Genomic DNA, 459,135 nt, shown 5'->3' with positions numbered 1-459,135 from the left:
TGAGGCTGTAGTCGCTCTGATCGACATCGACCACTTCAAGACCATCAATGATACCTTCGGCCATGTAATCGGCGATCAGGTATTGCGCCAGGTCAGCATCGAGTTGCGCGGCGCCCTGCGCGAAGGCGACAAGGCCGGACGCTATGGGGGCGATGAATTTTGCGTGATACTGCCCAGCACCACCGAAGCCCAGGCCTGTCAGGCCATGGAACGCCTGCGTGAGCGTGTGGCGAGCTACCGCGACCCGCAGATGCCCCAACTGCGCATCAGCTTGAGCATTGGCCTCTGCCCGTTCGACCCCTCGCTGGAGACTCCGGACGGCTGGTTACGCCAGGCGGACACCGCCTTGTATGTCGCCAAGCGCAATGGCCGGGATCGGGTCATGGTCACTCATCGGGCCAATGCCAGCGTGACGCCTTCTGCCGAATCCTCTGCCTTCATATCGCTGGCGCGATGACACCTGCCGGGTGCAAGCGTCGCTCGGCCACAATCTCAGGCAGGTCATGCCGGCGAAGGTAAGCCTTCAACGGCTCACTCACATTCAGCCGCTCATCCATGTGTTGCTCTATCAGCAAGCCCAGTCGCTCGCGACACAAGGCCATGCGATGCCCCTGCTCAGGTCGCCATACGAACTCGTTGCACGGGGTGATGCTGTCGTCGGCGATATCCATACCGAAGGCATCCTCGGAGAAACGCACGATATAGATGCCACGTTTACCGTGAAAGCCCACGAAGCCCTTGAGCTGCTCGGCCGCCTTGCAGATATCCTGGGATGTAATGGTCATGCCCCACCTCATGGTCAATGGAACGCGCTGCGCAGCCGTCACACGGGAACGCTTGCCACTGCAGGCCACGCCCGTGCCCAACGGGCCACGTCGCCGGAACAGATGCCAGGCAAAAAAATGGGCGACCGAAGTCGCCCTAAATGCCTTGCGTGCTCATGAATCGGGAAGGTCAAGGGCGCTTGCGCTTGCTCGAGTCCTTCCAGATGAAAATGCCTAGACCGGCGAAGAAAGCCACCATCAACCCCACCGTTACCACCCCTGCGATAACCACGTTGTCGAAGAACATGCCGACCTCTCCATTTGTTCGCCGTTGTCCGATGGGGAAACAGTAACCAATGTCGGGCGGAAGAAAATTGACCAAGGTCAATGACGCCCGGGGACGGGCGCACGGGGCGGGCGCAGGGTTGACCTGCGTCAAGCGTCAGCGCTTCTTGGGCTTGCGCTTGGACTTCTTCTTGGCAGCGTTCAAGGGCAATGCCTGTTCGAACGCATCGCGCATCTCGTTCAGGCGCTTTTCCTTGATGTCATGCACGCGGCGGGCACGTTCGGCATCGAAATCAATGAGATTGTCTTGGCTCATACTGGGCTCTACACGCTACGGATGCTGCATGATGGGGCTAGAACCAGACACTTGCCAGCCCTGCTTCATACCTCGATGTCCACCAGCAGCCCCTGACGCACGGGCTCGCCCATCAGCGGCACCACTGGCACGGTATTGTCGGCGTTGACCTCATGGCCTGGCAACGCATCGAACCGTTCATCATTACCTTTGCCTTTACCCTGGCGTTGCTGCTGCCGGCGCTGCTCCTCGCGCAGCAGCAACTGCTGTTCCTGCGGGTCACGCTGGCGCTTGAGGTCGATCGCACTTTCACCGGACGCAGGCTGCGCCGGCACTACCGGCTTTATATCCGGGGTCGGTTTGACCGGGTCCTGCTGCGAGGTGACCGGGGCAGCGCTGAGCGGAATGATCGGTGGCAGCATGGCGTTCTCCTGTACCCCTGTATCGGCAACCACACAGCTGCCTTGAAGTCATGGACAACATTCAGCCCGGTTCGTCCTGCGCCTCGTCCTGGTCCTGCAAGGCAGTTTCGCTCCAGGGACGCTGGTAGACCTGCTGCCACACTGCATCCATATGGGCTCGAACCCAGGCCGGGGCAGCCTTGAGCGAGGCACTGTCCTGGCGCTCGCCGCCGATCGGGTCTTCGCCTGCCGGGGTGATCAGCGACTGACCCGTGATGCTGTAGACCGTTTGCCCGTCACGCATCTCGATGGCGATGTCATGGGGCTCGACACCTCCTCCGCAGAAGGCATGACTGGCCACCGTCACCTCGGCCTCACCGTTCTGATCGAGGTCGGCCACGCCGCTGACATCGGTGTAGAAATCCACGTCCAGATCCAGGCCCGGACACGTGGTTTGCTGATCGATCTGCCAGCGCGCCTGGAAAGCTTCTTGCGCTTTGCGGCGGCCGTACAAGGTTGCCTTGAGCACGACCTTGTCCACTTCCTGTTCACTTTCCGGGTCGCTGGCCTGGCCATCGACACGGCTCAAGACCAACAGGCCTTCGCCGTTCCTGTCACGGTAGTGCACGCTCTTGAGCGGTGCCTGCACACCCAGCACCTCCAACTGCTCCATGGGGATGGGCGGCAAGGTTTCGAAGGTCTTGGGCTCGCAGCCTGCCAGGAGCAGACCGCCGGCCGTAAGGCTCAAGACAACGCAAAGGGGCTTGGCAGGCATGGGATGCAGAACCCTCGTCGGCACGGCATGAAGCGACGAAACGGCTAGACTGATGCACCGGCCGATACCGTTCGGCACCCTCAGGTGCACTCGGCACTTTGGTCTGCCCGGCCGATCCGTTAACATAATCGGCTTTTTCATCGCGGGAGTGCAGGCAGTATGGCGCAGCAGTATCAACCGGGGCAACGCTGGATCAGCGACAGCGAGGCAGAGCTCGGCCTGGGTACCATCCTGGCGCAGGATGGCCGCCTCCTGACCGTCCTCTACCCGGCCACTGGCGATACCCGGCAATATTCCCTGCGCAATGCGCCGCTGACACGCGTGCGCTTCTCGCCAGGTGATCAGATCACTCACTTCGAAGGCTGGAAGCTGACCGTGCGCGAAGTCGAGGACATCGACGGCTTGATGGTCTATCACGGGCTCGACGGGCAGAATCAGCCCCGCACGATGCCGGAGACCCAGCTGTCGAACTTCATCCAGTTCCGCCTGGCCAGCGACCGCCTGTTCGCCGGCCAGATCGACCCGCTGTCGTGGTTCAGCCTGCGCTACAACACCCTTCAGCACACCAGCAAGCAGATGCAATCCACGCTGTGGGGCCTGGGCGGCTGCCGCGCCCAGCCCATCGCTCACCAGTTGCACATCGCCCGCGAAGTGGCCGACCGCAGCGCACCTCGCGTACTGCTCGCCGACGAAGTGGGCCTGGGCAAGACCATCGAGGCAGGCCTGGTGATTCATCGCCAGCTGCTGACCGGCCGCGCCAGCCGGGTGCTGATCCTGGTGCCTGAGAACCTCCAGCATCAATGGCTGGTAGAGATGCGCCGGCGCTTCAACCTGCAGGTCGCCCTGTTCGATGCCGAGCGGTTCATCGAAAGCGATGCCAGCAACCCCTTCGAGGATGCCCAGCTCGCGCTGGTCGCGCTGGAGTGGCTGGTCGACGACGAGAAGGCCCAGGATGCAATGTTCGCGGCAGGCTGGGACCTGATGGTGGTCGATGAAGCGCACCACCTGGTCTGGCACGAGGAACACGCCAGTGCCGAATATGCGCTGGTCGAACAGCTGGCCCAGGTCATTCCCGGCGTGTTGCTGCTCACCGCAACCCCTGAGCAACTGGGCCAGGACAGCCATTTCGCGCGGCTGCGCCTGCTCGATCCCAACCGTTTCCATGACCTGGCGGCCTTCCGCGCCGAAAGCGAGCACTACCGGCCGGTGGCCGAGGCGGTGCAGGAGCTGCTGGACGAGGGGCGCTTGTCGCCGAAGGCACACGCCACCATCCAGGGTTTCCTCGGGGCCGAGGGCGATGCACTGCTCGCTGCGGTCAACGACGGGGACAGCCAGGCCAGTGCCCGACTGATCCGCGAACTGCTCGATCGTCATGGCACCGGGCGAGTGCTGTTCCGCAACACCCGTGCCGCCATCCAGGGGTTCCCTGAGCGTCAGTTGCACCCTCACTCACTGCCCAATCCGGAGCAATACGCCAGCTTGCCCGAGGGTGAACACGCCGAGCTCTACCCTGAGGTGGCGTTCCAGTCCCAGGCGGACCAGGCGCAAGAAGAGCGTTGGTGGCGCTTCGACCCGCGGGTCGACTGGCTGATCGACACCTTGAAAATGCTCAAGCGCACCAAGGTGCTGGTCATTTGCGCCCATGCCGAGACCGCCATGGACCTGGAAGACGCCCTGCGCGTGCGTTCCGGTATTCCGGCTTCTGTCTTCCACGAAGGCATGAGCATCCTGGAGCGCGACCGCGCGGCGGCTTACTTCGCCGACGAAGAATTCGGCGCCCAGGTGCTGATCTGTTCGGAAATCGGCAGTGAGGGGCGCAACTTCCAGTTCGCCCATCACCTGGTGATGTTCGACTTGCCTGCTCACCCCGACCTGCTCGAACAACGTATCGGGCGTCTGGACCGTATCGGCCAGAAGCACACCATCGAGTTGCACGTGCCGTACCTGCAAGGCACGCCGCAAGCGCACCTGTTCCAGTGGTACCACGAGGGGCTCAACGCGTTCCTGAACACCTGCCCCACCGGTAACGCCCTGCAGCACCAATTCGGCCCACGCCTGCTGGCACTGCTCGACAGCGATGACAGCAAGGCCTGGGATAGCCTGGTCAACGAAGCGAGAAGCGAACGTGAGCGCCTCGAAGCCGAACTGCATACCGGCCGTGACCGCTTGCTCGAACTCAATTCCGGCGGTGCTGGCGAAGGTGAAGCGCTGGTCGAGGCCATCCTCGAGCAGGACGATCAGTTCGCCCTGCCGATCTACATGGAAACCCTGTTCGATGCGTTCGGTATCGACAGTGAAGACCATTCGGAAAACGCACTGATCCTGAAGCCCAGCGAGAAGATGCTCGATGCCAGCTTCCCCCTGGGCGATGACGAAGGTGTGACCATCACCTACGACCGCGGCCAGGCGCTGTCGCGTGAAGACATGCAGTTCCTGACCTGGGAGCACCCGATGGTGCAAGGCGGCATGGACCTCGTGCTGTCCGGCTCGATGGGCAATACCGCCGTGGCACTGATCAAGAACAAGGCGCTCAAGCCTGGGACCGTGCTGCTGGAGCTGCTGTTCGTCAGCGAGGTGGTCGCGCCGCGCAGCTTGCAACTGGGCCGGTACCTGCCGCCCGCCGCCCTGCGCTGCCTGCTTGATGCCAACGGCAATGACCTGGCCTCGCGGGTCGCATTCGAGACCCTGAACGATCAGCTCGAGAGCGTGCCGCGTGCCAGTGCCAACAAGTTCGTCCAGGCCCAGCGTGACGTGCTTGCAAAGCGCATCGGCAGCGGCGAAGAAAAGATCGTCCCGCTCCACGAGCAACGGGTGGCCGACGCCCAACGTCGCCTGGCCGCCGAAGCCGACGAAGAGCTCGCACGCCTGGTGGCACTGCAAGCGGTCAACCCGAGCGTGAGGGACAGTGAAATCGACGCGTTGCGCAAGCAGCGCGAAGAGGGCCTGGCCATGTTGGCCAAAGCAGCACTGCGTCTTGAAGCGATACGGGTGCTGGTCGCAGGCTGACCCCGGCGAGCCCACCTGACCTGCAGCGGCCTCATCGTTTCTGGGATGAGGTCGCCCCTGGGCAGAACGTACCCACCACGCGCCGGGTCAGCACCTAGTCCTGGCGTTTGATTCGATACTGCTCGACCAACGTCGAAGGGTCCTGGTCCAGGTAACCCTGACTGCCGTGCAACCGCATCAACTGGGCAGCCAGGCCCGTAAGCGGCGTCGCTGCGCCCTGTTCGCGTGAAAACTTCACGGCACCATCCAGATCCTTGAGCAGGGTCCGCACGTGCCACTTGATGGGAGCGAAACGGCTCTCTGCCATCTGTGGGGCCAGTATCTGCAAAGGCTTGGAGTCGGCAAAGCCGCCTGCCAGGGCTTGGGCGATCAACCCGGCGTCCACCCCGGAACGCTCGGCCAGCGCGATGACCTCGGCGATGACCAGGGCGTTGCACGCCACGATCATCTGGTTGCAGGCCTTGGTCACCTGGCCTGCGCCAACGCCCCCCATGTGTGTCACCCGCTGGCCGAGCACCTCCAACACTGGGCGAGCACGCGCCAGGTCAGCCACCTCCCCGCCCACCATGATCGCCAGGGTACCTGCCTGCGCACCTGCCGTGCCGCCGGACACCGGGGCATCCAGCCACCCCATACCACACAAGGCGCCCAGCTGGGCTGCCATTTCCCGGGTAGCGCCAGGCTCCAGGCTGGAAAAATCCACCAGCAGCTGACCCTGCCGCCCGCCTGTGGCAACGCCCTGATCGCCAAATACCACGTCGCGCACCACGGCGGTATCGGCCAGGCACAGCAATACCATGTCCACCTGCTGCGCAAGCTCGGCAGGGCTCGCGGCCAGTCGCGCGCCTGCGTCAACCAGCGCCTGGCATTTTTCCGGGCTGCGGTTCCACACCCACAGCCCATAGCCGGCCGCCAGCAGGCGCTGGCACATCGGCAGGCCCATCAGACCGACACCAGCGAAACCTAGGGAGGGTAATGCGTTGCTCATCAGGAACTCCTGGCTGAAAAAGGGTGGCTGGGGCAATGCTGCGCTGCATGACTGCGGCGATGGCCACCTTTACGCATGCCGTAAACTGTTACCGCCACGCCGAATTGTTACTTACCTCTACCTCGATTGAGCAATCACAAGCACCCAAAAGAGGCGCCTGCGCGTTTTCGCGCACCAAAAAAGCACAAGGCTGTCATTCACCGCCTGACTTGAATGACGATGAACGGCGATACGACTACCGCCCATATCTCTGGATCGCGGGTTTGCAGGTCACTGGCCTGTTCTGCCGTAACCGGGCCGACAGTGCCATCAGAGCGCCACTTATCGAAGAGGTCACTGCGGTTTTCGGCCATTGCCGTGGCCACGGTGATTAAATCCAGGGCGGGATCGACCCAAATCAGGTCACCCTTTGCCCAGAACCTTTCCAAGGCTTTCCACTCGATGGTGGCGGTTTCTCCGAGCAGTTTGGCATAGAGGGTGCTTGTTCGATCAGTCATGGGAATATCCGCTGGAAATCTGGCTTTTGAAAAAGCCGGCATTTTTGCAGAAAAACCCGGTTTCAAATATGCATTTGGGTATCAGGCCCCGTATTTTCGGGGTACGACCGCCAGGATAAGCCATTTGATGGCGCCTTTCTGTACTTTTGTGTCAAGCAAGCGACAACCGTTAAACCAGGCGCTTTTTGCCCGCTTTTCAAGCGCGCTGACAGCGCTCTACACTGTACCGGTACAGTTCCGGGACATGTTCCGGGGAAGGTGGGCTTGCGCGTTGGCATGGCCACGCCGCAACCCGCCTGGTCTGTAGCCCTGGCCGCCAGGACTATAAGAATTACAACAGAATGAGTGGAGCATTATGATCAAGATTTCCAAGCTGTTCGCCGCAATGGTTCTGGCCGGGGTAGCCAGCCATTCGTTTGCCGCCGATACCATCAAGATCGGGATCGCCGGGCCCAAGACTGGCCCCGTGACCCAATATGGCGACATGCAGTTCATCGGCGCCAAGCAAGCCATCAAGGACATCAACGCAGCAGGCGGTGTCGATGGCAAGATGCTAGAAGCCAAGGAATACGACGACGCCTGCGACCCTAAACAGGCCGTGGCCGTCGCCAACAAAGTGGTCAACGATGGCGTCAAGTTCGTCATCGGCCACTTGTGCTCCAGCTCCACCCAGCCAGCGTCCGACATCTACGAAGACGAAGGCGTGATCATGATCACCCCGGCGGCAACATCCCCGGAAATCACCTCCCGCGGCTACAAGCTGATCTTCCGCACCATCGGCCTGGACAGCGCCCAGGGCCCTGCCGCAGGCAACTACATCGCCGATCACGTCAAGCCCAAGGTGGTCGCAGTGCTGCACGACAAGCAGCAGTACGGTGAAGGCATCGCCACGGCCGTCAAACAGACTCTGGAGCAAAAAGGCACCAAGGTTGCCGTGTTCGAAGGCCTCAACGCCGGCGACAAGGACTTCTCGTCCATCATTCAGAAGCTCAAGCAGAACAACGTCGATTTCGTCTACTACGGCGGCTACCACCCAGAGCTGGGTCTGATCCTGCGTCAAGCACAGGAAAAAGGCCTCAAAGCCAAGTTCATGGGTCCGGAAGGTGTGGGTAACGACTCCATCTCGCAAATCGCCCAGAATGCCTCCGAAGGGCTGCTGGTCACCCTGCCGAAGTCGTTCGATGCCGACCCTGAGAACAAGAAGATCGTCGACGCGATCAAGGCTGACGGCAAGGACCCAAGCGGCCCGTTCGTCTTCCCTGCCTACTCGGCCGTCGAGCTGATCGCCCAGGGCATCAAGGCCGCAGGCTCCGAGGACACCGACAAGGTGGCCGAGGCCATCCACCAAGGTTCGTTCAAGACCCCTACCGGCACCCTGACCTATGACGACAAGGGTGACCTCAGAGACTTCAAGTTCGTGGTCTACGAATGGCACTTCGGCAAGCCGAAGACCGAAGTCTCCCCTCAGTAACAAGCGTGACTAATAGCTGACCGAGAAGCCCACTGTGCGAGCAGTGGGCTTTGTTTTACGAGGTTCATGGGCACGCCCCCGCGATCCGGGGACGGGCTCACCTGAAAATCTTAAAACCGTCACCCGCGGTTTCCTGGCCGTACCCCGGCCAGCGAAATGCAAATCAGGTTTTTAGGAGCGCTGTAATGCCTGAGATCTACCATTTCTTCCAACAACTGGTTAATGGATTGACCATCGGCAGCACCTATGCCTTGATCGCCATCGGCTACACGATGGTGTACGGCATCATTGGCATGATCAACTTCGCCCATGGCGAGGTCTACATGATCGGCTCGTACGTGGCGTTCATCGCCCTGGCGGGTCTGGCCATGATGGGTATTCATTCGCTGCCGATCCTGATGACCGTTGCCTTCGTCGCGACCATTTTCGTGACCAGTGCCTATGGCTACAGCATCGAACGGGTTGCCTACCGACCACTGCGCAACAGTAACCGGCTGATTCCGCTGATTTCTGCCATCGGCATGTCGATCTTCCTGCAGAACACCGTGCTGTTGTCCCAAGACTCCAAGGACAAGTCCATTCCCAACCTGATTCCGGGCAGCTTCTCGTTCGGACCAGGCGGCGCAGAAGAAGTCCTGGTGTCCTACATGCAAGTGCTGGTGTTCGTGGTGACACTCGTGGCCATGACCCTGCTGACCCTGTTCATCTCCCGTTCGCGACTGGGCCGCGCGTGTCGCGCCTGCGCCGAGGACATCAAGATGGCCAACCTGCTGGGCATCAACACCAACAACATCATCGCCCTCACCTTCGTCATCGGCGCTGCCCTGGCGGCCGTCGCGGCCGTGCTGCTGAGCATGCAATACGGGGTCATCAACCCCAATGCCGGTTTCCTGGTAGGCCTGAAGGCGTTTACCGCCGCAGTGCTGGGGGGTATCGGCAGCATTCCGGGCGCCATGCTCGGTGGGCTGGTGCTGGGTGTGGCCGAAGCGTTCGGCGCCGACATCTTCGGTGATCAGTACAAGGACGTCGTGGCATTCGGCTTGTTGGTTCTCGTCCTGTTGTTCCGGCCGACCGGCATTCTGGGCCGCCCGGAGGTTGAAAAAGTATGAACAAGAATCTCAAACCGGCGTTTTTCAGCGCCTTGCTGGTCTGGGCCGTGGCCTTCCCGGTGCTGGGCCTGAAACTGAGCATCGACGGCATCAGCCTGGTGGTGCATAGCCAGGGCTCGTTCACCATCAGCATCATCGCCGTGTGCTCGGTGCTGATGTTCCTGCGCGTGCTGTTCGACCGGCAGTGGAGCTCGGTGATGGGCCGACGCTCGGACCGCAAGCTGATTCCACCTGCGCTGAGCAACTACCTGACCCTTCCCAAAACCCAGCGCTGGGTGATTCTGGGGCTGGTCGTGGTAGCCCTGATCTGGCCGTTCTTCGGCTCGCGCGGCGCTGTCGACATCGCCACCCTGATCCTGATCTATGTGTTGCTCGGCCTTGGCCTGAACATCGTGGTCGGCCTGGCCGGGTTGCTGGACCTGGGTTATGTGGGCTTCTACGCCGTGGGCGCTTACAGCTACGCCATGCTCTCGCACTACCTGGGGTGGAGTTTCTGGGTCTGCCTGCCGATTGCCGGCCTGATGGCCGCCACCTTCGGCTTCCTGCTCGGTTTCCCGGTGTTGCGCCTGCGCGGCGACTACCTGGCGATCGTGACGCTGGGCTTCGGCGAGATCATTCGCCTGTTCCTGCGTAACCTCACCGACTGGACCGGTGGCCCTAACGGCATCAGCAACATTCCCAAGCCCGAATTCTTCGGCCTTACCTTCGAACGCCGCGCCGCCGAAGGCATGCAGACCTTCCACGAGTATTTTGGCCTGCCTTACAACTCGATCAACAAGGTCATCTTCCTGTACCTGGTTGCACTGTTGCTGGCACTGCTTGCGCTGTTCGTGATCAACCGCCTGTTGCGCATGCCCATCGGCCGTGCCTGGGAAGCGTTGCGTGAAGACGAGATCGCCTGCCGCGCCCTGGGCCTGAACCCGACCGTGATCAAGCTCTCGGCCTTCACCCTGGGTGCCTGCTTCGCAGGGTTTGCCGGCAGCTTCTTTGCCGCTCGCCAAGGGTTGGTCACGCCGGAATCGTTCACGTTCATCGAGTCGGCCATCATCCTGGCCATCGTGGTGCTCGGCGGCATGGGCTCTCAGTTGGGCGTGATCCTCGCTGCCATTGTCATGATCCTGCTGCCTGAGCTGATGCGCGAATTCAGTGAATACCGGATGCTCATGTTCGGTGCGCTGATGGTGCTGATGATGATCTGGCGTCCGCAAGGTCTGCTGCCAATGCAACGTCCCCACATGGAGCTGCGTCGATGAGCCGCGAAATTCTGCAAGTCAGCGGCCTTAGCATGCGCTTCGGCGGCTTGTTGGCGGTCAACGGCGTGGGCCTGACCGTCAAGGAAAAACAAGTGGTGGCGCTGATCGGTCCGAACGGCGCCGGCAAGACCACGGTGTTCAACTGCCTGACCGGTTTCTACCGGCCCAGCGGCGGCACCATCCTGCTCGATGGCGAACCCATCCAAGGGCTGGCCGGCCATCAGATCGCGCGCAAAGGGGTGGTACGCACCTTCCAGAACGTGCGCCTGTTCAAGGAAATGACAGCGCTCGAGAACCTGCTGATCGCCCAGCACCGGCACTTGAACACCAACTTCTTCGCGGGGCTGTTCAAGACCCCAGGGTTCCGCCGCAGTGAAAAGGAAGCCATGGAGCGGGCGCAGTACTGGCTGGACAAGGTCAACCTGACCGAGTTCGCCAACCGCACTGCCGGCACCCTCGCCTACGGCCAACAACGTCGCCTGGAAATCGCTCGCTGCATGATGACCCGCCCGCGGATCATCATGCTCGACGAGCCGGCTGCGGGGTTGAACCCGAAAGAGACCGAGGACCTGAAGGCATTGATTGCCTATCTGCGTGAATCGCACAACGTGACCGTGCTGCTGATCGAGCATGACATGAAGCTGGTGATGAGCATTTCCGATCACATCGTGGTCATCAACCAGGGCACACCCCTGGCCCACGGTACGCCCCAGGAAATCCGCGACAATCCTGAAGTGATCAAAGCCTACCTGGGGGAAGCGTAAATGCTGAAGTTCGAGAACGTTTCCACTTTCTACGGCAAGATCCAGGCGCTGCACAGCGTCAACGTGGAGATCAACCAGGGAGAAATCGTCACCCTGATCGGCGCCAACGGCGCCGGCAAATCCACCTTGCTCATGACCCTGTGCGGTTCACCCCAAGCCCACAGCGGCAGCATCAAGTACCTGGGCGAGGAACTGGTCGGTCAGCCTTCGTCGCACATCATGCGCAAGAGCATTGCCGTGGTGCCGGAAGGCCGCCGGGTGTTCGCCCGGCTGACCGTCGAGGAGAACCTGGCCATGGGCGGGTTCTTCACCGACAAGGGTGACTATCAGGCGCAGTTGGACAAAGTGCTGCAGCTGTTCCCGCGCCTGAAGGAGCGGTATGCCCAGCGTGGCGGCACCATGTCCGGGGGCGAGCAGCAGATGCTGGCCATCGGGCGTGCCCTGATGAGCAAACCCAAGTTGCTGCTGCTCGACGAGCCCTCCCTGGGCCTGGCACCGATCATCATCCAGCAGATCTTCGACATCATCGAACAACTGCGCCGTGATGGCGTGACGGTGTTCCTGGTAGAGCAGAATGCCAACCAGGCGCTGAAGATCGCCGACCGGGCCTATGTGCTGGAGAATGGCCATGTGGTGATGCAGGGTACGGGCGAGGGGCTGCTGACCGATCCAAAAGTGCGTGACGCCTACCTGGGCGGTTGATGCCAGCGGGGCCTGCAGGGGCCCCGTTGTCTTGAAGACGCTACGCTTGCACCCCGCTTCACGATCAAACAGGGCAGGCTGCATGCAGGTGACAGCCGTCTATTTCTCTTCGCCGGGCTTGTATTGCCCCTGCCCGCCTCAGTAACGTGACGGCCTCTCGAACACCGGAGCCCGTCATGCGCCTGACCCCTTCCCTGCTACTGACCGCCTTGTTGCCCCTGTTCGCGGGCTGCCAGCTGCTGGCCGAAAAACCCGTCGACCCTGATATCGGCAGCACTCGCATGCAAGGCCAGGTTCACGCTGCCGGTGGGCAGTTGCTGTTCAAGCCCTGCAACGAACCCCGCAGCTTCGTCATCAACGATGCCGCCGCCACGGGCATCCTGCAGGAAGCGGCGAACCTTGCAACCGGGGCCAACGACACCCTGTTCGCCGACGTGCGTGGCCGACTTACAGGCAGCAAGCAGGCCAGCACCGATGGACAGCTGGACCTGCGCCGCCTGTACCGCCTGGAGCACGCCAGCAACGGGTGCATCGACCCCAATTTCAAGCAGCTTACCCTGCGCGCCGGTGGCCACAAGCCCGATTGGGACGTCAAGGCCAACAGCCGGGGCATGGTGCTCAACCGTGCTGATCAGCCCCCGCTTGCCCTGCCCTTTCTGGAGGAGCAGGTGCCCGGTGGCGGCTTGACCCTGACCAGCGAAGCCAACGGGCAGCGCGTCGAACTCTGGCTGGCGCCACAGCGCTGCATGGACCCGGCCACGGGCGCGTTCAACCACTTGCGCGCAGAACTGCGCATCGATGGCACGACCCTTCAAGGTTGCGGTTATTACGGTGGCGCGCGCGATGACTGATGACCGGGCGGCTTAATCCTGCCAGTCGAGGCGGCTAAAGCTTTATACTTGGCGGTTTGTGTTAAGCCGCCGGCCGCCCATGGCCGGGATAATGGACCCTGCCATGCTACGAATCACCGAACTCAAGCTGCCCCTGGACCATCCCGATGAAGCACTGCGCGAGGCCATCGTCCAGCGCTTGGGCATCCGCGACGAGCAGCTGATCAGCTTCAACCTGTTCAAGCGCAGCTACGATGCGCGCAAGAAGAACACCGAACTGCTATTCATCTACACCATCGACCTGCATGCCAGCAACGAAGAAGAGCTGCTGCGCAAGTTTGCCGACGACCATAATGTCGTGCCCGCGCCGGACGTTACCTACAAGTACGTCGCCCAAGCCCCTGAAGGCCTGGACGCACGACCAATCGTGGTGGGTCTGGGCCCGTGCGGGATTTTCGCCGGCTTGCTGCTGGCGCAGATGGGCTTCAAGCCGATCATCCTCGAGCGCGGCAAGGAAGTGCGCCAGCGTACCAAGGACACCTGGGGCCTGTGGCGCAAAAGTGTGCTCAACCCCGAGTCCAACGTGCAGTTCGGCGAAGGCGGCGCTGGGACATTCTCAGACGGCAAGCTGTACAGCCAGATCAAGGACCCGCAGCATCACGGCCGCAAGGTGTTGGAAGAGTTCGTCAAGGCCGGTGCGCCTGACGAGATCTTGTACATCAACAAGCCGCACATCGGCACCTTCCGCCTCACCGGCATGGTTGAGCAGATGCGCCAGGAAATGATCGCCCTGGGGGCCGAGGTTCGTTTCGAACAAAAGGTCACCGACCTGCTGATCGAAGAAGGCCAGATTCAAGGCGTAGTGCTTGAAAGTGGCGAGCAACTGCTTTCACGGCATGTGGTTCTGGCATTGGGCCATAGTGCCCGGGACACCTTCCGCATGCTGCACGCGCAGGGTGTGTACATGGAAGCCAAACCGTTTTCCGTCGGTTTCCGCATCGAGCATCCGCAATCGCTCATCGACAAGGCGCGCCTGGGCAAATATGCAGGCCACCCCAAACTGGGTGCGGCGGACTACAAGCTGGTGCACCACGCCAAGAACGGGCGGTCGGTCTACAGCTTCTGCATGTGCCCTGGCGGAACGGTAGTGGCCGCCACCAGTGAACCGGGCCGCGTCGTCACCAATGGCATGAGCCAGTACTCACGCAACGAACGCAACGCCAACTCCGGCATCGTCGTCGGCATCGACCCGGAACGGGACTATCCCGGTGGCCCGCTGGCGGGCATCGAGTTGCAGGAACGCCTGGAAGCGCACGCCTACGTCATGGGCGGGAGCAACTACCAGGCGCCGGCTCAGCTGGTGGGCGATTTCGTGGCTGGCAAGCCTTCGACCGCGCTGGGCAGTGTCGAGCCGTCCTACAAGCCTGGCGTGACCCTGGGGGACCTGGCGCCAAGCCTGCCGGCCTTCGCCATCGAGGCGATACGCGAGGCCCTGCCCGCCTTCGATCGGCAGATCAAGGGCTACAACCTGCATGACGCGGTGTTGACCGGGATCGAGACACGCACCTCCTCGCCGCTGCGCATCACGCGGGGTGAGGACTTCCAGAGCCTGAACGTGAAGGGCCTGTTCCCTGCCGGCGAAGGGGCTGGCTATGCAGGCGGCATTCTGTCTGCAGGGGTTGATGGCATTCGGGTTGCCGAAGCGGTGGCCAAGGCCATGCTAGCCCAGTAACAAGCCTTGAATTGCCGGTACAAAAAAAACCCGACCAGGCCAGAAGCCTGATCGGGTTTTTTCAGGGCTGCGATCAGTGCGAGACGCGGCTGGTACCATCGACCGTCATGATGCGCACGCGGTCGCCCACCCGGAAAATCTCGTTTTCCTGCACGGACTGCACATAGGCACGCATGCTGCCATCGTCTTCGCGCACCGTGATCTCCACACCCTGGGTACGGGTGATACCCTCTTCGGCGGCCGAACCGGCCAAGCCACCGGCAACGGCACCAATCACGGCAGCGACGATGCTGCCACGCCCGCCGCCAACGGCGCTGCCCGCCAAGCCACCTACCACGGCACCGGCGCCTCCGCCAATCGGCGTCTTGGTGCCTTCGATCTTCACAGGGCGCAGCGATTCGATGGTGCCCATGCGCACGGTTTGCACACGGCGGGCCTCATCGCGCGAATAGCTGTCGCCGCTCAAGTTTGACGCACAGCCACCGAGTAGCAACGTGGTGGCTGTGAAGGTCGCAACCAGCAAAGCGGATTTACGCATGGGTAGAATCTCCATAAGTCAGGTATTCATTAGACGCTGCACATTGACGGCTGTCACGGTACTCACTGCATAAAATTGCTTTCATTCAGCCAGCGTACAGCCAACGCGATCAGGCAGGGCGCTTACCGATCAGACCAAGGATAACCATGGATTACTTCATCGTCGTGGTCGCCACCCTCGCAGGGTTGGGGTTTCACGCCTGGCTCTACATGCTCATGCGGCAGTGGATGGACCGCGACCTGGCGCTGTCACTGGCAGGTGGCGACCCGCACATGCAGGCGTACATGCTGCAGCGGTTGCAGCATGCGCGTCAGTTGAAGATGGGGCGCAAGGCACGGGTTCAGTGGCTTGCGCAGGAGGCGGCGGCGTATTCGCGCTGAGCGCCAGGGCGAATGGGGCTATCTGGTAGCCCCGCCTATCAAGGCGCCAGGCGCTCGCGGTGCCAGCCTTGGGCCGCCTTGCGGTAATTCAGGCGGTCATGCAGGCGACTGGCGCGTCCTTGCCAGAACTCGATGCGCTCTGGCAGCAGGCGGTAGCCACCCCAATGCTCGGGGCAGTGAGGCTGCGTGTCGGAGAAACGCGCCTCGGTCGCCTTGACCAGGGCTTCGAGCGCCTCGCGCCCAGCGATCACCTGGCTCTGGGGCGATGCCCAGGCGCCCAGGCGGCTGCCCAACGGCCTGACCTGGTAGTAATCGTCGGACTCCTTGGCCGAGACCTTCTCGACACGGCCCTCGATACGCACTTGCCGCTCGAGCGCCGGCCAGAAAAAGGTCATGGCGGCGAACGGGTTAACCTGCAGTTGCCTACCCTTGGCGCTGTCATAGTTGGTGAAGAACGTGAAGCCCTGCTCATCCAGCCCCTTGAGCAACAGCACACGGCAGTGCGGTCGCCCATCGGCATCGACCGTGGCCAGGGTCATGGCGTTGGCTTCCACCGGCGCCTGCTCTGTTTTCACGGCATCGCCGAACCATTGGTGAAACAAAGCGAACGGCTCGGCCGGAGCCTGAGCTTCGGCCAGGCCGTCCCGGGTGTAATCGCGGCGCATATCGGCCAGGGATTGGGTCATTACTGCGTTCCTTGACGATCAGTTGGTCTTCGCAGGGCTGTTGGAGGCTACCTTCTTGTCAGTGGCAGCTTTCTTGGCGACAGGCTTGGCGGTCGCCGCTTTCTTGGTCGCCGTCTTGGCCGGGGTCTTGGCTTTGGCGGCAGGTTTCTTGGCAGCGGTTTTGACGGCTGGCTTGGCTGCAGCCTTGCTTGGCTGGGCTTTGGCGGCTGGAGCCTTGGACACAGGCGCCTTGGCATCCTGCACGGCCACCATGGTGGCTGGCGACGGCGTTGGTGTGGCCTGTTGATACTTGCTCAGCAGCGCGACCATGGTGTTCTGTGGGGTCAGCAGCATTTCCACGCGGCGGTTCAGCGCACGGCCTTCGGCACTGTCATTGGCGGCGCGAGGCATCACCGAGCCCATGCCCTTGAGGATCAGGCGGTCACGTTGCAACCCGCTCAGGCGGAAAATGGCCGACACCGAGGCAGCACGCTCAAGGCTCAGCTTCTGGTTGGCAGCCACCACGCCGCTGGTGTCGGCGTGGCCCAGGACCAGTACGGCCGTCTTGGGGTCGCCTTCTACCGTCTTGGCCACGCGGGTGATAGGGCCCAGGGTGACGGGCAACAACATGTTCGGACGGTCAGGGTTGTACGCACCGTCCACTGGCAAGGTGACTGCCAGCACGTTGTCGCGCCGCTCGAGCTCCAGCTTGCTGTCCTTGATGGCCTCGCGCAGCTTGGGCTCGTACTCGTCCAACCAGGCCTGGGTGGCCTGCTGGTCGATCTTCGGCACCACCGGCCCTTGGGCCTGCTTCTGCTCACCGCCAAATGGCCACCACCAGCGGCTGGTGCTTTCGGATTTGGCGTCGGCCTTGGCGACCTTTTCCGTGACTGCTGCCTTCACTTCCTGTTCGGCGACCTTGTCCGAGCCGAATGGCCACCAGCTTGAACTGGCGCTCTTGGCAGAACCCTCGGGATGGCTGGCGCAGCCGGTGACAGCGGTCAGGCACAGGGCGAGTGCTAAGGTTTTATGTGAAGACATCAGCGATACACCATGAATTAGAAAGGAATTTTGCCCACACTCTTGAGGCGTCGGCATTGAGGATAGTCAAAGAGGCTGGGCAATACCCGCACTAACCGATCAAAGGCATTGCCCAAGCACGCGCACCAGTTTCTGGGCACGAGGGTCCATCAGCACATAGGGCCCCAAGGTATTGACGACAAAGCCAAAAGCCACATCTCGCTCCGGATCGGCAAATCCGACCGAGCCCCCGGCACCGGGGTGACCGAATGCGCGAGCGCCCAGGCCGAAGGTGGCATTGGCCACATCGGGCTGGTCGAGCATGCACCCTAGGCCGAAGCGCGTCTGGGTCAGCAAGGTCCGGTCCTGGCCCAGGCTGTGTTGGCGGGTGAACGCCTCCAGCAGGTCCGACTCCAGCAAGCTGCCATCGAGCAGGCCTGCATAGAACCCAGCCAGGCTCCGGGCATTGCCATGGCCATTGGCAGCAGGTTGTTGCATGCGCCGCCATTCCGGTTTATTGGTACTGGTCAGAATGGCGGGCGGGTTGGTAAACGCCCTTGTGGACAATGCCTCGGGCTCGCGCAGCGTGACCTGCAGCAAGCGCTGGGCAGCGGCGTCACCGGGGTTGCCTTTGCCACGCGCGATATGGGCTACCCGATAGAACTCCTCGTCGGCCAGCCCGACATGGAAGTCCAGCCCCAGCGGCCGCGCCGTACGCGCCACGATCGAGTCGCCTGGGCCGCGCCCATCGGCGCGACGAATCAACTCGCCGATCAGCCAGCCAAAGGTGATGGCGGCGTAGCCGTGCTCGCTGCCCGGTGTCCACCACGGCGTTTGCGCGGCCAGGGCATCGACCATTGCCTGCCAGTCGTAGAGGGCCTCGGCCGGCAGCAATTCGCGAATCGCAGGCAGCCCGGCACGGTGGCTAAGCAGTTGCCTCAGCGTGATGGCCTCTTTGCCCGCCCGACCGAACTCAGGCCAGTAACGCGCTACCGGGGCATCGAGTTCAAGTTTGCCCTCGCCCACCAACTGCAAGGCGGTGACGGCGGCAAAGGGCTTGGTGCAGGAAAACAGATTGGCGATGGTATCGCTGTGCCATGGCTGCTGGCCATCCTTGTCGGCGGTGCCCGCCCACAGGTCCACTACCGTTTCACCACCCACCTGGATGCACAGCGCAGCCCCGCGTTCCTGGGGATCATCGAACAGCGCCGCGAAGGCCTCGCGCACTGCTTCGAATTTCAGCTCGAAATGACCCTGAATCTGCACCCTGTGTTCTCCATGCGGCATGTTGGCAAAAGGGCCTGCATTGTTTCAGTAGTTCGGCCTTTTGCCTACAGGCGCGCATCGCACGTCACGGCGACGCGGGTGCTTGGCTGTGAGTGCGCAACTGGTCCAATGCCTCCAGATTGCTCTTGCGCACGGCCTGGACGAAGCCTGGGTAAGCCACGTCGGTGATGGCAACCAACCCCAGGTGCCCGTTCTCTGCGTCCAGCAAACGGCCGCTGGCAGGCTGATCGAGGTACTGGAACCAATGGGCGCCAACGATCATGGGCTGGGCGAGCGCCGCCTTGAGGAAAGTGCCATAGGCAGGCCCGCGGTCTTCCTCGCGCGCGACCTCCACCGGCCCCGGCCAGAAAGGCCCGCGATCGCGCGAGCCGAACTGGAACTCGGACACCAGCACCGGCTTGTCCAGCTCTGCCAGGCGCGCGAAGTCATAGCCATCCTGAGGCTTGAGGGTATAGAAGTTGAAGCTGAGCACATCGCAGAACTCGGCGCAGGCCTTGACCGCTTCGGGTGTACTCACGGCAAACCGACCGCCCAGCAAGAGGTGGTTGGGGGCATGCCACTTGAGCGAGTCGGAGAGGGTCTTGAAATAGGTCTGGGCGAACACCTGCTGGAAATACTGGTAGTCACGCTCGATTTCCGGGTGTTCCGCGCTGGGCAGTGGCGCCTCGAAACCAGGGTCTTCCATCAGCTCCCAGGCCGCCAGTTCGATGCCCCAGGCCTTGGACAAGCCCTCCTGGTTTCGGTACTTGTCACGCAACTGCTTGAGGAAAGCGCGCTTGGCCGGTACGTCGGTGGTCAGGCGCAAGGTGCCGTAGGCCAGCCCATAGCGCGCCTTCGGGTCATCGCCCGGGGCCGCCCAGGCCAGCTCGTTGTCGGCAAAGTAACCGATGAGCCAAGGGTCATCGCGGTGATCGCGGGCGGCGATGGCCACGGCCCGCTCGGTGGCCATGGCAAAGCGTGGGTCGAAGGGATCGGGCATCCGGCCCCACCAATCCATGCCGGTGCTGATGCTCGCGTAATCGCCCACGATGGACAGCGGCAAGGTATAGGGCACGCGCTGCTGCTCGACCAGGGCCGCATCGCTCCAGTTGCCCAGTGTATTGAAGCCCCAGGCCTGCAGCCGGTCGAGCGTATGGCGCTGCCAGCGGGCGCTGTCCAACTTGGCGGGCGGGCAATTGACCGGCTGCGCTGACGCCTGCGGGTCGGCCACCTGGCAAGGGGCTGCGTGGGTGCGTTCGAGATTGGCGGCGTAGAAGTCGAACCAGCGCCCCTTCTTGAAGGCGCGCCCCTGGGACGAGGCATTGCCATCCTCGTTGTTGCCCTCGCCATAGAAGGCGGACAAGGGCTCGCCTTGTTGCGGCAGCGCCTTGAACATGGCCTCGCGACCCGCCACATAGGTGCGCCCGCCATCTGCGGCCACGGCATTGACGCCCAGGGAGTAGAACGGGTGGCCCAGCGGCGTGACCAGGTACCAGCGCCCCTCACGTTTTTCGGTGCGAAAGAACCCGGTCGCCTCGAAGGGCGTGCCCGCTGTCACGCCGCCATAGGTATCCAGTGGCTGCTTTTCACGCTCGGCCAGCCACCCCTTGATCTGCTGCTGTTCGCGCCCGGCGCTCGCCTTGAGTTGCTCGTCGCTGGTCACTTTCTCAGGCCACGTGCCGCGCGTGGACTGCCCGTAGGCATCGATGAGTTCGTGGTAGGCCGCTTGCCATGCCTGGTCGTCATCCTGGATGCCCATGCGTTCGATCAGCAGGCTTTGGGCTGCCTTGGGGGCAGGGATGCTCAGGCTGACCGCAGCGACCTGTGCAAGGTCCACCGCGCCCGTGCTGCTGCCGAGCAGCACGCGCTGGCCGCTAAAGCTCCACGGCATGGGCGGGCCCGCACGCAGCCCTTCCTGCAGGGGCGAACGCGCCGTCAACGGCACCATCACCGTTTGCGCAGGCCCTGCCGGCAAGTCGATGCGGCTGATCAATGTACGGCCGTCATTGCCCTGCACCGTCACATCCAAGGTCAGCGCCCAGGCCATCGCGTTCTGCAGACGCAGGGTCAGGTAGCGGCCGGAAGACCAGTCCCAAGTGCCGCTCTGTGGGCTCATGCGCAAGGTCGGACGCTCGGCAGCGTTGAACACCACGCGTCGCAACACCTCGCCCTGAGCGGTCTGCTCGGCGTTGTACTGGGGCATGCCGGCGTCCACGGTTTCGACATTGACCACTGAGGCCGGGCGCACGAAGCTGAACAACGTCTGCTGCCCCGCCAGCAACGGCGGGCTCAACAGCAAAGCGATGACAGCGGGCAAGGTACGGCGAACCATAGGGCGGAGTCTCTCCTTCAGGGCCCTCATGGCCCACGACTGAGGTTGGACAACGTGCCGGCGCAAGCGCTCCGGCCGTCAGGAAATCTCCCGCCGAAATGGCGGCAGCGCATTGAGGATAGCCTTGCCGTAGCGCTGGGTGACCAGGCGCCGGTCCAGCAAGGTGATGACACCGCGGTCCTGCTCGGTGCGCAACAGTCGGCCACACGCCTGGATCAGGCGCAACGAGGCATCGGGTACGGCAATTTCCATGAACGGATTGCCGCCTCGCGCTTCGATCCATTCTGCCAAGGCGGCCTCGACGGGGTCGTCAGGCACGGCGAACGGGATCTTGGCGATGACCACATGCTCGCAATAGGCCCCCGGCAAGTCGACGCCCTCGGCGAAGCTGGCCAGGCCGAAAAGCACGCTGTGCTGGCCGTCGTCGACGCGGGCCTTGTGCTTGTTCAGGGTTTCCTGCTTGGACAGGTTGCCCTGGATCAGCACCAGCTTGCGCCAGTCCCGGTCCAGGCCATCGAACACATCCTGCATCTGCTTGCGTGACGAGAACAACACCAGCGCACCACGGGCATCCTCGACGATGCCCGGCAGCTCGCGGATGATGGCCGCGGTGTGGCCAGCGGCGTCACGGGGGTCAGCCTTGAGGTCCGGTACCCGCAGCAGGCCTGCATCACCGTGCACGAACGGGCTGGGCACCACGCAGGAAACTGCATCGCGGGGCAATCCCGAGCGCATGCGAAAGCGGTCGAACTTGCCCAGCGCGGTCAGGGTCGCCGAGGTGACCAAGGCGCCGTGTGCCACGTTCCACAAGCTGCGCCGCAGCATCTCGGCCGCCAAAATGGGGCTGGCATTGACCTCGATATCGAACAGGGCCCCGCTCTCGGCCAAGGTAAGCCAGCGGGCCATGGGCGGGCTGTCCTCGGGGTCTTCGGCGGTGAACGCCGTCCACAACTCCCAGTTGCCCTGGGCACGGGTCTGCAGGCTACCGAACAGCGGGTACCACTCCTCGGCCTGGTGGCTGGCTATGCCAATGCTGACCTCGCCGCCCATGCCTTCCTTGAGCAGGTCGGTCAGGCGGGTGAACACATCGTTCAGGCGGGCGAAGCCTTTTTTCAGCTCGACGCCAACCTCGCGGATTTCATCGGGCACCACGCCACCTGGAAAACGATAGCGAGGGCGTTCTCGGCCTTCGTTGTCCTCGCCTGGACGAAAATCGGCCACCTGCTCGCACAGCGTGAACATGAACTGCTGTTGGGTGCGGATTTCGCGGGCAAGCTCAGGGACCTGTTCGATCAGCTTGCCCAGGTCACCCGGCAGGGGGTGCTGGGCCAGCAGCTTGGTCAGGTTCTTGGCGGTCTGCTCGAGCCAGTCGGCCGTCGAACGCAGCCGTGAATAATGAGCGAAGTGGCCGATGGCCTTGTCTGGCAGGTGATGCCCTTCGTCGAACACGTACATGGTGTCGCGGGGGGCCGGGAGCACCGCACCGCCGCCCAGCGCCAGGTCGGCCAGCACCATGTCGTGGTTGGTGACGATCACGTCTACCTTGCCCATGCCTTCACGGGCCTTGTAGAACACGCACTGCTGGAAGTTGGGGCAGTGGCGGCCGGTGCACTGGCTGTGGTCGGTGGTCAGCCGTGCCCAGTCCTCGTCTTCGAGGCTCTCTGGCCAACTGTCGCGATCACCGTCCCAGCGGTTGCCGGCCAGCTTTTCGATCATGCTGTTGAACAGCTTCAGGCTGCGCTCGTCCACGTCGATGCGAAAGCCTTCTTCCTCCAGCAGCTGCGCCTGGGACGTCTGGGCATGACCTTCCTGGACCAGGATGTCGAGCTTGGACAGGCACAGGTAGCGGCCCCGTCCCTTGGCCAGGGCAAAGCTGAAATTCAGCCCGCTGTTGCGCATCAGGTCAGGCAGGTCCTTGAAGACGATCTGCTCCTGCAGCGCCACGGTCGCGGTGGCGATGACCAGGCGCTTGCCTGCCGCCTTGGCCGCCGGAATGGCCGCCAGGCTGTAGGCGACCGTCTTGCCGGTACCGGTGCCCGCCTCCACCGCCACGACGGCGGGCTCGCCGGCACGGCGGCCTTCGTCGTCGCAGGGAATATCCCCGAGGACCTTGGCCACCTCGGCGATCATCAGGCGCTGGCCGTAACGCGGCTTGAGGCTCTTGGCTTCGAGAAATCGCGTGTAGGCGCCCTGGATGGTGGCTTTGAGTTCAGTGCTGATCATGGTGTGCAGGCGCCCGGAGGGCTGGATATATTTTCAGTATCGCGCATAGGGCGGCTATCATACCCCGCTCACGCTGTTTATGCCGCATGGAGATCCGGATGACTGCCTTTGCCCTGCCCTACACCCTGCACGTTCTGGCCGCCCTGGTGTGGGTGGGTGGCATGTTCTTCGCCTGGATGGTGCTGCGCCCGGCAACGGGTGCAGCGCTGGACGGGCCTGCCAGGCTGCGGTTGTGGGTGGAAGTTTTCCGACGCTTCTTCGGCTGGGTCTGGGTGGCCGTGGCGATTCTGGCGATAAGCGGCGTGGGCATGATTCACCTGCGCTTCAATGGCTTCGAAACCGCGCCGCGGTATGTCCAGGTGATGATCGGGGGCGGTATCGTCATGTTCGCCCTGTTCATGCGCATCCAGGCGTTGCTGCTGCCAGAAATGAAAACGGCGGTCCAGGCCGAGGACTGGCCAGGCGCGGCGGCCGTGCTGGGGCGCATCCGCCGGATGGTGGGGGTGAACCTGCTGCTGGGCCTGGCCGTGGTCGCCGTGGCCAGTGCCCGCCTGATGTTCTGAGCGTACCCGCAGCGATCAGAGTCGCTGCAGGATCAGCTCGCCGGCAGCCCCGGCAAGGCCTGGCTGACCGGGTTGCCCGGCGCGGCCACTGTTGCCCGGCGAGGTGCGGTAGACCAGGCAACCCTTGCTCGCACCGCCCTTGCCCGCCTGGCCTGCTGCCCCAGGCTTGCCCGGCGCGCCACCGTCCAGGCGCACCCTGATGCGCTCGGCCGGGAAGGCCTCGGGCACGCTCAGGCGGATTCGACCACCCGGTGCACCGTCGTGGCCATTGCCGCCATCATCCCCATTGAAGCCACGGCTGGCACGGCCCCAGGTGCAACCACCGGCCTGGCCGTTGGCACCATCGAGCCCGGCGAACCCTGGCGCACCCGCGCCGCCGCGGGCGTCGATGGACAGTTGTTCGCCCTGCACCTGGGCAAGCTTGAGGTCGAGCCCGCGCCCTGAACGCGCGGCATGTTCATAAGTCCCAGGCGCGCCCGGCGCACTGAACTCACTGCCTTCACCCAGGCTGGCACTGGCCGCTTCGATCAGGAGCGGGGTATCGGCCGGCGCCACGGCGATACGCGCATCACGGCCCAGCTCCAGCCGATCGACCGTCAGCGAGGCGAGCGTGGCGGGAAGCAGCAAGGTGGCATCGTCCGCCACCCTGAGCTGCTCCAGATGCACCTCGGCCGACTTGGTCGGCAAGCGCAGCATGGAATTGGCGGGTACTTCGAGGTTCTGTGCCTGCGCAAGCGGCGCAGCCAACAGGGCGAACAACATCAGATTACGCATTTCGTGGCGCCTCTTGCGCGCGGGGGATGGACATGATGTGGAAAATGCCCGTCAACAGGATCTGCAGACGGTCGAACCAGCGATGGCTACGGCCGCGCAGACTGGCATTGAAAAACAGCATTTCGAGCAAATGCAGCAGCACCAGCAACAGGCCCGTGGCGTTGATCAACAGGTTCAGCGGCACAGGTTGCGGCACCATCTGGTTGTACAGCACTACACCCCAGAAGACTATGGTCAGGAGCTTGCCCAGGCTCAAGATGAATTTCATGCTCTGCCCCACCGTATGGCGTACTGCCGGGATGGCCAACGCGACCATTTCACATTAACCGCTCGGTCGGGACTCACGCCAGCGCACACTGCGCTTGGCAATGTATGGGCACCGGCCATTACCGTCTATGGCGTTTGCGAAGCGCCCGCGCCGATACGCTGGGCGGGCGCTGCTGCTTCAGCGCTGGATCTTGATCTCCGTACGACGGTTCATGGCACGCCCCTCGGCGGTGGCGTTGTCAGCCACAGGTTGGGATTCGCCAGCCCCGACCACGGACACGAAGCTGTTGCGCGGGATGCCGCTTTCGACCAGATAGTCGGTGACCGAGTGGGCACGGCGCTCGGAAAGTTTCTGGTTGTAGCTGTCGGCGCCCACGCTGTCGGTGTGGCCGCTCACGCTCAGGCGGGCCGACGGCGCTTCCTGCTTCAGGCGCGTGGCGATGGTATTGAGGCGCTGCTTGTCGGCGGCGGTCAGCCGTGCAGAGTCGAATTCGAAATGCACATCGCGGATCACGATCACCTCTTCTTTCTCGACCACCACTTGCTCGACGACCACAGCTTCGACTTGCGGTGCAGGCGGCGGGCAACCGTTGGCATCGACCTGTACGCCGCGCGGCGTCCCTGGGCACTTGTCGCGGCTGTCGGGTACGCCATCGCCGTCTTCGTCGCCATCACCATGGGCCCAGCAATACCCCCCTGCAAGGCCGCCCCCGAGCAGTGCGCCCCAACCTGCCCAGCTCGAGCTTTCGATTGCGCCCAGCGCTGCGCCGCCCACACCGCCGACCGCCGCACACTTGGGCCAGTCGGTTTTTTGCAAACCCGCGCAACCAGTCAACACACTGGTGAGCAGAACCAGAGGTACAGCTGTGCGTACTATGCTCATCTCATCGCCTCTTTTGGGGGGATCGGCATCGTGGCCGATCAGGGCAGTAAAGACGCTGCTTGCACAGCCTGCCAGCCATTTGCCATGACCGGATGCCACGGCCCTATGCCGACAGGCTCTGGCCCGATAGTCTTGGCTGATCTTGATGAGGACTGGCAATGACCGACGGTTTTTCCCAACGCACACCGCAGCAGGCGCTTGCCGCCTTGCTCGAGCGCGTGTCCCCGCAACGCCTGTTGCTGGTGGGCACGCGGTTCCCGGCACTTGACGCCTTCCTGCAGGCTCACCCACAAGCGAGCCTGGCGTGCGCGCCGCCGGGCCCGCTGCCGGCTGAACTGGCAGCCCAGCGCTTCGACCTGGCGCTTCTGGTCGATTGCCTGGAACACCTGCCCAAGCGCAACGGGTTGGAACTGCTGGGTGGCATTCGCAATCTCAACGCCAGTCGAGTCGCAGTGCTGGCCGACCTGGCCGCCTGCGGCTGGCAAGACACGGACTTCTTCGCCCTGGCCCTGTCGGCCAGTGAGAAGTTTCAACGCGACCAGCAGGTGCTGAGCCTGTTCACCTATGATCTACATGACTACAAGCAGGTCCCTGACTGGCTGAATGCGCGGTTCTGGGCCAACCCTGAAAACTTCGGCAAATACTGGTGGTGATGATGAGTGTTTCGGTCTGTCCATGCGGCAGTGGCAACGTGCTCGACGCCTGCTGCGGGCATTACCACGCCGGCACGCCTGCACCGGACGCCCAAGCCCTGATGCGCTCACGCTACAGCGCCTATGTGCTGGGGCTGATCGATTACCTGGTGGCGACCACCTTGCCAGCCCAACAGGCCGGCCTTGATCGCGCCGCCATGGCCGCCTGGAGTGCCCAGAGCACCTGGCTGGGCCTGGAAGTGGAAGACGCCGAGCTGATCGGTGGCCAGCCTGAACACGGCTTCGTCACCTTCACTGCCCGCTGGCACGACCAGGACGGTGATCACCAGCACCGCGAGCGCTCAGCCTTCGTGCAGCACGATGGCCGCTGGTACTTCATCGACCCCACCGTTGGCCTGAACGCCACGCGCAACGATCCCTGCCCTTGCCAAAGCGGGCAGAAATTCAAGAAATGCTGCGCCAGCTATGTGGGTGGCTGAGCATGATGACCCGCCTGCGTGTCCTGCTGCCTGCCTTGTTGGTGATGCTCCTGGCCGGCTGCGTCAGCTGGGGTGGTGAGCCATGGCGGCAACCGGAGATCCACCTGGTCAGGGTGGAAACGGTCAAGGCCCGCCTGCTGCAACAGGAATTCGTGCTCCACGTGCGGGTGGAAAACCCCAACGACAGCCGCCTGTTCATCCGCAACCTGTCCTATGCCCTGCGGTTGAACGATGTGCTGCTGGCAGAAGACGAAGCCAGCCTGTGGCGCAGTGTTGGCGGGCACGACCAGCGCACCTTCAAGATCACCGCCCGAACCAACCTGTGGCAGCGCCTCAAGCCCTTGGCCAAGATGCTCAAGAGCCACCAGCCTTTGAAGTACACGCTCAAGGCCGAACTGGGCACCGGCCTGTTGATCCATCGGAACCTGCACTTGTTGCGCGGTGGTGAGATAATGCCCGGCGATCATTACCTGGAGTAACCCTGCAATGTCCCAACAGCCTCACGTTCACGGCCCTGACTGCGACCACGACCACGATCATCACCATGATCACGGCCACGTCCACGGGCCGCACTGCAACCACGGTCACCAGGAGCCGGTGCGCAACGCCCTCAAGGATGTTGGCCGCAACGACCCGTGCCCCTGCGGCAGCGAAAAGAAATTCAAGAAGTGCCACGGCGCCTGATAGCCGTCCCGCCGTTTGACAGCACCGCGCCTGTCCGTTAGCGCGGGCGCGGTGCGGTCTGCAGCCCGGGCGCCGAGGTGCCTGGCTTGGCTGGCAACCGAAGCGCGGTGGCCAGCAACAGCCCCAGGCACAGCACCATGCATAGACCGTTGGTGCCCGTCCAGCCTGCGGTGTCCAGCAACAAGGATGGCGTAAAGGCGCCGAGGGTGGCACACACCGCGATGGCCAGGTCATTCTTGCCCTGCAGGCGCATCGCCCCCGGGCTATCTTGCAATGCCTGCGCCAGCAGCGCCCCCCCGCCCACGTAGGTCAGGTTCCAGCCCAGGCCCAGGGCTATCAGTGCCGCCGTCATCACGGCATAACTGCTAGACCCCATGTTCAAGGCCGTGCTCACCACGAACAGGCCCAACCCGGCACAGATCGTCACCTTGATGCCCAACCGTTGAATGATGCTGCCAGTGAAGAACGAAGGCGCAAACATCGCCACGACATGCCACTGGATGGCCATGCGCACGTCGGAGAAGTCCTGGTGCATACCTTTCATGTGCAGCGAAGCCTGGATCATCAACAGGTTCATGATGCCGTACCCCAGCGCTGCCACGCTCATCGCCATCACCAGCACCCTGCGTGACGCAAGCTGCCCTACCTCGCACGCTCGCAGGTCCTGCTGCGGGCGATTGACCGGTTTCTCTTTAGGCAAGCAAAGGGCTATCAACCACGACACGAGCGCCAGGCCGACAAAGGCGGCGTAGCACAGCGAGAACAGCGGATACCCACCCACATCCCTGAGCCAACCGGTCAAGGCCGGCCCCACCACTGCCGCGATCACTCCGCCTGCCACCACCAGTGAGAGCGCCCGCGCTTTGAGGTGTTGCGTCAGGTTGTCGGTAGCGGCAAACCGGTTGAAGTTGGCGAACGCGATATACACCCCCAATGCGCAGTGGCTGAGTATCAGGGCAACAAAGTGCTGGTGCTGCACGGCCAGGAACCCGCTGACGCCGGACAGGGCCAAGGGTAGAGCACCCAGCATGAACGCGCGCCGACGACCGATGCGCCCCATCAGCCACGACACCGGGTAGGTCGCCAGCATCACGCAGAGAAACTGAAACCCGTAGGGCACCGTTGACCACGCAGGATCGGGCGCCAGAGCAGCACCGACCAGGGCCGCCATGGTCACGGACATCACAGCCGTGGTGAGGTTGACCGACTGCGCAATGAAATACAGGTAGGTGCGTGCTGGCAGGGTTTCGGTCATGGCGTGCTCGCTGATGATGCAGGAATGGAATGCGCCGAAGCTTCTCACTGATCGGCCGAGCACGGGCGAACAGTCGACGCGGTTTCCAGCTAACTGTTAGGCTGTTTTTTCTAACACTGGCGGACCCGTCGATGCGTGCTGACACTCTGCTTCATCAACTCCGGCAGCGTCTGGCTGCCAGCGAATGGCTGCCAGGGCAACGCATGCCGTCGATTCGCAAGCTCACGGCCAGCACGGGTGCGACCTACCACGAGGTCGTGTCCAGCTATGGGCGCCTGGTCAGCGAAGGGCTGTTGACGGCCGTGCCAGGGCGTGGCTATTTCGTGGCCGGCACCGCTCGGCCGCCAGCCAGAGACGAGGCACCTGGGCATATGGCCGGGGACGCGCTGTTCAAACTGCTGCAAGGCGGCCAGCACTACACCAAGCTCGGCTGCGGTTGGCTGCCCCCTGCCTGGCGCGACACCGAGCTGCTGGCCAAGGCTGTGCGTCGCACGGCGCGCCTGGAACAAAGCTCGCTGGCCGATTACGGCGACATCCAGGGTTACCTGCCCATGCGCAAGCAGCTGTGCGTGCACCTGCGGCGCATGACCCAGATCGATGTAGGTCCACAGCAATTACTCAGCACATTGGGCGCCACCCAGGCCCTGGACCTGGTGGCCCGTCTGCTGATCGCCCCTGGCGACCACGTGTTCGTCGACGAGCCCTGCAACGGTAACCTGATCAAGCTGATCCAGCTGGCCGGCGGGCACGTGATCGGCATCCGTCGGCTGCAAGACGGCCCGGACCTTGAGGACATGCAGCGGCACCTGGTCCAGCACAAGGTCAAGGCATTCTTCTGCAACAGCACATTCCACAACCCCACCGGCAGCAACGTCAGCCCGCACAACGCCTTCGGCGTGCTGAGACTGGCGATCGAACACGGCTTCTACATCGTCGAAGACGATGTCTATGGCGACTTCAGCCCGGGTGTACGCCAGACCTTCGCCGGCTTGGACAACCTGCAGCAGGTCATCTATATCGGCAGTTTCTCCAAATGCCTGTCCGCCTCGCTACGCGTGGGCTACATCGCTTGCCCGGCTGCACTGGTCGAACCGCTCATGCGCCTGAAACTGCTCACCTGCGTGGCGGTGCCTGCGTTCTGCGAGCGCTTCGTCAACACCATCCTCACCGACGGCACCTACGCCAGGCACATGAGCGATCTGCAGCAACGCCTGATTCGACAGCAGGTTCAGACCCAGCGCACGCTGACAGACCGCGGTTGGCGCTTCGATATCACGCCCCAAGGCGGCATGTTTCTGTGGGTCCATCACCCCGATATCGCCGACCTGCATCCGTTCGTGCGCCAACTCGAACAGCACGATGTGCTGCTCATGCCTGGCGAATCCTTTGCGATCACACGTAACTATGTGCAGTACACCCGCATCAACTGCACGCACTTTTCCGACGCCATGGCTGAGCATTTCGAGGTTTGACCCACTGCAAGGCGCGCTTGGGTACCCCAGCGTCATGGCCACGGATTGGCAAATTGCCGACAGAGTCCTGCCACTCATCCACCGCTGGGGCAGTGTGCCGAAATAAAGCCGGGGCAGGCCTTGCACCCAGGCGGCCTGCTCACTACCTTAGCGCCTTTCCATACCCGCTACGCCTTGCAGGAGCCTTGCCATGGCCGCCCCCGCCCTTTTCTTTTTCCGCCCGCGCGCTGCAACGGCTGCCCTGCTGCTCGGTTCACTTGGCCTGGCCGGTTGCCAGACCACCGCCCAACAGGACAGCCTGCCGCCGTCCAGCGGCGTGCAGCCGCTCAAGGGCCTGGCCCAGAACGTGTCGGTCAGGCGCAATGCCATGGGCGCTCCGCTGATCGAGAGCAGCTCGTTCCATGACGCGCTCTTCACCTTGGGGTACGTGCATGCCGGGGACCGGATTGAGCAGATGGTCGCCATGCGGTTGCTCGCCCAAGGGCGCATGGCTGAAGTGGCCGGCCGTGATGCACTGGATATCGACCGCTTGATGCGGGCGGCCAACCTCAAGCAAAGCGCGGCGCAGCTGTACGCCGACGCATCGCCACGGCTCAAGCGCTTCTTCGACGTCTATGCGCGCGGGGTCAACGCCTACCTGTTCCGCTACCGCGACAAGCTGCCAGCGGACCTGGCCAACAGCGGCTACCGCCCCGAGTACTGGAAGCCCGAAGACTGCGCGCTGATGTTTTCGCTGTATGCCTTCAGTCAGTCGGTCAACCTGCAAGAAGAGATCAGTGCATTGACCCTGGCGCAGAAAGTCGGCAGCGACAAGCTGGCCTGGCTGCTACCCGGTGCCGCCGACGAACCGCTTCCCGAAGGCGAAGCAGCCAAGCTCAAGGGCCTGGACCTTGCCAGTCAGTTGCCGGGGTTGTCTGCCCTGGCAGCTGCCAGTCAAAAACTGGGCGACCTTGATCTGCTGGGCAGTCCCGGTTCGGCCAACCTGGCCATCGGCCCGCAACGCAGCCGCAGCGGCAAGAGCCTGCTGGCCAGCGACAGCCGTGCAGCCTGGGCGCTGAGCCCGGTGCAGATCCACTCCAGCAAGTACCAAGTGGCCGGCCTGTCGCTGCCGGGCCTGCCGATCGTGCTGGCTGGCTACAACGGCCAGCTGGCCTGGACCAGCAGCGCGGTGATGGCCGACAACCAGGACCTGTTCCTGGAAAAGCTGCGCCACCAGGGCAATCAGGTCAGTTACCTGGCGGACGGCAAATGGGTTGCAGCCAGGGCGCACACCGAGACCTTCCTGGTGCGCGGCGAGCGCCCAGTGCGCGAAGTGATGCACGACACGCGCCATGGCACGCTACTTGGCCAGTCGGGCAATGCCAGCCTGGGCCTTGCACTGAACCTGCCGCAGTTCAAGGGCGATCGCAGCCTTGATGCACTGTTCGACCTGACCCGCGCCAAGACCGTGGAGCGCGCATTCGACAGCACCCGTGATGTCACGGCTGCGGCGCTGAACTTCGTCTTCGCCGAAGCATCGCACATTGGCTGGCAGGTGAGCGGGCGCTACCCCAATCGCCGAGAAGGCCAAGGCCTGTTGCCTTCGCCGGGGTGGGACGGGCGCTATGACTGGGATGGCTATGCCGACCCCATGCTGCACCCATACGATCAGGACCCGACCGCTGGCTGGATCGGCCACGCCAACCAGCGCAGCCTGCCGCGCGGCTACGGCATGCAGCTGTCGAGCAGTTGGTACTACCCGGAGCGTGCCGAGCGCCTGGGCCAGCTCGCCGGCAGTGGCCGCCTTGATAGCCGCAGCCTGATGGCGCTGCAGAACGACCAGGTCACCTTGTTGGCCGGCAAGCTCAAGCAGATGTTCGAAGCGCCAGGCATGGCAGGCCCGCTGCAGCAGGCCATCAATGCCTTGCCCGCCGATCAGCGCGAAAAGGCCCGTACGGCGCTGGCCAGGCTCAAGGCATTCGATGGTCGCTTGAGCCCAGTGTCGGCAGATGCTGCGCTGTACGCCCTGTTCCTCCAGGCTGTCGCCCGTCAGATATTCCTCGATGACTTGGGACCGGAAGCGGGAGCGGCCTGGCAGGCATTGGTCAGCAATGCACGCTTGTCGTTCTCGGCACAGGCCGATCACCTGCTGGGCCGGGATGACAGCCCGTTCTGGGACGACCGCAGTACGCCACAGAAGGAAGACAAACCCGCCATCCTGGCCCGCAGCCTGGTCGCGGCAATGGACACGGGCATCGCCCAACTGGGCACCGACCGCAGCGCCTGGCAATGGGGCAAACTGCACCAATACCAATGGCCTGCACCGGCCTACCATGGGCTGGGTGATGCCATCAGCCACCCTGCGCAGCCTGCAGGCGGCGACTTCAGCACGCTTGCCTTCACCCCCTACGCCTGGGGAAGCGACTTCGTCACCCGCCTGCCGGCATCGGCGCGGCTGATCGTGGACTTCAGCCAGGCTGAACCCCTCCAGGTGCTGACCAGCAGCGGCCAGTCCGGCAATCCGGCCAGCCCACATTACGGGGATGGCCTTGAGGCCTGGTTCAAGGGCCGCTTCGCTGTCATGCCCCTTGCGCCTCAGCACTTCGCGCGTGCCTATGGCACCCAGCGCCTGACCCTGGTACCGGGCAAGTAGAAACGGCCGGCGGCGTGCAGCGCTTGCGGCGGTCAAGGGGTGAAGAAACCACCGGTCGAACTTCCCCTGGCCGCAGCGGCTCCTAACTGGTAACTCCCTACCAGTGCGTGTGCCATGGACCTCGTCATCGCTCGACCCGAAGGCCTGTACTGCCCGCCCGGCGATTTCTACATCGATCCCTGGCGGCCGGTAGACCGTGCCGTGATCACCCATGGTCACGGTGACCACTCGCGTTCCGGCAATCGCCACTACCTCACCGCAGACCCGGGCGCCGGCATCCTGCGCAGCCGCCTGGGCATGGACATCAATTTGCAGACCCTGCCCTACGGCGAGCGCCTGTTGCACCACGGCGTGACCTTGAGCCTGCACCCTGCCGGGCATGTGCTGGGGTCGGCGCAGGTGCGCCTGGAGTATCAAGGCGAGGTGTGGGTGGCGTCGGGCGACTACAAGGTCGAGCCCGACGGCACCTGCGCGCCGTTCGAGCCCGTACGCTGCCATACCTTCATCACCGAATCGACGTTTGGCCTGCCCATCTACCGTTGGCCGACCCAGGCGGATGTGTTCGCCGGGATCAACACCTGGTGGCGGGCCAACAGCGAACAGGGCAAGGCCAGCGTGCTGTTCTGCTACGCCTTCGGCAAGGCGCAGCGCATCCTGCATGGCCTGGACCCCAGCATCGGCTCGATTCTGGTGCACGGCGCCGTCGAGCCGCTGAACAGGGTGTATCGCGAAGCGGGCGTGTATTTACCTGAAACCCGCTATGCCGGCGATATTGCACGCAACGACCCGCTATTGCGCACCGCCCTGGTGATGGCCCCGCCGTCCGCTGGCGGCAGCAGCTGGATGCGACGCTTCGGCGATTACAGCGACGCGTTCGCCAGTGGCTGGATGCTGCTGCGCGGCACCCGGCGCAGACGCGGTGTGGACCGGGGCTTCGTGCTCTCGGACCACGCCGATTGGCCTGGGCTGCTGTGGGCCATCGGCCAGACCGGCGCCGAACGGGTCATGGTCACCCATGGATCGGTGGGCGTGCTGGTGCGCTACCTGAATGAACAGGGGCTCGACGCCCGCGCATTCGTTACCGAATACGGTGAGGAAGATGACGCTACAGCTGGGGAGACGGGCGCATGAAAGCCTTCGCCGAACTGTACCTGCGCCTCGATGGCACCACCTCCAGCAATGCCAAGCTCCAGGCCCTGCGTGAATACTTCGCCAGCGCACCGGCCCAGGACGCCGCCTGGGCGGTGTATTTCCTGGCGGGCGGGCGGCCGCGTCAATTGGTACCCACTCGGGTACTGCGCGAACTGGCCGGCGCGATGGCAGGGCTGCCGGACTGGCTGTTCGAGGAAAGCTACCAGGCGGTAGGCGACCTGGCCGAGACCATTTCGCTGCTGCTGCCCGACACCCAGGAGGGCGATGACGAAGGCCTGGCGCACTGGGTCGAAAGCTACCTGCTGCCGTTGCGCGGCCTGCCCCCGGAAGAGCTCCAGCAACGTCTGCCACCTTTGTGGGCACGGCTGGATCGCCCCAGCCTGATGCTGTGCCTGAAGCTGATCACCGGCAGTTTCCGCGTCGGCGTATCGAAGCTGCTGGTCACGCGTGCCCTGGCCCAGTTGGCGGAGCTGGATGCCAAGCGGATAGCCCAGCGGCTGGTCGGGTATACCGACATCAGCCACCGGCCAACCGCCGAGCGCTACCTTCAACTGATCGCGCCCGAATCTGCCGATGAGCATAGCCAGCGTGGTGGGCAGCCGTATCCGTTCTTTCTCGCGCACCCACTGCAAGCCCCGGTCGAACAGTTCGATACGCTGCTCGGGCCACCCAGCGCTTGGCAAATCGAATGGAAGTGGGATGGCATCCGGGCACAGGTGGTCAAGCGCGACGGGCAGTTGTGGGTCTGGTCGCGCGGAGAGGAGCTGGTCACCGAACGTTTTCCCGAGTTGCAGAGCCTGGCCCAGACCCTGCCCGATGGCGTGGTGCTCGATGGCGAGATCCTGGTCTGGAAAGCGAGCGATGCCAAGGCAGAGGCGTCCGTGCAGCCCTTTGCCCTGCTGCAGCAGCGCCTGGGTCGCAAGACCTTGGGCAAGAAATTGCTGAGCGATGCCCCGGTGGTGTTGCAGGCCTATGACTTGCTGGAGTGGCAGGGCGAGGACTGGCGCAGTCGCCCGCAGCATGAACGGCGCGCGCAGCTCGAGCGCGTGCTTGAGGCCTCCCCACTGGCACCTGTATTGCTCTCCCCACTGCTCGAAGGGCCCGATTGGGCGGACCTTGCCCGGCAGCGGGAGCAGTCACGCAGCCTGGGCGTGGAAGGCATGATGCTCAAGCAGCGCGAGGCCCTGTATGGCGTTGGCCGCACCAAGGACATGGGCACCTGGTGGAAGTGGAAGATCGACCCGTTCAGCGTCGATGCCGTGCTGATCTACGCCCAGCGGGGTCACGGACGGCGCGCCAGCTTGTACAGCGACTACACCTTCGCGGTCTGGGACAGCCCTGCCGGCACCCCGGACCGCACGCTGATCCCCTTCGCCAAGGCCTATTCCGGCCTGACCGACGAGGAGATGCGCAAGGTCGATGCCATCGTGCGCAAGACCACCCAGGAAACCTTCGGCCCAGTGCGCAGCGTCACGCCTACGCTGGTGTTCGAGCTGGGCTTTGAAGGCATCGCCCTGTCCAAGCGCCACAAGAGCGGCATTGCCGTGCGCTTTCCGCGCATGTTGCGCTGGCGTCTGGACAAGCCTGTCGAGGAGGCTGACGACCTGGCGACCTTGCAGGCCTTGCTGGCCTGATCGGGATCGCAGGTGGCGGCGAGGGGCTGGCGTGAGGCGCTGGCGGCGAAACTGTGCTTTCATCTGAAGGCTCAACCCGTGCCCCAGACCGTACAGCCCCGTATTCAGGACCATCATGCACCACTCGACCCACGACATTCTTTCCCCTGTTCCTGGGGTAACCCGCCAACTGCACAGTTTTCACTTCGGGCCACGCAGTGGTCGCAAGGTGTACATCCAGGCCTCGCTGCATGCCGACGAATTGCCCGGCATGCTGGTGGCCTGGCACCTCAAGCGCCAGTTGCTGGAACTGGACCAGCAAGGCCGCCTGCAGTGCGAGGTTATCCTGGTGCCGGTCGCCAACCCAGTGGGCCTTGAGCAGGTGCTGCTCGACGCCCCGCTGGGCCGGTTCGAGTTGCAAAGTGGCGAGAACTTCAACCGCAATTTCGTCGACCTGTCAGACACCATCGGTGATCAGGTCGAGGCCCACCTGACCCAGGACCCGCTCCACAACCAGGCACTGATCCGCGAATACCTGCGCCGCGGCCTGGATGCCCATCCGGCACGTACCCCCCTGCAAGCGCAGCGCCTGATCCTGCAGCGCCTGGCGTGCGATGCCGACCTGGTTCTGGACCTGCACTGCGACTTCGAGGCCGTCGAACACCTCTACACCACTCCAGACGCCTGGCCGCAGTTCGAGCCCTTGGCCCGTTACCTGGGTGTCCAGGCCAGCCTATTGGCGACTGATTCGGGCGGGCAGTCATTTGACGAGTGCTTCAGCCTGCTGTGGTGGCAACTGCAACAGCGCTTTGGCAAACGCTTCCCCATCCCGGCGGGCACGTGTTCGGTCACCCTCGAACTGCGCGGTCAGGCTGATGTGAGCCATGACCTGGCGCGTCAGGACTGCCAGGCCATTCTCGACTTCCTGACCCATGCTGGCGTTATCCAGGGCCATGCCCCTGCCCTGCCGCCCTTGCGCTGGCCAGCCACGCCACTGGCTGCTGTGGAGCCGATCACGGCTGCGGCGGGCGGGTTGCTGGTGTACCACGCCAAGCCAGGGCAGTACCTGGAGGCAGGTCAACTGATTGCCGAGGTCATCGACCCGCTCAGTGATCGCGTCATGCCCCTGCGCAACAGCCAGCCTGGACTGCTGTATGCGCGCAGCGTGCGGCGCATGGCCACGGCAGGCATGGTGATCGCCCATGTCGCCGGCGAGCAGGTGTGCCGCAGCGGCAATCTGCTGGCCAACTGACAAGTAAACCAATACCTTGCAGCGGTGGTCTTTAGAAGCACAGCCTTCGAGGGACTGCCTGCCTGATGCCCACCACCACCGATCTTGCCAATGCCTGGTTCGCTCAACGCGGCTGGAAGCCGTTCGCTTTCCAGCGCAAGGTGTGGGCCGCCGTCGAGCGGGGGGAGTCAGGCCTGCTTTATGCCAACACCGGCGCTGGCAAGACGTATGCGGTCTGGCTGGCGGCCCTGCGGGCATTCAAGGCCCAGGCCCAGGGGCGTCACGCGGCGCCACTCCAGGTCATCTGGATCACCCCCATGCGCGCCCTGGCAGCCGATACGGCTCGGGCGCTGCAGGCGCCTATCGACGAGATGGGCCTGCCCTGGAGCGTTGGCGTGCGCAGCGGCGACACGGGCAGCGCCGAGCGCGCACGCCAGGCCCGGCGCATGCCCAGCGTGCTGGTCACCACACCTGAAAGCCTGACGCTGCTGCTGACCCGAGCCCAGGCCAGCAATGACTTCGCGACGCTGCGCATGGTGGTGGTCGATGAGTGGCACGAGCTGCTCGGCAACAAGCGGGGGGTTCAGCTGCAACTGGCGTTGGCCCGCCTGCGCCGTTGGCACCCTGGCCTGCCGACCTGGGGGTTGTCGGCCACCCTCGGCAACCTGCAGCATGCCCTGGACGTGTTGCTGCCCCAAGGTGGTCAGCTGGTGCGCGGGCGCCAGGACAAGGTGCTGCAGGTCGATACCCTGGTGCCCGAGCACATCGAGCGCTTCCCATGGGCGGGGCATATCGGCCTGAAAATGTTGAAGCAGGTGAGCCGGGAAATCGACGCCAGCAGCAGTTGCCTGGTCTTCACCAACACCCGGGCGCAGGCCGAACTCTGGTACCAGGCCCTGCTCGAAGAGCGCCCCGACTGGGCGGGCCTGATTGCGTTGCATCACGCCAGCCTGGCACGTGACACCCGCGACTGGGTCGAGCGCAGCCTCAAGGAAGGCACGCTCAAAGCCGTCGTCTGTACATCGAGCCTGGACCTGGGCGTGGACTTCCTGCCGGTCGAGCGCGTCCTGCAGATCGGTTCGGCAAAAGGGATCGCCCGTTTGATGCAGCGCGCAGGGCGTTCCGGGCATGCGCCTGGACGACGCTCGCGCATCACCCTTGTGCCCACCCACAGCCTGGAGCTGGTGGAAGCCGCCGCCATGCGTCAGGCCCTGGCGGCAGGCCACCTGGAGGGCCGCCGGTCGCCGCGCCTGTGCATGGATGTACTGGTTCAGCACCTGGTCAGCATGGCCCTGGGCAGCGGGTTCGATCCGCAGCAACTGCTCGCTGAAGTGCGCAGCACCTGGGCCTTTGCCGACCTGCGCGACAGCCAGTGGCAATGGGCACTGGACTTCGTTTGCCATGGCGGCAGCTCGCTCAGCGCCTACCCCGACTATCAACGTGTTGAAATGCACCCCGACGGCTTGTACCGGGTTGCCAGTGAGCGCTTGGCGCGCCGCCATCGGATGGGCATCGGCACCATTGTCAGTGACGCTTCGCTGCACCTGAAATACTGGAGCAAAGGCGGTGGCGGCAAGAACCTAGGCAGCGTGGAAGAGGCGTTCATCTCACGCTTGAGGCCCGGGGACACCTTCGTGTTCGCCGGCCGCGTGCTGGAGCTGGTTCGCGTGGAAAACATGACCGCCTATGTACGCCGCAGCAACGCGCGAAAGGCGGCGGTGGCCCGCTGGAACGGCGGGCGCATGCCACTTTCCAGCGAACTGGCCGACGCTGTGGTGCAACAACTTGACGCCGCCGCGCACGGGCGCTTCGATAGCCCTGAAATGCGCGCAGTAAGGCCATTGCTCACGGTACAAGCCCAGTGGTCGGCGCTGCCGACGACAGGGACCCTGCTTGCAGAGACGTTCAAGTCCAGGCAGGGCTGGCACCTGTTCGTGTACCCCTTTGCCGGGCGCATGGCCAACATGGGGCTGGCCAACCTGATTGCCTGGCGTGTCAGCCGCGAGCAACCGCTGTCGGTTTCCATCGCCGTCAACGACTATGGCTTCGAGCTGCTTAGCCCTGGACCGGTGGATTGGGCCAGCTACCTGCCCCGGGCGTTGAGTACCGAAGATCTATTGGAGGATGTGCTTGCCAGCCTCAATGCCGGGGAAATGGCATTGAGGCGGTTCCGGGAAATCGCCCAGATCGCAGGGCTCGTATTCGGTGGCTATCCTGCGGCGCAAAAGAGCATGCGCCAGATCCAGGCCTCAAGCGGGCTGTTCTACGAGGTCTTCCGCAAGCACGATGCAGGCAACCTGCTGCTGGGCCAGGCACGTGATGAGGTACTGAGTGAAGAATTGGAAATCGATCAGCTTCGGGGCCAGCTACTGAAGCTGACCGACCTCAGGCTGGACTTGCGCGTGATGGAGCGCACCGGGCCGCTGGCGTTCGCGCTGCTGGTCGAAGGACTGCGTGAAACCCTCAGCACGGAAAAACTGGCCGACCGCATTGCGCGGATGGTGGCGGAATTGGAGAGCATTGCAGGTTGAACCCGATAACGACCAAACGCATTCATGGGGCAGCGGTTATCTCGCTTGCCATCGACGGCCTGGCGATCCACACATGACGACACATTGCGCCATCGAACTGGCCGGGCAGAAACTCTGGCTGCTTCCGGACAAAGCCGTGTATTGGCCGGCCCGCAAGGCCTTGCTGCTGGCCGATGTGCACATCGGCAAGGCGGCGAGCTACAGGGCCTTGCATCAACCCGTTCCCAGAGGCACTACCGAAGCCACCTTGGCCCGGCTCGACACACTGCTTGCCGAACATGAGTGCGAGCAACTGATCGTGCTCGGTGATTTCCTGCATGCCCGTACTGCGCGGGCGCCGGCTACGCTGGCCCGGGTGCAAGCCTGGCGAGCACGTCACCCCGGGTTGAGCATCGTGCTGATACGCGGCAACCATGACCGCAACGCAGGGGATCCACCCGTGGAGCTGGGGATCGACGTGGTGGATGAACCTTATGTGGTGGAGCCATTTGCCCTGCAACACGAACCCAAGGTGCATCCGACGCTCACGGTGCTTTCAGGGCACGTCCACCCGGTCTTCGTATTGCGCGGCAGGGCCCGCCAACGGCTTCGCCTGCCGTGCTTTTTGATCGACGAACACGTCAGCCTGTTGCCAGCTTTCGGGGAGTTCACGGGCGGTTGGGAAATCGAGCCCGCCAGCACCAGCCAGGTCTATCTGGCGGGCGCCGGCCGGGTATGGCCGCTATGAGATGCGTCAGGCCACGGGCGCCGGAGGCGGCTCATCGGGAAGGGTAGGCTCACCGGGTTCCATGGGCGTATCACCCGGCTGGCCGGGCTGCGGCGTGTCCGGGTCGGGCTGCCCTGGCACACCGCCAGCATTCATCGGCAATGGGTCAGCCAGCAGTGACCAGGACAGCAGCCCGATGTGATTGGGCTGCAAGCCAGCCAACTTCGCACTGATCGTTGGGTGGAGTTTCATTGGCACCTCCTGACAACAGCCGACCCGCTTTATGCAAATCGGCAGGGTTACAGGTTGGAGTGTCAAAAGGCAGTGAAATTCCCAACGCCTGTCGGTCAGGTACGTGGCAGGGTGACGCCACGCTGGCCCTGATACTTGCCGCCGCGGTCCCGGTAGGACACTTCACATGGCTCGTCCGACTGCAGGAACAGCATCTGCGCCACCCCTTCGTTGGCGTAGATCTTGGCCGGCAACGTGGTGGTGTTGGAGAACTCCAGCGTCACGTGGCCTTCCCATTCAGGCTCCAGCGGGGTCACGTTGACGATGATGCCGCAACGCGCATAGGTGCTCTTGCCCAGGCAGATGGTCAGCACGTCGCGCGGGATGCGGAAGTACTCCACGGTGCGTGCCAGTGCAAAGGAGTTGGGCGGGATGATGCACACGTCGCTCTTGATGTCGACGAAGCTGCCGGCATCGAAGTTCTTCGGGTCGACGGTGGCCGAGTTGATATTGGTGAAGACCTTGAATTCGTCGGCGCAGCGCACGTCGTAGCCGTAGCTCGAAACGCCGAAAGAGATGACCCGGTTATCCTGTTCGCCACGCACCTGGCGCTCGACGAACGGCTCGATCATGCCGTGTTCCTGCGCCATGCGGCGAATCCACTTGTCCGATTTGATGCTCATGGCGGGATGTCCTGAAGAGTCTGCAAGGTAAAGATAGACGCGCATCTTACCGGTCCCGGCGCGCTCTTCAAAGTTCCATCCGGCGTTTGCCGCCCGCTGCCGCTACAGTGCCCGCAAGGCGTGGCTTGCAGCTGCCGTCGATCTCTTTTCGGGTAAAGAGGCGTCTGGCCATTGGCAGCTTGGGCAAAGTGGGGTAAGGTGTTGCCACTGTGCTGCACGTGACACCGAGAATCTCTAGTTTGATGCACGATCCTGATCGGCCCATCGCTGAATTTTCTGCTCTCTTTGCGCTCAGTCCCGGGCGGGGTTTTTCCTGACCGAAATCAAATTGTCCAAGGAGACAGAAAAATGTCCAATCGTCAAAGCGGTACCGTCAAGTGGTTCAACGATGAGAAAGGCTACGGCTTCATCACCCCTCAGTCGGGCGACGACCTGTTCGTGCACTTCAAAGCCATCCAAGCTGACGGCTTCAAAACCCTGAAAGAAGGCCAGGCTGTTACTTTCGTCGCTACCCGCGGCCAGAAAGGTATGCAGGCTGAAGAAGTTCAGATCGCCTAAGTCGATCGAGCTTTCTAGCTTTCAAAAAAACCCGCTTCGGCGGGTTTTTTTATGCCTGTCATTTCGCCAGAAGGCGCCAGAGCATGCTGGCCGTGGTCAAGGCTCCCGTTAAACATGGATCGGCCTCCAACAACCACGGCCCGTCAGCACGAGCGACTCACCGAGCCGCCCTCCGATCTTGATCAGTCTTCGCTGATAGTGATGCTCGGCATCGCTGGCGCTGCCGCTTCACGCAGTACGATACGCGCCCCTACTTTGCGTGCCAGCTCCTGGTACACCATGGCGATCTGGCTCTCGGGCTCGGCGATAGCCGTAGGCTTGCCGTTGTCGGCCTGCTCGCGAATCAACATCGAAAGCGGCAACGAAGCCAGCAGATCGACGCCGTACTGGCTGGCGAGTTTCTCACCGCCACCTTCGCCGAACAGGTGCTCAGCATGGCCGCAATTGGAGCAGATGTGTACGGCCATGTTCTCGACCACGCCCAACACCGGTATGTTGACCTTGCGGAACATTTCCACGCCTTTTCTGGCATCGAGCAGCGCCAGGTCCTGCGGCGTGGTCACGATGACCGAACCTGCAACCGGCACTTTCTGCGCCAGCGTCAGCTGGATGTCGCCAGTGCCAGGCGGCATGTCGATGACCAGGTAATCGAGATCATTCCACGCCGTCTGGGTTACCAACTGCAGCAGCGCACCCGAAACCATGGGGCCGCGCCAGACCATGGGGGTATTGTCATCGGTCAGGAATGCCATTGACATCACTTCGACCCCATGGGCCTGGATAGGCACGAACCATTTCTGATCACGAATCTGCGGCCGAGTACCTTCGGGGATACCGAACATCACACCTTGGCTGGGGCCATAGATATCCGCATCGAGAATGCCAACGCGCGCACCCTCGCGGGCCAGTGCCAGCGCAAGATTGGCGGCAGTGGTGGATTTGCCTACACCGCCCTTGCCCGATGCCACGGCGATGACGTTCTTGACGTTGGCCATACCGGGCACCTGAGCCTGGCCCTTGTGGGCCGCGATCACGCACTCGATGTTCACCTGGGCGTGGGTCACCCCCTCAAGGTTACCGATCGCAGTTTCCAGCACCTGCGCCCAGCCTTGCTTGAACAGGCCTGCGGCGTAGCCGAGCTGCATCTGTACGCTGACACGCCCATCCTGGATTTCGATGGCACTCACGCAACCGGCAGTGACCGGATCCTGCTCGAGATAGGGGTCGGTGTACTGGCGAAGCACGGCTTCGATGGCGGCGCGATTGAGGGCACTCATGGACACTCCCGTTGGCAAACTGAATGTAAAACAAGCGCCTATCCTAACCCGTCAATCGTCAGCAGATGCGTACGCGGGGTGAAATATATTCGTCAGCCCTTTATAGTGGCCGATCATCCTCATTTTCACCCGTCGCCAGATAAGTAGCCGAGCCACCATGTCCGAGCCACGTCAGATTCTCGTCACCAGCGCCTTGCCCTATGCCAATGGATCGATCCATCTTGGCCATATGCTCGAGTACATCCAGACAGACATGTGGGTCCGCTTTCAAAAGCTGCGCGGCAATCAGTGCATCTATGTCTGCGCCGATGATGCACACGGCTCGGCCATCATGCTGCGGGCCGAGAAGGAAGGCATCACGCCAGAGCAACTGATCGCCAACGTACAAGCTGAGCACAGCGCCGACTTTGCTGACTTCCTGGTGGACTTCGATAATTTCCACTCCACCCACAGCGAAGAAAACCGTGAGCTGTCGGGCATGATCTATACCCGACTGCGCGAGGCGGGGCACATCTCTACCCGCTCGGTGACCCAATACTTCGACCCTGAAAAGGGCATGTTCCTGGCAGACCGCTTCATCAAAGGCACCTGCCCGAAGTGCGCGGCCGAAGACCAGTATGGCGATAACTGCGAAAAATGCGGCGCGACCTATGCACCGACCGAATTGAAAGACCCCAAGTCTGCCATTTCAGGTGCTACACCGGTGCTGCGCGACTCCCAGCACTTCTTCTTCAAACTGCCCGACTTCCAGGCCATGCTCCAGCAGTGGACGCGCAGCGGCACGTTGCAGGACGCCGTGGCCAACAAGCTCGCCGAATGGCTGGATGCCGGTCTGCAGGAGTGGGATATCTCCCGCGACGCGCCCTACTTCGGTTTCGAGATCCCTGGCGAGCCTGGCAAGTACTTCTACGTCTGGCTGGACGCGCCAATCGGTTACATGGCGAGCTTCAAGAACCTGTGCGCGCGCCGCCCGGACCTGGACTTCGACGCCTTCTGGAACCAAGGCTCCACCGCCGAGCTTTACCACTTCATCGGCAAGGACATCGTCAACTTCCACGCCCTGTTCTGGCCCGCCATGCTCGAAGGTGCGGGCTTGCGCAAGCCGACCGCGGTCAACGTGCACGGCTACCTCACCGTCAACGGTGCGAAGATGTCCAAGTCGCGGGGCACGTTCATCAAGGCCCGTACCTACCTCGACCATCTGCAACCCGAATACCTGCGCTACTACTACGCAGCCAAGCTTGGTCGTGGGGTCGATGACCTGGACCTGAATCTCGAAGACTTCGTGCAGAAGGTCAACTCCGACCTGGTGGGCAAGGTGGTCAACATCGCCAGCCGGTGTGCCGGGTTCATCCACAAAGGCAATGGCGGCGTGATGGTGGCCGGTGATGCGGCGCCAGAGCTGACAGAAGCCTTCCAGGCAGCTGCGCCGTCCATCGCCGAGGCCTACGAGGGCCGCGACTTCGCACGCGCCATGCGCGAGATCATGGCACTGGCCGACCGTGCCAATGCCTGGATCGCCGACAAGGCGCCCTGGTCGCTGGCCAAGCAGGAGGGCAAGCAGGATGAAGTGCAAGCCATTTGCGCTCAGGGCATCAACCTGTTCCGCCAACTGGTGATTTTCCTCAAGCCTGTGCTGCCCGTGCTGGCGGCCGATGCCGAGGCCTTCCTGAATGTCGCACCGTTGACCTGGGACGATCACCGCTCTCGCCTGGAAAATCACACGCTCAACCCGTTCAAGGCCCTGCTCAGCCGCATCGAGCCTGCCAAGGTGCAAGACATGATCGCGGCCAGCAAGGAAGACCTGCTGGCCGCAGAGGAGCCCAAGGCACCTGTGGGTAATGGCGAGCTGCACAAGGACCCGCTGTCGGCGGAAGTCGACTTCGATACCTTTGCCGCTGTCGACCTGCGCGTGGCATTGATCGTCAAGGCCGAGGCCGTACCGGGTGCTGACAAGCTGCTGCAATTGACCCTGGACATCGGTGATGAACGCCGTAACGTTTTCTCCGGCATCAAGTCTGCCTACCCTGATCCCGCCCAGCTCGAAGGCCGGCTGACCATGATGGTCGCCAACCTCAAGCCACGCAAAATGCGTTTTGGCGTCTCTGAAGGGATGGTGATGGCCGCTGGCCCTGGCGGTGAAGAAATCTACTTGCTCAGCCCCGACAGCGGCGCCAAGCCCGGTCAGCGCATCAAGTGACCCACAAGCGGAGCCTGCATTGGGCTCCGCCTTGCGACAATGGCGCGCAGCCACGGGCTGCTGCGCTTTGCCTAGAGCAGGCGCGTCCAAGTGACTGCTCACGTTCTCCAGGAACGCTGCCAATTCATGAATGCCGTCAAACGTCGAGAAATCTTCCGTCGACTGCACGAAGACAACCCGACACCCAAAACCGAGCTGGCTTACACCACACCCTTCGAGCTGCTGGTAGCCGTGACCCTCTCCGCGCAGTCCACCGATGTCGGTGTGAACAAGGCGACAGCGCGACTTTTTCCAGTCGCCAATACCCCTGAGGCTATCTACGCGCTGGGTGTCGACGGACTGAGCCAGTACATCAAGACCATTGGGCTCTACAACAGCAAGGCCAAGAACGTCATCGCGGCCTGTCGTCTGCTCATTGAGCGGCACGGCGGCCAGGTGCCGGACACGCGCGAGGCCCTCGAAGCCTTGCCGGGCGTGGGCCGCAAGACAGCCAACGTAGTGCTCAATACGGCGTTTGGCCAACCGGCGATGGCTGTGGATACCCATATCTTCCGCGTCAGCAATCGCACAGGCATCGCCCCGGGCAAGACGGTGCTGGAGGTGGAAAAAAAACTGCTCAAGTTCGTCCCCAAGGATTACTTGCTCGACGCACACCATTGGCTGATCTTGCATGGCCGCTATGTCTGTCAGGCCCGTAAGCCCAGATGCGGCAGTTGCCGAATCGAGGACCTGTGCGAATACAAGCACAAGACCACTGATGATTGAAGCAATAGTAAAAACACTGCGCTTCGATTGAAAAAATCTTTTTTACCAGCGCTCACTTTATGGTTATAAGGTCGGCCATTGGCCCTTGCCGTGGAGCGACTCATGAGCACTGATAAAGACGACCTCGCGATTGAAGACGATTTTGTGACAGCTGAAGAAGAGGTCGAGCCGCACGTGGAACCGGCGAAAACCAATTTGAGCAAGCGTCGCACCATCGACAATCTGCTGGAAGAACGTCGATTGCAGAAGCAACTGGCCGATTTCGATTACGACCTCTAGGGAGGTGGTCGCTGGCGGGCCTTCGATGGCCCCGTTCCCTTCACTGACTGCGCCGTTCAGGGCCTCGAATTCGGCGCAGAGCTCCCCTGGAGGAGGCTCTGCATACCATCAGTTCAACCCCTGTCGCTGCGCCAGCTCGATCAGGTCCACCAATGACCGAGCGTTTAGCTTGAGCAGCAGCCGAGACTTGTAGGTACTGACCGTCTTGTTGCTCAAGTACATGCTGTCGGCGATTTCCTTGTTCGAACGGCCCCGCGCCAATTGCTGAAGCACCGTCATCTCCCTTGCCGAAAGGCGATTGACCATTTCCGCTTCACTGCCGCCGCTGCGCCCTCGCGAGGCGTGCAGCGCCTGGTTGGGAAAGTAGCTATAGCCCGATAGCACGGCTTTGATCGCGCTGAGCAGTTCGGTCAGTTCCTGTTGCTTGCACACGTACCCTGCCGCCCCTGCCTGCATGCACCGCATCGAGAAGTTGCCGGGTGCCTGGGAGGTCAGTACGAGCACTTTGCTGCATGGGCTGGAACTGGCCATGCGGCCGATGACTTCGAGGCCGTCGAGCTTGGGTATGCCGATGTCCAGCACGACGATATCGGGAAGATGTTGCCGAGTCAGTTGCAGCGCGGCCACTCCGTTGTCCGTTTCAGCGACGACATCGTACCCATGCCGCTCCATCAGCATGCGTACGGCCAGACGTATCACAGGGTGATCATCCACGATAAGCACTTTGTTCATGCGATATCCATTCATTGCTATTGCATTGGCAGGCTACGATAACCGAGAGAAGAACTCATGGCGCGGCGTTTTCGCCTAGAAACGGACGTACAGACACGGATTACTAAACTTACGGAAGTTTCCTACACACAATATGAAGAGTTGTTACAAGCTAATTATAAAAAAGCGGATAACACTCCCCGGGAGGACAACTCCCGAAACTTTCACATCAACCGCGGACAACGGTTTTCATTAAGCTTCGAACGCTAGCCAGGCGCAGCCGCGGCATGGAAACAGTGCAGGGTTTAGCTGAGCAAGATCCTAGGCTATAGATGTAACGAAAGCGCAGGAGAAGGCCCATGAATCAAGCACAACCCGTTGCTCCGCTGACAATTGTCGCCATCTTTGCTGGGATAATCGAAGCCTCCGCCCTGGCTACCTTGCCTTTTCTCAGCGAAGCCAGCCAGACGCTTTACACGTGGTTCCTGGTTGGTTTTCCCTTCTTTCTGACCGCTTTGTTCTTCCTGACGCTGAACTTCAATTACAAGTCCTTCTATACGCCTGCTGGATCGCGCACTGAAGCTGTGGACAGTGCGCAGAGTGCCCGCAAGATCACCTCCACGACCACGCCAAGCGCAATCGCGCATGGGGAGCCGATGACCTTCATGTTCAGCGGGCCAGAGGCAAGTCAGTTGATGGAAAAGGAGTTGTTGCAAGCGCTCGCACAAGCGCCTGAGCCGGCTCGCACCTGGCAGTTCTGCAATGTGCCGAGGGGCCAGTGTGTCCGGCTTTCAGTCAGCCCGCTGGAGTAAAGACAAAAAACCCGGCACTAGGCCGGGTTCTTGCAGAACGGCTTGCTGCATCAGAGCAACGAACGGCCTTTGTTCGCAGCGATGCGCATACGCAGCGCATTGAGCTTGATGAAGCCCGCCGCGTCTTCCTGGTTGTAGGCACCGCCGTCTTCTTCGAAGGTGGCGATGTTGGCATCGAACAGCGAGTCGTCGGACTTGCGGCCGACCACGGTAACGTTGCCCTTGTAGAGCTTCAGACGCACGATACCGTTCACATTGACCTGGGAGGCGTCGATCATCTGCTGGAGCATGACGCGCTCCGGGCTCCACCAGTAACCGGTGTAGATCAGGCTGGCGTACTTGGGCATCAGCTCGTCTTTGAGGTGAGCGACTTCGCGGTCCAGGGTGATCGACTCGATGGCGCGGTGCGCCCTGAGCATGATGGTGCCGCCAGGGGTTTCGTAGCAGCCACGCGATTTCATGCCCACGTAGCGGTTTTCGACGATGTCCAGTCGACCGATGCCGTTGGCGCCGCCGATGCGGTTCAAATCGGCCAGGACAGTGGCCGGGCTCTTCTCTACACCGTCGATCGCGACGATGTCGCCGTTGCGGTAGGTCAGTTCCAGGTAGGTTGCCTGGTCCGGGGCGTTTTCGGGCGAAACGCTCCAGCGCCACATGTCTTCTTCGTGCTCGGTCCAGGTATCTTCCAGCACACCGCCTTCATAGGAGATGTGCAGCAGGTTGGCGTCCATCGAGTAAGGGGACTTCTTCTTGCCATGACGCTCGATCGGGATACCGTGCTTCTCGGCGTAGTCCATCAGCTTCTCGCGCGAGAGCAGGTCCCATTCACGCCATGGCGCGATGACCTTGACGCCAGGCTTGAGGGCATAAGCGCCCAGTTCGAACCGAACCTGGTCGTTGCCTTTGCCGGTAGCGCCGTGGGAGATGGCGTCGGCACCGGTTTCGTTGGCGATTTCGATCAGACGCTTGGCGATCAGCGGACGGGCGATGGAAGTACCCAGCAGGTACTCGCCTTCATATACGGTGTTGGCGCGGAACATCGGGAACACGTAATCACGCACGAATTCTTCGCGCAGGTCGTCGATGTAGATCTCTTTGACGCCCATTGCCTGAGCCTTGGCGCGCGCCGGCTCGACCTCTTCGCCCTGCCCCAGGTCGGCGGTGAACGTCACCACTTCGCAGTTGTAGGTATCTTGCAGCCACTTGAGAATCACCGAAGTATCAAGGCCGCCGGAATACGCCAGTACGACCTTTTTTACGTCCGCCATGCCATCACTCCACGGGGTTGTACGGAAAAGGCCCGATTCTAACGGCGTTGAGGCTCAATTTATAGAGGCGCGACAGCTTCTGACGACAAAGCGACAAGAATTGTCGATGGCGCGACGGCTGCTACTTGGCCATGGCGGGTTTGCCTTGGGCCGGCGTCGTGGTACCCGCAGCCTGCGCGGGAGCAGCGGGAGCCTCGGCGACCTTTTGTGTGGGCTGCGCCTGGACAGGGCCTCGCTCTAGCTCGATGTTGACCCGCCGGTTACGGGCCCGATTGCCGGCGTTGTTGTTCTTGGCCAGCGGGTAACGCTCGCCGTGGAAACGCACGGTTATCTGACTTTCAGGCACGCCGTGGGCCATGAGGTAATCGGCGACCGCCAGGGCTCGCCGGCGGGACACGTCGCGGTTGGTCAACCGGTTGCCGCTGTTGTCGGAATGCCCGTCCAAGGCCACCTGATTGACGCTGGGGTCGGCCTTCATGTACTCAAGCAGCACATCCAGTCGGGCCTTGGCAGCCTGATCCAGCACGATGCCGCCACCCGGGAAGCCCACCTGGGTCTGGCGTACCTGGTCGTAGTTCATGGGCAGCAGCTTGCTGGCGCAGGCCTGGTAGTCGCTGTAGGCCTTGGCGAAACTGACCGGCAGTACGCGCACTTCCATTGCCCTGCCCCCCTCCCCGGTGTAATTGCGCACCACGGCGCTGCGGCCATCGAGCAGGCCGTTGATCAACCGACTGGCCTGGCCTTGGGATGAGTTGAACAGCACGCCGGTGCGCGCCATGCGCACATTGCCCAGGTTGATGTCCCCGCGCCCAGGTTGCCAGGGTGCTGCTGCCGCCAGCAAGGTGGCACCGCCGGCGCCGAGCGCATTGGTCTGTGAGCGCAGACGAAACACCGGTTGCTCACCGGCACGACGCACGAATTCGCCGCTTCCGAAACCGTCTATCGGCTGGATCAGCCGGCATTCGAACGCGTCACCCTCCACCGTCCAGGCAATGCTTTCCATGCGCGTCTGAAACGTCAACGCACCGGCCGGCAAGCTGGCAAACACGATAAACAAGGCTAGGTAACGCTGGCGCACGGCGGGCTCCACATAATTCGACACTCACCTTTACGCTATCGGGCAGTCGCGGGAAAACTTGATACCTGTGCTCTGGAGGGGCTTTTCCGGTAGCATTGCGGCTTGAGTTCGACCCGCCTGGAATCCTCAATGTCCGATCGCCTGACCCTCCTGCGCCCCGACGACTGGCACATCCATCTGCGTGATGGTGCCGTCCTGCCCCACACCGTTGGTGATGTGGCGCGCACTTTCGCCCGTGCCATCATCATGCCCAACCTGGTGCCGCCGGTGCGCAATGCCGCCGAAGCCGGGGCCTATCGTGACCGTATCCTGGCTGCTCGCCCGGCTGGCAGTCGGTTTGAGCCGTTGATGGTGCTGTATCTCACCGACCGCACCAGCGCGCAAGACATCCGAGATGCCAAGGCCAGCGGTATCGTGCATGCCGCCAAGCTCTACCCGGCAGGCGCCACCACCAATTCCGATTCTGGTGTGACCAGCATCGACAACATCTTCCCCGCTATCGAGGCGCTGGCTGAAGTCGGCATGCCGTTGCTGGTGCACGGCGAAGTCACGCGCAGCGAGATCGACGTGTTCGACCGTGAAAAGCGCTTCATCGATGAGCACATGCGCCGCCTGGTCGAGCGTTTCCCCACGCTCAAGGTAGTCTTCGAGCACATTACCACCAGCGATGCGGCCCAGTTCGTGACCGAAGCTTCGGCCAACGTTGGCGCCACCATCACGGCGCAGCACTTGCTGTACAACCGCAACCATATGCTGGTGGGCGGAATACGACCCCATTTCTATTGCCTGCCCATTCTCAAGCGCAACACGCATCAGGTGGCGTTGCTCGACGCCGCCACCAGCGGTAACCCGAAATTCTTCCTCGGCACCGACTCGGCTCCTCACGCCCGCCACGCCAAGGAAGCGGCGTGTGGGTGCGCTGGCTGCTATACCGCGTACGCGGCCATCGAACTCTATGCAGAGGCGTTCGAACAACGCAACGCGCTAGACAAGCTCGAAGGCTTTGCCAGCCTGCACGGCCCTGCGTTCTACGGCCTGCCGGCCAACACCGACACCATTACCCTGGTTCGTGATCAGTGGACGGCCCCAGAGAGCCTGCCCTTCGGTGAGCAAACCGTGATCCCGCTGCGCGCCGGGGAAACACTGCGCTGGCGCCTGCTGGAGGAACACGCGTGAGCGAAGACCTGTACGAAGACGAACTTGAATCCTCCGGCAGCGGTGGTCACCGCCATCCGATGGCAGAACGCTTCCGGGGTTACCTGCCAGTGGTGGTGGATGTGGAGACTGGCGGCTTCAACAGCGCCACTGACGCCTTGCTGGAAATTGCTGCCGTCACCATTGGCATGGACGAAAAGGGTTTCCTGTTCCCCGAACATACCTATTTTCACCGGGTGGAGCCCTTCGAAGGCGCCAACATCGAGGCTGCCGCGCTGGAGTTCACCGGCATCAAGCTCGACCATCCGTTGCGCATGGCAGTAAGCGAGGAAACGGCCCTGACGGATATCTTCCGAGGCATCCGCAAGGCGCTCAAGGCCAATGGCTGCAAGCGCGCCATTCTGGTGGGCCACAACAGCAGTTTCGATTTGGGTTTCCTCAACGCGGCGGTAGCGCGCAACGACCTCAAGCGTAACCCGTTCCACCCGTTCTCAAGCTTCGACACGGCCACCCTGGCAGGGCTCGCTTATGGGCAAACCGTACTGGCTCGCGCCTGCCAGAGCGCCGACATCGATTTCGATGGTCGCGAGGCCCACTCGGCGCGCTACGACACCGAAAAAACGGCTGAGCTGTTCTGCGGTATCGTCAATCGCTGGAAAGACATGGGCGGCTGGCGCCAGGATTGATCCGCGCGTTCCAGGTTCAGGTCAGCCCCATGCGGCTGGCCAAAAAAAAACCGGCCATGAGGGCCGGTTTTTTTGTGCGCGACGCGGGCTTACAGCTTGCCGGCGTTCTCGCTCAGGTAGGCAGCAACGCCTTCTGGCGATGCGTTCATGCCCTTGTCGCCTTTTTTCCAGTTGGCAGGGCAGACTTCGCCGTGCTCTTCGTGGAACTGCAGGGCGTCGACCAGGCGCAGCAGCTCGTCCATGTTACGGCCCAGCGGCAGATCGTTGATGATCTGCGAGCGCACGACACCGTTGGTGTCGATCAGGAAGGCGCCACGGAAGGCCACGCCGCCTTCGGACTCCACGTCGTAGGCCTTGCAGATTTCATGGGTCATGTCGGCAGCCAGGGTGTACTTGACCGGGCCGATGCCGCCATTGTTGACGGGGGTGTTGCGCCATGCGTTGTGGGTGAAGTGCGAGTCGATCGATACGCCGATCACTTCTACGTTGCGCGCCTGGAAGTCAGGAATGCGGTTGTCCAGGGCAATCAGCTCGGACGGGCAAACGAAGGTGAAGTCCAGCGGGTAGAAGAACACCAGGCCGTACTTGCCCTTGATGGCCGAGGCCAGGTTGAAGCTGTCGACGATCTCGCCGCTGCCCAGTACGGCAGGTACGGTAAAATCGGGGGCTTTCTTGCCAACGAGTACGCTCATTGTTATCTCCTGATGTGAGTGAAGAACCATTGCCAGGCCGAGTCGCCGACCCGACATGCAGCAAAGGTTGACCATCATACACAGGTTACGATGGCAGGCCGAATGCTGAGCGCACGACCGCTGGTCAGCCGGGCCGAATGCCTTCTGAAACCACTTTGACAAGCATTCTCATTCACATTAAGCTCCAACCCATCGAACCCGCCAGCGATGGTCAGCCCTATGTATGTGTGTCTTTGTGTCGGCGTCACCGACGGACAGATCCGCGATGCGATCTATGAAGGATGCTGCAGCTACAAGGAAGTCCGAGCCGCCACCAATGTCGCCAGCCAGTGTGGCAAGTGCGCTTGCCTGGCCAAGGAAGTGGTGCGCGAGACACTGACCAAACTTCAGGTCAGCCAGGCCGCCCTGCCCTATCCGGTGGAATTCACCACTGCCTGATACCCAGATTGACAAAAACCGGACCCTGTGTCCGGTTTTTTTTCGCTTTAATTCAACAAGTTAGCGCGCCAACGCGGTTCACAAACATTCTTATTCCTATTAATTTTCATTTATTATTCAATTACTTAGGTTTGACAGGCCTGAGCATCAGGCTCAAACTTCCCTGCATTGGCACACTTCGACAGGGCAGGAACCCCAATGAAAGGCGACATCAGCGTCATCCAGCATCTCAACAAGATCCTCGGAAACGAGCTGGTCGCAATCAACCAGTACTTCCTGCATGCCCGCATGTACGAAGATTGGGGCCTGAACAAGCTCGGCAAGCACGAGTACAAAGAATCCATCGACGAAATGAAGCACGCTGACAAATTGATCAAGCGTATTCTGTTTCTCGAAGGTATCCCTAACGTTCAGGACCTGGGCAAGCTGCTGATTGGCGAGCACACCAAGGAGATGCTCGAATGCGACCTGCGAATCGAGCAGAAAGGCCTGATCGACCTGAAGGCGGCCATTGCCCACTGCGAAACAGCGGGTGACTTTGGTTCGCGTGACGTCCTCGAAGATATTCTGGAGTCCGAAGAAGAGCATATCGACTGGCTGGAAACCCAGCTGGGCTTGATCGACAAGATCGGTATCGAAAATTACCTGCAGTCGCAGATGGGCGAAGAATAAGACGCCCCTACAAAAAAACCCGCCAATGGCGGGTTTTTTTATGAGCGCAGTGTTTACGCTTCGGCAGCCTTCGCCTTGGCGGCGGCATCCTTGATCAGGGTCTGCAGCTCACCCTTTTCGAACATTTCCAGCACGATGTCGCTGCCACCGACCAGCTCACCACCGACCCACAGCTGGGGGAAGGTTGGCCAGTTGGCATATTTGGGCAGGTTGGCGCGGATTTCCGGGTTCTGCAGGATGTCGACGTAGGCGAACTTCTCGCCGCAACCCATCACTGCCTGGGAGGCACGGGCCGAAAAGCCGCACTGCGGCGCATTCGGCGAGCCCTTCATGTAAAGCAGAATGGTGTTGTTGGCAATCTGCTCTTTGATCGTTTCGATGATATCCATGTAGCACCTCGGCTTGACTTTCCGACACGGGCGTCGGCACGGTGACGCATTGTAACGGAAAGCCGAGCAGCATGCTCGGCCTTGCCAAGGCTCAAGCGGCTTCGACGTACACAGGAACGCCGTTGAGCGCAGCATTGCCACAGACCGAGTCACGCAGCAGCTCGTCAGTAAGATCATTGGCGCTGACGCCGGGCTGCGCCTGGGCAGTCTGAAGGCGCACACCCTGACGGTCATGCCCGAAGCCATGGGGCAGGCTTACCACCCCGGGCATCATGCTTTCGCATGCCTGCACCTGCACCTGCACCGCCCCTGCTCGCGAGCGCACCCTGACCTGCTGGCCATCCTGCAGTTGGCGCTGACGCAGGTCATCAGGGTGCATCAACAAGTGATGGCGCGGTTTACCTTTCACCAGCCTGTGATAATTGTGCATCCAGGAATTGTTGCTGCGTACGTGCCGCCGCCCGATGAGCAGCAGTTGCCCGGTTTCTGGCGGCGCCTGCCGGGCCAGACGCTGTAGATCATCAAGCAGCAGGCGCGGCGCTGCCTCGACGGTTTTGCTCGCAGTGCCCAGGCGATGTGCAAGGTTGGCCTGCAAGGGGCCCAGGTCCAACCCGTGCGGGTGTGCATCTAGGGTCTGGAGTGACAGCTGCCAGGGCGTCGCCTGCCCATAACGCCCGCTGCGCAAGGCTTTGTCGATCATCTGCGCTGGCGCTACGGTCGGCGACAGTTCACGCCCGGCGCGTCGCGCATACGCCTTGGCCAGGCCGACGAAGATTTCCCAGTCGTGCAGGGCGCCATCGGGCCTGGGCAGAATCGCTCGGTTGAACCGGCTCACATTGCGAACTGCCAGCAAGTTGAAGGTGGTGTCGTAGTGATCGTTTTCCAGGGCTGAAGTCGATGGCAGGATCAGATCGGCATGGCGCGTGGTTTCGTTGATGTACAGGTCGATGCTGAGCATGAAATCGAGCCCCGACAGTGCGCTGTCCAATTGCCGCCCGTTGGGCGTGGACAGCACGGGATTGCCCGCGACCGTGACCAAAGCCCGGACCTGCCCCTCACCCGGGGTCAGCATCTCCTCGGCAAGCGCCACTACCGGCAGTTCCCCGGCATATTCGGGCAGGCCGGACACCCGACTCTGCCAGACGTTGAAGTGACCACCCGACGTGCTCGCCACCACGTCCACCGCAGGTTCGGTACACAGTGCCCCGCCCTTGCGATCAAGGTTACCGGTGACCAGGTTGATCATCTGTACCAGCCAGTGACAGAGGGTGCCGAACACCTGGGTCGATACCCCCATGCGGCCGTAACAGACCGCCTTGTCCGCCGCGGCGAAATCACGCGCCAACTGACGAATGTCCTGCGCCGGGATGCCGCACAGGCTGCTCATGGCCTCGGCTGTCATGGGAGCCAGGGCGGCGCGGACATCGGTCAGCCCTGTAATCGGCAGATGCGAGCCGCGCGTCAAGCCTTCTTCGAACAACGTGTTGAGCAGCCCGCACAACAAGGCCGCGTCGCCGCCGGGGCGAATGAATAGATGACTGTCTGCGATCGCCGCAGTTTCAGTGCGCCGCGGGTCGATCACCACCAGACGTCCACCCCTGGCTTGCAAGGCCTTGAGGCGTTTCTCCACATCGGGGACAGTCATGATGCTGCCGTTGGAGGCCAACGGGTTGCCGCCCAGCACCAGCATGAAGTCCGTGTGATCGATGTCCGGAATCGGCAAGAGCAGCCCATGGCCATACATCAGGTGGCTGATCAGGTGCTGAGGCAGTTGGTCCACAGACGTGGCAGAAAAGCGATTGCGGGTTTTCAACAGCCCTAAAAAGTAGTTGCCATGGGTCATCAACCCATAGTTGTGCACACTCGGGTTGCCTTGATACACGGCAACCGCATTGTTGCCGTGGGCCTGCTGCACGTCCCACAGGCGCTCGGCGGCGAGGTCAAATGCCTCCTCCCACCCAATCGCCTGCCACTGCTCGCCCACGCGCCGGTGGGGTTGGCGCAGCCGATCAGGATCATTCTGGATATCCTGCAGCGCCACCGCCTTGGGGCAGACATGCCCCCGGCTGAAAGGGTCCTGAGGGTCGCCCTTGATGGACTCGATCCTGGCAGGTTCGCCAGGCGCGTGGCTCACCACGATGTTCAAACCACAAATGGCTTCACACAGGTGACAGGCGCGGTGGTGCAGGGTACGGGTCATGGCCGCATGCCTCGTTGTCTTGATGGCTCGACTATGAACTGTGCCCTGCGCAGGGGCCAGCGTGCTTCGTGGTGTGAATTGGCCTTTATCACCCACACGGCAGACCCAGCCCGTTTGCCAATGCACCCTCAAGCCGTGTACAAACAGCCGTAGCAAATAAAACACAGCAATACAGTGCCCTGCGAAACCCCTTGCAACAGCGCCGGGGGCACCAAGTGGTTTCACCCCTTGGTTTCAGGCGACATTTAATTATAGTATTGCGCCTTTCCCTATTCGTCCGCCCCGTGCGGCTTACGCCGCAGGTCACCGCCGTTGTCAAAAAAAACCGCACGGTCGGCCTGCATACTGTTGCAGATAAGGTAGTCAATCATGAGCGCTAGGCACTTTCTCTCCCTGCTGGACTTCACCACCGACGAATTGCTCGGGGTGATCCGCCGCGGCATCGAGCTGAAGGACCTGCGCAAGCGCGGCGTGCTGTTCGAGCCGCTCAAAAGCCGTGTGCTGGGCATGATCTTCGAAAAATCGTCGACCCGCACCCGCGTGTCCTTCGAAGCCGGGATGATCCAGCTTGGCGGCCAGGCCATCTTCCTGTCCCCACGCGACACCCAGCTGGGGCGAGGCGAGCCAATCGGCGACAGCGCCATCGTCTTGTCGAGCATGCTCGACGTGGTGATGATACGGACCCACGCCCACAGCACCCTGACCGACTTTGCCGCCAAGTCCCGCGTACCGGTGATCAATGCCCTGTCGGACGAGTCGCACCCGTGTCAGCTTCTGGCCGACATGCAGACGTTTCTCGAGCACCGGGGGGCGATCGAAGGCAAGACCGTCGCCTGGATTGGCGATGGCTTCAACATGTGCAACTCCTACATCGAAGCGGCCCGGCAGTTCGGTTTCCAGCTGCGCATCGCCTGCCCCGAGGGGTATGAGCCCGATCCCCGGTTCAAGGCCATCGGCGCTGAGCACGTGCAGATCGTGCGCGATCCCCGCGAAGCGGTAAAAGGCGCCCACCTGGTGACCACCGATGTCTGGACTTCCATGGGTCAGGAAGAGGAAACTGCTCGTCGCCTGGCGCATTTCGCGCCGTACCAGGTCACCCGCGACATGCTCGACCTGGCAGCACCTGACGTCTTGTTCATGCATTGCCTACCCGCCCACCGCGGCGAGGAAATCAGCCATGATCTGCTCGATGACCCCCGTTCGGTCGCCTGGGATCAAGCTGAGAACCGTCTGCATGCACAAAAGGCACTTCTCGAATTTCTCGTCGAACCGGCTTACCACCACGCATGAGTCAACCTCTACTGCTCAACCTGCGCAACCTTGCCTGCGGCTACGGCGACCAGCGCATCGTCCAGAACCTGAATCTGCATCTGAATGCAGGCGACATTGGCTGCCTGCTTGGCTCGTCCGGCTGCGGCAAGACCACGACCTTGCGCGCCATCGCGGGTTTCGAGTCGGTGCACGAAGGCGAAATCCAACTGGCCGGCAACGTCATTTCCAAGGCGGGGTTTACCCTGGCGCCGGAGAAGCGTCGCATCGGCATGGTGTTCCAGGACTACGCCCTGTTCCCCCATCTGACGGTGGCGCAGAACATCGCCTTCGGTATCGCCAAGCACCCACGCCAAGCTGCGGTCATCGACGAGATGCTCGACCTGGTCAAGTTGGGTGGGTTGGGTGGCCGTTACCCCCACGAGTTGTCCGGCGGCCAGCAGCAGCGGGTCGCACTGGCACGGGCGTTGGCCCCAGAGCCGCAATTGCTGCTTTTGGACGAGCCATTTTCCAATCTTGACGTGGAGCTTCGTCGCAGGCTCAGCCATGAGGTGCGTGACATCCTCAAGCAGCGCGGCACCAGCGCCATTCTGGTCACCCATGACCAGGAAGAAGCGTTCGCTGTCAGCGACCAGGTTGGGGTGTTCAAGGAGGGCCGGCTTGAGCAGTGGGATACGCCCTACAACCTGTACCACGAGCCACAGACACCTTTCGTGGCCAGTTTCATCGGCCAGGGCTATTTCATCCGTGGCCAGATGACCAGCGTGGAAGCCGTCAGCACCGAACTGGGCGAGCTGCGAGGCAACCGTGCCTATCGCATGGCGCAGGGCAGCTCGGTGGATGTGTTGCTGCGCCCGGATGATATCGTGCACGCTCCCGAAAGCCCGTTGCGCGCTGTCATCGTGGCCAAGAGCTTTCTAGGCGCCTCAACGCTGTATCGCCTGCAACTCCCCACCGGCAGCCAGCTCGAAGCGATCTTCACCAGCCATGTGGATCGCCAGCCAGGCGAAGAGGTGGGCATTGCGGTAAAAGCCGACCACCTGGTGGTGTTCCCGGTGCCAGGTAGCATCGCTACCCAGACGGTGCAGCAGGCAACAGGGGTTCGTCGCCACAGCGGGCCAAACTGACGCCAGGCCCGGGCTACGTCTTGAGCGGACGCGCTACCGGCTCGATCCGAGCGGGTAGCGAGGGTGAATGGGCGCTGGCATCACGTTCTGCCGATACTGGCAAAGGTGCCCTGAGTATGCTCGGCCAAAGTCGTTGCCGCCAGTTCTACCTCCAGCCCACGTCGTCCAGCACTCACATGGATGGTCGCAAAACGCTGCGCCGCCTCGTCGATGAAGGTGCGCAGACGCTTCTTCTGCCCTAAGGGGCTGATCCCACCTACCAGGTAACCCGTTGCTCGCTGCGCCTTGACCGGATCGGCCATCTCGCACTTTTTGACGCCCGCCGCGTGCGCCAAGGCCTTGAGATCGAGCGTACCCACCACAGGCACCACCGCCACCAGCAGCTCTCCTTTTTCGCTACAGGCCAGCAGCGTCTTGAACACCTGCTGTGGGTCCAGGCCGAGCTTATCTGCAGCTTCCAACCCATAGGACGCTGTCTTGGGATCATGCTCGTAGCTGTGAACGTGATAGTGCGCGTGATGCTTTTTCAACAGATCCAGAGCGGGAGTCATACGAAGTTCCGGTGTAAGACAGATCGGCAGCTACTTTAGGTCAATTCCTACATCCCAGCCAATAAGCCCAAGCGCCCCGCTCTACAAAGGGGCGTCACGCTGGCGGCGGTTGCCCAAAACGTGACTGACCGTTCACTTTCGACCTTTGACATCAGCGTTTCTTGTCTATATTTTTTCGTTTCTGAATACCGGGGGTGCACCTTCACGGTGCATCTCATACCCGCCCAGGACCATCCGGAAGGTCCGGGCCTTGCTGTCGAGCCCCACGCGACTCACAACAAAAACAACGAGGTCATACATGACAATTGCCCTAGGCCAACCCACGCTGTCCAGCCAGTGCCTGGCCGAATTTCTCGGTACTGCGCTGCTGATCTTCTTCGGTACCGGCTGCGTCGCCGCGCTCAAGGTCGCAGGCGCAAGCTTCGGACTCTGGGAAATCAGCATCATTTGGGGGGTGGGGGTCAGCATGAGTATCTACCTCACCGCAGGGATCTCCGGTGCCCACCTGAACCCTGCCGTCAGCATCGCGCTGACCCTGTTCGCCGGCTTCGAGCGGCGCAAGCTGCCTTTCTACATACTAGCCCAAGTGTGCGGTGCCTTCTGCGGCGCGGCACTGGTCTACACCCTCTACAGCAGCCTGTTCTTCGATTTCGAACAAGCGCACACCCTGCTGCGCGGTAGTGAATCCAGCCTGGAACTGGCGGCGGTGTTCTCGACCTACCCACACCCCTCCCTGTCCACGGCGCAAGCGCTGCTGGTTGAGGTGGTCATCACGGCGATCCTCATGGCCGTCATCATGGCCCTGACCGACGACAACAACGGCCTGCCACGCGGCGCGATGGCGCCGCTGCTGATCGGCTTGCTGATCGCGGTGATTGGCAGTGCCATGGGGCCGTTGACCGGCTTTGCCATGAACCCGGCACGCGATCTGGGCCCGAAAATCATGACGTTCCTGGCAGGCTGGGGCGAAATCGCCTTTACCGGCGGCCGGGATGTGCCTTACTTCCTGGTGCCGATATTCGGCCCTATCATCGGCGCCTGCCTGGGTGCTGCCACCTATCGTGGCTTGATTGCCCGCAACCTGCCTGCACCAGCGCCCACGCCCGCGACAGGCGACGGTCGCCAAGGCGATACGCAAATCAGTTGAGCACGGCAGCCAGACCCGCCACGACCCCTATTTTGCAAGGCCAACACCATGACAGACACTCAGGACAAGCAATACATCATCGCCCTGGACCAGGGCACCACCAGTTCGCGTGCGATCATCTTCGACCGTGACGCCAATGTGGTCGGCACCTCACAGCGTGAGTTCGTGCAGCATTATCCGCAGGCAGGCTGGGTCGAGCACGACCCCATGGAAATCTTTGCCACCCAGAGTGCGACCATGGTCGAGGCACTGGCCCAGGCTGGCATCAGCCATGCCCAGGTCGCGGCCCTGGGTATCACCAACCAGCGCGAGACGACCGTCGTCTGGGACAAGGAAACAGGCCGCCCGGTGTACAATGCCATCGTCTGGCAATGCCGGCGCAGCACCGAAATCTGCGCCCAGCTCAAGCGCGACGGCTTTGAGGACTACATTCGTGAAACCACGGGCCTGGTCACCGACCCGTACTTTTCCGGTACCAAGCTCAAGTGGATCCTGGACAATGTCGACGGCGCCCGGGAACGCGCCGAACGTGGCGAGCTGCTGTTCGGCACCGTCGATACCTGGCTGATCTGGAAGTTTTCCGGCGGCAAGGTGCATGTCACCGACTACACCAATGCCTCGCGAACCCTCATGTTCAACATCCACACGCTGCAGTGGGATGAAAAACTGCTCGACATCCTGGGCATTCCTGCGCAAATGCTGCCAGAAGTGCGCTCCTCCTCCGAGGTCTATGGGCACACCAAAAGTGGCATCGCCATCGCCGGCATTGCCGGGGACCAGCAATCGGCGCTGTTCGGGCAGATGTGCGTGGAACCGGGGCAGGCGAAGAACACCTACGGCACCGGTTGCTTCCTGTTGATGAACACGGGCGACAAGGCCGTCACGTCATCCCATGGCCTGCTGACCACCATTGCCTGTGGCCCGCGCGGTGAAGTGGCCTATGCCCTGGAAGGGGCCGTGTTCAACGGTGGCTCCACGGTCCAGTGGCTGCGTGATGAGCTGAAGATCGTCAATGACGCGTTGGATACCGAGTACTTCGCCAGCAAGGTAAAGGACAGCAATGGCGTCTACCTGGTGCCTGCCTTCACCGGCCTCGGCGCCCCCTACTGGGACCCTTATGCCCGCGGTGCGCTATTTGGCCTGACCCGTGGCGTCAAGGTGGATCACATCATCCGCGCAGCATTGGAGTCCATCGCCTACCAGACCCGCGACGTGCTCGATGCCATGCAGCAGGACTGCGGCCAGCGCCTGTCCGAACTGCGCGTCGACGGCGGCGCCGTGGCCAACAATTTCCTCATGCAGTTCCAGGCCGATATCCTCGGCACGTGTGTCGAGCGCCCCAAGATGCGTGAAACCACGGCGCTGGGTGCAGCCTACCTGGCGGGCCTGGCTTGCGGTTTCTGGAGCAGTCTGGACGAGCTGCGCAACAAGGCGATCATCGAGCGGGAGTTCAGCCCGCAACTGGATGAAACGCAGAAAGAGAAATTGTACGGCGGCTGGAAAAAAGCCGTCGATCGCACCCGCGATTGGGAAGATCACGACGCCTGATCGCTTTAGGCAACGGCGCAGTCCGCTCCCAGGTCTGCGCCGGATCCACCCTTCGGACGCCACGCTGGTCGTCATCCCCGTCCTACGGCATCATTGCAGCATTTGTCAGGCTGCTCCGAAGGACGTCCATGAATTTGCCTCCACGCCAACAACAAATCCTCGAACTGGTCCGCGACCGCGGCTATGTCAGTATCGAGGAAATGGCGCAGCTGTTCGTCGTTACCCCGCAGACGATCCGCCGCGACATCAACCAACTGGCAGAGCTCGACCTGTTGCGCCGGTACCACGGGGGCGCAGCCTACGATTCAAGCGTCGAAAACACCGCCTATGCCATGCGCGCCGACCAGATGCGTGATGAAAAGCAGCGCATCGCCGAGGCTGTCGCGCGGCAGGTGCCCGATCATGCCTCGCTGTTCATCAATATCGGGACCACCACCGAATCCATCGCCCGCGCTTTGCTCAACCACAGCCAACTGAAGGTCATTACCAACAACCTGCACGTCGCCTCCATCCTGGCGGCCAAGGATGACTTCGAGGTGCTGGTGGCGGGCGGCACCGTGCGCCGTGACGGCGGTGTCGTAGGCCAGGCGAGTGTGGACTTCATCAATCAGTTCAAGGTCGATTACGCCCTGGTCGGCATCAGCGGCATCGATGAAGACGGGAGCCTGCTGGATTTCGACTATCAGGAAGTGCGCGTGTCCCAGGCGATCATCGCCAATGCTCGGCAGGTGATTCTGGCTGCGGACTCCAGCAAGTTCGGGCGCAATGCCATGGTGCGCCTGGGGGCCATCAGCCTGGTCGACTGCCTGGTGACTGACCAGGCACCGACCCCTGCCCTGGTCCAACTGCTCAATGACCACAAGGTACGTGTCGAAGTGGTTTAGAAGGTCGGCGCCGGCGCTGTGAGCATGGGCGTGGCACAGGCGCCCGACACACGCTGACTTTTTCGTTAATGTTCATTTGCTTGTCACCTGATCAGTATTTTCTATGAATACGGACTGGCGAGTCGCCTGCGCTTGCGCTAGTATTTTCGGAAACGAACATAAATGTTCACTTTCGATACGAACTGCTCCAGGAGGCCTCCCTGTGTCCCAGCCCGATTCGACCAGCGCTCCCGTCGCCGACTGCTATGACCTGGTGGTGATAGGCGGTGGCATCAACGGTGTGGGCATCGCCGCCGACGCAGCCGGCCGCGGCCTGAAAGTCTTCCTGTGTGAAAAGGACGACCTGGCCAGGCACACCTCGTCAGCCAGCAGCAAGCTGATTCACGGAGGTCTGCGCTACCTCGAGCATTACGAGTTTCGTCTGGTACGCGAGGCCCTGGCCGAACGCGAAGTACTGTTGGCCAAGGCACCGCACATCGTCAAACCCATGCGCTTCGTGCTGCCCCATCGCCCCCATTTGCGCCCTGCCTGGATGATCCGTGCTGGCCTGTTCCTGTACGACCACCTGGGCAAGCGCAAGCGGCTGGGCGCCTCGCGCAGCCTGCGATTTGGCGCTGGCTCTGCGCTCAAGCCGGCCATCACCCGTGGTTTCGAATATGCCGACTGCTGGGTCGATGATGCTCGCCTGGTGGTCCTCAACGCCATGGCTGCCCGTGAACATGGCGCGCACATTCACACCCAGACGCTGTGCCTGGGCGCCAAACGTGTCGGCGCCCTCTGGGAAGTGGAAGTGCAACACGCCGACGGCAGCACCCGGACGGTGCGTGCCAAGGGCCTGGTGAACGCCGCCGGCCCATGGGTTGCGCAGTTCATCAAGAACGACCTGAAACTGGACGCCCCTTATGGGATCCGTCTGATCCAGGGGAGTCATCTGATCGTCCCTAGGCTGTATGAAGGCGAGCACGCCTACATTCTGCAGAACGAAGACCAGCGCATCGTTTTCTGCATTCCGTACCTTGATCGTTTCACACTGATCGGCACCACCGACCGTGAATACACGGGCGATCCTGCCAAGGTGGCGATCACCGATCAGGAAACCGACTACCTGCTCAACGTGGTCAACGCCCACTTCAATCATCAGCTTCAGCGCAGTGACATTTTCAGCACCTATGCAGGCGTTCGCCCTCTGTGCAATGACGAATCGGACAACCCATCGGCCGTTACCCGCGACTACACTTTGGCACTGTCGGCCGCCCACGGTGAAGCCCCCCTGCTCTCGGTCTTCGGTGGCAAGCTCACCACTTACCGCAAGCTGGCCGAATCGGCCATGGCCGAACTCAAGCCGTTCTTCAGCCAGATGGGCGGTAGTTGGACAGCCGAATCAACCCTGCCGGGCGGTGAGGACATGACCACGCCGCAGGCACTTGAAGAAGCCTTGCTTGCTCGGCATACCTGGCTTGCCCCGGCCATTGCCCAGCGCTGGGCACGCACCTATGGCAGCCGCGTCTGGACGCTTCTGGCAGGCGTTGAAGGCCCGCAGGACCTGGGTCAGGCCATCGGTGCAGGGCTGTTTGCCCGCGAGGTGGATTACCTGCGCGAGCATGAGTGGGCTACCAGCCTTGAAGATATCCTGTGGCGTCGTACCAAGCTTGGGCTGTTCACCACCGAAGCCGAACAGAACACCCTTAGCCAGTACCTGGAAAAGGCAACGCAGCGCAGTCACGCTGCCTGACCCAGATGTGCCGCCTGTCAGCACATGCTCACAGGCGGCTGTAGGCCTCGACGGCCAGCTCGTGGTAAAGCGCCTGCTCGTGCGCATCGAGCTCAGCCTTCAAGGCAGCAGCCTGTTGAAGATAGACCTGCTCCCCGTGTTCGCCGACGGTGCGCTCGGCGGTTTCGAGCCGTTGGTGAAACGGTGCAGCCAGCGCCTCGAAACGCTCGCGGTAATGACTGCGTACAAACGACTGCCAGAACTCGCGTTGCGCCAGTGCCGCGGCCAGTACATCCAAACTCTCGCCCGCCAGTACCCGCTCTCCGGCCAGCCTGATCTGCCGACTGCTGACATCGCTGAATTCCGGGTAATTCATGTAACTTGGTTGAGCCGGTAACCCCAAGCGGTTCGCCAGATTGACCCGGTAAGCCAGGTACACCTCGATGTCATCCACCCTCGCATAGGGATCGCGCCGCATACGCTCGATATGCCGAGCGGCGATACTGTCCACCTGGTCCAGACGATACAGCGAACGCCCAAGGCGCAGGAGTTCGCGTTCAGTCTGCCCGGCACTCGCCCCAGCCGTATGAACGGCAATAAGCGTTCTCACCTCAAGTTGACTGAGCAGTAGCAACAAACGGTCTTCGCAGGTCTGCGGGCCTTGGGTCTGCAGGTAGACCGATTCGCGGACATCCGTACTTTCAGCACACAATTCGAGAATGCGCCATATGCGTGCGCGGTAGTATGGCGGGCGTTCATGGAAATCGTCAGATTCGGCAAAGTCGGCAAGGAACCGGAAGAGATCGGCAGAGCCCTCATCGTCAAGCAAGGCGTTCCAGATGCCTTCATATCGATGGCGAATGTCTGGCTTGGCCGGTCCAATCCAGCTGTCTCGCAGCTCGTCGTCAATGGACACCTGGGCATGGGTGCGCGGCGCGAGCGAGCCCTCGTTTGCAGTGGCGAGTGCTTGCTGACTGGCTTCGTCCAACGGATTGTCGTGCAGGGACATTTGCTGGATGTGTTCTCCGAGCATCTGCAGATGCTCGTTGACCTCACGAATCTGGTTTTCCCGGATGTCCATCAGACCGCGCCACAGTAATTGATGGCGCTGCGGGATGTTCAACAGGCCTGTGTTGCGCAGTGAAATCGTACGCAGATGACGTAGGGGAGACAGGTTCGGTATTCTGCCGATCGGATTACCGCTCAAGCTAATGTACTCAAGGTGGGTCAGTCTGGTCAGTGCCGTGTCACTGTCAGGTCGAAGTACGATTCGATTGTCATCGAACCGCAATATCCGCAACTGCTCCAGGTCACTGAGGCCAGTCGGCAGCTGCGTCAACTGGTTGCCGCGCAGATCGAGCACCTGCAGGTGCGGGAAGCGCTTGAGAAAGTTGTCGCTGACGTTGATAAGCGCCAAGTTGCGCAGGCTCAATTGCCGCACGTGATTGAAATCGATGTCGTCAGGCAGGTCAGGTAGCGTGCCCACCTGCTCGCCCTGTATACGCAGCACATACTCATCGTTCCCGGACGCAACTGTCTTGCGTCGCCAAGCGCGGCGGATCTGGGTGGCAACCCTGCGTCGGCGGCGCCCATCGATGAAACCATTGCGTTGGCTCTCCCAGGAGGCGAGGGACTCACGCAAACGTGACAGTCGCCCTTCGAGATCGCTCAAGTGGTCCCATAAATTCACGTCGCGCTCGGTCAATTGCTCCAGGTAGGCGTCCATCTGGCTCTCGGTCAGCGTCGGGTAGATGCGGTGTATGCCCCGGCGTAGTGCTTGCCGGCTGCTCTCCCCTCGCCCGCTGAGGGGGTAACCAATACGACCATCCTGGAGTCGGCGAGGCGGGTTGAATCGGCCACCCAGAGCCACCATGCCCAGTGACTGGGCCGTTTTGCCCCGATCGACAGCCGCCCTGTGCAGCAGGTTTTCCGCCAATTCGACAGCCGTAACCGATGAACCGCCGAAGGCGGTTTTCTGGGTTTCATCCAGGGTCTGCAGCAAACACGCCAGCAGTCCTTGATCCACGGCCTGAATCGAACGTGCCTGCAACTGATATCCTCCGCTGGTCTGCACGATCACCTCGGTGCGCTGTGCGTCAACTGGGCCGTGGGAGGCCAGGAGCTTGCCCTGGGCCTCACCCAGGCGCACCTCGATACGCATCGACACAGGCCATGGCGATGTTTCATCGATCAGCGCCAGCGCCAGGCGCAGTGTGTCCAGGTTGGTGGCCTGCTCATGCTCGAAGCCCAACAGCGCGCGATCGATGCGGCTTTCACGCACTGCCCAACGCGCCCGCTCAGCAAGCGGCAGGGGGACCTTGCCGCTCATCAGCGTTTCAAGTTGTTCTGTGGTCGCGCATTCCACGATTTCTTGCGCAAGTGGCACTGACAGGCCGGTGAAGTCGCGAGTGAGCGTATCCACGCCACCGCCTGGCTCGCCCACTGAATGCGTCAGCGCTTGCTCGACCAACAGCTCTGATGTCGGCCCCTGCCCATACAGCAGGTGCCGTGCATGCGCTTCTCTGAACCGCGCTGGCGCCGGTTCCTCGTGTACCCGCAGGCTGCGCAAGTGTTGGGGCGTCAGGCCGGTGATATGCACCAGCGCGTTGGCGTCCAAGTCCGACACTTGCTCAAGATCGGCGCCAAAGCTGCGTATCAATTCCCCCGGATGCTCTAGATAGTGGGCCGACGCCGGCATCTTTTTTAGCCGCAATCCCCTGTTGCCGGCCATGACCGGCGTGAGGCCGTCGACCAAACCGATGCGCTCGAGCGCGCCGCCGAACAATGGCTGCGCAGCACCCAGCAGCGCGCCCGTGGCCACGACCTGGGCCACATTGAACACATGCGCCAGCGCTTGTTGCCTGTCGCCTATCTGCCAAGCCTCGTAACCGTCATAGACTTCGCGCACGACGTCCGCCGCAGCCGCAACAAATAAAACTTCGCCCAAGCCGGGGACGAACAGCGCGGCCAGTGTAAGCGCATCCAGCCCTGCCCCTTTCAAGGCGTCGATGCGCTCGTGCCGCTCAAGTTGAGTCAGGTCGCCTGTGGGAACGGCAAGTACCCGGGCATCATCGATCATTGCATCGAGCAAGCGCTTGCGCAGGCAGGCAAAGACAGAGCCTTCTATTGCGAAATGCCGACCATCGAGGGCGAGCGGTGTAGGACCAGTCGAAGCTTTGTTCAACTGCGCCAGCTGGGCCAGAAACGCAGGCCGCTCGCGCTGAGCAATCAAGCCGGCAAAGTACTGTGTATATCGACGCTCACGCAGTCGCATGCCGAGGTGTTCGTACAATCCAGTCCAGTTCGCATGCCGCCCGATGGGCTCGGCCGGGTCATTGGAAAACCAGCTTATCAGGCCGTGCACGGGCCCATTTGCCGCCGCGCGAAGCTCAATGACCAGGCAACGCTGAACGCGCTTGCCCAAGACGAATAGCTCGAACGCCTGGAACATTTGAGCCACGGCCGGTACCGTCGGCTTGCGGGCTATCAGCGGCAGAAGTGTGAGGTAGTCTTGATCGGTCAGCTGCCCTTTGAGCCTGGCCATCCTGACTGCAACATCAAGCGCCGCGCGTAGGCGCTCCTCGAAAATCTGTTCCACTGCACGCTGCCCAAAATCGGCGGGTGCCGGGGGGCGCGCCTTGGGGAACAGGCACGTATGCAGCTGCTGCTGGTACCGCCCGCCCAGATCCAGCTGCCGGCAGAGGCGAGCAAACGCTTCGAAGGAAAGCGGCAGTACAGTGCCGTCTGCCTTTTGCAATTGAGCGCGCCGGTGCAGGCCGGGATGGGTCTCGCTTTCATGAAAGTTGTGTAACGCGGCCATCAACAGCGATTCATTGCTGTAAATCACCTTCATGGGTGTGTGCAGCCGAGGGGCGGCACTGGGCATCGCAACCCTGTCGTGCACCACCACCCGAGCGGTATCCACATTCACCTCGCCCAAGCCCATGGCTCGCAGCGCCTCCTGAAGCAATGGGCGGGCAAAGGTCTGCAGCCCAGGCAACGTTTTCAGACGCACCTTGACCGCCTCGCAGGACAACTGTTCAAGCTCGAGCGCACGATGGAACGTGCTGAGCAGGTCTGGATCGGCGCTGGTCAGCCAAGCCGGCAACGCGCTCGCCACGAGCGCATCAACGGAAACGTGAGGTAGTGCGTTATCTGCCACGGATCTTCCTCTGGTCTGGGAAATGCCGCAGCAGAACATCGAGCTGTCATGGACAGGTGTTACATATACATATGGCTAGGTGCACAATGGTGAGCACTCATTCGGATAACCGAACATAAAAATGACGGTAATTCGAATTTCCGACCCTGCTGAAAAACTCGAATTAGTCGAACAAGGCTAACGCCCTTGCTTTCAGCGGGGCTAACATGCTTCACGGACCTTGGCACGACTTCTGCTCATATCCATTCAACCGGATGCAACCGCTGCCGTATCCGTTGAACGAAAGAGTCCGCCAACGGCTCCATAAAAAAAACAAACACGTCGAGGAAAATTTGATGCGTATCGTTCGTCAATTGCTGGGCGCCGCCATCGCGGCTGCTGTGATCGCTTCGCCGGCCATGGCCGAAGAACTCACCGGCACCCTGAAGAAGATCAAGGATTCAGGCACCATCACCCTGGGCCACCGCGACTCCTCCATCCCGTTTTCCTACCTGGCCGGCAAGCCAGAGCCCGTCGGCTACTCCCACGATATCCAGCTGGCCGTCGTCGAGGCCCTGAAGAAGCAACTGGGTACCGACATCAAGGTCCGCTACAACCTGGTCACTTCCCAGACCCGCATCCCGCTCGTACAGAACGGCACCGTCGACCTGGAGTGCGGCTCCACCACCAACAACGTCGAGCGCCAGCAGCAAGTCAGCTTTTCGGTGGGTATCTTCGAAGTTGGCACCCGTCTGCTGACCAAGGTCAAGGACGGCCAGCCGGCCTACAAGGACTTCGCAGATCTGGCTGGCAAGAACGTGGTGACCACCGCGGGCACCACCTCCGAACGCCTCCTCAAGGCCATGAACGCCGACAAGCAGATGAAGATGAACGTGATCTCCGCCAAGGACCACGGTGAAGCCTTCAACATGCTCGAGAGCGGTCGCGCTGTGGCCTTCATGATGGACGACGCGCTGCTCGCTGGCGAAATGGCCAAAGCTCGCAAGCCGTCGGACTGGGTCATCACCGGTACGCCGCAATCCTACGAAATCTACGGTTGCATGGTGCGCAAGGGTGATGAGCCCTTCAAGAAGGCCGTGGATGACGCGATCGTTGGCTACTTCAAGTCCGGTGAAGTCAACAAGAGCTACGACAAGTGGTTCCAGCAGCCAATCCCGCCTAAAGGTTTGAACCTGGAGTTCCCAATGAGCGACGAGCTCAAGAAGCTGATCGCCGAGCCGACCGACAAGGCGGCGGACGAGAAGAAATCCTGACCCCCAGCCTGGAGCCTGCCGCGCTGCAAGGCGCGAATTAAACGGGCAGGCTCCCCGTTAGTGTCTAACCTTTCATCCGAGGGCAGTTTGCCCTCGGATGCTGGAAGGTGCCTGTGAAACAATCGTCTGAGGGGAAATCCCGATGAATTACAACTGGGACTGGGGCGTATTCTTCAAGTCCACTGGCGTGGGCAGCGAAACCTATCTGGACTGGTACATCACCGGCCTGGGGTGGACCATCGCCATCGCCATTTCCGCCTGGATCATCGCCTTGCTGCTGGGGTCGATCCTGGGCGTGATGCGAACCGTGCCTAACCGGCTCGTTTCCGGTATCGCAACCGCATACGTCGAGCTGTTCCGCAACGTGCCTTTGCTGGTGCAGCTGTTCATCTGGTACTTCCTGGTGCCGGACCTGCTGCCAGAGGGGCTGCAGGAATGGTTCAAGCAGGACTTGAACCCGACCACGTCGGCCTTGATCAGTGTGGTCGTGTGCCTGGGCCTGTTCACCGCCGCGCGCGTGTGCGAACAGGTTCGCACCGGCATCCAGGCCCTGCCCCGTGGCCAGGAAGCCGCCGCGCGAGCGATGGGTTTCAGCCTGCCGCAGATCTACACCAACGTGCTGCTGCCACAGGCCTACCGCATCATCATTCCGCCACTTACCTCCGAATTCCTGAACGTGTTCAAGAACTCCTCGGTGGCTTCGTTGATCGGCCTGATGGAGCTGCTGGCGCAAACCAAGCAGACTGCCGAGTTCTCGGCGAACCTGTTCGAAGCGTTCACCTTGGCCACGTTGATCTATTTCACCCTCAACATGGGCCTGATGCTGCTCATGCGTATCGTCGAGAAGAAAGTGGCCGTACCTGGCCTGATCTCTGTGGGGGGCAAGTAAATGGACCTGGATTTCAGCGAAATCATCCCCGCCCTGCCCGCCCTCTGGGATGGCATGGCCATGACCCTGCAATTGATGGTGATGGGCGTCATCGGCGGCATCGTGCTGGGCACCCTGCTGGCGCTGATGCGCCTGTCGTCGAATAAACTGCTGTCCAGGCTGGCCGGCGCCTACGTCAACTATTTTCGTTCGATCCCGCTGCTGCTGGTGATCACCTGGTTCTACCTGGCGGTGCCGTTCGTGCTGCGCTGGATCACTGGACAGGATACGCCAGTGGGGGCCTTCACCTCCTGCGTGGTCGCCTTCATGATGTTCGAGGCGGCCTACTTCTGCGAAATCGTGCGTGCCGGTGTGCAGTCGATCTCCAAAGGCCAGATGGGCGCAGCCCAGGCGTTGGGCATGACCTATGGCCAGACCATGCGCCTGATCATCCTGCCCCAGGCCTTCCGCAAGATGACGCCGTTGCTGCTGCAGCAGAGCATCATCCTGTTCCAGGACACGTCCTTGGTCTACACGGTAGGCCTGGTCGACTTCCTCAACTCGGCACGCTCCAACGGCGACATCATCGGGCGCTCCCACGAGTTCCTGATCTTCGCCGGCATCGTGTATTTCATCATCAGCTTCTCCGCTTCGTGGCTGGTCAAGCGCCTGCAAAAAAGGATCACCGTATGATTTCCATCAAGAACGTCAACAAGTGGTACGGGGACTTCCAGGTGCTGACCGACTGCAGCACCGAGGTCAAGAAAGGTGAAGTGGTGGTGGTATGCGGTCCCTCGGGGTCGGGCAAGTCCACCCTGATCAAGTGCGTGAACGCGCTGGAGCCTTTCCAGAAGGGCGACATCGTGGTCGACGGCACTTCGATCGCCGACGCCAAGACCAACCTGCCCAAGCTGCGCTCGCGCGTGGGCATGGTCTTCCAGCATTTCGAGCTGTTCCCACACCTGACCATCACCGAAAACCTGACCATTGCCCAGCGCAAGGTGCTGGGCCGCAGTGAGGCCGAAGCCACCAAGAAGGGCCTGGCCTTGCTCGACCGCGTCGGCTTGAGTGCCCACGCCAAGAAGCATCCCGGGCAGTTGTCCGGCGGTCAGCAGCAACGGGTCGCCATCGCGCGCGCATTGTCCATGGACCCGATCGTCATGCTGTTCGACGAGCCTACTTCGGCCCTGGACCCGGAGATGGTCAACGAAGTGCTGGACGTGATGGTCGAGCTTGCCCACGAAGGCATGACCATGATGTGCGTGACCCACGAAATGGGCTTTGCTCGCAAAGTGGCCAACCGCGTGATCTTCATGGACAAGGGCAACATCATCGAGGATTGCCAGAAGGAAGACTTCTTCGGCAACCCCGAAGGCCGTCATGAACGCACCCAGCACTTCCTGAGCAAGATCCTTCAGCACTGATCCTGCCTCATCGAGCCGCTCGGCCCCGCCGCCCTTGCGGGCAGCGGGCGCTGGTCGTGACGAGGTCACTGTGATGAAATGCGACCCCTCGCTCCTGTTACCTGCCAAGCCTGCCGTGAAAGCCCGCCTTGTTCGCCAACTGCTGTTACCACCGCTGATCGTCCTGCTGATGATCGGGCTGGGCATGGCCGGGTTCCTGATCAGCGAGAGCAACGGCATACGGGTGCTCAGTGAAAATGGCGAACGCCAGTTGGAATTGCATGCACGCACGGTCGAAAGCGAGATCAGCAAGTACACCTACCTTCCCAGCCTGCTGGAACTCGAAGACAGTGTGTCGCACCTGCTGACCGACCCTGATGGAGGTTCACGGCAAACCGTCAACGAATACCTCGAAGGCCTCAACCGGCGCAGCCGCAGCCGCGCGATCTTCGTGCTCGACACCCAGGGACGGGTGCAGGCCACCAGCAACTGGCGCGATACCGACTCCTTCCTGGGTGAAGACCTGTCGTTTCGCGCGTATTTCCAGACCGCCGTGCGTGGCGAACCGGGGCGTTTCTACGGCATTGGCAGCACCACGGGCGAAGCCGGTTACTACCTGGCCCATGGGCTCGAGGAGCATGGCAAGATCATCGGCGTGGCCGTGATCAAGGTGCGCCTCGATACCTTGGAGGAACGTTGGCAGCGCGCCCGCCTGGAAGCGTTCGTCAGCGACGAGAACGGGATCATCATTCTTTCCAGCGATCCGGCTCGACGCCTCAAATCAGTCCGTCCGCTGACCCCGCAAACCAAGGAGCGCCTGGCGCGCAGCCTGCAATACTACTGGTGGCCGCTCAACGAGCTGCAACCGCTGGGGCGCGAGACCCTGGCCGACGGGGTGGAAAAGCTGACCTTCCCGGCCAACAGCGAAACGGCCCAGGGCAACCCGCATGAGGTGGCCTACCTGGCCCAGACACGTCGCCTGGTCGATACGCCTTGGCACTTCACGCTGCTGACGCCGCTTCAGGACCTGCGCCGCGAGTCCATGGTGCAAGGTATTCTGGTTGGCGTGGCGTTTGCCTTGCTGACCATTCTGGGCATCGCCTGGAACGAGCGACGCAAAGTCATCGCCACCCGCCTGGCAGCCCGCGAGGCGCTGGAGCAAGCCAATAGCCAGCTTGAGCGTCGCATCGCCGAGCGTACGGCCGACCTGCGGGCCAGCAATGAGCGGCTCAAGGGGCAGATACGCGAGCGCCGTCATGCCGAGCAGACCCTGCGCCAAGCCCAAGACGAACTGGTGCAGGCTGGCAAACTGGCGGCCATCGGGCAGATGTCCACCAGTATTGCCCATGAGCTCAATCAACCCTTGGCGGCGCTGCGTACCTTGTCGGGCAATACCGTTCGGTTCATCGAACGCGGCGCTCTGGATACCGCCAGTACCAACCTGCGCACCATCAATGGCCTGGTCGACCGCATGGGCCGCATCACCGCCAGCCTGCGTTCATTCGCCCGACGCAGCGACGACAGCGGCCAGGCCGCAGTGGCCAAGGCGGTCGAAGCCAGCCTGCAGGTGCTGGCAGAACGCATCAATAGCAGCCACCTACAGGTACACCGCGATTACGAAGACCTGCAGTTGGCCATCGACCAGACCCGCCTGGAGCAGATTCTGGTCAATCTCATCGGCAACGCCCTGGATGCCATGGCTGTCCAGCCCCAGCCGGCCTTGTGGCTCGAAGGCGAACTGCAAGGTGACAAGTACCGCTTGCAGGTGCGCGACAACGGCCATGGCATCGATCCGGAGGCACGCAAGCATCTTTTCGAACCGTTCTTCACCACCAAGCCGGGCGACGATGGCCTTGGCCTGGGCCTGACCCTCTCGGCCAGCCTTGCTGCGGCCGCCAAGGGCAGCCTCAGTGTCGAGCATCCTGCCAGCGGCGGCACAGCCTTCGTGCTGATCCTGCCTTTGGCATCCACCCCCACCGAATCGGCAGACTTTCCATGACCCAAGCGCCCCTTACCGTTCTGATCGTCGAAGACGACCCCCATGTCCTTCTTGGCTGCCAGCAGGCACTGGCGCTGGAGGACATCGGTTGCGAAGGCGTGGGCAGTGCCGAACAGGCGCTCGAACGCATTGGCGATGATTTTGCCGGCATCGTGGTCAGTGACATTCGCCTTCCGGGTATCGATGGCCTAGAGCTGCTCAACCGTCTCAAGGCACGCGATCGCAGCCTGCCAGTCGTCCTGATCACCGGGCACGGCGATATCGACATGGCCGTCGGCGCCATGCGCAACGGCGCGTATGACTTCATGGAAAAGCCTTTCTCGCCCGAGCGGCTGGTCGATGTGGTGCGCCGTGCGCTCGAGCAGCGCGGTCTGTCCCGCGAAGTGTCGGCGCTGCGCCGCCAGCTTGCCGGGCAAAGCAGCCTGGAAGGGCGCATCATCGGGCGCTCGCCCGCCATGCATCACCTGCGCGAACTGATCGCCAACGTGGCGGACACTTCTGCCAATGTGCTGATCGAGGGTGAAACAGGCACCGGCAAGGAACTGGTGGCCCGCTGCCTGCACGACTTCAGCCGTCGCCAGGGCCAGCCCTTCGTGGCACTGAACTGCGGTGGCCTGCCAGAGAACCTGTTCGAGAGCGAGATATTCGGCCACGAAGCCAACGCCTTCACCGGTGCTGGCAAACGCCGCATCGGCAAGATCGAGCACGCCAACGGCGGCACGCTGTTCCTCGATGAAGTGGAAAGCATGCCGATCAACCTCCAGATCAAACTGTTGCGGGTGTTACAGGAGCGTACCCTGGAACGGCTCGGCTCGAACCAGAGCATTCCAGTGGATTGCCGGCTCATTGCGGCGACTAAGGCCGACCTCGACAGCCTGGGTCAGAGCGGGCAGTTCCGCAGCGACCTGTATTACCGTCTGAACGTGGTGACCCTCGAACTGCCACCGCTACGCGAACGCCGCGAAGACATCCTGCAGCTGTTCGAACACTTCCTTCAACAATCGGCCCTGCGGTTCGACCGAGAGACGCCCACTCTGGACAGCCAGACCCTGTCACGGCTGATGGCCCACGACTGGCCGGGCAACGTTCGCGAATTGCGTAACGTGGCCGAGCGCTATGCGCTGGGTCTGCCCGCCTTCAAGAAAGGCCCTACGGGCACCAGCAGCCAAGGGCTGGGCTTTGCCGAAGCTGTGGAGGCCTTCGAGCGCAACCTGCTCAGTGACGCCTTGCAGCGCACCGGCGGCAACTTGAGCCAGGCGAGCCAGGAGTTGGGCATGGCGAAGACCACGTTGTTCGACAAGGTCAAGAAATACGGGCTTGGTTGAGTTACCCAGGCGCTGCACCGTTTCAGTCGATAGGCAAGGCACGGTCGACAGCGACGGCAACATGAGGGAAACTCAACTCCATGATGTTCACCCTCAGCCTTACCCCCGGAGTCAGCTGTGCTGGAGATTCGCCACCTGAAAACCCTTCATGCCCTGCGCGAGGCAGACAGCCTGGTCGAAGCGGCCGAGCGGTTGCACTTGACCCAGTCGGCCTTGTCACACCAGTTCAAGGAGCTGGAAGAGCGCCTGGGCCTGACGTTGTTCGTGCGCAAGAGCAAGCCCATTCGCTTCACCAGCGCCGGGCTGCGCCTGCTGCAACTGGCCGACGCCACGCTTCCCCTGCTGCGTGGCGCCGAGCGCGATATCGCCAGACTGGCGGGGGGCACGGCCGGTCGCTTGCACATGGCCATCGAATGCCACAGCTGTTTCCAGTGGCTGATGCCCACCATCGATCAGTTCCGTGATGCCTGGCCTGAAGTGGAACTGGACTTGGCGTCAGGCTTCGCGTTCGCGCCCTTGCCCGCCTTGGCCCGTGGCGACCTGGACCTGGTGGTGACCTCCGATCCCCTGGACCTGGCCGGCATCACCTACGTTCCTCTGTTCACCTACGAAGCCATGCTGGCAGTGGCCAACCAACACCCGTTGGCCGGCAAACCCTACATGGTGCCCCAGGACCTGGCGGACCAGACCCTGATTACCTACCCGGTGGAACGCGACCGTCTGGACATCTTCACCCGCTTCCTGGAGCCAGCCGACATCGAACCTGCGGCCGTACGCACCTCCGAGCTCACGGTCATGATGATGCAGTTGGTGGCCAGCGGCCGGGGCGTGTGCGGCATGCCCCATTGGGCCTTGCACGAATACAGCTCTCGCGGCTACGTCAAAGGCAAGCGCCTGGGCGAAAAAGGCCTGTTCGCGACACTCTACGCGGCCGTGCGCACCGACATGCTCGATGCGCCCTACATGCGCGATTTTCTACTGACGGCCAAGGACACTTCGTTCGCCACCCTCGACGGTGTCAGCGCGGTACGCTGAGCAACTGGTGGTATAGCGGCAGGATCAGATCACGGGTCAAGGGCGCCAAGGGCATTTCTGGCGTCTGGTCAGCGGCCAGCCAAGTGATCTCCTCGATTTCGGCCGCCGGCATTACCGCTGCCGCGCAGTCCACCCGGAACAGCTCGGCCTGCACCTCGAACCCCGGCTCATTGGCGGCCGGGGCACTGAACTGGCCAAGGCGCACGGCCTTGGCGGGGTCGATCTGCAGGCCCAGTTCCTCGAGCAGCTCCCGGGCAAGCGCCTGAACCGGGGTTTCGCCTGCATCGATCTTGCCGCCCGGCTGCATGAATGCCTGGGTGCCGCGCTTGCGCACCAGCAGGGTGCGACCTTGCGGGTCCAGCAATAATGCGGCGGCAATGCGGATGATATTGGCCATGGGTGATCTCCCTGAAAATGGGCGGCGAGCATCCCATGCCTCCCCGACCGTGACAAGGCCACTGCCAGGCTCGGACACAGGCGGACGAACGGTCACTTGCCAACCTGGCCTGTACCCTTCATAACCTTCTCATGACGCTTCCTGCCGCGAACCATCCAGTACTTGAGCTGTTCCATCCAGGCGTTGCGGCCTGGTTCTCAGGCCATTATCCGTCGGTGACCGATGCCCAGGCCCAGGCCTGGCCGCTCATCCAGGCGGGACAATCCGTGCTGCTGGCAGCGCCGACCGGCTCAGGCAAGACGCTCAGTGCATTCCTGGCAGTGCTCGACGCGCTGTTTCGCCAGGGGCTGGAGCAGGGCGGCACATTGCACGCCACCACGCAAATCGTCTATGTATCGCCCTTGAAAGCCCTGTCCAACGACATCCGTTTGAACCTGCAAGTACCGCTGGAGGGCATCCAGCGCGCGCTCCAAGCGCAAGGGCACGCAGCCCCCACCATCACCACGGCGGTGCGCACCGGTGATACGCCCCAGAAAGAACGTATCGCCATGCGCAAGCAGGCGCCGCACATTCTAGTCACGACCCCGGAGTCCCTGTACGTGCTGATGGGTTCGGCCTCTGGACGTGAAGGCCTGCGCACGGTGCACACCGTCATTGTCGATGAGATCCATGCCCTGGCCGGCAACAAGCGCGGTTGCCACCTGGCGCTGACCCTCGAACGCCTGCAAGCGTTGTGCGACCGTCCGCTGCGACGCATCGGCCTGTCTGCCACCCAGCGTCCGGTCGAACGCGTGGCGCAGTTTCTGGTGGGCAGCGGGCGGGCCTGCGCCATCGTCGATGTGGGGCACGCGCGTCAACGTGACCTGGCCATCGAAATCCCACCCGTGCCACTGGGGGCGGTGCTCGACCAGGATGCCTGGGGGCTGGTCTACGATCGTTTGGCCGAACTGGCCCGTGCGCATCGCACCACCCTGGTGTTCGTCAACACCCGGCGGCTGGCTGAGCGTATCACCCGTCACCTGAGCGATCGGCTGGGCGCGGCGGCGGTGGCCGCTCACCATGGCAGCCTGTCCAAGGAGAGGCGCCTGAGTGCCGAGCAGCGCCTGAAGGCCGGCGAGCTGCAGGTGCTAGTTGCCACGGCCTCGCTGGAACTTGGCATCGACATCGGCGACATCGACCTGGTGTGCCAGGTCGCTTCACCCGGCTCGATCGCAGCGTTCCTGCAGCGCGTGGGGCGTGCTGGGCATCAGGTGGACGGGGTGCCCAAAGGACGGTTGTTCGCGACATCGCGAGACGACCTGATCGAGTGCGTGGCGCTGCTCGATTGCGTGCGCCGCGGCGAGCTGGATGAAGTACAGGTACCGCAGGCGCCGCTGGATGTACTGGCCCAGCAGATCGTCGCCGAGGCCAGCAACCAGACCTGGCACGAGCGAGCGCTGTTCGACTGCCTGCGCCAGGCCATGCCGTTCGACACGTTGGCGTACGAACATTACGACGCCTTGCTCGGCATGCTTGCCGAAGGCTACAACGGCCGTCAGGGCGTGCGCGGCGCGTACCTGCACCGCGATGCGGTCAGCGGCATGGTGCGAGGGCGCCGTGGCAGCCAGCTCACCGCTTTGACCAGTGGCGGGACGATTCCCGACAATGCCGACTACGCCGTCATGCTCGACCCCCAGGCGCTGAACATCGGCAGCGTCAACGAAGACTTCGCCGTGGAGAGCATGGCTGGCGACATCTTCCAGCTGGGCAATGCGTCCTATCGCATCCTGCGCGTGGAGGCCGGGCGAGTCCGGGTCGAAGACGCACACGGCCAGCCCCCCACGATCCCGTTCTGGCTAGGCGAAGCCCCTGGGCGCAGCCGCGAGCTCAGCGCTGCCGTGGCCAGGCTGCAAGGGCAGATCGATGACCGCCTGCAACACGCCGGTGGCTCGCTGCCGCACGTGCTGGCCTGGCTGCAAGCCACCTTCGAACTGGACGCCAGCTGTGCCGAACAGTTGCTCGACTACCTGGCCCGTACGCGGCAGGTACTGGGCGCCCTGCCCTCCCAGGACACCCTGGTGATGGAGCGCTTCTTCGACGAGTCAGGCGGCACGCAGCTGATCATTCACTCGCCGTTCGGCAGCCGCATCAACCGCGCTTGGGGGCTGGCCCTGCGCAAGCGGTTCTGCCGTACCTTCAATGTCGAGCTGCAAGCGGCAGCCAGTGAAGATGCCATCGTGCTGTCGCTGTCAACCAGCCACAGCTTCCCCCTCGACGAAGTGTGGCGCTACCTCGACAGCCGCAGCGCCGAGCAGGTGCTGATCCAGGCCGTGCTCGACGCCCCGCTGTTCGGTGTGCGCTGGCGCTGGAACGCGGGTGTGGCGATGGCCTTGCCGCGTTTTGCCGGTGGTCGCAAAGTTGCGCCGCAGATCCAGCGCATGAAAAGCGAGGACCTGATCGCCTCGGTATTCCCCGATCAGATCGCCTGCCTTGAGAATCTGCCCGGTGAACGGCAGGTGCCGGACCACCCACTGGTTCGTCAGACCCTCGACGACTGCCTGCACGACGCCATGGATAGCAAGGGCTGGCTGGTGTTGCTGCGGCGCATGGAAAGCGGTGCCGTGCGCCTGCTGGCATGCGACCTGCCGGCGCCCTCGCCGCTGGCCTCAGCCATTCTCAACGCCAGGCCTTACACCTTTCTGGATGATGCCCCGATTGAAGAGCGTCGTACCCAGGCGGTCCTTAATCGCCGCTGGGCGGATGTGCAGTCAGGCGATGAGCTGGGTGCACTGGATGCGGATGCGATCGCGGCGGTGGCAGCCGAGGCTTGGCCGCAGCCGGTCAACGCTGATGAAATGCATGAAGCGCTGATGAGCCTGGGCGCCATCAGCCAGACAGAAGCCCAGGCAGGCTCACGCTGGCGTACGCTGCTTGACCAGCTGGCCAAGCGGGGCCGGGCCGTCTACCTGCCTGAGCAGGCGTTGTGGCTGGCCCGTGAGCGCCTGACGCTGTTGCAAGCCGTCTACCCCGATTGCCCTCTGGTGCCTGCCGTCGAACCGCTGCCTGGCTTCGATCAACCCGTGGACCACGGCCTGGCGCTGCCCGAATTGCTGCGTGCCCGGCTGAGCGGCCATGGGCCTGTCACCGTCGCCCAGCTTGCGGGGCCGCTGGGCAAGCCCATCGCTGAGGTGGAACAGGCCTTGGCCCGGCTCGAGGCCCAAGGCCATGTGCTACGGGGCCATTTCAGCCCGGATGCAGTAGCCACACAGTGGTGCGAACGCCACCTGCTGGCGCGTATTCACCGCTATACCGTCAAACGCCTGCGCCGGGAGATCGAGCCCGTCAGCCTGCAGGACTTCATGCGTTTCCTGTTTCACTGGCAACACCTTGATCCGGGGCAACGGTTGCAAGGGCCGCAGGCGCTGCCTGCTGTGCTGGCCCAGCTGCAGGGATTTCCAAGTGCGGCCGGGGCGTGGGAAGCCGACGTGCTGCCGGCGCGCGTACGCGATTACAGCCCCAGCTGGCTCGACGAGGCTTGCCGCAGCGGGCAGTTCGCCTGGAGCCGGTTGGCAAGCACCGTGTCAGCCAGCACGGTGGCCAGCACGCCTGTGGTGTTGCTGCCTCGCGAACACCTGCAGCTGTGGCGAAGCCTGGCCCCACCCCCGAGTCTCGACACCTTGGGACCACGCGCCCAGCGGGTGCATGACGCCCTGAAAACCCGGGGTGCACTGTTCTTCGACGAATTGGCCCAAGAGGCCCGCCTGCTCCCCAGCGAACTGGAAACGGCCCTGCAGGCGCTGGTCGGTGCAGGCCTGGCCAATGCCGACAGCTTCACCGGGCTGCGCAGCCTGATCACCCCGGCCGCTCGGCGCACCACGCGTCGGCCTCGCTTCGGTCACCTGCCCTTGTCCAGCAGCATGGCCCATGCAGGGCGCTGGGCCCTGCTGGCGCGCAGCGAAGCCGAGCTGGATCAGGATCAGCGCATCGAACACCTTGCTCGCCTGCTGCTGCAGCGCTACGGGGTGATGTGCTGGCGCCTGCTGGCGCGTGAGAGCGATGTGCTGCCGCCCTGGCGTGATCTGCTGCGCTGCTACCATCGCCTGGAGGCGCGTGGGGAAATACGGGGCGGGCGCTTCATTGCCGGATTGTCCGGCGAACAGTTCGCCTTGCCCGAAGCCGTGGCAATGCTGCGCCAGGTTCGCCGGCAAGCGGCGGACGGCACACTGGTGGTGGTCAGCGCCAGTGATCCGCTGAACCTGATCGGCACGTTGCTGCCGGGGGCCAAGGTACCTGCCACCAGCGGCAACCGGCTGCTCTACCGCGACGGCGTGCCGGTGGCTGCGCGGGTGGGCAAGCGTTACGACTACCTGGTCGAGGCTTGCGCGGCGCAGCAGACGCAGTGGCGGCAGTTGCTGCTGCGCGACACGGCCTTTGCAGGGACGGACAAGTTGGCTATGGTCGGGGCTCAACCCAGGCCGTGAGCCTGACCGAGCCATCGCAAGGACCCTGTATGAGCCTGTCACTTCTCAGCCGTTATGCGGTGTTCGCCATCTGCATCGTGTTTACCCTGGCAACCCTGCCATTGATCCACCACCAATGGCTGTGGCCCTTCACCCTGACAACCGGCCTGCTCAGCCTGATAGGCCTGTTCGACCTGTTGCAGAAACGCCACGCCGTGCGTCGCAACTACCCGATCCTGGGCAACATCCGCTACCTGGTGGAAACCATTCGCCCGGAAATCCGCCAGTATCTGCTCGAAGCAGACAGCGACGCCCTGCCCTTCTCCCGTGCCCAACGCTCGCTGGTCTACTCCAGGGCCAAGAACCAGGTCTCGGACAAACCGTTCGGCACCCTGATCGACGTCTACGCGTCCGGCTTCGAGTTCATCGGCCACTCCATGCGCCCGGCGCCGTTGGCTGACCCGGCAAGCTTTCGCATCACCATCGGCGGCCCGCAGTGCAGCCAGCCGTATTCAGCTTCGATCTTCAACATTTCCGCCATGAGTTTTGGCTCGCTCAGCGCCAACGCCATTCGCGCATTGAACCAAGGCGCGAAACTGGGCAACTTTCACCACGACACCGGTGAGGGCAGCATCAGCCCCTACCATCGCGAGCACGGCGGTGATTTGGTATGGGAACTGGGCAGCGGGTATTTCGGGTGCCGCACCTCGGACGGACGTTTCGACCCGCAGGCATTTGCCGCGCAGGCACGCAGCCCGCAGGTGCGCATGATCGAGGTCAAGATGAGCCAGGGCGCCAAGCCTGGGCATGGCGGCATACTGCCCAAACACAAGGTCACCCAGGAAATTGCCGAAACCCGCGGCGTCCCGCTGGGCGAGGACTGCATCTCGCCATCGCGGCACAGCGCGTTTTCCACGCCAATCGAAATGATGCAGTTCATCGCCCAACTGCGTGAACTGTCGGGCGGCAAACCCGTGGGGTTCAAACTCTGCCTGGGTCACCCGTGGGAGTTCATGGGCATCGCCAAGGCCATGCTGCAAACCGGCATCCTGCCTGACTTCATCGTGATCGATGGCAAGGAAGGCGGCACCGGGGCCGCCCCCGTGGAGTTCACCGACCATATCGGGGTGCCGCTGCGCGAAGGCCTGTTGTTCGTGCACAACACCTTGGTGGGCTTGAACCTGCGCGACAAGATCAAGCTCGGAGCCAGCGGCAAGATCGTCAGCGCCTTCGATATCGCCAGCGTCCTGGCCATCGGTGCGGACTGGGCCAACGCCGCGCGGGGGTTCATGTTCGCCATCGGCTGCATCCAGTCCCAGAGCTGCCACACCAACAAGTGCCCGACGGGTGTGGCCACGCAGGATCCGCTGCGCCAACGTGCCCTGGTGGTGCCGGACAAGGCCGAACGGGTGCTGAACTTCCATCGCAACACCCTGCGTGCCTTGGCCGAGATGCTGGCTGCAGCTGGGCTGGAACACCCGTCGCAGCTCGAAGCCAAGCACTTGGTGCGGCGCATTTCAGCCACCGAGATCAAGCTGTTCTCGCAAATGCATGTGTTCCTCAAGCCGGGCGAGCTACTGACCGGTGAGGTCGATGGGCAATTCTATTCGCGCATGTGGCAACTGGCCCGAGCGGACAGCTTTGAGCCCAACAGCGAGGTAGCCGCCTGAATGCTTGAGCGCGGCCCTGCCGCGCACCCGCTTTATTCCGCAGTTTCCACAAAATTTTCACATACCCGGCGCAACGTCTAAGCTTCAGGCAAGCAAGACGAAAATACCTGGCTGGATAGACGATTATGGGCGCACTGTGGCAAACGGAACCAAACACCAAGCAAGCACCCGAACAAACGCCTGCCGAGACGCCAGAACCCAAGTCCCCTCGTCAGCGCCGGCTATGGTGGCGTCTGATCATCCTGATTCTGCTGGTGGGCGCTGGCGCTGTCGGCTTCGCGGCCTATGAAGAGTTCCGCACGTCCGAGCTGCAATCGCGCGAGTTCAGCAAGCTGGCGAGCACCCTGACCTACTCGCTGCAGCCCGGTCCCAGCGATGCGATCGTGTACCCAGGCGAGGGACCGTTCGATAAGCGCCTGGGCTATAGCTCGCTCGGCGAGTTCCTGCCGCGCCTGCTCAAGCGCGATTACCTGATCAGCCAACAAGTGCGATTCTCGCCGGCGCTGGTCAATTACGTCGATCATGGGCTGTTCGCGCCCTATATCGAAAAGGTCCAGGCAGGTCTGGCGATTACCGATTGCCGGGGCGACATGCTCTACCAGTATCAGTATCCCCAGTACCTGTACCCGGACTTCGCCTCGATTCCCTCGGTCGTGGTCAACAGCCTGCTGTTCATCGAGAACCGCGACCTGCTCGACACCCGTGATCCGCGCAACAACCCGGCAGTGGACTGGCCGCGTTTCGCCAAGGCTGCCTACAGCCAGATCGCGCGCTACCTGGCCCTGCCTGGCCAATCCGCCGGCGGCAGTACCCTGGCCACCCAGCTGGAGAAGTACCGCCATTCACCCGACGGGTTGACCGTGTCGGGCGCCGAGAAGATCAGGCAGATGATTTCTGCCAGCGTGCGCGCCTATCAGGGCGGGCCGGACACCACCGAGGCGCGCCAGCGCATCGTGCGTGATTACCTCAACAGCGTGCCGCTGTCCGCCGTGCCGGGTCATGGTGAAGTCCACGGCATGGCCGAAGGCCTGCGCGTGTGGTATGGAGCAGACTTCGAGCACGTCAACCGCGCGCTCAATGACACCGCCACGGATGCGCAGAGCCTGGCGGCCCGCGGCCTTGCGCTGCGTCAGGTGCTGTCGTTGATGATTGCCCAGCGCCGGCCATCGCACTACCTCTCCAAGGGGCGCGTGGAACTTGCCGAGCTGACCGACGCCCACGTTCGTGTGCTGGCAGCGAACCAGATCATCCCTCAGGCGCTGGCCGATGCCGCGTTGGCCAGCAAGGCCGTCTACCGTGACTGGGTCGCGCAGCCGACCATCGTGCCTATCGTCACCAACAAGGGCATCAGCCTGGCCCGCAACCGTCTTTCGGCCATGCTCAACCGCCCGCTGTACGACCTCGACCGTCTGGACCTTTCCGCCACCAGCACCTTGCAGGCTGACCTGCAGCTGCAAGTCAGCGAGTACCTCAAGCATCTGGCCGACCCGGCCTTCGCCGCGCAGATCGGCCTGATTGGCGAGCGTTTGCTGACTGCCAAAACCACCGACCAGGTCAGCTACAGTTTCACCCTGTTCGAACGCACTGCCGATGGCTCACGCGTGCGGGTCCAGACGGACAGCACCGACCAGCCCTTCGACATCAACGAAGGCAGCAAGCTGGAACTGGGTTCGACCGCCAAGCTTCGGGTGCTGACCACCTACCTGGAAATCGTCGCCGAGCTGCATGACAAGTACGCCGGCAAGCCTGCGGCCGAGCTGAAGAAAGTCGAGGTCGCCGACCTGGACGTCATCAGCCGCTGGTCACTGGACTGGCTGATGCAAAACAGCAGAAACCAGAGCCTGGACGCGATGCTCGACGCCGCCCTTGAGCGCAAGTATTCGGCCAGCACTGGCGAATCCTTCTTCACCGGCGGCGGCATGCACGTGTTCAATAACTTTCGCAAGGAAGACAACGGCCGCAACCCTACCCTCAAGGACGCCCTGCGCGAATCGATCAACCTGCCGTTCATCCGCCTGATGCGCGACGTGGTGCGCTACGTCACCTATCAGCAGCCCTTGAACAGGGTGCCGCTGCTCAAGGATGATGCTGACCCGCGCCGGCAGGAGTACCTGGCAAAGTTCGCCGACAAGGAAGGGACCAGCTACCTGATGCGTTTCTGGCGCAAGTACCAGCGCAAGACCTCGCAGCAACGCCTGGACACCTTCCTGGACGGCATGCGCGTGACACCCCAGCGCCTGGCGGCCGTGCACCGCTACCTGTTCCCTGAGGCTGGCCAGGCCACGTTCAACGCCTTCGTGCGGGCCCATAGCAAAGACAGCAAGCTCGCCCAGAGCAAACTGACCGACGACCGTCTGGTACAGATGTACGATGCCTACGGCCCGGGGCGGTATAACCTGCCTGACCAGGGCTTCATCGCCAAGGTCCACCCGCTGGACCTGTGGCTGCTGGGCTATCTGCTCAAGCACCCTGCATCGACCTTGAGCGAAATGATCAACGCCAGCCGCTTCGAACGCCAGGAGGTCTACAGCTGGCTGTTCAAGAGCCGTCACCAGGGCGCACGGGACAGCCGCATCCGGACCATGGTGGAAATCGAGGCGTTTCTCGACATTCATCAGCGCTGGAAGCGGGTGGGCTATCCCTTCGATCACCTGGTCCCGTCGCTGGCGACCGCTATTGGCAGCTCCGGTGACCGGCCTGCCGCGCTTTCCGAACTGGTGGGCATCATTCAGAACGACGGTGTACGGCTGCCGACACTGCGCATCGATACCCTGCACTTTGCAGCGGACACGCCGTACGAGACCAAACTGATCAGCGACCCGGATCGGGGTGTGCGGATACTGCCGGTCGAGGTAGCGCGCGCGCTCAAGGGCGCCATGTCGCAAGTGGTGGACGCAGGTACCGCGCGGCGCATTTCCGGCAGCTTCATGCTCAAGGACGGCACGCCTCTGGTCATGGGCGGCAAGACCGGAACGGGCGACAACCGCATCGAGAGCTTCGGCGCCGGGGGCCGCCTGATAGGCTCACGGTCGCTTAACCGCACCGCGACGTTCGTGTTCTTCCTGGGCGATAACCACTTCGGCACCTTGACCGCCTTCGTGCCCGGACGCTCGGCGGAAGCCTTCAAGTTCACCTCTGCGCTGCCGGTGCAGGTGCTCAAGGGCATGGCGCCGATCCTCATGCCCTACTTGCAGCCGGGCAACCCTAACGAATGCATCCCCCCGCAGCAGGCAAGCGTAGTTGCCCGTTCACCTGAGGATGTATCGAACGGGTAGATAAGAATCATCAGCATTTGTGGTTTGCCGAAGATACATCTTGAGTACTATCTTGAGATATATCTTGAACAGGCACTTTCCAGCATGCGCGATTCCGAAAACTTCGAACGCAAACCCGGCCGCGGCGAACGCGGCCCTCGGGTGTTCGCCCCAGGCGATCTGAAACTGCTGCTGCTCTCACTCTTGGGCGAACAGCCAGGACACGGCTACGACCTGATCAGGCAAATCGAAAAACGCTTCGATGGCAGCTATACGCCGAGCCCAGGGGTGATCTATCCCACGCTCAACTTCCTGGAGGAGGCCGAACTCATCCAGGGTCAGCCTCAAGGCAGCAAGCGGCTGTACACCATCACCGACACGGGCCGCAGCGCCTTGACCGAGCAGGCCGTGGCACTGGACGGGTTACGCGTGCGTATCGAAGTCAGCAAGCATGCCCTGCGGGGTCACGACCGCCCCGCTGAGATTCACGAGGCCGTGGGCAATCTGCGCCACGCCTTGCACATGCACCATGGCCGCTGGACACCTGAGGAAATCGAGCGCGTCCGCGACTTGCTTAACGTGACCGCCAAAGCCATCGCTGGCGGCCCCCATGCCCCTGACCAGGAGAGCGCTGATGAGTGAAGCCATCCACCGCGTCAACCACGAGATTCGCCAGCGCCGCCTGAACGTGCTGCGTGTGACCGACCTGACCCCGCGCATGCGCCGCGTGACACTGGGCGGCCCCGAGCTACAGGGCTTCACCAGCCTGGGCACGGATGACCATATCAAGCTGCTGTTTGCCGAGACTGCCGAGCAGCAGCACGCCATTGATGCCCGCACGCTCAATCGGGAAGGGGGCGAGCGGCCCACCATGCGTGAGTACACCCCCCGGCGCATCGACCTGCAAGCCAACGAACTGGACATCGACTTCGTGCTGCACGGCGATGGCCCCGCTTCGACCTGGGCGGCGCAGGCGGCGCCGGGGCAAACCCTGGATATCGCCGGGCCACGTGCCTCGATGGTGGTACCGGACATCTTCGAGGCCTACCTGCTGATCGGTGACGAAACTGCCTTGCCGGCCATTGGCCGCCGTCTTGAAGCCCTGCCTACGGGACGACGGGTGGTGGCCGTCATCCAGGTTCACGATGAGCAGGAGCGTCAGCCCTTGCCCAGCCAAGCTCAGGTGGACGTGATCTGGTCCGTACGAGGTCGGGACGACCTGGTGGCCACGGTCGAGGCCTTGCCATTACCCGAGGGGACCTTGTACGCCTGGGTAGCGCTGGAGAAGAACCTGACGCGTCAGGTCAAGACATTGCTGATCAGCAAAGGTGTGGCGCAGGACGCTCTCAAGGCTGCCGCCTACTGGCGCGCCGAAGGTTCAGCAAGCGACGACTGAAAGGCTGTGGCCAAGGCCAGTCAATCAAGGCCAACGGGGCCGCGGCGGCCCTGGCAATGCCCGTCGCGGCGCTAAATTCCCTGGGCTGCTGCGCAGACTTGATGGCTGCCTGATTTGCCTGATTGACGGCACGCCCTGCCTCATCCCGCTCTCCACCTGTCAAGCATGAGCAGCACCCCGGCGATTGCCCAGAACCCTGCCAGCACACCCAGCGCATTGATCATCACCTGGGCATACCCCAGGGTGGCAACATCGATGAAGGGATAGGCGTAGACGCCAATCTCACTGCCACGCCACAACGCATAGGCGAAATAGGCGGCAGGATAGAACGCCCATAGCCCCAGGTGGTGCAGCCGCAATCGGCCCTTGGGCACCTCGAACCACCAGTACAAGGCGTAAAGCGCTGGCATGACGTCATGCAACAGCTCGTCTGCCAGCCATTGCCAACCCTCGGGCTGCCACAGATGGCGCAACAACAGGCTATACGCCAGCGCCACCAGCACGATGCTCGCCGCCACCGCCGAGCTGACCACAGGAGACAGGAAAAAGCGCCTGCTCGCCCCTTCCCGGCCAAATGCGGCATAGCTCAGGACAGTGGCCACCAGCGTATTGGTCAGCACCGTGAAGTAGCCGAACACGTTGATCAGTCCACCTATCAGGCTCGCCTGCTCCTGCCATCGCCCCCAGAGCACCAGGTATACCTGCACGCTCAGGCCTAGCCAGCCCAGCATGGCCATGGTGCTCAACCACGGGTGACGCTGCATGTCAGGCCTGGCGCTGCAGCTTGATGTACAGCTGCTCGACCTTCTCGCGGGCCCACGGGGTCTTGCGCAGGAAGGTAAGGCTCGACTTGACCGTCGGGTTGCTCTTGAAGCAGCGCACATCGATGCGTTCGGCCAGCCCCTGCCATTGATAGTGGGCGACCAGCTCGGTCAGGATCTGCTCGAGGGTCTTGCCGTGCAGCGCGTTGTGTTGGGCAGTGCTCATGCCAAGGCTCCGGTACAAAGATGCGCACCTTACACCAGTGCAGGCATCGTCGCGCACCCTGCACGGGACAAATAAGGCTGGCGGCGTGCGGCAAGGCTATGATGAAATAGAGATGTTATATTGTAACAATAAACATCTCTGCCAAGGACCGCTACCGCTCATGGTGCACTCACCGCTTCGCCTTTCTCCCCTCGCACTAGCACTTTGCATGGTTACCTCAAACAGCCAGGGGGTTGAACTCTCGCCTCAGGTCATCACTGCCAACCCGCTGGGCAGCGCCCAGTTGGCCAGCCCCAGCACGGTGCTGGAAGGCACTGACCTGCTGCAACAACAGCACAGCAGCCTGGGGGAAACCCTGAACCGACAGCCAGGTGTGGCCTCCACCTGGTTCGGGCCAGGGGCGAGCCGCCCAATCATTCGAGGCCTGGACGGGGATCGCATCCGCCTGCTGCGCAATGGCGTCGGCGCGCTGGATGCCTCGTCGTTGTCCTACGACCACGCCGTGCCCCTTGACCCCGTCACTGTCGAACGCATCGAAATCGTCCGGGGCCCCGCTGCCCTGCTCTATGGCGGCAACGCCATTGGCGGCGTGGTGAACACGTTCGACAACCGCATTCCCGATACCCCTATCGACGGCATCCAGGGCGCCGGCGAGCTGCGCTACGGTGGCGCCGACACCACACGCAGCAGTGCCGGCAAGCTGGAGGCCGGCAACGGTGCCTTCGCCCTGCACGTGGATGCCAACGCCCGTCAGTACAATGATTTGCGCATCCCAGGCTTTGCACGCAGCGCCCAGGTCCGCGATGCCGATGCACCCGGCAGCAAGCATCGCCTGGAAAACAGCGACGGCCGCCAGGACGGCGGCGCACTGGGCGGTGCCTACCACTGGGACCACGGTTATGCTGGCCTGTCCTACAGCCGTTATGACACCAACTACGGTTCGGTGGCTGAGCCCGGCGTTCGGCTGGACATGGAGCAGGACCACTATGCCTTCGCCTCGCAGTTTCGCGACCTGGACGGCCCGTTCAGCTCGGTGAAGCTCGATGCCGGGTATACCGATTACCAACATCGTGAGATCGAAGAAGGCGAAGTTCATACCACGTTCAAGAACAAGGGCTATGAAGCCCGTGTCGAGGCCCGCCACCAACCCTTGGGTCCCGTGGAAGGGGTGCTGGGAGCGCAGGTCAGCCGGAACGAATTCTCAGCGCTGGGCGAAGAAGCGTTCGTGCCGCATACCGATACCGACAGCTTTGCACTGTTCCTGCTGGAGCAATGGCACGCCACTGACCGGCTGGATTTGAGCCTCGGGGCACGGATGGAGCACACCCGCGTCGACCCGGACGGCAAGGGCAACGCGCAGTTCGCAGACGCCGACAGCGCCAGCAGCTTCAACGCCTTCAGCCTGTCGTCAGGTGCCGTGTACCAACTGGACCCGATCTGGTCGCTCGCCGCCAACCTGGGCTACACCGAGCGGGCGCCGACCTTCTATGAGCTCTATGCCAACGGCGCACATGTGGCTACCGGCGCCTATGAAGTGGGCGATGCCAGCCTGAACAAGGAAAAGGCAGTTTCGGGCGATCTGGCACTGCGCTTTGACAACGGCACGCACAAAGGCAGCGTGGGCGTTTTCTACAGCCATTTTCGCAACTATATCGGCCTGATCGGCACCGGCAACCTGCGCGAAGGTCACGATCATGATCATGAAGGCGAAGATCATGACCACGACCATGACCACGACGGCATTCCCGAATACCAGTACCAAGGTGTTCGGGCCCGGTTCTACGGCATCGAGGCGCAAGACCGGTGGCAGCTGGCGCAGAACCGCTATGGCAGCTTTGCGCTCGAATTGTCGGGTGACTACACCAGGGCCAAGAACCTCGATTCCGGCGAGCCCCTGCCACGAATCGCCCCGCTGCGCCTGAACAGCGGCCTGGTCTGGGAGCTCGACCGCTGGCAGGCGCGAGTGGACGTTGAGCACGCCGCCGCTCAACACCGCAAACCGGCCAATGAAACCCGCACCGATGGGTATACCACCCTGGGCGCCAGCGTGGGCTATCGGTTCGACGTGGGCCACAGCCAGTGGCTGGCGTTCGTGCGGGGTGAGAACCTGACGGATCAGACGGTGCGTTATGCCAGCTCGATCCTGCGTGATATCGCACCGGCCCCGGGGCGTAGCGTGGAAGTCGGCCTGCGCACTACCTTCTGAGGTAGCCCGCCTGCCACGACGGGTAACATGGGGCGCCACGCGCCCCATTTGAGTGCACTGTTACCCAAAGGGTAACAATGCACTGCGACATTTTGTCTTTTTTTCCCACGCTTTACCCTATATCCTCCCCGCCCCAAGCTGAATCGCTTCACCCATTTACCCCCTTCGTCAACCCATTGCCAGGGCCTGCCTGTCGATGCGCTTGCCGTTTTTCCAACAATCAGAAGACAGCGCTACCTCATGCTTCAACTGCCAAAATCCAGCTACCTCGGCTTCGCCCTAGCGGCCATGGCCAACGCAGCCTACGCCAACGAGCCGTTTGCCAGTGACTCTCCCTGGATGTTCGGTGATTGGGCCGGGCACCGTACCGCCTTGCTCGACCAAGGTTATGACTTCACCTTGGGCTACACAGGCGAAATGGGCAGCAACCTGCGCGGTGGCTACGACCACAACCGCACGGCCCGCTACAGTGACCAGTTCACCTTCGGCAGCCACATGGATCTGGAAAAGATCTTCGGCTGGCACGACGCCGAGTTCCAGCTCACGGTCACCGAGCGCCATGGCCAGAACATCAGCAACGACCGCATCAATGACCCCCGCGTCGGTGGCTTCACCTCGGCGCAGGAAGTGTGGGGCCGCGGTCAGACCTGGCGCCTGACGCAGCTGTGGGTCAAGCAGAAATATTTCGACGGCGCGCTGGACGTCAAGTTTGGCCGCTTTGGCGAAGGTGAAGACTTCAACAGCTTCCCCTGCGACTTCCAAAACCTGGCCTTCTGTGGCTCTCAGGTGGGCAACTGGGTAGGTGGCATCTGGTACAACTGGCCCGTCAGCCAGTGGGCCCTGCGCGTGCGCTACAACCTCAGCGACAGCCTCTTCGCGCAGGTTGGCGTGTTCGAGCAGAACCCGTCCAACCTGGAGTCGGGCAACGGCTTCAAGCTCAGCGGCAGCGGCACTCAAGGCGCGGTGATGCCAATCGAACTGGTGTGGAGCCCGCGTATCAAAGGCATGAAAGGGGAATATCGCGCCGGGTACTACTACAGTAATGCCAAGGCAAGCGATGTACTCAAGGACAGCGACGGGCAGTCGGCAGCGATCAGCGGTGCCGCCTACCGCAGCAGCTCAAGCAAGCACGGCGTGTGGCTGGGCGCTCAGCAGCAGGTGACTGCGCTGGCATCGGACGCCTCGCGTGGCTTGAGCGTATTCGCCAACGCCACGATGCATGACAAGAAAACCAATGCCATCGACAACTATGTGCAGGCTGGACTGGTATTCAAAGGGCCGTTCGACAGTCGGGCCAAGGACGACATCGGCCTTGCAGTCGCCCGTGTGCATGTCAACCCGGCCTATCGCAAGAATGCCCGGCTGGCCAACCAGGCCGCGGGGCTTTACGACTATGACAACCCTGGCTTCCTGCCAGTACAGGACACCGAATACAGCGCCGAGCTGTACTACGGCATTCACCTGGCCGACTGGCTCACGGTGCGACCGAACCTGCAATACATCCGCCACCCCGGCGGCGTGTCGCAGGTCGACAACGCCCTGGTCGGCGGCTTGAAAATCCAGAGCACTTTCTAAAAACACATATCAAACGGAGAACATGCGATGAGCACTGAAGGTGCCAACAAGGGAAGCCGCTGGCTACCCCGCCTGATCGGCGTCCTGCTGTTGTTGATGGGGCTGGCACTGCTGGCCGGTGGCATCAAGCTCAGTCAGCTGGGCGGGTCGCTGTATTACCTGATCGCCGGCATCGGGTTTGCCGTGTCTGGCGCCCTCCTGCTGGCCCAGCGCCGCATCGGCCTGGGTGTCTACGCCGTCGTGTTGCTGGGCAGCACGGTCTGGGCACTGCTCGAAGTGGGCCTGGACTGGTGGCAACTGGTACCGCGTCTGGCCATCTGGTTCGCCATCGGTGTAGTGCTGTTGCTGCCTTGGTCGCGCCGACCGTTGATCGGGCCAGCCAGCAAAGCCAACACGGCCCTGCTCACCGTTGCCGTGGTGGCATCGGGTGCCTGCGCCGTCGCCAGTCAGTTCACCCACCCCGGTGAGGTGTATGGCGAACTGGGTCGCGACACCAGCGAAATGGCCAGCACCGCCCCGGCCATGCCCGACGGCGAGTGGCATGCCTACGGCCGCACCGAGCACGGCGACCGTTACTCGCCGCTGCGCCAGATCACCGCGCAAAACGCCTACCGCCTTGAAGAGGCCTGGCGTATCCGCACCGGCGACTTGCCCAGTGACAACGACCCGGTGGAACTGACCAACGAAAACACGCCGCTCAAAGCCAATGGCATGCTCTATGCCTGCACCGCCCACAGCCGCGTGCTGGCCTTGGACCCGGACACCGGTGCTGAAATCTGGCGTTATGACCCGCAGATCAAGAGCCCGGTGGGCACCTTCAAGGGTTTCGCCCACATGACGTGCCGTGGCGTTTCGTACTATGACGAAAACCGCTACGTAAGCCGTGACGGCAGCCCTGCGCCGACCATCAGCGATGCTGGCAAGGCCGTGGCTCAGGCCTGCCCGCGCCGTCTTTATCTGCCAACTGCCGACGCGCGCCTGATCGCCATCAATGCCGACAACGGCAAGGTCTGCGAAGGCTTTGCCAACCAGGGCAGTGTCGACCTGACCACCGGCCTTGGGCCATTCACGCCAGGTGGCTACTACTCCACATCGCCTGTGGCCATCACGCGCGACCTGGTGATCATTGGCGGTCACGTGACCGACAACGAGTCGACCAGCGAGCCGTCTGGCGTGATCCGCGCATACGACGTACACGACGGCCGCCTGGTGTGGAACTGGGACAGCAACAACCCGGACGACACCGCGCCACTGGCACCGGGCAAGATGTACAGCCGCAACTCGGCCAACATGTGGTCGATTGCCAGCGTCGACGAAGACCTGGGCATGATCTACCTGCCACTGGGCAACCAGACGCCGGACCAATGGGGTGCTGACCGCACGCCAGGCGCCGAGAAATACAGCGCCGGTGTGGTCGCCCTGGACCTGGCGACCGGCAAGGCCCGCTGGAACTACCAGTTCACCCACCATGACCTGTGGGACATGGACGTGGGCAGCCAGCCTACCTTGGTCTCCCTGAAGACCGACGATGGCGTCAAGCCTGCGGTCATCGTGCCGACCAAACAGGGCAGCCTGTACGTGCTGGACCGTCGTGACGGTACGCCGATCGTGCCGATCCGTGAAATCCCGACCCCGCAAGGCGCGGTCAAGGGCGATCACACCTCGCCGACCCAGGCCCGTTCGGACCTCAACCTGCTCGGCCCTGAGCTGACCGAACAGGCCATGTGGGGCGCCACGCCGTTCGACCAGATGCTGTGCCGCATCCAGTTCCGCGAGCTGCGCTACGAAGGCCAGTACACCCCGCCATCGGAGCAGGGTTCGCTGATCTACCCAGGCAACGTGGGTGTGTTCAACTGGGGCAGCGTCTCGGTCGACCCGGTACGTCAACTGCTGTTCACATCGCCCAACTACATGGCGTTCGTCTCCAAGATGATCCCCCGTGAGCAGGTTGCGGACGGTAGCAAGCGCGAGAGCGAGACCAGCGGCGTGCAACCGAACACCGGTGCACCCTATGCCGTCACCATGCACCCGTTCATGTCGCCGCTGGGCGTGCCGTGCCAGGCGCCTGCCTGGGGCTATGTGGCCGCCATCGACCTGTTCACCAACAAGGTGGTCTGGAAGCACAAGAACGGCACTACCCGCGACAGCACGCCGGTCCCAATCGGCCTGCCGGTTGGGGTACCCAGCATGGGCGGCTCGATCGTCACCGCCGGCGGCGTAGGCTTCCTGAGCGGTACGCTGGACCAGTACCTGCGCGCCTATGACGTCAACAACGGCAAGGAATTGTGGAAAGCCCGCCTGCCAGCAGGCGGCCAGGCCACGCCAATGACCTATACCGGCAAGGACGGCAAGCAGTACGTGCTGATCGTGGCCGGTGGCCACGGCTCGCTGGGCACCAAGATGGGCGACTACATCATCGCCTACAAACTCGCCGAGTAACCGGCACGGTGTCACCAAAAGCGGAGCCTTGCAGGCTCCGCTTTTTCATGCGCGCACGCCACTGCCCGGCAGCGGCTTGAAACCCTTCCTGCCTTGCCCCATCTAAGCACCATAGTCATTCACGCAGGTGCCCCATGAGCGACCAGCAGGATTACCCTGAACACGCCGACGATTCCAACGAAGTCGAACATACCAGTAGCCAGCCGATAACCGGCCATGCCTTGGCCCTGCCTGGACAACAGCTGCCGGACAAGGTCTATGTGATCCCCATTCACAACCGCCCGTTCTTTCCGGCGCAGGTGCTGCCGGTCATCGTCAACGAAGAGCCGTGGGCCGAGACGCTGGACTTGGTGGCCAAGTCTCCCGACCACTGCCTGGCGCTGTTCTTCATGGACACGCCGCCTGAAGACCACCGCCATTTCGACACCAAGGCCCTTCCGGAGTACGGCACCCTGGTCAAGGTGCACCATGCCAGCCGGGAAAACGGCAAGTTGCAGTTCGTGGCCCAGGGCCTGACGCGGGTACGTATTCGGACCTGGCTCAAGCACCATCGCCCGCCCTATCTGGTTGAAGTCGACTACCCGCGCCAACCGGCCGACCCGACCGACGAGGTCAAAGCCTATGGCATGGCCCTGATCAACGCCATCAAGGAGCTGCTGCCCCTCAACCCGCTGTACAGCGAAGAGTTGAAGAATTACCTCAACCGCTTCAGCCCCAACGACCCCTCCCCGCTGACCGACTTCGCCGCCGCGTTGACCTCGGCGACCGGCAGCCAGCTTCAAGAGGTGCTCGACTGCGTGCCCATGCTCAAGCGCATGGAAAAAGTGCTGCCCATGCTGCGCAAGGAAGTTGAAGTCGCTCGCCTGCAAAATGAAATTTCCGCCGAGGTGAACCGGCAGATTGGCGAGCATCAGCGCGAATTCTTCCTCAAGGAGCAACTGAAGGTCATCCAGCAGGAACTGGGGTTGACCAAGGATGATCGCAGCGCGGACCTCGAGCAGTTCGAACAACGGCTCGAAGGCAAGACCCTGCCGGACCAGGCACGCAAGCGCATCGACGAGGAGATGGGCAAGTTGGCGATCCTGGAGACAGGCTCACCCGAATACGCCGTGACCCGAAACTACCTGGAGTGGGCAACAGCCCTGCCCTGGGGTATCTACGGGGACGACAAGCTCGACCTCAAGCACGCCCGCAAGCTGCTCGACCAGCATCATGCGGGGCTGGACGATATCAAGGAACGTATCCTCGAGTTTCTGGCCGTTGGGGCATGGAAAGGCGAGATCAGTGGCTCGATCGTGTTGCTGGTGGGCCCGCCAGGGGTGGGCAAGACCAGCGTTGGCAAGTCCATCGCCGAATCGTTGGGCCGCCCATTCTATCGCTTCAGCGTGGGCGGCATGCGCGACGAAGCCGAAATCAAGGGGCATCGCCGCACCTACATCGGGGCCCAGCCAGGCAAGCTGGTGCAAGCCCTGAAGGATGTCGAAGTGATGAACCCGGTCATCATGCTCGACGAAATCGACAAGATGGGGCAAAGCTACCAAGGCGACCCGGCCTCGGCGCTGCTGGAAACCCTGGACCCCGAGCAGAACGTCGACTTCCTCGATCACTATCTGGACCTGCGCCTGGACCTGTCCAAGGTGCTGTTCGTCTGCACCGCCAATACCTTGGATTCCATCCCCGGTCCACTGCTCGACCGCATGGAGGTCATCCGCCTCTCCGGGTACATCACCGAAGAAAAACTGGCCATCGCTAAACGCCATCTCTGGCCCAAGCAACTGGCCAAGGCGGGTGTGGCCAAAAGCAGCCTGAGTATCACCGACAGCGCCTTGCGCCTGGTGATCGAAGGCTATGCCCGGGAAGCCGGCGTACGACAGCTGGAAAAACAGTTGGGCAAGTTGGTGCGCAAGGCCGTGGTGAAGCTGCTTGAAGACCCCACTGCCAAGCTCAAAATCGGACCAAAGGATCTGGAAGGCGCATTGGGCATACCGGTGTTCCGCAGTGAGCAGGTGCTGGCGGGCAAAGGTGTGATCACGGGCCTTGCCTGGACCAGCATGGGCGGTGCCACACTGCCAATCGAAGCGACGCGCATTCACACGCTCAACCGCGGTTTCAAGCTGACCGGCAAGCTCGGCGATGTCATGAAGGAATCGGCTGAAATCGCGTACAGCTATGTCAGTTCTAACCTCAAGCAGTTTGGCGGCGACCCGGCCTTCTTCAACGAAGCGTTCATTCACCTGCATGTACCCGAGGGTGCTACCCCCAAGGACGGTCCGAGTGCCGGCATTACCATGGCCAGCGCGCTGCTGTCCTTGGCACGGGATCAGGCACCGAAGAAAGGTGTGGCCATGACCGGCGAGCTGACCTTGACCGGGCAGGTGCTGCCCATTGGTGGGGTGCGTGAAAAGGTCATCGCGGCGCGCCGGCAGAAGATCCACGAGTTGATCCTGCCCGAGCCTAATCGCGGCGATTTCGAGGAACTGCCCGACTACCTGCGTGAAGGGTTGACGGTGCATTTCGCCAAACGCTTTGCCGACGTCGCCAAAGTGCTTTTCTGAAGTACAGGAGCAGGGGCTGTGCCGCAGCCCCCTGGTTCATCCTTCCCTCGGTATGACTACCGTGCCGCTTAATCGGTTATCCTCGGGCACTCGACAACCCGTGGAGCCCCTATGTCCACCTCACGCCTGCTTGCCCCGTTGGGGCTGACTCTGCTAACCGCCTGCGCCCAGCACGGGCCCGAGCCTGTCACCCTGGATGCTGACAGTGAGTGCCCGATCTACCTGGAAAAAGGGCAGGTGTTGAACCTGACCCTTCCCAGCAACCCTTCCACTGGCTACCGCTGGCGCGTGGAAGCCGCCGCTACGCCTGTGCTCGTCAGCCTCGGGCCCGAGGTCTACAGCGCGCCCGATCAGGAGGATGTGGTCGGCAGCGAAGGCCTCTCGACGTGGCGCTATCAGGCCGATCAAAGCGGCAAGGCCGCCTTGAAGCTGGTCTATCAACAGCCTTGGGCCAGGCAGGTGACGCCAGTGCAAACCTTCGATTGCAATGTCGTCGTGCGCTGACGCTTTGCGTTGATGTACGTGGGCGAATCTGCCGTACATACGCAGGATCCAGGCCAATCGGCGCCACGCTGGCATGGCAAGATCACCCGCCATTCGATAAAATGCGCGCCCCGTTTCACCCAGCCTTGAGCCCGCCGTGACCACAGATCCCGATCGTCTTTTCGCCCAACCGTTGGCGCAGGTACCCGACTTCGTTTTCAACGAGGACGTGGTGCGCGTGTTCCCGGACATGATCAAGCGCTCCGTGCCGGGCTATCCCACGATTGTCGAGAATGTGGGCGTACTGGCCGCACGCTTCGCCATGCCCGGCACGGCGTTGTATGACCTGGGCGCCTCGCTCGGTGCGGTTACGCAGGCTTTGCGCCGGCACGTGCGCGGGGAAGGTTGCCGCGTAATCGCCGTGGACAATTCCGCCGCCATGGTCGAGCGCTGCCGCGAATACCTCGCAGCCCAGGACTCGATGTTCCAGGAATTGTTGCCTGTCGAGGTGCTGGAAGCGGACATCCTCAACCTGGCGTTCGAACCGGCCTCGGTGGTGGCGATGAACTTCACCCTGCAGTTCATCGCACCGCCGCAGCGACTGGCGCTGTTGACCCGCATCCGCCAGTCACTGCTGCCCGGCGGTGCCCTGATCCTTTCGGAAAAGCTGTGCTTTGCCGACGCCACAGCGCAGGCGCTGCTCAACGACCTGCACCTGGACTTCAAACGCGCCAACGGCTACAGCGAACTGGAAATTGCCCAGAAGCGCAGCGCCATCGACAACGTGATGAAGCCTGACACCCTGGAAACCCACCGCCAGCGCTTGCTCGATGCAGGGTTCTCGACGGTGGTGCCCTGGTTCCAATGCCTTAACTTTGCCTCGTTGATAGCCCTACCATGATCGATCTTTCCCCTCTGGCGCGCCGTCTGGCGGGCACCCCCCTGGCTGAATGGTCGCAAGGCCTGCAGGCGCAACTCGATGCCAAGCTGGAAAAAGGTCATGGCGACCTGGACCGCTGGCGTGGTGCGCTGCACGCGCTACCGGCCCTGCAGCCGAGCGAAATCGACCTGGTAAACGGACTGCGTCTGGACTGCGACTGCGATGATGCCAGCCGCGTGCAAATGCGCCAGGCATTGATGGGGCTGTCGCCCTGGCGCAAAGGCCCCTTCGATCTGTTTGGCGTGCACGTCGATACCGAATGGCGCTCGGACTGGAAATGGGCTCGCGTTGCGCCGCACCTGGACCTCAAGGGCAAGCGGGTACTGGACGTTGGCTGCGGTAATGGCTATTACCAGTGGCGCATGCTGGGCGCTGGCGCCGACATGGTCATCGGGGTCGACCCGAACTGGTTGTTCTTCTGTCAGTTCCAGGCGGTACAACGGTACTTGCCGAACCTGCCGGCCTGGCACCTTCCTTTTGCGCTGGAAGACCTGCCTGCCAGCCTCGAGGGCTTCGACACTGTGTTTTCGATGGGGGTGTTCTATCACCGTCGCTCGCCTATCGAGCACCTGCTGGCGCTCAAGGACTGCCTGGTCAAGGGCGGCGAACTGGTTTTGGAAACACTGGTGATCGAAGGCGACGTGCAACAGGTGCTGGTGCCCGAGGACCGTTACGCGCAGATGCGCAACGTGTGGTTCCTGCCCTCGGTCCCAGCCCTGGAGCGCTGGCTGCGCCGGGCTGGGTTCAGTGATGTTCGCTGCGTGGATGTCAGTGTCACGAGCCTAGAAGAACAGCGCAGCACCGAATGGATGCGCTATCAGTCGCTCAGTGATTTCCTCGACCCCAGCGATTCAGGCAAAACCATCGAGGGCTTGCCTGCCCCGCGTCGCGCCACGCTGGTGGCGCGCAAATAGCCGTTGGCTCAACGCGAGGCCGCGAGAATCAACGCCTTCATTTCTGATACGGCGGCCTTGAAGCCCACGAACAATGCGTGGGCGACCAGCGCGTGGCCGATGTTCAGTTCGTTGATGCCCTTGATGGCCGCCACGGCCTCAACGTTGTGGTAGTGCAGGCCATGGCCGGCATTGACGATCAAGCCTTGGCCGATGCCAAACGCCACGCCATCGACAATGCGCTTGAGCTCTTCAGCCACTTCGGTAGGTGATTGCGCGTCGGCATAACGGCCGGTGTGCAGCTCGATGGCCGGCGCGCCTACCCGGTGCGAGGCCTCGATCTGGCGCTCGTCGGCATCGATGAACAACGACACCTCTGCGCCGATCCGCGACAGGCGCTCGACCGCCGCTTTGATTCGCGCTTCCTGGCCTGCCACATCCAACCCACCCTCGGTGGTGAGTTCCTGACGGGTTTCAGGCACCAGGCAGATGTGCGCCGGGCGGATCTTTTCGGCAAAGGCCATCATCTCCTCGGTGACGCCCATTTCGAAGTTCATGCGCGTCTGCAATACATCCTTGAGCAGCAACACGTCGCGCTCCTGGATGTGGCGGCGATCCTCGCGCAGGTGCACGGTGATGCCGTCGGCACCCGCCTCTTCAGCATCCAGCGCCGCCTTGACAGGGTCTGGGTAACGTGTACCCCGGGCCTGGCGCAGGGTGGCCACATGGTCGATGTTGACGCCGAGAAGCATGCGGTTGCTGTGGGTCACGAAAGGCTCTCCTAGGATTGAGCCCTACAGCATACGTCGTGATCAGCGCTTGCGAAACAGTTCGCGGCTGACCAGCGGCTTGCCACCCAGATGAACGGCCAGGGCCTGGCGCATCAAGCGCTTGGCCGCCAGCAAAGCACCTGGCGTTTCCCAGTCTGCCTCGGCCAAGGCCAGCAACTCGGTGCCACCGAACAGCCCAGGCTGGGGCAGTTCGACCCGCTCCAGCCCAGCGTCCACGCGCAGGCGGTACCGCCCCTCGGCGGCAATGGGCTGCTCGTTGACATCCATGTGCAGCGAGAAGGCGTAACCCAGCTCATCGAGCAGCCGCCATTCAAAGGCCCGCAACAGCGGCTCGAGCGGACGGCCGGCCAGAAGAGCTTGCAGGGTTTGCGCATAGTGATCAAACAACCCAGGCGAAGGTGCCTCTGCCGGGAGCAGGCGCATCAGCAACTCATTGAGGTACAAACCGCTGAACACAGCGTCCCCGTGCAGCCAGGGTGCCATGCCGACCGTTTCCAGCCTGCCAACGTTCTTCAGCTCCCCTCGCCCGCGCAGCTCAAGCTCCAGTGGCACAAAGGGGCGCACCAGGCTGCCACCCTTGCCCCGCGCGCGGCGCAATACGGCACGTACGCGCCCCTGGGGGGTGAAGAAGTCCACCAGCGCGCTGGTTTCCTTGTAGGCGCGGCTGTGCAGCACATAGGCTGGCTGACCGACAGGTTGTTCCATGAAATTCACCAGCCCGCGTGAGGCAGACGTTGTCGAGAACGCCCCGACCGGGGCGCTCTCGCATCAGGCTGCGTAAGCCTTAGAGGTCGCCGTAGCCCAGCGAGCGCAGGGCGCGCTCGTCATCGGACCAGCCGCCTTTGACCTTGACCCAGAGGTTGAGCATGACCTTGGCGTCAAACAGCACTTCCATGTCCTTGCGCGCATCGGAACCGATGCGCTTGATGCGCTCACCCTTGTCGCCGATGATGATTTTCTTCTGCCCGTCGCGTTCGACCAGGATCAGCGCATGGATATGCAACACATGCCCCTGCTGCTTGAACTCCTCGATTTCCACCGTGATCTGGTAAGGCAGCTCGGCGCCCAGCTGACGCATGATCTTTTCACGCACCAGCTCGGCAGCCAGAAAGCGGCTGCTGCGATCGGTGATCTGGTCTTCCGGGAAGAAATGCTCGTTTTCCGGCAGGTGCTTGGCGATCAGCGCTTCGAGCGATTCGAGGTTGTGGCCCTGCTGCGCGGAAATGGGCACGATCTCGGCGTTGGGCAGCTGGCCTTGCAGCCACTGAAGGTGCGGAATGAGCTCGGCCTTTTCATCCATGCGGTCAGTCTTGTTCACCGCCAGGATCACCGGGCCGGTCACGTACTGAACGCGCTCGAGCACCAATTGGTCCTCATCCGTCCACCGGGTACGGTCCACTACGAAGATCACCACGTCGACGTCCTTCAAGGCGGCCGAGGCGTTGCGATTCATGTAGCGGTTCAGGGCCTTGTCGTTAGCCTTGTGCATGCCGGGGGTATCGACATAGATGGCCTGCACCGGGCCCTCGGTCTTGATGCCGAGCATGTTGTGACGCGTGGTCTGCGGCTTGCGCGAGGTAATGGCCAGTTTCTGGCCAAGGATGTGGTTCAACAGGGTCGACTTGCCGACGTTCGGGCGACCGACGATAGCGACGTAGCCGCAACGGGTAGTGGTGTTCTCAGTCATTGCCATTCTCCACGCCCAGGGCGATCAATGCGGACGCAGCGGCTACCTGCTCGGCGATACGCCGGCTGACACCCTGACCACGGCTCTTGTTGTTCAGCAGCACGACTTCGCATTCGACGAAGAACGTACGGCAGTGAGGTTCGCCCTGGATATCCACCACTTCGTAACGCGGCAGCTCGCAGCTGCGCGATTGCAGGAACTCCTGCAGGCGGGTTTTAGGATCCTTGTTGGTATCGACCAGGGTCAGCCCTTCGAACTCGTTGGCCAGCCAGGCGAGCACGCGCTCGCGGGCCGTGTCCATGTCGGCGTCCAGGTAGATGGCCCCGATCAAGGCCTCCAGCGCATCGGCCAGAATGGACTCGCGGCGAAAGCCCCCGCTTTTGAGCTCGCCCGAACCCAGGCGCAGGTATTCGCCCAGGTCGAACCCTCGGGCCAGACGGGCCAGGGTCTCACCTTTGACCAGGCGGGCACGCAGCCGTGACAGCTGCCCTTCACGGGCCTGGGGGAAGCGCTCGAACAGCGCCTCGCCGGCGACGAAGTTGAGAATGGCGTCACCGAGGAACTCCAGACGCTCGTTATTGCGCCCGGCATAGCTGCGGTGGGTCAGGGCCAGGAGCATCTGGTCCTGGTCCTTGAAGGTGTAACCGAGCTTTCGCTCCAGGCGGGTAAGGGAAGCAGTCATGCGGCCACCCGATCGTTGTTAAACGCGTTGTTCAAATCAGCATCCTGAAAGACGGTTTGGCCATGGTCACCGCACGCTGCGGCGAATCTCCCATCCTTGAGACACAGCCTATGTCAGAAAAGCATTCGGCGCTGTATGGACAGCGCCGAAGGGTATCAATGGATCAGTCCGACCCGCGACAAGTTGGGCAGGTGGCTGAGTTTTGGCTCAGGCCAGCTCATCCATACTGCGAAAGCCTTGCCAACGATGTTGCGGTCCGGAACCATGCCGTGCAGTTCCTTGGGAATGTTGGGGTCATCCCAGTAGCGGCTGTCGTTGGAGTTGTCGCGGTTGTCGCCCATCATGAAGTAATGGCCGGCTGGCACCGTCCATTGCTGGTCCGGCGGCATACGGTAACGGCTCATCTCCTTGCGGATCAGGTGCTCGGCAGCACCGAGCTTTTCCTTGTACAGCTGGGCGCTGCCCAGCGTCCCAGGCTCGGTACCCACCAGTTGCTCGGCGACCCGCTGACCGTTGACGAACAACTGCTTGTCGTTGGTGTAGCGGATCTGGTCACCGGGCAAGCCAACGACCCGCTTGATGTAGTTGACGTTCGGGTCGCTGGGGTAGCGGAACACCATCACATCGCCGCGCTGTGGGTCGCCCACCTCGATGACCTTCTTGTCGATCACCGGCAAGCGGATGCCATAGGAGAACTTGTTCACCAGGATGAAGTCACCCACTTCCAGCGTGGGTTTCATCGACCCCGACGGAATCTGGAAAGGTTCGACCAGGAACGAGCGCAGCACCAGCACGATGAACAGCACCGGGAAGAACGACTTGCCGTATTCGACCAGCAAGGGTTCCTTGTTCAGGCGCTCGACCACCGCCGGTTCCGGCTGGCTGACACTGCCCTGGTAAGTGGCGATCGCCGCACGTCGGCGCGGCGCCAGGAACAGAAGGTCGATCAGGCCCAACAGACCGCACACGAACACGGCAATGACGAGCAACAGCGGGAAATTTAGCGACATAGGACCTAACTATCCAACCTGAGCACGGCGAGGAAGGCTTCTTGTGGAATTTCCACGTTGCCCACCTGTTTCATGCGTTTCTTACCGGCCTTCTGCTTCTCAAGCAGCTTCTTCTTACGGCTGACGTCGCCGCCATAACATTTGGCCAGTACGTTCTTTCTGAGCGCCTTGACAGTGGTACGCGCGATGATCTGGCCACCAATGGCTGCCTGGATCGCCACATCGAACATCTGCCGCGGGATCAGTTCCTTCATCTTCTCGGTCAACGCGCGGCCTTTGTACGCAGCGTTGTCGCGGTGCACGATCAATGCCAGGGCATCGACCTTGTCACCGTTGATCAACACGTCCAGCTTGACCAGGTTGGCCGACTGGTAACGATCGAAGTGATAGTCCAGCGAAGCATAGCCACGGCTGGTGGACTTCAAGCGGTCGAAGAAGTCCAGTACCACTTCGTTCATCGGCATGTCGTAACGCACTTGCACCTGGCTGCCCAGGAACTGCATGTCGCGCTGAACGCCACGCTTCTCGATACACAAGGTGATCACGTTGCCCAGGTGTTCTTGTGGCACCAGGATGGTCGCGGTCACGATGGGCTCGCGGAAGTCGGTGACCGACGAGACGTCTGGGAGCTTCGACGGGTTGTCGACGACGATGGTTTCACCGGTCTTGAGTTCCAGCTCGTAGATCACGCTGGGCGCGGTGGTGATCAGGTCCAGGTCGTACTCGCGCTCCAGGCGCTCCTGGATGATCTCCATGTGCAGCATGCCCAGGAACCCGCAGCGGAAGCCAAAGCCCAGGGCGTCGGAGCTTTCGGGCATGTATTGCAGGGACGAATCGTTGAGCGTCAGCTTCTGCAAGGCATCGCGGAAGTCTTCGAAGTCATCGGAACTGACCGGGAACAGACCGGCGTATACCTGCGGCTGGATCTTCTTGAACCCAGGCAGCACTTCGACTTCCGGGGTGGAAGACAGGGTCAGGGTATCGCCGACCGGGGCACCGTGGATGTCCTTGATGCTGGCGATGATGAAGCCCACTTCGCCGGCTTTGAGGTCGGCGGTTTGGGTGTGCTTGGGCGTGAAGACGCCCACGCTGTCGACCAGGTGCAGCTTGCCGGTGGACTTGACCAGGATCTTGTCGCCTTTCTTGACGCGACCATGGCGCACGCGCACCAGCGAGACCACGCCCAGGTAGTTGTCGAACCAGGAGTCGATGATCAGGGCTTGCAGTGGCGCGTCGATATCGCCGGTCGGTGCGGGAATGGTGTGCACCAGGCGTTCGAGCACCTCGTCCACCCCCATGCCGCTCTTGGCACTGCAGGCCACGGCATCGGTGGCATCGATGCCGATGATCTTCTCGATTTCGTCCTTGACGCGATCGGGATCGGCCTGTGGCAGGTCCATCTTGTTCAGGACCGGCATGACTTCCAGGCCTTGCTCGATGGCCGTGTAGCAGTTGGCGACGGACTGGGCCTCGACACCCTGGCCGGCATCGACCACCAGCAACGCCCCTTCGCACGCCGCCAGCGAGCGCGAGACTTCATAGGTGAAGTCGACGTGGCCGGGGGTATCGATGAAGTTGAGCTGGTAGACCTTGCCGTCCTGGGCCTTGTAGTTGAGCGTGACGCTGTGGGCCTTGATGGTGATCCCGCGTTCGCGCTCCAGGTCCATGGAGTCGAGCACCTGGGCTTCCATTTCGCGCGCAGTCAGGCCACCGCACATTTGAATGAAACGGTCGGCCAGCGTCGACTTGCCATGGTCGATGTGGGCGATGATGGAGAAATTGCGGATATGACTCAAATCACTCACGGGTCAACACTCGGAAAAGGCTGCGAGCCGGACGCCCGCCGAAAAATAGCCGGCAATTGTACCTGAAGCTGCCAGGATGTGGGAGATTCCTCTGCCCGGCCGTCACCTGCAGCTTGGCATTGAAATGTCACTGCACATGAAAAAGGGCAGCTGTCGCTGCCCTCCTCCCGTATTCGCCGCGCTTACTCGGCGAGCTTGAAGGTGATGAAGCTGGCGCGCCCCTGGCGCAACACGCGCATGGACACGGAGCGGTTCTTCGGCAGCTCCTTGGCGATTTGCGTGAATTCCTTGGCCGAACCGATGGCCTGGTTGTTCAGGTGACTGATGACGTCACCCGGACGCAGGCCGATCAGCGCGGCCGGACCATCCTGCACTTCCTTGATGACCACGCCGCCCTTGAGCTCCAGGGATTTCTTCTGCTCGGCAGTAAGATCGGCCACCGAAACGCCCAGGCGATTGCTGCTGCGCTCGACATTGCTGTCGCCGGCACCGGCGCCGATGTCGGCATCGTCATCTGGCAGTGCGCCAACACTGACATCAAGGGTCTGGCGCTTGCCGTTGCGAATGATGTCCAGCTTGGCCTTGGCACCATCCTTCAAGCCACCTACCAGATGCGGCAGGTCGGCAGACATGACGATCGGCTGGCCATTCATGCTCAGGATGACATCACCGACCTGCAGGCCCCCTTTGGCAGCCGGGCCGTTTTCCAGCACCTGAGCGACCAGCGCACCGGCAGGCTTGTCCAGACCGAAGGATTCAGCCAGGTCCTTGTTGACCTCCTGGATGACGACGCCCAGCCAGCCACGGCTGACCTTGCCGTCCTTCTTCAGCTGATTCGAGACATCGATGGCCACGTCGATCGGGATCGCGAACGACAGGCCCATGAAGCCACCGGAGCGCGTGAAGATCTGCGAGTTGATCCCCACCACCTCGCCGTTCATGTTGAACAGCGGCCCACCCGAGTTGCCCGGGTTGATCGCAACGTCGGTCTGGATGAACGGCACATAGGTGTCGTTGGGCAGGGTGCGACCCTTGGCGCTGACGATACCTTTGGTCACCGAATGGTCAAAGCCGAACGGCGAGCCGATGGCCAATACCCATTCGCCGACCTTGAGCTTTTCAGAATCCCCCAGCTTGACGGTAGGCAGGTTCTTACCCTCCACCTTCAGCAGTGCGACGTCGGTGCGCGGGTCGGTACCGACCAGCTTGGCTTGCAACTCGCTGCGGTCGGACAAGCGCACGATGATTTCGTCGGCATCGGCGATGACATGGTTATTGGTCAGTACATAGCCGTCGCTGGAGATGATGAAGCCCGAGCCCAGTGACTGCGCCTCACGCTGACGGTCACCACGCGGTGCACGCGGTTGCTGCGGAAGGTTGCGCTCGAAGAATTCGCGGAACATTGGCGGCAGGCCTTCGAGATCCGGCATTTGACCTGCGGCGATGCGACGGTCCGGAAGCTTCTGCTTGGTACTGATGTTGACGACCGCCGGCGAGGCTTGCTCGACCAGCGTTGTGAAATCCGGCAGGGCTTCTTCAGCCTGGACCGTCAGCACTTGCCCGAGCATCAGCACGGCCGCGAAGAACGATAGATAGGGTTTCAAACGAGGTATTGACATACGGCTCCCGTCACAACGAGCGGTAATTAAGAAACGACCCTGCACAACGCAGCAATGGCCAGGCTCCCAGAAGCCTGACCTATAGAAAATTTGCCGTCAGATTGCAAATGACAATGCTTTAATTTCATTTCAAAAAGCCACGCCCTGAGCGGGACCGCTCGCCATTAGCCTTTGCTCACTGGCCCGCCTGAGCGTCTTGAGGACGCATCGACAAGGCAACGCGTTCGGCCGTGCCTAGCGGAATCTCGCCAACGACGGTCACCATCATCTGGCCCTTTGGCGTACTCAGGCGCCGCGATACTGCCGATGTCGGGCCCAACTGGGTACGCACATCAGCGCCAGCCTCGCCCTTCACAGGCTCGATGAAGACAGAGAAACGCGCCAGACCGTCGTCATACATCAAGGTGCTGACCGGGCTGCCCTGCCCAGGTTCGCGGCGGATGGCGCTATTGACCACTTCGAACCCTGACGGTAGCCAATCGGAGCGCCACCCAGAGACAGCCCCACCGGCAGGCGCCGCTGCCACCACGGGCTTGCAGGCCGAACTGGGGCGCAGGTCTTCGTCGGTAGGCATGCGTGCTTCAAGCCGGGTCATCTGGAACCGCTCAAGCAGTTGACCTTTCTCGTTGAGCATCAGCGAGCGCAGCGGTAAGCCCGTTGCACGGTCCAGATGCAGCTCGTAACCGTAACGGTGCTGATCACGCGGTGAAAGTGACACGACCACCGCGTCCCGGCCTGCAACGCGAGACTTGCCGGACACGGACAGGTCGTACCAACTCATGAGTTTGAGGGGGTCAAGGCGGCGTGGCGCGCTATCGGGCGGCGCCGAAATACCTTCGGCAAGCCCGCCACTGACGCATTGTACCTTGCCATCGACGCGCACGATTTCCTGGGCGACGCCATCGAGCTGCAGCAGCCGCTCGCTGACCTTGCCCTCTTGGACACGGTGCCAGATATCGTGGGTTGAAAAGCTGCCGTTACGTTCGTAAACGAAGGAGCCCAGGTAGCTCTGTCGTTGCTCGGCCTGTGCCAGCTTGTTCAGCCACTCGTTCGCCTCGGGCGAAGAATTGGCTGCCAACGCTGGCACCGTCATGCAGCTGCCGAGCAGCAGCGACAGGAGAGGTAGCGCGCGCATGAGCCTCCCTAATTAGCGGTTTTCCAGGCTGGCGGCGCGAGCGTAAGGCAGTGCGGTTTCAGAACCCTTCAGAGCGGACTCCTGGGCATGTTGGCGCAGGTAACCTGGCAGACGCTGGTCCCAGCCAGCCTGGTTCTGCAAAACACCGTTGGCCATCGGGCCAGTCGGCTGATCGCTGCTTTCGCTGTAGCCGGCCAGCACGGCAGGGCCTTGGGCCTGCGGCACGGTCACACCCTGCTGAACAGGCTGCTGGGCCGCAAGCTGGGCACCGGTAATATCATCCTGGTTGTACAGGCGCACACCTGCCAGTACGGCGAGGGTCACCGACGCGGCAACAGCCACGCGGCTTACGGTGCGCCATGGGCCTTGCTTGGCCTTGGCAGGCACGGCCTCATCGGCCAGCGCTGCGGATACCGCCGAGGCGATGTCCAGGTTAGGCAGCAGCAGCTCCTTGTGCATGGCTGCACGGGCTACCTGGTAACGGGACCAGGTAGCACGGGTTTCGGCATCGTCGACGGCATTCAACACCCGACGCAATTCCAGTTGGTCCGCTTCGTTATCCATTACCGCGGACAGCGATTCCTGCAAAGCTTCACGACTCATGGCGGTTCCTCTCTTGGCTGTAGCCGCTGTCTCAGGTTTCCTGCAGCAAAGGCTGCAAGGCTTTGTCAATGGCCTCCCGAGCGCGGAAGATACGAGAGCGCACGGTACCCACTGGACATTGCATGACGCTGGCAATGTCTTCGTAACTCAGGCCATCGAACTCTCGCAGGGTCAGCGCCGTACGCAAGTCTTCTGGCAGTTGCTGAATGGTGCGATGGACAGTGCCTTCGATCTCATCCCGCAACAAGGAGCGCTCTGGAGACTCAAGATCCTTGAGGCCATGATCGCCGTCGTAAAACTCCGCATCCTCGGAGCTCACATCGCTGTCTGGCGGCCGTCTTCCACGGGACACCAGGTAGTTCTTCGCCGTGTTGATGGCGATGCGGTACAGCCACGTATAAAACGCACTGTCACCGCGGAAATTGCCAAGCGCACGGTACGCCTTGATGAACGCTTCTTGTGCAACGTCCTGGGCTTCGTGGGTGTCATGGACAAACCGCACGATCAACCCGAGAATCTTGTGCTGGTACTTCAGCACCAATAGATCGAAAGCTCGCCTGTCGCCGCGTTGTACGCGCTCGACCAGTTGCTGATCTTCTTCCTGGGTTAGCATGAACACTCCTCGGTGATCTCGAAGGAGCGTTGCAGCAGCCATCGCTCAGGCTTGCAACCATAGACTCGGGCTTTGCGCAAAAGTTCTCCCCTCCAAGCAAGTTTCCTGCAGACCTTGAGCGGCGTGCACGGAAGACGCGGCACGGCAGCAGCCGACAACGTCGATAATCAGGTTACGAATACGCAGGTGAGCCCAATGTCGAGCTACCACCCTGCGTCGCCGCGGCAAATTGTTGGCGTGCGGGCAGCCTTCATAGGATTTCCAGCCACGCTGGAAAGTTCCCACAATGCCTGCCGTTACCGGGCGAGCGGCATGGAAAAGGGCCACCCGAGGCTGCTATAAAGGCCACCCGGCCATTAAACGATAGTTTCACAATGCCATCGACGCATGACTATTGTGCCGTGCCCCCTCCGAAGATTACTAGTGTCCTGACATGAGCCAACAATTCCAACATGATGTCCTGGTTATCGGCAGCGGCGCAGCGGGCCTGAGCCTGGCCCTGAACCTGCCTGCGAATCTGCGCATTGCGGTGCTGAGCAAGGGTGACCTGGCCAGCGGTTCGACCTACTGGGCCCAAGGGGGCGTAGCGGCCGTACTGGACGGCGCCGATACGATTCAGTCCCACGTGGAGGACACCCTCAATGCCGGCGGTGGCCTGTGCCACGAAGACGCTGTTCGCTTTACCGTGGAGCACAGCCGCGAAGCCATCGAGTGGCTGATCGAGCAAGGCGTGCCGTTTACCCGGGATGAGCCCAACGGCGTGGTCGACGCAGGCTTCGAATTTCACCTGACACGTGAAGGCGGCCATAGCCACCGGCGCATCATCCATGCCGCCGACGCCACGGGCGCGGCCATCTTCAACACCTTGCTGGCCCAGGCCAGGCAGCGCCCGAACATCGAGCTGCTGGAGCAGCGTGTGGCGGTGGACCTGATCACCGAGCGGCGCCTGGGCCTGGACGGCGAGCGCTGCCTGGGTGCCTACGTGCTGGACCGCAACACGGGCCAAGTGGACACGTTCGGCGCGCGGTTCACGGTGTTGGCCACGGGTGGGGCGGCGAAAGTGTACTTGTACACCAGCAACCCAGATGGCGCGTGCGGCGATGGTATCGCCATGGCCTGGCGGGCTGGCTGCAGGGTCGCGAACCTTGAGTTCAACCAGTTCCACCCTACGTGCCTTTATCACCCGCAGGCCAAGAGCTTTTTGATCACCGAGGCCTTGCGTGGCGAAGGCGCCCTGCTTCGCCTGCCCAACGGGGAGCGCTTCATGCCCCGCTTCGACCCACGCGAGGAGCTTGCCCCGCGCGACATCGTGGCACGGGCGATCGACCATGAAATGAAGCGCCTGGGGGTGGACTGCGTCTACCTGGACATCTCGCACAAGCCTGTCGAGTTCATCAAGAACCATTTCCCTACCGTTTACGAGCGGTGCCTGGGCTTTGGCATCGACATCACCCGCCAGCCGATACCTGTGGTGCCGGCAGCGCACTATACCTGTGGTGGCGTCATGGTGGACGACCGGGGGCACACGGATGTACCGGGGCTGTATGCGATTGGTGAAACCAGCTTCACGGGGCTGCATGGCGCCAATCGCATGGCCAGCAACTCGCTGCTGGAGTGCTTCGTCTACGGTCGGGCTGCGGCGGCCGACATCCAGGCGAACCTCGAGAATGTCGGCATGCCAATGGCCTTGCCTGGGTGGGATGCCAGCCAGGTCACGGACTCGGACGAGGATGTGATCATTGCGCATAACTGGGATGAGCTACGGCGCTTCATGTGGGATTACGTGGGGATCGTGCGAACCAGCAAGCGGTTGCAGCGGGCGCAGCATCGCGTGCGGTTGTTGCTCGATGAAATCGACGAGTTCTACAGCAACTACAAGGTCAGTCGGGATTTGATCGAGTTGCGCAATCTGGCGCAGGTGGCGGAGTTGATGATTCGCTCGGCGATGCAGCGCAAGGAGAGCCGGGGGTTGCATTACACGTTGGATTATCCGGCGATGCTTGGCGAGGCCAGAGACACGGTGCTTGAGCCCGATTGAATGGTTGGGGGAAGATGGGGACTGCAGGATTTAGCTTCGCGGCCCACATTGTCGGGGCCGGTCTGGCGTCCCGGCAAGACCGCTTCTACGCGCGTGCGTGCTGTTTAGGGATACGCTGCTGCTTATTGAGATGTGTTTAACAGCGAGCACTGTGCCAAACAGCATACCCCTGATATAAAACCGGTATAACGCGAGCTCATATATTAACTTTCTGAATCTTTCATAACTCACACCCACGAAGCACCCCAACGCTCTTGCCTTTGATCTTGATCTTGATCTTGATCTTGATCTTGATCTTGATCTTGATCTTGATCTTCCTCTTGCTCTTGCTCTTGCTCTTGCTCTTGCTCTTGATCTTGCTCTTGCTCTTGCTCTTGCTCTTGCTCTTGCTCTTGATCTTGATCTTGCTTTTGATCTTCGCGACTTCAGAAGGCCGAACGCAGGTCTTGCGGAGGGAGGTGACAGGCATGGATGCCTGTCAAGCGCTGGGCCCCAGGATGGGGCCTACAGCGCGGTCCTCCCGGGAGCAAGACCGGAGTGAGGGAACCCCGAAGCGCAGCGTAGGGGCCGTATGAATGGAGCGCAGCCTTTTTTGGTTACTTTTTGTGGCGTTTGACAAAAAGTGACTCGCCGTAAGGGCGAAAAGGTGATTAAGCGTCGCCATCGCAAATGGACTATGCTCTCTTTCAATACCCACACCAATGCAATCAAAGTTCAAAGTTCAAAGTTCAAAGTTCAAAGTTCAAATTTCAAAGTTCGAAGTTCAAAGCGTGGGCGCATACAGCAAGTTGGTATTCATTGGCGCGGGTGGCGCACAGTCACCCTTCCGCCCTTACGGCGGCTCACTTTTTGTCTTGGCAAAAAGTAAGCAAAAACCGCCTGCTCCTATCATCCGGCCCCTACGCTACGCTCCGGGGTTCCCTCGCTCCGGGCTTGCTCCCGGGAGGACCGCGCTGCAGGCCCCATCCTGGGGCCCAGCGCTTGACAGGCATCCATGCCTGTCACCTCCCTCCGCAAGCCCTGCGCTCGGCCTCCTGAAGTCGCGATCTGCAGTGTCTGAACTACCGCGCGCTTAGAAGCCAAAGCAAGAGCAAGAGCAAGAGCAAGGACAAGGGCAAGGGCAAGGGCAAGGGCAGACGCGGCGCCAGCCTGCATAGTTTAGTGCTGCATGGGCGCCACCCAGCGCCTGCGGCTGAACTTCAACCTCACCCGCAAACGCCGATGCTCATCGATCCCAAGCGCATCCCAGGGCACACATTGGCTGCGCCCCCACCCTGCCCCAACCGGTACGAATCTCAGCACTACGAGCGCGGGCAACGCGATGCTGTCACGACACAGCCGCACAGGCTGCCACCCCCGGGCCCTTGAAAACACCCACCAGCCGGCTCCATCACGACGAAGCCCGGTGACAGCCTGAACATGCGTCAACAGAATACGACGGGGAATAGCCCATGTCGCATGAACACTACATGCAGCGATCACCAGCAGCCCCAACCAGAACGGTAACGGGCTGACAAGCACGGCGAACCAGGCGAGCGCCTGGCTGATCAGGTAGGCCACCAGCAACAGGCGTGAGCCCTGCCAGCGGCATTCGAACCACTCACTTGGGTTGGACACGGTCCAGGATGATGCGAACCATGCGCTGCAACTCCGGGTCCTCGGACTCGGTACGCTCCATGAACCAGCCGAACATGTCCTGGTCCTCACAGCTTAGCAGCCGAACATACAACTGACGATCGGTTTCGTTGAGGCTGGGGTAGACCTCCTGGGTGAAAGGCACTAGCAGGACGTCCAGTTCCAGCATACCGCGGCGGCTATGCCAGAAAAGCCGGTTGAGTTCAGTTTGTTCGACCATGGGGCCCTCCTCGAGTGGCCCGCCAGTATACAGTCAGCCGCGCGAAGCGACAGCCAACTGTTGGTCTAAGTCACCTACCTATTTTGTTACCAGCGTTCTATGATGGCCCCAGACTTTAAGCCACCGCGATGACCCATGGCCGATACCGCTTTCTTCTGCCCTCTGTCCCACGAAGGCATTCTCGCTGTCCGCGGCTCCGATGCAGGCAAATTCCTGCAGGGCCAGCTGACCTGCAACATCAACTACCTCAGCCCCGAATACGCCAGCTTTGGCGCACGTTGCATGGTCAAGGGGCGCATGCAGTCCAGCTTCAGAATCTTGCCTGAAGGCAACGGTTACCTCCTGGCCATGGCCAGTGAATTGCTGGAGCCTCAGCTGGCCGACCTGAAGAAATACGCTGTGTTTTCCAAGGCCACCCTGACCGACGAAAGCGCCGCCTGGGTGCGTTTCGGCCTGCACGACGGCCAGGCAGCGCTTGTGGCACTGGGGCTGGAACTGGCGCCCGAAGCCGGCAGCACGGCGCGGCAGGAAGGGCTGATCGCTGTAACGGTCAGCACCGGCCGCACCGAGCTCTGGGTACCGGCAGATCAGGCAGGCGAGGTTCGCAAGACCCTGGCCGACACACTACCCGAAGCCGGCCTCAACCCATGGCTGCTGGGGCAGATCCGCGCCGGGATCGGTCAGGTGCTGGGGCCTACCCGCGAGCAGTTCATTCCGCAAATGATCAACCTGCAAGCCGTCGATGGCGTCAGCTTCAAGAAAGGGTGCTACACCGGCCAGGAAATCGTTGCACGCATGCAGTACCTGGGCAAGCTCAAGCGTCGCATGTACCGCCTGGCAATCGATCAGCAAACCCTGCCGGCACCTGGGGAGCAGCTCTTCTCCCCCGTGCATGGCTCCTCGGTAGGTGATGTGGTGATGGCGGCCAGCACCGGCAGTGGCTGTGAGCTGCTCGCGGTGATCGCAGCCGATGCCGTGGAGGATGGCAACCTGCACTTGGGTCATCTCGAAGGCCCGCCCCTGCAGGTACTGCCCCTGCCCTACGAACTGGACCGCGACAGGGAAATCCAGCGCTGACCAGCCCCGCCCCGCTTTGACAGCGGGGCCGCTTCACCACTGCGGTAGACACGTCCATGAACAAGCTGGCCGAAATGGTCCAGGCGCAACTGCTGGATGCCATTGAAAAGGATGACCTGGTACTTCCGACTTTGCCTGAGGTTGCCTTGAGCATCCGCGAGGCCGCCGAAGACAGCGAGATCAGCGTGGCGGCCTTGAGCCGGGTGATCGGCCGCGATGCCGCCTTGTCGGCACGCCTGATCAAGGTGGTCAACAGCCCGCTGCTGCGGGCCACGGTCGAGGTGACCGAGCTGCACACGGCGATCACTCGCCTGGGCATCAACTACAGCTGCAACCTGGCCATCGGCCTGGTCATCGAGCAGATCTTCCACGCGCGTTCGCCTGCAGTTGAGCAAAAACTGCGCGAAATCTGGGCCAACAGCCTTGAGGTCGCCGGCATGAGTTACGAGTTGGCCCGGCGCTACACGCGGCTCAAGCCTGATCAGGCGGCACTGGGCGGCCTGGTCAACCAGATCGGCGCGCTGCCAGTTCTGATCTACGCCGAAGAGCACAACGAGCTGCTGTCCGATCCGGTCTGCCTGCACCATGTCATCGAACTGATCCAGCCCGTACTGGGCGACAAGATACTCAAGGCCTGGGAGTTTCCCGAACAGCTGGTCAAGCTGCCCGGCCTGGTTCAGGACCTGGATCGACAGACCGACCGCATCGACTACATCGATGTGGTCCAGATCGCCCGCTGCATCAGCCAGCGTGGGCGAGAGAGGCCGCTGGCGGCCTTGCCAGCCTACCGGCACCTGGGCTTGCCCATGGGGAGCGAGCTGCACGCCGAGGATCTGCTCGAAGCCCGCAGCTTGTTGCGCTGAGGGCTTCGCTCTGCCTGGCGGCCGGATTGATCCGAGCGCCCACGCTTAGTCAGCGATGAAACTCACCCGCACGCGCAGCCCGCCGTTGTCGCCATCATGCAGGCTGATCTGCGCCAGGTGAGCCCGGCAGATCTCCCCCACGATCGCGAGGCCCAACCCGCTGCCCTGGGCGCTACGGCGATAGAAGCGCTCGAACACCCGCTCGCGCTCGGCTTCTGGAATGCCGGGGCCGTCGTCCTCCACCTCGAGCACCGCAGGCGCGAGCACGCGCAGGATGACGTTGCCGCCCTTTGGGGTGTGGGCCAGGGCATTGTCGACCAGGTTGCTCAACAGCTCGTTGAGCAACGTCGGCTCGCCTTTGAGCCATACCGGTGCCTGCGCCTCGAGGGCCAGTGCAACGCCACGGTTGTGCGCCAACGGCGCCATGGCCATGCCCAGCTCGCGCGCCAGTTGGCTGAGGTCCAGGCGCTGGGCGCCCCCCTCGGCGATCGCACGCGCGCCGTTTTCCACACGCGCCAGTGAAAGCAACTGGTTGGCCAGGTGCGTCAATTTGTCGGTGCCCTGCGCCGCCGCTTCCAGCGTCTGGTGCCACTGTTGCGGCTCATTGGCGCGCAAACCCAGTTCCACCCGCGCTTTGAGCGCCGCCAGGGGCGTACGCAGCTCGTGGGCAGCATCGGCGATGAACTGCGCCTGGCGCTCGAACTGTGCACGCAAACGCTCGGTGAAGTGGTTGAGCGCCCCCACCAGTGGCCGCAATTCAGGCTGCACTTGTACCACCGGCAATGGGCGCAGATCGTCCGGCTGGCGCTCCTCGACCGCCGTGCGCAGGCGCTCGAGCGGTCGCAGCGCCGCACTGACGGCGAACCACACCATCACCAAAGCGCCCAGGGCCAACATGCCCAGACGCAGCAAGGTATCCCCCATCAGGCCCCGGGCCATGCTCACCCGCGCCTCATCGGTTTCAGCCACGCGAATTTCCGCCATGCCGTTCATGTTCGGCTCGCTCACCGCTTTGAGCAGGCTGACCACTCGCACGTTCTGCCCCAGATACGTCGCATCATAGAATCGCGCCAAGGCGGGGTAGTCGTCTGTACGCGGTGTACCAGACGGCGGGGGCGGCAGTTTTTCATACCCTGAAATCAGCCGTTGGTTGATGTCCAGGACCTGGTAGTAGATACGTCCTGCGCTGTCGTAGGCAAAGGTGTCGAGTGCCACATAGGGCACATCGGCGCTCAACGACCCGTCGCGTTGCGACAGGCCCGCAGCGATGGTACGGGCGGACGCCAGCAGTGTCCGGTCGTAGGCGGTGTCCGCCGCCTCGCGGCCGTTCCAGTAGGCACTGAGCCCACTGGCCAGCATCAGGACCACCAGCAGCAGCGCCAGATTACCCAGCAGGCGCCCACGCAGGCTGACATTCTCACGCATCGCGATGCTCGAGCAGGTAACCCAGGCCGCGGAAGGTGACGATGGCCACCGAATGGCCATCAAGCTTCTTGCGCAGGCGATGAACGTAGATCTCGATGGCATCGGGGCTGGCGTCCTCGTCCAGGCCGAACACCTGGGCCGCCAACTGCTCCTTGCTCATCACCCGGCCCGGCCGAGCGATCAAGGCTTCGAGCACACCCTGCTCGCGGGAAGTCAGGGACAACGGGGCCTCATCCAAGGTGAACCGTCGGGTATCGAGGTCATACACCAGCGGCCCGCAGCGCTGCTGGCGTTCGCCCCCGAGCACACTACGGCGCAACAGCGCCTTGACCCGCGCCTCAAGCTCGGTCAGCTCGAACGGCTTGGCCAGGTAATCGTCAGCCCCCAGGTTCAGGCCATGGACCCGATCCTTGACGTCGCTGCGGGCGGTGAGCATCAGCACCGGTACGGTCTTGCCACGTCCGCGCAGACGGGCCAGCACCTCGAAGCCGTCCATGCGCGGCAAGCCCACGTCGAGCACGGCCACGGCGTAGTCCTCACTGCCAAGGGCCAGGTCGGCAGCCACCCCGTCATGCAGCACATCCACAGTCAGGCCCAGACTTTTCAAGGCCTGGGCCACACTGTCGGCCAATTGCAGATGATCTTCTACCAGCAGCACACGCATCGGATTGTCCCTGTTAGGTGGGGCGATGGCGCGGAGTGTACCCCGCCGCCGCGGCCTGTGAAGCCGGCGCGACAAACCTTTCACGCTGAAAGGTTAGCGAAAGGTTCGTTACCTAGCATCGCACCACGGTCGCCCCGAGCGCCGAATAAAGCACCAGCAAGGTGCAATCGAATAAGAACAAGAAACGGAGCCACAACGATGCTGTCATTGCAGCCGCAGGCGCTCGCACCTGCTCGTTCCCTCGCCGCACGCCCCAGCGCCATCGCCAGCGCCCTCGCGCTCGCCGGCGTCGCCCCGCTCAGCCAGGCCGCCTTCTTCGAAGACAGCACGGCCACCTTCGAAACCCGCAACATGTACTTCAATCGCGACTTTCGCGATGGCACCAGTGCGCAACAATCCAAGCGCGACGAATGGGCCCAGGGGTTCATGCTCAACCTCGAATCCGGTTACACCGAAGGTACCGTAGGCTTCGGCGTGGATGCGCTGGGCATGATGGGCATCAAGCTCGATTCAAGCCCTGACCGTACCGGCAGTGGCCTGCTGCCCACCCATGACAATGGCAAGGCTGCCGACGAGTACTCAAAGCTCGGCCTGACCGCCAAGGCCAAGATTTCCAAGACCGAACTGAAGATCGGCACCCTGATCCCTTCCCTGCCCACCCTGCGCCCCAACGATGGCCGCATTCTGCCGCAAACCTTCGAAGGCGGTCTGCTCACCTCCAAGGAAATCAAGGGCCTGACCTTCACTGGTGGGCGCCTGGACAAGGCAAAGGACCGTGACGACACCAACTGGGAAGACCTGGCACTGAACAACAAGAACGGCCGCTTCGGTGGCTCGTTCAGCGCAGACAACCTGTCGCTGGCGGGGCTGGACTATCAGTTCAGCGACCGGTTGACCGGCAGCTATCACTTCGCCCAACTGGATGACATCTACCGCCAGCACTTCATCGGCCTGCTCGCCACCCAAGCCGTAGGCCCAGGCGCACTGGCCTTCGACCTGCGCCTGGCGCTGAGCGATGACGCAGGGGCTGCCAGGGCCGGCAGCATCGACAACACCACCTTCAACGGCATGGTCAGTTATGCCCTGGGTGGGCACAAGTTCAGCGCCGGCTGGCAGCAGCTGACCGGCGACAGCGCGTTCCCCTATGTCGATGGCGCCGACCCCTACCTGGTCAACTTCGTCCAGATCAACGACTTCGCCAATGCCGACGAGCGCTCCTGGCAGGCCCGCTACGACTACAACTTTGCCGCACTCGGCGTGCCTGGCCTGACGTTCCTGACCCGCTATATCAGCGGCGACAACGTCAGCCGTGCCAGCGGTGGCGAGGGCAAGGAATGGGAGCGTGATACCGAGCTGAAATACGTGGTGCAGAACGGCCCGCTCAAAAACGTGGCGGTGCGCCTGCGAAACGCGACCTTCCGCTCCAATTTCGCCCGTGACGCCGACGAAGTGCGGCTGCTGGTGAGCTACAGCGTCGCCCTGTGGTAACCCGATAACAACAACGCCTACGGAGATAGACCATGACCTTTTCACTGCGCCGTATCGTACTGGCAACCGGCTGCCTGCTGCTGGCAGGCAATGCCCTGGCCGCCGAACCCAAACGCCCCGAATGCATCGCCCCGGCCTCGCCTGGCGGCGGCTTCGACCTGACCTGCAAGCTGGTGCAAAGCGCCTTGGTGCAGGAGAAGATCCTGAGCAAGCCCATGCGCGTGACCTACATGCCTGGCGGTGTGGGCGCTGTGGCCTACAACGCGGTAGTAGCCCAACGCCCAGCCGATGCCGGGACCCTGGTGGCCTGGTCGAGCGGTTCGCTGCTGAACCTGGCCCAGGGCAAGTTCGGTCGCTTCGATGAAAATGCAGTGAAATGGCTGGCTGCCGTCGGTACCAGCTACGGCGCGATCGCAGTCAAGAGCGACTCGCCCTACAAAACCCTCGACGACCTGGTCGCGGCGCTGAAGAAAGATCCGAGCAAGGTGGTGATCGGCTCCGGCGGCACCGTAGGCAGCCAGGACTGGATGCAAACCGCCCTGATCGCCAAGGCTGCCGGCATCAACCCACGCGACCTGCGCTACGTGGCACTTGAAGGCGGCGGCGAAATCGCCACGGCATTGCTCGGCGGCCATATCCAGGTAGGCTCCACCGACATCTCCGACTCCATGCCGCACATCGAGAGCGGCAACATGCGCCTGCTGGCCGTGTTCTCGGAAAAACGCCTGGACGACCCGGCCATGAAGGACATCCCCACTGCCAAGGAACAGGGCTATGACATCGTCTGGCCTGTGGTGCGCGGCTTCTACCTCGGCCCGAAAGTGAGCGACGAAGACTACGCCTGGTGGAAAGCCTCGTTCGACAAGATGCTGGCCTCCGAAGACTTCGCCAAATTGCGTGACCAGCGTGAGCTGTTCCCCTTCGCCATGACGGGTGAAGAGCTCGATGGCTACGTCAAGAAGCAAGTCGCTGACTACAAGATGCTGGCCAAGGAATTCGGCCTGGTGCAGTAACCCAGTCTGCCGGTTTTCCCTGGCAGGAGCAGGCAGACGCTGCCGTGCACGGCCTGGGCCTTGGCCCAGGTTCACAGGTGTGCCGCTCCCATCGCTACTTACCGAGGATTCCTCCATGATCCTGCAACGCATCTTCGCCCTGATTCTGCTGGCCGTGTGCGCCGCCCTGGCCGTGATGGCCTGGCCGTATCAGGCGGCGTTTTCCTATGAGCCGGTAGGCCCACGTGCCTACCCGCTGCTGATGCTCGGCCTGATGAGCCTGGGCTTGCTGTACATGGCGATCCGCCCCACGCCGATCGTGCACAAGGACGACGAGCCGGCGCTGGACAAGGCGACCCTGACCAAGATCGCCGCCTGCATTGGCCTGCTGCTGATTTTCGCGACCACCTTCGAGTCCCTTGGCTTCATCCTCAGCGCCATCCTGGCCGGTGTGCCCATGGCGCGCCTGTATGGCGGTCGCTGGCTGCACAGCGTCATCGTCGTGGTTGGCATGAGCCTTTTCCTCTACTGGCTGTTCGACCGCGTCATGGACGTGCCCCTGCCCCTTGGCCTGCTGAGCGTACTGGAGAACTGACACATGGATACCTTGAGCTACCTGGGCCAGGGCTTCGGCGTCGCCCTGTCCCCTTACAACCTGGTCACTGCCCTGTCCGGCACGCTGATCGGTACCGTCGTCGGCCTGCTGCCGGGCCTGGGCCCGATCAATGGCGTGGCCCTGCTGATTCCCATCGCCTTCGCCCTGGGCCTGCCTCCGGAGTCGGCGCTGATCCTGCTGGCTGCGGTGTACCTGGGCTGCGAGTACGGTGGGCGAATCAGCTCGATCCTGCTGAACATCCCGGGCGAAGCGTCGACCGTGATGACCACCCTGGACGGCTACCCGATGGCACGCCAGGGTCTGGCGGGCGTGGCCCTGTCCCTGTCGGCCTGGAGCTCGTTCATCGGCGCTTTCATCGCCACCTGCGGCATGGTGCTGTTCGCCCCGCTGCTGGCCAAGTGGGCAATCGCCTTCGGCCCGGCCGAGTATTTCGTGCTGATGGTGTTCGCCATTGTCGCCCTGGGCGGTATGGCCGGCGACAAGCCGCTCAAGACCTTCATCGCCGCCTTGATCGGCCTGTTTTTGTCGGCGGTGGGCATCGACGCCAACAGTGGCGTGTACCGCTTCACCGGTGACAGCGTGCACTTGGCCGACGGCATTCAGTTCGTCGTGCTGGTGCTGGGCCTGTTCTCGATCAGCGAAATTCTGTTGCTGCTGGAAAAGACCCACCACGGCCACCAGGCAGTCAAGGCCACCGGGCGCATGCTGTTCAACTTCAAGGAAGCGGCGTCGGTGTTCGCGGTGAACATTCGCTGCGGCCTGCTGGGCTTCGTGATGGGCGTGTTACCAGGCGCAGGTGCCACGCTGGCCAGTGCGGTGGCCTACATGACCGAAAAACGCATGGCCGGTGCCAGCGGCAAGTTCGGCAAGGGTGACGCCCGTGGCCTGGCTGCACCGGAAACGGCCATCGGCGCCTCCTGCTGTGGCGCCCTGGTGCCCATGCTGACCCTTGGCGTACCGGGTTCGGGAACCACGGCGGTGATGATCGGCGCGCTGACCCTCTACAACATCACCCCTGGCCCGCTGCTGTTCGAACAGCAACCTGACATCGTCTGGGGCCTGATCGCGTCGCTGTTCATCGCCAACATCATGCTGGTGATCCTGAACATCCCGATGATCCGCATCTTCACCCGCATCCTGGCCGTACCGAACTGGGCCCTGGTGCCGGTGATCGCCATCATCACCGGGATCGGCGTCTACGCCGTGCATGCCACCACCTTCGACCTGTTCCTGATGGTCGGCATCGGCATCATGGGCTATATCCTGCGCAAGCTGGACTTCCCGCTGTCGCCGATTCTGCTGGGCTTCATTCTGGGTGGCCTGATGGAGCAGAACCTGCGCCGTGCATTGTCGATTTCCAATGGCGAGCTGGGCATTCTCTGGTCGAGCCCGATCAGCATGGGTGTCTGGGCACTGGTAGCGCTCATGCTCGCGCTGCCCATGGTGCGCATCTGGCGCAAACGCAGCCTGCAGCGCCGGGCCATGGCCGATGCCTGATCGCGCGTTGCCGCTGTACTGGGCAACTGGGCTGGTCGGCCTTGCTGGCGGTTTCGCCGCCAGCAAGGTCGGCTGGCCTTTGCCGTGGATGGTCGGCTCGTTGCTGGCGATCATCGCGGTACGTTGCCTGAGCCCTTGGCAGTTGCCAGAGATACCCAATGGCCGGCGCTGCGGGCAATGCATCATCGGCCTGGGCATCGGCCTGCACTTCACGCCCCAGGTCATCGAGCAAGTGGGCAGTCATTTCGCCCTGATCTTCTTCGGCGCCTTGTTCACCACGGTCTCAAGCGTGCTTGGCGTGTGGTTGTTGCGCCGCTCGGGTGAGGACCGCGCCACCGCGTTCTTTGCCAGCATGCCAGGCGGCTCCGGTGAAATGGTCAACCTGGGTGCGCGCAATGGCGCGGTACTGAGCCAGGTAGCCGCAGCCCAGAGCCTGCGCGTGCTGGCCGTGGTGCTGTGCGTGCCGGCGCTGTTCAAGCTGCTGCTGGGCGATGGCGTAGCGCTCAACCACACCGGCAGCGTCAGCTGGGCCTGGCTGGCCCTCATCGCACCGCTGGGGGTGGCCGCCGGGTGGCTCTGGCAGCGGCTGCAACAGCCCAACCCATGGCTGTTCGGGCCGCTGCTGGTGGCAGCCACCTTCAGCCTGGCCGCCGACTTGCAGATTGCCCTGCCCAATGGCGCCAGTCAGATCGGCCAATGGCTGATCGGCAGCGGCCTGGCCTGCCACTTCAACCGTGCGTTCTTCCGCCGAGCCCCGGCATTTCTGGGGCGCACGCTGGTGGCGACTGCCTTGAGCATGGCCCTGGCTGGCGCTGCCGCCTGGGGCTTGAGCCTGCTGACAGCCTTGGACCTGCGCTCACTGACGCTGGGCATGATGCCCGGGGGCATCGCTGAAATGAGCCTGACCGCCGAAACGCTGCAACTGTCGGTGCCCCTGGTGACCGCTTTGCAAGTGATGCGCCTGCTCTTCGTGCTGTTCCTGGCCGAGCCCCTGTTCCGTTACTGGATGAGCAAGCGGCCCTCATGACCTGTGGGGCCTGACGGCCCTCATGACCTGTGGGGCCTGACGGCCCCGCCTGGCTCACAGCGGTGGCAACGCCCAGTTGATGGGCGCTAGCCCGCGCTGCTCGAGAAAAACGTTGGCACGGCTGAAATGTCCACAGCCAAGAAAACCGCGGTACGCCGACAACGGCGAGGGGTGCACAGACTTGAGCACCAGGTGCTTGGTGCCGTCGATCAGCTTCTGCTTGCTCTGCGCATGGGAGCCCCACAGCAGAAACACCACGTGCTCGCACTGTTCGCTGACCACCTCGATGATACGGTCGGTGAAGAACTCCCAGCCTTTCTTGGCATGGGATGCCGCGTTGCCCCGCTCCACGGTCATGGTGGTATTGAGCAGCAACACACCCTGCTCGGCCCAGCTTTGCAGGTAGCCATGGTTGGGGATGGGAATGTTCAGGTCGCGATGCAGCTCCTTGTAGATGTTCACCAGCGACGGCGGCGTCGGCACGCCAGGCTGCACCGAGAAGCACAGGCCATGGGCCTGCCCTGGGCCGTGGTACGGGTCCTGGCCGAGGATCACCACCTTGACCTGATCCAGGGGGGTGGAGTTGAGTGCATTGAAGATCAGCGGGCCAGGCGGGTAGATCTGCTTGCCGGCGGCATATTCACCACGCAGGAACTCGCGCAACTGCTGCATGTAAGGCTGCTCGAACTCGGCACGCAAGGCGGCTTTCCAACTGGGCTCGAGTTTGATGCGATCGTCGTCAGTCATGTGGGCTTCCGTAAACAATGGGGCGACACTAGGGGTGACACCGACGCTTGTCAAACGATCCGACCAGTGCCCGGCGGGATCGACCAGGCAGGCCATACTTGAGCGGTGACCTGAATGAGGTAAGCCATGAGCATTCACTGCCAAGTCCTGACAGGCGCCGACGGCGCTCGCCTGGGCATCGTCACCCTCGATGCGCCAAGGGCGCTCAATGCCCTCGACCTGCCAATGATAGAGACGCTGGCCGAGCAGTTGCACAGCTGGGCGCAAGACCCGGGCATCGCCTGTGTGCTGCTGCGTGGCAATGGCGCCAAGGCCTTCTGCGCCGGTGGCGACGTGCGGGCGCTGGCCCAGGCGTGCCGCGAGCAGCCTGGCAGCGTGCCACCGCTGGCCGCGTCGTTCTTCGCCGCCGAATATCGCCTGGACCATGCCCTGCACACTTACCCCAAGCCGCTGCTGTGCTGGGGCCATGGCCATGTGCTAGGCGGCGGCATGGGTTTGCTTCAGGGCGCCAACGTACGCATCGTGACCCCCAGCAGCGCATTGGCCATGCCAGAGATCAGCATTGGTCTGTACCCCGATGTTGGGGCCAGTTGGTTCCTGGCCCGCTTGCCGGGCAAGCTGGGGTTGTTTCTGGGGCTCACCGGTGCGCCTGTCAATGCGCGCGATGCGCTGGACCTGGGATTGGCCGACCGCTTCATGGGCGAAGACCGACAAGCGGCGTTGATCGATGAACTGCTGCAGGTGAACTGGCAGGAGCAGACCGCGCTCCAGCTCAACAGCCTGTTCAGGGCTGAGGAGCATTGTGCCCGCCAAACGCTACCCACAGCCCAGTGGTTGCCGCGCCGCGCGCTCATCGACGCATTGCTCGATGTCACCTGCGCAGGCGCTGCCTGGCGGGCCGTGGCGGGCCTGCGCCAGCACGAGGACCCACTGCTCTCGGCAGCCGCCGAGCGCATGCTGGCGGGCTGCCCGCTGACGGCTCATCTGGTGTGGGAGCAGATCCGTCGGGCCCGGTACTTGTCACTGGCGCAGGTGCTGCAGATGGAGTACGCCATGAGCCTGAACTGCTGTCGCCACCCTGAGTTCAGCGAAGGGGTGCGCGCACGCCTGCTGGACAAGGATCACCAGCCACGCTGGCACTGGCCGGATGTGGACCATGTGCCCGCAGCCGTGGTACAGGCACACTTCCAAGCACCCTGGGAAGGCCATCACCCACTGTCGGACCTGCACTAGCGGCGCGTAAGTGCCAGGGTGCTTGTCACCTGATCAGTGTCCTCGTCCACGCCTGTCACCCCAGCCGCCTTGATGTCGACCTCCATCCTGATAGCGCGGGCCATCGTTGCGGTAGTCGTGCCGGTCACGGTCACGCCTGTAGTCCCAGCGCTGGCGATGACCATAATCGTAGCGCGGGTTGCCGTGCCAGCGGCGCACGTCGGGCGGCGGCAACGGTCGGTAGCCGGGCGGCGCATGGTAACGAGGCACCGGTTGGTAGTAGTAGCGCGGTTGTGGCGCCACCGGATAACGACCGTAGCGGTAATAGCCGGGCGCGTAGCCAGGCGAGACATACCGGTCCGTGACGTAATAGTCGGAGCGGTAGTAGGTCGACCGTCCAGCGTACGGCGCACAGGCGCCAAGCGTCAGCCCGAGCAGGGCCACAAGCAGAATTCGATAGGACATAGGCGGCCTCCCGGACCGCTGAGGTGCCCGCACAGCGAACGCTGCCGAGCGTCGATGCACAACACGTTGATCGACATGGAATCAGACAAGCGCCAACTCGTGCAGTGCCATACTGGTAATAATTTGATACAGCTGCAGCTTCCGAACAAAATCTTGCAGTCATTTAGTGCCCGGAACACTAGAATGTGCGGCCCGGCACACATCATGGGAAGATCATGCCTTCACGCTCCGCTCCGTCATCGCAGCGTTCGTTAATCGCCGCCCTGCTGATGCTGCTGGCCTGCGGTTTCCTCGCCACGTCGCTGCTGAGTTATTTCTCCTCGCGCAGCGCCATACGTGACGGCATCATCAATACCGAACTGCCCCTGACTTCCGACACGGTTTATTCGGAAATCCAGAAAGACCTGATCCGCCCTGTTCTGATCGCATCGATGATGGCCCAGGACACCTTCCTGCGTGACTGGGTGCTGGCCGGTGAGCAGGACGCCCAGCGCATGACCCGCTACCTGGGCGAGGTGACGGGCAAGCAGGACATCTTCACGTCCTTTTTCGTCTCCGAACGCACGCTGACCTACTACCAGGCCAAGGGCGTGCTCAAGCAGGTCCAGCCCCAGGCCTGGCGCGATGCCTGGTACTTCCGCCTGCGCGACCAGGCAGCGCCTTACGAGATCAATGTAGATCTGGACATGGCCAACCAGGACAACCTCACCGTGTTCATCAACTACAAGGTGCACGACTATCAGGAGCGCTTCATCGGCGCTGCGGGGGTAGGGCTGAGCGTTTCGACCGTGGTCAGGATGATCGACCAGTACCAACATCGCTATCAGCGATCCGTGGTTTTCGTCGACGCCCAGGGCAAGGTGTTGATGACAGGCTCGGGTGGTGGCCCGCAGGGCCTGCGCGTCGGCCAGTCGCTGGTCGACAGCCCAGACCTGGGCGGCGTGCTCGCACACCAGCCGGTGCCTGGCGAGGGCAGTCATGAATACCGTGACCTTGCAGGCCACAGCCATTTTCTGAACGTACGCCACTTGCCGGAACTGGACTGGTACCTGCTGGTGGACAAGCGCGAGACCGGGGCGCTGGACCGGATTCGTCATTCGCTGTACCTGAACCTGGCGATCTGCGCCATGATCACCCTCGTGGTGGTGGCCCTGGTGCATGCGATGGTGCGCCGCCACCAGGCCAGCACCGAAGCCCTGGCCACGCTCGACAGCCTGACCGGGCTGCCCAACCGACGCAGCTTCGACCTGCTGGCCGCCCAGGCGCTGCGCGAGGCCCAGCGTGACAACAGTCCGCTGGTGGCGTTGCTGATCGACCTGGACCACTTCAAAGTGCTCAACGACACCTATGGTCACCTGGCAGGCGACGAAGTGCTGCGCCAATTTGCCAATGTCCTGCAAGGCAGCATTCGCCAGTCCGATATACTCTGCCGCTGGGGAGGCGAGGAGTTCATCGTGCTGCTGCGTGAGGCCGATGCTTGCCAGGCGAACGAGGCTGCCGAAAAGATCCGGCGCCGCGCCGAGCAACTGACCTTCAGTTACGAAGACCAGCCGCTGCGCCTGACCACCAGCATCGGGGTCAGCCACCTGAAGTCAGGCGACACATTGCATACCCTCCTGACCCGCGCCGACGGCGCCCTCTATCGTGCCAAACAGGCTGGCCGCAACCGTGTCTGCACTGAAACCTGATATGAACGACGATCAACACTGCCCCGCCTGCGGTGCCCTTAACCAGTGCACCCTGGCCGACCCTGCCCAGGCCACCCAGGCCTGCTGGTGCTTCAGTGTGCGCATCGACCCGGCCGTGCTGCAGGCCCTGCCTGCCGAACTGCGCGACCGTGCCTGCCTGTGCCCAAGCTGCGCGGGCGTCGAGGCCCAATTGGCATCGCCTGCTGGTTTCACCCATGCGCCTTGATCGTTTTCTTGCCAACCTGCCGACCTGCAACCGCCAGCATGCGCGCCTGATGCTGGCTCAACGTCGCGTGCGCGTCGATGGCCAGGTAACCAGCGACCCGCTGACGGAAGTGCGGGCGTTCAGCCGGGTCGAGCTGGACGATGAGGTGCTGCAGGCGGGCCACCCGCCACGCTACCTGATGCTGCACAAGCCGGCCGGTTGCGTCAGCGCCACCCACGACCCCCAGCATCCGACCGTCATGGACTTGCTGCCCGACGCGCTTGCGCAGGGTCTGCATATTGCCGGGCGCCTGGACTTCAATACCACCGGGCTGATGATCCTGACCAACGATGGCCAGTGGTCCCGGCGGCTGACCCAACCCACCACCAAGCTGCCCAAGCATTACCTGGTCGAAACCCAGGACGAGATCGGCGAGCACTACGTGGCCCGGTTTCAGGAGGGTTTCCACTTTGCTTTCGAAAACCTGACGACCCAACCGGCCGACCTGCAGATCCTCGGGCCGCGCCTGGCCCGGCTCGCCATCGTCGAAGGGCGCTACCATCAGGTCAAACGCATGTTCGGGTTCTACGACAATAAGGTGGTCAAGCTGCACCGGGAGCGCATGGGCGCCATCGCGCTGGACCTGGACCTGCCGCCAGGGGCATACCGTGAACTCACGCGCGAGGAAATCGCTGCCGTGTAGGCGAGCCTTAGGCGCATGGAGGGGAGCACGGGAAAACGGAGGGAAATGACGTTTTTTTATAACGCGGGCTTCTAATTTGCCGAACGTTCTGGTAAAAAGTGCAGCTCAGATGCGGGTATAGTTTAGTGGCAAAACGAAAGCTTCCCAAGCTTTAGTTGAGGGTTCGATTCCCTCTACCCGCTCCACCTTCAAGCCAGCGTTCACATGGCTTACGCTTCCTCTACCGCCCATCCTCATTGCGCACGTTGATGCTGCAGTACCGGCGCCGCTTCCCGCATGAAAATCTCGAGCGTCTTGGGCCCCACGCCTTCAAACCTCAGCAGCCAAGCGTTTACGTGCGCCATGTCCACTGCGACGTCCAGCAGCACGTGGTCCATTTCCGCTTCAAGCCCTTTGCCCAACCGATGCAGCCGCCGGGCCGTGGATTCGTCGTAGCGTGCGTAACCGGCCTGACCCAGCAGCTTCACCAACGTGTGATGCGGGCACCTCGCCAGCTTGCCCGGTGTGTCCAGGCCGTGGGTATCGACCAGTAGCTGATAGGCCTGGACCGCGACACTGGCGCGAATGCGCTTGCCGATCAGAAAGCTTGCAAGCAACCACTTGTAGAGGCCGCCCCCATGGCACTGGTGCATGTCGATGCCAAGCAGCGCGGCGCTGATCGGTATCAACCCTTGGTGCGCCGCGGGTCAGCGGCACGTGGGTAGGTGCGCTCTTCCTCGAAGGTGCCATCGGCCTTGTGGATCTTCACCGAGGCGGTCTTGCCCTCAAAGAAGGTGGCCAGCGACCCCACCAGTTCTTGCTTGGTCGCGCTGTGTTTCGAGGCACGCGCAGCACCTGCCTTCTTCAGTTCCCACCCGTCGTTGGCAGGGCTTACATGATAGGTGTCCATGAGGGATCTCCTGTTCAGGTAAAGACATGACGATCTACGTGTCGGTGTTGCCGGTGCTGGCTAGGCACTGCACCGTGACCACTCAATACCTTGGAGGGAATGAAGTCCGCTCGTGTTCACTTTCAATCCCCTGCAGATGCCCTCACCCTCACCAATGCACCCTACACGGCGCTGCCAGCTCTGGCACGGCGCACTCATGACCTGGGCTTGGCGTGGTAAAGTCTGCCGGATCCCGCTTTACGGACTTCAGCATGCCCGCACTCGACGCCACTCTCCCCGCCTGGTCAGACCTTGCCGACCAGTACCCCTGCGAAACCCTACTGGTCGGCAACGGCGCAAGCCGGGCCTTCTGGAAGCCGTTCGGGTACTTCTCGCTGTATGAGGAGGCGCAACGGGCCGGGCGCAAAAAGGGCTTGGCCATCAGCGATCAGGCCTTGTTCAAGTCGTTGGGCACTGAGCTCTTCGAACCGGTGCTGACCGCCCTCAACACTACGGTGCGCACCAACGCTGCGCTGGCCATCAACTCGACAGCGCCGCTTAACCGCTATTACTCCATCAAGGAGGCGCTGATCCACGCCGTGCGCAGCGTGCACATGCCCTGGTCGGCCATGCCCGAAGCCGCCCTGACCACCCTCAACCAGGCCCTGCGCGGCTACCGCAACGTCTATACCAGCAACTATGACCTGCTGCTGGTCTGGGCCGTGCAGCACGACCCGAAGGGCTTCGCCGAATTGTTCGACGAGCAGGGTTTTTTCGACGTGCGCCGAACGGCGAGCCAAGGCACACGCGTGCTGCATCTGCACGGTGGCATGCACCTGCTCAAGCTGCCTGACGGCACGACCCGGCAACGCAGTGCAAGCAGCGCTGAAATGCTCGAAGGGTTCGCCGTGAATGTGCCAGGTGAAGTGCCGCTGTTCGTCAACGAAGAGCGCAGCGACGAAAAACTGCGTGCCATCCGGCATTCGGACTACCTCAGCTGGAGCCTCGGCCAGTTGGCCGGTGAACACCAAGGCATGTGCCTGTTCGGCCAGCATCTGGACAGCAACGACCGGCACCTGCTCGAAGCCATTCGCTCAGCCCGGCCCAGCCACCTGGCCATTGCCATACGCCCATTGGGAGAGGCATCGGTCATCAATCAGAAGCGTCATTTCACCAGCCGCTTCGAAGACATGCCGGACACGGCCCTGCACTTCTTCGACGCCCAGACGCATCCGCTGGGGCTGGCAAGCACGACTGTGCAATTGATTGCTCAAGCTGAGTGATCAAGCATGCCTGCAGCATCAGAACGCGCTCATGAGCAGCGAAGCAAGGATGCGCATATCCAAGGCTGGAGCGCATCAGGTTCAAAGCAAACCATCCGCCCGCAGCAACGTTTCAAGGCAATGCGCCTTCACGCCATAGAACGCCTTGAGCTGTTCTATCTTTTCCAGCAAGGCTGACTGATCCGCTGGCTGGCGCCGCTTGACGGCCAGGATCATCTTGTTCTTGTTGGTGTGCTCCAACGATATGAACTCGAACACCTTGGTCTCGTAGCCGCAGGCCTCCAGGTACAGTGCGCGCAGACTGTCGGTGAGCATTTCGGCCTGCTGGCCCAGGTGCAGGCCATATTGCAGCATCGGCTGCAACAGACCTGGGCTGTGCAACTGCGGGCGGATCTGCTTGTGGCAGCACGGTGAGCACATGATGATCGCCGCGTTGCAGCGGATGCCGGTATGGATGGCGTAGTCGGTCGCCACGTCGCAGGCGTGCAGGGCGATCATCACCTCGATGGCATCGGGCACCACGCTGCGCACATCCCCGCATTGAAACTCGAGCCCTGGGTGTTCGAGCCGCGCGGCGGCAGCGTTGCACAGCTCGACCATGTCCTGGCGCAGCTCCACCCCCGTTACCTGGGCATCGCGGCCCAGCGTATTGCGCAGGTAATCGTGCATGGCGAAGGTCAGATACCCCTTGCCCGAGCCGAAGTCGGCCACCCGCAAGCGCTGCTCGCTCGACAAGGGCGCATTGGCCAGGGCGTGGTCGAAAACCTCGATGAACTTGTTGATCTGCTTCCACTTGCGCGACATCGAAGGGATCAGTGCGCCCTGGCCATCCGTTACGCCAAGGTCACGCAAAAACGGTCGGGCAATGTCCAGGTAGCGCTTTTTCTCGCGGTCATGCCCGTTGCTGCCAACGGTTTCCCGGGGCGCCTGGGCGCCATGACGCTGCAGAATGGGCTTGCCCTTCTTGCTGAAGGTCAATTGCAGTTCACCCTCTGCATCGAACAGGTGAGCGTTGCGAAAATGTTCTGGCAGCAGCTCGGCGATGCATTGCAGAGCATCATCGAGCGGCAGGTTGCGGGTGATATCGCGGGTCTGGTGACGGTAGACCAGGGACAGGTTCGCCTGACCCTTGACCAGCAAGGGCTTGGCGATGATGCGTTGCAGGGTCGGGTCGGTGCCCACAGGCCGCGCCAGGACCAGCTTGACCACAGTGTTGCCCTGCAAGCCGGTGCGAAGCAGGTCGAGAAACTGGACGCGCGCATCCGGTGGAGTAGAAAGGGCAGACATGGGCAAACGGTACCTCCAATAGCGGGGGCCGTATTCTACACCCCCGCGCAGTCGGCCAGGGTTGCGTTAGTCGAGGATTACCAGCGGCTGGGGCAAACGCCTGCACGCAAGCGCGCGTGGCGCCTGCTGGCCAAGGAGAAGGCCGCACGCCTCGACGCACTCGATCATGCCCTGCAAGGTTTGCCCTTGGCGAACCTGGCTGGCTAGACGGTCAGTGAGCGCGACCCGCACCGCGTCATCAAGGCAAAGCGCGACCTGCTTGTCCATCAGCAACCGTGCGTACTGCTCGGCCTCGCTGACGAAAATCATGACGCATCCGGCACCTGTAAAGGCCTGAGCGCCAAGGTCGAGAAATTGACGAGTGGCCAGACGCGACGCTCGCCAGCGGCGCCAGGCCCGCGGTACGGTCAAGCGTTCAAGGCGCGGGCTGCGCAACAGCACGCACAGGCCTACGAACAGCAGCACGTTGGCGACGATCAGGCCGCGCACGCTGGGCCAGCCCAGCACCCCGTGCAGCAAGCCTGGCAGCGCCAGCGCCAGCACGGCTGACCAGAATAGTGGGAAATACGCGTAATCATCGGCGCGGCGGGCGAGCACTGCCAGCAACGCGACATCCGTGCGCCGGCCAACACCGGCCATGGCTTCAGCGAGCTGACGCTGGTGGTAGGGTTCAAGCGGGGTCATGCCGTGTTCTCGTGAGCGTTCTTATAGTTGTTTTCCCGGTGTACGGGGCTTCGTCAGCACGCGACGGATTCAGGCATAATCCGCCGCAGGAAGATCTGCGTGCAAATCGTACAACAACAGCCGCCCGAAAACTTCGCCCGTGCGTGTGTCACCGTTGACCGTGCATCGGCCCCCTTACGGAATTCATGATGAAACTGTCTCTGCTGGGCCTGGCCATGGGCCTCGTCAGCCAGGCGGCTGTCGCCGCCACTTCCGCGCCGCCGCTCGAGAACAAACAGGCCTTCATCGACCATCTGATCAGCCAGATGACCGAGGCCGAAAAAATCGGGCAGCTGCGCCTGATCAGCATCAGCCCCGAAATGCCCCGGGAGAAGATCCGCGAGCAGATCGCCGCCGGACGCATCGGAGGCACGTTCAACTCGCGCACGGCACCGGAAAACCGGCCAATGCAGGACGCGGCCATGCGCAGCCGGTTGAAGATCCCGATGTTCTTCGCCTACGACACGGTACATGGCGAGCGCACCATCTTCCCCATCGGCCTGGGCATGGCCGCCACCTGGGACATGGACGCCGTCGCCAAGGTCGGTCGCACGGCGGCCATCGAAGCGGCTGCCGACGCACTGGACATGACCTTCGCGCCGATGGTCGACATCGCCCGGGATCCGCGCTGGGGTCGCACCAGCGAGGGCTTTGGCGAAGACACGTACCTGACGGCGAAGATCGGCCAGGTGATGGTCCGCGCGTTCCAGGGCAGCAGCCCGGCCAACCCGGACAGCATCATGGCCATCGTCAAGCATTTCGCCCTTTACGGCGCGGTGGAAGGCGGGCGTGACTACAACACGGTCGATATGAGCCTGCCGAAGATGTACAACGATTACCTGCCGCCCTACCGCGCTGCGATCGATGCCGGCGCCGGTGGGGTGATGGTTGCGCTGAACTCGATCAACGGCGTGCCGGCCACCTCCAACACCTGGCTGATGAACGACGTGCTGCGCAAGGAGTGGGGGTTCAAGGGCGTTACCATCAGCGATCATGGCGCCATCCAGGAGCTGATCCGCCATGGCGTGGCGCGCGACGGTCGCGAGGCTGCCAAACTCGCGATCAAGGCGGGCATCGACATGAGCATGAACGACACCTTGTACGGCGAAGAGCTACCAGGGTTGCTCAAGGCGGGCGACGTGAGCCAGGCGGAGCTGGATCAGGCCGTACGCGAAGTGCTGGGCGCCAAGTACGACATGGGCCTGTTCAAGAACCCCTACGTGCGCATCGGCGCGGCGCAGAACGACCTCAAGGACTACTACGGCGAGGATCGCCTGCACCGCGACGCCGCGCGCGACGTGGCGCGCCGCAGCCTGGTGCTGCTGGAAAACCGCAAGCAGACACTGCCGCTGAGCAAAGACGCCACCATCGCCCTGGTCGGTCCCCTTGCCGACGCACCGATCGACATGATGGGCAGCTGGGCGGCCGACGGGCGGCCCAACCACTCGGTCACGGTGCGCGAAGGGCTGCGCCGCGCCATCGAGGGCAAGGGCAAGCTGGTCTACGCCAAGGGCTCTAACGTCACCGGTGACAAGGCCATTCTCGACTACCTGAACTTCCTCAACTTCGATGCGCCGGAAATCGTCGACGACCCTCGACCACCTGCAGTGCTCAACGACGAAGCGGTCAAGGCCGCGCAGCAGGCGGATGTGGTCGTGGCCGTGGTCGGCGAATCGCGCGGCATGTCCCATGAATCTTCCAGCCGCACTTCGCTGCAGGTGCCGGCCAACCAGCGCGCGTTGATCGAGGCCTTGAAGGCCACCGGTAAACCGCTGGTACTGGTACTGATGAATGGCCGGCCGCTGTCCATCGGCTGGGAGCGCGAGCAGGCCGACGCCCTGCTCGAAACCTGGTTCGCCGGTACCGAAGGCGGTAACGCCATCGCCGACGTGCTGTTCGGCGACTACAACCCCTCCGGCAAGCTACCGATCACGTTCCCACGTTCGGTCGGGCAGATTCCTATGTACTACAACCACACCCGTATCGGTCGTCCGTTCACGCCTGGCAAACCCGGCAACTACACCTCGCAGTACTTCGAAGAACCCAATGGGCCGCTGTATCCTTTCGGCTACGGCCTGAGCTACAGCACGTTCGAACTGTCGGGGCTCGCGCTTTCAGGCAACAAGCTCAAGCGCGGGGACACGTTGCAAGCCAGCGTCGTGGTGCGCAATACCGGCAAGGTGGCCGGCGAGACGGTGGTTCAGCTGTACGTGCAGGATGTGTCCGCCTCGATGAGTCGCCCGGTCAAGGAGTTGAAGAACTTCCAGAAGCTCATGCTCAAACCCGGCGAAACACGGACCGTGACCTTCAGCATCAGCGAAGAAGACTTGAAGTTCTACAATGGCCAGCTGCAGCGCGTTGCCGAGCCCGGGACCTTCAACGTCCAGGTGGGCCTGGATTCCGAGGCGGTGCAACAGCAGGGCTTTGAACTGCTGTAAGTGTCGACCCTTGACGGCCATTTCGCGGACAGACCGGAGCGGCGGTGCAGCGCTCCGGTTCCGCCAAAGCGGGCCCCTTCCCCACCCATGCGGATCTGCTCCCAATGCCTTTTTCCTTTCGCGCCCTGCGTCTGGGCCTGATCACCCTGGTGATCGTGCTGGGTACCGTGCTTTGTGCCAGTTGGGCCATGCACCAGGCCAAACGCCAGGCCATGGAGGCGGACGCCCGCCGGGCCAGCCAGCAACTGGGGCTGTACGCCAATGCCTTGCACACCCTCATCGACCGCTATCGGGCCCTGCCAGCGGTGCTGGCCCTGGACCCGGAACTGATCGACGCGTTGCGCGGCCCGGTCCAGGAGCAAACGCAGGCTGCCCTGAACCGCAAACTCGAGCGCATCAACGGTGCAGCCAACTCCTCCACCCTCGAACTGCTCGACCGCAACGGGCTGGCCGTGGCGGCCAGCAACTGGCGGCTGCCAACCAGTTACGTGGGCTCCAACTACGGCTTTCGCCCTTATTTCAAGCAAACCCGTAGCCTGGGTAACGGCCGCTTCTATGCCGTTGGCGTGACCAGCGGGGTGCCTGGCTACTTTCTGTCCAGCGCGGTGAATGACGAACAGGGCCGTTTTCTCGGCGCCATGGTGGTCAAGCTGGAATTTCCCGAGCTCGAGCGAGAATGGCGCCAGGGCAGCGACATCCTGCTGGTCAGCGATGCCCGTGGCATTACCTTCATTGCCAACCAGGACGGCTGGCGCTACCGGGAATTGCGCCCGCTGGACGGCGCCGACCGGGCCGAACTGGCGCAGACCCGCCAGTACGACAAACACCCGCTGATACCGCTGATGCACCAGGTGCTGACGCGTTTCGCTGAAAACAGCACACTCAGCCGGGTGCAGGCACCGCAAGGCGAGACCGAGTTCCTGTGGGAAAGCCTGCCGCTGGAAAGCGAGCAATGGACCCTGCACCTGCTGCGCAGGCCCCAGGTCGGAACCGACGCGCGCAATGCTGGCCTGGGTGCTGCAGCGGTATGGTTGAGCCTGGTATTCGCTGCTTTGCTGGTCAGCCAGCGCCTGCGCCTGTCGCGCCTGCGCCAACGCAGCCGCGAGGAGCTCGAGCGCCAGGTCGAGGAGCGCACCCGCGAGCTGCGCACGGCTCAGGAAGGCCTGGTGCAAACGGCCAAGCTGGCTGCCCTGGGGCAGATGTCCGCTGCCATGGCGCACGAAATCAACCAGCCCCTCACGACCCAGCGCATGCAGCTTGAAACCCTGAAACTGCTGCTGGACCACGGGCGTTACGACGAGGCACGCCAGGCCCTGGAGCCGCTGGAGCAGATGTTGACGCGCATGGCGTCGCTGACCGGGCACTTGAAGACGTTTGCCCGTAACAGCCCCGGTGGCTTGCGCGAGCGCCTGGACTTGGCCGGCGTGGTCGACCAGGCGCTGGATTTGTTGCAGGCACGCCTGCATGCCCTGGACGTGCAGTTGGCCCTGTACCTGGCGCGTCCGGCGTGGGTGCGCGGCGATGCCATCCGCTTGGAACAGGTGCTGATCAACCTGCTGAGCAACGCGTTGGACGCCATGGCAGACAAGCGCTACCGGCGCCTGGAAATCCGCATCGAGCCCGATGCGCAGCACTGGCGCTTGAGCGTGCTCGATTCGGGGGGCGGCATCGCGGCCGAGGACCTGCCCAGGATCTTCGACCCCTTCTTCACCACCAAGCCCGTAGGGGACGGCCTGGGCTTGGGCCTGGCGATCTCCTATGGCATCGTGCACGACGCCGGTGGGCAGCTGCTGGCCGAAAACGTACCGGGCGGCGCGCGCCTGAGCATCACCTTGCCTCGCGATCAGGAGCCTGCATGTTGAACTCAGTGATGGTCATAGACGATGAAGCCAGTATCCGTACGGCAGTCGAGCAATGGCTGAGCCTGTCGGGCTTCGAGGTCCAGGTCTTTGCCCGTGCCGAGGACGGCCTGGTGCACATTGGCCGGGACTATCCAGGCGTGATCATCAGCGATGTGCGCATGCCTGGCATGGACGGCCTGCAACTGCTCGAACGGCTGCAGGCCGACGATCCGGACCTGCCTGTGATCCTGCTCACCGGTCACGGTGACGTGCCTATGGCGGTCGAGGCCATGCGCAGCGGCGCCTACGATTTCCTGGAAAAGCCCTTCACCCCCCAGCACCTGCTCGGCAGCCTTCGCCGGGCGTTGGAAAAACGCCAATTGGTGCTGGAAAATCGACGCCTGCATCAGCAGGCAGACCTCAGGACGCGCCTTGAAACCACGCTGCTTGGGGTATCACCAGGCATGCAGCAGTTGCGCCGCCAGGTACTGGATTTGGCCGCGTTGCCGGTGAACGTGCTGATTCGCGGCGAAACCGGCAGCGGCAAGGAGCAGGTCGCCCGCTGCCTGCACGACTTTGGCCCACGCGCCAGCAAACCTTTCGTTGCGCTCAACTGCGCGGCCATTCCCGAAGCCTTGTTCGAGGCCGAGCTGTTCGGCCATGAAAGCGGCGCCTTCACCGGCGCCCAGGGCAAACGCATCGGCAGGCTGGAATATGCCGATGGTGGCACGGTCTTTCTCGATGAAATCGAAAGCATGCCCCTGGCGCAACAGGCCAAGTTGCTGCGGGTGATCCAGGACCAGAAGATCGAGCGCCTGGGTGCGAATCAGAGCATCCGCGTAGACCTGCGCATCATTGCCGCCACCAAGCCCGACCTGTTCGACGAAGCCCGGGCCGGACGTTTTCGCGAAGACCTGGCCTACCGCCTGAACGTTGCAGAGCTGCGCCTGCCGCCCCTGCGGGAACGGCGGGAAGACATCGTCCTGTTGTTCGAGCATTTCGCACAGGCAGCCGCGTCCCGGATTGGCCGCACGGCCCTGCCGCAGTCGGGCCTGCAGTTGGCTCAACTGCTGACCCATGATTGGCCAGGCAATGTGCGTGAACTGGCCAACGCGGCGGAGCGCCACGTGCTGGGACTTGGTTCGCCCATGCCAGAACAGGCGCCTGCCGGGCAGTCGTTGGCTGAGCGCGTGGAAGCATTCGAGGCGCAGTGCCTGCGTGCTTCACTGCGCCAACATGCCGGTGAGATCAAGGCGGTGATGCAGGACCTGCAAATGCCCCGCCGTACCTTGAACGAGAAAATGCAGCGTCATGGGCTGGTTCGGGACGAATTCGTCAACGCACCGTAAGCGGAAACTCGCCGACGTCTACGCCCTAATGAGCGGGATCTTGCCTATGCAGGTGAACTGGCCTGCCGCGGATCTCTCCCTTAGTGCGTCGCGCGTTCGGCGCAACGCCATGATTCATACGGGTTTCACCCAAGCGCGCACCCAAACGAAGCAATCGCGCCTCTTTTTGGCACACCTTCTGCAAAAGCTACTGCAAGCTGCGCCCTGCGCGCTTTCACAACAACAATGAGAAGGTGTCCCTGATGGATAACGCTACCTCCCTGCCTACCGGGGCGGCCGCAACGCCTGCCGCGCCAAGAACCACTGCCAGTCGCCTCAAGTCGATCTTCAGCGGTTCGATCGGCAACATGGTCGAATGGTACGACTGGTACGTCTATGCAGCGTTCTCGCTGTATTTCGCCAAGGCTTTCTTCCCGGCCGGCGATTCCACCGCTCAACTGCTCAACACCGCCGCCATCTTTGCGGTGGGCTTTTTGATGCGCCCGATCGGTGGCTGGCTGATGGGCATGTACGCCGACCGCAAGGGCCGCAAGGCTGCACTGATGGCCTCGGTGCTGCTGATGTGCGCAGGCTCGCTGGTGATCGCCCTCACCCCCGGCTATGAAACCATCGGTGTGGCAGCGCCGGTCCTGCTGGTGGTCGCTCGCTTGATGCAAGGGTTGTCGGTGGGCGGTGAGTACGGCACCTCGGCCACCTACCTGAGCGAAATGGCCAGCAAGGAGCGTCGAGGCTTCTTCTCCAGCTTCCAGTACGTGACGCTGATTTCGGGCCAGCTCATCGCCCTGGCGGTACTGATCGTTCTGCAACAGACCCTGACCACCGAGCAGTTGTACGCGTGGGGCTGGCGTGTGCCGTTCGTGATCGGTGCCCTGTGTGCGGTGGTGGCCCTCTACCTGCGACGGGGCATGGAAGAAACCGCGTCGTTCACCAAGAAGGAGAAAGCCAAGGAAAGCCTGATGCGCACCTTGATGCGCCACCCCAAGGAACTGCTGACCGTGGTCGGCCTGACCATGGGCGGTACCCTGGCCTTCTACACCTACACCACCTACATGCAGAAATACCTGGTCAACACAGTCGGGATGAGCATCAGCGATTCGACCACCATCTCGGCCGCGACGCTGTTCCTGTTCATGTGCCTGCAACCCCTGGTGGGTGGGCTGTCGGACAAGATCGGCCGGCGCCCTATCCTGATTGCCTTCGGGGTGCTCGGTACGCTGTTCACGGTGCCGATCCTCAGCACCCTGCACACCATCCAGACCTGGTGGGGCGCGTTCTTCCTGATCATGGCCGCGTTGATCATCGTCAGCGGCTACACCTCGATCAACGCGGTGGTGAAGGCTGAGCTGTTCCCCACCGAAATCCGCGCCCTGGGCGTTGGCCTGCCCTACGCCCTGACCGTGTCCATCTTCGGCGGTACGGCCGAATACGTGGCCTTGTGGTTCAAGAGCGCCGGCATGGAAAGCGGCTTCTACTGGTACGTCACAGGCTGCATCGCCTGCTCGCTGTTGGTGTACGCCACCATGAAGGACACCAAGCAGCATTCGCGGATCACCACCGACTAAGCCCATCCCACGCTTAGCACTGCTTCGGGCGCCTAGAGGGCGCCCGATTTCGTTTGGCCACGCCGGGCCTCGTCGGATCATCCAGGCGCCAGCCCTCCTCTGCAGGCCCAGCTTGCACCTTCCCTTCCCGCACTGGCACGACGTTCGTCCGACGCGCTTGGCTTAATGGCCCATTAATCACACTCCGGCACATTACCCCATCAGCAAAAGCGCCAGTACCTGCGCCTCGAAACTCCCCGGGCTGCCTGCGTTCCAGCCCAGGTGCGCGCTCCAATCAATCGGATAAATAGATTATTAAGCACGATTTTTAGCGCTTTTTAATCGCATTAATCGGCGTAGCATTCATTTTATCGAAACGACACACCTACTCTGGAGCATCCCCATGAAAAGCAAATTCATCCTGACCCTCGCTCTTTTCGCATTTGCCGCAGGCGCATCTGCCGAAGATGGATTCGATCGCACCCATGCGCATACCTTCGCAGCGGCGCCTGCTCAGGCCACCGGCTATGCCGAGGACGGCTTTGACCGCACAGGTGGTCAGCGCTTCGCAGAAGACGGTTTTGACCGCACCGGTGGCCAGCGCTTCGCAGAAGACGGTTTCGACCGCACCGGTGCCCAGCGCTTCGCCGAAGATGGTTTCGACCGCACCGGTGGCCAGCGCTTCGCCGAAGACGGTTTCGACCGCACCAACGCCCATGGCATTAGCTGATAGTAGCCATGCGCACTCAGCCCGGCTTTCGCCGGGCTCCAGCATTCCCAGTTGGCTTCAGGCTTGGCACACTGGTCGCCTCTCAAACCAGGAGGTGGGCCGGCAAGCCCAGCGCAGATGTATTACTACGAACCCGCCAAAGGCCATGGCCTACCCCATGATCCATTCAACGCCATCGTCGGCCCTCGCCCGATCGGCTGGATATCTTCGCAGGACCAGCAAGGCCATTTGAATCTCGCGCCTTACAGCTTCTTCAACGCCTTCAACTACATTCCACCGATCATCGGTTTCTGCAGCGTCGGGCGCAAAGACAGCCTGAACAATATCGAGCAAACCGGTGAATTCGTCTGGAACCTGGCCACCCGCCCCCTGGCCGAGCAGATGAACCTGAGCTGCTCGGCGGTATCGCCTGAGGTGAACGAGTTCGAACTCAGCGGCCTGACGGCCACGCCGTCGAGCGTGGTACAGGTGCCACGGGTAGGGGAAACCCCTGTGGCGTTCGAATGCAAGGTGACGCAGATCGTGCAACTGCAGCGCGCCGACCAGGCGTTGGTACCGAGCTGGTTGATCCTGGGCGAAGTGGTGGCGGTGCACATCGCCGAGCGCCTGCTCAAGGACGGCATCTACGATACCGCAGCGGCCGAGCCCATCCTGCGTGGCGGTGGCCCGGCGGACTATTTCGAGCTGGGCAACCTGTTCAAGATGCCCAGGCCCAAAGCCTGATCACCAGATCAGCTCACCCGCCTCGCCGACACCTTGCAGGCGTTGCAACTCGCCCGTGGCCGCCTCGTCCGCAGCCACGGCGCCCTTGAACACTTGCCCATCGAGCACCTTGTGAAAGCGCGGTGCACCGCCCATGCCCATGGCCTTGACGGCAATGGCTGCGTGGTAGCCACCGCCTTCGGCCGGCACCATTGCCGACACGGCTTCGAACTGGGGAAACTCTCTACGTGCCATCTTTGCCATACGCCTCGTGGGTGAAACCTGGATGGTACCCACTGGCTCGATGATGCGGCAATCACTGGCCTGTGCGCTCGTAAGGCAGGCTCAACCAAACGTGTGCAGATCCAGACTGCTCACCACCTGGGACTGCACCAACTCGCCGAACACATTCAGCGTCGGCGAAGCGAAGTAGCCATTCATCGCCTGCTGGTCCTGCCAGCTACCGCTCAATAACCACAGGTCGTCATCAGCCTGCGAGCGTTGCACCGAAAAACTCAGGCAACCCGGGGTGTGCAGCGACGGCACCAACAGGTCGCGCAAGCGTGCGCCCAGTTCGGCCGAGCGCCCGCTGCTGGCGCGAATCAAGGCAAGGTGGGTGACCGGTTGTTGTAGCCTCATTGCACACTCTCCCTGAAGCAGCCATCGAATACCTGGCTTGCAAGGCTAGGGCCTGGGCGCGTTTGCGCGTTAGGCCATTACTGCACACCGATTGCCTGATTCTGCATCGCGGCAGGATCAGGCAATCGATCTGCAGTATTCGACTAGCTTCGGCGGTTGCCCAAACCTATTCTGCGTCGGTCAGCAGAGGAAAGCCCCATGTCCATCGCCCCGTCCCTTGATCCGCACCTGGAGGTCCAGCGCCAGGAGTTGGCCGACTTGATCGCTCGCCATGCAGGCGACCCTTATGGGCCGGCCTCGGCCATCGACAACCTGTTCCTGGTGCGCTACACCGAGAACATTCGCTCGGTACCTACCCTGGCGCAACCTGCGCTGTGCATTCTGGCCCAGGGCAGCAAAAGCCTGTTCCTCGGCGACGAACAGTACGCCTACGACCCGCTGCACTACATGGTGGTTTCGGTCACCTTGCCGCTGAGCGCGGTCAAGCTCGACGCCAGCCCGCAGCGCCCGAGCCTGGGGTTGCGCATGGACCTGGACCCTGCCGAGATCAGCCAGCTGATCGCCGACAGCGGTCCGATGCTGGTACCCAATCGCCCGTATGGGCGCGGCCTGTACGTGGAAAAAACTGACAGCGCGCTGCTCGATGCCTTGCTGCGCCTGCTCCGCCTGCTCGACACGCCACGCGACATCGCCATGCTGGCACCGCTGGTGCGCAGGGAGATTCTCTACCGCCTGCTGCGCGGCCCGCAGGGCTACCGGCTGTACGAAATTGCCTTGGCCAACAGCCAGACCCACCGCGTGTGCCAGGCCATCAGCTGGCTCAACGACAACTATCAGCGGCCACTGCGCATCGAGGACCTGGCCCGCGAGGTCAACCTCAGCGTTTCCACCCTGCACCATCGCTTCAAGGCGGTGACTTCGATGAGCCCGCTGCAGTACCAGAAGCAACTGCGCTTGCAAGAAGCCCGGCGGCTGATGCTCAACGATGGCCTTGAGGCCGCCGTGGCGGCCTATCGAGTGGGCTACGAGAGCCCTTCGCAATTCAGCCGTGAGTACAGCCGGCTCTACGGCGCACCGCCTATTCGTGACATGGCCCGGCTGCGGTCCAGCGCGGTGTAGCAAGACCAAGGTCACCGCAGCGCTGCATTGCGTACGCGCGCACCGTCACTGGAGGGGCCACTGCATCTCGCCCTTGGCCACCTTGGCGCTGAGCGCCAGCGCACTCTCATCGCCCAACCCCGGATAGCGTCGTTTCATGGCCTCGACCAGCGCAGCCGCATCGTTTGCTGCGCGCGCCTGCGCCTCGAAGGTGCGGATGTAATCGGCGGTAAAGCCAACGGACTGCGGTGAGTAATCACTGGCACCGACGAAGTGCCCGGGTACCACGGTTTGCGGCGCAAGCGCCTGGATGTCCGCCAAGGTTTGCAGCCAATGAGCACGCGAGGACGCCGATTGTGTGTCGGCCATCCACACATGAATGTTCTGCGAAACCACGACCCCGCCAACCACTGCCTTGATCGAAGGTATCCAGACAAAGCTGCGGTCCGGCTGCGGTCCTTCAAGGCCACGCACCTCCAGCACCTGGTCCTCGAGCAGCAGGCGGTTGCCTGTCAACACCTTGGGCAGCACCAGCCGCTCAGGTTTTTGCGCCCCCATTTCAGGCCCCCAGTACGCCAGTTTGGCCTCCATGGTGTTGCGGATGTGTTCGACCGTGGCGACCGAAGCCAACACCTCGGCGTCAGGGAACGCCTGGGTCAAGGTTGCCAGGCCGAAGTAATAATCGGGGTCACCCTGGCTGATGTAGATCGTCGTCAAGCGCTTGCCACTCGCACGGATACGCTGCACCAGTTGCCGGGCGTGATCAGTGCCAAATTGTGCATCGATCAACACGGCGTCACGCTGGCCGCTCACGATCACCGAGCTGACCGCAAACGGCGCATCGGCGCCAGGGTTGTACACGTCCAATTGCAAGGGAGCGGCGGCCAGCAGTGGGGCGGCACAGGCCAGGCATCCGAGCACCAGGCCACGCAAGGGAGAAAGGAGTGTCATCGCAGGCATCCGTCAGAGTGGAAATGCCTGCAGCTTAAGGGGCGACACCCTGCAGAAAAATGCCATGCTTGCACATGGTTTGTTTCTGAAATCGGGCAAATGATGGATCGTTTAACAGCTATGCGCGTTTTCGTCACGGTAGTGGACCTTGGCAGTCAGTCGGCGGCGGCCGAGCACCTGCAGCTCTCGCGCCCCGTGGTCTCTCGGTACCTGGCACAGCTCGAAGCGTGGGTGGGCGCGCGGCTGATGCAGCGCACCACGCGCCGGCTCAGCCTGACTGCCGCGGGCCAGGACCTCCTGCCGCGCTGCAGGCAATTGCTGGAGTTGGCCAGCGAACTGCAAGGAGCCGTACAACAGCAAGACCAGACACCACGGGGGACATTGCGTATCAGCGTCAGTACGTCATTTGGACAGGCGCAGCTGGCCGATGCCGTGGCCGCCTATGTGCGTCAGTACCCATTGGTAAAAGTCGACCTGCAGATGCTCGATCGCACCGTGAACCTGGTGGACGAACGCATCGACCTGGCCATCCGCAACAGCAACGACCTGGACCCTAGCCTGGTTGCCCGCCGCCTGAGCGTATGCCGCTCGGTGATCTGCGCCGCGCCCGCCTACCTGGCCGAGCACGGCACACCCGAGCGGGTCGAGGACCTGTCACACCACAATTGCCTGACGCACAGCTATTACGGCAATGGGGTGTGGCAGTTCGAGGTCAACGGCCAGCAGGTTGCGGTGCCGGTTCAGGGCAACATCAGCGCCAACGAGTCCCTGACATTGCAAAAGGCGGTAGCAGCAGGCGCCGGCATCGCCCTGCTCCCCACCTATCAGGCGGCTGCCGCCCTGCGCAGCGCAGAACTGGTGCGCCTGCTTCCCGAGGCCAGGCCGCAGACCCTGGACCTGACGGCGGTCTATACCTCACGCAAGCACATGCCCGCGACCTTGCGCACCCTGCTGGACTTTCTCGTCCAGCGCTTCGAGGAGGAGCCGACCTGGGACCGGGACCTGTAAGCGCCTGCTTACTCCTCGACGCTCATGTATTCCTTGGCCCAGCGGATGTAGTCCTCGGGCTGGGTGTAGGTATGCGAAAGCTCGGTGGCGCTCAAGTTATCGGACTTGTGCTGCTGGCCACGCTGCTGGCGCAGGCAGTCGTACGTCGCCTTGATGGCGGCGAAGTAAGCCGCGTGACCGTCGACGGCGATGCGCACGCCCAGGCTTGCCAGACGCGCGTCATCATGCAGGTTGGGGTTGCCGTAGGTCACCAGCATCAAGGGTACGGTCAGGTGGCTGGCGATCTGTTCGAGCTGGTCGAAGTCCTTTACCCCTACCATGCAGATGCCGTCGGCACCCGCTTTCTGGTAGCTCTGAGTCCGCACGATCACTTCTTCGGTGCTGAGCACGCCGGCGTTGGTACGGGCGATGATCGACAGGGACGAATCGACGCGCGCCTCGAGCGCCGCGCGGATCTTGCCCACGCCTTCTTCTACCGATATGAGATCGGTGGACTTGCGCCCGAACTGAGCCGGCAACAGCGTATCCTCGATCGTCAACGCCGCCACGCCGGCACGCTCCAGCTCCGTGACAGTGCGCATCACGTTCAACGCATTGCCGTATCCGTGGTCGGCGTCTGCCAGCACCGGCAACTGGGCCACGCGACCAATTCGCGTGGCTTGCTCGACGAATTCGCTCAGTGTGATCAGGGCAAAATCCGGCGCAGCCAGTACCTGCAGCGATGCCACCGAACCTCCGAGGATGCCGACCTCAAAACCCAGGTCCGCGGCAATGCGCGCAGACATGGGGTCGAACACCGAGGCGGTGTGGTAGCACGAACCTGAAGCGAGCAGCTCGCGGAAGGCAATACGCAGATCTTGGTGGGAAGCCTTGGGCATGATCACTCCGCAATTGTAGAAATTTCTGAACGGTAACTACCGGCCTCTGTATCGGGCGTACCTGCACAATTCATGGACCACTCAAGTCGCGGTCATGCTCCACATGCAGGCAGAGGAATAAAGGTGTAGGAGCCAGGGGAATCCGATTAACCCCCGAGAGGTCGCACCAAGCTAGTGCAAACAGGGGCTTAGCGCGGGATTGGCATACCAAAGATATCACGGGGCCAGCCTCTGCTGGATGAATGCGTTGATGCCGATCATGCATAGGCGATGCTCAGAGTACATAGGAAGCTACGTAACTCAGGTTACACTGCCATGCTTTCACTGCCCCTGTGCAGGCGTGCCCTGGTCTTGATCGCGCGTAGCTGTAGCCTGCGGGATCGTTCGGATGAAGCCCACTCAAACCAAAGGAACTGCCGTGCCCCCTGCCCTGCCTGCGATTGCCCTGCGCCAGATCCTGACCGCCTTGATGCTGGCCATCTTTCTCGGCGCACTGGATCAAACCATCGTGGCAGTGTCATTGCCTGCGATCTCCGCGCAGTTCAATGATGTCGGTCTGCTGGCCTGGGTCATTTCCGGCTATATGGTTGCCATGACAGTGGCCGTCCCGATCTACGGCAAGCTGGGCGATCTCTATGGGCGGCGTCGCATGATCCTGACCGGAATCGGCGTGTTCACTGTCGCCTCGATCGGCTGTGCGCTGGCTCAGGACATGCCGCAACTGGTGCTGGCCAGAGTGCTGCAAGGCATCGGCGCAGGCGGCATGGTATCGGTGAGCCAGGCGATCATCGGCGACTTCGTGCCCCCGCGCGAACGAGGCCGTTATCAAGGCTATTTCAGCAGCATGTATGCCCTGGCCAGCGTGGCGGGGCCGGTACTGGGCGGCTGGCTGACCGAGTACCTGTCCTGGCGCTGGGTGTTCTGGATCAACGTGCCGCTTGGCATCGCCGCGCTCTGGGCTATCCACCGCGCCCTGGCCGGTCTGCCCGTGCAGCATCGGCCCGCACAAGTGGATTATCCGGGCGCGCTGCTGCTGATCGTGGGCTTGGGCAGCCTGCTGCTCGGGATCACCCTGGTCGGCCAGGGGCAGGCCTGGACGGCGCCCGCCGTGCTAGGCCTGTTCACCTGCGCCGTGATCGCCATGATCCTGTTCATCCTCCAGGAGCGCCGCTGCGTCGAGCCACTTCTGCCGTTGACGCTATTCGGCAATCGCGCCGCGGTGCTGTGCTGGGGCGTGATTTTCTTCGCCAGCTTCCAGGCCATTTCCCTGACCATGCTGATGCCCTTGCGCTACCAGGGCCTCACCGGTGCCGGTGCCGACAGCGCCGCCTTGCATCTGCTGCCGTTGGCCATGGGGCTACCCATCGGTGCTTTTACCGCAGGACGTCTGACAACGCGGCTTGGCCGCTACAAGCCGCAGATCCTTACTGGCGCCCTGCTGATGCCGGTGTCTATCTTCGCCTTGGCGATCACGCCGCCGCAGGCCGGGCTGGCCAGTGCACTGTTCATGCTGCTGACAGGGATCGCGTGCGGGATGCAGTTCCCAACGTCACTGGTAGGCACGCAGAATGCCGTGCAGGCCCAGGACATGGGGGTCGCCACCAGCACCACCAACCTGTTTCGGTCCCTCGGTGGCGCCATGGGCGTGGCCTGCATGTCGAGCCTGCTGCTGGCCTTGCTGCACCAAGGCGGGTTCGCGTTGCTGGACAATCCGTTGCTGGGTACCTTCAAGGCCAACCAGGTGAGCCCTGAACTGCAGGCACACTTGGCGATCACTTTCCGGCATCTGTTGATGGCCAGTGCAGGGGTCGGCGTCATTGCACTGGTGGTGGCGGTGCTGCTGCCGGATCGGCCACTGCGCGGGCATTGAGGTGGCCCGCAGGGAAGCTCAGGTGCTGATCACTGGCACGTCCCTGGGGAATAGCCCTCACAAACCTTCACAAAGTCTCATTTGCGCATCGCCGGGCTCAAGCGCAGCATATCCAACCCGGCGTCGACCCATTTCTCGGCGTTGCCCAGCAGGTCCACGCTGTCGGGCAGCAACAGCCAGCGCCTGATCAACCCATCAACGTAAGAAAACATGGCCACCGCTGCCCGCTCCACATCCAGCTCCACCGGGAGTTGGCCACGGCGCACTGCATTGGCCAAGGCCAGGGTAATGCCTGTGTGGCAGTCCACTACTGCCACCTGGCGCTGCTGGCGGATTTCGCACATGTCATCGGTGAACTCGCACTTGTGATGCAGAATCTCATTGATACGGCGTGTCCTGGCGTCGCGCACCAGGTCGTTGAACACTTGCAGCAGCAATTTGCGCATGCAGTCGAGCGGGTCGAGTTCGTCCTCGCTTTCGCTGGCGCGCGCAAGATGGTCATGGGTTTCATGCAAGCTGTCGAGCAGTGCCTGCACCAGTTCGGCCTTGTTATTGAAGTGCCAGTAGATTGCACCTCGCGTGACGCCCGCCTGTTCGGCGATGTCCGCAAGGGTGGTTCGCGCAACCCCGCGCTTGTAGAAAGCCCTTTCTGCCGCCTGGATGATCTGGGCGCGAGTTTCCTGGGCTTCCTCTTTGGTTCGACGGACCATGGCAGTACAACCTCATCTGGCCCGAACGCGGCGACGCGTGCGGGAAGGCTCCGGGGCGCCTCTAGGGGCACCTGGCGGATCAAGCTAATCAAGGGCTGTGGCGGTAGCCATGGACAACCCGGCGGTATTTACAAACAACCATGAATGTAAGTATATTCCTTAGCAAGCTATTTATCCACCGGATAGCCATTTATCCAGATCAAGACATTCCATTACTCTTGAGCGTCTCCCTGCTCCTGCGATCCGAGGATTCTCATGCAATTCAAGCCAGCCGTTACCGCCCTGGTTTCAGCCGTAGCCCTCGCAACCCTGCTCAGTGGCTGCAATAAAGAAGACCAAGCCGCGCAGCAGCAACAGCAGCAGCAGGCGCCTCAAGTCGGCGTAGTGACCCTACAGCCGCAGGCCTTCACCTTGACCACCGAGCTGCCAGGCCGCACCAATGCCTACCGGATCGCCGAAGTTCGTCCACAGGTAAACGGGATCATCCTCAAGCGCCTGTTCAAGGAAGGCAGCGAGGTCAAGCAGGGCCAACAGCTGTATCAGATCGACCCGGCCGTCTACGAAGCCAACCTGAGCAAGGCCCAGGCAGACCTGCAGGCTACCCGCTCTCTGGCTGATCGCTACAAGCAGCTGATCGAGGAACAGGCGGTTTCCCGGCAGGAATACGACGACGCCAATGCCAAGCGCCTGCAAGCCGAGGCCTCGCTCAAGAGTGCGCAGATCGACCTGCGCTACACCAAGGTCCTGGCCCCCATCAGCGGCCGCATCGGTCGTTCGGCGGTAACCGAAGGCGCGCTGGTCAACAGCGGCCAGACCAGTGCCATGGCCACCATCCAGCAACTGGACCCGATCTACGTCGACGTGACCCAGTCCACTGCCGAGCTGCTCAAGCTGCGGCGCGAGCTGGAAAGCGGCCAACTGCAGCGCGCTGGCGACAACGCAGCGTCGGTCCAACTGGTGCTCGAAGACGGCACCCTGTACAAGCAGGAAGGGCGCCTGGAGTTCTCCGAAGTGGCCGTGGACGAAACCACCGGCTCGGTCACCCTGCGTGCCATCTTCCCCAACCCTGACCACACCCTGTTGCCTGGCATGTTCGTGCATGCACGGCTCAAGGCGGGCGTGAACGCCAATGCCATCCTGGCACCGCAGCAGGGCGTGACGCGCGACCTCAAGGGCGCCCCTACCGCGCTGGTGGTGAACAAGGACAACAAGGTCGAACTGCGCCAGCTCAAGGCCAGCCGTACCGTGGGCAGCGACTGGCTGATCGAGGAAGGCCTGAACCCAGGCGACCGCCTGATCACCGAAGGCTTGCAGTACGTGCGTCCAGGTGCCGAGGTCAAGGTCAGCGAAGCCACCAACGTCAAGAAGCCGGACAGCCCCAATCAGGGCAACGCAGCGAAAGCAGACGCCAAAGCGGAGTAAACCATGTCGAAGTTCTTTATTGATCGCCCGATCTTCGCCTGGGTGATCGCCTTGGTGATCATGCTGGTCGGCGCCTTGTCGATCCTGAAGTTGCCGATCAACCAGTACCCCAGCATCGCCCCACCGGCCATCGCCATTGCCGTGACCTACCCGGGCGCTTCGGCGCAAACCGTGCAGGATACGGTGGTGCAGGTGATCGAACAGCAGCTCAACGGTATCGACAACCTGCGTTATGTGTCGTCGGAAAGTAACTCCGACGGCAGCATGACCATTACTGCCACCTTCGAGCAGGGTACCAACCCCGACACCGCCCAGGTGCAGGTGCAGAACAAGCTCAACCTGGCCACCCCCTTGCTGCCGCAGGAAGTGCAGCAACAAGGTATCCGCGTCACCAAGGCCGTGAAGAACTTCCTGATGGTGATCGGTCTGGTGTCCGAAGACGGCAGCATGACCAAGGACGACCTGGCCAACTACATCGTCTCCAACATGCAGGACCCGATCTCGCGTACGGCCGGTGTGGGTGACTTCCAGGTGTTCGGCGCCCAGTACGCCATGCGCATCTGGCTCGATCCGGCCAAATTGAACAAGTTCCAGCTGACCCCGGTGGACGTCAAGACCGCCGTGGCTGCCCAGAACGTTCAGGTCTCCTCCGGCCAGCTCGGCGGCCTGCCAGCCGTGCCTGGGACGCAGCTCAACGCCACCATCATCGGCAAGACCCGCCTGCAGACTGCCGAGCAGTTCGAGAAGATCCTGCTCAAGGTCAACAACGATGGCTCCCAAGTACGCCTGGGCGATGTGGCCCAGGTCAGCCTTGGCGGCGAGAACTACGCCGTCAGCGCCCAGTTCAACGGCAAGCCCGCCTCGGGCCTGGCCGTCAAGCTGGCCACGGGCGCCAACGCACTGGATACGGCCAAGGCCCTGCGCCAGACCATCGCCGACCTGGAGCCGTTCTTCCCGCCAGGGGTCAAGGCGGTATTCCCGTATGACACCACGCCGGTGGTCACCGAATCGATCAGCGGGGTCATCCATACCCTGATCGAAGCCGTCGTGCTGGTGTTCCTGGTGATGTACCTGTTCCTGCAGAACTTCCGCGCCACCATCATCACCACCATGACCGTACCGGTGGTTTTGCTGGGCACCTTCGGCATCCTTGCCGCCGCAGGCTTCAGCATCAACACCCTGACCATGTTCGCCATGGTGCTGGCCATCGGCCTGCTGGTGGACGATGCCATCGTGGTGGTGGAAAACGTCGAGCGGGTGATGTCCGAAGAAGGGCTACCGCCCAAGGAGGCGACCAAGCGCTCCATGGAGCAGATCCAGGGCGCGCTGGTGGGTATCGCCCTGGTATTGTCGGCCGTACTGCTGCCCATGGCGTTCTTCGGGGGCTCCACTGGTGTGATCTACCGCCAGTTCTCCATCACCATCGTCTCGGCCATGGGCCTGTCGGTGCTGGTGGCGCTGGTCTTCACCCCGGCGCTGTGCGCCACCATGCTCAAGCCTTTGAAAAAGGGCCAGCACCATGAGGCCAAGGGTGGGTTCTTCGGCTGGTTCAACCGCAGCTTCGATCGCAGCGTCAACGGCTACGAGCGCAGCGTGGGGACCATCCTGCGCAACAAGATTCCGTTCCTGTTGGGCTATGCCCTGATCGTGGCCGGCATGATTTTCCTGTTCACCCGCATTCCAACCGCGTTCCTGCCCGAGGAAGACCAGGGTGTACTGTTTGCCCAGGTGCAGACGCCGGCCGGCTCCAGTGCCGAGCGTACCCAGGCAGTGGTCGACCAGATGCGCGAATACCTGCTCAAGGACGAAGCCGACACGGTGTCCTCGGTGTTCACCGTCAACGGCTTCAACTTCGCAGGCCGCGGCCAGAGCTCGGGCATGGCGTTCATCATGCTCAAGCCCTGGGGTGAGCGTACGGCGGAAAACAGCGTGTTCGGCCTTGCCCAGCGGGCGCAGCAGCACTTCTTCAGCTTCCGCGACGCCATGGTCTTCGCGTTCGCACCACCAGCGGTGCTCGAGCTGGGTAACGCCACAGGCTTCGACGTGTTCCTGCAGGACCGCGGCGGTGTCGGCCATGCCAAGCTGATGGAGGCCCGCAACCAGTTCCTGGCCAAGGCTTCGCAAAGCAAGATCCTCAGCGGTGTACGCCCCAATGGCCTGAACGACGAACCGCAGTACCAGCTGACCATCGATGACGAGCGTGCCAGCGCCCTGGGCGTGACCATCTCGGACATCAACAACACCCTGTCGATTGCCTTCGGTGCCAGCTACGTCAACGACTTCATCGACCGCGGCCGGGTCAAGAAGGTCTACATCCAGGGCGAAGCCAATGCCCGGATGAGCCCGGAAGACCTGCAGAAGTGGTATGTGCGCAACGCCGATGGCGAAATGGTGCCGTTCTCTTCGTTCGCCAAAGGTGAATGGACCTACGGCTCGCCCAAGCTCTCGCGCTACAACGGCGTAGAAGCCATGGAAATCCTCGGTGCGCCTGCCCCTGGCTACAGTACCGGTGAGGCCATGGCCGAGGTCGAGCGCATCGCCGGCGAACTGCCAAGCGGCGTAGGTTTCTCCTGGACGGGCATGTCCTACGAGGAGAAGCTGTCTGGTTCGCAAATGCCGGCCCTGTTCGCCCTGTCGCTGCTGTTCGTGTTCCTGTGCCTGGCAGCGCTGTACGAAAGCTGGTCGATTCCGATCGCCGTGGTGCTGGTGGTGCCACTGGGCATCATCGGTGCGTTGATCGCTACCAGCCTGCGCGGGCTGTCCAATGACGTGTACTTCCTGGTCGGCCTCTTGACCACCATCGGCCTGGCGGCCAAGAACGCCATTCTGATCGTCGAGTTCGCCAAGGAATTGCACGAGCAGGGCCGCAGCCTGTACGACGCGGCGATCGAGGCGTGCCGCATGCGTTTGCGCCCGATCATCATGACCTCGCTGGCCTTCATCCTCGGCGTGGTACCGTTGACCATCGCCAGCGGCGCTGGCGCCGGCAGCCAGCACGCCATTGGTACCGGCGTGATCGGCGGCATGATCAGTGCGACCGTGCTGGCCATCTTCTGGGTACCGTTGTTCTTCGTCGCAGTGTCGTCGCTGTTCGGCAGCAAAGAGCCGAAAAAAGATGACACCCCTGAAACTCCACGTTATGAGGCTGGGCAATGACCAAGTCTTTGTTGTCCCTGGCAGTCACCGCTTTCATCCTCGGCGGCTGCTCGCTGATCCCCGACTACCAGACCCCGGAAGCACCGGTGGCTGAGCAGTGGCCGCAAGGCCCGGCCTACTCGCCCACCCAGTCGGCGGACGTCGCTGCCGCCGAACAGGGCTGGCGGCAGTTCTTCAACGACCCGGCGCTGCAGCAACTGATCCAGACCGCGCTGGTCAACAACCGGGACCTGCGCGTCGCGGCGCTGAACATCGACGCCTACCGCGCCCAGTACCGCATCCAGCGTGCGGACCTGTTCCCGGCGGTGTCGGCCAACGGCAGTGGCAGCCGTCAACGCATCCCGGCGAACATGTCGCAGACTGGCCAGTCGGGCATCACCAGCCAGTATTCGGCAACCCTGGGCGTCAGTGCCTATGAACTCGACCTGTTCGGCCGCGTGCGCAGCCTTTCGGAACAGGCGCTGGAGACCTACCTGTCCAGCGAGCAGGCGCGTCGCTCCACCCAGATCAGCCTGGTGGCGAGCGTGGCGAACGCCTATTACACCTGGCAGGCCGACCAGGCGCTGTTCAAGCTGACCGAGGAAACCCTGAAGAACTATCAGGAAAGCTACAACCTCACCCGGCGCAGCAACGAGGTGGGCGTGGCGTCGGCGCTGGACCTGAGCCAGGCCCGCACGGCTGTCGAAGGCGCCCGGGTCAAGTACTCGCAGTACCAGCGCCTGGTCGCCCAGGACGTGAACAGCCTGACTGTCCTGCTGGGGACCGGCATCCCCACCAACCTGCCTGAACCGCTGCGCCTGGACGCCGATCAACTGGCCGAAGTACCGGCAGGCCTGCCGTCGGACCTATTGCAGCGCCGCCCTGACATCCAGGAGGCCGAGCACCTGCTCAAGGCGGCCAACGCCAACATCGGCGCTGCCCGCGCGGCCTTCTTCCCCAGCATCAGCCTGACGGCCAATGCGGGCACCTTGAGCACCGACATGGGCGGGCTGTTCAAGGGTGGGTCGGGCACCTGGCTGTTCCAGCCGCAGATCAACCTGCCGATCTTCACCGCCGGCAGCCTGAAAGCGAGCCTTGACTACGCCAAGATCCAGAAGGACATCAACGTCGCCCGCTACGAGAAGTCCATCCAGACTGCGTTCCAGGAAGTATCCGATGGGCTGGCCGCGCGCAAGACCTTCGAGGAGCAGTTGCAAGCCCAGCGGGACCTGGTGCAAGCCAACCAGGACTACTACCGCCTGGCCGAGCGTCGGTACCGTATCGGCATCGACAGCAACCTGACGTTCCTCGACGCCCAGCGCAACCTGTTCAGTGCGCAGCAGGCGCTGATCGGTGACCGCCTTTCGCAGCTGACCAGCGAAGTCAACCTGTACAAGGCACTCGGTGGCGGCTGGTACGAGCGCACCGGGCAGGCCAACCAGCAGGCCTCGGTACAGACGCCCCGCGGCTGATACCCGCCCGCTTGCTCACCACCCGCCAGGCCTCGACAGACGCGGTGGGTGATGAGCAAGGCGCGGCCCTGGCATTCGCCAGGCTGATGATGATGGTGACCACAGCTATCCTGAGCTATATCGGGCACACCCCGGCAAGCCCACCAGGAGGCAGCACCATGAGCACCCTCGCCGAGCACCTGATCCGCTACGCGGGCTATCACCGCGACCCACGCAACATCGTCACTCATTTCGTCGGCATACCTCTGATTGTCCTGTCCGTGGCCATTCTGTTGTCTCGGCCAGGCGGGTCGCTGGGCGGCATTTGGCTGTCTCCTGCCCTGCTTGTCTCGGCGGCGGCCACCTGGTTCTACCTGCGCCTGGAGCTTCGCTTCGGCCTGGTGATGGGCGTCCTGTTGAGCCTGTGCCTGTGGTTAGGTCACCTGCTGGCGGTGCAGACCACGGCGCTGTGGCTGTCGGTGGGCGTGGGTGCGTTCGTGGTGGGCTGGATCATCCAGTTCGTCGGTCATCATTACGAGGGGCGCAAGCCAGCGTTCGTCGATGACATCAGCGGCTTGATCATCGGGCCGCTGTTCGTGGTGGCCGAAGCGGCCTTCATGATGGGCCTGTGCCCTGCCCTCAAGCGTCAGATCGAGCGCGCCGCCGGCCCGGTGGCGGTGCGTAAGGCCGTGCGGCAGTGACAACCTCGACAGGCCGTCCCGATACCGCGGACGGCCCGCCGCGCTTCACGCTCTGTGTCGAGCTCGTCAATGATCGTGGTGCAGGTACTTGGCTTGTTTTGGCAAGCGCAGGCTGAACAGGAAAGCGATGGCCATCATGGCGGTCACGTACCAGTAGAACGTGTTTTCCATGCCCAAGGTCTTGAGCCCCAGGGCCACGTACTCCGCCGACCCGCCAAACACGGCGTTGGCCACCGCGTAGGCAAGCCCCACGCCCAAGGCCCGCACCTGGGGCGGGAACATTTCGGCTTTCACCAGACCACTGATGGAGGTGTAGAAGCTGACGATGCACAACGCCAGGCTCACCAGCACGAACGCCATGAAGGGGCTGCTGACCGTCTTGAGCGCCATGAGCAATGGCACCGTGAACACCGTGCCCAGCGCGCCGAACAACAGCATGGAGTTACGCCGGCCGATGCGGTCGGACAGCATGCCGAAGAACGGCTGCATCACCATGAACAGGAACAGCGCCCCGGTCATTGCGTAGCTGGCGTGCTTGGCGGTCATGCCAGCCGTGTTGACCAGGTACTTCTGCATGTAGGTGGTAAAGGTGTAGAAGATCAGCGAGCCGCCAGCGGTGTAGCCCAGCACCGTGATGAAGGCCGCCAGGTGATTGCCGAACAAACTGCGGATACTGCCGGCGTCCTTGTCCTGGCGCGTTTCTGCGCTGCTGGTTTCGTGCAGGGAGCGGCGCAGCATCAAGGAGATGACGGCAGCGATCGCACCGACCACGAAGGGAATTCGCCAGCCCCAGGCGCGCAGCTCGTCTTCGGTCAGCAACTGCTGCAGGATCACCACCACCAATACTGCCAGCAACTGGCCGCCAATCAGGGTCACGTACTGGAACGATGCAAAGAAGCCCCGCTGGCCACGCAGCGCCACTTCGCTCATGTAGGTCGCCGTGGTGCCGTATTCACCCCCCACCGACAGGCCCTGAATCAAGCGCGCCAGCAGCAGCAATGCCGGCGCCCATGTGCCAATACTGGCGTAAGTGGGCAGGCAGGCGATGGCCAAGGACCCGAAGCACATCATCAGTACCGAGATCATCAGCGAGTTCTTGCGACCGTGGCGGTCGGCCAGACGGCCGAAGATCCAGCCGCCGATAGGCCGCATCAGAAAGCCTGCGGCAAACACGCCGGCGGTATTGAGCAGTTGCACGGTCGGGTCATCTGAGGGAAAGAACGCCGGAGCAAAATAAATGGCGCAGAAGGCGTAGACATAGAAGTCGAACCATTCCACCAGGTTGCCTGAAGAGGCGCCGACGATGGCGAAGATGCGTTTGCTACGCTCCTCGCCAGTGTAGTGAGGGGTGGTCATGTCAGTCGTGCTCCTGGAGGAATACAAGGTAAGTCTAGACATACCTGGTTACACAGTCGTTCCGCGTGGTGTGCAATCAAGTGCAGCGAGGCGCTGCCGGCTGCCCTCATCTCTGAGGCACCCGGGCGCAGGCTCCCTCAAAGCCGTTCAATGGCCAGCGCCAGCCCTTGACCGACACCTACGCACATCGTGGCCAAGCCTTTGCGCCCTCCTGTGCGCTCAAGGTGGTGCAGCGCCGTCAGTACCAGGCGCGCACCACTCATGCCCAGCGGGTGGCCCAGTGCGATGGCACCGCCGTTGGGGTTGACCTGGGGCGCATCGTCCGCCACCCCTAGCCCGCGAAGAACGGCCAGCCCCTGGCTGGCGAAGGCCTCGTTGAGTTCAATGACATCGAATGCGCTGATGTCGATGCCCAGTCGCTCGATCAGCTTGCGTACCGCAGGCACCGGCCCGATGCCCATGACCCGCGGGGCCACCCCCGCACTGGCCATGCCCAGTACCTTGGCGCGAGCGGTCAGGCCATGGGTGTGCACGGCCTCGGCAGACGCCAGGATCATCGCTGCCGCGCCATCGTTGACCCCCGATGCATTGCCCGCCGTCACCGTTTTGCCCACGCCATTGACGGGGTTGAGCCTGGCCAAGGCCTCAAGGGTGGTATCGGGTCGCACGTGCTCATCGTGCTCTACCCAGGTCTCACCCTTCTTGTGCGCGACGCACACCGGCACGATTTCCTCGGCGAAAAACCCGGCAGCTTGCGCCGCTGCGGCCTTGTGCTGACTGCGCAAGGCAAACGCATCCTGGTCGGCGCGGGAGATGCCATGGTCGTCAGCTACGTTGTCCGCCGTCTGCGGCATGGCATCCACGCCGTATTGCGCTTTCATGAGCGGGTTGACGAAACGCCAGCCGATGGTGGTGTCTTCCAGTTGCATGGTGCGTGAATAAGCGCTTTGCGCTTTGCCCATGACAAACGGCGCTCGCGACATCGACTCCACGCCGCCCGCGATGGCCAGCTCCATTTCGCCACAGGCGATGGCGCGGAACGCCGCGCCGACGGCCTCCATGCCCGAAGCGCACAAGCGGTTGAGGGTGACACCCGGCACGCATTCAGGCAGCCCGGCCAGCAGCAACGCCATGCGTGCCACGTTACGGTTGTCTTCGCCCGCCTGATTGGCACAACCGAAAAACACCTCGTCCAGGTGCGCCCAGTGCACACCCGGGTTGCGCGCGATCAATGCCTTGAGCGGTACCGCCGCCAGGTCGTCAGCCCGGATGCTGGCAAGGGCGCCACCAAACCGGCCAATGGGCGTGCGAACGGCATCACAAATATAGACCTCGCGCATCTTGCGTCTCCTGCAGTGACCATGGGCGCCGGCGATACAGGCACAATCGGGTCACTGCAACCTGTCCGCCGGGTGGGCATCAGGTTAGGGACAAAGGCGGGGCCGTCACAATTAGCTCAAGGCTGAACTGGGCGATTATCGAACGCTTTGTCAGCAGGCTGTAATGATCCTAAAGCCTTCGCGCTTATCCAAACAGCTGATGGCTAAGCTCTTGGCTGGCTTCCAGCAGTACGGGAAGAAACCGCTGCTCCAGTTCACTGCGCGGTACACGCCCGACGTGGGTACTGACGTTCAGCGCCGCCAGTACCTGGCCTGAGGCGTCGTAGACGGGCACGGCCACCGAGCGCAGGCCTTGTTCGAGTTCCTGGTCGACCACGCACCATCCCTGGCTACGCACTTGCTCGATGCAGGCGAACAGCGACGGGGCGTCGTGCAGGGTACGGCTGGTGCGGGCCTGGAGGTCGGCACGATCGAAGTATTCGCGCAAGCTGGTGTCGTCCATGGCCGCCAGGAGGATGCGGCCCATGGACGTGCAATACGCCGGGAGCCGTCCACCGACCGACAGGTCTACCGAGATCAGGCGCTCTACCGTCGCCGAGCGGGCGATGTACAGAATGTCGTCCCCTTCGAGGGTCGCCATGTTGGCCGCCTCGTGCAACTGGTCGCTGATACGGTCCAGGTAAGGCTGCGCGGAAATGGCCAGGGGTGTCGATGACAGGTACGCATGGCCGAGCGTCAGCACTTTGGGCAGCAAGGAGTAGGTACGCCCGTCGGTGGTCGCGTAGCCCAGCTTCATCAGCGTATGCAGGCATCGGCGCACTGCCGCCCGAGGTATTTCGGTGCGATGGCTGATTTGCGCGATGGTCAGGTGCCGCTTGCGTTCCTGAAATGCCTGTATGACGGCAAGCCCACGCGCCAGGGAGGTCATGAAGTCAGGATCGCCGGTGAACGCCTGAATGCGTTTGGCCGGCGATGCCACGATTGGCGGGGCCAGGGCGGGTGCCGGACTGCGTGCTGCTTCGGGCAGAGCACTGTCACGGGCTGTTTTATCGTCATTCATCGCACACCTCAACAAAATCGCCGACTTGTGCGATTATCGAACAACCGGCCGATAATCGCAATTGACCGGCGACACGTTTGCTTATACCTTTCCAGTGCCACTTGTGGCTTCTTTGGAGAGACTGGTCAGGTACCCACCGTAGAAGTCCCAGGCAACGGCCCTGCCAATTGGTGGGGCCGTTTTGTTTTTGCGGTGTGCATCACGTGCGATATCGAACTTTCACACGTTGTGGTTTTCTTAATATCGACATGTCTTTGATTGCCCGTCGGGCCAATCCCATCACACTGGCCTTATTCGAGTGTTGATATACTCCGGTCGTCTAGTTGGACGACGCGTCGATCCAGGTCCCGCCGGCAAGTGTCGATCCAGGTCCCGCCGGCAAGTTAAGTGTCGATATCGTCTAACGGTTTACGCCGACAGGGCGGTCCTCTTTCCAATTCAATTCAGGTACTGCATGTGACAAAAGAAGAACTGCGCGCAGAACTCGAGCGCCAGGCTGAGCGTTTCAAGGATGTGTATGGCGGCGAAGTGACCACCTATGCGGCACAGCCGGAACCGGAACGCAAACCCTGGCGCAAACGCGCCAACATGCGCGACCAGGCGTTCAGCCAGGAGCTGGAACGCATGGAGAAGGAATTGCGCAGCGCTAACCCCTAGCCCTTTGCCCAATCGTCAAAGCGCTAGGGGTGCCCAGAGCGCGTAATTGCTCTGGCGCAATGGTTGTAATGGAATTTCACAAATTTCATACGAGCGTTTAAAACTATTAACCGCCTCACCTTCCGCGCATTTTGCTGACTTTTCGCTGACGTTGAACACATTTGGCTTCGATAATGTTGACCGACCTGCAATGGCAGACGGCAATTTCTGACCTGGGCGACATGATCAGCGGCTGCCGCGGGTGCATCGATTGCCAACGTTTTCTGGCATAATCCGGCCCCCCTACGACCGCCAGACAACCTTCATGATCGATTTATTCAGCGGACTGGATGCCTGGGTATTGGTGAGCTTGCTGCTCGCCTTGACCTTCGTGCTCGCCTTCGAGTTCATCAATGGCTTTCATGACACCGCCAACGCGGTAGCCACCGTCATCTACACCAAAGCCATGCCACCACACCTGGCCGTGTTCTTCTCCGGCGTGTTCAACTTCCTTGGCGTTCTGCTGGGTGGGGTCGGGGTGGCTTATGCCATCGTGCACCTGCTTCCGGTAGAGCTGCTGATCAATGTGAACACCGGGCACGGCCTGGCCATGGTCTTCTCGCTGCTGGCCGCAGCCATTACCTGGAACCTGGGCACCTGGTACTTCGGTATTCCTGCGTCCAGTTCGCATACCCTGATCGGCTCGATCCTGGGCGTGGGCCTGGCCAACGCGCTCATCAACGACATTCCGCTGGGTGACGGCGTCAATTGGCAGAAAGCCATCGATATCGCCATGTCTCTGGTGGTTTCGCCGATCGCCGGGTTTGCCGTGGCCGCGCTGGTCCTGCTTGGCCTGAAATGGTGGCGCCCGCTGTCGAAGATGCACAAGACGCCTGAGCAACGCCGCAAACTGGACGACAAGAAGCACCCGCCTTTCTGGAATCGTCTGGTGCTGGTGATTTCGGCCATGGGCGTGAGCTTCGTGCACGGCTCCAATGACGGTCAGAAAGGCATTGGCCTAATCATGCTGGTATTGATCGGCATCGTACCGGCCAAGTTCGTGCTCGACCTGAACAGCACCACCTACCAGATTGAACGCACCCGTGATGCCACGTTGCACATGAGCCAGTTCTACGAGCGCAACGCTGCCACGCTGGGCGAATTCCTGGCGCTGGGCAAGGCCAAGGCCAGTGACCTGCCTGAACAGTTCAGCTGCAATCCCCAGCAGACCGAGCCGACCATCGCCGCGCTGCAGTCCTCGCTGCAGGGCGTGACCGACTACCGGGCCCTGGACGCGGACAAGCGTGTAGAAGTACGCCGTTACCTGCTGTGCCTGGACGACACCGCGAAAAAGGTTGGCAAGTTGCCGGGCCTGGATGCGCGTGAAAAGTCCGACCTGGAAAAGCTGCGCAAGGACCTGACCGCCACCACTGAGTACGCTCCGTTCTGGGTGATCGTGGCCGTTGCCCTGGCCCTGGGCCTGGGCACCATGGTTGGCTGGCGCCGCGTGGTGTTGACCGTTGGCGAGAAGATTGGCAAACAGGGCATGACCTATGCCCAGGGCATGTCGGCGCAGATCACCGCGGCCTGCGCCATTGGCATGGCCAACGTGTTCGCGCTGCCGGTTTCAACCACGCATGTGCTGTCTTCCGGCGTTGCCGGCACCATGGTCGCCAACAAAAGCGGCCTGCAGGGCGGTACGGTGAAGACCATCCTGATGGCGTGGGTGCTGACCCTGCCCGCCTCGATGGGGCTTGCCGCCGGCCTGTTCTGGTTGGCGTCCAAGGCAATCGGCTGACCTCAGCCCATAGAAAAAGGCGCCGTCGGGCGCCTTTTTTATGGGCGATGGTTTCACACCGCGCAGCTACTTCTTTTTCCCGCCCAGCAACGAGCCCATCAGCCCGCGCACCAGCTGCCGCCCCAGTTGATTGGCAGCCTGACGCATCGCCGACTTGATCGCCTGCCCGGCCGCGCCTTGCAGAAATTCGCTCGCCTTTTCAGCGAAACTGCTGTCATCAGCCTTGGGTTGCGGCGCGGGCTCCACCGCTTCGCCCTTGCGTTGGTTGAGCCTTTCGTAAGCCGACTCCCGGTCTATGGGTTCGTCATAACGGCCAACCAAGGGGGATCGCGCAATCAGTGCACTGCGCTCGGCCTCACTCAACGGGCCGATGCGCGATTGCGGCGGGGCGACCAGCACCCGCTGCACACTGGCAGGTGTTCCCTTGTCCTCAAGCGTGCCGACCAAGGCCTCGCCAATACCCAACTCGGTCAGCGAGGACAACGCATCGAATGAAGGGTTGGGGCGAAAGCCCTCGGCTACGGCGCGTAGCGCCTTCTGCTCCTTGGCCGTATACGCCCGCAAGCCATGCTGGATTCGCAGGCCCAACTGGGCAAGGACTGCATCGGGCAGGTCGGCTGGGGACTGGGTGACGAAATACACCCCGACCCCTTTTGAGCGAATCAGCCGCACCACCTGCTCCAGGCGGTCTTGCAAGGCCTTGGGCGTGTCCTTGAACAGCAGGTGCGCTTCATCGAAGAACAGCGCCAGCACCGGTTTTTCGGCATCACCACGCTCGGGCAGTTGCTCGAACAGTTCGGCCAGCAGCCACAGTAGAAACGTGGCGTAGACCTTGGGTGCCTCATGCACCAGGCGGCTGGCATCGAGCAAATGGATGCGCCCTCGCCCATCCGGGTCGGGCCGCAGAATGTCTTCGAGCTGCAATGCCGGCTCACCAAACAACGCTTCTGCCCCCTGCTGCTCCAGGGTGGCCAGCCGGCGCAGCAACGCCTGCACGGACGCGCCGGTAACCAGCGCACTGTCTTCGCCCAGCACCTGCGGGTTGTCCTTCAGGTGGCCAAGCAGCGCTTTGAGGTCCTTGAGGTCCAGCAACAGCAAGCCTTCGCGATCGGCCACCTTGAAACTGGCATACAGCGCCGCCTGTTGGCTATCGGTGAGCTCAAGCAAGTTGCCTAACAGCAAAGGCCCCATTTCGCTGATCGTGGTACGCAACGGATGCCCCGACTGGCCCGCGATGTCCCACACGCTGACCGGGTAGGCCTGTGGCTGGTGGTGCAACCAAGGCATCCCTGCGATGCGCTCGGCCACCTTGCCCTCAGGCGCGCCTTTGGCGCCTAGCCCACACAGGTCGCCCTTGACGTCGGCCGCGAACACCGCCACGCCGGCATCACTGAAAGCCTCGGCCAAGTGTTGCAGGGTCACGGTCTTGCCGGTACCGGTGGCCCCCGCCACCAACCCGTGCCGGTTGGCAAGCCGCATCGCTTGCCCTACGGGCTGGCCATCAGGGCTTGATCCTACAACGATAAATGAAGATTCCGACATCTCTTTAATCCTCTGCTCAAGCTTTGTCTTACTTCGGCCGATACCTCTGGGTGATATTCGCCTTACTCAGAGAGAACAACCGAAAAAGGACTTTTCGGGATGTTGCACTGGCTGGGCCCTACAGCTGCGAACGCCTGATACAAAACCTTAGCGGACCCGATGATTTCATGAACAAAAGCCTTCGTTTCAGCCACAAGATTCTGCTGGCAGCATCACTGATCGTGATCCTCGCATTCAGCCTGTTCACCCTCTACAACGACTACCTGCAGCGTAATGCGATTCGCGAGGACCTTCAGGACTACCTGACTGAGATGGGCGCCTCTACGTCGACCAACATCCGCAGTTTGTTCGAGGGACGTATCAAACTGGTCGAGAACCTGGCGCAGAATATCGCCCAGCAACCGGCCAATGCTGAAACCCTGATGGGCCAGCAGGCGCTGATATCGAGTTTCCTTACCGTTTACCTGGGCAGGGTCGATGGCAGCTTCAGCGTGCGCCCGGATGCAAAGATGCCTGACGGGTACGATCCCCGCACACGCCCCTGGTACAAGGATGGCATGAGTGCCAGCGGCACCCTGCTGACCGAACCCTACATCGACATGACCACCAACAAGATGGTGATCGGCATCCTCGACAAGGTGGCCGATTCGGTGGGAGTGGTCGGTGGTGACCTGGCACTGGACGGCCTGGCGCAAATCATCAACTCGCTGAACTTCGGCGGCATGGGGTATGCCTTCCTGGTAAACGACCAAGGCAAGATCCTGGTCCACCCGGATCAAGGCCTGGTGATGAAATCATTGTCAGACCTGTTCCCCGAGCGCACACCGAAGCTCACCCCTGAGCTGACCGAAGTGCAAAGTGACGGCCATGCCCGCCTGCTGACGTTCACACCGGTGACCGGCTTGCCTTCGGCCAACTGGTACATCGGCCTGTCGGTGGACAAGGACAAGGCCTTCGCGATGCTCAGCACGTTCCGCACCTCCGCCGTGATCGCCACCGTGGTGGCCGTGGTGATCATCATCGCCCTGCTGGGGCTGCTGATCCGTGTGCTGATGCAGCCGCTGCACACCATGACACGGGCCATGGAGGACATCGCCGAGGGCGAAGGCGACCTCACCAAGCGCCTGCGCATCCACCATCACGACGAGTTCGGCATCCTGGGCAACGCCTTCAACCGCTTCGTCGAGCGTATCCACGGCTCGATCCGTGAAGTGTCCTCGGCCACCGAGCAGGTGAACGAAGTCGCGTTGCGTGTGATCAGTGCGTCCAATTCGTCGATGACCAATTCCGACGAACAATCCAACCGCACCAACAGCGTGGCGGCCGCCATCAACGAGCTGGGCGCTGCCGCCCAGGAGATCGCCGGCAATGCGGCGCAGGCTTCTCAGCATGCAAGTTCTGCACGGCGTCTGGCTGAAGAAGGCCAGCAAGTGGTCGATCGCAACATCGCCGCCATGAACCGGCTTTCCGACTTGATCGTGACGTCCAGCGCCCACATCGAGACGCTCAACAGTAAAACCGTCAACATCGGCCAGATTCTCGAAGTGATCACCAGCATTTCCCAGCAGACCAACCTGCTGGCGCTCAACGCCGCCATCGAGGCCGCGCGTGCCGGTGAAGCGGGTCGTGGTTTCGCAGTGGTGGCCGACGAAGTGCGTAACCTGGCCCATCGCACCCAGGAATCCGCGCAGCAGGTCCAGGGCATGATCGAGGAGCTGCAAGTGGGCGCCCGCGAGTCGGTCGATACCATGGACCAGAGCCAGCGCCATAGCCTGGACAGTGTGCAGATCGCCAACCAGGCCGGTGAGCGGCTGGACAGTGTCACCGTGCGCATTGGCGAAATCGATGGCATGAACCAGTCCGTGGCCACGGCCACCGAGGAGCAGACGGCCGTGGTCGAAGCCATCAATATGGATATCAACGAAATCAACATGCTCAATCAGGAAGGCGTCGAAAACCTGCAGGCGACGCTGCGTGCCTGTTCCGATTTGGAACAGCAGGCCAGCCGTCTGAAACACCTGGTCGGCACCTTCCGTATCTGAAGCCGGCACCGACCCGCCGAGCGCCTTTGCCTGGCGCTCGGCTGCCGGGCGATCAACCGCACAAGCTGATCGAACAAACTATCCTTCTGAAAGGTCAACTTCATGGCATGTCAACGCCGGTTTCGTTACCGCGCGATGACAGACCCGAAAGACGATCCCGGAGGGATGCAGATCGTGCACATTGCCGACATCACCATGTTCTACGCCCCGGCCAGCGGCGGCGTACGCACTTACCTTGATGCCAAACACCACCGCCTGGATGCCCTACAAGGTGTCCGTCACAGCCTGTTGATCCCCGGCGCCAGCGCTCGGCATGAAGGCGGTGTCTATCATGTGCCTGCACTACCCCTGCCCTTTGGCAAAGGCTACCGCTTTCCGGTACGCCTGGCGCCATGGTGCAACACGCTGCGCACGCTAAAGCCAGACCTGATCGAGGTCGGCGACCCGTACCTGACCGCCTGGGCGGCGCTTGAAGCGCGCCGTCAGCTGGACGTACCGGTCATTGGTTTCTATCACTCCGACCTGCCGCTGTTGGTGAGCAACCGCATGGGTAATTGGTTCACGCCCAACGTCGAGGCCTATGTCAGCAAGTTGTATGGCAATTTCGACCGCGTGCTCGCACCGAGCAAGGTCATGGCAGACAAGCTCCGCCGCCTGGGGGTACGTGATGTTCACGTGCAGCCGCTGGGCGTGGACCTGGAAACCTTCAACCCCGCACGCCGCGATCCACAGGTGCGGGCCGAACTGGGCATCGCCGACACCTGCCGGCTGCTGATCTATGCAGGCCGAGGCTCTCGGGAGAAGAACCTGCCCGTGCTGCTCGACTGCATGCGGCAGCTGGGGCGCGGGTATCACCTGCTGCTGGTGGGGTCCAACATGCCCGCCAATGTGCCCGACAACGTCAGCGTGATCGGCCAGTTCTGCCCACCTGACCAGGTGGCTCGCCTGATGGCCAGCGCCGACCTGTTGGTGCATGCCGGCGACCAGGAAACCTTCGGCCTGGTCATCCTCGAAGCCATGGCCAGTGGCACGCCCGTGGTTGCAGTGCGTGCCGGCGCCTTCGGCGAAATCGTCAACGACCAGTGCGGGCGCTTGTGCCAACCCAATGATGCCCGGGCAATGGCCCTGGCGGTGCGCGAGGCGTTCGAAGCCGGGGCGCGCAAGCTCGGTGCACAGGCCAGGCGACATGTAGAGCAGCATTACTCATGGGACAACGTGGTCAATGGCCTGCTTGAGCATTACCAGGCTGTACTTGGCCATCAACAGCAGGTGCGGGCACATGCTTGAGTCCGGTACCCGTTCCCGTAGCGTGATGCTGGTGCTGCATGATGTGGCCCCAGAGACGTGGCCAGATTACGAGCCGTTCGTGCAGGCGGTCGATGCATTGGGTAACGTGCCCATGACCTGGCTGGTGGTGCCCGACTTTCATCGGCGCAACCTGCTGACTCAGTCTCCCGGCTTCTGCCAGTTGCTCGATCGCCGTCTGGCCGCGGGTGACGAGCTGGCCCTGCACGGTTACGCCCATGCCGATGAGGGCCCCACGCCGCGTACGCCCGTGGACTACTTCATGCGGCGGATCTATACCCATGAAGGCGAGTTCTACGCGCTGGACGAACACCAGGCCATCGCCCGGCTACAAGACGGCCTGGCGTTGTTCGACCGTCAAGGCTGGCCTGTAGCAGGCTTCGTGGCCCCCGCGTGGTTGATGAGCCAGGGCACGCGGCAAGCGCTGCGCCAACTGCCGCTCAAATACACCAGCACCCCGCAGCACCTCTATCGCCTGCCGGACTTTACCGCCATCAATGCACCCGGTTTGGTCTGGAGCGCGCGCAGCGCCTGGCGCCGTGGTGTGTCGCGGGTGCTCAGCGACTGGCAATGTCGACGCTGGCAAGGTGCTAACACCCTGCGCCTGGGGCTGCACCCGGTGGACATGCGCCATCAATACTCACGGGACTACTGGCTGCGCACCCTTGAAAAACTGATCGAAGACGGGCGCGAACCCTTGACCAAGTCAGCCTGGCTGGAGCGGCAGGTGGCAGCATGAACCGCTGGCTGCTGCTGGGCTTGGCGCTGCTGGGCGCAGCGTTGGTGCCGGCACTGTTGGGCGGCAGCGAACTGCTGCCCAAGCTGAGCCGCTTCGACCCGCAGCTGTTGATGACGCTGGTGGGCATGATTCTGCTGTGCTGGGTGATCAACGCCTGCCGGATGCGCCTGCTGCTAGGCGATCAGGCAGTGCGCGTGTCGCGGGTGCGCACCTTGGGTGTGGTCATGGCCACCGAATTCGCCATCTGTACCACTCCAGGTGGTGGCGGCGGTCCCCTGACCCTGATGGCCTTGCTGGCCCGCGAGGGCATCAGCGCAGCCCGCAGCGGCGCGGTGTTCGCGATGGATCAGCTCAATGACTTGGTGTTTTTCTTCTGCGCCATGCTGGCGATCGCCGGCTATGCGTTGTTTCACAGCCTGGGGCGCAGCCAGGAAAGCATGTTGCTGGGCAGTGCGGCACTGCTGTGCGCGGCGCTGGCAGGCGTGGTGGCGTTGCTGCGCTACCGGCGCAAGGTGATGCGGCTGAATGGCAGGCTGCTGCAGCGCCTGGGTACCAGCGCACCGCGCAAACGGCGCTGGGCCCGTAAGCTGCTTCGTTTCGTGCAGGCACTGGCGCAAACCTGGCAGCTACCCAAGCGCACCCTGTTTCTGGTGTTCAGCCTGACGTGCGTCCACTGGGGGCTGCGCTTTAGCGTGCTGTACCTAGTGGTCAAGGGCCTGGGCGTGGAGCTGGCCTGGATCCCCAGTTTCCTGGTCCAGATGCTCTCGCTCAGCGCCGGTCAGTTCAGCATGATGCCTGGCGGCGCAGGCGCTGCCGAGCTGACCTCGGCCAGCCTGCTGACACCCATGGTGGGCAGCTCGACGGCGGCAGCGGCGATCCTGATCTGGCGCGCAATCACTTACTACCTGTATCTGCTCGCCGGAGGGCCTGTGTTCGTGTGCCTGCTGGCACGTCCGCTGCTGGAGCGCTGGCGGCGTCAGGTGGGTTGAGCGCTTGCCAAAGCGCAGCGGCACCGGGGAAGTCGGTGCCGTCGGTGTCCTGCAACGCGTCTGGATCGTAGCGGGCCAGGCAACCCTGGCCCACTACAGGGGGTGGAGAGGCTGTAGGCGTACCGCGCCGTCCCATTGGTCGATCCTCACGTTGCTCAAGAGGGTTGATAGCAGCCCTGCTATCAGTCGAACACCACTGTCTTGTTGCCGTGCACCAGAACCCGGTCTTCCAGGTGATAGCGCAGGCCGCGGGCCAGCACCATTTTCTCCACGTCGCGCCCGAAGCGGACCATGTCCTCGATGCTGTCGGCATGGGTAACCCGCACCACGTCCTGCTCGATGATGGGGCCGGCGTCCAGCTCTTCGGTCACGTAGTGGCAGGTCGCACCGATCAGCTTCACGCCACGCAGCGCCGCCTGATGGTACGGCTTGGCGCCGACGAACGATGGCAGGAAGCTATGGTGGATGTTGATGACCTTCTCAGCATAGTCCTGGCAGAGTTGCGGCGGCAGAATTTGCATGTACCGCGCCAGCACGACCACATCGGCTGCGTGTTCCTGCACCAGGCGTGACACCTCGGCAAACGCCGGGGCTTTATCCTTGGGGTCTACTGGAACGTGGAAGAACGGAATACCGTGCCACTCGACCATGCTGCGCAGGTCGTCGTGGTTGGAAATGACGCAGGGAATGTCGCAATCGAGCTCATCGCTGTGCCAGCGGTGCAGCAGGTCGGCCAGGCAGTGGGATTCGCGGCTGGCCATCAGCACGACGCGCTTTTTCTGGGCAGAATCGGTCACGCGCCAGGTCATGGAGAACTCTTCGGCGATGGGCGCGAACGCTTCGCGGAACGCCTCGATACCGAAGGGCAGCGACTCGGCGCGAATTTCATGACGCATGAAGAACCAGCCAGTCTGCTCGTCGGAGTGATGGCTGGCTTCGGTGATCCAGCCGTTGTACAAGGCCAGGAAATTACTGACTTTCGCCACGATGCCGACACGGTCGGGGCAAGCGATCACCAGACGGTAGGTGCGCATGAATAAGACTCCAGAACTCGCAAAGGCGCTTATTCTAGCGGCACGCTGAGAAAAACGCAGTAATGATTGCGACGTGCTGCATAGGGCCGCTGTGCCTATCAGGCGGGAATCTTCCGACAAGGTTTATGGATGAAACGGCAACCTATGTAAATTTTTGTTCACGTGGAGAATTAGTGTCACAGCTAATCAACTGTTAATACATCAATCATATGTTTACTTGCGAGAATTGCCTGTTTACTATTGCTCCACACATTTCCGAACACGCATTAAGGAACACTCCATGTCCCTGATCAACGAGTACCGTGCTACCGAAGAAGCCATCAAGGAACTTCAGGCCCGCCTGGCCAACCTGTCTCAGGATGACAAGCTGAAAAAAGAACTGGAGTTCGAAGGCAAACTGCGCACCCTGATGGGCGAATATTCCAAGTCGCTGCGTGACATCATTGCCCTGCTCGACCCTGATGCCAAGATGAGCAAACTGCCGCGTGGCGCCGTGAAAACCACTGGCACCAAACGCGCGCGCAAGGTCAAGCAATACAAAAACCCGCACAACGGTGAAGTCATCGAAACCAAAGGTGGCAACCACAAAACCCTGAAAGAGTGGAAAGCTCAATGGGGCGGTGACGAGGTAGAAAGCTGGGCAACCCTGCTGGACTGATTGTCCATTGCTCGCTATTTGATATACGTAAAAAACGCCGGTTAATAACCGGCGTTTTTTTATGGGCTTTCAATTGACGGCAAACCGCGTTTGCAACGCGTTGGCATGCAGTTGCCAGGCTGTCAGCACTTGCTGTCCTGCTTCACCCGCGCCAGGCCAGGCTGCGGCCAGGGCCTGGGCGAAATCACCCAGGGTATTGGGCGCACCCCAGCGGGGGTCAGTCAGACGTTGCCTACAAAAATCCTGCCATCGCGCCCTGTCTTCATCGTTCAAGGTGTCGGGAAAGTTACGTGCACGGTAGCGAAAGAGCAATTCGGCCAAGCGTGGATCATCGAACATCCACTGCCCGGCGCCCAACTGGGCGGGCGCCAGCGAACGCACTTGATCGCATAACCGCCGGTCACGCTCGCCGAGAAACCGCTCATACAATTGCTGTTCAGGATCATCACTGGCCGCAAAACCGTCTTGCGTATAAATAGGTGCCAGTTTTTCCTGCCATTGATCCTGTTGACGGACCAATGCCTCGGCGCGTCGTTGTAATGCGTCCAGGTCAATCCCCAGACGCGCTTGATCAGCCGGTCGTAATACAGAAAGGGGCGCCACCACCGGGCAGCGGTTGATCTGGATGAGTTTGAGCGGTACAGGGAGCTCGCCTTCGCCAAGGGCTTCTCGACGGGTATAGAGCCGCTGGCGCAAAGTTTCGGCGCGCTCTTCAATCAGCGGCAGGGTTTGCTGATGCAGATCGCAAACAATCAATGCATTGCGGTTTTTAGGGTGCCAGGCCAAAGGCAACACGACGCCCAAGTAATGACGCGCAGCACTGAAACGTCCAGAAATATGCACCATCGGCTGCAGCAGCCGTATCTGCTCCATGACCTTGTGCTTGCTGCGAAGCTGAAACAACCAGTCGTACAACTTTGGCTGCTTCTCGCGTATCAGCCGGGCAAGGGCAATGGTCGCCCGAACATCGGAGAGTGCCTCGTGTGCGTGGCCATGTTCGAGGTCGTTGGCCTTGCTCAACAACTCAAGGCGCAGACTGATGCGCCCTTCCTGCTGGGGCCATTGAATGCCATCGGGACGCAACGCGAACGCGGTCCTGACGATATCGATCAGGTCCCAGCGACTGTTACCGCCCTGCCACTCGCGTGCGTAAGGGTCGAAGAAGTTGCGGTATAGGCTGTAGCGCGTGACTTCGTCGTCGAAACGCAGCGTGTTGTAGCCGGCACCGCAGGTACCGGGTTGCGCCAGTTCGGCATGCACGCGCGCCATGAACTCGGCCTCGCCGAGCCCTTTTTCGGCCAACTGTTGCGGCGTGACGCCCGTCACCAGGCAGGCAGCAGGATGCGGCAATATGTCATCCGACAAGCGGCAATAGAGGTTGATCGGTTCGGCGATTTCATTCAGGTCGAGGTCGGTACGCACCCCTGCCATCTGCACGGGCCGGTCGCAGCGCGGGTTGATGCCGGTGGTTTCGTAGTCATGCCAGAAAATGCTTGAAGTCACAGGGCCGTCCTGTTGCAGGTTCGCCCTGATTCTAACGCGTTGAGCCGGGCCTGACGTCGGGCCAATGAAGCGACTTGGGGCCAGTAGGCCGTGCTACACAGCCCCTACTGACCCGGACCGATCTCATGGACGGGCGTCAGCAATCGGCAATACCGACCTGTCAAACCGAGGTAGAGGAGGCGCGAAAACTGAAGTACTCCTGCAAGGAGCGCACAAAGTCGTCGTATTCGCGAGGCGCCTGCAACAACATGAAGCCCGAATCGTAGTACCCAGGCGTCTGGTCCTCGCGGCACCACAGACAACTGGCCGTAAGGTTGACGAACTGATGCCCACCCCCCGTCAACGGCAGGCGCAACTGCAATTCGTAATCGGGGCCCACCATGACCGGCAGCTCGCTGATCAGCATCATGCCATTTTCAGAGGCATTGCCCAGCTGGCCCATCTCCTGCCCATTGAAGCGATTGAATACCTTCAGGACAAAGGGCAACTGGTGGCGGTCGATATGTCGTTTATTGAATAGCGTCAAGGTCAGTCCGTCCGCGATGCCAGGAACGCCTGGTACTGGCGGTTGTTGTATCAGTTGAGTTACAGGTTAGCGCACGCTGCGACAAATCTCCCCGTCAATACAGCACACCTTGGCATTAGCGCCAAGGTACGCTCGTCGCTGGCCTGGTCACGGCCGGCTCGCCACCCCGGTAATGACCCAGCTTCTCCAATGTTTGCAGACGCGCCTGGGCACGGTAGGCATATTCATTGCCCGGATAGCGCTGGATCAGGTACTGGTAGGTCTGTGCGGCATCCACGTACAACGCTTGCCGCTCCAGGCACTGCCCGCGCAGCAACGCCACTTCCGGGTGGATGAAAGGCCGGGCGCGGCTGGTGCGGTCGACCTGGGACAGCTCCAACATTACCCGCTGGCAATCACCGCGATCATAAGCGCGGTAGGCATTGTTGAGATGGTGGTCCATGGACCAGCGGGTACACCCGACGGCACTGGCCGCGAGGGCTAAAACGATCAGCATGCGCATGGGAGTCTCCTTTGCTGAACAGCATATCGGCCGGCCCATTGGATTCTTCAACGATCGGCACGTATCGCGTGCAGTGGCTCGACCACGCCAGCCAGCAAACGCGCGCGACTGTCACCTGCACAGTTTTCCAAAGCCAGGTAGTGCAACCTAACGATGACTACAGCCCGATTCAGGAGTAGCCTCTCGCTGCGCTTCACTATAGGAGTCTGTGCATGACCATCCGCCGTACCAAAATCGTCGCCACCCTTGGCCCCGCCAGCAATTCGCCGGAAGTGATCGAACAGTTGATCCTCGCCGGCCTGGACGTGGCTCGCCTGAACTTCTCTCATGGCACTCCGGACGAGCACAAGGCACGCGCCCGCCTGATCCGTGAAATCGCTGCCAAGAATGGCCGTCACGTGGCCTTGCTCGGCGACCTGCAGGGTCCGAAGATCCGCATCGCCAAGTTCGCCAACAAGCGCATCGAACTGAAAGTCGGTGACACCTTCACCTTCTCGACCGCTCATCCGCTGACCGAAGGCAACCAGGACATCGTCGGTATCGACTACCCCGACCTGGTCAAGGACTGTGGCGTTGGCGACGAACTGCTGCTCGACGATGGCCGCGTGGTCATGCGCGTCGAAACCGCGACCGCCGACGCCCTGCACTGCGTGGTGATCATCGGTGGACCGCTGTCGGACCACAAGGGCATCAACCGCAAAGGTGGCGGCCTGACTGCACCGGCCCTGACCGAGAAGGACAAGGCCGACATCAAGCTGGCTGCCGAGATGGACCTGGACTACCTGGCCGTGTCGTTCCCGCGTGACGCCAGCGACATGGAATACGCCCGCAAGCTGCGTGACGAGTCTGGTGGCAGCGCCTGGCTGGTGGCCAAGATCGAACGCGCCGAAGCGGTTGCCGACGACGAAACCCTCGACAAGCTCATCGCAGCCTCCGACGCCGTCATGGTTGCCCGTGGTGACCTGGGCGTGGAAATCGGCGACGCCGAGCTGATCGCCATTCAGAAAAAGATCATCCAGCACGCCCGCCGCAACAACAAGGCAGTGATCGTCGCGACCCAGATGATGGAGTCGATGATCCAGAACCCGATGCCGACCCGTGCCGAAGTGTCCGACGTGGCCAACGCCGTGCTCGACAACACCGACGCCGTGATGCTGTCGGCCGAAAGCGCCGCCGGTTCATACCCGATCGAAGCCGTCCAGGCCATGGCGCGCATCTGCCTGGGTGCCGAGAAACACCCGACTAGCCAGCGCTCCAGCCACCGCCTGCACACCACGTTCGAGCGCTGCGACGAAAGCATCGCCCTGGCAGCCATGTACACGGCTAACCACTTCCCAGGTGTGAAGGCGATCATCGCCCTGACCGAGAGCGGTTATACCCCGCTGATCATGTCGCGCCTGCGCTCGCACGTACCGATCTTCGCCCTGTCTCCGCACCGCGCTACCCAGGCCCGTGCCTCGATGTTCCGGGGTGTGTACCCGATCGATTTCGACCCGGCATCGCTGCCGGCCGACAAGGTCAGCCAGGCCGCCGTGGACGAGCTGCTCAAGCGTGGGCTGGTCGAGCAAGGTGACTGGGTGATCCTCACCAAGGGCGACAGCTACCACACCATCGGCGGGACCAACGGCATGAAGATCCTGCATGTCGGTGATCCGCTGGTCGGCTGATCGGCTGACGAGCCAGGGTCGCTTCGCGCGCGTTCCCCCGTGAGCAAGCGGCCCTGTGCAGGCACTGCAGACACGTCGGCTCAGACGTGCTCGACAAAGCTGTCTGCGAACACCTGCCCCCTCGGCACGCCGGCGATGAACAGCCTTCGGGCAAACCGTTCGACGCTGGCGGGCGCGCCGCACAGCAGGGCCAAGGTCTGTCTCGATGAAGGCCGCAGCGCCGCCAGTGTTTCCTCCAGCTGCGCTGTCACCACCAGTTCCACGCTCACACCTGGCAACTGCTGCAACGGTGCTGCCAGGTAGTGCCCTGCGCGGTCGCGGGCCACGTGCAGCAACCGGATCTCCCCCTGATGCCCTTGACGCAACGCTTCGCGCACGATGCCCCACAGCGGTGCAAGCCCGGTACCGGCAGCCAGTAGCCATAACGGCCGTTCCTGCCAGTCAAGGTCGTAATGCAATGCCCCACCCCTGACTTCGCCAAGGCGCAACGCATCGCCCACCCCCAGCGCCCGAGCCTGGTCACAGAAAGCACCGGGGCGATGGCAATCGATATGAAACTCCAGGCAATCATCCTCACCCGGCAGGCTGGCCAGTGAATAAGGCCGCGCCACCCCACCCAACCAGAGCACCGCGTGTTGGCCTGGCTGGTAGCGGACGCTGCGCTCGGTCCGCAGGCGCAACCGCAACACATCACCGAACCAGTCCAGTTCGCTGACAACGCCGCCTACGCCGTCGCGCAAGGGATCGAACACGTCCACGCGCAAGTCTTCGACCACGCGGCACTGGCAGGCCAGGCGCCAGCCCACGGCATGCCTGTCCAACGCCAGGGCTTCTGGCAGGGCATCGAGGGGCAACCCGTGCTCGCACCGTACCAAGCACGCATGGCAGCGCCCTGCACGGCAGCTGTAGGGCACATCAAGCCCTGCCTCGTTCAAGGCATCGAGCAAGTTGGCGCCAGTCGGCACTGTCCAACAACGCGTGCCCACGCTAAGTTCGGGCATGTTCACTCACCTCTTCAAACCCCTTGTGCCGATGGACGCGACCGCGTGCCCGTCGATTCTAATACCCTGTACTGTGCCGAGCAGCAAAAAGGATGCCGGCCACCGGCCAGACCATGGTCCTGACCACTCGCAGGTGTTTCACCGGGGCAGGCGCGCTATACTGCCGCGCCTTTTTTGCGTCGGCAGGCTGTCGGCGCGCCTTTGCAAGGCGTTTCGACAGGCTGGTCGGCTCCGTCGAACGTCTCACTGAATGTTCCCGTCTTTAAGAGGAGCGCGCTGCATGACCGTGATCAAGCAAGACGACCTGATTCAGAGCGTTGCCGACGCCCTGCAATTCATCTCGTACTACCACCCCGTCGATTTCATCCAGGCCATGCACGAGGCCTACCTGCGCGAAGAGTCGCCGGCTGCGCGCGACTCCATCGCCCAGATCCTGATCAACTCGCGCATGTGTGCCACCGGTCACCGGCCTATCTGCCAGGACACCGGCATCGTCACCGTGTTCGTGCGCGTGGGTATGGATGTGCGCTGGGACGGCGCCACCTTGAGCGTGGACGACATGATCAACGAGGGTGTGCGCCGCGCCTACAATCTGCCTGAAAACGTCCTGCGCGCATCGATCCTGGCCGACCCGGCCGGCGCCCGCAAAAACACCAAGGACAACACCCCGGCCGTCATCCACTACTCCATCGTCCCCGGCGACAAGGTCGAGGTCGATGTTGCAGCCAAGGGCGGCGGTTCGGAAAACAAGTCCAAGATGGCCATGCTCAACCCGTCCGACTCCATCGTCGACTGGGTGCTCAAGACCGTTCCGACCATGGGCGCTGGCTGGTGCCCGCCTGGCATGCTGGGCATCGGCATCGGCGGCACCGCCGAAAAAGCCGCGGTCATGGCCAAGGAAGTGCTCATGGAGTCCATCGACATCCATGAGCTCAAGGCACGCGGCCCGCAGAACCGCCTGGAAGAAATCCGTCTGGAACTGTTCGAGAAGGTCAACCAGCTGGGCATCGGCGCCCAGGGCCTCGGTGGCCTGACCACCGTGCTCGACGTCAAGATCATGGATTACCCGACCCACGCCGCCTCGCTGCCGGTGTGCATGATCCCAAACTGCGCGGCCACTCGCCACGCCCACTTCGTGCTCGACGGCACGGGCCCGGCGCAGCTGGAAGCGCCGTCGCTGGACGCCTACCCCGAGATCGTCTGGGAAGCTGGCCCAAGCGCCCGACGTGTCAACCTGGACAGCATCACGCCCGAAGAAGTGGCCAGCTGGAAACCGGGTGAAACCATCCTGCTCAACGGCAAGATGCTGACCGGCCGGGATGCCGCCCACAAGCGCATGGTCGAAATGCTCAACCGCGGCGAAGCACTGCCGGTGGATCTCAAGGGCCGCTTCATCTACTACGTTGGCCCGGTCGACCCGGTAGGCGACGAAGTGGTCGGCCCTGCTGGCCCCACCACCGCCACGCGCATGGACAAGTTCACCCGCCAGATCCTGGAGCAGACCGGTCTGCTGGGCATGATCGGCAAGTCCGAGCGCGGCCCGACCGCCATCGAAGCGATCAAGGACAACAAGGCCGTTTACCTGATGGCCGTAGGTGGCGCCGCCTATCTGGTCGCGCAAGCCATCCGCAAGTCCAAGGTCCTGGCCTTTGCCGAGCTGGGCATGGAGGCCATCTACGAGTTCGAGGTCAAGGACATGCCAGTGACCGTGGCCGTGGACAGCAACGGTGAGTCGGTGCACATCACAGGCCCCGCCTTGTGGCAGAACAAGATCGCCCAGAGCCTGGCCGTCGAAGTGAAGTAACCCAAGGCAACAGCGACGGCGCTGTCACCGGCCGCTCGCGTGCGCAGTCAATGCGCAGCCAACCTGCAGCGGCGGTCCTTGATGCCAGGGCCCGCCGCTGTTGCGTTCAAAGACGTTCGAATTGTTCGGGCCAGTCCCTGCGTGTGAATACCTGCCCCTGCTGCCTGACCCGGCGCACGGCCTCCAGATCCAGGTCACACACCAGCCAACGGCTGCGCTGCGGGTCGAGCGATTCGCTCAATGCCATCACCCCATCCCCCGGCATGCCACGATCAGGCGGCACGAACAGCCCTGCCCGGCCCAGGTTCTCGTCCAGTGCCGGCGACCAAGGGGCCAGCCCCACGGTCGGGCTCTGCAACACGGCCAGCTGGTTCTCCAACGCGCGTGCTTGAGCCCCGATCCGTACACGGTGGTAGCCGGCTTCGGTGTCGGTGCAGCTCGGCGCCAGGATCAGGTCGGCGCCACGTTCTGCCAACCGACGGGCCAAGAGCGGGAACTCATTGTCGTAACAGACCAGGATGCCAAGACGGCCCAGATCGGTGTCGAACACCGTCAGCCCTTGGCCTGCGGCAATGCCCCACTGTTCCCGCTCGAAGCGGGTCATCATCAGCTTGTCCTGATGCCCTAGCACACCCTTGGGGCCAAACAGCCAGGCGCGGTTGCGGTAGGCGCCGTCGCTGTCCAGTACCGGCAGCGTGCCTGGTTGCAGGTAGATGCCCCAACGCCTGGCCAGGCCCGCACACAAGGCCTTCCACGGCTCGATCAACGGCTGGATGCCTGCAATGGAAGCGTTCAGGTCCCCCCGCTGCTCGGGTGTCAGCTGCCCACTGAGTACCAGCCCTGCATACTCGGGCAGCAGCAACAGACGCGCGCCAGCCTCCACCGCCTCTGCACACAAACCTTGCAGGTGGTCGGCATAGGCCTCCCAGGTTTCGTGCAGCTCAATGGCGTACTGGCAGGCCGCGACACGGATCAAAAGGGCAGTTCCTTGAGCCAGAACGACATGAGTTTGTCCGAGCTTTCCTGCTCGTCCAGGTCGCGCCAGGCATACCGGGTACGCAGGGACGGGTCATGCAGAAAACCACGGTTGCGCCAGAACCCATGCAAGGGCTTGTAATCGGTTGGACGGCGCGGATGTACACCGGGCCGCTCCACGGCGCAGAACGCGCAGTAATCGAACTCGGCCAGTTTATGGGCGTAGGATTCGCGTTCGATGAAAAAGCGTACCCCAAGCCCCTGCCCTCGGTATTGCGGCAGAACCACGGACTCGCCGAAATAGTAGACGCTGGCCGGGTCGCGACCCTGGGCCACGAACGGCTCCTGAAACTCGGGCGCGACGTCGACCAGGGGCAGGCTCGTCGACGCGCCCACTACCTTGTCCTCATCCACGGCCAGCACCACCAGGCTGCGACCGGAACGGGCATAGGTGGCCAGGTAGTCGGCTTCGTACTCGGGCGAACCGTCGTAGAGGTAGGGGAACTCGCGGAACACGGTCAGGCGCAGACGAGCGAGGTCATCGATATAAGGCGCGATGGCGGCGCCGTGCAGTAGGCGTATTTGCATGCTTGGCGGTCGTTTTGTCGATGTGGATGACGCGCTCGGCTAAGCCGGGCTTGAGGGGAAACCCTATCATCCAGGCCAACGACACGCCTTTTCCCTACACGACAGGTAATGTTCCATGACCGCTACCGAATTGGTAAACGCTTACTACGCTGCCTTCAACGCAGGCGACATGCCAGGGTTTCTGGCCCTGCTCAGCGAGGATGTGATTCACGACATCAACCAGGGTGAGCGGCAGATGGGCAAGGCCAGGTTCGCCGCTTTCATGGACAAGATGAACCGCTGCTACCGCGAGCGCCTGGCCGACATCGTGGTGATGCAAAATGCCGATGGCAGTCGCGCAGCGGCGGAATTCACCGTGCACGGCCAGTACGTGGCCGATGACGAAGGCCTGCCTGCGGCCACCGGCCAGACCTATGTCCTGCCGGCCGGCGCGTTCTTCTATATCCACTGCGGCAAGATCGCCCGCGTGACCAACTATTACAACCTCAACGACTGGGTCGAGCAAGTCGGCTGACCCACGGGCCGGTCGGCCTGTTGGGTCAGAGGATACGGGTGCCCAACACCTTCAGAAACGCCGCCAGCCACGCAGGGTGTGCCGGCCAGGCGGGCGCGGTGACCAGGTTGCCGTCCACATGGGCCTGGTCCACCGCAATGTCGATATAGGTGCCGCCTGCCAGGCGCACCTCCGGAGCGCAGGCCGGGTACGCACTGCACTCCCGGCCTTTGAGCACACCGGCGGCGGCCAGCAACTGGGCGCCGTGGCACACGGCGGCGATGGGCTTGCCTGCCTGGTCGAACGCTCGCACCAGGTCGAGCACTTTCTCGTTCAGGCGCAGGTACTCAGGCGCCCGCCCGCCCGGGATCACCAGGGCATCGTAACTTTCGGCACGGGCCCTGACGAAATCCTGATTCAGGGCAAACTGGTGCCCTGGCTTTTCGCTGTAGGTCTGGTCGCCTTCGAAGTCGTGAATAGCCGTGCGCACGGTCTGGCCCGCTACCTTTTCCGGGCACACGGCGTGCACGGTATGCCCGACCATACTCAGCGCCTGGAAGGGCACCATGACCTCGTAGTCCTCGACGTAATCGCCCACCAGCATGAGTATCTTCTTAGCCGTCATCCCATCCACTCCATCGATTGCCTGTGAACCGTCATTGCACGATAGCTGCGCTCAGTCGCGCCGGTCGAGCACGTTGGCCACCAACCGGTCCAGCCATCCCCAGATGCGCTGTTTGACCCGGCGCCAGAACGGCCTGGCGTTCCAGTGCGCGAGGTCGACTTCCTCGCTCAGGGCGAAATCGCGCTCGAAACTGGCGACCACTGCGGTCGTCAGCGGCAGGTCCAACGCTTCTATATTGGCCTCCAGATTGAAGCGCAGGTTCCAATGGTCGAAGTTGCAGGAGCCGACGCTGACCCAATCGTCCACCACCACCATCTTCAGGTGCAGGAAGCACGGCTGATACTCGAAAATTCGCACTCCGGCGCGCAGCAGGCGTGGATAGTACCGGTGGCCGGCATACCGTACCGAAGGGTGGTCGGTGCGCGGGCCGGTGAGCAGCAACCGCACATCGACGCCCTTGCCCGCTGCGCGGCGCAGCGAGCGGCGCACGCTCCAGGTCGGCAGAAAATAAGGCGTGGCCAGCCAAATGCGCTGCTTGCCGCTGTTGAGGGCACGCACCAATGCATGCAGGATGTCCTGATGCTGACGGGCGTCGGCGTACGCCACCCGGCCCATGCCCTGCCCTTGCGCAGGCACCTTGGGCAGGCGCGGCAGGCCGAAGCCCTCGGCAGGGCGCCAGGCCGTGCGGCGATGGTTGGCCTGCCACTGGCGATCGAACAGCAATTGCCAGTCGCTCACCACCGGGCCTTGCATCAGCACCATCACCTCATGCCATTCGCTGCTGGGCTGGCCCGGTTGCCAGAACTCGTCGGTCACCCCGGTACCGCCGACCACCGCCCACTGCTCGTCGACCACCAGTAACTTGCGATGGTCGCGGTACAGGTTGCGCAGCCCGCGTTTCCAGTGCAGCCGGTTGTACCAGCGCAGGTACACGCCGGCATCCACCAGACGTTGCCGCAGCTTGGCGCTCAAGGCCAGCGACCCGTAATAATCGAACAGGCAGCGCACCCGCACCCCGCGGTGGGCCGTCTGTTCCAGCGCCTGGACCACAGCCTCGGCGCAGGCCCCGGACTCGACCAGGTACAGCTCCAGGTCTACCTGCGTCTGGGCATGCTCGATGGCCGACAGCATGCGGGGAAAGAAGTGTGGCCCATCGATCAGCAGCTCGAACTGGTTGCCATCCCGCCAGGGGAAGACCGGGCCCGGCATGTCAGCGCGCAGTGAAGATAAGTACCGCATTGACCGGTACGGACGGGTTGATGGCCTTAAGGTTGGCGGACTTGCGCAGGGCTTGCAGCCCTGGCATCAGGCCGAAATCCTCGGCGCGCAGCACCAGAGGCTCCAAGGTCACGACCTGAAACCGCCGCTCGTCCAGGCGAGTGGCCAGCAGCAAGGCCTCGTAACGATGGGACTGGCCGTGCAACGTTACCGTCAGCGGCAGGCGCAGTTCGATCTGCGCCCCGTTGGCCAGGTCGTTGATCGGGCGCAGATCCAGTTGCGCCTGCACGGTCGCTTCGGCAAACCGCGCGACGTCGAACAACGCGTCACGCATGCGTTCATCACGCAGCGGCACGCCACTGCTGACCGAATCCATCTCGATACGAAGGCTCGCGGCGCCCTTGCGGTCCACCGTGCCATGCAGCACCAGGAAGCGGTGCACCTGCGCCGCTTCGCCATTGGTACCGGTGATGAACGACAGGCGAGACGACTCGCCATCAAGGTGCCAATTGGCGTGTGCGGGCAGGCACAACGCAAGCAGCAGTGCGGACCATAGGCGGAGTGACTTCAGCATGAGGGGTCTCGAAAATGCAGGCGGCTCACCTTACCGCGCAGGTCTTTGGCACAGCAAGCGCCAGCACGTTCGCCGCCACGCCCAACGGGCGGTTCATGCAAGCATCATCGAACCTTCATCGCCGTGACATCCCATGTTTCTAGCCTGAACGTGCACATAAACGCCTACCGGCCACCTTTGCATGGCTGGTTTTATGGAGACTCGTAATGACGCGAATCGCTCATGTTGCCGACACCTGCACCGGACACCGCCTGCACGCCGAGCGCCTGATGGGTCACGCCGCGTTGCAGGAGGCCCAGGCCCTGCGCTATCAGGTCTTCAGCGAAGCGTTCGAGGCAAGGTTCAAGGGCGCTGAGCACGGCCTGGATCAGGACGAATTTGACGCGCACTGCCGCCATATCGGCGTACGCGATGTCACCACTGGACGACTGGTGGCCACCACCCGCCTGCTCGACCACGAGGCGGCCAGCAGCCTGGGTCGCTTCTACAGCGAGGAAGGGTTCCGCCTGCAGGGGCTGCTGCAACTTCAGGGCCCTATCCTAGAAGTGGGGCGCACCTGCGTGGCCGCGCCGTACCGCAACGGCGGCACCATTGCTACGCTCTGGAGTGAGCTGGCCGAAGTACTCAACGAAGGCGGTTATCGCTACCTGATGGGTTGCGCCAGCATCTCGATGCAGGACGGCGGGGTGCAGGCGCATGCGGTCATGCAGCGCCTGCGCGAACGCCACCTGTGCACCCAGGATCTGCGTGCCGAACCCCGCAAACCGCTGCCACCGCTGACGTTGCCGGATAACGTGAGCGCCCAGATGCCGGCCTTGCTCAAGGCCTACATGCGCCTGGGCGCCAAGGTCTGTGGCGAACCGTGCTGGGATGAAGACTTCCAGGTCGCCGATGTGTTCATCCTGCTCAAGCGCGAGGCGCTGTGCCCGCGCTACGCCCGTCACTTCAAGGCCGCTGTGTGAGGGGCCGTCTGCGGCAGGTGGGGCGCCTGGCTCACGTGCTGCTGGTGGTGGCGCTGGGGCTGCTGATGGCCAGCCTGCTCGTCATCGGGCGGCACCTTGGCATCAAAGCGTCGCTCGCGCGCCGGCAACGCTGGACACGGCTGTTCATGCGGCGCTTGGTGGCAGCACTGCCGTTCGACGTCTGCGTGACGGGGAAGCTGCCGAGCAGCCCCATGCTGTGGGTCAGCAACCACGTGTCCTGGACCGACATCCCACTGTTGGGCATGCTAGCCCCTGTGTCATTTCTGTCCAAGGCCGAGGTCCGGCACTGGCCGCTTGCCGGGTGGTTAGCCGAGCAGGCAGGCACCTTGTTCATCAAGCGCGGTGCCAGCGATGGCCAGCAGCTGCGCGTGCACATCGGTCAGCGGTTGGTCACAGGTCACCCCCTGTTGCTGTTTCCCGAAGGCACTACCACCGACGGGCACCAGCTCGGGACGTTCCATGGGCGCCTGCTGGCGGCAGCCATCGACCAGGGCATCGCCGTGCAACCGGTGGCAATCCAATACCAGCGGCGGGGCCAGATCGACCCCTTTGCACCCTTCGTGGGAGATGACGATCTGCTGTCACACCTGCTGCGGTTGCTCGCGCAACCTCGCGGTCAAGTGCGCATTCACCTGCTCGAGCCACTGGCAAGTCATGGCAAGGGCCGCACGCTGCTGGGGCTCCAGGCCCAGCGTTCGATCCATCAGGCGCTCTACGGCACACCAGAGCCACCGGCACTACGCAGGCAGTGTGCGACTGCTGCCTGAATGCAGCAGATCCGTCAATCAACGCACGGGCTGGCCTGTGCCCGATGACTGGCAGCGAACGCTTGTACCAGCGGGTAGAATTCGCGGAAATCATCGAGCAACGGCACGTACAGGCGATCAAGCTCGTCCATGACCCCTACCAGGCCTTCAGGCCGCGACAAGCGCCGGGCGATCCCGGCAAACACCTGCTCCAGCGTGGCAAAGTCAGCATACGAGCCCAGCCAATCAGACTGCGCCATGGACGGCGCGATGTGGGCCAACCGGCCCGGCAGGGCGGGCTCGGCTAACAGCACCTGATAGAACGCCTGGGTGAACTGACGCAGCGGCTGGCGCCCATACTCGGGCCAGTGCCGCGCCAGGCAGTGGTCGAAAAAGACGTCCAGAGCGATCCCCGCAAACCGCCGCCGCACCCGCGCAAAGCGCGCCAGGGAAGCGAGCACCACAGGGTGGGCGTCGGTGAAACTGTCGATGTGTCGATGCAGTCGGATGGACGCTTCGAGCTGCGGCGGGAACCGCCCTTCCAGCGAACCTTTGACGAAGTCCCCGTAGAGGCTGCCCAGCAATTGCTGCGGAGCCGACCCTCCCAGGTGCAGGTGTGCAAGATAATTCATGGCGCCAGTCTATCACTTGCTCGGGACATATCGCCGCCGAGCGATATACCGTCTGGCTACTCGCTCGGAACACTTGAATCTTTGTATATCGCAAAATCACGATGTAGGGTTCGCGCTGACCCGATGCACCGCTGCGAGATGAGCCATGCCGCTTGACCTGGACGACATCATGAAAGCCCTCGCCCACCCAATGAGGCGGGAAATACTCGGCTGGTTGAAAACGCCAGCAGCCCAGTTTCTCGAGCAGGTCCACAGTACTGACCAAGGGGTTTGTGCCGGCAGATCGAGCGGCGCTGCGGGTTGTCCCAATCGACTGTGTCGGCGCACCTGGCGATCCTGCAGCGAGCAGGCCTGGTCATCCGCCAGAAAATCGGCCAATGGCACTTGTTCAAGCGCAACGAAGTCATCATCGAAGCATTGCTCGAACAATTGCGCGACTCCCTTTGACTTTCAGGTATACGTCATGACCACGCTATTCGATCCAATCACCCTGGGCGATCTGGAACTGCCCAATCGTATCATCATGGCCCCACTCACCCGTTGCCGCGCAGACGCCGGCCGCGTGCCGAATGCACTGATGGCCGAGTACTACGTACAACGCGCCAGTGCCGGTCTGATCATCAGTGAGGCGACGTCGGTCAGCCCCATGGGCGTGGGCTACCCGGACACACCGGGCATCTGGAGTGCTGAACAGGTCAGGGGCTGGACCCACGTCACCCATGCCGTGCATGCCGCAGGCGGCCGAATCTTCTTGCAGCTGTGGCACGTGGGCCGCATTTCCCATCCACGCTACCTCGATGGCCAGTTGCCGGTCGCACCCAGTGCCATCCAGCCCAAGGGGCACGTGAGTCTGGTTCGCCCGCTCAGCGACTACCCCACGCCTCGGGCCCTGGATACCGAAGAGATTAGCGACATCGTCGAGGCCTTCCGCACTGGCGCCGAAAACGCCAAGGCCGCAGGCTTTGACGGTGTCGAGATCCATGGCGCCAACGGCTATCTGCTCGACCAGTTCCTGCAAAGCAGCACCAACCAGCGCACCGACGCGTACGGCGGCTCGCTGGAAAACCGGGCGCGCCTGCTGTTGGAGGTCACCGATGCCGTAGTCCAGGTATGGGGGGCGCAGCGCGTTGGGATGCACCTGGCGCCGCGCGCCGATGCCCATGACATGGGCGATGCCGACCGTACCCAGACCTTCACGTATGTGGCGCGAGCGCTGGGCAAGCGGGGCATTGCCTTCATCTGCTCACGGGAGCGGGAGCGCGACGACAGCCTGGGCCCTGCCCTCAAAGACGCATTTGGTGGCGTCTATATCGTCAACGAAGGTTTCGACAAAGCCAGTGCCAATGCGGCCCTGGCCGATGGCAAAGCCGATGCCGTGGCCTTTGGTGTGCCGTTCATCGCCAACCCGGACCTGCCTGCACGCCTGGCTGACGATGCCCCACTGAACGAAGCTCATCCGGAAACGTTCTATGGCCAGGGACCGGTGGGGTATATCGACTACCCACGCCTGTAAGGCCTGAGACAGGGGCCAGGACCCGGCCCCTGCCCTTCCCAGTCATGGCCTGGCGTTGATCTGCTGTTGCAGGTTCTGCAGCTGGCTCTGGACGTTGTTCAGGTTACGGGTCATCTGACCACGAAACGCGTCGAACTCCTGCACCGATGCGCCCCCGCCGGCCGCCGTGTTCGGGCGGTTGTCCAGCTGGCTTTTGAGCACCAGCACATCCTGCTGCAGGCTTTCGATGGCGGCCGTGGGATTGCCTTGTTTTTTCAGCGCGGCCACCTCCTCGCTCAGACTCTTGAGTTGCCCGTCGAGCTTGCCCCCATCGACCTGGCCCGACTTGAGCGCTGCCAACTCGCCGTTCACCGCCTTCAACTGTGCCTGCAACTGCGTTTGCAGCTCGGTGACCGCTCTTTGCTGTTCACGGGTGTCCGCCAGGACCTGCTCCAGGCGCTTGCCCAGGTCCCCGGCCTGGCCCGCTACACCTGCCTGCTGCTTGCCTTGCTCGGCCAGACTGGCCTGCAACTGACTGATCTGCTGTTTGAGGGCTTCACTGCCACTGTTGCTGGACGACGCGCTGGCTTCGACCTTGCCGCTGATTGCCTGCAAACGCCCTGCCGCGTCTTCGCTGATGCGCGCGAAGCTCTCCTGAGTGGCGACCAGCTGCTGCTCCATCAGGGAGATCTGCCGATAGCTCCACCATCCCAGACAGCCCAGGGCGATGAACGCGGCCACCAGCATCGCCCACAATGGGCCGGTGCTCGGCGCCCTGGCCGCTTGACGGCGACTGCGCGAGACATGAGCTGGCAGCAACTCATCGTCATCCTGCGTCCCTGCGCGCAAGGCCGGTACATCATCGAAATCATCGCGAGCATCAAAGCGCATGAGCATCCCACCCCACAGGTTGCAAATAAGCCGGATTATAAACCGCGCGCGCAGCCCGGTGATGCCCGACGTCGAGCTGAACGCTTTACCGGCCAGGCGGCTGGTGTTTCCACCACGTGCAGAATTCATCCAATGCCGCCCATACGCTGGTGGTGGGCTGATAGTCCAGGTACTGACTGGCGCGGGTGATGTCCAGGGTGAAATCGCGACTCATCACCTGCATGGCCAGGCGTGACAGCGTAGGCTCCGGCCGCCCCGGCCACAGGGTGCACGCTGCCTCGTTGAGCGCGGCCAAGCCGTAGGCCAGCCCATAACCTCGGTAGCGGGTGACCTGAGGGAGCTGAAGCTGGCGCAGGACATAGTTGATCACATCCCACAGCGGCAAGGGCTGGCCATTGCTGATGTTGTACGCTTGCCCAAGCGCGCGCCCGTCCGCGAACACTGCGCTGTACAGCGCCTCGTTCAGGTTGTGAACACTGGTGAAGTCGACTTTGTTCAAGCCGTTGCCGATGATCGCCAGCCTGCCTTTGCGTTGCAGGTGCACCAGCCGCGGCAGCAGGCTCGTATCGCCTGCGCCGATGACGAAACGTGGGCGCAGCGCCAACACTTCGAGGCCGAACTCCTGGGCGCCGAACACCTTCTGTTCGGCAATGAACTTGGTCCTGGCGTAGTGATTGGCAAACCGGCCGGGCACCTGATCCTCGCCAATGGCCACGCGTGAACGGCCATTGAAGTAGATCGAAGGCGATGACAGGTGCACGAGGCGACGCACGTGTTCCTTCAGGCAGCCTTCGACGACGTTCTCGGTCACCACCACGTTGCCCTGGGCAAACGCCTGATAGGTTCCCCAGTGCCCCACTGCACCGGCGCAATGCACCACGGCCTCGACGCCCTGGCACAGGCGCCGGGCCAGCTCCGCGTCGCCAAGGTCGCCCGGAATGAACTGCGCGCCACGCCGCACCAGGTGCTCCACACCTTCGGCGCGCCGGCCACTGACCCGCACATCCAGCCCCCGCTCCAGGGCCAGCCGCGCAAAACGCCCGCCGATGAAGCCACTTGCGCCAGTGACCAGAATTCGCATGTAACACTCCGCCTTGCCTGATGTTCAGAAGCCTTTGACGCCCTTAGGCGCTACAACGGCACCAGCCAGTGCCGGGCGCTGTGGCGCAGGTGGTCGGTCAGCTGTGCCAGCAGTTGCCCGCCGTTACGCCAATGATGCCAGTACAACGGTACATCGATCGGGGTATCGCTGCAGATTTCCACCAATTGGCCGCTGGCCAGTTGCTCGCGGGCCTGCAACTCGGGCACCAGCCCCCAGCCCAACCCCGCTTCGGTCATGCGCAAAAAGCCTTCGGATGAGGGGCATAAATGATGCAGAAAACCGTCCTGCATGCCCAAAGAGGCCAGGTAGCGGTGCTGCAGGAAATCGTCGGGGCCGTAGACGATCGCGGGCGTGCGGGCCAGGCGACGGGCATCGAATCCCTGGGCAAAATGCTGCTTCATGAAGGCAGGGCTGGCCAAGGCCCGATAGCGCATCGCCCCCAGCGCCAGACTGCGCGCGCCGGCCACTGGGCGTTCGCTGCCGCACAGGCAGGCGGCCACGTCGCCGGCGCGCATGCGCTTGAGGCCCACTTCCTGGTCCTCGACCACCAAATCGGTAAGCACCTTGTGCTCGGCGCAGAATTGCCCCACGGCGCCGGCCCACCAAGTGGCCAGGCTATCGGCATTGAGCGCGATGCGCAGACGCTCCGGCATGCCCCCGTCTTCGAGCGCGGGTACCTGACGCTGCAGGTCGCGCTCAAGCAGGCGTACCTGCTGCACATGGTTGAGCAACTGCCGGCCTACCTCCGTTGGGCCAGGCGGCGCGATGCGAACCAGTACCGGCTGCCCCACGCGCGCCTCCAGCAGCTTGATGCGCTGCGACACGGCCGATTGAGACAGGCCCAGCACCTGCGCGGCACGCTCGAAACCGCCTTGCTCGACGACAGCAGCAAGCGCCGCGAGCAACTTGTAGTCGAACATCGATTTTCCTAATGCCCAGTGAGCTTTATTGATTTTTCTTATAACCCGCAACTTGTCACACTGGCCAGCATCTTTCGAGGAGTCGTCTTCCATGTGGCAGAGTTATCTCAATGGCCTGCTGGTCGCCCTGGGCCTGATCATGGCCATCGGCACGCAGAACGCATTCGTCCTGGCGCAAAGCCTGCGCCGCGAGCATCACTTGCCGGTGGCAGCGCTGTGCATCCTGTGTGATGCCCTGCTGGTCGCCGCAGGTGTGTTCGGCCTTGCCACGGCCCTGGCCCATAACCCGACGCTGCTGAGCGTTGCCCGCTGGGGGGGCGCGGTGTTCCTCATCTGGTACGGGGCCAAGGCGCTTCGCAGCGTCTTTTCCGACCAGAGCCTGCAGCACCAGCAGGGCCAAGGCATGCGCTCACGGCGCGCCGTGCTGCTCAGTGCCCTGGCGGTCACCTTGCTCAACCCCCACGTTTACCTCGACACCGTGCTGCTGATCGGCTCGCTCGGGGCCCAGCAGACGGCGCCGGGCGCCTACGTGGCCGGGGCTGCCAGTGCTTCGCTGCTGTGGTTCTCGACCCTGGCGATCGGGGCGGCCTGGTTGGCGCCCTGGCTGGCACGGCCAGGCACCTGGCGACTGCTGGACCTGATGGTGGCCGTGATGATGTTCGCCGTGGCAGCGCAACTGATCTTCAACTGATCGTACGGGCTCGTGGGTGCCAACGGGCGACTTACCTGCCTGTCCGGTCTGGAAACGACTGCCACCGGTCGCTGCCCGCCAAGGCGCCTGGAACCTCTAATCCCTATGTTTGTTGCGTGGTTATGCGCCAAGGCTTGGTGCTATGATCCAGCCCTTGCGTCGCAAAGAGTACAAACTCGCCGACGCACATAGGGCCGCCCGTGATCGGCCCTGCGCAAACCGCGAACTAGACCTGAATCAGGAGATCTACCATGGCTTTTGAATTGCCGCCGCTGCCCTACGCCCACGATGCCCTGCAGCCGCACATCTCCAAGGAAACCCTGGAGTATCACCACGACAAGCACCACAACACCTATGTCGTGAACCTGAACAACCTGGTCCCGGGCACCGAATTCGAAGGCAAGACCCTCGAAGAGATCGTCAACTCTTCGTCGGGCGGCATCTTCAACAACGCCGCTCAAGTGTGGAACCACACCTTCTACTGGAACTGCCTGTCGCCAAACGGCGGCGGCCAGCCGACCGGCGCCCTGGCAGAAGCCATCAACACCGCTTTCGGTTCCTTCGACAAGTTCAAGGAAGAGTTCACCAAGACGTCCGTCGGCACCTTCGGTTCCGGCTGGGGCTGGCTGGTCAAGAAAACTGATGGTTCCCTGGCGCTGGCCAGCACCATCGGTGCCGGCAACCCGCTGACCAGCGGCGATACCCCGCTGTTGACCTGCGATGTCTGGGAACACGCCTATTACATCGACTACCGCAACCTGCGTCCGAAGTATGTCGAGGCGTTCTGGAACCTCGTCAACTGGGCCTTCGTGGCCGAGCAGTTCGAAGGCAAGACCTTCAAGGCCTGAGCCTCGTAACGCTCTGAGAGCCCGGCACGTGCCGGGCTTTTTTATGCCTGCTGTTCGGCGATGTGGCACTTGCTCAGTGTGCATAGCGCGCTAACATCAAACTTCCGGTTTCTTGACGAGGCCCACTCAAGTTACCCAGGGCTTCAACCGATACACTGCTAATGACCCTCCCGTAGTGAAAGGTCGTGATTGATGGCAAAATAATGTCATTTGCATGGATTAAGGAACCTCCCTTGAAGCTGGAATTGCGTAACAGCTTGTCGGTCAAGTTGCTAAGGGTCGTGCTCCTGGCGGCGCTAGCGGTCGGCGTCGTGCTCAGCTGTGCGCAAATCGTCTATGACACCTACAAGACACGCCAGGCCGTCAACAATGACGCCCAGCGTATTCTCGACATGTTCCGCGATCCTTCCACACAGGCGGTCTACAGCCTGGACCGAGAAATGGGCATGCAGGTCATGGAAGGCCTGTTTCAGGACGAGTCGGTTCGAATGGCCTCCATCGGCCACCCCAACGAGACGATGCTGGCAGAAAAGTCCCGACCCTTGCAGGACATGCCCCTGCGTTGGCTCACCGACCTGATTCTTGGCCAGGAGCGTAGCTACTCCACGCAGCTGGTAGGCCGGGGGCCCTACAGTGAATATTACGGCGACCTCAACATCACCCTCGATACGGCGGCCTATGGCGAAGACTTTCTGATCAATGCCGTGATCATCTTCATCTCCGGCGTGCTTCGAGCGCTTGCCATGGGGCTGGTGCTGTACCTGGTCTACCACTGGCTGTTGACCAAGCCACTCTCCAAAATCATCGAACACCTCACCCAGATCAATCCGGATCGCCCCAGCCAGCATCAGATCCCACTGATCAAAGGCCATGAGAAGAACGAGCTCGGCCTTTGGGTGAACACCGCCAACCAGTTGCTGGCATCGATCGAGCGCAATACCCATCTGCGCCATGAGGCCGAGAACAGTCTGCAGCGCATGGCCCAGTACGATTTCCTCACCGGCCTGCCCAATCGCCAGCAACTGCAGCAGCAACTGGACAAGATTCTGGTGGACGGTGGGCGCCTGCAACACCGGGTGGCCGTGCTATGCGTAGGCCTGGATGATTTCAAGGGCATCAACGAGCAGTTCACCTACCAGGTAGGCGACCAGTTGCTGCTGGCCTTGGCCGATCGTCTGAGGGCCCACAGCGGTCGACTGGGCGCGCTGGCGCGGCTGGGGGGCGACCAGTTCGCGCTGGTGCAGGCCAACATCGAACAGCCCTACGAAGCGGCAGAGCTTGCGCAAAGCATCCTGGATGACCTGGAAGTGCCCTTCGACCTGGACCACCACCAGCAGATCCGGCTGCGCGCAACCATTGGCATCACCCTGTTCCCGGAAGACGGCGACAGCACCGAAAAACTCCTGCAAAAAGCCGAGCAGACCATGACCCTGGCCAAGGCGCGCTCACGCAATCGCTACCAGTTCTATATCGCGAGCGTGGACACCGAGATGCGTCGGCGCCGTGAGCTGGAAAAGGACCTGCGCGAGGCCCTGCCACGCAACCAGCTGTACCTGGTGTATCAACCCCAGATCAGCTATCGCGATCATCGCGTTGTAGGGGTCGAGGCGCTGTTGCGCTGGCAGCATCCGGAACTGGGCATGGTGCCGCCCGATCAGTTCATACCGCTGGCCGAACAGAACGGCAGCATCATCGGGATCGGCGAGTGGGTGCTCGACCAGGCCTGCCGGCAATTGCGCGAATGGCACGACCTGGGCTTCAGCGAACTGCGCATGGCGGTCAACCTGTCCACCGTCCAACTTCACCACAGCGAACTGCCGCGGGTGGTGAACAATTTGCTCCAGGCCTATCGCCTGCCCCCGCGCAGCCTGGAACTGGAGGTGACCGAGACTGGCCTGATGGAGGACATCAGCACCGCGGCCCAACACCTGCTGAGCCTGCGCCGCTCGGGCGCCCTGATCGCCATCGACGACTTCGGGACCGGGTACTCGTCATTGAGCTACCTCAAGTCCTTGCCCCTGGACAAGATCAAGATCGACAAGAGCTTCGTGCAGGACCTGCTCGATGACGACGATGACGCGACCATTGTGCGCGCCATCATCCAGTTGGGCAAAAGCCTGGGCATGCAGGTCATTGCCGAAGGCGTGGAAACCGCCGAACAGGAAGCCTACATCATTGCCCAAGGTTGTCACGAGGGCCAGGGCTACCACTACAGCAAACCGTTGTCGGCCCGGGAACTGACCAGCTTCCTCAGGCAGGCCCAGCGCAATCAGGTTTCCGTGCTCTGAGTGCACAGATGACACGTCGTGACCTGCTTTTACATGAATCGCAGGCTGGACCCTTTACAGCAAATGCAAATCTTTCGCATGATGTGTCGGTTCAACGTGCCATCGCGCACGGTTCATCCATGGTCCAACCACACGACGCAGGAAACCAACAATGATTCGAACGCCCCTGGCCTCTGCCAGTCTGCTGGCCATTGCCATCGCTCTCGCCGGTTGCGGTGAAGGCAAGGACGACAAGACCGCCGCGCCGCAAGCCCAGGCGCCCGCTGCCGCCAGCACCCCTGCAGCAACGCCGGGGGCTGTCGACGAAGCCGCTGCCAAGGCCGTGGTCAAGCACTACGCCGAGATGGTCCATGCCGTGTACAGCGACTCGCTGAGCACCGCCAAAACCCTGCAGAGCGCCGTGGACGCATTCCTCGCCACGCCCAACGATCAGACGCTCAAGGCCGCCAGGGACGCCTGGGTCGCTGCGCGCGTGCCATACCTGCAAAGCGAAGTGTTCCGCTTCGGCAACACCATCATCGACGACTGGGAAGGCCAGGTGAACGCCTGGCCCCTGGACGAAGGCCTGATCGACTACGTCGACACCAGCTATGAGCACGCCCTGGGCAACCCGGCAGCCAGTGCCAATATCATCGCCAACACCGAGATCCAGGTGGGCGAAGAGAAGATCGACGTCAAGGACATCACCCCGGAGAAGCTGGCCAGCCTCAACGAGTTGGGCGGCTCCGAAGCCAACGTCGCCACCGGCTACCACGCCATCGAATTCCTGCTATGGGGCCAGGACCTGAACGGTACCGGCCCAGGTGCGGGTAACCGTCCGGCGTCGGACTACCTCGAAGGCCAGGGTGCCACGGGTGGTCACAACGACCGCCGCCGTGCCTACCTCAAGGCCGTCACCGACCTGCTGGTCGCCGATCTCGACGAGATGGTTGCCAACTGGGCGCCGAACGTGACCGACAACTATCGCGCCAAGCTCGAAGCCGAGCCTGCCACCGACGGCTTGCGCAAGATGCTGTTCGGCATGGGCAGCCTGTCGCTCGGTGAGCTGGCCGGTGAGCGCATGAAGGTGTCCCTGGAGGCGAACTCGCCCGAGGACGAACACGACTGCTTCAGCGACAATACTCACTACTCGCATTTCTACGATGCCAAGGGCATTCGCAACGTCTATCTGGGCGAGTACACCCGCCCCGATGGCACCAAGCTGACCGGGCCTAGCCTGTCGTCACTGGTGGCCAAGGCCGACCCTGCCGCCGATGCGACCTTGCGCGCAGACCTGGAAGCCACCGAAGCGAAGATCCAGGTGATCGTCGATCACGCCCTCAAAGGCGAGCACTACGACCAACTGATCGCTGCCGACAACACCGCCGGCAATCAGATCGTGCGTGATGCGATTGCAGCCCTGGTCAAGCAGACCGGTGCCATCGAACAGGCAGCCGGCAAACTGGGTATCGACAACCTGAACCCTGACACAGCCGACCACGAGTTCTGATCCCACCCTTGTGCAGCACCCGACGCCCGGCCTAGAGCCGGGCGTTTTCATGTCTGCGGCAGCGCTTCCCGCTGCCTGGCAGGCCGATGATCGACCACCCTGTACGCATCATTCAATCGCCAACAGGGAGGCAGCCAATGCTGCAGATTCTCGATGTCTGGGGAGAGGGCCGGATCGTGCAGCGCGCTGAAGGCGCGAACCTGATCACAGGATTTCACAACGCCTATAACCTCAACAAAGCAGGGCAGCGCATCTCCAACGGCCCATTTGCTGGCGGGCCGATTCCCAACTTGATCCTGGTGTATGAGTACGACGCGCCCAAGTTCCCGATCGACGATCACTCCGTCCCGCATGTCACCCTCATGGGCGCGCCGATCACCCACACGGTGGCCGAGGAAATGTGCCGTGTATTGGCAGGGTCAGGCAAGGTCTACCTGTACGACCCCAACGAAAGCGACCGACGACTGTTCGAAGCCGTGGCTCACGAGTATGGCCTGCAACCCTTGGGTCGCTTCGATCCAGCCACCCTCGAACCGCCCTTCAATGAAATCACCTTGCTCGCGGCCTACGTATACCGCGCCCCGAGCGCCCCCTTGCCACGTCCGAGTACTCATCCATAAAGGAGATACACCATGGCCAGCGTCACCTACCTGCGTTCCATTGCCAACAACACGCCTTATACCCTGACTTTGGTTGACGGAGAGAGCCGTAGCCAAAGCCTGGCAATTGGCGCCCAGCACGCCTGGAACGGCTCGCTCGCGGTACCTTGGATCGGTAAATCCAAAGAGAACTACAAGGCGCTGCGCTTGATTCTGGGGCCAGGTGCAGAGACCAACATCTGGGTTTTTCAGGATTACTGGCAGCCCGCCCACAAGGATGTAGTGAAATACCTGACCGCCTCGTCCATGGAATACACCAGCGAAGAAGTGATGGAGGTCCCGGGCGATAATCATGAAGGCGGTAGCAAGAACCTCATCGTCAGCCTGGTCAATCGCCAGTTCAAACTCTTCATGGCATAAGCACCTGCCAAGACGATTTCATCCAGCAAACGCAAATTGCTCTTATTCAATGATCCTGGGCCTGATAAGCTTGCACGCCGGTTTTTACGTTCAGGCCCAGGATTCTGCATGTCCCTGCCGCTGTCCCGACTTGCCCCTCTGCTGCTGGTCTTTGCCCTCGCTGCCTGTGATGACGCTCCGCGTTTCACCCAGGCCGAGCCGGGCGAAGCGCTGTCAGGTGGCAAGACGACCGTGTTGCGCAGTGACCGCAATGCGTATTCGCAGCCCGCTGCCAATCTCTCCCCTGAGCGGCGCCTGGACTTTGCCGTGGGCAACAGTTTCTTTCGCAACCCGTGGGTCATCGCCCCCTCTACCACAACGGCGCGCGACGGCCTGGGCCCCTTGTTCAATACCAACGCCTGCCAGAACTGCCATGTGCGCGACGGGCGTGGCCACCCCCCCGCAACAGATGCCAGCAATGCAGTTGGCATGCTCGTGCGCCTGTCGATACCTGACCAGCCCTACCTGGCCAAGGTCATCGAACGGCTCGGGGTGGTACCGGAACCTGTGTACGGCACCCAGCTTCAGGACATGGCCATTCCTGGCGTAGTGCCTGAAGGCAAGGTGCGCATGACCTACACCCCGCAGACGGTCTCGTTCAAGGATGGCTATCAGGTCGAGCTGCGCATGCCTGCGTTGCAGATCACTCAGCTGGGCTATGGGGCGATGCACCCGGACACGCGCTTTTCGGCACGCGTGGCGCCACCGATGATCGGCCTGGGCCTGCTCGAGGCGATCCCCGAGGCCGACCTGCTGGCCAACGAAGACCCGGACGACCGCAATCGCGACGGGATTCGTGGGCGCGCCAACCGCGTATGGGACGACGCTCAGGGACGTTCAGTTGTTGGCCGCTTTGGGTGGAAAGCGGGCCAGCCCAACGTGAATCAGCAGAACGCGCATGCGTTCGCCGGCGACATGGGCCTGACGACGACATTGCAGCCCAACGACGACTGCACCCAGGCGCAGGTCGAATGCCGCGCAGCGCCCAATGGCGACGGCGTGGCAGGCGAAAAGGAAGTCAGTGACAACATCCTGCGCCTGGTCACCTTCTATACACGCAACCTTGCAGTACCGGCCCGGCGGGATGTGTCTGACCCCCAGGTGCTTGCAGGCAAGAACCTGTTCCACGAGGCCGGGTGCCAGAGTTGTCACATTCCTCAGTTCACCACCGCCAGCGATGCCGCCGAGCCGGAGCTCGCCGGTCAGACCATCCGGCCCTATACCGATCTGCTGCTGCATGACATGGGGCCCGGCCTTGCCGATGAACGAACCGAATTTGCCGCCAACGGCCAGGACTGGCGCACGGCCCCGCTCTGGGGAATCGGCCTGAGCGAAACGGTCAGCGGTCACTCGCAATTTCTGCATGACGGACGCGCGCGCAACTTGCTCGAAGCGGTGCTGTGGCACGGCGGCGAAGCCCAGGCAGCACGCGATTTCGTCCTTACATTCGATGCCGAGCAGCGCGCTGCGCTGCTGGCTTTTCTGAACTCACTTTAAACATGCACAGGAGCCGGCCATGTTCCGACCCAAACTGTTGTTTACCAGCCTCGCTGCCCTGGCCCTTGGCGCCTGCTCGCCGCAGGATCCGCAGGCCGTCACCTCCGCGGCCATCGCCAAGCAGGTGATCCTGCCCACCTACAGCCGCTGGGTCGAAGCCGACCGCATGCTGGCCGCCAGCGCCCTGGCTTTCTGTGAAGGCAAGGAGACCCTGGAAAAGGCGCGCGCCGATTTCCTCAATGCGCAAAAGGCCTGGGCCGAACTGCAACCCTTGCTGGTGGGTCCACTGGCCGAAGGCAACCGTGCGTGGCAGGTACAGTTCTGGCCTGACAAGAAGAACCTGGTCGGCCGTCAGGTCGAGCAATTGGTCAATGCGGACAAGCCTGTCGATGCGGCTTCCCTGGCCAAGGCCAGCGTTGTCGTCCGCGGCTTGTCGGCCTATGAGTACATCCTGTTCGACAGCAAGCCGGACATCGCCACGGCCGAGCAGAAGGCGCGATACTGCCCGATGCTGGTGGCCATCGCCGAGCACCAGAAGGGGCTGGCCGAGGAAATTCTCAAGGGCTGGAACAGCACTGATGGCATGCTCTCGCAGATGACCAAGTTCCCCAATCAGCGCTACGCCGATTCGCACGAGGCCATCGCCGACCTGCTGCGCGCACAGGTGACCGCTTTGGACTCGCTGAAGAAGAAGCTGGGTGCGCCCATGGGGCGGCAAAGCAAAGGCATCCCACAGCCGCTGCAGGCTGAAGCCTGGCGTAGCCACAACTCCATGAACAGCCTCCAGGCCAGCCTCAAGGCGGCCCAGGCGGTCTGGGTGGGTGTGGACAATCAAGGGCTGCGCGGGCTGCTGCCTAGCGATCAGAAGGCGCTTGCGCAAAAGATAGACGATGCCTACGCCACATCGTTGAAGTTGCTGGCCGACAATCAGAAAACCCTGGGCGAGCTGCTGGCCGACGATGCAGGCCAGCAGACCCTCAACCAGATCTACGACAGCCTCAACGTGGTACACCGCCTGCATGAAGGTGAGTTGGCCAAGGCACTTAACATTCAGTTGGGTTTCAACGCCAACGACGGTGACTGATCATGCTGCGACGCCAGGCCCTGAAACTCGGTAGCGTTGTGCTCAGTGCCCTTACCTTGGGCGGCTGGACGCTTCTGCGCAACAAAAGTAGCGAGCCCTTGCTGCTCTCGGCACGCGACGACGCCGACGGCAAGCACTACGCCGTGGGCTATCGCCTGGACGGCGCCCAGGTGTTCAGCACCCAGGTCACCCAGCGTTGCCATGCCATCATCGATCACCCCGACCGGCCTGTCGCCCTGTTCGTGGCTCGCCGCCCGGGGACCGAAAGCTACCTGGTCGATCTGCGCGACGGCAAGGTGTTGCAGACGGTGGTATCGCCGCCCGACCGGCATTTCTATGGTCATGCCGTGCTCCACAAGGACGGCCAGTGGCTATACACCACCGAAAACGATACCCGTGACCCTGGCCGTGGCGTGCTGGGGGTCTACCGTTTCGACGACGAGCGCCTGGTGCGCACAGGCGAGCTCAGCACCCACGGCATTGGTCCGCACGAAGTCGCCTGGCTGCCGGACGGCGAAACGCTGGTAGTCGCCAACGGTGGCATCCGTACCGAAGCCGAAAGCCGGGTGGAAATGAACCTTGATGCCATGGAGCCGAGCCTGGTGCTGATGCAGCGCGACGGCACCTTGTTGAGCAAGGAAACCCTGGCCCAGCAGATGAACAGTGTTCGTCACCTGGCGGTAGCACGCGACGGCACCATTGCCGCGTGCCAGCAGTTCATGGGGGATGCCTCGGATACTGCCGAGCTACTGGCGATCAAACGGCCGGGCCAGCCTTTCCAGGCTTTCCCCGTTGCGCAACACCAGCTACAGGCCATGGCCCAGTACACCGCCAGCGTGGCCATTCACGACGAACTGCGTCTGGTGGCCTTGACAGCACCACGGGCTAACCGCCTGTTCGTCTGGGACCTGGACAGCGGCGCCGTTCGTCTGGATGCGCCCATGCCCGACTGTGCCGGGGTTGGTGCGGTGAAGGACGGGTTCGTCGTGACATCTGGCCAAGGCCGTTGCCGGTTCTATGATTGCCGCAAGCACCAGCTCGTCGGCCAGCCCCTGAACCTGCCTTCAGGCTTCTGGGACAATCACCTGCACCTAATCTGAAATGTGCGTCAGGCCATGTCCTGCGGCTTAGCCGAACGGCCGCAGGCCCTGGCGCATGCCGAACAGGAACAGCAGCAGGTCATGATCAGGCTGCACCTTGGCCTGCTGCTGCGGCTTTACCTCGCGCGGCAGTGCACATTGTTCAGCCAGCTCCGATTGGCTGAACACCACTGTTTTTGGTTGTTCCCACGCTGCCACCGCAACGGTAGTGAGCGCCAGGCCCCCAACCAGGAACAAAGTTCGAGCTATTTCTAGTTTCATTGCCCTAACCCTTTGACAGCGCTGCCAAACGCTACCTCATCAACGTAGTGCAACCTACGCCCCTTTGCACGCTTGAACGACGAATGGCGGCACCTGTCACATGGGTGATCACGCAAAGGGCGCTGCCCTCGAGAGCCGTCAATGCGCCTCAACCCTTGCGCAATACATACACACGCCACATGGCATAAAACGGCAGGAAGTCGAGACGCTCCTGGATTCTGAAACCCGCGGCAGCGAATTCCGCCTCAACCGTTTCGGTGGGTAACACAAAACGGTTCTGGTAACTTTCCGGCCCATGCTCGGCGCCGCGACGCCGCTCGAGCTTCCTGCGCCGCCAGGCTTTGAAATTGCCATCCACCCACAACGACACAATCACGCTGTCTCGGCTAACCCGATGAAACTCATTGAGAATCGCTTTTCTGTGCGCCGCTTCGCCAATATGGTGAAACAGACGCATGCAAAAGATGCTGTCCACCGCGTTGTCCGGCAATTCGATGGCAAAGGCCGAGGTCTGCAAAGGTCGTACCCGGGCCACGATTTCCGGTGGTTGGGCCGCGCATGCCGTCTCGATCATGTCGGCAGAATTGTCTGCTCCGATGATCACGCGGTTGGCTTTTTCCGCCAGCAGTGGCCAGAAGCGACCCGCCCCGCAGGGCAGGTCCAGGACCAGGCCCGGCTCGCCCGCCAGCATCAGGGCCCGTCGAGCCAACTGTTCATCGCGCTTATGGGAAAGGCGCCTGGCCAGGCCAGCCTGGTGCTTCAAAAAATACTGTTGGGCATGGGCCTTGTCGTATTTACGGGAAAACTCGAGGTTGATGGGGCTACGCATCGGGCATCTCCTGATTCCAATGGCGGCCAGACTAAGCAGCCAAGCGTTGGAATCAGGTTATGGCCTTGTGAAAAAAGCGTTCTTCAATAGGATATTTCTTACAGGCTATTACGAAAGTGTGTTCAGCTCGCCCTTGGCTACGGTGCTGCTGAGGTCCACTTGGAAACGGCAGCCATGGGGGTGGGTCGAGGTCAGGGTGACCTGCCAGCCCTGGTCATCGCAAATGCGCTGGACCAACGACAAGCCCAGGCCAAGCCCTTCACCTCGGCGCTCATCCCCCCGCACGAAGGGCTTGAACATGGCTTCGCGCTGCTCCTCCGGGATGCCTACCCCGCTGTCTTCCACGGTGAAATGCGTGGCTTGCAGGGTCAGACGAATGTAACCGCTGTCGGTGTAATGGGCAGCATTACGCAGCAAGTTGCCCATGACCGATTGCAGGAAGGTGGCGTTGTACAAGACCGGACCTGCGTTACCACGGCCTTCGTAATGCAGCGTCAGCCCCTTTTGTTCGATGGTGTCGCGCCATACCCCGATCAATTCGTCCCCCACCTCGCGCAGGGTTGCCCGCGAAGCCACAGCGCCTTCGTCTCTTTGGGCCCGGGCCAGCATGAGGAAGGTTTTTACCAGCTCGCGCATTTCCTCGGTGGCGCGGGCTACCCGTTCGACCTGACTGCGCGAGCGCGCGTCCAGTGCCGGGTTTTCCATGAGCAGCTCGCACGAGGTGGCCAGCACCATCAGCGGCGTACGCAACTCGTGGCTGACGTCGCTTGTGAACAGGCGCTCGCGCGTCAAGGCATCGCGCAGACGGCCCAGGGTGTCGTCGAAGGCCACTGCCAACTGCCCGACCTCGTCGGCGGCGTAATCAGGCGCCAATGGTGGCGCCAACCCCAACAGCTGATCGCGATGGCGCACTTGGCGCGCCAGGCGGATGACCGGCGCCATCACCCGACGCGCCACCAACCAGCCCAGAATCACGGCGAGCACCAGGCTCAATACGAACCCTACGACCACCACCGCGAACAGCAGCCGTTCTCGCTCCTCGAAGTCGCTTTGATCCTGCAACAGCACGTAGCGACGACCGTCCACGATCTCCACCATGGCGTGATACGAAAGCTGATCGCGAAAGACCTCGTGGAAACCCCGGTCCAGATGGCGCAGGTCCTTTGGCAACTCGAAGTCGTCCCGCCCGCCACTGAAGTAGAACAGTTGGTCCGGTCGCGGACGGTGACTCCAGTCGCTGACGCTGTCCATGCGCAACAGACGCTGCAAGTCACCGCCGAGCACCGACGAAATCAGGCGTTCTTCCACCAGGTGCACGGTAGAAACGATACCCACGGCGAAAGCCCCCGCCACCAGCGCGCTCATCAACGCAAAGGCAATGATGATGCGCTGGGCAAGGCTCTGTTTAAACTCCATCGCGGCCCTCGGCGAGGCGATAGCCGACGCCATGGACGGTATGCAGCAGGGGTTTTTCAAAGGGTTTGTCGATCACCTGGCGCAACTGGTGTACATGGCTGCGCAGGCTGTCGCTGTCGGGGCAGTCATCGCCCCACAGGGCTTCTTCGAGCACTTCGCGCCGCAACACGTGCGGGCTCTTCTGCATGAGCACCGCCAGCAGTTTCAGGCCGACCGGGTTGAGCTTGAGCAGGCGGCCTTGCCGGCTGACCTCGAGTGTGTCGAGGTCGTAGCTCAGGTCTGCAACCTGCAGCGTGCGACGTCCACCACCCTGCGCCCTGCGCAGCACGGCTTCGATACGCGCAGACAGCTCGGACAGGGCGAAGGGCTTGAGCAGGTAGTCATCGGCGCCGGAACGGAAGCCTTGCAGCCGATCGTCCAGCTGATCGCGGGCGGTGAGCATGATCACCGGCGTGTCGCGGCGTGCGTCTTCGCGCAGGCGCTTGCACAGCGTATAGCCATCGATGCCCGGCAACATGATGTCGAGCACGATCAGGTCATAGTGCTCGGTCGCTGCCAGGTGCAGGCCCGACAACCCATCCTGGGCACAGTCGACGGTATAGCCCTTCATGCCGAGGTAATCGGCAAGGTTGGCCAGAATATCGCGGTTGTCTTCAACCAAGAGGATGCGCATGAATTTCTCCTGTGCGACGCTGCTCGCGGTGATGCGCGGCAGGCGCAGCTTAAGGCCTAAGCCTGCGGGGTGCCAGCCTTTGGATGAATTCAGGCGGCTTGACGTTTTTTTCACCGAACCTTCACGGACACAGCATAGAAGCGGCCTGACAATGCGCGACCTTCTCGCGCCCTGGAGCCGCCATGCAGCAATCAAATTGCCCTCGCCCCTTGAACCTGTGGCTGTACCTGGGTATTCCAATGGCCATCATGCTTGGGCTGGTGGCGCTCGAATGGACGTCGGTGGACATGGACATAGCCAACCTGTTCTTCGATACCGCCACCGGGCAGTTCATCGGTCGCCATAGCTACCTGCTGGAGAACATCCTGCATGACCGGGTCAAGCAGGGCGTAATCGTGTTGGGCGTACTGGCACTGGCTGTGTTTGCGGCAAGTTTCTTGGTCAAGGGTTTGTACAGCTGGCGCCGCGAACTGGGCTGCCTGGTGCTCGCACTGGGGGTGTCCACCGCCTTCGTCACACCGCTTAAGAAACTGACGCAGGTGCAGTGCCCTTGGAGCCTCACGCAGTTCGGCGGCTCGGAAACCTACAGCAAGCTGCTCGAGCCAAGGCCTGCCACCGACAAGCCGGGCCTGTGCTGGCCGGGCGGTCACGCGACCACGGGGTTCTGCCTGTTCGCGCTGTTTTTCGCGTTGCGTGATCGTAAACCGCGCCTCGCGCGCGTGGCATTTGCGGTCGCCCTGATCGCCGGTACGGTCCTGTCGGTGGGCAGGATGATGCAAGGGGCGCACTTTTTGTCCCACAACGTGTGGACGGCCGTGTTCTGCTGGCTGATCGGCCTGGGTGCCTACTACCTGGTGCTGTACCGCAGACGGGCAGCAGACAGGCCAGCCGCCGAGCCCAACCCTGCCTGAGTCAGTGCCCCCCGGTCGAGTGCCGAGCCCTGAACGAAAAAGCCCCGGCTCTTGCGAGCCGGGGCTTAGGGGTATAGCGAGGGTAAGGCTGGCTTACATCATGCCGCCCATGCCACCCATGCCGCCCATGTCAGGCATGCCGCCGCCTGCTGGCTTGTCTTCCGGCAGGTCAGCAACCATGGCTTCGGTGGTGATCATCAGACCGCCGATCGAAGCAGCAGCTTGCAGTGCCGAACGGGTAACCTTGGCTGGGTCCAGGATACCCATTTCGATCATGTCGCCGTACTCGCCGGTCGCAGCGTTGTAGCCGTAGTTGCCCGAACCCTGCTTGACCTTGTCGGCCACAACGCTTGGCTCGTCGCCGGCGTTGGCAGTGATCTGACGCAGCGGGGATTCGACCGCACGGCGCAGCAGCGAGATACCGACGTTCTGGTCTTCGTTGTCACCTTTGAGGTCAACGATTGCAGACAGGGCGCGCACCAGGGCAACACCACCGCCAGGCACCACGCCTTCCTCGACCGCTGCACGGGTAGCGTGCAGTGCGTCTTCGACGCGGGCTTTCTTCTCTTTCATTTCGACTTCGGTGCCAGCACCGACCTTGATGACGGCAACACCGCCGGCCAGCTTGGCCAGACGCTCTTGCAGCTTCTCACGGTCGTAGTCCGAAGAGGTTTCTTCGATCTGAGCACGGATCTGCTTGACGCGACCCTGGATATCGTCTTCAGCGCCAGCGCCGTCGATGATGATGGTGTTTTCCTTGGACAGGGTAACGCGCTTGGCGTTGCCCAGGTGTTCCAGGGTAGCGGTTTCCAGGGACAGGCCGATTTCTTCGGAGATGACCTGGCCGCCAGTCAGGACTGCGATGTCCTGCAGCATGGCCTTGCGACGGTCGCCGAAGCCTGGTGCCTTGACTGCTGCAACCTTGACGATGCCGCGCATGTTGTTGACGACCAGGGTAGCCAGGGCTTCGCCTTCGACGTCTTCAGCAACGATCAGCAGCGGGCGGCCGGCCTTGGCAACGGCTTCCAGTACTGGCAGCAGCTCACGGATGTTGGAGATCTTCTTGTCGACCAGCAGCAGCAGCGGGCTGTCCAGCTCGGCAACCATGGTGTCTGGCTTGTTGACGAAGTACGGGGACAGGTAGCCGCGGTCGAACTGCATGCCTTCGACGACCGACAGCTCGTTTTCCAGGCCCGAACCTTCCTCGACGGTGATGACGCCTTCCTTGCCGACCTTCTCCATGGCTTCGGCGATGATTTCACCGATGGAGCTGTCGGAGTTGGCGGAAATGGTACCGACCTGGGCAATGGCCTTGGAATCGGCGCATGGCTTGGACAGGTTCTTCAGCTCGGCAACGATGGCGGAGGTCGCCTTGTCGATGCCGCGCTTGAGGTCCATCGGGTTCATGCCGGCAGCGACGGCCTTCAGGCCTTCGTTGACGATCGACTGAGCCAGCACGGTCGCGGTGGTGGTGCCGTCACCGGCTGCATCGTTGGCCTTGGAAGCGACTTCCTTGACCAGCTGGGCGCCCATGTTCTCGAAGGCGTCCTTGAGCTCGATTTCCTTGGCGACGGAAACGCCGTCCTTGGTGATGGTCGGCGCGCCGAAGCTCTTGGCCAGTACCACGTTACGGCCTTTCGGGCCCAGGGTCGCTTTTACCGCGTCAGCCAGAACGTTGACACCAACCAGCATTTTCTTGCGAGCGGAATCGCCGAATTTTACGTCTTTAGCAGCCATGATCGTTTAATCCTTGATAAATCTTTGGAGTAACGGGAAGTCGGTGGAAATCAGCCTTCAACAACGGCCAGGATTTCGTTTTCGGCCATGACCAGCAGGTCTTCGCCGTCGACTTTCACGGTGTTGCTACCCGAGTACGGGCCGAAAACCACTTTGTCACCCACTTTCACGGCCAGTGCACGTACTTCGCCGTTGTCCAGGACGCGGCCAGTGCCGACGGCGACGACTTCGCCGCGGTTTGGTTTTTCAGCGGCCGAACCTGGCAGGACGATACCGCCAGCGGTTTTCGATTCTTCTTCGCTGCGACGGATGACGACGCGGTCATGCAGAGGACGAAGCTTCATTGTCGATCTCTCCCAAATTGTGGTTTTCATCGGCCGGTGTCGACACCGGCGGGTTGATGCTGTCCGGCGTTGCCGGAAGGCCGCTCGCAACGAGCAAACGGCCTGAGTCATGTCTGGTGTCACCACCAGAAACCTTGCGGTGACCACTACATGAGGCCGTCCGAATCGATTACAAGGCTTGGCAGGGAATTTTTTTTGCCCAGGCATGAAAAAGGGCCGCTTGGCGGCCCTGTTCTCACTGATCGCGGCGCTCGTACTCGCCTTCGATCACATTGGGCCGATGGCCCCCGTCACGCGGGGGCTGGCCCTGCAAAGGGTCATCCTGAAACGCTCGCTGGCGGGTCGCCTGGGCCTGGGCACGCTCGCGCATCTTGCGAGCCGCCAGACGGCGGGTGAAGGGCAACAGGCACAGCAGGCCGAGCACGTCGCTGATGAAACCGGGGATCATCAGCAGCCCGCCGCCGACCGCCAGCATCATGCCATGGAACATGTCCTCGGCAGGCAGCTCACCGCGTTGCAGGCTTTCACGCGCACGCAGGGCCGTGGCCAACCCGGCGACTCGCATGACCAAGACCCCGAGGGCGGAGCCGGCGATAATCAGCAGCAATGCGGGGAAGAACCCGATGGCCCCGCTGACTTTCACGAAGACGAACAGCTCCAGCACTGGAAACAGCAGAAGCAGCAGTAGAAAAACACGCATCAAAGCATTCCTCGTCGCAAGACACCCTTGCAGTAAGACCTACAAATGGATGCGTGTGCTCCGCTTTTCAAGCAGGTATTTCGCTCGAAGCCGGCCAGCGGTCGGCGCGGGCCAGAAAAACCAAGGCTTCGCGCACTTGTGTCGGCGTATTGCAATGAGTCGGAAATGCCAACCAGTGGATCGCCTGGCCGATGCGCAGGTGCATCCCTTCGCTGTCGATACCGACCAACTGCGCAGGCACGTGGCTGGGAAGCTGGGCAAGCTGCACATAGTGCGCGATGGCCACGGCATGGTCGCTGTTCATGTGCTCGATCATGCCGCTCTCGACCTTGCCGGCGAACGGATTGGCCAAGGTCACCTTGTCGAGCCAGTGGATGGCACCGAAGCCACCGATGTAGCGATGCCGTACCGGCTCAAGCACCCAGAAATCGAAGTCGTGAGCCTGGTGGTAGTCGGCCGCGTCCGGGAAGTAGCGGTAATAGCGCAGGGCCGCTGCCTCGATGCTGGCCGGGTCCTGCAGCTTGCTCGCCTCGGCCATGACGGTCAGTCGCCCGACCGCCTGCACGTCCTGCGCCTCACGCTCGCCCACCAGCAGCGAACACTTGGCGTCCTTGTGCAGGTTATGCGTGTGCTGGGCGATACGGCTGATCAGGATGAGCGGCCTGCCCTCTGCATCGAGGCAATAGGGCACGACCGAACCGAACGGGAAACCAGGCATGGACTTGGAATGGGTCGACAAGCCCCCCCGGTATTCCTTGAGCAACAATTCCCGGGCAGGACGGACGGCGTTCTCACTCACTTCGAAACCCCTCGATGATACCCTGCAGGCAGCAGGCGGTGATGGCAGGCACAAGACCGACAAGGGCAGGCCTGACTCCAATCGCCCAGCTTAACCCCGACGGCTTACCAGGTAACGCCAAAGCCTGCAGTGTAGCGGGTCTTGTCCAGGTCGCTCTCGCGGGTGCCACTGATGATGTCCTTCTCGGCCTTGAGGTTCAGCGACGCCCAGTCGGTGACCTTGTAGCGCAGGCCCACTTCGGCGTCCAGGGAATAGTCGGCGACATTGCCCAGGGGCTTTGCCAGCTCGCCGTTAGTGAACAGCTGCACCTTCTTGCCGATCAGGTAGCGGGTGTAGTCCCACTTCACGGCGGCGGAATAGAAGTTGTCCTTGTCACCGTCCTGGTACTCGAAGTCGGTACGGTTGATCAGCGAGCCCAGCGAGAAGGCACCCAGCTCGTCGTCCCAGAACTGGTAGCCAGGGCCAGTACCCACCGTGCGCTGGCGGGCGAGGTCTTCGATACGGTCACGCTTGTACTCGGCACGCCCCTGCCAGAACCATTTCTCGGTCAGGAAGCGGTCCAGCGCATACTCGGCGCTCCAGTTGTCGGTGGTGGTGACATCGTCCTTGGTCTCGCGGTTGTACTCGCCTTCGGCGTTATGACGCCAGCGCCCATGGCGTGCAGTGGTCTTGAAACTGACGTCGTAGTCGTCGGTGTCGTTCTCGGCCCGCTTGTAGTCCAGCGCCACATCGACATTGCCTTTCCAGACCAGGTCCTCGACCACCGGCTTGGGCTTCATGATCTGCTCGATGCTCGCCAGGTCCACCGTCTTGGGTGCCTCGCCGTTGGCCAGGGTCACTTTGCCTGCCTCGGCAGCCTGGAGCGACTTGGCCTTCTCGCCGGAGTAGGCATCCTGCTTGACCAGCAGCTCCTGGTCGCTTTCAAGGGTCTTCACCTGTTTCCAGTCCAAGGCGATCGAACCGCCGTAAGGCGTTTCGAGCAGCAGCTTGCCGCCGTCGAAGACCTTGATCTTGCCGCTCAGGCGGTCACCATTTTTCATCCAGACAGTATCGGCGAACGCCGAGGAGACGCAGCAGGAGGCGGCGAGCAGTGAGAGCAGTAATTTGAAGGACATAAGCGGGCTACAGGTTCGATTTGGCGAGAAAACCGGGCATTATCCAGATGCAACCGGCAAGAGCAAGCAAAGACCTGCCACGCGCCGATGAGTTCCACTCTCATTTGCCGGCCGTTGGTCAGGTTTCATGTACACCCCAGGGAGGGCCTGGTGTTCGACGCGATGGAGCATACCTTGGAAACTGCAGAGGGCCGACGGGCGGCATTGTATTCAGTGCTCGGCCAGGTACCTGTCGGGCGCGTGGTGAGCTATGGCCAACTGGCAGCGCTTGCCGGGCTTGGCAAGGCCGCCCGGTGGGTGGGCCGCACGCTGTCTCAGTTGCCTGAGGGCACGCGTTTGCCTTGGCATCGGGTGCTGGGCGCAGGCGGTCGCCTGAGCCTGCCTTCAGGTACGCCATCGGGCGATGAGCAACGGGCCCGTTTGCGTGCCGAAGGCGTGCACGTGGCCAACAATCGCGTGGATATGACGCGCCATGGCTGGCGCCCGATGGAGCACTGCGGTTAGAGTGCGCGCTTTGTCCTGGAAACTTGAGGCAGATGTTGGTCCATGCCCCGTAAAACCTGGCGCGCTGCGCTCGCTGCCTATGCCAGCCCGTCAACCCTGGTGCTTTTGCTGCTCGGCTTCGCGGCCGGCCTGCCTTACATGCTGGTGTTCTCGACCCTCTCCGTATGGTTGCGCGAAGCCGGCGTAGCCAGGGAAACCATCGGCTATGCCAGCCTTATCGGCCTGGCCTATGCCTTCAAATGGGTGTGGTCGCCGCTGCTGGACCAATGGCGTTTACCGCTTCTGGGCGGCATGGGGCGTCGCCGTTCCTGGCTGCTGCTGTCCCAGGCACTGGTCGTGGTGGGCCTGGTCGGCATGAGCCTGTGCGACCCGCAACAGCACCTTTCGTGGCTGATCGCCCTGGCCGTCCTGGTGGCCTTTGCCTCGGCCACCCAGGATATCGCCGTGGATGCCTACCGCCTGGAGATCGCCGATGACCAGCGCCAGGCGGCCCTGGCCGCCAGCTACATGGCCGGTTATCGCGTCGCCGCCCTGCTCGCCACCGCCGGCGCGCTGTTCTTTGCCGAATGGTTTGGCTCCACCGGGTTCAGCTACCTGCACAAGGCGTGGGCCGGCACCTATGTGATGTTCGCAGTCATGATGCTTCCGGCCCTCTTCACGACCCTGGTCATGCGCGAGCCACCCGTGCCCCTGCGCACCCAGCTTTCGGCAGCCCGCTACGGGTTGGCCCACCAGTTGGCCTCGGTGTTCGTGCTCATCATCCTGCTGGTGTCGGTGCCGGCCAGCTTCACGCAGATGTTCAATACAGGCTGGTCGAGCGTGATCTCGGGCGACGCCACGCCCCTGGACCTGCTGCTCGAGGACCGCGCCTTCCTGCGCTTGATCCTGTACGTGCTGCTGTCCTGGGCTTGCCTGTCGAGCCTTGGCCGCCGCGGCCTTGCGCCGGTGCTCACGCCCATCAATGACTTCATCGTGCGCTACCGCTGGCAAGCCCTGCTGCTACTCGGGCTGATCGCCACCTACCGCATGTCCGACACGGTAATGGGCGTCATGGCCAACGTGTTCTACATCGACATGGGCTTTACCAAGGACCAGATCGCCAGTGTCAGCAAGATTTTCGGCCTGATCATGACCTTGGTGGGCGCCGGCGTGGGCGGCCTGCTCATCGTGCGCTTCGGCATCATGCCCATTCTGTTCATCGGTGGCGTGGCGTCAGCCGGCACCAACATTCTGTTCCTGATGCTGGCGGACATGGGCCCGAATCTGGAAATGCTGGTGGTGACCATTTCGCTGGACAACTTCAGCTCCGGCATGGCGACTTCAGCCTTTGTCGCCTACTTGTCGAGCCTGACCAACCTCAAGTTCTCGGCCACCCAGTATGCGCTACTGAGCTCGATCATGTTGCTGCTGCCACGCTTGATCGGTGGCTATTCCGGCGTCATGGTGGAGAAGTTCGGGTACCACGATTTCTTCCTGATCACCGCGCTGCTTGGCGTGCCGACCTTGATCCTGATCGCCTTGCAGTGGCGCCAGGACAGCACGCCCGGCCAGTCGGCCAGCCCACCTGCCCCGGCCTCCGAGCAGCCCTGAACAGCCTGCCTTGCAAGGGCAAGGCATGTGTACCGCCTAAGGCATCACAGCCGCTTGGGCACTGCGCGCCCTCAACAGCGACCACAGCGGCCACAGGGCCAGCCCCCCTGCCACACTGGCCGCCACGGCAAAGTGCAAAAGGCTCGCCCCGGCACCGATCATGGCCAGCAAGGCCCCGCCTAATCCCAGCAGCGCGATGGTGATCATGCCGAGCATGGCCGAGACCAGGCCTTTGCTTTGAGTGCTTGCGAACAATGTCATGCGATAGAGCACGGCATTGGCGATACCCAGGCCCAGTGCGTAGAGCGACAGACCTGCCACCAGGCTGATAACGCTCGGCCATACCCAGGTTGCCACCACCATCAGGCAGAGCCCTGCCACATAAGGCCACAGCGCACCGCGCACCAACGTCGGCAGCGGATGACGGTCGGCAATGTGGTTGATGATCAGGTTGCCCAGAATCAGCCCACCAAACACCGGCAACTGCCACAGGGCATAGGCGAGCGTGCTTAGCCCTTCATCGTGGATGAGCAGCACCGGGGACAGGCCAATCCAGCCGATCAACGGCAGACCAACCAGGCCCAGGGCGGCGCTGCCGGCGACGAAACGCCGGTTCGACAGCAGCTGCCCGTACCCGGCCAGCAACGGCAACAGGTGGATCGGGGTGAAGGCCAGGCGCGAGCCGTCGCGCCGCTCCACACCCAAGGTTTCGGGCATCAACCGATACAGCAGCAACCAGGCAACCACAGCGCCAATGGCAAACGCCACGAACAACCAGCGCCAGTCCAGCCATTGCAGCATCAGCGTCCCCACCAAAGGCCCCAGCAGTGGCGACAGCAAGGCGATATTGGCCAGCAAGGCCATCATGCGCACAGCATCCGCCTCGCTGAATGCCTCGTTGAGTGCGGGATAACTGACCGTGACCACAAAACCCAGTCCGATGCCTTGCAGCAGACGCAGCAGGTTGAACAGGCCAATGTCATGGACCCAGAAGGTGCCCAGGCACGCCAGGCCGAAGAATGCGCAACCGGTGAGCAGCAGCGGTCGGCGGCCGTAGCGATCGGCCAACGGCCCGATCAGCCATTGCAGCAAGACACCCCCGAGCAGGTAGAGATTGAGCGCGTGGGGAATGTATTCGGGGCCGGCCTTGAGCTCGCCCACCACAACGGGCATCGCCGGCATGACGGCGTCGCTGGCCAGGTAGGTCAGCAGCTCGAACAGCGCGAGTGTCAGGCCAAACAACAAGGCCCGCAGCGGGGTGATGTACAGCAGTGGTTTCATGATGGTTTACGAAGATGACGGTGGGACGAGGCTATATGCCAGAAATCCCGATGACTGACTGTGAGCAAGTGTAAGCGCGCGAATAGATCCCCTTGAGCAACGAAGCCCGCCCTGCGCGCCCAGCAGGCCCTGTGAAGGACGCTGCTGAACCCGGAGGGCGGGCTCGATCGATGCCAGCCTGTGCTGAGGCCTTACTGCGCGGCCGTTTCCTGCACCACGCGAATGACCCGCTGCGGGAACGGAATGTCGATCCCTTCCGCCTTCAAGCGGTCACGTGCCTGCTCGTTGAGCATGAAGATCACGTCCCAGTAGTCCGAGGTCTTGGTCCACAGACGCAGCGAGACGGTGATCGAGCTGTCACCCAGGGTAGACACCACCGCCACAGGGGCAGGGTCGGCCAGCACACGTGGGTCCTGGGCCAGCTCCAGCAGGACGTTGCGCGCCTTCTGCAAGTCAGCCTCGTAGTCCACCCCCACGTCGAACACCACCTTGCGGGTGGGTTGGCGGTTGGTGTTGGTGATGATCCCGTTGGACAGGGAGCCGTTGGGCAGGATCACGGTCTTGTTGTCGCCGGTACGCAGCACCGTGTGGAAAATCTGGATGCTGTCCACGGTACCGCTCACGCCCTGCGCCTCGATCCAGTCACCGATGCGGAACGGGCGGAACAGCAGGATCAGTACGCCGCCTGCGAAGTTCGCCAGGCTGCCTTGCAACGCCAGGCCGATGGCCAGGGTAGCACCACCGATGGCCGCCACGAAGGAGGTCGTCTCGATACCGATCATCGAGGCCACGCTGATGGCCAGCAGGATCTTCAACACGATGTTTGCCAGCGTGCGGATGAAGTTCTGCAGCGCCGGGTCGTGGACTTTCAGGCCCACGAGCCTTGCCAGCCGGTCGCTGACGATGTTGGTCACCCACCAGCCGATGGCGAGGGTCACCAGCGCCAGCAGCAGGCGGCTGCCGTACGCCATGATCATGGGAATCCAGGTTTCGGATTGGCGGACCAGCTGATCGACTTCAGCACTCAAATCCATATTCATCTCCTGATGCCGAACGGCGATTGCACAATACGTCAGGCCGCCTGCATTTCAGCGGCCAGGCCCCCATGGACAGCCGTGAGTGCACGGGGGTTCCGGCGGCCCGGATCAGTCGCGGAAGTTGTTGAACTGCAGCGGCATGTCAAATTCCTTGGTACGGAGCAAGGCGATGGCTTCCTGCAGATCATCGCGCTTCTTGCCAGTGACCCGTACCTGCTCGCCCTGGATGGCGGCCTGGACCTTGAGCTTGCCATCCTTGATGGTGGCGACGATCTTCTTGGCCAGGTCCTTGTCGATGCCCTCGCGGAACTTGGCCTCCTGCTTTTTCTCCTTGCCGGACGGATAGGGGTCCTTGGTTTCCAGGCACTTGACGTCGATCTTGCGCTTGACCAGGGCCAGGCGCAGGATTTCGATCATCGCCTCGAGCTGGAACTCTTCCTCGGCCGTGAGCATGACGGTCTGCTCTTTATCCTTGAACTCGAAGCTGCCCTTGCCCTTGAGGTCGTAGCGGCGGTCAAGCTCCTTGATGGCATTGTCGACCGCGTTCTGCACTTCGTGCTTGTCCAGTTCCGATACCACGTCGAACGAAGGCATGGTTACTCTCCCAAAATAAAAGCGCGCTCGGACTGAAGATGGAGCGCGCTGGGTTTGACGGTTAAAATGCGGGCTCATTATAACGGTTGCGAAACGCATATGAGCAGCACCTGGCACATTCTCGGCGCAGGAAGCCTGGGCAGCCTGTGGGCCTGTCGTCTGGCGCGGGCCGGCAAGGCCGTGCGCCTGATCATGCGTGACAGCACGCGTTTGCAGGCTTACCAGCAAGTGGGCAGCCTTGGCTTGCTGGAACAGGACCTGACCGCCCACTACGCCATACCGGCCGAGACAGCCCAGAGTGATGGGCCGATCCACCGCCTGCTGGTGGCCTGCAAGGCCTATGACGCGGCGCCGGCAGTGGCCAGCGTGGCCAGCCGTCTTGTGCCCGGCGCCGAGGTGCTGTTGTTGCAAAACGGCCTGGGTAGTCAGGACGAGGTGGCCAGGCAGGTGCCGCAGGCCCGCTGCATCTTCGTCTCCAGCACCGAGGGCGCCTACCGGGAACGTGACTGGCAGGTGCGCTTCGCCGGGCAGGGGTACAACTGGCTGGGGGACCCGGGCAATCCTGCTCCACCGCCGTGGCTCGAGGATTTGCAAGCAGCGGGTATCCCTGCCCAATGGAGCCCCGATATCCTCAGCCGGCTCTGGCGCAAGCTGGCCATCAACTGCGCGATCAACCCGCTGACCGTGCTGCACCAATGCCGCAACGGGGGCCTGCTGGGCCATCTCGATCAGGTGCAGGCACTGTGCGTTGAGCTCGAGCGTCTGTTGCGTCAGTGCGGCCAGCCGCACGCCGCTCAGGACCTTGAACAGGACGTGCAACGGGTCCTCCTGGCCACTGCCACCAACTACGCTTCGATGTACCAGGATGTACGGGCTGGCCGGCGTACCGAGGTGCAGTACCTGCTTGGCTATGCTTGCCAGGCAGCCCGCCGACATGGGCTGCACCTGCCGCATCTGGAACACCTGCTCCAATGCCTGGTCGATAACTTGCGCGTGCGGGGCTTGCCCTGCGACTGACGCGGCCCTTGAACCCACACGGACATCGCCTTGCCCATGACGCTGCGTCAACGCCTGGAGAACCTCCCCGTCGGGCAGAAGCTGCTGGCAGCTTTGCTGGTCTTGCTGGTGACCATTCTGCTGGTGGCGAACCTGACCTTCATCAGCGCCGCCTACTGGATCACCCAGGAAAGCATGGCACCGCAAGCGCTCCAGACCATCGGCCGGCTGGTCTCCAATCCTGAGCTGTCGACCCGCGCGGCAGACGACCCCACCTCGGCCCAGGCGCTGCTCGATGAACTGGACAGCTATGCGCCGCTGCGCGCCGCCGCCTTGTATGGCAGCGACGGGCGCATGCTCGCCCAATTGCAGCATGGCGCCCCCCTCACACTGCCCAAGCGGTTTCGCAACATAGAAGGCTGGCGATTCATGGAGTTTCGCAGCACGCAGCTGATTCGCCTGCCACGGGCCGGTAGCCCGCCGGGGCATTTGCTACTGGTAGCCAGCAGCGAGCTGCCCACCGCCTTCTACACCGGCACGCTCAGCGCGAGCCTGGCCATTCTGGTGTTCAGCGTGCTGTTGTGGCTCTTCATCGCCCGGCAGATCAAACGCCTGATCACGCAGCCGATCAACCAGCTCGAAGAGCTCAGCCGCCAGGTCACCCGTGAGGAGAGCTACGCGCTGCGGGCCCGACGCGGCAACGACGACGAGATCGGTAGCCTGGCCAATGCCTTCAATACGATGCTCTCGCGCATCGAAGCCCGGGAGCACCAGCTCAAGCGTGCCCGGGACGAGTTCCAGAGTGCCTACGACCAGGCCCAGGGGCTCGCCGAGCAAACGCGTCATACAAACCGCAAGCTCGAGCTCGAAGTGCAGGTGCGCAGCAAGATCGAGAAAAAGCTCACAGGCTTTCAGAACTACCTGAACAGCATCATCGACTCCATGCCGTCGGCCCTGATCGCCTTGGACGAGCAGCTGTACGTGACCCAGTGGAACCAAGAGGCAACGGCGTTATCCGGCACGACCCTCAACGAGGCGCTCAACCAACCGGTGTTCATCGCCTTCGCACCGCTAAAACCCTTCTTGCCACAGTTGAAGGACACGGTGGAGCGGCACCGGGTGGCGAAAATCGAGCGTGTTACCTGGCACAAGGATGATGAGCCGCGGCATTACGCATTGACCTTCTACCCACTCACCGGCGGTGGAGGCCGGGGCGTGGTGATCCGGATCGATGACATCACCCAACGTCTGTCGCTCGAAGAAATGATGGTGCAGTCGGAAAAGATGCTCTCGGTCGGTGGCCTGGCGGCCGGCATGGCCCACGAAATCAACAACCCGCTCGGGGCCATCCTGCATAACGTGCAGAATATCCGCCGCCGCCTGTCACCTGATCTGCCGCGCAATCTTGAGCAAGCCCACGCGCTGGGCATCGACCTGACCACGGTCAACGCCTACCTGCAAAGCCGCGAAGTGCCTCAGTTGCTCGATGGCATCCAGCAAGCGGGTGCCAGGGCCGCCAAGATCGTCACCCACATGCTCAGTTTCAGCCGTCGCAGCACGCGCGAACTGGCGCCCTGCGACCTCCCTGCCTTGATTGACCAGGCGGTGGACATAGCAGGCAACGACTTCGACCTGGCCATTGGTTTCGACTTCAAAGGCCAGGCCATCGTGCGCCAGTTCGACCCGGCGCTGGGGCCTGTGCCCTGCACCGCCAACGAACTGGAGCAGGTATTGCTCAACCTGCTCAAGAACGCCGCCCAGGCCATTCACCAGCGCCCGGCACCTTGCGAGCCAGGACGTATCATCTTGCGCACACGGCTTGCGCCGCCCTGGGCAGAAATCCAAGTGGAGGACAATGGCGTGGGCATGCCCGAAGCCGTGCGCAAGCGCACCTTCGAGCCCTTCTTCACGACCAAGGAAATCGGCCAGGGCACCGGTCTTGGGCTTTCGGTGTCGTACTTCATCATCACCAATAACCACAAGGGGCAGATGGAGGTGCATTCCACGCCTGGGCAGGGGACCTGTTTCACCCTGCGCCTGCCCCTCGGCCAGCCGCATCCGCCGCTGCCGGTCACCACGGAGCAATGACATGGGCTACCGCTTGTCCAAAATCTATACCCGCACTGGCGACACAGGTGAAACCGGCCTGGGCGATGGCCGGCGTGTGCCCAAGGATCATCCACGCATCGAAGCCATCGGCGAAGTGGACAGCCTCAACAGCCAGCTTGGCCTGTTACTGGCCGGCCTGGATGAACAAGGTCTGGACGAAGTCAGCCGCGTTCTGGCGCCCTGCCAGCACCGCCTGTTCGACCTGGGCGGGGAGCTGGCCATGCCCAGTTACCAGGCCCTGACCACGGCAGAGGTGGAGCGGCTGGAGGCGGCCATCGATGAGTGGAATGACGAACTGGGCCCACTGAAGAATTTCATCCTGCCCAGCGGGTCGGCCCTGGTCGCCCAAGCACACGTGTGCCGCAGCCTGGCACGCAGCGCCGAGCGACGCTGCCAGCACCTCAATACCGTAGAGCCGCTGGAGGGTGTCGGCCTGGCGTACATCAACCGCCTATCGGACCTGCTGTTCGTTGCCGCCCGTATCATCGGCAGGCGGCAAGGCATTGCCGAGGTCCTGTGGCAGCCGGCCGAAAAACCTCAAGGCTGACGCCAAGCGCTTGCCGCACCGGTCCGGCGTCAGAGGGGCGGCCAGAACGCCCTGATACCCGCAACGCCCTGCGCCCCGGCTAGCCAGGCCTGTTCGCGGTCCGCTGGGCCCACGCCACCGAGCAGGTACACCGGTTGGTCGAACCCGGCAATCAGGTGCTGGGCCTGTTCCCAGCCAAGCGGCGCGGCCTCTGGGTGACTTTCGGTACGCTGGACCGGCGACAGGGTGACGAAGTCGACCCCCATCTGCTGGGCCAGGGCAAGCTCCTCGGCAGTGTGGCAGGAGGCGGCAAGCCAGCGCTGGACCGGGAACGGCCTGCCCTTGTCGGCATACTTGCGCAACTGCGCTGCCGTCAGGTGCCAGCCTGCCGACGGGAAGTCGCCTAACCACTCCAGAGGCCCCTTGAGCATGAGCTGGGCCTTGCCCGCGCATAACCCCACCGCATCAACCGCCACATCGCGGTACTTGGGGTCGTACATGTCCGGTGCACGCAACTGGATCAGCCGGATGCCACTGGCCACGGCCTTCTGGATACCCTTGAGCATGTCAGGCACGTCCAGGCCGTCGGGTGTGATCAGGTATTGATCCGGCAGCCGGGCAGCGTTGACGATGGGCTTGTTGGCCTCGGGAAACGCATGGTCCGGCAGCTCACGGGGCGCGACCCAGGCCAGCGGTTGCCCCTCGGCGCCATGGGGTTCACCGTTGAAGGCCTCGACCTCGCGCACCTCGAGCAGTACGTGTTTGTCGGGGTAGTCGTGACTGACCTTGATCAAGGGCCGCGAGCGCGTTACCTGGATGCCCAGCTCCTCGTCGAGCTCACGCGCCAGCGCGGCCTCGACGCTTTCACCGGGCTCCACCTTGCCTCCCGGAAACTCCCAGAGGCCGCCCTGGTGTTGGGTGTCGGCGCGGCGGGCGATGAGTATCCGCCCGTCCATGCCCCGAATCACGGCTGCAACGACGTGAACCCGTTTCATCGGTCACACTCCGTCACGCCAGCTGTGGGCAATGGGGTTGGCATAAAGCTCATGGTTCTGCTCCCTTGGCATTGAAACATCGGGACCGCGAGCGGCCCCGGCTGCATCAGGTGCGGTACTCGGCGTTGATTTTCACGTATTCGTGAGAGAGGTCGGTGGTCCAGATGGTTTCACTGCACTGGCCACGGCCAAGGTCGATACGGATGGTGATTTCTTCCTGGGCCATCACCCGGGCGCCCTGGTCTTCGGTATAGCTCGGGCTACGACCGCCCTGGCTGGCAATGCACACCTCATCCAGGTAGACATCGATCAGGCTCACATCCAGCGCGGGCACGCCGGCACGCCCAACCGCTGCGAGGATGCGGCCCCAGTTGGGATCGGAGGCGAACAGTGCGGTCTTGATCAGCGGCGAATGCGCCACGGCGTAGCCGACGTCCAGGCATTCCTGAGGGTTGCCACCGCCGTTGACCTGCACGGTCACGAACTTGGTCGCCCCCTCACCGTCACGGACAATGGCCTGTGCCACCTCCATGCAGACCTCGAACACAGCCTTTTTCAAAGCTTCGAACAGGGCTCCGCTGGCTTGGGTGACTTCCGGCAGGTCGGCCTGGCCGGTGGCGATCAGCATGCAGCAGTCGTTGGTCGAGGTATCACCGTCGATGGTGATGCGGTTGAACGATTTGTTGGCCCCGTCCAGCATCAGGTCCTTGAGCACGCCTGGCGCGACCTTGGCGTCGGTGGCGATGTAGCCCAGCATGGTCGCCATGTTCGGGCGGATCATGCCCGCGCCCTTGCTGATACCGGTCACGGTCACGGTCACGCCGTCGTGCTGGAACTGACGGCTCGCGCCCTTGGGCAAGGTGTCGGTGGTCATGATGCCGGTGGCCGCTTCAGCCCAGTTGTTTTCCGACAGGTTGTCCAGGGCAGCTTGCAAGGCACCTTCGATCTTTTCCACCGGCAGTGGCTCACCGATCACACCGGTGGAGAACGGTAAAACCGACTCGGCGGACACACCGGCAAGCTCGGCGAGTTTCGCGCAGGTCCGCTGCGCCGCTTCCAAGCCGGGGGCGCCCGTGCCGGCGTTGGCATTGCCCGTGTTGGTCAGCAGGTAGCGTACGGTACCCTGCACCCGCTGCTTGGCCAGGATCACGGGGGCGGCGCAGAAGGCATTGAGGGTGAACACACCGGCCACACTCGAACCCTCGGCGCAGCGCATGACCACCACATCCTTGCGCCCCGGGCGCTTGATGCCGGCGGAGGCAATACCGAGTTCGAAACCCGGGACGGGGTGCAGCGTAGGCAAAGGACCAAGACCAACAGCCATTGGAGCGCTCCTAGAAAATACGTGTGGTGAAAAAAAGGGCCGCTGTGCGGCCCATCTTTGGCAAGCCCGGGCGAACCGGGCATACCGCATGGCTTGAATCGACGCAGCTCAGGGCGGCGCTGGCGTGTCGGCGATGGGCTGCGCAGTAGCCCCTTGGCAGTGAGCAGCCAGCACGGCGCCGTGCGCCCTGTGACGGCCTTGCGGTCAGATCACTCGATCTGGCCGTGGCAGTGCTTGAATTTCTTGCCCGAACCACACCAGCACGGCTCGTTGCGACCCAGTTTCTGCTCGTTGCGCACAGGCTCGGCAGCCACGGCTACCTCAGCGCCCTCCTCGGCCAACTGCTCGCTTTCAAGACCAGGTGCGGGCGCGTGTTCGAACTGCATGCGGCTGGCCAACTCTTCGGCGTCGCGGCGCAGGCGTGCTTCTTCCTCGGCAGGGTCTTCGCGGCGAACCTGAACGTGCGAGAGCACACGGATGGCATCGCGCTTGATCGACTCGAGCAGTTCCTGGAACAGGGTGAACGACTCGCGCTTGTACTCCTGCTTCGGGTTCTTCTGGGCGTAGCCGCGCAGGTGGATACCATGACGCAGGTGGTCCATGGTCGACAGGTGGTCCTTCCACAGGTCGTCCAGCACACGCAGCAGGATCTGCTTTTCGAAGGTGCGCAGTGCTTCCATCCCGGCCTGGTCTTCTTTCTCGGTGTAGGCCGTGGTGATTTCGTGCAGCAGCTTCTCGCGCAGGGTCTCTTCGTAGAGGTGGTCGTCTTCGTCGAGCCACTGCTGGATCGGCAACTTCATGGCGAAGTCACTGGACAGCGAGGCTTCCAGGCCGGCCACGTCCCACTGCTCAGGCAGCGATTGCGGCGGGATGTGCTGGCTGATGGTGGCGTCGAGTACTTCCTTGCGGAATTCGGCGATGGTGTCGCCCACGTTCTCTGCGGCCAGCAGGCTGTTGCGCATGTGGTAGATGACCTTGCGCTGCTCGTTGGCCACGTCGTCGTATTCGAGCAACTGCTTGCGGATATCGAAGTTGCGGCCTTCGACCTTGCGCTGGGCCTTTTCGATGGCGTTTGTGACCATGCGGTGTTCGATGGCTTCGCCCGACTGCATGCCCAGCGCCTTCATGAAGTTCTTCACCCGGTCAGAGGCGAAGATGCGCATCAGGCTGTCTTCGAGCGAGAGGTAGAAACGGCTGGAACCCGGGTCACCCTGGCGACCGGAACGACCGCGCAGCTGGTTGTCGATACGACGCGATTCGTGACGCTCGGAGGCGATGACGTGCAGGCCACCGGACTCGATCACCTGCTGGTGACGCTTCTGCCAGTCGGCCTTGATGTGCGCGATCTGCTCGGCCGTTGGGTTTTCCAGTGCGGCCACTTCAGCTTCCCAGTTGCCGCCCAACAGGATGTCGGTACCGCGACCGGCCATGTTGGTGGCAATGGTCAGCGCGCCTGGCGCACCGGCCTGGGCAATGATCTCGGCTTCCTTCTCGTGGTACTTGGCGTTCAGAACCTTGTGCTCGATGCCTTCCTTGTGCAGCAGGTTGGACATGTGCTCGGAGGTTTCGATGGTGGCCGTACCCACCAGCACCGGCCGGCCTTGCTTCAAGGTTTCCTTGATGTCGGCGATGATCGCGGCGTACTTCTCTTCGGCGGTCAGGTACACCAGGTCGTTGTGGTCCTTGCGCGCCAGGGGCTTGTTCGGCGGAATGACCATCACGTTCAGGGCGTAGATCTGGGCGAACTCGAAGGCCTCGGTATCGGCGGTGCCGGTCATGCCCGACAGTTTCGAGTACAGACGGAAGTAGTTCTGGAACGTGGTGGAGGCCAGGGTCTGGCTCTCGGCCTGAATGTTGAGGTTTTCCTTGGCCTCGATGGCCTGGTGCAGGCCTTCGGACAGACGACGACCCGGCATGGTACGCCCTGTGTGCTCGTCGATCAGCAGCACCTGGCCGTCCTGCACGATGTACTCGACGTTGCGGTGGAACAGCTTGTGCGCGCGCAGACCGGCATAGACGTGGGTCAGCAGGCCCAGGTTGTGCGCCGAGTACAAGCTCTCGCCCTCGGCCAGCAGGCCGACCTGGGTCAGCATTTCTTCGATGAACTGGTGACCGGCTTCGTTGAGCTCGACCTGGCGGGTCTTCTCGTCGATGGTGAAGTGGCCTTCCTGGGTAACCTGGCCTTCGACTTCCTCGATGTGCTGGGTCAGGCGCGGGATCAGGCGGTTGATCTCGATGTACAGCTTGGAGCTGTCCTCGGCCTGGCCGGAAATGATCAACGGCGTACGGGCTTCGTCGATGAGGATCGAGTCCACTTCGTCGATCACTGCGAAGTTCAGCTCACGCTGGAACTTCTCGTCCTGGCTGAACGCCATGTTGTCGCGCAGGTAGTCGAAACCGAATTCGTTGTTGGTACCGTAAGTGATGTCGGCAGCGTAGGCTGCGCGCTTTTCTTCCGGCGGCTGGAAGGCCGAGACGATACCGACCGACAGGCCGAGGAACTCGTACAGCGGGCGCATCCAGTTGGCGTCACGACGGGCGAGGTAGTCGTTGACGGTGACCACGTGCACGCCCTTGCCGGACAATGCATTGAGGTAGACGGCCAAGGTACCGACCAGGGTCTTGCCTTCACCGGTGCGCATTTCCGCGATCATGCCCTCGTGCAGGGTCATGCCGCCAATGAGCTGAACGTCGAAGTGACGCATGCCCATTACGCGCTTGCCAGCCTCACGGGCGACGGCAAAGGCTTCGGGCAGCAGTTGGTCCAGTGTTTCGCCTTTGGCCAAACGCTCCTTGAACTCGGCAGTCTTGCCACGCAGCTGCTCGTCGGAGAGGGCCACCATCTTCTCTTCGAAGGCATTGACGATACTCACCGTCTTGAGCATGCGTTTGACTTCACGCTCGTTCTTGCTTCCAAAAAGTTTCTTTAACAAAGGCGCAAACATATTGGCAGGATCTTCCACACGTAGGGATGGAGGGCGGCCCCATGAGTCGCCCGTGCAGCCCTAAGGCCGCATGCGAACGAGCATTCTACCCGGAAACGATGGTGATGAAAGTGGTGGATTCCACGATGCTGGCACAGCGCTTTTACAGGGGCGTGTCTTAGATAGGGGCATTTCCCCTGAGTTCAAGACCTGGAAAGATGAAAGCGTTCAAGACTCGCCTGTGCGCGCTGCCTTGCAGGGCCTGGCCCCGGTAGCGTCAGGCGCAGCGCTTGGCCAGTGGGCTCAACCGCCGGGTGATCGGTACAGACGCTGAAGTGTTAGACTGCCCTACTTGTAACCTCATGCGTATACCCATGGCCTACAAACCCTCCCCCGCCCAGCCGCCCTCGGCGTTGCTGCGCCAGGTTCGCCCGCTGCGTCTGTTGCTCAACCAGGCCGAGCGCCTGGAGCACCTGCAACGCCTGGTCGAAGGCCAGTTGCAGCCGGCTGCACGCGAGCACTGCCACGTGGCGTCATGGCGCGACGGTACCTTGCTGCTTGTGGTAACCGACGGGCACTGGGCCACGCGCCTGCGTTACCAGCAAAAGCGCCTGATGGCGGCGTTGCAGGCAACCGATGCGTTCGGCAACCTCAGGCGTATTCTTTTCAAGGTGCAACCACCCTTGGTACCCGCCAAACGCGGCGGGCATGCGGCCGAGTTGTCCAACAGCGCGGCCGAGAGCCTGCTGCAGACGGCCGAAGGCATCACTGACGCGAAATTGCGGGCAGCACTGGAGCGCCTGGCGGCGCATGCGCAGGCCAAGGACTGAGCGATTTGCCAGGGGGCTTCGGGCGGCAGCAACCAAGATTTTGAAGGCGTTACAGACTGCGCTGTTCAGCCTGATGGTGCTAGCCATCCTCGGCGGCGCCGCGCTTGGGGGGCCGCCATTACTCACAGGTGCATGCGCGCCTGGATCATATCGAGGATGAAAGAGCCGCGCGCAAGGGCAGCCCCAGGGCCAAGCCGATGGATCGCATCCACCATCGAAGCCTGAGTCGATGCCTTTGCCGCCTCGGCGCCGCAGGATACAGTCCGACGCTGCCCCGACTTACACGGTCGGCTCGGGCCATCTGGATGGATTGATGGGTGTCTCTGCCCATAAGCAAGCCATAAAAAAGGCCACCCGAAGGTGGCCTCAATGAACTAGAGAGTGTTCGAGCTTACACAGCCGCGACAGGACGCATATACGAGATCGGCGCCGTGCTGGCATCTTCGAAAGTGACCACTTCCCAGGCATCGGTTTCGGCAATCAGCTTGCGCAACAGCTGGTTGTTCAGCGCGTGACCGGACTTGAAGCCCTTGAACTCGCCAATCAGGCTGTTGCCCAGCAAGTACAGGTCGCCAATGGCGTCGAGAATCTTGTGTTTGACGAACTCGTCTTCGTAGCGAAGACCGTCTTCGTTCAACACGCCTTCCTCATCGACCACGATGGCGTTTTCTACACTGCCGCCCAGCGCAAGGTTGTGCTTGCGCAGGTATTCGATGTCACGCATGAAGCCAAAGGTGCGGGCGCGGCTGACTTCCTTCACGAACGAGGTGCTGGAGAAGTCGACGCTTGCGCTCTGGGTCCGGTTGCGAAGCACCGGGTGATCGAAGTCGATCTCGAAGCTCACCTTGAACCCCTCGAAAGGCAGGAAGGTGGCGCGCTTGTCGCCCTCTTGCACCGTTACCTCACGCAGGATGCGGATGAACTTCTTGGCTGCGTCCTGTTCTTCCAGGCCGGCAGACTGTATCAGGAATACGAAAGGTCCGGCGCTGCCATCCATGATCGGTACTTCCGAGGCGGAGAGCTCGACGTAGGCGTTATCGATGCCCAGGCCCGCCATGGCGGAGAGCAGATGCTCGACCGTATCGACCTTGACGTCACCGTTGACCAGCGTCGTGGACATGGTTGTCTCGCCGACATTGGCCGCACGCGCCGGGATCTCGACCACAGGGTCGAGGTCGGCGCGGCGGAAGACGATGCCGGTGTCAACAGGTGCAGGCTTGAGGGTCAGGTAGACCTTCTCCCCAGAGTGCAGACCGACACCTGTGGCACGGATGGTATTCTTCAGGGTGCGTTGTTTAATCATGGCATTGGCCGCTTCAGCGCAAATTGCGAACAGTTATCAACAAAGGCTGGCGATAATACCAGACCCAACCTTTGATGAATACCAATCACCTTCATAGCCCTGATAAATTTCATTAATCAGCCTGACGACGCAGGAAGGCCGGAATATCCAGATAATCCAGGTCATCCTGAGGGTTCAGCTTGGCCGCCGCTGCCGCACCCGCGTGCGCCTGATTGCGCATGACGGTCGGGCGCTCCAGATCACGGTAGTTGACGGCTGGCTGCTCCTGACGCGCAGGGGCAGGGTTGGACGCCTCGTAGGCCTGCTGGGCAGTCTGCAGAGTGTTGTCCACCACCTTGACCGGCTTCTCGATACGCGCACCCAAGCCGGTGGCCACGACGGTGACATGCAGTTCGTCGCGCATGTCTGGGTCGATCACGGTACCGACCTTGACCATGGCATGGTCCGAGGCGAACGCTTCGATGATGCTACCCACGTCGGAGTATTCACCCAGGGACAGGTCCGGACCTGCGGTGATGTTGACCAGGATGCCACGGGCGCCCTGCAGGTTGACGTCCTCGAGCAGCGGGTTGCGGATCGCAGCCTCGGTCGCCTCGCGAGCACGGTTCGGGCCACTGGCGCAGCCGGTGCCCATCATGGCCATGCCCATCTCACCCATCACGGTGCGCACGTCGGCGAAGTCGACGTTGATCATGCCCGGGCGCTTGATGATGTCGGAGATACCGCGAACGGCACCGGCCAACACGTCATCGGCCTTGGCGAACGCGGACAACAGGCTTGCGTCCTTGCCCAGGATGGTCAGCAGTTTCTCGTTGGGGATGGTGATCAGCGAGTCGACGCTTTCGGCCAGCATGCGGATGCCTTCATCGGCGATCTGCATGCGCTTGCGGCCCTCGAACGGGAACGGACGGGTCACCACTGCCACGGTGAGGATGCCCATTTCCTTGGCCACTTCGGCGATGATCGGCGCTGCACCGGTACCGGTACCGCCGCCCATGCCGGTGGTGATGAACACCATGTTGGTGCCTTGCAGCACTTCGGCGATGCGCTCACGGTCTTCCAGCGCGGCCTGACGACCGACTTCCGGATTGGCGCCAGCACCCAGGCCCTTGGTCACGCCAGTGCCCAATTGCAGGATGGTGCGCGCACCAATGTTCTTGAGCGCCTGAGCATCGGTGTTGGCGCAGATGAACTCCACGCCTTCGATGCTGCTCTTGACCATGTGATTGACGGCGTTACCACCACCACCACCTACGCCGATCACCTTGATGACCGGGCTTTGCGGGACGTTGTCTACGAGCTCGAACATTTTCCCTCTCCTTACAGTTCTCTAGTTGTCGCGCCTACCACTACTGCTTTGAAACTTAGAAGTTGCCTTGTACCCACCGCTTGAAGCGCTCAAGCACCGGGGCCTTCGGTTCATCGCCATAGCTGTTGTTGCTGCTGCTGTTGCCGGTCAAGGGCAGGTCTTCGGTCTGCTTGTGCAGCCCGTAGGTAAGCAAGCCCACACCGGTGGAATAAATCGGGTTGCGTACCACGTCGCTCAGGCCGCGCACGCTGTGCGGCACGCCCAGGCGTACCGGCATGTGGAAAATTTCCTCGGCCAGCTCGACCGCGCCTTCCATCTTGGCGGTGCCACCGGTCAGGACGATGCCAGCAGGCACCAGGTCCTCGTAGCCGCTGCGGCGAAGTTCAGCCTGGATCAGGGTGAAGAGTTCGTCGTAGCGCGGCTCGACCACTTCGGCCAATGCCTGGCGCGACAGTTCGCGCGGAGGACGGTCGCCAACGCTTGGCACCTTGATGGTTTCACCTGCACCTGCCAGCTTGGCCAAGGCGCAGGCATAACGGATCTTGATTTCCTCGGCATACTGTGTGGGCGTACGCAGGGCCATGGCAATGTCATTGGTCACCTGGTCGCCGGCAATCGGAATGACGGCGGTGTGGCGAATGGCGCCTTCGGTGAAAATCGCGATGTCGGTGGTGCCGCCGCCGATGTCGACCAGGCACACGCCCAGCTCTTTCTCGTCGTCGGTCAGTACCGAATAGGCCGATGCCAGTTGCTCGAGAATGATGTCGTCGATTTCGAGGCCGCAGCGGCGCACGCATTTCTCGATGTTCTGGGCGGCATTGACGGCGCAGGTCACCACGTGAACCTTGGCCTCCAGGCGCACGCCCGACATGCCGAGCGGTTCGCGCACGCCTTCCTGGTTATCGATCACGTAGTCCTGCGGCAGGGTGTGAAGCACCCGCTGGTCCGCCGGAATGGCCACCGCCTGGGCGGCATCGAGCACACGCTCAAGGTCGGCCAGGCTGACTTCGCGATCGCGAATGGCGACGATGCCATGGGAGTTCAGGCTGCGGATGTGATTGCCTGCAACGCCCACGAAGGCCGAGTGGATGCGGCAGCCCGCCATCAGCTGAGCTTCTTCAACGGCGCGCTGGATCGATTGCACGGTGGACTCGATGTTCACCACCACGCCTTTTTTCAGGCCGCGGGACGGGTGTGTGCCGATCCCGACGATTTCCAGCGTGCCGTCTTCGCCCACCTCACCTACCAAGGCCACTACCTTGGAAGTGCCGATGTCCAGCCCGACGATCATTTTGCCGCTATGCGCGTTTGCCATGGTCCTGCCTCTCTCTAATTCTTCGCAACGGCGGGTTGGGCCGTCGTCGGTGCAATCGGTTCCCGCCAGCCAACGGCAAGCCCGTTGGCATATCGCAGATCGATGCGGGCGATGTTGGCGATCTGCTCTTTAAGCGTCTTGTCGTAAATGGCAATGAAACGGCGCATCTTCTCGACCAGATGGTCGCGCCCCAGCAGCAGCTCGATACCAGGCCCTGCGCTGCTCGCGCCCGTGGTCAGGAACCAGCTGCCTCGCTCGCGCAACTCCAGGCGCGCAATGGAGAAGCCCAGGGGGCGCAGCATCTGGCTCAATATCTGATACTGCTGCATGACCTGCTGCTGGGCCCGCTGGGGGCCGGCCAATTGTGGCAGGTGCTCGTAGTTGGCCAGTTCGCGCGGTGTGAAGGCCTGGCCCTGGTTATTGAGCAAGGCCGCGTCACCCCAGCGTGCCACCGGCAGTTGTTCCTCGAGGCGAATCACCACTTCGTCCGGCCATACCCGGCGCACTTCGGCATGGGCGATCCAGGGCATCTGCTCAAGCTCCTTGCGCATCGCCGGCAGGTCGACGGTGAAGAAGCTTGCGGCCACATAGGGGGCGATACGCTGCTGCACCGACTGCTGGCTGATGTAGGTCAGGTCGCCCTGCACGTCGATCTTGGTGATCGGCCGGTCGGCATACGGCATGAGCCGTATGGCCCCCTCGTAGGCACCGAAGCCTGCGGCTACCAGCAACACCGGCCACAGCAGGCGCTTGAGGCCGCCCAGGCTTGGACGCGGCAGGCGCGCCGATACGGGCTCGTCGGCCACCAGCCGGCTGGCACCACGCGGCACCGGCTTGCTGCGGCCGGTAACGGGTTGCTGCTGACGTACCATTGCGCCCTGCATGATGATTAACCTCGCGTCGCCACGCTTTCGGCCAGGATCGCCAGCACCAGTTGCTGGAAGTCCAAGCCGGCCGCGCGGGCCGCCATGGGCACCAGGCTATGATCAGTCATGCCTGGTGCGGTGTTGACTTCGAGCAGCCAGAACCGGCCCTGCTCGTCCTGCATCACGTCCAGCCGCCCCCAGCCTTCGATGCCGATGGCATCGCAAGCGCGGGCGGTCAGATCGATCAGTTCCTGCTCCTTGGCGCTATCGAGCCCACAGGGAATGCGGTACTGGGTATCGTTGGCGATGTATTTGGCGTCGTAGTCGTAGAACACGTGGGGGGTTCCCAGGGCAATCGGCGGCAGTACCTGCCCGCGCAACACCGCAATGGTGAACTCCGGGCCGTGAATCCACTGTTCCACGAGTACCTGAGAATCGTAGTTGGCGGCATCTCGCCAGGCGGCAACCAGTTCTTGCTCGCTGTTCACCTTGGCCATGCCGATGCTGGAGCCTTCATGGGCAGGTTTGACGATAAGCGGGAAGCCCAGTTCCGTACTGGCACGCAAACAATCGCTTTCGCTGGCCAATACCGCATGCCGCGGGGTAGGAATGCCCAGGCTCTGCCACACCTGCTTGGTGCGCAGCTTGTCCATCGCCAAGGCCGAAGCCAGGATGCCGCTACCGGTGTAGGGAATGCCCAGGCACTCGAGCAACCCCTGCATGCTGCCGTCTTCGCCGCCGCGGCCGTGCAGGATGATGAAGGCACGGTCGATTTTTTCGCTTTGCAGACGCGCAAGCAGGTCATCGCCCACGTCGATGGCGACGACGTCCACGCCGGCTTCGGTGAGCGCACCTATCACGGCGGCGCCGGACTTGAGCGAGACTTCCCGCTCGGCGCTCTTGCCCCCATAGAGCACGGCGACGCGGCCGAACGCCTTGACGTCCAAGGTGCTGGGCAATAGGTCGTAGGCGCTGGTCATTTAGACGTCTCCTGCACGGCGCCGGCAAACAGCGGGCTTTTCATCAATTGCGGAGCCAGGCCACCGACATCGCCGGCACCTTGGCAGATCAGGATGTCGCCGGCACGCAGCAACGGCTGAACCAACGGCGCCAGCTCGGCGCCGCGCTCGATGTAGATCGGGTCCAGCTTGCCGCGCTGGCGAATGCTGTGGCACAGCTGGCGGCTATCGGCCCCGGGGATCGGCTCTTCGCCAGCCGGGTAGACTTCCATCAGCAGCAGCACGTTGGCGTCACCGAGCACCTGGACGAAGTCGTCGTACAGGTCGCGGGTGCGGCTGTAGCGGTGCGGCTGGTAGACGATCACCAGGCGGCGGCTTGGCCAGCCGCCACGCACGGCCTTGATCACCGCGGCCACTTCAGTGGGGTGATGACCGTAATCATCCACCAGCATCACGCTGCCGCCTTCCACGGGCAGCTCACCGTACACCTGGAACCGACGGCCCACGCCCTGAAACCCGGAAAGCCCCTGGAGAATGGCTTCGTCGGGAATGCCTTCGTCAGTGGCGATGGCAATGGTCGCCAGTGCATTGAGCACGTTGTGGTTGCCGGGCATGTTCACCGAGACTTCCAGCGGCTCGCAGTCGCGGCGCAAGACGGTGAAATGCGTCTGCATGCCTTGCTGGCGGACGTTGATGGCGCGGATATCGGCTTCTTCGCTGAAGCCGTAGGTGACCGTCGGGCGCTTGACCTGGGGCAGGATCTCGCGCACCACCGGGTCATCCAGGCACATCACCGCCAGGCCGTAGAACGGCAGGTTATGCAGGAACTCGACGAAGGTCTTCTTCAGTTTGTTGAAGTCCCCTTCGTAGGTGGCCATGTGGTCGGCGTCGATGTTGGTGACCACGGCGACCATCGGTTGCAAGTGCAGGAAGCTGGCGTCGCTTTCATCGGCTTCGGCGATCAGGTAACGGCTGGTGCCCAGCTGGGCATTGGTGCCCGCTGCGGTCAAACGGCCACCGATGACGAACGTGGGGTCCAGCCCACCGGCGGCGAATACCGAGGCCAGCAGGCTGGTGGTGGTGGTCTTGCCGTGGGTCCCGGCCACGGCCACGCCATGGCGGTAGCGCATGAGTTCGGCCAGCATCTCGGCACGTGGCACCACCGGAATGCGGCGTTCCAGGGCGGTTGCCACTTCAGGGTTGGCCGGGTTGATGGCGCTCGACACCACGAGCACGTCAGCGGTCGCAGCGTTCTCTGCACGATGGCCGACGAAGATCTGCGCGCCGAACGACTCCAGGCGCTCGGTCACAGGCGAGACCTTGAGGTCCGAACCGGAAACCTCGTAGCCCAGGTTCAGCAGCACCTCGGCGATACCGCACATGCCGACACCGCCGATACCCACGAAGTGGATACGGCGAATACGGCCCATCTTGGGCTGGGGCATGGCTTTCTGGCTCTCAACCACGGGCCACCTCCAGGCAGATATCGACGACGGTGCTGGTTGCAGCAGGTTTGGCCAGGCGTCTTGCGGTACCGGCCATGACAGTCAGTTTCTCGGGTTGCATCAGCACCTCGTTCAGGCGTTCAGCGAGCTGCGCTGCGCCAGTTGTCGCTTGTGGCATCAGGAAGGCAGCGCCTTCGCGGGCCAGATAATGGGCGTTATGGGTCTGGTGGTCGTCGATCGCATGGGGCAAGGGCACCAGCATCGAGGGCAGGCCCGCTGCCGCCAGCTCGCTGACGGTGAGGGCCCCGGCACGGCAGACCACCAGGTCGGCCCAGCCATAGGCTTGGGCCATGTCCTTGATGAAGGGCTCGACCTGCGCCTGGACACCCGCTTCGCGGTATCGCTCGGCGGTGATCGACGCATGTTGCTTGCCCGCCTGGTGGAACACCTTGGGGCGCACGGCTTCGGGCACTTCGGACAGCGCCTTAGGCAACAAAGTATTCAAGGGTTCCGCGCCCAGGCTACCGCCGAGTACCAGCAGGTGCGGTTGGCGCTGGCCAAGCGCAGGGCGCTCGGCATCCATGAACAGTTCCGCACGCACCGGATTGCCTGTGGTGCGGCGCTTTTCACTGGCCTGGAAGGTGTCGGGGAAGGCTTCGCACACCCGTGCAGCCAGAGGCACCAGCAAACGGTTGGCGGTGCCAGCGCGGGCATTTTGCTCATGAATGATCAGCGGCACCCCGCAAAGGCGCGCTGCCACGCCGCCGGGGCCCGTGACATACCCGCCGAAGCCCAGCACACAGGCAGACTTGAGCGCGCGGATGATGCGCCGGGCCTGCAGCACGGCCTTGACCAGGGTCAATGGGGCCTTGAGCAGCGACAGCTTGCCCTTGCCACGCAGGCCGGTGACCTGAATCTGATGCAGGGCAAGGCCGGCCTGGGGCACCAATTCATTCTCGATACCTCGCGGGGTACCCAGCCAGTGCACGGTATAGCCACGCGCCTGGAACTCGCGCGCGCAGGCCAGCGCCGGGAACACGTGACCGCCGGTTCCGCCAGCCATGATCAATACGTTCTTGCCTTCAGCGGCCATGGGCAGGCTCCTCGGCAAAATCGCTTTCGCTGAATTCGTGCTCCTCGCTGCCCAGGTGGGTACGGCTTTCCCATTCGATGCGCAGCAGCAGCCCCACGCACGCGCAACAGATGACCAGCGAGCTGCCGCCATAGCTGAGGAACGGCAGGGTCAGGCCTTTGGTCGGCAGCAAACCGACGTTCACGCCAATGTTGATCAGGAACTGACCAATCCACAGGAAGGCCAGCCCGAAGGCCATGTACGCGGCGAAGAACTGTTTGGCTTTTTCGGCCCAGAGCCCGATGTACAGCGCACGGACAGTAACGAAGACGAACAGCGCGATGGTGACCAGCGAGCCCACCACACCCAGCTCTTCGGCCAGCACCGAGAACACGAAGTCGGTGTGCGCTTCAGGCAGGTAGAACTGCTTCTGCACGCTGTTGCCCAGGCCCACGCCAAGCCACTCGCCACGCCCGAATGCGATCAGGGCCTGAGTCAACTGGTAGCCGGAGCCGAACTGATCGGACCAGGGGTCGGTGAAGGTGATCAGTCGCGCCATTCGATAGGGCTGCGCCTGCACCAGCACGAACACCGCGACAACCGCCAGCACCACCATCAGGCTGAATCGGAACAGCCCCACCCCACCCAGGAACAGCATGGCAGCCGCCGCCCCCATCATCACCACGGTGGCGCCGAAGTCCGGCTCCATCAGCAGCAGGCCAGCCATGGGCAGCAGCACGATGAACGGCTTGAAAAAGCCCATCCAGCTTTCCCGCACCTCGGTCTGACGGCGTACCAGGTAGCCGGCAAGGTAGATGACCACGAATACCTTGGCGATTTCAGACGGCTGGACGTTGAAGAAGCTGAAGCCGATCCAGCGCATCGAGCCGTTGACCTCGCGCCCGATCCCGGGCACCAGCACCATGACCAACAGGCCGAAGGCCCCCAGGAGCATCATGAAGCCCATGCGCTGCCAGGTGGCAATTGGCACCATCATGGTCGCGCCACAGGCGACCAGCCCGAGGAAAACGTAAACCAGGTGCCGGTACATGTGGTAAAGCGGGTTGCCGGACTGAACGGCGGCCACTTCCGAGGAGGCGGAAGTGATCATCACCAGGCCCAGGCCCAGCAGCGCCAGGCAACCGGCCAGCAGGGGGAAGTCCAGGTCGATGCCACGGCCGCTGATCAGCGGCGACGGATAGGGCTTGAGGATGCCGAAGATCATGCCAGTGCTCCCGCTGCCTGGGCAAACAGGCGCCCGCGTTCTTCGAAGTTCTTGAACATGTCGAGGCTGGCGCAGGCTGGCGACAGCAGAACGGCATCACCGGGCTGTGCCAGCTCGGCGCAGCGCTGAACGGCGTCGTCCAGGGAGGCCACCTGCACCAGCGGCGCAGCATCACCCAGGGCCTGGCCCAGGCGTTCGGCATCACGGCCCAGCAACACCACGGCGCGGCAGTAGCGCCGGACCGGTTCGCGCAACGCGGCAAAATCGGCGCCCTTGCCGTCGCCTCCGGCAATCAGCACCAGCTTGCCTGCTGTATCGGCACCCAGGCCTTCGATGGCTGCCAGTGCGGCGCCAACGTTGGTGGCCTTGGAGTCGTCATACCAGTTCACGCCGTTGCGCTCACGTACCCACTGGCAGCGGTGAGCGAGCCCCGTGAATTCACGCAGCGCCTGCAGCATCGGCTCGAAGGGCAGGCCCGCAGCATGGCCCAGGGCCAGTGCGGCCAGCGCATTGCTTTGGTTATGGGCGCCGCGCACCTTGAGGTCGCGAACCGGCATCAGGGTTTGGAACGCGAAGGCCAGGTATTTCTCGCCGTCCACCTCGCGCAGGCCGAACGCCTTGAAGTCGGGCTCGCCCAGGCCAAAGGTCCAGCAGGGACGGCCTTCGACCGGCAGGGGACGGCTGAGCGCGTCCTGGCGATTGACCACCACCTGCCGCGCACCACGGAAGATGCGGTGCTTGGCCAGGTGGTAGGCCGGCAGGCCACTGTAGCGGTCCATGTGGTCTTCGCTGATGTTCAGCACCGTGGCGACTTCGGCATTGAGCTGGTCGGTGGTTTCCAGCTGGAAGCTGGACAGCTCCATCACGTACAGCTCCACGTCATCGGCCAACAGGTCGAGGGCCGGTGTGCCAAGGTTGCCGCCGACCGCCACGCGCTTGCCCGCCCTGGCGGCCATTTCGCCGACCAGGGTGGTGACGGTGCTTTTGGCATTCGATCCACTGATGGCGATGATGGGTGCCTTGGCGTTGCGCGCGAACAGCTCGATGTCGCCGGACAGCTTGACCCCACGGGCAGCGGCTTGTTGCAGCGCCGGCGTAGCCAAGGCCAGGCCTGGGCTGACGTACAGCTCGCTGGCGCGGCACAGGAAGTCCACGTCAAGCTCGCCACAGCGTACTTCCACCTGCGGGTAGTCACGGCGCAGGGTTTCCAGTTCCGGCGGTTGCTCGCGGGTATCGGCGACCGCAAAGGCGATGCCCCGGCTCGCCAGGAAGCGAACCAGGGACATGCCGCTCTTGCCGAGGCCGACAACGATGCGGAATTGGTCGGAAGCGATCAGTGACACGCGCATCTACCTCAGTTTCAGGGTGGCAAGGCCAATCAGCACCAGGATCACGGTGATGATCCAGAATCGGACGATCACGCGTGGCTCTGGCCAGCCCTTGAGTTCAAAGTGGTGGTGAATCGGCGCCATGCGGAACACGCGCTTGCCGGTCAGCTTGAACGAAGCGACCTGGATGACCACGGACAGGGTTTCCATCACGAACACGCCGCCCATGATGAACAGCACGATCTCCTGGCGCACGATCACGGCGATGGTGCCCAGCGCCGCGCCCAGCGCCAATGCCCCCACATCGCCCATGAACACTTGTGCCGGGTAGGTGTTGAACCACAGAAAGCCGAGGCCAGCACCGATCAGTGCGCCGCAGAACACGATCAGCTCACCGGAGCCGGGCACGTACGGGATCAACAGGTACTCGGCGAACTTCACGTTGCCCGACAGGTAGCAGAAGATGCCCAGCGCCCCGCCGACCATCACGGTCGGCATGATGGCTAGGCCATCCAGGCCATCGGTCAGGTTCACGGCGTTGCTGGAGCCGACGATGACGAAATAGGTCAGCACCACGAAACCGATGCCCAGGGGAATGGTGACGTCCTTGATGAACGGCAGTATCAGGGTGGTCTCGACACTGGTCGGGGCGGTCTTGTAGAGGAACACCGCCGCAGCCAGGCCGAACACCGACTGCCAGAAGTACTTCCAGCGACTTGGCAGGCCACGGGAGTTCTTCTCGATGACCTTGCGGTAGTCGTCGACCCAGCCGATGGCACCGAAGGCCAGGGTGACGATCAGCACCACCCAGACATATCGGTTGGTCAGGTCGGCCCACAGCAAGGTACTGACGGCGATGGCAGACAGGATCAACGCCCCGCCCATGGTCGGCGTACCGGACTTGGACAGGTGCGACTGCGGCCCGTCATTGCGCACGGCCTGGCCGATCTGGCGAATTTGCAGCGTACGGATCATCCACGGCCCCAGCCACAGCGCCAGCGACAACGCGGTAAGCACCCCGAGAATCCCGCGCAGGGAGAGGTACTGGAAGACCGCGAAGCCTTTGTGGAACTGTTGCAGATACTCGGCCAACAGCAGCAGCATTAATGTTTCTCCCCGCTGGCACCGCACAGTGCAGCCACGACGTTTTCCATCGCAGCGCTGCGCGAGCCCTTGATCAAGATAGTGGTATCGCTGGCATTTTCGGCACTGACTGCTTCGATCAGCGCGGCCTGCGTAGCGTAATGGTGGCCATGGGTCCCGAACGCCTCGACGGCGTGCGCCATGTTGGCACCCACCGCATACAAGGCGTCGACCTTGCCGCGTGCGTAGTCACCCACCTGACGGTGACCTTCCTGCGCCCACTGACCCAGCTCGCCGATTTCTCCAAGCACCAGGACGGTGCGTCCGGAAAAGCCGGCGAGTATATCAATGGCGGCACACATGGAGGTGGGATTTGCGTTGTAACTGTCATCGATCACACGAGCACCGCGCGGGGTGACCTGCGCCACGGTGCGGCCCTTGACCGGCTGAACCGCAGCCAGGCCTGCGGCAATACCCTGCAGGCTGATGCCCACGGCATGGGCAGCGGCGGCGGCGGCCAGGGCGTTGCTGACGTTGTGCACGCCCAGCACGTTGAGTTGCACCTGCACCTGCTCGCCGGCCCCGTGCAGGGTTAAGGACGGGCAACCGCGGGGATCACGGCCAATGCCACTGGCATGGAAATCGGCACGGGGATCGTCGAGCGCAAAGCTCACGACCCGGTGATCGCCAGCACGCGTGCGCCAGGTGTCGAAGGCCTTGTCGGCCAGGTTGAGAATGGCTGTACCGCCCTCACCCAGCCCTTCGAGGATTTCGCCCTTGGCCTCGACGATCTTGTCCGGGCCGCCGAATTCACCCACGTGCGCGGTGCCGGCATTATTGATGATCACCACCTGAGGCTGAGTCAGGCCCACGGTGTAGCGAATCTCGCCGATGCGCGAGGCGCCCAGCTCGATGACGGCGGCGCTATGCTCGGGGGCAATTTCCAACAAGGTCAGGGGCGCGCCCAGGTCATTGTTCAGGTTGCCTCGTGTGGCATGCACCAGGCCGCGCGTGCGCAAAATGCTGGCGAGCATTTCCTTGACCGTGGTCTTGCCGCTGGACCCGGTAATGGCCACCACGGGCTTGTCGAAGGCGGCCCGGTTGAGTGCTCCAAGCTGGCCAAGGGCCAGGCGGCAATCGGCGACCACCAATTGCGGCAGGTCGAAGCCTTGCACTTCGCGCTCTACCAGCGCCGCCACGGCGCCCTTGGCCTTGACGTCTGCCAGGTAGTCATGGCCGTCGAAGCGCGGGCCGGTCAGGGCAACGAAAAGCTGCCCCGGCGCGACGCTGCGGCTGTCGATGCTGACGCCATCGAAGCGAGCATCGGCGCCGGTCAGGCGGCCGTGCAAGGTGGAGCTCACCTGGCTGAGCGTCATCGCCTCAAGCATTGGGGGCCTCCCAGGCTGCGAGTGCCTTTTCGGCCTCGGTCAAATCGGAAAACGCATGCCGCTGCGCGTTGATTTCCTGATAATCCTCATGTCCCTTGCCGGCCAGCACGATGACGTCGGCGGCGCGGGCACCGGCGATCAGCTGGGCGATGGCCTCGCCGCGACCGGGCACGAACGCCACCTCGGTCGGCGCCGTAAAGCCGGGACGAATATCGTCGAATATGCGCATCGGGTCTTCGGTCCGCGGGTTGTCGTCGGTCACCAGCACCCGGTCGGCCAGGCGCTCGGCCACTTCTGCCATCAGCGGGCGCTTGCCCCGGTCACGGTCGCCGCCACAGCCGAACAGGCACAGCAGTTGCCCGTGGGCATGAGGGCGCAGGGCCTGGAGCACTTTTTCCAGGGCATCGGGCGTGTGCGCGTAATCGACCACCACCAGGGGCTTTTCGCCGCCGCCCAGGCGTTGCATGCGGCCAACAGGGCCGTGCAGCTGCGGCATGACCTTGAGGATCTCGTCCAGCGCGTAATCCAATGCCAGCAAGGTCGCCACGGCCGCCAATACGTTGCTCAGGTTGAAGCGACCCAGCAGCTGCGTGCGCAACGTGCGCTCGCCCTGGGCGGTGACGAGGGTGGCGCAGACGCCATCGTCGTCGAACGTGGCCTCGGGGCAATACAGCGAGGCGTCGGGGTGCTCCAGGCTGTAGCTGATCAGCCGGGTATCGATGCGATCGGCCATCGGCTTGCGAGCGTAGGCGTCAGCAAGGCGTTGACCGAAGTCGTCGTCCAGATTGACCACCTGGCAGCGCAGGCTTGGCCAGGCAAACAGCTTGGCCTTGGCCGCTTCGTAGGCCTGCATGCTGCCGTGGTAGTCGAGGTGGTCACGGGACAGGTTGGTCATCACCGCGATGTCGAACGCCAGGGCCGCTACACGCCCCTGTTCCAGGGCATGGGAGGACACTTCCATGGCCACGGCCTTGGCGCCTTGTTTTTTCAAGTCATACAGGGTCGACTGCACGGCGATCGGGTCAGGCGTGGTCAGGCGGCCGCTTTTCAGCTCGCCGTAGAAACCCGTCCCCAGGGTACCCACCAGGCCGCAACGCTGGCCCAATAGATCGAGCGCCTGTGCCACCAGTTGGGTAACGCTGGTCTTGCCGTTGGTGCCGGTCACGCCCACCAGGTTCAATTGGCGGCTGGGCTCGCCATAGAAGCGCCCGGCGATGTCCGACAGCTGGGCGATCAGGCCTTTGACTGGAATCAGCGGTACATCGGTCAGCGGCAGCACCGTGGCGCCCTGTTCCTCGTAAGCCACGGCGGCAGCGCCACGGGCCAGCGCGTCGGCGATATGCTCGCGGCCGTCGACCTTGGCCCCAGGCACCGCCAGGAACAGGTCGCCTGGGCGCACGTTGCGGCTGTCGAGGGTCAGTTCACGAATCAGCGGATCGCGGCTGGCATGGGCGAAGAGCTTGCTCAATGGCATTGTCATTATCCACGCCCTCCGTTGGCAGCTGCTGCATTGACTTGCGATTGGCTTGCCGGCGCTGCCGGCGCAGGGGGCGGCAGGTTGTCTGGCGGCACGTTCATCAACCGAAGGGTGCCGGACATGACCTTGCTGAACACAGGTGCCGATACCAGACCGCCGAAGTACCCGCCTTTGCCGGGCTCGTCGATCACCACGACGATCGCATAACGCGGATCGCTCATCGGACCGAAGCCTGCGAACAGCGAGCGATAGGCATTTTCGGTGTAGCCCTTGGAGCCCACCGTGGCTTTACGCGCGGTACCGGACTTGCCGGCCACGTGATAGAACGGCACCTGGGCACGGAATACGCCGCGCGGCGCCTCGATCACTTGCTGGAGCATGCCCTGCACGGTCTCTGCGGTATCCTTGGGAATCGCCTGGACGGCCTCGGGCGCCTTGTCCACCTTGAGGATCGACAGCGGCACCATCTTGCCGTCGTTGGCCAAGGCTGCATAAGCATGCACCAGCTGCAGGGCGGTGACCGAAACGCCGTAGCCGTACGACAGCGTGGCTGTTTCGGCCTTGCGCCATTCCCGGTGGTTGGGCAGGTTGCCGACGCGCTCACCCGGGAAACCCAGGCCGGTGTACTGACCCAGCCCGACCTGAGACATGACCCGGTAGATGGCTTCGCCGCCGATATCGAAGGCGATCTTGCTCATGCCCACGTTACTGGAGTTGATCAGAATGCCGGTCAGGTCGAGGATCGGACCTTCGCTTCGGGACACGTCCTTGATGGTGTAGCGACCGATCTGCAAGCTGCCCGGGTAAACCTCGACCTTGTCGGTGGGCTTCCAGCGGCCACTTTCCAGTGCGGCACTCATCGAAATGGGCTTGACCGTGGAACCAGGCTCGAACACGTCGATGATGGCCCGGTTGCGCATGGCCGCCGGGAACATGCTGCGGCGGTTGTTAGGGTTGTAGGTAGGCTGGTTGACCATCGCCAGAACCTCACCGGTCTTGACGTCCATGATCACCAGGCTACCGGCCTTGGCGTCCTGCTCGGCGATGGCGTTACGCAGTTCGCGGGTAGCCAGGTACTGAAGGCGCAGGTCAATCGACAACGCCAAGGTCTTCCCTGCCTTGGCGTTCTTGGTGACCTGGATGTCCTTGATCAGGCGACCGCGCCGGTCCTTGATCACCTGCCGCTTGCCCGGCACACCGGCCAGCCACTCGTCATAGGCCAGCTCGACGCCCTCGCGACCGTGATCATCCAGGTCGGTGAAACCGACCATGTGGGCGGTCACGTCACCGGCAGGGTAGAAGCGGCGGAACTCTTCCAGCCCATAGACGCCCGGTACCTTCAGGTCCAGCACGTGCTGCCCCTGCTCGGGCGTCAGGCCACGGACCAGGTAGATGAATTCCTTGTTGGCCTGCTGAGTCAGGCGCTCGGTGAGCTGCTGTGGATTCTGCCCAAGGGCGGTTGCCAACTGCGGCCAGCGATCGCGCGAAGCCTGCATTTCCTTGGGGTTGGCCCACAGGGTGGTGACCGGCGTACTGACCGCCAGTGGCTCGCCATTGCGGTCTGTGATCAAGCCACGGTGCGCAGGGATAGGAATGTGACGCAGGCTGCGCGCATCGCCCTGCCCCTTGAGGAAATCGCGGTCGACGACCTGCAGGTCGATGATGCGCCAGCAAATGGCGCCGACCATCAGCGCCAGCAGGCCAACGACTACGCGGAACCGCCAGGGGTAGAGTGCGCCTTCGAGCTTCATCATGGCGCCACCATCCGCACTTCGTCAGCGGCTGGCACACGCATCTTGAGCTGCTCGGTGGCCAGGTTTTCGATGCGGCTGGCCGCCGTCCAGGTGCTTTGCTCCAGAATCAACCGGCCCCATTCGGCCTGGGCCTTGTCCCGCTCATTCAGCTCCCCGTACAGGGTATTGAGCAATTGCCGGTTCCAGTGCGCGCTATACGACACGGCAATGGCCGAGCCCAGCACGCCGACGAACAGCATGAGCATGAGGAAGCTGCCGCCCGGCAGAGGTTTGGCGAACAACTTGCTCACCGCAATTTCTCCGCAACACGCATCACCGCACTGCGTGAGCGGGGGTTGGCCTTGAGCTCTGCATCGGAGGCGAACTGGGCTTTACCGATCAGCTTGATCTTGGGCTCGAACACCTTGTGCTGCACGGGCAGGTTGCGCGGCAGGTTGTCAGCTTCGCCCTTGGCCAGTTTGCGCATGAACAGCTTGACGATCCGGTCTTCGAGCGAGTGGAAGCTGATCACGGCCAGGCGACCGCCAACCTCCAGCGCGTCGATAGCCGCTTGCAGCCCGGTTTCCAGGTCACCGAGTTCGTTGTTGACATGGATACGCAGGCCCTGGAACGCGCGGGTGGCAGGGTTCTTGCCCTTCTCCCACGCAGGGTTGGCTACCTTGAGAACCTCGGCAAGGTCACCGGTGCGGGTGAACGGCTGCTTTTCACGGCGCTCGACGACGGCACGGGCCATACGGCCGGCAAAGCGCTCCTCGCCATACTCCTTGAACACGCGGGCGATTTCCTCGACCGGCGCGGTGGCAATGAATTCGGCGGCGCTGATGCCCTGATCGGGATTCATGCGCATGTCCAGCGGCCCGTCGTTGAGAAAGCTGAAGCCACGTTCCGGGTCGTCGAGCTGGGGTGAGGACACACCCAGGTCCATCAGTATCCCGCTCACCTTGCCGTGCAGGCCGCGTTCGGCCACTTCTGCACCCAGCTCGGCAAAGCTGCGCTGCACAATGACAAAGCGGCCGTCTTCGGCCGCCAGCGCTTGCCCTGTGGCAATCGCTTGTGGATCTTTATCAAAGCCCAGTAGCTGCCCTTGTGGGCCGAGCCTGCTGAGAATCAACCGACTGTGTCCGCCACGGCCAAAGGTGCCGTCCAGATAGCAACCGTCGGCGCGCAAGGCCAGTGCCTCGACAGCTTCGTCGAGCAGGACGGTAATGTGGTTGAAGCCGCTATCTATGGTCACAGGATCAGGTCACGCAATTCGTCGGGCATGGCGCCCGGTTGTTGGATAGCTGCGAGGTCGGCTGCCGAAACCGTGTTCCAGGCTTCCTCATCCCACAGCTGGAATTTGTTCAGTTGCCCCACCAGCATCGCCTTCTTGTCCAGCCGGGCGTACTCACGCAAGCGGGGCGGCACCAGGAAGCGACCACTGCCATCAAGCTCAAGGTCGACCGCGTTACCGATCAGCAAGCGCTGCAGGCGGCGGTTTTCCTCACGAAGCGACGGCAAGGCTCGCAACTTGGCTTCAATTTGCTCCCACTCATCGAGCGGGTAGACGCACAAACAGGGATCGACAGCATCGATGGTCACGATCAGCTGCCCGTTGCAACGCGAATCGAGCTCGTCACGATACCGGCTCGGCATGGCGAGACGGCCCTTGGCATCGAGACTGACGGCATTGGCTCCGCGAAACACGGCTGCGATTCCCCACAATATTAGCTTTTTTGTGTCAGAAAACCCACTTCATCCCACTTTCTGCCACTTGCGCACACTATAGGAATCCGCCCGCAGCACCGTCAAGGCACGTTCGGAAGGAAAAGCCTTACATGACCGAGATTTAGCGCGTTAAAGGAATGTGGAAAGACTATCTGGGGAATAAAAAGACTTGAGAAATCAAACGCGCACAACCCGATGCGGGCCGAACTTAAAGTGATTTATCAAGAGTAAGATTTTTTCGGCATTACCAGATGAGATCTGCTATCGATTCAAGCAGGAAGGAAAAGGTGGAGAGTCGATCTGTAAGCCGGGTTTTGTCGAGGACAGTCATTCCTCTACGACGGCCATCACTGGACGCCTCTAGCAACCTACCCGGTTCCGACGCGGGCCACGCCTGATGGAACCCTATTTGGTCTTGCTCCGAGTGGGGTTTACCTAGCCACGGACTGTTGCCAGCCGTGCGGTGCGCTCTTACCGCACCTTTTCACCCTTACCGGCACCGAAGTGCTTAGGCGGTTGTTTTCTGTGGCACTTTCCGTAGGCTCGCGCCTCCCAGGCGTTACCTGGCACTCTGCCCTGCGGAGCCCGGACTTTCCTCCCCCCGCCAGCGACACCGCAATGCGGTGGAACTTAAACGGGCAGCGACTGTCCGATCGACTCTCCGGCGCAAAGAGTACCGGCAGATGCTGCCAAGAACAAGCGTTACCGCCACATATATCAATTAGCCACTACTGCTCTTTCTGCTTTTCCAGCGCAACTTGATACAGCAGGTTCTTGCGTACGCCCGTTATTTCCGACGCCAGCGCCGCGGCCCGCTTGAGCGGAAGCTCGGCCAGCAGCAGGTCAAGTACCCGCTGCGCCTCGGTGCCAATCCCCTGCTCGCCTTCCGGGGCGCTCCAGCCGCCTACCAATACCACGCATTCACCCCGCTGCTGATTGCTGTCGCCGGCCACGAACGCATGCAACTCGGACAAAGGCAGGCCCTTGAGGGTTTCAAACGTTTTGGTGATTTCACGCGCCAGCACCGCTGGGCGATCTGCGCCAAACACTGCCTGCATGTCGTCCAGGCACTCCAGAATGCGATGCGGCGCCTCATAGAAGATCAAGGTACGCGGCTCCTCCTTGACCTGCTCCAGACGGGCGCGGCGCCCCGCTGCCTTGGCCGGCAGGAAACCTTCGAAGATGAAACGATCCGAAGGCAAGCCTGCCGCCGACAGTGCGGCGATCAAGGCACAGGCGCCAGGTACCGGCACCACGGGTACGCCTGCACTGCGAGCCTGCCGGACCAGGTGATAACCCGGATCCGAAATCAACGGGGTGCCTGCGTCAGACACCAGCGCCACATCGTCGCCGGCCAATAGCCGGGTCAGAAAGCGCCCCCCCTCGTCCCGCTCGTTATGTTCGTGACAGGCGGCCAGCGGAGTGTCGATGCCGAAGTGTTGAAGCAGGCGGATCGAATGGCGCGTGTCCTCGGCAGCAATCAGGGACACGCCTGCCAGCACCTTCAGCGCCCTGGCACTCATGTCGTCAAGATTGCCGATAGGTGTTGCCACCACATAAAGCGTTCCCACGGGGGCGGTCGAAGCCCCGGCCACATCAGTCACTGCACGCACCTGCGATTGAAATCAAAGCGGGCATTGTAGCCCGAGCACCCGCAACAGCGCGCAAAGAAGTTGAACGCCGCTGCGCGGCAGCAGGCCTATAGTGATGCTTTCACACGGCGACATCGCGCCCCAGCCAGCGCTTGGGTACAATCGCCAGCCAACTTGATCGAGTAACAGGACAATTACATGATCGCCTGCCTGCGGCTGCTCACAGCCTTCTGTCTCGCTGCCCTGCTGGCAGCTTGCGCCAGTTCGCCCTCATCCAGCCTTGGCGAGCTCCCCCGTACGCCGGATGCCAGCATCGAGCAGTTGCTCGAAAGGGCGACCTCCAGCAAGTCTGCCGAAGATGCCGCACTGCTGCGCCTGAGCGCCGCAGACATGGCCTACCAGCAAAAGGACTTCCCGCGCGCCGCACGCATTCTCGAACAAGTCCAGGTAGAGACGCTCAAGCCAGCCCAGCAGGTATTCGCCGTTACGCTGGCGGCCGAACTTGCCATGAGCCGCAATCAACCCAAGGCGGCCCTGAGCGCATTGCAGCACCCCAGCCTGCAGCACGTGCCCGAATTGCCTGCGCAACAGCAAGTGCGTACCTATTCGGTACACGCCGCCGCCCTGGAGGCCGACGGGCAGGCCATGGCCGCCGCCCAGCAGCGCGTGCTGTTGGCACCGCTGCTCAGCGGGCAAGCTGCCAGCGCCAACCACGATGCCATCTGGTCACTGGTCGCCTCGCTGTCGAACGAGCAACTGCAACAGCCCACCAGCGATCCTGTCCTGGCAGGCTGGTCCAGCCTGGCCCTGACCGTCAAGGGCGCTGGTACCTTGGAACAGCAACAGGCAGCGATCGACGACTGGGTCAAACAGCACCCGGATCATCCTGCCGCGAAACAGTTGCCAACCGCTCTGACCAAGCTCAAGGAGCTGGCTAGCCAGCCTCTGACGCGCATCGCCCTGCTACTTCCCCAGGAAGGCCCATTGGCTGGCGTGGCGCGTGCGCTGCGTGACGGCTTCATGGCTGCCCACTTCCAGGCCCAGCAATCCGGGCAGCCTGCCCCGTCCGTGCAGATGGTCGACAGCTCCCGCCTAGGGTCGCTGGACGACTTCTACCGCCAGGCCCAGGCCGATGGCGTGCAGCTTGTCATTGGCCCGCTGGAAAAACCGCTGGTCAAGCAACTGGCTGCCAAACCGCAGCTTCCGATCACAACCTTGGCACTGAACTACGCCGACGCCGGTCAGAAAGCGCCGCCTCAACTGTTCCAATTTGGCCTTGCCGCCGAGGACGAAGCCCGCGAGGTGTCCCGCAGGGCGCGCGCAGACGGCATGGTCCGTGCCGTTGCCATGGTGCCGAGCGGGGAATGGGGCGACCGTGTACTGGCCGCGTTCCGTCAGGACTGGGAGAGCAACGGCGGCACATTGCTGGCTGCAGAGCGTATTGCCCAGCCCGTGGCACTGGCCCAGCAGATTGCCGACCTGTTCCAGCTGCGCCAAAGCGAAGGTCGCGCCAAGAGCGTGCAAAGCACCGTGGGCGGCAGCATCGCTGCCCAGCCCGCGCGTCGCCAGGACATCGACTTCCTGTTCCTCGCCGCCACCCCACAGCAGGCACAGCAAATCAAGCCGACCCTGAACTTCCAGTACGCAGGTGATGTGCCGGTCTATGCCACCTCCAACCTGTACAGCGCCAGCGGCGATGTGAACCAGTACAACGACATGAACGGCATCCGTTTCTGTGAAACCCCATGGTTGCTCGACAGCAGCAACAGCCTCCGCCAGCAGGTGGTACAGCAATGGCCGCAAGCTGCCGGCAGCCTGGGACGCCTGTATGCCATGGGGGTGGACGCCTACAGCCTGGCCCCGCGCCTCGGGCAGCTCAAGGCCCTGCCTGACAGCCGTATCCAGGGCCTGTCTGGCAACCTGGGCATCAATGCCAGCCAACGTGTTGAGCGTCAGCTGCCGTGGGCAGAGTTTGCCAGTGGCCAGGTCAAGCGCCTCCCCGACACGCCCCGTTGATGCCCCCTGCCTCGCCAAGCCATGCCGGGCAAGCGGCGGAAAACCAGGCCCTTGAGTACCTTCAAGGGCATGGCCTCAAGCTGATTGCCCGCAACTGGCGATGCAAAGGAGGCGAGCTTGATCTGGTCATGCTCGACGCCGATACAGTAGTATTCGTCGAAGTCCGCTATCGGTTGCACGCACGCTTCGGTGGCGCCCTCGGCAGTATCGATCAGCGTAAGCAGAAGCGGCTGGTGCTTGCCGCCAGCCTGTTCCTGCATCAGAAGCCTCAATGGGGCAACTGTCCTTGCCGCTTCGACGTGGTTGCCCTGCAAGGCAGCCATCATGCTGGCAAGCCGCTCGAATGGTTGAAAAACGCCTTCGAATGCTGAACCCACTCCGTTCTTTTTGCTCTATGTTTCGCGGGCTGATTACCGTCGCGTGCCGCGCCGGCCTCCGCCCCATTTAAGGTCACCAGATGGACATGCAATCCCGAATCCGCCGGCTGTTCCAGGCCAGCATCGATACCAAGCAACAGGCAATGGACATCCTGGCACCGCACATCGAGCAGGCCAGCCTGGTCATGGTCAACGCACTGCTCAACGAGGGCAAGATGCTCGCGTGTGGCAATGGCGGCTCGGCCGGCGATGCGCAGCATTTCTCCTCGGAGCTGCTCAACCGCTTCGAGCGCGAACGCCCCAGCCTGCCAGCGATCGCGCTGACCACCGACAGCTCGACCCTGACCTCGATTGCCAACGACTACAGTTACAACGAGGTATTTTCCAAGCAGATCCGCGCCCTGGGCCAACCTGGGGATGTTCTGCTGGCCATCTCTACCAGCGGCAATTCCGCCAACGTCATCCAGGCCATCCAGGCCGCACATGACCGCGAAATGATTGTCGTAGCATTGACCGGCCGCGACGGCGGGGGCATGGCCTCGCTCTTGCTGCCAGAGGACGTCGAGATTCGGGTACCCTCGACGGTGACCGCTCGCATCCAGGAAGTCCACCTGCTGGCGATCCATTGCCTGTGCGATCTGATCGACAGCCAACTGTTCGGGAGTGAAGAATGACCCCTATGCGCATTGGCCTTGTGGCCTTGACCTTGTGCCTGAGCGTCACCGGCTGCAGTTCGGTACTCAACTCTGCTCGTAATTCGCCCATCGAGGATGACCGAGGCACTCGTACCATTGGCAGCAAGATCGACGACTCACTGATCGAGACCAAGGCCTCGGTGAATATCGCCAAGGCCAGCCCAGACCTGGACAAGGGCTCGCACATCGTCGTCAGCAGCTACAACGGCATCGTGCTCTTGGCTGGCCAGACACCACGCGCCGAACTCAAGAGCCTTGCCGAACAGACGGCCAGCCAGGTCCAGCGCGTCAAGAAGGTGCATAACGAACTGCAGGTCATGCAGCCCTCCTCCATCCTGGCACGCAACAACGACGCGTGGTTGACCACCAAGATCAAGACCCAGATGCTGACCGATACAGCAGTACCCAGCTCGCGGATCAAAGTGATCACCGAGAATGGCATCGTGTACTTGTTGGGCCTCGTCACCCAGCAGGAGGCCAATGCCGCCACTGCCGTCGTGCAGAGCGTGTCTGGCGTGCAGAAGATCGTGAAACTGTTCGAGTACATCGACTGAACACGTGAGCCCGCAGGCAGCGCGGACCAGCGCGCACCTCGTCTATTGCCCAGGCTAAAAAGGCGATCCTTGCGGATCGCCTTTTTTTATTTCACCACTTTCAAACTTGGCCGCCCGCTTGGGCGCGGAGGCTGCCCGCCGCCTTCTGGCGGCCCATCATCATCAGGCTGCTCCTGATCGTCCTCGATCTCGTCGTCCTCCATCATCGAAGACTCCAACTCGAAGACCATGCCCTGTCCATTCTCGCGGGCATAGATACCCAGCACCGCGCCAATGGGCACGAACAATGAATGGGGCACACCGCCAAAACGGCCTTCGAAGCTGACGGCGTCATTGTCCATGTGCAAACTGCGCACAGCGCTTGGCGACACATTCAGGACGATCTGGCCATCACTGGCGAAACCGTCCGGCACCTGTACTTTCGGGTACTCGGCATTGACCAACATATGGGGTGTGCAATCGTTGTCGACGATCCACTCGTACAGTGCTCGAACCAGATAGGGGCGACTGGAGTTCATCAACAGCTCCTCAAAGCGTGCGCATTTCGCGTTCAACGGACGACAGGCTTGCCTGGAGTGATTCCCGGGCGAACTGTCGCTCCATGTAATCCAGCAGCGGCTTGGCTTGCCGCGGCAATTCGATACCCATCATCGGCAGACGCCAGAGTATGGGCAGTAGACAGCAATCGACCAGGCTTTGCTCATCGCTCATGAAACAGGCGAACTCGGCAAACAGCGGCGAGACACCGGTCAGGCTTTCGCGCAGTGCCTTGCGAGCCTCTGCACGGGCAGCCTCGCGGGTGCGTGGGTCGAGAATCTGATCGGCCAGGCTGCACCAGTCTCGCTGGATACGGTGCATCAGCAACCGGCTATTGCCACGCCCGACCGGATAGACCGGCATCAGCGGAGGGTGCGGATAGCGCTCCTCCAGGTATTCCATGATCACGGTCGACTCGTACAGAACCAAATCCCGATCCACCAAGGTCGGCACGCTGCCATACGGGTTCAGTTCGGCGAGCCGCGGCGGGATCTTGCCGGTATCGACGTCGATGATGTGCGCGTCAACGGCCTTTTCGGCCAACACAAGGCGAACCCGATGCGAGTATTGATCGGCAGGGTCGGAATAGCAGGCTAACCCATTGGTTACGCCCATGTAGCGCCTCCTCTCGAGGGATGCTTGTAAAAACTGTAAATGAAAACGCGCCTGTGGCGCACTGGCATAACTGCCAGTGCGCCACAGGCGCGTTCAACAACCAGAGGTTACTGCGTGATCAGTGCACGTCCTTCCAGTATTCACGCTTGAGCAAATAGGCGAATACGAAGAAGAAAGCCAGGTACAGCAATACGTAAGTACCAATGCGCTGACTTTCCAGTTTGACCGGGTTGGCCGAATAGGCCAGGAAGGTCACCAGGTTCTTGACCTTCTCGTCGAACTGCTCGGTGGTCAGGGTACCGGAATTCGGCGTAATGGTCAGCTGATCGCAGGCTTCATGGGTCAACGGCGTGCCGGTCAATGGGTCAAATTGTTTTTTGCCATCCACCACCGTCTGCACCTGCTTGCAGCCGATCACCTGGTTTCCCTGCAGGCCAACCAGCACGTTCGGCATGCCGACGTTGGGGAAGACCTTGTTGTTCACGCCGTAGGGCCGCGATGGGTCCTCGTAGAAACTGCGCAGGTAGCTGTACAGCCAGTCGGCACCCCTGACCCGCGCCACCAGGGTAAGGTCGGGCGGCGCGGCACCGAACCAGGTCTTGGCATCGCTGGGCTTCATGCCAATCTGCATGTGGTCGCCAATCTTTGCCCCGGTGAACACCAGGTTCTCAAGCATCACATCGTGGGGTATGCCCAGGTCATCGGCCACACGCTCATAGCGCTGAAACTTGGCACTGTGGCAACCCATGCAGTAGTTGGCGAACGTGCGCGCACCGTCCTGCATCGCCGCCTTGTCGCTCAGGTCGATATCGACCTTGTCCAGTTCCACGCCATGCTCTGCAGCAAGGGTGAATGCAGGCATCACTGCCAGGAGAATTACAGCAATCAACTTTTTCATCAGCCAGTCACCCTTTCCGGAACCGGTTTGGTCTTCTCGAGCCTTGTGTAGAACGGCATCAGCAGGAAGTAGGCGAAGTACAGGAACGTGCACACCTGCGACAGCAAGGTACGCCCAGGCGTCGGCGCCAGTACCCCCAGCACGCCGAGGACGATGAAGGCGACGCAGAACACCAGCAGGAAGAGTTTGCTTATCCAGCCCTTGTAGCGCATGGAGCGAACGGGGCTGCGGTCCAGCCAGGGCAGCACGAACAGCACGGCAATGGCAGCGCCCATGGCGATCACGCCCATCAGTTTGTCCGGTACGGCGCGCAAGATGGCGTAGAACGGCGTGAAGTACCACACCGGCGCGATGTGCTCAGGGGTCTTGAAGGCGTTGGCCTGTTCGAAGTTGGGTTTTTCCAGGAAGTATCCGCCCATTTCCGGGAAGAAGAACACCACGGCGCAGAACACGAACAGGAACACGACCACCCCGACGATATCCTTGACGGTGTAGTACGGGTGGAACGGAATGCCGTCCAGCGGGATACCGTTTTCGTCCTTGTGCTTCTTGATGTCGATGCCGTCAGGGTTGTTCGAGCCGACTTCGTGCAAGGCCAGGATGTGCAGCACCACCAGGCCCAGAATGACGATCGGCAAGGCCACCACGTGCAGGGCGAAGAAGCGATTGAGCGTGATGCCCGAAATCAGGTAGTCGCCGCGAATCCACTGGGTGATGTCATCGCCGATGACGGGAATGGCCCCGAACAGGGAGATGATCACCTGTGCGCCCCAATACGACATCTGCCCCCATGGCAGCAGGTAGCCCATGAACGCCTCAGCCATCAGCGCCAGGTAGATCAGCATACCAAACAGCCATACCAGCTCCCGGGGCTTTTGGTAGGAGCCATACAGCAAGCCGCGGAACATGTGGAGGTAGACGACGATGAAGAAGGCCGACGCACCCGTCGAATGCAAGTAGCGCAGTATCCAGCCGTACTCCACGTCACGCATGATGTATTCGACCGAGGCGAATGCCTCTTCGGCCGAAGGCGTGAAACTCATCGTCAGCCAGACCCCGGTGACGATCTGATTGACCAGCACCAGCAAGGCCAGAGAGCCGAAGAAGTACAGGAAATTGAAGTTCTTGGGCGCGTAGTACTTGCTGAGGTGGTCTTCCCACATCTTGGTGGCAGGGAAACGCGCGTCGATCCAGTCCATGAACTTGCTCATCATGCGTTCTCCTGGTCGATACCGATGACGATGATTTCGTCGGACTCGTAGGCATGCGGCGGCACCGGCAGGTTCAGCGGTGCCGGCTGCGACTTGTACACTCGCCCCGCCATGTCGTAGTGGGAACCATGGCAGGGGCAGAAATAACCTCCGACCCATTTGGGTCCGAGGTCGACAGGGGCCACTTCAGGGCGGAACGTCGGCGAGCAACCCAGGTGCGTGCACAGACCAACCAGCACGAGGATCTCCGGCTTGATGGAGCGTACCTGCGGATCGACGTAGGTCGGCTGGTCCGATGCCTGGGAATCGGGGTCTGACAGTTCGCCGGTGATTTTCTTGAGATTGCCGAGGATCTCAGCCGTTCGCCGCACGATGAATACAGGCTGCCCTCGCCATTCTGCAACCATCTGCTGCCCTGGCTCGACCTTGGCGATGTTGACCTTTACCGGGGCACCTGCAGCTTTCGCCTTGGCACTGGGGAACCATGACCCCACGAACGGTACCGCAGCCCCCACTGCTCCCGCTGCCCCGACCACGGATGTCGCGGCTACGAGGAAGCGGCGCCGGCCTGCGTTGACGCCGTCATTGCTCATTCAGTCCTCTCCCATCAGCTTGCTTGGCCTGTTGAACCAGGCTCGTACCTAGGTTGTGTCAGTGGCGCTAAAAATTGGTCGCCATGGTAAGTAACAAAACCACACACTGACAAGGTGATTACCGGGCTGCACGGCCACTACCCACGCTTTGCTTGATCTACGTCTATGGGAAAGACGCTCACCGCCGAGCGGGTGAATTATTCAAGGCAAAAAAAAGCCCGGTTCCAAGGAACCGGGCTTTTTTCGACTGCCGAAGCGGTATTAACGCTTGGAGTACTGAGGACGCTTACGCGCTTTACGCAGACCCACTTTCTTACGCTCGACTTCACGAGCGTCGCGGGTGACGTAGCCAGCACGACGCAGTGCGCCACGCAGGGTTTCGTCGTATTCCATCAGAGCGCGGGTGATACCGTGACGGATCGCACCGGCCTGACCGCTGACACCACCACCGGAAACGGTGACGTAGATGTCGAATTTCTCAACGCTTTCGGTCAGCTCGAGCGGCTGGCGAACAACCATGCGAGCGGTTTCGCGACCGAAGAACACGTCCAGAGAACGGTTGTTGATGGAGATGTTACCAGTACCCGGACGCAGGAATACGCGAGCGGTTGCGGTCTTGCGACGGCCAGTGCCGTAATTTTGAGTCGCCGACATAATGAACTATCCCGTTAGATCTTCAGTTCTTGAGGCTGCTGAGCAGTGTGTGGGTGAGCAGCACCCGCGTACACTTTCAGCTTACGGTACATGTCGCGACCCAGCGGGTTCTTCGGCAGCATGCCTTTGACCGCAGTCTCGATAACACGCTCAGGGGCCTTGGCGATCAACTTCTCGAAGTTGATTTCCTTGATACCACCTGGGAAACCGGAGTGGGAGTAGTACATTTTGTCGGAAGACTTGGCACCCGTCACACGAACCTGCTCGGCGTTGATGACGACGATGTAGTCGCCGGTATCAACGTGAGGGGTGTATTCTGGCTTGTGTTTGCCACGCAGACGGCTAGCGATTTCGGTAGCCAGACGACCCAGGGTCTGGCCAGCGGCGTCGACTACGAACCACTCGCGCTTTACTGTTTCCGGTTTAGCAGTAAAAGTTTTCATTCTCTAAAGCCTCAGAGGCCGCCCAGCGAAAAATAGACGGCGAATCTTACTGGATAGTGCACAGCTTGCCAAGGGCAAGCGCGCAGCCGAACGCTGACGCTTTTGGGGGCTCGGGTCAGGCACGCCAATGTTCGACGGGGTTCTTCCTGCGTGATGGTGCATCACTTCCGCCACGCGGAGAGGGGCTGAATTATCCAGATTGCGGGAAAAATATCAACCTGCTTTGATGAATGACCATAGCCAAGGAGCAAGCAACCGATGGACTACCGTCAGCTGGGTCGCACCGACCTCGAAGTCAGCGCGCTGTGTCTGGGCACCATGACCTGGGGCGAACAGAACGATCAGACCCAGGCATTCGAACAGATTGGCCGGGCCAAGGCCGCAGGCATCAACTTCATCGACACTGCCGAGATGTACCCGGTACCCCCGCGCCCGGAAACCTATGCCGCCACCGAGCGCATCATCGGCAACTGGTTCGCCCGCCAGGGCGATCGGGACGACTGGGTACTGGCCAGCAAGGTGGCCGGCCCCGGCAATGGCATCAGCCATATCCGCGACGGTCAACTCAGGCACAACCGGCAACACATTGTCGCGGCACTGGAAGAGAGCCTGCGGCGCCTGCAGACCGATCGCATCGATCTCTACCAGCTGCACTGGCCTGAGCGCAGCACCAACTTCTTCGGCAAGCTGGGCTACCAGCACCTGCCGCAGGACCATTTCACCCCACTGGAAGAAACCCTGGAGGTGCTCGACGAGCAGGTGCGCGCGGGCAAGATCCGCCACATCGGGCTGTCCAACGAAACCCCCTGGGGCACCATGAAATTCCTGCAGTTGGCCGAAACCCGTGGCTGGCCTCGGGCCGTCTCCATCCAGAACCCCTACAACCTGCTCAACCGCAGCTTCGAGGTGGGGCTTGCCGAAATCGCCATTCGCGAGCAGTGCGGCCTGCTGGCCTACTCGCCCCTGGCCTTTGGCATGCTCTCGGGCAAATACGACGGCGGCGCCCGCCCGGAGAAGGCGCGTCTGACCCTGTTCAGCCGCTTTGCGCGCTATTCCAACCCACAGACAGTGGCCGCTTGCGAGCGTTATGTACAGCTGGCCCGGGAACACGGTGTCGATCCGGCGCAGATGGCGTTGGCCTTCGTTACCCGTCAACCGTTCGTGACCAGTAACATCATCGGTGCCACCAGCCTCGAGCAACTGGACAGCAACCTGGCCAGCCTCGAACTCAGCCTCGATGACGAACTGCTGGCAGCCATCGAGGCCATCCACCAGGATCAACCCAACCCCGCGCCCTGAGCACGCACCCAACGCCGCTTGCTTCTCGGGTTTACCCGCGAAGCGGGCGGCGCTGTCTACCAGGCTAGACATGACCCGTAAAAAATAAGACGATCCAGCCAGTGATTGACCACTCCATCCTATAAGAACAATGACAATGATGTTTACCCAACCCTCCGCGTCGTTGCGGCGCGTCAGCATCCTGGCCATTGACAAGGTATTCGCTTCGACCTTGATGCAGGCCAAGGACTTCTTTCACCTGGCCAGCTTGCGCTACGGCAAGCAGCTTGGCCTGGGCTTGCAACCCATGTTCGAGATCCACCTGGTCAGCCCTGACGGGCTGCCGGTAGAGAGCTTCAGCAACGTGCAGCTGCCGGTGGACGGCGGCCTGGATGATGCCGATGTGATCATCCTTCCGGCGTTCTGGGACGATTTTGACAACCTGTTGCAACGTTATCCGCAGGTGCTGCCCTGGCTGCAGGCACAGCATGCGCGGGGCGCCGTGCTGTGTGCAGAGGCCAGCGGCGTGTTCTGGCTGGCCGAGTCAGGCCTGCTCGACGGCAAGGAAGCGACCACGTACTGGCGTTTCTTCGACAGTTTTGCCGAGCGCTTCCCACACGTACGCCTGACCCAGGACAAACACCTGACCGATGCGGACAATCTGTACTGCGCTGGCGGCACCACGTCAGCCTGCGATCTGTACATCTACCTGATCGAGCGCTTCTGCGGGGCCAATGTGGCGCGGGCCGTGTCGCGCGACATCCTGTACGAGGTGCAGCGCAACTACACGCCGGGACGCATGGGCTTTGGCGGCCAGAAGCTGCACCAGGACCTGATCATCCTGCAGATTCAGCACTGGCTGGAAGAGCATTTCGCCGACAAGTTTCGCTTCGAGGACGTAGCCCGCAACCACGGCATGAGCATTCGCAATTTCATGCGCCGTTTCCAGGGCGCAACCGGGGACAAGCCGCTGCATTACCTGCAACGCTTGCGCATCGAGACGGCCAAGGGGCTGTTGTCGAGCACGCGCAAGAGCATCAAGACCATCAGTTACGAGGTGGGCTATGACGATGCCAGCTTCTTCGCCCGGCTGTTTCGCCAGCACACCGACCTGTCACCGAATCAGTATCGCCAGCAGTTCATGCAAGAGGCCTGAGCGCAATCGGGCTGCCTTGCAGCCCATCGCCGGCAGTTAGGCGATGGGCTGCAAGGCAGCCCCAGGTTTTCAAGGCTTGTGCGCGCGGGACAGGAATTCATGAGACTGCATTTCCAGCAGTCGGCTCAGCGTGCGCTGAAACTCGAAGCTCAAGCGCCCACCGGTGTACAGGTCCTTGAGTTCCACTTCGGCCGAGATGATCAGCTTGACGTTACGGTCATAGAACTCGTCGACCATGTTGATGAAGCGACGCGCGATGTCATCGCTTGCCACGCCCATTTGCTCGACGTTGCTCAGCAGGACCGCATGGAAGATCTTGCCCAGTTCGATGTAGTCGTTCTGGCTTCGCGGCCCATCGCACAAGGCGCGGAAGTCGAACCAGGCCACATCGTCGCAGGTGCGCAGCGCATGAATGGGACGGTTCTCGATCATCAGCACGTCGTTCTCGACCGCTGCCGTGCACTCGGGCGTCAGCGCCTTGAAGCTGGCACGCATGCTCTGCTGCGCCGCCTCGTCGAGCGGGTAATGGAACAGTTCGGCCTGCTCCAGGTGGCGCAGGCGATAATCGACACCGCTGTCGACGTTCACTACATCGGTGTACTGCTTGATCATGGCGATGGCCGGCAGGAAGCGCGCACGCTGCAGGCCATCCTTGTAGAGGCCGTCCGGCACGATGTTGGAAGTGGCCACCAGGGAAACGCCGTTCTTGAACAGCTCCTCCATCAAGGTGCCCAGGATCATGGCGTCGGTGATGTCCGAGACGAAGAACTCGTCGAAGCAGATCACCTTGGCCTCATCGCTGAAGCGCTTGGCAATGATGGTCAGGGGATTCTTCTCGCCCTTTAGGGTTTTCATCTCCTCGTGGACACGCTTCATGAAGCGGTGGAAGTGCGTGCGCATCTTCTGCTTGAACGGCAGCGCTTCGAAGAAGGTGTCGACCAGGTAGGTCTTGCCTCGCCCTACCCCGCCCCAGAAGTACAGGCCCTTGACCGGGGTCTGCTCCTTCTTGCCGAACAACTTGCCGAATACACCCGGCTTGTTGTTCTGGGCCTGCACCAGGTCGTCGTACAGGCGCTGCAGGTGACGCACCGCAGTTTCCTGCGCCGCGTCATGAAAGAAATCGGGACGTTTCAGATCTGCTTGATAGCGTTCTAGGGGAGTCATGATTCGTTAGCGAGGCAACAAAAAACGGGCCGTCACTGTAGCGAGCGGCCCGCCTAATGGCAATGCGACTTGCGTCAATATGCCTCATACCGGCACCAGAGACCCGATGAGGCTACCCTGATCACAGTACCAGTGGGCGGATACCTCCCGCCCGTCGGTCAGTCCTGTTGAGGCTCCAGCGCTGCGCGAAGACGCTCGATGGCAGCATCACGGGCTTGTTCGCTGTCGAACGGCGCACCGTCGGCAACCGGCTGATCCTTGAGCCACACAGCAAAGCCCAATCCCTCAACGCGGATATCCACCCCGTCGCCTTGTTGCAACTGCTTGCTCACGGCACCTGCGCTTTTGCCATCGGCAAAGCTGCGCGACAACAGCAGTTGCTCGCCATCGGCAGCCAACAGGCGGAAGCGGAAGCTCCCGTCTTCGTCGCGGAAGCTGACGAAGCGCGCGCTCTTGGCGACCTTCTTCTTGACGTTCGCCGTGGCCTGTACGCTGCTGCGGAACGAGCGCAGGCCAACGGCTTCGCGCAATTGCTCCAGAAACGGCGTGGCGATGGCGCGCGCCTTGGCCGCGCCTGCCAGGAGGATATCCTCCAGGTCCGCAGGCCGCGCGATCAGCTGATGGTAATACTCGCGTTTTTCGGCCAGCTGGCCGTCGAGCAACTGGAACAGTCGCTGCTTGGCTTCGCCCCAACCCAGGCCCTGCTCCAGCTCGGCTCGGAACTCGGCGCACTGCTCAGGTGTGGAGAAGGCCTGGAACAGCGTGAACAGGTGCGCGTCGTCCGGGTTCTTGGCTTCACCCGGCGCGCGCGAGTCCGTGACGATGCGCGAAATGGCATCCTTCATGTCCTTGGCGCTGGTGAACAACGGGATGGTGTTGTCATAGCTCTTGGACATCTTGCGCCCATCCAGGCCGGGCAAGGTGGCCACGCTTTCCTCGATGACCGCCTCCGGCAGTGCGAAGAACTCATTGCCCTGGCCGAACAGGTGGTTGAAGCGCTGGCCGATATCGCGGGCCATTTCCACGTGCTGGATCTGGTCACGACCAACCGGCACCTTGTTGGCGTTGAACATCAGGATGTCCGCCGCCATCAGCACCGGGTAGCTGAACAGGCCCATGGTGACGCCGGCATCCGGGTCTTCGCCGTTTTCGACGTTCTTGTCCACCGATGCCTTGTAGGCATGGGCGCGGTTGAGCAAGCCCTTGGCCGCCACGCAGGTCAGCAGCCAGGTCAGCTCGGGGATTTCCGGAATGTCGGACTGGCGGTAGAAGGTCACCTTGTCCGGATCCAGGCCACCGGCGAGCCAGGTGGCGGCGATTTCCAGACGCGAGCGCTGGATGCGCAGCGGATCGTCGCACTTGATCAGGGCGTGGTAGTCGGCCAGGAAGTAGAACGAGTCCACGCCAGGCTGCTGGCTGGCTCGGATGGCCGGGCGGATGGCACCGGCGTAGTTGCCCAGGTGCGGAGTGCCGGTGGTCGTGATACCGGTAAGGATACGCGTGGTCATGGGTGTTCGCTTATTCAGGCTTGGCTCGGTTCGAAAGGCGCGGCAGCAGCAGATCCTTGAGGTCGGTCAGCTTGCCATGGAAGAAGTGTCCGCATTCTGCCACTTTCAGCAGCTCATGGGGGCGTGACAGGCTGTCGGACCAATCGTAAACCAGCGCCGGTGAAACGACCTCGTCGGCATCGGGTTGCACCAGGGTCACCGGGCACTGCTGCGGCACGGGGAATTGCTCGCTCAGGCGCATGACGGCCGGGGCGATCATGAACAGATGCTGCAAGGCAGTGCCTTCGGCTTCCAGGCGGCCAGCCAGGGCGGTCGCCACGAAGCCGCCGAAGGAAAAGCCCATCAACACCAAGGGCAGCCCGGGATGCGCCGCCTGCAGCCAGGCGGCCGCGGCCTGGGCGTCAGCCACCTCGCCTTCACCCATGTCATGGCTGCCGGCGCTTTGCCCAACGCCGCGGTAGTTGAAACGCAGGGTCACGTACCCGGCGTCCCGGGCCGTGCGTTGCAATGTCGAAACCACCTTGTTGAGCATGGTGCCGCCCTGGACCGGGTTGGGATGACAGATCAGCACGGCGCCACGGGCGTCTGCCACGTCCAGGTAGAGGGCTTCGAGCGGGCCACTGGGGCCGTCGATGAACAGAGGGGTTTCGCGGACAAGCAAGGCACTACTCCGTGACCTTGGGGGAGGTCGATTCGTCTAGGTGAGGAATTCTGTTCTGATTTGCGATCGCTCGCGGTATACAGCGCAGGTCTGAGCCGTTAACGTAAAGCAAAGCCGTTTATAGAGGAAGGACTCGTGGAACTCTCGCTCCTTGTTTGGTTGTTGCCTACCCTGGCCCTGGTCATCGGTGTGGTCGTCGGTTTCGTCGTGGCGCGCCTGTTGCCCAACGCTGCGCCCAGCAGCAGCCAGCGCCAGCTCGATGACATCCAACAGCGTTTCGACAGCTACCAGAACCAGGTGGTGACGCACTTCAACAGCACCGCCGTACTGGTCAAAAAGCTCAATCAGAGCTATCAGGATGTTCAAGATCACCTGGCCGATGGCGCCAACAACCTGGCCCTGGACGAAGTGACGCGTCAACGCCTGCTGGCAGCGCTGCACTCGGAAAGCTCCCACGGCCCGCACAGTCGCCTGACGCCGCCCAGGGATACCGCCGAAGTGCCGCGCGATTACGCGCCGAAAACGCCCAACTCGCCGGGCATGCTCGACGAGAGCTATGGTCTGAAGCACTGACATTGAAAAAGGCCTCGAAAGAGGCCTTTTTCAATGCACGATCAACATCGACCAAGCGCCCCCTGCAAGGGCGGGGAACGCCCTTCAGGTCAAGGCTTGCGCCAGGAATGACCGCCCTCATCGTCATCTCCGCCAGCATGGCGAATGATCAGATCGAGTGGGTATGCAGATACTTTCATGGTGACGCTCCTCTTGGATACGCTGGCTCTTTCGCCAGCACCGCCAGAATGCCCTCGCCCAGTCTGGACAAGGCATCGGGTAGCGCTTCCTCGCACCTCATGAGCAGGCGCGCAACGCCTGTTGCACGTCTGCCAGCAGGTCTTCAATGTCCTCAAGCCCGACTGACAAACGCACAAGCCCCTCGGAGATACCGTGCTGCACCCGCTCTTCGGGCGTGTAGCTAGAATGGGTCATGCTTGCCGGGTGCTGGGCCAACGACTCGGCATCACCCAGGCTCACGGCGCGTGCGAACAGGCCCAGCGCATTCATGAAGCGGCGTCCAGCATCAAGGCCGCCCTTGAGCTCGAAAGCGATCATGCCGCCGGGTAGGCGCATTTGCCGCTTGGCCAAGTCGTGTTGTGCGAACGTCGGCAAGCCTGGGTAGTGGATCAGCTCCACCTGCGGCTGACGCGACAGGTACTCGGCGACCTGCCGGGCGTTTTCGCAATGCCGGTCCATGCGCAGGGCCAGGGTCTTTATTCCGCGCATCAGCAGCATGGCGTCCTGAGGCGACAGCACCGCCCCTGTCATGTCCTTGAGCCCCTGCAGACGAATCCGATCGATCAGCGCCTGACGGCCCACCACCAAGCCGGCGGTGATATCGCCATGGCCGCTGAGGTACTTGGTGGCCGAATGCACGACCAGATCAGCGCCCAGTTCCAGCGGCCTTTGCAGGTAAGGCGTGCAGTAGGTGTTGTCGACCACCACCAGCACATCACGGCCGCGTACCGCTTCGGCCACGGCGGCAATATCGACCAGCCGCATGGTCGGGTTGGCGGGGGTCTCGAAGTAGATCATGCGCGTCTTGTCACTGAGCGCGGCGCGCAGTGCGTCGGTATCGTTGAGGTCGACGTGGCGGATCGTCACGCCAAACGCCCCGATGCCGTGGTGCATGAAGGCAAAGGTGCATCCATACACGGTCCGCCCGACGATCAACTCATCGTCCGGGCGCAGCAGGGTCCAGAGCGTGGAGGTGATGGCGCCCATCCCCGATGCCAGCGCAAGGCCCGCCTCCCCGCCCTCAAGCGACGCCATGCGCGCTTCGAGCACATTCAGCGTGGGGTTGGAGATACGGCTGTAGAAATGCCCGGCCTGTTCACCGGCAAAGCACGCCGCGCCGTATTCGACGGTTGGAAAGGCATAGGTAGCGGTTTGGTAGATCGGCGGTACCAGTGCGCCGCCGTGCGCGAGCGGGTCGTAACCGTGATGGATGGCACGCGTTGAAAAACCGTTGTCGTGACGGGAGTCGCGCATGGCAACAGCCTCTTGTTGGTTTGATCTAAGCTTATGCCAGGGCAACCCCAGAATTTTTCCAAAATGACCAAGCCAGCATCGCTGTTTTGGAACAAAAACAATAAATGTGAGTACTTGAGGGCAAAGCATGCCTGCACCCTTGGACCGCATCGACCGCGCACTGCTCGCGGCCTTGCAGAATAACGCTCGCCTCACCGTCGCCGAGCTCGCCGACAGGGTATCGCTGACCACTTCGCCCTGCTGGCGCAGGATTAAGCTGCTGGAAGAGAACGGCTATATCACCGGCTATCAGGCCATGCTTTCCTCCAAATCGCTAGGGTTCGGGGTAACTGCCTTCGTCAGCATCATGATGGATTCCCATACCAAACCGATGGCGCTGGCGTTCGAGCAGCGACTGATGGAGATACCCGAGATTGTCGCCTGCCATAACATTTCCGGGCGGTACGATTTTCTGCTGGAAATCGTGGCCAGGGACTTGGAGGCCTTCGGAGAATTTGCCCGTGAGGTGCTTCAGCGTCTGCCGGGAGTGAAGGAGATCTATTCGAGTTTTTCCTATAAGGCGGTGAAGGAAAGACGCGTGGTTCCGGTATGGGAGAACCATCGCTAGATACGCCCTTCCATCGCGAGGGAAGTGTCTTACGGATTGATTACCCGGCAGCCGATATCTGCGAAGGTTGCCTTACGAAAAGCTGGCCATGTAGAGATCAGGAGCTGACTACATGGCCAAAAACAACCCCGTTGTACTTGAACCCACTTACGTACACCCCCCGCTGTACTTGACCGAGGCACTTTGGATCAGCGACACCGCCCCGGACCGGATGCCACTGGCCCCAATCAGCGGAGGCGGTGGATTCGGCTTCGGTGGCTGGGGCTTGGATGCAGGGCGCCCACGTGGCACCAGCCCACCTCGTGTAATAGACACACACGAACTAGCCCCCAGCCGCGTGCTCGATATCGAGCGCAAGGGCATCGAGCAGGACCATGATGCCAAGTATGCCGCCTCCATTCAGGCATTGCCCGCGCAAATAGCACAGCAGAGATCGAGCATAACCGAGGCCGCAAGCGCCTCAGCAACCACCACGCTCGGCCAGTTGAAGGAGGAACAAAGACGGCTTACGGAACTGATAAGCGACACGCGTAGGGGCTACTTGCAGGACTTGCCGGATGCTGTGAGCTTCTACGGGGCACCCTCTTTCTACAAGCGCACGGACTCGATGATGACCCGGATCTATGACCCGGGTGTCTTTACAGAAAAAGGGGAGGCGTTCGCCAACGAACTGTACTCACGGCTGAACAGGTCTGCCGATGGCTCTTACAGGTTGCACCTCAAAGCGAGCGCACTGGCAGTGCATGCGGCGGATCTTGCGCCACTGGCTGCCGCGCTGGATCGTATCGAGCTTGAAGAGCCCGGCATCGACCTGCCTGAAGTTGTGACCAGAAGGCTTGGCCAGATCCACGTGGAAAGAGCCATCCAATTCGACGGCCTGCCAAGTTTTCTCCAGCACGAAATAGTCAGTACCGTTGGACTGGAAGGGCAGCAACTGACCGACAACCTCGCCGCGCACCTTGCCGCCGCGCACGCGTTGATCGCCGCCAAACGCCAGGCCATCCCCGCCTTTTCCTCATCCAACCCCAAGATCACAAGCCCGCTGTCCAAGCCGCAAACAGAAGCTTTGCAGCACCTTGTAGATGAACAACGCAACCGTCGGGCCGGCCCGTTGTGGAAAGACTACCACCTGGCAATGTCGCTCACCGAATCCATACGGTTTCTGGAGCGTTACGCAAGCGCTACTCAGAACCTGCTTGAACGTACCCAGGTTGCAGAGCAGCTGTTGGCAAGACATGCAATCGAACAAAGCGCTCTGCTTGAGGCACAAGCCGCTGCGGCGCAAGCAGCTCGTCAGCAGGCCGCTGCAGACCAAGCTGCTCAGCAGCAGGCCGAAGCGGAAGCAGCCAGGCGAAAAGCTCAGGCAGATCTCCGGGCGAAGGAGCAAGCCTTCATACACAAGTGGGTTCCTGGGGAGCTTCAGGCAATTGAACGCCCCAGGGAAGAGCGACTGGCAAAAAAGGCCCAACGAAAGGCCCTAGCAGAACGCAAAGCCAGAGAGGCAGCTGAAAAAGCCGAAATGCTCCGCTTGCGCAGGGAGCAGGCTCAGCAGGCCAAGGAGGCAGCAAGGGCCGCCAGAGCAGCCCAGCGGGTTGAAGCTGAACGTAAGGTCAAGGAAGCGCTGGCAGAGCGACAGGCAAAAAAAGCTGCGCGAAAACTTGCAGCTGAACGCCGTGCAGACAAAGCCAGGCAGCAGGCCGAGGCGATGCGCAAGCAGCAGGAAGAACGCGTGCGCCGAACATATGCTTACCCCGCCCGCGATGCTGCTTCGTTGCCATTGGTACTGCCGATCGGGTCAGCCTCGTTCGGCAACCTGTCAACCGCATATGCAGGCCTGCAAGCCGCAATACGCACAGCGATAGCCAGTGTTTTGGCCACCGGCACCACGGCGCTTGTCGCGACCATGTCTCTGGCATGGCCATCCAATCTGGGCAACAGCGACCGGCAATACCTGATCGGTATCCCGCTGAGAGATTTGGTGCCGCCAGAGGGTCCAGACCTAGAAGCGCTTTCCTTGTCATTACCGCAACTGGACCTTCCGTACCTGCTATCGGGCAGCGAAGAAGGTACTGACCTCAAGTTGCACATAACAGCTGGTCGCGCTTCGGTCCCTGTCCGCGCCGCCAGATGGGATAGCGCACGAGGTGTCTACATCGTGGCGCTGGAGAACCCGCAGCGCACCTTGACCTGGACGCCGGCTAGTCCACCGGGGGCTGAGTTGGGCGGCCCCACCGGTTTACCACAGGTACCAGAAGGGATCATTGTGTACACAGGGTCCAGCCTGAACCCTGTTACCCCCGAAGCGGAAAGCTATCCCGCCTTGGACTTGCTGGACCAGGAACGGCTGATTGTCACGTTCCCCGCGGATTCAGGGCTGCCGCCTCTGTTGGTAGTGCTGAAAAGTCCGAGGTATGAGTCGGGTACATCTGTGGGAACAGGTGCCGTCCCCTCCGAAACCTGGCGCCAGGATGCGAGACGCCCGGAAGGTGCTCCCGTCCCGGCTCAGATCGCGGATAAACTCAGAGGTAGGGAGTTCAAGAGTTTCGATGCTTTTAGAAGACGGTTTTGGAAGGAGATAGCTAACGACCCAGATTTGTCTAAACACTTCAGCCCTCAAGAACTTCGCCGAATGAGAAAGCACGGCTATTCACCCAGGGTGGATAAGCAAGATGAATACAAAAGCAAGCGATCTTATGAGTTACACCATGTGATCCCCATTAGTCAAAATGGTGGCGTATACGACATGAACAATATAGTCATTCTGACACCTCTCATTCATAACAGCATTCATTATGGGAAAAGGCCATGATCTTAAAAGGCAGTTATCGCGATTATACCGAACAGGAATTCCTTGACTTCTTACTCGAGATAAACCGTGCGATCGAAGATGAGCCAGACCGTATACTCGACCCACTACTTGAGCACTTTGAACGCATTACCGAGCATCCCAGTGGTAGCGACTTATTCTTCAGGCCTGTTGGGAGCAATACCGGAGCACCTGGCGAAGTATTGGAAATTGTCAAGGCTTGGCGATTAGCCAATGAAAAAGAAAGCTTCAAAACTCCTTGAAGCCATAAGGCTCTGGACAACCAGGGCCTATCAACCACCATCCCAAACCCCAGAAAAAATCCTACGGTTCGGCGTTCACCTACATTCAGTCAGCCCCGGAAAGCATTCCCCCCCGCGCGATATTATGAATACTACTCGCGCACTATCCGCGCCAGTCGAAAAACACTATTGCCTTTACAGCGAGTCATGAATGAACACACACCTGCCAGAACAGATCAAGACCAAACTCCGTGGCCAACAGTTTGAAACATTTGCCGATTTCAAGTCCGCCTTGTGGAGCACCTATGCCAACGACGCGACCTTTTCAAAACAGTTCGGGACTTACCAATTGAATCCTATGAAAGAGGGTTGGCCGCCCCGTGCGCCGTTTCATCAAACCCTTGAGGGTTCAAGATCCTACGAACTTTGCAACCACGGCCCTGAAGCGAAATGCCATGATCTCAATTAAAGGTGTTGCGGCCGCGCCACGCCAGTGGAGCAACTCCCGCCCAAACGCCTGGTCGACTACACCGCAGCCGACTTCCTGACGCTGATCCAAACGATAATGTCCGCCACTGGAACGACAGCATACCAAGACGCGCAGCTCGAACATTTCCATCGAGGCTGTAGACCATCCCGACGGTTCAGACCTGATCTACCCCCTTGATCCCGCCTATGAGCGAACCGCTGAGCAGGTGCTGGCAACCCTTGTAGCCTGGCGCACTTCCAACCAACTCCCGGTGTTCACCGACTTGCGGTGACCAAAGCCTGCGCTCGAGCACCTAGTGTGGCGCCCATCCCGGCGTTCCCCGCCCTGCTGACTGCGAGGATTCCGTACCCCTGCGAACGCGTCCTTCCATCCACTACGTCTGCGAAGCTTGTTCGAACAGCCGGGACAAACGGCCACCTGCTGCGCGATAAAGGCGATTTCTGATCGGCCAGCCCGGCCAGCCGGGTTTGAAATCGGGTTGCTGTTGAGCGTTGAGTGGTGGCCGGTTCGAATGGGAATACCAAGGGCGCTGGTGGCGCTTCGTCGAGCAACCTCAGTGGCCGCTGGAAGCCTATCGGCGCCAAGCGAGCATGGGAAAATGGGATGAAAACGTGAGTGATTGCCGTCAAGAAATCGTGTTCATCGGCCAGCGGCTGGACGTTGATGCGCTGAAGTCGGCGCTGAATGGATGTTTGCTGAGCGAGGAGGCGATATTGGCGGGGCCCAAGCGTTGGGTGCAGATGGAAGGTGGCGAGCTTGCGCTCGCTCCTGCAGGAAAGTAAAACCCGTAGGAGCGAGCGTAGCTCGCAATAAAGCCTAAGCGTCAAACGCCGTCAGATCGCCCCACGCTGCCTCAACACATCCAGCACGAGCTTGACCCCTTCTTCCACGCTGGTGGCCTGGGTATCGATGACCAGATCGGCGTCCAGCGGTACATCGAACGGGAAGCTTTCGCCTGGAATGTTGTCACCTTCGGCTGCATACAGGCCCTGCGGATCGCGTTCGCGGCAGACCAGTGGCGAGGCCTGGACGTAGACGGTCACCAGGCGGTCCTTGCCGATCAGCGCCTTGGCTTGCTCACGGCCTTCGGCATCCGGGGCCACGAACGCGGCCAGGGTCAGCAAGCCGGCTTCGTTGAACTGGCGCGCCACATGGGCGGCGCGGCGCCAGTTCTCGGTACGGCCAGCGCGATCCTGTGGCAGGCCCTTGTTCAGGTCATGGCGCAGGTTCTGCCCGTCGAGTACGTAAACGGCGCGGCCCATGTCGAACAGCTTGCGCTCCACCGCGTAGGCCAAGGTGCTCTTGCCGGCGCCGGACAGGCCGCTGAACAGCACGGTTGCCGGTTGCTGGCCAAAGCGCAGGGCGCGCTCTTCGGTCGAGACATGCGCCGACTTGCCATGCTGCCCGGCGCTGCCATGGGGCAGTACGGGCTGGGCGATGATCATGCCGGCGCCCACGGTGCCGTTGGTCAGGCGGTCGATGACGATGAACGCACCGGTGGTGCGGTTGCTCTCGTAACCGTCCAGCGCAATGGCACTGTCCAGGGACACCTTGACGCGACCGATTTCGTTCAGTTGCAAGGCGCTGGCAGCGCCCTTCTCCAGGGTATTGACGTCCACCTTGTGGGTGATGCTGGCAATCGAACCCGGCACGTAGCTGGTCGCACGCTTGATGTCGTACTTCTTGCCCGGCAGCATCGGCTCTTCGGCCATCCACACCAGCATGGCTTCGAACTGGTCGGTCACAGGCGGCACATTGTCGGCATGCACCAGCAGGTCGCCACGGGAGATGTCGATCTCGTCTTCCATGGTCAGGGTCACGGCCTGGCCCGGGCCTGCGCTTTCCAGCTCGCCTTCGTAGGTAACGATGGACTTCACCCGGCTGCTCTTGCCCGACGGCAGCACGACGACTTCATCGCCCTTGTGCACCACGCCGCTGGCCAGGGTGCCTGCGAAACCACGGAAGTTCAGGTTGGGGCGGTTGACGTACTGCACCGGGAAACGCAGGTCGGTGAAGTTGCGGTCGGCCGCCACTTCCACGGTTTCCAGGATTTCCATCAGGGTCGGGCCGGTGTACCACGGCGACTGTTCGCTGTGGTTGACCACGTTGTCACCCTTGAGCGCGGACATCGGCACGAAGTGCAGGCTGCTCGGCGTCAGGTTGATGGCTTCGGCGAATGCCAGGTAGTCGGCCTTGATCGACTCGAAGACACCTTCATCGAAGCCCTTGAGGTCCATCTTATTGACGGCGACCACGATGTGCTTGATGCCCAGCAACGAGGCGATGTAGCTGTGGCGGCGGGTCTGGGTCTGCACACCGTAGCGCGCATCGACCAGGATGATGGCCAGGTCGCAGGTGGACGCGCCGGTCGCCATGTTGCGGGTGTACTGCTCGTGGCCCGGGGTGTCGGCGATAATGAACTTGCGTTTGGCCGTGGAGAAGTAGCGGTAGGCCACGTCGATGGTGATGCCCTGCTCGCGCTCGGCCTGCAGGCCATCGACCAGCAGCGCCAGGTCCACTTCCTCGCCCGTGGTGCCGGACTTCTTCGAATCACGGGTGATGGCTTCGAGGTGGTCCTCGTAGATCATCTTCGAGTCATGCAGCAGGCGCCCGATCAAGGTGCTCTTGCCGTCGTCCACGTTACCGCAGGTCAGGAAACGCAGCAGTTCTTTGCGCTCGTGCTGAGCCAGATAAGCGAGGATGTCTTCGCTGATCAAATCGGATTGGTGACTCATCTCATTCAAGCTCCAAGCTGTCAGCTTCAAGCGGCAAGCTTGTCGGCGTACAACTAGTTAGAAATTAGGTTGATCAACCCACTTGGCATTCTGGAGCGCTCGCGGGCCATGCAGGCGGCAATCCACAAGGTTCGAACGCAGCGCGTTCGACTGCTCTTGCAGCTTGCCGCTTGAAGCTTAGAAATAGCCCTGGCGTTTCTTGTCTTCCATGGACCCGGCGCCGTCGTGATCGATGACCCGGCCCTGGCGCTCGGAAGTGCGCGTCAGGAGCATTTCCTGAATGATGTCGGTGAGCGTCTCGGCTTCGGACTCCACGGCGCCCGTCAACGGGTAGCAGCCCAGGGTACGGAAACGCACCTTTTTCTTGACGATACGGGCTTTCTCTTCCTCGGACAGGTGCTCGAGGATGCGCTCGTCGTCGATCATGATCAGGGTGCCATTCTTCTCGATGACTTCGCGCTCGGCGGCGAAGTACAGCGGCACGATCGGGATGCCTTCAAGGTAGATGTACTGCCAGATGTCCAGCTCGGTCCAGTTCGACAGAGGGAACACACGAATGGACTCGCCCTTGTTGACCTTGCCGTTGTAGACGTTCCACAGCTCAGGGCGCTGGTTCTTCGGGTCCCAGCGGTGCTTGCTGTCACGGAAGGAGTACACGCGTTCCTTGGCTCGCGACTTTTCTTCGTCGCGGCGGGCGCCACCGAAAGCGGCATCGAAGCCATGCTTGTCCAGTGCCTGCTTGAGGCCCTGGGTCTTCATGATGTCGGTGTGCTTGGCGCTGCCATGGGTGAACGGGTTGATGCCCTGCGCCACACCCTCTGGGTTGACGTGGGTGATCAGGTCGAGCCCCATTTCCTCGACCATCTTGTCGCGGAAGCGGTACATCTCCTGGAATTTCCACTGGGTGTCGACGTGCATCACCGGGAACGGCGGCTTGCCCGGGAAGAAAGCCTTGCGCGCCAGGTGCAGCATCACGGCGGAATCCTTGCCGATCGAGTACAGCATGACCGGGTTGTCGAACTCGGCGGCCACCTCGCGGATGATATGGATGCTTTCCGCCTCCAGCTGTTTCAAGTGCGTCAGTTTGTCGACCATGGCTACTCACGAAAAACGATCTTATGGACGGCCAGCGGGCCGTGTTCGAGCGAGCCACTCTATCACAGCAGATGATTCTATTTAGACGCCTGGATAGATCGAAAGCGTCTAACCATATGACTGCGGGTTTGGGCTGCGGGTTGGCGCTCAAGCCCGCTGATCCATCATCTGGCCTGCGCCGACAGGCCGGTCAGATCGGATTGGGGCAATCGATGAACAGGTGCTCCACGGCAAAACGCCGTGCCAGGTAATCGCCCAATGCCTGCACCCCGTAACGCTCGGTCGCATGGTGTCCTGCGGCGATGAAGCTCACGCCGTTTTCGCGGGCGCTGTGGTAGGTCTGTTCCGACGCTTCGCCGGTCAGGTACAAGTCCACCCCGGCGGCGATCGCGGTGTCGATGTAGCCCTGCCCGCCGCCGGTGCACCACCCTACACGACGAACGACCCTGTCTTCTTCGACCAGCAATGGCTCACGCCCCAGCACATCCTGCACGCGTCGGGCGAAATCGCGGGCAGTCATGGGTTGGGCCAGCGACCCGACCAGCCCGACTACCTTGGGGTTGTCTGGATCCAGCGGGCCCTCGACGGTGATCTGAAGCTGTTGCGCCAGCTGCACGTTGTTGCCCACTTCCGGGTGGACGTCGAGCGGCAGGTGAAAGGCCAGCAGGCTGATGTCGTTGTTCAGCAGGGTTTTCAGGCGTCGCTGGCGAATGCCGGTGATGCAGGGGTTTTCCCCCTTCCAGAAATAACCATGGTGCACCAGCACGAGATCGGCTTGAGCCTCTACGGCCGCATCGAGCAAGGCCTGGCTGGCGGTCACGCCCGTGACGATGCGCCCGACCTGCGGCCGGCCTTCGACCTGCAAGCCATTGGGGCAATAGTCCTGGATCCTGCTGCTGCCCAGGTAGCGCTCGGCTTCTTCGACCAATGTACTCAGCGCGACGGCCATGGGAAATCTCCTCGAAAAAACTGGGTGCCTGCCAGGCGCAAGGCCTGGCGAAGGTCCGTATAATGCCGGCCATTATGGGCCGTCGTCGGCACTGGGGGAACCGGTGTATGATCGCGCGCCCACGCTCCAATGCGCGGCCCCAGGCCCCGGCTCTTTCCAGGATTCGTTCATGTTCAAGGCTCTGCGTTACTTTGGCTGGCCCCTGCTCACTGGCGTGCTCATCGCCGCCCTGATCATCCAACGCTTTCCGGAGTGGGTCGGCTTGCCCAGCCAGGATGTCAACCTGCAACAGGCGCCCCAGTCCACACAGGTGGTGCAGGGCCCGGTCTCCTATGCCGATGCCGTCACCCTGGCCGCGCCTGCGGTGGCCAACCTGTACACCACCAAGGTGGTGAACAAGAGCTCGCACCCGCTGTTCGAAGACCCGCAGTTCCGCCGGTTCTTCGGCGACAACCTGCCCAAGCAGCGCCGCTGGGAGTCCAGCCTGGGCTCGGCGGTGATCATGAGCCCCGAGGGCTATCTGCTGACCAACAACCACGTGACCAGCGGCGCCGACCAGATCGTCGTGGCGCTCAAGGATGGCCGGGAAACCTTGGCCAGGGTGATCGGCAGCGACCCGGAGACAGACCTGGCGGTGCTCAAGATCGACCTGAAGAAACTGCCGGCCATCACCATCGGGCGCTCCGACACCATTCGCATCGGCGACGTGTCGCTGGCGATCGGCAACCCGTTCGGCGTCGGCCAGACCGTGACCATGGGTATCATCAGCGCCACCGGCCGTAACCAGCTGGGCCTGAACAACTACGAAGATTTCATCCAGACCGACGCGGCGATCAACCCGGGCAATTCGGGCGGCGCCCTGGTGGATGCCAACGGCAACCTGATCGGCATCAACACCGCCATCTTCTCCAAGTCGGGTGGCTCGCAAGGCATCGGCTTTGCTATTCCAGTAAAGCTGGCCCTTGAGGTGATGAAGTCGATCGTCGAGCACGGTCAGGTCATCCGGGGCTGGCTGGGTATCGAAGTTCAGCCGCTCAGCACAGAGCTTGCCGAGTCGTTCGGCATGAAGGACCGGCCAGGCATCGTGGTGGCGGGCATTTTCCGCGAAGGCCCGGCGGCCAAGGCCGGCCTGCAGTTAGGGGATGTGATCCTGAGCATTAACGGCGAGCCGGCGGGCGATGGCCGCCGGTCGATGAACCAGGTGGCGCGCATCAAGCCCAACGAAAAGATCACCATCGAGGTGATGCGCAACGGTCAGCAGCTCAAGCTGATCGCCGAGGTAGGCCTGCGGCCACCGCCAGCGCCGGTGGCCAAGCAGGAAGAAAAGTAACGCAAGTGCCCAACATGTGGGCGCTTGCGATTGGCCTGCGGCGCTACGCAGGCCATTCGCCCCTCTACTGCATCAGTGCAGAATCTGACTGAGGAACAAGCGCGTGCGGTCACTCTGTGGCCGGTCGAAGAAATCGTCCGGTGACGCCTGCTCGACGATCTCGCCCTTGTCCATGAAGATCACCCGATTCGCCACGGTGCGGGCAAAGCCCATTTCGTGGGTCACGCACAGCATGGTCATGCCATCTTCGGCCAGGCCAACCATGGTATCGAGCACTTCCTTGACCATTTCCGGGTCCAGCGCCGAGGTCGGCTCATCGAACAGCATGATTTTGGGCTTCATGCACAACGCCCGGGCGATGGCCACGCGCTGCTGCTGACCGCCAGACAACTGCCCGGGGTACTTGTGCGCCTGCTCGGGGATACGCACTCGCTCCAGGTAGTGCATGGCGATTTCCTCGGCCTTGCGCTTGGGCATCTTGCGCACCCACATGGGCGCCAGGGTGCAGTTTTCCAGGATGGTCAGGTGCGGAAACAGGTTGAAGTGCTGGAACACCATGCCCACTTCGCGGCGGATGGCCTCGATCTGCTTGAGGTCGTTGGTCAGTTCCACACCGTCGACCACGATCCGCCCCTGCTGGTGTTCCTCCAGACGGTTCAGGCAACGGATGGTGGTGGACTTGCCCGAACCCGAGGGCCCGCACAGCACGATGCGCTCGCCCTGGCGAACATTGAGATTGATGTCCTTGAGCACATGAAACTGGCCATACCACTTGTTCACGCCCTGCATCTGGATGATGCCTTCGGGGCCGGCAGGCTGCTTGATCGCTTCACTCATTTCGAAACTCCTAACGCTTGTGGCCAGTGTCCAGCTTGCGCTCCAGGTGCATGGAGTAGCGGGACATACCGAAACAGAAAATCCAGAAAACCAAGGCGGCGAACACATAGCCTTCGGTGGCCATGCCCAGCCAGGCCGGGTCGGCGGCAGCTTGCTTGACGCTGTTGAGCAGGTCGAACAGGCCGATGATGATCACCAGGCTGGTGTCCTTGAACAGGGCGATGAAGGTATTGACGATGCCGGGGATGACCAGCTTGAGCGCCTGGGGCAGGATCACCAGCCCCATCGAGCGCCAGTAGCCCAGCCCCATGGCGGCGGCGGCTTCGTACTGCCCCTTGGGGATGGCTTGCAGGCCGCCACGTACCACTTCGGCGATGTATGCCGACTGGAACAGGATCACCCCGATCATGGCCCGCAGCAGCTTGTCGAAGCTCATGCCCTCGGGCAGGAACAACGGCAGCATCACCGACGACATGAACAACACCGTGATCAGTGGCACGCCCCGCCAGAACTCGATGAAGGTCACGCACACCACTTTCACCGCCGGCATGCGCGAGCGCCGCCCCAGCGCCAGTAAGATCCCCAGGGGCAAGGCCCCGACGATGCCCACGGTGGCAATCACCAGCGTCAGCATCAGGCCGCCCCATTGGCTGGTCGGTACCGTCTCCAGGCCAAACAGCCCGCCGTGCAGCAGGGTGTAGGCCACCAGCGGGTACAGCACCAGGAACCCCAGCCCGTAGACCGCCTTGCGCGGGAAGCTGCGGATGAACAGCGGCGCTGCGCCCAGCACCGCCAGCCATACCGTCAGGTCCACCCGCCAGCGCAACTCGGAGGGGTAGTAGCCATACATGAACTGGCCGAAACGCTGCTGGATGAACACCCAGCAGGCGCCCTCCTTGGTGCAGTCGGCACGGGTGGTGCCCACCCAGTTCGCATCGATCAACGCCCATTGCAGCAGCGGTGGCACGATCAGCCAGACCAGGTAGATGGCGAACAGGGTAAGCAGGGTATTGAGCCAGCTGGAGAACAGGTTGGCGCGCATCCAGGCGAGCACGCCGACGGTTTTCACCGGAGGCGGCATGTCAGGTTTGAAAACATGAGCATTCACAGACGTATCCTCACCGTTCGATCAGCGCGATGCGCTTGTTGTACCAGTTCATCAACAGCGAAATGCTGATGCTGATGGCCAGGTAGACGCTCATGGTGATGGCGATCACCTCGATGGCCTGGCCGGTCTGGTTGAGCACGGTGCCGGCGAACAGCGAGACCATTTCCGGATAGCCGATGCCTGCGGCCAGCGACGAGTTCTTCGCCAGGTTCAGGTACTGGCTGGTAAGCGGTGGAATGATCACGCGCAGTGCCTGCGGGATGATCACCTTGCGCAGGGTTGGCCCCTCGCGCAGCCCCAGCGAACGCGCAGCCTCGGTCTGGCCATGGCTGACCGAACGGATACCCGAGCGCACGATTTCGGCAATGAATGCTGCGGTGTAGATCGTCAAGGCCAGGGTCAACGCCAGTAGTTCAGGGATCAGTACCCAGCCGCCGACAAAGTTGAAGCCCTTGAGCTGCGGCACCTCCCACTGCACGGGGCTGCCGAACAACAGCACACAAGCACCCGGAATGGCGATCATCAGCGCCAGCCCCACCCAGAACTTGTGATACGGCTGGCCGGTTTCTTCGAAGCGCCGGTTGGCTCGACGCGCCATCAACACGGTTGCCAGCACGGCTACCAGCAGGGCAGCCACGAATGGCCAGAAGCCTTCTGCCATGGAGGCTCCAGGCATGTTCAGGCCGCGGTTGCTGATAAAGAAAGCGTCATCGATGTTGATGCTGCCCCGCGGCCCCGGAAGGGTCAGGAACACGGCGAAGTACCAGAACAGGATCTGCAATAGCGGCGGGATGTTGCGGAAGGTTTCCACGTACACGGTAGCCAGCTTGTTGATCATCCAGTTCGGCGACAACCTGGCGACACCGATGATGAAGCCCAGCAGTGTGGCCAGCACCACCCCGATGAGGGTCACCAGCAAGGTGTTGAGCAATCCGATGACGAACACCCGCGCATAGCTGTCCGACTCCACATAGGGAATCAGGTGCTGAGCGATGCCGAAGCCGGCACTGCGGTCAAGAAAGTCGAAGCCCGAGGTGATGCCTCGGTGCTGCAGGTTGGTTTGCGTGTTGTGAAACAGGTACCAGCCCAGACCGACCACGAAGACGATGGTCAATAGCTGGAACAGCCACGCGCGCACACGTGGATCGCTCAGGGATAAACCCTTTGGTGCGCCAATTCGATTTTGCATGAAATGCCCCGAAGAGAAGGGTAGCGGACCGCCTGCGGCGGCGGGATGCCGCCGCAGGTGCAACCATCAACGCACAGGTGGTGCGTACTGGATGCCGCCGTTGTTCCACAGGGCATTCATGCCACGGTCGATCTTCAGGTCGGTGCTCTGGCCAAGGTTCTTCTCGAACACCTCGCCGTAGTTGCCCACTTGCTTGACGATCTGCACTACCCAGTCCTTGGGCAGTTTGAGGTCCTTGCCGTACTCGCCATCGCCACCCAGCAGACGCGCCACATCCGGGTTCTTGGTGCTCTTGGCCTCGGCCTCGACGTTCTTGGAGGTGATGCCGGCTTCTTCGGCATTGAGCATGGCGAACAGGGTCCACTTGACGATGCTGAACCACTCCTCGTCACCCTTGCGCACGACCGGGCCCAGCGGTTCCTTGGAAATGGTTTCCGGCAGTACCACGTAGTCGGTCGGGGCGGCGAGTTTGGAACGCTGGGCGAACAATTGGGACTTGTCCGACGTCAGCACGTCGCAACGGCCAGACTCCAGGGACTTGGCGCTCTCATCCGAAGTGTCGAAGGTGATGGGGGTATATTTCAGGCCATTGGCGCGGAAGAAGTCCGATACGTTCAGTTCGGTCGTGGTGCCGGCCTGGATGCAGATGGTCGCGCCATCGAGCTCCTTGGCGCTGGATACGCCCAGCTTCTTGTTGACCAGGAAACCTACGCCGTCGTAGTAGGTGACCCCAGTGAACATCAGGCCCATGCCGGCATCGCGCGAGCTGGTCCAGGTGGTGTTGCGCGACAGCACGTCGACTTCGCCCGATTGCAGCGCGGTGAAGCGTTCCTTGGCGTTGAGCTGGCTGAACTTGACCTTGGTCGCGTCCCCGAACACTGCTGCCGCTACAGCGCGACAGACATCGGCGTCGATCCCGACGATCTTGCCTTGTGCATCTGGAACCGAGAAGCCAGGGAGACCGTCACTCACGCCACACTGGACGAAGCCCTTCTTCTTTACCGCATCGAGCGTCGCACCGGCCTGGGCCGTACTCACGGCGCCCAGGGCAGCGGCAGCGGTCAGGACTGCCAGGGTGGTTTTCAACATCTTCATTCACAACCTCCAAATCGCTCTTGTTGTATCGAGCCGGAATTGCACCGCACCCTTTTGAGGCGCATCCGACCCGTATTGGCTTGTTATTGGGTCACTTGGCGCAATGGGCTGTTCTGTGACAGCCTTCGCGTGCAAAGGGTGTTACCGTCTCGGCCTGTCCCTTGCATCACAGAGGGAAGTGCAAACCGCGTACCAGATTGCGCGGCTTGAGCGTTTAAGCACGAGTCAAGTAGGGAAAGTTGCATCGTTGCGACATTCTTTTTCCGGCTCGTCGGGCGCGCGCCTTCTTTTCAAGCACGACCCCTTCCACACGCACGTTTTCGGAGCAGCCATGACCGACCCACTCATTCTCGAACCCCAAAAAGCCGCAGATGCCTGTGTGATCTGGTTGCACGGCCTGGGCGCGGACCGTTACGACTTCCTACCGGTGGCCGAATTCATGCAGCAGCATCTGCTCACTGCCCGGTTCGTCATGCCCCAGGCGCCGACCCGGCCGGTGACCATCAATGGCGGCTATGCCATGCCCAGCTGGTACGACATCAAGGCCATGACGCCGGCCAGGGCCATCGACGAGGCCGAGCTCGAGGCCTCGGCCGAGCAGGTCATAGCCTTGATCAAGGCCGAGCAGGCCAAGGGCATCAGCCTGTCGCGCATCTTCCTGGCCGGGTTCTCCCAAGGGGGCGCCGTCGTGCTGCACACGGCCTATATAAAGTGGCAGGAAGCACTGGGTGGCGTGCTGGCCCTTTCCACCTATGCCCCCACCTTCGCTGACGAGCACACGTTGAGTGCTTGCCAGCAACGCACCCCGGCCCTGTGCCTGCATGGTGTGCACGACCCGGTGGTGATCCCGTCGATGGGGCGCACGGCCTTCGAGTACCTGAACACCTGGGGCGTCGCTGCCCAATGGCACGAGTACCCGATGGAGCACGAAGTGATCGTCGAAGAACTCAATGACATCCTTCAATGGCTGGCCAAGCAATTGCAGTGACCTGGGCGCACGGTTCGTTCAAGGCCATTGCACTACGCCGAGCGGGGATCTTGCATTACACTGCCCGGCGTACATTCCTTAACCAATTGACGAGATGACCGTGCTCAAGGCACTCAAGAAAATATTCGGCAAGGGAGACATTGCCCCCCAGGCCACTGCGCCCGCTGCCAGCACTACCCCGGCGCCAGCGGCCCCCCAGGCCGATTTGCCAGCGGCCCCCGCCGTTGCGGGCAACCCGCCTGCCGCCCAAATCGAACACACTGCCGCTACCAAACCGGCCAGTGACAAACCGCGTCGAGAGCGCAAGCCAAAGCCCAAGCCGCAGGCCAGCCTGTGGAAACCGGAGGACTTCGTGGTCGAGCCCCAGGAGGGCAAGACCCGTTTCCACGACTTCAAGCTCTCCTCTGAGCTGATGCACGCCATTCACGATCTGGGGTTCCCCTACTGCACGCCGATCCAGGCGCAGGTGCTGGGCTTCACGCTGCGGGGCCAGGACGCGATCGGCAGGGCCCAGACCGGTACCGGCAAGACGGCCGCGTTCCTGATCTCGATCATTTCCCAGCTGCAACAGACGCCCCCGCCCAAGGAACGCTACATGGGCGAGCCACGCGCGCTGATCATCGCCCCCACGCGGGAGCTGGTGGTGCAGATTGCCAAGGACGCGGTCGCCCTGACCAAATACACCGGCCTGAACGTGATGAGCTTCGTCGGCGGCATGGACTTCGACAAGCAGCTCAAGGCCCTGGAAGCACGCCACTGCGACATCCTGGTGGCAACCCCCGGCCGCCTGCTGGATTTCAGCCAGCGTGGCGAGGTGCACCTGGACATGGTCGAGGTGATGGTGCTGGATGAAGCCGACCGCATGCTGGACATGGGCTTCATCCCGCAGGTGCGTCAGATCATTCGCCAGACGCCGCCCAAGAGCGAGCGCCAGACGTTGCTGTTCTCGGCCACCTTCACTGATGACGTGATGAACCTGGCCAAGCAGTGGACGACCGATCCCGCCATCGTCGAGATCGAGCCCGAGAACGTGGCCAGCGAAACGGTCGAGCAGCACGTTTACGCGGTGGCTGGCAGCGACAAATACAAGCTGCTGTACAACCTGGTGACCCAGAACAAGTGGGAACGGGTGATGGTGTTCGCCAATCGCAAGGACGAAGTGCGCCGTATCGAGGAAAAACTGGTACGCGATGGCGTCAATGCCGCGCAGTTGTCCGGCGATGTACCCCAGCACAAGCGTATCCGTACCCTCGAGAACTTCCGTGAGGGGCGTATCACGGTGCTGGTGGCGACCGATGTGGCTGGGCGCGGGATTCATATCGACGGCATCAGCCACGTCATCAATTTCACCCTGCCGGAAGACCCTGACGATTACGTGCACCGGATCGGCCGTACCGGCCGGGCAGGCACGAGCGGCGTGTCGATCAGCTTTGCCGGCGAAGATGATTCCTACCAGTTACCAGCGATCGAAACGCTGCTGGGGCGCAAGATCAAGTGTGAGATGCCGCCCGATGAGTTGCTCAAGCCAGTGCCGCGCAAGCACACTTGATCGGGTTGCGGGCGGTCAGGTCGATGATGCCCATGCTCCGGGCCCTGACCACCGGATCGGCCGCAACGGGCCGCGCAGCGACCCTGGGCGTTGAGCCTGCATGACTGAACCCTGGGCGTTTCTGCGACGCCCAAGGTCAATCGCTCCCTCTACCCCCACCGCCCCGCCGCGTCCTGGTCGCTCTGACGTCCTTCCACCCATCGCTCCCCTTGCCCGGTCGTTTCCTTCTTCCAGAACGGTGCACGGGTCTTCAGGTAATCCATGATGAAGTTGCAAGCCTCGAACGAGGCCTGCCGATGGGCACTGGCCACGCCGACGAACACGATCGGCTCACCGGGCGCCAAGTAACCCACGCGGTGCAGCACCTCGACCTTGAGCAACGGCCAGCGCTGCTGCGCCTCGGCCACGATCTTGGCCAGGGCCTTCTCGGTCATGCCGGGATAATGCTCAAGCATCATACCCGCCACGTCCTGGCCGTCGTTGAAGTCCCGCACGTAGCCGATGAAGCTGACCACTGCCCCAACACCCACGTTGGCCGCGTGCAAGGCGTTGGTCTCAACGCCTGGGTCGAAAGCGCCTTCCTGTACCCGAACGGCCATGCTCAACCTCCGGTCACAGGCGGAAAGAACGCCACTTCATCGCCCTCTTGCACAGGCTCATCCAGCCTGCACAATTCCTCGTTGCGGGCGCACATCAGGTTTTGCTCGGCCAGCACCTGATAAGGCTCGCCTCTACCCACCAACGCCAGGCGCACATCGTCCACATCCTTGAACGTCCCTTCGAGCGACTCGCTACCGCGTCCCAGCCGCTCCCGGTAGCGAGCGAAATACATCACCTTGATCTTCATCAGCCTTGCACCTTGTACGGGCCGCTTTTTCCGCCCAGCTTCTCCAACAAGCGCACTTGCTCGATGACCATGCCCTTGTCCACGGCCTTGCACATGTCGTAGAGGGTCAATGCAGCCACGCTGGCTGCCGTCAGCGCTTCCATCTCCACGCCGGTCTGCCCGGCCAGCTTGCACCGGGCGACGATGCGCACTGCATCACTGCCCTCGGCGCTGAGCTCGACCTTGACACTGGTCAGCATCAGCGGGTGGCACAACGGAATCAGGTCGCTGGTCTTCTTCGCCGCCTGAATGCCGGCGATGCGCGCTACAGCGAAGACATCACCCTTGGGATGCTCACCGTCCACGATCATTTGCAGGGTGTGCGGCAACATGCGCACGCGCGCTTCGGCTGTGGCCTCGCGCTCGGTCACGGCTTTTTCAGTGACGTCGACCATGTTGGCCCGCCCTTGGGAATCAAGATGTGTCAGCACTGCTCTGCTCCTGTGAAGGGAGCAGAGAGTGTAAACCGGTGGGTCAGGTTTGAGCAGGGGCCAGGCCGACACATCGCGGCCAGAAGCCGCCGGGCGGCGAACCGCCCGGCGCACGGGGCTACATGTGGGACTCGGCGAACTCGGCCAGCACCGACCGAGGCACCCCTTGCAGGGTGATGTGCACGCCGTGGGGGAAGTCCTTGAAGCGTTCGGTCAGGTAGGTCAGGCCCGAACTGGTCGCGGACAGGTATGGTGTATCGATCTGCGCCAGGTTGCCCAGGCACACCACCTTCGACCCTGCGCCGGCACGGGTGATGATGGTTTTCATCTGGTGCGGCGTGAGGTTCTGGCACTCGTCGATGAGGATCAGGCTCTGCTGGAAGCTGCGACCACGGATGTAGTTGAGCGACTTGAACTGCAGCGGCACCCGCTCGAGGATGTACTCGACACTGCCGTGGGTGCTTTCGTCGTCCATGTGCAAGGCTTCGAGGTTGTCGGTGATCGCGCCCAGCCAGGGCTCCATCTTCTCGGCCTCTGTGCCCGGTAGAAAACCGATCTCCTGGTCGAGCCCCTGCACGCTACGGGTGGCGATGATGCGCCGGTAACGCTTGCTGACCATGGTCTGCTCGATGGCCGCCGCCAGCGCCAGAATGGTCTTGCCCGAACCCGCCGCCCCGGTCAGGTTGACCAGGTGGATATCCGGATCGAGCAGCGCCAACAGCGCCAGGCTCTGATGAATGTCACGCGGCTTCAGGCCCCAGGCTTCCTGGTGCAGCAAGGGCTCCTGGTGCAGGTCGAGCAGCAGCAGTTCGCCCTCGCGCGTGCCCTTGATCCAGCCGACGAACCCTTGCTCATCGATGATGAACTCGTTCACGTGCACCGCTGGCAGCGGCTCGGCCAATTGCACCCTGTGCCAGGTACGGCCACGTTCCTGACGCGTGTCGACCTTGCTGACCCGGTCCCAGAACGAGCCGGTGACCGAGTGGTAACCCTTGGACAACAGCGACACGTCGTCGACCAACTGGTCGGTGCTGTAGTCCTCGGCGGCAATGCCGCAGGCACGCGCCTTCAGGCGCATGTTGATGTCCTTGGTGACCAGCACCACGTCCAGGTCGGTACGCCGTGCCCTGACTTCGAGCAGCTGATTGATGATGATGTTGTCGTTGAGGGTTTCGGGCAACAGCTTGTTCGGCTCGTTGCGCGGGGTCATCAGGATGGACAGATAACCTTTTGGCCCACTTTTGCCACGCTGGATGGGTACCCCCTGCTCCACCACGCTGGGCGAGGCATCACCCAGCGTCTGGTCGATCAGGCGGATGGCCTGGCGGCATTCGGCAGCGATACTTTGCTTACCGGCCTTGAGCTTGTCGAGTTCCTCCAGCACCGTCATGGGAATGGCGACGTGGTGCTCCTCGAAGTTGAGTAATGCGTTGGGGTCGTGAATCAGGACGTTGGTATCGAGCACATAGAGGATTGGCTTGCTGGAGGAAGGGGTGCGTCCTTGGTCATCCATACTCGGTCACCTTATGTCGAAGCGGCACGGCGTGGTCTGTTACGCCGCGGAGTGACTGCCGTTCTTCCCGTATCCGCGTTGTTACGGGCGGGAAGCGATCTGGCCAGGTGGACCCATGTGACGCCACCTGTGCTGCAGGAATCGGCTGTCTGGTTTCTTCATACCGCAAAAGCCATGACCGGAAAAAGCATTTTCATACGATTGCCAACTTTATTTTTCTGATTGACGAACAGGCCTTGGCGCCAGCGCCAAGCAGGTCTACAGTCAGAAGTCAGGTTGCTGCGCGCCCTGTCCGTATTCGCGACAATCCTGCCAACCAATGCCGCTTTGCGCGGTGTGTTCAAGCAGCCACTGCAGCGCAGGCCTGGCCTTGGGCAACGCGTCATGAAACTGGATCACGCCTTTGCGCCATAGCAGCATCAAGGTCAACACACGCTGGGCTGAGGCCTGCGCACTCAAGCCCGAGTCGTCCTGCGCATCGATATCCCACAGCGAGACCTGCAACTGCTGGCGCTGCATGAAGGCCTGGCCGTCGGCCCGCCGCTGGCCATAGGGCGGGCGAAACAGCGGCACGTACTGCTCGGGCAGGTCTGCCCGCACCCGTGCCTGGCTGCGGCTGATCGAGGCCTGCCAATCCGTCCACTGCGCGTGGGACCGGTACTCCCACCCCTGAATGCCTACGCACTGCCCTTGATACAAGCGCCGCAGGGCCGTCAGCGATTCGCCGTCACGACGTTGCTGCAAGCGGCTACCGAGCACGAAGAACGTCCCGTCGAGCTTCTGCTTGCGCAGGTAGGCGGCCAATTCGTCTGTGGTGCCCGCCGCCGCACCCGGCCCACCGGCAAAGGTGAGCAGAAACAGCCGGTCATTGAGTTCTTCGCCGTTGCGCTCGGCCGCCGACAGCCGCTGTACTTCGCTGCTGGTCTGCGGCAACAACGCCGCCTTGCGCAGTTGCTCGTTCAGGTACTGCTCATGAAATTGCCGGCTGGGCTCGATCCAGTCCGTGTAGAACTCACCCACATCCGTGGCGAAGGTCGCCGCTTGCAAGCGCAGTTCGGCCATCGACGTCACCGCATAGCAAAAGGACGCATCCTGCTCGCAACTGCGTTGCGCCTGTTGATAACCTTGCCAAAGCCGCTGCCACAGCCGCGCCCTCACCTGCCTGACCTTCTGCACGTTGATCTGCCGCAGGCCCAGGCGAGCTGCCAAGGTATTCTCGTCGAGCAGCTCGTTCTCGTGCAGCACCCGGGCGAACGAGAGTATTTCGGCCCGTGATGCCACATCGAACAGCGCAGGGCTGTCCAGCTGCTCCGGCCACAGGCCACGGTCCAGGCTGGCCGGCGTGGCAGGGGCGGCTTGAACGGCCAGGCTCAACAGGCCAGCCAGCAGGGCTGTAACGAGGCGCACGGTCAGGGCTCCGCTCAAGGAAAACAGGCACTATAGCCGCTGTATCGGCCATGGGCGTTGACTATTGTCGCCATAGTTTGGACTTGCCTCGCCCAACCCTTAGAATCCCCGCTCAACGATGCCAGGAGCCGATCCGATGCTGACGGTGATTTCCCCCGCCAAGACCCTCGACTACGACACCCCGCCGGTGACCGAGCGTTTCACCCTGCCCCGCCACCTCGACCATTCCCAGGAACTGATCGAGCAGCTGCGAGCAATGAGCCCGGCGCAGATCAGCGAACTGATGCACCTGTCCGACAAGCTGGCGGGCCTGAACGCCGCGCGTTTCGGCAGTTGGACACCTACCTTCACGCCAGAGAACGCCAAGCAGGCCCTGCTGGCTTTCAAAGGTGACGTCTACACCGGCCTGGACGCCCAGACCTTGACTGAAGACGACCTCAGCTATGCCCAGGATCACCTGCGCATGCTCTCCGGCCTCTACGGCCTGCTGCGCCCTCTGGACCTGATGCAGCCCTATCGCCTGGAAATGGGCACCAAACTGGCCAACGCCCGTGGCAAGGACCTGTACGCGTTCTGGGGCACGCGCATCAGCGAGTGGCTCAACGAGGCCCTGGCCGAACAGGGCGACGATGTGCTGCTGAATCTGGCCAGCAACGAATATTTCAGCGCGGTCAAGCGCAGCGCCCTGAAGGCCCGGGTGATCAACGTGGACTTCAAGGACCTGAAAAACGGCCAGCACAAGATCATCAGCTTCTATGCCAAGAAAGCGCGCGGCATGATGAGCCGCTTCGTCATCGAAGAGCGCATCAGTGACCCGACGCAGCTCAAGCAGTTCGACGTGCAGGGGTATTACTACAGCGCCGAGCAGTCGAAGGCCGAACACCTGGTGTTCTTGCGGGATCAGCCCGACGCATAGGGCGCTGAGCGCAACGGGTCGTCAGGGCAGCCTGTGTGCCACCTTGGCATCATGGGTGACCACCAGCAAGGTCGTGCCTCTTTCCTGGTTGAGGGTCAGCAGCAGGTGCAGCACCTGCTCACCGGTCTGGGCGTCAAGGCTCCCGGTGGGCTCGTCGGCCACCAGCAGGCTCGGCTCGGTCACCAACGCACGCGCGATCGCCACACGTTGGCGCTGACCACCGGACATCTCGGCGGGCCGCTTCCCCGCCTGGCTGGCAAGGCCTACGGCACGCAATTGCACCTCGGCGTGCTGGCGGGCAACGGGCAAGCGCAGCCCTCGATACGATAGCGGCAACGCCACGTTGTCCAGGGCGCACAACCGCGGCAGCAGGTTGAAACTCTGGAAAACGAAGCCGATCAGGCGGTTACGCATCACGGCGCGCTGGTCGGCGCTAGCGCCTGTCATGTCGTTACCGCCGATCCATACCTGGCCTGCGCACGGGCGGTCCAACAGCCCGATCAGGTTCAGCAACGTGCTCTTGCCCGAACCGGACGGGCCGATGACAGCGCACGTCTGCCCGCTGGGGATCAGCAGGTCGATGCCTTGAAGCACCGGCACGTCACCCTGAAACCGGCTGACATTGCACAGCTGTACGGCGGGCATCATGCGGGCTTGCCTGGTTCGTCAGGGCCTTCGAGCGGCGGGTGATCCTTCTTTGCCCGGTCTTCAAGCTTGCGGGCGGTTTTCAGGAGGGCGTCTATCAGAGAATCGGCTTCATCGCCGTGCGGTGGTTCGGTTCTGCCTATCATCGCAGTCAAATCAAATTCGTAGTTTCTAAAACTCGCCTCCATGATAGGAGGAAGTTTTTTGTAGTAATCGATCATTTCCCTCAGCGCATCGTCCCTGAAGCCTGTCCTGTCGTATTCCGCGTTGGCTTTGTCAACGATGTAGCGGGTCCACTGCGAATAACGATGACCCAATTCAGCACTGGCAGCGTGCCGCTCGTTGTAGGTGAAGTCTTCGCCCTCATCGTAACCAATCAGCGCCAATTGCTCTGTGGTGAGGTGTTTGAAGGGGTTGGCATCTTTCCCGTTGATAAAATCAGTTGCTTGCCGCGCCCTGGCTAACAGCGCCTGATCTTGCGTATCAGGGATGAAGGCATCATGCAGCGCCTTTGTATAGACGTAGCCTTGACCGCCTAGACCCATTTGAATGCGCGACCCAAGCTCCGCCAACTCCTGCCGACTCAGCTGGCTATCTCGGACAGCCGCTCGCTGCGCCGCCGCCGCGAGTTGACGGCCCAACGCTGAAACATCAGAACTTGACTCATGTATTTCAAACACGGGCGCTACGTTGCCCGCGTTCGTACCGGTCGTTGCCTCCTTTGCCCGCGTTACAGGTACAGCCCCTGCGGAAAAACTTGCCGTTCTCGAAATATGTTCCATCGCCGCACCTCGATTTGAAATTCCGGGAGTTCAATCGGTGAAAGTGCCTGCGTTTGCCATCAGCCCCAATCCAACAGCAAAGCAGGCTACGGAGCCGAGTTACTTCATGGTGAATTCGGCTTTCCAGGCGTAGTTGGAACTGAACCCCGAGTTAACGGCGGTGCAGGTTGCACCGCCGGCCGGCGTGGCAGTCTTGTTCCACTTAGGCTGCTTGATACCTCCTGACATCATCATGACGAACGTCGTGCTGAAGGCGCATGACTTGCGCCCTTGCGAATAGCGGAGCATTGCACCATTGGTGTCAGGGCTCACCAGACGCTGCACGGTGAACCTGATGCTCTCACCCGGTTTCACTTCATCGTGCGGCTTAGGGTTGGCAATCTGATACGTACTGGTCTCGTTCGCATTGGTCAGCTGGAGTTTCACCGACTCGGTTCCAAGATTTCTGAACGTCACTTCAACGGGTGGCCCGGCAAGGGCTGCAGCCGCCGCCAGCATGACGGCGGTGGCAGACAGGATTCGCATGCAGTTCTTCATCGTTTCAAGCCTCGTCTCTTCCATGTGGTTAGGGAGCAGACGCCTGCGTGGGCCGGCCACGCATGGACTGCGACGATCCTTCGTTCACAGCCGCCGATGACGACGTCTAGCCACGTTGGCGGCCCGGTGCTGAAAAACCTTAGGAAGCGAAGGGCCTTCAAGCGTTACGAAATATGGCGAGAAATCGTGAATCCCAGCCGTAAAGGACTGTTTATTGACGTCAAGAAATAAACACTGGTCCAAAAAATCTCAGATTGCCACCATCGCTCAGGCCGATTTTTTTTGTTTTTTTTTCGCACCCGACGCTCATGCTGGCATATAAACATCTCGAAACATTTTCGCCCTTTATATACCGAGGTCAAACCGCCTCGTGCCATCAATTTGAAATTGTATGATCCTCGCGAAATACTGAAAAAACCCGCATACGAATGAATCTCAGGCCGGAACTTCTCTCAACCCTACTGCTCATAGGTGCCGTAACGATTTTGCTGTTCGTAGGTTGTAAGAGATGGCCTAAAGATAAATTCCCATACCGGAAAGTTGCCAGCATCTCGATATCAAACCCTGGCAATAAAATGTCGCGCCCAGCACATCAATAATGGCCACGCCCAGCGCGGGTAATTGAACGCTATGGTTTTTATTTTAAATAACACACCCAGCGACCCGGCACCTGTATATAAACATGGACAGACGTGCCGACCGCACCCAAGTACTTTCTAAGCGTGGCTCAAATGGGCTTGCTCAACTAAGCACTTTAAACGCATACGTTTAATGTTGAATGTGATTGCCTGGGGCGATGCCGATAATCGCCACGCCCCCGTGCGCCCTGAATTTGTTGTTAATCAACCCCACTCGGCACCTGCAAGTACAAGTGCCAGCGTGATAACACACGAGGTGATAGCGATGCGTATCAGCATCTTTGGTTTGGGTTATGTAGGTGCCGTCTGTGCAGGTTGCCTGACTGCACGTGGCCATGACGTAATTGGCGTCGATGTCTCGGCCACCAAGATCGACTTGATCAACCAGGGTAAGTCGCCCATCGTCGAACCAGGCCTGGAGGCGCTGTTGCAGCAGGGCATCGCCAATGGCCGCCTGCGGGGGACCACCGACTTTGCCGAGGCCATCCGGGCCAGCGATGTGTCGATGATCTGCGTGGGCACCCCCAGTAAGAAGAATGGCGACCTGGGCCTTGAGTACATCGAATCGGTGTGCCGCGAGATCGGTTTCGTGCTGCGTGAAAAAGCCAGCCGCCACACCATCGTGGTACGCAGTACCGTGTTGCCGGGCACCGTGAAGAACGTGGTAATACCGCTGCTCGAAGACTGCTCCGGCAAACGTGCCGGCATCGACTTCGGCGTCGCAGTCAACCCTGAGTTCCTGCGGGAGAGCACGGCCATCAAGGACTACGACCATCCGCCGATGACCGTCATCGGTGAGCTCGACAGCGCCAGTGGCGACGTGCTCCAGGCGCTCTACGAAGAACTCGATGCACCTGTCATCCGCAAGTCGGTCGAAGTGGCCGAGATGATCAAGTACACCTGCAACGTGTGGCATGCCACCAAGGTGACCTTCGCCAACGAGATCGGCAACATCGCCAAGGCCGTGGGCGTCGATGGCCGCGAAGTGATGGAAGTGGTCTGCCAGGACAAGGCGCTGAACCTGTCCCAGTACTACCTGCGTCCCGGCTTCGCCTTCGGCGGCTCGTGCCTGCCCAAGGATGTCCGTGCACTGACCTACCGCGCCGCCAGCCTCGATGTGAAAGCGCCCCTGCTCGATTCGCTGATGCGCAGCAACGAGTCCCAGGTGCAGAACGCCTTCGACCTGATCGACAGCCACGACAAGCGCAAGGTGGCCCTGCTGGGCCTGAGCTTCAAGGCCGGCACCGATGACCTGCGTGAAAGCCCACTGGTGGAGCTGGCCGAGCGCCTGATCGGCAAGGGCTACCAGTTGGACATCTATGACGAGAACGTGCAGTACGCCCGGGTACACGGGGCGAACAAAGAGTACATCGAATCGAAGATCCCGCACGTGTCCTCGCTGCTCAATGCCGATTTCCAGAAGGTGATCGACAACGCCGACATCATCGTGCTCGGCAACCGTGACGAGCAGTTCCGCGCCCTGGCCCAGCACGCGCCGGCCGGCAAGCAAGTGATCGACCTGGTGGGCTTCATGGCCAAGCCCACCAGCCCCGATGGCCGCACCGAAGGCATCTGCTGGTAACGCCTGGCCAGGCGACGCGGTGCCCCATCCCGCGTCGCCCCTACCCTGAATTCTTCACGGATGCTGAACATGCAAAGGCTTAAGACAGCGCTGCTGCAGTGCGCCGGTTGGTTGTTCTACATGAGCCTTCTCATGCTGATCGCCCTGGCCCTGCCAGCCGACATCTTCGACCCGCAGTCCAGGCACTTCATCTTCCTGGTCGGCGCAGTTGGCATCTGGCGTTACTCCATGGGCGCCACCCACTTCATCCGTGGCATGGTCTTTCTGTACGGCGTCTATCCGTACCTGCGCCGCAAGGTGCAGAAGATGGGCCAGGCAGCCGATCCGTCCCATGTCTACCTGATGGTCACCAGCTTTCGCATCGAAGCGCTGACCACCGCCCAGGTGTACAGCTCGGTGATTCGCGAAGCGATCGACTGCGGCTTCCCCACCACCGTGGTCTGTTCGCTGGTGGAGATGTCGGACGAGCTGCTGGTCAAGAGCCTGTGGGCCAGGTACAACCCGCCCCCTCATGTCACCCTGGACATCGTGCGCATCGCAGGTACCGGCAAACGCGATGGCCTTGCCTACGGCTTTCGCGCCATTTCCCGCATGCTGCCCGATGACGATGCCGTGGTGGCGGTAATCGACGGCGACACCGTGCTGGACGAGGGCGTGGTGCGCAAGACCGTGCCGTGGTTCAAGCTGTTCCCCAACGTCGGAGGCCTGACCACCAACGAGTTCTGCGAAGTGCGCGGCGGCTACATCATGAGCGAGTGGCACAAGCTGCGCTTCGCCCAGCGCCACATCAACATGTGTTCCATGGCCCTGTCCAAGCGCGTGCTGACCATGACTGGCCGCATGTCGATGTTCCGCGCCAGCGTGGTGACCAACCCCGAGTTCATCGCCGACGTGGAAAGCGACGCGTTGATGCACTGGCGCCTGGGGCGCTTCAAGTTCCTGACCGGTGACGACAAGTCCAGCTGGTTCAGCCTGATGCGCCTGGGTTACGACACGTTTTACGTGCCCGATGCGGCCATCAACACGGTCGAGCATCCGCCTGAAAAAAGCTTCTTCAAGGCCAGCCGCAAGCTGATGTACCGCTGGTACGGCAACAACCTTCGGCAGAATTCACGCGCCCTTGGGCTTGGCCTGCGCCGCCTGGGGCTGTTCACCAGCATCGTGCTGTTCGATCAGCGGGTCTCGATGTGGACCAGCCTGCTGGGCCTGACAGTGGCCCTCATCGCCAGCCTGAAATTCGGCATGGCCTACCTGCTGGTGTACCTGCTGTGGATCGGTTTCACCCGCCTGGTACTCACCTTCATGCTGCTGTGCTCGGGCCACAGCGTTGGCCCGGCCTACCCGGTGATTCTCTATTACAACCAGATCGTCGGCGCGCTGATGAAGATCTACGTGTTCTTCCGCCTCGACAAACAGTCGTGGACGCGCCAGCCCACCACCCTCAAGCGTGACCTCGCCAGCTTTCAACAATGGTTCAACACCTGGTCCTCGCGGGCCATGACCTTTTCGGCTGCCAGCCTGTTCGTCGCTGCGCTGTTCATGGTCGTGTGACCCCGCCCCGGATCGGAACTAACAGGAACAACCGCCATGAATACCGCCGTGAACGTCAACGTCGTGCATGAATCCGAAGCCCAGCGCCAGCACGCACGGGTGCGCATGCCTGCCAGGCTGCGCTTTGTCGACGCCCAGGGTCAGCCCCATGAAACCAAGGTGGATGACCTGTCGGCCGGCGGCCTGAGCTTCCATAGCCCGCATCCTCTGGCCGTAGGCCAGGTGCTGCACGGCCGGTTGCAGTTCAGCGTCGATAACCTGGGGCTGTCGATGGACGTGGCGTTTCAGGTGCGCTCCTACGTCCCAGGCAGCGGTCGGGCCGGCGTGCAGTTCCAGAACCTGGAGCCGCGCGATATCGCCACCTTGCGCCACCTGATCACCAGCCACTTGTCCGGCGAGCTGATCACCGTGGGCGATGTGCTCAGCACGCTGCAACGGGACAACTTCACCAAGGCGCGCAAGCAAAAGGACGCCGGCAGCGGGCAGGGCCCCCTGGCCCGGTTCAAGGCGGTCAGCGTGACGCTGGGCGTGTTCGTGGCGGGCGTGGCAGCGTTCGGCTTCGTTGCCAAATCGCTGTATGGCCTGTACTTCGTCAGCCATGCCCAGGCCGCAGTCGTCGCCGTGCCTGTCACCACCATCACCATGCCCAGGGACGGCACCGTCAGCAGCCTGGTGCCAAGCGGCGCCCAAACGAGCAAGGGCGCCCCGCTTGCCAGCTTCAGCACCAGCATGCTGGACGTGCTCAAGGGCAGCCTGGACGACACCCAGCTCGACCCCGCCAAAATCCAGGAGCTGTTCGGCAAGCAACTGTCCGGCACCCTCACCAGCCCTTGCGATTGCATCGTCGCCCGCCAGCGTGTGGAAGACGGCCAGTACGCCGCCAAGGGCCAACCGATCTTCGAGCTGGTGCCACGCACGAGCACACCCACTGTCCAGGCCCGCTTCAGCTACCGCCAGTTCGACGAGGTCAAGCCGGGGACGCGGGTCAACTTCCAGGTGGCAGGCGAAGACCAGGTGCGCGCAGGGGAAATCGTCGCCAGCAGCAGCCTGGAACCCGACGCGCTGGCCGCCGACATCCGCGTACAGATCAAACCGGACAGCGCCCTGCCAGCGGCCCTGGCAGGCCGGCCGGTGTCGGTTGCCAGCAACCGCGGCCCTTCGCTGGACTGGCTGATCGGCAGTGCGTCGGCCCGTGGCCTGTGAGGGCGAGGTGATGACGAGCATGCCAACCTTACCTGGGTCCAACCCGCGCCCTTTCACTGCGTGCGCACTTGCCCTGACCGTGACACTGGCCGGTTGCGCCGGTCTGCCCGACCAGCGCCTGGCCAACGAAGCGCTCAAGCGCGGCGACCTGGCTGTGGCTGAACGCAACTACCAGGCACTGGCCGACCTGGGCTACAGCGATGCCCAGGTCGGGCTGGCCGACATCAAGGTGGCCACCGGTGACAGCGCCCAACGCGAGCAAGCCGAAGCCACCTACCGCGCCGCCGCTGCCACCTCGCCCCGTGCCCAGGCGCGCCTTGGCCGCCTGCTGGTGACCAAGCCGGGCAGCACCCAGGCCGAGCGCGAAGAAGCGCAAACGCTGCTCAAGCTTGCCGCCCGCCAGGGCCAGGGCAATACCCTGGTGCCACTGGCCCTGCTGTACCTGGCCTACCCGCAGAGCTTCCCTACCATCAACGCGCAGCAGCAGATCGATCGGTGGCGTACCGAGGGCTACCCGGAAGCGGGTATCGCCCAGGTGCTGCTCTACCGTACGCAGGGCACCTACGACCAGCACCTGGACGAAGTGCAGAGCCTGTGCCAGGCGGGGTTGGCGACTGCCGACCTGTGCTACGTGGAGCTGGCCACCGTGTACCGCAAGCGTGGTCAGGCCGAACAGCTGGCCGCCCTGATGCACCAGCTCGAATCGGCTTACGCCCGCGGGGCAGTGCCTGCCAGCCGGGTGGACAGCGTCGCTCGCGTGCTGGCCGACCGCAGCCTGGGCCAGACCGATGGGCAAGCTGCCAAGGCGTTGCTCGAACGCGTGGCACCGGCGTACCCGGCATCCTGGGTCAGCCTGGCGCAGCTGCTGTACGACTTCCCTGAACTGGGGGACACCGACCAGTTGCTGGCTTACCTGAAAAAAGGCCGTGATGCGCAGCAGCCTCGCGCGGACCTGCTGCTCGGCCGCCTGTACTACGAGGGCAAGCAGCTGCCGGCCGATGCCGAGAGCGCCGAGCGTCACCTGCTGGCCGCCGCCACCGCCGGCGAGACCAGTGCCCGCTACTACCTGGGCCAACTCTATCGCCGTGGCTACCTGGGCAACGTCGAGCCGCAGAAAGCGCTGGACAACCTGCTGGCGGCAGCACGCGGTGGCCAGGTCAGTGCCGACTATGCCCTGGCGCAGCTGTTCAGCGAGGGGCATGGCATCCGCCCGCAACCTGCCGATGCATGGGTCTTCGCGCAACTCGCCCAGGCCAACCCGACGCCCCAGTCGGCCGAGCTGTTGCAGCAGATCGAGCAGCAGCTGGCGCCCGAGGCGCGCCGCCAGGCTCAGCAGACGCTGGCGCGGGAGACCCAAGCTCGCATGGCCATGACGCCCGGCACCAGCAATACCTTGGCCCTGGATGTGCTGCAAGCCGATGAAAACGACGTAGACGATGAGGACGCGCCATGATGCTCAACCCTTTCGTCAAAGCCGGGATCGGCCTTGGCTTTGCCTTGCTGTGGTCCTGCCCGAGCCTGGCTCAGGTCACGGCCGAACGCAATTTTGGCCTGGAAGTGAAAGTCACTGGCCAGTCCGAAGACGACCGTGACCTGGGCACCCGCCCAGGCGGTGACGTCAATGGCCTGGGCCTGGACCTGCGCCCGTGGGTCTACGGCGAGCGCGACAACTGGAGCGCTTATGCCATGGGCCAGGCGGTCACTGCCACCGATACCATCGAAACCGATACCCTGCGCCAGAACGACGATGGCACCACCACCGACACGGGCGCAGACAGTCGTCAACCGGACAAGAGCTACCTGGCCATGCGCGAGTTCTGGGTGGGCTACAGCGGCCTGACCGCCTACCCCGGCGAGCAACTGCGACTGGGCCGGCAACGGTTGCGCAGCGACGATGGCATGTGGCGCGACACCAACATCGAAGCCCTCAACTGGACCTTCGACACCACCCTGCTCAAGGCCGACCTGGGTGTAGCCCGGCGTTTCAGCGAATACCGAACCGACCTGACCGACCTGGCCCCGCAGGACGAGGATCGTACTCACCTCTACGGCAATGTCGCTGCCCAGTGGACGCCTGGCCATTGGGTGGGCCTGCGGGCTCATCACACCCACGACAGCGGTAGCCTGAAAAACCCCGGCCAAACCGTCGACGCCCTGGACAAGACCCGCACCGGCGACCTGACATGGCTGGGCCTGGAGGCCAACAGCGATGCCTACAACTGGCGCAATGAGCATGACGTCAACTACTGGGGCAGCCTGACCTGGCTGACCGGCAACCGCGACACCCTTAGCAGCCGCCAGGTGGGCGACCAGCAAGTGGCCACCGGTACCCAACGCGGCGACGTCAATGCCTGGGCCACCGACCTGGGCGTACGCCTGCGCCTGAACCCGCAGTGGCAGGTGGGCGCCGCCTACGCCCGCGGCAGCGGCGGCGGTGACGAGGGCGGCAACAACTTCGAGCAGACCGGCCTTGAAAGCAACCGCTCCAACTTCACCGGCACCCGATCGCGTGTGCATCGCTTTGGCGAGGCCTTTCGTGGCGAGTTGGGCAACCTGCAGGCCGCCACCTTGTTCGCCTCCTGGCAGCTGCGCGACGACTACGACGCAAGCTTCCTCTACCACAGGTTCTGGCGAGTGGACGGTGCGCAGAACATAGGCTCGAGCGGCATCAACGCCGTAGTCAACGACAACGGCATCAACCGGCCTTTGGTCGAGGGTGAGAAAGACCTTGGCCAGGAAATGGACGTGGTCGTGACCAAGTACTTCAAGCAAGGCCTGCTCCCCGCCTCGATGAGCCAGGCGATCGACGAGCCTTCGGCTCTGGTTCGCCTGCGTGCTGGGGTATTCAAGCCGGGCGATGCCTACGGCAAAGAGGCAGACAGCTACATGCACCGCGCCTTCGTCGACGTGATCTGGCGTTTCTGAGGCCACGAGGAAATTGCCATGAACGTTCATCCCCATCTTCGCCATAGCCTGCTGGCCTGCGCCCTGCTGCTTGCCAGTGGTTCGACCTGGGCGGCGCAACCCGGCCTGCTGACCAAGGAACTGCAACAGGCGCGCAGCTATACCGTCTCTAGCGCACCGATAGCGCCGCTGCAGCTGGACGCGCCCAAGCTCCCTGACCTCAGTGGCTACACCGCACAGGCCGTGCAGCAAAAGATCGACCGCAGCCAGCCGGGCAAGGTCAGCCTGCGCCGTATGTTCCAGGAAGACAGCCTCAAGGCATTCGTCGGTGGCGACAACAAGGCCGCCGAATGGGTGCGGCGCCAACACGGCATTCCACAGGCCATTTTCATCGACGATGGCCACGTGGACCTGGCGCAGTTGAGCCGCCAGGTGCCGCGCCAGTACCTGTCCGAGGTGCAGCCCGGTGTGTACTTGGCGCGTCTGCCCATCGTGGTCGGGCGCACCGGGACGTTGGAGATCGACGGCAAGGTCAAGCAACTGCGCCTGTCCGAGGAAGGCGGGGCATTTCTGGTCAACGACGGCAAGCTGTTCATCACCGACACCCAGGTGACCGGGTGGCGCGAGCAGGCCAAAGGCCCGGCCACGTTCCGCTCGCCCCAGGCGTTTCGCCCGTTTCTGCTGTCCTGGGGCGGCACCGAGACCTACATCGTCAACAGCACCCTGGCCAGCCTGGGCTATGCGAAGTCCAAGTCCTATGGCGTGAGCATTTCCCAGTACACCCCCAACCTGGCCAAGCGCATGGGCCGGGCGGAGCCGACCGGCTGGATCATCGGTTCGCAGTTCAGCGACCTGTGGTACGGCTTCTACTGCTATGAGACGCGCGACTTCGTGGTCAAGGACAACACCTACCGCGACAACATCGTCTACGGCATCGACCCGCACGACCGCTCCCACGGGCTGATCATCGCCGGCAACAGCGTGCATGGCACGCGCAAGAAGCACGGCATCATCGTTTCGCGGGAGGTGAACGACAGCTGGATCTTCAACAACAAGAGCTTCGACAACAAGCTGTCAGGCGTCGTGATCGATCGCAACAGCGTCAACAACCTGGTGGCCTACAACCAGATCTACCGCAACCACACCGACGGCATCACCCTGTACGAAAGCGGCGATAACTTGCTGTGGGGCAACACGCTGGTCAACAACCGACGCCATGGCATTCGCGTGCGCAACAGCGTGAATATCCGGCTGTACGACAATATCGCCATGGCCAACGGTCTGGTGGGCGTTTACGGCCACATCAAGGACCTGTCCGACACCGACCGCGACATTGCCCTCGACCCGTTCGACACCAAGGTGTCGTTGATCCTGGTGGGTGGGCAACTGGCGGCCAACGGCTCTGGCCCGCTGTCGATCGACTCGCCGTTGTCGGTCGAGCTGTACGACGTGGCCATGCTGGCGCCGCGCAAAGCCAGCGGAATCACCTTCAACGGTGTGCTGGGCCAGCGCCAGGATGAAATCCTCGACCTGCTGGTACGCCAGCGCAAAGCCGTGCTGATCGACCCGGTCGAGCGCCAGACCGAATTGATCCAATAAGGAAGCCCGGACCATGACTCCACAAGCGATTACCGTGCTGGGCGTCACCTGCGCCCTCCTGGCCATCAGTCAGGGCTCACGCGCCGACACCGTGCAGGCCCCTACCTTCACGGCGGTGCCGTGCTGCCAGTTGTGCCCGCAGGCACACGATGCCAGCCGCTACACCACCCGCTACCAGCAGAACTTCACCACCCTGGTGCAGGGCCAGGGCGACTGGTTGTTCCGAACCCGTGAAGACCTGCGCACCGAATTCGACACCTCCCCTGCCGGGTACAAACGCCTGCAGCAGGTGCACGACGCCTTCAAGAAACGCGGTGTGGAACTGGTAGTGGTTTATCAGCCGACCCGGGGCTTGGTGAACCGAAACATGCTTGAGCCGGCAGAAAAAGCCGCGTTCGACTACCAGAAGGCACTGGGCAACTACCAGGCCATGCTCAAGCGCTTCGCCGCCATGGGCTACAACGTGCCCGACCTGTCGCCGCTGACCAACGAGCAGTTGCCTGCCGCCGACCAGGGCAAGGATTTCTACTTCCGTGGTGACCAGCACTGGACGCCCTACGGCGCCGAGCGCGCTGCCCGTATCGTGGCCGACACCGTGCACACGATGCCTGCATTCCAGGGCATCCCGCGCAAGGCATTCGAAACCGTCAAGTCCGGGCGCATGGGCAAGACCGGAACCTTGCACAACGTTGCCGGGCAGCTGTGCGGCACTAGCTACGCGGTGCAGTACATGGACCAGTTCAGCACCGAACCCAAAGGGGCCAGCGGCGATGACGACGACCTGTTCGGCGACCAGGGCAATGCCCAGATCACATTGGTGGGCACGAGCCACAGCGGCAAGAACTACAACTTCGCCGGGTTTCTGGAGCAGTACATCGGCGCCGATGTGCTCAACGTCGCCTTCCCCGGCGGCGGTCTGGAGGGCTCGATGATTCAGTACCTGGGCAGCGAGGAGTTCCGCAAGCATCCACCCAAGATCCTGGTCTGGGAATTTTCGCCCCTCTACAGCCTGGAGCAGGAAACCATCTGGCGACAGATCCTCGGCCTGCTCGACGACGGCTGCGACGACCGCCCGGCGCTGATGAGCGCCAAGACTACGCTCAAGCCGGGCAAGAACACCCTGATGGTCAATGGCAAGGGTGGGGTGATCAAGCCGCTGGTCAACCGCCACCTACAAATGGATGTGAAGTTCGACGACCCCTCAGTGAAGGTGCTGCAGGCAACCCTCTGGTACCTCAACGGCCGGCACGAGGACATCAAGCTGGAAAAACCCGAAACCTCCGATACCGATGGCCGGTTCGTGTTCCAGATGCGCGAGGACCAGGACTGGGCCGATCAGAAGCTGCTGGCCTTCGAGGTGCAGGGGCCGGAAAAAGGCACGCAGAAGCTCGAAGCCAAGCTGTGCAAACGTAACGACTTCGCCGGACCTGCGCAGACCGCGCAGGCCGGCCAGTGAGGCGAACATGACCCATTACAAACTGATTCTGCGCCCGGCCCTGCTCGCCCTCGCTCTGTTCGCAAGCGCCGCGCAGGCCTCGCTGGTGCCACCTCAGGGTTACTACGAAGGCATCGAGAAACTCAAGACGGGTACCGGCGATTTTCGCTGCGAAGCCCCGCCCACCCCGTATACCGGTGCCCTGCAGTTTCGCAGCAAGTACGAAGGCTCGGACAAGGCGCGGGCCACGCTCAATGTGGCTTCCGAGCACGCCTTTCGGACCTCCACCCAGGACATCACTGCCTTGGAAAAGGGGGTAAGCAAACTGGTCACCCAGTACATGCGCGACGGTCGACCGGCGCAGCTGGACTGCGCATTGACGTGGCTGGGCACCTGGGCACGGGCCGACGCACTGATGTCCACGAACTACAACCACACCGGCAAATCGATGCGCAAATGGGCTTTGGGCAGCCTGAGCGGGTCATGGCTGCGCCTGAAGTTCTCCAACGCCAGGCCATTGGCGGCGCATCAGGCCGAAGCCGAGCTGATCGAGAAATGGTTCGCTCGCCTGGCCCAGCAGACGGTTAGCGACTGGAGCGACCTGCCGCTGCAGAAGATCAACAATCACAGCTACTGGGCGGCCTGGTCGGTCATGGCCACGGCCGTGGCCACCGACCGCCGTGACCTGTTCGACTGGGCGGTGAAGCAATACAAGGTCGGCGTCAATCAAGTCGACGACCAGGGCTTTCTGCCCAACGAGATCAAACGCAAGCAACGTGCGCTGGCCTATCACAACTATGCCCTGCCGCCCTTGGCATTGATCGCAAGCTTTGCCCAGGCCAACGGCGTGGACCTGCGCGCCGAGAACAATTTTGCCTTGCAGCGCCTGGGCGAAGGGGTACTGGCCGGCGCCCGCGACCCGCGTCATTTCGCCGAGCGCGCAGGCGAGAAACAGGACATGAAGGACCTGAAGGTCGACACCAAGTACGCCTGGCTGGAGCCCTGGTGCGCCCTGTACCACTGCGTGGGCGACACCCTGGCGCGCAAGCAGGGCATGCAGCCGTTCAACAGCTTCCGCATGGGGGGCGACATGACGCGCGTGTATGACCCAGGCGCAATGCGCAAGCACTAACGCAAGACCGTGCAAGGGGCGGCGTGTCGTGACGACACACCGCCTGCACAAAGCTAGGTGGCCTCCCGATTATCTGTGGGGGGTTTGGGGGGCGCTTTGCCCTGGATGCTGTGAGTCTTTAGGAGAACCGGGATGGTCTTTTCGTCCAACGTGTTCCTGTTCCTGTTCCTGCCGATCTTCCTCGGTTTGTACTACCTGAGCGGGCAGCGCTATCGCAACGCGTTGTTGCTGATCGCCAGCTACCTCTTCTATGCCTGGTGGCGCGTGGACTTCCTCGCCTTGTTCGCCGGCGTCACCCTGTGGAACTACTGGATCGGGCTGAACGTCGGTGCCGCCGGTGTGCGCAGCAAGCCCGCGCAACGCTGGCTGCTGCTGGGCGTTGGCGTGGACCTGGCCATTCTGGGCTATTTCAAGTACGCCAACTTCGGCGTCGAAAGCCTCAATGCGATCATCACCTCGTTCGGCCTTGAGCCGTTCATCCTCACCCATGTGCTGCTGCCAATCGGCATTTCGTTCTACATCTTCGAGTCCATCAGCTACCTCATCGACGTGTACCGCGGGGATACCCTGGCCACCGACAACCTGATCGACTTCGCCGCCTTCGTGGCGATCTTCCCGCACCTGATCGCCGGGCCGGTGTTGCGCTTCAAGGACCTGGTCGAGCAGTTCAACCACCGCACGCATACGCTGGACAAATTTTCCGAAGGCTGCACGCGCTTCATGCAAGGGTTCGTCAAGAAGGTGTTCATCGCCGATACCCTGGCGGTGGTGGCAGACCATTGCTTCGCCTTGCAGCAGCCCACCACCGGCGATGCCTGGCTGGGCGCGCTGGCCTACACCGCGCAGTTGTATTTCGACTTCAGCGGCTACAGCGACATGGCCATCGGCCTGGGCCTGATGATGGGCTTTCGCTTCATGGAAAACTTCCGCCAGCCCTACATCAGCCAGTCCATCACCGAGTTCTGGCGGCGCTGGCACATCAGCCTGTCCACCTGGCTGCGCGACTACCTGTACATCACCCTGGGCGGTAACCGCAAAGGCACGCTCAACACCTACCGCAACCTGTTCCTGACCATGCTGCTGGGCGGGCTTTGGCATGGCGCCAACGTCACCTACATCCTCTGGGGCGCCTGGCATGGCGTGTGGCTGGCGATCGAACGGGCATTGGGCATAGACACCTACCCGCAGCGCTTCAACCCGGTCAAGTGGGCCTTCACCTTCCTGCTGGTGGTGGTGGGCTGGGTGGTGTTCCGGGCCGAGAACCTGCACGTCGCAGCGCGCATGTACGGCGCCATGTTCAGCTTCGGCCACTGGCAGCTTTCCGAACTCAACCGCGCTCAGCTGACCGGCCTGCAAGTGGCGACTCTGGTGATCGCCTACCTGGCCTTGGCCTTCTTCGGCCTGCGCGATGTTTACCGTAACGCCCGGACCACGCCCACCGCATCACCCACCGCCACGCCGCTGCAGATCAACCGTGATGGCTCGCTCGGCCTTGGCTGGACGCGCGTGATGACCCGAACCCTGGTGCTGCTGCTGTTTGTCGCGTCGATCCTGAAGCTGTCGGCGCAGAGCTATTCGCCGTTTCTCTATTTCCAGTTCTGAGGCCGATGTGATGACCCGGACACTTCGCATGACCTACTGCTTGTCTTTCCTCGGCCTGTTGACGGGCATGGGCCTGTGGTCGACCTCAAGCCTGCACGGCTTTGAACGCACCGAACAGATGAGCCTGCTCGACGGCAAGCTGGCCAAGGCCACCGAACAACATTACGACGCCGCGTTTCCGATCAAGCGCCTGGGCACCAACGTGTGGGCCGCCCTGGATTTCAAGCTGTTCCACGAAGGGCGGCCAGGCGTGGTGCTGGGGCGCGACCAGTGGCTGTTCAGTGACGAAGAGTTCAAGCCCACCGCCGGTGCCGAGGCATTGGTGCAGGAGAACCTGGCGCTGATCCGCGGCGTGCGCGACACCCTGCAACGGCACGGCAGCCAGCTGGTGCTGGCGATCGTGCCGGCCAAGGCGCGGGTGTACGACGAACACCTTGGCCAGACACGACCGGCGAGCCTGCATGGGGAGCTGTACAACCAGTTTCATGCCAAGGCACGCCAGGCCAATGTGTTCGCCCCGGACCTGATGGCCCCGCTGGAACAGGCCAAGGCCCGCGGCCAGGTGTTTCTGCGCACCGATACCCATTGGACGCCCCTGGGTGCCGAAGTGGCGGCACAAGCGCTGGCTGCGGCCGTCAGCCGCCAGCGTCTGCTCGAAGCGAGCCCACAAGCCTTCGTCACCCAGGCCCAGGGCAGTGCGCCGTACAAGGGCGACCTGACCAACTTCCTGCCGTTGGATCCTTTGTTCTCCCACCTGCTGCCGCCGCCGGACACCCTCCAGCAACGCACCACCCGCCCTGTTGCAGCTCAAGCCGACGCAGGGGATGCGTTGTTCGCCGACCAGCAGATCCCCGTGGCGCTGGTGGGCACCAGCTACAGCGCCAACCCCCGCTGGAACTTCGTGGGCGCCCTGCAGCAGGCGCTGCACAGCGACGTGGCCAACTATGCCGAGGACGGCCACGGGCCCTTCCTACCCATGCTCAAGTACCTGCAAAGCGATGCCTTCCAACATGCCGCGCCACAAGTGGTGGTGTGGGAATTCCCGGAGCGCTACCTGCCCATGAAACCTGAACTCGACGGCATCGATCCGCACTGGGTCGCTCAGCTCAAGCACTCGCGCGACGCCGAAAAAAACCTGGCCTTGACGGCCACCCGAACCACCCACTGACCGAAAGAGGCAATGCCCATGACGACTCCATCTTCCATCGCCAAAGCCCTGACCCTCGCAGCCGGCCTGTCCCTGGCATCAGTACAGGCTTATGCAGGCGCCGACGCGGCGCTTTACGGCCCGAGCGCGCCGAAGGGCTCGACCTTCGTGCGCTTGTACAACGCAAGCAGCGCACCGGCCAGCGCCTCCGTCGGCAACACGCAGATCAAGCCGGTCGGCCCCCAGGCCAGCAGTGACTTCAGTTTCCTGCCAGGCGGTGACTACACCGCTCAGGTCGGCAGCCAGCGCGTACCGGTCAAGCTGGCCTCGGACCAGTACTACACCCTGGTCAACAGCCCTGCCGGTACGCCTCTACTGATCGAAGAGCCGCCGTTCAAGAACAAGCAGAAAGCGCTGGTACGGGTACAGAACCTGAGCAACCAGACGCTGGCGCTGAAAACCGCCGATGGCAAGACCGAAGTGGTCAAGTCAGTCGCCGCCAATGGCCGCGGCGAGCGTGAAATCAACCCTGTGAAGGTGGACCTGGCGCTGTTCCAGGGCGACCGGAAAGTCGGTGACGTGAAACCCGTGGCCCTGGAGCGCGGCGAAGCGGCCGTGCTGTATGTCACCGGCTCCGGCAGCACGCTGTCCCCGGTATGGGTCACCCGCCCTGTGAGCAGCAACTGATTGCCCTGCCCTCAATGACGATTGGAGAAACACGATGATCCCGGTAATTCTTTCTGGCGGTAGCGGTTCGCGTTTGTGGCCTTTGTCGCGCAAGCAGTTCCCCAAGCAGTTCCTGGCCCTGACCGGCGAGCACACGCTGTTCCAGCAGACACTCGAACGTCTGGTGTTCGAAGGCATGGACGCACCCATTGTGGTCTGTAACAAGGAGCACACCTTCATCGTGCAGGAGCAACTGGCCGCGCTCGACCTGCAAACCCAGGGCATCCTGCTCGAACCGTTCGGGCGCAACACCGCGCCGGCAGTGGCCATGAGCGCCATGAAACTGGTCAACGAAGGGCGTGACGCGTTGATGCTGGTGCTGCCTGCTGACCATGTCATCGATGACCAGAAGGCGCTGCAGCGGGCGTTGGCGCTGGCCACCGTGGCCGCCGAGCGCGGCGAGATGGTGCTGTTTGGGGTGCCGGCGACCAAGCCTGAAACCGGCTACGGCTACATTCGCTCGAGCCAGGATGCCTTGCTGCCCGAAGGCGTGGCGCGAGTGGCGCAGTTCGTCGAAAAGCCTGACGAGCAGCGGGCGATCGAGTTCGTTCAGGCCGGGGGGTATTTCTGGAACAGCGGCATGTTCCTGTTCCGTGCCAGTCGCTTTCTCGAAGAGCTGAAAAAGCACGACCCCGACATTTACGACACCTGTTTGCTGGCGCTGGAGCGCAGCCAGGTGGATGGCACCACGCTGATCATCGATGAAGCGAGCTTCGCTTGCTGCCCGGACAACTCCATCGACTATGCCGTGATGGAGAAGACCCAGCGAGCCTGCGTGGTGCCCATGTCGGCCGGCTGGAGCGATGTGGGTTGCTGGTCGTCGCTGTGGGATGTGCACGACAAGGATGACCACGGCAATGTCACCAAGGGTGATGTGGTGGTGCAGGACAGCCACAACTGCATGATTCACGGCAACGGCAAGCTGGTGTCGGTGATCGGGCTGGACAACATCGTGGTGGTCGAAACCAAGGACGCCATGATGATTGCCCACAAGGACAAGGTCCAAGGCGTCAAGCAGATGGTCAAGACCCTGGACGCCCAGGGTCGCAGCGAAACCCAGAACCACTTGGAGGTATACCGCCCGTGGGGCTCGTACGATTCGGTGGACATGGGCGGGCGTTTCCAGGTCAAGCACATCACGGTCAAGCCGGGGGCCAGCCTGTCGTTGCAGATGCACCATCACCGCGCCGAGCACTGGATCGTCGTGTCGGGTACGGCTGAAGTGACGTGCGATCAGAATGTATTCCTGCTGACCGAAAACCAGTCGACCTACATTCCGATCGCGTCGGTGCATCGCTTGCGCAACCCCGGCAAGATCCCCCTTGAGATCATCGAGGTGCAGTCGGGCAGCTACCTTGGCGAGGATGACATCGAGCGGTTCGAGGATGTGTACGGGCGTACGTCCGAGTCGGCGCAGTGTGGTGGCGCGGTCAAGGCTGCTTCGCAGTGATTGCGCGGTGATGGGGGGCTCAAGCTCCGGGGCTGATTCGCGCTCCGGCGCTTCAGCCCCCACCCCACCTTGCTCAATCCACAGCCGGCCAAGCCTTCCCCTTTTGAGCCTTCCCCCATTTCACGCTACGATGCTTCAACCCTCGCGCAACCAAGGTCTGCAAGCCTCATGATCATCGGCGCTCTCCTTATCCTCACCTGGCTGGTGCTGTTGCTGCGCTACCCCGCCAAGGCCTTGCCGATTTCGCTGGCTGCGGTGGGTGGTCTGGGCCTGGTGGCCTTGTTCGTCATCTGGCAGGACACTCGCGAAACCTCGCAACTGGCCCGCCTGGACATGCGCCTTGCCTATGCCCCCACCCAATGCCCCGCCGACCGCCCCTTGCAGGTCACCCTGAAGAACGACAACAAGGTTCCGCTCACCGAACTGCGCTGGCGTGTGGCGGCCTATGCGCCTGGCGACACCGTCAACCTGGCAGAAAACACCTACAATGCACCGCGCTACCGTGGGCCTGGGGAATTGCAACCCGGCGCGCAGTGGTCCGATTGCCTGCCGTTGCCTGCGCTACGCTCGGGCTACCGTGCACAGACGTTGGCGTTCAGGGCCGAGCACCTGCAAGGCAGCTTTGCCAACTGAATCCTTGTCGATGCCCCACTGCTGGCGACGCATCGGCGACTCGACGCACACCCACTGCCCCTCTACCCAGACCCAAAGGCCTTCTGCATGTCGACTGTTCTGATCACCGGTTGCTCCAGCGGCATTGGCAGCGCCCTGGCCGATGCGTTTCGCGATGCCGGTCATCAGGTCTGGGCCACTGCCCGCCAGGCTGAAGATGTGGCGCGCCTGGCCGCTGCGGGCTTCGTTGCCCGACGACTGGATGTCAACGACCCACACGCCCTGGCCCTGCTCGCGCAGGAGCTCGATGCACTGGACATCCTGATCAACAACGCCGGCTACGGCGCCATGGGGCCGCTGCTCGATGGCGGGGTCGACGCCCTGCAGCGCCAGTTCCAGACAAACGTGTTCGCGCTGGTCGGCGTGACACGCGCACTGTTCCCCCAGTTGCGTCGCGCCAGAGGCCTGGTGGTGAACATCGGCAGTGTCTCCGGGGTGCTGGTCACGCCGTTCGCCGGCGCCTACTGCGCCTCCAAGGCCGCCGTGAAGGCCTTGAGCGACGCCTTGCGCCTGGAGCTTGCGCCGTTGGGCATACGCGTGATGGAGGTGCAGCCTGGAGCGATTGCCTCGCAGTTCGCCAGTCACGCCCAGCAGCAGGCGCAGCAGGTGCTGGCGCCGGAATCGCCGTGGTGGCCATTGCGTGAACACATTCAAGCCCGGGCCCGCGCCTCGCTCGACCGGCCAACACCGGCAGCGGTCTTTGCCCAGGGCGTGCTGAAAGCGACCCAGCGTTCGCCAGTGCCAGCACGGGTGCGGCTGGGCAACGGCAGCACTGCCTTGCCACTGATGGCCTGCCTGGTGCCGCAGCGTTTACTGGACAAGGTGCTGCGCAAACGGTTTGGCTTGTCACGAACGCTGTAGGTCGGTGACGGCGCTGCGCACTCAGACCTTGTCGAACGCCTGCCACCCTCCGCCGAGCGCTTTGTACAGCCCCACGAGGGCCTGGGATACCGCGGCAGCGCTGTCGATCCACTGCTCTTCGCTGGCCAGCAAGGCCGACTGCACGGTCAGTACATTGAGAAAATCCACCGCGCCTTCCACGTATTGACGCTGAGCCGTTTCCAGGGCGATGCGGTTCTGGCGTACGGCTTCGGCGAGGCGATCGCGACGCAGCTGGCTGGCGTTGTAAAGGCGCAGCACATCATCGATTTCATGCCAGGCCCCCAGCACCACCTTGCGGTAGTTCAGGGCCGCTTCCTGCTGCTGCGCCTGGCGCAGTGCCAAGGTGCCCTTGAGGCGACCGCCTTCGAAAATCGGCAGCGACAGCTGCGGTCCGAAGGCGAAGCGGCGAGAGTCCCAGGCACCGAAGTCAGCCAGTTGCATGGCCTGGAAGCCCACGTTGCCAGACAGCCGGATACGCGGATAAAAATCTGCCTTGGCCACGCCGATGCTGGCCGTGGCAGCATGCAGGCGCGCCTGGGCCTGGCGGATGTCCGGACGACGCTCGGCCAGTTCCGAAGGCACGCCGATGGCGAACGTCTGCTGCGGGTCGGGTAGCTCACCGGCTTGCAGCAGGCTGTCCTGCAGACTGCGTGGGGGCTCGGCCGCCAGCAGGCTCAAGGCATTGATCAAATCGTCACGGCGTGCCTGCAAAGTGGGCAGGCGAGATTCGATCAAGGCGACCTGGGCGTTGGCCTGGGCCACGTCGAGCCGAGTGGCCACGCCTTCGGCCTGACGGTCTTCGGACAATTCAAGGCTGTGCCGCGCGACCTTGAGGTTGTCCTCGGTCACCTGCAACGTATGCTGCACCGCACGCAGCTGGATGTAATCACCGGCTGTTTCGGCGAGCAGGGCCAGCAGGACGCCGTTTCGGTCGTTCTCGGCGACCTCGACACTGGCGTCGGCCGCTTCGACCTGACGCCGCACACGCCCCCAGACGTCCAGCTCCCAACCTGCCACCAAGTCACCCTGCCACAGGTTGAAGGCCGATTTACCCGCGTTGCCCGAGGGGTCGCTCAGCCCCTCGGCGCTGTTGCGGGCACGGCTGTAGCCTGCATTGGCGTCCACCGACGGCTGCTGGTCGGCGGCCACAGTACTGCGCAGCGCACGGCTTTGCAGCAAGCGGGCACTGGCGATCTGCAGATCGAGGTTGCGCGTGGCGACCTGCTCGATCAGTGCACTGAGCCGTGGATCGTGAAAGCTGTCCCACCAGCGCAACTGGATGGGCTCGGCCACAGGTTGGCTGGGCGCGTGTTCACCCTGCAACGGGTCCCACTGCTGGGGCGCCTGGGCGTCAGGGCGCTGGAAGTCCGGGCCAAGGGTACAGCCCGTGAGCAGTGCAGCGAGCAGTACGGCTGCAGGGGTCTTTGTCCTGAAACGCGTGACGGGCCGCGATGAACTGACTACTTGTGGGCGGGCGGGTGCAGGGCTCTGCGCGTGAGCGATGTTCATCGGGCTGTCACCCCGCTGCCTGCCAGCTTATCGCCTTGGGTATCGCGGGTCGTGTCGATGGTCGCTTCGACCGACATGCCGACACGCAGGCGGGTCAACAACGGCTGCCCGTCATCGAAGACGATCTTCACCGGAATACGCTGGACCACCTTGGTGAAATTGCCGGTGGCGTTGTCCGGCTTCACAGCGGAGAACGTCACCCCTGTGGCCGGAGCGATGCTTTCGACGTGTCCATGGAGTTGTTCATCGGCAAAGGTATCGACGCTGATGCTGACCGGCTGACCAGGCTGTACGTGGGTCAATTGGGTTTCCTGGAAGTTGCCCACCACATAGGCCTGTTGCAGGGGCACCACCGACAACAGTCGCGCCCCTGGGTTGACGTAGGCCCCGATGCGCAACGCACGCTCACCGACCATGCCGTCGACCGGCGCCGTGATGCGGGTATAGGAGAGGTCCAGCCGGGCCTTTTCCACCCCGGCTTCGGCGCGCTTGAGCTGGCCATCGGCGCTGGCGACCTGGGCGGCGAGGATGTCCACCTGCTTGCGTGCAGCCACCGAAGCTGCGCGGGCATTGGCCAGGCGGGCACGGGCCTGGTCCACGGCGCTGCGCGCTTGCTGAGCGTTTTGCACGGTACCGGCGCCCTGCTCGGCCAGGCGCCCGTAGCGGCGCACCTCATGATCGGCGAACGCCGACTCGGCTTCGGCGGCTTTCACCGCTGCCTGGGCCTGGGCAATCAGCGCGTCCTGGCGGTCGAGGGTGGCGCGGGCATCGGTGCTCTGGGCCTTGGCCACCAGCAGCTGCGCCTGGGCAGCGTCCAGGGCAGCCTGGTAGTCACGGGCATCGATGGTGGCCAACAGTTGTCCGGCCTTGACCTGCTGGTTGTCCTCGACCAGCACCTGCGTGATGAAGCCAGCGACTTTGGGCGCGACCACGGTGTAGTCGGCGGTCACGTAGGCATCGTTGGTGCTCTGCCGGTGATCGCTGCCCACCAGCCATGGGCCGACGAGGGCGGCCAGCACGGCCACGGCCAGCACAGCGCCGATGAACAGGGTTTTACGGTGGATGGTCATTTGGCGTTTCTCGAATTCAGACGGGGGTCAGGCCACCGCGCGCGGCGGATAGACCCGGGTGGGCATGACAGGGATCAGGCAGATCAGGGCCACGGCAATGACGGCCAGGACCAGGTAGAGGTCGGCCGAGGTCAGTACCAGCGCCTGGTCATGAATACGCTTGGCAAGGCTGGCAGCGTGGTCGTCCAGCAACGGGGCATTGCCCAGGCTGTCGACCAGGTGATTGGAATGAAAATGCCGACGCAGCGTGCCCAGGGCATCCAGCAGCCCGCCCGCCACGACGGCGGACAAGCCCTTGACGGTATTGAACCAGGCCGAGGCGAAGGGGCCTTCCTGGGGGCTCATGCCCGTGGTCGAGAGCATCAGCAACGGCAGGACCGCCATCGGCTGGCCGAACACCTGCAACAGGTAGAACGGGTAGAAGTCGGTGCGGATCCACTGGCTGGTGAGCAGGCTGCTGCCGATGCAGGACGCGGCCAGCATTGCCAGGCCGATACCCAGCACCCAGCGGCAGTCGACTGCGCGGATGTTGCAAAGCGCGGCGGTCAGCGGCAGGGCGATCAATTGTGGCATGGCCACCAGCAGCATCAGCGGGCTGGTCTGGGCGGGCCGGTAGCCCTGGAGTTGGGCCAGGTAGGCGGACGGCAGGCTACCCACACCCGACAGCACGATGAGTACGCCTGCGACGGTTAGCAGGGCAAAGGCCAGGTTGCGCCGGCCCAGCAAGCGCAGCTGGAAAAACGGCAGGGGCTCGGACCACTCGTTGAACATGAACAGCACCAACAGCAGCAGCCCACCGCCCAGCAGCCAGCAGATCAACGGCGAATCGAGCCAGCCCCAGCGATCGCCCAGGGACAGCCCCAACACGATACCGCAGATCGCCGGCAACCCAAGCAGCACACCACGCCAGTCGAACTGCCTGAAACGCTCCAGGCGCAATGGGTCCTGCGGCAACCCCCACGCCACGCAGCCACCGGCCACCAGCGACGGCAGGATGATCTGCCAGAACGCCCAGCGCCAGCCGACGTATTCGGTCCACAGGCCAGCCAGCGGTGTACCCAGGTTGGGGCCGAAGGTGGCCGTCAAGGTGTAGCACGCCAGGCCGTAGACCTTGATGCCAGGAGGCAGGAAACGCAGCGCCACGCTCATCAGCATCGGCGGCAGTGCACCCGAGGCGAGCCCTTGCAGCACCCGCAGCAGCATCAGGCTGTGCACGTTGGGGGCGAAGGGTTGCAGCAGACCCAGCACCGCGAAGGTACCAATGGCTGCCAAGGTGAAGCGCCGCAAGGAAAAGGTGGTCGCCAACCAGGGCGAAAAGGCCATTGCCGAGACGGAGGCTGCGCTGTACACCGCCAGCAGCCAGGCCCCTTCATCGGCACCGATGCCCATGGCCCCGCGGATATCGGCCAGGGAAATCTTGGTCACGGACTCGTTAAGGCCCGCACAGAGCACCGCCAGCAACACGCCGAACAGCCCGACCACCACCTGCAGGCCGAACGCGCCCTGTGCGGGGGCGGCCGGTGCAGGCGTGGCAGCCAGCCCACTCGCTGAGGCAGAAACGGCATTCATTTAGAGACATCTCCAGCAACAATTTTACGACTGGAGCGATTTTAGGCAGGGTGAATGCTGACGAAAACTGAATTATTGGCAGTTTTATATTGCGTCAAACGCAATGATCCCATGTTCAAGGGTCGCTTCGGGTACAGGCCTTGATCGTCTGACGCAGCCACTGGTGGGCCGGGTCGTTGTCAAAACGTGGGTGCCAGGCCTGCATCACGTTCACTTTTTCAAGGGGTACGGGAATTTCGAAGGAGCGCAGGGGAAGCTTCAGACGCTGGACGCTGTTCAGGATGTTGGCCGGGATCGGCAGGATCAGGTCCGAGTCAGGTAACGAGAACATCGCCGAGTGGAAGCTGGTGGTAATCAGCGCCACCCGGCGCTCGACCCGATGGTTGGCCAGGGCCACATCGATCGGACCGTTGGCACGGCCCCGGCGCGACACGCTGATCTGCGGGAACGCGGCGAAGCGTTGTGGGGTGATGTCCTGGTCGAAGACCGGATGCTCCATGCGCGCCAGGCCGACGAAGTAGGTGCTGAACAAACTCTGCACCTTGATCTCCGGCCCCAGCTCCACGGAGGAGCTGACGATCAGGTCGATGTGGCCGTTGCGCAGCATGGCATCGTCGTCACTGCTGCCTTCGGGCACGAAACGCAGCACGGTATTGGGCGCGTCGGCCAGCATCATGCGCAGCAGCTTGGCCCCGTAGAGGGCAATGAACAGGTCGTTGGTACGCACATTGAAGGCACGGTGCAGTTTGGACAGGTCGACGCCTTCACGGCTGCGAAACACCTGCCCGGCCTGCTCCACCAGGCCATGCACCTGCTCGCGCAGGGCCAGGGCGCGCGGCGTGGGCACCAGCCCGCGGCCAGCGCGCACCAGGATGGGGTCGCCCATGGCCTCGCGTATGCGCCCCAGCGTGCGGCTCATGGCGGCTGGGCTGAGGTTCATACGTTGTGCCGCGCCCACCACGCTGCCCTCATCGAGCAGCACGTCGAGGGCGACCAGCAGGTTCATGTCAGGCAGTTGCATGGTCGTTTTCCGAGACGACGTTGGGAAAGGGCGATGTTAGCAGGTTGCTCGATTGCGCCCGACGCAATGTGCTCGTGCGTGGCAGGGCCTTTATTCGCAGCCTGGGTGAGGTCGACAATGGCAGCAGCAGGCTCGGCCCTGGCCGGCAGCCCAGCCACCCCCACGATCAAGGATTCCGTATGCCAAGCCCCGTGCTCATCGCCATCGACGCCTCCCCTGCTACCCAAGCGCTGCTCGCCCTGGCCCGCCGCTGGTGTCGTCCTGAAGACCATACCTTGCATGTACTGCTGGCCATCGATACTTCCTTTGCCGTGCACGAACAACCGGCGCCCTACACGGCCGACGAACAAGCGCAGTACCCTGCCGCGTGCGAGGAACAGCAACAGGCCGACCATGCCCTGTGCGAGGCGGTCCGTGACTTGCAGCAGGCGGGTTTCGCCTGCCAGGGCAGCATGGTGGCCGGTCGGCCTGTAGAGGTCATCGTGGCCAAGGCACAGGCCCTGAACTGCGAACTGATCATCATGGGGCACCGTCATCTGTCGCGATTGGGGCGACTGCTGGACCCTTCGATCAGTGCCAAGGTGATCGATCAGGTGCAGGTGCCGGTTTTGGTCGGGCCGGCTGAATGTCCCGCTTGAGGAGCCGGACCTTCAGGTGATTGCGGGACTTGCAGAAACGTGCCGCCCAGGCGCAACGCGCTGCAGCAGCAGGTTGCCGAGTGCTTCACTGCGGATCGACCACCACCGTACAGGTAGTCCCCGCTGCCAGGAAGTAACCTTCGGGCATCTGGTCGATATGGATGCGCACCGGCACCCGCTGGGCCAGGCGCACCCAGTTGAAGGTCGGGTTCACATCGGCAATCAGCTCGCGACTCTGCGGGTTGTCGCGGTCGTAGATGCCCCGGGCGATGCTCTCCACATGGCCCTGCAAGCGTTCCCCGCTCATCATCTGCAGCTCGGCAGGGTCGCCTACCTTCACATGGGGCAGCTTGGTTTCTTCGAAAAACCCGTACACCCAGAATGACGCCTCATCGACCACCGCCATCACCGCCTCGCCGGTACGTGCGTAATCGCCCTTATGAACGTTCAGGTTGGTCACATAGCCATCGACCGTGGCCACGATCCGGGTACGCTTGAGGTTCAACTCGGCAGCCGCCAGCGCCGCCTGGGCCTGCTGGTACTCGGCCAGCGCAGCGCTGGCAATGTTGCTGGCATCGTCGCGGTTTTCCTTGGAGATCACCAGGTTGTCCAGGTCGGCTCGGCGTCTGGCATTGACCCGACGCATCTCCCAGGTGGCCTTGCGGGCGGCCACCAAGGCCTTGGCCTGTTCGACCGCCAACCGGTAGTGTTCCGGGTCGATCTGGATCAACAGGTCGCCCTTGCTGACCCGCTGGTTGTCCTTGACTGGCACATCGACCACGTAGCCAGGCACATCGGCCGCCACGTTGATGATGTCGGCACGCACCCGGCCATCGCGTGTCCAGGGGGTGGTCATGTAATGCAGCCACAGCTGACGACCGATCACCACGGCGGCCGCCAGGACCAGCAACGTAGCGACAAGGCTGAAGAACTTTTTCATCGAAGGATTCTCACCAGTAGAGCGACAGCGCCAGGGCGCCGAACAGGCAGACGAACAGGCTCAAGCGCAGCAGCGCCGGGTGCCAGAAGAAACGGTAGCCATCAACGCTGGCAATGAACCGGTCAAGCCCCCAGGCCAGGCCTAGCGCAAACAGGAACATCACGGTCAGGGTGGGCATGTACACGCCGTGGAAGGCGATTTCACGAGGCATGGGGCAAGCCTTTGGGTGGCGCAAGCGGTGAGTGGGGGTCGAGCAGGGATGAGCGGATAAAGTGCAGGTAGCTCTGGACACGGCGTAACACCGACGTGTCGAAGTGCCGCGCAAACGGCTCGTCGGTGGCCTGCACCCGGGAAATGGCATGGTCCACCGCCACAAGGGCACGCTCATGATTCCCGGCGCTGGGCTGCAAGAACAACCGCGCCAGGGCGCGGCCCATGACCCGGATAGCCTGGCGCCACGGCTGGGACTCGGCATAGGCCGGGTGCACGGGTGCCCGTGCCTGCTCCTTGCGCAGCTCGATGACCGCATGGCCGATTTCAAGCACGCTGAACATCCAGCCCATCAACTGGCTTTGCACCTGCGGCTTGCCGGCCGCCAGGCCATAAGCCTGGTGCAGCAAATCGCGCGTGCGGCTTTCGAAGGCCGTGCCGATGCCGCGCAGACGCCCGCTGATAGCAAACAGCACTTGTTCACGCAGGGCCTGCTCCAGCCGGCTCCACAACCAGCGGCTATTGGGCGGCAGGATGATCGCGCCGGCAGCCGCGCACACGAACATGCCAACGACCATGGCGATGTAGTCGTTGATGAAGCTGTACGGGTCATACACCGTCAGGTTGTTGGGCACCGAGCCGATGGCGAAGAACACCAGCAGGCCAATACCGTAGCCCGAGTAGGCCGGGCGCGACGAGAGAAACGCACCCAGCACGAACACCGGGGCCAGGACCATGCACAGCAAAGGGAAGCCGTCGATCCAGGGAAACACGAAAAAGGTTTCGAAAAACCCGACCACCGCGCCTATCGCCGTGCCGCACGCCATCTGGAACGACAGCCGCTTGGGGTTGGGCGAAGCCGCCGACAGCCCAGCGGTGACCGTGGCGATCAAGGTCATCATGGCGCCGCTTGGCCAGTCGCTGATCAGCCAGTAACTGCCCAGCAGCAACAGCACCGCTGCCGAGCGCAGCCCGGCTGCCAGGCATACCAGGGTGCTGGTCTGCGCCACGTAGGGTTCGTCCCACTGCTCTCGCGCGTGGTTGTGCACCGCCAGGGAGGCGTGGGTTTCGGCGTAGCTGTACATCTCGTCCACGAAGCGGTAGAGCAACTCGAACGCCGTGTGAAAATCCAGCAGGTCGGCTTCGCAGGGCGCGGTGGCCAGGTATTCGGCGCGCAAGCTGCGGACCTGGGCCTGCAACCCTTCGCGGTAGGCACCAAGCTCAAGGGTCAGGCGCAAGGCGTCGGCATCGGTCAACGCGCGTCCCACATAGGGTTCGAGCAGGTCGACGAGGGTGTGCAGGCCAGGCTCGATGGCGCTGACGATCTGCACGGGCCCACGTGCGCGAAGCCGCTCGATCAGGCGGTGCAGGGCGTTGAAGCGTGTGGTGATGGCCATGAATTCGCTGTTCATGCGTACCAACCGGCCACTGCGCCGCCGCATGTGCGGGTCCTCGAAGGCAGTGACGTTGCGCAGGCTTTCCAACCCCACCGCCTCGGCCACGAAGCGCACGTTGCTGCTTTCAAAACGCTCACGCTGGCTGTCGCCACGCAAGGCTTCGACCACCACGGCCGCGAACGCACCGAAACGCTGGTACAGGGCGTTGCGCATGGCAGCACTGGCCGATTGCGGCAAGATGGCGGCGCTGACGAACGTGGACACCAGGATGCCCAAGGCAATCTCCAGCACTCGCCACACCGCCGCCATGAACGCCTGGTCCGGGTGCTGCAACACCGGCAGGCCGATCATCGCCGCCGTGTAGCCGGCAAGCACGAAGCCATACGCCTGAAAAGTGCGGTAGCGCATGGCGCCTGCCGAGCACAGGCCCACCCAGACGGCCAGGCTGGGCAGAAACAGTTCGGTGTTCTGCGGGAACACGGCCATCAATGCGACCATCATCACAGAACCCGCCAAGGTGCCCAGCACCCGGTAGAAGCTCTTGGCGAACACATGCCCGCTTTGCGGCTGCATGACGATGAACACGGTGATCATGGCGGTGCGCGGCTGCGGCAACTCAAGGCGCATGGCCAGCCACAAGGTGATGAAGGCTGCAGCCAGCACCTTGAAGATGTACACCCAGGTGACCCCATCGGTCCGCACCCAGGCCTGGAAACCGCGCCGCCATTGCAGGCTCTGCAACCAGCGCAGGGGTAAACCCCAGGTATTCATGGGCGCTCACTCGGCTTGGCGTTGAGTAGGGCGAGAGGTGCTGGCGTGGCTGGCGGCGCCTGGCGTTCTTCGTCCGGCACATCCGAGCCGGCTTGCAGACCGCCGCCCAGCGCAGTCACCAGCGCGGCGTGAGCGATCAGGCGCGCGGCCTGCACCTGCTGCTGAACCTGCTGCTGACGAAACAGCAGCGTCTGCGCGTTGAGCACGTTCAGGTAGTCGGTTAAGCCCCGCTGGTAGGCGACCATGGCGATGTCGTAGGTTTTCTGCGCCGCGGCGACCGACTCGGCCGCAAAGTGCGCCTGCGCCTGCATCGACTCACGACGCACCAGCTGATCGGAGATGTCCTTGAGCGCGCCGATCACCGTCTGGTTGTAGCGCGCCACGGCCACATCATAGTCGGCGGCGGCGGCCCCCAGTTGCGCGCGCAGACGCCCGCCATCGAAGATCGGCAGGGTGACGGCCGGGCCGACGGTGTAGTTGAACTTGCGCCCGGTGAGAAATGCCAGCGGGCCGCCGCCGGTGGCCACGAAACCCAGGCTGCCGACCAGGTCCACGTTGGGGAAGAAGCCGGCATGGGCCATGTCGATCCCCCGCGCCTGGGCAGCGACCTGCCAGCGGCTGGCGACCACATCGGGGCGCTGGCCGACCAGTTCGGCGGGTAGCCTGGAAGGCAGCGTCAAGGGTGCGGCAAGGGTCAGGCTGGGGCGCTGCAGCTGCGCGCCCTCCCCTGGCCCCTTACCCGCCAGGGCCGCCAGCTGATGAGTGGCCAGGGCGATATCCTCGTCCAAGCTGTCGATCTGGCGATGGGTTTCCGGCAGCGGCGCCTGAGCCTGGCTGACCTCCAGATGAGTACCGATGCCAGCGTCCAGTCGACGCTGGGCCAGGTCCAGAATCTGCTCTTGCTGCGCCAGTTGAGCCTTGATGATGTCGCGCCGGGCGTAGTGCAGGCTCAGCTCGATGTACACGCTCACCACCGTGTGCTGCAGCTCCAACTGGGCCTGCCTGGCCTCTGCGGCCTGTCGATGGGCCTGGTCCACGGCCTGCTCGCTGGCATTGCGCTCGCGCCCCCACAGATCAAGGGCGTAGCTCAGGCCAAGGCTTGCGTTGTTATCCCAGGTGGTGGCACCGGACAAATCACCCGGGCCATAGAAGGGATCGTCAGGCCAATTGTGCCGGTTGAGCGTCGCCCGACCGGTACCTTGCAGGTGTTCGGCCGACTCGGCAAGGCCAGCCAGGGCCCGCGCTTGACGCACCCGTGCTGCGGCGATGGCCAGGCTGGGGTTGGCGGCCAGCGCCAGTGCTATCCAGTGATCGAGTTGGGGGTCGCGGTAGGCGCGCCACCATTGCTGGTCGGGCCAGTGGGCATCGGCGGCGGCCTGCTCGATGGCTGCACTGGGGCTCAGGGTGTTGGCTTGCAGCGTTTGGGTCTGCGGGGCAATGCCCCAGGTTCCGATACAGCCGCTCAAGGTGAGGGCAAGGGCACAGGCACTGAACGCTTGGAGCGTTCCGATGATGCAACGCGGCACAGCTGCGATATCCCGAGGAAGAGGTGGAGGGGCTGGGCAATTCTAGGGGGCGGCCACACTGGCGATAAGCGCTGATTCCTGCGAATCTTTGTTACTGAAACGGCGATAATCAGCCTTTGGTCGAAGGCAACTTTTCATCCTGGTTGCGCGACTTCGTGACACAATTTTGTCCTCTAGATCGAGAGTGACCCATGGACACCCTGCAAAACATGCGTGCCTTCAGTTGCGTGGCCCAGCTCGGCAGCTTCACGGCCGCAGCGGGCCAGCTGGATACCACCACCGCCAACGTGTCGCGGGCCGTCTCCAACCTGGAAGCGCATCTGCAAACACGCCTGCTCAACCGCACCACCCGCCGCATCGCGCTGACCGAAGCCGGCAAGCGCTACCTGATGCGCTGCGAACAGATTCTGACCTACGTCGAAGAAGCCGAGGCCGAGGCCAGCGACGCCCATGCCCGCCCTGCCGGGCAGTTGAAGGTGCACTCGATGACCGGGGTGGGCCAGCATTTCGTAGTCGATGCGATCGCCCGCTACCGCGAATCGCACCCGGACGTGACCTTCGACCTGACCATGGCCAACCGCGTGCCCGACCTGCTCGACGAAGGTTACGACGTGTCCATCGTGCTGGCCACCGAGCTGCCGGACTCAGGCTTCGTGTCACAACGGCTGGGCATCACCTACAGCATCGTCTGCGCGTCGCCGGCCTACATTGCCCGTCATGGCGTGCCGCAGAAGCCGGCCGATCTGCTCAAGCATGCCTGCCTGCGCATGGTCAGCCCGGTGATACCGCTTGAAAAATGGCTGTTCGATGGCCCCGAAGGCCAGGAAATGGTCAACATCACCAGCTCACCCTTCATGGTCAACACGGCCGATGCGATGCGCACGGCCATTCGCAGTGGCATGGGGGTGGGGGTATTGCCGATCTATTCGGCCATCGAAGGCTTGCGCAACGGCACCCTGGTGCGAATCCTGCCGCAATACCGGCTGCAGGAACTCAACCTGTATGCCATTTACCCGTCGCGCCAGTACCTGGACGCCAAGATCAAGACCTGGGTGGAGTACCTGCGCAACTCGCTGCCGGAAATCCTCGCGGCCCATGAAGCCGACCTGAAAGCGCATTGAGCCACCACCGGCAAGGGTTGCAGCCTGCTGCGCACAACCTGTAGCTTCAGGGTTTTGCCTTCAGGTGAACGATGAAAAAGACCGTCCTTGCCTTCAGCCGGATCACCCCGGCCATGGCCGAGCGCTTGCAGCACGATTTCACCGTGATCATGCCCGATCCCAAACGCGGTGACGTCAACGCGCAGTTCAACGAAGCCCTGCCGCATGCCCACGGCCTGATTGGGGTGGGCCGCAAGCTGGGGCGTGCCCAGCTCGAAGGGGCTGGCAAGCTCGAAGTGGTGTCCAGCGTGTCAGTGGGCTACGACAACTACGACCTGGACTACTTCAACGAACGGGGCATCGCCCTCACCAATACACCGGACGTGCTCACTGAAAGTACGGCCGACCTGGGCTTTTCCTTGATCATGGGCTGCGCCAGGCGGACCGCAGAGCTCGACGCCTGGACCAAGGCCGGCCATTGGCAGGCCAGCGTAGGGCCTGCGCTGTTCGGCAGTGACGTACATGGCAAGACCCTGGGCATCGTCGGCATGGGCAACATCGGCGCCGCCATCGCGCGGCGGGGTCGTCTGGGCTTCAACATGTCGGTCATCTACAGCGGCAACAGCCGCAAGACGGCCCTGGAGCAGGAACTGGGTGCGCAGATGCGCAGCCTCGAGCAACTGCTGGGCGAAGCCGACTTCGTCTGCATCGTGGTGCCGCTGTCCGATGCCACGCGCCAGTTGATCGGCGCCCGCGAGCTGAAGCTGATGAAGCCCTCGGCGTTTCTGATCAACATCGCCCGCGGGCCAGTGGTGGACGAAGCGGCATTGATCCAGGCCCTGCAGGACGGCACGATCCGAGGTGCCGGCTTGGACGTGTATGAAAAGGAACCCCTGACCGACTCCCCGCTGTTCAGCCTGCCCAATGCCCTGACCCTGCCCCACATTGGTTCGGCGACCGCCGAGACGCGCGAGGCGATGGCCAACCGCGCCATCGACAACTTGCGCGCGGCGCTGCTAGGCGAGCGGCCGAGGGACCTGGTCAACCCTCAGGTGTGGAAAGGCTGAGCACGGGCGTTGCTGAGCGCACGGGCCGCCACCAGTGCGGCCCGGCTTCATGACCAGGCCTAGGCAGGCCGTGGCACCTCGGAACTACGCGCAGCCTTGGGTTTGCGAAACACCAGCACATTGCCCGCCATCACCGCCACCAGGCCAAGCAAGGCGGTGGGCGTCCATTGATAGCCTTCGACGGCCGCCGACACGTTCAGGGCCACCAGCGGGAAAAGCACCGTGCAGTAGGCCGCGCGTTCCGGCCCCATGCGACCGACCAAGGTCAGATACGCCGTGAACGCGATCACCGAGCCCGGCACCGCCAGGTAGAGCAGTGAGCCCACGTAGCGTGTGCTCCACTCCATCTCGAAGGGAATCCCACCCAACAGGCAGGCGATCGCCAGCATGCCTGCCCCATACGCCATGCCCCAGGCGTTGGTGGTCATGGGCTTGAGCCCGGCCGCCTGCTGCACGCTCGAGAGCATGTTGCCTGCCGAAAAACACAAGGTGCCGAGCAGTGCCAGGCCAAGGCCATAGAGGGTCTGGCGGCTGGCCGCATGGTGCGACAGCTCCGGCCAGAAGAGCAGGCCCAGGCCCAGCAAACCCAGGGCCCCACCGCCAAGTACATGCGGGGCTACCTGCCGGCCAAAAAACAGCCGGGCATTGATCGCGTTCCACAAGGTGGCGGTGGAGAACACCACGGCAATGAGGCCGCTGGCGATCCATTGGCTGGCGCTGAGAAAGCAGATGAAGTTGATGCAGAACAGGCACAACCCCTGGGCCAGGCAAATCTGGTGGCCGCGCCGCCCCATGGGCTGCAGGCGCCGGGTGAGCAACAGCACGGCAAACAGGATCAGCGCTGCCAAGGCAAAGCGATAGACGATGGATACCGGGATGGCGACCCCACCCAGCTGGAATTTCAGGGCAATCCAGGTCGTACCCCAGATCAGCACAGTGAGCAGGTAGAGCGACAGGTTCATGGTGTGTTTCCTTTGGGCCGTCCACGGGTGTCCCGGCCAAGGCAGGCATGCCTGGGTACCGGGCATCGCCAGTATTTCGCTCGGTGTCCCTGCCCTGCTTGCATAAACTTGCGCTTTTGCGCATCAGGGCGCTGTCACCAGTCCTTGGCCGCAGTAGCATGTGCAGCAGAGGTAGGCCCCGATGACGCCATTCACCCAGCTGCAAGTGTTCAATGTCATGCATGCATCACCCAACGCCCGGCTGGAGCTCAGCGCGCACCTGGGCGATGGGCTGGCGGCTGCGCTGTGGCGCAACCGCGACGATGCCCGCGACTACCAGGCACCCAGCCACCACACCCTGTCCTGCTACCTGGCCGACGGTACCGGCACCTTTCGACGCCAACGCCCGGCCGACAAAGGTGCTCCGGACAAGCTGTGCGTATTGCCGGCCGAGCACGAGTCGAACTGGGTGATCAACGGGGCCATCCGCATGGCCCACTTGTATGTGAGCCCAGCGCAGTTTGCGCTGGGGTGCGTACGCCTGCTCGACCGGGAACCGCGGGCGCTGCAACTGCAGGAGGCGACCTTCCTGGACGACCCCGGGCAGGCCCTGCGCTTTCGCCAGTTGTCAGGCCTTGACTGGAACGAGCCGGCCGAGCGTTTGCTGGCCAGCAGCCTGGCGCACGAGATCGTCGACCATGCCGTGCTCAGCCAGGTGGGCCTGCGCCAAGGTCTGCGCCTGAAGGGCGGGCTGGCGCCCAGCCAGCGCCGCCAGTTGATCGACTACATCGAGGCACACCTGGAGCATGCCCTTACCCTTGGCGAGCTGGCCGTGCGGTGCAACCTGTCCGAGTACCATTTCGCACGCATGTTTCGCGTGAGCTTCGGCTTGCCACCCCATCAATACCTGCTGGCCCGGCGCCTGCACCGGGCGTGCCTGCTGCTGCGGCTGGGCCATGCGCCCTTGGGCGAGGTGGCCCTGGCCTGCGGGTTCGCCAGTGCCAGCCATTTCAGCAATCGCTTCCGCCAGGTGCTGGCGGCCACGCCTGGGGAGTATCGCCAAGCCCTGGGCCGAAGGGCCGGTCGCTAGAATTCGAAGGTGCCCGATACGCTCACCTGCCGCGCATCGCCCACCGCCACGAAGTACTGGTTCACCGACGAGCTGTAGTACACCTTGTCGAACAGGTTCTTGACGTTCAGTTGCAGGCGAACGGTGTGCTCGTCCAGTTGGGTCTCGTAGCTGGCGAAGGCGTCGGCCACTGTGTAGGACGGCAGGTCGAAGGTGTTGGTCGCATTGCCGGTACGCTCGCCCACATAACGAGCCCCGGCACCGGCGCGCAGGCTGTCGCCACCGAACAGGCTGCCGAAATCGTAAACGGCGGACAACGAAGCGCCGTGCCGCGCCACGTTCTGCAGGCGGTTGCCCTTGAGGGCCGGGTCCTGGGTGACCTTGGCATCGGTGAAGGCGTAGCTGCCGATCAGGCTCCAGCGCTCGCTCAACTGGCCGGTCAGGTCCAGCTCGACGCCCCGGGAGTTCACTTCACCGGCATTGCTGTAAACCGTCTCGCGGGTACTCGAATCGAAGTTGGACACCAGAACGTTGCGCTTGGTGATGTCGAACAAGGCCAGGGTACCCGTGATACGCCCCGGCACGTCGAGCTTGGCCCCAAGCTCCCACGACTTACCCTCTTCCGGGGCGATGGCGCCGTCGAGCACCACGTTGCCGGCCAGTGGCGCGATGGTCGAGTTGGGCTTGAACGACTCGCTGTAGCTGCCGTAGAACGAGAGTTGCTCATCGACCTTGTACACCACCCCCGCATGGGGGACCCAGGTTTGCCCACTGATGTCGGTGTTGGCATTGAACGGGCGCCCGCGACCGGCGTACTGGTCATATTGCTGGAAGCGCCCACCGGCCACCAAGATCCAGTGATCGTCCAGGTGCAGCGCATCCTGCATGAACAGGGCGTCGGTGCGCAGCTTGTCGGTCTGGTCACTGTCGGAGGCGCGTACCGTGCTGCCTTCCACTTCACGCCCATACACAGGGTTCAGGTAGTTGAAGGAGGTGCGCGGCGTCTGGCGGATCAAGTCGGCGCGGTACACCTTGCGGTCTTCATGGTCCAGGCCCACCAGCAGGTCATGCTGCAGGCCTGCCAACTGGACCGTGCCAGCCAGGCTCGCCGTGACGAACTGGTCCCGGCTCATGGCACCGCGCGTGCCATCGATGCTGCGCGACAGTGTTCCGGTGCGCGGGTTGACCCCGGTCACGCGTACCTGGCTGGCGTCATAGGTTTCCCGGTTGAAGCTGTAGCCCAGGTGCAGTTTCCAGTCGTCGGCAAGCTGATGGTCCAGTTGCAGGCTGTAGAGGTCGGAGCGGCCCTGCATATCGTTGAACGGCTCATCCAGGCGCCGAGTGGCTGGGATGTCAAGCGGATGACCGTCGTTACCGAAGGCCGTGCCGCGGTCGAACGGGTAGAGAAACTCACGGTGCTCGTAGGCCACCACCACTTGGGTATCCTCGCCCAGCCAGGCCAGCGAGGGGGCCAGCAGCGTCTCGCGGCGCACGCCATAGTTGCGCCAGTAGTCTTCGTCCGTATGGTCGGCAATCAGGCGGTAGGCCATGTTGCTGTCCCCCAGCGCGCCGGTGCTATCGAACCCGCCACCGCTGCCGTTCTTGCCATCGCCATAGGTCGAGCCGCGTGCAGTCAGGGCGTTGTAGGCCTGCAACTGCGGCCGCTTGCTGACCACGTTGATCACGCCGCCTGGATCCTGGATGCCGTACAGCAGCGAAGCCGGCCCCTTGAGCACCTCGACCCGCTCAGTGCTGGCACTGAGGCTGCGGCCCTGCACCAACGGCATGCCATCGCGCATGATCGAGCCGTCGCGGTTGTCGCCAAAGCCGCGCTTCATGACGGTGTCGGAGGTACCGCCGAAATTGTTGCCTTGGGTAATGCCGCTGACATTGGCCAGGGCATCGTCAAGGTTGCGCGGCGCCTGGTCGCGCAGCACTTGGGCAGGCACCACGTTGATCGCCTGGGGGATGTCCTGAGTGGGGCCCTGGCCACGCATGATCGAGGTGGTGGCCGGCGGCTGATAGCTTGAGCTGTCGAGCTGCGAAGTCACGGTGGTGGCCTGCAGGTTCAAGGCACCTGCGGTGTCCAGCGCCTCCAGGGTGAAGGTATGGGCATCGACCCGTCGCCAGATCAGCCCGGCATTACCCAACAAGCGTTGCAACGCTCGCTCGGCGCTCAAGGCCCCGCGCAGCGCAGGCGCCTGCACGGCAGGCAGCGTCAGGGTATGGACCACGCTCTGACCGGTGACGCGGCTGAAGGCGTCCAGGGCCTGGAGCAGTGGCTGGGCGGGTTGGTCGAAGGTGTAAGCTTGCGCGCGTTGCGCCGCACTCACCGCTGGGGTGTAGACGAACGGCGGGAGTACTGCAAGACCGAGCCAGAGGGGAACGCAACGCAAGGTAGACTTCATGGACGCTGACCTGAGAGAGGGTGTTGAGTGCGAATGAATCGCACTTCCACGCACTACACGGTTCAGGGGTGGTGATACCTCACCTGCGGGATGAAGTTTTTTTGAGAGCATGGCATCAGGTGCATAACGACCAGCATTCAACGGATAACCGTGAACCGCCCAAGCACCGTCTGACGCGAAAAGCCCAACACTGCACCCAGTGAGTCCAGCGCCTGCAGCGGTTCGGCAATGGGGAAACTACCACTGACTTCACGGTGCCCCAATGCTTCGTTGAGCAGCACGATGTGACCGGGGTAATAGCGACCCAGCTCCTCGACCACTTGCGCCAGCGGCGCCTGGGAGTAGGTCAGCCAACCCTCGCGCCATGCCAGACGCTGCTCGCTGTCGACCGACAACGTGTGGCTGACCTGCCCCGCGCTGTAGCTCACCTGCTGGTTGGCAATCAGCTCACGGGCCACGGCTCCCTTGGATGGGCGGACCGCTACGCGACCGGCGCGTACGGTGACCTGGGTGGCGGCGCCCTGCTCGCGTACTTCGAACTCGGTGCCCAGCACTCGCACCTGCCCATCCGCGGCCTGCACCACAAAGGGCTCGCCAGTGTGGGTGACCTTGAAGAACGCGGCGCCGTGCAGCAACCGCACGCGTCGCTGGCCTTTGTCGAAATGCACGGCAATTGCACTGTGGGCGTCCAGCGTGACCGCCGAGTGGTCCGGCAAGGTCACTTCGCGCCGTTCGGCCGACGTACTGTAGTCGGCGCGCAGATCCAGCAGCCAGTGCCCGGGCTGCCACCCAACGAGCATGCCAATGGCCATGATCAGGCAAGCGGCCATGGCCAGCGCCCCTGCACGCCAACGCCTGGGGCGCCTCGTAGCAGGCGGCGTCATCCGGTCGAGGTAGTGTTGCAGGGCCAGCCGGTCTTCATCGGCCAGGGTCGCGGCAGCGGGAGCACTGTGGTTCCACAGCGCCTGCGCCTGCTCGTACGCAACCGGGTGCCGGGGATCGGCCAGCAGCCAACGCCTGAACGCCGCGCAGCGGGCCTGCTCGGGCTGCCCGTTGATGCGTACAAGCCACTGCAGGGCGGCATCGGATTGTGCCTGGGTGACAGCAGCTAACGTGGTCGTCACGGCGTGCCCCGTGGTCGTCGTGGAATGGGCGCGGCCAGGGCGACACTGGCCTTGCAGGCTTGCAGGGCACGCATCATATGTTTTTCCACGGCGCTTTGGGACAGTTGCATGGCGAGTGCTATTTCGCTGTACGTGCAACCGTGGACACGGTTGAGCAGAAAGATCTGCCGGGTACGCTCGGGTAACGCACGCAAGGCGTTTTCGATACGTTGCAGATCGTCATCCACCTCCAGGGTCTGCTCCAGCGTCTGGCTCACAAGGTGCGCGCTGTCCTGTGAAGCATCAGCGACAGCACGCTGTCGGCTGCTCTCGCTGCGCAAGTGATCGATGGCCAGGTTGCCGGCGCAGCGCATTAAGTAGGTGTCCAGGGCTTCGACCTTGACCTGCGCACGCCCCCAGAAGCGCAAGAACAGTTCCTGGACCAGGTCGGACGCGGTGGCCCGGCAGCCTACCCGGCGACTGACCAGCGCCTCCATGCGCGCGCGCTGGGCCATGAAGACCTGGATAAAGCGGGCACGAGCGCTCGATTCACCGTCCGAGCCATCGTTCTGCGTCGTGGGGCTCATGGCATCACCCGGCTGACAGGACCAGCAACGGCCCCAGCAATGCGCTGACGGCGGCCATGCCGACCAGCAAGCGCGGCAGATACGGCAACGCGAACACCCACAAGGTCACACCTGCCATCACCACGGCCGTCCACTCCACCAGGCCGTGAGCCCAGCCCCGCGACTGCACAGCAAGGACCAACGAGACCAGCAGCATGAGCCAGCCGGTCACGCGTAATAGCTGCGGTTGTCCTGGACCAGGCGTGCGCCCCAACAGCGTTTCGAAGTGCTTGGACATGGCCAGGCACAAGGCGGCGAAACCCGCAAAGGCGATCAAGGCGATACCGAACATCATCGGGCCTGCGCCGTTTCATGGCCAACCTGGCTGGCGCGTGAACGGGAAAGCTTGGCCGAGGCCACCGCAGGGCGCAGCTTCTTGCTTGCCAGCCAGGCCAGGAATACGCCGCAGCCCAGTGCGGTGAGGTCGAACCCCGCCATACTCCAGTCGCCATCGATGATGGCGTGGTCGAGCCCGTGCGCCGTGGTCAGCGCGTTGAGCAGGGGCAACAGCATGAAGGCCAGCGCCCCGAGTGCCAATTGCTCACCCCAGGCCCGGCGACCGCTACGCGCAATGGCATGCGCCAGCGCCAGGCCCCACGTGATGAAAAACGCGTTGACCTCCCAGTCGGCACGGGCTTCAAGCGCCACCGGCAGCAGCCGGTTAGCCCAGAAAAAGCTGGCCACTGCCAACAGCAGCCCACTCATGCTGACGATATTGAGCACTTCCACCAGACGCAGCTCACGTGGAACGCGTGGGGCTTTGGCATGCTTGAGCTGGCGCTTGTCCAACCACATCACCAGGCCGGTCCCGATTACAGCGGTGCCCGCCAGCCCGAAGCAGAAATACAGCCATCGCAGCCAAGGGCCAGCAAAATTGCCCATGTGCAACCCGGCGAAACTGAATGCCGTCAGCATGGCGCCACTTTCGGGCTTGCCTTGTTCGAGCAGCGCGCCTGTGGCGCCGTCGAAGGTCCAGTTGGCACTGCGACGATAGGCAACGTGGTCGGCGGCAGATTGAGTGAAGGTGACCCGGGCGTTGCTGTCGCCCGGGTTCTCGACCCGAATGTTGCCCACCCGCGCCCCTGGTTGCAGCGCCTGGACCTGGGCATACAGACCCGGCAGTGGTGCAAGCGGCGCGGCGACCTGGGCTGCCTTGGGCGCCTCCCCTCCCCCAAACAGATCATTGAAATACTTCGAGGTGTCATCGCCGTAATGCGCCATCAGCCCTGCGGGCATGACCAGGTACATGAACAGCACCAGGCTGCTGTAGCTGATCATCAGGTGAAACGGCAGCACCAGCACGCCAATGGCGTTGTGACCGTCCAGCCAGGAACGCTGGCCTTTGCCAGGACGAAAGGTGAAGAATTCCTTGAAGAGCTTCTTGTGGGTGATGATGCCGGTGACCAGCCCCAGCAGCATGATCAGGGCGCAGAATGTCGACAGCCAGCGGCCATACGGATAAGGCATCTGCAGCTGGAAGTGGAACCGGTAGAAGAACTCACCGCCACGACTGTCGCGCGCCGTGACGGGCTCGCCGGTCTTGGCATCGAGGGTCTGGGTGACGAAACCGCGCGGCCCGCCGTTCGCATCCCGATACCCGACCTTCACACCTGCTTCGCGCTCATTGGGCAAACGAATGAACCAGCTTTGCGAAGCGGGCGCCTGACGTTGCAGGTAGCGCTGCGCCGCCTCCAGTGCGGCCTGCGGGCTGGCGGCGTGATGGCTTATCTCAGGCTGCATCCAGTGGGTGATTTCTTCCTTGAAGTACGACAGGGTGCCGGTGAGGAAGATGGCAAAGAGCAGCCAGCCGAACAGCAGGCCCGTCCAGGTATGCAGCCAGGCCATCGCCTGGCGGAAGCCTTCTTTCATGGCAATTTCATCCAATGGACCAGTGCGCCAAGCAGCCCGAGCACCAGGCTCGGTATCAACACGCCCAGCCACGCTCGCCAGGCATCACGGCAGGCAAAGCAACCGATGAATGCCAGCACGTAGAACACGAACGACAGCATCAGGCCGATCAGCGTGGCGTCGACCGGCGCCACGGGCAGCGACACTGCCACGCAGAAACTGGCCGTAGACGCCAACAGGTAACCGCCGAGCAACGCCGCCAGGCTGCGTGAAGCCACGGCCAGGCGATAGCTGGGCGTGAGGCTGGCGGGTTTACGGGTCATGACGAAGTCCGGAAAGGGTCAGGCCAGCAATAATAATGATATGGATTCTCATATGCAAAGCCTGGCCGACAGCATGCCGGGCAAAAGTGAGCAATCGGCTTTGCTACAAGACATTTATTTTTTCGAGGGGGTTGAATTCGCTGTTCGCTTGCCTGACCTTAGAGTCAAGAGGCGCAGAAATTCCAAGGGTCTCAAGGGCCTGGCGTCTCCACGCGAGCAAGCTGAATAAGGATTGAATCATGCAAATCCAGGTCAACAGCAGCAACCACATCGATGGCAATGCCCGGCTCGACGAGTGGGTCCGCAACACGGTGCAAGACACGCTGGAGCGCTACGAGGAAGACCTCACCCGTATCGAGGTACACCTGCGCGATGAAAACGGCGGCAAACCCGGACCACAGGACAAGCGCTGCCAGATGGAGGCTCGCCCCAAAGGCCATCAGCCGATCTCGGTGACCCATACGGCCAATTCGCTTGACCAGGCGGTGGACGGCGCGGCTATTAAGCTGACCCACGCGCTGGAGCATCTGTACGGCAAGTTGCGCAGCAAGCGTGGCGTGCTGGAGCTGAGCGATCCGGAGGCTTGATCACCTGACCAGAATAGGGCCGCGCAGCGGCCCTTGCCTTATCCAGCCGCAGGGGCTCAGCCTTGCACTACTGCGCCTGTCACGACCGATAAACGGTTGGAACCTGCTCCCGCCCCCGCCAGTCAATTTCTGCATCATCACGTTGCAGAAGCGCCATCATGACCAACCCATTCGATCAGATCAGTGCAGCGTTCAGCCCCCAGTACCGGGTCAACCTGAGCATAGAGGCGCTAGACGGGAGCATCATGCTCACCTTGTCTGACGAGGCGGGCATTGCCGCCAAACGCTTGATCAGCCAGGCGCAACGCAACGACCCTGCTCGTTTGCAACGGGTCATCGACAGCATCCGCCTGGGTCTGGCGATAGACCGCAGCCAGAACCCCATGCAAGTGCTCGCCGCCCTCACGCGCCCCGGTGGCGGCCAAGCACGCAACGTCGTGGCCAACTGAGGGTTACTTGCCCTCTTCCACATCCTTGCCGCTGGCATCCAGGGCCTTGGTCGACGGATAGCGATACGACGCGTAGCGCACCACCAGAATGGCCAATGCCAGCAGCAGAATGCCCCCGCACACGTACAGCAAGCCTACATCCGGCGCCTTGTGGTGCGACACGTCGCCAATCAACAGGCGGGTGAGCGCCGTGATGGCCACGTACAGTAGAAAGCGGATGGGCATGTGGTTGGTCTTGAAATAGATGCCTACCATGGCGCCCAACTCCAGGTAGATGAACAGCAGCAGGATGTCATCCACACTGATCCCACCCTTGCCGAGCATGTCCAGGAAGGTCACCACAGCGGCATAGGCGGTTATCGCACCGATGCCGAACAAGGCCAGGTAGTGAAAGCCTTCGACGCACAGGTTGCCCAGCGAATCGGCTGAACCATGCAAGCCTTTGCGCAGTTTTTCTGCCCATTTGATGTTCACGATCAACGACTCCCCAAAGCTATCCAAAAAATGATGCGCTACCCGTATGACGCTTGTGCCATGCAGTTAAAGGGCCAGGCACAGGGGCTTGGAAGGTGGTCGAGTGACGCAGGACACGCGCAGCACCCGGGAAATTCAGGGTTGCGCGATTCGGAGAATGCCATTACTGTATATAGATACAGTAAATCGTTAACAGCAAAAAGGCATAGAGGTGATGAATGGCCGTCGAAGTGGTGTATCGCAGCAGCCGCGACCCGGAGCGCTTGTTCATGGATAAAGCCGAAGCAGACCGTCACGACAAGATGCTCGAACTGGCTGAGCGCCTGGCAGAAGTGCTGCACAAGGCCGTGCCATCATTGAGCGAGCAGCAGGTAGAAGAAGCTGGTATCTACATGGCGAAGAACCGCGATGTGTTTGCCAGGGCGTTCAAGAGCCAGCCTGACGCGCTGGGTGAACTGCTCGAGGGCGATGCTGCTCAATAGCGATCGCTGGTGCCTTGATTGCCTAAGGGCGCGGAAATCACGCGTACAGCATACGTTCCGCCAGCGCCTGCGCCACACGTGCAGGTGAACGCTTTTCAGCCTGGGCATGGCCGAACACTTCGGTGAGTCGGGCAGGTATACGGGCAATATGGGCGGTGATCGCCTCCGCTCTTTCGCCCTTGTGAGCCAACGCCGAGTAGATCAGGGCGCCTGCGTTGATCACGTAATCAGGCGCATAGAGAATCCCTCGCCCCTCCAACTGATCGGCAACATGCAGCGATGCCAGCTGATTATTCGCAGCGCCTGCCACCGCCGCGCACCTCAACTGCATCACACTTTGCCCATTCAATCCCGGGCCTACGCCGCACGGGGCGAAGATGTCGCACGGTGTACTGGGTAGCGCATCGTGGGCAATCGGTTGTGCGTCGAACTGCTCCACTGCAAGTCGCACCCGGCCTGGCTCCAGGTCGCTGACCAGCAGGTCTGCACCGGATGCATGCAGATGTTCAGCCAGCGCATACCCCACGCTCCCCAGTCCCTGAACGGCAACACGCAGCCCTTCCAGGTTGTGGCTGCCCAGCCGTGCATGGGCGGTGGCGCGCAGGCCCGCGAATACCCCCATCGCCGCATGTGGGGCAGGGTCACCCAGCGCCGTCGTGCTGACAACATGGGGGGTGCCCTGCGCCAGGCAATCCATGTCCAGCGTCGAGGTGCCGCTGTCCAGGGCAATGAGCAGTCGCCCTTGCAAGCTATCGATGCAGCGGCCGAGTGCCTCGAACAGGGCGGCGCGGTCGTTCACATGCGGACTGCGCAAAATGACCGCCATGCCGCCCCCGAACGGCAGGCCCGCCATTGCCGCTTTGTAGCTCATGCCCTGGGCCAGGGTGACTGCATCGGTGATGGCACTCTCATGATCGGTGTAGGCCAGGTAGCGACAACCGCCCATGGCCGGCCCGAACCGCTCGCTGTGAATGACCACGACGGCTTCAAGGCCTGTCTGCGGATCGTTGAACACATGCAGTGACTGAGTACGGGTGCTTTGCATCAGTGCGAACATGGCCTGGCTCCCCCATGAGGTGCAGCATCCAGTATAGGCACCTGAACCGGGCAGGCCGGGCTACCGGACAACTGGACGAAACCGCTCTGGCCGGCTATTACTCAAGGGTGAGTGGAGAAGCCCATGAAGCCACGTCAAGCCTGCCTGGCCTGCCTTGAAAACAAGCCTGCCGCCCTGCTGCAAGCTGCGCTGTGGATCGCCGCCGAACATGACCCAAGCGTCGACCCTGATGCCTGCCAGGCCGTCTGCCAGAACATGCAGCACACCATCAGCATTCACCTGCCCATGGTGGCGGCCACTGAACTTGCCCAGCCGCTTTTGCGCCAGCTCAACGCATTAGGTTTCCAACAGGATGAATACCTGCCGCTGCGTCCGCACGCTGCCTTGATGAACCATGTGCTGACAAGGCGACGCGGCCAACCGTTGGCCTTGGCCATCCTGGCACTGGAGTTTGCGCAACGTTTGTCCATTCCACTCGAAGGTGTCAGCTTCCCGGGGCACTTCCTATTGCGCGTGCCGGGTGCCGACCATTTGCTCGACCCCTGCGGCGGTCGGCGTCTTTACCCCAATGATTGCCGGGAGCTGCTGATCCGCCAGTACGGCCCTGGCACCGCGTTGAGCGCCGAGCACCTGCGCCCGGCCAGCGCGATGCAGATGCTGCAACGGCTGTCACGCAACTTGCGCCACCTGCACACCAGTAATGATGCCCCACTCGCGGCGCTGATCGATGCCGAGCGCGTCATGCAACTGGGGCCCGCCCAGGTTGGCGACTACCTGGCCCGGGCAAGCCTGTACAGGCAACTCGATTGCCCGCACGCCGAACGCTTCGACCTGGAACATGCGTTGCTGCTCACGGAAGACCCTGTGCAGCGACTGGCAGTGAGCGAGCGACTGGGTCAGCTGCCTTCGATCAATCGCTCGATTCACTGACGGCAGATGAGCGGGGGCTAACGTCTTTCTAAAAGTAATAGCGCAGGGGCACAAGTAACTGGATTGGATCACCAGAATTAGTGATGATCTGGCACAACGGACTATCTGCAATGCGCAACCTCACAGGCTCAGCGCACCCATTAGCAAGGAAAGCAAGCTTTGAACATACCGACTCGCATAACTGCCATAACCACTTTGACGCTGACTTTCATGGGATTGCCAGGGTGCGGACAGACGACACAGAGCGAACAGCCGAAAGTGTCTAACGTTCAACTCAGAAAGATCGCCAGTCAACTTGTGGAAGCCAATGCCACACTCAAGGAGCTCAAGGAAATACAGGCTCAAAGCATGGTTATGCAACAGGCTCAGCTTGCAGCTCAGCTATCGCTTAACCAAATCCTCCTGCAGTCGCTCAACGACAGGGCCTACAGGAGCGCAACCAAGGAACGCAAAGCCGATGCGCATGATGAGGCGCCTGAGCAGTCATCCAAGCCACGCTAGGCAATGAACGACTTCTCAGATCAACCGCGGCTTGGTGCGCTCACCGCGGTGTATCGGACTGACGCGAAGGATGAGCCTGCATGAACGCCGGATGCTGCTCCGCCAACGCCGCCACTCTGCGGATGCGCGGGTAACGCCCCAGGTCGATCCCGAATCGCTCGGCGGCATAAAGCTGCGGTATCAGATAGACATCCGCCAGGCCGGGCGTATCGCCCAGGCAGTAGCCATCCTCGCCGATCACCTGCTCGACAGCCCCCAGCCCCTGGCTTATCCAATGACCGATCCATTGGTTGATCTGCACTTCATCCTGGCCCGCTTCACGCAGGCGGTTGAGCACGCTGACGTTGTGCAGGGGGTGGATGTCGCAGCCGATGATCGCCGCCACCCCGCGGGCCTGGGCGCGCTGCGCTGCACCTTCCGGTAGCAGGGCGGGCTGCGGGTAGGCCTCTTCCAGGTACTCGATGATCGCTGGGGATTGCACCAGCAGCTCTCCAACGTCTGTACGCAGGGTGGGTACCCGGCCCTGGGCATTGATACCCAGGTAACCGGCTTGCCGATGCTCGCCTTTCAGCAGATTGACGGGCAGTGCACGGAAGCTCAGCCCTTTGAGGGCCAAGGCAATCCGCACCCGGTAGGACGAGGTGGAACGGTAATAGGTATACAGCTCCATGCCTGCGTCTCCTCAGTTGGCCGCGATGACCCGGCCACGGCACTCGCCGAACCCGATGCTCACCTCGCCGTCGCACACACCCCGTGCCCGCAGGATGACTTCGTCGCCGTCCTCCAGAAACTTGCGCACTTCGCCATTGGGCAACTCCACCGGGTGCTTACCGCCCTCGGTGATTTCCAGCAAGCTGCCATAGGACCCTGGGGTGGCACCTGACAGGGTGCCGGAACCGAACAGGTCGCCGGGTTGCAACTGGCAACCGTTGACACTGTGGTGCGCCACCAGTTGGGCCACCGTCCAGTACATGCTGCGGGTGTTGCTCAGGGCCAGGCGGTGCGGTGTAGCACCGTCCTCGCGCATGCGCTCGGTGAGCAGCAGCACCTCCAGTTCGATGTCGAATGCACCGGCTGCCTGATCACGCTTGTCGAGCAGGTAGGACAGCGGCTGGGGATCCCCGTGCGGCCTGGCCGGCTGAGCGCAGCGCAAGGGCGCCAGCGCCTCGGCCGTGACGACCCAGGGCGAAATCGTGGTCACGAAGCTTTTGGACAGGAACGGCCCCAGTGGCTGGTATTCCCACGCCTGGATGTCTCGCGCCGACCAGTCGTTGAGCAGGCACAGGCCCGCGATGTGCTCGGCGGCATCGCCGATGGGGATGGCCTGGCCCATGTCATTGCCCTGCCCGATCCAGATGCCCAGCTCCAGCTCGTAGTCCAGCCGCGCACAGGGGCCGAAGCTCGGTTCGCTCTGCCCGGCGGGCAATGTCTGGCCCTTGGGCCGGCGAACATCCGTCCCGGAGGGGCGAATGGTCGATGCACGGCCGTGATAGCCGATGGGCACGTACTTGTAGTTGGGAAGCAAGGGGTTGTCGGGGCGGAATAACTTGCCGATGTTGCGGGCGTGCTCGATGCCCACGTAGAAGTCGGTGTAATCGCCGATCTGGGCCGGCACGTGCATCTGGCAAGTGCTGGCGGGGTAAAGCGCCCCTTCCAGCATTGCCTGGTGCTCGGACTGCTCACCGAGCAACTCGAGCAGCCGTTCACGCAGCGCCACGCGCGCTCCGCGCCCCAGTGCGAAGAAACCATTCAAGGTGCCGCCCTGCGTAGCGAGTACCGCCGCCTTGGCCTGACCTTCGAACAAACCCAAGCCCAGCACCGCCTCAAGGTCGAGGATGGCATCGCCGATGGCCACGCCACAGCGTCTGGCCTCGCTGCCACGACTGAAGATACCCAAGGGCAGGTTCTGCAGCGGGAAGTCACTGTGCCCATTGGCATGGCTCACCCAACTGCGGGCGATAGCGTGTTGGTTCATGGGTTATCTCCGGTTCGGGTTGAAGGTGCTGGGCAAGGTGGCCCAGCAGCTGTCGTAGTCGGTCTGCAACTGCGGGCAGGCCATGGCGTACTGGCTCGGGCGCAGCACCTGGCTGGTCTCGAACATGAACGCCATGGTGTTCTCGATCTTGTGCGGGGCAAGCTCGGCGGCGATGGCCCTGTCGCACGTCTCGGCATCCGGGCCATGGGCGCTCATGACGCTGTGCAGGGAGGCGCCACCGGGCACGAAGCCTTCGGCCTTGGCATCGTAGGCACCGTCGATCAGCCCCATGAACTCGTTCATCAGATTGCGGTGGAACCACGGTGGACGGAAGGTGTTCTCGGCCACCATCCAGCGCGGCGGGAAGATCACGAAGTCCATGTTGGCAAGGCCGTGCACACTGGTCGGTGAGGTGAGCACGGTGAAGATCGAGGGGTCCGGGTGGTCGAAGCTGACGGTGCCCAAGGTATTGAAGCGGCGCAGGTCGTATTTGTAAGGCACGTTGCTGCCGTGCCAGGCCACCACGTCCAGCGGCGAATGCTGGAGTTCACATGCCCAGTGCTCCCCCAGGAATTTCTGTACCAGCTGCACCGGCCCGGTGGTTTGTTCATAAGCGGCCACCGGCGTTTCGAAATCGCGAGGGTTGGCCAGGCCATTGCTGCCGATGGGCCCCAGGTCCGGCAGGCGCAGGGGCGCGCCGTGGTTTTCGGCAAGGTAGCCACGCGCCTGGGCATCGACCAGCTCGACGCGAAATTTCATGCCGCGGGGAATCACTGCAATTTCAAGCGGGCCGACCTGCATGACACCCAGCTCGGTGGCGATGCGCAGGCGACCTTGCTCAGGCACCAGCAACAGCTCGCCGTCGGCGTTGAAGAACACGCGCTCCATGGAGCGGTTGGTGCAGTAGATGTAGATGCTCACACCGCCAGGCGCATGAGCAGGGCCATTGGCCGCCATGGGCACCCAACCCTCGATGAAGTCGGTCGGCGTTTGCGGGATGGGCTGCGGGTTCCAGCGCAGGCGGTTGGGCGTAATCGTACCCAACGCCTCGCTCAGAGGCTGGCGCGCAAGGCGCTCGAAACGCGGGTGAGCGGCCGACGGCCGGATGCGGTACATCCAGGTGCGGCGCAGCTCATGACGGGCCATGGTGAACGCTGTGCCGGAGAGCAGCTCGGCATAGAGCCCATAGGGGGTTTTCTGAGGCGAGTTCTGCCCGACCGGCAATGCGCCTGGCAACGCTTCGCTGGTGAATTCGTTGCCGAAACCGCTGAGGTAGTGAGGGTCAGGTGCAGGGTCGCGATTCATCGATGCCTCCGGGCCGGGGCGGCCTGTGGGAGCAGTTGCTGCTGCCCGAGGGAACGGCGGCGCATCTGCATTGTTTTTATCGTAATCAGATTACGAATAACGTAATTTGCTCTGCGCCAGGCGTCAAGCTATAAAGGCGCGACTCGATGACTCGCGGATGACCCTACCGATGGCCAAAGCCAGCTCCCCTACCGACAACGGCAAGCAGAAGGTCCGCTCAGCCGAGGTGGGCACCGACATCCTCAAGGCATTGGCCGAACTCTCGCCTTCTACGTCACTGTCCAGGCTCGCAGAGCATGTCCAGATGCCGGCGAGCAAGGTGCATCGTTACCTGCAAGCCTTGATTGCCAGCGGGTTCGCCGAACAGAATGCGGCCACCAATCATTACGGTCTGGGGCGCGAAGCATTGCGCGTGGGCATGGCCGCGCTGGGCAGCATCGATGTACTGAAAGTCGCCGCGTTGCCGCTCTCCCAGCTGCGTGATGAATTGAACGAGAGTTGCTTCATTGCGGTGTGGGGCAACCAGGGGGCGACCGTGGTAAGCATCGAACCGGCCGTGCGCGCCGTCACCGTGGTGACGCAGATCGGCTCGGTATTGCCGCTGCTGACCTCGTCCACCGGGCTGGTGTTCGCGGCCCATTTGCCTGAGCGGGAAACCGTGGACCTGATGGCGCGCGAGCTGACCCAGCTCAAGCAGCGGCCTGATGATTATCAGCAGGTACTGGCAGGTATACGTGAACGCGGTCTGCATCACATCCACGGGCTGCTGATGCCGGGTGTGGATGCGCTGTCAGCACCGATCTTCAACGCCATGGGGCAGATCGCTGCGGTGATGACGGTGGTGGGGCCCACGTCGATGTTCCAGGCCGATGAACAAGGCCCTGCGGCGCAGCGGCTACTGGCTGCCACGCGCGAGACAAGCTGGCGCATGGGGCACTGCCCAGCGCCTTGAGTACTGCAGACTGTTGCCTGGTATGTAACGGTGAATGTCGCCGTATGCGGTTTTTCCAGCGGATTCAATTGCTTATTATCGGATCACTGGCTGCCACCGAGGGCTCTCCCCCCGCTCGCGGTGTCAGCCAGGTGTATCGACGTAGATTTTGAAGCTCCTTGATCTGACGTCTCGATTGACCGCTGCGAAAGGCAGCGGTTTTTTTTGCCTGCGATTTAGTGCTCAAGGGCCTGGTTGCCGCTTCAACGGGTCAGGACTGGGCCACCTTGAGCGAGCCGAACGCCTGGGCGGGCTCTCTGAACGCCAGGTAATGACGCAACACCTGTTGCGGCGCTTCGGTATGCGGATGATGACCAATACCCTGCAACAGCACGGCATCGGCGGTCGGTACGTGCCGACGGTAGTGTTCGACCATGTGCGCGCCATAAAGGGGATCGACTGCGCCCGCGATCAGACGCAACGGCACCGTCCCTTGCAGCGCCTGTGTCCAGCGATCACGGTGGCGCATGCGTTCAGGCACGTAACCGGCAAGCCTGTGCAGCACGCGCGTGCCGCGATTGGCAGCCAGCATGCTCCAGAAGTCGTCGAGCACGCTTTCGCTCGGGTGGGTACACGGCCCGTAGACACGGGTCAGGTGACGCACCAAGTCATCACGGCTGAACGAACGCGCCACCAACCACCCCAGGTGGCTTAGCAGCAGCTTCTGCAGCAGCAGCATGCGACAGCCTTCAGGAAACAGGCCGCTGTTGAGAAAGACGCAGCTGGCGATACTGGCACGCTGTTCATGATGCCGAGCCAGCAGTTCCTGAGCCACGTTACCGCCGTAGTCATGAGCCAGCACATCCACCGGCTGCTCGATCTGCAGGTGAGCCAGCAAGGCCTGCTGCAAGTCGGCCTGCTCCATTAGGCTATAGACGTGATCAACCGGTTTGGCCGAATCGCCGAACCCTAGCATGTCGCAGGCCACCACCCGATAGCGCTGGGCCAGAGGCCCCCACAGGTAATGCCAGTCCCAGCTCCCTGTAGGAAAACCATGTAGCAAAAGCAGGGGCGTTCCTTGCCCTGCGGTCCAGTAGCGGATGCTCTGACCCCGGAATGTGAAACTCTGTCCCCGGGTACGCCAGACGCACAATGGAATTTCGGCCATGGGCATCGGAAGGCACCGGGTTAAGGAATATGGACGCGATAGGGCAAGGCTGCTGTCATTGCATGTCACCTCGGCACTTGCATGTGCTCTCTATGTCGAGACACAGTCTAGCCAGCGGCCGAGGCGCTTGAACTTGCGTTGCCAGCCAGCTTGATGACTGAGCGAGTCACCTGCACCAGCGGTAGGCGCAGCCTGTCTGGTTGCCGGCTGCGTTCCCGTCCTGCAAAACGTCAGGCGTTCAGTGCCTGGGCCAGTTCAGCCAGCCACGGCTCGGCATCGGTTTCCGGTGTCACGCTCTCGCTGGCATCGAGCCGCAGCATGGGCACCACCTCGTGCACGCCAAGTTCGGCAAACAGTTCGCGCATCTGTTCGCCGCCGCCGCAATACGTATCGCCATAACTGGAATCGCCCAAGGCGATGACTGCACCCGGCAGGCCACGCCAGGCGGCCGGCAGGGTGTCGCGAATGGCGCTGTAGAGAGGCATGAGGTTGTCGGGCAGCTCGCCCATGCCGGTGGTGGAGGTCACCGCCAGCACTGCCTGCGGGCCGAACGCCTGCAGGTCGGGCAAAGAGGCTCGGTTGGCGTGCCAGGCCTCCAGGCCAGCAGCCTTGAGCAGCGATTCGGCGTGACGGGCGACTTCTTCGGCGGTGCCGTACACCGATCCGGAAATAATGACGACTTTCATCAGGGAAAAGGTTTCCGATACTGAGTGAAATCGTAGGATACTAGCACCCAGCGCTGGCACAAGGCCGTGGTAATGCCCGTGGCCCTCATCCCTTCACTGCATGACCTACACATGATCACTGCGCAGTTGCTGCAATCGATGGTCGATGCCTCGGACGACGGTATCGTGGTCGCCGAACAGGAAGGCGACGACACCATCCTCATCTACGTGAATGCGGCTTTCGAGCGCCTCACCGGCTACAGCCGAGATGAAATCCTGTACCAGGACTGCCGATTCCTGCAGGGAGACGACCGCGACCAACTGGGCCGCGCGCGCATCCGCAAGGCGTTGGCAGAAGGCCAGGCCTGCCGTGAAGTGCTGCGTAACTACCGAAAGGATGGCACCGGGTTCTGGAACGAGCTTTCGATTACCCCGTTAAGGCATGCGGCTGACCAGCGCCTGTACTTCATCGGCATTCAGAAGGACGTTACCCGGCAAGTGGAAATGGAACGCGAATTGGCCGAGCTGCGCGTTCGTCAGAAAGCCGGTGACCAGACCTGAACCCCGGTTGTTTTTTGGAGTCAACTGAGTTGTAGAACCCTCCACATCGAGTTTCGAGATGCCCCCCGACACGCTTTTGACCCAGGATGAGCTGGACTATATCCAGGATGTCCAGCACTCCCCGCAGTTCGACATGGCCGAAGCCATGACGAGCCTCCTGGTCAATGGGGACAGCCGCATCCAGGGCCTGTTGACGCGCCTGGTCGCGCATGAGCAAGTCACCTTGCAGGCCCATGTCAACAACCAGCAGATCAGCATTCCGCTGCAGCTGATCGAAGACGAGTTCCATACGCTGCAATTGCAACTGGGCGCGCCCGACATTTTCGAGATAGGCCCCAGGCTGCGACCCTGGCGACTGACCCTTGATCCGCCCTGTGCGCTGCTCGACGCCCATGGTGACGACAGCGGGCTCTGGGTGTGTGACATTTCTGTCAAAGGTGTGCTTGTGCAAGTGCGCGACCTACCTGACGCCCCTGATGTCTTCACGCTCCGATTCGCCCCGGACGGGGTCTGCCCAATCGAGCTTCACGGCAAGCTCGGCCGGCGTATCGACGGATCGAAGGCCGCTTATGACCTGAGTGGCACTGCCCAGGAAGACATCGAACGCCTGCGCGATTTCATTCTCCACAAGCACCGGCTGGCTCACCCTGAGTTGCATACGCAAATGCCCGGCTGAAGCCCACACCCGACGAACGCGCCGTGTTTACCCACCCTATGACTTACGCCTGCCCGGGCGATACGCCATAATCCGCGCCCACTTCTTGCATGCCTAACTGAGTCGACCACCACCCCGGCCGACACAGCCAAGGGGCCAGCTACCCGCCAGCCTCGTCGTCAGGAGATACACGATGTCTAGATCCCCCGTCACCTTGATGGTGTCGCGGCGCGCCGCCGACGGCCGCTACGAAGAATTGCTGGCCTGGCTCCATGAGGGCGAACAGCTGGCCACCGACTTCCCCGGCTACCTGGGCTCAGGGATTCTCGCACCGCCGCGCGACGGCGATGAGTTTCAGATCATCTTCCGCTTCAGTGATGAGCCGACCCTGCATGCCTGGGAACATTCGGCTTCCCGGCGCGCCTGGCTCAAGCGGGGCAACGGGCTGTTCGAGCGCCCCAGAGAGGCACGGGTCAGTGGCATAAACGACTGGTTCGGCACTGCCTTGGTGCGTAAACCACCCCGTTGGAAGCAGGCCACGGCGATCTGGCTGGCGTTCTTTCCGGTGTCACTGGCTTTCAATATGCTGTTCGGTCACTGGTTGGCAGGCATGGACCTGTTGCCACGCGTGCTTGTGAGCACCCTGGCGCTCACCCCCCTGATGGTGTACCTGTTCATCCCCCTTTCAACGCACCTGCTGGCGGGCTGGCTGCAGGGTTCGTCAACACGTGAACACGCCTGGCGTAGCCGGTAGGCGCAGGCCTCACACGCGCTGGGCAGTTGGGGTATGCTGGGCGGCAACCCTCGACAGATACAGTTGACCGCCCCGAACATGAACAGCCCTATCCTGATAACCGGAGCCAGCCAACGCGTCGGGCTGGCCCTGGCCATGGAACTGGCCCAGGCCGGCCATACGGTGGTCAGTGCCAGCCGCAGCGTCCAGCCGCAATCGCCACACCCCAACATCATCCCGTTCACGGCAGACTTGTGCCAGGTGGCCGATCGCCAGGCATTGGTCGACTACCTCTACAGCCATTACGATGGCCTGCGCGCCGTCATCCACAACGCTTCGCTGTGGCTCGACGATGGCCTGGCCAACCTCGAGACCATGTTCCGCCTTCATGTCGAAGCGCCCTATCATCTCAACCTGGCCTTGGGCGAGCTGTTGGCCAAGGTCGACAAGGCTGACATCATCCACGTCTGCGACGAGACATCCTCGCGCGGCAGCAAAAGCCACATCGGCTATGCCGCCACCAAGGCCGCGCTGCAGAACATGGTGTTGTCGTTCGCCGAAAAGTACGCGCCCACGGTGCACGTCAACGGTATTCTGCCTGGGCTGCTGATCCTCAAGGAGGGCGGCGACGAAGCCTATCGCCAACAGACACTGAAGAAGGCACTGCTGGAATTCGAACCGGGCGCCGGGCCGCTGATCGAGACGGTCAAGTACCTGCTTGCCAGTCAGTACAGCACCGGCAGCCAAGTGGTCATCAATGGTGGCCGCCACCTGAAAAACCGCATCATTTGAGAGAAGCCCATGACCCCACAGCAACAGCTTGAACTGGAGGCCGCCGCTTTCCGCCGGCTCGTGGAACACCTGCGTTCACGCACCGACGTGCAGAACATCGACCTGATGAACCTGTCCGGGTTCTGCCGCAACTGCCTGTCCAAGTGGTACAAGGCGGCAGCCGACGAGCGCCAGCTGGACCTGAGCCTGGACGAGGCGCGCGAAGCCGTCTACGGCATGCCTTACGGCGAGTGGAAGGCCCAGTACCAGAAAGAGGCCAGCCCCCAGCAGCAGGCCGCATTCGAACAAGGAAAACCCCGTGACTGATCTGACTACCCTGCGCGCCAGCCTGGACAGTGGTGAACATGTGTTCGCCGACACCCTGGCATTCATTGCCGAACACTATGCCTATCAGCCCCGGGCCTTCAGCAACGGTGACGTCGAAAACGCAGCCGGGCAGAACGAAGGTTCATGCAAGACCTTGGGCCTGGCGTTGCTTGAGGGATTGAGTGATCGTGAAGCGCTGCTGGCTTTTGGCGAGCATTATCGAGCTGTGCAGGCCACACCCGAGGGCCAAGACCATGGGAATATCCGTGCGCTGATCGCGTATGGCCTGGCAGGCGTCAAGTTCGAGACACTGCCGCTGTCGCGCAAGGCTTGATGAGGGGCTGCCATCCAGTGGACTGCGCCCTGGAGGTCGGCATCGCAGCATGAATACCGGGGCTGCCTGGCAGCCCCGGTAATCTGAACCCAGAGCGCTCGATTACAGCTGGACGCAATCGAACTGCACGTCGGTCGCCACATCTGCGTCGTAGTCGACGTCAGTGCGCTCGAAGCCGAACAGGTTCAGGAACTGCTTCTTGTAACCGGCATAGTCGGTCAGCTCGAACAGGTTCTCGGTAGTCACCTGTGGCCACATGGCCTTGCAGGCGTCCTGCACGTCATCGCGCAGTTCCCAGTCGTCCAGGCGCAGACGGCCTTTCTCGTCGACCTGCGCTGGCGCGCCGTCGGTGCGATACATACGGTCACGGAACATGCGATCGAGCTGATCCTGGGTACCTTCGTGGACGCCCTTCTCCTGCATGATCTTGAACACCATCGACAGGTACAGCGGCATCACCGGGATGGCCGAGCTGGCCTGGGTCACGACCGACTTGAGCACAGCCACATTGGCGCCGCCCTTTACGTCAGCCGCCAGCTTCTGGTCCAGGCGCAGAGCAGTGTCGTCCAAGTCCTGCTTGGCCTTGCCCAGGGCGCCGTGCCAGTAGATGGGCCAGGTGATTTCGGTGCCGATGTAGCTGAAGGCGACGGTGCGGGCGCCTTCGGCCAGCACATCGGCACCGGCCAGGGCATCGATCCACAGCTGCCAGTCCTGGCCACCCATGACGGTCACGGTGTCGGCGATTTCCTGCTCGGTGGCCGGCTCGATGCTGGCCTCGATGATGGCGTCCTTGTTGGTGTCGATGGCCGTCGACTTGTACGGCTGGCCAATCGGCTTGAGCGCCGAGCGCACCAGTTCGCCTGTCTGTGGCAGCTTGCGCACCGGTGAGGCGAGCGAATAGATGACCAGGTCGACCTTGCCGCCCATGTCGTTCTTGATCAGCTCGATGACCTTGGCCCGCGCTTCGTCGGAGAAGGCGTCACCGTTGATCGACTTGCTGTACAGGCCCTCGGCCTTGGCGAACTTGTCGAACGCCGCCGCGTTGTACCAGCCGGCGGTGCCGACTTTGGTTTCGGTGCCTGGCTTTTCGAAGAACACGCCCAGGGTGTCGGCCTTGAAACCGAAGGCGGCAGTGATGCGCGCCGCCAGGCCGTAGCCACTGGAGGCACCGATGACCAACACCTTCTTCGGACCATCCTCGCGTACGCCCCGTTTGCGGGTGGCTTCGATCTGGTCACGGACGTTGAGCTCGCAGCCCTTGGGATGAGTCGTGGTGCAGATGAAACCGCGGACCTTAGGATGAATGATGGCCAATGTCTGTACCTCGTCTGGTTTATGCACGATAACGCCACGCAGGGCGTTTTCAAAAGTGGACTGAGGGGTAAGACTCACCCCGCAGGTCAGGCGACACATCTTAAGGGTTGAGCGCAGCGATGCAAAATCGGTGGCCGACTGGCGACGGAGCGCCCTGTCCGGACGCCCTCTTCCTGCGCCTAGGCATTGATTCGGTTTTCCTATCAATAGGCAACAAAAACAAACTTAACAAATGAGCAAAATGCGCCGATGCTGGGTGCCCTCACCTTCAGACGGAGAACAACAACATGAACGAAGTGGTGATCGTCGCCGCGACCCGCACCGCCATCGGCAGCTTCCAGGGCGCCCTGGCTGGCGTCCCGGCCGTCGACCTGGGGGCAGCCGTGATCAAGCGTCTGTTGGAGCAAACTGGGCTGGATCCGGCGCAGGTCGACGAGGTGATCATGGGCCAGGTGCTGACGGCCGGCGCCGGGCAGAACCCTGCTCGTCAGGCAGCCATCAAGGCAGGCCTGCCGTTCAGCGTGCCTGCCTTGACCCTGAACAAGGTCTGCGGCTCGGGGCTCAAGGCACTGCACCTGGGCGCCCAGGCCATTCGCTGCGGCGATGCCGAGGTGGTGATCGCCGGCGGCCAGGAAAACATGAGCCTTGCCCCTTATGTCATGCCTTCTGCCCGCACCGGCCAGCGCATGGGCCATGGTCAGCTGATCGACAGCATGATCAGCGACGGCCTGTGGGACGCGTTCAACGATTACCACATGGGCATCACTGCCGAAAACCTGGTGCAAGAGTACGGGCTGAGCCGCGAACAGCAGGACGCTTTTGCGGCTGAGTCGCAGCGCAAGGCGGTGGCAGCCATCGCCGCTGGCCGCTTCGAGGCTGAAATCACCCCGATCCTGCTGCCCCAGAAAAAAGGCGAGCCCAAGGTTTTCGCCCAAGACGAACAGCCACGCTCGGACACCACGGTCGAATCCCTCGCCAAACTGCGTCCTGCCTTCAAGAAGGATGGCAGCGTGACGGCAGGGAATGCCTCCAGCCTCAACGATGGGGCTGCGGCAGTGCTGCTGATGAACGCTCAAAAGGCCCAGGCATTGGGCTTGCCCGTGCTGGCCAGGATCACGGCCTATGCCAGCGCTGGAGTCGACCCTGCCGTAATGGGGATCGCCCCTGTCTCTGCGACTGAACGCTGCCTGGGCAAGGCAGGCTGGCACTTGGCCGACCTGGATCTGATCGAAGCCAACGAGGCGTTTGCGGCCCAGGCGCTGGCGGTTGGAAAGGCGCTTGCGTGGGATGCTTCGCGGGTCAACGTGAACGGTGGGGCGATTGCGCTGGGTCATCCCATCGGTGCATCCGGATGCCGCGTGCTGGTCACCTTGCTGCACGAGATGATCAAGCGCGATGCCAAGAAAGGCCTGGCCACGCTGTGTATCGGTGGTGGACAAGGCGTGGCCCTGGCGATCGAGCGCTGATCAACCGAGCCACGGGCACCCGGGGCCGCTAAGCACGCCAGTGCGCAGCGGCACCTGCCATGCACGATCAGGCGCTGGCCACCTGCAGGGCATCGAACGTGGGTGGCGTCCCCTTGATCGGGTCATTGAGCGCCTTGGCCAGCCGGGCGACATCCTCACAGGCCTGCACGGCGACGCCCAGCGGGCTGTGCAGCAGTGAACAGGCCGTACCGATCCACAGTCGCTCCCCCAGACGCTCATTGGCTTCACACAGCCAGTGCCACTTGCTGTCCAGGGCATGCTGGGCATCGTTTTCTGCATCGACCAGGCCCAGCGACAGCACCTTGTAGGCAGGCAGACGGTCCAGGGTGGTCGTCAGCTGTTCAGGGTCACTCACCAGGTCGATGTGCAAGCCGTCCACCGGCAAGTTCGCGGCCAGGCCAAGGTTGCCCTGCAAGCCACCGGCCCATGTCGCGATCAGCTTCTTCAACGGGGCACGCTGCAGAATGTTGTAAACCCGCTCGTAGGCGTTTTTCCAGTCCTGCGGCAGCGCCTGGGCAAGGATCGGTTCATCGATCTGCACCCACTGCACGCCTAGTTCGGCCAGACGATTGAGAACGTCGTCATAGTGCGGAAGCAGTTCGTCTACACATTCCAGCACCAGGCTGTGCCCATCTTGCGCCGCGCTTTGCCACAAATAGGTCAAAGGGCCGACAAGAACAGGTTTGACGGTGTGGCCAAGCGCACTGGCCTGGGCCACTTCCTTCAGCAGCTGATCGGCAAGCTGGGTGAAAGGCTGCGTCACTGGCGTGCGAGGGTCGCGCACGGCCCCACCCTGCCAGTCCACATCGCCCACAGGCAACAGCTCGATCCCGGCGTCTTTCTGCATTTGCCAATGACGTGCGCGCAGCGCGTGGTCGTTGCCAGTGCGTGGAAAGCCCAGGTTGTGCGCCAGTGCCATGTGTGTTCCCCAGTGTGCAGAAATGATGGCGGCATTTTCAGATCGATTGGCGTTTGAAACAAACTCAATAAATTTGAGATCAACCCAAGTTTTTCTCATGTTCACTCACATTGGGCGCGCCCGCGGCTCATTGCCATGTCTTGATCAGATCAGTGCCCTGCGCACCCGGGCATGACCCGCTCGCAGGGCTGGCGCACAATGCCAGCCTGCCCACACCCGGTGTCCGTCATGAGCGTGCTCAAAACCGCCCTGCAAGAGCAGCAATTCGCTTGCGTCATGGAGTTCGTTCCCAAACCGTCAGCAGAGCGTTTTGCGGCGATGGACGCAATAATGGCCCGTGGGCAAGTGTGTGGCTGGCCGATGACACTTGCCATCGGTGACCGAGTGAGCAGCCCGCTGGACATGTCTCCCCTGGACGCCTTGGCCTGTTTCGAGCACCCGGTGCCCGCCCTGCCTCACTTCTCCGGCAAGGACCGGGAGCGCCACCATTTGCTCGCCCAGATGCGGCGCATGGACGCTGCAGGCCAGCACCAGCTGCTGATGCTGACAGGGGATCGCCTGCCAGGCCATACGCCAGGCGAGCGCCCGGTGCGGTACCTGGAATCGGTCGCAGCGTTGCAGATCGCCCGCCAGGCCTATCCACACTGGTGGCTGGGCGCAGCACTCAACCCGTTCAAGTACCGAGAGGAGGAAGGTGCCGCTCAGTACCTGAAGGCTGAAAAGAAATTGGCAGCCGGTGCCGACTTTTTCATCCTGCAGCTAGGTTTCGATGCCGCCAAGCATCAGGAGGCCATGCACTGGATGCGCCGCCAACGCGCGCCTAAACCCCTGCTGGCCTGTCTCATGAGCCTTACCCAAGGCCGCGCGGGCATGCTCGATCATGTCGCAGGCGTGACCGTCACCCCGTCGATGCGGCAAATGCTGGCAGCCGAGACGGCGCAATCCAAGGCCTTTGCCCAGGCGCGCAGCATCGACCGCCTGGCCCTCCAGGTCATTGGGGTGAAGCTGATGGGCTACGCCGGCGTGCACCTGTCGGGCATTCATGAGCCCAGCCAGCTGCTTGCCTTGGAGGCACGCCTTGAGCACTGGCAGGCGCACGTGACCACGCTGGAGCAATGGGCGCCTGCCTGGCAGGCCAGCTGGCAAATGCCTGGCCTACCGGCGGTGACGTTTCATCCACCGCAGGCGGCGTGGCGCGAGGGAGAGTCACGTGTCGTGGCCACGTTTGCGCAGAAAGCCCGCTACCACGCCATGCATGGCATGCATGGCCTGCTGTTCAGCCGTAGCAATCCGGTGAGTCAGCTGTTCGGGTGGGCGGTTCGCCAGCCGATGTGGACGACAGGCCTGGGCGCCCAGGTGCTGCACAGCCTGGAGCGGGCCGTAAAGCGGCCCCTGCTTGGCTGCGACACCTGCGGTCGTTGCCGCCTTGAAGACACCTTGTACACCTGCCCCGAGACCTGCCCCAAGGGCCTGGCGAACGGGCCCTGCGGCGGTACCACGTTGAACCGGTGCGAGTTTGGCGATCGTGAGTGCATCCACAGTGCCAAGTACCGCACGGCCAAGGCGGTGCGGCAAACCGACGTGCTGGCCCAGCGCCTGATCCCTTGCGTGGAGCAGCACACCCGCCATCGAAGCTCCTGGCCGGGTTGGTTCGGCGCCCAGGCTCAGCCCGTCACTCGGCCGTCAGCGCCTCGAAGCCGGCCCGAATCGTAGCTTCGGGAAGGTCGTCGGCAATGAACACCATGACGCTCTCGCGCGGTTCGGCCTCTGCCCATTCAGCGTCCCAATCGAACCCGTAGAGCTTGAGCACGCCCTGAAACACCAGCTTGCGGTCCTCGCCCGCGATATTGAGCACGCCCTTGTAACGCAACAACTGCGTGCCATGGGTTTCCAACAGGCCATTCATGAAGTCGCTGAGGCGGTCGATATCCAGCGCCTTGTCGGTGCGCAACACCAAGGTGGCGATACGGTCCGGGGTGGCGGGTTTGAGCACTGGACGCAGGGTGGGTTTGAGGTTGACGCCCAGGTCTGGGTTGAGGTTGAAGCCGCGTACATCGAGCAGTGCACCCAGGTCGATGCAGCCTTGTTCGACCACATGCAGGGCTGCCCGCCCATTGATGCGGGCCAGGCGCTCGCGCAGGGCTTGCACGGTGGCCGGCTCCACCAGGTCGGTCTTGCTCAGCAGCAGGCGATCGGCAAAGCCCACCTGGGCCTGGGCGATGGTCTGGGTCAGATGGACGTCGGCATGGGCGGCGTCGACCAGGGTGATGATGCCGTCCAGGATGTACCGCTCGCGCAGCTCTTCGTCGATGAAGAACGTTTGTGCCACTGGCGCAGGGTCGGCCAACCCTGTGCACTCGATCACCAGCCGATCAAAGGCGATTTCGCCGGCGTCGAGCCGCTCCAGCAGCAGGAACAGAGCACGGGTAAGGTCGCCATGAATGCTGCAGCACACACAGCCGTTGGCCAGGGTCATGACCTGCACCGGCTCGTCGCCGAGCAACTGGCTGTCGATGCCTGCTTCGCTGAACTCGTTTTCGATCACGGCCAGCCTCAGGCCATGCTCGGCCTTGAGCATGTGCTTGAGCAGCGTGGTCTTGCCGGCACCGAGAAAGCCGGTCAGTACGGTTACGGGAATCGGGGTCTGCACGCAGAACATCTCCTGTTCGGAAAAAACACAGGCCCCACCGCGACAGGCCTGCGTTGACCGCCAGTGGCTGCCCCCAAGGGGAGCAGGCTGGTCGATGAACGCAGGCTGCCGACGGTGAGGCCGGTACAGCTCAACGCTTGTGGCTTAACAGCATTTGGGCCCGGACTTGCCACCATAACGCGCTTCCTGGCGCTCTCGGAAGAACGCTTCGTACGTCATGACCGGTTTGTCCGGATGCGTCTTGTTCATGTGTTCGACGTAATTGTCGTAATCAGGCATGCCCACCATAAGGCGTGCAGCCTGCCCCAGGTATTTGCCCAGCCGACCCAGGTCATTGAACATCGCAGCAGTCCTCTCAAGCGTCAGGCAGTGCCTGGAACGGGGTTTCCTTGTCGGTCCGCTCTTTGCGACCCCAGGCGGCGTAACCCACCTTGATCGCGAAGAACAGAATGCTGAACACCACCAGCAGGAACAGGATGGTCAGCCCGGCGTTGGTATAAGCGTTGTAGATCACGTGCTGCATCTGCCCGATGTCCTTGGCCGGTGCCAGTACCTGCCCAGCGTCCAGCGCGGTGCTGTATTTCTTGGCCAAGGCCAGGAAACCCACGGCTGGGTTGGGATCGAACAGCTTGATCAGGCCGGCCGCCGTGGTGCAGATCAGCAACCAGGTGGCTGGCAGCAGGGTGACCCAGATGTAGCGCTGGCGCTTCATCTTGATCAGCACCACGGTGCCCAGCATCAATGCGATACCGGCCAGCATCTGGTTGGAAATGCCGAACAGCGGCCACAGGGTGTTGATACCCCCGAGTGGGTCGATCACGCCTTGATAGAGCAAGTAGCCCCACATGGCCACGCAACCGGCAGTAGCCAGCAGGTTCGCGCCCCACGACTCGGTGCGCTTGAGCGCCGGCACGAAACTGCCCAGCAAATCCTGCAACATGAAGCGCCCGGCACGGGTACCGGCGTCCACGGCGGTGAGGATGAACAAGGCCTCGAACAAAATGGCGAAGTGGTACCAGAACGCCATGGTGTTCTCGCCTGGCAACACTTGGTGAAGAATCTGCGCGATACCCACGGCCAATGTCGGCGCACCGCCGGCGCGGGCCAGAATGGTGTGCTCGCCAATGTCACGGGCAACCGCCTCAAGCTGCTCAGGCGTAATCAAGAAGCCCCAGCTGCTGACCGTCTGCGCCACCGAAACCGTGTCTGCACCTACCACGGCAGCCGGGCTGTTCATGGCGAAATACACGCCCGGCTCGATCACCGAAGCCGCGACCATGGCCATGATCGCCACGAACGATTCCATCAGCATGCCACCGTAGCCGATGTAGCGGGCGTTGGTTTCGTTATCCAGCAGCTTGGGCGTGGTGCCCGACGAGATCAGGGCATGGAACCCCGATACCGCGCCACAAGCGATGGTGATGAACAGGAACGGGAACAGCGTGCCCTTCCAGACCGGGCCGGTGCCATCGGTGAACTGGGTCAACGCTGGCATCTTGAGCTCAGGGGCGATGATCAGGATGCCGATGGCAAGGCCCACGATGGTGCCGATCTTGAGGAAGGTCGACAGGTAGTCACGCGGGGCCAACACCAGCCAGACCGGCAGCACGGCGGCGACGAAGCCGTAGCCCACCAGCATCCAGGTGATCTGTACACCGGTAAAGGTGAAAGCTGGGCCCCAGACCGGATCCGCAGCAATCTGGCCGCCCAGCCAGATGGAAGCAAGCAGCAGCACTACGCCGATGATGGAAATCTCACCGATGCGGCCGGGGCGGATATAGCGCATGTAGACGCCCATGAACATGGCGATCGGGATGGTCGCCATCACCGTGAACATGCCCCAGGGGCTCTCGGCCAAGGCCTTGACCACGATCAGCGCCAGCACCGCGAGGATGATGATCATGATCAGGAAACAGCCGAACAGGGCGATGGTGCCCGGTATGCGGCCCATCTCTTCACGCACCATGTCGCCCAGTGAACGGCCGTTGCGGCGGGTGGACAGGAACAGGACCATGAAGTCCTGGACGGCACCGGCCAGTACCACACCGGCAATCAGCCACAGGGTGCCGGGCAGGTAGCCCATCTGCGCCGCCAGTACTGGCCCGACCAAGGGACCTGCGCCGGCGATGGCCGCGAAGTGGTGGCCGAAGAGGATGTGCTTGTTGGTTGGAACATAGTCCAGACCGTCATTGTTGAGCACCGCAGGGGTGGCGCGGCGCGGATCGAGTTGCATCACCTTGGTGGCGATGAACAGGCTGTAATAGCGGTAGGCGACCAGGTAAATGGCCACTGCCGCGACCACGATCCACAAGGCATTGATCGCTTCGCCACGGCGCAGGGCGACGACACCCAGCGCGCAGGCTCCCAGGACTGCCAGCACCAGCCACGGGAGGTGGCGTAGCAGGCTGTTGTTATTGTTCATAGTTGGCTTCCAGCTGAGAGGTTGGAATTGATGGCCCTTTGAGTCTAGGGCCTGCCTGCCGGCTTTACCATCTCCAATTACACCAGATGCCGCTGGCCAGAACCCGCTCTAGTGCGGGGTTCATCCTCGGTTGCCAGCGCCCTTCAGCGCACGGCTGAATTTGGCAACTGGCATTCCTGACAGTTGTGAGGGAGTCGGCTGCCGCCTTTCAATGGTCGTGCAGCCATTGTGAACCCCAGGTCCGGGAGATACGAAAACTTGTCCAGGGCCTTGCACAACTTGTCAGCACACTATGAGGACTTCGTCATGACACAAAAAAACCAACCTGGCAGTCAACCAATCACCCCCGCTCATGGCGGTATTTCAACGCCTGAATCGCGGGCCTTCATTGCAGAGAAGACCGGCAAGATCGAGGGCAACCTGCAGTACGGCATAGAGGGCGGTAAATTCTTCCCCGCTACCCAGGGAGGGCTTCAGGACCCGGATGCGAAGGATGACGTGCGCAATATCGCGCCACCTGCCGATGGCAAGATTGCAAGCGCGGAGAGGCCTGGAGCAGCTTATCTGGATACCCCCGGCCAACATTGGGATAAGCACCAGGTCAAGAGCGGCTCTACCCTGGAATTTAAATGGACGTTCAGCGCACAGCATAAATATCGCCGGTTCAATTACTTCATCACCAAAGCGGGCTGGGATTCCAATAAACCTTTGGCACGCGACGCCTTCGAAGCCACACCATTTGCTACTTTCCTGAACTCGCATCAACCTTACTGGGGCTACAGCGAACGAGAGATGTGGCCTAGCAACCCAACGGTTCATAACCTGCAATTGCCGGAGCGCGAAGGCTACCATGTGCTGCTTGGTGTCTGGGAGATTGCCGAAACCGATAAAGCTTTTTATCAGGTAGTGGACCTGGACTTCATCAAGTAGCCTTGCATGGCAAACAATGACGCGATCATGGCTGGTCTATAGTCTGAACATCAGATGAGGACTCGCCATGACCCCGCCACCTTCCGAACGCCGCCGCTTCCAACGCATCGATTTCGACGCACCTGCCGAACTTCGCCAAGGCGAACAGTGCTGGCCTGCCAGACTCATCGACCTCTCCCTCAAAGGCCTGTTGGTCGAGCGCCCAACCCACTGGACCCCGGACCCTACCCAGAACTACGAGGCCGTTATTCAGCTCGACGCCGATACCTGGGTGAAAATGCAGGTCGAACTGCGCCATGAAGAACCCACGCGGCTGGGCTTCGTGTGCCTGTACATCGACATCGACTCCATGAGCCACCTGCACCGTCTTGTGGAACTGAACATTGCCGACAGCACCGAAATGATGCGTGAGCTGCGCGAACTGATCGAATAACAGGATCTATTAGCTGGCTATCTTCTTGACCGTTAGTCCTTTCCTGTCCATCTAGACAGCTTCCTGCCTAGTGCAGGCATCGTTGTATACACCCTTTTCTCATAAGCGCTTCGGGTTGGTATGCCTCCTGCAACAAGGATGCATACGCCCTGAGGCTTTACCCTGCGGCGCTTGGATCAAAATATTGTATACAATTTGTGTAGTACCTGTAGGCAATAAGTGACTACAGTAGCTCCACAACAATAAACAGAGAGCCTGCGCCATGACTACGTCCACAAGCACGTCTCCCGCCCAGCGACCAGAGGACGAAAACCTCGGCCTGGGTGCCAACCTGGCCTATGGCCTGCAGCATGTGTTGACCATGTATGGGGGAATTGTCGCCGTACCCTTGATTCTGGGGCAGGCCGCAGGCCTCAATGGCGCAGAAATCGGCATGCTTATCGCCGCTTCGCTGTTTGCAGGTGGCTTGGCGACCTTGCTTCAGACCCTGGGTCTGCCATTTTTCGGCTGCCAGCTCCCTTTGGTACAGGGGGTGTCGTTTGCCGGCGTCGCCACCATGGGCGCCATTCTCAGCAGTGAAAGTGGGGGCGGGCTGCCGGGGGTGCTCGGCGCGGTAATGGCCGCCTCGCTGATAGGGCTGCTGATCACCCCGGTATTCTCGCGCATCACCAAGTTCTTCCCACCGCTGGTAACCGGCATCGTGATCACCACCATCGGCCTGACGCTGATGCCGGTAGCCGCGCGTTGGGTAATGGGTGGCAACAGCGCCTCACCTGATTTCGGCAGCATGGCCAACATCGGCTTGGCGGCGCTTACCTTTGCCATCGTGCTGCTGCTGAGCAAACTGGGTAGCGCGACCATATCCCGGTTGTCCATCCTGCTGGCGATGGTGGTCGGTACGCTGATCGCCTGGGCACTGGGCATGACCGACTTCAGCAAGGTTACCGAAGGCCCTGTTTTCGCCTTCCCCACGCCCTTTCACTTCGGCATGCCGGAGTTCCACATCGCGGCCATCCTGTCGATGTGCATCGTCATCATGGTGACGCTGGTCGAAACCTCGGCCGACATCCTGGCCGTGGGTGAGATCATCGGTACCAAGGTCGACTCCAAGCGCCTGGGCAATGGCCTGCGCGCCGACATGGCCTCAAGCATCCTGGCACCGGTGTTCGGCTCGTTCACGCAAAGTGCTTTCGCCCAAAACGTCGGCCTGGTGGCGGTTACTGGCGTGCGCAGCCGCTACGTGGTGGCCACCGGCGGTCTGATCCTGGTGGTACTGGGCTTGCTGCCAATCATGGGGCGCATCATCGCCGCAGTGCCTACCCCCGTGCTGGGCGGCGCGGGCATCGTGTTGTTCGGCACGGTGGCAGCCAGCGGCATCCGCACCTTGTCCAAGGTCAGCTACCAGAACAATGTCAACCTGATCATCGTTGCCGCTTCCCTGGGCTTTGGCATGATTCCGATCGCCGCACCGGCCTTCTATCACCAGTTCCCCACCTGGTTCGAAACCATCTTCCACTCAGGCATCAGTTCGGCGGCGATCATGGCCATCCTGCTGAACCTGATCTTCAACCATTTCACGGCAGGCAATTCGGACCAGCAGTCGGTGTTCGCTGCCGGCTACGAACGCACCATTCGCTATTCGGATATCTCCGCACTGCGCGACGGTGACTATTTCAAGGATGGCAGGCTGTTCGATGCCGAAGGCCACGAGGTGCCGATGAGGGGCCAGGACGAGCATGGCAGTGAGCCGGTCAAGCGCGCAGCAGTCGCCGAGCACTGACCTATCACGTGGGTGTTGTACCGGGCCGATGCGCATCGTCGGCCCTTTTTTTCGTCTGTGAACTATTCGAACAAGGCATCCAGCGCTTGCTCAAGGCGCGTCACAGCGATGACCTGCAACCCTGCAGGCGCCTCCTTGGGTGCATTGCCCTTGGGCACGATGGCACGCTTGAAGCCGTGCTTGGCAGCCTCCTTGAGCCGCTCCTGGCCACTGGGTACAGGCCGCACCTCACCCGACAGGCCGATTTCCCCGAACACCAGCAGGCCATGGGCCAGCGGCCGATTGCGCAGGCTGGACATGACCGCAGCGAGTAACGCCAGGTCCGAAGCCGTTTCCAACACTTTCACACCGCCCACCACGTTCAGGAACACATCCTGATCGTGGGTCGGGATGCCCCCGTGCCGGTGCAGAACGGCCAGCAGCATGGCCAGACGGTTCTGATCCAGGCCCAGGGTGACGCGGCGCGGGTTGGCCAGGTGGCTGTCATCGACCAGGGCCTGGACCTCGACCAGCATCGGCCGGGTACCTTCCCAAGTGGCCATCACGACGCTGCCAGGGACTTCTTCCTGGGTGCGATTGAGAAAGATCGCCGAGGGGTTGGAGACCTCTTTCAAACCCCGGTCGGTCATGCCGAACACGCCCAGCTCGTTTACCGCGCCGAAGCGGTTCTTCACCGCTCGCAGCAGCCGCAGGCGACCGTCGGATTCGCCCTCGAAATACAACACGGTATCGACCATGTGCTCCAGCACCCGCGGGCCTGCCAGCGAGCCCTCCTTGGTCACGTGGCCCACCAGGAAGATCGCTGTGCCACTTTGCTTGGCATAACGCACCAGCAGCGCCGTACTTTCACGCACCTGCGCCACCCCGCCCGGGGCGGATTGCAACTGTTCGGTGAAAATGGTCTGGATGGAGTCGATCACCATTACCCGTGGCTTTTCCTGACGGGCGGTGGCGATGATGGTTTCGATGCAGGTTTCGGTCATGACCTTGAGCTGGTCCTGGGGAAGGCCCAGACGCCGGGAGCGCATAGCCACCTGCTGCTGGGATTCCTCGCCAGTGACGTACAACGCCGGCATGCCGACGGCGATATTGCACAGGGTCTGCAGCAGAATCGTCGATTTGCCGATCCCAGGGTCGCCACCGATCAAGACCACGGAGCCATCGACCAGGCCACCGCCCAGCACACGGTCGAGCTCGGTGCTGCTGGTGGTGAAGCGCGGTATCTCCTCGACGCTGACCTCAGCCAGGGTCTTGATCTGCGCCTGCTGCCCCGTCCAGCCGGCGCGGCCCGTGCTGGGGGCTGCGGCGCCGCCGCTCTCGATCATGGTTTCGACCAGCGTGTTCCAGGCGCCACACTCGCCACACTGGCCAGCCCATTTCGGAAAAGTCGCGCCGCACTCGGTGCAGCCATACAAGCGCTTGGCCTTGGCCATGGGTGAGTGCCTCCGGGCAAAACCTGCATGATACCCGAGCCTGACCGTGTCCCGAATGCCCTGGGATGCGACAAAACTATTCGGTGCGACAGAAGTCACTACCCCTGAATGCAGCGCATGAAGCGTTTAAGTGGCTTACACTGCGTTTACCTCACCATTTGTTACAAAGGAATCGAAACATGGGCATGATCAGTGAGTTCAAGGCCTTCGCGGTCAAAGGCAATGTCGTCGACATGGCGGTAGGTATCATCATCGGCGCGGCCTTCGGCAAGATCGTCTCGTCCTTCGTCGGCGACGTGGTCATGCCACCACTGGGCCTGCTGATCGGCGGCGTTGACTTCAGCGACCTGGCCATCACCTTGAAGGCGGCGCAAGGCGACGTCCCGGCCGTGGTGCTGGCCTATGGCAAGTTCATCCAGACCGTGATCGATTTCGTGATCATCGCCTTTGCGATCTTCATGGGCGTCAAAGCCATCAATCGGCTCAAGCGCGAAGAGGCCGTGGCGCCAAGCGTGCCGCCTGCGCCGTCGCCCGAGCAGAGCCTGCTCACCGAGATCCGCGACCTGCTCAAGGCTCAGAACCGGCCCTGAATCTCACCGTTACAGGCTGCAGGAAGCGGCGAAGCTCCATGCACCGCTTCACCCCTGTAGCCTGTAGCGGCACGTCGGCTACCAGTACGTCTCGACGGCCACCTGGCCCGGCCGTTTGCTAAGGCTCAACTGCAGATGGCGGGCCTTGAGCACCTTGCGCGTTTCATCGACCATCTCAGGGTTGCCGCACAGCATGATTCGCGAGTGCTCGGGTGACAGCTCAAGCCCCGCGGCTTTTTCCAGCTCGCCGTTTTCGATCAATGTGGTGATGCGCTGATTCAGGGCGCCTGGATGTCGCTCACGCGTCACGACCGGGATGAACTGCAACTTGCCGGCATGCTCGGCCAGGTACTCACGCTGTTCCAAGCCAGCGATTTCATTCAGATAGGCCAACTCCCTGGCCTCTCGCACCGAATACACCAGTTTGATGTTGTCGAAGCGTTCCCAGGCTTCGAAGTCCTGCAGAATCGACATGAAAGGCGCAATGCCTGTACCCGTGGCCAGCAACCACAGGTCGCGTCCGTCGACAAAGCGGTCAAGGGTGAGAAAGCCGAAGGCCTGACGCTCCACCAATAGCGTATCGCCCTCACCCAGTCGGCTAAGCTCACTGGTGAACTCACCGCCCGGCACTACGATTGAAAAGAAATCCAGGTATTCATCGTGGGGTGCGCTGACCATGGAATAGGCGCGCCAAACCACACTGCCATCCGCCTTGGCCACGCCCAGGCGTGCAAATTGACCGGAGCGAAAGCGAAAACCCGCATCCCGGGTAACCCGCAGGCTGAAGAGGTTCGGCGTGAGCGGCTGAACATCGAGCAAGGTCTGGCGGGTGAATTTTTCGTCGCTGGCGGTCATGTCGGGCTCCATGTCTTGGGTCCCTACAGTGTCGCGCAAAGCGCCCGGGATAAAAACCACTGGGTTTTTGCGGCTTCGAAAGCTGTACAAAGGTAATCAGAAATACAGCACAGTTATAGCGAAAAAGATGAACACAGTTATCTGGATCTATCTACACTGGTCACGTACCCATATGGACTGGGCCGCGTCGCCCTTGGAGATTGCCATGTTTCACTGGAACCCCGAGCACCTGCACGCCCTGGTGAGCGAGCGTAGTCCTCGGAAGCTGTTCGACATCGCGGTGCATCTCGCTCAGGACATGGATTTCGAATTTTTGGGCCTCAAGCTTCGCATCCAGATCGCCACCCAGACACCTCGCCATTACTTGTACAGCAATTATCCCAAGGTCTGGATCGAACGCTACCAGCACGAAGAGTTCTACAAGCAGGACGCCGCGGCTGCGCTCAGCCACAACTCGACCAATCCTGTGGTATGGAGCGACGAGGTCTACCGCGAGGCACCGCATTTTCGCGAAGCGGCCTGCGAGCATGGCCTGCGTCATGGCTGGACCCAGTCCTTGCATGATCTGCAGCACAACGAAAGCCAAATGAGTGTGTCCCGGCCGCTACGCAAGGTCGAGACCGCCGAGCTGTTCGAAAAAGCCGGTGCCATCCAGTGGTTGTGCCATACCGTACATGCGGTGCTGAGCGCCCATCACCTCGATGCACTGTGCCCATCCCAACCCAAGATGAGCGAACGGGAACTGGAAGTGCTGAAGTGGTCTGCGGCCGGCAAGACGGCTGCCGATGTCGCCTGCATCCTGTCCCTGTCGCAGAGTACGGTGAACTTTCATATTCGCAGCGTGATCACCAAGACCAATGCCGCCAACAAGGCAGGCGCCGTCGCCATTGCCGCGTTGCGCGGCTGGATCTGACGCCAGGGCCTGCGAGCCCAGCCAAAGCCCTGTAGAATCGCTCGACCAGGCCTGCAGCGAACGGTTGCGGGCAGCTTTGTACCCGAGCCAGATTGCCATGCCCCTGTTGACCACGCCCTTCGCCGAACTCGATCTGATCCGCCAGCCAGACCAGGCCAACGACCCCTTGCAGGCCTTTGACGCCGCCGATGAGTACCTGCTTGAACAATTGCATGCCCAGGCATTGCCAGGCGGCAGCCGTGTGCTGGTGCTCAACGACAGTTTCGGGGCGCTGGCGGTGAGCCTTGCCGGGCACATGCAGGTGACCAGCAGCGGTGACTCCTACCTTGCCCAACTCGCGCTAGGCAAGAACCTGGCACGTAACGGCCTGCCTACGGACAGCGTTTCGTTCGTGCCTGCCTGCCACACCTGGCAAGGCCCCTTTGATCGGGTAGTGATCAGAGTGCCCAAGACGCTTGCCTTGCTCGAAGAGCAACTCATTCGGCTGCAAGGGCACCTGGCCCCAGAAGCGCTGGTGATCGCCGGGGCCATGATCAAGCACCTTCCCCATGCCGCCGGCGACCTGCTGGAGAAGTATGTCGGGCCTATGCAAGCCTCGCTGGCACGTAAAAAAGCCCGGCTGCTGACCGCCACGGTGGAGGCGCGTCCCGCCTTCACCTCGCCCTACCCCAGCCGCTATCGCCTGGAATCGCCACCGCTGGAACTGCTCAACCATGCCAATGTCTTCTGCCGTGAAGGCCTGGACATTGGTACGCGGGCGTTTCTTCCGCATTTGCCGGACAACCTGGGCAATGCCCGGGTCGCAGACCTGGGTTGCGGCAACGGCGTGCTGGCCATTGCCAGCGCCCTGAAAAATCCAGACGCCCAGTACACCCTGGTGGACGAGTCTTACATGGCCGTACAGTCGGCACGGGAAAACTGGCAGCGTGCGCTGGGCGATCGGCCAGCCGATTTTCTGGCCGCAGACGGCTTGGCCGGCATCGAAAAACAGTCACTGGACGTAGTGCTGTGCAACCCGCCCTTCCACCAGCAGCAAGTGGTGGGTGATGTGCTGGCCTGGCGCATGTTCCAGCAGGCCCGCGAGGCGCTGGTGGTCGGTGGCGCCTTGTATATCGTGGGCAACCGCCACCTGGGCTATCACAGCAAGCTTGCCCGCCTGTTCCGAGGCGTGGAGCAGGTGGCGGCAACGCCCAAGTTCGTGGTGCTCAAGGCACGCAAGTAACTGTCCACAGGTAGCGCACCGCACGGCGTCAGGGTCAGCAGACGCGTACAGCGCGCTACCTGTCGATGCCAGGGCTCAGTGGGTAGTCAACCCGGCTGCGCTCATGAACAGGCGCATCAACCAGGCCGCCACACCCAGCGCGGCCACACTCAACGCCCAGATCAACACCAACCAGCCCAGGCGCTGCCACAGCGGTTTCTTGCCTGCCACGTCCTGCTCATGGGTCATGGTGCAGCCTCCTAGTGATAGCCCTGGTCATGGGTGACCTTGCCGCGGAACACGTAGTAGCTCCAGAAGGTGTAACCCAGGATCAGCGGAAGAATGAACAGCGTTCCCACCAACATGAAGCCCTGGCTTTGCGGCGGCGCGGCAGCCTCCCAGATCGAGATCGATGGCGGGATGATATTGGGCCACAGGCTGATGCCCAAGCCGCTGTAACCCAGGAAGATCAGCCCCAGCGTCAGCAAAAACGGCGTGTAGTTCGCGCTACGGGCTACTGCCTTGAACAGGTTGTAGAAGGTCAACAGCACCAGGATCGGCACCGGCATGAACCACACCAGGTTGGGCATGCTGAACCAGCGATCGGCAATCTGCGGATAGGCGATTGGCGTCCACAGGCTGACCACACCCATTACAGCCAGCAGCACAAGCGCCAACGGCCGTCCAAGCTTGTGCATCTGTTCCTGAAGCGGCCCCTCGGTCTTCATGATCAGCCAGGTACACCCTAACAGCGCGTAGGCCACGATCAGCCCCAAGCCGCAGAACAGGCTGAAGGGTGTCAGCCAGTCCAGCGAGCCACCGGCGTAATGCCGATCCACGACCTTGAAGCCTTCGATGAAGGCGCCCAGCGCCACGCCCTGGAAGAACGTTGCCACCAGAGAGCCCCAGATGAACGCCTTGTCCCACAGATGGCGACCAGCGTCGGTGGCCTTGAAGCGGAACTCGAAGGCCACGCCCCGGAAGATCAGACCGATCAGCATCAGAATCAGTGGCAGATAGAGCGCCTCGAGCACGACGGCATACGCCATCGGGAACGCGCCGAACAGCCCCGCGCCACCCAGCACGAGCCAGGTCTCGTTGCCGTCCCAGACTGGTGCGACCGTGTTCATCATCACGTCGCGGTCGCGCTCGTGTTTGACGAAGGGGAAGAGCATGCCAATGCCCAGGTCGAAGCCGTCCATCACCACGTACATCATGACGCCGAAGATGATGATGCCGGCCCAGATCAGTGGAAGATCGATACCCATGGCTCAGTTCCCCTTGCTCAGGTCTGCAGTGGTGGCATCGCTGCCTTCGTCGGCGGCGGACAATGGCCGCGCCGGCGTGCGTTTGCGGCCAGGACCGCCCGGACGCTGCTGATCGCCTTCACCGGTATGCGGGCCCTTGCGCACCAGGCGCATCATGTAGGCGAACCCTGTGCCGAACAGGGCGAAGTACACCACCACGAACGCCACCAGGGTGAACCCCAGTTGGGCATAGCTGTGGTTGGAGACGCCGTCGGCCGTGCGCATCAGCCCGTAGACCACCCAGGGCTGGCGGCCGATTTCGGTGGTGAACCAGCCGGCGAGGATTGCCAGCAATCCTGAAGGCCCCATCCAGGTCACGAAATGCAGGAACGGCCGCGAGGTGTACAGCTTGCCGCCTTTGCGCAATACAAGGCTCCACACGCCAGCGGCGATCATCAACATGCCCAGCGCCACCATGATGCGGAAGGACCAGAAGATGATGGTGGAGTTGGGCCGGTCTTCAGGCGGGAACTCCTTCAATGCCGGCACCTGCTTGTCCAGGCTGTGGGTGAGAATGAGGCTCCCGAGCACTGGGATCTCGATCTTGAACCGTGTCGTTTCAGCTTGCATGTCCGGGATGCCAAAGAGGATCAACGGGGTAGGCTCGCCAGGAGGGTTCTCCCAATGCCCTTCGATGGCAGCGATTTTCGCCGGTTGATGCTTGAGGGTATTGAGCCCGTGGAAGTCGCCGATCACTGCCTGGATGGGCGCGACGATCAGCGCCATCCACATGGCCATGGAAAGCATCTTGCGCACCGAGGGGTTGTCGCGTCCACGCAGCAGGTGCCAGGCAGCCGATGCCCCCACGAAGAAGGCGGTGGCGACGAATGCCGCCGTGGCCATGTGCATCAGGCGGAACGGGAACGAAGGGTTGAAGATGACCGCCAACCAGTCGACCGGAATCACGCGACCATCGATGATTTCGTGACCTTGCGGGGTATGCATCCAGCTGTTCGAGGCCAGAATCCAGAAAGTGGAAATCAGCGTTCCGAGCGCCACCATGCAGGTGGCGAAGAAATGCAGGCCACGGCCTACGCGGTTCCAGCCAAAGAGCATCACCCCCAGGAAACCTGCCTCGAGGAAGAAGGCGGTCAGCACCTCGTAGGTCAACAGGGGCCCGGTGACCGAACCTGCGAACTCGGAAAAACGGCTCCAGTTGGTGCCGAACTGATAGGCCATGACCAGGCCCGAGACCACGCCCATGCCGAAGTTGACTGCGAAGATTTTCGACCAGAAGTGGTACAGGTCCCGATAGACCTGCCTGTCTGTCTTGAGCCACAACCCTTCGAGCACCGCCAGGTAACTGGCCAGGCCGATAGTGATGGCAGGGAACAGGATATGGAAGGACACGGTAAACGCGAACTGGATCCGGGCAAGATCCAGTGCCTCCAGACCGAACATAGGTGCTACCTCATCAGATAATCCGGCGGTCGGGCACTCGGCCCTGTCGCCCACTGCCCCCACATAGTCGAGTACGGCGTGTTGGAATTGTTCTGTTCGATGTGCAGGGATTGCGGCCAAAGGCCGAAATCGTTGGGGATCGTTGCAAACGCAACGATTGATCCAGGTCAACGATATGAATCAAGCATAGCCCCGAATAGCCCGGTGCGAGGTGTGGTTGTTTGCCGCGTGACCGGTTGCCCCACCCCCTGTTCAGCGGCACCGAAACGGTGTCGGACACGGTAAACAGCAACTATTTGTTACATGCAGATGATAGGCTGCGGAGCTTCCCCTGCATCGAGGTCACAGGTGTCCGATGTCCGAGACTGAACCGCCGCTGTTGCGTCACCATCGCCCTTTTCTGGCGTTCTGGCTGGCACGGGTCTTCACCGCCAGCGGATTCCAGATGTTGACCGTGGCGATTGGCTGGCACCTGTATCAGCTGACCGGCAACGTGCTGGACCTGGGACTTGTCGGACTGGTGGAGTTCGCACCCCGTGTGCTGTTCATGCTGCACACCGGCCATGTGGCAGACCGCTATGACCGGCGCAAGGTTGCCGCCCTGTGCCAATGCCTGCAAGGGCTGATCGCACTGGCCCTGGCGCTGGGCAGCGCCACGGATCAGGTCAGCCGCGAACTGATTTTCGTGCTGGCGTTTCTGCTCGGCGCCACCCGTTCGTTCGAGATGCCGGCGACCCAGGCGCTGCTGCCCAACGTCGTGCCCGCGGGCCTGTTTCCACGGGCGGTCGCCGCGTCGGCCTCTGCGACCCAGTCGGCTACCATTGTGGCGCCCGCCGTGGGCGGCTTCCTGTACGCATTCGGCAGCGGCTGGGTCTACGGCCCGACCGTGGCGTTGTATGCCATAGCCTGTGTGCTGACCCTGAGCCTGCAGGCGCGAGGACAAGTCGTTCAACGGGGCCGTGCCACCGTCGAGTCGCTGCTGGCCGGCATTCGTTTCATTCGCAGCCGGCCGGATATCCTGGGCGCCATCTCGCTGGACCTGTTCGCCGTGCTGCTGGGCGGGGCCACAGCGCTGCTGCCGGTATTTGCCAAGGACATCCTGCTGACAGGGCCGCTGGGGCTCGGGCTGCTGCGTTCGGCGCCCGCAGTAGGCGCGTTGCTGATGTCGGTGTGGTTGGCGCGCTTTCCCTTCGAGCGCAAGGTGGGCCGAACCATGTTCACGGCGGTGGGCGTCTTTGGCGTGGCCACTATCGCGTTCGGCCTGTCCACATCCTTCTGGTTTTCCCTGGCGGTCCTTGTGGTACTGGGCGCTGCCGACATGATTAGCATGGTCATTCGAGGCGCTTTCGTGCAGTTGCATACCCCGGACGAAATGCGCGGGCGCGTCAGCGCCGTCAACGGGCTGTTCATCGGTGCCTCCAATCAGCTCGGCGAATTCGAATCGGGGGTCACCGCGCACTGGTTTGGTACGGTGCCAGCCGTCGTCATGGGTGGGGTGGGCACCTTGGTGGTGACGGGAGTGTGGATAAAACTGTTCCCCACGTTGGCCAACCGGGACCGTTTGCACGAAGACTGAAAGGCCGCCCCAGCGGCCCTGTACGCCAGGCGCACCGGGCGCGGCCAGCCTATTCCCAGACGGCCATAGGCCCCTGCCCGGCATGCTGGTATGATGCGCGGCTTTTTTCTGCCCCATAGAAATCACGGCAGCCGGTACGGTCTGTGCTTTGCTGATGGGGTCGACATATTCATGGCGCCGGGGGCGCCTCGGGGAGCGGGCATGCTGGAAAGGCTGTTTCAACTAAAAGCACACAACACCAATGTGCGCACCGAGATACTGGCGGGCGTCACCACCTTCCTGGCCATGGCCTACATTCTCTTCGTCAACCCGAGCATCCTCGGCGAGACGGGCATGGACAAGGGTGCGCTGTTCGTCGCCACCTGCCTGGCGGCGGCCATTGGCTCGACCACCATGGGCCTGATCGCCAACTACCCGATCGCCTTGGCGCCGGGCATGGGCCTGAACGCGTTCTTCACCTACACCGTGGTGCTGCACATGGGGCACACCTGGCAAGTAGCCCTGGGTGCGGTATTCCTGTCGGCGGTGATGTTCTTCCTGCTGTCGATCTTCCGAATCCGGGAATGGATCGTGAACAGCATTCCCCTGCCCCTGCGCTCGGCCATTGCTGCGGGCATCGGGCTGTTCCTAGCGCTGATCGCGCTGCACAATGCGGGCATCGTCGTCGATAACCCTGCAACCCTAGTGGGCATGGGCGACTTGCGTCAGCCGGCACCGATTCTGGCCACACTGGGCTTCTTCCTGATCGTTGGCCTGGAAGCGTTGAAGGTGCGCGGCGCCGTGTTGATCGGCATCCTGGCCGTGACCGTGGCAGCCATTGCCATGGGCGTCACGCCATTCGGGGGCATCGTGTCCATGCCGCCTTCGCTGGCGCCGACCTTCCTGCAACTGGACATCGCCGGCGCGCTGGACGTGGGCCTGGTGAGCGTCATCTTCGCCTTCCTGTTCGTCGACCTGTTCGACAACTCCGGCACCCTGATCGGCGTGGCCAAACGTGCAGGGCTGATGGGCAAGGATGGCCACATGCCGAAGATGGGCCGTGCCCTGATTGCCGACAGCACCGCCGCCATGGCCGGCTCGCTGCTGGGCACCTCGACCACCACCAGCTATATCGAGTCGGCGGCTGGCGTGAGCGCCGGGGGGCGTACGGGCCTTACGGCCATCGTGGTCGCCGTGCTGTTCCTGCTGGCCCTGTTCTTCGCACCGCTGGCTGGCAGCGTACCGGCCTTCGCCACCGCGCCGGCGTTGCTGTTCGTCGCCGTGCTGATGGCCTCGGGCCTGGCGGAAATCAATTGGGACGACGTCACCGAAGCAGCCCCAGTGGTGGTCACCGCGTTGGCCATGCCGCTGACCTATTCGATCGCCAACGGCATTGCCTTCGGCTTCATTGCCTGGACCGCCGTGAAACTCATTTCCGGGCGTCGCCATGACCTGAACGCGGCCCTGGTGATTCTTTCCATCCTGTTCGTCATCAAACTGGGTTGGTTCAACGCATGAGTGCTGCATTCGACCCTAGCGCCTATGACGCGCAACTGCAGGATAAGACCGCCCGCCTGCGCGAGCTGCTCGCACCTTTCGGTGCGCCGGAGCCCGCCGTCTTCGACTCGCCGCGCGCGCACTATCGCCTGCGTGCGGAATTCCGCCTCTGGCGCGAGGACGGCCAGCGCCACTATGCGATGTTCGCCCCGGGCGAGAAGCACAAGGCTATCCTGATCGACGACTTCCCGATTGCCAGCCAGCGCATCAACGACCTGATGCCGCGCCTGAAGGCGGCCTGGCAGGCCAGCGAGGCTTTGAGCAATCGCCTGTTCCAGGTGGAATTCCTCACCACCCTGGCGGGTGATGCGATGGTCACGCTGTGCTACCACCGCCCACTGGACGAAGCGTGGGAAGTGGCCGCGCGGCAACTGGCCCAAGATCTGGGCGTGAGCCTGATCGGCCGCTCCAAGGGCAAGCGCCTGGTCATCGGTCGTGACTATGCGGTTGAAAAGCTCGACGTGGCCGGCCGTGTGTTCAGCTATCGCCAGCCTGAAGGCGCATTCACCCAGCCCAACGGCGCCGTGAACCAGAAGATGCTGAGCTGGGCCTTCGAGGCCATGGGCGATCGCGATGACGACCTGCTGGAACTGTACTGCGGCAACGGCAACTTCACCTTGCCGCTGGCCACCCGCGTGCGCCAGGTGCTGGCTACCGAGATCAGCAAGACCTCGGTCAACGCCGCACTGAGCAACCTGGCCGAGAACGCTGTGGATAACGTGCGCCTGGTGCGCTTGTCGGCTGAAGAGCTGACCCAGGCGCTGAACGAAGTGCGCCCTTTCCGCCGCCTCGAAGGCATCGATCTGAAAAGCTACGCATTCGGCACGGTCTTCGTTGATCCGCCGCGCGCCGGCATGGACCCGGACACCTGCGAGCTGACCCGACGTTTCGAGCGGATCCTGTACATTTCGTGCAACCCGGAAACACTCGCGGCGAACATTGCCCAGCTCCACGACACCCACCGGATCGAACGCTGCGCGTTGTTCGATCAATTCCCCTACACCCACCACATGGAAAGCGGTGTGCTGCTGGTGCGGCGCTGAGCCTGGACCCTGTGCAGGCCGGGGACGATGAAATTGAATTCAGGCGCCCCGGCCATCTCCAATGCGCTAGACAGCCGCAGGTGCCCTGACACCTGAGGCTGTGTTGAACTAATATTTGTCTTCTTGTTTCACGCTCTGGAGAGCACTCATGGAATGGCGAAAAGGCCGGCGTAGCGACAATGTGGTCGATGCACGGGGCGCAGGTGGCGGTGGCGGTGGTATGCGCTTTGGCGGTGGCAAAGGACTGGGACTTGGCGCCATCTTGCTGATTGTCGGGATCGGCTGGCTGACGGGCCAGGACCCTTTGCAGATCCTTGGTCAATTGACCGGCCAGATGCAGCAGCAAGCGCCTGCCGTGACCGATGGCAAGGCGCCTCCGGCCAATGACCAGCAGGCGGAATTCGTCGCCTCCGTATTGGGCGACACCGAAGACACCTGGCAAGCATTGTTCGCCCAGTCCGGCAAACAGTACAAGGACCCCAAGCTGGTGCTGTTCAACGGTCAGGTGAATTCTGCCTGCGGCTTTGCCACAGCGGCGGTCGGGCCGTTCTACTGCCCGGCGGATCAGCAGGTGTACCTGGACATGTCGTTCTTCCGAGAAATGGAAACACGCTTCTCGGCTGCTGGCGACTTCGCCCAGGCGTACGTGATCGCCCATGAAATCGGCCACCATGTGCAGACGCTGCTTGGCGTGTCGGCCAAGGTGGACGCGGCACGGCGTAGCGGCCAGCGCATGGAAGGCAGCAATGGCCTACTGGTGCGCCAGGAACTGCAAGCCGACTGCTTTGCTGGCGTGTGGGCCTACCAGGCACAGAAACGCCTGAACTGGTTGGAACCTGGCGATGTGGAGGAAGCGCTCAATGCCGCCAACGCCATCGGTGACGACCGACTGCAGCAGCAGGGTCAAGGGCGCGTGGTGCCGGACTCGTTCACCCATGGCACCTCGGCCCAACGCGTGCGCTGGTTCAAGGCCGGGTTCGCCGAAGGCGACGTCGACAGCTGCGACACCTTCAGCGCGCGTACTCTCTGAAGGTGCTCAGCGTTGCGTCCTGATTGATTCGTCCATTGCAGCACCTGTGGTCGCTGAAACGCGCCGTATCGCCCCTACGGCTGAAAAAGCGTTTCAGCTTCCTCGCCAACGGCCGATAACTCCAGCACGATTGAGCGGGCAGCCAGAATAACAACGCCTTGCGATCGGAGATCAAGAGAGCGAAAACAACTTCTGGAGTGCGTGCATGAACAGCTGGTTTGCCAATATCAGCGTCAACCTCAAACTCGGCCTGGGCTTCGCCCTGGTGCTGATCCTGACCGGCCTGCTGGCCCTGGTGGGCTGGACGAGCCTGGGCGGTCTCATCGACCGCAGCAACTGGATGAGCGACATCGGCCAGTTGAACAAGGACCTTACCGACCTGCGTATCGCCCGCCTGCAATACATGATCGCCAACGGCGATGATGCCGCGGCTGCCAATACCCTGGCCAAGCTCGATACCTTCAGCAAGCAGCAAGCTTACCTGGAGCACACGTTCAAGAGCCCCGAAAACGTCAAGCTGCTGGGCGAACTGGGCGACATCATCAGTGCCTACAAGGTATCGCTGTCCAAGATGCGCCAGGGTTACGACGCCAGTCGTGCCGCACGCGCCGCCATGACCCGCGCCGGTAGCCAGGCGGACCAGGCCATGGAAGCCTTGAGCCAGGAAGTCATGGCTCGGCCCGAGGCCGACAGCGTGCGCCTTGCGCAGTACCAACTGATCAGCAAGGCCCGCCAGCAATTGATGCAGGTGCGCATCGATGTGCGCGGCTACATCGCCGACAACACGGCGGACAATGAACAGGCGGCTCTGCGCCAGCTCGATGCGGCGCTCGCGGTGGTCGATAGTCTCAAGCGCGAGCTGTCCGGCCCAAGCGACCGGGTGCAACAGCTCGAGCGCGCAGTCACCGACTACCGTGAAGCTACGCGTCAATTCCGCGATGCCGTGACCACCATTACCGGTGCTCGCGCCGAGATGACGGTCCAGGGCGCGGACATCGTCAAGCACAGCGATGCGCTGTACAAGATCCAGCTGGAGCGTCGCGATGTCGAAAGCAGCCAGGCGCGCACCTTGCAGACCATCGCTACCCTGCTGGCGTTGCTGGTGGGTATCGTGGCCGCCGTCCTGATCACCCGGCAGATCACCCGGCCGTTGCAGGACACCTTGGCGGCGGTCGAGAAAATCGCCAGCGGCGACCTGACCCAACAGTTGCATGTCACCCGCCGCGACGAGTTGGGGGTGCTGCAGCAAGGCATTGCCCGCATGGGCACGACCCTGCGCGAGCTGATCGGGGGCATTCGCGATAGTGTGACCCAGATCGCCAGCGCTGCCGAGGAGCTGTCGGCCGTGACCGAACAGACCAGTGCCGGTGCCAATAGCCAGAAAGTCGAGACCGACCAAGTGGCCACCGCAATGCATGAGATGGCCGCCACGGTTCAGGAGGTGGCACGCAATGCCGAACAGGCTTCGCAGGCGGCGACAGGTGCCGATGGCGAGGCGCGGGCCGGGGATCGGGTGGTGGGCGAGGCGATCAGCCAGATCGAGCGCCTGGCGCAGGACATGCACCGCTCCACCGAGGCCATGACTGCGTTGCAGCAGGAAAGCCAGAAGATCGGCAGCGTCATGGACGTGATCAAATCGGTGGCCGAGCAGACCAACCTGCTGGCCCTCAACGCGGCTATCGAGGCGGCACGTGCAGGCGAAGCCGGACGCGGTTTTGCCGTGGTGGCAGACGAAGTGCGCGGGCTGGCTCAGCGCACGCAGAAGTCGACCGAGGAAATCGAGGAGCTGATCGCCAGCCTGCAGCACGGCACCCAGCAGGTAGCCAATGCCATGCAGGGCAGCCGCGCCTTGACCGACAGCAGTGTCGACCTGGCGCGCAAGGCCGGTGAGTCGCTGGAGAACATCACGGGCACCGTGTCGAGCATCCAGTCGATGAACCAGCAGATTGCCGCCGCAGCCGAGCAGCAGAGCGCGGTTGCCGAAGAGATCAGCCGCAGCATTCTGAATGTGCGTGATGTGTCGGAGCAGACGGCCTCTGCCAGCGACGAGACGGCGGCGTCGAGCGTTGAGCTGGCGCGCCTGGGGGGCGAGTTGCAGATGCTGGTCAGCCGGTTCCGCGTTTGACCTGAGGCAGTGGGTTGGGCGTGGTGGCCCGTAGCAGAGGCCGCACAACGGCCTCTGCTGTTGCCGCAAGCCTCAGCCATTGGCTGAGTGCTCGCACTTCGGCGCGCCAGCAACCGGCGCGCCATCAGCCCTTCACTTCACCACCATCCCTACTCCACGGCCACGCGGGTCGGACGCGGTCTCAAGCGTCTGTCCGTTGACCCGAATGGCCTGGATGTCGCCCATCTCCCAGCCTTGGTCCTCCAGCACGTAACCCATCTTTTTCAGATCAGCAGCCACCTGCCCGGTTAGCGGCGCATAGCTGTCGAAATAGATCGTGTCCTTGGGCAGCAACTGGTGGTGGACCCGCTGCGCAGCCACTGCCTTGTCCAGCGGCATGCCGTAGTCATACAGGTTGTTCATCACCTGGAAGATCGAGGTGAAAATGCGCGACCCACCCGGTGTGCCGATCACCAGCTCCACTTTGCCGTCACGGGTCATGAGGCTGGGGCTCATGGAAGACAGCATGCGCTTGCCCGGCTCGATGGCATTGGCATCGCCACCGATCACGCCGAACGCATTGGCGGCACCCGGCTTGGCGCTGAAGTCGTCCATCTCGTCATTGAGCAGGAACCCGGCACCTTTGACCACCACGCCACTGCCGTAGTCGAGGTTGAGCGTGTAGGTGTTGCTGACCGCATTGCCGGCCTTGTCGACGATGGAAAAATGCGTGGTCTGGTGCGGCTCCAGCCCGGGCTTGACCTGATCGGTAGCGGAAATGGCCTTGGGATTGACCTGAGCCGCACGCTTGGCCAGGTAATCCTTGGCCACCAACTGGTCCACGGGCACTTTTATGAAAGCCGGGTCACCGAGGTAGTCGGCCCGGTCGGCGAAAACGCGTTTTTCAATTTCGGCCAACAGGTGGATGTACTGCGCAGAGTTGTGCGTCACACCCTTGAAATCGGCGGCACGGTCCTCCTTGATGCCCAGCAGCTGGGCCAGGGCAACGCCACCGGAACTGGGCGGGGGCGCGGTGTACACGACATTGCCGCGCCAGCTGACGGCCATGGGCTCACGCCACACGGCCTTGTAGTCCTTGAGGTCCTGCTTGGTGATCAGCCCCTTGTCGGCCTGCATCTGCGCCACCAGCAGGTCGGCGGTCTTGCCCTGGTAGAACTCGCTCACGCCCTTGTCGGCGATGCGCTCGAGGGTCTGGGCCATCTCGGGTTGCTTGAACAGCTCGCCCACCTTCATGCTGCCGAAGTAGTCGTTGAAGTTGGTGGCGGTCTTGAACATGCCTTGGGCATCGTTGCGGTACTGATACTGCTTGTCGGCGACCTTGAAGCCGTTTTTGGCGTAGCCGATGGCCGGTGTCAGCAGCTCGCTCCACGGTAGCTTGCCGAACTTGCGATGGGCCTCCCACAAGCCCATCACCGTGCCTGGCACGCCTGCAGCACGGGCACCCACCAGGCTCAGGTTCTCGATCACTTCGCCTTTGTCATCCAGGTACATGTTGCGCGTGGCCGCCTTGGGCGCCACTTCACGGTAGTCAAGGAAGTAGGGCTTGCCGTCCACGAACAACGTCATGAAGCCCCCACCGCCAATGTTGCCGGCTTCGGGGTAAGTCACTGCCAGCGTGAATGCGGTGGCTACCGCGGCATCGACCGCGTTGCCGCCTTTTTTCAGGATATCGGCGGCTACCTGGGCGCCGTACTGATCAGGCGCGGCGACAGCCCCGCCCTCCAGGGCAACGGCGTACACCGATGAGCTGCCCAACAGCGCGGCTGCCAGAGCCAGGTACTGGAAAGGGACGCTACGCATGACACATTCCTTGGGTGTTGTTCTTGTGGGACCGTCAGTAAGACCCAAGCGTCAGGCCTGTGCAATCTCATCGTCCATGACGCGCCGCCCCTAGGCAGCAGATGTCGCGTTCAGGCAACTGAACAGGCGTAGATGGCCAACTTGCGCTGGATGAAATCCAGGAAGCATTGAATGCGCAGGGCCAGCTGGGTATTGCGGTAGTACACCGCATGGATGGGCTGACGATGGCCGTTGTTGGCCTGGGGCAGCACGACCTGAAGGCGGCCGCTGCGAATGTCTTCGTGGGTCATGAAGTGCGACAGGCTGACGATGCCCTCCCCGGCCAGCGCCAGTTGTCGCAGCGTCTCGCCGCTGGAAGCGACCAGCGTAGGCCGAATGGTCCAGTGTTCGCCCTGGGCATGGCGCAGGGGCCACTGGTTCAGCGTCTCGGGTTGACTGAAGCCAAGCAGGCAGTGATCGGCCAGATCCTCGACCCGCTGGGGGGTGCCGTAACGCGCCAGATAAGCCGGGCTGGCGAGCACCTGCACCGGGCTGCAACCCAGGTTGCGCGCGTGCAGGCTGGAATCGGCCAGCTCACCGATGCGGATAGCCACGTCGGTACTGTGCTCAAGCAGGTCGATGATCAAATCGTCGGTGTTGAGCTCCAGGTCGATGCCGGGGTACTGCTGCCGGAACTCGCCTATCCAGGGCACGATGGCGTGAAGCATGAATGGCGTGGCCGCGTTGACCCGCAGGCGACCGATGGGCGTCTGCCGGTTCATCGCCAGGCGCTCTTCCAGCTCGTCCATCTGCCGCAGCACCTGCCTTGCCTGTTCGAGAAAGAACCGCCCCTCCTCGGTCAGGTCCATGCGCCGGGTGGTGCGGTTGACCAGCGTGGTGCCCAGCTTGGCCTCAAGGCGCGCCAGGGTTCGGCTGACCGCCGAGGGCGTCTGGCCCATTTGGGCGGCCGCTGCAGAGATCGACCCACAGTCGATGACGGCGACGAACACCTGGAGTTCTTCGGATCGGGTTTTCACATCAAGGCCTGCGGGTAGAGTTGCCAGGGTCTAGATAGCCGCTTGCGCAAGGGAAGTCCAGCAGAGCCATCAAGGCAGAGGTCTACCGAGCCCTGCCAAACACCCGCTCCAGGTGCACTTGATAGGCCGCCAGCGCTGCCGGGACATCCGGGCGCTTCATGACGTCGGTGGCCAGGAAGGTCGGCAAGCCGCTCATGCCCAGGAACTGCTGCGCCTTGTGGAAGGGGAAGTACACCGCATCCACACCTTTGCCCTCGAAGAAGTCGTCAGCCTCGTCGAACGCCTGCTGCGGTGCATTCCACGTGAGCGACAGCATGTACTGTTTGCCTTGAATGAGCCCACCACTGCCGTACTTCTGCGTGTGATCCGAGCGGGTACGACCATCGCTGGCATACAGGCTGCCGTGCCCGGCAGTGAAGACCTCATCGATGTACTTCTTGACGGTCCAGGGCGCGCCCATCCACCAGCCTGGCATCTGGTAGATCACCACGTCAGCCCAGAGGAATTTCTCCACCTCCTCCTGGACGTCATAGCCCCCGTCGATGAAGGTCTGGCGCACGTCGAAACCTGCACGGTCAAGGTGCGCCAGTGCGGCCTCATGCAGGGTGCTATTGAGCTGGCCTGCGGAATGGGCAAACTGTTTGCCGCCGTTGAGTAGCAAGATGTTTTTCATGGGGGCCTCCCGGACCTGATCACTGATTGCAGGCAGGTTAAGGTCAGGCGCAGTTGGGAAACAGCCAATCAACAGCAAAATACATTTGACTCAAGATCACGAATCGACCGGGATTATTGCTTAATCTTTGGCACTTACGAAGCAGGAGACCCTCATGAACGAGCAATACGCCTTCATTCTCAAAGCCAAGACACGCCCGGAAATGGCAGAAGCCTTCGAGCAACTGTTCCGGCCCTATGTCGAGCCCAGCCGACAAGAACCCGGCTGTGTCGAATACCACATGCTGCGCGATCAGCAGGACCCGAGCCTGTTCGTGTTCTTCGAAGTCTGGGCGAACAAGGCGGCACTGGATGTGCACTCGGCCCTGCCGCACATGGCTGCTTTTTTCGACCGGCGCATGGATTACCTGGAGCGCGACTTCGAGGTCCAACGGGTCGACATGCTCAGCGACTCATCCGCTAACCGTTGATCAGCAAATGCACGCCCAGCAGCATCAGGCCCACCAAGAAACAGCGGCGGAACACCTGTGCGCTGACGCGTCGGCGCAGCCACTGGCCCGCCTGCATGCCAAGCAGGGCGGGCACCACCAGCAGTAAAGAAGCACCCAGCGCCGGGCCGCCGAGTGCGCCTTGCCCGGCAAGGCCCACAGCCAGCGCCAGGGTGGACACCGTAAATGCCAGCCCAAGGGCCTGAATCATCTCGTCACGGCTAAGCCCAAGGCTTTGCAGGTACGGCACTGCCGGCATCACGAACACACCCGTGGCCGCACTGATCACTCCGGTAGCCAGGCCGCAGACAGGGCCGAGCCACCCTTCGCGTTTCCGGGCAATGCGCAAGGCCGGCCCAGCCAGTCCATAAACGGCATAGAGAATCAGTGCGCCTCCCAGTGCATGCGCGGCCCAGGGGCCACTGCTGATGCCCAGCCACGCACTGCCCAGCAAGGTGCCGATAAAGATCATGGCCAGCATCGGGCCCAGCCTGCGTAGCAACGCTCGCAAATGCCCTCCTGCCGCCAATTGCCAGAGATTGGTCACGGTGGATGGGACGATCAGTAACGCAGCAGCCTGCGCGGGCGGCAGAGCCAGGCCCAGCAGCCCCATGGCCACGGTCGGCAGGCCGAGCCCGATCACGCCCTTGACGGCACCTGCCAGAACAAAGGTGGCAAACACCAACGCAGTCAGCAGTGGGCCAAGGTCTTGGTAAAACGCTGTAAATGTCATCATGTGCCCATCATGGCCAATGCATGACGCGCTGAACATCTGTCATATTCGTGGTCAGCCTCTTGCCTGGATAGAGCCACGTGCATTTTGATCTTGTTGACCTGACCCTATTCCGGCACGCCGTCGAGTGTGGAAACATCACCGCCGGTGCTGGGCGTAGCCACTTGTCGCTGCCAGCAGCCAGCGCCCGGATTCGTGCCATGGAGGCGTCCCTGGGCGTTGCGCTCCTGCTGCGCAATCGCCGAGGTGTCAGCCCCACGCCCGCCGGGCAGGCATTGCTGCAACATGCCCGGCTCATCGCCCAGCAGGTCGAGCGCTTGCAATTCGACCTGGGTCAGTACGCGCAGGGGCATCAAGGCCAGGTGCGCTTGCTGTGCAACACCGCGGCCCTGACCCAATACCTGCCCGAACTGCTGGCGGCCTACCTTGCCCAGAACCCAGGCATGAGCGTGGATGTGCAGGAATACCCGAGCTTGCGCATCGTGCAGGCCATCACCCAGGGCATGGCCGACCTGGGCATCATCTCCAGCGCAGCACCTAGCGAGCATCTACAGACGCAGCCCTTTCGCGACGACCCGTTGGTACTGGTGACGCCAACGGATCACCCGCTCGTCAACCTTCCCTCGCCGCGCTTCGTCGACAGCCTGGCCCATGGTCACGTCGGCCTCGGGCCGGCCAGTGCCCTGGCGCTTTACCTGGAAGAGCAGGCGCTGCGTGCAGGCCAGCGCATGCGCGTCAGGGTTCGTGCCGAGGGCTTCGAAGGCGTGTTGCGCATGGTCGCAGGCGGTGCCGGCGTCGGGGTCGTGCCCTTGGCGGCGGTGCAGCGCTGGCAAGGGATGTTGCCGCTGCGGGCCATGGCACTGCAGGAACCCTGGGCTAACCGGAAGTTGCTGTTGTGCGCGCGCGACTTTGCGGCCCTGCCAGGCTACGCAGCGGCATTGGTCAGCGTATTCGCCGGGTGTGCCTGAAACTTCTTGTCGCGCAGCCAGGTCAGTGGCAAGAGCGCCGGTGCCTGCGGCTTTACCGGCCACCAAGACTGCAACAGAATGCGCGACAACGCCCCACCAAAAAGGACTTGCCAGTGGCCTCGATCTACCAGCTCAAACCCCGTTTCCAGGCCCTGCTGCGGCCTCTGGTGCAGCGCCTGTACGACAGGGGCGTGACGGCCAACCAGGTCACGCTCACCGCTGCCGTCATCTCCGTTGCGCTAGGGCTGCTGCTGGCGGCCCTGCCCCACCTTCACGGGTTGTTCATCCTGGTGCCCATATGGATGCTGCTGCGCATGGCGCTCAACGCCATCGACGGCATGCTGGCACGGGAATTTGGCCAGCAATCCACCCTTGGCGCCTATCTGAACGAGCTGTGCGACGTGATCGCCGATGCCGCCCTGTACCTGCCGTTCGCCCTCTTGGTAGGCGTGTGGCCGCCGCTGGTGGTGATGGTGGTGCTACTGGCGACGATCAGCGAATACGCTGGCGTGATGGGGCCCTTGGCAGGTGCCTCGCGCCGCTATGACGGGCCCATGGGCAAGAGCGACCGCGCCTTCGCCTTTGGCGTACTGGGTACCGGTGTCGCCCTGGATGTGCTTGACGGTACCTGGATCAATGGTTTGCTGCTTGTGGTCCTGGCGCTCTGCCTCTATACCCTCTACAACCGGGTGCGTCGCGGGCTGGCTGAAACCCGCTGAGTCTTCGCCCGTCGCATAAGGATATCGACCATGCGCCAAGCGCAAAGCCTGCATTTTTCCACCCATGACGGTGTCGAGCTGCATTACCGCCACTGGCCCGCCACGCGCAACGAACACCAGCCGCGTCGGGCGGTGGTGATGTTCCACCGTGGCCATGAACACGGCGGGCGAATCGCCCACTTGGCCGATGAGCTGGACATGCCGGGCTATGACTTTTTCGCCTGGGATGCCCGCGGTCATGGCCTGTCGCCCGGCGCACGCGGGGACAGCCCGAGCTTCGCGACCAGCGTGCGCGACGTGCAGGCGTTCATCGAGCACATTCAGGCCCGTCACGGGCTGGCCGAACAGGACCTGGTGGTGCTGGCGCAGAGCGTCGGCGCGGTGCTGGTGGCCACCTGGGCGCATGACTATGCACCCAAGGTGCGTTGCCTGGTGCTGGCGTCTCCGGCGTTCAAGGTCAAGCTGTACGTCCCCTTGGCACGCCCTGGCCTGAAGCTGCTCAAGGCCGTGCGCGGCAATTTCTTCGTCAACAGCTACGTCAAGCCACAACTGCTGACCCATGACCCGGAACGGGTCATGTCGTACAAGGCAGACCCGCTGATCAGCCGGCCCATTTCGGTGACCATGCTGCTAGGGCTGTACGAAGCCGCCGATCGTGTGGTGGCCGACGCCCAGGCCATCCAGCTACCCACGCAACTGCTGGTCTCCGGTACAGACCTGGTGGTCGAGCGAGCACCCCAGCAGCGCTTCTTCGACCGTCTGGGCAGTGCGCGCAAGGAGATGCACGTGCTGCCGGGGTTCTTCCACGACACCTTGGGCGAGCGTGAGCGAGCACACGCTTTACGGCGTATCGAGCGTTTCGTCGAGCACTGCTTCGCCTGCCCTGCCGAGCGGCCTTCGCTGCTCGATGCGGACAAGACCGGCGCCAGTTGCGCCGAGGCCGAAAGCTTGGCCGCGCCTTTGCCCCGCCACTCGCTGCGCGGGCTTTACTGGCGCGCCACCCGAGCCGGTCTGCGCCTGGGCAGCAAGGTAGCGGACGGCGTGCGGCTAGGCTTCGACACGGGTTTCGATTCGGGCAGCACACTGGACTACGTGTACCGCAACCAGCCTGCAGGCAAAGGCGCGCTGGGCCGCCTGGTCGACCAGAACTACCTCAATGCCATCGGCTGGCGTGGCATTCGCCAGCGCAAGCTGAATGTGGAAGCACTGCTGCGCCTGGCCATGGATCGTCTACGCGAGGCCGGCCGACCCGTGCACATCGTGGATATCGCAGCCGGCCATGGCCGCTACATTCTAGAAGCCCTGCAACAGGTCGATCAACGCCCAGAATCAATCCTGCTGCGCGATTACAGCCCGCTCAACGTGCAACAAGGCACCGCGCTGATCCAGGAAAAGGGCCTGGGGGACATTGCCCGTTTCGTCCAGGGCGATGCCTTCGACCGCCCTAGCCTGGCGACGCTGGAACAGCCTCCGACGCTGGCAGTGGTATCAGGCCTGTACGAACTGTTCGCCAGCAACACCCTGGTGAGCAACTCATTGGCTGGCCTGGCACAGGCAATGGAGGATGGCGGTTACCTGGTCTACACCGGTCAACCGTGGCACCCGCAACTGGAGATGATTGCGCGTGCCTTGACCAGCCACCGGGGTGGCGAGGCCTGGGTGATGCGTCGTCGCAGCCAGGCAGAAATGGACCAGCTGGTGGAGGCGGCAGGCTTTCGCAAGGTGACCCAGCGCATCGACGAGTGGGGAATTTTCAGTGTCAGCCTCGCTCAACGGGTGCGCTGAGTGGACCTTGTGTTGGTCGCCAGCCTGCTGCGCCGGGGCCGGCAACTGGCAGGGCTCTCGGACGGCATGACCCTGCTGGCGCTCGGGTTCGGCCTGGTGCCGCTGCTTGGCGCGGCGCTGTCACCCTGGTCGCTTGTGCCGTGCCTGCTGCTCATCGGCCTGGGCATGCTGCACAAGTACTGGGCCATCCGCGTTGCACTCGATGCCGACCTGTTCGCGCACCTGGCCAACAGCCAGGACCTGGCAGCAGACACCCAGGCACTGGACCGCGCGTTGTTCGACCACGGGCTCAAGCCGCAGCCAGTCGATGCGCGCACCTGGCCGGTCCGCAGCCGGGCTGCGCTTGCTCTGCTGCGTCGCCAGGGCCTGTGCCTGGGCCTGCAACTCACGGTGGCCTTGGCTACCCTGCTGATACTGTCTATCAAAGGATGATGAACGTTCCATGCTCGCCAACCTGACCGCCTACCTGATCACCTCGGCCGCGCGCCTGATTACCGGGGCGCGAGCCCTCTGGCTGGGGTGCACGCCCCTTCCGGTGCAGCGCCTGTACTTTGCCAATCACAGCAGCCACGGCGATTTCGTCCTGCTATGGGCATCGCTGCCCCAGACGCTGCGGCGTCGCACTCGGCCGGTAGCCGGTGCCGACTACTGGGCCAAGCCGGGGATTCGCGATTTTCTCATCCGCAAGGTATTCAATGGCGTGCTAATCCAGCGACATCGCGACGAAGGCCAGGGCCACCCCTTGCAACCGGTACTCGACGCCGTGGCCCAGGGCGATTCGCTGATCTTCTTTCCGGAAGGCACGCGCAACCTCAGCGATGAGCCCTTGTTGCCGTTGCGAAGTGGCCTGTATCACCTGGCGGCGGCCCACCCGCAGGTCGAGCTGGTGCCGGTATGGATCGCCAACCTCAATCGGGTGATGCCCAAGGGACGCGCCTTGCCGTTGCCGTTGCTATGCACCCTGAGTTTCGGCGAACCCTTGCACCTGCAGGCCGACGAAAGCAAGCAAGCCTTTCTGGAGCGGGCTGGCCAAGCCCTGCTCGATCTAGCCCCCAAGGACGTTTGACATGCACGACAATACCCTCGCGCTGTTCGCCGGCATCGGCGCCCTGCTGCTGCTCGCCAGTGTGATCGGCCGTGTGCTGAAGTGGCGCGCAGGCCCCGGGCCCCATGCGGTGATCGACAACCTCAACGCCCGCATCAATGCCTGGTGGGTCATGGTGCTGGTAATCGGCATCGCCTTCGTCTTCGGCAAATACGGCGTGATCGTGCTGTTCTATGGTGTGTCGTTCTATGCCTTGCGCGAGTTCATGACCCTCACGCCCACCCGGCGCAGTGACTACCCCGCCCTGGCGGCGGCGTTCTACATCGCGCTGCCCGTCCAGTACGTGCTCATCGCCATGGACTGGTATGGCCTGTTCAGCATCTTCATTCCGGTCTACCTGTTCCTGTTGCTGCCGATCCTGGCCAGCCTTGGGGGCGACACCACGCGCTTTCTGGAGCGGGCTTCGAAGGTCCAGTGGGGCTTGATGATCGCGGTGTACTGCGTATCGTCGGTGCCGGCGCTGATGACCCTGGAGATCCCCGGCTTCGAGGGGCGCAACCTGTTGCTCATCGCCTGGCTGATCGTGGTGGTGCAGCTCAGCGATGTGCTGCAATACGTGTGCGGCAAGCTGTTCGGCAAGCGCAAGGTGGCGCCCAACTTGTCGCCTTCCAAAACCCTCGAGGGCCTGGTCGGCGGCGTGGCACTGGCCACGCTGATCGGCGCGCTGCTGTGCTGGATCACGCCGTTCAGCTTCTGGCAGGCCGCCTTGATGGCCCTGGCGGTCAATACCATGGGCTTCTTTGGTGGGCTGGTGATGTCGGCGATCAAGCGCGACCGTGGCGTCAAGGACTGGGGGCACATGATCGAAGGCCATGGCGGCATGCTCGACCGCATCGACTCGGTCTGCTTCGCTGCACCGGTGTTTTTCCACTTCGTGCGCTACTGGTGGGCTTGAAACGGCGCCAAGGCCTGGTAGCGCGTTAGCCGGTAGTTTGGGCTGACCCTGCGCGAACAGCGCGGCCAGACACCTGGACGTCGACTTCAGGCAACTGCGCGGGCGCTTCAACGCCTATGGTGACGGGTCATTCAACCAGTCACAGGAGTTGTGCCATGTCCGATTTCATCACCGTGCTGCGTGAAACCTGCCCCACCCCGGTCGTGGACGCGACCAAGTGGAAACGCATCGGGGGCGACCCGCACACCGTGAACCTGAACGCCTACCTGTCGGCCGACGGCAGCAAGATCATGGGCACCTGGATCTGCACCCCGGGCAAGTTCGAAGTCAACTACGACAAGTGGGAATACTGCCACTTCCTCGACGGCTACTGCATCGTCACCCCGGAAGGCGAGGAACCGAAACACCTCAAGGCAGGTGACGTGTTCGTGATCGAGCCAGGGATGAAGGGGACCTGGGAGGTGGTCGAGACGGTGCGCAAATACTTCGTCTTCGCCTGATTGGCAGACGCAGGGGGCGCAATGAGCGGCCCCCTGTACAACGATGACGGCACCCTTTGATCATTGTGGCTTGCGGTAGGCCTCGATGATGGCCGAGAAGTCCTTGCCACCCTCCCCGCGCAGGCTCATGGCCTGGTACAGCTGTTGCGCGAGGGCGCCGAGGATCACGGGCTGGCGGGCCTGACGCGCAGCTTCGGTGGCCAGCCCCAGGTCCTTGAGCATCAATTCGGCGCCGAAGCCGCCGGTGTAGCCACGCGAGGACGGCGCCGTCTCGATCACGCCAGGCCAGGGGTTGTAGGTGTCGGAGCTCCAGCAGCGTCCGGTGGAGCTGTTGATGATGCCTGCCAGCACCTGAGTGTCGATACCCAGAGCATTGCCCAGCGCCATGGCTTCGGACACACCGATCATCGAAATGCCCAACAGCAAGTTGTTGCAGATCTTGGCGATCTGCCCCGTCCCCACTTCGCCGCAGTGCACGATATTGCGGCCCATGTGCTCGAGCACCGGCTTGAGCGCTGCGAACAGTTCGTCGCTGGCTCCAACCATGAAGGTCAGCGTACCGGCCGCCGCCCCACCCGTGCCTCCGGAGACAGGCGCATCGCCCATGTCCACGCCCTTGGCGGCCGCCGCCTTGGACACCTCGCGCGCGGTCTGTGGGTCGATGGTGCTGCAATCGACGGTGGGCGTGCCAGCTCGGATCCCGGCCAGTACCCCATCGTCATCGAGGTAGACGCTGCGCACGTGCGCGGCTGCCGGCAACATGGTGATGACCAGGTCGCTTTCGGCTACCGCCTCGCGTGGTGAGGCGCTGACCTGCCCACCCAGGGCGCCGAGTTCTGCCAGTACCTCCTTGTTCAAGTCAAACAGGGCAAGCGCGTGACCGGCCTTGATCAGGTTGCGGGCCATGGGGGCGCCCATGTTGCCCAAGCCAATGAATGCGATACGCATGACGTGCTCCTTAGCGCAGGCTGATGGTGGTGTTCACGCCGTCGTTGATACTGTCGTCATCGAACCAGCGGGCGGTAACCGTCTTGGTCTGAGTGTAGAACTGCACCACCTGCTTGCCGTACGGCCCCAGATCTCCCAGCTTGGAGCCGCGCGAGCCGGTGAAGCTGAAGAACGGTACGGGCACCGGGATCGGGATGTTGATGCCCACCTGCCCGACGTCGATCTCGCTCTGGAACTTGCGTGCCGCCGCGCCGCTCTGGGTGAACAGACCGGTGCCGTTGCCGAACGGATTGGCGTTGACCAGGGCGATGGCCTCATCGAGGGTGTCGACCTCGAGCGTGACCAGAACCGGACCGAAGATTTCCTGGGTATAGACCTGCATGTCGGTGGTCACGCCCGAGAACAACGTGGGGCCGACGAAGTTGCCGTGCTCATAGCCCGGCACCTTGACGTCGCGGCCATCGAGTTCCAAGGTGGCGCCCTCTCGGATGCCGCTCTCGATCAGGCTCAGTACACGCTCCTTTGCCCGCTTGGACACCACCGGCCCCACATCGGTACCTGGCTCGCTGCCGGCGTTCACGCTGAGCTTGCTCGCCGCTTGCTTGATGTCTGGCAGCCATTCGCGGGCCTTGCCCACCAGCACCGCAACCGAGGTGGCCATGCAGCGCTGGCCTGCAGCGCCAAAGGCCGCCCCTACGAGGGCATTCACGGTTTGCGTACGGTTGGCGTCCGGCAGCACCACGGCATGGTTCTTGGCGCCCATCATCGACTGCACACGCTTGCCATGCTGGCTGGCCAGGTTGTAGACATGGGTACCTACCTCGGTCGAGCCGACGAAGGAAATCGCCTTGATGTCCTGGTGTGTGCACAGGGCATCGACCACGGCCTTGCCCCCATGGACCACATTGAGCACACCGGCGGGCACCCCGGCCTCCACGGCCAGCTCGACCAGCAACAAGGTCGACAACGGGTCCTGCTCGGAGGGCTTGAGCACGAAGGTGTTGCCGCAGACGATGGCCATGGGGAACATCCACAGCGGGATCATCGCGGGGAAGTTGAACGGCGTGATGCCAGCGCATACCCCAATCGGCTGACGCAAGGTATAGGTATCGACACCGCCTGCCACGTTTTCGGCGAATTCGCCCATTTGCAGGGTGCCGATGGAAGCCGCGTGCTCGACCACTTCCAGGCCACGGAAGATATCGCCCTCGGCGTCGGCCAGGGTCTTGCCCTGTTCGGCGCTCAGCACCTGGGCAATGCGCTTGCTGTGTTCACGGATCAGCGCCTGGAGCTTGAGCATGATGCGCATGCGCGCGCCAATCGGCGTATGGCGCCAGGTCAGAAAGGCACGCTGGGCCGCCGCCACGGCGGCGTCCACCTCCTCGGCGGTGGCGAACGGAACACGCGCCAGCACGGCCTGGGTGGCCGGGTTGACGATATCGCGCCACTCGCTCGTTCGGGACTCCACCCATTGACCATCGATCAGCAGCTTGGCCTGCTCGACCTTGGTCTGGTCAGGGGACTGGGGTGCGTTCATCTGCGTTCTCCTTGGAATTATTGTCAGGACGAGATCGCCAGCGCCGTCGCTAACGCGGGGTGGCGTAAGAGGGCATGTTTCGAGTATAGATGTGCAAACATCCTACAAGAACGTATAAAAATTCCGGATCATCATGCAAAAAGACCTCACATCCCTGAGCGCGCTCAACTGGGACGACTTGAAGTTCTTTCTCGAAGTGGCCCGCACGCGCAAGGCCAGCAGCGCGGCCAAACGGCTGAGCGTGGACTACACCACCGTCTCGCGGCGCATCACTTCGCTGGAAGGCGCGCTTGGCACCTTGCTGTTCGAAAAATCGCGCACCAGCGGCTTCGTGCTGACGGCAGAAGGTCAACGTCTGCTCAGTTATGCCGAGGCCATCGAAAGCACGCTGCACATGGCGTGCGAGCAGGTATCCGGCTCGGGGGTGGCGCTGTCGGGGCATGTGCGCATGGGCTGCACCGAGGGCTTCGGTAGTTTCTTCATCACCCCGCAGCTGAGCCACTTCGTCGATGCCTACCCGGCGATTTCAGTGGATATCCTGCCGCTGCCGCATTTCATCAGCCTTTCCAAACGCGAGGCGGACATCGTCATCGCCCTGGAACGCCCGGAACACGGGCCCTACGTATGCTGCAAGCTGTGCGACTACCGACTGCGCCTGTACGCCACGCAGGCATACCTGGACAGCCATGCGCCGATCCAGGCCGTGGCCGACCTGGCCGGGCATCCCTTTATCAGCTATGTCGACGATCTGGCCTTCAGCTCCGAGCTGCTGTATCTGGCCAACCTGATCCCTGGGGCCACGGCCCACCTGCGCAGTACCAGTGTGATTGCCCAGTACACCGCTGCGCTTCAAGGCCGCGGGCTGGCGATTTTGCCGTGTTTCCTGGCCGCGCAGGACCCGCGGCTGGTGACGGTGCTGCCCGAGCAGGTGGAAGTGACGCGGCAATTCTGGATGTATTGCCGCGAAGACCTGCGCAAGCTCAAGCGCATCACCTTGTTGTGGGACTACATCCGCGAGGTGACCGAAGCCAATGCCCCACTGATGATGGGGCATGACACGGTGATGCGCTTTACCAAGGCCTGCAACCAGGCCTGACGGCGCTGGCGAGCGTCGCCCTCACACCTGCTCGAGCATCAACCCCGAAATACGTCGAACCTTGCGCCCCACGGCTTCCTCGAAAATGCCCTGGCGAGGTTCCACCAGGCTGAAGCAGTGCTTGGCACGGGTGATGCCGGTGTAGACCAGTTCCTTGGTCAGGACCGGGTTGAGCGCGTCGGGCAGGACCAGTGCGGTATGGCCGAATTCCGAGCCCTGGGACTTGTGCACGGTCATGGCGAACACGGTTTCCACCTCGTTCAGGCGGCTGGGGAGCACGAAGCGTACGCCACCCTTGCCATCGTTGCGGGGAAAGGCCACGCGCAGCAATGGCTTGCCCTGCTCATCCGGCAGGCACAGGGCGATACCGATGTCGCCGTTCATCAAACCCAGCCCATAGTCGTTGCGGGTGACCAACACCGGCCGGCCCTCGTACCAAGGCTGCTGGCTGTCGATCAGGCCGGCGCTGTGCAGCACCCGCGCCACCCGCTCGTTCAACCCCTCTACACCCCAGGCGCCACGGCGCACGGCGCACAACAGCTGGAAATCCTCGAAACGGTGCAGGACCTTGGCGGCCCAGCGTTCCCAGGCAGGGTCGTCGAATGGAGTGTCTAGTGCCGGACGCTGACTGCCCAAGGTACGCAAGTAGCTGCGATAGCCCTGGGGGCCTTCCGCGCCGCGGTCCAGGCCGTCGAGCAGCAGGCGATCGAAGGCGCGGTCATGCTCCTGTTTCAGGGCCAGGCTGTGGACGTCGGGCGGCGGCATGGCCAATAAGTCGCGCGCCGCATGGCTTTGCTGACGGTTGACCAATCGGGCGAGCTGACCGATGCCGCTGCCTTCGCCGAAGCGTCGGGAAAAACGCAGCATGACCACTTGCTGAGCCAGCGGATGGCGCTGTTCATCACCAGGCTCAAGACCGCTTTCAGACAGCGATTGCCCGCCGATATGCTCCAGCCATGCCTGGGTCGCTGGGGAGTAGCGGCCCTGCTCGGCATCCCGGCACAAATCACCCAGCACCGCCCCGGCCTCCACCGAGGCCAGCTGGTCCTTGTCACCGAGCAGCACCAGGCGTGCTTTTGGCGGCATGGCATCGAGCAGGTTGGCCATCATCTCCAGGTCGATCATCGAAGCTTCGTCGACCACCAGTACATCCAGAGGCAGGGGGTTGGCGGCATTGTGACGGAAGTGTCGCGAGCCTGGACGGCTACCGAGCAGGCGGTGCACGGTACTGACTTCGGTGGGGATATGGCCACGCACGTCGCTGCTGACATGCAGGCGTTCGACTTGCTGGCCAATGGATTCGGTCAGGCGAGCAGCTGCCTTGCCCGTGGGCGCCGCCAGGCGAATGCGCAACGGCCTGCCCGCTTCCACTGCCGGGGCCTGGAGCAAGGCAAGCAGGCGTACCACGGTGGTGGTCTTGCCGGTGCCAGGCCCACCGGTGATGATGCTGAACCCGGCGCGAGTGGCCAGGGCGCAGGCAAGCTTCTGCCAGTCCACCTGCCCTGCGAGGCTGCCGCCCTCGAACAGGGCATCCAGACGCTTCGTCAGGTCTGACGGTACGGCGTCGGCCTGGGTCAGGCGTTGGCGCAGGGTGCGGTCGATGCGCCGCTCATAACTCCAGTAGCGGCGCAGGTAAAGGCGTTCGCCGCTGAGGACCAAGGGCCGGGTGTGCTGCCCTGGCGTATCGGCGGCTGCCACCAGCGGGCTTGCGGCGATGCGCTGGCGCCAGGCGTCCAGGTCAAGGCCGGCCAGCAGTTGGGAGGGCAACAGCAGCGGGCCGGTCAGCGCATCCCCCTCAGGCGGTAACGAGAGCGCGAAGTCAGGTTCGGCCAAGGTCTGCTGCAAGTCCAGGCAGACGTGCCCATGCCCCAGTTGATGGCTGGCAAGGGCGGCTGCCAACAGCAACAGCGGGTCACTGCCCGGCGCAAGCGTCTCCAGAAAGGATACGAAAGCACGGTCCAGCGCCCGCAACCAGCCGCGTTCGACCCAGCGATCGAGCAGTTGCAGCAGGTCACTGCTGCGGTGTTGAGGGGCCAGGGCCAGCAGGTGCTCGGCCTGCAGGGGGGTGGGCAGCAGGTCGACGAGGCTTCGGCTCATGGGGCGTCTCCGGCAAACAGGTCATGCGCAACAGGTGCGTGCTCGCCGCGAAACAGGGCATCGAGGGTTTCGATCAGCTCGCGCGGGGGCTTGGCGTGATAAATACCATGCCCGCTGCTGTTGGCCCCTCGCAGGAAAATGAAAAGGGCCCCGCCGACATGCAGGTCATAGTCATAGTCCGCCAGGCGGGCGCGCAGCTGTCGGTGCAGGGCCAACAGGTACAGCACGTATTGCAGGTCATAACGATGCTCAAGGATGGCCCGCTGCATCGCGGCAGGGTCATACGCCTGAATGTCGGGGCCCAGCCAATTGGATTTGTAATCGGTCACGTAGTAGCGCCCCTCCAGCTCGAACGCCAGGTCGATGAAACCCTTGAACATGCCGTTGAGCAGCGTCGGCTGCGCGGCTGGGCGCAGTAGCCCTGGATGGGTGTAGTGGGCCACCAGGCGGTCGAGCTGTTGGGCATCGACCTGGTGACTGGCAAACCAGAACTCCATTTCGACCTGGTAGCGGGTGAGCTGGCTGAGGGTCACGGTCAGGCCGTTTTGTGCCACGGGCATCGGTGTGTCGAGCAGGCCTGTGAGCCACTGGGTCAGCGTCGGTATCCAGCCTTCCCAGCCGCGCCGGTTACAGCGCTGGCCCACGGTGCGGGCCAGCGCTTGCGGGTTATCGTGTACCTGGGCAAAGCCTTCACGCCCGGCCCACTCCAGCAACCCGTGAAGGAACGTGCCGGGGTTCGGGCCGCGCGGGAAGCGGTGGATGTCTCCGCTGTCCGCGGGGACCTCGCGCAGTACCTGGGTATCGACGGGCTCATCGTCGAGCAGTTGTTGCGCCAGCGAGCTGTCGACGCCCAGTGCCTGCTCACCGATCCGCAGCGCGCTGTAGGAGGCGATCCACCACTGTTCGGCCGCCGCGCGCCGGGGCATACGGGCTGGGACCAGTTGGTGCTGCAACTGCGGGGTGTGGTAGAGCGCTCGGTCCTCTTCCGGAAGCCCAGGGCAGGTTATGTGCGCGCTGGTATCGGCCAGTGCTTGCAACCAGCCTGTCAGTTGCTTGGAATCGGCAAGTTCGGCGCCGCCGCCTAGCAGGTAGCCGAGCGCCGAGCGATGCAGGCTCGAGCGCTTGTGATTACCGCGCTTGAGGTCGGCCACCCCCAGCCAGCAGGCATGCTGGGCACGGGTAAGCGCCACATACAAAAGGCGCAAGTCTTCGGCCAGGCGTTCGTCATCGGCGCGCTCGACCTGCGTGGCGTCCGGCGTCAGGGTCAGGTGCGCATTGCCCTGGCTGTCGTGCCAGGCGAGCGGCAGGCGGCTGCCGTCCACCGGTTTGCTGGAGCAGATGAACGGAAGATAGACCAATGGGTACTCCAGGCCCTTGGACTTGTGGATGGTGACCACCTTGACCAGTTGCTCGTCGCTCTCCAGGCGCAGGATCTGCTCCTCGCCGGCCTGGCCTGAACTGGCCAGATGATCGGCCAGGTGGCGGATCAGCGCCTGCTCACCGTCCAACTCGCCTGCGGCCTGCTGGAGCAACTCGGCCAGGTGCAACAGGTTGGTGAGCACGCGCTCGCCGTCCGTGCGACGAATGAGCGTTCGCGGCAGCTCGAAGTCATGCAGCAACTGACGCAGCATGGGCAGCACGCCCTGGCGCTGCCAGGTGTCGCGGTAGGCGCGAAACCGCATCACCCAGCTTTCCCACACCCGTTCGTCCTGGTTCAGGCGATCAAGCGCCGGCAGCGACAGGTCAAGCGTCAAGCTGGCCAACGCCGCCTTGAGCAGGCGCTCGGAGTCCGGCTCTGCGCAGGCTTTGAGCCAGGCCAGCAGGTCATGGGCCTCCTGGGCGGCGAACACCGAGTCCTTGTCGGAGAGGTAGACGCTGCGCACGCCTCGGGCAGCGAGCTCTGCGCGGATACGTTGCGCCTCGTGGCCATCGCGCACCAGGATGGCGATGTCCGATGGCAGGCACGGGCGCAAATGGCCATTGGCGTGCGCAAAGCCTGCCGTGCCGTGTTGACTGGCGTTGAGCAGGCCCACGATGTGACTCGCGCAACTGGTGGCCATCTGCTGCCGGTAAACGCCCATCGAAACCGGCTCGTCGCTGGGGAGTTGCCAGCACTGGAGTGCGGCCCAGGGCTGACCCTGGAGCATCAGTTGTTCGCTGCGGCCCTGGGCGCGCACGGCAACGAAGGGCAGAGGGTTGTCGTCCGCCTCCCGAAAGAGGAAGGCGCCACGCCCGTTGGGACGCGCCTCGGCCTGCTGGAATACCTGGTTGACCGCCGCGACCATGCCTTCGCTGGAGCGGTAGTTGGTGTCCAGGCTGTGCAACCGCCCTTGGGTCGCGCGCCGGGCCGCCAGGTAGGTGTAGATATCGGCGCCCCGGAAGGCGTAAATCGCCTGCTTGGGGTCGCCGATCATGAACAGGCCGGTGTCGCCGTGGTTCTCGCTGATGCGGTAGATGCGTTCGAAAATACCGTACTGGATCGGGTCGGTGTCCTGGAATTCATCGATCATCGCCACCGGGAACTGCTCGCGGATCAATCCGGCCAGTCGCTCGCCTGCCTCGCTGTACAGTGCCTGCTGCAACCGCAGGAGCATGTCGTCGAACCCCATCTCCGCGCGGCGCCGCTTCTCCACTTCGAACTGCGCCGAAACCCAGCTGGCGGCATGTTCGAGTAGCGCTGCGTCCGGGCTGGCCAGGGCCTGCAGGTCTTGTTGCAATGTTTGCATGGCATCGAGTGCAGGGTGCGCTGGCGGCTCGCCGACTTTCCAGGCCTCGGCGAGGCCCGCAGGGGTCAGGCGGGTGAAGCCTGTACCCAGGTCAAGTTCCACGCACTGTTCGTCGTTGCACCACTGGGATAATTTGTCGAACCAGGGTTCGAAGTAGCGGGCCTGCATCTTCCTGCCGTCTACCTGTTTGGCGGCCACGGCGTCATGACAGAGCTGTCGCAGCTCCTGGACCCAGACCGCCCAGGGCCCCTTGAGCCGGGCCAGCTGCTCGTCGCGGGCCTGCAACGCCTCAAGGATCAGTGCCTCGGGCTCGGGCCCTTGGTGGGCGGCACGCACCCTGCCAAACAGCGGGCGAATGCGGGGCAAGAGCGCGGCAGGGCTGACCCAGTGGCTACGCACCCACGTCAGGGCCTGGCTTTGCATGCCGTAGCAGAAACGTCGCCAGTAATCGCGCACCACCTGCCCCAGCAGTTCACTGTGGTCGGTTTCGAGGGTCTGGGTAAACAGGCTGCCGCTGTCGAATGCGTGCTCACGCAACATGCGCTGGCACCAGCCGTGAATGGTCGATACGGCTGCTTCGTCCATCCACTGCACAGCGGTTTCCAGCCGGGCGGCACTGCTGGCCCACGCGTGCTGTGGATAATCGTCACGCAATTGCGCCAGCAGCGGGTCGACGGCTTCGAGTTCACCGCGGAAAAACCGCGCCGCCTCAGCCAGCCGAGTCCGGATACGCTCGCGCAACTCCTTGGTGGCAGCGTCTGTGAACGTCACTACCAGAATCTGCGGCGGCAGCAGCTCTCGTTCGAAACCCTGCTCGCCACCGTGGCCGAGGATAAGGCGCAGGTACAACGCTGAAATGGTGAACGTCTTGCCCGTTCCCGCGCTGGCCTCGATCAGCTGGCTGCCGTGCAAGGGAAAATTCAAGGCCAGTGGCCGAGCCTGGGTCATGCGCTTTTCTCCGGGTTGCCCAGGGTTTGCCAGGGGGCGTCGAACAGGGGGCGGTACAAGGCCTCACACCACCCCTCGAAGGTTTCGTCGGCCGTGAGCGCGGCGAAATCGCGGAACTGTCGGGCCAGGGCAACGCTTTCACCGCGCTCGCCGGCACTGGTGCGTTCGTCGCCTTCGTAAGCACGGGCGGCCGCAGCCATGGCTTTGTCCGGATCGTCCTGGGCGAGCCAGGCGAATGCCGTCTTGGGCGCCACCGGGAGCGGTGCACACATGCCCGCCTGTCGTGCCACCAGCAGTTCTCCCAACAGGTCCGCTGCCGCTTGCTGGTCAACAGGCGCCAGTAGCAGGGTCACGTCACTGGCCACCAGCGCACTGTGATAGGCGTAACCTGCCGCGCAGGCGGCAAGGTGTGTCACCCACGGCGCGATGAGGCGATGCCATTTTAGGCTGTTGCGCCCTGCACTGATGGTGTTGGGGACCGTGTTGATGCTCAGCACGCTCTGGTCATCGCCTTGGAACACGCGACCCAGCCAGCCCTCCAGCCGATGGGGGCCGTGCTCGAAATGCACAGGCAGTGCACCCTCAACCTGCCGCGGCCAGCGCTCGAGCAACTGCCCATGGCGTTGCAGCAAGTCGGGCAGCGGCTCGATCAGGTCATGCTGCAAGAGTTCGCCAAAACCGGCCAAGGGCAGCAAGCCCTGGGCCTGCAGGCGACGTGCCTGCTGATGCAGGGCGCGCGGAACATCCTCGGGTGTGCTCAAGGCTGCGCTGAGTAACGCCTCACTTGCACCATAACGCTGCAAGGCGTCGAGTACGAAAGGCTCTTCGTCCGGCGTGGGCGCTTCGAGCGCTTCGAAATAGACCTTGAGCCGCTGACTGAAGAAATGCCGCACCGGATGCCTGAGAAAATCGGCCAGCTGATTCAATGTCAGCGGCTCATCATCCTGATAGGGCGGCAGCTCGGCCAGGTCGTGAGGGACATCGCTGTGGGCCTGGTGCAGCACTTGCCACTCGTGTGCGTAGCTGAACAGCGCGCTGCCCTGTTCGAAATAGCGCAGGCTGAAGGGCTGCAAGGGGTGTTCCTGGGTCAAGGCATGAAGCAGTTGCTGGCCCGGATCGTGTTTGACATCGGCTTGCGCATCGGCCAGTTGCCACCCCGCAGCGATGTGATCGCGAAGCTGGCCGATCAGTACCGAGGCAGGCCGCTCGCTGTTGTCGCGGATACTGCGCCCCACCCAACTCACGTAGAGCTGGTCCTGGGCCGACAGTACGGCTTCGAGCAACAGGTAACGATCATCTTCCCGACGCGAACGATCACCTGGGCGGTAATCGGTGGCCATCAGGTCGAAATCCAGCGGTGGCTGCGCGCGTGGATAATCACCGTCGTTCATGCCCAGCAGGCAGACCACGCGAAACGGGATGGCGCGCATGGGCATGAGCGTACAGAAGTTCACCGAGCCGGCCAGGAAGCGCTGGGACAATTTGCCTTGGTCCAGGCCCGACAGCCAGGCTTCGCGCACCACCGTTAGCGGCAGTGGGTCTTGCAGGTCCACGGTTTCGCAGACATCCAGCCAAGATTCGCGCAGGTCCTGCAACTGGATCAGCAGAAACTCATCCTGCTCATCCTCGGCCAGGAAGAAGACGTGCAGCAGGGCATTGAGGCGTTCGCTCCATTCGCCGGCGTTGGCCGGGCAAGACAAGGTTTGGCACGCCACTTCAAGCGCATCGAGCAACGCGACAAGCGGCCCAATCAGTGCAGCGTCCAGCCCGCCTATCTCGTCGTAAGGCTCGATGCCATCGCAGGCATCACCCACACCCACGGCATAACCCAGCAGCATCCGCCGCAAACCAAAGCGCCAGGAGTTCTGCTCGAGCCCGTCCGGCAAGCCCAGGCTGGCCCGTTGCTCGGCATTGAGCCCCCAGCGAATGCCGGCACCTTCGATCCAGCGGTGCAGGGTTGGCAAGTCACCTTCGCGAATGCCGAACCGAGCCCGCACTGCCGGTACGTCCAGCAGGTCCAGCACTTCGCTGACGGCAAAACGACTTTCGGGGAGTTTGAGCAGGTGCTCCAAGGCGATCAGCAGCGGCTCGCGGCCACGTTGGCCCTGGTCGGTCAAGGTGTACGGGATGTAGCGAGGGTCTTTGCGCTGCAATTGGCCGAAGACGGCCCGTATGTGCGGTGCGTAGCTATCGACGTCGGGCAACATGACGATGACGTCACGTGGGCGCAGCGTGGGATCTGCGCTGAAGCGGGCCAACAACTGGTCGTGGAGAATCTCGACTTCCCGTTGCGGGCTGTGCGCAACGTGGAAGCGCACCGAACGGTCGCGGCGTGCATTGACCGGCGGCCATTGCTCACGGGATTCGGCCAGCGGACGCAATTGAAGGATATCGTCCTGTAGCTGGTTGAGCAGCGTGATGGGTGAACCTTCGGTAAACAGGTCGATTCGTCCATCGCTGAAGACACCCTGGTAACTGCCTGGGTCGTCGTAGCTGTCGAGCAGGTTGATGTAGTCGCGGCCTTGCTTGCCCCAGGCTGCCAGCAGGGGATGCGCATGTTGGTGCAGCGACTGGTCATCCAGTTCCAATGGCATGCCGGGCCGGCGTTGCTGACGCTTGTACTGGTGCCGCAGCAAGTCCTTGTCGGCCACAATGTCGGCCCAGTGATGGCGGCAAGGGTTGTGCACGCATAACAGGACCTGGCTGAAACGGGCGAGACCGGCCAGCGCTTCGAGTGTCTGGGCAGGCAGCGAGGAGATACCGAACACGATCACCCGTGCGGGCAGGTTTGCCGGAGCCTGCTCCAGGTCGTCGATGCAGGCCATGAACCGCTGGTGTACGCCGGCACGGCTCTGGGCCATGCCTTCCTCGCCTACATCCTCCAGCAGGGCACGCCACAGTTCTGCCTGCCAGCAGTTGTCGACAGGCAATGGCTTGCGTTCGCCGCGGGCAGTGTTGAGCACATGCCGCCCTGCGGCCCACTCTTTCAACCAGTCGGCGCGGTACACCTGATATTGGTCGAACAGATCGGCCAGGCGCTCGGCGAGCTGGTAGCGTTTGCGTAGATCGCTGTCGTCAGTCAAAAAACGCCGCAAGGGCTCGAAGTGCGGCCGCTCGACCAGTTCGGGTAACAGGCGCATCAGGCGCCAGGTGAGCGGCGCCTTGTCGAGCAGCGACACTTCCGGTATCTGATCGCGGCCCAGCACGGTGCGGTACAACTGCCACATGAAGCTACCCGGCAGCTGCATCTCGATGGCAGCGGCAATGCCACAACCGCCCTGGTCATCTTCAAGAGGATCCTCGGCCAAGGCAAGCTTGAGCCATTGGGCGATACCATTGCTCTGGACCAGCGCGATTTCATTCTCCAAAGGCGCCAGAGGGTAACGGCGCATCCAGCTCACCACCAGGCTGCGCAGGTCGTCTGGGCGATTGCCGTGGACGATCATGAAGCCAGGCTGGAGGTGGGTACTGGACATCGGCAGGTCTCTTTCGGGCGCGTTTACTTGGGGAGGAACGATATCACGGAGCGGGTCGAGGGCGGGGTTGTAGAGATGTTTCGAGGCGTTGGTGTGGGGTAGGCAGTCGCGCGCCTGCCCCGGCTCGCCCACGGCGGTTGCTCGTTTGACGGTACAAACACGGGTACGTCATTTTTTCCAGCCTAAAGACAAAACCCCTACCTGCATACGCAGATAGGGGTTTTGCGAAATGAATCTTGACGATGACCTACTCTCACATGGGGAAACCCCACACTACCATCGGCGATGCATCGTTTCACTACTGAGTTCGGGATGGGATCAGGTGGTTCCAATGCTCTATGGTCGTCAAGAAATTCTGTAGCCAGAATGTCCTGTTGGACAGCCCAGCGAATTCGGATATGTGATGTTTGTGATGCGTTGCGAACTTTCGGTTCATGTCATCTTCACCACCGCAATCTGCAAGAGCAAATTGCTTGGGTGTTATATGGTCAAGCCTCACGGGCAATTAGTATTGGTTAGCTCAACGCCTCACAGCGCTTACACACCCAACCTATCAACGTCGTAGTCTTCGACGGCCCTTTAGGGGATTCAAGATCCCAGTGAGATCTCATCTTGAGGCAAGTTTCCCGCTTAGATGCTTTCAGCGGTTATCTCTTCCGAACATAGCTACCCGGCAATGCCACTGGCGTGACAACCGGAACACCAGAGGTTCGTCCACTCCGGTCCTCTCGTACTAGGAGCAGCCCCTCTCAAATCTCAAACGTCCACGGCAGATAGGGACCGAACTGTCTCACGACGTTCTAAACCCAGCTCGCGTACCACTTTAAATGGCGAACAGCCATACCCTTGGGACCGGCTTCAGCCCCAGGATGTGATGAGCCGACATCGAGGTGCCAAACACCGCCGTCGATATGAACTCTTGGGCGGTATCAGCCTGTTATCCCCGGAGTACCTTTTATCCGTTGAGCGATGGCCCTTCCATACAGAACCACCGGATCACTAAGACCTACTTTCGTACCTGCTCGACGTGTGTGTCTCGCAGTCAAGCGCGCTTTTGCCTTTATACTCTACGACCGATTTCCGACCGGTCTGAGCGCACCTTCGTACTCCTCCGTTACTCTTTGGGAGGAGACCGCCCCAGTCAAACTACCCACCATACACTGTCCTCGATCCGGATAACGGACCTGAGTTAGAACCTCAAAGTTGCCAGGGTGGTATTTCAAGGATGGCTCCATGAGAACTGGCGTCCCCACTTCAAAGCCTCCCACCTATCCTACACAAGCAAATTCAAAGTCCAGTGCAAAGCTATAGTAAAGGTTCACGGGGTCTTTCCGTCTAGCCGCGGATACACTGCATCTTCACAGCGATTTCAATTTCACTGAGTCTCGGGTGGAGACAGCGCCGCCATCGTTACGCCATTCGTGCAGGTCGGAACTTACCCGACAAGGAATTTCGCTACCTTAGGACCGTTATAGTTACGGCCGCCGTTTACCGGGGCTTCGATCAAGAGCTTCGCTTGCGCTAACCCCATCAATTAACCTTCCGGCACCGGGCAGGCGTCACACCCTATACGTCCACTTTCGTGTTTGCAGAGTGCTGTGTTTTTAATAAACAGTCGCAGCGGCCTGGTATCTTCGACCAGCAAAAGCTTACGGGGCAAGCCCTTCACCTTCGCCGGCGCACCTTCTCCCGAAGTTACGGTGCCATTTTGCCTAGTTCCTTCACCCGAGTTCTCTCAAGCGCCTTGGTATTCTCTACCTAACCACCTGTGTCGGTTTGGGGTACGGTTCCCAGTTATCTGAAGCTTAGGAGCTTTTCTTGGAAGCATGGTATCAACCACTTCATCGCCTAAAGGCAACTCGTCATCAGCTCTCGGCCTTGAAATCCCGGATTTGCCTAAGATTTCAGCCTACCACCTTAAACCTGGACAACCAACGCCAGGCTGGCCTAACCTTCTCCGTCCCTCCATCGCAATAACTGGAAGTACAGGAATATTAACCTGTTTTCCATCGACTACGCTTTTCAGCCTCGCCTTAGGGACCGACTAACCCTGCGTCGATTAACGTTGCGCAGGAAACCTTGGTCTTTCGGCGTGCGAGTTTTTCACTCGCATTGTCGTTACTCATGTCAGCATTCGCACTTCTGATACCTCCAGCAAGCTTCTCAACTCACCTTCACAGGCTTACAGAACGCTCCTCTACCGCATCACCATAAGGTGATACCCGTAGCTTCGGTGCATGGTTTGAGCCCCGTTACATCTTCCGCGCAGGCCGACTCGACTAGTGAGCTATTACGCTTTCTTTAAAGGGTGGCTGCTTCTAAGCCAACCTCCTAGCTGTCTAAGCCTTCCCACATCGTTTCCCACTTAACCATGACTTTGGGACCTTAGCTGACGGTCTGGGTTGTTTCCCTTTTCACGACGGACGTTAGCACCCGCCGTGTGTCTCCCATGCTCGGCACTTGTAGGTATTCGGAGTTTGCATCGGTTTGGTAAGTCGGGATGACCCCCTAGCCGAAACAGTGCTCTACCCCCTACAGTGATACATGAGGCGCTACCTAAATAGCTTTCGAGGAGAACCAGCTATCTCCGAGCTTGATTAGCCTTTCACTCCGATCCACAGGTCATCCGCTAACTTTTCAACGGTAGTCGGTTCGGTCCTCCAGTCAGTGTTACCTAACCTTCAACCTGCCCATGGATAGATCGCCCGGTTTCGGGTCTATACCCAGCGACTAAACGCCCTATTAAGACTCGCTTTCGCTACGCCTCCCCTATTCGGTTAAGCTCGCCACTGAATATAAGTCGCTGACCCATTATACAAAAGGTACGCAGTCACCTAACAAAGTAGGCTCCCACTGCTTGTACGCATACGGTTTCAGGTTCTATTTCACTCCCCTCTCCGGGGTTCTTTTCGCCTTTCCCTCACGGTACTGGTTCACTATCGGTCAGTCAGTAGTATTTAGCCTTGGAGGATGGTCCCCCCATATTCAGACAAAGTTTCTCGTGCTCCGTCCTACTCGATTTCATTGATAAGAGATTTTCGTGTACGGGGCTATCACCCACTATGGCCACACTTTCCAGAGCGTTCCACTAATCTCAAATCAACTTAAGGGCTGGTCCCCGTTCGCTCGCCACTACTAAGGGAATCTCGGTTGATTTCTTTTCCTCAGGGTACTTAGATGTTTCAGTTCCCCTGGTTCGCCTCTTGCACCTATGTATTCAGTACAAGATAACCAGCTTGTGCTGGCTGGGTTCCCCCATTCAGAGATCTCTGGATCACAGTCTGTTTGCCGACTCCCCAAAGCTTTTCGCAGGCTACCACGTCTTTCATCGCCTCTGACTGCCAAGGCATCCACCGTATGCGCTTCTTCACTTGACCATATAACCCCAAGCAATCTGGTTATACTGTGAAGACGACATTCGCCGAAAATTCGCACGTCGCTCTTACGAGCAGAACTCACAAATTTTACCTTAGCCTGAATTCCAGCAGTGAAACTGGTCTTCAGTCTATTTCTATCACATATCCGAATTTTTAAAGAACGGTCTGACAAAAGTCAGAAATCAACATTCACACCGGAATGTTCATTTCTGATTTCTCATCAGCAAATGAATCAAGCAATTCGTGTGGGAGCTCATCAGCAGGCTGATGTCGTCGATTAAGGAGGTGATCCAGCCGCAGGTTCCCCTACGGCTACCTTGTTACGACTTCACCCCAGTCATGAATCACACCGTGGTAACCGTCCCCCCGAAGGTTAGACTAGCTACTTCTGGTGCAACCCACTCCCATGGTGTGACGGGCGGTGTGTACAAGGCCCGGGAACGTATTCACCGCGACATTCTGATTCGCGATTACTAGCGATTCCGACTTCACGCAGTCGAGTTGCAGACTGCGATCCGGACTACGATCGGTTTTGTGAGATTAGCTCCACCTCGCGGCTTGGCAACCCTCTGTACCGACCATTGTAGCACGTGTGTAGCCCAGGCCGTAAGGGCCATGATGACTTGACGTCATCCCCACCTTCCTCCGGTTTGTCACCGGCAGTCTCCTTAGAGTGCCCACCATAATGTGCTGGTAACTAAGGACAAGGGTTGCGCTCGTTACGGGACTTAACCCAACATCTCACGACACGAGCTGACGACAGCCATGCAGCACCTGTGTCAGAGTTCCCGAAGGCACCAATCCATCTCTGGAAAGTTCTCTGCATGTCAAGGCCTGGTAAGGTTCTTCGCGTTGCTTCGAATTAAACCACATGCTCCACCGCTTGTGCGGGCCCCCGTCAATTCATTTGAGTTTTAACCTTGCGGCCGTACTCCCCAGGCGGTCAACTTAATGCGTTAGCTGCGCCACTAAAATCTCAAGGATTCCAACGGCTAGTTGACATCGTTTACGGCGTGGACTACCAGGGTATCTAATCCTGTTTGCTCCCCACGCTTTCGCACCTCAGTGTCAGTATCAGTCCAGGTGGTCGCCTTCGCCACTGGTGTTCCTTCCTATATCTACGCATTTCACCGCTACACAGGAAATTCCACCACCCTCTACCGTACTCTAGCTTGCCAGTTTTGGATGCAGTTCCCAGGTTGAGCCCGGGGCTTTCACATCCAACTTAACAAACCACCTACGCGCGCTTTACGCCCAGTAATTCCGATTAACGCTTGCACCCTCTGTATTACCGCGGCTGCTGGCACAGAGTTAGCCGGTGCTTATTCTGTCGGTAACGTCAAAATTGCAGAGTATTAATCTACAACCCTTCCTCCCAACTTAAAGTGCTTTACAATCCGAAGACCTTCTTCACACACGCGGCATGGCTGGATCAGGCTTTCGCCCATTGTCCAATATTCCCCACTGCTGCCTCCCGTAGGAGTCTGGACCGTGTCTCAGTTCCAGTGTGACTGATCATCCTCTCAGACCAGTTACGGATCGTCGCCTTGGTGAGCCATTACCTCACCAACAAGCTAATCCGACCTAGGCTCATCTGATAGCGCAAGGCCCGAAGGTCCCCTGCTTTCTCCCGTAGGACGTATGCGGTATTAGCGTTCCTTTCGAAACGTTGTCCCCCACTACCAGGCAGATTCCTAGGCATTACTCACCCGTCCGCCGCTGAATCCAGGAGCAAGCTCCTGTCATCCGCTCGACTTGCATGTGTTAGGCCTGCCGCCAGCGTTCAATCTGAGCCATGATCAAACTCTTCAGTTCAATACTGCTTGGGTTTTTAAGAAACCCTAAACTTGGCTCAGCAATCTCAAATGACTATGTGATTTCTCGCATGGTCACTTGTGATGCTGATAATCTTTCTGACTATCAGTCCGTACTCACAAGCACCCACACGAATTGCTTGATTCGATTTGTTAAAGAGCGTTTGGCTGAGAGTGCTTCATCTCAACCGAGGCGCGCATTCTACGCTTTCCTCACTGCCTGTCAAGCGTTTATTTTGAAGTTTGTTTCGAGAAACTCGTTCAACTTCAACCACTTGACTCGCTTCGATCTCTCGTAACGGGAGGCGAATTCTACAGCGTTTCAACACGCTGTCAACCTTCTTCTCAACCGCCTTCGATCTATTCGATCGCAGTCCTTTCAGCACCACCCGAACTAGCTAACCCATTGAATCTCAAGGAGTTTCGCGTTCCGATGTCGCTGGAAGTGGGGCGCATTATAAGGGGATTAGGAACTGCGTCAACCACTATTTTCAGAAATCGCGAGACAAGCACCTATTACCCCAATGCCAACTCAAGCCGACCTTCCCTGTCGGCGGTGTACGCGGGGAAGCGAACGGGCAACAGCCGGTATCCTCAGCACTATCAATAGCAGCCCAATAAAGGCATAGACAGCCCACTCCCGCAGGTCAGATCGCACAATCCATAGGAAATGCAGCAGCCCCAAGCCCAGTACCGCGTAGACCAGCCTGTGCAGCTTTTTCCATCGCGCGCCCAGGCGGCGCTGACTGTAGCGATTGGAGGTGACCGCCAACACCAGCAAACCCACCAAGCCAAGCGCACCGACGATGATGTACGGCCGCTTGCGCAGCTCTACCGTCAACTGTCCCCAGTCCAACCCCAGGATAAAGAACAGATACGCCAGCACGTGCAACACGATGTAGGCAAACACCCACAGCCCAAGTTGACGTCGCACCACGATCCAGCCCGGCCAACCCGTAACCCGCTGCAATGGCGTCATGCACAGGCTGATCAATAGAAACACCAAGACGCCCAACCCCAATCGATCCATCAACACCTTGCCCGGATCAGGGCCCAACAGGTTGACCGAGGCCTCATAGAGCCACCAGGCCGGAAACGAGCAGCCTGCCATGAATATGCCCAGACGAAACCAGGGGTATCGCATCAGTAGTTCTTCCGCAGATCGAGCCCGTCATATAGCGACGCCACCTCATCGGCATAGCCGTTGAACATCTGTGTCTCCCGCACGTTGGGACTGAACAGCCCGCTAGGTAACCTGCGTTCACGAGCCTGGCTCCAGCGCGGGTGATCGACCGTTGGGTTCACATTGGCATAGAAACCATACTCGTCCGGGGCCAACCCCTGCCACGTGGTTTTCGGTTGTTCTGCCACCAGGCTGATGCGCACGATCGACTTGATGCTTTTGAAACCATACTTCCAAGGCACGACCAACCTGAGCGGCGCCCCGTTCTGGTTCGGCAGCTCCCGGCCATACATACCGAGTGCCAGGATGGCCAACGGATGCATCGCCTCATCCAGGCGCAGCCCCTCTTCATAAGGCCAATCGATCAATGCAAAGCCAGAACGTTGGCCGGGCATGCTCTTGGGATCCTCGAGCGTTTCGAAACGGACATAACGGGCCTTGGAGGTGGGCTCGACCTGCTTGAGCACGTACGCCAATGGAAAACCCAGCCACGGAATGACCATCGACCACGCCTCCACGCAGCGAAGCCGGTAGACACGCTCTTCAAGTTGGTAGGGTTTGACGAAGTCCTCCAGTGCATAGCGACCGGGTTTACCCACTTCCCCATCGATGACAACGCTCCAGGGTTCGGTCTTGAGGCTGTCTGCGTTGGCAGCCGGGTCGCCCTTGTCGGGCCCGAACTCATAGAAGTTGTTGTAGTGGGTGGCATCCTTGAAGGGGGTCACGGCTTCGTTCTGGACCGTCACCGCCTGCCAGCGGGTATCGGGCAGCTTTTCGGCAAACCAGGCAGGCGCCTTGCCAGCCTGTACGTCAGGATAGCGAGACGGCTCGCCAGCCAGGACATTGCCCGGCAACGTACCCAGTGCCAGACCCGCGAGCGAACCGCCCATCAGGGCGCGGCGCGATAGATAGAGACCTTCAGGGGTGATCTCCGACGCCTTGCATTCGGAAGACCTGGAAAGCTTGATAAGCATGAGCGGCTCCACAGCACTGGATAACGGATGTACCAGTAAGACTATGGAGCCGGAGGGTTATTCCACAATTAAGCGATTGTCACCCTTTTCGGCGACGCGAGCGCAGCAGGAACTGAATGGGGCCGGAAGCCGCATAGGCCAGGAAGGCCAGCAGCAGAATGCGCGGTGGATCGCTGAAGACCACCGCGAACACCAGCACCACGGCAAGGATCGCCACGAAAGGTACACGCCCCTTGAGGTCAAGCTCCTTGAAACTGTTGTACTTGATGTTGCTGACCATCAGCATGCCCGCAGCCGCCACCAACAGCGCCACCAGGAACGAGAGCTTCGAGCCCTGGATGCCATAGTCGCTGAACGCCCATACGGTACCGGCTACCACACCGGCTGCAGCCGGGCTGGCCAGGCCGATGAAATAGCGTTTGTCGGCGGTTCCCACCTGTGTATTGAACCGCGCCAGGCGAAGCGCGGCACCGGCCACATAAATGAAGGCCACCATCCAGCCGACCTTGCCCATGTCACCCAGCGCCCAGCCAAAGGCCAGCAGGGCCGGGGCGACGCCGAAGGCGACCATGTCCGACAGCGAATCGTACTCGGCGCCGAAGGCGCTCTGGGTATTGGTCATGCGCGCCACCCGGCCATCGAGGCCATCGAGCACCATGGCCACGAAGATGGCGATGGCAGCAAAGGCAAAATACTTGCTCGCTTCGCGTGGATCGCCAGCGCTCAGGGCACTCTGCGCGTTCATTGAACTGATGATGGAATAGAAACCGGCGAACAGGTTCGCGGTGGTGAACAGGTTGGGCAGCAGATAAATGCCGCGATGACGCACCTTGCGCCCTTCGTCGTCATGCCCCTCTTCAATGTGCTCATCGACAGGTAGCAGGCTTTCGGCGTCGGAGGGCTTGTTCGGCTCTTCGGGACGTTCGCTCATGGAGGGTACCTTGCAACAGGATGGAAAAAGTTCGACACGGGCCCGCTAAACAGGTTCTGACGGCGGGCCACTGGTCTGCTTTATACCAGAAGCTGGCTGCCAGAACGAAAAAACGCGGCCTAAGCCGCGTTTTTCATCGTTCGACGAACCTTAGTTCTTGGTCTTGTCGACGATCTTGTTGGCCGAGATCCACGGCATCATCGAACGCAGTTTCTCGCCGATGACTTCGATGCCGTGCGCGGCGTTGTTACGGCGCTTGGCGGTCATCGATGGGTAGTTGGTAGCACCTTCGGAGATGAACATCTTCGCGTACTCGCCGTCCTGGATGCGCTTGAGTGCATTGCGCATGGCTTTACGGGATTCTTCGTTGATGACTTCCGGACCGGTCACGTACTCGCCGTATTCGGCGTTGTTGGAGATCGAGTAGTTCATGTTGGCGATACCGCCTTCGTACATGAGGTCAACGATCAGCTTCAGCTCGTGCAAGCACTCGAAGTAGGCCATTTCAGGGGCATAGCCCGCTTCGACCAGAGTCTCGAAACCAGCCTTGACCAGTTCGACGGTACCGCCACACAGCACGGCCTGCTCGCCGAACAGGTCGGTTTCGGTCTCGTCCTTGAAGGTGGTTTCGATGATACCGGTACGGCCACCACCCACACCCGAGGCGTAGGACAGGGCAACGTTCTTGGCATTGCCAGAAGCATCCTGATAGATGGCGATCAGGTCAGGGATACCGCCACCTTTGACGAACTCGGAGCGCACGGTGTGACCCGGGGCTTTCGGTGCGATCATGATCACGTCGAGGTCGCCGCGTGGAACCACCTGGTTGTAGTGAATCGCGAAGCCATGGGAGAACGCCAGGGTAGCGCCCTTCTTGATGTTCGGTTCGATTTCCTGCTTGTACAGCTGGCCCTGGAATTCGTCCGGGGTCAGGATCATGACCAGGTCGGCAGCGGCGACCGCCGAGGCTACGTCGGTCACTTTCAGGCCGTGGGCTTCTGCCTTGGCAACGGTGGCCGAACCTTTACGCAGACCGATAGTGACGTCCACACCGGAGTCTTTCAGGTTGCACGCCTGAGCGTGGCCTTGGGAGCCGTAGCCGATGATGGCGACTTTCTTACCTTGGATGATGGAAAGGTCGCAGTCTTTATCGTAGAAAACTTTCATGAAATACCCCTGGTTATATCCCGGCCCCAAAGGAGCCATCGCTAATTTATTGTTGAATTCAGATGCTGAGCACTTTGTCGCCACGGGCAATGCCGGTAACGCCGCTGCGCACGGTTTCGAGAATCGATGCGGTGCCGATGGCCTGGATGAAGCTGTCCAGCTTGTCGCTGGTGCCGCTCAGTTGCACGGTGTACACGCTGGCGGTCACATCGACGATCTGGCCACGGAAGATATCCGTGGTGCGCTTGATCTCGGCACGCTGGGCACCGGTGGCCTTGACCTTGACCAACATCAGCTCGCGTTCGATATGAGCGCTTTCCGACAGGTCGACAAGCTTGACCACTTCGACCAGCTTGTTCAGGTTCTTGGTGATCTGTTCGATCACTTCGTCATGGCCAACGGTGGTCAACGTCAGACGCGACAGGGTCGGGTCTTCAGTCGGCGCCACGGTCAGGCTTTCAATGTTGTAGTTGCGCTGGGAGAACAGGCCGACCACACGGGACAAGGCACCCGGTTCGTTTTCCAGCAGCAGGGAGATGATGTGCCGCATATCAGGTACGCTCCGTCTTGCTCAGCCACATGTCACGCATCGAACCGTCCTTGATCTGCATCGGATAGACATGCTCGCTACGGTCAACCGCGATGTCGATGAACACCAGGCGATCCTTCATCGCGAAGGCTTCCTCGAGCTTGGGCTTGAGGTCCTTCAGGCTGGTAATACGGATACCCACATGGCCATAGGCCTCGGCCAGCTTGATGAAGTCAGGCAGCGACTCGACATAAGAGTGCGAGTGACGGCCGTTGTAGGCCATGTCCTGCCACTGGCGAACCATGCCCAGCACACCGTTGTTCATGTTGACGATCTTGACCGGCAGGCCGTACTGCATGCAGGTCGACAGCTCCTGGATGTTCATCTGGATGCTGCCTTCACCGGTTACACAGGCCACGTCCTGGTCCGGGAAATTGAGCTTGATGCCCATCGCTGCCGGGAAGCCGAAGCCCATGGTGCCCAGGCCACCGGAGTTGATCCAGCGGTTGGGTTTGTTGAAGCGGTAGTACTGGGCAGCGAACATCTGGTGCTGGCCCACGTCCGAGGTCACAAAGGCATCGCCGTTGGTAACTTCGCACAGGGTCTCGATGACTTTCTGCGGCTTGATGACATTGCCGTCGCCCTTGTCATAAGGGAACAGCTCGCCATTGCCACGCCATTCGTCGATCTGCTTCCACCAGGCATCCAGCGACGCCTTCTCAGGCTGCTCGCCGATTTCCTTGAGAATGCCGATCATCTCGGACAACACGCTGTCCACTGGGCCAACGATCGGTACGTCGGCCTTGATCATCTTGGAGATCGACGCCGGGTCGATGTCGATGTGGATGATCTTGGCGTTCGGGCAGAACTTGGCCGGGCCGTTGACCACACGGTCGTCGAAACGCGCGCCTACGGCGAAGATGACATCGGCGTTGTGCATGGCCATGTTGGCGGTGAAGCTGCCATGCATGCCCAGCATGCCAAGGAACTGGCGATCGGTACCCGGGAAGCAGCCCAACCCCATGAGGGTATTGGTGACGGGCAAGTTCAGCGACTTGGCGATCTCGGTCAGGGACTCGGATCCACCACCCAGGATCACGCCGCCGCCGGCGTAGACGATCGGGCGCTTGGCAGCCAGCAGCATTTCTGCTGCCTTGCGAATCTGCCCGGAATGACCGCGCACGGCCGGGCTGTAGGAGCGCAGCTTGACCTTCTTGGGGTACACGTACTCGAATTTTTCAGCCGGGTTGGTCATGTCCTTGGGGATATCGACCACCACCGGGCCTGGGCGGCCGGATTGCGCCAGGTAGAACGCTTTTTTCAGGATTTCCGGAATCTCGGTCGGGTTCTTGATCATGAAACTGTGCTTCACGATAGGCCGGGAGATACCGATCATGTCGGTTTCCTGGAAGGCATCGGTACCTACCATGGTGCTAGGCACCTGGCCGGACAGAATGACCATCGGAATGGAGTCCATGTAGGCAGTGGCAATGCCCGTGATGGCATTGGTCGCACCCGGGCCGGACGTCACCAGCACCACGCCGGCTTTGCCGGTAGCGCGGGCGTAGCCGTCGGCCATGTGGGTCGCCGCCTGTTCGTGGCGAACCAGGATGTGCTCGACTTCCGGTTCCTTGAACAGCGCGTCGTAGACGTGCAGGAGAGCACCACCAGGGTACCCGTAGATGTGCTTAACGCCTTCGTCACGCAAGAAGCGGACGACCATCTCAGCGCCAGATAAAAGCTCCACGTTGTTCACCTCTAAAACGCCAGAATACCGCCCCAACAGGCGGGTCTTAATAGGTTTACTGCCAAGCAGAGCATGAGCGAACGTCAGCACTGACTGAGCAAGTATTGGGAGCTCCCCAGAGTGTTGCGGGGGTTTCCCACCCAGCGCGAGGTAACGCGTTGCGGGGTGTAACAGGTCGGCGCGGGTGTGCGCCTCATGATCTGCTTAGCGGGTCTGCTTCTGGCAGTCCCACTACAGCGGAAGTTGGATTCTTGTGATTTGGCGGCGACAAGTCAAGAAAAATTATTGCCAATTTTCAGCCAAGATGAATTCCTGGCACCACTAAAAATCACTAAAGCAGCAGGAAAATTAAGATTTCCATAAAAAAGGGCCACAATCTGCGGCCCTTGAAGGAAAATTGGAAGAAATCAGGCGGTCGGGGCGATCAATTGGTCGAATGCTGCCAACAGTCGGCGCAGCTCCCGGCTCTGCTCCGGCCGGTTCACGAACACGGTTTCAGCCATGGTGAGGATCCCCGACGCGTTGGGCAATGGATGCCCCAACTCGATGATAATCTTCATGCGCGGCAGAAAAATCCACTGCAGCCACTGCTCGAAACGCAAGGTGTCGACCGCAAAGGGCACCGTGCTCTCCAGGGCATCGTCGTCAGGCGCCTCGTCGTCCCACCAACCTTGCACCTGCAACTCACGCTCGATCAGCATCAGGTGATCGGCAATGGCCAGTACCCGCGGTTCCACCGTCACGAGCTCACCCGTGCCTTTTGCCGTGCCTGCGCTGCCCCGGCACTGTCGCCTTGCTTTTCACGCGCCTGGGCGATCGTATTCCACAACTCGGCCTGCAAGCTCGGACGACCATTGGCATAGGTCAGCGCACGGCGCGCCAACTGCTCGGCCTGCGGGGCGTCGCCCTGGGACAGCCTTACCTGCGCCAACCGGTAGAGCACCTGCGGCTCGCGCGGTGCGATCCGCTGGGCCCGCTCCAGGCTCGACGCCGCGCCGTTGAAATCGCCGCTGCCCTGCTGCGTCTGGGCGGTGGTCAGCAGTGCCAGCACCGGCCCATCGAGCTGTTCGTCAGCGGACAACCCGCCGCCAGCGCCGCTACGCGGAATGCCGGTAGGCGCGCTGTTGGCCTTGGGGGCCGATGCGCTGTTCATTGACGCGATATCGAAAGGCTCGTCCGCAATGGGGTTAGGGTCAGTGGTAATCGGTTGGGCGTTAACCGGCTCGGTGGTGATCGGCGTCGTGCTGATAGGCGCCGCGCCATTACCAGCAGGGAACGTCTGGATGCCGGACGCCCCGGCCCCCTGGGGAATCATCACCGTGACGCCGGAATCCTCCGGCAGGGTCTGCGCCTGGGGCGTGCCGGCATTGATGCCAGGTGTCTGGCGCTTGGCCGTGACGCGCTCGCTGTTGGACACGCGGGTACTGGAGTCGACCACCGGTATATTGCCGCGAGGCACGCTGGAGCACCCCTGGAGCACCACCAGCGCCGTCACGGCAGGAAACAGCCACTTGTTCACGTCACACCTCTTCAATGCAGCCTGTGCTTAATTCATCCAGCCCTTGACCCAGTCCATGACCGATTCAGCTGGATTCTGCTCGCCGCCACAGGTCGCGCCGGCAGGCGGTTCACTCCCGCGAATATACGGCATCTGCACGGCGCCCGGACAGCTGCTGTCAGACCCCTGGCCGCTGTACGGATCGATCCAGGCCTGCACAACGTTGTCGGGCTGGGGCATGTCGAGCGGCAGTGGGTCGGCTTTTTTCATGAAGCTGGTCCACACCTGCAGCGCGCCGGTAGCGCCGGTGAAGGGCGTTTTGCCGTTGTCGTCGCGGCCCATCCAGACCACTGCCAGCAGGTCCTGGCTGAAGCCTGAGAACCAGCTGTCACGTGAATCGTTGCTGGTACCGGTCTTGCCCGCCAGGGTGAGGGTGCGCGGCAAGGTGTTGTATACCGAGCGCCCGGTGCCTTCACGCATGACCCGCTGCATGGCGTTCTGGACCAGGTAGATGGCCGCCGGGTCGAACGTCTGCTGGATCTGGAACGGGTAGCGCTTGAGCGGTTCGCCTTCGGCTGTCAGTACACTGCGAATACCGCGCATCGGCGTGTTGAAGCCGCCGTTGGCCAGGGTCTGGTACATGGTCGCGACCTGCATCGGCGACATCCCGCCTGCACCCAGCAACATCGATGGGAACGCCGGCCAGTCCACATCCACACCCAGGCGCCCGATGGTCTTGATCACGTTCGGCACACCCACTTCCAGGCCGAGCTTGGCGGTGGAGAGGTTGTACGAGTGCGCCAGCCCCTGGTACAGGTAGATGGTGCCGTGCGAACGCCTGTCGTAGTTCTGCGGGCGCCATACCTGTCCGTTGGCAGCCTTGACCGAGAACGGTTCGTCCTGCACCCAGCTGGTCAGGGTGTACTTGCTCGGCTGCTCGAGGGCCGTCAGGTACACCGCCGGCTTGACCAGGGAACCAATCGGGCGCACGGCATCGATGGCTCGGTTGAAGCCGGCAAAGCCCGACTGGCGGCTGCCGATCAGTGCCTGCACCTCGCCGGTCTCCGGGTTGGTCACGACCATCGCCGATTCCACCTCGTCGGCGCCCTTGCGCCCGGCCAGGCGCTTGAACGTCTCGTTCATCGAGGTTTCGGCTTTCATCTGCAGGATCGGGTCGAAGCTGGTGAAAATGCGCAGCCCTTCTTCGGTCAAGTCTTCGTCGCGGTAGTCCTGACGCAGCTGGCGCTTGACCAGGTCGAGGAAGGCCGGGAACGAACTGTCGGCCAGACTGCCGCGCTTGGTGACGCCCAGCGGCATCTTCTTCGCCGCATCCACTTCGGCCTGGCTGGCCACACCCTGCTCGGCGACCAGGTCCAGTACCAGGTTACGCCTGGCCAACGCACGTTCCGGGTAACGGCGCGGGTTGTAGTAGGACGGGCCCTTGACCATGCCGACCAGCAACGCAATTTGATGCAGCTTGAGCTCGGACAACGGCTGGCTGAAGAAGAACTGGCTGGCCAGGCCGAAACCGTGCACGGCACGCTGACCGTCCTGGCCGACGAACACCTCGTTAAGGTAGGCCTCCAGGATTTCGCGCTTGTCGTAATGCAGTTCCAGCAATACCGCCATCATCGCCTCGGTCAGCTTGCGGCTCAGGCTGCGCTCACTGGTGAGGTAGAAGTTCTTGACCAACTGCTGGGTCAGGGTACTGCCACCCTGGCGCATCGATCCGGACGAGGTATTGACCCACATGGCCCGGGCGATGGATTTGGGCGACACGCCCAAGTGACTGTAGAAATCGCGGTCTTCGGTGGCCACAAGGGTTTCGAGCAGGTACTTGGGCACCTGGTCGATCTTGATCAGGATGCGATCCTCCAGGTTCTTGGGGTAGATGCCGCCGATCATCAGCGGCTCCAGCCGCACCACATCCAAGGCCTTGCCGTCGGCGCCCGCCAGTCCCGCCACGTAATCACCGGAGAACCGTACACGGACGAACTGGGCAGGCTCCATGCCCTCATAGAACTGGAACCCACGTGTATTGAGGTCCACCGTGTTGCCGTTCACCGCTGCCGCGCCTGGCCCATTGGCGGCACTTTCACGGCGATAACCCAGCGCGTCGAGTTCGGTGAGGAAGTCGTTCTTGCTCAGTTTCTGGCCGGTGAACAGCTCCAGCGGCCTGGCATACACCTTGGCGGGGATAGTCCAGCGCTTGCCGGAAAACTTTTCCTGCACGACGGCATCGAGGTAGACCGCGAAGCCAGCGATGATCACCAAGCCGACCAGGCTGAGCTTCAAAGCCCAGCCCAGCCAGGCACGGGAGCGGCCGGTCGGGCGTTTTTTGGGGGTACGGGAATTTCGAGATCGAGTCATGGCGGCGGATTATACGCACTTTACTGAGGCTGGGCAGGCGGCCCGGCGGTAGGCAGGGACGGCACCATTGACCATAATGGCCGATTCGAATTCCCTGCCCCCGGAAGGATTTCCCGTGAGCCAAGCCCTCATCACTGCGTTGCAGAACCCTGCCCTGTACCCCCACCCCGTGGATGGGTTCCACCTCATCGAGACGCATATCTCCTGGGTATTGCTCACGGGTGAGTATGCCTACAAGATCAAGAAGCCGATGAACTTCGGCTTCCTCGACTTCACCCACCTGGATCAGCGCCAGCACTTCTGCAACGAAGAACTGCGCCTGAATCAGCGCCTGACCGACGGTCTGTACCTGGAGGTGCTGCCAATCACCGGCACCGCCGACGCCCCGCAGATCGGTGGAGAGGGCCAGGCCATCGAATTCGCCTTGAAAATGCGCCAGTTCCCACAGGGACAGATGCTGTCAACTCTCCAGGCCAACGGTGAGCTGACCGCTGCCCATGTCGACCAGATGGCCCGCCAGATCGCCGAGTTCCACATGCAGGCGCCTCGCGTGCCGGTGGAGCACCCGCTGGGTACGCCAGAAAGCGTGATGGCACCGGTGGAGCAGAACTTCGAACAGATCCGTCCGTTTCTGAGCGACAAGGCCGACCTGCAACAGCTCGACGCCCTGCAAGCTTGGGCGCGCAGCAGTTTCGATCGCTTGCATGGGCTGCTCGAACGCCGCAAGGCCGAAGGTTTCATTCGCGAATGCCACGGCGACATTCACCTGGGCAACGCGACCCTGATCGATGGCCAGGTGGTGATCTTCGATTGCATCGAATTCAATGAGCCCTTCCGCCTGACCGACGTCTATGCCGATACCGGCTTCCTGGCCATGGACCTCGAGGACCGCGGGCTCAAGTGCCTGGCCCGGCGTTTCATCAGCCAGTACCTGGAACTGACCGGCGACTATGAAGGGCTGGAGTTGCTCAACTTCTACAAGGCCTACCGCGCCCTGGTGCGTGCCAAGGTCGCGCTGTTCAGCATGCCTGCCGACGCCGATGGCGTACAGAAGGCCACGACCCTGCGTACCTACCGCAACTACGCCAATCTCGCAGAAAGCTACAGCGCCATTCCTTCACGCCTGCTGGCCATTACCCATGGGGTTTCGGCAGTCGGCAAGAGCCATGTCGCCATGCGTCTGGTCGAAGCGCTGGGCGCCGTGCGCGTGCGCTCGGATGTGGAACGCAAACGTCTGTTCGGCGAACAGGCGCAAGACACGACAGGCCAGTTGAGCGCAGGCATCTACGACCAAGAGGCCAGTGCAGCCACTTACCAGCGCCTTCACCAGATTGCAGGTACCGTGCTGCGGGCAGGCTTGCCGGTGGTACTCGACGCCACCTACCTCAAGCATGCACAGCGCCAAGCCGCCGCCGACGTCGCGAGCCAAACAGGCGTCCCCTTCCTGATCCTCGATTGTCATGCCCCGGATGCCGTGATCAGCAGCTGGCTGCAGCAACGCCAGGCGCAGAACCAGGATCCGTCGGATGCCACCCTGGAGGTCGTTCAGGCCCAACAGGCAAGCCGTGAGCCGTTGGCTGCCGAGGAAGTCGCCTTGAGCACGCCGGTAGACACCCAGGCGAGCAGCAGCATGGACCATGTCATCGAGCAAATCCGTCAGCGCCTGCCAGGGCTCTGATACCTGAAGCGGCAAGACGCCGTTTCAAGCGACGCGCCTCCGACCTGCGGCCTTGTCAAAAGGCCGCGCACGTGTAGGGCCCCGCTACACTTGCTCCAGCGCCATGCGCTCTTTCCTCAACCATCGCAAGGAGGCGTGATGACCGAGGATCTGCAATGCCTGAAAAACCTTGGCAAGACGTCAGTCCAGTGGCTTAAGGCCGCCGGCGTGCAAACCCCGTCGGATCTGCGCCGCCTTGGCGCAGTCCAGGCCTACTTGACGGTGAAGGCTCGCGGTTTTCGCGCTACCAAGGTACTGCTGTTCGCCATCGAAGGCGCCCTGCTGGATGTTGCCTGGAGAGCGCTGCCGCACCCGCGCAAGACGGCACTGCTCGAGCTGCTGGAAGCCGCCACTCGGCGCGAGGCAAAAATAAAGTGTAATAAGCTATTGACCCATGAATGAGAATCGTTATGATTATCACAACTGGTCGCGAGACTGGTTGGATAACCTCAGAGCCCTTGGTTCGGACTCTCAGATTATCTCCTCATCAGGCTAATCACGGTTATTGACCCGGCACTTTGCCGGGTCTTTTTTTGCCTGGCTGTTCAGGTCGAGTACCCGACCGACGTCATGAACACGCCTGCTTCTCTTTCAGCGGGCGATGACCAACGGATGCCCACGCTCAGGGTGCGCCTGCACGATGACATCGATTCCGAAGACAGCCTTGAGCGCCTCTGGGGTGAGCACACCGGCAGGGCTGGCCAAGGCGTAACTGCGCCCCTGTTCCAGCAACAGGATCTGGTCGCAGAACCGCGCTGCCAGGTTAAGGTCATGCAGAATGAGCAAAACGGCAGCGCCACGATCTGCGAAACGACGCACCGCCTCCAGGGTCGTGTGCTGGTGCAGCGGGTCGAGCATGGAGGTGGGCTCGTCGAGCAACAACGTCACGCCCTCTTCGCCCGGCCACAACTGCGCCATCACCCGTGCCAGATGCACCCGCTGGCGCTCGCCACCCGACAGCGCCAGGTAACTGCGCTGTGCAAGGTGGGCTGCATCTGCTGCCTGCAATGCCGCCTCCACAATCTGTGCGTCACGCAGGCGCCCTGTGGCATGCGGCATGCGCCCCATCCCCACAACGTCCTGCACCTGGAACGCAAAACCGAGGCTGGCCACCTGTGGCAACACCGCCAATCGCTGCGCGCGCTCGGGGCCGGCCCAGCCCGACAGCGGTCGCCCTTGCAGTGTCACTCGCCCCTGCGCAGGCACGAGTTCGCCACTGAGCGCTCCCAACAGACTGCTTTTGCCCGCACCATTCGGGCCCAATACACCGACGATCTGCCCAGGCGGTAGCTGCAGATCGATACCCCGCAGAACGTCCTGTTGACCACGGCGCAGGTAGAGGCCTTCGGTTTGCAGCATCACGCGCGCCCTCGGATCAGCAGGTACAAGAAAAACGGCGCGCCAATGAAAGCGGTGACGATACCAATGGGAAGCTCGGCAGGGGCCAGCAGCAGCCGCGCCACCAGATCGGCCATCAGCATCAAAGCGCCACCTGCCAACAACGAGGCAGGTAATACCACCCGGTGGTCAGGGCCGGCCAGCATTCGCACCAAATGCGGCACCACCAGGCCGATGAAACCGATCAAGCCGGCTGCGGCCACCGCCGCCCCGACACCCAATGCCGTGCAGAACACCAACTCGCGCTTCAGGCGCTCGACGTCGATACCCAGATGGCGGGCTTCGGACTCCCCCAGCATCAGCACGTTGAGCGCCCTCGCCCGGCGAGGTAGCCAGAGCGAAACGCCCGTCGCGACCAGCAGCAGAGGCCAGATCCGCGCGTAACTTGCGCCATTGAGGCTGCCCAGGTTCCAGAACGTCAAGGTGCGCAGGGTGGCGTCATCTGCCAGGTAGCTGAAGAGCCCCACGGTCGCGCCGCCCAGTGCGGTCATGGCCACCCCGACCAGCAGCATGGTGGCCACATTGGTCTGCCCGTCGCGCCTGCCTAGCCGGTATACCAGCGCGGTCACACCCAGTCCGCCCAGAAACGCACACAGCGACAACAGATACGGTGACAAACCCTCGGGTATGTTACCCAGCCATTGACTCCCAACGATCGCAACTGCGGCGCCAACCGCCGCACCGGCCGCCACGCCTACCAGCCCAGGGTCTGCCAGCGGGTTGCGAAACAACCCCTGCATGGCCACCCCCGACAAGGCCAGCACTGCGCCCACAGCCAGCCCCAGTAGCGTTCGCGGGAGGCGGATCTGGCCAATGATCATCTGCGCCTGCTGCAAACCCTCTGCTGCAAGCGGTACACCCAAAAGCCGCAAGCTGGCCTGCAGGGTATCGGTCAGCGGCAGACTCACGGGCCCCAGCGACAAGGAAAGCAGGATGGCGAGCACGCATGCACAGCCCAGCCAGATGAACAACGTGCGCGGTCGAACCCGTGGCCTCATGGCGCGAAGCGGATAGTGGCCGACGGATAGAACGCAGCGGCCAGCACCCTAAGCGTGGCTGGCAAGCGCGGCCCCAGCCCACCGACCAGCAAGGTCGGGTCAAGCTGAACCAGGCGCTGATCGTGCACTGCACGCGAGGCGGCCAGTGCAGGGTTTTCCTTCAACAGCGCCTGCAAGGCTGCTTGATCGGTGAGCACGCGGTCCGAGAACACGATGACGTCCGGGTCCAGCGCCGCGAGCGCCTCGCTGGAAAAGTCCTTGTAGCCCTGATGGGTTGCAAGGTTACGCCCCCCGGCCTGCTGCAAGACCCAATCCCCTGCCGTGCCGGTACCTGCCAACAGCGGCTTGGCACCGGCATGCCCCACGAGCAACACCACGCCGGGCGCGGGCTGCTCGGCTTGTGCCTGGCGTACCTTGTCGTGCAGTTCATCGAGCTGATGGCGAAAGTCTTCAGTCGCACGTGCGGCCTGCGCCTGGGCCCCAAGCAGCTCGCCCAGGCGCTTGAGGGTCTGCCCGAGGGCATCGATATCGGGCTGGCTGGAGAACACCTCGACGGGCACGCCGGCCCTGGTGATCTGTGCCAACACCGGCGGTGGGCCCATTTCATCCGTACCTATCAACCTGTCAGGGCGCAGGCTCAGAATGCCTTCGGCGGACAACTGGCGCTGATAACCAATACTGGGCAGTGCTTTCAAGGAGGCTGGATGTTGGCTGGTGGTATCGACGCCGACCAACCGCCGCTCAGCGCCCAACGCGACCACCCACTCGCTCAAGGCACCGCCAGCACTGACCCAACGGCTTGACTGTTCGGCTGCCAGGGCCTTGGTGCACAGCAGTGGGCAGGCGGCAAGAACAAGCACGGCGGCAAGGCGACGCATCATTGGATTTCCTTTATTGGATTGGCCCCCACACCTTGTAGCAGCCGGCAGAACTGCGCACCATGCAACGCCAGGCGCAGCGAATGACAGCCATTTGATAATTGTTCGCATTGACGCGTCAAGTCGACCACCGTTCCAAGAGTCAGGCCTGCCATGCACTTTCTTTGCCCCTCCCACAGCTTGCCCGAAGGCCAGAGCCGCCCGTTCGATGTAGACGGCGTTCTCCTGCTGGGCGTTCGCCGCCAAGGCAGCGTCTACCTCTACCGCAACCGCTGCCCGCACCGTGGCATTGCATTGAACGGGCCGCAGGAACGTTTTCTGGACGACAGCAACAGCCTTATTCACTGTAGCCACCACGGCGCACTCTTTTTGATCGAGACGGGCGAATGTGTGTCCGGGCCTTGCGAAGGCGAGTCGTTGCAGGCCCTGGACTGCCTCGAAGACAGTCAGGGCATCTGGCTCAAGGCGTGAGGATCACCGGCAGGCGCCGGTCAATGACGATGCCCTCGGCATCCAGCCGGGTCCCATAGGCCAGCACTTCGACCCCCTCGGCCGCCGCCACCTTCAGCGCTTGGGCATAGGCCATGTCGATCTCATCGGCCGGTCGTACGGCCTCGATTCCCGTCAGGTTCACGCAATACAGCTGAACCGCGCGTATGCCTTGACGCGCCAGCTTGGCCAGCTCGCGCAGGTGCTTGGCACCGCGCTGGGTGACGGCGTCCGGAAACGCCGCCGTGGTGCTGTCGGCGTAACCCAGGGTTACGCTTTTCACTTCCACGTAAGCCGGTGCACCGTCGAATTCCAGACGAAAATCGATGCGACTGCCTTCTTCACCGTAGGCCACCTCCCGCTTGAGTGCAGTGAAACCTGCCATTTCGGTGATGATCCCCGCCCGCAGCGCCTCCTCCACCAATGCGTTGGCGCGGCCGGTGTTGACGCACGCCAGCCTACCTTGCGGGGTTTCGCTGATTTCCCAGGTGCCTGGCAGTTTGCGTTTCGGGTCACTTGAGCGACTGAACCACACCAGGCCACCCTCGCGCATGCAATTGAGCATGGAGCCGGTGTTGGGGCAATGGATGGTCAGCTGCTCGCCAGTGGCCAGTTCGATGTCGGCCAGAAAGCGCTTGTACCGGCGCAGCAGCCGACCTTGTTCAAGGGCAGGAGAAAAGCGCATCAGCCCTGCCAGCTCTGCAGGCCACGGGCAATCCGCTGGACCGCTTGCTCCAGGCGCGGCAGGCTTTGGGTGTAGGCGAAGCGCACATGATGGCCGGCCAGGTGGCGACCAAAGTCCAGCCCAGGGGTAAACGCCACGTGCTCGGTTTCCAGGAAATGTCGGCAGAAGCCGAAGGCATCACCCCCGAATGCGCTGATATCGGCGTACAGATAAAACGCGCCCTGGGGCTCCACGGCGATTTTGAAACCCAGGCTGCGCAGGGCTGGCAGCAGGTAATCACGGCGTTTGGCAAATTCTGCCCGGCGCGCCTCGAAGATCCCGAGCGCCTCCGGCTGGAAGCAGGCCAGCGCGGCGTGCTGGGCCATGCTGGGTGCGCTGATGTAGAGGTTTTGCGCCAATTTCTCAAGGTCAGCCACCGCATCTTCGGGTGCCACCAACCAACCCAGGCGCCAACCGGTCATGCCGAAATATTTGGAAAAGCTATTTAGCACAAACGCCGAATCGTCCACCTCGAGCACGCTGGGCGCGTCCATGCCATAGGTCAGGCCGTGGTAGATCTCGTCCACGACCAGGTGACCGGCGCGGGCGCGCGTGGCTTGGGCAAGGCTGGCCAACGCCTCGCGCCCCAGCACCGTCCCCGTCGGGTTGGCAGGTGATGCCACCAAGGCGCCGACCGTATCGGCATTCCAGTGTTTATGCACCAGCTCTGCATCGAGCTGATAGTTCACCTCAGGCCCTACGGGCACCAACTGCGCCCCGCCCTCGACCAGGCGCAAGAAGTGGCGATTGCACGGGTAGCCCGGGTCGGCCAGCAACCAATGCTTGCCGGGATCGACCAGCAGGCTGCTGGCCAGCAGCAGCGCCCCGGAACCACCTGGCGTGATCAGGATGCGCTCCGGATCGACGTCAAGGCCGTAGCGCTGACCATAGAAACCGGCGATTGCCTGGCGCAGTGCCGGCAGACCACGGGCGGCCGTGTACCGGGTGTGGCCTTCGGCAAGCGCGGCTTGCCCAGCGGCAACGATGGGCGCCGCCGTGGTGAAGTCCGGCTCGCCGATCTCGAGGTGGATCACGTCATGCCCGGCTGCCTGCAGCTCATTGGCACGCGCCAGCAGCGCCATGACATGGAAGGGTTCGATGGCGCGACTGCGCGCACTGTAGGGTTGGGCCATGTCCTTCTCTCAATCGGGTCTAAACTTGGGATTCTACCCTTGCGCGCAATCGAACGTACGGTTCGCGCCGGTGTCAGTAAGCAGGATCGGGCGGGCTAGCGCACCCCCGATCTATCTGGTAAGTTCGGCGGCTCGCAGTCGCAGGGCCGGCGGTCGCCGGAGATGGAGCATCCTGCGCATAGGATCAGATGAGTGAGAGGCGGTCTATTCATGTCCACCGTAGAAAAGCAAAAAACCGGTCAAACCATGTACGGTGTCGAGCCCTATCAAGAGACCAAGGGCGAAGAATACATGGGTGAGCCCATGAAGAAGCACTTCACCAAGCTTCTCAATGCCTGGAAAGGCGAGCTCATGCAGAGCGTGGACCGCACCGTGGACCACATGAAGGACGAAGCGGCGAACTTCCCCGACCCGGCCGACCGTGCCAGCCAGGAAGAAGAATTCGCCCTCGAGCTGCGCAACCGCGACCGCGAGCGCAAGCTGATCAAGAAAATCGACAAGACCCTGCAAAAGATTCAGGACGAAGAATACGGCTGGTGCGATTCCTGCGGGATCGAGATTGGCTTGCGCCGTCTGGAGGCCCGTCCTACCGCCGACCTGTGCTTTGACTGCAAGGAAATTGCCGAGAAGAAAGAAAAGACCGTCGGCAAAGGCTGATCGTCTTCTTCTCCAAACGGGGCGCATCATGCGCCCCGCTTCATTTATATGCCCTGCCCGATCATGACCCAGTCCCGTTACATCGGCCGCTTTGCCCCCACCCCCAGCGGTTTCCTGCATTTTGGCTCCCTGGTAGCCGCCCTGGCGTCCTGGCTGGACGCCCGAGCCGTGGGCGGGCGTTGGCTGCTGCGCATGGAGGACACCGACCCGCCACGGGAAATGCCCGGCGCGCGCGATGCCATCCTGCAAACCCTGGAGCGCTACGGCCTGGAATGGGATGGCGAAGTGGCTTTCCAGAGCCTGCGCTTTGATGTTTATGCCAGCGTGGTCGACCGCCTGTTCAACATGGGCCTGGCATACGCCTGCACCTGTTCGCGCAAGCAGCTGGAAGCGTACGGCGGCATCTACCCCGGCTTTTGTCGCAACGCCGGGCACGCCCGCGAAGGTGCGGCGATTCGTATCCGGGTACCGGAGCTGACCTACCGCTTCACCGACCGGGTTCAAGGTGAGTACGAGCAGCACCTGGGCCGCGACGTCGGCGACTTCGTCATTCAGCGCCGCGACGGGCTCTATGCCTATCAGTTGGCGGTGGTGCTCGATGACGCCTGGCAAGGCATCACCGACATCGTGCGCGGCGCCGACTTGCTCGACAACACTCCCCGTCAACTGTACCTGCAGGAGTTGCTCGGCTTCACGCAGCCGCGCTACCTGCATGTCCCGCTGATCGTCCAGCCTGACGGCCACAAGCTGGGCAAGTCGTACCGCGCCCCGCCCTTGCAGGCCGACCAGGCCACCCCGCTGCTGCTGCGCGCGCTCAGGGCACTGGGCCAGGACACGCCCGCGCAGCTCGCAAGTGCCACCCCGGCCGAAGTGCTGGCCCTGGCACGTGCGCAGTGGCGGCCCGAACGCATTGCCCAGCGCACCACGGTCCCTGAGGCCGACTTGCGCTAGGCCGGGTTTCGATAACCCGCCAACCTGAATCAAAAGGCCATGAAATTCAAACCCTTGGCCAACGCTGCCGATTCCCGCTAGCATCCGCCACGCCATATGCGCCAATAATAGATCCACACCCGCAGCGCCCAACCGTCGAGGCCCGCATGTACATCTATCGTTTGGTCCTGCTTCTGGTCGTGGGGATCTACCTGTTCTCCCCGGCCATCATGGACTGGTGGATCGAGCCCACCGGAGCCTGGTACCGCCCGTACCTGCTCTGGCTCATCCTGATCGTCGTCACTTTCATCCTGCAGAGCCAACGAGATGCCGATGAGCTTTAGCCTGACCCAGATGATCCTGATCAGTGCCGGCTACCTGCTGGTGCTGTTCGGCGTGGCCTGGGTCAGCGAACGCGGCTTGATACCGCGCTCGATCATCCGCCACCCCCTTACCTACACCTTGTCGCTGGGGGTTTATGCCAGCGCCTGGGCGTTCTACGGATCGGTCGGGCTGGCCTACCAGTACGGCTACGGCTTTCTGGCCTGTTACCTGGGGGTATCAGGGGCGTTCCTGCTGGCACCGGTGTTGCTGTATCCGATCCTGAAGATCACCCGGACCTACCAGCTATCGTCCCTGGCCGATCTGCTGGCTTTTCGCTTTCGCAGCACCTGGGCCGGGGCTCTGACCACGGTGATCATGCTGATCGGGGTGTTGCCGCTGCTTGCCCTGCAGATCCAGGCCGTGGCCGACTCCATCAGCATCCTCACCGGGGAGCCGGTCAAGGCCCGGGTAGCGTTCGCCTTCTGTGCCCTCATCATCCTGTTCACCATCTTCTTCGGTTCAAGGCACATCGCTACCCGTGAGAAGCACGAGGGGCTGGTCTTCGCCATCGCCTTCGAGTCGGTGATCAAGCTCATCTCCCTGGGCGGCATCGGCCTTTATGCCCTGTATGGTGTCTTTGGCGGGCCCCACGGCCTGGAGGTCTGGCTGCTGCAGAACCAGACGGCGCTCGCGGCCCTGCACACGCCCTTGCAGGAAGGCCCGTGGCGCACCTTGCTGCTGGTGTTCTTCGCCTCGGCGATCGTCATGCCGCACATGTACCACATGGCGTTCACCGAAAACCTCAACCCGCGTTCGCTGGTCAGCGCCAGCTGGGGGCTGCCGCTGTTCCTGCTGCTGATGAGCCTGGCCGTGCCCCTGGTGCTGTGGGCCGGCTTGCGCCTGGGCGCCAGTACCAACCCGGAATACTTCACCTTGGGGTTGGGCATCGCGGCCAACAACCAAGCCTTGGCCCTGCTGGCCTATGTCGGCGGGCTTTCGGCAGCCAGCGGGTTGATCATCGTGACCACCCTCGCCCTCTCGGGCATGGCGCTCAATCACCTGGTCCTGCCGCTGTACCAGCCGCCTGCCGAGGGCAACATCTACCGCTGGCTGAAGTGGACACGCCGGGCCTTGATCGTGGCCATCATCACCGCCGGCTTCATGTTCTACCTCACCCAGAGCAACCACCAGAGCCTGGCCAACCTGGGCATCGTCGCGTTCGTGGCCACCTTGCAGTTCCTGCCAGGGGTCCTGTCGGTGCTGTACTGGCCCACGGCGAATAGGCGGGGGTTCATTGCCGGCTTAGTGGCGGGCACCCTGGTGTGGATGGGCACCATGCTGCTGCCGCTGCTGGGTAACCTGCAGGGTTTCTACATCCCCTTGCTGGACATGATCTACGTGCTCGACGACACCAGCTGGCACATGGCAGCCATTGCATCGCTGGCCGCCAACGTGCTGCTGTTCACCTTGATCTCCCTGTTCACCAATGCCAGCAACGAAGAGGTGGCCGCCGCCGAAGCCTGCGCCGTCGACAACGTCCGCCGTCCCCAGCGCCGCGAACTGCACGCCGCCTCGCCACAGGAGTTCGCCACCCAGCTGGCCAAGCCACTGGGCGCCAAGGCCGCGCAGAAAGAAGTGGAGCAAGCCCTGCGCGACCTGTATCTGCCCTTCGACGAGCGGCGCCCCTACGCCCTGCGTCGGTTGCGCGACCGCATCGAGGCCAACCTGTCCGGCCTGATGGGCCCAAGCGTGGCCCAGGACATGGTGGAGACCTTCCTGCCCTACAAGTCGGGCAATGAAAACTATGTGACCGAAGACATCCACTTCATCGAAAGCCGGTTGGAAGACTATCACTCGCGCCTGACCGGCCTGGCTGCCGAACTCGACGCGTTGCGCCGCTATCACCGCCAGACGCTTCAGGAGCTGCCGATGGGGGTATGTTCCCTGGCCAAGGACCAGGAAATCCTCATGTGGAACAAGGCCATGGAAGAGCTGACCGGCATTGCGGCCAAGCACGTGGTCGGTTCGCGCCTGATCACCATTGCCGAACCCTGGCGGGGCCTGCTGCAAGGCTTCATCAATGTGCCGGATGAGCACTTGCACAAGCAGCGCCTGGCCCTGGACGGCCAGCCGCGCTGGCTGAACCTGCACAAGGCCGCCATCGACGAACCGCTGGCCCCAGGCAACAGTGGCCTGGTGCTGCTGGTGGAAGACCTGACCGACACCCAGGCCCTGGAGGACAAGCTGGTGCACTCCGAACGCCTGGCCAGCATCGGCCGCCTGGCGGCGGGTGTGGCCCACGAGATCGGCAACCCGATCACCGGCATCGCCTGCCTTGCGCAGAACCTTCGCGAGGAGCGCGAAGGGGATGGGGAAATCATCGAGCTGTCCAGCCAGATCCTCGAACAGACCAAGCGGGTGTCGCGCATCGTGCAGTCGCTGATGAGCTTCGCCCATGCAGGCGGCAGTCATCAGAACAGCGAAGAACCCGTGTGCCTGGCCGAAGTGGCCCAGGACGCCATTGGCCTGCTGGCCTTGAATCGGCGCAACTTCGACGTGCAGTTCTTCAACCTGTGCGACCCCGACCACTGGGCAGAGGGCGACCCGCAGCGCCTGGCCCAGGTGCTGATCAACCTGCTGTCCAATGCGCGGGACGCTTCCCCACCCGGCAGCGCGATCCGCGTGCGCACCGTGGGCTGCGAGCACACGGTCGACCTGATCGTGGAGGATGAGGGCAGCGGCATTCCGAAGAACATCATGGATCGCTTGTTCGAACCCTTCTTCACCACCAAGGACCCTGGCGAGGGAACCGGGCTGGGCCTTGCGCTGGTCTATTCCATCGTGGAAGAGCATTATGGACAAATCACCATCGACAGCCCGGCCGATATCGAACGGCAACGTGGCACACGGATCCGCGTGACCCTGCCCCGGCATGTCGTAGCGACGTCCCCTGAAAATCGAGACCGTCGAGAGAATTGAATCAATGCCGCATATTCTGATCGTCGAAGACGAAACCATCATCCGCTCGGCCCTGCGACGCCTGCTCGAACGGAACCAGTACCAGGTCAGCGAAGCCGGCTCGGTGCAGGAAGCACAGGAACGCTTCAGCATTGCGACCTTCGACCTGATCGTCAGCGACCTGCGCCTGCCGGGTGCCCCTGGCACCGAGTTGATCAAGCTCGGCGAGGGCAGGCCTGTGCTGATCATGACCAGCTACGCCAGCCTGCGCTCGGCCGTGGACTCGATGAAAATGGGCGCGGTCGACTACATCGCCAAGCCGTTCGATCATGATGAGATGCTCCAGGCGGTTGCGCGCATCCTGCGTGATCGGCCGAGCGCGCCTCCCGCAGCCCCTGAGCCACGCCCGGTTTCCGGCAAGTCTGCCCCGGCGGACAAAGCCAGCGCACCGGCGACCAACGGAGATATCGGCATCATCGGTTCCTGCGCCCCCATGCAGGACATGTTCAACAAGATCCGCAAGGTCGCCCCTACCGATTCCAATGTGCTGATCCAGGGTGAATCAGGCACCGGCAAGGAACTGGTCGCCCGCGCGCTGCACAACTTGTCTCGGCGGGCCAAGGCACCGATGATTTCGGTCAACTGCGCGGCGATTCCCGAAACGCTCATCGAGTCCGAGCTGTTCGGTCACGAAAAGGGCGCCTTTACCGGCGCCAGCGCAGGCCGGGCCGGGCTGGTGGAGGCTGCTGACGGCGGCACCTTGTTCCTTGACGAGATCGGCGAACTGCCACTCGAAGCTCAGGCGCGCCTGTTGCGCGTGCTTCAGGAAGGGGAAATTCGCCGGGTGGGTTCGGTGCAGTCGCAAAAGGTCGACGTGCGCCTGATCGCGGCCACTCACCGAGACCTGAAAAACCTGGCCAAGGCCGGTCAGTTCCGTGAAGACTTGTATTACCGCTTGCACGTGATCGCGCTCAAGCTACCTGCCCTGCGCGAGCGTGGCAGCGATGTGAACGAAATTGCCAGTGCCTTCCTGGCCCGCCAGTGCGCGCGGATCGGGCGCGACGATCTGCACTTCTCTTCCGAGGCAGAGCAGGCCATTCGTCACTACAGCTGGCCCGGCAACGTGCGAGAACTGGAAAACGCCGTGGAGCGCGCGGTGATCCTGAGCGAGAGCCCGGAAATTTCGGCGGAGCTATTGGGCATCGACATCGAGCTCAGCGAGCTGGACGAGGACGAGCTGCTCGACAGTACGCTGACCGTGGCCGGTGCCGCCACGGCCAGTCATGAGCCGACCGAAGACCTGTCGCTGGAGGACTACTTCCAGCATTTCGTGTTGGAGCATCAGGACCACATGACCGAGACCGAGCTGGCACGCAAGCTGGGCGTCAGCCGTAAATGCCTTTGGGAGCGCAGGCAGCGCCTGGGCATTCCACGCCGTAAAACCAACGCCACCAGCGAGAACTGATTCAACCGGGCAGGCGTCATCTCCTGCCCGTCTTCGGTCACCCTGCAAAGCCCTTCCTCGTAATAGGGCTCAAACCCATTCCCCGCACCCTCCCCCTCTGCAAAAATCTGTTACCTGCCTGCTGGCACGTAACAGTTACCGAGGCAAACGGTAACGAAAAACACGTTGCGCCCCTGGGATGCAACCCTGCAGAAATGACCAAACCCCCGGATTTGCTGGGCCAGCCAAAGTTGGCACGCCTTCTGCTATATGCTTAGTACAAAAACAATAACAAGCACTGCAACCCACAATAAGAACAAGACGAAACGACTCACGCACAATAAGAACAAGACGGCGGAGGCGCAGCTAACTGATTCTTTTGGAGAGGATGCATGTTTGGGGCTTGCCCCACACCCAGGCAGAGAACAACAAAAACTGCACTAAAAAGCAGCACCTGAACTGGATGGATCGACGATCAACGTGACATCAGCGGCCAAAGCAATCCGTTTGCTCTTTACCCCTGGCTTGGGGGTCGTCCACAAGCTTCGCGCTTAGTGGCAGGGCGCTCAACAAAAACAAGAAGCCCGCAAAAAAAACAATAAGAGCACACGCAACGACTTCTTGGGGAGCTTAGGCTCCCCTTGTCGTTTCTGCCTTTGGGCAGGCATTCTGCGACCGCCTACACCATCCCGCGAGTAAATGCTAGAATCCCCGCCCATCATGCGGCCATTCTCATATTCTTGGCCGAACATTCCTTCAAACAGTGCATCCCATGCTGAAGAAGCTGTTCCAGTCGTTCCGCCCGCCCGTACCGGGCCAGCACCACCGGCGTACCACGCCCGAGGTGATCAACAAAAGCCAGCATTCGCTGCAGCGCCACCAGTTCAGCCGCCATGCGGTAAACATCGTGGAGCGCCTGCAGAGCGCCGGTTACCAGGCTTATCTGGTCGGTGGTTGTGTCCGCGACCTGATGCTGGGCATCACGCCGAAAGACTTCGACGTGGCCACCAGCGCCACCCCCGAACAGGTACGCGCCGAGTTCCGTAACGCGCGGATCATCGGCCGCCGCTTCAAGTTGGTTCACGTGCATTTCGGCCGTGAAATCATTGAAGTCGCCACCTTCCGTGCCCCTCACTCCGAGGACGATCAGGGCGACAGCCACCGCTCGTCCCATAATGCCAGCGGGCGAATCTTGCGCGACAACGTATATGGCACCTTGGAAGAAGACGCGCAGCGCCGCGACTTCACCATCAACGCGCTGTATTACGATCCGGTCAGCGAGCGCATCCTCGATTACGCCAACGGCGTGCACGATGTGCGCAATCGCCTGTTGCGCCTGATCGGCGATCCTACCCATCGCTACCAGGAAGACCCAGTACGCATGCTGCGTGCGGTGCGTTTCGCAGCCAAGCTCGACTTCGGTATCGAAAAGCACACCGTACAGCCGATTCGCGAACTGGCGCCGTTGCTGCGCGAAATACCGCCGGCGCGGCTGTTCGAAGAGAGCCTGAAGCTGTTCCTTTCGGGCCAGGGCGCCATGGTGTTCGAAATGCTGGTCGACCTGCAGCTGTTCGAGCCCCTGTTCCCCGCCAGTGCCCAGGCGCTGGAAGACCGCCCCACTTATACCCACACGCTGATCAGCCAGGCGCTGAGCAACACGGACCTGCGCGTCAAGCAAGGCAAGCCGGTAACGCCTGCCTTCATGTTCGCAGCCCTGTTGTGGCCTGCCCTGCCAGCACGCGTTCTGCACCTGCAGAATCAAGGGGTGCCACCGATTCCGGCCATGAACGGCGCAGCCCATGACCTGATCGCCGAGCAATGCGCGCGCATCGCCATCCCCAAGCGCTTCACGCTGCCGATCCGCGAAATCTGGGACATGCAGGAACGCCTGCCGCGCCGCAGCGGTAAACGCGCCGACATGCTGCTGGACAATCCGCGCTTCCGTGCCGGTTACGATTTCCTGCTGCTGCGCGAAAGCGCTGGCGAAGAAACCGATGACCTTGGCCAGTGGTGGACCGAGTATCAGGAAGCCAATGACAGCGAGCGCCGCGACATGATTCGCGACTTGGGCAGCCGTGATGAAGGCGGTGCGTCCCGCAAACGCAAGCGCAGCAACAGCAAGCGCAAGCGCGGTGGTGAAGAGGCCTTCGAGTGAGCATCCGCGTGTACGTCGGCTTGGGCAGCAATCTGGATGCCCCGGCCGAGCAGTTGCGCAGCGCCCTGGACGCCCTCGATCAGGTCCAGGCAACGCGACTGGTGGCTGCTTCGGCGCTGTATACCAGCGATTCGCTACTGCCGGGTCAGCCCCGCTACACCAATGCGGTCGCCGCGCTCGACAGCGCCTTGGCGCCACTTGACCTGCTCGATGCCTTGCAGGCCATCGAAAACGACCAGGGCCGGGTGCGCAAGGAACGCTGGGGGCCGCGCACCCTCGACCTGGACATCCTGCTGTACGGCGACCAGGTGCTGGACCTGCCGCGCCTGCAGGTACCGCACTACCACATGCATGCCAGGCCCTTCGTGCTTTATCCGCTGGCCGAACTGGTACCTGCAGACTTCCGGCTTGCCGATGGCCGCCAACTGTCCCAACTGCTCGCCGCCTGCCCTTGCATTGGCCTCGAACGCCTGTAACCGGCCGTTCGTTAGGGCAGTAACGCCAGTAACACCCTGATCGTAACAATGCGGTAACAGGGTGATTGACTTCCCTCATTCCGCTCACGACTATAGGCGACCTGCGTGGCACCCCCGTGTTGCGCACCCCTATCGAGGCCCGGACGGACCTGTGCCAGAACATCACGCGCGATGATGTGCCGCTGCGGAAGATGACTACTCAGGTTGCATGCAGTCGTTTCCCCTGGCGCCAGAATGAGGAACTCTCTACATGCCTGAAGTAACCCTTTCCACCCTCAATGGCCTGAAGGCCAAGGGTGAAAAAATCGCCATGCTGACCTGCTATGACGCGACGTTCGCCAAGGCAGCCAGCCAGGCTGGCGTCGACGTCCTGCTGGTGGGCGACTCCTTGGGCATGGTCTTGCAAGGCCATGACAGCACCTTGCCGGTCACCACGGCAGACATGGCCTACCACACCGCCTCGGTCAAGCGCGGCAATCACGGCGCATTGATTCTCGCCGACTTGCCTTTCATGGCCCACGCCACGCCCGAATCGGCCTTTGCCAACAGCGCGGCGCTGATGCAGGCCGGCGCCCACATGGTCAAAATCGAAGGTGCAGCCTGGCTGGCCGAGACCATTCGGCTGCTGGCCGAGCGCGGCGTGCCTGTGTGCGCCCACCTGGGCCTGACACCTCAGACCGTAAACGTGCTCGGCGGCTATAAAGTACAAGGCCGCCTTGAGGCACAAGCCCGGCAGATGCAGGCCGATGCCATCGCCCTTGAAGCCGCGGGCGCCGCGATGCTGTTGCTCGAGTGCGTGCCGAGCGATCTGGCCGCAGCGATCACCCAGGCCGTGCGCATCCCGGTCATCGGCATTGGTGCCGGCAACGCCACCGATGGTCAGGTACTGGTGCTGCACGACATGCTCGGCCTGTCTCTCAGCGGTCGGGTGCCCAAGTTCGTGAAGAACTTCATGGACGGCCAACCTGACATCGCCAGCGCCCTTGCCGCTTATGTCCAGGCCGTCAAGCAGGTCACCTTCCCCGCCAGTGAACACGGGTTCAGCGCATGAATACAGTCAAGACCGTGCGGGAGCTGCGCGCCGCCGTAGCCCGCGCCCGCAACGAAGGCAAGCGCATCGGCTTCGTGCCGACAATGGGCAACCTGCACAGCGGCCATGCGGCCCTGGTGGTCAAGGCCGCGCAATGCACCGACTTCGTCGTTGCCAGCATCTTCGTCAACCCGCTACAGTTCGGGGCCAATGAAGACCTGGACAAATACCCTCGCACGTTGGCAGCCGACCAGCAGCTGTTGGTCGAATCGGGCTGCAACCTGCTGTTTGCCCCTGGCGTGGATGAAATGTATCCGGACGGGATGAGCGTGCAGACGCGGGTCAGCGTGCCCACCCTGTCGCAAGGGCTGTGCGGCGCCAGTCGGCCAGGGCACTTCGAAGGCGTGGCCACCGTGGTCAGCAAATTGTTCAACATGGTGCAGCCTGACCTCGCGGTCTTTGGCGAAAAGGACTATCAGCAGCTGGCAGTCATCCGCGCCATGGTGCGCGACCTGAACATGCCGATCCAGGTGATGGGCCTGCCTACGGTGCGCGCCGCAGACGGTTTGGCACTGTCATCGCGCAATGGCTACCTCACCCCAGAGCAGCGGGCAACAGCGCCAGTGCTGTATCGGGTACTCCAGACACTGGCAGCTGCCATCGCCCATGGCCAAAAGGACTTCGCCACGCTGGTGGCCGACGGCCAGGCCCAGTTGAGCACAGCCGGTCTGCGCACCGATTACCTGGAAGTACGGCATGCCCTGACCCTGCGCCCGGCCGTGGTCGATGACCGAGACCTGGTGGTCATCGCGGCGGCTTACCTGGGCAACACCCGCCTGATCGACAACCTGTACGTGCAAGTGCAGGACACGACTGCCTGAACGGCCTGGGGTGCCCAGGCACCTCATCTACTTGAACGCCCCCCATTCCCAGCGCCGGACCTTTGCCTATAATGATGCCAGCCTGAACCCGGCAATGACTGCCGTGTCCAACGCATCACCACGGACCAAGGGACCCCCGCGCAATGGCGTATTACCGTACCCCCCACGATGTCACGGCTCTACCCGCCTGGCAGGCGCTCAAGCAGCACCGCGATGCCATGCAAGGCTTCAGCATGCGTGAAGCCTTCGCCGCCGATCCTCAGCGCTTCGAACAATTCTCCCTGAGCTCCTGTGGCCTGTTCCTGGATTATTCCAAGAACCTGATCACCGAACAGACACGTGACCTGCTGGTAAACCTGGCCGACGAAGTGGGCCTCAAGGACGCCATCACCTCGATGTTCAGCGGCGAGATCATCAACGCCTCCGAAGGCCGGCCGGTGCTGCACACCGCCCTGCGCCGCCCGGTGGGTGACAAGCTCAGCGTCAACGGCGTGAACGTCATGCCGGAAGTGCACAAGGTGCTCAACCAGATCACCGAGCTGGTAGGCCGCATACATGATGGCCTGTGGCGTGGCTACAGCGAAAAGCCCATCACCGACGTAGTCAACATTGGTATCGGTGGCTCGTTCCTGGGCCCGGAACTGGTATCCGAAGCGCTGATGCCTTACGCCCAGCGCGGTGTACGCTGCCATTACCTGGCGAACATCGACGGTAGCGAGTTCCACGAACTGTCGGCCAGCCTGCGCGCCGAAACCACCCTGTTCATCGTCTCGTCCAAGTCGTTCAACACCCTCGAGACCCTGAAGAACGCAATGGCCGCGCGTACCTGGTACCTGGCCCAGGGCGGCTCGGAAGCCGAGCTGTACCGCCACTTCATCGCCGTTTCCAGCAACAAGGCCGCCGCCGTGGCGTTTGGCATCCGCGAAGAGAACATCTTCCCGATGTGGGACTGGGTCGGTGGGCGCTATTCGCTGTGGTCCGCCATCGGCCTGCCGATTGCGCTTGCCATCGGCACCGCCAACTTCAAGGAACTGCTCTCCGGTGCCTACACCATGGACCAGCATTTCCAGAGCGCGCCGTTCGAGAAGAACATGCCCGTGCTGCTGGCGCTGCTGGGCGTGTGGTACGGCAATTTCTGGGGTGCCAGCAGCCACGCGATCCTGCCGTACGACCACTACCTGCGCAACATCACCAAGCACCTGCAACAGCTGGACATGGAGTCCAACGGCAAGAGCGTGCTGCAGGACGGCACCCCGGTGAAAACCGAGACCGGCCCGGTGATCTGGGGCGGCGTGGGCTGCAACGGCCAGCATGCCTATCACCAATTGCTGCACCAGGGCACACAGCTGATCCCGGCCGACTTCATCGTGCCGGTCGTCAGCTTCAACCCGGTGGCCGACCACCACCAGTGGCTGTACGCCAACTGCCTGTCCCAGAGCCAGGCGCTGATGCTGGGGAAGACGCGCGAGGAAGCCGAGACCGAACTGCGTGCCAAGGGCATGAGCGAAGCCGATGTGCAAAAGCTCGCCCCGCACAAGGTCATTCCGGGCAATCGTCCGAGCAACACCTTGGTGGTCGAGCGTATCAGCCCACGCCGGCTGGGCGCCCTGGTGGCCATGTATGAGCACAAGGTGTTCGTGCAGAGCGTGGTCTGGGGTATCAATGCCTTCGACCAATGGGGCGTGGAATTGGGCAAGGAGCTGGGCAAGGGTGTGTACCAGCGTCTTGTGGGCAGCCAGGAAGAGGTTGCCGAGGACGGTTCTACCCAGGGCCTGATCAATTACTTCCGCGGCCGCCATCGCGGCTGATCCCACCCTCTGCCTGGCAGTGCATCCTGCTCGTCAGGCAGGGCGTGAAAAAAGTGCGCCGTAGCTTCTGCAGTTCGCTTCCGGGCGATTGGCGGGGCTGCCGCGCAGCGCCTATCGCACGTGAGTGAAGCCTGCGCAGCAAGCCAGTCTGCAGCTCCACTGTCCCTGTAGCCCGTGACCGCCCAATCGCCGGACCGGTTGAACACCCCTCCCCCCAAAACTGTCCTACTCAATAGCCGTTGCCGTGCCTCGCCCCTTACAAGAGCAGGACCACCGCCATGTTCGATCTCCAACATTACCCGCACGCCCTCGCCGTCAGTCAGGCGGCAGCCCTTTCCCAGGACGACTATGACCGCCTGTACCGCCAGTCGGTCGAAGACCCGGATACCTTCTGGACCGCTCAAGCGCAACGCCTGACCTGGATGAAGCCATGGTCCCAGGTTCAACGGTCGGACCTGCGCACCGGCCAGGCCCGTTGGTTCGACGGAAGCCAACTGAACGTCAGCTACAACTGCATCGATCGCCACCTGGCCACGCGGGCCGAGCAGACCGCCCTGCTGTGGGAAGGCGACGACCCTAGCGACACCAAGGCCATCAGCTACCGTGAACTGCACCGCCAGGTATGTCGCCTGGCCAATGTATTGAAGTCGCGAGGCGTGGCCAAAGGTGACCGGGTATGCATCTACATGCCGATGATCCCCGAAGCCGCGTTCGCCATGCTCGCGTGCGCGCGCATAGGCGCTGTTCACTCCGTGGTGTTCGGTGGTTTTTCCCCCGACGCGCTGCGTGACCGTATCCTCGATGCCGACTGCCGCACCGTCATCACCGCTGACGAAGGCGTACGCGGCGGCAAGCGCATCGCCCTCAAACAGAATGTCGACAAGGCGCTGGCCAGTTGCCCAGCCGTCAGCACCGTCGTGGTCGTGCGGCGCACTGGGGGTGATGTCGCGTGGGACGACGGTCGTGACCTCTGGTACCACCACGCCATCGAGCAGGTCGACGAGACTTGCCCGCCCGAACCGATGGAGGCAGAGGCGCCGCTGTTCATCCTCTACACATCCGGCAGCACCGGCAAACCCAAAGGCGTGCTGCACACCACGGCGGGGTACTTGCTGCAAGCGGCCATGACATTCGACGTGGTGTTCGACTACCGGCAGGGGGAAGTCTTCTGGTGCACCGCCGACGTCGGCTGGGTCACCGGCCACAGTTACATCGTGTATGGCCCTCTGGCCAATGGCGCCATCTCGCTGATGTTCGAGGGCGTGCCCAACTACCCCGACAGCTCGCGGTTCTGGCAAGTGGTGGACAAGCATCAGGTCAACATCTTCTACACCGCACCCACCGCCCTGCGCGCCCTGATGCGCGAAGGGCTTGCGCCCCTGCAAAGTACCTCCCGTGCGAGCCTGCGCTTGCTGGGCAGCGTGGGTGAACCGATCAACCCGGAAGCCTGGCATTGGTATTTCGATGAGGTCGGACAGCGCCGCTGCCCCATCGTCGACACTTGGTGGCAGACCGAAACCGGCGGCATCATGCTCACGCCACTGCCCGGCACCCAGACCCTCAAGCCTGGCTGCGCCACCCAACCCATGTTCGGCGTGCAGCCGGTGCTGCTTGACGACAAGGGCCAGGTCATCGAGGGTCCAGGGGCTGGGCTGCTGGCGATCAAGGCCAGCTGGCCGGGGCAGATTCGCAGCGTCCATGGCGATCACCAACGCATGGTCGACACCTACTTCAAGCCCATGCCCGGCTACTACTTCACCGGGGATGGCGCCAGGCGCGATGCCGACGGGCATTACTGGATCACTGGGCGCGTGGACGATGTGATCAACGTGTCCGGACATCGCATCGGCACGGCGGAGGTCGAAAGCGCCCTGGTGCTTCACGACAGCGTGGCCGAAGCAGCCGTGGTGGGTTACCCCCACGATCTCAAGGGCCAGGGTGTATACGCCTTCGTGACCACCATGAACGGTGTCAGCCCCGATGAAGACCTCAAGGCCCAGTTACTGGCGCTCGTCGGCAAGGAGATCGGCAGCTTCGCCAAGCCCGAGCTGCTGCAATGGGCTCCGGCTCTGCCCAAGACACGGTCGGGTAAGATCATGCGGCGTATACTGCGCAAGATCGCCTGTAACGAGCTCGACAGCCTGGGCGACACCTCTACCCTGGCCGACCCGAGCGTCGTCCAAGGGTTGATCGACACTCGCCTGAACCGATAACCGGCGGCCGCTACCCAGGCTGCCCAGCCCTGCAGGTCACCATGGAAGCGCTTCGCCGCCGTATCGAACAACAAGCCATGAGCCTCACCGGCCTGGCGTTGGGGCAGCTCGACCTGGAGTCGCCCAAGGGCGACCCTGGCCTGTTCGGGCCCGACAGTGTCAGTTGGCGGGTGCATGGCGACTTCCCCAGCATGCTGGTCGGCGGCATCAGCGCACTGATGCTGCAGTTGCTGCACCCGCTGGCGCTCGCTGGGGTCTGGGACCATTCCAACTTTCGCCATGACTTGATCGGGCGCCTGCGGCGCACCAGCCAGTTCATTTCAGGGACCACGTTCGGTGCGACCGAAGATGCGCACTGGCTGATCGAAAAAGTGCGCCGGATACACCTGCAAGTCGAAGGCACCGCGCCGGATGGCCGCCCCTATGCGGCCAGCGACCCTCACCTGCTGACCTGGGTGCATGTGGCCGAGGTCAGCAGCTTTCTGGCCGCTCACTTGCGTTACCGCAACCCCCGCTTGTCCCTGGCCGACCAAGACGCTTACTACCAGGAAATCGCCCTGATCGCCGAACGCCTGGGCGCCCTGGACGTGCCACGCTCGCGCCGTGAGGTCGAACACTACCTGCATGCGATGCGCCCACAACTGAGCTGCGATGCCCGCAGTCAGGAAGTCATGAGTATTCTGCTCGACGCCCCTGCGCCCAGCCGGCTGGCAAAACCGGTGGGCAAGCTGATGCTGCACGCCGGTATCGAGCTGCTGCCCCAGTGGGCACAACAGCAGCTTGGCCTCGAACCGGGCCATTGGCAAAAACGGTTGATCCGCCTGGGCGTGCAAGGCACCGCACCGGTATTGCGCTGGGCCATGCGCGACGGGTCTGCGCACCGGGCCAGGCGCCGCATGGGCATCGAATAAGCACTGAGCGCACCTCAGCGGAACTGATTTAACGTGCCATACTCCAAGGCATCCCGGCCCGGACAGACGAAGCGATTCATGTACAAAGGACTGACTCGCGCCATCGGCGCACTGCTGGCGTTGCTCGCCCTGTACAGCCTGCTTGGCTTTTTCATTCTTCCGGGCGTCGCGCTGCGTATCGCCAACCAGCAGCTCGCCCACTACGCCACGGTGCCGGCCCACCTCCAGCGGGCCGAGTTCAACCCCTTCAGCCTTGAGTTGACCTTGTGGGGCTTGCAGATCGGCGAGCCCGGTAAAGAGCAGGTTGGCTTCGAAAAACTGTACGCCAACCTGTCGCTGGACAGCCTATGGACCGGCGCGCTGCACCTTGACGCCCTCGAGTTGGTCAAACCACGCACCGAAGTGCTATTTGCCAAAGATGGCACGCTCAACCTCGCTCGCCTTTTCCAACTGCCTGCCAGCAAAAGCGAGCCCGATACACCCCCAGGCGATCCTTTCCCGCTGCGTATCGGCAGCATCAAGCTTGAGCAGGGTTTCGTGCGTTTCGAAGACCTGCGTCCCAGCGAGCCGATCGAGTTTCTCTACGACAACCTTGGCCTGGAATTGAAGAACCTCAGCACCCTCGCCAATGACAATGCCGACATGACCATGGTGGCCAACGGTCCCAACGGTGGGCGCATCGACTGGCAGGGCACGTTGAGCCTAGCGCCTATCGCGTCCGAAGGCACGCTTAAGGTCACCGACAGCAAGATGAAGCTGTTCTGGCCCTATGTGCGCGATGCGGTGCCCTTGGTGCTGGAAGACGGCAAGCTCAGCCTGAGCACGCATTATCGGCTCAACCTGGCAGACAAGACCGAACTGCGTCTGGAAAAAGCCTCGGTGCGGGTGGCGCCCTTTGCCATCAAGGCTCCGGATGGTCGTCCGTTGGCAAGGCTCGCCAATCTGGAGTTGAGTGATGCCTCCGTCGACCTGGTCAAGCAGCAGGTCACGATCGGCAAGGTACGCAGTGAAAAACTGGAAACCTGGGCAGCGCTGGAGAAGGACGGTCAGCTCGATTGGCAGGTGCTGTTTGCCGGCGAGCCTGGCAAGCCAACACCAGCTGAAAAGGCCGAGCCGCCCACTGCAGGGGCTTCAGCTGCACCGCAGACGCCAGCGGCCCCAAGCAAGCCCTGGCAGGTGTTGCTTAATGATGTCCAGCTCAGGAACTACCGTGTTCACCTGGCAGACCGCACGCAAAAAGAACCGGTCACCCTGGACGTAGGCCCCTTGAACGCTGACTTGAAGGGCTTCGACAGCCTCAACCAGAAGCCCTTCACGGTCAAGTTCGACACCGGCATCGGCAAGCAAGGCACCCTGCAGGGCCAGGGCCAGGTCAACCTGGCGCCGGTGTGGGCCAAGCTGGATGTCGGCACCCGGGACATCGACCTGCGGTTAGCCCAAGCCTACATCAGCCCCTTCATTCTGTTGGAGCTGCGCAGCGGTATGCTCGACAGCGACCTGAAGGTGGACCTGAAAAGCACCTCGCCGTTGGCCTTGACGGTAAGCGGCAAAGCGCAGGTGAATCAGTTGCACACCCTCGACACCATCAAGAGCCGGGACTTCGTCAAATGGCAGCAGGTCAACCTCGATGGCCTGACGTATGTGCATGGCGATGCCCTGTCGATCGACAAGGTGACACTGCAACAGCCTTATGCACGCTTCATCATCAACGAAGACCGTACTACCAACATCAATGACCTGTTGATCCCACAGCCAAACGATGCCCCTTCCAAGGCCCAGCCCCAGCCTGCAAGCGCCACCGAGGAAAAGCCGCTCGGTATCCACATTGGCCAGATCGTGATCAAGGACGGTTCGGCCAACTTCGCCGACCTGTCGCTCACGCCCAATTTCGCCACGGCCGTGCAACAGCTCAACGGCCAGGTGGGGACCATCGATAACCGCAAGCCCCTCCCTGCCCAGGTGGATGTGCAAGGCAAGGTCGACCGGTACGCACCCGTCACTATCAAAGGTGGCCTCAACCCATTCGACCCACTCGCGAGCCTGGATATCGCCGCCGTGTTCAAACGCGTCGAACTGACCACCCTGACGCCCTACTCGGGCAAGTTTGCCGGCTACCGCATCCGCAAAGGCCGGCTGAACCTGGACCTGCACTACCTGATCACCAAGGGCCAACTCAAAGCCGAGAACAAGGTGGTCGTTGAGCAGTTGCAACTTGGGGAGAAAGTGGACAGCCCGGACGCGGTCGATCTGCCGATTCGCCTCGCAGTGGCGCTGCTCAAAGACACTCACGGCAAGATTTCCATCGAGTTGCCCGTTGCGGGCGATCTGAACAACCCGCAGTTCAGCGTGATGCCGATCGTGTGGCAAACCTTGCGCAACCTGGTGCTGCGCGCCGCGCAGGCACCGTTCAAGCTCATCGGTGGCCTTGTTGCCGGAGGCGGCGCCGAAGACTTGGGCACTGTGGCCTTTGCACCCGGGTCCAGCGAGCTGGCAGGCGATGCCCAAGCATCCTTGGATAAACTTGCCGAAGGGCTGAGAAAGCGGCCGGAACTGCGCCTGGAAATCGAAGGCACCAGCGCTCAGGCAAGCGACGGCCCCATTCTTGCCCAACAGCGTCTGGAGCGGGAATATCAGGCCACCTGGTACAAGATTCTGCAGCGGCGCGGTGACAAGGTACCGGCCAGTGCGTCCCTGATGGTGGTCGACGAGGCCGACAAGCCAGCGATGCTCGAAGGCATTTACCGCAGCCGCCTCAAGCAGCAACCGCCTGCCGAATGGGAGCAGCTTGACCGCGACGCGCGCACTGCCAACCTTCGCAACGCCGTGCTCAAGTTCTGGGCCGAAAGCACGGCTCTGTTACGCACTCTGGGGCAGGAGCGGGCCAGCAGTATCAAGGATTACCTGGTGGACAAAGCCAAGCTTGAAGACGATAGGGTGTACTTCATCGACACCCACCTGGGGCAGCCCGAAAAAGATGGCCGCGTTGTCACGCCAATGCACCTGGATGCCGACTGATCGTGACTCCTAAGGCTTGATGCCAAGCCTATGCGGCTCAATGAAAGCTTCCACGAAAAAGCCCCGGCACAGGCCGGGGCTTTTGTTGTAGCTGGCCAAATCCATTTGGCCGACAGGACGATCCTTATTCAGCTTTCAGGCCGTCAGCCATTACGCTCTTGACGCCTTTGATGTTCTTGGCAACGCGCACGGCCACTTCTTTTTGCGACTCGGTCACTTTGACGTCCGAGGACAGAGAGACTACGCCGTGGCTGGTTTCTACTTTGATGTCGCTGCCTGGTACGCCTTTCTCGGTCAGCAGATCCGCTTTGACCTTGGTGGTGATCCAGGTGTCAGAGCCTTCTTGCTTAGCGTCATCCATAGTGTTGGCAGCCAGCATTACCGGAGCCTGGGTGGCCTGGGCTGCGAAAGCGGCGTTGGCCATGGTCAGGGTCAGAGCGGTAGCAGTAGCGGCAGCAATGGCGAACTTCTTCATGTGAGTCACTCCTGTTTTTCGAAAGGTCTGCGCCATGTGTCTGGCGGCAGGTAAACAGGTAGTTGCATGGCTTGTGCCAGGTTTTACGCTTCGCTTGATTCCTTTTAAATCAATGACTTACGTATCATCGCATCATTCACGACTCGTGCATTCTGCAACCTGCGCGATAAACCTGCATGCAAGATGCAAGTCCGCTAAAAGTTCCGTGTCTGTTTTTGTATTTACACGGGCACAGCCCAGTATAGATCCAAAAAAAAGGGCTCCCGCGGGAGCCCTTTGTGAAGCGCTAGGCGATCAGACGCCAGAAGCCTTCGCAGCCGCGACGTCCTTGATGGACAGCTTGATACGGCCGCGGTTATCCACGTCCAGTACCAGCACTTCAACTTCCTGACCTTCCTTGAGGATGTCGGTGACTTTCTCGACGCGCGCATCGCTCAGCATGGAGATGTGCACCAGGCCATCCTTGCCAGGCAGGATGTTGACGAAGGCGCCGAAGTCGACAATACGCTCGACCTTGCCCACGTAGATCTTGCCAATCTCGGCCTCGGCAGTGATGCCCAGGATGCGCTGCTTGGCAGCGTCTGCCGCTTCCTTGGTTTCGCCGAAGATCTTGATCGAGCCGTCATCTTCGATATCGATCGAAGCCTTGGTCTCTTCGCAGATGGCGCGAATGGTGGCGCCGCCCTTGCCGATCACGTCGCGGATCTTGTCCGAGTCGATTTTCATGGCGATCATGGTCGGCGCGTTGGCCGACAGCTCGGTACGCGACTGGGCAATGATCTGGTTCATCTGGCCGAGGATGTTCAGGCGCGCTTCCAGGGCCTGGCCCAGGGCGATTTCCATGATCTCTTCGGTGATGCCGTTGATCTTGATGTCCATCTGCAGGGCGGTGACGCCCTTGGCGGTACCGGCTACCTTGAAGTCCATGTCGCCAAGGTGGTCTTCGTCACCCAGGATGTCGGTCAGAACGGCAAACTTCTCGCCTTCCTTGACCAGACCCATAGCGATACCGGCAACCGGTGCTTTCATCGGTACACCGGCATCCATCAGGGCCAGCGAGGCACCGCAGACCGAAGCCATGGAGCTGGAACCGTTGGACTCGGTGATTTCCGAGACGACACGGATAGTGTACGGGAACTCGCTGTCGCTTGGCAGCATCGCCTGCACGCCGCGACGCGCCAGACGACCGTGGCCGATTTCACGACGGCCAGCGCCGCCCATGCGACCACACTCACCGACCGAGAACGGTGGGAAGTTGTAGTGCAGCATGAAGGGGTCTTTCTTTTCGCCTTCCAGGGTGTCCAGCAACTGTGCGTCACGGGCAGTACCGAGGGTGGCAACGACCAGCGCCTGGGTTTCGCCACGGGTGAACAATGCCGAGCCGTGGGTTTTGGGCAGAACACCGACTTCGATGTTCAGCGGGCGCACGGTGCGGGTGTCACGGCCGTCGATGCGCGGCTTGCCGTTCACGATGTTCTCGCGCACGGTGCGGTATTCCAGCTCGCCGAAGATTTCCTTGATCTGGCCAGCGGTCGGGCCGGCTTCTTCGTTGCTCAGGCGGGCGATGGCTTCATCGCGCAGCTGGCCCAGGCGGGTGTAGCGGTCCGCTTTCTGGGTGATGGTGTAGGCCTGTGAAACCTGCTCGCCGAACTCGGCGCGTACCAGGTTCATCAGCTCGGTGTTGGCGGCGGCGGGCTGCCAGTCCCACGTTGGCTTGCCGGCTTCGGCAGCCAGTTCCTTGACGGCCTGGATGACGGCCTGGAACTCATCGTGGGCGAACAGCACGGCGCCCAGCATCTGGTCTTCGGTGAGCTCTTTGGCTTCCGATTCAACCATCAACACGGCGGTTTCGGTACCGGCGACAACCATGTCCAGGCTAGAAGCCGCCAGTTGCTCGTACGTTGGGTTCAGCAGGTAGCCGGTGCTTTCGTGGAAGGCAACGCGTGCCGCGCCAATCGGGCCTTCGAATGGAATGCCGGAGATGGCCAGAGCCGCCGAGGTACCGATCATCGCGGCGACATCGGGGTCGGTCTTCTTGCTGGTGGAAACCACGGTGCAGACGACCTGCACTTCGTTCATGAACCCTTCAGGGAACAGCGGACGGATCGGACGGTCGATCAGGCGCGAGGTCAGGGTTTCTTTCTCGGAAGGACGGCCTTCACGCTTGAAGAAACCACCGGGGATCTTGCCGGCAGCGTAGGTTTTTTCCTGGTAGTGAACCGACAGCGGGAAGAAGCCCTTGCCTGGATCAGCTTGCTTGGCACCGACCACGGTCACCAGCACGGTGACGTCGTTGTCGACGGTGACCAGCACGGCGCCGGTTGCCTGACGGGCAATGCGGCCCGTTTCGAGAGTAACGGTCGATTGACCGAACTGGAATGTCTTGATTACCGGGTTCACGGTTTCCTACCTTCTTCAGTGGCTCTTGGGGGAACTGTTTTCTTGCGAATGCTTGGGCAGTGCAGGGAATCGGCCCTGTCTACCGTCCAGATACAACTCGAGGCCGGGAGCCTGGAACCGAGCGAAAAACCGCTCGAGTTACCAGGCTGCCAGCCTCGAAGTCATGCGTGGCGTGCCCCACGACAAGGCTGTGAAACAGCCCTGTCGAAGCCAGCGGCACGCCATGCACACCACCAACCAGGCCGCTATTAGCGACGCAGGCCCAGGCGAGCGATCAGCGCGCTGTAACGGGTGGTGTCTTTGCCCTTCAGGTAGTCCAGCAGCTTACGACGCTGGTTGACCATGCGAATCAGACCACGACGGGAGTGGTGGTCTTTGTCGTTGGCCTTGAAGTGGCCTTGCAGCTTGTTGATGTTGGCGGTCAGCAGAGCAACCTGTACTTCCGGGCTACCGGTGTCGCCGGCGGCTTGCTGGTGTTCGGCAACGATCTTAGCTTTTTCTTCAACGCTGAGGGCCATGAGGCTTCTCCTGATTAAACGGACCCCGCGAACGGGTTCCAATAGGCCAGGGACTTATCCCTGTATCAATAGAAAGAGGTGTGACCGTGCCTACTGACAGCCACCCTCTGCTCCACGGACCTCGGCACCTGCCTGGGCCCATGGTTTCGGTCATTCCGACCGAATCAGTCGACGTGGCGCGATCCGCCCGTCTTCGCTCACCTCACCGATACCGATGAAGCGGGCATTGTGATCCTGTACACGAACCATGCCGAATTGCGGCGCGTCCGGTGCACGCACTGCCTGCCCATGCAGCCAGTAGAACGCGCTGTGCTCGGACAGACTCACCATCGGCCAATCCTGCAGCCCGCTGTCCGACGGCATGAGGAAACGATCGAGCGCTTCGTTGCCGCCTTCGGCGTGGGCCTGCTCGAGCTCCTCGAGGGTGACCGTCTGTGCCAGCGCGAAAGGCCCGGCCTGCGTCCTGCGCAGCTCTGCGACATACGCACCGCAGCCCAGCACTTCACCGATATCCTCCACCAGGGTACGAATATAGGTGCCTTTGCTGCAGCCAACGCTCAAGCGTGCACGGGTGCCTTCGCACTCGAGCAGTTCAAGACGGCTAATAGTAACAGAACGCGCCTCGCGCTCCACTACCTCTCCTGCACGCGCCAGCTTGTACAACGGCTGACCGTCACGCTTGAGAGCCGAGTACATGGGCGGTATCTGGCTGATCGGGCCACGAAAACCGGGCAATGCGGCTTCCAGTTCGGTGCGACCAACGGTCACCTCGCGGGTGCGCAGCACCTCGCCCTCGGCGTCGCCGGTGTTGGTCGTCTGGCCCAGTTGCATGACCGTCTCGTAACCCTTGTCGGAGTCGAGCAGGTATTGCGAAAACTTGGTGGCCTCGCCGAAGCACAGCGGCAAGACGCCAGTGGCCAGCGGGTCGAGGCTACCGGTGTGACCGGCCTTCTCTGCATTGAGCAACCAGCGCACCTTTTGCAAGGCAGCGTTGGAGGTGAAGCCCAAGGGCTTGTCCAGCAGGATGATGCCGCTGACATTGCGGCGAATGCGTTTGACCTGGGCCACCGATTACTCCTTGGTGCCAGACTCGTCGGCATCCTTGTGCAGGCGGTCTTCGGCCACTGCACGCTCGATCAATGCCGACAGGTGCACGCCACGGCTGACGCTTTCGTCGAAGTGGAAATGCAGTTGCGGCACGCTGCGCAGCTGCATGGAGCGACCCAGGTGCAGGCGCAGGAAGCTGGCGGCGCTGTTCAGGGCCTTGAGCGACTGCTGCACGGCATCGGGGGTTTCTTCACCCATCACGGTGATGAACACCTTGGCATGGCCCAGGTCGCGGCTCACATCCACGGCAGTGATGGTGACCAGACCGACACGCGGATCCTTGACTTCACGACGGATCAGCTCAGCCAGCTCGCGCTGCATCTGATCGCCAATGCGTTGGGTACGGCTATATTCTTTGGCCATTCTTGTTACCTGTAACGTAAAGCGGCAAACGCCCGGTCAGAACGATGCCTGACCGGGCGCTGCCTGAAGAGGTGCTGCAAAGCGCCCGCCAAGGCGCTTGCAACCTGCTCACCCTTAGAGGGTACGAGCCACCTGGACTTTCTCGAACACTTCGATCTTGTCGCCGACCTTGACGTCGTTGTAGCTCTTCACGCCGATACCACACTCCATGCCGTTACGCACTTCGGCGGCATCGTCCTTGAAGCGGCGCAGCGATTCCAGCTCGCCCTCGAAGATGACCACGTCGTCGCGCAGTACGCGGATCGGACGGTTACGGTAGACGGTACCTTCGATGACCATACAGCCAGCGATGGCGCCGAACTTCGGCGAACGGAACACGTCACGCACTTCGGCGACGCCCAGGATGTTCTCGCGAACATCGCTGCCGAGCATGCCGGTCAGGGCTTTCTTGACGTCTTCGATGATGTCGTAGATCACGTTGTAGTAACGCATATCCAGACCTTCCTGCTCGACGATCTTGCGCGCACCGGCATCGGCACGCACGTTGAAGCCGAACAGTACTGCGTTCGAAGCCAGCGCCAGGTTGGCATCGCTCTCGGTGATACCACCTACGCCGCCACCAATGACACGGACCTGCACTTCGTCGTTGCCCAGGCCGCCGAGCGAACCCTGCAGCGCTTCGAGAGAACCGCGCACATCGGTCTTGAGAACGATGTTGAGCGTTTTCTTCTCTTCCTGACCCATGGTCTCGAAGATGTTTTCCAGCTTGCCTGCGTGAGCACGGGCCAGCTTGACCTCGCGATACTTGCCTTGACGGAACATGGCAACTTCGCGGGCTTTCTTCTCGTCAGCCACTACCGACAGCTCGTCGCCGGCTTCCGGTGTGCCGTCCAGGCCAAGGATTTCGACCGGGATGGACGGGCCAGCTTCCTTCACAGGCTTGCCGTTCTCGTCCAGCATGGCGCGAACGCGGCCATAGTTGGAGCCGCACAGCACCATGTCGCCCTGACGCAGCGTACCGTCCTGAACCAGGATGGTAGCGACTGGGCCGCGGCCCTTGTCCAGACGCGATTCGACGACCACACCGCGCCCTGGGGCGGTCGGCGTAGCGGTCAACTCGAGGATCTCGGCCTGCAGCAGCACCGCTTCGAGCAGCTCGTCCACGCCGGTACCCATCTTGGCCGAAACCTTGACGAATGGCGTGTCACCACCCCAGTCCTCGGAGGTCACGCCTTCGACGGACAGCTCGTTACGGATGCGATCAAGGTCAGCACCAGGCTTGTCGATCTTGTTGACCGCAACCACCAGCGGTACGCCAGCTGCCTTGGCATGCTGAACGGCTTCGCGGGTTTGTGGCATCACGCCGTCGTCCGCCGCCACCACCAGGATGACGATGTCGGTCGCCTTGGCACCACGGGCACGCATCTGGGTAAACGCAGCGTGGCCAGGGGTGTCGAGGAAGGTGACCATGCCGCGGTCGGTTTCCACGTGGTAGGCACCGATGTGCTGGGTGATACCACCGGCTTCGCCAGCAGCAACCTTGGCACGACGGATGTAGTCGAGCAGCGAGGTCTTGCCATGGTCGACGTGACCCATGACAGTGACGACCGGCGCACGGGACTCGGTCTGGCCTTCGAACTTCAGGGATTCGGCCAGGGAGTCTTCCAGGGCGGAATCGCTGATCAGCGTGACCTTGTGGCCCAGCTCTTCGGCGATCAGCTGAGCGGTTTCCTGATCGAGCACCTGGTTGATGGTCACCGGGGTGCCCATCTTGAACATGAACTTGACCACTTCAGCGCCCTTGACGGACATCTGGTTGGCAAGCTCGGAGACGGTGATGGTCTCGCCGATGGTCACGTCACGAATGACCGGACCGGTCGGGTTCTGGAAGCCGTGCTGGTTACGCTTCTTCAGCTTGCTCTTGCCACCACGACCACGACGAGCGCCATCGCTCTCTTCGTCGGTGGTACGCGGCGCGGCACGAGGCGTCGGAGCCTTTTCCTTTTCCTTGACCTTGACCTTGATCGACACACGTGGCGCCTCGCCACGACGACGGTCGTCATCACGGGTGCGGCTTTCGTTGCGACGGGTCTCGTCTTTCTTGCGCTCGGCCGCACGGGCGGCAGCGTCTTCCGACGTCGGCGCATTGGCTACGACCGGCGCAGCGGCAGGGGCAGAAGCCTGTTCTGCCTTAGCAGCCGGAGCCGGAGCGGAAGCGGCGGCATCAGCAGCCTGGCGACGCGCCTGCTCTTCGTTGCGCTGACGCACTTCAGCGTCAACCTTGTCGCGGGCAGCGTTTTCAGCTGCACGGCGCTCTTCGAGCTCACGCTTCTGCTCAGCCTGGATTTCTTCCGGGCTGCGCTGCACGAATACTTTCTTCTTGCGTACTTCTACGCTGATACTCTTGCTACCGGCGACACGCAGGGTGCTGGTGGTTTTGCGCTGCAAGGTAATCTTGCGCGGTTCTTCCGCCTTGCTCTTGTGGCTGCTCTTCAAATGAGTCAGCAAGGTCTGCTTCTCATTGTCGGTCACTACCTGACCGGCGTCGGTGTGCGGCAGACCTGCCTCACGCATCTGCTGCAGCAGGCGCTCTACCGGTGCCTCGACCTCTTGGGCCAGTTCTTTCACCGTGACTTGCGTCATGCACTTCTCTCCTCAGGCCGCGCCTAATTACTCGAACCAGTGGGCTCGGGCGGCCATGATCAACTTGCCGGCACGCTCTTCGTCGATGCCGTCGATGTCGAGCAGGTCGTCGATCGACTGCTCGGCCAGGTCTTCGCGGTTAACCACGCCGCGCACCGCCAGTTCCGCCGCCAGGTCCTTGTCCATGCCCTCAAGGGAGAGCAGGTCTTCGGCCGGATGGGCGTCTGCCAGTTTTTCTTCGGTAGCGATGGCCTTGGTCAACAAACGGTCCTTGGCTCGAGCGCGGAGCTCATTGACGATATCTTCGTCAAAGCCATCGATGTTGAGCATTTCTTCCAACGGTACGTAGGCAATTTCTTCAAGGCTGGTGAAGCCTTCGTCGACCAGCACTTGGGCCAGCTCCTCGTCGACTTCCAGTTCATCGATGAAATTGCGCAGGATGTCGCCAGTTTCGGCTTGCTGCTTGGCCTGGATGTCCTTCTCGGTCATCACGTTCAGGGTCCAGCCAGTCAACTGACTGGCCAGGCGAACGTTCTGACCGCCACGGCCAATGGCTTGAGCCAGGTTGTCTTCGGCGACGGCGATGTCCATGGCATGGGCATCTTCATCAACGATGATCGCCGCGACTTCAGCCGGCGACATGGCGTTGATGACGAACTGCGCCGGGTTATCGTCCCAGAGAACGATATCCACACGCTCACCACCCAACTCTCCGGATACGGCCTGGACGCGCGACCCACGCATGCCGATGCAGGCGCCTTGCGGGTCGATGCGCTTGTCCTTGGAGCGGACGGCGATCTTGGCTCGCGAACCCGGATCACGGGAAGCGGCCATGACTTCGATGAGGCCTTCAGCGATTTCCGGCACTTCGATGCGGAAAAGCTCGATCAGCATCTGCGGCGCGGTGCGCGACAGGATCAGCTGAGGACCACGGTTTTCGGTGCGAATTTCCTTGAGCAGTGCACGCAGGCGCACACCCACACGGAAAGTTTCGCGGGCAATGATGTCTTCGCGGGCCAGCAACGCCTCGGCATTGTTGCCCAGGTCGACGATGACGTTGTCGCGGGTGACCTTCTTGACGGTACCGGAGATGATTTCGCCCACACGCTCACGGTAGGCATCGACCACCTGCGCACGCTCGGCCTCACGGACCTTCTGCACGATGACCTGCTTGGCGGTCTGCGCGGCGATGCGGCCGAACTCGATGGATTCGATCTTTTCTTCGATCACGTCGCCAATCTTGGCTTCGGGATGCGTGTCCTTGATCTTGTCCAGCCAGGTTTCGATGGCCGGATCATCGAGGTCGGCTTCATCGACCACGGTCCAACGACGGAAAGTCTCGTAGCTACCGGTGTGGCGGTTGATTTCCACACGCAGGTCGACTTCGTCTTCAAAACGTTTTTTGGTTGCGGTGGCCAGGGCCACCTCCAGCGCTTCGAAAATGACGCCGGGCGGTACACCTTTTTCGTTGGATACCGATTCAACAACCAGCAGTACTTCTTTGCTCATCGTACGCCTCGCCTTGCGCAAGCCATTGGGCCCGGATAATCCGTCGGGCCCGGCACGTCTCAGTCAAAACTGGGAATAATATTGGCCTTGTCGATCGAATCGATCGGCAGTAGGAACTCCTGGTCGTCCACCTGGACCACCACATCCTGCTCCTCCACACCGCGGAGAAGGCCCTGGAAGTTACGACGACCCTCGAAGGGTGAGCGCAGCTTGATCTTCACTTGTTCGCCGGCATGCGAGGCAAACTGTTCCAGTGTGAACAGTGGGCGATCCATGCCTGGAGAAGACACCTCGAGGGTGTACTCGCTGCTGATCGGATCCTCGACATCCAGGATGGCGCTGGCTTGACGGCTGACAGCTTCGCAGTCCTCCACCAGAATGCCGCCTTCCTTGTCGATGTAGATACGCAATACCGAATGCTTGCCCTGGGAAACGAATTCGATCCCCCAGCATTGATAGCCCAGACCCTCGACAACCGGGGCCAACAAGGCCTGCAACTGTTCTAGCTTGCTCGACACCTGAACCCCCTCGTGCATGCTGTGCAAATAAAAAATGGGCGAAGCGCCCATCCCTGAAAGCGCCGTTGGACAACGACGCCTGAACTGTTCGGTTAGCAAAAAGCCCCTGAAAAGGGGCTTCGCTGAAGCTGGTTGCGGGGGCTGGATTTGAACCAACGACCTTCGGGTTATGAGCCCGACGAGCTACCAAGCTGCTCCACCCCGCGACAAAGCTGGGGCGAAAGTATAAGACCGAACCCACTTGAGGGTCAAATCCAAACCTTCACCTGCAAGAAAGCCCGCCAAGGCGGGCTCTCAAGCTTTAAATGGTACCGAGAAGGGGACTCGAACCCCTACACCCTATGGGCACAACCACCTCAAGGTTGCGTGTCTACCAATTCCACCACCTCGGCAATACTACTTTGAAACCCGTTACTTCTGCTCTTCTGCCGGAGGAGGTACATCACCCGAATTAGGAGTGGCTTCGCTCTTCTGTTCTTGGAGCACCGGTACATCATCATTGATGGCCGGTTTTGGCTGCTCTTTCACTTCTAGCACGGCTGGATCTGGAAGACCTGCTTGGCTAAGCTGGTGAGCTTGTTGCTTCGCGAAGTATCCTAACCCAAGTGCTGTCAAAAAGAAAGTGGCAGCGAGTATTGCAGTGAATTTACTTAGGAAGGTGGCAGAGCCCTGACTTCCGAAGACGGTATTGGAAGCACCCGCACCAAAAGATGCACCGGCTTCCGCCCCCTTACCCTGTTGCAACAGTACCAGCACTACCAGCGAAAGCGCTGCCAACAGATGAAAAACAACGATGACTGTTTCCAGCATTTGTTCAGTTTCCTGCGGCGCGACAAATTGCACCGAATTCGTCTGCGTTCAGGGAAGCCCCACCAATGAGACCCCCATCGATATCCGGCATGCCGAACAGTTCGGCCGCATTGGCCGCCTTCACGCTGCCGCCGTAGAGCAACTGCACCTTCGCAGCCACTTCAGCATCTTTTGCCGCCAGCTGGCCGCGGATGGCGGCGTGCACATCCTGGGCCTGCTGAGGCGTGGCCGTTAGGCCAGTGCCGATGGCCCATACAGGCTCATAGGCAATTACCGCATTGGCAAACACACTAACACCGAAAGCTTCGATGATACTGTTGAGTTGACGCCCAACAACTTCGAGCGTTTTGCCGGCCTCGCGCTCTTCAAGGGTTTCCCCAATACAGAGCACGGGCTTCAAACCTTTGGCCTGAGCCGCTGCAAACTTGCGATTCAGCACTTCGTCATCTTCGCCGATTACCTGGCGACGTTCCGAATGGCCAATCAACACCAACTTGCAACCTGCTTCAACCAGCTGTTCCGGAGCAACTTCACCGGTCAGCGCGCCCTGTTCGGGCATTACCGCAGAATTCTGTGCGCCGACGATAATACCCTTGCCGTCGAGTTCGGCAACCACTTGGTTGATGAACAAGGTTGGCGGGAATACCGCGACTTCCACTCCGCTCGGCAGGGCAAGATTGCGCAAACCCTCGGTCAGCTCAGCGACGCTGGCGCGGGTACCGTGCATCTTCCAGTTACCAGCAACCATAGGGCGACGCATGCTTTACCTCGTCGGTCAAAGTGGGCGCAGATCTTACCCAACCAGATTCGCGCTGGCAAGCGGCTTCAGGCACAAACTTCTGCGACGCGCTTTGCCAGTGCTTCGGCATGCAGACGCACCTGGTGTTCATCCTCACCTTCGACCATGACGCGCAACAGCGGCTCGGTCCCGGATTTACGCAGCAACACCCGCCCACGGCCTGCCAGGGCCTCTGTGACCTGCGCGCTGGCTTGCTTGACGTCCGGGTGCTCGAGGGGGTCCACGTCGCCTGCACTGAAGCGCACATTGATCAGCACTTGCGGGCATTTGCGCAGCGCCTGGCGCGCCTGGGCCAGGGTCTCGCCACGGCGCTTGAGCGCCATCAGCACCTGCAGCGCAGCGATGATCGCATCCCCCGTGGTGGTGTAGCTGCAGCACACCACGTGGCCGGAATTCTCCCCACCCACCAGCCACTCGCGCTCGAGCAGCTCGGCCATGACGTAGCGGTCACCGACCTTGGCACGCACGAATGGGATATCCAGGTCCTTGAGCGCAAGCTCCAGCCCCAGGTTGCTCATGAGCGTACCCACCACGCCCCCTTGCAGCTTGCCGCGGTCGTGCAGGTCGCGCGCGATGATGAACAGCAGCTCGTCACCGTCGACGATCGCGCCGGTGTGATCGACCATCAACACACGGTCGCCATCACCGTCGAAAGCGATGCCAAGGTCTGCGTGGCCGACCAGCACAGCGGCCTGCAGCGACTCGATGTGGGTCGAACCACAGCCCTCGTTGATGTTCAGGCCATCTGGCTGGGCGTGCAGCACCGTCACATCGGCACCCAACTCACGGAACACGCTGGGCGCCACCTTGTACGTGGCGCCATGGGCGCAGTCGACCACCAGCTTGAGGCCGGCGAAGCTGGTGCTGCTGGGCACGCTGCTCTTGCAGAACTCGATGTAGCGACCGGCTGCGTCGTTGATGCGCGAAACCTTGCCCAGCTTGCTCGACTCCACGACGGTCATGGGCTGATCGAGCAGTTCCTCGATCATCAGCTCCACTTCGTCCGGCAGCTTGGTGCCCTGCCCCGAGAAGAATTTGATGCCATTGTCATCGTGCGGGTTGTGCGAGGCACTGATGACGATACCGGCTTCGGCATGGAAGGTGCGGGTCAGGTAGGCGATGGCAGGCGTGGGCATCGGGCCCAGCAGCATCACATCGGCCCCTGCGGCCGAAAGACCAGCTTCGAGCGCGGATTCGAACATGTAGCCGGAGATCCGCGTGTCCTTGCCCACCAGCACGCGGCAATGGCCTTGTTTGCGAAACGCCATGCCAGCCGCCCAGCCAAGCTTGAGCATGAACTCTGGGGTGATCGGGTATTCGCCGACGCGGCCACGAATGCCGTCGGTACCAAAATATTTTCTGCTCATAGGGACTCCAATGTTCTTATTCGGCGTGCTGAACGGCGGCGATCATGCGGACCACGTCAACAGTTTGCGCTACATCATGCACGCGCAGGATACTTGCGCCCTTGGTCACGGCCAGCGCCGCGAGCGCCAGGCTGCCATAAAGACGCTCATCCACAGGACGCTCGAGCGTCAGGCCGATCATGCTTTTACGGGAAACGCCTACCAGCAGCGGACGCCCCAGGCGATGGAGCGCTTCGAGGTGCTTGAACAGGCTGAGATTGTGGGCCAGGGTCTTGGCGAAACCGAAGCCTGGATCGAGCACGACGCGGTCGGCCTCGATGCCCGCGTCCGCACAGGCCACCATGCGCTGCTGGAGGTAGCGCGCCACGTCCTGGGTGACATTCTCATAATGCGGGTCGTCCTGCATGGTGCCCGGCTCGCCGCGCATGTGCATCAGGCACACCGGCAGCCCGGTTGCAGCAGCGGCATCCAGCGCCCCATCGCGCTCGAGGGCGCGCACATCGTTGATCAGGCCAGCGCCCAGGCGGGCGGCTTCGCGCATGACGGCAGGCGTGGACGTATCGACCGACACCACCACATCGAGATGACGGTGGATGGCCTCGACCATCGGCGCCACGCGCTCAAGCTCTTCTGTGACCGAAACGGGCCGCGCACCCGGGCGGGTGGACTCGCCGCCCACATCGATCAGCGTGGCGCCTGCGGCCACCATTGCCTCGGCGTGGCGCAAAGCCTCGTCGCGCTGACTGAAGCGGCCACCGTCGGAGAAGGAATCGGGCGTGACATTGAGAATACCCATGACATGGGTACGCGACAAATCAAGAACCCGATTGCCGCAAGGCAATCGGGTCGGGTGCTGCACTGAGCTCATAGGTGCCCTTAGTGTTGAGCCGCTGGACCACCGATGGGCGATTCCGGGCGGTCACCCTGGGCAGCCGGTGTACCGGAAGCCGAATCATCATCCCAATCGCGAGGTTCGCGAGGCGTACGGCCGGCCATGATATCGTCGATCTGCTCGGCGTCGATGGTTTCGTACTTCATCAAGGCTTCGGCCATTGCATCGAGCTTGTCGCGGTTCTCGGTCAGCAGCTGCTTGGCAGTGGCGTAGCACTGGTCGATGATGCTGCGCACTTCGGAGTCGATTAGCTTGGCCGTCTCACCGGAAACACTGGTCTGCTGGCTGCCTGCGCTACGACCCAGGAACACTTCGCCGTCTTCTTCGGCATACATCAGCGGGCCCAGCTTCTCGGACAGGCCCCACTTGGTGACCATATTCCGCGCGATCTGGCTGGCACGCATGATGTCGTTGGAAGCGCCGGTGGTGACGCCGTCGAAGCCCAGGGTCATCTCCTCGGCGATACGACCGCCGTAGAGGGAGCAGATCTGGCTGATCAGCGCACGCTTGGACAGGCTGTAGCGGTCTTCTTCGGGCAGGAACATGGTCACACCCAGTGCACGACCCCGCGGGATGATCGACACCTTGTAGACCGGATCGTGCTCGGGCACCAGGCGACCGACGATCGCGTGACCCGCTTCGTGGTAGGCCGTGTTCTGCTTTTCCTTTTCGGACATGACCATGGTCTTGCGCTCAGCGCCCATCATGATCTTGTCCTTGGCCAGCTCGAACTCCTTCATGTCGACCAGGCGCTTGTTGGCGCGAGCGGCGAACAGTGCGGCTTCGTTGACCAGGTTGGCAAGGTCTGCACCGGAGAAGCCCGGCGTACCACGGGCAATGACGGCCGGGTTGACGTTGTCGCCGATCGGCGCCTTGCGCATGTGCACTTTAAGAATCTGCTCACGACCCCGAATGTCCGGCAGGCCAACGACGACCTGACGGTCGAAGCGACCGGGGCGCAGCAGCGCAGGGTCGAGGACGTCAGGGCGGTTGGTCGCGGCGATGACGATGATGCCATCGTTCATCTCGAAGCCGTCCATCTCTACCAGCAACTGGTTGAGGGTCTGCTCACGCTCGTCGTGGCCCCCGCCCATGCCAGCACCACGGTGACGGCCGACGGCGTCGATCTCGTCGATGAAGATGATGCACGGGGCGTGCTTCTTGGCCTGCTCGAACATGTCGCGTACACGGCTGGCACCGACACCGACGAACATTTCAACGAAGTCCGAACCGGAAATGGTGAAGAACGGCACCTTGGCCTCGCCTGCAATGGCCTTGGCCAGCAGGGTCTTACCGGTACCGGGCGGGCCCACCATCAGCACACCGCGCGGAATGCGGCCGCCCAAGCGCTGGAACTTGCCCGGGTCGCGCAGGAACTCGACCAGCTCGCCCACTTCTTCCTTGGCCTCGTCGCAACCGGCGACGTCAGCCAGGGTGGTCTTGACCTGGTCCTCGGAGAGCAGGCGCGCCTTGCTCTTGCCAAAGCTCATGGGGCCACCCTTGCCACCTGCCCCGCCTTGCATCTGGCGCATGAAGAACATGAACACGGCAATGATGACCAGGATCGGGAAGCTGGCAACCAGCAACTGGGTCCAGATGCTCTGCTGCTCGGGCTGCTTGCCCTCGACGGTAACGTGGTTGTCCACCAGGTCGCCGATCAGGCCGTTATCGGTGATCGCCGGGCGCACGGTCTTGAAGCTGTCGCCGTCGGAGCGCTTGCCGGTGATGATGTAACCGTCGACGGTCACTCGCTCGACCTTGCCATCCTTGACCTGCTGGATGAAGTCGGAGTAGTTGAGGGTCTGCGGCTCGTTAGGGCTGGAGAAGTTGTTCATCACCGTCACCAGGACAGCTGCGATGATCAACCACAGGATCAGATTCTTTGCCATGTCGTTCAATTCGCTACCCTCTGAGGCCGGCGCACGACGCAGCCGTGCCTCGCATGATATTCATCGCCCTAACTTACTACATTGCCCACGCAACCGCAGGCACCGTCTGTAACCCTTTGTGAAATCCAGACTACACGAAGTTCGGACGATCCTGACGCCGTGGCCGATTGGAATTAACTATCGGCCGCTGCGCTTAGTACCGTTCACGCGCCCTTGAACCCCTTGCCAAGCAGGTACTGCTCGCGGGAGCGATCCCGCGATGAAGACGGTTTGCGCATCTGTACCTTGTCGAACTTGGTGCGCACGTCCTTGAGGTACACATCGAAACCTTCACCCTGGAAGATCTTGATCAGGAAATCACCGCCGGGCCGAAGCACGCGGGTTGCCAAATCCAGGGCCAGCTCGCAAAGGAACATGGCTCGCGGTATGTCGACCGCGGGCGTACCACTCATATTGGGGGCCATGTCCGAAATCACAAGGTCTACGTGTGAATCGCCGACGGCTTCGAGAATTTGCCGTAGCACCTCGTCCTGGGTGAAGTCCCCCTGAATGAAGGTGACATCGGGGATTGAGTCCATCTCCAGGATGTCGGAGGCGATCAGTCGACCCTGACCACCAATCAGACGACTGGTCACCTGGGACCAGCCGCCCGGCGCTGCGCCCAAGTCGATGACACTCATGCCAGGACGGATCAGGCGGTCCTTTTCCTGGATCTCAAGCAGCTTGTAGCTTGCTCGCGAGCGGTAGCCGTCCTTCTGCGCCTGTTTGACGAAAGGGTCGTTGAAATGCTCTCGCAGCCAGTTTGCGCTGCTTTTGGAACGTTGTACCACGGGGCACCTCGATGATATGCGTGGTGATTGACTGGGCGGAGCCGGTGGCCCTCGGGTAAAATGCCGGTCAATTTTACAGAATCAGACGGAAAGGGTCAGATTATGCCGCTCAATAACGAGCAGAAGAAGCAATACAAATCCATTGGTCATGACCTCAAGCCGGTCCTGATCGTTGCTGGCAACGGTTTGAATGAAGGTGTCGTCGCCGAATTGGAACGCGCATTGGCCGACCACGAGCTGATCAAGGTCGAGATTCGTTCCGAAGACCGCGAAGAGCGTGCCGAGACCATTGCCGCGCTGTGCAAGGCCGGCCGCGCCGAGCTGGTTCAGACCATCGGCAAGAAGGCGCTGATCTACCGCAAGAACCCTCAGCCGAACAAGCAGCTGTCCAACGTCCACCGTTACAAGTAACGGTGGCGCCGCTCAGTGGCGCGAATGTCGCGCCCTGAGTGGAACGGGCTGGGCGACCAGCACGATGCCGGAAAAGCCCAGCACCAGGAAACAGAACATCTGCCAGCGCTCGCCCACGGAGATCCCGTAGCGCAAGGTGTAGTAGCCGATGCAGGCCCCAAGGCCCAGCAACAGCATCTGGCCACGGAACTGGCGCCACCAGGCAGCCAGGCCTTCCACCCTCGCCAATACCGCCAGCTGGGTGATCAAGCCGAGCAGTGCCACGCCGATCAACCAACGGTCGATCTGCCCGGCAATGTCCTGGACAAGCAATGGCGCAAGGCCGCTGACTTTCAACGCAGGCACCAACCCCACGTGGAACACCCACAGGCCACCGACCCAGAATACCTGGGCCAGCTGCCAGAGGATCCCCTCGAGGGAAGGCGCCCGCAGGCGCCGGTCAGATGTGCTTGACTTCGACAATCTCGTACTCGACCGTACCGTTTGGCGTCTTAACGACAACGGTGTCACCCTCTTCCTTGCCAATGATGGCGCGAGCGATCGGCGCACTGCTGGACAGCTTGCCTTTCTTCACGTCGGCTTCATCCTCGCCAACGATCTGGTAGGTGACCTGATCACCCGTCTCGGTGTTTTCCAGATCGACGGTAGTGCCGAAAATGACCTTGCCCGTATGGGCAATGGTGGTCACGTCGATCACGACCGAGTTCTGCAAACGGCCTTCGATGTCGCGGATACGGGCCTCGACCATGCCCTGCTCCTCGCGGGCGGCATGGTACTCGGCGTTCTCCTTCAAGTCGCCCAGCTCACGCGCTTCACCAATGGCTTGGCTCAGGCGCGGGCGCTCGGTCTTGCTCAGAAAGAGCAGTTCTTCTTCCAGGGCGCGAGCGCCCTGGACGGTCATCGGGTATTTGGTCATGCTCATGCTTTGAGTCCTGCGTGCAGATCCTGCAGGCGGCGAACGGTTTTTTCCGGACCGAATTTCAGCGCCTCGCAGATGGCTTCACCGGCCGCAATGGTCGTGGTGCAGTAGATCTTGTGCTGCAGCGCATTGCGGCGAATCGAGTAGGAATCGGCGATCGACTGACGGCCTTCGGTGGTGTTGATGATCAACGACACTTCGTCGTTCTTGATCATGTCGACCACATGAGGACGGCCTTCGGTCACCTTGTTCACGCGGCGCACCTTCAAGCCGGCCGCCTCGATGACCTTGGCGGTACCTGCGGTTGCCACCACTTCGAAGCCCAGGGCGATCAGGTCGCGGGCAACGCCGGCCACTTGCGGCTTGTCGTCGTCGCGCACGCTGATGAACGCAGTGCCACCGGTCGGCAGTACTTCGCTGGCACCCATCTGGGCCTTGGCGAAGGCTTCACCGAAGCTGTCACCAACACCCATTACTTCACCGGTCGATTTCATCTCAGGGCCGAGGATCGGGTCAACCCCTGGGAACTTGGCGAACGGGAAGACGGCTTCCTTCACGCTGTAGAAGTTGGGGATGATTTCCTGGGTGAAGCCCAGCTCCTTCAGGGTTTTGCCTGCCATGACGCGGGCGGCGATCATGGCCAGCGACGTGCCGATGCACTTGGACACGAACGGTACGGTACGCGAGGCACGCGGGTTGACTTCGATCACGTAGATCTTGTCGCCCTGCAGGGCCAGTTGCACGTTCATCAGGCCAACTACGCCCAGCTCCAGGGCCATTTTCTTGACCTGCACACGCACTTCATCCTGCACTTCCTTGCTCAGCGAGTAAGGTGGCAGCGAACATGCCGAGTCACCGGAGTGAACGCCGGCCTGCTCGATGTGCTGCATGATGGCGCCGATGACCACATCGGTACCGTCGCAGACCGCATCCACGTCCATCTCGATGGCGCAGTTGAGGAAGTGGTCCAGCAGCACCGGGCTGTCGTTGGACACCTGAACGGCTTCGCGCAGGTAGCGCTTGAGCTCGTCCAGTTCGTAGACGATCTCCATGGCACGACCACCCAGGACGTAGGATGGACGCACGACCAGCGGGTAGCCGATGGTGCCAGCGGCGCTGATGGCCTCTTCTTCGCTGCGCACGGTGGCGTTTGGCGGCTGCAGCAGGTTCAGGCGCTGTACCATCTGCTGGAAGCGCTCACGGTCTTCGGCACGGTCGATGGCGTCGGGGCTGGTGCCGATGATCGGCACGCCGGCTTCTTCCAGGGCGCGGGCAAGCTTGAGCGGGGTCTGGCCGCCGTAGTGCACGATCACGCCCTTGGGCTTCTCGACGCGGCAGACTTCCAGCACGTCTTCCAGCGTCAGCGGCTCGAAGTACAGACGGTCGGAGGTGTCGTAGTCGGTGGAAACGGTTTCCGGGTTGCAGTTGACCATGATGGTCTCGTAACCGTCGTCACGCAGCGCCAAGGCGGCGTGCACGCAGCAGTAGTCGAACTCGATGCCCTGCCCGATGCGGTTGGGGCCACCGCCGAGGATCATGATCTTGTCGCGGGTCGACGGGTTCGCCTCGCACTCCTCCTCGTAGGTGGAATACAGGTAGGCGGTGTCGGTGGCGAACTCGGCGGCGCAGGTGTCGACGCGCTTGTACACCGGGAACACTTCCAGCTTGTGGCGGTGACGGCGCAGGGTCTTGTCGGTGATGCCCAGCAGCTTGGCCAGACGCTGGTCCGAGAAGCCCTTGCGCTTGAGGCGCAGCATGCAGTCCTTGTCGATCGCGGTGAGGGCCAGGGTCTTGACCTTTTCCTCTTCCTTGATCAGGTCTTCCATCTGCACCAGGAACCACATGTCGATGCCGGTCAGGTCGAAGATCTGCTCGCAGGTCATGCCCGAACGCATGGCGTCGGCCACATACCAGATGCGCTCGGCGCCCGGCACGGTCAGCTCGCGCTTGAGGATGCTGGCAGCCTCGGGGCTGGCCAGGTCGACTTTCGGGTCGAGGCCGCAGGCGCCGACTTCCAGGCCGCGCAGGGCTTTCTGCAAGGATTCCTGGAAAGTACGGCCGATGGCCATGACTTCACCGACCGATTTCATCTGGGTCGTCAGGCGAGCGTCGGCCTTCGGGAATTTCTCGAAAGCAAAGCGTGGCAGCTTGGTCACAACGTAGTCGATCGACGGCTCGAATGAAGCCGGGGTGCGGCCACCGGTGATGTCGTTCTGCAGCTCGTCCAAGGTGTAGCCGATGGCCAGCTTGGCGGCGATCTTGGCGATCGGGAAGCCGGTAGCTTTCGAAGCCAGGGCCGAGGAGCGCGACACACGCGGGTTCATCTCGATGACGACCATGCGGCCGGTGTTCGGGCAAATGCCGAACTGCACGTTGGAACCGCCGGTCTCGACACCGATTTCACGCAGCACCGCCAGGGAGGCGTTGCGCATGATCTGGTATTCCTTGTCGGTCAGGGTCTGCGCCGGGGCGACGGTGATCGAGTCGCCGGTGTGCACGCCCATCGGGTCGAAGTTTTCGATGGAGCAGACGATGATGCAGTTGTCCTTCTTGTCGCGGACCACCTCCATCTCGTATTCCTTCCAGCCGATCAGCGACTCGTCGATCAGCAGTTCCTTGGTCGGCGACAGGTCCAGGCCACGGGTGCAGATTTCTTCGAATTCTTCGCGGTTATAGGCGATGCCGCCGCCAGTGCCGCCCATGGTGAACGACGGACGAATGATGCAAGGGAAGCCAAGCTTCTCGAGCACCGCATTGGCCTCTTCCATGCTGTGGGCGATACCGGAGCGCGGGCACTCCAGGCCGATGTCCTTCATGGCCTTGTCAAAGCGCGAACGGTCTTCGGCCTTGTCGATGGTGTCGGCATTGGCGCCGATCATTTCCACGCCGAACTTCTCCAGAACGCCATGGCGCTCAAGATCCAGGGCGCAGTTCAGCGCAGTCTGGCCACCCATGGTCGGCAGGACGGCGTCAGGGCGCTCTTTCTCGATGATCTTGGCCACCGACTGCCACTTGATCGGCTCGATGTAGGTGGCGTCGGCCATGGCCGGGTCGGTCATGATGGTGGCTGGGTTGGAGTTCACCAGGATGACGCGGAACCCCTCCTCGCGCAGGGCTTTGCAAGCCTGGGCGCCGGAGTAGTCGAATTCGCAGGCCTGGCCGATCACGATCGGGCCAGCGCCGAGAATCAGGATGCTTTTGATGTCTGTACGTTTTGGCATGGTTGTCACTCAAATCCGGGGTCAGTCGGCAAGCCGCATTGAACAATCTGGGTCAGGCGCATCCGGGCATGGCACATGCCGCCCGGGGCCTTGAAGCAGGAGACTCAGCGGCGCTTGGCCATGGCATCGGTGAAACGATCAAACAGGGGCGCGACGTCGGTCGGGCCTGGGCTCGCTTCAGGGTGGCCCTGGAAGCTGAACGCGCTCTTGTCGGTGCGCTCGATACCCTGCAGGGTGCCGTCGAACAACGACTTGTGAATGGCGCGCACGTTGCCAGGCAAGGTCGCTTCGTCTACCGCAAAGCCGTGGTTCTGGCTGGTGATCATGACCACACCGGTATCGAGGTCCTGAACCGGGTGGTTGGCACCGTGGTGGCCGTGGCCCATCTTCACGGTCTTGGCGCCGGAGGCCAAGGCCAGCAGCTGGTGACCCAGGCAGATGCCGAAGACCGGGATGTCGGTTTCCAGGATTTCCTTGATCGCCTGAATGGCGTAGTCGCAAGGCTCAGGGTCGCCCGGGCCGTTGGACAGGAAAACGCCGTCCGGGTTGAGGGCCAGCACTTCGCTCGCCGGCGTCTGGGCCGGTACCACGGTGACGCGGCAGCCACGGGCAACCAGCATGCGCAGGATGTTCAGCTTGACGCCGTAGTCGAACGCAACCACATGGTAAGGCAGGTCGGCAGCTTCGAGGGTGGGGTGGCTGTCGGTCTTGAGCTCCCACACGCTGGAGCGCCATTCGTAGCGTTCCTTGGTGGAAACCACCTTGGCCAGGTCCATGCCTTTGAGGCCTGGGAAGCCGCGCGCAGCAGCGATCGCGGCTTCTTCGCTGATGTCGTCACCGGCCAGGATGCAGCCGTTCTGAGCGCCCTTTTCACGCAGGATTCGGGTCAGGCGGCGGGTGTCGATACCCGCAATGGCCACCACATTGTTGGCCTTGAGGTACTCGGGCAGCGACTGAGTGTTACGCCAGTTGCTGGCCAGCAGCGGGAGATCGCGAATGACCAGGCCGGCCGACCAGACGCGGTTGGATTCTGCGTCCTCCGGCGTGGTGCCGGTGTTGCCGATGTGCGGGTAGGTCAGGGTAACGATTTGCTGCGCGTAGGAAGGGTCTGTAAGGATTTCCTGGTAGCCGGTCATAGCGGTGTTGAATACCACCTCACCAACGGTCTGGCCGTCGGCACCGATTGCCTCACCGCGGAAAATACTGCCGTCGGCAAGGGCGAGTATGGCTGGCTTTGTCAAGAAGACCTCCCGAAAATCAAGCATGAAAGGGCGATCGCAGGTTGCAAAAAAGCGGAGTGACGTATGGACACGTCACCCCGCTTTTATGTGCTGAATTCAATTCGCTGCGCGCTTTTAGTGGACACACTAAAGCTGTAGCTTACAGAAAAGTGCGTTTTGGGTCTACCGCATATGTGCCTCTTAAACACATGAATGCGACAGACCGCTGTCAGAGCCACGCGCCAGAAGCGAGCCCCACCGCCTAGACCCGCACAGGTGCGCGTCAGCGGCGGCAGGTTGCCCTGGTCACGACCGATGGCTCAGTGCAGCTCGAGCACATCCTGCATGTCGTACAGGCCAGGCTCGCGCCCGTCCAGCCACAAAGCCGCTCGCACGGCACCCTTGGCGAATGTCATGCGGCTGGAGGCCTTGTGGGTGATCTCCAGGCGCTCGCCCTCGGCAGCGAACAGCACCGTGTGATCACCGACCACATCGCCGGCGCGCACCGTGGCAAAGCCGATGGTCTTGCGATCACGTGCACCGGTCTGCCCTTCGCGGCCATACACCGCCACTTCCTGCAGGTCGCGCCCCAGCGCATTGGCCACCACTTCACCCATGCGCAGCGCGGTGCCCGAAGGCGCATCGACCTTATGGCGGTGATGCGCCTCGAGGATCTCGATATCGACGTCATCGCCCAGCACACGCGCCGCGATGTCCAGCAGCTTGAGGCTGAGGTTGACGCCCACACTGAAGTTGGCCGCGAACACGATCGGGATGTCTTTGCCCGCTTCGGCCAGCAGGTGCTTTTCTTCCACGGTGAACCCGGTGGTGCCGATGACCATGGCCTTGCCATGCTTGCGGCAGAACGCCAGGTTCTTCAGGGTGACCGATGGATGGGTGAAGTCGATCAGCACGTCGAAGTCATCGGCAACCTTGGCCAGGTCGTCTGACAGCAGCACGCCAATGCGCCCCAGGGCCGCCAACTCGCCTGCATCCGCACCCACCAGCGTGCTGTCCGGGCGGTCGATGGCAGCCGTGAGTCCGGCACCTGCGGTTTGCTGCACGGCTTCGACGAGGGTCTTGCCCATTCGCCCTGCCGCGCCCATCACTGCAATACGTCGCATAGCCTTTTCCTTGTCAGAGATCGCCGAAGAAACGCTTCACGCCATCGAACCAGCCATTGGCCTTGGGCGAATGGGAGCTGTCGCCTTCGAGCGAATCACGCAGCTCTTCAAGCAGCTCGCGCTGGCGACGGCTGAGGTTGACCGGCGTCTCCACCGCCACGCGGCACAGTAGATCGCCCGCACCACCACCGCGCACAGGCGCCACGCCCTTGCCACGCAGGCGGAACTGCTTGCCGGTCTGGGTGCCTTCGGGAATGCGCAGCTTGACCCGACCGTCGAGGGTTGGCACCTCGAGTTCGCCACCGAGCGCAGCATCGGTGAAGCTGATCGGCACTTCGCAGTACAAGTGCTTGCCATCACGCTGGAAGATCTCGTGCTCACGCACGTTGATCACCACGTACAGGTCGCCGGTCGGCCCACCGTGCGCGCCGGCTTCGCCCTCGCCCGACAGGCGTATGCGATCACCGGTGTCGACGCCTGCTGGCACCTTGACCGACAGGGTCTTGTATTCCTCGACGCGGCCTTCGCCATGGCAGGCGCCACAAGGGTCGGTGATGATCTTGCCCTGGCCATGGCAGCGCGGGCAGGTCTGCTGCACCGAGAAGAAGCCCTGCTGCATGCGCACCTGGCCGATGCCGCCGCAGGTCGGGCACGTCGACGGGGTGGAGCCTTTCTTCGCACCGCTGCCATCGCACGGCTGGCAGTTGACCAGCGTCGGCACGCGAATGCTGACCGTGGTGCCGCGTACGGCTTCTTCCAGGTTCAGCTCCAGGGTGTAGCGCAGGTCGCTGCCGCGCTGGGCGCCACCGCGTCCACCACCCCGGCCACCGCCGAAGAAATCGCTGAACACATCACCGAAGATATCGGAGAAGTTGGCGCCCCCGAAACCGGCCCCGCCGCCACCCATGCTCGGGTCGACACCGGCATGGCCATACTGGTCGAACGCTGCGCGCTTGCTGGCGTCCGACAGGACCTCGTAGGCCTCGTTGGCTTCCTTGAATTTGTCTTCGGACTCTTTGTCACCCGGGTTGCGGTCAGGGTGGTACTTCATCGCCAACCGGCGATAGGCTTTCTTGAGGTCAGCATCCGTGGCGCCGCGCTCGACACCCAGGACCTCATAATAATCACGCTTGGACATAGGTCATTTGCACCTTGTTGGGCGTCCGGCATCTGCGCCGCGCCGTCAGCACCTGCTCCCCATGAGGGGCTGACAAATGCTGCAAAAATTCTCGAATTCCAGATACGTCAACGCGGGAGCAAGCCCCCGCGCGGCGACATCCTACCAGTTCACCGCCAAACGGCGGTGCACTGGCCGACAACTTGCAGGAATTACTGCTTGTTGTTGTCTTTCACTTCTTCGAACTCGGCGTCCACCACGTCATCGTGCTTGGCTTCCGGCTCGGCCTGCTGCGCGCCGCCCTGAGGCTGTTCAGCCGACTGCTCGGCGTACATCTTCTGGGCAACCGGTGCAGAGACCTTGGACAGCTCTTCGACCTTGGCGTCGATGGCAGCCTTGTCGTCGCCTTTGACGGCGGTTTCCAGGGCGACCACGGCCGCTTCGATGGCAGTCTTTTCTTCGGCGGTGACCTTGTCACCCGCGTCGGCGACCATCTTGCGGGTCGAGTGAACCAGTGCATCACCCTGGTTACGGGCAGCGGCCAGCTCTTCGAACTTGCGGTCTTCCTCGGCGTTGGCCTCGGCGTCACGCACCATGCGCTCGATTTCGTCGTCCGACAGGCCGGAGTTGGCCTTGATGACGATGGACTGCGACTTGCCAGTGGCCTTGTCTTTGGCGCTGACGTGCAGGATGCCGTTGGCGTCGATGTCGAAGGTCACTTCGATCTGCGGCACGCCACGTGGTGCTGGCGGAATGTCAGCCAGGTCGAACTTGCCCAGCGACTTGTTCTGTGCCGCCTGCTTGCGCTCGCCTTGCAGCACGTGAATGGTCACGGCGCCCTGGTTGTCGTCGGCCGTCGAGAACACCTGCGACTTCTTGGTCGGGATGGTGGTGTTCTTCTCGATCAGCGAGGTCATCACGCCGCCCATGGTTTCGATACCCAGGGTCAGCGGGCTGACGTCCAGCAGCAGAACGTCCTTCACGTCACCGGCCAATACTGCGCCCTGGATGGCGGCACCCATGGCAACGGCTTCGTCCGGGTTCACGTCCTTGCGCGCTTCCTTGCCGAAGAAGTCGGCAACGGCTTTCTGAACCAGCGGCATACGGGTCTGGCCACCGACCAGGATCACGTCGTCGATCTTGCTGGCGTCGATACCGGCGTCCTTGAGCGCAATGCGGCAAGGCTCGATGGTGCGGCTGACCAGGTCTTCGACCAGCGATTCCAGCTTGGCGCGGGAAATCTTCACGTTCAAGTGCTTCGGACCGGTTGCATCTGCAGTGATGTACGGCAGGTTGACGTCGGTCGACTGGGCCGAGGACAGCTCGATCTTGGCCTTTTCAGCAGCTTCCTTCAGGCGCTGCAGGGCCAGCGGGTCGTTCTTCAGGTCCATGCCGGACTCTTTCTTGAACTCGTCGACGAGGTAGTCGATCAGGCGCATGTCGAAGTCTTCGCCACCCAGGAAGGTGTCGCCGTTGGTGGCCAGTACTTCGAACTGATGCTCGCCGTCGACTTCGGCAATTTCGATGACCGATACGTCGAAGGTACCACCACCCAGGTCATAGACGATGACAGTGTGGTCGCCCTTGGCCTTGTCCATGCCGTAGGCCAGTGCAGCGGCGGTCGGCTCGTTGATGATGCGCTTGACGTCCAGACCGGCGATGCGGCCGGCGTCCTTGGTGGCCTGACGCTGGCTGTCGTTGAAGTAGGCCGGCACAGTGATGACCGCTTCGGTCACAGGCTCGCCGAGGTAGTCTTCGGCGGTCTTCTTCATTTTCTTCAGCACTTCAGCGCTGATCTGCGGCGGCGCCATGTCTTTGCCGCTGGCCTGAACCCAGGCGTCGCCGTTGTTGGCCTTGACGATCTTGTAAGGCACCAGCTTGATGTCTTTCTGCACGACGTCTTCTTCGAAGCGACGGCCGATCAGGCGCTTGACGGCAAACAGCGTGTTGTGCGGGTTGGTCACGGCCTGGCGCTTGGCCGACTGGCCGACCAGGATTTCGCCGTCGTTGGCGTAGGCCACGATCGAGGGGGTGGTACGCGCACCCTCGGCGTTCTCGATGACTTTGACGTTACCGTTTTCCAGCACAGAGACGCACGAGTTGGTGGTCCCCAGGTCGATACCGATGATCTTGCCCATGTTAACTCTCCCGAAACTTGAATGAGGTAGCAGCGGCTACTGTGGCCAACTGCGGTAATACTTGAAGGCTTGACACCTAGATGGGGATGCCCGGAAGGATTTCAAGCCTTTTCATCGATAGAAGGTTGCGCTGCGCTCGGCGCCTTGCTGACCACCACCATGGCGGGGCGCAGCAGGCGGCCGTTGAGCAGGTAGCCCTTCTGGAACACGTTCAATACGCTGTTGGGTTCGACCTCGGCGTTTTCCTGCATGGCCATGGCCTGATGATGCTCAGGGTTGAACGGCTGGCCGTGCGGGTCGATGGCTTCGAGGTTGTAGCGCTTGAGGGTGTCCTGGAACATCTTCAGGGTCAGCTCGACGCCTTCGCGGATCTGCTTGACGTGTTCGTCCTGGGCGCTGGAGTGAGCCAGGGCCAGTTCCAGGCTGTCGATCACAGGCAGCAGGTCGGTGGAGAATTTTTCCAGGGCGAACTTGTGCGCCTTTTCCACATCCTGCTCGGCACGACGGCGGATGTTCTGCAGTTCGGCCACGGTACGCAGCGACTGGTCCTTGGCCGCGGCCAGCTGTTCTTCGAGTTCCAGCACGCGGGCATCAGCTGCGTTGTCGGCACCGGTTTGCTCGACGTTGAGGTCTTTCTCGTTCAGCTGCTCATCAGCCATGGGATATCTCCTGCGCAATTTGGTGGACTGCGAGCCAGGCTCGCCGGTGATGTGGCGTATATGGGGCCGGAAAATACAGCTTCAAGGGGCAACCCGGTTTTTACGCCTTCAAGCGTTTGCGCCAAAAGGGCATTGGCAGGCTGGAAAAAACTACTGTATAAATAACCAGACATGACTTTCTGGAGTCGCCCTCATGCTGGTGCACCTGTCCATTCACAACTACGCCATCGTCGAACACCTCGACCTGGAAATCGCCCGCGGCATGTCCGTGATCACGGGCGAGACAGGTGCGGGCAAGTCGATCATGCTCGATGCCCTGGGCCTGGCCCTGGGCGACCGCGCCGACAGCGGTGTGGTACGCCCCGGCACCGACAAGGCCGACATCCTCGCCACGTTCGACCTGGTCGACATTCCCGAAGCCCACACCTGGCTGGCCGAACGCGACCTCGCCAGCGACGGGCTGTGCATCCTGCGGCGTGTCATCACTGCCGAAGGCCGCAGCCGTGGCTACATCAACGGCACGCCCTGCCCGCTCGGCGACCTCAAGGCCCTGGGCGAGCTGCTGATAGACATCCACAGCCAGCATGAGCACCAGTCCCTGCTCAAGGCCGACACCCACCGGCGCCTGCTCGACGAGTACGCCGGGGCCATCGACCTGGCCCGGCAGGTGCAAATGGCGGCCAAGCGCTGGAACCAGACGCGACTCGAACTGGAGCGCCTGTCCAATTCCGGCGACGAACAGCGGGCCCGTCACCAGCTGCTCAGCTACCAGCTCGAAGAGCTGGACAACCTGGGCCTGGGCGAAAACGAGCTGGAGCACCTGGAGCAGGAGCACAAGAACCTCACCAGCGCCGAGGCCCTGTTCGGCATTTGCCGCCAGGTCATCGACCAGTGCAGTGAAAGCGATTCGGGCAATGTGCTTGGCGCGCTCACCTCCAGCCTCAACCGGTTGGGCGCTGCCAGCAATGCCCCCAAGGCACTGTCGGAAGCGGCCAACCTGATTGCCAGCGCGCAGATTCAGGTGGAAGAGGCCGTGGGCGAGCTCAACCGTTTCCTCGACAACTTCGATGCCGACCCCATGCGGCTGCAGGCCCTGGAAGAACGCCTCGACACCATCTATACCCTGGCGCGCAAGCACCGGGTGCACCCCACGGAGCTACCCCACCTGCAGCAGCAGTTGATGGAGGAACTCGAAGGACTCAACGCCAGCGACGAATCGCTGGAACGCCTGGGCGAAGAGATGGCTGCATTCGCTCAGCACTATAAAGAGAAGGCCCGCGAACTGAGCGGGCTGCGTCAGCATGCCGCCAAGCAGCTGGCAGAGGCTGTCGAGCAGGAAATCCAGCGCCTGGGCATGCCCGGCGGTCGCTTCTGCATTCAGCTCACGCCCAATGAGACGGCCGACCTTTCACCCAATGGGCTCGAGCAGATCGAATTGCTGGTCAGCGCCAACCCCGGCCAACCCCTCAAGGCGCTGTCCAAAGTCGCCTCGGGCGGCGAACTGTCCCGGATCAGCCTGGCGATCCAGGTCATCACGGCCCAGACCTCGCGCATCCCTACCCTGGTGTTCGACGAAGTGGACGTAGGCATCGGCGGGCCGACGGCGGAAATCGTGGGCCAACTGTTGCGTCGCCTGGGCGAACGCGGCCAGGTATTGACCGTCACCCACCTGCCCCAGGTGGCCGCTCAAGGCCATCATCACCTGTTCGTGCACAAGGTCCGCGAGAGCGATACCACGCACACGGCTGTGGCCAGCCTTGGCAAACGCGAGCGGGTCGAGGAAGTGGCGCGCATGCTGGGTGGCATCGACCTGACCAAGGAATCGCTGGCCCATGCGCGCAAGATGGTGGTCAGCGGCAAGGCCTGAAGTCATTCGGCAAAGGGCCGGGGTAACGGCCAACACCACCGCTTGCAGAAAAAACAAAGGCGACCCTAGGGCCGCCTTTGCTGTTTAAGAACGAAGTAATCGTTACTTCTTCTTACGCACATAAAGGACCAGGTTGTGGTCCACCAGCTCGAAACCGTGCTCTTCGACAATTTCACGCTGACGCTTCTCGATCTCGGCGTCCATGAACTCGATGACTTCACTGGTATCCACGTTGACCATATGGTCGTGGTGACCGCCATCGGCCAGTTCAAACACCGCATGACCGCCGTCGAAGTTGTGGCGAACCACCAGACCTGCTGCTTCGAACTGGGTCAGTACACGGTACACGGTGGCCAGGCCAACATCCTCGCCTGCCTCCATGAGGGCCTTGTACACATCTTCGGCGCTCATGTGACGCTGCTCGGCAGAGTCGAGCATTTGAAGGATCTTGACTCGAGGCAGGGTCACCTTGAGACCGGCTTTGCGCAATTCGCTATTTTCAACCATGGTCAGCTTTCTCGCCGATGCTGCTTCGCAGCTTCTCTTAATACGGGTATGATCGGTGTTTACGTTGTCCAGCCAAGATAGTGGAAGTCGCCCACCGATGCAAAACACCAAGCTCTTGCTAACCAGCCTCACCTTCGTGGGACTGCTCGCACTCGCCGGTTGCTCGTTTCCCGGGGTTTACAAAATCGACATCCAGCAGGGCAATGTCGTCACGCAAGACATGATAGACCAATTGCGTCCGGGAATGACCCGGCGGCAAGTGCGGTTTATCATGGGTAACCCTCTGATTCAGGATACGTTCCACACCAACCGGTGGGATTACCTCTACAGCCTGCAACCTGGTGGCGGTCAGCGCCAACAGGAACGCATGAGCATTTTCTTCAATGAAAGCGATCAGCTGGTAAGCCTGTCTGGCGACTTCATGCCGGGCGTCAGCCGCGACCAGGAAATCCTCGGTGGCAGCGGTGACACCACGGTCAGCCCAGGCGCCAACGGCGAGCAGCCGGCAGCCCAACCGGAAGAAAAACCGGCCAAACCAGGCTCGGTCGAGGAATCCATCCAGCGCGAAATCGACACCATCGAAACCACGCCAGTGCCTACACCGGCACCGCTGGAAACGCGCTAAACGCGCTGATACAAAAAAGCCCGGACAGTGTCCGGGCTTTTTCATTGCTGCAATAAACGCTGCCAATCAAACGTCACCGCCTCCTGCCACTGGAGGCGCGTGGCGATACCTCGATTGCAGACCTTACGAAGCAGCGTACAACTGCTTGGCACGCTCGCAGAACGCATCCACCAGGGTATTGGCTGCCTGATTGAACAGCGGCCCCAGCGTGGCGCGCACAAATGAGCCGGCATAGTCGAACGACAGGTCCAAGCTGATCTTGCAGGCCTTCTCGCCCAGCGGCTTGAACACCCAGATGCCATGCAGCTGGGTGAACGGCCCCTCCTCCAGGTTCATCTCGATGGATTCCCCCGGCACCAGCACATTGCGGGTAACGAAGTGCTGGCTGATACCGCCTTTGGCCACCTCGAGCTTGGCGCGCATGTGGGTTTCGCTGGCTTCGAGCACCGTCGAGTCGGAACACCAGGGCAAGAAGTCCGGGTAGCTGGCTACATCGTTTACCAGGTCGTACAAGGCCTGGGCAGGATACGGCAGCAGGGCGGAGCGTTGAATATGGGTAGTCATCCAGGCGTCACTTCCTAGGCTGGGTGGCGGTGCTTCGCAGCATTCCGATTACAGGTTCTGTACCTATGACAGTGCCTGCATTGTCCGGTATTCATTCCAGTGGCTCAAGCACGCAGAAATCCCATAGCGGACGACGCGCGGACTTGCCTATAATGCCGACCCTATGGCTAAGCAAAAAAAACATCCGACCGGGACCATCGCGCAGAACAAGAAAGCGCGACACGATTACTTCATCGAACACAAGTTCGAGGCCGGGCTGGTCCTGTCCGGCTGGGAAGTAAAAAGCCTGCGAGCCGGCAAGGCGCACCTCGTTGACAGCTACGTGCTGCTCAAGGACGGTGAGGCCTGGCTGTTCGGCAGCCACATCACCCCGCTGACCACCGCCAGCACCCACGTCATCGCAGACCCCATCCGCACCCGCAAGCTGCTGCTCAACAAGCGTGAGCTCGAGCGGCTCGAAGCGGCCGTGGCGCAAAAGGGTTATACCTGCGTGGCATTGGCGCTGTATTGGAGCAAGCACCTGATCAAGTGCGAAATCGCACTGGGTAAGGGCAAGAAGGAATACGACAAGCGCGATACCGTGCGCGAACGCGATTCCAACCGCGAGCTGCAGCGGGCCGTGCGCAACAAGGGCAAGGAAGACTAGCGCTTGCCCCTCTTCCCCGCCGAGTGATGATACGGGCAACTAGTTGCCCGATCGTTTCATCAAGGGGAAGCTTACCTGCCGTGAACAGCGCGCCGCCCACAGCGGCCACCTGTTCATGCGTACACTCGCCCGCACACATACCCTCAGTGCCCGTTGCGCCGCTCCGCCCGTGCGACCCGCTGCGCCTCTTCATGCGCCTCTTCGAGCACCTCCTGCACGTACAGAATGTGCCGGCTGGACACCTCACGCGCATCCTCGGCCCTGCCCTCGACAATCGCCAGGTACAACTCCCGGTGCTGGCTGATCAGCATGTCGCGCGTTTCGCTGCGTTGCTGGTACATGCCACCGATGTTGGTGACCACGTTGCGCTTGAGCAGGTCGAACAAGCCACGAATGGTGTGCAGCAGCACGGCATTGTGACTGGCCTCGGCAATGGCCAGGTGAAAGCGCGCATCGGCGGCGCCTTCTTCGGCCCGCGTGACTTCCCCCACCCGTGCGTAGCAGTCCTGCAGCACGTCGAACGCCTCCTTCAAGCGAGCCCGGTCGGGTGCGGTGGCGCGCTGGGCCGCGTAGTAGGCACAAGACGCCTCCAGGGTATGGCGAAACTCCAGCAGGTCGTGTTGCGCCTGAGGGCTGTGTTCGAGCAGTTGCAACAACGGG

412 protein-coding genes, 3 tRNA genes, 3 rRNA genes, 1 other RNA gene and 1 pseudogene (2 of these 420 only partly in view) are annotated in these 459,135 nt (G+C 62.3%); 201 read left to right on the top strand and 219 right to left on the bottom strand.

Going from position 1 to position 459,135, the window contains the following annotated elements; translation table 11 throughout:
- A protein-coding gene (locus tag MOP87_RS04590) for a diguanylate cyclase (protein WP_206405938.1) crosses the window boundary here: on the top strand, window positions 1-457 show its 3' portion. The gene continues 641 nt to the left of window position 1, outside the view; the window shows 457 of its 1,098 coding nt (coding positions 642-1,098); its start codon lies beyond the left edge, outside the window; it ends in the stop codon at window positions 455-457.
- Here MOP87_RS04590 and MOP87_RS04585 read toward each other — a convergent pair.
- From MOP87_RS04585 to MOP87_RS04570, 5 genes are all read right to left on the bottom strand, one after another.
- A complete protein-coding gene (locus MOP87_RS04585; RefSeq protein WP_059183266.1) occupies window positions 438-785 on the bottom strand; it encodes a DUF2025 family protein in 348 nt (115 codons plus the stop codon). The genes MOP87_RS04590 and MOP87_RS04585 overlap by 20 nt on opposite strands.
- A 169-nt stretch (window positions 786-954) precedes the next feature.
- On the bottom strand, window positions 955-1,071 hold the full coding sequence (gene ccoM, locus MOP87_RS21735) for a cytochrome c oxidase subunit CcoM (RefSeq protein WP_023535213.1): 117 nt from the start codon (window positions 1,069-1,071) through the stop codon (window positions 955-957).
- Between the two features lie 135 nt (window positions 1,072-1,206).
- Window positions 1,207-1,365, bottom strand: coding sequence for a hypothetical protein (locus MOP87_RS04580; RefSeq protein WP_088523537.1), 159 nt, complete (start codon window positions 1,363-1,365; stop codon window positions 1,207-1,209).
- Between the two features lie 65 nt (window positions 1,366-1,430).
- A complete protein-coding gene (locus MOP87_RS04575) occupies window positions 1,431-1,766 on the bottom strand; it encodes a hypothetical protein (RefSeq protein WP_028687605.1) in 336 nt (111 codons plus the stop codon).
- Window positions 1,767-1,827: 61 nt separating this feature from the next.
- The gene (locus tag MOP87_RS04570; protein ID WP_028687604.1) at window positions 1,828-2,520 is read right to left on the bottom strand and encodes a hypothetical protein; all 693 of its coding nucleotides are present in this window, start codon (window positions 2,518-2,520) and stop codon (window positions 1,828-1,830) included.
- Between the two features lie 159 nt (window positions 2,521-2,679).
- Between MOP87_RS04570 and rapA the strand changes: the two genes are divergently transcribed.
- Window positions 2,680-5,526, top strand: a complete 2,847-nt coding sequence (rapA, locus tag MOP87_RS04565; RefSeq protein WP_206405940.1) for an RNA polymerase-associated protein RapA — start codon at window positions 2,680-2,682, stop codon at window positions 5,524-5,526.
- A 94-nt stretch (window positions 5,527-5,620) separates the two neighbouring features.
- Here the strand turns inward: rapA and MOP87_RS04560 are convergent, their stop codons facing one another.
- Both MOP87_RS04560 and MOP87_RS04555 read right to left on the bottom strand, forming a co-directional pair.
- A complete protein-coding gene (locus tag MOP87_RS04560) occupies window positions 5,621-6,514 on the bottom strand; it encodes an NAD(P)-dependent oxidoreductase (protein ID WP_027915313.1) in 894 nt (297 codons plus the stop codon).
- Between the two features lie 197 nt (window positions 6,515-6,711).
- The gene (locus MOP87_RS04555; RefSeq protein WP_027915314.1) at window positions 6,712-7,011 is read right to left on the bottom strand and encodes a DUF2288 domain-containing protein; all 300 of its coding nucleotides are present in this window, start codon (window positions 7,009-7,011) and stop codon (window positions 6,712-6,714) included.
- Window positions 7,012-7,366: 355 nt separating this feature from the next.
- On the opposite strand from MOP87_RS04555, the gene MOP87_RS04550 reads away from it, so the two are divergent.
- The 7 genes from MOP87_RS04550 to MOP87_RS04520 all read left to right on the top strand — a co-directional run bounded on the left by MOP87_RS04550 (window position 7,367) and on the right by MOP87_RS04520 (window position 14,872).
- Window positions 7,367-8,482, top strand: coding sequence for a branched-chain amino acid ABC transporter substrate-binding protein (locus MOP87_RS04550; RefSeq protein WP_242810170.1), 1,116 nt, complete (start codon window positions 7,367-7,369; stop codon window positions 8,480-8,482).
- Window positions 8,483-8,667: 185 nt separating this feature from the next.
- Window positions 8,668-9,591, top strand: coding sequence for a high-affinity branched-chain amino acid ABC transporter permease LivH (gene livH, locus MOP87_RS04545; RefSeq protein WP_023535272.1), 924 nt, complete (start codon window positions 8,668-8,670; stop codon window positions 9,589-9,591).
- On the top strand, window positions 9,588-10,844 hold the full coding sequence (locus MOP87_RS04540) for a high-affinity branched-chain amino acid ABC transporter permease LivM (RefSeq protein ID WP_023535261.1): 1,257 nt from the start codon (window positions 9,588-9,590) through the stop codon (window positions 10,842-10,844). Before livH ends, MOP87_RS04540 begins: the two co-directional genes overlap by 4 nt.
- A complete protein-coding gene (gene livG, locus MOP87_RS04535) occupies window positions 10,841-11,608 on the top strand; it encodes a high-affinity branched-chain amino acid ABC transporter ATP-binding protein LivG (RefSeq protein WP_023535212.1) in 768 nt (255 codons plus the stop codon). Before MOP87_RS04540 ends, livG begins: the two co-directional genes overlap by 4 nt.
- A complete protein-coding gene (locus MOP87_RS04530; protein ID WP_023535231.1) occupies window positions 11,609-12,310 on the top strand; it encodes an ABC transporter ATP-binding protein in 702 nt (233 codons plus the stop codon). It begins immediately after the preceding gene.
- Window positions 12,311-12,486: 176 nt separating this feature from the next.
- Complete coding sequence (locus MOP87_RS04525; RefSeq protein WP_059183269.1) at window positions 12,487-13,161, top strand: hypothetical protein; 675 nt, start codon at window positions 12,487-12,489, stop codon at window positions 13,159-13,161.
- Between the two features lie 103 nt (window positions 13,162-13,264).
- The gene (locus MOP87_RS04520) at window positions 13,265-14,872 is read left to right on the top strand and encodes an NAD(P)/FAD-dependent oxidoreductase (RefSeq protein ID WP_242810169.1); all 1,608 of its coding nucleotides are present in this window, start codon (window positions 13,265-13,267) and stop codon (window positions 14,870-14,872) included.
- Window positions 14,873-14,945: 73 nt separating this feature from the next.
- On the opposite strand, the gene MOP87_RS04515 is transcribed toward MOP87_RS04520, so the two are convergent.
- Window positions 14,946-15,410, bottom strand: a complete 465-nt coding sequence (locus tag MOP87_RS04515) for a glycine zipper 2TM domain-containing protein (RefSeq protein WP_027915318.1) — start codon at window positions 15,408-15,410, stop codon at window positions 14,946-14,948.
- Between the two features lie 146 nt (window positions 15,411-15,556).
- Here MOP87_RS04515 and MOP87_RS04510 point away from each other — a divergent pair, with 146 nt between their 5' ends.
- The gene (locus tag MOP87_RS04510) at window positions 15,557-15,790 is read left to right on the top strand and encodes a hypothetical protein (protein WP_027915319.1); all 234 of its coding nucleotides are present in this window, start codon (window positions 15,557-15,559) and stop codon (window positions 15,788-15,790) included.
- Window positions 15,791-15,828: 38 nt separating this feature from the next.
- Here the strand turns inward: MOP87_RS04510 and pdxH are convergent, their stop codons facing one another.
- From pdxH to dinG, 5 genes are all read right to left on the bottom strand, one after another.
- The gene (gene pdxH / locus MOP87_RS04505; protein WP_027915320.1) at window positions 15,829-16,476 is read right to left on the bottom strand and encodes a pyridoxamine 5'-phosphate oxidase; all 648 of its coding nucleotides are present in this window, start codon (window positions 16,474-16,476) and stop codon (window positions 15,829-15,831) included.
- Between the two features lie 18 nt (window positions 16,477-16,494).
- A complete protein-coding gene (locus tag MOP87_RS04500; RefSeq protein WP_027915321.1) occupies window positions 16,495-17,496 on the bottom strand; it encodes an OmpA family protein in 1,002 nt (333 codons plus the stop codon).
- 99 nt (window positions 17,497-17,595) lie between these two features.
- On the bottom strand, window positions 17,596-18,741 hold the full coding sequence (locus MOP87_RS04495) for an EstA family serine hydrolase (protein WP_028687599.1): 1,146 nt from the start codon (window positions 18,739-18,741) through the stop codon (window positions 17,596-17,598).
- An 85-nt stretch (window positions 18,742-18,826) separates the two neighbouring features.
- Entirely contained in the window at window positions 18,827-21,073 is a 2,247-nt protein-coding gene (locus MOP87_RS04490; RefSeq protein WP_242810168.1) for a beta-galactosidase, read from the bottom strand.
- A 78-nt stretch (window positions 21,074-21,151) separates the two neighbouring features.
- Entirely contained in the window at window positions 21,152-23,296 is a 2,145-nt protein-coding gene (dinG, locus tag MOP87_RS04485; RefSeq protein ID WP_027915324.1) for an ATP-dependent DNA helicase DinG, read from the bottom strand.
- A 98-nt stretch (window positions 23,297-23,394) separates the two neighbouring features.
- On the opposite strand from dinG, the gene MOP87_RS04480 reads away from it, so the two are divergent.
- Window positions 23,395-23,859 (top strand): CopD family protein, encoded by a 465-nt coding sequence (locus MOP87_RS04480; RefSeq protein ID WP_059183274.1) that lies wholly within the window; start codon window positions 23,395-23,397, stop codon window positions 23,857-23,859.
- A gap of 15 nt (window positions 23,860-23,874) precedes the next feature.
- On the opposite strand, the gene MOP87_RS04475 is transcribed toward MOP87_RS04480, so the two are convergent.
- The 3 genes from MOP87_RS04475 to MOP87_RS04465 form a co-directional block, all read right to left on the bottom strand.
- A complete protein-coding gene (locus tag MOP87_RS04475) occupies window positions 23,875-24,633 on the bottom strand; it encodes a collagen-like protein (protein ID WP_242810167.1) in 759 nt (252 codons plus the stop codon).
- On the bottom strand, window positions 24,626-24,901 hold the full coding sequence (locus MOP87_RS04470) for a DUF1145 domain-containing protein (RefSeq protein WP_027915327.1): 276 nt from the start codon (window positions 24,899-24,901) through the stop codon (window positions 24,626-24,628). The genes MOP87_RS04475 and MOP87_RS04470 overlap by 8 nt, the downstream gene beginning before the upstream one ends.
- 177 nt (window positions 24,902-25,078) lie before the next feature.
- A complete protein-coding gene (locus MOP87_RS04465; RefSeq protein WP_242810166.1) occupies window positions 25,079-25,783 on the bottom strand; it encodes an OmpA family protein in 705 nt (234 codons plus the stop codon).
- 158 nt (window positions 25,784-25,941) lie between these two features.
- Here MOP87_RS04465 and MOP87_RS04460 point away from each other — a divergent pair, with 158 nt between their 5' ends.
- The 4 genes from MOP87_RS04460 to MOP87_RS04445 are packed head-to-tail and all read left to right on the top strand — an operon-like array spanning window position 25,942 to window position 27,599.
- Window positions 25,942-26,436 carry a DUF6231 family protein gene (locus tag MOP87_RS04460; protein WP_027915329.1) on the top strand — a complete coding sequence of 165 codons (495 nt, stop codon included), beginning with the start codon at window positions 25,942-25,944 and terminating at the stop codon, window positions 26,434-26,436.
- 2 nt (window positions 26,437-26,438) lie between these two features.
- Window positions 26,439-26,915 (top strand): YchJ family protein, encoded by a 477-nt coding sequence (locus tag MOP87_RS04455; protein ID WP_242810165.1) that lies wholly within the window; start codon window positions 26,439-26,441, stop codon window positions 26,913-26,915.
- Between the two features lie 2 nt (window positions 26,916-26,917).
- The gene (locus MOP87_RS04450; RefSeq protein ID WP_027915331.1) at window positions 26,918-27,394 is read left to right on the top strand and encodes an LEA type 2 family protein; all 477 of its coding nucleotides are present in this window, start codon (window positions 26,918-26,920) and stop codon (window positions 27,392-27,394) included.
- Between the two features lie 7 nt (window positions 27,395-27,401).
- Window positions 27,402-27,599 (top strand): SEC-C metal-binding domain-containing protein, encoded by a 198-nt coding sequence (locus MOP87_RS04445; RefSeq protein ID WP_023535239.1) that lies wholly within the window; start codon window positions 27,402-27,404, stop codon window positions 27,597-27,599.
- A 37-nt stretch (window positions 27,600-27,636) separates the two neighbouring features.
- Here MOP87_RS04445 and MOP87_RS04440 read toward each other — a convergent pair whose 3' ends face one another.
- On the bottom strand, window positions 27,637-28,854 hold the full coding sequence (locus MOP87_RS04440) for an MFS transporter (protein WP_028687597.1): 1,218 nt from the start codon (window positions 28,852-28,854) through the stop codon (window positions 27,637-27,639).
- Window positions 28,855-28,985: 131 nt separating this feature from the next.
- Between MOP87_RS04440 and MOP87_RS04435 the strand changes: the two genes are divergently transcribed.
- The 7 genes from MOP87_RS04435 (at window position 28,986) to pdeM (ending at window position 40,212) form a co-directional block, all read left to right on the top strand.
- Window positions 28,986-30,326, top strand: a complete 1,341-nt coding sequence (locus MOP87_RS04435) for a PLP-dependent aminotransferase family protein (RefSeq protein WP_028687596.1) — start codon at window positions 28,986-28,988, stop codon at window positions 30,324-30,326.
- A gap of 190 nt (window positions 30,327-30,516) precedes the next feature.
- Window positions 30,517-32,958: a penicillin acylase family protein gene (locus tag MOP87_RS04430; RefSeq protein WP_104925887.1), complete on the top strand. Its 2,442-nt coding sequence runs from the start codon at window positions 30,517-30,519 to the stop codon at window positions 32,956-32,958.
- Between the two features lie 114 nt (window positions 32,959-33,072).
- Window positions 33,073-34,089 carry a ligase-associated DNA damage response exonuclease gene (locus tag MOP87_RS04425; protein WP_236167267.1) on the top strand — a complete coding sequence of 339 codons (1,017 nt, stop codon included), beginning with the start codon at window positions 33,073-33,075 and terminating at the stop codon, window positions 34,087-34,089.
- Window positions 34,086-35,744, top strand: a complete 1,659-nt coding sequence (locus MOP87_RS04420; RefSeq protein ID WP_049696458.1) for an ATP-dependent DNA ligase — start codon at window positions 34,086-34,088, stop codon at window positions 35,742-35,744. Before MOP87_RS04425 ends, MOP87_RS04420 begins: the two co-directional genes overlap by 4 nt.
- Before the next feature lie 115 nt (window positions 35,745-35,859).
- On the top strand, window positions 35,860-36,975 hold the full coding sequence (locus tag MOP87_RS04415) for a succinylglutamate desuccinylase/aspartoacylase family protein (protein ID WP_049696459.1): 1,116 nt from the start codon (window positions 35,860-35,862) through the stop codon (window positions 36,973-36,975).
- 65 nt (window positions 36,976-37,040) lie between these two features.
- Window positions 37,041-39,485: a ligase-associated DNA damage response DEXH box helicase gene (locus MOP87_RS04410; protein WP_242810164.1), complete on the top strand. Its 2,445-nt coding sequence runs from the start codon at window positions 37,041-37,043 to the stop codon at window positions 39,483-39,485.
- Between the two features lie 73 nt (window positions 39,486-39,558).
- On the top strand, window positions 39,559-40,212 hold the full coding sequence (pdeM, locus tag MOP87_RS04405) for a ligase-associated DNA damage response endonuclease PdeM (RefSeq protein ID WP_242810163.1): 654 nt from the start codon (window positions 39,559-39,561) through the stop codon (window positions 40,210-40,212).
- Between the two features lie 6 nt (window positions 40,213-40,218).
- On the opposite strand, the gene MOP87_RS04400 is transcribed toward pdeM, so the two are convergent.
- Window positions 40,219-40,443, bottom strand: coding sequence for a hypothetical protein (locus MOP87_RS04400; protein ID WP_027915340.1), 225 nt, complete (start codon window positions 40,441-40,443; stop codon window positions 40,219-40,221).
- Between the two features lie 95 nt (window positions 40,444-40,538).
- Complete coding sequence (dcd, locus tag MOP87_RS04395) at window positions 40,539-41,105, bottom strand: dCTP deaminase (RefSeq protein ID WP_023535255.1); 567 nt, start codon at window positions 41,103-41,105, stop codon at window positions 40,539-40,541.
- Window positions 41,106-41,453: 348 nt separating this feature from the next.
- Between dcd and MOP87_RS04390 the strand changes: the two genes are divergently transcribed.
- Window positions 41,454-41,663 (top strand): cold-shock protein, encoded by a 210-nt coding sequence (locus MOP87_RS04390; RefSeq protein WP_016488765.1) that lies wholly within the window; start codon window positions 41,454-41,456, stop codon window positions 41,661-41,663.
- Between the two features lie 182 nt (window positions 41,664-41,845).
- Here MOP87_RS04390 and apbC read toward each other — a convergent pair whose 3' ends face one another.
- Window positions 41,846-42,940 carry an iron-sulfur cluster carrier protein ApbC gene (gene apbC / locus MOP87_RS04385; RefSeq protein ID WP_197874440.1) on the bottom strand — a complete coding sequence of 365 codons (1,095 nt, stop codon included), beginning with the start codon at window positions 42,938-42,940 and terminating at the stop codon, window positions 41,846-41,848.
- Between the two features lie 157 nt (window positions 42,941-43,097).
- Between apbC and metG the strand changes: the two genes are divergently transcribed.
- From metG to MOP87_RS04370, 3 genes are all read left to right on the top strand, one after another.
- Window positions 43,098-45,140 (top strand): methionine--tRNA ligase, encoded by a 2,043-nt coding sequence (metG, locus tag MOP87_RS04380; RefSeq protein WP_027915342.1) that lies wholly within the window; start codon window positions 43,098-43,100, stop codon window positions 45,138-45,140.
- A 126-nt stretch (window positions 45,141-45,266) separates the two neighbouring features.
- Complete coding sequence (nth, locus tag MOP87_RS04375) at window positions 45,267-45,905, top strand: endonuclease III (protein ID WP_028687592.1); 639 nt, start codon at window positions 45,267-45,269, stop codon at window positions 45,903-45,905.
- A 102-nt stretch (window positions 45,906-46,007) separates the two neighbouring features.
- Window positions 46,008-46,184: a hypothetical protein gene (locus MOP87_RS04370; protein WP_027915344.1), complete on the top strand. Its 177-nt coding sequence runs from the start codon at window positions 46,008-46,010 to the stop codon at window positions 46,182-46,184.
- Window positions 46,185-46,292: 108 nt separating this feature from the next.
- Here MOP87_RS04370 and MOP87_RS04365 read toward each other — a convergent pair whose 3' ends face one another.
- Entirely contained in the window at window positions 46,293-46,916 is a 624-nt protein-coding gene (locus MOP87_RS04365) for a response regulator transcription factor (RefSeq protein WP_023535252.1), read from the bottom strand.
- Between the two features lie 338 nt (window positions 46,917-47,254).
- Between MOP87_RS04365 and MOP87_RS04360 the strand changes: the two genes are divergently transcribed.
- Window positions 47,255-47,707, top strand: a complete 453-nt coding sequence (locus MOP87_RS04360) for a hypothetical protein (RefSeq protein WP_027915345.1) — start codon at window positions 47,255-47,257, stop codon at window positions 47,705-47,707.
- A 50-nt stretch (window positions 47,708-47,757) separates the two neighbouring features.
- On the opposite strand, the gene MOP87_RS04355 is transcribed toward MOP87_RS04360, so the two are convergent.
- Entirely contained in the window at window positions 47,758-48,975 is a 1,218-nt protein-coding gene (locus tag MOP87_RS04355) for an argininosuccinate synthase (RefSeq protein ID WP_242810162.1), read from the bottom strand.
- Window positions 48,976-49,096: 121 nt separating this feature from the next.
- On the bottom strand, window positions 49,097-50,053 hold the full coding sequence (locus MOP87_RS04350; RefSeq protein ID WP_242810161.1) for an OmpA family protein: 957 nt from the start codon (window positions 50,051-50,053) through the stop codon (window positions 49,097-49,099).
- Window positions 50,054-50,182: 129 nt separating this feature from the next.
- On the opposite strand from MOP87_RS04350, the gene pyrC reads away from it, so the two are divergent.
- Window positions 50,183-51,229: a dihydroorotase gene (gene pyrC, locus MOP87_RS04345; protein WP_027915347.1), complete on the top strand. Its 1,047-nt coding sequence runs from the start codon at window positions 50,183-50,185 to the stop codon at window positions 51,227-51,229.
- Window positions 51,226-51,894 (top strand): ribonuclease T, encoded by a 669-nt coding sequence (rnt, locus tag MOP87_RS04340; protein WP_027915348.1) that lies wholly within the window; start codon window positions 51,226-51,228, stop codon window positions 51,892-51,894. Before pyrC ends, rnt begins: the two co-directional genes overlap by 4 nt.
- 89 nt (window positions 51,895-51,983) lie before the next feature.
- Here rnt and MOP87_RS04335 read toward each other — a convergent pair whose 3' ends face one another.
- Entirely contained in the window at window positions 51,984-52,586 is a 603-nt protein-coding gene (locus MOP87_RS04335; RefSeq protein WP_023535284.1) for a peroxiredoxin C, read from the bottom strand.
- Between the two features lie 219 nt (window positions 52,587-52,805).
- On the opposite strand from MOP87_RS04335, the gene MOP87_RS04330 reads away from it, so the two are divergent.
- Together MOP87_RS04330 and bfr are read left to right on the top strand one after the other, a co-directional pair.
- On the top strand, window positions 52,806-53,024 hold the full coding sequence (locus MOP87_RS04330; RefSeq protein WP_027915349.1) for a bacterioferritin-associated ferredoxin: 219 nt from the start codon (window positions 52,806-52,808) through the stop codon (window positions 53,022-53,024).
- Window positions 53,025-53,222: 198 nt separating this feature from the next.
- Entirely contained in the window at window positions 53,223-53,696 is a 474-nt protein-coding gene (bfr, locus tag MOP87_RS04325; protein ID WP_058605176.1) for a bacterioferritin, read from the top strand.
- 53 nt (window positions 53,697-53,749) lie between these two features.
- On the opposite strand, the gene grxD is transcribed toward bfr, so the two are convergent.
- Window positions 53,750-54,085, bottom strand: a complete 336-nt coding sequence (grxD, locus tag MOP87_RS04320) for a Grx4 family monothiol glutaredoxin (RefSeq protein ID WP_023535214.1) — start codon at window positions 54,083-54,085, stop codon at window positions 53,750-53,752.
- A 91-nt stretch (window positions 54,086-54,176) separates the two neighbouring features.
- Complete coding sequence (locus tag MOP87_RS04315) at window positions 54,177-56,285, bottom strand: molybdopterin-dependent oxidoreductase (protein ID WP_088523546.1); 2,109 nt, start codon at window positions 56,283-56,285, stop codon at window positions 54,177-54,179.
- Window positions 56,286-56,654: 369 nt separating this feature from the next.
- Between MOP87_RS04315 and argF the strand changes: the two genes are divergently transcribed.
- Together argF and MOP87_RS04305 are read left to right on the top strand one after the other, a co-directional pair.
- Window positions 56,655-57,575: an ornithine carbamoyltransferase gene (gene argF / locus MOP87_RS04310; RefSeq protein WP_242810160.1), complete on the top strand. Its 921-nt coding sequence runs from the start codon at window positions 56,655-56,657 to the stop codon at window positions 57,573-57,575.
- Entirely contained in the window at window positions 57,572-58,681 is a 1,110-nt protein-coding gene (locus MOP87_RS04305) for an ABC transporter ATP-binding protein (protein WP_027915353.1), read from the top strand. The genes argF and MOP87_RS04305 overlap by 4 nt, the downstream gene beginning before the upstream one ends.
- Before the next feature lie 80 nt (window positions 58,682-58,761).
- Here the strand turns inward: MOP87_RS04305 and ybaK are convergent, their stop codons facing one another.
- Entirely contained in the window at window positions 58,762-59,232 is a 471-nt protein-coding gene (gene ybaK, locus MOP87_RS04300; protein WP_049696464.1) for a Cys-tRNA(Pro) deacylase, read from the bottom strand.
- A gap of 298 nt (window positions 59,233-59,530) precedes the next feature.
- On the opposite strand from ybaK, the gene MOP87_RS04295 reads away from it, so the two are divergent.
- The 4 genes from MOP87_RS04295 (at window position 59,531) to glpD (ending at window position 64,543) form a co-directional block, all read left to right on the top strand.
- Complete coding sequence (locus tag MOP87_RS04295; protein WP_242810159.1) at window positions 59,531-60,379, top strand: MIP/aquaporin family protein; 849 nt, start codon at window positions 59,531-59,533, stop codon at window positions 60,377-60,379.
- Window positions 60,380-60,427: 48 nt separating this feature from the next.
- A complete protein-coding gene (gene glpK / locus MOP87_RS04290; RefSeq protein ID WP_027915356.1) occupies window positions 60,428-61,927 on the top strand; it encodes a glycerol kinase GlpK in 1,500 nt (499 codons plus the stop codon).
- Window positions 61,928-62,055: 128 nt separating this feature from the next.
- Entirely contained in the window at window positions 62,056-62,811 is a 756-nt protein-coding gene (locus tag MOP87_RS04285; protein WP_027915357.1) for a DeoR/GlpR family transcriptional regulator, read from the top strand.
- Between the two features lie 202 nt (window positions 62,812-63,013).
- Window positions 63,014-64,543 (top strand): glycerol-3-phosphate dehydrogenase, encoded by a 1,530-nt coding sequence (gene glpD, locus MOP87_RS04280; protein ID WP_027915358.1) that lies wholly within the window; start codon window positions 63,014-63,016, stop codon window positions 64,541-64,543.
- Between the two features lie 28 nt (window positions 64,544-64,571).
- Here the strand turns inward: glpD and MOP87_RS04275 are convergent, their stop codons facing one another.
- Window positions 64,572-68,684, bottom strand: coding sequence for an NEL-type E3 ubiquitin ligase domain-containing protein (locus MOP87_RS04275; protein WP_242810158.1), 4,113 nt, complete (start codon window positions 68,682-68,684; stop codon window positions 64,572-64,574).
- Window positions 68,685-69,019: 335 nt separating this feature from the next.
- Between MOP87_RS04275 and MOP87_RS04270 the strand changes: the two genes are divergently transcribed.
- The 7 genes from MOP87_RS04270 to metR all read left to right on the top strand — a co-directional run bounded on the left by MOP87_RS04270 (window position 69,020) and on the right by metR (window position 76,567).
- Window positions 69,020-69,937 (top strand): glutamate/aspartate ABC transporter substrate-binding protein, encoded by a 918-nt coding sequence (locus MOP87_RS04270; protein WP_104925882.1) that lies wholly within the window; start codon window positions 69,020-69,022, stop codon window positions 69,935-69,937.
- Between the two features lie 142 nt (window positions 69,938-70,079).
- Window positions 70,080-70,826: an amino acid ABC transporter permease gene (locus MOP87_RS04265; RefSeq protein WP_023535216.1), complete on the top strand. Its 747-nt coding sequence runs from the start codon at window positions 70,080-70,082 to the stop codon at window positions 70,824-70,826.
- The gene (locus tag MOP87_RS04260) at window positions 70,827-71,498 is read left to right on the top strand and encodes an ABC transporter permease subunit (RefSeq protein WP_027915361.1); all 672 of its coding nucleotides are present in this window, start codon (window positions 70,827-70,829) and stop codon (window positions 71,496-71,498) included.
- Entirely contained in the window at window positions 71,495-72,229 is a 735-nt protein-coding gene (locus tag MOP87_RS04255; RefSeq protein ID WP_027915362.1) for an amino acid ABC transporter ATP-binding protein, read from the top strand. Before MOP87_RS04260 ends, MOP87_RS04255 begins: the two co-directional genes overlap by 4 nt.
- A gap of 73 nt (window positions 72,230-72,302) precedes the next feature.
- Complete coding sequence (locus MOP87_RS04250) at window positions 72,303-74,207, top strand: ATP-binding protein (RefSeq protein WP_027915363.1); 1,905 nt, start codon at window positions 72,303-72,305, stop codon at window positions 74,205-74,207.
- The gene (locus MOP87_RS04245; protein WP_242810157.1) at window positions 74,204-75,532 is read left to right on the top strand and encodes a sigma-54 dependent transcriptional regulator; all 1,329 of its coding nucleotides are present in this window, start codon (window positions 74,204-74,206) and stop codon (window positions 75,530-75,532) included. The genes MOP87_RS04250 and MOP87_RS04245 overlap by 4 nt, the downstream gene beginning before the upstream one ends.
- 117 nt (window positions 75,533-75,649) lie before the next feature.
- Window positions 75,650-76,567, top strand: coding sequence for a LysR family transcriptional regulator (metR, locus tag MOP87_RS04240; protein ID WP_206405957.1), 918 nt, complete (start codon window positions 75,650-75,652; stop codon window positions 76,565-76,567).
- On the opposite strand, the gene MOP87_RS04235 is transcribed toward metR, so the two are convergent.
- Entirely contained in the window at window positions 76,551-76,964 is a 414-nt protein-coding gene (locus tag MOP87_RS04235; protein ID WP_027915365.1) for an NUDIX domain-containing protein, read from the bottom strand. The genes metR and MOP87_RS04235 overlap by 17 nt on opposite strands.
- A 131-nt stretch (window positions 76,965-77,095) precedes the next feature.
- On the opposite strand from MOP87_RS04235, the gene MOP87_RS04230 reads away from it, so the two are divergent.
- From MOP87_RS04230 to MOP87_RS04210, 5 genes are all read left to right on the top strand, one after another.
- On the top strand, window positions 77,096-81,424 hold the full coding sequence (locus MOP87_RS04230; protein ID WP_242810156.1) for a DEAD/DEAH box helicase: 4,329 nt from the start codon (window positions 77,096-77,098) through the stop codon (window positions 81,422-81,424).
- A gap of 29 nt (window positions 81,425-81,453) precedes the next feature.
- A complete protein-coding gene (locus tag MOP87_RS04225) occupies window positions 81,454-83,073 on the top strand; it encodes an FMN-binding glutamate synthase family protein (RefSeq protein ID WP_027915366.1) in 1,620 nt (539 codons plus the stop codon).
- A 125-nt stretch (window positions 83,074-83,198) separates the two neighbouring features.
- Entirely contained in the window at window positions 83,199-86,348 is a 3,150-nt protein-coding gene (locus MOP87_RS04220) for a transglycosylase domain-containing protein (RefSeq protein ID WP_027915367.1), read from the top strand.
- Between the two features lie 84 nt (window positions 86,349-86,432).
- Window positions 86,433-86,969, top strand: a complete 537-nt coding sequence (locus tag MOP87_RS04215) for a PadR family transcriptional regulator (RefSeq protein WP_027915368.1) — start codon at window positions 86,433-86,435, stop codon at window positions 86,967-86,969.
- Entirely contained in the window at window positions 86,962-87,723 is a 762-nt protein-coding gene (locus tag MOP87_RS04210) for a siderophore-interacting protein (RefSeq protein ID WP_242810155.1), read from the top strand. Before MOP87_RS04215 ends, MOP87_RS04210 begins: the two co-directional genes overlap by 8 nt.
- 140 nt (window positions 87,724-87,863) lie before the next feature.
- Here the strand turns inward: MOP87_RS04210 and MOP87_RS04205 are convergent, their stop codons facing one another.
- Both MOP87_RS04205 and MOP87_RS04200 read right to left on the bottom strand, forming a co-directional pair.
- The gene (locus MOP87_RS04205; protein ID WP_027915370.1) at window positions 87,864-88,487 is read right to left on the bottom strand and encodes a Pr6Pr family membrane protein; all 624 of its coding nucleotides are present in this window, start codon (window positions 88,485-88,487) and stop codon (window positions 87,864-87,866) included.
- Window position 88,488: 1 nt separating this feature from the next.
- Entirely contained in the window at window positions 88,489-88,710 is a 222-nt protein-coding gene (locus tag MOP87_RS04200) for a VF530 family protein (protein WP_027915371.1), read from the bottom strand.
- Between the two features lie 160 nt (window positions 88,711-88,870).
- Between MOP87_RS04200 and MOP87_RS04195 the strand changes: the two genes are divergently transcribed.
- From MOP87_RS04195 to cmoB, 7 genes are all read left to right on the top strand, one after another.
- A complete protein-coding gene (locus tag MOP87_RS04195; protein ID WP_027915372.1) occupies window positions 88,871-90,916 on the top strand; it encodes a TonB-dependent receptor in 2,046 nt (681 codons plus the stop codon).
- 240 nt (window positions 90,917-91,156) lie between these two features.
- Entirely contained in the window at window positions 91,157-92,491 is a 1,335-nt protein-coding gene (locus MOP87_RS04190; RefSeq protein ID WP_049696471.1) for a carbohydrate porin, read from the top strand.
- 27 nt (window positions 92,492-92,518) lie between these two features.
- Window positions 92,519-94,930 (top strand): glucose/quinate/shikimate family membrane-bound PQQ-dependent dehydrogenase, encoded by a 2,412-nt coding sequence (locus MOP87_RS04185; protein ID WP_028687583.1) that lies wholly within the window; start codon window positions 92,519-92,521, stop codon window positions 94,928-94,930.
- Between the two features lie 134 nt (window positions 94,931-95,064).
- Complete coding sequence (lon, locus tag MOP87_RS04180; RefSeq protein WP_027915375.1) at window positions 95,065-97,485, top strand: endopeptidase La; 2,421 nt, start codon at window positions 95,065-95,067, stop codon at window positions 97,483-97,485.
- 111 nt (window positions 97,486-97,596) lie between these two features.
- Entirely contained in the window at window positions 97,597-97,989 is a 393-nt protein-coding gene (locus MOP87_RS04175) for a protease inhibitor I42 family protein (RefSeq protein ID WP_059183281.1), read from the top strand.
- Between the two features lie 136 nt (window positions 97,990-98,125).
- Window positions 98,126-98,869, top strand: coding sequence for a carboxy-S-adenosyl-L-methionine synthase CmoA (cmoA, locus tag MOP87_RS04170; protein ID WP_027915377.1), 744 nt, complete (start codon window positions 98,126-98,128; stop codon window positions 98,867-98,869).
- Entirely contained in the window at window positions 98,866-99,822 is a 957-nt protein-coding gene (gene cmoB, locus MOP87_RS04165) for a tRNA 5-methoxyuridine(34)/uridine 5-oxyacetic acid(34) synthase CmoB (protein WP_027915378.1), read from the top strand. Before cmoA ends, cmoB begins: the two co-directional genes overlap by 4 nt.
- 8 nt (window positions 99,823-99,830) lie before the next feature.
- Here the strand turns inward: cmoB and pdxJ are convergent, their stop codons facing one another.
- The 10 genes from pdxJ to rpoE all read right to left on the bottom strand — a co-directional run bounded on the left by pdxJ (window position 99,831) and on the right by rpoE (window position 109,746).
- Entirely contained in the window at window positions 99,831-100,571 is a 741-nt protein-coding gene (pdxJ, locus tag MOP87_RS04160) for a pyridoxine 5'-phosphate synthase (protein ID WP_023535236.1), read from the bottom strand.
- Window positions 100,572-100,613: 42 nt separating this feature from the next.
- On the bottom strand, window positions 100,614-101,297 hold the full coding sequence (gene recO / locus MOP87_RS04155; RefSeq protein ID WP_088523555.1) for a DNA repair protein RecO: 684 nt from the start codon (window positions 101,295-101,297) through the stop codon (window positions 100,614-100,616).
- Window positions 101,298-101,376: 79 nt separating this feature from the next.
- Window positions 101,377-102,279, bottom strand: coding sequence for a GTPase Era (gene era, locus MOP87_RS04150; protein WP_023535257.1), 903 nt, complete (start codon window positions 102,277-102,279; stop codon window positions 101,377-101,379).
- Window positions 102,272-102,961: a ribonuclease III gene (gene rnc, locus MOP87_RS04145; protein WP_023535270.1), complete on the bottom strand. Its 690-nt coding sequence runs from the start codon at window positions 102,959-102,961 to the stop codon at window positions 102,272-102,274. Before rnc ends, era begins: the two co-directional genes overlap by 8 nt.
- Before the next feature lie 155 nt (window positions 102,962-103,116).
- On the bottom strand, window positions 103,117-103,971 hold the full coding sequence (gene lepB, locus MOP87_RS04140) for a signal peptidase I (protein WP_023535203.1): 855 nt from the start codon (window positions 103,969-103,971) through the stop codon (window positions 103,117-103,119).
- Between the two features lie 5 nt (window positions 103,972-103,976).
- Entirely contained in the window at window positions 103,977-105,776 is a 1,800-nt protein-coding gene (gene lepA / locus MOP87_RS04135) for a translation elongation factor 4 (protein WP_023535281.1), read from the bottom strand.
- A 182-nt stretch (window positions 105,777-105,958) separates the two neighbouring features.
- The gene (locus tag MOP87_RS04130; RefSeq protein WP_027915380.1) at window positions 105,959-107,395 is read right to left on the bottom strand and encodes a DegQ family serine endoprotease; all 1,437 of its coding nucleotides are present in this window, start codon (window positions 107,393-107,395) and stop codon (window positions 105,959-105,961) included.
- Window positions 107,396-107,570: 175 nt separating this feature from the next.
- Window positions 107,571-108,530 carry a MucB/RseB C-terminal domain-containing protein gene (locus MOP87_RS04125; RefSeq protein WP_110607313.1) on the bottom strand — a complete coding sequence of 320 codons (960 nt, stop codon included), beginning with the start codon at window positions 108,528-108,530 and terminating at the stop codon, window positions 107,571-107,573.
- Between the two features lie 12 nt (window positions 108,531-108,542).
- The gene (locus MOP87_RS04120; RefSeq protein ID WP_023535291.1) at window positions 108,543-109,133 is read right to left on the bottom strand and encodes an RseA family anti-sigma factor; all 591 of its coding nucleotides are present in this window, start codon (window positions 109,131-109,133) and stop codon (window positions 108,543-108,545) included.
- A 31-nt stretch (window positions 109,134-109,164) separates the two neighbouring features.
- The gene (rpoE, locus tag MOP87_RS04115) at window positions 109,165-109,746 is read right to left on the bottom strand and encodes an RNA polymerase sigma factor RpoE (RefSeq protein WP_003252049.1); all 582 of its coding nucleotides are present in this window, start codon (window positions 109,744-109,746) and stop codon (window positions 109,165-109,167) included.
- Window positions 109,747-110,179: 433 nt separating this feature from the next.
- Here rpoE and nadB point away from each other — a divergent pair, with 433 nt between their 5' ends.
- Window positions 110,180-111,784: an L-aspartate oxidase gene (gene nadB / locus MOP87_RS04110; RefSeq protein ID WP_110607312.1), complete on the top strand. Its 1,605-nt coding sequence runs from the start codon at window positions 110,180-110,182 to the stop codon at window positions 111,782-111,784.
- A 220-nt stretch (window positions 111,785-112,004) separates the two neighbouring features.
- Here nadB and MOP87_RS04105 read toward each other — a convergent pair whose 3' ends face one another.
- The 3 genes from MOP87_RS04105 to MOP87_RS04095 form a co-directional block, all read right to left on the bottom strand.
- Window positions 112,005-112,253, bottom strand: a complete 249-nt coding sequence (locus MOP87_RS04105; protein ID WP_242810154.1) for a hypothetical protein — start codon at window positions 112,251-112,253, stop codon at window positions 112,005-112,007.
- 689 nt (window positions 112,254-112,942) lie between these two features.
- Window positions 112,943-113,401: a protein YgfX gene (locus tag MOP87_RS04100; RefSeq protein ID WP_242810153.1), complete on the bottom strand. Its 459-nt coding sequence runs from the start codon at window positions 113,399-113,401 to the stop codon at window positions 112,943-112,945.
- Window positions 113,385-113,639, bottom strand: coding sequence for a succinate dehydrogenase assembly factor 2 (locus tag MOP87_RS04095; protein ID WP_023534507.1), 255 nt, complete (start codon window positions 113,637-113,639; stop codon window positions 113,385-113,387). The genes MOP87_RS04100 and MOP87_RS04095 overlap by 17 nt, the downstream gene beginning before the upstream one ends.
- Before the next feature lie 135 nt (window positions 113,640-113,774).
- On the opposite strand from MOP87_RS04095, the gene MOP87_RS04090 reads away from it, so the two are divergent.
- The gene (locus MOP87_RS04090; RefSeq protein WP_027914571.1) at window positions 113,775-114,716 is read left to right on the top strand and encodes a folate-binding protein YgfZ; all 942 of its coding nucleotides are present in this window, start codon (window positions 113,775-113,777) and stop codon (window positions 114,714-114,716) included.
- Window positions 114,717-114,772: 56 nt separating this feature from the next.
- Window positions 114,773-115,579: an HDOD domain-containing protein gene (locus MOP87_RS04085; RefSeq protein WP_023534337.1), complete on the top strand. Its 807-nt coding sequence runs from the start codon at window positions 114,773-114,775 to the stop codon at window positions 115,577-115,579.
- Between the two features lie 45 nt (window positions 115,580-115,624).
- Here MOP87_RS04085 and MOP87_RS04080 read toward each other — a convergent pair whose 3' ends face one another.
- Both MOP87_RS04080 and MOP87_RS04075 read right to left on the bottom strand, forming a co-directional pair.
- A complete protein-coding gene (locus MOP87_RS04080; RefSeq protein ID WP_049696474.1) occupies window positions 115,625-117,004 on the bottom strand; it encodes a sensor histidine kinase in 1,380 nt (459 codons plus the stop codon).
- On the bottom strand, window positions 116,997-117,668 hold the full coding sequence (locus MOP87_RS04075; protein WP_027914569.1) for a response regulator: 672 nt from the start codon (window positions 117,666-117,668) through the stop codon (window positions 116,997-116,999). The genes MOP87_RS04080 and MOP87_RS04075 overlap by 8 nt, the downstream gene beginning before the upstream one ends.
- A 198-nt stretch (window positions 117,669-117,866) precedes the next feature.
- Between MOP87_RS04075 and MOP87_RS04070 the strand changes: the two genes are divergently transcribed.
- The 5 genes from MOP87_RS04070 (at window position 117,867) to MOP87_RS04050 (ending at window position 123,288) form a co-directional block, all read left to right on the top strand.
- Window positions 117,867-119,156: an OprD family porin gene (locus tag MOP87_RS04070; RefSeq protein WP_028687231.1), complete on the top strand. Its 1,290-nt coding sequence runs from the start codon at window positions 117,867-117,869 to the stop codon at window positions 119,154-119,156.
- 32 nt (window positions 119,157-119,188) lie between these two features.
- Window positions 119,189-120,169: a tripartite tricarboxylate transporter substrate binding protein gene (locus MOP87_RS04065; RefSeq protein WP_028687230.1), complete on the top strand. Its 981-nt coding sequence runs from the start codon at window positions 119,189-119,191 to the stop codon at window positions 120,167-120,169.
- Window positions 120,170-120,284: 115 nt separating this feature from the next.
- Window positions 120,285-120,743: a tripartite tricarboxylate transporter TctB family protein gene (locus MOP87_RS04060; RefSeq protein ID WP_049696475.1), complete on the top strand. Its 459-nt coding sequence runs from the start codon at window positions 120,285-120,287 to the stop codon at window positions 120,741-120,743.
- 3 nt (window positions 120,744-120,746) lie between these two features.
- Window positions 120,747-122,261 carry a tripartite tricarboxylate transporter permease gene (locus MOP87_RS04055; protein ID WP_023534356.1) on the top strand — a complete coding sequence of 505 codons (1,515 nt, stop codon included), beginning with the start codon at window positions 120,747-120,749 and terminating at the stop codon, window positions 122,259-122,261.
- A complete protein-coding gene (locus MOP87_RS04050) occupies window positions 122,254-123,288 on the top strand; it encodes an AbrB family transcriptional regulator (protein ID WP_088522933.1) in 1,035 nt (344 codons plus the stop codon). The genes MOP87_RS04055 and MOP87_RS04050 overlap by 8 nt, the downstream gene beginning before the upstream one ends.
- A gap of 54 nt (window positions 123,289-123,342) precedes the next feature.
- Here MOP87_RS04050 and ung read toward each other — a convergent pair whose 3' ends face one another.
- Complete coding sequence (gene ung / locus MOP87_RS04045; RefSeq protein ID WP_088522932.1) at window positions 123,343-124,035, bottom strand: uracil-DNA glycosylase; 693 nt, start codon at window positions 124,033-124,035, stop codon at window positions 123,343-123,345.
- Window positions 124,036-124,161: 126 nt separating this feature from the next.
- On the opposite strand from ung, the gene MOP87_RS04040 reads away from it, so the two are divergent.
- Window positions 124,162-125,268 (top strand): enoyl-CoA hydratase/isomerase family protein, encoded by a 1,107-nt coding sequence (locus tag MOP87_RS04040; RefSeq protein ID WP_110607281.1) that lies wholly within the window; start codon window positions 124,162-124,164, stop codon window positions 125,266-125,268.
- A gap of 33 nt (window positions 125,269-125,301) precedes the next feature.
- On the opposite strand, the gene MOP87_RS04035 is transcribed toward MOP87_RS04040, so the two are convergent.
- Complete coding sequence (locus tag MOP87_RS04035; RefSeq protein WP_027914562.1) at window positions 125,302-125,712, bottom strand: hypothetical protein; 411 nt, start codon at window positions 125,710-125,712, stop codon at window positions 125,302-125,304.
- Window positions 125,713-125,927: 215 nt separating this feature from the next.
- Here MOP87_RS04035 and MOP87_RS04030 point away from each other — a divergent pair, with 215 nt between their 5' ends.
- The 4 genes from MOP87_RS04030 to MOP87_RS04015 all read left to right on the top strand — a co-directional run bounded on the left by MOP87_RS04030 (window position 125,928) and on the right by MOP87_RS04015 (window position 128,493).
- Window positions 125,928-127,400, top strand: coding sequence for a diguanylate cyclase (locus tag MOP87_RS04030; RefSeq protein ID WP_110607282.1), 1,473 nt, complete (start codon window positions 125,928-125,930; stop codon window positions 127,398-127,400).
- A gap of 1 nt (window position 127,401) precedes the next feature.
- Complete coding sequence (locus MOP87_RS04025) at window positions 127,402-127,626, top strand: cysteine-rich CWC family protein (protein WP_027914560.1); 225 nt, start codon at window positions 127,402-127,404, stop codon at window positions 127,624-127,626.
- On the top strand, window positions 127,616-128,308 hold the full coding sequence (locus tag MOP87_RS04020) for a pseudouridine synthase (protein WP_027914559.1): 693 nt from the start codon (window positions 127,616-127,618) through the stop codon (window positions 128,306-128,308). Before MOP87_RS04025 ends, MOP87_RS04020 begins: the two co-directional genes overlap by 11 nt.
- A gap of 111 nt (window positions 128,309-128,419) precedes the next feature.
- Window positions 128,420-128,493: transfer RNA gene (locus MOP87_RS04015), tRNA-Gly, on the top strand.
- Window positions 128,494-128,541: 48 nt separating this feature from the next.
- Here MOP87_RS04015 and MOP87_RS04010 read toward each other — a convergent pair.
- Both MOP87_RS04010 and MOP87_RS04005 read right to left on the bottom strand, forming a co-directional pair.
- On the bottom strand, window positions 128,542-128,976 hold the full coding sequence (locus MOP87_RS04010) for a DNA methylase (RefSeq protein WP_242810152.1): 435 nt from the start codon (window positions 128,974-128,976) through the stop codon (window positions 128,542-128,544).
- Window positions 128,973-129,197: a DUF2188 domain-containing protein gene (locus tag MOP87_RS04005; protein WP_128610797.1), complete on the bottom strand. Its 225-nt coding sequence runs from the start codon at window positions 129,195-129,197 to the stop codon at window positions 128,973-128,975. The genes MOP87_RS04010 and MOP87_RS04005 overlap by 4 nt, the downstream gene beginning before the upstream one ends.
- A 251-nt stretch (window positions 129,198-129,448) precedes the next feature.
- Here MOP87_RS04005 and MOP87_RS04000 point away from each other — a divergent pair, with 251 nt between their 5' ends.
- On the top strand, window positions 129,449-130,459 hold the full coding sequence (locus tag MOP87_RS04000; RefSeq protein ID WP_242810151.1) for a DUF4917 family protein: 1,011 nt from the start codon (window positions 129,449-129,451) through the stop codon (window positions 130,457-130,459).
- 81 nt (window positions 130,460-130,540) lie between these two features.
- Here the strand turns inward: MOP87_RS04000 and MOP87_RS03995 are convergent, their stop codons facing one another.
- Window positions 130,541-131,746 (bottom strand): SAM-dependent methyltransferase, encoded by a 1,206-nt coding sequence (locus MOP87_RS03995; RefSeq protein ID WP_242810150.1) that lies wholly within the window; start codon window positions 131,744-131,746, stop codon window positions 130,541-130,543.
- Between the two features lie 66 nt (window positions 131,747-131,812).
- Entirely contained in the window at window positions 131,813-132,430 is a 618-nt protein-coding gene (locus tag MOP87_RS03990) for a membrane protein (RefSeq protein ID WP_028687224.1), read from the bottom strand.
- A 185-nt stretch (window positions 132,431-132,615) separates the two neighbouring features.
- Between MOP87_RS03990 and bglX the strand changes: the two genes are divergently transcribed.
- From bglX to MOP87_RS03960, 6 genes are all read left to right on the top strand, one after another.
- Window positions 132,616-134,907, top strand: coding sequence for a beta-glucosidase BglX (gene bglX, locus MOP87_RS03985; RefSeq protein WP_242810149.1), 2,292 nt, complete (start codon window positions 132,616-132,618; stop codon window positions 134,905-134,907).
- A 104-nt stretch (window positions 134,908-135,011) separates the two neighbouring features.
- Complete coding sequence (locus tag MOP87_RS03980) at window positions 135,012-136,769, top strand: ATP-binding protein (protein WP_049696481.1); 1,758 nt, start codon at window positions 135,012-135,014, stop codon at window positions 136,767-136,769.
- Complete coding sequence (locus tag MOP87_RS03975) at window positions 136,763-138,097, top strand: sigma-54 dependent transcriptional regulator (protein WP_027914551.1); 1,335 nt, start codon at window positions 136,763-136,765, stop codon at window positions 138,095-138,097. Before MOP87_RS03980 ends, MOP87_RS03975 begins: the two co-directional genes overlap by 7 nt.
- Window positions 138,098-138,339: 242 nt before the next feature.
- Window positions 138,340-139,659: an MFS transporter gene (locus MOP87_RS03970; RefSeq protein ID WP_023534430.1), complete on the top strand. Its 1,320-nt coding sequence runs from the start codon at window positions 138,340-138,342 to the stop codon at window positions 139,657-139,659.
- A gap of 382 nt (window positions 139,660-140,041) precedes the next feature.
- Window positions 140,042-140,368, top strand: a complete 327-nt coding sequence (locus tag MOP87_RS03965; RefSeq protein ID WP_242810148.1) for a hypothetical protein — start codon at window positions 140,042-140,044, stop codon at window positions 140,366-140,368.
- 117 nt (window positions 140,369-140,485) lie between these two features.
- Entirely contained in the window at window positions 140,486-141,091 is a 606-nt protein-coding gene (locus MOP87_RS03960) for a flavin reductase family protein (protein ID WP_206405671.1), read from the top strand.
- Here the strand turns inward: MOP87_RS03960 and MOP87_RS03955 are convergent, their stop codons facing one another.
- The gene (locus tag MOP87_RS03955; RefSeq protein ID WP_059184111.1) at window positions 141,092-141,325 is read right to left on the bottom strand and encodes a hypothetical protein; all 234 of its coding nucleotides are present in this window, start codon (window positions 141,323-141,325) and stop codon (window positions 141,092-141,094) included.
- Between the two features lie 90 nt (window positions 141,326-141,415).
- Complete coding sequence (locus MOP87_RS03950) at window positions 141,416-141,709, bottom strand: antibiotic biosynthesis monooxygenase family protein (RefSeq protein WP_059183290.1); 294 nt, start codon at window positions 141,707-141,709, stop codon at window positions 141,416-141,418.
- Between the two features lie 198 nt (window positions 141,710-141,907).
- On the opposite strand from MOP87_RS03950, the gene MOP87_RS03945 reads away from it, so the two are divergent.
- Window positions 141,908-142,828: an AraC family transcriptional regulator gene (locus tag MOP87_RS03945; RefSeq protein WP_027914547.1), complete on the top strand. Its 921-nt coding sequence runs from the start codon at window positions 141,908-141,910 to the stop codon at window positions 142,826-142,828.
- 45 nt (window positions 142,829-142,873) lie between these two features.
- Here MOP87_RS03945 and MOP87_RS03940 read toward each other — a convergent pair whose 3' ends face one another.
- Window positions 142,874-143,758 carry an MBL fold metallo-hydrolase gene (locus MOP87_RS03940; protein ID WP_197874304.1) on the bottom strand — a complete coding sequence of 295 codons (885 nt, stop codon included), beginning with the start codon at window positions 143,756-143,758 and terminating at the stop codon, window positions 142,874-142,876.
- 102 nt (window positions 143,759-143,860) lie between these two features.
- On the opposite strand from MOP87_RS03940, the gene MOP87_RS03935 reads away from it, so the two are divergent.
- Window positions 143,861-144,766 (top strand): LysR family transcriptional regulator, encoded by a 906-nt coding sequence (locus MOP87_RS03935; RefSeq protein WP_110607310.1) that lies wholly within the window; start codon window positions 143,861-143,863, stop codon window positions 144,764-144,766.
- An 8-nt stretch (window positions 144,767-144,774) separates the two neighbouring features.
- Here MOP87_RS03935 and MOP87_RS03930 read toward each other — a convergent pair whose 3' ends face one another.
- Window positions 144,775-145,644: an oxaloacetate decarboxylase gene (locus MOP87_RS03930; RefSeq protein WP_027914544.1), complete on the bottom strand. Its 870-nt coding sequence runs from the start codon at window positions 145,642-145,644 to the stop codon at window positions 144,775-144,777.
- A gap of 418 nt (window positions 145,645-146,062) precedes the next feature.
- On the opposite strand from MOP87_RS03930, the gene MOP87_RS03925 reads away from it, so the two are divergent.
- A complete protein-coding gene (locus MOP87_RS03925) occupies window positions 146,063-147,514 on the top strand; it encodes an MDR family MFS transporter (protein ID WP_027914543.1) in 1,452 nt (483 codons plus the stop codon).
- A gap of 77 nt (window positions 147,515-147,591) precedes the next feature.
- Here the strand turns inward: MOP87_RS03925 and ttgR are convergent, their stop codons facing one another.
- Window positions 147,592-148,224: an efflux transport transcriptional regulator TtgR gene (gene ttgR / locus MOP87_RS03920; RefSeq protein WP_023534320.1), complete on the bottom strand. Its 633-nt coding sequence runs from the start codon at window positions 148,222-148,224 to the stop codon at window positions 147,592-147,594.
- A 255-nt stretch (window positions 148,225-148,479) separates the two neighbouring features.
- Here ttgR and MOP87_RS03915 point away from each other — a divergent pair, with 255 nt between their 5' ends.
- From MOP87_RS03915 to MOP87_RS03900, 4 genes are all read left to right on the top strand, one after another.
- Entirely contained in the window at window positions 148,480-149,646 is a 1,167-nt protein-coding gene (locus MOP87_RS03915; RefSeq protein ID WP_242810147.1) for an efflux RND transporter periplasmic adaptor subunit, read from the top strand.
- A gap of 3 nt (window positions 149,647-149,649) precedes the next feature.
- A complete protein-coding gene (gene ttgB / locus MOP87_RS03910; protein ID WP_027914541.1) occupies window positions 149,650-152,802 on the top strand; it encodes a multidrug efflux RND transporter permease subunit TtgB in 3,153 nt (1,050 codons plus the stop codon).
- Entirely contained in the window at window positions 152,799-154,253 is a 1,455-nt protein-coding gene (locus tag MOP87_RS03905; protein WP_027914540.1) for an AdeC/AdeK/OprM family multidrug efflux complex outer membrane factor, read from the top strand. The genes ttgB and MOP87_RS03905 overlap by 4 nt, the downstream gene beginning before the upstream one ends.
- Window positions 154,254-154,411: 158 nt before the next feature.
- A complete protein-coding gene (locus MOP87_RS03900) occupies window positions 154,412-154,933 on the top strand; it encodes an Mpo1-like protein (protein WP_242810146.1) in 522 nt (173 codons plus the stop codon).
- A gap of 66 nt (window positions 154,934-154,999) precedes the next feature.
- On the opposite strand, the gene MOP87_RS03895 is transcribed toward MOP87_RS03900, so the two are convergent.
- From MOP87_RS03895 to pcaR, 3 genes are all read right to left on the bottom strand, one after another.
- Window positions 155,000-156,289: an MFS family transporter gene (locus MOP87_RS03895; RefSeq protein ID WP_197874302.1), complete on the bottom strand. Its 1,290-nt coding sequence runs from the start codon at window positions 156,287-156,289 to the stop codon at window positions 155,000-155,002.
- Window positions 156,290-156,426: 137 nt separating this feature from the next.
- On the bottom strand, window positions 156,427-157,629 hold the full coding sequence (gene pcaF, locus MOP87_RS03890; protein WP_027914538.1) for a 3-oxoadipyl-CoA thiolase: 1,203 nt from the start codon (window positions 157,627-157,629) through the stop codon (window positions 156,427-156,429).
- Window positions 157,630-157,813: 184 nt separating this feature from the next.
- Entirely contained in the window at window positions 157,814-158,689 is an 876-nt protein-coding gene (gene pcaR, locus MOP87_RS03885) for a pca regulon transcriptional regulator PcaR (protein WP_242810145.1), read from the bottom strand.
- Window positions 158,690-159,145: 456 nt separating this feature from the next.
- On the opposite strand from pcaR, the gene MOP87_RS03880 reads away from it, so the two are divergent.
- Both MOP87_RS03880 and MOP87_RS03875 read left to right on the top strand, forming a co-directional pair.
- A complete protein-coding gene (locus MOP87_RS03880; RefSeq protein ID WP_027914536.1) occupies window positions 159,146-159,346 on the top strand; it encodes a hypothetical protein in 201 nt (66 codons plus the stop codon).
- 304 nt (window positions 159,347-159,650) lie between these two features.
- Window positions 159,651-161,123 carry an inorganic phosphate transporter gene (locus tag MOP87_RS03875; protein ID WP_023534437.1) on the top strand — a complete coding sequence of 491 codons (1,473 nt, stop codon included), beginning with the start codon at window positions 159,651-159,653 and terminating at the stop codon, window positions 161,121-161,123.
- A gap of 66 nt (window positions 161,124-161,189) precedes the next feature.
- Here MOP87_RS03875 and MOP87_RS03870 read toward each other — a convergent pair whose 3' ends face one another.
- Entirely contained in the window at window positions 161,190-162,665 is a 1,476-nt protein-coding gene (locus tag MOP87_RS03870; protein ID WP_242810144.1) for a helicase HerA-like domain-containing protein, read from the bottom strand.
- A 167-nt stretch (window positions 162,666-162,832) separates the two neighbouring features.
- On the opposite strand from MOP87_RS03870, the gene MOP87_RS03865 reads away from it, so the two are divergent.
- The 4 genes from MOP87_RS03865 to MOP87_RS03850 all read left to right on the top strand — a co-directional run bounded on the left by MOP87_RS03865 (window position 162,833) and on the right by MOP87_RS03850 (window position 167,740).
- Window positions 162,833-164,707: a methyl-accepting chemotaxis protein gene (locus MOP87_RS03865; protein ID WP_027914534.1), complete on the top strand. Its 1,875-nt coding sequence runs from the start codon at window positions 162,833-162,835 to the stop codon at window positions 164,705-164,707.
- Between the two features lie 165 nt (window positions 164,708-164,872).
- On the top strand, window positions 164,873-165,994 hold the full coding sequence (locus MOP87_RS03860; protein WP_027914533.1) for a glycosyltransferase family 1 protein: 1,122 nt from the start codon (window positions 164,873-164,875) through the stop codon (window positions 165,992-165,994).
- The gene (locus tag MOP87_RS03855) at window positions 165,987-166,751 is read left to right on the top strand and encodes a polysaccharide deacetylase family protein (RefSeq protein WP_242810143.1); all 765 of its coding nucleotides are present in this window, start codon (window positions 165,987-165,989) and stop codon (window positions 166,749-166,751) included. The genes MOP87_RS03860 and MOP87_RS03855 overlap by 8 nt, the downstream gene beginning before the upstream one ends.
- Window positions 166,748-167,740 (top strand): lysylphosphatidylglycerol synthase transmembrane domain-containing protein, encoded by a 993-nt coding sequence (locus tag MOP87_RS03850; protein ID WP_088522922.1) that lies wholly within the window; start codon window positions 166,748-166,750, stop codon window positions 167,738-167,740. Before MOP87_RS03855 ends, MOP87_RS03850 begins: the two co-directional genes overlap by 4 nt.
- Window positions 167,741-167,922: 182 nt before the next feature.
- On the opposite strand, the gene purU is transcribed toward MOP87_RS03850, so the two are convergent.
- Window positions 167,923-168,774, bottom strand: coding sequence for a formyltetrahydrofolate deformylase (purU, locus tag MOP87_RS03845; protein WP_027914530.1), 852 nt, complete (start codon window positions 168,772-168,774; stop codon window positions 167,923-167,925).
- A 280-nt stretch (window positions 168,775-169,054) separates the two neighbouring features.
- On the opposite strand from purU, the gene mvaT reads away from it, so the two are divergent.
- Entirely contained in the window at window positions 169,055-169,432 is a 378-nt protein-coding gene (mvaT, locus tag MOP87_RS03840; protein ID WP_023534419.1) for a histone-like nucleoid-structuring protein MvaT, read from the top strand.
- A gap of 69 nt (window positions 169,433-169,501) precedes the next feature.
- Here the strand turns inward: mvaT and sbcB are convergent, their stop codons facing one another.
- The 3 genes from sbcB to MOP87_RS03825 form a co-directional block, all read right to left on the bottom strand.
- The gene (gene sbcB / locus MOP87_RS03835) at window positions 169,502-170,935 is read right to left on the bottom strand and encodes an exodeoxyribonuclease I (protein ID WP_242810142.1); all 1,434 of its coding nucleotides are present in this window, start codon (window positions 170,933-170,935) and stop codon (window positions 169,502-169,504) included.
- A 160-nt stretch (window positions 170,936-171,095) separates the two neighbouring features.
- Window positions 171,096-171,461 (bottom strand): PilZ domain-containing protein, encoded by a 366-nt coding sequence (locus MOP87_RS03830; RefSeq protein WP_033695024.1) that lies wholly within the window; start codon window positions 171,459-171,461, stop codon window positions 171,096-171,098.
- A gap of 115 nt (window positions 171,462-171,576) precedes the next feature.
- Window positions 171,577-171,963 carry a hypothetical protein gene (locus MOP87_RS03825; RefSeq protein WP_023534272.1) on the bottom strand — a complete coding sequence of 129 codons (387 nt, stop codon included), beginning with the start codon at window positions 171,961-171,963 and terminating at the stop codon, window positions 171,577-171,579.
- 212 nt (window positions 171,964-172,175) lie between these two features.
- Between MOP87_RS03825 and pyk the strand changes: the two genes are divergently transcribed.
- Entirely contained in the window at window positions 172,176-173,630 is a 1,455-nt protein-coding gene (gene pyk / locus MOP87_RS03820; RefSeq protein ID WP_027914526.1) for a pyruvate kinase, read from the top strand.
- 80 nt (window positions 173,631-173,710) lie between these two features.
- Here the strand turns inward: pyk and MOP87_RS03815 are convergent, their stop codons facing one another.
- Window positions 173,711-174,631, bottom strand: a complete 921-nt coding sequence (locus MOP87_RS03815) for an iron-sulfur-binding ferredoxin reductase (RefSeq protein ID WP_242810141.1) — start codon at window positions 174,629-174,631, stop codon at window positions 173,711-173,713.
- Between the two features lie 280 nt (window positions 174,632-174,911).
- On the opposite strand from MOP87_RS03815, the gene MOP87_RS03810 reads away from it, so the two are divergent.
- Complete coding sequence (locus MOP87_RS03810) at window positions 174,912-176,435, top strand: fumarate hydratase (protein ID WP_110607295.1); 1,524 nt, start codon at window positions 174,912-174,914, stop codon at window positions 176,433-176,435.
- Window positions 176,436-176,541: 106 nt separating this feature from the next.
- Here the strand turns inward: MOP87_RS03810 and MOP87_RS03805 are convergent, their stop codons facing one another.
- Window positions 176,542-177,411, bottom strand: coding sequence for a carbon-nitrogen hydrolase family protein (locus tag MOP87_RS03805; RefSeq protein ID WP_242810140.1), 870 nt, complete (start codon window positions 177,409-177,411; stop codon window positions 176,542-176,544).
- Window positions 177,408-177,998, bottom strand: a complete 591-nt coding sequence (locus MOP87_RS03800; RefSeq protein ID WP_110607297.1) for a GNAT family N-acetyltransferase — start codon at window positions 177,996-177,998, stop codon at window positions 177,408-177,410. Before MOP87_RS03800 ends, MOP87_RS03805 begins: the two co-directional genes overlap by 4 nt.
- Window positions 177,999-178,113: 115 nt before the next feature.
- On the opposite strand from MOP87_RS03800, the gene MOP87_RS03795 reads away from it, so the two are divergent.
- Window positions 178,114-178,512 carry a nuclear transport factor 2 family protein gene (locus tag MOP87_RS03795; RefSeq protein WP_027914521.1) on the top strand — a complete coding sequence of 133 codons (399 nt, stop codon included), beginning with the start codon at window positions 178,114-178,116 and terminating at the stop codon, window positions 178,510-178,512.
- Window positions 178,513-178,537: 25 nt separating this feature from the next.
- Here MOP87_RS03795 and MOP87_RS03790 read toward each other — a convergent pair whose 3' ends face one another.
- The 3 genes from MOP87_RS03790 to MOP87_RS03780 are packed head-to-tail and all read right to left on the bottom strand — an operon-like array spanning window position 178,538 to window position 180,908.
- Window positions 178,538-179,116: a DJ-1/PfpI family protein gene (locus tag MOP87_RS03790; protein WP_027914520.1), complete on the bottom strand. Its 579-nt coding sequence runs from the start codon at window positions 179,114-179,116 to the stop codon at window positions 178,538-178,540.
- 51 nt (window positions 179,117-179,167) lie between these two features.
- Complete coding sequence (locus MOP87_RS03785) at window positions 179,168-180,325, bottom strand: phosphatidylserine/phosphatidylglycerophosphate/cardiolipin synthase family protein (RefSeq protein WP_059183296.1); 1,158 nt, start codon at window positions 180,323-180,325, stop codon at window positions 179,168-179,170.
- A gap of 1 nt (window position 180,326) precedes the next feature.
- The gene (locus MOP87_RS03780; RefSeq protein ID WP_242810139.1) at window positions 180,327-180,908 is read right to left on the bottom strand and encodes a YceI family protein; all 582 of its coding nucleotides are present in this window, start codon (window positions 180,906-180,908) and stop codon (window positions 180,327-180,329) included.
- 206 nt (window positions 180,909-181,114) lie between these two features.
- On the opposite strand from MOP87_RS03780, the gene MOP87_RS03775 reads away from it, so the two are divergent.
- Both MOP87_RS03775 and MOP87_RS03770 read left to right on the top strand, forming a co-directional pair.
- Window positions 181,115-181,870 carry a GNAT family N-acyltransferase gene (locus MOP87_RS03775; RefSeq protein ID WP_196129060.1) on the top strand — a complete coding sequence of 252 codons (756 nt, stop codon included), beginning with the start codon at window positions 181,115-181,117 and terminating at the stop codon, window positions 181,868-181,870.
- Complete coding sequence (locus MOP87_RS03770; RefSeq protein WP_059183298.1) at window positions 181,867-182,658, top strand: lysophospholipid acyltransferase family protein; 792 nt, start codon at window positions 181,867-181,869, stop codon at window positions 182,656-182,658. Before MOP87_RS03775 ends, MOP87_RS03770 begins: the two co-directional genes overlap by 4 nt.
- A 14-nt stretch (window positions 182,659-182,672) precedes the next feature.
- Here MOP87_RS03770 and MOP87_RS03765 read toward each other — a convergent pair whose 3' ends face one another.
- Window positions 182,673-183,269 carry an ACP phosphodiesterase gene (locus tag MOP87_RS03765; protein ID WP_027914515.1) on the bottom strand — a complete coding sequence of 199 codons (597 nt, stop codon included), beginning with the start codon at window positions 183,267-183,269 and terminating at the stop codon, window positions 182,673-182,675.
- A gap of 145 nt (window positions 183,270-183,414) precedes the next feature.
- Here MOP87_RS03765 and MOP87_RS03760 point away from each other — a divergent pair.
- Together MOP87_RS03760 and MOP87_RS03755 are read left to right on the top strand one after the other, a co-directional pair.
- Window positions 183,415-183,716, top strand: a pseudogene (locus tag MOP87_RS03760) (metalloregulator ArsR/SmtB family transcription factor).
- A gap of 16 nt (window positions 183,717-183,732) precedes the next feature.
- Window positions 183,733-184,782 carry an alkene reductase gene (locus MOP87_RS03755; protein ID WP_027914514.1) on the top strand — a complete coding sequence of 350 codons (1,050 nt, stop codon included), beginning with the start codon at window positions 183,733-183,735 and terminating at the stop codon, window positions 184,780-184,782.
- Window positions 184,783-184,824: 42 nt separating this feature from the next.
- Here the strand turns inward: MOP87_RS03755 and MOP87_RS03750 are convergent, their stop codons facing one another.
- From MOP87_RS03750 to MOP87_RS03740, 3 genes are all read right to left on the bottom strand, one after another.
- Window positions 184,825-185,652 carry a hypothetical protein gene (locus MOP87_RS03750; RefSeq protein ID WP_028687212.1) on the bottom strand — a complete coding sequence of 276 codons (828 nt, stop codon included), beginning with the start codon at window positions 185,650-185,652 and terminating at the stop codon, window positions 184,825-184,827.
- 85 nt (window positions 185,653-185,737) lie between these two features.
- A complete protein-coding gene (locus tag MOP87_RS03745) occupies window positions 185,738-186,733 on the bottom strand; it encodes an NAD-dependent epimerase/dehydratase family protein (protein WP_125921914.1) in 996 nt (331 codons plus the stop codon).
- Window positions 186,734-186,783: 50 nt separating this feature from the next.
- Entirely contained in the window at window positions 186,784-187,674 is an 891-nt protein-coding gene (locus MOP87_RS03740; RefSeq protein ID WP_027914511.1) for a LysR family transcriptional regulator ArgP, read from the bottom strand.
- 91 nt (window positions 187,675-187,765) lie between these two features.
- On the opposite strand from MOP87_RS03740, the gene MOP87_RS03735 reads away from it, so the two are divergent.
- The 9 genes from MOP87_RS03735 to MOP87_RS03695 all read left to right on the top strand — a co-directional run bounded on the left by MOP87_RS03735 (window position 187,766) and on the right by MOP87_RS03695 (window position 197,729).
- Window positions 187,766-188,365, top strand: coding sequence for a LysE/ArgO family amino acid transporter (locus MOP87_RS03735; protein WP_027914510.1), 600 nt, complete (start codon window positions 187,766-187,768; stop codon window positions 188,363-188,365).
- 251 nt (window positions 188,366-188,616) lie between these two features.
- Window positions 188,617-189,213, top strand: coding sequence for a Fe-Mn family superoxide dismutase (locus MOP87_RS03730; protein ID WP_110607299.1), 597 nt, complete (start codon window positions 188,617-188,619; stop codon window positions 189,211-189,213).
- Between the two features lie 233 nt (window positions 189,214-189,446).
- The gene (locus MOP87_RS03725) at window positions 189,447-191,501 is read left to right on the top strand and encodes a GGDEF domain-containing phosphodiesterase (protein WP_059183299.1); all 2,055 of its coding nucleotides are present in this window, start codon (window positions 189,447-189,449) and stop codon (window positions 191,499-191,501) included.
- A gap of 151 nt (window positions 191,502-191,652) precedes the next feature.
- Window positions 191,653-192,990, top strand: a complete 1,338-nt coding sequence (locus tag MOP87_RS03720) for an imelysin family protein (RefSeq protein WP_027914507.1) — start codon at window positions 191,653-191,655, stop codon at window positions 192,988-192,990.
- A gap of 137 nt (window positions 192,991-193,127) precedes the next feature.
- Window positions 193,128-193,610 carry a hypothetical protein gene (locus tag MOP87_RS03715; RefSeq protein WP_027914506.1) on the top strand — a complete coding sequence of 161 codons (483 nt, stop codon included), beginning with the start codon at window positions 193,128-193,130 and terminating at the stop codon, window positions 193,608-193,610.
- Between the two features lie 12 nt (window positions 193,611-193,622).
- Complete coding sequence (locus MOP87_RS03710; RefSeq protein WP_027914505.1) at window positions 193,623-194,009, top strand: hypothetical protein; 387 nt, start codon at window positions 193,623-193,625, stop codon at window positions 194,007-194,009.
- A 108-nt stretch (window positions 194,010-194,117) separates the two neighbouring features.
- Window positions 194,118-195,545, top strand: a complete 1,428-nt coding sequence (locus MOP87_RS03705; protein WP_027914504.1) for a di-heme oxidoredictase family protein — start codon at window positions 194,118-194,120, stop codon at window positions 195,543-195,545.
- A 19-nt stretch (window positions 195,546-195,564) separates the two neighbouring features.
- Entirely contained in the window at window positions 195,565-196,629 is a 1,065-nt protein-coding gene (locus tag MOP87_RS03700) for an imelysin family protein (RefSeq protein WP_027914503.1), read from the top strand.
- Window positions 196,630-196,631: 2 nt separating this feature from the next.
- Window positions 196,632-197,729, top strand: coding sequence for a DUF1513 domain-containing protein (locus MOP87_RS03695; protein ID WP_242810138.1), 1,098 nt, complete (start codon window positions 196,632-196,634; stop codon window positions 197,727-197,729).
- A 27-nt stretch (window positions 197,730-197,756) separates the two neighbouring features.
- Here the strand turns inward: MOP87_RS03695 and MOP87_RS03690 are convergent, their stop codons facing one another.
- From MOP87_RS03690 to colR, 4 genes are all read right to left on the bottom strand, one after another.
- Window positions 197,757-197,990: a hypothetical protein gene (locus MOP87_RS03690; protein ID WP_023534390.1), complete on the bottom strand. Its 234-nt coding sequence runs from the start codon at window positions 197,988-197,990 to the stop codon at window positions 197,757-197,759.
- A 148-nt stretch (window positions 197,991-198,138) separates the two neighbouring features.
- Window positions 198,139-198,819: a class I SAM-dependent methyltransferase gene (locus MOP87_RS03685; RefSeq protein ID WP_027914501.1), complete on the bottom strand. Its 681-nt coding sequence runs from the start codon at window positions 198,817-198,819 to the stop codon at window positions 198,139-198,141.
- A gap of 108 nt (window positions 198,820-198,927) precedes the next feature.
- Complete coding sequence (locus MOP87_RS03680) at window positions 198,928-200,235, bottom strand: HAMP domain-containing sensor histidine kinase (RefSeq protein WP_027914500.1); 1,308 nt, start codon at window positions 200,233-200,235, stop codon at window positions 198,928-198,930.
- Window positions 200,225-200,908, bottom strand: a complete 684-nt coding sequence (gene colR, locus MOP87_RS03675; protein ID WP_023534349.1) for a two-component system response regulator ColR — start codon at window positions 200,906-200,908, stop codon at window positions 200,225-200,227. Before colR ends, MOP87_RS03680 begins: the two co-directional genes overlap by 11 nt.
- A gap of 182 nt (window positions 200,909-201,090) precedes the next feature.
- Between colR and MOP87_RS03670 the strand changes: the two genes are divergently transcribed.
- Window positions 201,091-201,819: a phosphatase PAP2 family protein gene (locus tag MOP87_RS03670; protein ID WP_110607304.1), complete on the top strand. Its 729-nt coding sequence runs from the start codon at window positions 201,091-201,093 to the stop codon at window positions 201,817-201,819.
- 93 nt (window positions 201,820-201,912) lie between these two features.
- On the opposite strand, the gene groL is transcribed toward MOP87_RS03670, so the two are convergent.
- The 5 genes from groL to MOP87_RS03645 form a co-directional block, all read right to left on the bottom strand.
- Window positions 201,913-203,556 (bottom strand): chaperonin GroEL, encoded by a 1,644-nt coding sequence (gene groL, locus MOP87_RS03665; protein WP_027914498.1) that lies wholly within the window; start codon window positions 203,554-203,556, stop codon window positions 201,913-201,915.
- A gap of 50 nt (window positions 203,557-203,606) precedes the next feature.
- Entirely contained in the window at window positions 203,607-203,900 is a 294-nt protein-coding gene (locus tag MOP87_RS03660; protein ID WP_003251905.1) for a co-chaperone GroES, read from the bottom strand.
- Between the two features lie 235 nt (window positions 203,901-204,135).
- Window positions 204,136-204,600: an FxsA family protein gene (locus MOP87_RS03655; RefSeq protein ID WP_027914497.1), complete on the bottom strand. Its 465-nt coding sequence runs from the start codon at window positions 204,598-204,600 to the stop codon at window positions 204,136-204,138.
- A gap of 67 nt (window positions 204,601-204,667) precedes the next feature.
- Entirely contained in the window at window positions 204,668-205,399 is a 732-nt protein-coding gene (locus MOP87_RS03650; protein ID WP_242810137.1) for a DUF2470 domain-containing protein, read from the bottom strand.
- Between the two features lie 104 nt (window positions 205,400-205,503).
- Window positions 205,504-206,514 carry a DUF481 domain-containing protein gene (locus MOP87_RS03645; RefSeq protein ID WP_027914495.1) on the bottom strand — a complete coding sequence of 337 codons (1,011 nt, stop codon included), beginning with the start codon at window positions 206,512-206,514 and terminating at the stop codon, window positions 205,504-205,506.
- Window positions 206,515-206,676: 162 nt separating this feature from the next.
- Here MOP87_RS03645 and MOP87_RS03640 point away from each other — a divergent pair, with 162 nt between their 5' ends.
- Together MOP87_RS03640 and MOP87_RS03635 are read left to right on the top strand one after the other, a co-directional pair.
- Complete coding sequence (locus MOP87_RS03640; protein ID WP_242810528.1) at window positions 206,677-207,018, top strand: MGMT family protein; 342 nt, start codon at window positions 206,677-206,679, stop codon at window positions 207,016-207,018.
- Between the two features lie 42 nt (window positions 207,019-207,060).
- Window positions 207,061-208,608, top strand: coding sequence for an AmpG family muropeptide MFS transporter (locus tag MOP87_RS03635; RefSeq protein WP_027914493.1), 1,548 nt, complete (start codon window positions 207,061-207,063; stop codon window positions 208,606-208,608).
- Window positions 208,609-208,644: 36 nt separating this feature from the next.
- Here the strand turns inward: MOP87_RS03635 and MOP87_RS03630 are convergent, their stop codons facing one another.
- From MOP87_RS03630 to MOP87_RS03620, 3 genes are all read right to left on the bottom strand, one after another.
- Window positions 208,645-209,889 carry an MFS transporter gene (locus MOP87_RS03630; RefSeq protein WP_049696494.1) on the bottom strand — a complete coding sequence of 415 codons (1,245 nt, stop codon included), beginning with the start codon at window positions 209,887-209,889 and terminating at the stop codon, window positions 208,645-208,647.
- A 191-nt stretch (window positions 209,890-210,080) separates the two neighbouring features.
- The gene (locus MOP87_RS03625) at window positions 210,081-210,923 is read right to left on the bottom strand and encodes a mechanosensitive ion channel family protein (protein ID WP_023534305.1); all 843 of its coding nucleotides are present in this window, start codon (window positions 210,921-210,923) and stop codon (window positions 210,081-210,083) included.
- A 111-nt stretch (window positions 210,924-211,034) separates the two neighbouring features.
- Window positions 211,035-211,520, bottom strand: a complete 486-nt coding sequence (locus MOP87_RS03620) for a YajQ family cyclic di-GMP-binding protein (RefSeq protein ID WP_110607306.1) — start codon at window positions 211,518-211,520, stop codon at window positions 211,035-211,037.
- A 99-nt stretch (window positions 211,521-211,619) separates the two neighbouring features.
- On the opposite strand from MOP87_RS03620, the gene MOP87_RS03615 reads away from it, so the two are divergent.
- Genes MOP87_RS03615 through MOP87_RS03605 form a run of 3 tightly spaced genes read left to right on the top strand, consistent with a single transcriptional unit; the run spans window position 211,620 to window position 215,172 of the window.
- Window positions 211,620-212,537: a putative 2-dehydropantoate 2-reductase gene (locus tag MOP87_RS03615; protein ID WP_181073583.1), complete on the top strand. Its 918-nt coding sequence runs from the start codon at window positions 211,620-211,622 to the stop codon at window positions 212,535-212,537.
- 36 nt (window positions 212,538-212,573) lie between these two features.
- Complete coding sequence (locus tag MOP87_RS03610; protein ID WP_027914488.1) at window positions 212,574-214,604, top strand: ATP-binding protein; 2,031 nt, start codon at window positions 212,574-212,576, stop codon at window positions 214,602-214,604.
- Between the two features lies 1 nt (window position 214,605).
- Complete coding sequence (locus MOP87_RS03605) at window positions 214,606-215,172, top strand: cob(I)yrinic acid a,c-diamide adenosyltransferase (RefSeq protein ID WP_027914487.1); 567 nt, start codon at window positions 214,606-214,608, stop codon at window positions 215,170-215,172.
- A gap of 29 nt (window positions 215,173-215,201) precedes the next feature.
- On the opposite strand, the gene MOP87_RS03600 is transcribed toward MOP87_RS03605, so the two are convergent.
- The 3 genes from MOP87_RS03600 to secA form a co-directional block, all read right to left on the bottom strand.
- Window positions 215,202-216,146, bottom strand: a complete 945-nt coding sequence (locus MOP87_RS03600) for a Nudix family hydrolase (protein WP_242810136.1) — start codon at window positions 216,144-216,146, stop codon at window positions 215,202-215,204.
- 106 nt (window positions 216,147-216,252) lie between these two features.
- Window positions 216,253-217,470 (bottom strand): bifunctional glutamate N-acetyltransferase/amino-acid acetyltransferase ArgJ, encoded by a 1,218-nt coding sequence (argJ, locus tag MOP87_RS03595; RefSeq protein WP_027914485.1) that lies wholly within the window; start codon window positions 217,468-217,470, stop codon window positions 216,253-216,255.
- A gap of 209 nt (window positions 217,471-217,679) precedes the next feature.
- Window positions 217,680-220,415 (bottom strand): preprotein translocase subunit SecA, encoded by a 2,736-nt coding sequence (gene secA, locus MOP87_RS03590; RefSeq protein ID WP_023534287.1) that lies wholly within the window; start codon window positions 220,413-220,415, stop codon window positions 217,680-217,682.
- A gap of 353 nt (window positions 220,416-220,768) precedes the next feature.
- Here secA and MOP87_RS03585 point away from each other — a divergent pair, with 353 nt between their 5' ends.
- Entirely contained in the window at window positions 220,769-221,224 is a 456-nt protein-coding gene (locus MOP87_RS03585) for a DciA family protein (protein ID WP_028687205.1), read from the top strand.
- Window positions 221,225-221,615: 391 nt separating this feature from the next.
- Here MOP87_RS03585 and lpxC read toward each other — a convergent pair whose 3' ends face one another.
- The 18 genes from lpxC to rsmI all read right to left on the bottom strand — a co-directional run bounded on the left by lpxC (window position 221,616) and on the right by rsmI (window position 240,978).
- Window positions 221,616-222,527: a UDP-3-O-acyl-N-acetylglucosamine deacetylase gene (gene lpxC / locus MOP87_RS03580; protein ID WP_023534425.1), complete on the bottom strand. Its 912-nt coding sequence runs from the start codon at window positions 222,525-222,527 to the stop codon at window positions 221,616-221,618.
- A gap of 112 nt (window positions 222,528-222,639) precedes the next feature.
- Complete coding sequence (gene ftsZ, locus MOP87_RS03575) at window positions 222,640-223,836, bottom strand: cell division protein FtsZ (RefSeq protein ID WP_012274054.1); 1,197 nt, start codon at window positions 223,834-223,836, stop codon at window positions 222,640-222,642.
- 55 nt (window positions 223,837-223,891) lie between these two features.
- Window positions 223,892-225,151: a cell division protein FtsA gene (ftsA, locus tag MOP87_RS03570; RefSeq protein ID WP_023534383.1), complete on the bottom strand. Its 1,260-nt coding sequence runs from the start codon at window positions 225,149-225,151 to the stop codon at window positions 223,892-223,894.
- Window positions 225,152-225,165: 14 nt separating this feature from the next.
- The gene (locus MOP87_RS03565; protein WP_027914483.1) at window positions 225,166-226,035 is read right to left on the bottom strand and encodes a cell division protein FtsQ/DivIB; all 870 of its coding nucleotides are present in this window, start codon (window positions 226,033-226,035) and stop codon (window positions 225,166-225,168) included.
- A 5-nt stretch (window positions 226,036-226,040) separates the two neighbouring features.
- Window positions 226,041-226,997, bottom strand: coding sequence for a D-alanine--D-alanine ligase (locus MOP87_RS03560; RefSeq protein WP_027914482.1), 957 nt, complete (start codon window positions 226,995-226,997; stop codon window positions 226,041-226,043).
- The gene (gene murC / locus MOP87_RS03555; protein ID WP_173645895.1) at window positions 226,994-228,421 is read right to left on the bottom strand and encodes a UDP-N-acetylmuramate--L-alanine ligase; all 1,428 of its coding nucleotides are present in this window, start codon (window positions 228,419-228,421) and stop codon (window positions 226,994-226,996) included. Before murC ends, MOP87_RS03560 begins: the two co-directional genes overlap by 4 nt.
- A gap of 13 nt (window positions 228,422-228,434) precedes the next feature.
- The gene (murG, locus tag MOP87_RS03550; RefSeq protein ID WP_242810135.1) at window positions 228,435-229,514 is read right to left on the bottom strand and encodes an undecaprenyldiphospho-muramoylpentapeptide beta-N-acetylglucosaminyltransferase; all 1,080 of its coding nucleotides are present in this window, start codon (window positions 229,512-229,514) and stop codon (window positions 228,435-228,437) included.
- The gene (gene ftsW / locus MOP87_RS03545; RefSeq protein ID WP_173645896.1) at window positions 229,504-230,715 is read right to left on the bottom strand and encodes a putative lipid II flippase FtsW; all 1,212 of its coding nucleotides are present in this window, start codon (window positions 230,713-230,715) and stop codon (window positions 229,504-229,506) included. The genes murG and ftsW overlap by 11 nt, the downstream gene beginning before the upstream one ends.
- Entirely contained in the window at window positions 230,715-232,061 is a 1,347-nt protein-coding gene (gene murD, locus MOP87_RS03540) for a UDP-N-acetylmuramoyl-L-alanine--D-glutamate ligase (RefSeq protein WP_242810134.1), read from the bottom strand. The genes ftsW and murD overlap by 1 nt, the downstream gene beginning before the upstream one ends.
- A 6-nt stretch (window positions 232,062-232,067) precedes the next feature.
- On the bottom strand, window positions 232,068-233,150 hold the full coding sequence (gene mraY, locus MOP87_RS03535; protein ID WP_015271711.1) for a phospho-N-acetylmuramoyl-pentapeptide-transferase: 1,083 nt from the start codon (window positions 233,148-233,150) through the stop codon (window positions 232,068-232,070).
- Window positions 233,150-234,517, bottom strand: coding sequence for a UDP-N-acetylmuramoyl-tripeptide--D-alanyl-D-alanine ligase (murF, locus tag MOP87_RS03530; RefSeq protein ID WP_242810133.1), 1,368 nt, complete (start codon window positions 234,515-234,517; stop codon window positions 233,150-233,152). Before murF ends, mraY begins: the two co-directional genes overlap by 1 nt.
- On the bottom strand, window positions 234,510-235,997 hold the full coding sequence (locus MOP87_RS03525) for a UDP-N-acetylmuramoyl-L-alanyl-D-glutamate--2,6-diaminopimelate ligase (protein ID WP_049696497.1): 1,488 nt from the start codon (window positions 235,995-235,997) through the stop codon (window positions 234,510-234,512). The genes murF and MOP87_RS03525 overlap by 8 nt, the downstream gene beginning before the upstream one ends.
- Window positions 235,997-237,745, bottom strand: a complete 1,749-nt coding sequence (locus tag MOP87_RS03520; protein WP_161631443.1) for a penicillin-binding protein 2 — start codon at window positions 237,743-237,745, stop codon at window positions 235,997-235,999. Before MOP87_RS03520 ends, MOP87_RS03525 begins: the two co-directional genes overlap by 1 nt.
- Window positions 237,745-238,038, bottom strand: a complete 294-nt coding sequence (gene ftsL, locus MOP87_RS03515) for a cell division protein FtsL (RefSeq protein ID WP_023534348.1) — start codon at window positions 238,036-238,038, stop codon at window positions 237,745-237,747. Before ftsL ends, MOP87_RS03520 begins: the two co-directional genes overlap by 1 nt.
- Window positions 238,035-238,976 carry a 16S rRNA (cytosine(1402)-N(4))-methyltransferase RsmH gene (rsmH, locus tag MOP87_RS03510; protein ID WP_173645897.1) on the bottom strand — a complete coding sequence of 314 codons (942 nt, stop codon included), beginning with the start codon at window positions 238,974-238,976 and terminating at the stop codon, window positions 238,035-238,037. Before rsmH ends, ftsL begins: the two co-directional genes overlap by 4 nt.
- A 2-nt stretch (window positions 238,977-238,978) precedes the next feature.
- Entirely contained in the window at window positions 238,979-239,434 is a 456-nt protein-coding gene (mraZ, locus tag MOP87_RS03505) for a division/cell wall cluster transcriptional repressor MraZ (protein ID WP_023534344.1), read from the bottom strand.
- Window positions 239,435-239,742: 308 nt separating this feature from the next.
- Window positions 239,743-240,116: RNase P RNA component class A (gene rnpB, locus MOP87_RS03500), an RNA gene on the bottom strand.
- A gap of 67 nt (window positions 240,117-240,183) precedes the next feature.
- A complete protein-coding gene (rsmI, locus tag MOP87_RS03495) occupies window positions 240,184-240,978 on the bottom strand; it encodes a 16S rRNA (cytidine(1402)-2'-O)-methyltransferase (RefSeq protein WP_219857988.1) in 795 nt (264 codons plus the stop codon).
- A 267-nt stretch (window positions 240,979-241,245) separates the two neighbouring features.
- On the opposite strand from rsmI, the gene MOP87_RS03490 reads away from it, so the two are divergent.
- The 4 genes from MOP87_RS03490 to MOP87_RS03475 all read left to right on the top strand — a co-directional run bounded on the left by MOP87_RS03490 (window position 241,246) and on the right by MOP87_RS03475 (window position 244,689).
- A complete protein-coding gene (locus MOP87_RS03490; protein WP_110607138.1) occupies window positions 241,246-243,063 on the top strand; it encodes a penicillin-binding protein activator in 1,818 nt (605 codons plus the stop codon).
- Entirely contained in the window at window positions 243,063-243,434 is a 372-nt protein-coding gene (locus tag MOP87_RS03485; protein WP_027914475.1) for a YraN family protein, read from the top strand. Before MOP87_RS03490 ends, MOP87_RS03485 begins: the two co-directional genes overlap by 1 nt.
- An 86-nt stretch (window positions 243,435-243,520) precedes the next feature.
- Window positions 243,521-244,114 carry a phosphoheptose isomerase gene (locus MOP87_RS03480; RefSeq protein ID WP_012274070.1) on the top strand — a complete coding sequence of 198 codons (594 nt, stop codon included), beginning with the start codon at window positions 243,521-243,523 and terminating at the stop codon, window positions 244,112-244,114.
- On the top strand, window positions 244,111-244,689 hold the full coding sequence (locus MOP87_RS03475) for a BON domain-containing protein (protein ID WP_027914474.1): 579 nt from the start codon (window positions 244,111-244,113) through the stop codon (window positions 244,687-244,689). The genes MOP87_RS03480 and MOP87_RS03475 overlap by 4 nt, the downstream gene beginning before the upstream one ends.
- Window positions 244,690-244,775: 86 nt before the next feature.
- Here the strand turns inward: MOP87_RS03475 and MOP87_RS03470 are convergent, their stop codons facing one another.
- The 7 genes from MOP87_RS03470 to rplM all read right to left on the bottom strand — a co-directional run bounded on the left by MOP87_RS03470 (window position 244,776) and on the right by rplM (window position 249,640).
- The gene (locus MOP87_RS03470) at window positions 244,776-245,207 is read right to left on the bottom strand and encodes a ClpXP protease specificity-enhancing factor (protein ID WP_027914473.1); all 432 of its coding nucleotides are present in this window, start codon (window positions 245,205-245,207) and stop codon (window positions 244,776-244,778) included.
- Window positions 245,208-245,217: 10 nt separating this feature from the next.
- Window positions 245,218-245,841: a glutathione S-transferase N-terminal domain-containing protein gene (locus MOP87_RS03465; protein ID WP_242810132.1), complete on the bottom strand. Its 624-nt coding sequence runs from the start codon at window positions 245,839-245,841 to the stop codon at window positions 245,218-245,220.
- Window positions 245,842-245,959: 118 nt separating this feature from the next.
- Complete coding sequence (locus MOP87_RS03460) at window positions 245,960-246,739, bottom strand: cytochrome c1 (RefSeq protein WP_027914471.1); 780 nt, start codon at window positions 246,737-246,739, stop codon at window positions 245,960-245,962.
- Complete coding sequence (locus MOP87_RS03455) at window positions 246,739-247,950, bottom strand: cytochrome bc complex cytochrome b subunit (protein ID WP_028687198.1); 1,212 nt, start codon at window positions 247,948-247,950, stop codon at window positions 246,739-246,741. The genes MOP87_RS03460 and MOP87_RS03455 overlap by 1 nt, the downstream gene beginning before the upstream one ends.
- Window positions 247,950-248,543: a ubiquinol-cytochrome c reductase iron-sulfur subunit gene (gene petA, locus MOP87_RS03450; RefSeq protein ID WP_023534417.1), complete on the bottom strand. Its 594-nt coding sequence runs from the start codon at window positions 248,541-248,543 to the stop codon at window positions 247,950-247,952. The genes MOP87_RS03455 and petA overlap by 1 nt, the downstream gene beginning before the upstream one ends.
- A gap of 261 nt (window positions 248,544-248,804) precedes the next feature.
- On the bottom strand, window positions 248,805-249,197 hold the full coding sequence (gene rpsI, locus MOP87_RS03445; protein ID WP_003251821.1) for a 30S ribosomal protein S9: 393 nt from the start codon (window positions 249,195-249,197) through the stop codon (window positions 248,805-248,807).
- 14 nt (window positions 249,198-249,211) lie between these two features.
- The gene (rplM, locus tag MOP87_RS03440; protein WP_003260798.1) at window positions 249,212-249,640 is read right to left on the bottom strand and encodes a 50S ribosomal protein L13; all 429 of its coding nucleotides are present in this window, start codon (window positions 249,638-249,640) and stop codon (window positions 249,212-249,214) included.
- 258 nt (window positions 249,641-249,898) lie between these two features.
- Between rplM and MOP87_RS03435 the strand changes: the two genes are divergently transcribed.
- Both MOP87_RS03435 and MOP87_RS03430 read left to right on the top strand, forming a co-directional pair.
- The gene (locus MOP87_RS03435; protein ID WP_028687197.1) at window positions 249,899-250,939 is read left to right on the top strand and encodes an NADP(H)-dependent aldo-keto reductase; all 1,041 of its coding nucleotides are present in this window, start codon (window positions 249,899-249,901) and stop codon (window positions 250,937-250,939) included.
- Between the two features lie 238 nt (window positions 250,940-251,177).
- Window positions 251,178-252,074: a GlxA family transcriptional regulator gene (locus MOP87_RS03430; RefSeq protein WP_162832347.1), complete on the top strand. Its 897-nt coding sequence runs from the start codon at window positions 251,178-251,180 to the stop codon at window positions 252,072-252,074.
- A 69-nt stretch (window positions 252,075-252,143) separates the two neighbouring features.
- Here MOP87_RS03430 and zapE read toward each other — a convergent pair whose 3' ends face one another.
- The 3 genes from zapE to MOP87_RS03415 all read right to left on the bottom strand — a co-directional run bounded on the left by zapE (window position 252,144) and on the right by MOP87_RS03415 (window position 255,407).
- Window positions 252,144-253,238, bottom strand: coding sequence for a cell division protein ZapE (gene zapE / locus MOP87_RS03425; RefSeq protein WP_027914467.1), 1,095 nt, complete (start codon window positions 253,236-253,238; stop codon window positions 252,144-252,146).
- A 158-nt stretch (window positions 253,239-253,396) separates the two neighbouring features.
- Window positions 253,397-254,746, bottom strand: coding sequence for a tryptophan--tRNA ligase (locus MOP87_RS03420; RefSeq protein ID WP_242810131.1), 1,350 nt, complete (start codon window positions 254,744-254,746; stop codon window positions 253,397-253,399).
- A 10-nt stretch (window positions 254,747-254,756) separates the two neighbouring features.
- Window positions 254,757-255,407, bottom strand: a complete 651-nt coding sequence (locus MOP87_RS03415) for an alpha/beta fold hydrolase (RefSeq protein WP_125921917.1) — start codon at window positions 255,405-255,407, stop codon at window positions 254,757-254,759.
- 135 nt (window positions 255,408-255,542) lie between these two features.
- Here MOP87_RS03415 and MOP87_RS03410 point away from each other — a divergent pair, with 135 nt between their 5' ends.
- A complete protein-coding gene (locus tag MOP87_RS03410) occupies window positions 255,543-255,980 on the top strand; it encodes a DUF1043 family protein (RefSeq protein WP_023534478.1) in 438 nt (145 codons plus the stop codon).
- Between the two features lie 276 nt (window positions 255,981-256,256).
- Here MOP87_RS03410 and MOP87_RS03405 read toward each other — a convergent pair whose 3' ends face one another.
- The gene (locus MOP87_RS03405; protein WP_242810130.1) at window positions 256,257-257,453 is read right to left on the bottom strand and encodes a methionine gamma-lyase; all 1,197 of its coding nucleotides are present in this window, start codon (window positions 257,451-257,453) and stop codon (window positions 256,257-256,259) included.
- A 127-nt stretch (window positions 257,454-257,580) separates the two neighbouring features.
- Here MOP87_RS03405 and MOP87_RS03400 point away from each other — a divergent pair, with 127 nt between their 5' ends.
- The 5 genes from MOP87_RS03400 (at window position 257,581) to MOP87_RS03380 (ending at window position 262,380) form a co-directional block, all read left to right on the top strand.
- Entirely contained in the window at window positions 257,581-258,060 is a 480-nt protein-coding gene (locus MOP87_RS03400; protein WP_028687195.1) for an Lrp/AsnC family transcriptional regulator, read from the top strand.
- Window positions 258,061-258,172: 112 nt separating this feature from the next.
- A complete protein-coding gene (locus MOP87_RS03395; protein ID WP_232097727.1) occupies window positions 258,173-260,869 on the top strand; it encodes an S-type pyocin domain-containing protein in 2,697 nt (898 codons plus the stop codon).
- Window positions 260,866-261,129 carry a bacteriocin immunity protein gene (locus MOP87_RS03390; RefSeq protein ID WP_028687194.1) on the top strand — a complete coding sequence of 88 codons (264 nt, stop codon included), beginning with the start codon at window positions 260,866-260,868 and terminating at the stop codon, window positions 261,127-261,129. The genes MOP87_RS03395 and MOP87_RS03390 overlap by 4 nt, the downstream gene beginning before the upstream one ends.
- 190 nt (window positions 261,130-261,319) lie before the next feature.
- Window positions 261,320-261,577 carry an S-type pyocin gene (locus tag MOP87_RS03385; RefSeq protein WP_104925867.1) on the top strand — a complete coding sequence of 86 codons (258 nt, stop codon included), beginning with the start codon at window positions 261,320-261,322 and terminating at the stop codon, window positions 261,575-261,577.
- A gap of 512 nt (window positions 261,578-262,089) precedes the next feature.
- Window positions 262,090-262,380 carry a GTP-binding protein gene (locus MOP87_RS03380; RefSeq protein ID WP_028687193.1) on the top strand — a complete coding sequence of 97 codons (291 nt, stop codon included), beginning with the start codon at window positions 262,090-262,092 and terminating at the stop codon, window positions 262,378-262,380.
- Between the two features lie 51 nt (window positions 262,381-262,431).
- On the opposite strand, the gene cysN is transcribed toward MOP87_RS03380, so the two are convergent.
- The 3 genes from cysN to MOP87_RS03365 all read right to left on the bottom strand — a co-directional run bounded on the left by cysN (window position 262,432) and on the right by MOP87_RS03365 (window position 266,377).
- Complete coding sequence (gene cysN, locus MOP87_RS03375) at window positions 262,432-264,333, bottom strand: sulfate adenylyltransferase subunit CysN (RefSeq protein ID WP_027914462.1); 1,902 nt, start codon at window positions 264,331-264,333, stop codon at window positions 262,432-262,434.
- Window positions 264,334-264,510: 177 nt separating this feature from the next.
- The gene (cysD, locus tag MOP87_RS03370; protein ID WP_242810129.1) at window positions 264,511-265,428 is read right to left on the bottom strand and encodes a sulfate adenylyltransferase subunit CysD; all 918 of its coding nucleotides are present in this window, start codon (window positions 265,426-265,428) and stop codon (window positions 264,511-264,513) included.
- A gap of 190 nt (window positions 265,429-265,618) precedes the next feature.
- A complete protein-coding gene (locus MOP87_RS03365; RefSeq protein ID WP_049696503.1) occupies window positions 265,619-266,377 on the bottom strand; it encodes a Nif3-like dinuclear metal center hexameric protein in 759 nt (252 codons plus the stop codon).
- 169 nt (window positions 266,378-266,546) lie between these two features.
- Here MOP87_RS03365 and algW point away from each other — a divergent pair, with 169 nt between their 5' ends.
- Window positions 266,547-267,707 carry a Do family serine endopeptidase AlgW gene (gene algW, locus MOP87_RS03360; protein WP_027914460.1) on the top strand — a complete coding sequence of 387 codons (1,161 nt, stop codon included), beginning with the start codon at window positions 266,547-266,549 and terminating at the stop codon, window positions 267,705-267,707.
- Between the two features lie 72 nt (window positions 267,708-267,779).
- On the opposite strand, the gene MOP87_RS03355 is transcribed toward algW, so the two are convergent.
- The 4 genes from MOP87_RS03355 to MOP87_RS03340 form a co-directional block, all read right to left on the bottom strand.
- Complete coding sequence (locus MOP87_RS03355; RefSeq protein ID WP_027914459.1) at window positions 267,780-268,544, bottom strand: amino acid ABC transporter ATP-binding protein; 765 nt, start codon at window positions 268,542-268,544, stop codon at window positions 267,780-267,782.
- Window positions 268,545-268,554: 10 nt separating this feature from the next.
- Window positions 268,555-269,652 carry an amino acid ABC transporter permease gene (locus MOP87_RS03350; RefSeq protein WP_242810128.1) on the bottom strand — a complete coding sequence of 366 codons (1,098 nt, stop codon included), beginning with the start codon at window positions 269,650-269,652 and terminating at the stop codon, window positions 268,555-268,557.
- 10 nt (window positions 269,653-269,662) lie between these two features.
- Entirely contained in the window at window positions 269,663-270,841 is a 1,179-nt protein-coding gene (locus MOP87_RS03345; protein WP_110607134.1) for an amino acid ABC transporter permease, read from the bottom strand.
- Window positions 270,842-270,907: 66 nt separating this feature from the next.
- A complete protein-coding gene (locus MOP87_RS03340; RefSeq protein ID WP_027914457.1) occupies window positions 270,908-271,936 on the bottom strand; it encodes an amino acid ABC transporter substrate-binding protein in 1,029 nt (342 codons plus the stop codon).
- 331 nt (window positions 271,937-272,267) lie between these two features.
- Between MOP87_RS03340 and MOP87_RS03335 the strand changes: the two genes are divergently transcribed.
- Together MOP87_RS03335 and rhlB are read left to right on the top strand one after the other, a co-directional pair.
- Window positions 272,268-272,924, top strand: a complete 657-nt coding sequence (locus tag MOP87_RS03335; protein WP_088522909.1) for an alpha/beta fold hydrolase — start codon at window positions 272,268-272,270, stop codon at window positions 272,922-272,924.
- 100 nt (window positions 272,925-273,024) lie between these two features.
- Window positions 273,025-274,473, top strand: coding sequence for an ATP-dependent RNA helicase RhlB (gene rhlB, locus MOP87_RS03330; RefSeq protein WP_110607143.1), 1,449 nt, complete (start codon window positions 273,025-273,027; stop codon window positions 274,471-274,473).
- Window positions 274,474-274,622: 149 nt separating this feature from the next.
- Here the strand turns inward: rhlB and moaE are convergent, their stop codons facing one another.
- The 5 genes from moaE to MOP87_RS03305 all read right to left on the bottom strand — a co-directional run bounded on the left by moaE (window position 274,623) and on the right by MOP87_RS03305 (window position 278,710).
- Window positions 274,623-275,072, bottom strand: coding sequence for a molybdopterin synthase catalytic subunit MoaE (moaE, locus tag MOP87_RS03325; protein ID WP_027914454.1), 450 nt, complete (start codon window positions 275,070-275,072; stop codon window positions 274,623-274,625).
- Between the two features lie 2 nt (window positions 275,073-275,074).
- Window positions 275,075-275,320, bottom strand: coding sequence for a MoaD/ThiS family protein (locus MOP87_RS03320; protein WP_027914453.1), 246 nt, complete (start codon window positions 275,318-275,320; stop codon window positions 275,075-275,077).
- The gene (gene moaC, locus MOP87_RS03315; protein ID WP_023534451.1) at window positions 275,320-275,790 is read right to left on the bottom strand and encodes a cyclic pyranopterin monophosphate synthase MoaC; all 471 of its coding nucleotides are present in this window, start codon (window positions 275,788-275,790) and stop codon (window positions 275,320-275,322) included. The genes MOP87_RS03320 and moaC overlap by 1 nt, the downstream gene beginning before the upstream one ends.
- 118 nt (window positions 275,791-275,908) lie before the next feature.
- A complete protein-coding gene (locus MOP87_RS03310) occupies window positions 275,909-277,303 on the bottom strand; it encodes a PhoH family protein (protein ID WP_023534350.1) in 1,395 nt (464 codons plus the stop codon).
- A 264-nt stretch (window positions 277,304-277,567) separates the two neighbouring features.
- Entirely contained in the window at window positions 277,568-278,710 is a 1,143-nt protein-coding gene (locus MOP87_RS03305) for a polysaccharide deacetylase family protein (protein WP_242810127.1), read from the bottom strand.
- A 136-nt stretch (window positions 278,711-278,846) separates the two neighbouring features.
- Between MOP87_RS03305 and yaaA the strand changes: the two genes are divergently transcribed.
- The gene (gene yaaA / locus MOP87_RS03300) at window positions 278,847-279,626 is read left to right on the top strand and encodes a peroxide stress protein YaaA (protein ID WP_059183308.1); all 780 of its coding nucleotides are present in this window, start codon (window positions 278,847-278,849) and stop codon (window positions 279,624-279,626) included.
- 21 nt (window positions 279,627-279,647) lie between these two features.
- On the opposite strand, the gene MOP87_RS03295 is transcribed toward yaaA, so the two are convergent.
- The 3 genes from MOP87_RS03295 to MOP87_RS03285 all read right to left on the bottom strand — a co-directional run bounded on the left by MOP87_RS03295 (window position 279,648) and on the right by MOP87_RS03285 (window position 281,578).
- Window positions 279,648-280,274: an ABC transporter ATP-binding protein gene (locus MOP87_RS03295; protein WP_104925864.1), complete on the bottom strand. Its 627-nt coding sequence runs from the start codon at window positions 280,272-280,274 to the stop codon at window positions 279,648-279,650.
- Window positions 280,271-281,053, bottom strand: coding sequence for a hypothetical protein (locus MOP87_RS03290; RefSeq protein WP_242810126.1), 783 nt, complete (start codon window positions 281,051-281,053; stop codon window positions 280,271-280,273). The genes MOP87_RS03295 and MOP87_RS03290 overlap by 4 nt, the downstream gene beginning before the upstream one ends.
- A gap of 99 nt (window positions 281,054-281,152) precedes the next feature.
- The gene (locus MOP87_RS03285; protein ID WP_225806670.1) at window positions 281,153-281,578 is read right to left on the bottom strand and encodes a hypothetical protein; all 426 of its coding nucleotides are present in this window, start codon (window positions 281,576-281,578) and stop codon (window positions 281,153-281,155) included.
- A 915-nt stretch (window positions 281,579-282,493) separates the two neighbouring features.
- On the opposite strand from MOP87_RS03285, the gene MOP87_RS03280 reads away from it, so the two are divergent.
- The 14 genes from MOP87_RS03280 (at window position 282,494) to MOP87_RS03215 (ending at window position 300,092) form a co-directional block, all read left to right on the top strand.
- Complete coding sequence (locus MOP87_RS03280) at window positions 282,494-283,810, top strand: UDP-glucose/GDP-mannose dehydrogenase family protein (RefSeq protein ID WP_023534285.1); 1,317 nt, start codon at window positions 282,494-282,496, stop codon at window positions 283,808-283,810.
- 69 nt (window positions 283,811-283,879) lie between these two features.
- Window positions 283,880-285,361 carry a mannuronan synthase gene (alg8, locus tag MOP87_RS03275; RefSeq protein WP_161780414.1) on the top strand — a complete coding sequence of 494 codons (1,482 nt, stop codon included), beginning with the start codon at window positions 283,880-283,882 and terminating at the stop codon, window positions 285,359-285,361.
- A gap of 36 nt (window positions 285,362-285,397) precedes the next feature.
- On the top strand, window positions 285,398-286,564 hold the full coding sequence (locus MOP87_RS03270) for an alginate biosynthesis protein Alg44 (protein ID WP_128610841.1): 1,167 nt from the start codon (window positions 285,398-285,400) through the stop codon (window positions 286,562-286,564).
- A 19-nt stretch (window positions 286,565-286,583) separates the two neighbouring features.
- Entirely contained in the window at window positions 286,584-288,017 is a 1,434-nt protein-coding gene (gene algK, locus MOP87_RS03265; RefSeq protein ID WP_242810125.1) for an alginate biosynthesis TPR repeat lipoprotein AlgK, read from the top strand.
- Window positions 288,014-289,489 carry an alginate export family protein gene (locus MOP87_RS03260; protein ID WP_027914445.1) on the top strand — a complete coding sequence of 492 codons (1,476 nt, stop codon included), beginning with the start codon at window positions 288,014-288,016 and terminating at the stop codon, window positions 289,487-289,489. Before algK ends, MOP87_RS03260 begins: the two co-directional genes overlap by 4 nt.
- An 18-nt stretch (window positions 289,490-289,507) precedes the next feature.
- Complete coding sequence (gene algG / locus MOP87_RS03255; RefSeq protein WP_027914444.1) at window positions 289,508-291,067, top strand: mannuronan 5-epimerase AlgG; 1,560 nt, start codon at window positions 289,508-289,510, stop codon at window positions 291,065-291,067.
- Window positions 291,068-291,080: 13 nt separating this feature from the next.
- Window positions 291,081-292,523 carry an alginate O-acetyltransferase gene (locus MOP87_RS03250; RefSeq protein WP_028687645.1) on the top strand — a complete coding sequence of 481 codons (1,443 nt, stop codon included), beginning with the start codon at window positions 291,081-291,083 and terminating at the stop codon, window positions 292,521-292,523.
- 7 nt (window positions 292,524-292,530) lie between these two features.
- Window positions 292,531-293,634, top strand: coding sequence for a mannuronate-specific alginate lyase (locus MOP87_RS03245; protein WP_242810124.1), 1,104 nt, complete (start codon window positions 292,531-292,533; stop codon window positions 293,632-293,634).
- A 132-nt stretch (window positions 293,635-293,766) separates the two neighbouring features.
- On the top strand, window positions 293,767-295,236 hold the full coding sequence (locus MOP87_RS03240) for an MBOAT family protein (protein ID WP_242810123.1): 1,470 nt from the start codon (window positions 293,767-293,769) through the stop codon (window positions 295,234-295,236).
- A 10-nt stretch (window positions 295,237-295,246) separates the two neighbouring features.
- Entirely contained in the window at window positions 295,247-296,404 is a 1,158-nt protein-coding gene (locus tag MOP87_RS03235) for an alginate O-acetyltransferase (RefSeq protein WP_027914440.1), read from the top strand.
- A gap of 18 nt (window positions 296,405-296,422) precedes the next feature.
- Window positions 296,423-297,070, top strand: a complete 648-nt coding sequence (locus tag MOP87_RS03230) for an alginate O-acetyltransferase AlgF (RefSeq protein WP_027914439.1) — start codon at window positions 296,423-296,425, stop codon at window positions 297,068-297,070.
- Window positions 297,071-297,104: 34 nt separating this feature from the next.
- On the top strand, window positions 297,105-298,559 hold the full coding sequence (locus MOP87_RS03225) for a mannose-1-phosphate guanylyltransferase/mannose-6-phosphate isomerase (RefSeq protein ID WP_027914438.1): 1,455 nt from the start codon (window positions 297,105-297,107) through the stop codon (window positions 298,557-298,559).
- A 168-nt stretch (window positions 298,560-298,727) separates the two neighbouring features.
- Window positions 298,728-299,192 (top strand): hypothetical protein, encoded by a 465-nt coding sequence (locus MOP87_RS03220; protein ID WP_027914437.1) that lies wholly within the window; start codon window positions 298,728-298,730, stop codon window positions 299,190-299,192.
- A gap of 87 nt (window positions 299,193-299,279) precedes the next feature.
- Window positions 299,280-300,092, top strand: coding sequence for an SDR family oxidoreductase (locus tag MOP87_RS03215; RefSeq protein ID WP_242810122.1), 813 nt, complete (start codon window positions 299,280-299,282; stop codon window positions 300,090-300,092).
- A gap of 21 nt (window positions 300,093-300,113) precedes the next feature.
- Here MOP87_RS03215 and MOP87_RS03210 read toward each other — a convergent pair whose 3' ends face one another.
- The 4 genes from MOP87_RS03210 to MOP87_RS03195 form a co-directional block, all read right to left on the bottom strand.
- Window positions 300,114-301,622 (bottom strand): efflux transporter outer membrane subunit, encoded by a 1,509-nt coding sequence (locus MOP87_RS03210; protein ID WP_081783964.1) that lies wholly within the window; start codon window positions 301,620-301,622, stop codon window positions 300,114-300,116.
- On the bottom strand, window positions 301,619-302,692 hold the full coding sequence (locus tag MOP87_RS03205; protein ID WP_242810121.1) for an HlyD family secretion protein: 1,074 nt from the start codon (window positions 302,690-302,692) through the stop codon (window positions 301,619-301,621). Before MOP87_RS03205 ends, MOP87_RS03210 begins: the two co-directional genes overlap by 4 nt.
- Before the next feature lie 27 nt (window positions 302,693-302,719).
- On the bottom strand, window positions 302,720-304,261 hold the full coding sequence (locus MOP87_RS03200) for an MFS transporter (protein WP_242810120.1): 1,542 nt from the start codon (window positions 304,259-304,261) through the stop codon (window positions 302,720-302,722).
- Between the two features lie 115 nt (window positions 304,262-304,376).
- The gene (locus MOP87_RS03195; RefSeq protein ID WP_023534365.1) at window positions 304,377-305,282 is read right to left on the bottom strand and encodes a LysR family transcriptional regulator; all 906 of its coding nucleotides are present in this window, start codon (window positions 305,280-305,282) and stop codon (window positions 304,377-304,379) included.
- Between the two features lie 179 nt (window positions 305,283-305,461).
- Here MOP87_RS03195 and MOP87_RS03190 point away from each other — a divergent pair, with 179 nt between their 5' ends.
- Window positions 305,462-305,920: a universal stress protein gene (locus MOP87_RS03190; protein ID WP_242810119.1), complete on the top strand. Its 459-nt coding sequence runs from the start codon at window positions 305,462-305,464 to the stop codon at window positions 305,918-305,920.
- A gap of 85 nt (window positions 305,921-306,005) precedes the next feature.
- Here the strand turns inward: MOP87_RS03190 and MOP87_RS03185 are convergent, their stop codons facing one another.
- Genes MOP87_RS03185 through MOP87_RS03170 form a run of 4 tightly spaced genes read right to left on the bottom strand, consistent with a single transcriptional unit; the run spans window position 306,006 to window position 310,764 of the window.
- The gene (locus tag MOP87_RS03185; protein WP_027914431.1) at window positions 306,006-306,860 is read right to left on the bottom strand and encodes an HlyD family secretion protein; all 855 of its coding nucleotides are present in this window, start codon (window positions 306,858-306,860) and stop codon (window positions 306,006-306,008) included.
- A 10-nt stretch (window positions 306,861-306,870) separates the two neighbouring features.
- On the bottom strand, window positions 306,871-307,071 hold the full coding sequence (locus MOP87_RS03180; protein WP_027914430.1) for a DUF1656 domain-containing protein: 201 nt from the start codon (window positions 307,069-307,071) through the stop codon (window positions 306,871-306,873).
- Window positions 307,061-309,238, bottom strand: a complete 2,178-nt coding sequence (locus tag MOP87_RS03175) for an FUSC family protein (protein WP_059183326.1) — start codon at window positions 309,236-309,238, stop codon at window positions 307,061-307,063. The genes MOP87_RS03180 and MOP87_RS03175 overlap by 11 nt, the downstream gene beginning before the upstream one ends.
- Window positions 309,235-310,764 (bottom strand): efflux transporter outer membrane subunit, encoded by a 1,530-nt coding sequence (locus MOP87_RS03170; RefSeq protein ID WP_104925853.1) that lies wholly within the window; start codon window positions 310,762-310,764, stop codon window positions 309,235-309,237. Before MOP87_RS03170 ends, MOP87_RS03175 begins: the two co-directional genes overlap by 4 nt.
- Window positions 310,765-310,955: 191 nt before the next feature.
- Between MOP87_RS03170 and MOP87_RS03165 the strand changes: the two genes are divergently transcribed.
- Together MOP87_RS03165 and MOP87_RS03160 are read left to right on the top strand one after the other, a co-directional pair.
- Entirely contained in the window at window positions 310,956-311,885 is a 930-nt protein-coding gene (locus MOP87_RS03165; RefSeq protein ID WP_027914427.1) for a LysR family transcriptional regulator, read from the top strand.
- A 71-nt stretch (window positions 311,886-311,956) separates the two neighbouring features.
- The gene (locus MOP87_RS03160; RefSeq protein WP_049696518.1) at window positions 311,957-312,931 is read left to right on the top strand and encodes a D-glycerate dehydrogenase; all 975 of its coding nucleotides are present in this window, start codon (window positions 311,957-311,959) and stop codon (window positions 312,929-312,931) included.
- A gap of 59 nt (window positions 312,932-312,990) precedes the next feature.
- On the opposite strand, the gene MOP87_RS03155 is transcribed toward MOP87_RS03160, so the two are convergent.
- Window positions 312,991-313,893, bottom strand: coding sequence for a DMT family transporter (locus MOP87_RS03155; protein ID WP_027914425.1), 903 nt, complete (start codon window positions 313,891-313,893; stop codon window positions 312,991-312,993).
- A gap of 181 nt (window positions 313,894-314,074) precedes the next feature.
- Between MOP87_RS03155 and MOP87_RS03150 the strand changes: the two genes are divergently transcribed.
- Window positions 314,075-314,962 carry an AraC family transcriptional regulator gene (locus MOP87_RS03150; RefSeq protein ID WP_027914424.1) on the top strand — a complete coding sequence of 296 codons (888 nt, stop codon included), beginning with the start codon at window positions 314,075-314,077 and terminating at the stop codon, window positions 314,960-314,962.
- Here MOP87_RS03150 and MOP87_RS03145 read toward each other — a convergent pair.
- The 6 genes from MOP87_RS03145 to MOP87_RS03120 all read right to left on the bottom strand — a co-directional run bounded on the left by MOP87_RS03145 (window position 314,959) and on the right by MOP87_RS03120 (window position 321,249).
- Window positions 314,959-317,349, bottom strand: coding sequence for a TonB-dependent receptor (locus tag MOP87_RS03145; protein WP_242810118.1), 2,391 nt, complete (start codon window positions 317,347-317,349; stop codon window positions 314,959-314,961). The genes MOP87_RS03150 and MOP87_RS03145 overlap by 4 nt on opposite strands.
- Window positions 317,350-317,486: 137 nt before the next feature.
- A complete protein-coding gene (locus MOP87_RS03140) occupies window positions 317,487-318,473 on the bottom strand; it encodes a FecR family protein (RefSeq protein ID WP_242810117.1) in 987 nt (328 codons plus the stop codon).
- Window positions 318,470-319,039 (bottom strand): RNA polymerase sigma factor, encoded by a 570-nt coding sequence (locus tag MOP87_RS03135; RefSeq protein WP_028687631.1) that lies wholly within the window; start codon window positions 319,037-319,039, stop codon window positions 318,470-318,472. The genes MOP87_RS03140 and MOP87_RS03135 overlap by 4 nt, the downstream gene beginning before the upstream one ends.
- A gap of 4 nt (window positions 319,040-319,043) precedes the next feature.
- Window positions 319,044-319,370 carry a DUF3325 domain-containing protein gene (locus tag MOP87_RS03130; protein ID WP_088522899.1) on the bottom strand — a complete coding sequence of 109 codons (327 nt, stop codon included), beginning with the start codon at window positions 319,368-319,370 and terminating at the stop codon, window positions 319,044-319,046.
- Complete coding sequence (locus MOP87_RS03125; RefSeq protein ID WP_027914419.1) at window positions 319,370-320,947, bottom strand: PepSY-associated TM helix domain-containing protein; 1,578 nt, start codon at window positions 320,945-320,947, stop codon at window positions 319,370-319,372. The genes MOP87_RS03130 and MOP87_RS03125 overlap by 1 nt, the downstream gene beginning before the upstream one ends.
- Window positions 320,944-321,249, bottom strand: coding sequence for a DUF3649 domain-containing protein (locus tag MOP87_RS03120; RefSeq protein WP_027914418.1), 306 nt, complete (start codon window positions 321,247-321,249; stop codon window positions 320,944-320,946). Before MOP87_RS03120 ends, MOP87_RS03125 begins: the two co-directional genes overlap by 4 nt.
- A 239-nt stretch (window positions 321,250-321,488) precedes the next feature.
- Between MOP87_RS03120 and MOP87_RS03115 the strand changes: the two genes are divergently transcribed.
- Together MOP87_RS03115 and MOP87_RS03110 are read left to right on the top strand one after the other, a co-directional pair.
- Window positions 321,489-321,836, top strand: a complete 348-nt coding sequence (locus MOP87_RS03115) for an HPF/RaiA family ribosome-associated protein (RefSeq protein WP_206405622.1) — start codon at window positions 321,489-321,491, stop codon at window positions 321,834-321,836.
- Between the two features lie 158 nt (window positions 321,837-321,994).
- Window positions 321,995-322,285: a DUF3509 domain-containing protein gene (locus MOP87_RS03110; protein WP_027914416.1), complete on the top strand. Its 291-nt coding sequence runs from the start codon at window positions 321,995-321,997 to the stop codon at window positions 322,283-322,285.
- A gap of 3 nt (window positions 322,286-322,288) precedes the next feature.
- Here the strand turns inward: MOP87_RS03110 and MOP87_RS03105 are convergent, their stop codons facing one another.
- Window positions 322,289-322,759, bottom strand: coding sequence for a phosphate-starvation-inducible PsiE family protein (locus MOP87_RS03105; RefSeq protein WP_027914415.1), 471 nt, complete (start codon window positions 322,757-322,759; stop codon window positions 322,289-322,291).
- A gap of 218 nt (window positions 322,760-322,977) precedes the next feature.
- On the opposite strand from MOP87_RS03105, the gene MOP87_RS03100 reads away from it, so the two are divergent.
- Window positions 322,978-323,241: a YebG family protein gene (locus MOP87_RS03100; RefSeq protein ID WP_058604888.1), complete on the top strand. Its 264-nt coding sequence runs from the start codon at window positions 322,978-322,980 to the stop codon at window positions 323,239-323,241.
- Between the two features lie 37 nt (window positions 323,242-323,278).
- Here MOP87_RS03100 and MOP87_RS03095 read toward each other — a convergent pair whose 3' ends face one another.
- On the bottom strand, window positions 323,279-324,298 hold the full coding sequence (locus MOP87_RS03095; RefSeq protein WP_242810116.1) for a Glu/Leu/Phe/Val dehydrogenase dimerization domain-containing protein: 1,020 nt from the start codon (window positions 324,296-324,298) through the stop codon (window positions 323,279-323,281).
- Window positions 324,299-324,421: 123 nt separating this feature from the next.
- Between MOP87_RS03095 and MOP87_RS03090 the strand changes: the two genes are divergently transcribed.
- Together MOP87_RS03090 and MOP87_RS03085 are read left to right on the top strand one after the other, a co-directional pair.
- Complete coding sequence (locus MOP87_RS03090; RefSeq protein WP_027914412.1) at window positions 324,422-325,228, top strand: tetratricopeptide repeat protein; 807 nt, start codon at window positions 324,422-324,424, stop codon at window positions 325,226-325,228.
- 159 nt (window positions 325,229-325,387) lie between these two features.
- On the top strand, window positions 325,388-325,729 hold the full coding sequence (locus tag MOP87_RS03085; protein WP_027914411.1) for a hypothetical protein: 342 nt from the start codon (window positions 325,388-325,390) through the stop codon (window positions 325,727-325,729).
- Window positions 325,730-325,769: 40 nt separating this feature from the next.
- Here MOP87_RS03085 and maiA read toward each other — a convergent pair whose 3' ends face one another.
- Genes maiA through hmgA form a run of 3 tightly spaced genes read right to left on the bottom strand, consistent with a single transcriptional unit; the run spans window position 325,770 to window position 329,009 of the window.
- Window positions 325,770-326,399 carry a maleylacetoacetate isomerase gene (maiA, locus tag MOP87_RS03080; protein WP_242810115.1) on the bottom strand — a complete coding sequence of 210 codons (630 nt, stop codon included), beginning with the start codon at window positions 326,397-326,399 and terminating at the stop codon, window positions 325,770-325,772.
- A 12-nt stretch (window positions 326,400-326,411) separates the two neighbouring features.
- Window positions 326,412-327,704 (bottom strand): fumarylacetoacetase, encoded by a 1,293-nt coding sequence (gene fahA / locus MOP87_RS03075; RefSeq protein WP_088522894.1) that lies wholly within the window; start codon window positions 327,702-327,704, stop codon window positions 326,412-326,414.
- A gap of 3 nt (window positions 327,705-327,707) precedes the next feature.
- A complete protein-coding gene (gene hmgA, locus MOP87_RS03070) occupies window positions 327,708-329,009 on the bottom strand; it encodes a homogentisate 1,2-dioxygenase (RefSeq protein WP_242810114.1) in 1,302 nt (433 codons plus the stop codon).
- Window positions 329,010-329,178: 169 nt separating this feature from the next.
- On the opposite strand from hmgA, the gene MOP87_RS03065 reads away from it, so the two are divergent.
- Entirely contained in the window at window positions 329,179-329,961 is a 783-nt protein-coding gene (locus tag MOP87_RS03065) for an IclR family transcriptional regulator (RefSeq protein ID WP_027914407.1), read from the top strand.
- 250 nt (window positions 329,962-330,211) lie between these two features.
- Here MOP87_RS03065 and MOP87_RS03060 read toward each other — a convergent pair whose 3' ends face one another.
- Both MOP87_RS03060 and MOP87_RS03055 read right to left on the bottom strand, forming a co-directional pair.
- A complete protein-coding gene (locus MOP87_RS03060; protein ID WP_028687625.1) occupies window positions 330,212-331,114 on the bottom strand; it encodes an alpha/beta hydrolase in 903 nt (300 codons plus the stop codon).
- Between the two features lie 224 nt (window positions 331,115-331,338).
- A complete protein-coding gene (locus tag MOP87_RS03055; protein WP_028687624.1) occupies window positions 331,339-331,794 on the bottom strand; it encodes a flavodoxin in 456 nt (151 codons plus the stop codon).
- 111 nt (window positions 331,795-331,905) lie between these two features.
- Between MOP87_RS03055 and MOP87_RS03050 the strand changes: the two genes are divergently transcribed.
- The 6 genes from MOP87_RS03050 to MOP87_RS03025 all read left to right on the top strand — a co-directional run bounded on the left by MOP87_RS03050 (window position 331,906) and on the right by MOP87_RS03025 (window position 335,154).
- The gene (locus MOP87_RS03050; protein WP_242810113.1) at window positions 331,906-332,334 is read left to right on the top strand and encodes a PAS domain S-box protein; all 429 of its coding nucleotides are present in this window, start codon (window positions 331,906-331,908) and stop codon (window positions 332,332-332,334) included.
- A gap of 58 nt (window positions 332,335-332,392) precedes the next feature.
- Window positions 332,393-333,010, top strand: coding sequence for a hypothetical protein (locus MOP87_RS03045; RefSeq protein WP_242810112.1), 618 nt, complete (start codon window positions 332,393-332,395; stop codon window positions 333,008-333,010).
- A gap of 172 nt (window positions 333,011-333,182) precedes the next feature.
- Complete coding sequence (locus MOP87_RS03040; RefSeq protein ID WP_059183330.1) at window positions 333,183-333,743, top strand: antibiotic biosynthesis monooxygenase; 561 nt, start codon at window positions 333,183-333,185, stop codon at window positions 333,741-333,743.
- 33 nt (window positions 333,744-333,776) lie between these two features.
- Window positions 333,777-334,514, top strand: coding sequence for a dihydromonapterin reductase (gene folM / locus MOP87_RS03035; RefSeq protein ID WP_027914402.1), 738 nt, complete (start codon window positions 333,777-333,779; stop codon window positions 334,512-334,514).
- A gap of 9 nt (window positions 334,515-334,523) precedes the next feature.
- A complete protein-coding gene (locus MOP87_RS03030) occupies window positions 334,524-334,820 on the top strand; it encodes a DUF1244 domain-containing protein (RefSeq protein WP_027914401.1) in 297 nt (98 codons plus the stop codon).
- Entirely contained in the window at window positions 334,813-335,154 is a 342-nt protein-coding gene (locus MOP87_RS03025; RefSeq protein WP_197874390.1) for a HopJ type III effector protein, read from the top strand. Before MOP87_RS03030 ends, MOP87_RS03025 begins: the two co-directional genes overlap by 8 nt.
- Window positions 335,155-335,256: 102 nt before the next feature.
- Here MOP87_RS03025 and fabV read toward each other — a convergent pair whose 3' ends face one another.
- Window positions 335,257-336,468 (bottom strand): enoyl-ACP reductase FabV, encoded by a 1,212-nt coding sequence (fabV, locus tag MOP87_RS03020; protein WP_242810527.1) that lies wholly within the window; start codon window positions 336,466-336,468, stop codon window positions 335,257-335,259.
- A gap of 287 nt (window positions 336,469-336,755) precedes the next feature.
- Here fabV and MOP87_RS03015 point away from each other — a divergent pair, with 287 nt between their 5' ends.
- Window positions 336,756-337,934 carry an acetyl-CoA C-acetyltransferase gene (locus tag MOP87_RS03015; RefSeq protein ID WP_242810111.1) on the top strand — a complete coding sequence of 393 codons (1,179 nt, stop codon included), beginning with the start codon at window positions 336,756-336,758 and terminating at the stop codon, window positions 337,932-337,934.
- 67 nt (window positions 337,935-338,001) lie between these two features.
- Here the strand turns inward: MOP87_RS03015 and MOP87_RS03010 are convergent, their stop codons facing one another.
- Complete coding sequence (locus MOP87_RS03010) at window positions 338,002-338,874, bottom strand: 5-methyltetrahydropteroyltriglutamate--homocysteine methyltransferase (protein ID WP_088522891.1); 873 nt, start codon at window positions 338,872-338,874, stop codon at window positions 338,002-338,004.
- A gap of 228 nt (window positions 338,875-339,102) precedes the next feature.
- On the opposite strand from MOP87_RS03010, the gene MOP87_RS03005 reads away from it, so the two are divergent.
- Complete coding sequence (locus tag MOP87_RS03005; protein WP_206405971.1) at window positions 339,103-340,587, top strand: methylenetetrahydrofolate reductase C-terminal domain-containing protein; 1,485 nt, start codon at window positions 339,103-339,105, stop codon at window positions 340,585-340,587.
- Here MOP87_RS03005 and yjiA read toward each other — a convergent pair.
- The 3 genes from yjiA to MOP87_RS02990 form a co-directional block, all read right to left on the bottom strand.
- Window positions 340,547-341,524, bottom strand: a complete 978-nt coding sequence (gene yjiA / locus MOP87_RS03000; protein WP_088522937.1) for a GTPase — start codon at window positions 341,522-341,524, stop codon at window positions 340,547-340,549. The genes MOP87_RS03005 and yjiA overlap by 41 nt on opposite strands.
- A gap of 144 nt (window positions 341,525-341,668) precedes the next feature.
- Window positions 341,669-341,866, bottom strand: coding sequence for a YbdD/YjiX family protein (locus MOP87_RS02995; RefSeq protein ID WP_023534469.1), 198 nt, complete (start codon window positions 341,864-341,866; stop codon window positions 341,669-341,671).
- Between the two features lie 13 nt (window positions 341,867-341,879).
- A complete protein-coding gene (locus MOP87_RS02990) occupies window positions 341,880-343,946 on the bottom strand; it encodes a carbon starvation CstA family protein (RefSeq protein ID WP_023534399.1) in 2,067 nt (688 codons plus the stop codon).
- 306 nt (window positions 343,947-344,252) lie between these two features.
- Between MOP87_RS02990 and MOP87_RS02985 the strand changes: the two genes are divergently transcribed.
- From MOP87_RS02985 to MOP87_RS02975, 3 genes are all read left to right on the top strand, one after another.
- Complete coding sequence (locus MOP87_RS02985) at window positions 344,253-344,876, top strand: lytic polysaccharide monooxygenase auxiliary activity family 9 protein (protein WP_242810110.1); 624 nt, start codon at window positions 344,253-344,255, stop codon at window positions 344,874-344,876.
- Between the two features lie 67 nt (window positions 344,877-344,943).
- Complete coding sequence (locus MOP87_RS02980; RefSeq protein WP_242810109.1) at window positions 344,944-345,309, top strand: PilZ domain-containing protein; 366 nt, start codon at window positions 344,944-344,946, stop codon at window positions 345,307-345,309.
- Between the two features lie 262 nt (window positions 345,310-345,571).
- On the top strand, window positions 345,572-347,089 hold the full coding sequence (locus tag MOP87_RS02975) for a nucleobase:cation symporter-2 family protein (RefSeq protein WP_027914393.1): 1,518 nt from the start codon (window positions 345,572-345,574) through the stop codon (window positions 347,087-347,089).
- A 62-nt stretch (window positions 347,090-347,151) separates the two neighbouring features.
- Here MOP87_RS02975 and radA read toward each other — a convergent pair whose 3' ends face one another.
- Entirely contained in the window at window positions 347,152-348,522 is a 1,371-nt protein-coding gene (gene radA / locus MOP87_RS02970) for a DNA repair protein RadA (RefSeq protein WP_023534442.1), read from the bottom strand.
- 179 nt (window positions 348,523-348,701) lie between these two features.
- Between radA and mscL the strand changes: the two genes are divergently transcribed.
- Window positions 348,702-349,112, top strand: a complete 411-nt coding sequence (gene mscL / locus MOP87_RS02965; protein WP_197874393.1) for a large-conductance mechanosensitive channel protein MscL — start codon at window positions 348,702-348,704, stop codon at window positions 349,110-349,112.
- 78 nt (window positions 349,113-349,190) lie between these two features.
- On the opposite strand, the gene MOP87_RS02960 is transcribed toward mscL, so the two are convergent.
- The gene (locus tag MOP87_RS02960) at window positions 349,191-349,967 is read right to left on the bottom strand and encodes a ferredoxin--NADP reductase (RefSeq protein WP_197874394.1); all 777 of its coding nucleotides are present in this window, start codon (window positions 349,965-349,967) and stop codon (window positions 349,191-349,193) included.
- Between the two features lie 205 nt (window positions 349,968-350,172).
- Here MOP87_RS02960 and MOP87_RS02955 point away from each other — a divergent pair, with 205 nt between their 5' ends.
- Together MOP87_RS02955 and MOP87_RS02950 are read left to right on the top strand one after the other, a co-directional pair.
- Complete coding sequence (locus MOP87_RS02955) at window positions 350,173-350,880, top strand: autoinducer binding domain-containing protein (protein ID WP_197874401.1); 708 nt, start codon at window positions 350,173-350,175, stop codon at window positions 350,878-350,880.
- 97 nt (window positions 350,881-350,977) lie between these two features.
- Complete coding sequence (locus MOP87_RS02950) at window positions 350,978-352,102, top strand: methyltransferase (RefSeq protein ID WP_197874395.1); 1,125 nt, start codon at window positions 350,978-350,980, stop codon at window positions 352,100-352,102.
- A gap of 75 nt (window positions 352,103-352,177) precedes the next feature.
- On the opposite strand, the gene MOP87_RS02945 is transcribed toward MOP87_RS02950, so the two are convergent.
- The 3 genes from MOP87_RS02945 to MOP87_RS02935 are packed head-to-tail and all read right to left on the bottom strand — an operon-like array spanning window position 352,178 to window position 354,789.
- On the bottom strand, window positions 352,178-352,330 hold the full coding sequence (locus tag MOP87_RS02945) for a DUF2474 domain-containing protein (protein WP_033695023.1): 153 nt from the start codon (window positions 352,328-352,330) through the stop codon (window positions 352,178-352,180).
- Window positions 352,331-352,341: 11 nt separating this feature from the next.
- Entirely contained in the window at window positions 352,342-353,349 is a 1,008-nt protein-coding gene (gene cydB, locus MOP87_RS02940; RefSeq protein WP_023534420.1) for a cytochrome d ubiquinol oxidase subunit II, read from the bottom strand.
- Window positions 353,350-353,352: 3 nt separating this feature from the next.
- Window positions 353,353-354,789, bottom strand: a complete 1,437-nt coding sequence (locus MOP87_RS02935) for a cytochrome ubiquinol oxidase subunit I (RefSeq protein ID WP_242810108.1) — start codon at window positions 354,787-354,789, stop codon at window positions 353,353-353,355.
- A 355-nt stretch (window positions 354,790-355,144) separates the two neighbouring features.
- Between MOP87_RS02935 and MOP87_RS02930 the strand changes: the two genes are divergently transcribed.
- From MOP87_RS02930 to MOP87_RS02910, 5 genes are all read left to right on the top strand, one after another.
- Window positions 355,145-356,365 carry an MFS transporter gene (locus tag MOP87_RS02930; protein WP_027914387.1) on the top strand — a complete coding sequence of 407 codons (1,221 nt, stop codon included), beginning with the start codon at window positions 355,145-355,147 and terminating at the stop codon, window positions 356,363-356,365.
- Window positions 356,366-356,566: 201 nt separating this feature from the next.
- Window positions 356,567-357,862 carry an NCS2 family permease gene (locus MOP87_RS02925; protein WP_027914386.1) on the top strand — a complete coding sequence of 432 codons (1,296 nt, stop codon included), beginning with the start codon at window positions 356,567-356,569 and terminating at the stop codon, window positions 357,860-357,862.
- The gene (gene trmA / locus MOP87_RS02920) at window positions 357,859-358,944 is read left to right on the top strand and encodes a tRNA (uridine(54)-C5)-methyltransferase TrmA (protein ID WP_027914385.1); all 1,086 of its coding nucleotides are present in this window, start codon (window positions 357,859-357,861) and stop codon (window positions 358,942-358,944) included. Before MOP87_RS02925 ends, trmA begins: the two co-directional genes overlap by 4 nt.
- A 148-nt stretch (window positions 358,945-359,092) precedes the next feature.
- Complete coding sequence (locus MOP87_RS02915) at window positions 359,093-359,974, top strand: neutral zinc metallopeptidase (protein ID WP_027914384.1); 882 nt, start codon at window positions 359,093-359,095, stop codon at window positions 359,972-359,974.
- Between the two features lie 205 nt (window positions 359,975-360,179).
- Window positions 360,180-362,099, top strand: a complete 1,920-nt coding sequence (locus MOP87_RS02910; RefSeq protein WP_027914383.1) for a methyl-accepting chemotaxis protein — start codon at window positions 360,180-360,182, stop codon at window positions 362,097-362,099.
- A 132-nt stretch (window positions 362,100-362,231) separates the two neighbouring features.
- Here the strand turns inward: MOP87_RS02910 and ggt are convergent, their stop codons facing one another.
- The 3 genes from ggt to MOP87_RS02895 all read right to left on the bottom strand — a co-directional run bounded on the left by ggt (window position 362,232) and on the right by MOP87_RS02895 (window position 365,588).
- A complete protein-coding gene (gene ggt / locus MOP87_RS02905) occupies window positions 362,232-363,899 on the bottom strand; it encodes a gamma-glutamyltransferase (RefSeq protein WP_242810107.1) in 1,668 nt (555 codons plus the stop codon).
- A gap of 110 nt (window positions 363,900-364,009) precedes the next feature.
- Complete coding sequence (locus tag MOP87_RS02900) at window positions 364,010-364,915, bottom strand: LysR family transcriptional regulator (protein ID WP_059183334.1); 906 nt, start codon at window positions 364,913-364,915, stop codon at window positions 364,010-364,012.
- A gap of 82 nt (window positions 364,916-364,997) precedes the next feature.
- On the bottom strand, window positions 364,998-365,588 hold the full coding sequence (locus tag MOP87_RS02895; RefSeq protein WP_111475202.1) for an NAD(P)H-dependent oxidoreductase: 591 nt from the start codon (window positions 365,586-365,588) through the stop codon (window positions 364,998-365,000).
- A 154-nt stretch (window positions 365,589-365,742) separates the two neighbouring features.
- On the opposite strand from MOP87_RS02895, the gene MOP87_RS02890 reads away from it, so the two are divergent.
- Window positions 365,743-366,057 carry a putative quinol monooxygenase gene (locus MOP87_RS02890; protein ID WP_027914379.1) on the top strand — a complete coding sequence of 105 codons (315 nt, stop codon included), beginning with the start codon at window positions 365,743-365,745 and terminating at the stop codon, window positions 366,055-366,057.
- Here MOP87_RS02890 and MOP87_RS02885 read toward each other — a convergent pair.
- A complete protein-coding gene (locus MOP87_RS02885) occupies window positions 366,047-366,811 on the bottom strand; it encodes a sulfite exporter TauE/SafE family protein (RefSeq protein ID WP_145280294.1) in 765 nt (254 codons plus the stop codon). The two genes, MOP87_RS02890 and MOP87_RS02885, sit on opposite strands and share 11 nt — an antisense overlap.
- Before the next feature lie 77 nt (window positions 366,812-366,888).
- Here MOP87_RS02885 and MOP87_RS02880 point away from each other — a divergent pair, with 77 nt between their 5' ends.
- From MOP87_RS02880 to MOP87_RS02850, 7 genes are all read left to right on the top strand, one after another.
- The gene (locus tag MOP87_RS02880) at window positions 366,889-367,776 is read left to right on the top strand and encodes a LysR substrate-binding domain-containing protein (protein WP_242810106.1); all 888 of its coding nucleotides are present in this window, start codon (window positions 366,889-366,891) and stop codon (window positions 367,774-367,776) included.
- A gap of 113 nt (window positions 367,777-367,889) precedes the next feature.
- Window positions 367,890-368,495, top strand: a complete 606-nt coding sequence (locus tag MOP87_RS02875; protein ID WP_027914376.1) for a CDP-alcohol phosphatidyltransferase family protein — start codon at window positions 367,890-367,892, stop codon at window positions 368,493-368,495.
- A 30-nt stretch (window positions 368,496-368,525) separates the two neighbouring features.
- Window positions 368,526-370,280 carry a bifunctional alpha/beta hydrolase/class I SAM-dependent methyltransferase gene (locus MOP87_RS02870; RefSeq protein WP_242810105.1) on the top strand — a complete coding sequence of 585 codons (1,755 nt, stop codon included), beginning with the start codon at window positions 368,526-368,528 and terminating at the stop codon, window positions 370,278-370,280.
- Window positions 370,281-370,712 carry a hypothetical protein gene (locus MOP87_RS02865; RefSeq protein WP_028687611.1) on the top strand — a complete coding sequence of 144 codons (432 nt, stop codon included), beginning with the start codon at window positions 370,281-370,283 and terminating at the stop codon, window positions 370,710-370,712. It abuts the gene before it with no gap.
- 10 nt (window positions 370,713-370,722) lie between these two features.
- Entirely contained in the window at window positions 370,723-371,346 is a 624-nt protein-coding gene (locus MOP87_RS02860) for a lysophospholipid acyltransferase family protein (RefSeq protein WP_027914373.1), read from the top strand.
- A gap of 1 nt (window position 371,347) precedes the next feature.
- The gene (locus MOP87_RS02855; protein WP_023534414.1) at window positions 371,348-372,280 is read left to right on the top strand and encodes a phosphatidate cytidylyltransferase; all 933 of its coding nucleotides are present in this window, start codon (window positions 371,348-371,350) and stop codon (window positions 372,278-372,280) included.
- A gap of 155 nt (window positions 372,281-372,435) precedes the next feature.
- Complete coding sequence (locus MOP87_RS02850; RefSeq protein WP_023534343.1) at window positions 372,436-372,780, top strand: cupin domain-containing protein; 345 nt, start codon at window positions 372,436-372,438, stop codon at window positions 372,778-372,780.
- Between the two features lie 60 nt (window positions 372,781-372,840).
- Here MOP87_RS02850 and mmsB read toward each other — a convergent pair whose 3' ends face one another.
- Both mmsB and MOP87_RS02840 read right to left on the bottom strand, forming a co-directional pair.
- Window positions 372,841-373,728 carry a 3-hydroxyisobutyrate dehydrogenase gene (gene mmsB / locus MOP87_RS02845; protein ID WP_027914372.1) on the bottom strand — a complete coding sequence of 296 codons (888 nt, stop codon included), beginning with the start codon at window positions 373,726-373,728 and terminating at the stop codon, window positions 372,841-372,843.
- A 10-nt stretch (window positions 373,729-373,738) separates the two neighbouring features.
- Complete coding sequence (locus MOP87_RS02840; RefSeq protein ID WP_027914371.1) at window positions 373,739-375,265, bottom strand: CoA-acylating methylmalonate-semialdehyde dehydrogenase; 1,527 nt, start codon at window positions 375,263-375,265, stop codon at window positions 373,739-373,741.
- A 133-nt stretch (window positions 375,266-375,398) separates the two neighbouring features.
- Between MOP87_RS02840 and MOP87_RS02835 the strand changes: the two genes are divergently transcribed.
- On the top strand, window positions 375,399-376,361 hold the full coding sequence (locus tag MOP87_RS02835; protein ID WP_242810104.1) for a LysR family transcriptional regulator: 963 nt from the start codon (window positions 375,399-375,401) through the stop codon (window positions 376,359-376,361).
- A 21-nt stretch (window positions 376,362-376,382) separates the two neighbouring features.
- Here the strand turns inward: MOP87_RS02835 and recD are convergent, their stop codons facing one another.
- The 15 genes from recD to mrcB form a co-directional block, all read right to left on the bottom strand.
- Window positions 376,383-378,458, bottom strand: coding sequence for an exodeoxyribonuclease V subunit alpha (recD, locus tag MOP87_RS02830; RefSeq protein ID WP_242810103.1), 2,076 nt, complete (start codon window positions 378,456-378,458; stop codon window positions 376,383-376,385).
- Complete coding sequence (gene recB / locus MOP87_RS02825; protein WP_242810102.1) at window positions 378,455-382,132, bottom strand: exodeoxyribonuclease V subunit beta; 3,678 nt, start codon at window positions 382,130-382,132, stop codon at window positions 378,455-378,457. Before recB ends, recD begins: the two co-directional genes overlap by 4 nt.
- Window positions 382,129-385,608, bottom strand: coding sequence for an exodeoxyribonuclease V subunit gamma (gene recC, locus MOP87_RS02820; protein WP_196110443.1), 3,480 nt, complete (start codon window positions 385,606-385,608; stop codon window positions 382,129-382,131). Before recC ends, recB begins: the two co-directional genes overlap by 4 nt.
- A 234-nt stretch (window positions 385,609-385,842) precedes the next feature.
- A 5S ribosomal RNA gene (rrf, locus tag MOP87_RS02815) occupies window positions 385,843-385,958 on the bottom strand.
- Window positions 385,959-386,092: 134 nt separating this feature from the next.
- A 23S ribosomal RNA gene (locus MOP87_RS02810) occupies window positions 386,093-388,985 on the bottom strand.
- Window positions 388,986-389,263: 278 nt separating this feature from the next.
- Window positions 389,264-390,800, bottom strand: a 16S ribosomal RNA gene (locus MOP87_RS02805).
- The 16S, 23S and 5S rRNA genes sit together here, the layout of an rRNA operon.
- 531 nt (window positions 390,801-391,331) lie before the next feature.
- Window positions 391,332-391,943 carry a protein-methionine-sulfoxide reductase heme-binding subunit MsrQ gene (msrQ, locus tag MOP87_RS02800; protein WP_242810101.1) on the bottom strand — a complete coding sequence of 204 codons (612 nt, stop codon included), beginning with the start codon at window positions 391,941-391,943 and terminating at the stop codon, window positions 391,332-391,334.
- Window positions 391,943-392,956 (bottom strand): protein-methionine-sulfoxide reductase catalytic subunit MsrP, encoded by a 1,014-nt coding sequence (gene msrP, locus MOP87_RS02795; RefSeq protein ID WP_242810100.1) that lies wholly within the window; start codon window positions 392,954-392,956, stop codon window positions 391,943-391,945. The genes msrQ and msrP overlap by 1 nt, the downstream gene beginning before the upstream one ends.
- 79 nt (window positions 392,957-393,035) lie before the next feature.
- Entirely contained in the window at window positions 393,036-393,887 is an 852-nt protein-coding gene (gene pssA / locus MOP87_RS02790) for a CDP-diacylglycerol--serine O-phosphatidyltransferase (protein WP_023533151.1), read from the bottom strand.
- A gap of 150 nt (window positions 393,888-394,037) precedes the next feature.
- The gene (gene ilvC, locus MOP87_RS02785) at window positions 394,038-395,054 is read right to left on the bottom strand and encodes a ketol-acid reductoisomerase (protein ID WP_023533144.1); all 1,017 of its coding nucleotides are present in this window, start codon (window positions 395,052-395,054) and stop codon (window positions 394,038-394,040) included.
- A gap of 58 nt (window positions 395,055-395,112) precedes the next feature.
- Window positions 395,113-395,604: an acetolactate synthase small subunit gene (gene ilvN / locus MOP87_RS02780; protein WP_003250040.1), complete on the bottom strand. Its 492-nt coding sequence runs from the start codon at window positions 395,602-395,604 to the stop codon at window positions 395,113-395,115.
- A gap of 1 nt (window position 395,605) precedes the next feature.
- On the bottom strand, window positions 395,606-397,330 hold the full coding sequence (locus MOP87_RS02775; protein ID WP_023533127.1) for an acetolactate synthase 3 large subunit: 1,725 nt from the start codon (window positions 397,328-397,330) through the stop codon (window positions 395,606-395,608).
- A 407-nt stretch (window positions 397,331-397,737) separates the two neighbouring features.
- On the bottom strand, window positions 397,738-398,031 hold the full coding sequence (locus MOP87_RS02770) for a YqcC family protein (RefSeq protein ID WP_042139838.1): 294 nt from the start codon (window positions 398,029-398,031) through the stop codon (window positions 397,738-397,740).
- Window positions 398,032-398,069: 38 nt separating this feature from the next.
- Window positions 398,070-398,849 carry a tetratricopeptide repeat protein gene (locus tag MOP87_RS02765; protein ID WP_028687826.1) on the bottom strand — a complete coding sequence of 260 codons (780 nt, stop codon included), beginning with the start codon at window positions 398,847-398,849 and terminating at the stop codon, window positions 398,070-398,072.
- A gap of 27 nt (window positions 398,850-398,876) precedes the next feature.
- Entirely contained in the window at window positions 398,877-401,198 is a 2,322-nt protein-coding gene (gene mrcB, locus MOP87_RS02760; protein WP_028687825.1) for a penicillin-binding protein 1B, read from the bottom strand.
- 115 nt (window positions 401,199-401,313) lie between these two features.
- Here mrcB and MOP87_RS02755 point away from each other — a divergent pair, with 115 nt between their 5' ends.
- Both MOP87_RS02755 and MOP87_RS02750 read left to right on the top strand, forming a co-directional pair.
- On the top strand, window positions 401,314-402,876 hold the full coding sequence (locus tag MOP87_RS02755) for a bifunctional aminoglycoside phosphotransferase/ATP-binding protein (protein WP_104925836.1): 1,563 nt from the start codon (window positions 401,314-401,316) through the stop codon (window positions 402,874-402,876).
- Between the two features lie 138 nt (window positions 402,877-403,014).
- Window positions 403,015-403,317, top strand: coding sequence for a TfoX/Sxy family protein (locus MOP87_RS02750; protein WP_027915389.1), 303 nt, complete (start codon window positions 403,015-403,017; stop codon window positions 403,315-403,317).
- Between the two features lie 189 nt (window positions 403,318-403,506).
- On the opposite strand, the gene MOP87_RS02745 is transcribed toward MOP87_RS02750, so the two are convergent.
- From MOP87_RS02745 to MOP87_RS02735, 3 genes are read right to left on the bottom strand one after another with little or no spacing between them, the layout of a single operon-like run.
- Window positions 403,507-404,274, bottom strand: coding sequence for a heme ABC transporter ATP-binding protein (locus MOP87_RS02745; protein ID WP_104925835.1), 768 nt, complete (start codon window positions 404,272-404,274; stop codon window positions 403,507-403,509).
- A complete protein-coding gene (locus MOP87_RS02740) occupies window positions 404,274-405,257 on the bottom strand; it encodes an iron ABC transporter permease (RefSeq protein ID WP_242810526.1) in 984 nt (327 codons plus the stop codon). The genes MOP87_RS02745 and MOP87_RS02740 overlap by 1 nt, the downstream gene beginning before the upstream one ends.
- Window positions 405,258-405,307: 50 nt before the next feature.
- Window positions 405,308-406,192, bottom strand: a complete 885-nt coding sequence (locus tag MOP87_RS02735) for an ABC transporter substrate-binding protein (RefSeq protein WP_049696575.1) — start codon at window positions 406,190-406,192, stop codon at window positions 405,308-405,310.
- Between the two features lie 150 nt (window positions 406,193-406,342).
- Here MOP87_RS02735 and MOP87_RS02730 point away from each other — a divergent pair, with 150 nt between their 5' ends.
- Window positions 406,343-406,660 (top strand): Rieske 2Fe-2S domain-containing protein, encoded by a 318-nt coding sequence (locus tag MOP87_RS02730; protein ID WP_049696576.1) that lies wholly within the window; start codon window positions 406,343-406,345, stop codon window positions 406,658-406,660.
- Here MOP87_RS02730 and sfsA read toward each other — a convergent pair.
- Together sfsA and MOP87_RS02720 are read right to left on the bottom strand one after the other, a co-directional pair.
- On the bottom strand, window positions 406,650-407,363 hold the full coding sequence (gene sfsA, locus MOP87_RS02725) for a DNA/RNA nuclease SfsA (RefSeq protein ID WP_088523496.1): 714 nt from the start codon (window positions 407,361-407,363) through the stop codon (window positions 406,650-406,652). The two genes, MOP87_RS02730 and sfsA, sit on opposite strands and share 11 nt — an antisense overlap.
- Window positions 407,363-408,535, bottom strand: coding sequence for a pyridoxal phosphate-dependent aminotransferase (locus tag MOP87_RS02720; protein WP_049696577.1), 1,173 nt, complete (start codon window positions 408,533-408,535; stop codon window positions 407,363-407,365). Before MOP87_RS02720 ends, sfsA begins: the two co-directional genes overlap by 1 nt.
- A gap of 210 nt (window positions 408,536-408,745) precedes the next feature.
- On the opposite strand from MOP87_RS02720, the gene dksA reads away from it, so the two are divergent.
- The 13 genes from dksA to MOP87_RS02655 all read left to right on the top strand — a co-directional run bounded on the left by dksA (window position 408,746) and on the right by MOP87_RS02655 (window position 427,337).
- Window positions 408,746-409,192 (top strand): RNA polymerase-binding protein DksA, encoded by a 447-nt coding sequence (dksA, locus tag MOP87_RS02715; protein WP_023533176.1) that lies wholly within the window; start codon window positions 408,746-408,748, stop codon window positions 409,190-409,192.
- A gap of 63 nt (window positions 409,193-409,255) precedes the next feature.
- Window positions 409,256-410,143, top strand: coding sequence for a tRNA glutamyl-Q(34) synthetase GluQRS (gene gluQRS, locus MOP87_RS02710; protein WP_242810099.1), 888 nt, complete (start codon window positions 409,256-409,258; stop codon window positions 410,141-410,143).
- A 146-nt stretch (window positions 410,144-410,289) separates the two neighbouring features.
- Window positions 410,290-410,466: a hypothetical protein gene (locus MOP87_RS02705; protein WP_003250005.1), complete on the top strand. Its 177-nt coding sequence runs from the start codon at window positions 410,290-410,292 to the stop codon at window positions 410,464-410,466.
- The gene (locus MOP87_RS02700; RefSeq protein ID WP_027915397.1) at window positions 410,450-413,425 is read left to right on the top strand and encodes a sensor histidine kinase; all 2,976 of its coding nucleotides are present in this window, start codon (window positions 410,450-410,452) and stop codon (window positions 413,423-413,425) included. The genes MOP87_RS02705 and MOP87_RS02700 overlap by 17 nt, the downstream gene beginning before the upstream one ends.
- Before the next feature lie 4 nt (window positions 413,426-413,429).
- Window positions 413,430-414,869 carry a sigma-54 dependent transcriptional regulator gene (locus MOP87_RS02695; RefSeq protein WP_027915398.1) on the top strand — a complete coding sequence of 480 codons (1,440 nt, stop codon included), beginning with the start codon at window positions 413,430-413,432 and terminating at the stop codon, window positions 414,867-414,869.
- Between the two features lie 751 nt (window positions 414,870-415,620).
- Window positions 415,621-417,003 (top strand): polynucleotide adenylyltransferase PcnB, encoded by a 1,383-nt coding sequence (locus tag MOP87_RS02690; RefSeq protein WP_027915399.1) that lies wholly within the window; start codon window positions 415,621-415,623, stop codon window positions 417,001-417,003.
- Window positions 417,000-417,479, top strand: coding sequence for a 2-amino-4-hydroxy-6-hydroxymethyldihydropteridine diphosphokinase (gene folK, locus MOP87_RS02685; RefSeq protein ID WP_027915400.1), 480 nt, complete (start codon window positions 417,000-417,002; stop codon window positions 417,477-417,479). The genes MOP87_RS02690 and folK overlap by 4 nt, the downstream gene beginning before the upstream one ends.
- A gap of 250 nt (window positions 417,480-417,729) precedes the next feature.
- A complete protein-coding gene (gene panB, locus MOP87_RS02680; protein ID WP_027915401.1) occupies window positions 417,730-418,530 on the top strand; it encodes a 3-methyl-2-oxobutanoate hydroxymethyltransferase in 801 nt (266 codons plus the stop codon).
- Window positions 418,527-419,390 carry a pantoate--beta-alanine ligase gene (panC, locus tag MOP87_RS02675; RefSeq protein WP_027915402.1) on the top strand — a complete coding sequence of 288 codons (864 nt, stop codon included), beginning with the start codon at window positions 418,527-418,529 and terminating at the stop codon, window positions 419,388-419,390. Before panB ends, panC begins: the two co-directional genes overlap by 4 nt.
- A 143-nt stretch (window positions 419,391-419,533) precedes the next feature.
- Complete coding sequence (gene pgi / locus MOP87_RS02670; protein ID WP_027915403.1) at window positions 419,534-421,198, top strand: glucose-6-phosphate isomerase; 1,665 nt, start codon at window positions 419,534-419,536, stop codon at window positions 421,196-421,198.
- A gap of 278 nt (window positions 421,199-421,476) precedes the next feature.
- Entirely contained in the window at window positions 421,477-423,411 is a 1,935-nt protein-coding gene (gene acs, locus MOP87_RS02665; protein WP_242810098.1) for an acetate--CoA ligase, read from the top strand.
- Window positions 423,412-423,452: 41 nt separating this feature from the next.
- Window positions 423,453-424,322 (top strand): oxygenase MpaB family protein, encoded by an 870-nt coding sequence (locus MOP87_RS02660; RefSeq protein WP_028687812.1) that lies wholly within the window; start codon window positions 423,453-423,455, stop codon window positions 424,320-424,322.
- A gap of 78 nt (window positions 424,323-424,400) precedes the next feature.
- On the top strand, window positions 424,401-427,337 hold the full coding sequence (locus MOP87_RS02655; protein ID WP_242810097.1) for a DUF748 domain-containing protein: 2,937 nt from the start codon (window positions 424,401-424,403) through the stop codon (window positions 427,335-427,337).
- A 124-nt stretch (window positions 427,338-427,461) separates the two neighbouring features.
- On the opposite strand, the gene MOP87_RS02650 is transcribed toward MOP87_RS02655, so the two are convergent.
- The 16 genes from MOP87_RS02650 to rlmE all read right to left on the bottom strand — a co-directional run bounded on the left by MOP87_RS02650 (window position 427,462) and on the right by rlmE (window position 443,457).
- Entirely contained in the window at window positions 427,462-427,812 is a 351-nt protein-coding gene (locus MOP87_RS02650) for a BON domain-containing protein (protein ID WP_027915406.1), read from the bottom strand.
- A gap of 294 nt (window positions 427,813-428,106) precedes the next feature.
- Window positions 428,107-430,212: a polyribonucleotide nucleotidyltransferase gene (gene pnp, locus MOP87_RS02645; protein WP_023533183.1), complete on the bottom strand. Its 2,106-nt coding sequence runs from the start codon at window positions 430,210-430,212 to the stop codon at window positions 428,107-428,109.
- Between the two features lie 248 nt (window positions 430,213-430,460).
- The gene (rpsO, locus tag MOP87_RS02640; protein ID WP_023533188.1) at window positions 430,461-430,730 is read right to left on the bottom strand and encodes a 30S ribosomal protein S15; all 270 of its coding nucleotides are present in this window, start codon (window positions 430,728-430,730) and stop codon (window positions 430,461-430,463) included.
- Window positions 430,731-430,880: 150 nt separating this feature from the next.
- On the bottom strand, window positions 430,881-431,798 hold the full coding sequence (gene truB / locus MOP87_RS02635) for a tRNA pseudouridine(55) synthase TruB (protein WP_242810096.1): 918 nt from the start codon (window positions 431,796-431,798) through the stop codon (window positions 430,881-430,883).
- Between the two features lie 3 nt (window positions 431,799-431,801).
- A complete protein-coding gene (gene rbfA, locus MOP87_RS02630; RefSeq protein ID WP_012274243.1) occupies window positions 431,802-432,200 on the bottom strand; it encodes a 30S ribosome-binding factor RbfA in 399 nt (132 codons plus the stop codon).
- 114 nt (window positions 432,201-432,314) lie between these two features.
- Window positions 432,315-434,843 (bottom strand): translation initiation factor IF-2, encoded by a 2,529-nt coding sequence (infB, locus tag MOP87_RS02625; RefSeq protein WP_027915408.1) that lies wholly within the window; start codon window positions 434,841-434,843, stop codon window positions 432,315-432,317.
- 27 nt (window positions 434,844-434,870) lie between these two features.
- Entirely contained in the window at window positions 434,871-436,352 is a 1,482-nt protein-coding gene (gene nusA, locus MOP87_RS02620) for a transcription termination factor NusA (RefSeq protein WP_023533184.1), read from the bottom strand.
- Between the two features lie 59 nt (window positions 436,353-436,411).
- Window positions 436,412-436,870: a ribosome maturation factor RimP gene (gene rimP, locus MOP87_RS02615; RefSeq protein WP_027915409.1), complete on the bottom strand. Its 459-nt coding sequence runs from the start codon at window positions 436,868-436,870 to the stop codon at window positions 436,412-436,414.
- A 129-nt stretch (window positions 436,871-436,999) separates the two neighbouring features.
- A tRNA-Met gene (locus MOP87_RS02610) sits at window positions 437,000-437,076 on the bottom strand.
- Between the two features lie 100 nt (window positions 437,077-437,176).
- Window positions 437,177-437,262: transfer RNA gene (locus tag MOP87_RS02605), tRNA-Leu, on the bottom strand.
- Window positions 437,263-437,281: 19 nt separating this feature from the next.
- A complete protein-coding gene (gene secG / locus MOP87_RS02600) occupies window positions 437,282-437,680 on the bottom strand; it encodes a preprotein translocase subunit SecG (RefSeq protein WP_027915410.1) in 399 nt (132 codons plus the stop codon).
- Between the two features lie 4 nt (window positions 437,681-437,684).
- Entirely contained in the window at window positions 437,685-438,440 is a 756-nt protein-coding gene (tpiA, locus tag MOP87_RS02595) for a triose-phosphate isomerase (protein WP_027915411.1), read from the bottom strand.
- Window positions 438,441-438,505: 65 nt separating this feature from the next.
- On the bottom strand, window positions 438,506-439,846 hold the full coding sequence (gene glmM / locus MOP87_RS02590; protein WP_242810095.1) for a phosphoglucosamine mutase: 1,341 nt from the start codon (window positions 439,844-439,846) through the stop codon (window positions 438,506-438,508).
- Window positions 439,847-439,862: 16 nt separating this feature from the next.
- Window positions 439,863-440,714, bottom strand: a complete 852-nt coding sequence (gene folP / locus MOP87_RS02585; RefSeq protein ID WP_028687809.1) for a dihydropteroate synthase — start codon at window positions 440,712-440,714, stop codon at window positions 439,863-439,865.
- A gap of 8 nt (window positions 440,715-440,722) precedes the next feature.
- Window positions 440,723-442,627, bottom strand: coding sequence for an ATP-dependent zinc metalloprotease FtsH (gene ftsH / locus MOP87_RS02580; RefSeq protein ID WP_027915414.1), 1,905 nt, complete (start codon window positions 442,625-442,627; stop codon window positions 440,723-440,725).
- Between the two features lie 203 nt (window positions 442,628-442,830).
- Window positions 442,831-443,457, bottom strand: a complete 627-nt coding sequence (gene rlmE / locus MOP87_RS02575) for a 23S rRNA (uridine(2552)-2'-O)-methyltransferase RlmE (protein WP_027915415.1) — start codon at window positions 443,455-443,457, stop codon at window positions 442,831-442,833.
- A 102-nt stretch (window positions 443,458-443,559) separates the two neighbouring features.
- Between rlmE and yhbY the strand changes: the two genes are divergently transcribed.
- On the top strand, window positions 443,560-443,868 hold the full coding sequence (yhbY, locus tag MOP87_RS02570; protein WP_023533185.1) for a ribosome assembly RNA-binding protein YhbY: 309 nt from the start codon (window positions 443,560-443,562) through the stop codon (window positions 443,866-443,868).
- Window positions 443,869-443,880: 12 nt separating this feature from the next.
- On the opposite strand, the gene MOP87_RS02565 is transcribed toward yhbY, so the two are convergent.
- The 8 genes from MOP87_RS02565 to grpE all read right to left on the bottom strand — a co-directional run bounded on the left by MOP87_RS02565 (window position 443,881) and on the right by grpE (window position 454,266).
- Window positions 443,881-444,330 (bottom strand): MFS transporter, encoded by a 450-nt coding sequence (locus MOP87_RS02565; protein WP_080992917.1) that lies wholly within the window; start codon window positions 444,328-444,330, stop codon window positions 443,881-443,883.
- Complete coding sequence (greA, locus tag MOP87_RS02560) at window positions 444,308-444,790, bottom strand: transcription elongation factor GreA (protein WP_173645884.1); 483 nt, start codon at window positions 444,788-444,790, stop codon at window positions 444,308-444,310. Before greA ends, MOP87_RS02565 begins: the two co-directional genes overlap by 23 nt.
- On the bottom strand, window positions 444,787-448,008 hold the full coding sequence (carB, locus tag MOP87_RS02555) for a carbamoyl-phosphate synthase large subunit (protein WP_027915418.1): 3,222 nt from the start codon (window positions 448,006-448,008) through the stop codon (window positions 444,787-444,789). The genes greA and carB overlap by 4 nt, the downstream gene beginning before the upstream one ends.
- A 104-nt stretch (window positions 448,009-448,112) precedes the next feature.
- Entirely contained in the window at window positions 448,113-449,249 is a 1,137-nt protein-coding gene (gene carA, locus MOP87_RS02550; RefSeq protein WP_027915419.1) for a glutamine-hydrolyzing carbamoyl-phosphate synthase small subunit, read from the bottom strand.
- 299 nt (window positions 449,250-449,548) lie between these two features.
- Entirely contained in the window at window positions 449,549-450,352 is an 804-nt protein-coding gene (gene dapB / locus MOP87_RS02545; protein WP_028687807.1) for a 4-hydroxy-tetrahydrodipicolinate reductase, read from the bottom strand.
- Between the two features lie 13 nt (window positions 450,353-450,365).
- The gene (dnaJ, locus tag MOP87_RS02540) at window positions 450,366-451,490 is read right to left on the bottom strand and encodes a molecular chaperone DnaJ (protein ID WP_027915421.1); all 1,125 of its coding nucleotides are present in this window, start codon (window positions 451,488-451,490) and stop codon (window positions 450,366-450,368) included.
- Between the two features lie 191 nt (window positions 451,491-451,681).
- Window positions 451,682-453,607, bottom strand: a complete 1,926-nt coding sequence (gene dnaK, locus MOP87_RS02535; protein ID WP_023533180.1) for a molecular chaperone DnaK — start codon at window positions 453,605-453,607, stop codon at window positions 451,682-451,684.
- 101 nt (window positions 453,608-453,708) lie between these two features.
- Window positions 453,709-454,266, bottom strand: coding sequence for a nucleotide exchange factor GrpE (gene grpE / locus MOP87_RS02530; protein ID WP_027915422.1), 558 nt, complete (start codon window positions 454,264-454,266; stop codon window positions 453,709-453,711).
- A 193-nt stretch (window positions 454,267-454,459) separates the two neighbouring features.
- Between grpE and recN the strand changes: the two genes are divergently transcribed.
- Complete coding sequence (gene recN, locus MOP87_RS02525) at window positions 454,460-456,133, top strand: DNA repair protein RecN (RefSeq protein ID WP_027915423.1); 1,674 nt, start codon at window positions 454,460-454,462, stop codon at window positions 456,131-456,133.
- Between the two features lie 102 nt (window positions 456,134-456,235).
- Here recN and fur read toward each other — a convergent pair whose 3' ends face one another.
- On the bottom strand, window positions 456,236-456,640 hold the full coding sequence (gene fur, locus MOP87_RS02520) for a ferric iron uptake transcriptional regulator (RefSeq protein ID WP_023533128.1): 405 nt from the start codon (window positions 456,638-456,640) through the stop codon (window positions 456,236-456,238).
- A gap of 97 nt (window positions 456,641-456,737) precedes the next feature.
- On the opposite strand from fur, the gene MOP87_RS02515 reads away from it, so the two are divergent.
- Window positions 456,738-457,265 (top strand): outer membrane protein assembly factor BamE, encoded by a 528-nt coding sequence (locus MOP87_RS02515; protein ID WP_023533140.1) that lies wholly within the window; start codon window positions 456,738-456,740, stop codon window positions 457,263-457,265.
- A 123-nt stretch (window positions 457,266-457,388) separates the two neighbouring features.
- Here the strand turns inward: MOP87_RS02515 and MOP87_RS02510 are convergent, their stop codons facing one another.
- Window positions 457,389-457,829: a type II toxin-antitoxin system RatA family toxin gene (locus tag MOP87_RS02510; RefSeq protein WP_027915424.1), complete on the bottom strand. Its 441-nt coding sequence runs from the start codon at window positions 457,827-457,829 to the stop codon at window positions 457,389-457,391.
- Window positions 457,830-457,992: 163 nt separating this feature from the next.
- On the opposite strand from MOP87_RS02510, the gene smpB reads away from it, so the two are divergent.
- Complete coding sequence (gene smpB / locus MOP87_RS02505) at window positions 457,993-458,475, top strand: SsrA-binding protein SmpB (RefSeq protein WP_023533119.1); 483 nt, start codon at window positions 457,993-457,995, stop codon at window positions 458,473-458,475.
- Window positions 458,476-458,618: 143 nt separating this feature from the next.
- Here smpB and MOP87_RS02500 read toward each other — a convergent pair whose 3' ends face one another.
- Window positions 458,619-459,135, bottom strand: partial view of an FCD domain-containing protein gene (locus MOP87_RS02500; RefSeq protein WP_027915425.1) — the 3' portion only. The gene runs 251 nt beyond the window's last position; 517 of the gene's 768 nt are visible here — the last part of the coding sequence; its start codon lies off the right edge, out of view; the stop codon is at window positions 458,619-458,621.

The sequence above is a fragment of the Pseudomonas sp. I3-I5 genome (assembly GCF_022699445.1).
Lineage (GTDB): Bacteria > Pseudomonadota > Gammaproteobacteria > Pseudomonadales > Pseudomonadaceae > Aquipseudomonas > Aquipseudomonas fulva.
Note: the sequence above shows the minus strand (reverse complement) of the source record. Positions and strands in the feature narration are given on the sequence as shown.

Excerpts from the sequence above, each read along its gene's own strand:
- MOP87_RS03990 (WP_028687224.1), bottom strand. The coding sequence starts at position 132,430 with ATGACCCCGCTTGAACCCTACCACCAGCGTCAGCTCGCTGAAGCCATG.
- panB (WP_027915401.1), top strand. The coding sequence starts at position 417,730 with ATGCCTGAAGTAACCCTTTCCACCCTCAATGGCCTGAAGGCCAAGGGT.
- murG (WP_242810135.1), bottom strand. The coding sequence starts at position 229,514 with ATGGCCGCTGAAGGCAAGAACGTATTGATCATGGCTGGCGGAACCGGC.
- infB (WP_027915408.1), bottom strand. The coding sequence starts at position 434,843 with ATGACGCAAGTCACGGTGAAAGAACTGGCCCAAGAGGTCGAGGCACCG.
- MOP87_RS04410 (WP_242810164.1), top strand. The coding sequence starts at position 37,041 with ATGCCCACCACCACCGATCTTGCCAATGCCTGGTTCGCTCAACGCGGC.
- grxD (WP_023535214.1), bottom strand. The coding sequence starts at position 54,085 with ATGGATATCATCGAAACGATCAAAGAGCAGATTGCCAACAACACCATT.
- pyrC (WP_027915347.1), top strand. The coding sequence starts at position 50,183 with ATGTCCGATCGCCTGACCCTCCTGCGCCCCGACGACTGGCACATCCAT.
- MOP87_RS03390 (WP_028687194.1), top strand. The coding sequence starts at position 260,866 with ATGATCTTAAAAGGCAGTTATCGCGATTATACCGAACAGGAATTCCTT.
- MOP87_RS03520 (WP_161631443.1), bottom strand. The coding sequence starts at position 237,745 with ATGAAGCTCGAAGGCGCACTCTACCCCTGGCGGTTCCGCGTAGTCGTT.
- MOP87_RS02995 (WP_023534469.1), bottom strand. The coding sequence starts at position 341,866 with ATGTTCAATGACCTGGGTCGGCTGGGCAAATACCTGGGGCAGGCTGCA.
- yhbY (WP_023533185.1), top strand. The coding sequence starts at position 443,560 with ATGCCGCTCAATAACGAGCAGAAGAAGCAATACAAATCCATTGGTCAT.
- MOP87_RS02690 (WP_027915399.1), top strand. The coding sequence starts at position 415,621 with ATGCTGAAGAAGCTGTTCCAGTCGTTCCGCCCGCCCGTACCGGGCCAG.
- MOP87_RS03565 (WP_027914483.1), bottom strand. The coding sequence starts at position 226,035 with ATGCAGGGCGCAATGGTACGTCAGCAGCAACCCGTTACCGGCCGCAGC.
- MOP87_RS04570 (WP_028687604.1), bottom strand. The coding sequence starts at position 2,520 with ATGCCTGCCAAGCCCCTTTGCGTTGTCTTGAGCCTTACGGCCGGCGGT.
- MOP87_RS04430 (WP_104925887.1), top strand. The coding sequence starts at position 30,517 with ATGGCCGCCCCCGCCCTTTTCTTTTTCCGCCCGCGCGCTGCAACGGCT.
- MOP87_RS04050 (WP_088522933.1), top strand. The coding sequence starts at position 122,254 with ATGCCTGATCGCGCGTTGCCGCTGTACTGGGCAACTGGGCTGGTCGGC.
- MOP87_RS03870 (WP_242810144.1), bottom strand. The coding sequence starts at position 162,665 with ATGTCGGAATCTTCATTTATCGTTGTAGGATCAAGCCCTGATGGCCAG.
- MOP87_RS02935 (WP_242810108.1), bottom strand. The coding sequence starts at position 354,789 with ATGTTCGGTCTGGAGGCACTGGATCTTGCCCGGATCCAGTTCGCGTTT.
- rapA (WP_206405940.1), top strand. The coding sequence starts at position 2,680 with ATGGCGCAGCAGTATCAACCGGGGCAACGCTGGATCAGCGACAGCGAG.
- MOP87_RS04585 (WP_059183266.1), bottom strand. The coding sequence starts at position 785 with ATGACCATTACATCCCAGGATATCTGCAAGGCGGCCGAGCAGCTCAAG.
- MOP87_RS03250 (WP_028687645.1), top strand. The coding sequence starts at position 291,081 with ATGACTCCACAAGCGATTACCGTGCTGGGCGTCACCTGCGCCCTCCTG.
- MOP87_RS04330 (WP_027915349.1), top strand. The coding sequence starts at position 52,806 with ATGTATGTGTGTCTTTGTGTCGGCGTCACCGACGGACAGATCCGCGAT.
- MOP87_RS04420 (WP_049696458.1), top strand. The coding sequence starts at position 34,086 with ATGAAAGCCTTCGCCGAACTGTACCTGCGCCTCGATGGCACCACCTCC.
- MOP87_RS04540 (WP_023535261.1), top strand. The coding sequence starts at position 9,588 with ATGAACAAGAATCTCAAACCGGCGTTTTTCAGCGCCTTGCTGGTCTGG.
- recD (WP_242810103.1), bottom strand. The coding sequence starts at position 378,458 with ATGAGCCGAAGCCTCGTCGACCTGCTGCCCACCCCCCTGCAGGCCGAG.
- MOP87_RS03945 (WP_027914547.1), top strand. The coding sequence starts at position 141,908 with ATGTCCATCGCCCCGTCCCTTGATCCGCACCTGGAGGTCCAGCGCCAG.
- groL (WP_027914498.1), bottom strand. The coding sequence starts at position 203,556 with ATGGCTGCTAAAGACGTAAAATTCGGCGATTCCGCTCGCAAGAAAATG.
- MOP87_RS03115 (WP_206405622.1), top strand. The coding sequence starts at position 321,489 with ATGCAAATCCAGGTCAACAGCAGCAACCACATCGATGGCAATGCCCGG.
- MOP87_RS03735 (WP_027914510.1), top strand. The coding sequence starts at position 187,766 with ATGTGGCAGAGTTATCTCAATGGCCTGCTGGTCGCCCTGGGCCTGATC.
- MOP87_RS02695 (WP_027915398.1), top strand. The coding sequence starts at position 413,430 with ATGCCGCATATTCTGATCGTCGAAGACGAAACCATCATCCGCTCGGCC.
- MOP87_RS04250 (WP_027915363.1), top strand. The coding sequence starts at position 72,303 with ATGAAATGCGACCCCTCGCTCCTGTTACCTGCCAAGCCTGCCGTGAAA.
- MOP87_RS04360 (WP_027915345.1), top strand. The coding sequence starts at position 47,255 with ATGAATCAAGCACAACCCGTTGCTCCGCTGACAATTGTCGCCATCTTT.
- MOP87_RS03135 (WP_028687631.1), bottom strand. The coding sequence starts at position 319,039 with ATGAGCCCCACGACGCAGAACGATGGCTCGGACGGTGAATCGAGCGCT.
- MOP87_RS03470 (WP_027914473.1), bottom strand. The coding sequence starts at position 245,207 with ATGAACTCCAGTCGCCCCTATCTGGTTCGAGCACTGTACGAGTGGATC.
- MOP87_RS04440 (WP_028687597.1), bottom strand. The coding sequence starts at position 28,854 with ATGACCGAAACCCTGCCAGCACGCACCTACCTGTATTTCATTGCGCAG.
- MOP87_RS04575 (WP_028687605.1), bottom strand. The coding sequence starts at position 1,766 with ATGCTGCCACCGATCATTCCGCTCAGCGCTGCCCCGGTCACCTCGCAG.
- MOP87_RS02870 (WP_242810105.1), top strand. The coding sequence starts at position 368,526 with ATGCGCCAAGCGCAAAGCCTGCATTTTTCCACCCATGACGGTGTCGAG.
- MOP87_RS04465 (WP_242810166.1), bottom strand. The coding sequence starts at position 25,783 with ATGAGCATAGTACGCACAGCTGTACCTCTGGTTCTGCTCACCAGTGTG.
- MOP87_RS04210 (WP_242810155.1), top strand. The coding sequence starts at position 86,962 with ATGAGTGAAGCCATCCACCGCGTCAACCACGAGATTCGCCAGCGCCGC.
- MOP87_RS04215 (WP_027915368.1), top strand. The coding sequence starts at position 86,433 with ATGCGCGATTCCGAAAACTTCGAACGCAAACCCGGCCGCGGCGAACGC.
- MOP87_RS04065 (WP_028687230.1), top strand. The coding sequence starts at position 119,189 with ATGACCTTTTCACTGCGCCGTATCGTACTGGCAACCGGCTGCCTGCTG.
- MOP87_RS03320 (WP_027914453.1), bottom strand. The coding sequence starts at position 275,320 with ATGAAGATCAAGGTGATGTATTTCGCTCGCTACCGGGAGCGGCTGGGA.
- MOP87_RS03060 (WP_028687625.1), bottom strand. The coding sequence starts at position 331,114 with ATGCCCATGGCCGAAATTCCATTGTGCGTCTGGCGTACCCGGGGACAG.
- MOP87_RS02895 (WP_111475202.1), bottom strand. The coding sequence starts at position 365,588 with ATGAAAAACATCTTGCTACTCAACGGCGGCAAACAGTTTGCCCATTCC.
- MOP87_RS03860 (WP_027914533.1), top strand. The coding sequence starts at position 164,873 with ATGCAGATCGTGCACATTGCCGACATCACCATGTTCTACGCCCCGGCC.
- argJ (WP_027914485.1), bottom strand. The coding sequence starts at position 217,470 with ATGGCTGTTGGTCTTGGTCCTTTGCCTACGCTGCACCCCGTCCCGGGT.
- carB (WP_027915418.1), bottom strand. The coding sequence starts at position 448,008 with ATGCCAAAACGTACAGACATCAAAAGCATCCTGATTCTCGGCGCTGGC.
- MOP87_RS03895 (WP_197874302.1), bottom strand. The coding sequence starts at position 156,289 with ATGACCACCCCTCACTACACTGGCGAGGAGCGTAGCAAACGCATCTTC.
- pcaF (WP_027914538.1), bottom strand. The coding sequence starts at position 157,629 with ATGCGCGAGGTCTATATTTGTGATGCCGTTCGCACGCCCATTGGCCGG.
- algG (WP_027914444.1), top strand. The coding sequence starts at position 289,508 with ATGAACGTTCATCCCCATCTTCGCCATAGCCTGCTGGCCTGCGCCCTG.
- MOP87_RS02990 (WP_023534399.1), bottom strand. The coding sequence starts at position 343,946 with ATGAACAATAACAACAGCCTGCTACGCCACCTCCCGTGGCTGGTGCTG.
- MOP87_RS03260 (WP_027914445.1), top strand. The coding sequence starts at position 288,014 with ATGATGCTCAACCCTTTCGTCAAAGCCGGGATCGGCCTTGGCTTTGCC.
- ggt (WP_242810107.1), bottom strand. The coding sequence starts at position 363,899 with ATGCGTAGCGTCCCTTTCCAGTACCTGGCTCTGGCAGCCGCGCTGTTG.
- MOP87_RS03635 (WP_027914493.1), top strand. The coding sequence starts at position 207,061 with ATGCCCCGTAAAACCTGGCGCGCTGCGCTCGCTGCCTATGCCAGCCCG.
- MOP87_RS02515 (WP_023533140.1), top strand. The coding sequence starts at position 456,738 with ATGCAAAACACCAAGCTCTTGCTAACCAGCCTCACCTTCGTGGGACTG.
- MOP87_RS02720 (WP_049696577.1), bottom strand. The coding sequence starts at position 408,535 with ATGGCCCAACCCTACAGTGCGCGCAGTCGCGCCATCGAACCCTTCCAT.
- ttgB (WP_027914541.1), top strand. The coding sequence starts at position 149,650 with ATGTCGAAGTTCTTTATTGATCGCCCGATCTTCGCCTGGGTGATCGCC.
- rbfA (WP_012274243.1), bottom strand. The coding sequence starts at position 432,200 with ATGGCCAAAGAATATAGCCGTACCCAACGCATTGGCGATCAGATGCAG.
- livG (WP_023535212.1), top strand. The coding sequence starts at position 10,841 with ATGAGCCGCGAAATTCTGCAAGTCAGCGGCCTTAGCATGCGCTTCGGC.
- algK (WP_242810125.1), top strand. The coding sequence starts at position 286,584 with ATGCCAACCTTACCTGGGTCCAACCCGCGCCCTTTCACTGCGTGCGCA.
- MOP87_RS04095 (WP_023534507.1), bottom strand. The coding sequence starts at position 113,639 with ATGGTCGAACAAACTGAACTCAACCGGCTTTTCTGGCATAGCCGCCGC.
- MOP87_RS04255 (WP_027915362.1), top strand. The coding sequence starts at position 71,495 with ATGATTTCCATCAAGAACGTCAACAAGTGGTACGGGGACTTCCAGGTG.
- MOP87_RS04185 (WP_028687583.1), top strand. The coding sequence starts at position 92,519 with ATGAGCACTGAAGGTGCCAACAAGGGAAGCCGCTGGCTACCCCGCCTG.
- lpxC (WP_023534425.1), bottom strand. The coding sequence starts at position 222,527 with ATGATTAAACAACGCACCCTGAAGAATACCATCCGTGCCACAGGTGTC.
- MOP87_RS03100 (WP_058604888.1), top strand. The coding sequence starts at position 322,978 with ATGGCCGTCGAAGTGGTGTATCGCAGCAGCCGCGACCCGGAGCGCTTG.
- MOP87_RS03875 (WP_023534437.1), top strand. The coding sequence starts at position 159,651 with ATGATCGATTTATTCAGCGGACTGGATGCCTGGGTATTGGTGAGCTTG.
- murF (WP_242810133.1), bottom strand. The coding sequence starts at position 234,517 with ATGCTTGAGGCGATGACGCTCAGCCAGGTGAGCTCCACCTTGCACGGC.
- smpB (WP_023533119.1), top strand. The coding sequence starts at position 457,993 with ATGGCTAAGCAAAAAAAACATCCGACCGGGACCATCGCGCAGAACAAG.
- MOP87_RS04190 (WP_049696471.1), top strand. The coding sequence starts at position 91,157 with ATGCTTCAACTGCCAAAATCCAGCTACCTCGGCTTCGCCCTAGCGGCC.
- dcd (WP_023535255.1), bottom strand. The coding sequence starts at position 41,105 with ATGAGCATCAAATCGGACAAGTGGATTCGCCGCATGGCGCAGGAACAC.
- MOP87_RS04020 (WP_027914559.1), top strand. The coding sequence starts at position 127,616 with ATGCGCCTTGATCGTTTTCTTGCCAACCTGCCGACCTGCAACCGCCAG.
- ttgR (WP_023534320.1), bottom strand. The coding sequence starts at position 148,224 with ATGGTCCGTCGAACCAAAGAGGAAGCCCAGGAAACTCGCGCCCAGATC.
- MOP87_RS03660 (WP_003251905.1), bottom strand. The coding sequence starts at position 203,900 with ATGAAGCTTCGTCCTCTGCATGACCGCGTCGTCATCCGTCGCAGCGAA.
- MOP87_RS03005 (WP_206405971.1), top strand. The coding sequence starts at position 339,103 with ATGAGCGTGCTCAAAACCGCCCTGCAAGAGCAGCAATTCGCTTGCGTC.
- MOP87_RS02945 (WP_033695023.1), bottom strand. The coding sequence starts at position 352,330 with ATGACCCATGAGCAGGACGTGGCAGGCAAGAAACCGCTGTGGCAGCGC.
- fahA (WP_088522894.1), bottom strand. The coding sequence starts at position 327,704 with ATGAACCAACACGCTATCGCCCGCAGTTGGGTGAGCCATGCCAATGGG.
- MOP87_RS02770 (WP_042139838.1), bottom strand. The coding sequence starts at position 398,031 with ATGCTGATCGAGCGTGAGTTGCAGGTGCAAGGTTGGTGGGACGACGAG.
- MOP87_RS03980 (WP_049696481.1), top strand. The coding sequence starts at position 135,012 with ATGCCTTTTTCCTTTCGCGCCCTGCGTCTGGGCCTGATCACCCTGGTG.
- MOP87_RS04235 (WP_027915365.1), bottom strand. The coding sequence starts at position 76,964 with ATGGCCAATATCATCCGCATTGCCGCCGCATTATTGCTGGACCCGCAA.
- MOP87_RS04550 (WP_242810170.1), top strand. The coding sequence starts at position 7,367 with ATGATCAAGATTTCCAAGCTGTTCGCCGCAATGGTTCTGGCCGGGGTA.
- MOP87_RS04470 (WP_027915327.1), bottom strand. The coding sequence starts at position 24,901 with ATGAAATTCATCTTGAGCCTGGGCAAGCTCCTGACCATAGTCTTCTGG.
- bglX (WP_242810149.1), top strand. The coding sequence starts at position 132,616 with ATGATGAAACTGTCTCTGCTGGGCCTGGCCATGGGCCTCGTCAGCCAG.
- MOP87_RS03050 (WP_242810113.1), top strand. The coding sequence starts at position 331,906 with ATGATCACTGCGCAGTTGCTGCAATCGATGGTCGATGCCTCGGACGAC.
- MOP87_RS03095 (WP_242810116.1), bottom strand. The coding sequence starts at position 324,298 with ATGTTCGCACTGATGCAAAGCACCCGTACTCAGTCACTGCATGTGTTC.
- recC (WP_196110443.1), bottom strand. The coding sequence starts at position 385,608 with ATGTCCAGTACCCACCTCCAGCCTGGCTTCATGATCGTCCACGGCAAT.
- MOP87_RS03145 (WP_242810118.1), bottom strand. The coding sequence starts at position 317,349 with ATGAAGTCTACCTTGCGTTGCGTTCCCCTCTGGCTCGGTCTTGCAGTA.
- MOP87_RS02730 (WP_049696576.1), top strand. The coding sequence starts at position 406,343 with ATGCACTTTCTTTGCCCCTCCCACAGCTTGCCCGAAGGCCAGAGCCGC.
- ilvN (WP_003250040.1), bottom strand. The coding sequence starts at position 395,604 with ATGCGGCACATCATCTCCCTGCTGCTGGAAAACGAACCGGGTGCCTTG.
- dinG (WP_027915324.1), bottom strand. The coding sequence starts at position 23,296 with ATGATCAGCACTGAACTCAAAGCCACCATCCAGGGCGCCTACACGCGA.
- MOP87_RS03340 (WP_027914457.1), bottom strand. The coding sequence starts at position 271,936 with ATGAAGATGTTGAAAACCACCCTGGCAGTCCTGACCGCTGCCGCTGCC.
- MOP87_RS03190 (WP_242810119.1), top strand. The coding sequence starts at position 305,462 with ATGCCAAGCCCCGTGCTCATCGCCATCGACGCCTCCCCTGCTACCCAA.
- MOP87_RS03625 (WP_023534305.1), bottom strand. The coding sequence starts at position 210,923 with ATGGATTTGAGTGCTGAAGTCGATCAGCTGGTCCGCCAATCCGAAACC.
- lon (WP_027915375.1), top strand. The coding sequence starts at position 95,065 with ATGAGCGACCAGCAGGATTACCCTGAACACGCCGACGATTCCAACGAA.
- MOP87_RS03935 (WP_110607310.1), top strand. The coding sequence starts at position 143,861 with ATGGATCGTTTAACAGCTATGCGCGTTTTCGTCACGGTAGTGGACCTT.
- dnaJ (WP_027915421.1), bottom strand. The coding sequence starts at position 451,490 with ATGTCCAAGCGTGATTATTATGAGGTCCTGGGTGTCGAGCGCGGCGCC.
- trmA (WP_027914385.1), top strand. The coding sequence starts at position 357,859 with ATGAGTGCTGCATTCGACCCTAGCGCCTATGACGCGCAACTGCAGGAT.
- MOP87_RS04195 (WP_027915372.1), top strand. The coding sequence starts at position 88,871 with ATGGTGCACTCACCGCTTCGCCTTTCTCCCCTCGCACTAGCACTTTGC.
- MOP87_RS03130 (WP_088522899.1), bottom strand. The coding sequence starts at position 319,370 with ATGTTCGGTATCGCCTTGATCGCCTTTGCGGGTTTCGCCGCCTTGTGC.
- zapE (WP_027914467.1), bottom strand. The coding sequence starts at position 253,238 with ATGACTCCCCTAGAACGCTATCAAGCAGATCTGAAACGTCCCGATTTC.
- MOP87_RS03750 (WP_028687212.1), bottom strand. The coding sequence starts at position 185,652 with ATGCGCTTTGATGCTCGCGATGATTTCGATGATGTACCGGCCTTGCGC.
- hmgA (WP_242810114.1), bottom strand. The coding sequence starts at position 329,009 with ATGAATCGCGACCCTGCACCTGACCCTCACTACCTCAGCGGTTTCGGC.
- MOP87_RS03400 (WP_028687195.1), top strand. The coding sequence starts at position 257,581 with ATGCCTGCACCCTTGGACCGCATCGACCGCGCACTGCTCGCGGCCTTG.
- MOP87_RS03220 (WP_027914437.1), top strand. The coding sequence starts at position 298,728 with ATGATCATCGGCGCTCTCCTTATCCTCACCTGGCTGGTGCTGTTGCTG.
- MOP87_RS03685 (WP_027914501.1), bottom strand. The coding sequence starts at position 198,819 with ATGCGTAGCCCCATCAACCTCGAGTTTTCCCGTAAATACGACAAGGCC.
- rnc (WP_023535270.1), bottom strand. The coding sequence starts at position 102,961 with ATGACTGCTTCCCTTACCCGCCTGGAGCGAAAGCTCGGTTACACCTTC.
- MOP87_RS02860 (WP_027914373.1), top strand. The coding sequence starts at position 370,723 with ATGCTCGCCAACCTGACCGCCTACCTGATCACCTCGGCCGCGCGCCTG.
- argF (WP_242810160.1), top strand. The coding sequence starts at position 56,655 with ATGAGCGCTAGGCACTTTCTCTCCCTGCTGGACTTCACCACCGACGAA.
- MOP87_RS03855 (WP_242810143.1), top strand. The coding sequence starts at position 165,987 with ATGCTTGAGTCCGGTACCCGTTCCCGTAGCGTGATGCTGGTGCTGCAT.
- pyk (WP_027914526.1), top strand. The coding sequence starts at position 172,176 with ATGACCATCCGCCGTACCAAAATCGTCGCCACCCTTGGCCCCGCCAGC.
- MOP87_RS04245 (WP_242810157.1), top strand. The coding sequence starts at position 74,204 with ATGACCCAAGCGCCCCTTACCGTTCTGATCGTCGAAGACGACCCCCAT.
- MOP87_RS03740 (WP_027914511.1), bottom strand. The coding sequence starts at position 187,674 with ATGTTCGACTACAAGTTGCTCGCGGCGCTTGCTGCTGTCGTCGAGCAA.
- MOP87_RS03385 (WP_104925867.1), top strand. The coding sequence starts at position 261,320 with ATGAACACACACCTGCCAGAACAGATCAAGACCAAACTCCGTGGCCAA.
- panC (WP_027915402.1), top strand. The coding sequence starts at position 418,527 with ATGAATACAGTCAAGACCGTGCGGGAGCTGCGCGCCGCCGTAGCCCGC.
- MOP87_RS03800 (WP_110607297.1), bottom strand. The coding sequence starts at position 177,998 with ATGCAAATACGCCTACTGCACGGCGCCGCCATCGCGCCTTATATCGAT.
- pcaR (WP_242810145.1), bottom strand. The coding sequence starts at position 158,689 with ATGAATGACGATAAAACAGCCCGTGACAGTGCTCTGCCCGAAGCAGCA.
- MOP87_RS04490 (WP_242810168.1), bottom strand. The coding sequence starts at position 21,073 with ATGGTTCGCCGTACCTTGCCCGCTGTCATCGCTTTGCTGTTGAGCCCG.
- MOP87_RS02925 (WP_027914386.1), top strand. The coding sequence starts at position 356,567 with ATGCTGGAAAGGCTGTTTCAACTAAAAGCACACAACACCAATGTGCGC.
- MOP87_RS03790 (WP_027914520.1), bottom strand. The coding sequence starts at position 179,116 with ATGACGGCTAAGAAGATACTCATGCTGGTGGGCGATTACGTCGAGGAC.
- algW (WP_027914460.1), top strand. The coding sequence starts at position 266,547 with ATGTTCAAGGCTCTGCGTTACTTTGGCTGGCCCCTGCTCACTGGCGTG.
- MOP87_RS04450 (WP_027915331.1), top strand. The coding sequence starts at position 26,918 with ATGATGACCCGCCTGCGTGTCCTGCTGCCTGCCTTGTTGGTGATGCTC.
- MOP87_RS04365 (WP_023535252.1), bottom strand. The coding sequence starts at position 46,916 with ATGAACAAAGTGCTTATCGTGGATGATCACCCTGTGATACGTCTGGCC.
- mscL (WP_197874393.1), top strand. The coding sequence starts at position 348,702 with ATGGGCATGATCAGTGAGTTCAAGGCCTTCGCGGTCAAAGGCAATGTC.
- MOP87_RS03900 (WP_242810146.1), top strand. The coding sequence starts at position 154,412 with ATGAGCACCCTCGCCGAGCACCTGATCCGCTACGCGGGCTATCACCGC.
- MOP87_RS02910 (WP_027914383.1), top strand. The coding sequence starts at position 360,180 with ATGAACAGCTGGTTTGCCAATATCAGCGTCAACCTCAAACTCGGCCTG.
- MOP87_RS03485 (WP_027914475.1), top strand. The coding sequence starts at position 243,063 with ATGCCCCCTGCCTCGCCAAGCCATGCCGGGCAAGCGGCGGAAAACCAG.
- MOP87_RS04525 (WP_059183269.1), top strand. The coding sequence starts at position 12,487 with ATGCGCCTGACCCCTTCCCTGCTACTGACCGCCTTGTTGCCCCTGTTC.
- MOP87_RS03335 (WP_088522909.1), top strand. The coding sequence starts at position 272,268 with ATGACCGACCCACTCATTCTCGAACCCCAAAAAGCCGCAGATGCCTGT.
- MOP87_RS03175 (WP_059183326.1), bottom strand. The coding sequence starts at position 309,238 with ATGAATACCTGGGGTTTACCCCTGCGCTGGTTGCAGAGCCTGCAATGG.
- MOP87_RS04070 (WP_028687231.1), top strand. The coding sequence starts at position 117,867 with ATGCTGTCATTGCAGCCGCAGGCGCTCGCACCTGCTCGTTCCCTCGCC.
- MOP87_RS03785 (WP_059183296.1), bottom strand. The coding sequence starts at position 180,325 with ATGCCGGGCCCGGTCTTCCCCTGGCGGGATGGCAACCAGTTCGAGCTG.
- ilvC (WP_023533144.1), bottom strand. The coding sequence starts at position 395,054 with ATGAAAGTTTTCTACGATAAAGACTGCGACCTTTCCATCATCCAAGGT.
- glpK (WP_027915356.1), top strand. The coding sequence starts at position 60,428 with ATGACAGACACTCAGGACAAGCAATACATCATCGCCCTGGACCAGGGC.
- MOP87_RS04390 (WP_016488765.1), top strand. The coding sequence starts at position 41,454 with ATGTCCAATCGTCAAAGCGGTACCGTCAAGTGGTTCAACGATGAGAAA.
- MOP87_RS03585 (WP_028687205.1), top strand. The coding sequence starts at position 220,769 with ATGGCCTACAAACCCTCCCCCGCCCAGCCGCCCTCGGCGTTGCTGCGC.
- MOP87_RS03975 (WP_027914551.1), top strand. The coding sequence starts at position 136,763 with ATGTTGAACTCAGTGATGGTCATAGACGATGAAGCCAGTATCCGTACG.
- MOP87_RS04530 (WP_023535231.1), top strand. The coding sequence starts at position 11,609 with ATGCTGAAGTTCGAGAACGTTTCCACTTTCTACGGCAAGATCCAGGCG.
- ftsZ (WP_012274054.1), bottom strand. The coding sequence starts at position 223,836 with ATGTTCGAGCTCGTAGACAACGTCCCGCAAAGCCCGGTCATCAAGGTG.
- pgi (WP_027915403.1), top strand. The coding sequence starts at position 419,534 with ATGGCGTATTACCGTACCCCCCACGATGTCACGGCTCTACCCGCCTGG.
- MOP87_RS04510 (WP_027915319.1), top strand. The coding sequence starts at position 15,557 with ATGGATTACTTCATCGTCGTGGTCGCCACCCTCGCAGGGTTGGGGTTT.
- MOP87_RS04500 (WP_027915321.1), bottom strand. The coding sequence starts at position 17,496 with ATGTCTTCACATAAAACCTTAGCACTCGCCCTGTGCCTGACCGCTGTC.
- MOP87_RS03905 (WP_027914540.1), top strand. The coding sequence starts at position 152,799 with ATGACCAAGTCTTTGTTGTCCCTGGCAGTCACCGCTTTCATCCTCGGC.
- MOP87_RS02735 (WP_049696575.1), bottom strand. The coding sequence starts at position 406,192 with ATGATGCGTCGCCTTGCCGCCGTGCTTGTTCTTGCCGCCTGCCCACTG.
- MOP87_RS02890 (WP_027914379.1), top strand. The coding sequence starts at position 365,743 with ATGAACGAGCAATACGCCTTCATTCTCAAAGCCAAGACACGCCCGGAA.
- rpsI (WP_003251821.1), bottom strand. The coding sequence starts at position 249,197 with ATGTCGGCGACTCAAAATTACGGCACTGGCCGTCGCAAGACCGCAACC.
- MOP87_RS03970 (WP_023534430.1), top strand. The coding sequence starts at position 138,340 with ATGGATAACGCTACCTCCCTGCCTACCGGGGCGGCCGCAACGCCTGCC.
- MOP87_RS03455 (WP_028687198.1), bottom strand. The coding sequence starts at position 247,950 with ATGAGCAAGTTCATGGACTGGATCGACGCGCGTTTCCCTGCCACCAAG.
- mmsB (WP_027914372.1), bottom strand. The coding sequence starts at position 373,728 with ATGCGTATCGCATTCATTGGCTTGGGCAACATGGGCGCCCCCATGGCC.
- cydB (WP_023534420.1), bottom strand. The coding sequence starts at position 353,349 with ATGGGTATCGATCTTCCACTGATCTGGGCCGGCATCATCATCTTCGGC.
- MOP87_RS04120 (WP_023535291.1), bottom strand. The coding sequence starts at position 109,133 with ATGAGTCGTGAAGCTTTGCAGGAATCGCTGTCCGCGGTAATGGATAAC.
- MOP87_RS03210 (WP_081783964.1), bottom strand. The coding sequence starts at position 301,622 with ATGAACATCGCTCACGCGCAGAGCCCTGCACCCGCCCGCCCACAAGTA.
- MOP87_RS04075 (WP_027914569.1), bottom strand. The coding sequence starts at position 117,668 with ATGCGTGTGCTGCTGGTAGAAGATCATCTGCAATTGGCCGACAGTGTG.
- MOP87_RS03290 (WP_242810126.1), bottom strand. The coding sequence starts at position 281,053 with ATGGAACATATTTCGAGAACGGCAAGTTTTTCCGCAGGGGCTGTACCT.
- MOP87_RS03480 (WP_012274070.1), top strand. The coding sequence starts at position 243,521 with ATGGACATGCAATCCCGAATCCGCCGGCTGTTCCAGGCCAGCATCGAT.
- folP (WP_028687809.1), bottom strand. The coding sequence starts at position 440,714 with ATGAGCTCAGTGCAGCACCCGACCCGATTGCCTTGCGGCAATCGGGTT.
- MOP87_RS02660 (WP_028687812.1), top strand. The coding sequence starts at position 423,453 with ATGGAAGCGCTTCGCCGCCGTATCGAACAACAAGCCATGAGCCTCACC.
- MOP87_RS03950 (WP_059183290.1), bottom strand. The coding sequence starts at position 141,709 with ATGAGGCTACAACAACCGGTCACCCACCTTGCCTTGATTCGCGCCAGC.
- MOP87_RS04200 (WP_027915371.1), bottom strand. The coding sequence starts at position 88,710 with ATGAGCACTGCCCAACACAACGCGCTGCACGGCAAGACCCTCGAGCAG.
- MOP87_RS03560 (WP_027914482.1), bottom strand. The coding sequence starts at position 226,997 with ATGACCAGCGCCTACGACCTATTGCCCAGCACCTTGGACGTCAAGGCG.
- MOP87_RS04315 (WP_088523546.1), bottom strand. The coding sequence starts at position 56,285 with ATGACCCGTACCCTGCACCACCGCGCCTGTCACCTGTGTGAAGCCATT.
- MOP87_RS02705 (WP_003250005.1), top strand. The coding sequence starts at position 410,290 with ATGTACATCTATCGTTTGGTCCTGCTTCTGGTCGTGGGGATCTACCTG.
- MOP87_RS03825 (WP_023534272.1), bottom strand. The coding sequence starts at position 171,963 with ATGCGCATGCTGATCGTTTTAGCCCTCGCGGCCAGTGCCGTCGGGTGT.
- MOP87_RS04445 (WP_023535239.1), top strand. The coding sequence starts at position 27,402 with ATGTCCCAACAGCCTCACGTTCACGGCCCTGACTGCGACCACGACCAC.
- MOP87_RS03795 (WP_027914521.1), top strand. The coding sequence starts at position 178,114 with ATGACCGCTACCGAATTGGTAAACGCTTACTACGCTGCCTTCAACGCA.
- rplM (WP_003260798.1), bottom strand. The coding sequence starts at position 249,640 with ATGAAAACTTTTACTGCTAAACCGGAAACAGTAAAGCGCGAGTGGTTC.
- pdeM (WP_242810163.1), top strand. The coding sequence starts at position 39,559 with ATGACGACACATTGCGCCATCGAACTGGCCGGGCAGAAACTCTGGCTG.
- MOP87_RS03670 (WP_110607304.1), top strand. The coding sequence starts at position 201,091 with ATGCAGCAATCAAATTGCCCTCGCCCCTTGAACCTGTGGCTGTACCTG.
- MOP87_RS03730 (WP_110607299.1), top strand. The coding sequence starts at position 188,617 with ATGGCTTTTGAATTGCCGCCGCTGCCCTACGCCCACGATGCCCTGCAG.
- MOP87_RS04055 (WP_023534356.1), top strand. The coding sequence starts at position 120,747 with ATGGATACCTTGAGCTACCTGGGCCAGGGCTTCGGCGTCGCCCTGTCC.
- glmM (WP_242810095.1), bottom strand. The coding sequence starts at position 439,846 with ATGAGCAGAAAATATTTTGGTACCGACGGCATTCGTGGCCGCGTCGGC.
- MOP87_RS03150 (WP_027914424.1), top strand. The coding sequence starts at position 314,075 with ATGACGCCATTCACCCAGCTGCAAGTGTTCAATGTCATGCATGCATCA.
- MOP87_RS03710 (WP_027914505.1), top strand. The coding sequence starts at position 193,623 with ATGGCCAGCGTCACCTACCTGCGTTCCATTGCCAACAACACGCCTTAT.
- MOP87_RS03995 (WP_242810150.1), bottom strand. The coding sequence starts at position 131,746 with ATGTCTGCCCTTTCTACTCCACCGGATGCGCGCGTCCAGTTTCTCGAC.
- sfsA (WP_088523496.1), bottom strand. The coding sequence starts at position 407,363 with ATGCGCTTTTCTCCTGCCCTTGAACAAGGTCGGCTGCTGCGCCGGTAC.
- ccoM (WP_023535213.1), bottom strand. The coding sequence starts at position 1,071 with ATGTTCTTCGACAACGTGGTTATCGCAGGGGTGGTAACGGTGGGGTTG.
- MOP87_RS03640 (WP_242810528.1), top strand. The coding sequence starts at position 206,677 with ATGGAGCATACCTTGGAAACTGCAGAGGGCCGACGGGCGGCATTGTAT.
- MOP87_RS03240 (WP_242810123.1), top strand. The coding sequence starts at position 293,767 with ATGGTCTTTTCGTCCAACGTGTTCCTGTTCCTGTTCCTGCCGATCTTC.
- MOP87_RS03810 (WP_110607295.1), top strand. The coding sequence starts at position 174,912 with ATGACCGTGATCAAGCAAGACGACCTGATTCAGAGCGTTGCCGACGCC.
- MOP87_RS03645 (WP_027914495.1), bottom strand. The coding sequence starts at position 206,514 with ATGTCCTTCAAATTACTGCTCTCACTGCTCGCCGCCTCCTGCTGCGTC.
- MOP87_RS02975 (WP_027914393.1), top strand. The coding sequence starts at position 345,572 with ATGACTACGTCCACAAGCACGTCTCCCGCCCAGCGACCAGAGGACGAA.
- MOP87_RS03745 (WP_125921914.1), bottom strand. The coding sequence starts at position 186,733 with ATGCGAATTCTGGTCACTGGCGCAAGTGGCTTCATCGGCGGGCGTTTT.
- MOP87_RS03490 (WP_110607138.1), top strand. The coding sequence starts at position 241,246 with ATGATCGCCTGCCTGCGGCTGCTCACAGCCTTCTGTCTCGCTGCCCTG.
- secG (WP_027915410.1), bottom strand. The coding sequence starts at position 437,680 with ATGCTGGAAACAGTCATCGTTGTTTTTCATCTGTTGGCAGCGCTTTCG.
- folM (WP_027914402.1), top strand. The coding sequence starts at position 333,777 with ATGCTGGGCGGCAACCCTCGACAGATACAGTTGACCGCCCCGAACATG.
- MOP87_RS02650 (WP_027915406.1), bottom strand. The coding sequence starts at position 427,812 with ATGAAGAAGTTCGCCATTGCTGCCGCTACTGCTACCGCTCTGACCCTG.
- MOP87_RS03615 (WP_181073583.1), top strand. The coding sequence starts at position 211,620 with ATGAGCAGCACCTGGCACATTCTCGGCGCAGGAAGCCTGGGCAGCCTG.
- recO (WP_088523555.1), bottom strand. The coding sequence starts at position 101,297 with ATGGAACAACCTGTCGGTCAGCCAGCCTATGTGCTGCACAGCCGCGCC.
- fur (WP_023533128.1), bottom strand. The coding sequence starts at position 456,640 with ATGGTTGAAAATAGCGAATTGCGCAAAGCCGGTCTCAAGGTGACCCTG.
- MOP87_RS03285 (WP_225806670.1), bottom strand. The coding sequence starts at position 281,578 with ATGCGAATCCTGTCTGCCACCGCCGTCATGCTGGCGGCGGCTGCAGCC.
- MOP87_RS02855 (WP_023534414.1), top strand. The coding sequence starts at position 371,348 with ATGCACGACAATACCCTCGCGCTGTTCGCCGGCATCGGCGCCCTGCTG.
- rpoE (WP_003252049.1), bottom strand. The coding sequence starts at position 109,746 with ATGCTAACCCAGGAAGAAGATCAGCAACTGGTCGAGCGCGTACAACGC.
- petA (WP_023534417.1), bottom strand. The coding sequence starts at position 248,543 with ATGAGCAATGACGGCGTCAACGCAGGCCGGCGCCGCTTCCTCGTAGCC.
- MOP87_RS03405 (WP_242810130.1), bottom strand. The coding sequence starts at position 257,453 with ATGCGCGACTCCCGTCACGACAACGGTTTTTCAACGCGTGCCATCCAT.
- MOP87_RS02655 (WP_242810097.1), top strand. The coding sequence starts at position 424,401 with ATGTACAAAGGACTGACTCGCGCCATCGGCGCACTGCTGGCGTTGCTC.
- MOP87_RS03125 (WP_027914419.1), bottom strand. The coding sequence starts at position 320,947 with ATGAAAGAAGGCTTCCGCCAGGCGATGGCCTGGCTGCATACCTGGACG.
- MOP87_RS03465 (WP_242810132.1), bottom strand. The coding sequence starts at position 245,841 with ATGGGCGTAACCAATGGGTTAGCCTGCTATTCCGACCCTGCCGATCAA.
- MOP87_RS03955 (WP_059184111.1), bottom strand. The coding sequence starts at position 141,325 with ATGGCACGTAGAGAGTTTCCCCAGTTCGAAGCCGTGTCGGCAATGGTG.
- MOP87_RS03755 (WP_027914514.1), top strand. The coding sequence starts at position 183,733 with ATGACCACGCTATTCGATCCAATCACCCTGGGCGATCTGGAACTGCCC.
- msrQ (WP_242810101.1), bottom strand. The coding sequence starts at position 391,943 with ATGCGATACCCCTGGTTTCGTCTGGGCATATTCATGGCAGGCTGCTCG.
- MOP87_RS04225 (WP_027915366.1), top strand. The coding sequence starts at position 81,454 with ATGAGCCTGTCACTTCTCAGCCGTTATGCGGTGTTCGCCATCTGCATC.
- MOP87_RS03605 (WP_027914487.1), top strand. The coding sequence starts at position 214,606 with ATGGGCTACCGCTTGTCCAAAATCTATACCCGCACTGGCGACACAGGT.
- MOP87_RS04460 (WP_027915329.1), top strand. The coding sequence starts at position 25,942 with ATGACCGACGGTTTTTCCCAACGCACACCGCAGCAGGCGCTTGCCGCC.
- MOP87_RS02750 (WP_027915389.1), top strand. The coding sequence starts at position 403,015 with ATGACCGAGGATCTGCAATGCCTGAAAAACCTTGGCAAGACGTCAGTC.
- MOP87_RS03090 (WP_027914412.1), top strand. The coding sequence starts at position 324,422 with ATGAAGCCACGTCAAGCCTGCCTGGCCTGCCTTGAAAACAAGCCTGCC.
- mvaT (WP_023534419.1), top strand. The coding sequence starts at position 169,055 with ATGTCCCTGATCAACGAGTACCGTGCTACCGAAGAAGCCATCAAGGAA.
- MOP87_RS03225 (WP_027914438.1), top strand. The coding sequence starts at position 297,105 with ATGATCCCGGTAATTCTTTCTGGCGGTAGCGGTTCGCGTTTGTGGCCT.
- purU (WP_027914530.1), bottom strand. The coding sequence starts at position 168,774 with ATGCGCACCTACCGTCTGGTGATCGCTTGCCCCGACCGTGTCGGCATC.
- MOP87_RS03850 (WP_088522922.1), top strand. The coding sequence starts at position 166,748 with ATGAACCGCTGGCTGCTGCTGGGCTTGGCGCTGCTGGGCGCAGCGTTG.
- MOP87_RS04370 (WP_027915344.1), top strand. The coding sequence starts at position 46,008 with ATGAGCACTGATAAAGACGACCTCGCGATTGAAGACGATTTTGTGACA.
- MOP87_RS04265 (WP_023535216.1), top strand. The coding sequence starts at position 70,080 with ATGAATTACAACTGGGACTGGGGCGTATTCTTCAAGTCCACTGGCGTG.
- MOP87_RS03680 (WP_027914500.1), bottom strand. The coding sequence starts at position 200,235 with ATGGAGTTTAAACAGAGCCTTGCCCAGCGCATCATCATTGCCTTTGCG.
- MOP87_RS04415 (WP_049696459.1), top strand. The coding sequence starts at position 35,860 with ATGCACCACTCGACCCACGACATTCTTTCCCCTGTTCCTGGGGTAACC.
- MOP87_RS04285 (WP_027915357.1), top strand. The coding sequence starts at position 62,056 with ATGAATTTGCCTCCACGCCAACAACAAATCCTCGAACTGGTCCGCGAC.
- greA (WP_173645884.1), bottom strand. The coding sequence starts at position 444,790 with ATGAGCATGACCAAATACCCGATGACCGTCCAGGGCGCTCGCGCCCTG.
- ung (WP_088522932.1), bottom strand. The coding sequence starts at position 124,035 with ATGACTGACGACGATCGCATCAAACTCGAGCCCAGTTGGAAAGCCGCC.
- MOP87_RS04130 (WP_027915380.1), bottom strand. The coding sequence starts at position 107,395 with ATGTCAATACCTCGTTTGAAACCCTATCTATCGTTCTTCGCGGCCGTG.
- MOP87_RS04060 (WP_049696475.1), top strand. The coding sequence starts at position 120,285 with ATGATCCTGCAACGCATCTTCGCCCTGATTCTGCTGGCCGTGTGCGCC.
- cysN (WP_027914462.1), bottom strand. The coding sequence starts at position 264,333 with ATGAGTCACCAATCCGATTTGATCAGCGAAGACATCCTCGCTTATCTG.
- bfr (WP_058605176.1), top strand. The coding sequence starts at position 53,223 with ATGAAAGGCGACATCAGCGTCATCCAGCATCTCAACAAGATCCTCGGA.
- MOP87_RS03705 (WP_027914504.1), top strand. The coding sequence starts at position 194,118 with ATGTCCCTGCCGCTGTCCCGACTTGCCCCTCTGCTGCTGGTCTTTGCC.
- MOP87_RS03815 (WP_242810141.1), bottom strand. The coding sequence starts at position 174,631 with ATGCCCGAACTTAGCGTGGGCACGCGTTGTTGGACAGTGCCGACTGGC.
- mraY (WP_015271711.1), bottom strand. The coding sequence starts at position 233,150 with ATGCTGCTGCTGTTGGCCGAGTATCTGCAACAGTTCCACAAAGGCTTC.
- MOP87_RS02980 (WP_242810109.1), top strand. The coding sequence starts at position 344,944 with ATGACCCCGCCACCTTCCGAACGCCGCCGCTTCCAACGCATCGATTTC.
- MOP87_RS03180 (WP_027914430.1), bottom strand. The coding sequence starts at position 307,071 with ATGCCTCGTGAAATCGCCTTCCACGGCGTGTACATGCCCACCCTGACC.
- MOP87_RS03630 (WP_049696494.1), bottom strand. The coding sequence starts at position 209,889 with ATGAAACCACTGCTGTACATCACCCCGCTGCGGGCCTTGTTGTTTGGC.
- MOP87_RS03610 (WP_027914488.1), top strand. The coding sequence starts at position 212,574 with ATGACGCTGCGTCAACGCCTGGAGAACCTCCCCGTCGGGCAGAAGCTG.
- MOP87_RS04480 (WP_059183274.1), top strand. The coding sequence starts at position 23,395 with ATGACTGCCTTTGCCCTGCCCTACACCCTGCACGTTCTGGCCGCCCTG.
- MOP87_RS02985 (WP_242810110.1), top strand. The coding sequence starts at position 344,253 with ATGACACAAAAAAACCAACCTGGCAGTCAACCAATCACCCCCGCTCAT.
- MOP87_RS03160 (WP_049696518.1), top strand. The coding sequence starts at position 311,957 with ATGAAAAAGACCGTCCTTGCCTTCAGCCGGATCACCCCGGCCATGGCC.
- MOP87_RS03775 (WP_196129060.1), top strand. The coding sequence starts at position 181,115 with ATGACGCGAATCGCTCATGTTGCCGACACCTGCACCGGACACCGCCTG.
- MOP87_RS02510 (WP_027915424.1), bottom strand. The coding sequence starts at position 457,829 with ATGACTACCCATATTCAACGCTCCGCCCTGCTGCCGTATCCTGCCCAG.
- metG (WP_027915342.1), top strand. The coding sequence starts at position 43,098 with ATGTCCGAGCCACGTCAGATTCTCGTCACCAGCGCCTTGCCCTATGCC.
- MOP87_RS03030 (WP_027914401.1), top strand. The coding sequence starts at position 334,524 with ATGACCCCACAGCAACAGCTTGAACTGGAGGCCGCCGCTTTCCGCCGG.
- MOP87_RS03195 (WP_023534365.1), bottom strand. The coding sequence starts at position 305,282 with ATGCAACTGCCTGACATGAACCTGCTGGTCGCCCTCGACGTGCTGCTC.
- MOP87_RS03110 (WP_027914416.1), top strand. The coding sequence starts at position 321,995 with ATGACCAACCCATTCGATCAGATCAGTGCAGCGTTCAGCCCCCAGTAC.
- MOP87_RS03720 (WP_027914507.1), top strand. The coding sequence starts at position 191,653 with ATGATTCGAACGCCCCTGGCCTCTGCCAGTCTGCTGGCCATTGCCATC.
- yaaA (WP_059183308.1), top strand. The coding sequence starts at position 278,847 with ATGCTGACGGTGATTTCCCCCGCCAAGACCCTCGACTACGACACCCCG.
- MOP87_RS04400 (WP_027915340.1), bottom strand. The coding sequence starts at position 40,443 with ATGAAACTCCACCCAACGATCAGTGCGAAGTTGGCTGGCTTGCAGCCC.
- rsmI (WP_219857988.1), bottom strand. The coding sequence starts at position 240,978 with ATGAGTGCCAGGGCGCTGAAGGTGCTGGCAGGCGTGTCCCTGATTGCT.
- MOP87_RS03155 (WP_027914425.1), bottom strand. The coding sequence starts at position 313,893 with ATGAACCTGTCGCTCTACCTGCTCACTGTGCTGATCTGGGGTACGACC.
- murC (WP_173645895.1), bottom strand. The coding sequence starts at position 228,421 with ATGCCCCAGCCCAAGATGGGCCGTATTCGCCGTATCCACTTCGTGGGT.
- MOP87_RS03865 (WP_027914534.1), top strand. The coding sequence starts at position 162,833 with ATGAACAAAAGCCTTCGTTTCAGCCACAAGATTCTGCTGGCAGCATCA.
- MOP87_RS03235 (WP_027914440.1), top strand. The coding sequence starts at position 295,247 with ATGACCCGGACACTTCGCATGACCTACTGCTTGTCTTTCCTCGGCCTG.
- MOP87_RS04175 (WP_059183281.1), top strand. The coding sequence starts at position 97,597 with ATGTCCACCTCACGCCTGCTTGCCCCGTTGGGGCTGACTCTGCTAACC.
- grpE (WP_027915422.1), bottom strand. The coding sequence starts at position 454,266 with ATGGCTGATGAGCAGCTGAACGAGAAAGACCTCAACGTCGAGCAAACC.
- MOP87_RS04030 (WP_110607282.1), top strand. The coding sequence starts at position 125,928 with ATGCCTTCACGCTCCGCTCCGTCATCGCAGCGTTCGTTAATCGCCGCC.
- MOP87_RS04085 (WP_023534337.1), top strand. The coding sequence starts at position 114,773 with ATGAACAAGCTGGCCGAAATGGTCCAGGCGCAACTGCTGGATGCCATT.
- gluQRS (WP_242810099.1), top strand. The coding sequence starts at position 409,256 with ATGACCCAGTCCCGTTACATCGGCCGCTTTGCCCCCACCCCCAGCGGT.
- MOP87_RS03065 (WP_027914407.1), top strand. The coding sequence starts at position 329,179 with ATGGCCAAAGCCAGCTCCCCTACCGACAACGGCAAGCAGAAGGTCCGC.
- MOP87_RS03010 (WP_088522891.1), bottom strand. The coding sequence starts at position 338,874 with ATGGCACTGGCGCACAACCTGGGCTTTCCACGCACTGGCAACGACCAC.
- colR (WP_023534349.1), bottom strand. The coding sequence starts at position 200,908 with ATGCGCATCCTCTTGGTTGAAGACAACCGCGATATTCTGGCCAACCTT.
- MOP87_RS04125 (WP_110607313.1), bottom strand. The coding sequence starts at position 108,530 with ATGCGCGCGCTACCTCTCCTGTCGCTGCTGCTCGGCAGCTGCATGACG.
- ftsA (WP_023534383.1), bottom strand. The coding sequence starts at position 225,151 with ATGGCAAACGCGCATAGCGGCAAAATGATCGTCGGGCTGGACATCGGC.
- cysD (WP_242810129.1), bottom strand. The coding sequence starts at position 265,428 with ATGGTCGACAAACTGACGCACTTGAAACAGCTGGAGGCGGAAAGCATC.
- rpsO (WP_023533188.1), bottom strand. The coding sequence starts at position 430,730 with ATGGCCCTCAGCGTTGAAGAAAAAGCTAAGATCGTTGCCGAACACCAG.
- MOP87_RS02960 (WP_197874394.1), bottom strand. The coding sequence starts at position 349,967 with ATGACCGCCAGCGACGAAAAATTCACCCGCCAGACCTTGCTCGATGTT.
- MOP87_RS03120 (WP_027914418.1), bottom strand. The coding sequence starts at position 321,249 with ATGACCCGTAAACCCGCCAGCCTCACGCCCAGCTATCGCCTGGCCGTG.
- MOP87_RS03940 (WP_197874304.1), bottom strand. The coding sequence starts at position 143,758 with ATGACACTCCTTTCTCCCTTGCGTGGCCTGGTGCTCGGATGCCTGGCC.
- mrcB (WP_028687825.1), bottom strand. The coding sequence starts at position 401,198 with ATGACTCGATCTCGAAATTCCCGTACCCCCAAAAAACGCCCGACCGGC.
- MOP87_RS03435 (WP_028687197.1), top strand. The coding sequence starts at position 249,899 with ATGGACTACCGTCAGCTGGGTCGCACCGACCTCGAAGTCAGCGCGCTG.
- ybaK (WP_049696464.1), bottom strand. The coding sequence starts at position 59,232 with ATGACTCCCGCTCTGGATCTGTTGAAAAAGCATCACGCGCACTATCAC.
- MOP87_RS03395 (WP_232097727.1), top strand. The coding sequence starts at position 258,173 with ATGGCCAAAAACAACCCCGTTGTACTTGAACCCACTTACGTACACCCC.
- moaE (WP_027914454.1), bottom strand. The coding sequence starts at position 275,072 with ATGGCCGTTCGGGTACAGGAAGGCGCTTTCGACCCAGGCGTTGAGACC.
- MOP87_RS04105 (WP_242810154.1), bottom strand. The coding sequence starts at position 112,253 with ATGCCTGTCACCTCCCTCCGCAAGACCTGCGTTCGGCCTTCTGAAGTC.
- MOP87_RS03295 (WP_104925864.1), bottom strand. The coding sequence starts at position 280,274 with ATGATGCCCGCCGTACAGCTGTGCAATGTCAGCCGGTTTCAGGGTGAC.
- tpiA (WP_027915411.1), bottom strand. The coding sequence starts at position 438,440 with ATGCGTCGCCCTATGGTTGCTGGTAACTGGAAGATGCACGGTACCCGC.
- MOP87_RS03045 (WP_242810112.1), top strand. The coding sequence starts at position 332,393 with ATGCCCCCCGACACGCTTTTGACCCAGGATGAGCTGGACTATATCCAG.
- MOP87_RS03355 (WP_027914459.1), bottom strand. The coding sequence starts at position 268,544 with ATGAGTGAAGCGATCAAGCAGCCTGCCGGCCCCGAAGGCATCATCCAG.
- MOP87_RS02930 (WP_027914387.1), top strand. The coding sequence starts at position 355,145 with ATGTCCGAGACTGAACCGCCGCTGTTGCGTCACCATCGCCCTTTTCTG.
- MOP87_RS03015 (WP_242810111.1), top strand. The coding sequence starts at position 336,756 with ATGAACGAAGTGGTGATCGTCGCCGCGACCCGCACCGCCATCGGCAGC.
- radA (WP_023534442.1), bottom strand. The coding sequence starts at position 348,522 with ATGGCCAAGGCCAAGCGCTTGTATGGCTGCACCGAGTGCGGCGCGACT.
- MOP87_RS04040 (WP_110607281.1), top strand. The coding sequence starts at position 124,162 with ATGAGCATTCACTGCCAAGTCCTGACAGGCGCCGACGGCGCTCGCCTG.
- MOP87_RS02955 (WP_197874401.1), top strand. The coding sequence starts at position 350,173 with ATGTTTCACTGGAACCCCGAGCACCTGCACGCCCTGGTGAGCGAGCGT.
- MOP87_RS03600 (WP_242810136.1), bottom strand. The coding sequence starts at position 216,146 with ATGAAACGGGTTCACGTCGTTGCAGCCGTGATTCGGGGCATGGACGGG.
- MOP87_RS04520 (WP_242810169.1), top strand. The coding sequence starts at position 13,265 with ATGCTACGAATCACCGAACTCAAGCTGCCCCTGGACCATCCCGATGAA.
- apbC (WP_197874440.1), bottom strand. The coding sequence starts at position 42,940 with ATGAGTGCCCTCAATCGCGCCGCCATCGAAGCCGTGCTTCGCCAGTAC.
- MOP87_RS03185 (WP_027914431.1), bottom strand. The coding sequence starts at position 306,860 with ATGAAAAAGTTCTTCAGCCTTGTCGCTACGTTGCTGGTCCTGGCGGCC.
- MOP87_RS04295 (WP_242810159.1), top strand. The coding sequence starts at position 59,531 with ATGACAATTGCCCTAGGCCAACCCACGCTGTCCAGCCAGTGCCTGGCC.
- MOP87_RS03965 (WP_242810148.1), top strand. The coding sequence starts at position 140,042 with ATGAAAAGCAAATTCATCCTGACCCTCGCTCTTTTCGCATTTGCCGCA.
- MOP87_RS04555 (WP_027915314.1), bottom strand. The coding sequence starts at position 7,011 with ATGACTGATCGAACAAGCACCCTCTATGCCAAACTGCTCGGAGAAACC.
- MOP87_RS04260 (WP_027915361.1), top strand. The coding sequence starts at position 70,827 with ATGGACCTGGATTTCAGCGAAATCATCCCCGCCCTGCCCGCCCTCTGG.
- MOP87_RS03525 (WP_049696497.1), bottom strand. The coding sequence starts at position 235,997 with ATGACAATGCCATTGAGCAAGCTCTTCGCCCATGCCAGCCGCGATCCG.
- era (WP_023535257.1), bottom strand. The coding sequence starts at position 102,279 with ATGACTGAGAACACCACTACCCGTTGCGGCTACGTCGCTATCGTCGGT.
- MOP87_RS03165 (WP_027914427.1), top strand. The coding sequence starts at position 310,956 with ATGGACACCCTGCAAAACATGCGTGCCTTCAGTTGCGTGGCCCAGCTC.
- dnaK (WP_023533180.1), bottom strand. The coding sequence starts at position 453,607 with ATGGGCAAGATCATCGGTATCGACCTGGGGACCACCAACTCGTGCGTC.
- MOP87_RS03200 (WP_242810120.1), bottom strand. The coding sequence starts at position 304,261 with ATGAATGCCGTTTCTGCCTCAGCGAGTGGGCTGGCTGCCACGCCTGCA.
- MOP87_RS02850 (WP_023534343.1), top strand. The coding sequence starts at position 372,436 with ATGTCCGATTTCATCACCGTGCTGCGTGAAACCTGCCCCACCCCGGTC.
- MOP87_RS04230 (WP_242810156.1), top strand. The coding sequence starts at position 77,096 with ATGACGCTTCCTGCCGCGAACCATCCAGTACTTGAGCTGTTCCATCCA.
- MOP87_RS03345 (WP_110607134.1), bottom strand. The coding sequence starts at position 270,841 with ATGCAAAATCGAATTGGCGCACCAAAGGGTTTATCCCTGAGCGATCCA.
- msrP (WP_242810100.1), bottom strand. The coding sequence starts at position 392,956 with ATGCTTATCAAGCTTTCCAGGTCTTCCGAATGCAAGGCGTCGGAGATC.
- MOP87_RS03765 (WP_027914515.1), bottom strand. The coding sequence starts at position 183,269 with ATGAATTATCTTGCACACCTGCACCTGGGAGGGTCGGCTCCGCAGCAA.
- MOP87_RS04035 (WP_027914562.1), bottom strand. The coding sequence starts at position 125,712 with ATGTCCTATCGAATTCTGCTTGTGGCCCTGCTCGGGCTGACGCTTGGC.
- MOP87_RS04560 (WP_027915313.1), bottom strand. The coding sequence starts at position 6,514 with ATGAGCAACGCATTACCCTCCCTAGGTTTCGCTGGTGTCGGTCTGATG.
- MOP87_RS03930 (WP_027914544.1), bottom strand. The coding sequence starts at position 145,644 with ATGCCCAAGGCTTCCCACCAAGATCTGCGTATTGCCTTCCGCGAGCTG.
- alg8 (WP_161780414.1), top strand. The coding sequence starts at position 283,880 with ATGCAAAGGCTTAAGACAGCGCTGCTGCAGTGCGCCGGTTGGTTGTTC.
- MOP87_RS04515 (WP_027915318.1), bottom strand. The coding sequence starts at position 15,410 with ATGCGTAAATCCGCTTTGCTGGTTGCGACCTTCACAGCCACCACGTTG.
- MOP87_RS04355 (WP_242810162.1), bottom strand. The coding sequence starts at position 48,975 with ATGGCGGACGTAAAAAAGGTCGTACTGGCGTATTCCGGCGGCCTTGAT.
- MOP87_RS03460 (WP_027914471.1), bottom strand. The coding sequence starts at position 246,739 with ATGAAAAAGTTGATTGCTGTAATTCTCCTGGCAGTGATGCCTGCATTC.
- MOP87_RS03700 (WP_027914503.1), top strand. The coding sequence starts at position 195,565 with ATGTTCCGACCCAAACTGTTGTTTACCAGCCTCGCTGCCCTGGCCCTT.
- MOP87_RS03420 (WP_242810131.1), bottom strand. The coding sequence starts at position 254,746 with ATGACCACGCGTATCCTTACCGGTATCACGACCACCGGCACTCCGCAC.
- MOP87_RS04435 (WP_028687596.1), top strand. The coding sequence starts at position 28,986 with ATGCGTGCTGACACTCTGCTTCATCAACTCCGGCAGCGTCTGGCTGCC.
- pdxH (WP_027915320.1), bottom strand. The coding sequence starts at position 16,476 with ATGACCCAATCCCTGGCCGATATGCGCCGCGATTACACCCGGGACGGC.
- MOP87_RS03475 (WP_027914474.1), top strand. The coding sequence starts at position 244,111 with ATGACCCCTATGCGCATTGGCCTTGTGGCCTTGACCTTGTGCCTGAGC.
- livH (WP_023535272.1), top strand. The coding sequence starts at position 8,668 with ATGCCTGAGATCTACCATTTCTTCCAACAACTGGTTAATGGATTGACC.
- MOP87_RS04025 (WP_027914560.1), top strand. The coding sequence starts at position 127,402 with ATGAACGACGATCAACACTGCCCCGCCTGCGGTGCCCTTAACCAGTGC.
- MOP87_RS04220 (WP_027915367.1), top strand. The coding sequence starts at position 83,199 with ATGGGCGCACTGTGGCAAACGGAACCAAACACCAAGCAAGCACCCGAA.
- MOP87_RS04580 (WP_088523537.1), bottom strand. The coding sequence starts at position 1,365 with ATGAGCCAAGACAATCTCATTGATTTCGATGCCGAACGTGCCCGCCGC.
- MOP87_RS03695 (WP_242810138.1), top strand. The coding sequence starts at position 196,632 with ATGCTGCGACGCCAGGCCCTGAAACTCGGTAGCGTTGTGCTCAGTGCC.
- MOP87_RS04475 (WP_242810167.1), bottom strand. The coding sequence starts at position 24,633 with ATGCGTAATCTGATGTTGTTCGCCCTGTTGGCTGCGCCGCTTGCGCAG.
- MOP87_RS03960 (WP_206405671.1), top strand. The coding sequence starts at position 140,486 with ATGTATTACTACGAACCCGCCAAAGGCCATGGCCTACCCCATGATCCA.
- lepB (WP_023535203.1), bottom strand. The coding sequence starts at position 103,971 with ATGTCGCTAAATTTCCCGCTGTTGCTCGTCATTGCCGTGTTCGTGTGC.
- MOP87_RS02835 (WP_242810104.1), top strand. The coding sequence starts at position 375,399 with ATGCAAAAAGACCTCACATCCCTGAGCGCGCTCAACTGGGACGACTTG.
- MOP87_RS03310 (WP_023534350.1), bottom strand. The coding sequence starts at position 277,303 with ATGGATGACCAAGGACGCACCCCTTCCTCCAGCAAGCCAATCCTCTAT.
- cmoB (WP_027915378.1), top strand. The coding sequence starts at position 98,866 with ATGATCGATCTTTCCCCTCTGGCGCGCCGTCTGGCGGGCACCCCCCTG.
- ftsH (WP_027915414.1), bottom strand. The coding sequence starts at position 442,627 with ATGGCAAAGAATCTGATCCTGTGGTTGATCATCGCAGCTGTCCTGGTG.
- MOP87_RS02915 (WP_027914384.1), top strand. The coding sequence starts at position 359,093 with ATGGAATGGCGAAAAGGCCGGCGTAGCGACAATGTGGTCGATGCACGG.
- MOP87_RS03690 (WP_023534390.1), bottom strand. The coding sequence starts at position 197,990 with ATGAAACTAGAAATAGCTCGAACTTTGTTCCTGGTTGGGGGCCTGGCG.
- MOP87_RS03230 (WP_027914439.1), top strand. The coding sequence starts at position 296,423 with ATGACGACTCCATCTTCCATCGCCAAAGCCCTGACCCTCGCAGCCGGC.
- MOP87_RS03040 (WP_059183330.1), top strand. The coding sequence starts at position 333,183 with ATGTCTAGATCCCCCGTCACCTTGATGGTGTCGCGGCGCGCCGCCGAC.
- dksA (WP_023533176.1), top strand. The coding sequence starts at position 408,746 with ATGTCCACCGTAGAAAAGCAAAAAACCGGTCAAACCATGTACGGTGTC.
- MOP87_RS04335 (WP_023535284.1), bottom strand. The coding sequence starts at position 52,586 with ATGAGCGTACTCGTTGGCAAGAAAGCCCCCGATTTTACCGTACCTGCC.
- MOP87_RS04455 (WP_242810165.1), top strand. The coding sequence starts at position 26,439 with ATGAGTGTTTCGGTCTGTCCATGCGGCAGTGGCAACGTGCTCGACGCC.
- recN (WP_027915423.1), top strand. The coding sequence starts at position 454,460 with ATGCTGGTGCACCTGTCCATTCACAACTACGCCATCGTCGAACACCTC.
- recB (WP_242810102.1), bottom strand. The coding sequence starts at position 382,132 with ATGACCCAGGCTCGGCCACTGGCCTTGAATTTTCCCTTGCACGGCAGC.
- MOP87_RS04090 (WP_027914571.1), top strand. The coding sequence starts at position 113,775 with ATGGCCGATACCGCTTTCTTCTGCCCTCTGTCCCACGAAGGCATTCTC.
- MOP87_RS04270 (WP_104925882.1), top strand. The coding sequence starts at position 69,020 with ATGCGTATCGTTCGTCAATTGCTGGGCGCCGCCATCGCGGCTGCTGTG.
- MOP87_RS03365 (WP_049696503.1), bottom strand. The coding sequence starts at position 266,377 with ATGGCCGTCGCGCTGAGTACATTGGTCGAAGAAGCCGAGCGCTACCTG.
- nth (WP_028687592.1), top strand. The coding sequence starts at position 45,267 with ATGAATGCCGTCAAACGTCGAGAAATCTTCCGTCGACTGCACGAAGAC.
- MOP87_RS04205 (WP_027915370.1), bottom strand. The coding sequence starts at position 88,487 with ATGCAGCGTCACCCGTGGTTGAGCACCATGGCCATGCTGGGCTGGCTA.
- maiA (WP_242810115.1), bottom strand. The coding sequence starts at position 326,399 with ATGGAGCTGTATACCTATTACCGTTCCACCTCGTCCTACCGGGTGCGG.
- MOP87_RS03280 (WP_023534285.1), top strand. The coding sequence starts at position 282,494 with ATGCGTATCAGCATCTTTGGTTTGGGTTATGTAGGTGCCGTCTGTGCA.
- nusA (WP_023533184.1), bottom strand. The coding sequence starts at position 436,352 with ATGAGCAAAGAAGTACTGCTGGTTGTTGAATCGGTATCCAACGAAAAA.
- MOP87_RS03245 (WP_242810124.1), top strand. The coding sequence starts at position 292,531 with ATGACCCATTACAAACTGATTCTGCGCCCGGCCCTGCTCGCCCTCGCT.
- MOP87_RS02700 (WP_027915397.1), top strand. The coding sequence starts at position 410,450 with ATGCCGATGAGCTTTAGCCTGACCCAGATGATCCTGATCAGTGCCGGC.
- secA (WP_023534287.1), bottom strand. The coding sequence starts at position 220,415 with ATGTTTGCGCCTTTGTTAAAGAAACTTTTTGGAAGCAAGAACGAGCGT.
- MOP87_RS04005 (WP_128610797.1), bottom strand. The coding sequence starts at position 129,197 with ATGGACACCTATCATGTAAGCCCTGCCAACGACGGGTGGGAACTGAAG.
- MOP87_RS04425 (WP_236167267.1), top strand. The coding sequence starts at position 33,073 with ATGGACCTCGTCATCGCTCGACCCGAAGGCCTGTACTGCCCGCCCGGC.
- MOP87_RS02885 (WP_145280294.1), bottom strand. The coding sequence starts at position 366,811 with ATGATGACATTTACAGCGTTTTACCAAGACCTTGGCCCACTGCTGACT.
- nadB (WP_110607312.1), top strand. The coding sequence starts at position 110,180 with ATGAGCCAACAATTCCAACATGATGTCCTGGTTATCGGCAGCGGCGCA.
- MOP87_RS03915 (WP_242810147.1), top strand. The coding sequence starts at position 148,480 with ATGCAATTCAAGCCAGCCGTTACCGCCCTGGTTTCAGCCGTAGCCCTC.
- MOP87_RS03205 (WP_242810121.1), bottom strand. The coding sequence starts at position 302,692 with ATGACCATCCACCGTAAAACCCTGTTCATCGGCGCTGTGCTGGCCGTG.
- MOP87_RS04000 (WP_242810151.1), top strand. The coding sequence starts at position 129,449 with ATGCCCGCACTCGACGCCACTCTCCCCGCCTGGTCAGACCTTGCCGAC.
- dapB (WP_028687807.1), bottom strand. The coding sequence starts at position 450,352 with ATGCGACGTATTGCAGTGATGGGCGCGGCAGGGCGAATGGGCAAGACC.
- MOP87_RS03780 (WP_242810139.1), bottom strand. The coding sequence starts at position 180,908 with ATGCTGAAGTCACTCCGCCTATGGTCCGCACTGCTGCTTGCGTTGTGC.
- MOP87_RS03715 (WP_027914506.1), top strand. The coding sequence starts at position 193,128 with ATGCTGCAGATTCTCGATGTCTGGGGAGAGGGCCGGATCGTGCAGCGC.
- MOP87_RS02950 (WP_197874395.1), top strand. The coding sequence starts at position 350,978 with ATGCCCCTGTTGACCACGCCCTTCGCCGAACTCGATCTGATCCGCCAG.
- MOP87_RS03215 (WP_242810122.1), top strand. The coding sequence starts at position 299,280 with ATGTCGACTGTTCTGATCACCGGTTGCTCCAGCGGCATTGGCAGCGCC.
- pssA (WP_023533151.1), bottom strand. The coding sequence starts at position 393,887 with ATGAGCGAACGTCCCGAAGAGCCGAACAAGCCCTCCGACGCCGAAAGC.
- MOP87_RS03620 (WP_110607306.1), bottom strand. The coding sequence starts at position 211,520 with ATGCCTTCGTTCGACGTGGTATCGGAACTGGACAAGCACGAAGTGCAG.
- MOP87_RS03055 (WP_028687624.1), bottom strand. The coding sequence starts at position 331,794 with ATGAAAGTCGTCATTATTTCCGGATCGGTGTACGGCACCGCCGAAGAA.
- acs (WP_242810098.1), top strand. The coding sequence starts at position 421,477 with ATGTTCGATCTCCAACATTACCCGCACGCCCTCGCCGTCAGTCAGGCG.
- MOP87_RS02745 (WP_104925835.1), bottom strand. The coding sequence starts at position 404,274 with ATGCTGCAAACCGAAGGCCTCTACCTGCGCCGTGGTCAACAGGACGTT.
- MOP87_RS04080 (WP_049696474.1), bottom strand. The coding sequence starts at position 117,004 with ATGCGTGAGAATGTCAGCCTGCGTGGGCGCCTGCTGGGTAATCTGGCG.
- MOP87_RS03655 (WP_027914497.1), bottom strand. The coding sequence starts at position 204,600 with ATGCGTGTTTTTCTACTGCTGCTTCTGCTGTTTCCAGTGCTGGAGCTG.
- MOP87_RS03270 (WP_128610841.1), top strand. The coding sequence starts at position 285,398 with ATGAATACCGCCGTGAACGTCAACGTCGTGCATGAATCCGAAGCCCAG.
- MOP87_RS02840 (WP_027914371.1), bottom strand. The coding sequence starts at position 375,265 with ATGAACGCACCCCAGTCCCCTGACCAGACCAAGGTCGAGCAGGCCAAG.
- MOP87_RS04305 (WP_027915353.1), top strand. The coding sequence starts at position 57,572 with ATGAGTCAACCTCTACTGCTCAACCTGCGCAACCTTGCCTGCGGCTAC.